The sequence below is a fragment of the Mesorhizobium loti genome (genome assembly GCF_013170705.1).
In the GTDB taxonomy this organism is placed as follows: Bacteria; Pseudomonadota; Alphaproteobacteria; order Rhizobiales; family Rhizobiaceae; genus Mesorhizobium; species Mesorhizobium loti_D.
The window spans coordinates 5669124-6130496 of the sequence record NZ_CP033334.1 but is presented as its reverse complement, the minus strand read 5'-3'; the positions used below and the strand labels follow the sequence as shown (position 1 = coordinate 6130496).

The 461373-nt window shown below is 63.9% G+C and carries 418 protein-coding genes, 1 pseudogene and 2 riboswitches (2 of these 421 running past the window's edge); of the genes and pseudogenes, 215 read left to right on the top strand and 204 right to left on the bottom strand.

Annotated features, from left to right (window positions below; genetic code table 11):
- The 15 genes from EB815_RS29980 to tssA form a co-directional block, all read right to left on the bottom strand.
- Positions 1-383: the beginning of a beta-ketoacyl synthase N-terminal-like domain-containing protein gene (locus EB815_RS29980; protein WP_056564984.1), read on the bottom strand. Its footprint begins 709 nt before the window's first position; the window shows 383 of its 1092 coding nt (coding positions 1-383); its start codon is at positions 381-383; the stop codon falls past the left edge of the window.
- A complete protein-coding gene (locus EB815_RS29975) occupies positions 383-1438 on the bottom strand; it encodes a DUF2169 family type VI secretion system accessory protein (RefSeq protein WP_056564982.1) in 1056 nt (351 codons plus the stop codon). The genes EB815_RS29980 and EB815_RS29975 overlap by 1 nt, the downstream gene beginning before the upstream one ends.
- 80 nt (positions 1439-1518) lie before the next feature.
- Positions 1519-2061: a type VI secretion system-associated protein TagF gene (tagF, locus tag EB815_RS29970; protein ID WP_244493915.1), complete on the bottom strand. Its 543-nt coding sequence runs from the start codon at positions 2059-2061 to the stop codon at positions 1519-1521.
- Positions 2043-5579 (bottom strand): type VI secretion system membrane subunit TssM, encoded by a 3537-nt coding sequence (tssM, locus tag EB815_RS29965; RefSeq protein WP_056564978.1) that lies wholly within the window; start codon positions 5577-5579, stop codon positions 2043-2045. Before tssM ends, tagF begins: the two co-directional genes overlap by 19 nt.
- A 1-nt stretch (position 5580) precedes the next feature.
- A complete protein-coding gene (icmH, locus tag EB815_RS29960; protein WP_056565768.1) occupies positions 5581-6903 on the bottom strand; it encodes a type IVB secretion system protein IcmH/DotU in 1323 nt (440 codons plus the stop codon).
- 4 nt (positions 6904-6907) lie between these two features.
- Positions 6908-8242, bottom strand: a complete 1335-nt coding sequence (gene tssK / locus EB815_RS29955; protein ID WP_056564976.1) for a type VI secretion system baseplate subunit TssK — start codon at positions 8240-8242, stop codon at positions 6908-6910.
- A gap of 39 nt (positions 8243-8281) precedes the next feature.
- Entirely contained in the window at positions 8282-8734 is a 453-nt protein-coding gene (tssJ, locus tag EB815_RS29950) for a type VI secretion system lipoprotein TssJ (protein ID WP_056564974.1), read from the bottom strand.
- A gap of 3 nt (positions 8735-8737) precedes the next feature.
- Positions 8738-10204, bottom strand: a complete 1467-nt coding sequence (gene tagH / locus EB815_RS29945; protein WP_065005105.1) for a type VI secretion system-associated FHA domain protein TagH — start codon at positions 10202-10204, stop codon at positions 8738-8740.
- Positions 10201-11304 carry a type VI secretion system baseplate subunit TssG gene (gene tssG / locus EB815_RS29940; RefSeq protein WP_056564972.1) on the bottom strand — a complete coding sequence of 368 codons (1104 nt, stop codon included), beginning with the start codon at positions 11302-11304 and terminating at the stop codon, positions 10201-10203. The genes tagH and tssG overlap by 4 nt, the downstream gene beginning before the upstream one ends.
- Complete coding sequence (gene tssF, locus EB815_RS29935; RefSeq protein ID WP_056564970.1) at positions 11268-13142, bottom strand: type VI secretion system baseplate subunit TssF; 1875 nt, start codon at positions 13140-13142, stop codon at positions 11268-11270. Before tssF ends, tssG begins: the two co-directional genes overlap by 37 nt.
- 1 nt (position 13143) lies before the next feature.
- Entirely contained in the window at positions 13144-13899 is a 756-nt protein-coding gene (gene tssE, locus EB815_RS29930) for a type VI secretion system baseplate subunit TssE (protein ID WP_056564968.1), read from the bottom strand.
- Complete coding sequence (locus EB815_RS29925) at positions 13886-14341, bottom strand: Hcp family type VI secretion system effector (protein WP_056564966.1); 456 nt, start codon at positions 14339-14341, stop codon at positions 13886-13888. Before EB815_RS29925 ends, tssE begins: the two co-directional genes overlap by 14 nt.
- Before the next feature lie 48 nt (positions 14342-14389).
- The gene (tssC, locus tag EB815_RS29920) at positions 14390-15895 is read right to left on the bottom strand and encodes a type VI secretion system contractile sheath large subunit (RefSeq protein WP_056564964.1); all 1506 of its coding nucleotides are present in this window, start codon (positions 15893-15895) and stop codon (positions 14390-14392) included.
- Between the two features lie 3 nt (positions 15896-15898).
- Positions 15899-16438 (bottom strand): type VI secretion system contractile sheath small subunit, encoded by a 540-nt coding sequence (gene tssB / locus EB815_RS29915; RefSeq protein WP_056564962.1) that lies wholly within the window; start codon positions 16436-16438, stop codon positions 15899-15901.
- A 6-nt stretch (positions 16439-16444) separates the two neighbouring features.
- Entirely contained in the window at positions 16445-17608 is a 1164-nt protein-coding gene (tssA, locus tag EB815_RS29910; RefSeq protein WP_056564960.1) for a type VI secretion system protein TssA, read from the bottom strand.
- A 336-nt stretch (positions 17609-17944) separates the two neighbouring features.
- Here tssA and tssH point away from each other — a divergent pair, with 336 nt between their 5' ends.
- The 4 genes from tssH to EB815_RS29890 all read left to right on the top strand — a co-directional run bounded on the left by tssH (position 17945) and on the right by EB815_RS29890 (position 24014).
- A complete protein-coding gene (tssH, locus tag EB815_RS29905; RefSeq protein ID WP_056564958.1) occupies positions 17945-20755 on the top strand; it encodes a type VI secretion system ATPase TssH in 2811 nt (936 codons plus the stop codon).
- Between the two features lie 251 nt (positions 20756-21006).
- Entirely contained in the window at positions 21007-21681 is a 675-nt protein-coding gene (locus EB815_RS29900) for an N-acetylmuramoyl-L-alanine amidase (protein ID WP_056564955.1), read from the top strand.
- Between the two features lie 381 nt (positions 21682-22062).
- Complete coding sequence (locus EB815_RS29895; protein ID WP_162258873.1) at positions 22063-23592, top strand: peroxidase family protein; 1530 nt, start codon at positions 22063-22065, stop codon at positions 23590-23592.
- A 17-nt stretch (positions 23593-23609) separates the two neighbouring features.
- Positions 23610-24014 carry a hypothetical protein gene (locus EB815_RS29890; protein ID WP_056564951.1) on the top strand — a complete coding sequence of 135 codons (405 nt, stop codon included), beginning with the start codon at positions 23610-23612 and terminating at the stop codon, positions 24012-24014.
- A gap of 22 nt (positions 24015-24036) precedes the next feature.
- Here the strand turns inward: EB815_RS29890 and EB815_RS29885 are convergent, their stop codons facing one another.
- Complete coding sequence (locus EB815_RS29885) at positions 24037-26070, bottom strand: hypothetical protein (RefSeq protein WP_162258872.1); 2034 nt, start codon at positions 26068-26070, stop codon at positions 24037-24039.
- Here EB815_RS29885 and EB815_RS29880 point away from each other — a divergent pair.
- The 8 genes from EB815_RS29880 (at position 26069) to EB815_RS29845 (ending at position 41525) form a co-directional block, all read left to right on the top strand.
- Entirely contained in the window at positions 26069-27535 is a 1467-nt protein-coding gene (locus EB815_RS29880) for a YcaO-like family protein (protein ID WP_162258871.1), read from the top strand. The genes EB815_RS29885 and EB815_RS29880 overlap by 2 nt on opposite strands.
- Positions 27536-27623: 88 nt before the next feature.
- Positions 27624-28604 carry a hypothetical protein gene (locus EB815_RS29875; protein ID WP_056564945.1) on the top strand — a complete coding sequence of 327 codons (981 nt, stop codon included), beginning with the start codon at positions 27624-27626 and terminating at the stop codon, positions 28602-28604.
- Between the two features lie 4 nt (positions 28605-28608).
- On the top strand, positions 28609-31413 hold the full coding sequence (locus tag EB815_RS29870; RefSeq protein ID WP_056564943.1) for a S8 family serine peptidase: 2805 nt from the start codon (positions 28609-28611) through the stop codon (positions 31411-31413).
- Between the two features lie 153 nt (positions 31414-31566).
- Positions 31567-32430, top strand: a complete 864-nt coding sequence (locus tag EB815_RS29865; RefSeq protein WP_196772367.1) for a DNA/RNA non-specific endonuclease — start codon at positions 31567-31569, stop codon at positions 32428-32430.
- Positions 32431-32474: 44 nt separating this feature from the next.
- On the top strand, positions 32475-33731 hold the full coding sequence (locus EB815_RS29860; RefSeq protein ID WP_056564939.1) for a S8 family peptidase: 1257 nt from the start codon (positions 32475-32477) through the stop codon (positions 33729-33731).
- Between the two features lie 146 nt (positions 33732-33877).
- Positions 33878-35575: a hypothetical protein gene (locus tag EB815_RS29855; RefSeq protein WP_155772368.1), complete on the top strand. Its 1698-nt coding sequence runs from the start codon at positions 33878-33880 to the stop codon at positions 35573-35575.
- A 14-nt stretch (positions 35576-35589) separates the two neighbouring features.
- Positions 35590-36726, top strand: coding sequence for an AAA family ATPase (locus EB815_RS29850; RefSeq protein WP_056564934.1), 1137 nt, complete (start codon positions 35590-35592; stop codon positions 36724-36726).
- Complete coding sequence (locus EB815_RS29845) at positions 36723-41525, top strand: hypothetical protein (RefSeq protein WP_056564930.1); 4803 nt, start codon at positions 36723-36725, stop codon at positions 41523-41525. The genes EB815_RS29850 and EB815_RS29845 overlap by 4 nt, the downstream gene beginning before the upstream one ends.
- A 400-nt stretch (positions 41526-41925) precedes the next feature.
- Here EB815_RS29845 and EB815_RS29840 read toward each other — a convergent pair whose 3' ends face one another.
- Together EB815_RS29840 and EB815_RS29835 are read right to left on the bottom strand one after the other, a co-directional pair.
- Positions 41926-42726, bottom strand: a complete 801-nt coding sequence (locus EB815_RS29840; RefSeq protein ID WP_056564925.1) for an SDR family NAD(P)-dependent oxidoreductase — start codon at positions 42724-42726, stop codon at positions 41926-41928.
- 87 nt (positions 42727-42813) lie between these two features.
- A complete protein-coding gene (locus EB815_RS29835) occupies positions 42814-43362 on the bottom strand; it encodes a glutathione peroxidase (RefSeq protein ID WP_056564922.1) in 549 nt (182 codons plus the stop codon).
- A 342-nt stretch (positions 43363-43704) separates the two neighbouring features.
- Between EB815_RS29835 and EB815_RS33700 the strand changes: the two genes are divergently transcribed.
- Positions 43705-44214 (top strand): hypothetical protein, encoded by a 510-nt coding sequence (locus EB815_RS33700; RefSeq protein ID WP_244493914.1) that lies wholly within the window; start codon positions 43705-43707, stop codon positions 44212-44214.
- Between the two features lie 40 nt (positions 44215-44254).
- On the opposite strand, the gene EB815_RS29825 is transcribed toward EB815_RS33700, so the two are convergent.
- Genes EB815_RS29825 through EB815_RS29800 form a run of 6 tightly spaced genes read right to left on the bottom strand, consistent with a single transcriptional unit; the run spans position 44255 to position 50462 of the window.
- A complete protein-coding gene (locus tag EB815_RS29825; protein ID WP_056564919.1) occupies positions 44255-45028 on the bottom strand; it encodes an SDR family NAD(P)-dependent oxidoreductase in 774 nt (257 codons plus the stop codon).
- Positions 45029-45033: 5 nt separating this feature from the next.
- The gene (locus EB815_RS29820; RefSeq protein ID WP_244493913.1) at positions 45034-46416 is read right to left on the bottom strand and encodes a dihydroorotase; all 1383 of its coding nucleotides are present in this window, start codon (positions 46414-46416) and stop codon (positions 45034-45036) included.
- The gene (locus EB815_RS29815) at positions 46391-47326 is read right to left on the bottom strand and encodes an allantoinase PuuE (protein WP_056564917.1); all 936 of its coding nucleotides are present in this window, start codon (positions 47324-47326) and stop codon (positions 46391-46393) included. Before EB815_RS29815 ends, EB815_RS29820 begins: the two co-directional genes overlap by 26 nt.
- A gap of 12 nt (positions 47327-47338) precedes the next feature.
- A complete protein-coding gene (locus tag EB815_RS29810; RefSeq protein ID WP_056564915.1) occupies positions 47339-48364 on the bottom strand; it encodes an NAD-dependent epimerase/dehydratase family protein in 1026 nt (341 codons plus the stop codon).
- Between the two features lie 30 nt (positions 48365-48394).
- Complete coding sequence (locus EB815_RS29805; RefSeq protein WP_155772369.1) at positions 48395-49144, bottom strand: SDR family NAD(P)-dependent oxidoreductase; 750 nt, start codon at positions 49142-49144, stop codon at positions 48395-48397.
- 10 nt (positions 49145-49154) lie between these two features.
- Positions 49155-50462: an MFS transporter gene (locus tag EB815_RS29800; protein WP_320411992.1), complete on the bottom strand. Its 1308-nt coding sequence runs from the start codon at positions 50460-50462 to the stop codon at positions 49155-49157.
- A 250-nt stretch (positions 50463-50712) separates the two neighbouring features.
- Between EB815_RS29800 and EB815_RS29795 the strand changes: the two genes are divergently transcribed.
- Genes EB815_RS29795 through EB815_RS29765 form a run of 7 tightly spaced genes read left to right on the top strand, consistent with a single transcriptional unit; the run spans position 50713 to position 57884 of the window.
- Complete coding sequence (locus EB815_RS29795) at positions 50713-51063, top strand: RidA family protein (protein WP_056564911.1); 351 nt, start codon at positions 50713-50715, stop codon at positions 51061-51063.
- 24 nt (positions 51064-51087) lie between these two features.
- Positions 51088-52518, top strand: a complete 1431-nt coding sequence (gene hydA, locus EB815_RS29790) for a dihydropyrimidinase (RefSeq protein ID WP_056564908.1) — start codon at positions 51088-51090, stop codon at positions 52516-52518.
- The gene (locus tag EB815_RS29785) at positions 52503-53417 is read left to right on the top strand and encodes a nitrilase-related carbon-nitrogen hydrolase (protein ID WP_056564905.1); all 915 of its coding nucleotides are present in this window, start codon (positions 52503-52505) and stop codon (positions 53415-53417) included. Before hydA ends, EB815_RS29785 begins: the two co-directional genes overlap by 16 nt.
- A 12-nt stretch (positions 53418-53429) precedes the next feature.
- The gene (locus tag EB815_RS29780; RefSeq protein WP_056564902.1) at positions 53430-54779 is read left to right on the top strand and encodes a Coenzyme F420 hydrogenase/dehydrogenase, beta subunit C-terminal domain; all 1350 of its coding nucleotides are present in this window, start codon (positions 53430-53432) and stop codon (positions 54777-54779) included.
- Positions 54776-55942: an NAD(P)/FAD-dependent oxidoreductase gene (locus tag EB815_RS29775; protein ID WP_056564900.1), complete on the top strand. Its 1167-nt coding sequence runs from the start codon at positions 54776-54778 to the stop codon at positions 55940-55942. The genes EB815_RS29780 and EB815_RS29775 overlap by 4 nt, the downstream gene beginning before the upstream one ends.
- Positions 55939-57222, top strand: a complete 1284-nt coding sequence (locus EB815_RS29770; protein ID WP_056564897.1) for a Zn-dependent hydrolase — start codon at positions 55939-55941, stop codon at positions 57220-57222. The genes EB815_RS29775 and EB815_RS29770 overlap by 4 nt, the downstream gene beginning before the upstream one ends.
- Positions 57219-57884, top strand: a complete 666-nt coding sequence (locus EB815_RS29765; RefSeq protein WP_056564894.1) for a cysteine hydrolase family protein — start codon at positions 57219-57221, stop codon at positions 57882-57884. The genes EB815_RS29770 and EB815_RS29765 overlap by 4 nt, the downstream gene beginning before the upstream one ends.
- Here the strand turns inward: EB815_RS29765 and EB815_RS29760 are convergent.
- From EB815_RS29760 to EB815_RS29740, 5 genes are all read right to left on the bottom strand, one after another.
- The gene (locus EB815_RS29760; RefSeq protein WP_056564890.1) at positions 57869-59356 is read right to left on the bottom strand and encodes an N-acyl-D-amino-acid deacylase family protein; all 1488 of its coding nucleotides are present in this window, start codon (positions 59354-59356) and stop codon (positions 57869-57871) included. The genes EB815_RS29765 and EB815_RS29760 overlap by 16 nt on opposite strands.
- 12 nt (positions 59357-59368) lie before the next feature.
- Positions 59369-60910: a trimethylamine methyltransferase family protein gene (locus tag EB815_RS29755; RefSeq protein WP_056564887.1), complete on the bottom strand. Its 1542-nt coding sequence runs from the start codon at positions 60908-60910 to the stop codon at positions 59369-59371.
- 76 nt (positions 60911-60986) lie between these two features.
- Positions 60987-61955, bottom strand: coding sequence for a D-2-hydroxyacid dehydrogenase (locus EB815_RS29750; protein WP_056564884.1), 969 nt, complete (start codon positions 61953-61955; stop codon positions 60987-60989).
- A gap of 8 nt (positions 61956-61963) precedes the next feature.
- Positions 61964-62872, bottom strand: coding sequence for a dihydrodipicolinate synthase family protein (locus EB815_RS29745; protein WP_056564880.1), 909 nt, complete (start codon positions 62870-62872; stop codon positions 61964-61966).
- 64 nt (positions 62873-62936) lie between these two features.
- Positions 62937-64283, bottom strand: coding sequence for an MmgE/PrpD family protein (locus EB815_RS29740; protein WP_244493912.1), 1347 nt, complete (start codon positions 64281-64283; stop codon positions 62937-62939).
- Positions 64284-64522: 239 nt separating this feature from the next.
- Between EB815_RS29740 and EB815_RS29735 the strand changes: the two genes are divergently transcribed.
- The 4 genes from EB815_RS29735 to EB815_RS29720 all read left to right on the top strand — a co-directional run bounded on the left by EB815_RS29735 (position 64523) and on the right by EB815_RS29720 (position 70811).
- A complete protein-coding gene (locus EB815_RS29735; protein ID WP_056564877.1) occupies positions 64523-65410 on the top strand; it encodes a LysR substrate-binding domain-containing protein in 888 nt (295 codons plus the stop codon).
- Positions 65411-65604: 194 nt separating this feature from the next.
- Positions 65605-67260, top strand: coding sequence for an ABC transporter substrate-binding protein (locus EB815_RS29730; protein WP_056564874.1), 1656 nt, complete (start codon positions 65605-65607; stop codon positions 67258-67260).
- Positions 67261-67377: 117 nt separating this feature from the next.
- Complete coding sequence (locus EB815_RS29725; RefSeq protein ID WP_056564871.1) at positions 67378-69798, top strand: GcvT family protein; 2421 nt, start codon at positions 67378-67380, stop codon at positions 69796-69798.
- A 110-nt stretch (positions 69799-69908) separates the two neighbouring features.
- A complete protein-coding gene (locus EB815_RS29720) occupies positions 69909-70811 on the top strand; it encodes an SMP-30/gluconolactonase/LRE family protein (protein WP_056564868.1) in 903 nt (300 codons plus the stop codon).
- Between the two features lie 91 nt (positions 70812-70902).
- Here the strand turns inward: EB815_RS29720 and EB815_RS29715 are convergent, their stop codons facing one another.
- Genes EB815_RS29715 through EB815_RS34025 form a run of 3 tightly spaced genes read right to left on the bottom strand, consistent with a single transcriptional unit; the run spans position 70903 to position 73206 of the window.
- Positions 70903-71805, bottom strand: a complete 903-nt coding sequence (locus tag EB815_RS29715) for an allantoinase PuuE (RefSeq protein WP_056564865.1) — start codon at positions 71803-71805, stop codon at positions 70903-70905.
- Between the two features lie 48 nt (positions 71806-71853).
- Positions 71854-73014 carry a pyridoxal phosphate-dependent aminotransferase gene (locus EB815_RS29710; RefSeq protein WP_246740206.1) on the bottom strand — a complete coding sequence of 387 codons (1161 nt, stop codon included), beginning with the start codon at positions 73012-73014 and terminating at the stop codon, positions 71854-71856.
- A gap of 60 nt (positions 73015-73074) precedes the next feature.
- Positions 73075-73206 (bottom strand): hypothetical protein, encoded by a 132-nt coding sequence (locus tag EB815_RS34025; protein ID WP_274534538.1) that lies wholly within the window; start codon positions 73204-73206, stop codon positions 73075-73077.
- Between the two features lie 172 nt (positions 73207-73378).
- On the opposite strand from EB815_RS34025, the gene fghA reads away from it, so the two are divergent.
- The gene (gene fghA / locus EB815_RS29700; protein WP_056564859.1) at positions 73379-74236 is read left to right on the top strand and encodes an S-formylglutathione hydrolase; all 858 of its coding nucleotides are present in this window, start codon (positions 73379-73381) and stop codon (positions 74234-74236) included.
- 44 nt (positions 74237-74280) lie between these two features.
- Here fghA and EB815_RS29695 read toward each other — a convergent pair whose 3' ends face one another.
- Positions 74281-75564, bottom strand: coding sequence for an NAD(P)/FAD-dependent oxidoreductase (locus EB815_RS29695; protein WP_056565749.1), 1284 nt, complete (start codon positions 75562-75564; stop codon positions 74281-74283).
- Positions 75565-75731: 167 nt separating this feature from the next.
- The gene (locus EB815_RS29690; RefSeq protein ID WP_065005106.1) at positions 75732-76835 is read right to left on the bottom strand and encodes a histidinol-phosphate transaminase; all 1104 of its coding nucleotides are present in this window, start codon (positions 76833-76835) and stop codon (positions 75732-75734) included.
- Between the two features lie 226 nt (positions 76836-77061).
- Between EB815_RS29690 and EB815_RS29685 the strand changes: the two genes are divergently transcribed.
- The 8 genes from EB815_RS29685 (at position 77062) to EB815_RS29650 (ending at position 85360) form a co-directional block, all read left to right on the top strand.
- Complete coding sequence (locus tag EB815_RS29685) at positions 77062-77835, top strand: SDR family NAD(P)-dependent oxidoreductase (protein ID WP_056565743.1); 774 nt, start codon at positions 77062-77064, stop codon at positions 77833-77835.
- An 82-nt stretch (positions 77836-77917) separates the two neighbouring features.
- Positions 77918-79240, top strand: a complete 1323-nt coding sequence (gene hisD / locus EB815_RS29680; protein ID WP_056564856.1) for a histidinol dehydrogenase — start codon at positions 77918-77920, stop codon at positions 79238-79240.
- Between the two features lie 15 nt (positions 79241-79255).
- Positions 79256-80281 carry a zinc-dependent alcohol dehydrogenase gene (locus EB815_RS29675; RefSeq protein ID WP_056564853.1) on the top strand — a complete coding sequence of 342 codons (1026 nt, stop codon included), beginning with the start codon at positions 79256-79258 and terminating at the stop codon, positions 80279-80281.
- A gap of 31 nt (positions 80282-80312) precedes the next feature.
- Positions 80313-81044: a histidine utilization repressor gene (hutC, locus tag EB815_RS29670; protein WP_056564850.1), complete on the top strand. Its 732-nt coding sequence runs from the start codon at positions 80313-80315 to the stop codon at positions 81042-81044.
- A gap of 107 nt (positions 81045-81151) precedes the next feature.
- Positions 81152-82450, top strand: a complete 1299-nt coding sequence (locus EB815_RS29665) for a hypothetical protein (RefSeq protein ID WP_056564847.1) — start codon at positions 81152-81154, stop codon at positions 82448-82450.
- Between the two features lie 217 nt (positions 82451-82667).
- Complete coding sequence (locus EB815_RS29660; protein WP_056565741.1) at positions 82668-83675, top strand: ABC transporter substrate-binding protein; 1008 nt, start codon at positions 82668-82670, stop codon at positions 83673-83675.
- 124 nt (positions 83676-83799) lie between these two features.
- On the top strand, positions 83800-84567 hold the full coding sequence (locus tag EB815_RS29655; RefSeq protein WP_162258870.1) for an ABC transporter permease: 768 nt from the start codon (positions 83800-83802) through the stop codon (positions 84565-84567).
- A gap of 10 nt (positions 84568-84577) precedes the next feature.
- Positions 84578-85360 carry an ABC transporter ATP-binding protein gene (locus EB815_RS29650; RefSeq protein ID WP_056564844.1) on the top strand — a complete coding sequence of 261 codons (783 nt, stop codon included), beginning with the start codon at positions 84578-84580 and terminating at the stop codon, positions 85358-85360.
- 150 nt (positions 85361-85510) lie between these two features.
- On the opposite strand, the gene EB815_RS29645 is transcribed toward EB815_RS29650, so the two are convergent.
- Entirely contained in the window at positions 85511-85831 is a 321-nt protein-coding gene (locus tag EB815_RS29645) for a hypothetical protein (protein ID WP_056564841.1), read from the bottom strand.
- Positions 85832-86170: 339 nt separating this feature from the next.
- Here EB815_RS29645 and EB815_RS29640 point away from each other — a divergent pair, with 339 nt between their 5' ends.
- Positions 86171-87595 (top strand): DHA2 family efflux MFS transporter permease subunit, encoded by a 1425-nt coding sequence (locus EB815_RS29640; RefSeq protein WP_244493910.1) that lies wholly within the window; start codon positions 86171-86173, stop codon positions 87593-87595.
- A gap of 38 nt (positions 87596-87633) precedes the next feature.
- Here the strand turns inward: EB815_RS29640 and EB815_RS29635 are convergent, their stop codons facing one another.
- Both EB815_RS29635 and EB815_RS29630 read right to left on the bottom strand, forming a co-directional pair.
- A complete protein-coding gene (locus EB815_RS29635) occupies positions 87634-89529 on the bottom strand; it encodes an ABC transporter ATP-binding protein (RefSeq protein WP_056564836.1) in 1896 nt (631 codons plus the stop codon).
- Positions 89526-91382: an ABC transporter ATP-binding protein gene (locus EB815_RS29630; RefSeq protein WP_056564833.1), complete on the bottom strand. Its 1857-nt coding sequence runs from the start codon at positions 91380-91382 to the stop codon at positions 89526-89528. Before EB815_RS29630 ends, EB815_RS29635 begins: the two co-directional genes overlap by 4 nt.
- A 267-nt stretch (positions 91383-91649) precedes the next feature.
- On the opposite strand from EB815_RS29630, the gene EB815_RS29625 reads away from it, so the two are divergent.
- Positions 91650-93089 carry an NAD(P)-dependent oxidoreductase gene (locus EB815_RS29625; RefSeq protein ID WP_065004921.1) on the top strand — a complete coding sequence of 480 codons (1440 nt, stop codon included), beginning with the start codon at positions 91650-91652 and terminating at the stop codon, positions 93087-93089.
- 34 nt (positions 93090-93123) lie between these two features.
- Here the strand turns inward: EB815_RS29625 and EB815_RS29620 are convergent, their stop codons facing one another.
- The 5 genes from EB815_RS29620 to EB815_RS29600 all read right to left on the bottom strand — a co-directional run bounded on the left by EB815_RS29620 (position 93124) and on the right by EB815_RS29600 (position 99546).
- Positions 93124-94620, bottom strand: a complete 1497-nt coding sequence (locus EB815_RS29620; protein ID WP_056564825.1) for an HAL/PAL/TAL family ammonia-lyase — start codon at positions 94618-94620, stop codon at positions 93124-93126.
- Positions 94621-94762: 142 nt separating this feature from the next.
- Positions 94763-95866 carry an alcohol dehydrogenase family protein gene (locus tag EB815_RS29615; RefSeq protein WP_056564822.1) on the bottom strand — a complete coding sequence of 368 codons (1104 nt, stop codon included), beginning with the start codon at positions 95864-95866 and terminating at the stop codon, positions 94763-94765.
- A gap of 9 nt (positions 95867-95875) precedes the next feature.
- On the bottom strand, positions 95876-97255 hold the full coding sequence (locus tag EB815_RS29610; RefSeq protein ID WP_056564819.1) for an aspartate aminotransferase family protein: 1380 nt from the start codon (positions 97253-97255) through the stop codon (positions 95876-95878).
- A 175-nt stretch (positions 97256-97430) separates the two neighbouring features.
- On the bottom strand, positions 97431-98924 hold the full coding sequence (locus EB815_RS29605; protein ID WP_056564816.1) for an NAD-dependent succinate-semialdehyde dehydrogenase: 1494 nt from the start codon (positions 98922-98924) through the stop codon (positions 97431-97433).
- Positions 98925-99054: 130 nt separating this feature from the next.
- Positions 99055-99546, bottom strand: a complete 492-nt coding sequence (locus tag EB815_RS29600) for an Lrp/AsnC family transcriptional regulator (protein WP_056565735.1) — start codon at positions 99544-99546, stop codon at positions 99055-99057.
- Between the two features lie 83 nt (positions 99547-99629).
- Here EB815_RS29600 and EB815_RS29595 point away from each other — a divergent pair, with 83 nt between their 5' ends.
- The 13 genes from EB815_RS29595 (at position 99630) to EB815_RS29535 (ending at position 113557) form a co-directional block, all read left to right on the top strand.
- Complete coding sequence (locus EB815_RS29595) at positions 99630-101015, top strand: PLP-dependent aminotransferase family protein (protein WP_056564813.1); 1386 nt, start codon at positions 99630-99632, stop codon at positions 101013-101015.
- Between the two features lie 125 nt (positions 101016-101140).
- A complete protein-coding gene (gene ehuA / locus EB815_RS29590) occupies positions 101141-101926 on the top strand; it encodes an ectoine/hydroxyectoine ABC transporter ATP-binding protein EhuA (protein ID WP_056564810.1) in 786 nt (261 codons plus the stop codon).
- Positions 101927-102005: 79 nt separating this feature from the next.
- Positions 102006-102857 carry an ectoine/hydroxyectoine ABC transporter substrate-binding protein EhuB gene (gene ehuB / locus EB815_RS29585; protein ID WP_056564808.1) on the top strand — a complete coding sequence of 284 codons (852 nt, stop codon included), beginning with the start codon at positions 102006-102008 and terminating at the stop codon, positions 102855-102857.
- A gap of 66 nt (positions 102858-102923) precedes the next feature.
- Positions 102924-103583 (top strand): ectoine/hydroxyectoine ABC transporter permease subunit EhuC, encoded by a 660-nt coding sequence (ehuC, locus tag EB815_RS29580; RefSeq protein WP_056564803.1) that lies wholly within the window; start codon positions 102924-102926, stop codon positions 103581-103583.
- A gap of 33 nt (positions 103584-103616) precedes the next feature.
- The gene (gene ehuD, locus EB815_RS29575) at positions 103617-104276 is read left to right on the top strand and encodes an ectoine/hydroxyectoine ABC transporter permease subunit EhuD (RefSeq protein ID WP_056564800.1); all 660 of its coding nucleotides are present in this window, start codon (positions 103617-103619) and stop codon (positions 104274-104276) included.
- 3 nt (positions 104277-104279) lie between these two features.
- Positions 104280-105059: an ectoine utilization protein EutA gene (eutA, locus tag EB815_RS29570; RefSeq protein ID WP_056564796.1), complete on the top strand. Its 780-nt coding sequence runs from the start codon at positions 104280-104282 to the stop codon at positions 105057-105059.
- 5 nt (positions 105060-105064) lie between these two features.
- Positions 105065-106051: a hydroxyectoine utilization dehydratase EutB gene (gene eutB / locus EB815_RS29565; RefSeq protein WP_056564792.1), complete on the top strand. Its 987-nt coding sequence runs from the start codon at positions 105065-105067 to the stop codon at positions 106049-106051.
- On the top strand, positions 106048-107040 hold the full coding sequence (locus EB815_RS29560; RefSeq protein WP_056564789.1) for a cyclodeaminase: 993 nt from the start codon (positions 106048-106050) through the stop codon (positions 107038-107040). The genes eutB and EB815_RS29560 overlap by 4 nt, the downstream gene beginning before the upstream one ends.
- Before the next feature lie 89 nt (positions 107041-107129).
- Positions 107130-108308: an ectoine hydrolase DoeA gene (gene doeA / locus EB815_RS29555; RefSeq protein ID WP_056564785.1), complete on the top strand. Its 1179-nt coding sequence runs from the start codon at positions 107130-107132 to the stop codon at positions 108306-108308.
- Between the two features lie 5 nt (positions 108309-108313).
- A complete protein-coding gene (gene doeB, locus EB815_RS29550; protein WP_081294756.1) occupies positions 108314-109315 on the top strand; it encodes a N(2)-acetyl-L-2,4-diaminobutanoate deacetylase DoeB in 1002 nt (333 codons plus the stop codon).
- Positions 109316-109414: 99 nt separating this feature from the next.
- Positions 109415-110122 carry a GntR family transcriptional regulator gene (locus EB815_RS29545; RefSeq protein WP_056564778.1) on the top strand — a complete coding sequence of 236 codons (708 nt, stop codon included), beginning with the start codon at positions 109415-109417 and terminating at the stop codon, positions 110120-110122.
- Positions 110123-110207: 85 nt separating this feature from the next.
- Positions 110208-111002, top strand: coding sequence for a DeoR/GlpR family DNA-binding transcription regulator (locus tag EB815_RS29540; RefSeq protein WP_056565732.1), 795 nt, complete (start codon positions 110208-110210; stop codon positions 111000-111002).
- Between the two features lie 77 nt (positions 111003-111079).
- Positions 111080-113557, top strand: a complete 2478-nt coding sequence (locus tag EB815_RS29535; protein WP_056564775.1) for a GcvT family protein — start codon at positions 111080-111082, stop codon at positions 113555-113557.
- Here the strand turns inward: EB815_RS29535 and EB815_RS29530 are convergent.
- A complete protein-coding gene (locus EB815_RS29530; RefSeq protein ID WP_056564771.1) occupies positions 113554-114423 on the bottom strand; it encodes a LysR substrate-binding domain-containing protein in 870 nt (289 codons plus the stop codon). The two genes, EB815_RS29535 and EB815_RS29530, sit on opposite strands and share 4 nt — an antisense overlap.
- Before the next feature lie 154 nt (positions 114424-114577).
- Here EB815_RS29530 and EB815_RS29525 point away from each other — a divergent pair, with 154 nt between their 5' ends.
- The 10 genes from EB815_RS29525 (at position 114578) to EB815_RS29480 (ending at position 127169) form a co-directional block, all read left to right on the top strand.
- Complete coding sequence (locus EB815_RS29525; RefSeq protein ID WP_056564770.1) at positions 114578-116293, top strand: Na/Pi cotransporter family protein; 1716 nt, start codon at positions 114578-114580, stop codon at positions 116291-116293.
- Positions 116294-116426: 133 nt separating this feature from the next.
- Positions 116427-117626, top strand: coding sequence for a 2-aminoethylphosphonate--pyruvate transaminase (locus EB815_RS29520; RefSeq protein WP_056564766.1), 1200 nt, complete (start codon positions 116427-116429; stop codon positions 117624-117626).
- Between the two features lie 24 nt (positions 117627-117650).
- Positions 117651-118907 (top strand): phosphonoacetate hydrolase, encoded by a 1257-nt coding sequence (gene phnA / locus EB815_RS29515; RefSeq protein ID WP_056564762.1) that lies wholly within the window; start codon positions 117651-117653, stop codon positions 118905-118907.
- A 245-nt stretch (positions 118908-119152) separates the two neighbouring features.
- Positions 119153-120610: a phosphonoacetaldehyde dehydrogenase gene (gene phnY, locus EB815_RS29510; RefSeq protein WP_056564760.1), complete on the top strand. Its 1458-nt coding sequence runs from the start codon at positions 119153-119155 to the stop codon at positions 120608-120610.
- A gap of 72 nt (positions 120611-120682) precedes the next feature.
- Positions 120683-122041, top strand: a complete 1359-nt coding sequence (gene pbfA / locus EB815_RS29505; protein WP_056565730.1) for a (R)-1-hydroxy-2-aminoethylphosphonate ammonia-lyase — start codon at positions 120683-120685, stop codon at positions 122039-122041.
- 2 nt (positions 122042-122043) lie between these two features.
- Positions 122044-123054, top strand: coding sequence for a 2-hydroxyacid dehydrogenase (locus tag EB815_RS29500; RefSeq protein ID WP_056564755.1), 1011 nt, complete (start codon positions 122044-122046; stop codon positions 123052-123054).
- Positions 123055-123309: 255 nt separating this feature from the next.
- Complete coding sequence (locus EB815_RS29495) at positions 123310-124341, top strand: 2-aminoethylphosphonate ABC transporter substrate-binding protein (RefSeq protein WP_065004922.1); 1032 nt, start codon at positions 123310-123312, stop codon at positions 124339-124341.
- A 32-nt stretch (positions 124342-124373) separates the two neighbouring features.
- Entirely contained in the window at positions 124374-125519 is a 1146-nt protein-coding gene (locus tag EB815_RS29490; protein ID WP_081294758.1) for an ABC transporter ATP-binding protein, read from the top strand.
- Positions 125512-126369 carry a 2-aminoethylphosphonate ABC transporter permease subunit gene (locus EB815_RS29485; RefSeq protein WP_056564748.1) on the top strand — a complete coding sequence of 286 codons (858 nt, stop codon included), beginning with the start codon at positions 125512-125514 and terminating at the stop codon, positions 126367-126369. The genes EB815_RS29490 and EB815_RS29485 overlap by 8 nt, the downstream gene beginning before the upstream one ends.
- 2 nt (positions 126370-126371) lie before the next feature.
- Positions 126372-127169 carry an ABC transporter permease subunit gene (locus tag EB815_RS29480; protein WP_056564745.1) on the top strand — a complete coding sequence of 266 codons (798 nt, stop codon included), beginning with the start codon at positions 126372-126374 and terminating at the stop codon, positions 127167-127169.
- 13 nt (positions 127170-127182) lie between these two features.
- Here the strand turns inward: EB815_RS29480 and EB815_RS29475 are convergent, their stop codons facing one another.
- The 8 genes from EB815_RS29475 to EB815_RS29440 all read right to left on the bottom strand — a co-directional run bounded on the left by EB815_RS29475 (position 127183) and on the right by EB815_RS29440 (position 134468).
- Positions 127183-127638, bottom strand: a complete 456-nt coding sequence (locus tag EB815_RS29475) for a MaoC/PaaZ C-terminal domain-containing protein (RefSeq protein ID WP_056564742.1) — start codon at positions 127636-127638, stop codon at positions 127183-127185.
- A complete protein-coding gene (locus EB815_RS29470; protein ID WP_056564739.1) occupies positions 127635-128711 on the bottom strand; it encodes a Gfo/Idh/MocA family protein in 1077 nt (358 codons plus the stop codon). The genes EB815_RS29475 and EB815_RS29470 overlap by 4 nt, the downstream gene beginning before the upstream one ends.
- Positions 128704-129033, bottom strand: coding sequence for an L-rhamnose mutarotase (locus EB815_RS29465; protein ID WP_056564736.1), 330 nt, complete (start codon positions 129031-129033; stop codon positions 128704-128706). Before EB815_RS29465 ends, EB815_RS29470 begins: the two co-directional genes overlap by 8 nt.
- Before the next feature lie 9 nt (positions 129034-129042).
- Entirely contained in the window at positions 129043-130155 is a 1113-nt protein-coding gene (locus tag EB815_RS29460; RefSeq protein ID WP_056564733.1) for a mandelate racemase/muconate lactonizing enzyme family protein, read from the bottom strand.
- Positions 130156-130158: 3 nt separating this feature from the next.
- The gene (locus EB815_RS29455; RefSeq protein WP_056564730.1) at positions 130159-131256 is read right to left on the bottom strand and encodes an ABC transporter ATP-binding protein; all 1098 of its coding nucleotides are present in this window, start codon (positions 131254-131256) and stop codon (positions 130159-130161) included.
- Positions 131257-131260: 4 nt separating this feature from the next.
- Positions 131261-132127 (bottom strand): carbohydrate ABC transporter permease, encoded by an 867-nt coding sequence (locus EB815_RS29450; RefSeq protein WP_056564727.1) that lies wholly within the window; start codon positions 132125-132127, stop codon positions 131261-131263.
- Positions 132127-133023, bottom strand: coding sequence for a carbohydrate ABC transporter permease (locus tag EB815_RS29445; protein ID WP_056564725.1), 897 nt, complete (start codon positions 133021-133023; stop codon positions 132127-132129). The genes EB815_RS29450 and EB815_RS29445 overlap by 1 nt, the downstream gene beginning before the upstream one ends.
- 125 nt (positions 133024-133148) lie before the next feature.
- A complete protein-coding gene (locus EB815_RS29440) occupies positions 133149-134468 on the bottom strand; it encodes an ABC transporter substrate-binding protein (RefSeq protein ID WP_056564722.1) in 1320 nt (439 codons plus the stop codon).
- Positions 134469-134635: 167 nt separating this feature from the next.
- Here EB815_RS29440 and EB815_RS29435 point away from each other — a divergent pair, with 167 nt between their 5' ends.
- Both EB815_RS29435 and EB815_RS29430 read left to right on the top strand, forming a co-directional pair.
- On the top strand, positions 134636-135421 hold the full coding sequence (locus tag EB815_RS29435; protein ID WP_056564719.1) for an IclR family transcriptional regulator: 786 nt from the start codon (positions 134636-134638) through the stop codon (positions 135419-135421).
- 65 nt (positions 135422-135486) lie between these two features.
- A complete protein-coding gene (locus EB815_RS29430; protein WP_056564716.1) occupies positions 135487-136326 on the top strand; it encodes an amidohydrolase family protein in 840 nt (279 codons plus the stop codon).
- A gap of 65 nt (positions 136327-136391) precedes the next feature.
- On the opposite strand, the gene EB815_RS29425 is transcribed toward EB815_RS29430, so the two are convergent.
- The 6 genes from EB815_RS29425 to EB815_RS29400 form a co-directional block, all read right to left on the bottom strand.
- Positions 136392-137537 (bottom strand): extracellular solute-binding protein, encoded by a 1146-nt coding sequence (locus tag EB815_RS29425; protein WP_081294759.1) that lies wholly within the window; start codon positions 137535-137537, stop codon positions 136392-136394.
- 14 nt (positions 137538-137551) lie between these two features.
- Positions 137552-138712 (bottom strand): CaiB/BaiF CoA transferase family protein, encoded by a 1161-nt coding sequence (locus EB815_RS29420; RefSeq protein WP_056564710.1) that lies wholly within the window; start codon positions 138710-138712, stop codon positions 137552-137554.
- Positions 138713-138714: 2 nt separating this feature from the next.
- Entirely contained in the window at positions 138715-139266 is a 552-nt protein-coding gene (locus EB815_RS29415) for a MaoC family dehydratase (RefSeq protein WP_056564709.1), read from the bottom strand.
- Positions 139267-139597: 331 nt separating this feature from the next.
- Complete coding sequence (locus EB815_RS29410; RefSeq protein ID WP_056564705.1) at positions 139598-140581, bottom strand: Tim44 domain-containing protein; 984 nt, start codon at positions 140579-140581, stop codon at positions 139598-139600.
- Positions 140582-140651: 70 nt separating this feature from the next.
- Positions 140652-140951: a zf-TFIIB domain-containing protein gene (locus EB815_RS29405; RefSeq protein ID WP_056564702.1), complete on the bottom strand. Its 300-nt coding sequence runs from the start codon at positions 140949-140951 to the stop codon at positions 140652-140654.
- Between the two features lie 210 nt (positions 140952-141161).
- The gene (locus EB815_RS29400) at positions 141162-142151 is read right to left on the bottom strand and encodes a zinc-dependent alcohol dehydrogenase family protein (protein WP_056564699.1); all 990 of its coding nucleotides are present in this window, start codon (positions 142149-142151) and stop codon (positions 141162-141164) included.
- 102 nt (positions 142152-142253) lie between these two features.
- Here EB815_RS29400 and EB815_RS29395 point away from each other — a divergent pair, with 102 nt between their 5' ends.
- Positions 142254-143156, top strand: a complete 903-nt coding sequence (locus EB815_RS29395; RefSeq protein WP_056564696.1) for a LysR family transcriptional regulator — start codon at positions 142254-142256, stop codon at positions 143154-143156.
- Between the two features lie 21 nt (positions 143157-143177).
- Here the strand turns inward: EB815_RS29395 and EB815_RS29390 are convergent, their stop codons facing one another.
- The 7 genes from EB815_RS29390 to EB815_RS29360 form a co-directional block, all read right to left on the bottom strand.
- On the bottom strand, positions 143178-145205 hold the full coding sequence (locus EB815_RS29390) for a CocE/NonD family hydrolase (RefSeq protein ID WP_081294662.1): 2028 nt from the start codon (positions 145203-145205) through the stop codon (positions 143178-143180).
- 47 nt (positions 145206-145252) lie between these two features.
- Positions 145253-146230: an ABC transporter ATP-binding protein gene (locus tag EB815_RS29385; protein WP_065004923.1), complete on the bottom strand. Its 978-nt coding sequence runs from the start codon at positions 146228-146230 to the stop codon at positions 145253-145255.
- Positions 146227-147210, bottom strand: a complete 984-nt coding sequence (locus EB815_RS29380) for an ABC transporter ATP-binding protein (protein ID WP_065004924.1) — start codon at positions 147208-147210, stop codon at positions 146227-146229. Before EB815_RS29380 ends, EB815_RS29385 begins: the two co-directional genes overlap by 4 nt.
- On the bottom strand, positions 147207-148097 hold the full coding sequence (locus EB815_RS29375) for an ABC transporter permease (RefSeq protein WP_244493909.1): 891 nt from the start codon (positions 148095-148097) through the stop codon (positions 147207-147209). Before EB815_RS29375 ends, EB815_RS29380 begins: the two co-directional genes overlap by 4 nt.
- Positions 148075-149022, bottom strand: a complete 948-nt coding sequence (locus tag EB815_RS29370; RefSeq protein WP_056564683.1) for an ABC transporter permease — start codon at positions 149020-149022, stop codon at positions 148075-148077. Before EB815_RS29370 ends, EB815_RS29375 begins: the two co-directional genes overlap by 23 nt.
- A gap of 52 nt (positions 149023-149074) precedes the next feature.
- Complete coding sequence (locus EB815_RS29365; RefSeq protein ID WP_065004925.1) at positions 149075-150634, bottom strand: ABC transporter substrate-binding protein; 1560 nt, start codon at positions 150632-150634, stop codon at positions 149075-149077.
- Between the two features lie 285 nt (positions 150635-150919).
- The gene (locus EB815_RS29360) at positions 150920-151912 is read right to left on the bottom strand and encodes a dipeptidase (protein ID WP_081294663.1); all 993 of its coding nucleotides are present in this window, start codon (positions 151910-151912) and stop codon (positions 150920-150922) included.
- A 220-nt stretch (positions 151913-152132) separates the two neighbouring features.
- Here EB815_RS29360 and EB815_RS29355 point away from each other — a divergent pair, with 220 nt between their 5' ends.
- Positions 152133-154118, top strand: a complete 1986-nt coding sequence (locus tag EB815_RS29355) for a S9 family peptidase (RefSeq protein ID WP_065004926.1) — start codon at positions 152133-152135, stop codon at positions 154116-154118.
- 16 nt (positions 154119-154134) lie between these two features.
- Positions 154135-155406 (top strand): NAD(P)/FAD-dependent oxidoreductase, encoded by a 1272-nt coding sequence (locus tag EB815_RS29350; RefSeq protein WP_056564674.1) that lies wholly within the window; start codon positions 154135-154137, stop codon positions 155404-155406.
- A gap of 4 nt (positions 155407-155410) precedes the next feature.
- Here EB815_RS29350 and EB815_RS29345 read toward each other — a convergent pair whose 3' ends face one another.
- On the bottom strand, positions 155411-156304 hold the full coding sequence (locus tag EB815_RS29345) for a LysR family transcriptional regulator (protein ID WP_065004927.1): 894 nt from the start codon (positions 156302-156304) through the stop codon (positions 155411-155413).
- A 134-nt stretch (positions 156305-156438) separates the two neighbouring features.
- On the opposite strand from EB815_RS29345, the gene EB815_RS29340 reads away from it, so the two are divergent.
- Positions 156439-157773 (top strand): aromatic ring-hydroxylating oxygenase subunit alpha, encoded by a 1335-nt coding sequence (locus tag EB815_RS29340; RefSeq protein WP_162258869.1) that lies wholly within the window; start codon positions 156439-156441, stop codon positions 157771-157773.
- A gap of 123 nt (positions 157774-157896) precedes the next feature.
- On the top strand, positions 157897-159543 hold the full coding sequence (locus EB815_RS29335; protein WP_056564666.1) for an acetolactate synthase large subunit: 1647 nt from the start codon (positions 157897-157899) through the stop codon (positions 159541-159543).
- A 44-nt stretch (positions 159544-159587) separates the two neighbouring features.
- On the opposite strand, the gene EB815_RS29330 is transcribed toward EB815_RS29335, so the two are convergent.
- The 8 genes from EB815_RS29330 to EB815_RS29295 form a co-directional block, all read right to left on the bottom strand.
- Positions 159588-160757, bottom strand: coding sequence for a substrate-binding protein (locus tag EB815_RS29330; protein ID WP_056564662.1), 1170 nt, complete (start codon positions 160755-160757; stop codon positions 159588-159590).
- A gap of 81 nt (positions 160758-160838) precedes the next feature.
- A complete protein-coding gene (locus tag EB815_RS29325; protein WP_056564660.1) occupies positions 160839-161540 on the bottom strand; it encodes an ABC transporter ATP-binding protein in 702 nt (233 codons plus the stop codon).
- A gap of 2 nt (positions 161541-161542) precedes the next feature.
- Positions 161543-162247 (bottom strand): ATP-binding cassette domain-containing protein, encoded by a 705-nt coding sequence (locus EB815_RS29320; RefSeq protein ID WP_056564657.1) that lies wholly within the window; start codon positions 162245-162247, stop codon positions 161543-161545.
- Complete coding sequence (locus tag EB815_RS29315) at positions 162244-163230, bottom strand: branched-chain amino acid ABC transporter permease (RefSeq protein ID WP_056564654.1); 987 nt, start codon at positions 163228-163230, stop codon at positions 162244-162246. The genes EB815_RS29320 and EB815_RS29315 overlap by 4 nt, the downstream gene beginning before the upstream one ends.
- The gene (gene urtB, locus EB815_RS29310; RefSeq protein ID WP_056565717.1) at positions 163227-164084 is read right to left on the bottom strand and encodes an urea ABC transporter permease subunit UrtB; all 858 of its coding nucleotides are present in this window, start codon (positions 164082-164084) and stop codon (positions 163227-163229) included. The genes EB815_RS29315 and urtB overlap by 4 nt, the downstream gene beginning before the upstream one ends.
- 4 nt (positions 164085-164088) lie before the next feature.
- On the bottom strand, positions 164089-165210 hold the full coding sequence (locus EB815_RS29305; protein WP_056564651.1) for a class II histone deacetylase: 1122 nt from the start codon (positions 165208-165210) through the stop codon (positions 164089-164091).
- A gap of 85 nt (positions 165211-165295) precedes the next feature.
- On the bottom strand, positions 165296-167956 hold the full coding sequence (locus EB815_RS29300) for a LuxR C-terminal-related transcriptional regulator (RefSeq protein ID WP_244493908.1): 2661 nt from the start codon (positions 167954-167956) through the stop codon (positions 165296-165298).
- Positions 167957-168006: 50 nt separating this feature from the next.
- On the bottom strand, positions 168007-168654 hold the full coding sequence (locus EB815_RS29295; protein WP_245303316.1) for a GNAT family N-acetyltransferase: 648 nt from the start codon (positions 168652-168654) through the stop codon (positions 168007-168009).
- Between the two features lie 177 nt (positions 168655-168831).
- Between EB815_RS29295 and EB815_RS29290 the strand changes: the two genes are divergently transcribed.
- From EB815_RS29290 to EB815_RS29275, 4 genes are read left to right on the top strand one after another with little or no spacing between them, the layout of a single operon-like run.
- Positions 168832-170133, top strand: a complete 1302-nt coding sequence (locus EB815_RS29290) for an ArgE/DapE family deacylase (RefSeq protein ID WP_056564646.1) — start codon at positions 168832-168834, stop codon at positions 170131-170133.
- The gene (locus EB815_RS29285; RefSeq protein WP_056564644.1) at positions 170130-171188 is read left to right on the top strand and encodes a phosphotransferase; all 1059 of its coding nucleotides are present in this window, start codon (positions 170130-170132) and stop codon (positions 171186-171188) included. Before EB815_RS29290 ends, EB815_RS29285 begins: the two co-directional genes overlap by 4 nt.
- Entirely contained in the window at positions 171189-172499 is a 1311-nt protein-coding gene (locus EB815_RS29280; protein WP_056564642.1) for an aspartate aminotransferase family protein, read from the top strand. It begins immediately after the preceding gene.
- A gap of 16 nt (positions 172500-172515) precedes the next feature.
- Complete coding sequence (locus EB815_RS29275; RefSeq protein WP_056564639.1) at positions 172516-173193, top strand: GntR family transcriptional regulator; 678 nt, start codon at positions 172516-172518, stop codon at positions 173191-173193.
- A 5-nt stretch (positions 173194-173198) separates the two neighbouring features.
- Here EB815_RS29275 and EB815_RS29270 read toward each other — a convergent pair whose 3' ends face one another.
- Genes EB815_RS29270 through EB815_RS29250 form a run of 5 tightly spaced genes read right to left on the bottom strand, consistent with a single transcriptional unit; the run spans position 173199 to position 177931 of the window.
- A complete protein-coding gene (locus EB815_RS29270; RefSeq protein WP_056564636.1) occupies positions 173199-174503 on the bottom strand; it encodes an NAD(P)/FAD-dependent oxidoreductase in 1305 nt (434 codons plus the stop codon).
- Entirely contained in the window at positions 174500-175483 is a 984-nt protein-coding gene (locus tag EB815_RS29265) for a branched-chain amino acid ABC transporter permease (protein ID WP_056564633.1), read from the bottom strand. Before EB815_RS29265 ends, EB815_RS29270 begins: the two co-directional genes overlap by 4 nt.
- Entirely contained in the window at positions 175480-176388 is a 909-nt protein-coding gene (locus EB815_RS29260; protein ID WP_056564630.1) for a branched-chain amino acid ABC transporter permease, read from the bottom strand. Before EB815_RS29260 ends, EB815_RS29265 begins: the two co-directional genes overlap by 4 nt.
- Complete coding sequence (locus EB815_RS29255) at positions 176385-177134, bottom strand: branched-chain amino acid ABC transporter ATP-binding protein (RefSeq protein ID WP_056564628.1); 750 nt, start codon at positions 177132-177134, stop codon at positions 176385-176387. The genes EB815_RS29260 and EB815_RS29255 overlap by 4 nt, the downstream gene beginning before the upstream one ends.
- Positions 177131-177931, bottom strand: a complete 801-nt coding sequence (locus tag EB815_RS29250; RefSeq protein ID WP_056564625.1) for an ABC transporter ATP-binding protein — start codon at positions 177929-177931, stop codon at positions 177131-177133. Before EB815_RS29250 ends, EB815_RS29255 begins: the two co-directional genes overlap by 4 nt.
- A 126-nt stretch (positions 177932-178057) precedes the next feature.
- On the opposite strand from EB815_RS29250, the gene EB815_RS29245 reads away from it, so the two are divergent.
- The 7 genes from EB815_RS29245 (at position 178058) to EB815_RS29215 (ending at position 184033) form a co-directional block, all read left to right on the top strand.
- Positions 178058-178792 carry a GntR family transcriptional regulator gene (locus tag EB815_RS29245; protein ID WP_081294765.1) on the top strand — a complete coding sequence of 245 codons (735 nt, stop codon included), beginning with the start codon at positions 178058-178060 and terminating at the stop codon, positions 178790-178792.
- On the top strand, positions 178789-179271 hold the full coding sequence (locus tag EB815_RS29240) for a DUF3830 family protein (protein WP_056564620.1): 483 nt from the start codon (positions 178789-178791) through the stop codon (positions 179269-179271). Before EB815_RS29245 ends, EB815_RS29240 begins: the two co-directional genes overlap by 4 nt.
- A 1-nt stretch (position 179272) precedes the next feature.
- Positions 179273-179626 (top strand): TIGR04076 family protein, encoded by a 354-nt coding sequence (locus EB815_RS29235; RefSeq protein WP_056564617.1) that lies wholly within the window; start codon positions 179273-179275, stop codon positions 179624-179626.
- Positions 179623-180678 carry an aldo/keto reductase gene (locus EB815_RS29230; RefSeq protein ID WP_056564614.1) on the top strand — a complete coding sequence of 352 codons (1056 nt, stop codon included), beginning with the start codon at positions 179623-179625 and terminating at the stop codon, positions 180676-180678. The genes EB815_RS29235 and EB815_RS29230 overlap by 4 nt, the downstream gene beginning before the upstream one ends.
- Positions 180675-181106 carry a hypothetical protein gene (locus tag EB815_RS29225; RefSeq protein WP_056564612.1) on the top strand — a complete coding sequence of 144 codons (432 nt, stop codon included), beginning with the start codon at positions 180675-180677 and terminating at the stop codon, positions 181104-181106. The genes EB815_RS29230 and EB815_RS29225 overlap by 4 nt, the downstream gene beginning before the upstream one ends.
- A 49-nt stretch (positions 181107-181155) precedes the next feature.
- The gene (locus EB815_RS29220; RefSeq protein WP_056564608.1) at positions 181156-182415 is read left to right on the top strand and encodes an ABC transporter substrate-binding protein; all 1260 of its coding nucleotides are present in this window, start codon (positions 181156-181158) and stop codon (positions 182413-182415) included.
- A 214-nt stretch (positions 182416-182629) separates the two neighbouring features.
- Positions 182630-184033 carry an FAD-binding oxidoreductase gene (locus EB815_RS29215; RefSeq protein WP_065004929.1) on the top strand — a complete coding sequence of 468 codons (1404 nt, stop codon included), beginning with the start codon at positions 182630-182632 and terminating at the stop codon, positions 184031-184033.
- Between the two features lie 15 nt (positions 184034-184048).
- Here the strand turns inward: EB815_RS29215 and EB815_RS29210 are convergent, their stop codons facing one another.
- The 8 genes from EB815_RS29210 to EB815_RS29175 form a co-directional block, all read right to left on the bottom strand.
- Positions 184049-184849, bottom strand: coding sequence for an ABC transporter permease (locus tag EB815_RS29210; protein WP_056564602.1), 801 nt, complete (start codon positions 184847-184849; stop codon positions 184049-184051).
- The gene (locus tag EB815_RS29205) at positions 184846-185718 is read right to left on the bottom strand and encodes an ABC transporter permease (RefSeq protein ID WP_056564599.1); all 873 of its coding nucleotides are present in this window, start codon (positions 185716-185718) and stop codon (positions 184846-184848) included. Before EB815_RS29205 ends, EB815_RS29210 begins: the two co-directional genes overlap by 4 nt.
- Entirely contained in the window at positions 185715-186818 is a 1104-nt protein-coding gene (locus EB815_RS29200) for an ABC transporter ATP-binding protein (protein ID WP_056564597.1), read from the bottom strand. Before EB815_RS29200 ends, EB815_RS29205 begins: the two co-directional genes overlap by 4 nt.
- 76 nt (positions 186819-186894) lie before the next feature.
- The gene (locus EB815_RS29195) at positions 186895-187920 is read right to left on the bottom strand and encodes an ABC transporter substrate-binding protein (RefSeq protein ID WP_056564594.1); all 1026 of its coding nucleotides are present in this window, start codon (positions 187918-187920) and stop codon (positions 186895-186897) included.
- A gap of 52 nt (positions 187921-187972) precedes the next feature.
- The gene (gene araD1 / locus EB815_RS29190) at positions 187973-188971 is read right to left on the bottom strand and encodes an AraD1 family protein (RefSeq protein WP_056564591.1); all 999 of its coding nucleotides are present in this window, start codon (positions 188969-188971) and stop codon (positions 187973-187975) included.
- Positions 188972-189003: 32 nt separating this feature from the next.
- Positions 189004-189783, bottom strand: a complete 780-nt coding sequence (locus tag EB815_RS29185; RefSeq protein WP_056564588.1) for an SDR family NAD(P)-dependent oxidoreductase — start codon at positions 189781-189783, stop codon at positions 189004-189006.
- Between the two features lie 9 nt (positions 189784-189792).
- Positions 189793-191520, bottom strand: coding sequence for an IlvD/Edd family dehydratase (locus tag EB815_RS29180; RefSeq protein WP_056564585.1), 1728 nt, complete (start codon positions 191518-191520; stop codon positions 189793-189795).
- Positions 191517-192260 carry a FadR/GntR family transcriptional regulator gene (locus tag EB815_RS29175; RefSeq protein WP_081294664.1) on the bottom strand — a complete coding sequence of 248 codons (744 nt, stop codon included), beginning with the start codon at positions 192258-192260 and terminating at the stop codon, positions 191517-191519. Before EB815_RS29175 ends, EB815_RS29180 begins: the two co-directional genes overlap by 4 nt.
- A gap of 109 nt (positions 192261-192369) precedes the next feature.
- On the opposite strand from EB815_RS29175, the gene EB815_RS29170 reads away from it, so the two are divergent.
- Complete coding sequence (locus EB815_RS29170; RefSeq protein ID WP_056564580.1) at positions 192370-193299, top strand: aldose 1-epimerase; 930 nt, start codon at positions 192370-192372, stop codon at positions 193297-193299.
- 63 nt (positions 193300-193362) lie between these two features.
- Here the strand turns inward: EB815_RS29170 and EB815_RS34280 are convergent, their stop codons facing one another.
- Positions 193363-193446, bottom strand: a complete 84-nt coding sequence (locus EB815_RS34280) for a hypothetical protein (RefSeq protein WP_413814114.1) — start codon at positions 193444-193446, stop codon at positions 193363-193365.
- Between the two features lie 35 nt (positions 193447-193481).
- Complete coding sequence (pcaQ, locus tag EB815_RS29160; RefSeq protein ID WP_056564577.1) at positions 193482-194399, bottom strand: pca operon transcription factor PcaQ; 918 nt, start codon at positions 194397-194399, stop codon at positions 193482-193484.
- Positions 194400-194492: 93 nt separating this feature from the next.
- Here pcaQ and pcaD point away from each other — a divergent pair, with 93 nt between their 5' ends.
- Genes pcaD through pobA form a run of 6 tightly spaced genes read left to right on the top strand, consistent with a single transcriptional unit; the run spans position 194493 to position 199298 of the window.
- A complete protein-coding gene (gene pcaD / locus EB815_RS29155; RefSeq protein WP_056565710.1) occupies positions 194493-195302 on the top strand; it encodes a 3-oxoadipate enol-lactonase in 810 nt (269 codons plus the stop codon).
- Positions 195295-195702 (top strand): 4-carboxymuconolactone decarboxylase, encoded by a 408-nt coding sequence (gene pcaC / locus EB815_RS29150; protein WP_056564574.1) that lies wholly within the window; start codon positions 195295-195297, stop codon positions 195700-195702. Before pcaD ends, pcaC begins: the two co-directional genes overlap by 8 nt.
- Positions 195692-196447: a protocatechuate 3,4-dioxygenase subunit beta gene (pcaH, locus tag EB815_RS29145; RefSeq protein WP_056564573.1), complete on the top strand. Its 756-nt coding sequence runs from the start codon at positions 195692-195694 to the stop codon at positions 196445-196447. Before pcaC ends, pcaH begins: the two co-directional genes overlap by 11 nt.
- Complete coding sequence (gene pcaG / locus EB815_RS29140; protein ID WP_056564572.1) at positions 196447-197061, top strand: protocatechuate 3,4-dioxygenase subunit alpha; 615 nt, start codon at positions 196447-196449, stop codon at positions 197059-197061. The genes pcaH and pcaG overlap by 1 nt, the downstream gene beginning before the upstream one ends.
- Before the next feature lie 12 nt (positions 197062-197073).
- Positions 197074-198126: a 3-carboxy-cis,cis-muconate cycloisomerase gene (locus tag EB815_RS29135; protein ID WP_056564571.1), complete on the top strand. Its 1053-nt coding sequence runs from the start codon at positions 197074-197076 to the stop codon at positions 198124-198126.
- Positions 198126-199298, top strand: a complete 1173-nt coding sequence (gene pobA / locus EB815_RS29130; protein WP_056564568.1) for a 4-hydroxybenzoate 3-monooxygenase — start codon at positions 198126-198128, stop codon at positions 199296-199298. Before EB815_RS29135 ends, pobA begins: the two co-directional genes overlap by 1 nt.
- 18 nt (positions 199299-199316) lie before the next feature.
- Here the strand turns inward: pobA and EB815_RS29125 are convergent, their stop codons facing one another.
- Positions 199317-199988 (bottom strand): FadR/GntR family transcriptional regulator, encoded by a 672-nt coding sequence (locus tag EB815_RS29125; RefSeq protein ID WP_056564565.1) that lies wholly within the window; start codon positions 199986-199988, stop codon positions 199317-199319.
- A 224-nt stretch (positions 199989-200212) separates the two neighbouring features.
- Here EB815_RS29125 and EB815_RS29120 point away from each other — a divergent pair, with 224 nt between their 5' ends.
- From EB815_RS29120 to EB815_RS29065, 11 genes are all read left to right on the top strand, one after another.
- Entirely contained in the window at positions 200213-201091 is an 879-nt protein-coding gene (locus EB815_RS29120; protein WP_056564561.1) for a fumarylacetoacetate hydrolase family protein, read from the top strand.
- Positions 201088-201867: an alpha/beta fold hydrolase gene (locus EB815_RS29115; protein ID WP_056564558.1), complete on the top strand. Its 780-nt coding sequence runs from the start codon at positions 201088-201090 to the stop codon at positions 201865-201867. Before EB815_RS29120 ends, EB815_RS29115 begins: the two co-directional genes overlap by 4 nt.
- A 52-nt stretch (positions 201868-201919) precedes the next feature.
- Positions 201920-203260, top strand: a complete 1341-nt coding sequence (locus EB815_RS29110; protein WP_056564555.1) for a metal-dependent hydrolase family protein — start codon at positions 201920-201922, stop codon at positions 203258-203260.
- Positions 203257-204306, top strand: coding sequence for a branched-chain amino acid ABC transporter permease (locus EB815_RS29105; RefSeq protein ID WP_155772371.1), 1050 nt, complete (start codon positions 203257-203259; stop codon positions 204304-204306). Before EB815_RS29110 ends, EB815_RS29105 begins: the two co-directional genes overlap by 4 nt.
- Positions 204303-205331, top strand: a complete 1029-nt coding sequence (locus EB815_RS29100; RefSeq protein ID WP_056564552.1) for a branched-chain amino acid ABC transporter permease — start codon at positions 204303-204305, stop codon at positions 205329-205331. The genes EB815_RS29105 and EB815_RS29100 overlap by 4 nt, the downstream gene beginning before the upstream one ends.
- Positions 205332-205381: 50 nt before the next feature.
- A complete protein-coding gene (locus EB815_RS29095) occupies positions 205382-206629 on the top strand; it encodes an ABC transporter substrate-binding protein (RefSeq protein WP_065004930.1) in 1248 nt (415 codons plus the stop codon).
- 24 nt (positions 206630-206653) lie between these two features.
- Complete coding sequence (locus EB815_RS29090) at positions 206654-207439, top strand: ABC transporter ATP-binding protein (RefSeq protein WP_065004931.1); 786 nt, start codon at positions 206654-206656, stop codon at positions 207437-207439.
- Positions 207432-209648 (top strand): ABC transporter permease, encoded by a 2217-nt coding sequence (locus EB815_RS29085; protein ID WP_065004932.1) that lies wholly within the window; start codon positions 207432-207434, stop codon positions 209646-209648. Before EB815_RS29090 ends, EB815_RS29085 begins: the two co-directional genes overlap by 8 nt.
- Before the next feature lie 89 nt (positions 209649-209737).
- On the top strand, positions 209738-211924 hold the full coding sequence (locus EB815_RS29080) for a flotillin family protein (RefSeq protein WP_065004933.1): 2187 nt from the start codon (positions 209738-209740) through the stop codon (positions 211922-211924).
- A 165-nt stretch (positions 211925-212089) separates the two neighbouring features.
- The gene (locus EB815_RS29075) at positions 212090-212527 is read left to right on the top strand and encodes an SRPBCC family protein (protein WP_065004934.1); all 438 of its coding nucleotides are present in this window, start codon (positions 212090-212092) and stop codon (positions 212525-212527) included.
- A gap of 9 nt (positions 212528-212536) precedes the next feature.
- Positions 212537-214063 carry a zinc-binding dehydrogenase gene (locus EB815_RS29065; protein ID WP_081294665.1) on the top strand — a complete coding sequence of 509 codons (1527 nt, stop codon included), beginning with the start codon at positions 212537-212539 and terminating at the stop codon, positions 214061-214063.
- 6 nt (positions 214064-214069) lie between these two features.
- Here the strand turns inward: EB815_RS29065 and EB815_RS29060 are convergent, their stop codons facing one another.
- Positions 214070-215353, bottom strand: coding sequence for a D-tagatose-bisphosphate aldolase, class II, non-catalytic subunit (locus EB815_RS29060; protein WP_056564534.1), 1284 nt, complete (start codon positions 215351-215353; stop codon positions 214070-214072).
- Entirely contained in the window at positions 215350-216303 is a 954-nt protein-coding gene (locus EB815_RS29055; RefSeq protein WP_056564531.1) for a sugar kinase, read from the bottom strand. Before EB815_RS29055 ends, EB815_RS29060 begins: the two co-directional genes overlap by 4 nt.
- Positions 216304-216567: 264 nt before the next feature.
- Here EB815_RS29055 and EB815_RS29050 point away from each other — a divergent pair, with 264 nt between their 5' ends.
- The gene (locus tag EB815_RS29050) at positions 216568-217602 is read left to right on the top strand and encodes a LacI family DNA-binding transcriptional regulator (protein WP_056564528.1); all 1035 of its coding nucleotides are present in this window, start codon (positions 216568-216570) and stop codon (positions 217600-217602) included.
- Here the strand turns inward: EB815_RS29050 and EB815_RS29045 are convergent.
- Both EB815_RS29045 and EB815_RS29040 read right to left on the bottom strand, forming a co-directional pair.
- Positions 217590-218540 (bottom strand): alpha/beta hydrolase, encoded by a 951-nt coding sequence (locus tag EB815_RS29045; RefSeq protein ID WP_081294766.1) that lies wholly within the window; start codon positions 218538-218540, stop codon positions 217590-217592. The two genes, EB815_RS29050 and EB815_RS29045, sit on opposite strands and share 13 nt — an antisense overlap.
- Positions 218541-218616: 76 nt before the next feature.
- Positions 218617-219765: a Gfo/Idh/MocA family protein gene (locus EB815_RS29040; RefSeq protein ID WP_065004935.1), complete on the bottom strand. Its 1149-nt coding sequence runs from the start codon at positions 219763-219765 to the stop codon at positions 218617-218619.
- A 173-nt stretch (positions 219766-219938) separates the two neighbouring features.
- Here EB815_RS29040 and EB815_RS29035 point away from each other — a divergent pair, with 173 nt between their 5' ends.
- From EB815_RS29035 to EB815_RS28990, 10 genes are read left to right on the top strand one after another with little or no spacing between them, the layout of a single operon-like run.
- On the top strand, positions 219939-221285 hold the full coding sequence (locus tag EB815_RS29035; protein ID WP_065004936.1) for an ABC transporter substrate-binding protein: 1347 nt from the start codon (positions 219939-219941) through the stop codon (positions 221283-221285).
- Between the two features lie 2 nt (positions 221286-221287).
- Complete coding sequence (locus EB815_RS29030; protein ID WP_065004937.1) at positions 221288-222220, top strand: carbohydrate ABC transporter permease; 933 nt, start codon at positions 221288-221290, stop codon at positions 222218-222220.
- Positions 222217-223053, top strand: coding sequence for a carbohydrate ABC transporter permease (locus EB815_RS29025; RefSeq protein WP_056564514.1), 837 nt, complete (start codon positions 222217-222219; stop codon positions 223051-223053). The genes EB815_RS29030 and EB815_RS29025 overlap by 4 nt, the downstream gene beginning before the upstream one ends.
- A gap of 5 nt (positions 223054-223058) precedes the next feature.
- Positions 223059-223880 (top strand): sugar phosphate isomerase/epimerase family protein, encoded by an 822-nt coding sequence (locus EB815_RS29020; RefSeq protein WP_065005110.1) that lies wholly within the window; start codon positions 223059-223061, stop codon positions 223878-223880.
- 11 nt (positions 223881-223891) lie between these two features.
- Complete coding sequence (locus tag EB815_RS29015; protein ID WP_056564508.1) at positions 223892-224968, top strand: Gfo/Idh/MocA family protein; 1077 nt, start codon at positions 223892-223894, stop codon at positions 224966-224968.
- Positions 224968-225786 (top strand): sugar phosphate isomerase/epimerase family protein, encoded by an 819-nt coding sequence (locus tag EB815_RS29010; RefSeq protein ID WP_056564504.1) that lies wholly within the window; start codon positions 224968-224970, stop codon positions 225784-225786. Before EB815_RS29015 ends, EB815_RS29010 begins: the two co-directional genes overlap by 1 nt.
- Positions 225786-226619 (top strand): alpha/beta fold hydrolase, encoded by an 834-nt coding sequence (locus EB815_RS29005; RefSeq protein ID WP_056564500.1) that lies wholly within the window; start codon positions 225786-225788, stop codon positions 226617-226619. The genes EB815_RS29010 and EB815_RS29005 overlap by 1 nt, the downstream gene beginning before the upstream one ends.
- Positions 226616-227338 carry a ribulose-phosphate 3-epimerase gene (locus tag EB815_RS29000; protein ID WP_056564496.1) on the top strand — a complete coding sequence of 241 codons (723 nt, stop codon included), beginning with the start codon at positions 226616-226618 and terminating at the stop codon, positions 227336-227338. The genes EB815_RS29005 and EB815_RS29000 overlap by 4 nt, the downstream gene beginning before the upstream one ends.
- Positions 227335-228357 (top strand): ROK family protein, encoded by a 1023-nt coding sequence (locus EB815_RS28995; protein ID WP_056564493.1) that lies wholly within the window; start codon positions 227335-227337, stop codon positions 228355-228357. The genes EB815_RS29000 and EB815_RS28995 overlap by 4 nt, the downstream gene beginning before the upstream one ends.
- The gene (locus tag EB815_RS28990) at positions 228350-229450 is read left to right on the top strand and encodes an ABC transporter ATP-binding protein (RefSeq protein WP_056564490.1); all 1101 of its coding nucleotides are present in this window, start codon (positions 228350-228352) and stop codon (positions 229448-229450) included. The genes EB815_RS28995 and EB815_RS28990 overlap by 8 nt, the downstream gene beginning before the upstream one ends.
- Positions 229451-229518: 68 nt before the next feature.
- Here the strand turns inward: EB815_RS28990 and EB815_RS28985 are convergent, their stop codons facing one another.
- Positions 229519-230847, bottom strand: coding sequence for a dicarboxylate/amino acid:cation symporter (locus tag EB815_RS28985; RefSeq protein WP_056564487.1), 1329 nt, complete (start codon positions 230845-230847; stop codon positions 229519-229521).
- 307 nt (positions 230848-231154) lie between these two features.
- Here EB815_RS28985 and EB815_RS28980 point away from each other — a divergent pair, with 307 nt between their 5' ends.
- From EB815_RS28980 to EB815_RS28970, 3 genes are all read left to right on the top strand, one after another.
- Positions 231155-232972, top strand: coding sequence for a sensor histidine kinase (locus tag EB815_RS28980; protein WP_056565689.1), 1818 nt, complete (start codon positions 231155-231157; stop codon positions 232970-232972).
- On the top strand, positions 232969-234351 hold the full coding sequence (locus EB815_RS28975; RefSeq protein ID WP_056564484.1) for a sigma-54-dependent transcriptional regulator: 1383 nt from the start codon (positions 232969-232971) through the stop codon (positions 234349-234351). The genes EB815_RS28980 and EB815_RS28975 overlap by 4 nt, the downstream gene beginning before the upstream one ends.
- 68 nt (positions 234352-234419) lie before the next feature.
- A complete protein-coding gene (locus EB815_RS28970) occupies positions 234420-234842 on the top strand; it encodes a GNAT family N-acetyltransferase (protein WP_056564481.1) in 423 nt (140 codons plus the stop codon).
- Here the strand turns inward: EB815_RS28970 and EB815_RS28965 are convergent.
- The 9 genes from EB815_RS28965 to murA all read right to left on the bottom strand — a co-directional run bounded on the left by EB815_RS28965 (position 234839) and on the right by murA (position 245536).
- Positions 234839-235954 (bottom strand): anhydro-N-acetylmuramic acid kinase, encoded by a 1116-nt coding sequence (locus EB815_RS28965; RefSeq protein WP_056565685.1) that lies wholly within the window; start codon positions 235952-235954, stop codon positions 234839-234841. The genes EB815_RS28970 and EB815_RS28965 overlap by 4 nt on opposite strands.
- Positions 235955-235964: 10 nt before the next feature.
- Complete coding sequence (locus EB815_RS28960) at positions 235965-236978, bottom strand: serine hydrolase domain-containing protein (RefSeq protein WP_056564478.1); 1014 nt, start codon at positions 236976-236978, stop codon at positions 235965-235967.
- Positions 236975-238723 carry an ABC transporter ATP-binding protein gene (locus EB815_RS28955; RefSeq protein ID WP_056564475.1) on the bottom strand — a complete coding sequence of 583 codons (1749 nt, stop codon included), beginning with the start codon at positions 238721-238723 and terminating at the stop codon, positions 236975-236977. The genes EB815_RS28960 and EB815_RS28955 overlap by 4 nt, the downstream gene beginning before the upstream one ends.
- Entirely contained in the window at positions 238720-239559 is an 840-nt protein-coding gene (locus EB815_RS28950; RefSeq protein ID WP_056564472.1) for an ABC transporter permease, read from the bottom strand. Before EB815_RS28950 ends, EB815_RS28955 begins: the two co-directional genes overlap by 4 nt.
- The gene (locus EB815_RS28945; protein ID WP_056564468.1) at positions 239559-240518 is read right to left on the bottom strand and encodes an ABC transporter permease; all 960 of its coding nucleotides are present in this window, start codon (positions 240516-240518) and stop codon (positions 239559-239561) included. Before EB815_RS28945 ends, EB815_RS28950 begins: the two co-directional genes overlap by 1 nt.
- Before the next feature lie 147 nt (positions 240519-240665).
- Complete coding sequence (locus tag EB815_RS28940) at positions 240666-242183, bottom strand: ABC transporter substrate-binding protein (protein WP_056564465.1); 1518 nt, start codon at positions 242181-242183, stop codon at positions 240666-240668.
- A gap of 123 nt (positions 242184-242306) precedes the next feature.
- Positions 242307-243230: an N-acetylmuramic acid 6-phosphate etherase gene (murQ, locus tag EB815_RS28935; protein WP_056564462.1), complete on the bottom strand. Its 924-nt coding sequence runs from the start codon at positions 243228-243230 to the stop codon at positions 242307-242309.
- Between the two features lie 174 nt (positions 243231-243404).
- The gene (locus tag EB815_RS28930) at positions 243405-244283 is read right to left on the bottom strand and encodes an N-acetylglucosamine kinase (RefSeq protein ID WP_056564460.1); all 879 of its coding nucleotides are present in this window, start codon (positions 244281-244283) and stop codon (positions 243405-243407) included.
- Entirely contained in the window at positions 244280-245536 is a 1257-nt protein-coding gene (gene murA / locus EB815_RS28925) for a UDP-N-acetylglucosamine 1-carboxyvinyltransferase (protein WP_056564457.1), read from the bottom strand. Before murA ends, EB815_RS28930 begins: the two co-directional genes overlap by 4 nt.
- A 168-nt stretch (positions 245537-245704) precedes the next feature.
- Between murA and EB815_RS28920 the strand changes: the two genes are divergently transcribed.
- Positions 245705-246556: a MurR/RpiR family transcriptional regulator gene (locus EB815_RS28920; RefSeq protein WP_056564454.1), complete on the top strand. Its 852-nt coding sequence runs from the start codon at positions 245705-245707 to the stop codon at positions 246554-246556.
- Positions 246557-246575: 19 nt separating this feature from the next.
- Here EB815_RS28920 and EB815_RS28915 read toward each other — a convergent pair whose 3' ends face one another.
- The 11 genes from EB815_RS28915 to EB815_RS28865 form a co-directional block, all read right to left on the bottom strand.
- Positions 246576-246872, bottom strand: a complete 297-nt coding sequence (locus EB815_RS28915; protein ID WP_244493904.1) for an iron chelate uptake ABC transporter family permease subunit — start codon at positions 246870-246872, stop codon at positions 246576-246578.
- Complete coding sequence (locus EB815_RS28910; protein ID WP_056564451.1) at positions 246829-248184, bottom strand: glutamine synthetase family protein; 1356 nt, start codon at positions 248182-248184, stop codon at positions 246829-246831. Before EB815_RS28910 ends, EB815_RS28915 begins: the two co-directional genes overlap by 44 nt.
- Before the next feature lie 286 nt (positions 248185-248470).
- Positions 248471-249169 (bottom strand): GntR family transcriptional regulator, encoded by a 699-nt coding sequence (locus tag EB815_RS28905; RefSeq protein ID WP_056564449.1) that lies wholly within the window; start codon positions 249167-249169, stop codon positions 248471-248473.
- 395 nt (positions 249170-249564) lie between these two features.
- A complete protein-coding gene (locus EB815_RS28900; protein ID WP_065004938.1) occupies positions 249565-250350 on the bottom strand; it encodes an ABC transporter ATP-binding protein in 786 nt (261 codons plus the stop codon).
- A 1-nt stretch (position 250351) separates the two neighbouring features.
- Positions 250352-251155, bottom strand: a complete 804-nt coding sequence (locus EB815_RS28895) for an ABC transporter permease (protein ID WP_056565681.1) — start codon at positions 251153-251155, stop codon at positions 250352-250354.
- Positions 251156-251201: 46 nt separating this feature from the next.
- Positions 251202-252545 carry a histidinol dehydrogenase gene (gene hisD / locus EB815_RS28890; protein ID WP_056564444.1) on the bottom strand — a complete coding sequence of 448 codons (1344 nt, stop codon included), beginning with the start codon at positions 252543-252545 and terminating at the stop codon, positions 251202-251204.
- Between the two features lie 30 nt (positions 252546-252575).
- On the bottom strand, positions 252576-253316 hold the full coding sequence (locus tag EB815_RS28885; RefSeq protein WP_056564441.1) for an SDR family NAD(P)-dependent oxidoreductase: 741 nt from the start codon (positions 253314-253316) through the stop codon (positions 252576-252578).
- 21 nt (positions 253317-253337) lie between these two features.
- Positions 253338-254051, bottom strand: a complete 714-nt coding sequence (locus EB815_RS28880; RefSeq protein WP_056564438.1) for an SDR family NAD(P)-dependent oxidoreductase — start codon at positions 254049-254051, stop codon at positions 253338-253340.
- Positions 254048-254935 carry a polysaccharide deacetylase family protein gene (locus EB815_RS28875; RefSeq protein ID WP_056564434.1) on the bottom strand — a complete coding sequence of 296 codons (888 nt, stop codon included), beginning with the start codon at positions 254933-254935 and terminating at the stop codon, positions 254048-254050. The genes EB815_RS28880 and EB815_RS28875 overlap by 4 nt, the downstream gene beginning before the upstream one ends.
- 65 nt (positions 254936-255000) lie before the next feature.
- On the bottom strand, positions 255001-255999 hold the full coding sequence (locus tag EB815_RS28870) for an ABC transporter substrate-binding protein (protein WP_056564431.1): 999 nt from the start codon (positions 255997-255999) through the stop codon (positions 255001-255003).
- Positions 256000-256040: 41 nt separating this feature from the next.
- A complete protein-coding gene (locus EB815_RS28865; RefSeq protein WP_056564428.1) occupies positions 256041-258146 on the bottom strand; it encodes a N,N-dimethylformamidase beta subunit family domain-containing protein in 2106 nt (701 codons plus the stop codon).
- Between the two features lie 143 nt (positions 258147-258289).
- On the opposite strand from EB815_RS28865, the gene EB815_RS28860 reads away from it, so the two are divergent.
- From EB815_RS28860 to EB815_RS28800, 13 genes are all read left to right on the top strand, one after another.
- Positions 258290-259111, top strand: a complete 822-nt coding sequence (locus EB815_RS28860) for a helix-turn-helix domain-containing protein (RefSeq protein WP_244493903.1) — start codon at positions 258290-258292, stop codon at positions 259109-259111.
- A 229-nt stretch (positions 259112-259340) separates the two neighbouring features.
- On the top strand, positions 259341-260372 hold the full coding sequence (gene ftsZ / locus EB815_RS28855) for a cell division protein FtsZ (RefSeq protein WP_056565678.1): 1032 nt from the start codon (positions 259341-259343) through the stop codon (positions 260370-260372).
- A 206-nt stretch (positions 260373-260578) separates the two neighbouring features.
- A complete protein-coding gene (locus tag EB815_RS28850; RefSeq protein ID WP_056564419.1) occupies positions 260579-261553 on the top strand; it encodes a sugar-binding transcriptional regulator in 975 nt (324 codons plus the stop codon).
- A gap of 45 nt (positions 261554-261598) precedes the next feature.
- Positions 261599-263044, top strand: a complete 1446-nt coding sequence (locus tag EB815_RS28845) for an ABC transporter substrate-binding protein (protein WP_056564417.1) — start codon at positions 261599-261601, stop codon at positions 263042-263044.
- A gap of 158 nt (positions 263045-263202) precedes the next feature.
- Positions 263203-264126, top strand: a complete 924-nt coding sequence (locus EB815_RS28840; protein WP_056565674.1) for a carbohydrate ABC transporter permease — start codon at positions 263203-263205, stop codon at positions 264124-264126.
- A gap of 9 nt (positions 264127-264135) precedes the next feature.
- Complete coding sequence (locus tag EB815_RS28835) at positions 264136-264993, top strand: carbohydrate ABC transporter permease (protein ID WP_056564414.1); 858 nt, start codon at positions 264136-264138, stop codon at positions 264991-264993.
- A 2-nt stretch (positions 264994-264995) separates the two neighbouring features.
- Positions 264996-266114, top strand: coding sequence for an ABC transporter ATP-binding protein (locus EB815_RS28830; protein ID WP_056564411.1), 1119 nt, complete (start codon positions 264996-264998; stop codon positions 266112-266114).
- Positions 266111-267235, top strand: a complete 1125-nt coding sequence (locus tag EB815_RS28825; RefSeq protein WP_056564408.1) for an ABC transporter ATP-binding protein — start codon at positions 266111-266113, stop codon at positions 267233-267235. The genes EB815_RS28830 and EB815_RS28825 overlap by 4 nt, the downstream gene beginning before the upstream one ends.
- Positions 267235-268788, top strand: a complete 1554-nt coding sequence (locus tag EB815_RS28820) for an FGGY-family carbohydrate kinase (protein WP_056564405.1) — start codon at positions 267235-267237, stop codon at positions 268786-268788. Before EB815_RS28825 ends, EB815_RS28820 begins: the two co-directional genes overlap by 1 nt.
- Positions 268789-268798: 10 nt before the next feature.
- A complete protein-coding gene (locus EB815_RS28815) occupies positions 268799-269839 on the top strand; it encodes a 2-hydroxyacid dehydrogenase (protein ID WP_056564402.1) in 1041 nt (346 codons plus the stop codon).
- 45 nt (positions 269840-269884) lie between these two features.
- Positions 269885-271402, top strand: coding sequence for a glycerol-3-phosphate dehydrogenase (locus EB815_RS28810; protein WP_056564399.1), 1518 nt, complete (start codon positions 269885-269887; stop codon positions 271400-271402).
- Entirely contained in the window at positions 271372-272460 is a 1089-nt protein-coding gene (locus EB815_RS28805; RefSeq protein WP_081294669.1) for a class II aldolase, read from the top strand. The genes EB815_RS28810 and EB815_RS28805 overlap by 31 nt, the downstream gene beginning before the upstream one ends.
- A 44-nt stretch (positions 272461-272504) precedes the next feature.
- On the top strand, positions 272505-273446 hold the full coding sequence (locus EB815_RS28800) for a sugar phosphate isomerase/epimerase family protein (protein WP_065004939.1): 942 nt from the start codon (positions 272505-272507) through the stop codon (positions 273444-273446).
- Between the two features lie 64 nt (positions 273447-273510).
- Here EB815_RS28800 and fba read toward each other — a convergent pair whose 3' ends face one another.
- Positions 273511-274575 carry a class II fructose-bisphosphate aldolase gene (fba, locus tag EB815_RS28795; protein ID WP_056564392.1) on the bottom strand — a complete coding sequence of 355 codons (1065 nt, stop codon included), beginning with the start codon at positions 274573-274575 and terminating at the stop codon, positions 273511-273513.
- Between the two features lie 271 nt (positions 274576-274846).
- On the opposite strand from fba, the gene EB815_RS28790 reads away from it, so the two are divergent.
- The 3 genes from EB815_RS28790 to EB815_RS28780 all read left to right on the top strand — a co-directional run bounded on the left by EB815_RS28790 (position 274847) and on the right by EB815_RS28780 (position 276894).
- On the top strand, positions 274847-275617 hold the full coding sequence (locus EB815_RS28790) for a DeoR/GlpR family DNA-binding transcription regulator (protein ID WP_056564390.1): 771 nt from the start codon (positions 274847-274849) through the stop codon (positions 275615-275617).
- Between the two features lie 78 nt (positions 275618-275695).
- On the top strand, positions 275696-276424 hold the full coding sequence (locus tag EB815_RS28785; protein WP_244493929.1) for a triose-phosphate isomerase: 729 nt from the start codon (positions 275696-275698) through the stop codon (positions 276422-276424).
- 26 nt (positions 276425-276450) lie between these two features.
- Positions 276451-276894: an RpiB/LacA/LacB family sugar-phosphate isomerase gene (locus tag EB815_RS28780; protein ID WP_056564384.1), complete on the top strand. Its 444-nt coding sequence runs from the start codon at positions 276451-276453 to the stop codon at positions 276892-276894.
- A 62-nt stretch (positions 276895-276956) separates the two neighbouring features.
- Here the strand turns inward: EB815_RS28780 and EB815_RS28775 are convergent, their stop codons facing one another.
- Complete coding sequence (locus EB815_RS28775; protein ID WP_244493902.1) at positions 276957-277859, bottom strand: FadR/GntR family transcriptional regulator; 903 nt, start codon at positions 277857-277859, stop codon at positions 276957-276959.
- 81 nt (positions 277860-277940) lie between these two features.
- Here EB815_RS28775 and EB815_RS28770 point away from each other — a divergent pair, with 81 nt between their 5' ends.
- A complete protein-coding gene (locus tag EB815_RS28770) occupies positions 277941-279866 on the top strand; it encodes an autotransporter outer membrane beta-barrel domain-containing protein (protein WP_155772372.1) in 1926 nt (641 codons plus the stop codon).
- Here EB815_RS28770 and dhaL read toward each other — a convergent pair.
- The 4 genes from dhaL to EB815_RS28750 form a co-directional block, all read right to left on the bottom strand.
- Positions 279844-280500 carry a dihydroxyacetone kinase subunit DhaL gene (dhaL, locus tag EB815_RS28765; protein ID WP_056564376.1) on the bottom strand — a complete coding sequence of 219 codons (657 nt, stop codon included), beginning with the start codon at positions 280498-280500 and terminating at the stop codon, positions 279844-279846. The genes EB815_RS28770 and dhaL overlap by 23 nt on opposite strands.
- Before the next feature lie 15 nt (positions 280501-280515).
- Positions 280516-281529 (bottom strand): dihydroxyacetone kinase subunit DhaK, encoded by a 1014-nt coding sequence (locus EB815_RS28760; RefSeq protein ID WP_171883326.1) that lies wholly within the window; start codon positions 281527-281529, stop codon positions 280516-280518.
- Positions 281530-281599: 70 nt separating this feature from the next.
- On the bottom strand, positions 281600-282073 hold the full coding sequence (locus tag EB815_RS28755) for a 6,7-dimethyl-8-ribityllumazine synthase (RefSeq protein ID WP_056564372.1): 474 nt from the start codon (positions 282071-282073) through the stop codon (positions 281600-281602).
- A 77-nt stretch (positions 282074-282150) separates the two neighbouring features.
- Positions 282151-282295: riboswitch (FMN riboswitch) on the bottom strand.
- An 85-nt stretch (positions 282296-282380) separates the two neighbouring features.
- Positions 282381-283574 carry an MFS transporter gene (locus EB815_RS28750; protein ID WP_056564369.1) on the bottom strand — a complete coding sequence of 398 codons (1194 nt, stop codon included), beginning with the start codon at positions 283572-283574 and terminating at the stop codon, positions 282381-282383.
- Positions 283575-283622: 48 nt separating this feature from the next.
- Between EB815_RS28750 and EB815_RS28745 the strand changes: the two genes are divergently transcribed.
- Positions 283623-284162: an Lrp/AsnC family transcriptional regulator gene (locus EB815_RS28745; protein WP_056564366.1), complete on the top strand. Its 540-nt coding sequence runs from the start codon at positions 283623-283625 to the stop codon at positions 284160-284162.
- 10 nt (positions 284163-284172) lie between these two features.
- Here the strand turns inward: EB815_RS28745 and mtnA are convergent, their stop codons facing one another.
- Together mtnA and mtnK are read right to left on the bottom strand one after the other, a co-directional pair.
- On the bottom strand, positions 284173-285267 hold the full coding sequence (gene mtnA, locus EB815_RS28740; protein WP_056564364.1) for an S-methyl-5-thioribose-1-phosphate isomerase: 1095 nt from the start codon (positions 285265-285267) through the stop codon (positions 284173-284175).
- Positions 285264-286538, bottom strand: a complete 1275-nt coding sequence (mtnK, locus tag EB815_RS28735) for an S-methyl-5-thioribose kinase (RefSeq protein ID WP_056564361.1) — start codon at positions 286536-286538, stop codon at positions 285264-285266. Before mtnK ends, mtnA begins: the two co-directional genes overlap by 4 nt.
- Positions 286539-286675: 137 nt before the next feature.
- Here mtnK and EB815_RS28730 point away from each other — a divergent pair, with 137 nt between their 5' ends.
- From EB815_RS28730 to EB815_RS28720, 3 genes are all read left to right on the top strand, one after another.
- Positions 286676-288187, top strand: coding sequence for a sugar ABC transporter ATP-binding protein (locus EB815_RS28730; RefSeq protein WP_056564357.1), 1512 nt, complete (start codon positions 286676-286678; stop codon positions 288185-288187).
- An 81-nt stretch (positions 288188-288268) separates the two neighbouring features.
- On the top strand, positions 288269-289264 hold the full coding sequence (locus EB815_RS28725; RefSeq protein WP_056564354.1) for an ABC transporter permease: 996 nt from the start codon (positions 288269-288271) through the stop codon (positions 289262-289264).
- Positions 289265-289312: 48 nt separating this feature from the next.
- Entirely contained in the window at positions 289313-290365 is a 1053-nt protein-coding gene (locus EB815_RS28720; RefSeq protein WP_056565665.1) for a substrate-binding domain-containing protein, read from the top strand.
- Between the two features lie 67 nt (positions 290366-290432).
- Here EB815_RS28720 and EB815_RS28715 read toward each other — a convergent pair whose 3' ends face one another.
- A complete protein-coding gene (locus EB815_RS28715) occupies positions 290433-292487 on the bottom strand; it encodes a bifunctional aldolase/short-chain dehydrogenase (protein WP_056564352.1) in 2055 nt (684 codons plus the stop codon).
- 86 nt (positions 292488-292573) lie between these two features.
- Positions 292574-293539, bottom strand: coding sequence for a sugar-binding transcriptional regulator (locus EB815_RS28710; protein WP_056564349.1), 966 nt, complete (start codon positions 293537-293539; stop codon positions 292574-292576).
- 202 nt (positions 293540-293741) lie between these two features.
- On the opposite strand from EB815_RS28710, the gene EB815_RS28705 reads away from it, so the two are divergent.
- From EB815_RS28705 to EB815_RS28685, 5 genes are all read left to right on the top strand, one after another.
- A complete protein-coding gene (locus EB815_RS28705) occupies positions 293742-295382 on the top strand; it encodes an acyl-CoA synthetase (RefSeq protein WP_056564346.1) in 1641 nt (546 codons plus the stop codon).
- A gap of 433 nt (positions 295383-295815) precedes the next feature.
- The gene (locus tag EB815_RS28700) at positions 295816-296421 is read left to right on the top strand and encodes a TetR family transcriptional regulator (RefSeq protein ID WP_056564343.1); all 606 of its coding nucleotides are present in this window, start codon (positions 295816-295818) and stop codon (positions 296419-296421) included.
- A 46-nt stretch (positions 296422-296467) separates the two neighbouring features.
- A complete protein-coding gene (locus EB815_RS28695) occupies positions 296468-297610 on the top strand; it encodes an efflux RND transporter periplasmic adaptor subunit (RefSeq protein ID WP_056564339.1) in 1143 nt (380 codons plus the stop codon).
- 243 nt (positions 297611-297853) lie between these two features.
- Positions 297854-300994, top strand: coding sequence for an efflux RND transporter permease subunit (locus EB815_RS28690; RefSeq protein ID WP_056564335.1), 3141 nt, complete (start codon positions 297854-297856; stop codon positions 300992-300994).
- A 191-nt stretch (positions 300995-301185) separates the two neighbouring features.
- Entirely contained in the window at positions 301186-302541 is a 1356-nt protein-coding gene (locus tag EB815_RS28685) for an LLM class flavin-dependent oxidoreductase (protein ID WP_056564332.1), read from the top strand.
- A gap of 68 nt (positions 302542-302609) precedes the next feature.
- Here EB815_RS28685 and EB815_RS28680 read toward each other — a convergent pair whose 3' ends face one another.
- The 16 genes from EB815_RS28680 to EB815_RS28605 all read right to left on the bottom strand — a co-directional run bounded on the left by EB815_RS28680 (position 302610) and on the right by EB815_RS28605 (position 320203).
- A complete protein-coding gene (locus tag EB815_RS28680) occupies positions 302610-304319 on the bottom strand; it encodes an APC family permease (RefSeq protein ID WP_056564329.1) in 1710 nt (569 codons plus the stop codon).
- 253 nt (positions 304320-304572) lie between these two features.
- Positions 304573-306942: a DUF1989 domain-containing protein gene (locus EB815_RS28675; RefSeq protein ID WP_056564326.1), complete on the bottom strand. Its 2370-nt coding sequence runs from the start codon at positions 306940-306942 to the stop codon at positions 304573-304575.
- Between the two features lie 272 nt (positions 306943-307214).
- Complete coding sequence (locus tag EB815_RS28670; RefSeq protein ID WP_056565661.1) at positions 307215-307841, bottom strand: sarcosine oxidase subunit gamma; 627 nt, start codon at positions 307839-307841, stop codon at positions 307215-307217.
- Complete coding sequence (locus EB815_RS28665) at positions 307834-310815, bottom strand: sarcosine oxidase subunit alpha (RefSeq protein ID WP_056564322.1); 2982 nt, start codon at positions 310813-310815, stop codon at positions 307834-307836. Before EB815_RS28665 ends, EB815_RS28670 begins: the two co-directional genes overlap by 8 nt.
- A complete protein-coding gene (locus EB815_RS28660) occupies positions 310815-311090 on the bottom strand; it encodes a sarcosine oxidase subunit delta (RefSeq protein WP_056564319.1) in 276 nt (91 codons plus the stop codon). Before EB815_RS28660 ends, EB815_RS28665 begins: the two co-directional genes overlap by 1 nt.
- A gap of 16 nt (positions 311091-311106) precedes the next feature.
- Complete coding sequence (locus EB815_RS28655; protein ID WP_056564316.1) at positions 311107-312360, bottom strand: sarcosine oxidase subunit beta family protein; 1254 nt, start codon at positions 312358-312360, stop codon at positions 311107-311109.
- A 36-nt stretch (positions 312361-312396) separates the two neighbouring features.
- Positions 312397-313704 (bottom strand): type III glutamate--ammonia ligase, encoded by a 1308-nt coding sequence (gene glnT / locus EB815_RS28650; RefSeq protein WP_056564313.1) that lies wholly within the window; start codon positions 313702-313704, stop codon positions 312397-312399.
- A gap of 94 nt (positions 313705-313798) precedes the next feature.
- Positions 313799-315127 (bottom strand): FMN-binding glutamate synthase family protein, encoded by a 1329-nt coding sequence (locus EB815_RS28645; RefSeq protein WP_056564310.1) that lies wholly within the window; start codon positions 315125-315127, stop codon positions 313799-313801.
- 6 nt (positions 315128-315133) lie between these two features.
- Positions 315134-315865, bottom strand: a complete 732-nt coding sequence (locus EB815_RS28640) for a GXGXG domain-containing protein (protein ID WP_056564307.1) — start codon at positions 315863-315865, stop codon at positions 315134-315136.
- Between the two features lie 4 nt (positions 315866-315869).
- A complete protein-coding gene (locus EB815_RS28635) occupies positions 315870-316766 on the bottom strand; it encodes a class II glutamine amidotransferase (RefSeq protein ID WP_056564304.1) in 897 nt (298 codons plus the stop codon).
- 85 nt (positions 316767-316851) lie between these two features.
- Entirely contained in the window at positions 316852-317181 is a 330-nt protein-coding gene (locus tag EB815_RS28630; protein WP_056564300.1) for a hypothetical protein, read from the bottom strand.
- Positions 317178-317867 (bottom strand): hypothetical protein, encoded by a 690-nt coding sequence (locus EB815_RS28625; RefSeq protein ID WP_056564297.1) that lies wholly within the window; start codon positions 317865-317867, stop codon positions 317178-317180. Before EB815_RS28625 ends, EB815_RS28630 begins: the two co-directional genes overlap by 4 nt.
- A 45-nt stretch (positions 317868-317912) precedes the next feature.
- Positions 317913-319316, bottom strand: coding sequence for an APC family permease (locus EB815_RS28620; protein ID WP_056564294.1), 1404 nt, complete (start codon positions 319314-319316; stop codon positions 317913-317915).
- A 14-nt stretch (positions 319317-319330) separates the two neighbouring features.
- On the bottom strand, positions 319331-319486 hold the full coding sequence (locus EB815_RS28615) for a hypothetical protein (RefSeq protein WP_162258859.1): 156 nt from the start codon (positions 319484-319486) through the stop codon (positions 319331-319333).
- A 39-nt stretch (positions 319487-319525) separates the two neighbouring features.
- On the bottom strand, positions 319526-319903 hold the full coding sequence (locus EB815_RS28610; RefSeq protein ID WP_056564291.1) for a hypothetical protein: 378 nt from the start codon (positions 319901-319903) through the stop codon (positions 319526-319528).
- Positions 319904-319915: 12 nt separating this feature from the next.
- Positions 319916-320203, bottom strand: coding sequence for a hypothetical protein (locus tag EB815_RS28605; RefSeq protein WP_056564288.1), 288 nt, complete (start codon positions 320201-320203; stop codon positions 319916-319918).
- 285 nt (positions 320204-320488) lie between these two features.
- Here EB815_RS28605 and EB815_RS28600 point away from each other — a divergent pair, with 285 nt between their 5' ends.
- From EB815_RS28600 to EB815_RS28585, 4 genes are all read left to right on the top strand, one after another.
- Positions 320489-321622, top strand: a complete 1134-nt coding sequence (locus tag EB815_RS28600; RefSeq protein ID WP_056564285.1) for an aminomethyltransferase family protein — start codon at positions 320489-320491, stop codon at positions 321620-321622.
- Positions 321623-321663: 41 nt separating this feature from the next.
- Entirely contained in the window at positions 321664-322260 is a 597-nt protein-coding gene (locus EB815_RS28595; RefSeq protein WP_056564278.1) for a dimethylamine monooxygenase subunit DmmA family protein, read from the top strand.
- The gene (locus EB815_RS28590; protein ID WP_056564268.1) at positions 322257-323222 is read left to right on the top strand and encodes a PDR/VanB family oxidoreductase; all 966 of its coding nucleotides are present in this window, start codon (positions 322257-322259) and stop codon (positions 323220-323222) included. Before EB815_RS28595 ends, EB815_RS28590 begins: the two co-directional genes overlap by 4 nt.
- Positions 323223-323312: 90 nt before the next feature.
- Complete coding sequence (locus EB815_RS28585; protein ID WP_056564267.1) at positions 323313-324353, top strand: heme-dependent oxidative N-demethylase family protein; 1041 nt, start codon at positions 323313-323315, stop codon at positions 324351-324353.
- Between the two features lie 297 nt (positions 324354-324650).
- Here EB815_RS28585 and EB815_RS28580 read toward each other — a convergent pair whose 3' ends face one another.
- On the bottom strand, positions 324651-325370 hold the full coding sequence (locus EB815_RS28580) for a helix-turn-helix domain-containing protein (protein WP_056564265.1): 720 nt from the start codon (positions 325368-325370) through the stop codon (positions 324651-324653).
- Between the two features lie 49 nt (positions 325371-325419).
- Between EB815_RS28580 and EB815_RS28575 the strand changes: the two genes are divergently transcribed.
- Together EB815_RS28575 and EB815_RS28570 are read left to right on the top strand one after the other, a co-directional pair.
- Positions 325420-325635, top strand: coding sequence for a hypothetical protein (locus EB815_RS28575; protein WP_155772373.1), 216 nt, complete (start codon positions 325420-325422; stop codon positions 325633-325635).
- Entirely contained in the window at positions 325632-326990 is a 1359-nt protein-coding gene (locus EB815_RS28570; protein WP_056564262.1) for an NAD(P)-binding domain-containing protein, read from the top strand. The genes EB815_RS28575 and EB815_RS28570 overlap by 4 nt, the downstream gene beginning before the upstream one ends.
- 21 nt (positions 326991-327011) lie before the next feature.
- Here EB815_RS28570 and EB815_RS28565 read toward each other — a convergent pair whose 3' ends face one another.
- The 7 genes from EB815_RS28565 to EB815_RS28535 all read right to left on the bottom strand — a co-directional run bounded on the left by EB815_RS28565 (position 327012) and on the right by EB815_RS28535 (position 335088).
- On the bottom strand, positions 327012-328991 hold the full coding sequence (locus EB815_RS28565; RefSeq protein WP_056564260.1) for an ABC transporter permease: 1980 nt from the start codon (positions 328989-328991) through the stop codon (positions 327012-327014).
- Complete coding sequence (locus EB815_RS28560) at positions 328988-330067, bottom strand: quaternary amine ABC transporter ATP-binding protein (RefSeq protein WP_056564256.1); 1080 nt, start codon at positions 330065-330067, stop codon at positions 328988-328990. The genes EB815_RS28565 and EB815_RS28560 overlap by 4 nt, the downstream gene beginning before the upstream one ends.
- A 78-nt stretch (positions 330068-330145) precedes the next feature.
- Positions 330146-331120 (bottom strand): ABC transporter substrate-binding protein, encoded by a 975-nt coding sequence (locus tag EB815_RS28555; protein ID WP_056564253.1) that lies wholly within the window; start codon positions 331118-331120, stop codon positions 330146-330148.
- Positions 331121-331146: 26 nt separating this feature from the next.
- Positions 331147-331302 (bottom strand): hypothetical protein, encoded by a 156-nt coding sequence (locus EB815_RS28550; RefSeq protein WP_155772374.1) that lies wholly within the window; start codon positions 331300-331302, stop codon positions 331147-331149.
- Positions 331303-331532: 230 nt separating this feature from the next.
- The gene (locus EB815_RS28545) at positions 331533-332297 is read right to left on the bottom strand and encodes an SDR family oxidoreductase (protein ID WP_056564245.1); all 765 of its coding nucleotides are present in this window, start codon (positions 332295-332297) and stop codon (positions 331533-331535) included.
- Between the two features lie 93 nt (positions 332298-332390).
- Positions 332391-333260 (bottom strand): DUF427 domain-containing protein, encoded by an 870-nt coding sequence (locus EB815_RS28540; protein ID WP_056564242.1) that lies wholly within the window; start codon positions 333258-333260, stop codon positions 332391-332393.
- Between the two features lie 172 nt (positions 333261-333432).
- Positions 333433-335088, bottom strand: coding sequence for an ABC transporter substrate-binding protein (locus EB815_RS28535; RefSeq protein WP_056564239.1), 1656 nt, complete (start codon positions 335086-335088; stop codon positions 333433-333435).
- 115 nt (positions 335089-335203) lie between these two features.
- On the opposite strand from EB815_RS28535, the gene EB815_RS28530 reads away from it, so the two are divergent.
- Entirely contained in the window at positions 335204-336106 is a 903-nt protein-coding gene (locus tag EB815_RS28530) for a LysR family transcriptional regulator (protein ID WP_056564232.1), read from the top strand.
- 37 nt (positions 336107-336143) lie between these two features.
- On the opposite strand, the gene EB815_RS28525 is transcribed toward EB815_RS28530, so the two are convergent.
- The 9 genes from EB815_RS28525 to EB815_RS28485 form a co-directional block, all read right to left on the bottom strand.
- Entirely contained in the window at positions 336144-338186 is a 2043-nt protein-coding gene (locus EB815_RS28525; protein ID WP_056564228.1) for an ABC transporter ATP-binding protein, read from the bottom strand.
- Complete coding sequence (locus EB815_RS28520) at positions 338179-339057, bottom strand: ABC transporter permease (RefSeq protein ID WP_056564225.1); 879 nt, start codon at positions 339055-339057, stop codon at positions 338179-338181. Before EB815_RS28520 ends, EB815_RS28525 begins: the two co-directional genes overlap by 8 nt.
- Positions 339054-339944, bottom strand: coding sequence for an ABC transporter permease (locus EB815_RS28515; protein WP_056565658.1), 891 nt, complete (start codon positions 339942-339944; stop codon positions 339054-339056). The genes EB815_RS28520 and EB815_RS28515 overlap by 4 nt, the downstream gene beginning before the upstream one ends.
- A 65-nt stretch (positions 339945-340009) precedes the next feature.
- Complete coding sequence (locus tag EB815_RS28510) at positions 340010-342370, bottom strand: molybdopterin-dependent oxidoreductase (RefSeq protein ID WP_056564221.1); 2361 nt, start codon at positions 342368-342370, stop codon at positions 340010-340012.
- A gap of 122 nt (positions 342371-342492) precedes the next feature.
- The gene (locus EB815_RS28505) at positions 342493-344157 is read right to left on the bottom strand and encodes an ABC transporter substrate-binding protein (RefSeq protein ID WP_056564218.1); all 1665 of its coding nucleotides are present in this window, start codon (positions 344155-344157) and stop codon (positions 342493-342495) included.
- A gap of 263 nt (positions 344158-344420) precedes the next feature.
- A complete protein-coding gene (locus tag EB815_RS28500; RefSeq protein ID WP_056564216.1) occupies positions 344421-345605 on the bottom strand; it encodes a mandelate racemase/muconate lactonizing enzyme family protein in 1185 nt (394 codons plus the stop codon).
- A 1-nt stretch (position 345606) separates the two neighbouring features.
- Complete coding sequence (locus EB815_RS28495; RefSeq protein ID WP_056564213.1) at positions 345607-346710, bottom strand: mandelate racemase/muconate lactonizing enzyme family protein; 1104 nt, start codon at positions 346708-346710, stop codon at positions 345607-345609.
- 55 nt (positions 346711-346765) lie between these two features.
- On the bottom strand, positions 346766-347491 hold the full coding sequence (locus EB815_RS28490; protein WP_056564209.1) for a GntR family transcriptional regulator: 726 nt from the start codon (positions 347489-347491) through the stop codon (positions 346766-346768).
- A gap of 122 nt (positions 347492-347613) precedes the next feature.
- The gene (locus tag EB815_RS28485) at positions 347614-348402 is read right to left on the bottom strand and encodes a HalD/BesD family halogenase (RefSeq protein WP_056564206.1); all 789 of its coding nucleotides are present in this window, start codon (positions 348400-348402) and stop codon (positions 347614-347616) included.
- Between the two features lie 101 nt (positions 348403-348503).
- Here EB815_RS28485 and EB815_RS28480 point away from each other — a divergent pair, with 101 nt between their 5' ends.
- Positions 348504-349412: a LysR substrate-binding domain-containing protein gene (locus EB815_RS28480; RefSeq protein WP_056564203.1), complete on the top strand. Its 909-nt coding sequence runs from the start codon at positions 348504-348506 to the stop codon at positions 349410-349412.
- Between the two features lie 44 nt (positions 349413-349456).
- On the opposite strand, the gene EB815_RS28475 is transcribed toward EB815_RS28480, so the two are convergent.
- Together EB815_RS28475 and EB815_RS28470 are read right to left on the bottom strand one after the other, a co-directional pair.
- Complete coding sequence (locus tag EB815_RS28475) at positions 349457-350611, bottom strand: efflux RND transporter periplasmic adaptor subunit (RefSeq protein WP_056564200.1); 1155 nt, start codon at positions 350609-350611, stop codon at positions 349457-349459.
- Positions 350612-350626: 15 nt separating this feature from the next.
- Entirely contained in the window at positions 350627-353812 is a 3186-nt protein-coding gene (locus tag EB815_RS28470) for an efflux RND transporter permease subunit (RefSeq protein ID WP_171883325.1), read from the bottom strand.
- A gap of 479 nt (positions 353813-354291) precedes the next feature.
- On the opposite strand from EB815_RS28470, the gene EB815_RS28465 reads away from it, so the two are divergent.
- On the top strand, positions 354292-354882 hold the full coding sequence (locus EB815_RS28465) for a TetR/AcrR family transcriptional regulator (RefSeq protein WP_056565652.1): 591 nt from the start codon (positions 354292-354294) through the stop codon (positions 354880-354882).
- Positions 354883-355195: 313 nt separating this feature from the next.
- On the opposite strand, the gene EB815_RS28460 is transcribed toward EB815_RS28465, so the two are convergent.
- From EB815_RS28460 to EB815_RS28435, 6 genes are all read right to left on the bottom strand, one after another.
- Positions 355196-356218: a LacI family DNA-binding transcriptional regulator gene (locus EB815_RS28460; protein ID WP_056564193.1), complete on the bottom strand. Its 1023-nt coding sequence runs from the start codon at positions 356216-356218 to the stop codon at positions 355196-355198.
- Positions 356219-356355: 137 nt separating this feature from the next.
- Entirely contained in the window at positions 356356-357147 is a 792-nt protein-coding gene (locus EB815_RS28455; RefSeq protein ID WP_056564191.1) for an ATP-binding cassette domain-containing protein, read from the bottom strand.
- A 3-nt stretch (positions 357148-357150) separates the two neighbouring features.
- Positions 357151-358137: an ABC transporter permease gene (locus tag EB815_RS28450; protein ID WP_056564189.1), complete on the bottom strand. Its 987-nt coding sequence runs from the start codon at positions 358135-358137 to the stop codon at positions 357151-357153.
- A gap of 116 nt (positions 358138-358253) precedes the next feature.
- Positions 358254-359189, bottom strand: a complete 936-nt coding sequence (locus EB815_RS28445) for a substrate-binding domain-containing protein (RefSeq protein ID WP_056564187.1) — start codon at positions 359187-359189, stop codon at positions 358254-358256.
- Positions 359190-359383: 194 nt separating this feature from the next.
- Positions 359384-359578, bottom strand: a complete 195-nt coding sequence (locus EB815_RS34020) for an ATP-binding cassette domain-containing protein (protein WP_056564186.1) — start codon at positions 359576-359578, stop codon at positions 359384-359386.
- A 103-nt stretch (positions 359579-359681) separates the two neighbouring features.
- On the bottom strand, positions 359682-360839 hold the full coding sequence (locus EB815_RS28435; RefSeq protein WP_056564184.1) for a fumarylacetoacetate hydrolase family protein: 1158 nt from the start codon (positions 360837-360839) through the stop codon (positions 359682-359684).
- 351 nt (positions 360840-361190) lie between these two features.
- On the opposite strand from EB815_RS28435, the gene EB815_RS28430 reads away from it, so the two are divergent.
- The 7 genes from EB815_RS28430 (at position 361191) to EB815_RS28400 (ending at position 367249) form a co-directional block, all read left to right on the top strand.
- A complete protein-coding gene (locus EB815_RS28430; protein ID WP_081294672.1) occupies positions 361191-362075 on the top strand; it encodes an ABC transporter permease in 885 nt (294 codons plus the stop codon).
- Complete coding sequence (locus tag EB815_RS28425) at positions 362072-362893, top strand: ABC transporter permease (protein WP_056564182.1); 822 nt, start codon at positions 362072-362074, stop codon at positions 362891-362893. Before EB815_RS28430 ends, EB815_RS28425 begins: the two co-directional genes overlap by 4 nt.
- Positions 362894-362919: 26 nt before the next feature.
- Complete coding sequence (locus tag EB815_RS28420; RefSeq protein ID WP_065004940.1) at positions 362920-363987, top strand: ABC transporter substrate-binding protein; 1068 nt, start codon at positions 362920-362922, stop codon at positions 363985-363987.
- A 176-nt stretch (positions 363988-364163) separates the two neighbouring features.
- Positions 364164-364772 (top strand): cupin domain-containing protein, encoded by a 609-nt coding sequence (locus tag EB815_RS28415; protein WP_056564178.1) that lies wholly within the window; start codon positions 364164-364166, stop codon positions 364770-364772.
- On the top strand, positions 364762-365847 hold the full coding sequence (locus tag EB815_RS28410; protein ID WP_056564177.1) for an ABC transporter ATP-binding protein: 1086 nt from the start codon (positions 364762-364764) through the stop codon (positions 365845-365847). The genes EB815_RS28415 and EB815_RS28410 overlap by 11 nt, the downstream gene beginning before the upstream one ends.
- Before the next feature lie 295 nt (positions 365848-366142).
- A complete protein-coding gene (locus EB815_RS28405) occupies positions 366143-366760 on the top strand; it encodes a 2'-5' RNA ligase family protein (protein ID WP_056564176.1) in 618 nt (205 codons plus the stop codon).
- A 135-nt stretch (positions 366761-366895) separates the two neighbouring features.
- Positions 366896-367249 carry a SnoaL-like domain-containing protein gene (locus EB815_RS28400; protein WP_056564169.1) on the top strand — a complete coding sequence of 118 codons (354 nt, stop codon included), beginning with the start codon at positions 366896-366898 and terminating at the stop codon, positions 367247-367249.
- Positions 367250-367339: 90 nt separating this feature from the next.
- On the opposite strand, the gene EB815_RS28395 is transcribed toward EB815_RS28400, so the two are convergent.
- Both EB815_RS28395 and EB815_RS28390 read right to left on the bottom strand, forming a co-directional pair.
- The gene (locus tag EB815_RS28395; RefSeq protein ID WP_056564162.1) at positions 367340-367819 is read right to left on the bottom strand and encodes an SRPBCC family protein; all 480 of its coding nucleotides are present in this window, start codon (positions 367817-367819) and stop codon (positions 367340-367342) included.
- On the bottom strand, positions 367816-368172 hold the full coding sequence (locus tag EB815_RS28390) for an ArsR/SmtB family transcription factor (RefSeq protein ID WP_056564159.1): 357 nt from the start codon (positions 368170-368172) through the stop codon (positions 367816-367818). Before EB815_RS28390 ends, EB815_RS28395 begins: the two co-directional genes overlap by 4 nt.
- 167 nt (positions 368173-368339) lie before the next feature.
- On the opposite strand from EB815_RS28390, the gene EB815_RS28385 reads away from it, so the two are divergent.
- The gene (locus EB815_RS28385) at positions 368340-368690 is read left to right on the top strand and encodes an ArsC family reductase (RefSeq protein ID WP_056564156.1); all 351 of its coding nucleotides are present in this window, start codon (positions 368340-368342) and stop codon (positions 368688-368690) included.
- Between the two features lie 195 nt (positions 368691-368885).
- Here the strand turns inward: EB815_RS28385 and EB815_RS28380 are convergent, their stop codons facing one another.
- The 3 genes from EB815_RS28380 to EB815_RS28370 are packed head-to-tail and all read right to left on the bottom strand — an operon-like array spanning position 368886 to position 371513.
- A complete protein-coding gene (locus EB815_RS28380) occupies positions 368886-369242 on the bottom strand; it encodes a DUF488 domain-containing protein (RefSeq protein WP_065004941.1) in 357 nt (118 codons plus the stop codon).
- A 25-nt stretch (positions 369243-369267) separates the two neighbouring features.
- Entirely contained in the window at positions 369268-370524 is a 1257-nt protein-coding gene (locus tag EB815_RS28375; protein WP_065004942.1) for an aminopeptidase, read from the bottom strand.
- Positions 370521-371513 (bottom strand): LysR substrate-binding domain-containing protein, encoded by a 993-nt coding sequence (locus tag EB815_RS28370; protein ID WP_065004943.1) that lies wholly within the window; start codon positions 371511-371513, stop codon positions 370521-370523. Before EB815_RS28370 ends, EB815_RS28375 begins: the two co-directional genes overlap by 4 nt.
- Before the next feature lie 69 nt (positions 371514-371582).
- Between EB815_RS28370 and EB815_RS28365 the strand changes: the two genes are divergently transcribed.
- The 3 genes from EB815_RS28365 to sbmA all read left to right on the top strand — a co-directional run bounded on the left by EB815_RS28365 (position 371583) and on the right by sbmA (position 374482).
- Positions 371583-371834, top strand: coding sequence for a hypothetical protein (locus EB815_RS28365; RefSeq protein WP_246740205.1), 252 nt, complete (start codon positions 371583-371585; stop codon positions 371832-371834).
- Positions 371835-371953: 119 nt separating this feature from the next.
- On the top strand, positions 371954-373111 hold the full coding sequence (locus tag EB815_RS28360) for a YbfB/YjiJ family MFS transporter (RefSeq protein WP_065004945.1): 1158 nt from the start codon (positions 371954-371956) through the stop codon (positions 373109-373111).
- Positions 373112-373222: 111 nt separating this feature from the next.
- Positions 373223-374482: a peptide antibiotic transporter SbmA gene (gene sbmA / locus EB815_RS28355; protein WP_056564147.1), complete on the top strand. Its 1260-nt coding sequence runs from the start codon at positions 373223-373225 to the stop codon at positions 374480-374482.
- 35 nt (positions 374483-374517) lie between these two features.
- Here the strand turns inward: sbmA and EB815_RS28350 are convergent, their stop codons facing one another.
- Positions 374518-375525, bottom strand: coding sequence for a polysaccharide deacetylase family protein (locus EB815_RS28350; RefSeq protein WP_065004946.1), 1008 nt, complete (start codon positions 375523-375525; stop codon positions 374518-374520).
- A gap of 216 nt (positions 375526-375741) precedes the next feature.
- Between EB815_RS28350 and EB815_RS28345 the strand changes: the two genes are divergently transcribed.
- On the top strand, positions 375742-376407 hold the full coding sequence (locus EB815_RS28345) for a tetratricopeptide repeat protein (protein ID WP_056564145.1): 666 nt from the start codon (positions 375742-375744) through the stop codon (positions 376405-376407).
- Positions 376408-376470: 63 nt separating this feature from the next.
- Complete coding sequence (der, locus tag EB815_RS28340) at positions 376471-377910, top strand: ribosome biogenesis GTPase Der (protein WP_056564143.1); 1440 nt, start codon at positions 376471-376473, stop codon at positions 377908-377910.
- 17 nt (positions 377911-377927) lie between these two features.
- Here der and EB815_RS28335 read toward each other — a convergent pair whose 3' ends face one another.
- Positions 377928-378848: a LysR substrate-binding domain-containing protein gene (locus EB815_RS28335; RefSeq protein ID WP_065004947.1), complete on the bottom strand. Its 921-nt coding sequence runs from the start codon at positions 378846-378848 to the stop codon at positions 377928-377930.
- A gap of 120 nt (positions 378849-378968) precedes the next feature.
- On the opposite strand from EB815_RS28335, the gene EB815_RS28330 reads away from it, so the two are divergent.
- Complete coding sequence (locus EB815_RS28330; RefSeq protein ID WP_065004948.1) at positions 378969-380303, top strand: MFS transporter; 1335 nt, start codon at positions 378969-378971, stop codon at positions 380301-380303.
- Here the strand turns inward: EB815_RS28330 and EB815_RS28325 are convergent.
- A complete protein-coding gene (locus EB815_RS28325) occupies positions 380268-381473 on the bottom strand; it encodes an acyltransferase family protein (RefSeq protein ID WP_065004949.1) in 1206 nt (401 codons plus the stop codon). The two genes, EB815_RS28330 and EB815_RS28325, sit on opposite strands and share 36 nt — an antisense overlap.
- A 238-nt stretch (positions 381474-381711) precedes the next feature.
- Between EB815_RS28325 and EB815_RS28320 the strand changes: the two genes are divergently transcribed.
- From EB815_RS28320 to EB815_RS28295, 6 genes are all read left to right on the top strand, one after another.
- Positions 381712-382896 (top strand): cell wall hydrolase, encoded by a 1185-nt coding sequence (locus tag EB815_RS28320; protein ID WP_056564132.1) that lies wholly within the window; start codon positions 381712-381714, stop codon positions 382894-382896.
- Between the two features lie 255 nt (positions 382897-383151).
- Complete coding sequence (locus EB815_RS28315) at positions 383152-383559, top strand: AtpZ/AtpI family protein (RefSeq protein ID WP_056564131.1); 408 nt, start codon at positions 383152-383154, stop codon at positions 383557-383559.
- Between the two features lie 83 nt (positions 383560-383642).
- Positions 383643-384401 (top strand): F0F1 ATP synthase subunit A, encoded by a 759-nt coding sequence (locus EB815_RS28310; RefSeq protein WP_056564128.1) that lies wholly within the window; start codon positions 383643-383645, stop codon positions 384399-384401.
- 84 nt (positions 384402-384485) lie between these two features.
- Positions 384486-384710 carry a F0F1 ATP synthase subunit C gene (locus tag EB815_RS28305; RefSeq protein WP_013896722.1) on the top strand — a complete coding sequence of 75 codons (225 nt, stop codon included), beginning with the start codon at positions 384486-384488 and terminating at the stop codon, positions 384708-384710.
- A gap of 64 nt (positions 384711-384774) precedes the next feature.
- Positions 384775-385377: a F0F1 ATP synthase subunit B gene (locus tag EB815_RS28300; RefSeq protein ID WP_056564126.1), complete on the top strand. Its 603-nt coding sequence runs from the start codon at positions 384775-384777 to the stop codon at positions 385375-385377.
- A 10-nt stretch (positions 385378-385387) separates the two neighbouring features.
- On the top strand, positions 385388-385879 hold the full coding sequence (locus tag EB815_RS28295) for a F0F1 ATP synthase subunit B (RefSeq protein ID WP_056564123.1): 492 nt from the start codon (positions 385388-385390) through the stop codon (positions 385877-385879).
- 260 nt (positions 385880-386139) lie between these two features.
- Here the strand turns inward: EB815_RS28295 and EB815_RS28290 are convergent, their stop codons facing one another.
- The gene (locus EB815_RS28290) at positions 386140-386835 is read right to left on the bottom strand and encodes a ribonuclease HII (RefSeq protein WP_056564120.1); all 696 of its coding nucleotides are present in this window, start codon (positions 386833-386835) and stop codon (positions 386140-386142) included.
- A gap of 152 nt (positions 386836-386987) precedes the next feature.
- Positions 386988-388142 carry a PA0069 family radical SAM protein gene (locus EB815_RS28285; RefSeq protein ID WP_065005111.1) on the bottom strand — a complete coding sequence of 385 codons (1155 nt, stop codon included), beginning with the start codon at positions 388140-388142 and terminating at the stop codon, positions 386988-386990.
- Between the two features lie 150 nt (positions 388143-388292).
- On the opposite strand from EB815_RS28285, the gene EB815_RS28280 reads away from it, so the two are divergent.
- Positions 388293-388820 carry a glycosyltransferase gene (locus tag EB815_RS28280; RefSeq protein WP_056564116.1) on the top strand — a complete coding sequence of 176 codons (528 nt, stop codon included), beginning with the start codon at positions 388293-388295 and terminating at the stop codon, positions 388818-388820.
- A gap of 145 nt (positions 388821-388965) precedes the next feature.
- Entirely contained in the window at positions 388966-389940 is a 975-nt protein-coding gene (locus tag EB815_RS28275) for a hypothetical protein (RefSeq protein WP_065004950.1), read from the top strand.
- 6 nt (positions 389941-389946) lie between these two features.
- Here the strand turns inward: EB815_RS28275 and EB815_RS28270 are convergent, their stop codons facing one another.
- The 7 genes from EB815_RS28270 to EB815_RS28240 form a co-directional block, all read right to left on the bottom strand.
- On the bottom strand, positions 389947-390366 hold the full coding sequence (locus EB815_RS28270; RefSeq protein WP_065005112.1) for a GFA family protein: 420 nt from the start codon (positions 390364-390366) through the stop codon (positions 389947-389949).
- 142 nt (positions 390367-390508) lie between these two features.
- Positions 390509-391063 (bottom strand): molybdenum cofactor biosynthesis protein B, encoded by a 555-nt coding sequence (moaB, locus tag EB815_RS28265; RefSeq protein WP_065004951.1) that lies wholly within the window; start codon positions 391061-391063, stop codon positions 390509-390511.
- A gap of 1 nt (position 391064) precedes the next feature.
- Positions 391065-391952, bottom strand: coding sequence for a 4-(cytidine 5'-diphospho)-2-C-methyl-D-erythritol kinase (locus EB815_RS28260; protein ID WP_065004952.1), 888 nt, complete (start codon positions 391950-391952; stop codon positions 391065-391067).
- Positions 391953-391978: 26 nt separating this feature from the next.
- On the bottom strand, positions 391979-392164 hold the full coding sequence (locus EB815_RS28255; RefSeq protein WP_013896713.1) for a membrane protein: 186 nt from the start codon (positions 392162-392164) through the stop codon (positions 391979-391981).
- A gap of 139 nt (positions 392165-392303) precedes the next feature.
- Positions 392304-393164: a S49 family peptidase gene (locus EB815_RS28250; protein ID WP_056564104.1), complete on the bottom strand. Its 861-nt coding sequence runs from the start codon at positions 393162-393164 to the stop codon at positions 392304-392306.
- Between the two features lie 79 nt (positions 393165-393243).
- Complete coding sequence (locus EB815_RS28245) at positions 393244-394059, bottom strand: tRNA1(Val) (adenine(37)-N6)-methyltransferase (protein ID WP_056564103.1); 816 nt, start codon at positions 394057-394059, stop codon at positions 393244-393246.
- Complete coding sequence (locus tag EB815_RS28240) at positions 394059-394283, bottom strand: DUF2007 domain-containing protein (protein ID WP_056564102.1); 225 nt, start codon at positions 394281-394283, stop codon at positions 394059-394061. Before EB815_RS28240 ends, EB815_RS28245 begins: the two co-directional genes overlap by 1 nt.
- A 199-nt stretch (positions 394284-394482) precedes the next feature.
- Between EB815_RS28240 and EB815_RS28235 the strand changes: the two genes are divergently transcribed.
- The 6 genes from EB815_RS28235 (at position 394483) to EB815_RS28210 (ending at position 400576) form a co-directional block, all read left to right on the top strand.
- Positions 394483-395499, top strand: a complete 1017-nt coding sequence (locus EB815_RS28235; RefSeq protein WP_065005113.1) for a polyprenyl synthetase family protein — start codon at positions 394483-394485, stop codon at positions 395497-395499.
- Between the two features lie 106 nt (positions 395500-395605).
- Complete coding sequence (locus tag EB815_RS28230; protein ID WP_065004953.1) at positions 395606-396274, top strand: GntR family transcriptional regulator; 669 nt, start codon at positions 395606-395608, stop codon at positions 396272-396274.
- 106 nt (positions 396275-396380) lie between these two features.
- Positions 396381-396971 carry a biotin transporter BioY gene (locus EB815_RS28225; protein WP_065004954.1) on the top strand — a complete coding sequence of 197 codons (591 nt, stop codon included), beginning with the start codon at positions 396381-396383 and terminating at the stop codon, positions 396969-396971.
- Complete coding sequence (locus EB815_RS28220; RefSeq protein WP_056564098.1) at positions 396968-397405, top strand: DUF1284 domain-containing protein; 438 nt, start codon at positions 396968-396970, stop codon at positions 397403-397405. Before EB815_RS28225 ends, EB815_RS28220 begins: the two co-directional genes overlap by 4 nt.
- Before the next feature lie 183 nt (positions 397406-397588).
- Positions 397589-399364, top strand: coding sequence for a tetratricopeptide repeat protein (locus EB815_RS28215; protein WP_056564096.1), 1776 nt, complete (start codon positions 397589-397591; stop codon positions 399362-399364).
- Between the two features lie 291 nt (positions 399365-399655).
- Positions 399656-400576: a glycine--tRNA ligase subunit alpha gene (locus tag EB815_RS28210; RefSeq protein WP_171883367.1), complete on the top strand. Its 921-nt coding sequence runs from the start codon at positions 399656-399658 to the stop codon at positions 400574-400576.
- A 1-nt stretch (position 400577) separates the two neighbouring features.
- On the opposite strand, the gene EB815_RS28205 is transcribed toward EB815_RS28210, so the two are convergent.
- On the bottom strand, positions 400578-400754 hold the full coding sequence (locus tag EB815_RS28205; RefSeq protein ID WP_171883324.1) for a hypothetical protein: 177 nt from the start codon (positions 400752-400754) through the stop codon (positions 400578-400580).
- 60 nt (positions 400755-400814) lie between these two features.
- On the opposite strand from EB815_RS28205, the gene EB815_RS28200 reads away from it, so the two are divergent.
- From EB815_RS28200 to EB815_RS28190, 3 genes are all read left to right on the top strand, one after another.
- Positions 400815-401405: an endonuclease domain-containing protein gene (locus EB815_RS28200; RefSeq protein WP_244493900.1), complete on the top strand. Its 591-nt coding sequence runs from the start codon at positions 400815-400817 to the stop codon at positions 401403-401405.
- 75 nt (positions 401406-401480) lie between these two features.
- Complete coding sequence (gene glyS, locus EB815_RS28195; RefSeq protein ID WP_056564085.1) at positions 401481-403637, top strand: glycine--tRNA ligase subunit beta; 2157 nt, start codon at positions 401481-401483, stop codon at positions 403635-403637.
- 110 nt (positions 403638-403747) lie between these two features.
- On the top strand, positions 403748-404029 hold the full coding sequence (locus tag EB815_RS28190; protein WP_056564082.1) for a hypothetical protein: 282 nt from the start codon (positions 403748-403750) through the stop codon (positions 404027-404029).
- A 79-nt stretch (positions 404030-404108) separates the two neighbouring features.
- Here EB815_RS28190 and EB815_RS28185 read toward each other — a convergent pair whose 3' ends face one another.
- Both EB815_RS28185 and EB815_RS28180 read right to left on the bottom strand, forming a co-directional pair.
- Positions 404109-404498 carry a hypothetical protein gene (locus tag EB815_RS28185; protein WP_056565636.1) on the bottom strand — a complete coding sequence of 130 codons (390 nt, stop codon included), beginning with the start codon at positions 404496-404498 and terminating at the stop codon, positions 404109-404111.
- Positions 404499-404675: 177 nt separating this feature from the next.
- Entirely contained in the window at positions 404676-405116 is a 441-nt protein-coding gene (locus EB815_RS28180; protein WP_056565634.1) for a hypothetical protein, read from the bottom strand.
- Between the two features lie 176 nt (positions 405117-405292).
- On the opposite strand from EB815_RS28180, the gene EB815_RS28175 reads away from it, so the two are divergent.
- From EB815_RS28175 to EB815_RS28165, 3 genes are all read left to right on the top strand, one after another.
- Positions 405293-406267, top strand: a complete 975-nt coding sequence (locus EB815_RS28175; RefSeq protein WP_056564079.1) for an L-threonylcarbamoyladenylate synthase — start codon at positions 405293-405295, stop codon at positions 406265-406267.
- Positions 406268-406276: 9 nt separating this feature from the next.
- On the top strand, positions 406277-407707 hold the full coding sequence (locus EB815_RS28170; protein WP_056564068.1) for an FAD-binding oxidoreductase: 1431 nt from the start codon (positions 406277-406279) through the stop codon (positions 407705-407707).
- A gap of 184 nt (positions 407708-407891) precedes the next feature.
- On the top strand, positions 407892-408458 hold the full coding sequence (locus tag EB815_RS28165; RefSeq protein ID WP_056564066.1) for a DUF6101 family protein: 567 nt from the start codon (positions 407892-407894) through the stop codon (positions 408456-408458).
- Positions 408459-408553: 95 nt separating this feature from the next.
- On the opposite strand, the gene ubiA is transcribed toward EB815_RS28165, so the two are convergent.
- Both ubiA and EB815_RS28155 read right to left on the bottom strand, forming a co-directional pair.
- On the bottom strand, positions 408554-409537 hold the full coding sequence (gene ubiA, locus EB815_RS28160; protein ID WP_056565631.1) for a 4-hydroxybenzoate octaprenyltransferase: 984 nt from the start codon (positions 409535-409537) through the stop codon (positions 408554-408556).
- Between the two features lie 67 nt (positions 409538-409604).
- Positions 409605-410516 carry a LysR family transcriptional regulator gene (locus tag EB815_RS28155; RefSeq protein WP_056564063.1) on the bottom strand — a complete coding sequence of 304 codons (912 nt, stop codon included), beginning with the start codon at positions 410514-410516 and terminating at the stop codon, positions 409605-409607.
- A gap of 90 nt (positions 410517-410606) precedes the next feature.
- On the opposite strand from EB815_RS28155, the gene EB815_RS28150 reads away from it, so the two are divergent.
- Together EB815_RS28150 and purD are read left to right on the top strand one after the other, a co-directional pair.
- Positions 410607-411428, top strand: coding sequence for a phytanoyl-CoA dioxygenase family protein (locus EB815_RS28150; RefSeq protein WP_056564061.1), 822 nt, complete (start codon positions 410607-410609; stop codon positions 411426-411428).
- Positions 411429-411581: 153 nt separating this feature from the next.
- Entirely contained in the window at positions 411582-412859 is a 1278-nt protein-coding gene (purD, locus tag EB815_RS28145) for a phosphoribosylamine--glycine ligase (protein WP_056564057.1), read from the top strand.
- A gap of 17 nt (positions 412860-412876) precedes the next feature.
- Here the strand turns inward: purD and EB815_RS28140 are convergent, their stop codons facing one another.
- Complete coding sequence (locus tag EB815_RS28140) at positions 412877-413974, bottom strand: glycoside hydrolase family 25 protein (RefSeq protein ID WP_056564054.1); 1098 nt, start codon at positions 413972-413974, stop codon at positions 412877-412879.
- A gap of 245 nt (positions 413975-414219) precedes the next feature.
- Positions 414220-415659, bottom strand: a complete 1440-nt coding sequence (locus EB815_RS28135) for a caspase family protein (RefSeq protein WP_056564045.1) — start codon at positions 415657-415659, stop codon at positions 414220-414222.
- Between the two features lie 429 nt (positions 415660-416088).
- Between EB815_RS28135 and EB815_RS28130 the strand changes: the two genes are divergently transcribed.
- Entirely contained in the window at positions 416089-417189 is a 1101-nt protein-coding gene (locus EB815_RS28130) for an autotransporter domain-containing protein (protein WP_056564044.1), read from the top strand.
- Between the two features lie 66 nt (positions 417190-417255).
- Here EB815_RS28130 and EB815_RS28125 read toward each other — a convergent pair whose 3' ends face one another.
- Positions 417256-417492: a hypothetical protein gene (locus EB815_RS28125; protein WP_056564040.1), complete on the bottom strand. Its 237-nt coding sequence runs from the start codon at positions 417490-417492 to the stop codon at positions 417256-417258.
- A 213-nt stretch (positions 417493-417705) separates the two neighbouring features.
- Between EB815_RS28125 and EB815_RS28120 the strand changes: the two genes are divergently transcribed.
- Together EB815_RS28120 and EB815_RS28115 are read left to right on the top strand one after the other, a co-directional pair.
- Positions 417706-419475, top strand: a complete 1770-nt coding sequence (locus EB815_RS28120; RefSeq protein WP_056564032.1) for an acyl-CoA dehydrogenase — start codon at positions 417706-417708, stop codon at positions 419473-419475.
- Between the two features lie 19 nt (positions 419476-419494).
- Positions 419495-420244 carry a crotonase/enoyl-CoA hydratase family protein gene (locus tag EB815_RS28115; protein WP_056564031.1) on the top strand — a complete coding sequence of 250 codons (750 nt, stop codon included), beginning with the start codon at positions 419495-419497 and terminating at the stop codon, positions 420242-420244.
- A gap of 7 nt (positions 420245-420251) precedes the next feature.
- On the opposite strand, the gene pdxH is transcribed toward EB815_RS28115, so the two are convergent.
- Positions 420252-420869, bottom strand: a complete 618-nt coding sequence (pdxH, locus tag EB815_RS28110) for a pyridoxamine 5'-phosphate oxidase (RefSeq protein ID WP_056564028.1) — start codon at positions 420867-420869, stop codon at positions 420252-420254.
- A gap of 40 nt (positions 420870-420909) precedes the next feature.
- Between pdxH and EB815_RS28105 the strand changes: the two genes are divergently transcribed.
- From EB815_RS28105 to EB815_RS28090, 4 genes are all read left to right on the top strand, one after another.
- Entirely contained in the window at positions 420910-421371 is a 462-nt protein-coding gene (locus EB815_RS28105; protein ID WP_081294678.1) for an RT0821/Lpp0805 family surface protein, read from the top strand.
- 100 nt (positions 421372-421471) lie between these two features.
- Positions 421472-422401: a DnaJ C-terminal domain-containing protein gene (locus EB815_RS28100; RefSeq protein ID WP_056564023.1), complete on the top strand. Its 930-nt coding sequence runs from the start codon at positions 421472-421474 to the stop codon at positions 422399-422401.
- 105 nt (positions 422402-422506) lie between these two features.
- Positions 422507-423325, top strand: a complete 819-nt coding sequence (gene fabI / locus EB815_RS28095) for an enoyl-ACP reductase FabI (protein ID WP_056564020.1) — start codon at positions 422507-422509, stop codon at positions 423323-423325.
- A gap of 51 nt (positions 423326-423376) precedes the next feature.
- The gene (locus tag EB815_RS28090) at positions 423377-423964 is read left to right on the top strand and encodes a histidine phosphatase family protein (RefSeq protein ID WP_056564018.1); all 588 of its coding nucleotides are present in this window, start codon (positions 423377-423379) and stop codon (positions 423962-423964) included.
- A gap of 10 nt (positions 423965-423974) precedes the next feature.
- Here EB815_RS28090 and EB815_RS28085 read toward each other — a convergent pair whose 3' ends face one another.
- Positions 423975-424235, bottom strand: coding sequence for a DUF1344 domain-containing protein (locus EB815_RS28085; protein WP_056564015.1), 261 nt, complete (start codon positions 424233-424235; stop codon positions 423975-423977).
- Between the two features lie 184 nt (positions 424236-424419).
- Here EB815_RS28085 and aroC point away from each other — a divergent pair, with 184 nt between their 5' ends.
- Complete coding sequence (aroC, locus tag EB815_RS28080; protein WP_056564013.1) at positions 424420-425526, top strand: chorismate synthase; 1107 nt, start codon at positions 424420-424422, stop codon at positions 425524-425526.
- Positions 425527-425626: 100 nt separating this feature from the next.
- Positions 425627-426727: a 3,4-dihydroxy-2-butanone-4-phosphate synthase gene (gene ribB, locus EB815_RS28075; RefSeq protein WP_056564010.1), complete on the top strand. Its 1101-nt coding sequence runs from the start codon at positions 425627-425629 to the stop codon at positions 426725-426727.
- A 55-nt stretch (positions 426728-426782) separates the two neighbouring features.
- On the opposite strand, the gene EB815_RS28070 is transcribed toward ribB, so the two are convergent.
- Positions 426783-428006 carry an MFS transporter gene (locus EB815_RS28070; protein WP_056564008.1) on the bottom strand — a complete coding sequence of 408 codons (1224 nt, stop codon included), beginning with the start codon at positions 428004-428006 and terminating at the stop codon, positions 426783-426785.
- A gap of 119 nt (positions 428007-428125) precedes the next feature.
- On the opposite strand from EB815_RS28070, the gene EB815_RS28065 reads away from it, so the two are divergent.
- Positions 428126-428734, top strand: a complete 609-nt coding sequence (locus EB815_RS28065; protein ID WP_056564005.1) for a TetR/AcrR family transcriptional regulator — start codon at positions 428126-428128, stop codon at positions 428732-428734.
- A 91-nt stretch (positions 428735-428825) separates the two neighbouring features.
- Positions 428826-429809: a hypothetical protein gene (locus tag EB815_RS28060; RefSeq protein WP_065004955.1), complete on the top strand. Its 984-nt coding sequence runs from the start codon at positions 428826-428828 to the stop codon at positions 429807-429809.
- Between the two features lie 71 nt (positions 429810-429880).
- Here the strand turns inward: EB815_RS28060 and bluB are convergent.
- Positions 429881-430561, bottom strand: a pseudogene (gene bluB, locus EB815_RS33695) (5,6-dimethylbenzimidazole synthase); the annotation flags it as partial.
- A 48-nt stretch (positions 430562-430609) separates the two neighbouring features.
- Positions 430610-430789: riboswitch (cobalamin riboswitch) on the bottom strand.
- Positions 430790-430910: 121 nt separating this feature from the next.
- Between bluB and EB815_RS28050 the strand changes: the two are divergent.
- From EB815_RS28050 to EB815_RS28025, 6 genes are all read left to right on the top strand, one after another.
- Positions 430911-431837: a histone deacetylase family protein gene (locus tag EB815_RS28050; protein WP_056563999.1), complete on the top strand. Its 927-nt coding sequence runs from the start codon at positions 430911-430913 to the stop codon at positions 431835-431837.
- 3 nt (positions 431838-431840) lie between these two features.
- Positions 431841-432092, top strand: coding sequence for an exodeoxyribonuclease VII small subunit (locus EB815_RS28045; protein WP_056565628.1), 252 nt, complete (start codon positions 431841-431843; stop codon positions 432090-432092).
- 106 nt (positions 432093-432198) lie between these two features.
- Positions 432199-432465, top strand: a complete 267-nt coding sequence (locus EB815_RS28040) for a DUF2277 domain-containing protein (protein WP_010914875.1) — start codon at positions 432199-432201, stop codon at positions 432463-432465.
- A gap of 40 nt (positions 432466-432505) precedes the next feature.
- Positions 432506-433426, top strand: a complete 921-nt coding sequence (locus tag EB815_RS28035) for a pirin family protein (protein ID WP_056563996.1) — start codon at positions 432506-432508, stop codon at positions 433424-433426.
- Positions 433427-433528: 102 nt separating this feature from the next.
- Positions 433529-435442, top strand: a complete 1914-nt coding sequence (gene dxs, locus EB815_RS28030) for a 1-deoxy-D-xylulose-5-phosphate synthase (protein ID WP_056563993.1) — start codon at positions 433529-433531, stop codon at positions 435440-435442.
- Positions 435443-435590: 148 nt separating this feature from the next.
- Positions 435591-435890: a hypothetical protein gene (locus EB815_RS28025; RefSeq protein ID WP_056563990.1), complete on the top strand. Its 300-nt coding sequence runs from the start codon at positions 435591-435593 to the stop codon at positions 435888-435890.
- Here EB815_RS28025 and EB815_RS28020 read toward each other — a convergent pair.
- Positions 435887-436288 (bottom strand): GFA family protein, encoded by a 402-nt coding sequence (locus EB815_RS28020; protein ID WP_056563987.1) that lies wholly within the window; start codon positions 436286-436288, stop codon positions 435887-435889. The two genes, EB815_RS28025 and EB815_RS28020, sit on opposite strands and share 4 nt — an antisense overlap.
- Positions 436289-436453: 165 nt before the next feature.
- On the opposite strand from EB815_RS28020, the gene EB815_RS28015 reads away from it, so the two are divergent.
- The 3 genes from EB815_RS28015 (at position 436454) to EB815_RS28005 (ending at position 440994) form a co-directional block, all read left to right on the top strand.
- Positions 436454-437218, top strand: coding sequence for a TlyA family RNA methyltransferase (locus tag EB815_RS28015; protein WP_056563984.1), 765 nt, complete (start codon positions 436454-436456; stop codon positions 437216-437218).
- Complete coding sequence (locus EB815_RS28010) at positions 437215-438459, top strand: class I SAM-dependent RNA methyltransferase (RefSeq protein WP_056563981.1); 1245 nt, start codon at positions 437215-437217, stop codon at positions 438457-438459. The genes EB815_RS28015 and EB815_RS28010 overlap by 4 nt, the downstream gene beginning before the upstream one ends.
- A 144-nt stretch (positions 438460-438603) precedes the next feature.
- Positions 438604-440994 carry a caspase family protein gene (locus tag EB815_RS28005; RefSeq protein WP_056563979.1) on the top strand — a complete coding sequence of 797 codons (2391 nt, stop codon included), beginning with the start codon at positions 438604-438606 and terminating at the stop codon, positions 440992-440994.
- Between the two features lie 203 nt (positions 440995-441197).
- Here EB815_RS28005 and EB815_RS33690 read toward each other — a convergent pair whose 3' ends face one another.
- Positions 441198-441383, bottom strand: a complete 186-nt coding sequence (locus EB815_RS33690) for a hypothetical protein (RefSeq protein WP_244493899.1) — start codon at positions 441381-441383, stop codon at positions 441198-441200.
- Between EB815_RS33690 and EB815_RS34015 the strand changes: the two genes are divergently transcribed.
- The gene (locus EB815_RS34015) at positions 441382-441507 is read left to right on the top strand and encodes a hypothetical protein (RefSeq protein WP_274534531.1); all 126 of its coding nucleotides are present in this window, start codon (positions 441382-441384) and stop codon (positions 441505-441507) included. The genes EB815_RS33690 and EB815_RS34015 overlap by 2 nt on opposite strands.
- Before the next feature lie 164 nt (positions 441508-441671).
- On the opposite strand, the gene EB815_RS27995 is transcribed toward EB815_RS34015, so the two are convergent.
- The 4 genes from EB815_RS27995 to EB815_RS27980 form a co-directional block, all read right to left on the bottom strand.
- Entirely contained in the window at positions 441672-442361 is a 690-nt protein-coding gene (locus EB815_RS27995) for a transglutaminase-like cysteine peptidase (protein ID WP_056563974.1), read from the bottom strand.
- Between the two features lie 232 nt (positions 442362-442593).
- Positions 442594-443214: an NAD-dependent deacylase gene (locus EB815_RS27990; protein WP_320411991.1), complete on the bottom strand. Its 621-nt coding sequence runs from the start codon at positions 443212-443214 to the stop codon at positions 442594-442596.
- A gap of 66 nt (positions 443215-443280) precedes the next feature.
- Positions 443281-444693: a metalloprotease TldD gene (tldD, locus tag EB815_RS27985; protein ID WP_056563972.1), complete on the bottom strand. Its 1413-nt coding sequence runs from the start codon at positions 444691-444693 to the stop codon at positions 443281-443283.
- Positions 444694-444859: 166 nt separating this feature from the next.
- Positions 444860-445420, bottom strand: a complete 561-nt coding sequence (locus EB815_RS27980; protein WP_056563969.1) for an invasion associated locus B family protein — start codon at positions 445418-445420, stop codon at positions 444860-444862.
- 260 nt (positions 445421-445680) lie between these two features.
- On the opposite strand from EB815_RS27980, the gene coxB reads away from it, so the two are divergent.
- The 13 genes from coxB to EB815_RS27915 all read left to right on the top strand — a co-directional run bounded on the left by coxB (position 445681) and on the right by EB815_RS27915 (position 456115).
- Complete coding sequence (coxB, locus tag EB815_RS27975) at positions 445681-446697, top strand: cytochrome c oxidase subunit II (RefSeq protein WP_056563967.1); 1017 nt, start codon at positions 445681-445683, stop codon at positions 446695-446697.
- A gap of 38 nt (positions 446698-446735) precedes the next feature.
- Positions 446736-448388: a cytochrome c oxidase subunit I gene (gene ctaD, locus EB815_RS27970; protein WP_056563964.1), complete on the top strand. Its 1653-nt coding sequence runs from the start codon at positions 446736-446738 to the stop codon at positions 448386-448388.
- A gap of 73 nt (positions 448389-448461) precedes the next feature.
- Positions 448462-449406, top strand: coding sequence for a heme o synthase (locus EB815_RS27965; RefSeq protein ID WP_056563961.1), 945 nt, complete (start codon positions 448462-448464; stop codon positions 449404-449406).
- Positions 449407-449408: 2 nt separating this feature from the next.
- On the top strand, positions 449409-449570 hold the full coding sequence (locus EB815_RS27960; protein WP_081294770.1) for a hypothetical protein: 162 nt from the start codon (positions 449409-449411) through the stop codon (positions 449568-449570).
- Positions 449570-450202, top strand: a complete 633-nt coding sequence (locus tag EB815_RS27955) for a cytochrome c oxidase assembly protein (protein WP_056563955.1) — start codon at positions 449570-449572, stop codon at positions 450200-450202. Before EB815_RS27960 ends, EB815_RS27955 begins: the two co-directional genes overlap by 1 nt.
- 1 nt (position 450203) lies before the next feature.
- Positions 450204-451082, top strand: a complete 879-nt coding sequence (locus tag EB815_RS27950; protein WP_056563953.1) for a cytochrome c oxidase subunit 3 — start codon at positions 450204-450206, stop codon at positions 451080-451082.
- A 91-nt stretch (positions 451083-451173) separates the two neighbouring features.
- The gene (locus EB815_RS27945) at positions 451174-451665 is read left to right on the top strand and encodes a L,D-transpeptidase family protein (protein ID WP_056565625.1); all 492 of its coding nucleotides are present in this window, start codon (positions 451174-451176) and stop codon (positions 451663-451665) included.
- A 2-nt stretch (positions 451666-451667) separates the two neighbouring features.
- Positions 451668-452054 (top strand): DUF983 domain-containing protein, encoded by a 387-nt coding sequence (locus tag EB815_RS27940; protein WP_056563950.1) that lies wholly within the window; start codon positions 451668-451670, stop codon positions 452052-452054.
- Positions 452051-452806 carry an SURF1 family protein gene (locus EB815_RS27935; RefSeq protein WP_056563948.1) on the top strand — a complete coding sequence of 252 codons (756 nt, stop codon included), beginning with the start codon at positions 452051-452053 and terminating at the stop codon, positions 452804-452806. Before EB815_RS27940 ends, EB815_RS27935 begins: the two co-directional genes overlap by 4 nt.
- A 164-nt stretch (positions 452807-452970) precedes the next feature.
- Entirely contained in the window at positions 452971-453981 is a 1011-nt protein-coding gene (gene ispH, locus EB815_RS27930) for a 4-hydroxy-3-methylbut-2-enyl diphosphate reductase (protein WP_056563945.1), read from the top strand.
- A gap of 5 nt (positions 453982-453986) precedes the next feature.
- Positions 453987-454964 (top strand): homoserine kinase, encoded by a 978-nt coding sequence (locus EB815_RS27925; protein ID WP_056563942.1) that lies wholly within the window; start codon positions 453987-453989, stop codon positions 454962-454964.
- Positions 454961-455488 (top strand): ribonuclease HI, encoded by a 528-nt coding sequence (gene rnhA / locus EB815_RS27920; protein ID WP_056563937.1) that lies wholly within the window; start codon positions 454961-454963, stop codon positions 455486-455488. The genes EB815_RS27925 and rnhA overlap by 4 nt, the downstream gene beginning before the upstream one ends.
- A gap of 42 nt (positions 455489-455530) precedes the next feature.
- The gene (locus EB815_RS27915) at positions 455531-456115 is read left to right on the top strand and encodes a histidine phosphatase family protein (RefSeq protein WP_056563933.1); all 585 of its coding nucleotides are present in this window, start codon (positions 455531-455533) and stop codon (positions 456113-456115) included.
- A 4-nt stretch (positions 456116-456119) separates the two neighbouring features.
- Here the strand turns inward: EB815_RS27915 and EB815_RS27910 are convergent, their stop codons facing one another.
- The 3 genes from EB815_RS27910 to EB815_RS27900 all read right to left on the bottom strand — a co-directional run bounded on the left by EB815_RS27910 (position 456120) and on the right by EB815_RS27900 (position 458054).
- Positions 456120-456596, bottom strand: coding sequence for a DUF2938 domain-containing protein (locus EB815_RS27910; protein WP_056563930.1), 477 nt, complete (start codon positions 456594-456596; stop codon positions 456120-456122).
- Between the two features lie 92 nt (positions 456597-456688).
- The gene (locus EB815_RS27905; RefSeq protein WP_065004956.1) at positions 456689-457171 is read right to left on the bottom strand and encodes a peroxiredoxin; all 483 of its coding nucleotides are present in this window, start codon (positions 457169-457171) and stop codon (positions 456689-456691) included.
- A gap of 76 nt (positions 457172-457247) precedes the next feature.
- Complete coding sequence (locus tag EB815_RS27900; protein ID WP_056563924.1) at positions 457248-458054, bottom strand: protein-disulfide reductase DsbD domain-containing protein; 807 nt, start codon at positions 458052-458054, stop codon at positions 457248-457250.
- A gap of 170 nt (positions 458055-458224) precedes the next feature.
- On the opposite strand from EB815_RS27900, the gene EB815_RS27895 reads away from it, so the two are divergent.
- Positions 458225-458833 carry a YqgE/AlgH family protein gene (locus tag EB815_RS27895; RefSeq protein ID WP_056563921.1) on the top strand — a complete coding sequence of 203 codons (609 nt, stop codon included), beginning with the start codon at positions 458225-458227 and terminating at the stop codon, positions 458831-458833.
- Between the two features lie 21 nt (positions 458834-458854).
- Here the strand turns inward: EB815_RS27895 and EB815_RS27890 are convergent, their stop codons facing one another.
- Positions 458855-461373: the 3' portion of an EAL domain-containing protein gene (locus EB815_RS27890; RefSeq protein ID WP_056563918.1), read on the bottom strand. It continues 370 nt past the right edge of the window; only the last 2519 of its 2889 coding nucleotides appear in the window; its start codon lies off the right edge, out of view; the stop codon is at positions 458855-458857.

The following is a 461373-nucleotide window of genomic DNA, read 5'->3' as shown; positions in this document are numbered from 1 at the left end:
TCCAATATGACGTGCTGTGAAAGCCGCCTGCGCAGCTTGGAGTTCACTTCAGCTGCGAAGCCTTGCGGTTGACCCGGGCGAGGTTCGCCGGTGGAGAGTATGAGCGAAACCTCGGTCGACGGCGTGCTCGCCAGCAAGGGCCGAAGCGCATCCAGCGCCGGCGAGATTGCGATTTCAACGGCACGGTCCGGACCGTTGAGGGTGACATCGATCCCGGTGTCGCGCGTTACCTTCATCAATTCTCCGAAGCGGTCGACCATGAAAGGGTGATCCTGGATCGCCGAAAGACGGGCACGTACCGCTGCCGCGCTTGACGACGCGTCGAAGCCAAGAGGCGTGCGCGCGCCAACGCCGACCACCACGATGACCGCGCCCCCGGCCATCACGAATCCTCCGCCGACCACACTCCGGTGGCCGCGATTGTCGGTGATACACCGATCCGCCTCTTCAGCCGCACCGTCGTGTTTTTCAGATGCTCCTCGTCATAGGGGACCGGCAGGATTGACATCCACGTGATCGAGAACTGCCGCAAATCGGGTTTGATGCGCAGTGTGTGGATCGGCGCCTCGTCATGCCTTCGGTCCGCCCGGCCGTAGAACTCGGTGGTGATCACGAACGTCACGCGCGGCAGCAGGAACCGCCAGAAGCCGTCAGTCGTGAAGTTGCCGAGACGCACGTCCTCGTAGCCGACGAGCGGTAGTTTGGTCTGCTGGTCTTGAGGGGCGCATTGATAATACAGGCGGCTGAAATCATGCGGCAAAAGCGGGTCCCGTGTCTTTTTCCATTCCTCGCCATAGGTGCCGGCGTGCTTTGCCCGTGGCTGCCAATGCCGGGCCACCGGACCGAAAGCTGCCGGCTTGCCGCTGCGATGATCGCGATAGGGTGCGTCGGGATATTCAAAGTTCGGTGCCGTCTTGCCGACCAGTCTTTGCGGGTTCACCGCAAAGCCGGTGCCGAGCGGATTGCGCTGATCCCAGTCCGGCGTCGAGGCCTCCATGTCCATGCCGCCATAGGTTCGGCGCCAGCTGATCGGCATCTCGACAAAGGATTGCGGACGGCTCATGCGGACCGAAACCGGGCCGGGCATGAAGACACGGTCGCCGCTGACCCTGACGGTCTTGTCCAGATCGCCGATCTTGACGCGGGCGACGGTATCGAGGCTCGGCTGGCCGCCCGGTGCGTAAACATGCCCCTCGATCAGCACATCGGAATGTTTCTTTTCGATATTGAAATCGCTCTCGTCCAGCAATTCGTTTGGATCCGCGCCGTGAAGCGGAGCCTTGGTGACCGGGGTCTGGTCTTTCAGCAGCGTCTGTTTGCCGTCAGGATCGATCTCGAATGAGCCTTTGATCGCCACGAGCCAGACCTCATGGCCGCGTTCGTCGCGTGTCCAGTTGCGCTCTACGGCGAATGGCGTCTGGTTCGACAAAAGCCACATCGACGCGCTCTTTCAACCGGTCCCGGGTGGCGGCATCCCGCCGCGCGTGGCAGCGCGATCCGCCAAAGGCGCCTCGTCCATCAGCTGGTCTCCCAGCTGGCGGCGAGGATTTGTTCCAGCGTCGTTTGCGGCGATTGCGGATCGATGTCGAAAATGTCCGAATTGGCCGTCCACATCACCATGTTGCTGATGATCTCGTCGCCCGGCTCGACGGCTGGCACCGGCAGTCCGGCCAGCGCGGCATCCAGTTCGTCCGGCGTCAATTCGCCGTTCTGGGCGGTGACGGCCGCCGCTTCGATGCCGGAAAACCACGCCTCGGCGGCAGCCAGCTGAATGGGCGCTTCGGCAAGCTGCGCAACGACGCTCAAAGGGAACTTCCTGCCCACCCTGTCGGCGCTTTGCACGATGATGCCCGCCGAGGCGCCGAAGGACGCCGGGCCAGCCAGAAAGCGCAGCGCGGTCGTGCTTGGCCAGGATTGCGAGCCGAACAGCGGAACGAGGTGCTGCGCCAGCCAGCGATCCCAGCCGCGAACAAACTCACCCGACAGCCGCCGCGTCACGAAATCGCCGGTTGCGGGCATTTTGCCGTAGAAGCCGGGCTGGATCATATCTGCGGCGGACATGAGAATTTCTTGAACATCTGCAGATTGTAGGGGTTCTCGACGCTGGCGGCCTTGAGCTCGAAATCGGCATACATGCCCTTCGTGCCCAGGCGCAGGCTGTAAACATCGGACAGCTGCGTGCCGGCGAAACGGCCGCTGCGCAGCATCCTCAGCCAAGCCCAGCTGCCGGTCTCGTTGAGCATGATTTCAGGCGATCCGTCGATGGGCTGGAAGGCAAGCGAAATGACCCCTGTCCCATCCTTGCCGGGCCAGGTCATCGGTTGCGGCCGCGTTGCATTGTTGTAGTAGACGAGGGTCTGGCCGTCGAGATTGAGCGTGACGCGCGTGACGTTCGGAGACAGGTCCTTCGGTTCGAGCGTGAAGCTCATCACCGGTCCGGTGCCGCCTGGAAAAAGATCGTCGCGGATATGCCTGGCCTGCTCGAATGCCGCCAGCGCCGAGGGATCGAGGCCGAAATCGGCGCGCCATTTCCACGGCTGGCTGGTCGTGTCGACATAGTTGATCAGATGGTCGTTGATGAAACCGTCGATCAGTCCGGCCGGCCCGAACAAGCGGGCGAAATCACGTACATTGACGTCCACCGCGCTGTCGGCGCTGAACGGATAGCGGTCGTTCAGCGCTGCCTGGCAGAAGGGCAGTATGTCCGCCCGCCAGATGGCGTTGAGCTCAGAGGTCACCGCCTTCTGCGTCAAATTGCTGGTGTCGCCGGCAATCCCGCTGAGCCAGGCGTTGATAGGGTCGGGCAGGATCTGCGCCTGCCTGGCGACCGCGCCGGTCAGTTCGGCAAGGCCGCCCTGTTTCTTGATGGCATCTTGCGGATTGGGGTTAGCGGTGACGGTCTGCAGGACGTTCGACAGCGCGGTCAGCGCGACGACCGCGGCATCCAGTGCAGGCGGCTGGCCGTCGACCTCGGCAATGGTGCTCTTCAGCGGCTTGAAATGTACCGCCACCAGATTGCCGGTCAGGTCCACCTCTGTGGCTGATCCGGCGCGGGGAAGCAGCTTAGCCCCCGATGTCGCCAGCTTGCCGAGCTTGCCAAGCTTGCCGAGCAGTTTCGAAGCGCCCTTGGCCGCTGCCTTGTCGTCGGCGGGCGCTTCGTCGGAGCGCGTCAGTTCGGTCTCCTGCACGACCGCCGTCAGCAGACGTTTCAGGGCTGAATCGGCACTCGACAGATCCTTCAGATTCTCACTGGCGACATTGAGATCGGTCAATGGCGCGAGCCGCATGTCTCGCAGGAAGCTGTCCCATTGGGCGATGTAGTCGTCATAGTAGAGCTTCAGAATATCCTCGGACAGCGCCGAGACCGAGGTCTCGGAGTTTTCCGAACAGCCGCCGGCAAAAACCGCGCGATCGAGTGCCGCCTGGGCGGCGACATCGTCGATGCGGTCGAGAATGGCGTCGTGGAAACCGGCATAGGTGAATGCCCCCGCGATCCCGACGCGAAGTGTCTTGTCGGAACGCCGCGCAAACACCTTGCCGCCATTGGGGCCGGCGAAATTGGCCGGGATCCACTCCTTGAGACCGGCCACCTCCGGATCGGCCAGCAACTGCTTGTAGGCCCGCGCCGGCAACGAGATCGTGCAGACTGTTTTCAGCGCTTCGGCGACCAGCGCCTGGTCGGGCGCGACATAGCTTTCGTCGACCGCCATGCGCCGGATGGCGGCAAGCTGATGCTCTTCGGCGTCGGCGGTCGGAAACGGCGCCGCGGCCGCGAATTCCGGCAAGCTGTTCACCCACCAGTTCTGGGCGAAATCGGCATCCATCTGCGACAGGCCCGTCATCATGCGATAGGTCTTCAGCGCTCCCAGCATGAAATCCGGATCGCGGATCTGCCGCCACATGGTCGCCTCGAGCAGTGCGACCATGCGTGGCTCGAGAACATTGCGCAAGGCATGGTCGTATGTGTCGCTCTGCGCTCGCACCAGTTCGGCCGAGGCGGATGGACCCAGCAGATCCTGGGCGGCGCCCGGCGGTGCGGTCCGGGCATTCGCGACCGCGTCCATCGCTTCGAGCGCGCCGTCGAGGGCGGGCTGCTGCACCGATGCCGGGCTTGCGGCAGCCGAGGTCAGCGGCGCTTGCAACGATTCGAACTGGCTTGCCTGCACCGTGATCGCGTTGCGGTTGTCGAAATAGGACCAGGTGAACAGACCGCCGGCCAGCAAGGCGCCGGCCGCGCACGCGGCCGCGGCGCCCCGCCAGATCCAGGCGCGGCGGCGTTGCGCCAGCGGGTCGAACGTGCCGAGGCCGGCTTCCTTGAAGATGACTTCGGTGAGCAGGTTTTTCAGGAAGAAGCTGCGTTTCTCCACCCTTGGAGCGGGCAGGGCGCGTCGTGGCGGCAGGCCGAAGGACGACGACAGCGCCGCGGTCAGCCGGTCGATGGGCGCCCCCTCCTGCGTCGCCGATGTCAGGTAGAGGCCACGCAGCCAGGCGGCCTCTTCATACCGGCTTTCGCCGAACATCGCTTCGACCAGCACCTGGATCGGTTCGGACAGGCTGGACAACTGGGCGGGAAACCTGAAGATCTCGGCGCGGGCGGCGAGTTTGTCTTCGTCCTCCAGGCGCGGTACCAGCCGCCGCTCGAGTTCCGTCGCCAGTATTGAAATTTCCCGCTCGATGGTCTTGGCATCGACGCGCGCATCCAGCGCGAAGGTCGTTCCCCATACCTGTTCGCGCGAAGCGGTGGACAGGCCGCCGAAGAAAGCCTCGAAACCCTTGATCAGATCGGCCTTGGTCAGCATCAGATAGACTGGAAGTCGGATTTCGAGCCGGTCGTTGAGTTCGGCCAGCCGGCGACGGATCTTGCGGCCGTGTGCCTTGATGGCTTCGTCGCCCTCTGAAAGCACGTCGATCGAAAGCGCGACGATCACGCCGTTGAGCGCGCGGCGGCCGCGATGTTTCTTCAGAAGGTCGAGGAAGCCCAGCCATTCCGCCGCGTCGACATCGGGCTGACTTTCCTGCTGGACATAGCGGCCGGCGGTGTCGATCAGAACCGCGTTCTCGGAAAAGAACCAGTCGCAGTTGCGCGTGCCGCCGACCCCTTGCAGGTCGTCGGTGAGGTCGATCGGAAAATTCAGTCCGGACTGCCGCAGGGCCGTGGTCTTGCCGGTGGCCGGCGGCCCGACGATCACGTACCACGGCATCTCGCGCAGGAACTTGCGTCCGCCGAGCTTGCGGCGCTTCAGTTCGGCCATCACCTCGGCGAATTTGGCACCAACGGCGGCGACGTTTTCCTCGCCGGGGCTGAGCGGCTTTTCCGCCACCGGCGCCGCGATCTCGGCGACGAACATGCGGTTGGCGCGGATCGCACGGCGCTGGGCGACGATCAGCCAGATCAGCCAGAAGATGACCAGCAGCGCGATGATGACGATACGCACATTTTCGGAAGTGAATGGTTCGTAAGGACCGACCCTGACGATCGGACCGAACACCCAGATGACCAGGGAAAGCAGCGTGATGCCGACCAGCGTCCACAGCCAGCGCGATGTCAGGACCGCCCAGAGGAAGCGCAGGATGAACATCTCACAGCCTCTTTTCGACGAGCACCTCGACGCGGCGGTTCAAGGCTCGCCCCTCGCGCGTGCTGTCGCTGGCCACTGGATCGGTCGCCGCGCGACCCTCGGAATGAACGCGGTCCTGCGGCACCCCGTTCTGGACCAGCATGTCGGCGATCGTCTGGGCGCGGGCCTCCGACAGCCGCTGGTTGGTCGACAGCGGATTGGTCTTCTGCAGGGGAACGCCGTCCGTATGTCCGATCACCGTGATGTTCCCGATCAGCTCCCGATTGGCGAGGATGACCTTGGCGATCGAACCGATCAGCGGCTCGAAGCCTTCGGTCAGTTGTGGCCGCGACGACTGGAACAGTTCCGGGTTGGAGGCCTGGATGATCAGCTTGGCCAGCGAGACGCTCTCGGTGCCGCTCAGGGCGGACCTGAGGTCGGCCGGCGCCCCCGCCTGGAATTCCGGCAAGAGCGCGAAATCCACTTTCTCCGGTGGCGGAGCATCGACCTTGGGCGAGGTCCGGCTGATGTCACCGCGTTCAGGCGGCGGCAAGGTCCGAACAAGCGCTGAAAGCTCGACCGCCTGGCTGCTCAGCCCCATCGACAGCCCGATATGGACGGCCGTGGCGACAACCGCCGCACCGAGCGTCATGACCCAGATCGGAACGATGAAGCGCTGCGGCTCGTCGGAGGCGATCACGCCCTTCCAGTTTGGCGACAGGGGCGCGCCCTCGGCGTCGGCGTCGCGCAGGAAGCGTGCCGCGGCCACGCGAACGGCGTTGAGCGAGCGGTCGCCCGACCGGCCGGGCACGCGATATTTGCCGCGGAAGCCGAGCGCCATGCAGTCATATTGCAGTTCCAGCAATTCGCGATCGCGGTTGGGATGGCGTTCCAGTTCGTCGAGACGCGTGAAGAACTGCGTGCCGGCATCGACATCGCCGCGCAGCATGACCACGAGCGGCTGCCGCGGCCAGGCGCTGGCCCCGCCCCACGGCGTGTTCAGGGCGAGATCGTCGAGCAACGCCGCCACCACCCAGGCTGCCTGGTCGGCCCGCTCCAGCGAGGACCCCGTAGCCATCGCCGTGTCGCGTGCCCGAACCAGTTCTTCGAGCAGACGGGTGCGCAGCGCTTCCGGGTTCTCCGGCGCCAGCGCGCTTTCAAGCTCGGGCGCGAATTCGAGCAAGGGCGCGAACGCGTTGACAAGCGCGTTCGGATGCGTGCGCGATCGCTTGACCGCCGTGCCCGGCAAGAGCGGCGCCATCGGCCGTGGCATCGGCGCGCCGGTCAGCCGTATGCGGGTTCGTTCGCGATCCTCCGACAGTCCGAAAGGATCATCGCGGCTCATCATCTCACCTGTTCACCGAATAGCAGTCCACCTGCGGCTCGCTTGGCAACACGCCCGAAACGCCGATGACGAAGCCGGGAGCATCGAGCAGCGACGCCCAGTGCTCGCTCTTCTGGTCCAGTTCGAGGCATAGCCGATCGCCGTCGTAAGGGATCTCGCGCGGCTGGGAGTGGAGCGGTTTCAGCGGAATGCCGGGCAAACGCGATTTCCACAGGCCCTCGAACTGATCGGCCGAGCCGACAGTCGCCTGATTGACGAAGATCTTGCGCAGCGCGTCTTCCGACAACTCCGAGCCGACCCGGATGACGATGCGGCTGGCGACCAGCAACTTCGGATTGTCGATGCGGATTTTCCAGACGTTGGTCGAATGCCGCATGACCGGCAGCGCCCGCGATTTCGGCTCGATGTAGCGCAGGCTGAGGATGAGCGAGCGCAGTGCATCCGCCAGCGCCATGTATGCCGGCCCCGGCGCCATGTGATCGTAAGCCGGCAACTCGCCCAGCCGCCGCGAGCTGGATCCGTATGTGGCCATCGAACCGGCGAGCCCGGCAAGCTCCAGGTAAAGCTCGGCCGGATGGAAGACATCCTGCGCCAGCATGTGGGCCAGCCGCGGCCGCGCCGCATTGGCGAGGTTGAGCATCAGCAGGTCTTCGACGCTGCGCCCCGGTCCGCCCATCACCATCTTGCCATGCGCCTCGGCGATCTGATCGAGACCCGTGACCACTTCCAGAAGCAATTGCCGATACCAGGCCACCGCCCCGGTAACCAGTGTCGGTGGCAGGAAGGTCTCGTCCAGCGAGACGCCGCCATCGGCTCGGATTCCCTTGAGGTCGGCTATCGGCAAGGCCGTGTAGCCGCCGACCGACCTGCCGGGCGCAAGCAGCAGCGCCTGCGGCCGCGCGATTTCGATTTCTTCTGGGTCTGAACCGCCCTGGACGGCGTCGCGCACCGAAACGATCCGCCCATGATAGCGTGCTCCCGAAGCGGCCGCGTGTGCCGGATCGAAGCCGACACCGCCGGGAGGTTCCAGCGGCAAGGCGACCAGCACCGGTCCGGCGCCTGTGTCCGGGGTGACCGGCAACGGTCGCGGCGCATCCATCATGTCGGGAATGGAGAACGGCGTCCCGTCCGGGAAGATGCCCCGAGCGGAGAGGATCGAGACCTGGCCGGCTTCCAGCAATGCCTGGTCCAGCGTCAGCTGTTGAAAGCCGAACGTATGCAGTTGCCCGGCCTGCAACGCGCCGCGCACCGTCGCCTCGAAGAAACGATCCTGCTGCTGGAAATGCTGGGTCCGCAGGAAAAGGCCTTCGGACCACAGCACCCTGTTTGCATCGCTCATGCCGCTGCTCTCTGCATCGAGCTCTCCTTGCCCTGGCCGCTAGGCGGAAATACCGCCGCTGCCAAGCGTGACGTTGATTGTGAATTTGGATCCCGGGGACACCGACTTGGTCGTCCGCCAGTTCCTGCCTGTGGGCTCGCGGATCAGCGCAACGAAGCCCAGCGCCGTGGCATCGGGCTCGACGGTGATGGTTTTGGACGCGGATTTTCCCGGCCCGACGGCGATCTGGTCGGATCCGATAAGATCGCCTGCCAGCGCCGTACCGGCATCGCCCTGCAAGGCGAAATAGTCGGCGGAATTGAATTTGCCGGTGCCGCGCAGCCGCATCACGAGGACAGTCACTGGCCGGTCACCGCCGCCCGGTCCCGGGTTCATGCCGGCCCCGCCGGACACGTTGACGGTGATCACCGAAGGTTTTGGCGGGCCGCTCTGGCAAGCCGCAAGCAGCCCCGTTGCGCCAAGGGCAACGATAAATTCGCGTCGATCGATCATGTTTCACTCCTCCTCATATGCGTCCCGGAAATCAGCGCCGATTTCGCCAAGGAAGCTTTTCTCCGCGCTCTCGGCGATTTCACGATGGCGTTTCTGGTAGAGTTCCCACAGCTTGGCGCCGCGCCCGCCCGAAAGCAGGGTGCCGATCGCCGAATTCGATTTCAGCTCTTCCTCGATCGCCGCCGGGTCAAAGCGGTCGATCATCCGTCGCAAGGCGCCTTGCACGCCGCGCCAGGCGCGCACGTGATGCTGGGCGAGATCGCGAACCGCGTCGGCGATGGCCGCTTCGGCGGCGAGGAATCCGGGGCTGCGCTCGGCGATAAGCGTGACGATGGCGTCGTCGACCGTTGGCAGAAACTTGAGCGGATTGACCTCGGAAGCCCCGACCATGGTCTGGGCGACGCGGGCGTTTCCCTTTTCCTCGGCCCGCTTGCGCAGAAGCTGCATCAGGCCTTCCATCATCAGCCGGTATTCACGGCCGAATTTCTCCATTTCCGCGATGCTGTCGCGTCCGGGGAAATCGGCTTCCTCGACGCCCATGCCGCGCAGGAACGCGGAACGAAGCGCCATGCCTCCCGGCTGGGCCGCCGCCGGCAGGCGAGCGGGCGCGGCAGCGGCGCCCGCGCGCGCCGGAGACGGACCATCTGCCGCTTGCACGGGCAAATCCCAGGGATTGGCGGATCGCTGGACAACGCGCTCGCGCTGTCCGGCCGATCCGGCGCCGTTTGCCGACCCGGTTGCGGCGGCTGGCCCGAAACCAAAATCATCATTGAAATCGGACGGCTTTCCCCGAGCGAGCTGGGATCCGCGTCCGAGGGATGGCAAGGGCTCGAGGCTGAACGGGTCCGTTTGGTTCTCGTGGCCGCCGGGTTCGAGGTAAGGAGCGGCGTCTTTCGACACAGGCGTCGAAACCGGATCGAGGCTGAACGGGTCATCGAAAGCAGGCGAACTGCGCTGGCTGGACGCGGCACGCTCGAACACGCCCGCAATCGGCTGCTCGAACGGGTTGGGCAGATCGGCCGGACGCGGCCGTCGCGGCTCTTCCTCGACCTTGGCGGAAAAGAAATCATCCCGGCCGATGCTCACCGGCGCCCGCGATGCCGGCGGCAGGCGTTCCGGAATGGGCAGGCTGGCTGCTTGTGCCTGGGCGGTTGGCGTCTGCAAGTCGACATGGACGACGTAGTCGCCCAGTCTCAGCCGCATGCCGTTTTGAAGGCGCGTCGACTTGCCGGGGCCAAGCGGGCTGTCGGAATCGTTTATGAACAGTCCGCTGCTCGACGTGTCGGTGACGAAATACCCGTCCCGCCCGCCCGAAATCTTGCAATGAGCCCGGGAAACGAACATGTCGGGATCGTTTATCTGCCAGCCTGCGTCCGCGCTGCGGCCGATCACCAGCTCGCCCTCGTCCAGCCGGGTCTGCCGTACCGTCTGGGTGCGTGGCCCTTGCTCCAGCGTCAGCAGCAGGCTCATGCCGCGCCCTCCGCCATTTCCGGCCGCCATCCGACAATTGTCCGCAGCCGCAGATCGTCAGCATCCCCCCTTTCGGTGGGCCGCGCAAGCCAGGCGGTCCGGCCAAGCTGGACCGTTCCGATACAAGGCGGCGGCACGGCTTCACGCGCCAGCACGATGCGCAGGTCGACGTCGAGCGTTTCCCCAACCATGTCGCGAACCGCCTGCTTGAACAGTTTGAGGCGCGACCCTCCCGGCAGGAATGCCTTGAATTCCTCAAGCCCGAGAGGGCCGATGCGCAGTTCGATCCTGCTTTGGCGGTTGAAAACGCGCGGACCGATGGTCGCTCCCCGGCCGAGCCCCGCATAGGCTTTTGCGAGCCGGGTCTGGAGCCCCGTCGGGATGGTTATCCAGGCGGCGATGAATTCCTTGATTTGAACCGGTACCTTGAACGCTTCGGCCAGGAACAACGTGAGCCTTTCCGGTCCGTCGACCTGGTTGGCGAGCGCCGCGGCCTGGCGAAGCTTGACGGTGTCGAGATCAGGATTTTGGGTGCCGGGAAGCCCGATCCCCGCCATCGCCTCAAGCATGGCGCGAACGCGGCCACCCACCGCGCGCTCGACCTGGACAGCGGGATGCGCATCCGCCCAGGCCCGGTAGTAGAGGGCGATCATGCGGTGCTGAAGGATGTTGACGAAGTCCACGAATGTCGTGTCGCTGGTGTGCTGTGCGTCGGCGCCGGCGAACCAGCGCTGCGACAGGCGGTCGAGTACCCAGCGCGTCAGATGCAGCGGCATTGGGCCCTCGGGGCCCAACAGGCCGAGATTTGCAACCGTGACCCGTGCCGGCGCCTTGTCGTTGGCTTCGCGGAACTGAACCAGGTCCCGCGCGGAAAAGGCGAGCCGCACATGCTGGCCGAGCCTCGCGGGCTCGCGGTCGGGTCGTCCGGAATGGCCGAACAGACCGCTGCGCTGTTCAAGACGGCGCAGCAATTCGAAAAAGTCGAATGCTTCGGACAGACCTTCGGCCCGGTCCGGGCCAGTCTTGTCCAGCTCGGGTGTCTTGTCCGGTTCAGGTGTCTTGTCTAGATCAGGTAGCGATTGCCGGGCGTCATCGGCCATGGCACATCCTCCTGCTTCTGCAATAGCCGCGTGCGAGTTCGCACGAAGCCGTTTATTCCGGCATGACGGGCAAACAGCCGCGCCAGCAAGGCCGAAAGCAGCAAGGTGCTTTGCCCCGCCAGCACCGACTGATCGACATGCAGCGTCACTTCAGTGCCGCGCCCGAAGCACATCGGTCCATCGATCTGCAGCCGCTCGACCACCGACCGCGAGTCTATGCGCACGATCGAATGCACGTTGCGGGCAAGTCCGGGGTCGCCCCGGTCGGCATAGAGATCAAGCAGCGCGTGCAGCGGATCGACGCCGCGGCCTTCCCTGGCAAGGCTGAGAAAGTTGAGCGCCAGCTGCGCGACCAGCCGCCAGGCGAGATCGTCGGCGCGGGATTCACCATCGGCTCCGGCGGGAAGCGCCGCCGGGATGGCTGGCTGTGGCGGACGCAACGCACCAAGCAGCCGAACGGATTCGACCGGGTCACCGGCCTCGAGCGTCAAGGTCGGATTGTCGTCGAGGATCGGCAGGTCGCGATTGGTGCAAAGCGCCATGATGTCGAGACGCTTCAGCGGCCGGTTCGCGGGACTTGCGAGCGGCCGCGATACGGCCAGGAAAACGTCGTCCCCGGTGTATGATGTGCGGGTCAGGCCTTCGCGCCGTTCATCCTCCGTTGCTCGCCTAGGGCGTCGTTCCGTCGAATAGACCCAGCCACTGCCGCGGTTCTGCCCGAGGCTGAACAACTCCGGTATCTCGGCGTCGCTGCCTTCACTGTCGGCATCCTCGACGCGGATCACGCGATAAATCTCGAAGTCGCGCGCCCGTGTGCGGTCGGCGTGGATCACCTGCCGCGTCTTGCGCGCGTCGAGCTCTACGACATTGCACTCACGCTCGAACAGATTGATGATCGGCGTTGCGAAAAGTTCGAAATCCGCCGGCGTCAGGTCGGCGAGTTCGGGCACGGGGCGGCGGAACAGGAAGATGATCTCCAGGCCGGCCTCGCATTTGCGCACCACGGTCTGCAGCCCCTGGACCCGCACATAGTGAAAGCGCTCCGGCATGACGAAGTATTCGCGCAACAGGCGGTACCCTTCGAATGTCGGGCGGGTGCGCGGCATCAAGGCCTCGTCGTCGCTGATGCCGACCATTTCGGGTGCCGGCAAGGGCGACAGCCGGTTGGTCTTGCCTTCCGGCCGTGCGCCAACAGCCACGCAGGCGCCGAAGATCGCGTCGAACAGAAGCGGCGCCTTGGTGCGTCCGGCAAAATAGAGGTCAAGCTGGTCGAGCGCCAATTCGTCGAGTTTGCCTTTTCCCGTCCGCGTCAACCCCAGGCGCAGCGCCGCCGCGCCGCCGGTACCGCCGATCGGTCCTATGCCGGCCGCGGCTAGCGCGCTTCGATCCTGAGAATAGCTGACCGAAGTGATCGCTATCGGCCACAGCGTCATGTCCTGCGCGGTGGAGAAAGTGCAGCGCGTCGACAGTCCGGGTTGCAGGCTGGAGACCAGCCGCGTGTTGCGCTTGACGACGTGGCCGGCGGGCATGGTCTGCACCTGCTGGCCGGGTTTCAGCACGGCCATCGCCGTTGCCGGCGCCGGCGTGACCAGATCGGGATAGAGGACTTCGAGCACGCTGCGCGAAAATCGCGAACGCTCGGCGTCGACTTTCAGCCGGGTGCGCGCGGCGAGGAAGGCGACGCCGTCCAGCAGCCGTTCGACATACGGATCCGGGCAGGGCACCGTATCGAGGGAAAGGTTGCGCGCCACCGCCGGATGCATGTCGGCAAATTCCGCCGCGAGGCCGCGGATATGGGTAAGTTCCTCCTCGTAATATTCGACGAAGACCCGATCCATCTCAGGCGTCCCTAATTTCGGTCCGCGCCAAGCCGTTGTCGAGATTGATCGTGGTGCGCAGGCGCATGCGTTCCGGTGTGGGCGTCATGATCAGCACGGCGTCTATCTCGATCTTCAGGCCCACGGTCTTGTCGCCCAGGGTGACGGTAACCTTCGTCGCGCTTTCCTTGAGGCGGGGCTCGAAGGTGGCGAGCACTAAGCGGATTTCGCGCGCCAGCACGTCGCGGTCAAAGTCGCGGGACGACCGGCCCGAGAAGGAGGGCACGCCGTAATTGACCACGCTTCGACGGACCTCCGGAAAATCGGCGAGCGACGGCGGATTGTCCGCCATTTGCTCGTTTTCCAGGTCGGAAAGCAACGGCGTGGCCTCGAAACGCTCGGTGTTGAACAGAGCCTCGATGTCGCGCCGCACTGCTTCCCTGAGGACGCGCGCCGATACCACCACGCCACGGCTTTCGATCTCGGCGCGGTGCTGGGTCTGGAAGGCCAGGCGATGCAGACGCCGCTTCTGGTCTGGCGTCAGCTCCGCATCGGCGTCGATGGTCCGCGCACTGCCGGCAACGAAGGCGTCGAGGCGGTCCGCGCCAAGCTCGTCCAGCAGGACATGGCGCAGCCCGTCTATCTCCGAGGTCAGGCCCGGCAGGTCGTTGACAAGACGATCCCATAGCGATGGCTGGACGGCCTCGCTTTTTGCCCGCAAGCTGCCGGCTATCTGCTGCTTGCCCGCGCCGGGCCGCCGAACCTCACTTGCCGACATAGACATCCATTTCGGCTTCATCATTGCCGTCATAGACGAACTTGATCTTCTTGTAGGCGAAGCTGACCTCTTCCTGGATCAGGTCTTCCTCGTCCTCGGCCTGCGACATGTCGTATTCCATGATCGAGGCGTCGGTGAGCGTGACGACCAGGTAATCCTTGGTCTCGCCATCGATGGTCCGCCGTGCGGAGAACACCACTTCATCCAGCGCCTTGTTCTCGAACAACGCCTTTGCCAGGTATGGTGAGGACTTGTCGTAATGCTTGATGAACTTGATCATGCCCATCGACACGCGCCCGCGGCGTGAGAGCGAATTCGGGTCATAGGGCGCGACCATCTTGTAGTCGACGCCATGGATTTCGATTTCGTCCGAGTGGCCGTCGCGGGTGCTTGGGCCCTTGATATCGGGAACCTTCAGAAAACCATCAATCTTGACTGGCATTGTCTTTCTCCACCGCTTTCAAACAAAACAAGGTTTGGTTGCTGCAAATCAGGTCTTCACGGACGGCAGTTCCGATACCAGCCGCAGCGAGGCGTTGATGCCTTCCAGCTGGTAATGCGGGCGCAGGTAGAAGCGGGCGTTGTAGTAGCCCGGCCGCCCCTCCACGCTGTCCACCTGGACTTCCGCCGCCGCCAGCGGGCGCTTGGCGCGCGCCTTGTCGTCGGCGAAGGCAGGGTTGGCCAGCACGTAGCGGTTGATCCACTCGGTCAGCCAGATCTGCATGTCGGAGCGTTCCTTGAACGAGCCGACCTTGTCGCGCGCGATCGCCTTGAGGTAGTGCGCGAAGCGCGAGACCGGGAAGAGATAGGGCAGGTTGGCGCTCAGCCGCTCGTTCGACTGGGCATCGGGGTCGACTAGCCGGCCAGCGCGCGTTTCGTCGTCCTGCAGCGAATGGGCGCCGATGAAGGCCGCGAGATCGGTGTTCTTCCGGTGCAGGATCGGCATCAGGCCGAGCTTGGCCAGTTCGGCCTCGCGCCGGTCGTCGATGGCGACTTCGGTCGGACATTTCATCGCGATCGAGCCGTCGTCGGTCGGGAAGCTGTGCACCGGCAGGTTAAGCACTGTGCCGCCATTCTCAACGCCGCGGATCTGCGTGCCCCAGCCGAAAAGCTTGTGGCTGCGGTTGATGTTGACGCCCATCGGGAAGGCGGCGTTCATCCAGACATATTTGTTGTGATCGCCCTGCACCTCTTCCTCGAAGGTGAAGCCCTTCACCGGGACGGTATCGGTGCCATAGGGCAACCTGGCCAGGACGCGCGGCATGGTCAGGCCGATATAGCGTGCGTCCTCGCTCTCACGCAGCGACTGCCACGAGGCATAGGCCGGGTTGGAGACGATCTGCTGCAGGTCTTGCGGATTCGGCAGTTCCTGCCAGCTGTCCATGCGGAACAGGCGGGGCGAGGCGGCGGCGATAAACGGCGTGTGCGCCGAGGCGCAGATGCCGGAAATATTGCGCAGCAAGCCGACATCGCGCGGGTGGTTGGAGAATTCGTAGGCGCCGATCACACAGCCGATCGGCTCGCCGCCCAGCATCGAATACTCGTCCGTGTAGACCTTCTTGAAGATCGGGCTCTGGTCCCACATCTGGCCTTCATAGTCTTCGAGCGTGTCGGCCAGCTGTTCCTTGGAGATGTTCATCACCCGGATCTTCAGCTTCTGGTCGGTCTCGGTGTTGTTGACGAGATACCAGAGGCCTCGCCATGTGCCCTCCATCTCGCGCACTTCCGGCGCGTGCAGGATCTCGTTGACCTGTGTCGTCAGCATCTTGTCGATGCCCGCGATCAGCGACTTGATCGACTTGATCGCATTGGACGAGATGGTCGTGGTGTCGGAACGCGATTGCGCCGCGAGCGCGAGATTGCGCACGAGTTGCTGCAGCTTCTCGCTGTCGTCCTTCTTGACCTTGAAATCCTTCTCGAGGAGCCCGCTGAATTCGTCGAGGTTTATGGCTTCGGCATCAGCGGTGACGGCGGCGGTCTTTTGCTGTTCGGCCATGGTTTACTCCCCTGCCTTGTCGTCGTCGGCCAGTGCCTGGCTGGCGATCTTGCCAAGCAGCGGCTCGTTGTTCAGAAGCTGCGCGATGCGTTTTTCGGCGTCGACGCGGCCGTCCATGAAGCCAAGCAACTCTTCGAGCTGGCGGCGCATCTTCAGGATCTCGGCCAGTTGCGGCACCTGTTCGGCAATTTTGTCGGGGGCGAAATCACCCATCTTGGTGAAGGTGAGATCGAGCGCCAGTTCCTCGTCGCGCTCCTGGCCTTCGGCCTGCGGCAGCGTGTTCTTCACCCGGGCTTTGACGCGCGGCCCGAGCGCTTCCATGAATTTGGGGAAGCGGTTCGCGTCGGTCTCGACGAAGGATCGGTCGAGCACCGATTTCGATGCTTCCCTGGTCTGCGAAGCGCCGGAAAGGTCGGCCATCACGGCCATCACAAACGGCAATTCGATCGTCGTCGGGCTGCCGTAGGTTTCCACGTCGTAGGCGATCTGCACCCGCGGCGCGCGATTTCGTTCGATGACCTTCGCTTTGCTTTCGGCTGGCATGTGCTGTTACCTTTCATCCTTCTGAGCCGTCTTCTTGACATCGGGAACGCCGGCAAGAAGCCGGAATTCCTTCAGCCCAGACGGGGCGAGATCTTCCATCAGTTCAACGAAATCCATGTGCACCATCCGGCGCACGCGCCGCGCCAGATGCGGTATGGGGCTCGACGGTTCGGTGCGGTCATAGAAGGCGACGACCAGGTCCAGGCATTTGACCACGTCGTCGCGAGAGGAGATCCGGTCGGGAAGCCCCGTGCTCGAGTCCGCGTAGCTTGCCGCACTTGTCATAGTCTCGGCTCCATGACCGTTTCGAGCAGGTGTTACCGGTTCAGCCGGCTTGGCCACGCCATTCGCCACGGCGCCGGCTGCCGAATTCCGTTCGAGGGTCGTCAGCAAACGCTGCAGGAACCGTTTTAATTCCGGAACGGGAGCGCCGCCGCCTTCGAGACGGGCGTCCAGCGCCGTTTCGACCGCGTCGAGGGCCGCGATCGCCGCCCGGGCGTCGGCGACGAGCGAGACCATCTCCGCACCGGCCTGATCGATCTGTGCCGCGCATCCGGCGCGCACCCGGTTCAACAATTGCCCGTGTGCGCTGACCAGTGCGGCCTTTTCCGCGGTGTTCAATCCCGACGCGGCTTCCTGGAGCATGACGCGGTCGTCGAGCGCGCTTTGTTCCAGGTCGCGTCCGCTGACCGGCCCGATCGAGCGTGGCGTAAAGAAAATCATTTGCCTCAGGTTCGCCAACAACCCGTCCTGACTGTTCTGGAGGTCGAGCAGCGCGTTGATACGGCGCAAGGCGGCATCGCGAGGCGAAGCGTTGGGCCGCAGTGCCGGATGCATGGTTTCCCAATGCTGGTCGAAGGTCTGCGCAATAAGCGTCAGCCCCTGCGCGAGCCCGGCCAGTCCTTCTTCATTGGCCAGCGCGCGGGTGACGATGACCAGCAGCCGCAGGTCGCGGCCATGCGCACGCAATTCCCCCGCCTTCGCCAGCACGGCGGACCAGTCGACCGGAATGGTGCTTTGCGACGTGGGCTTGTTGTTGCCGTCGTGGACGACTTTGATCTCGGGTTCGGTCAGGCGCTCCAGCTCGTGAAAAGCCGGGTCGTTGCGCAAGTCTTCCCCTGACGGATTTTCACCGTCGAGCGGACTAAGCCAGAGTGCGACATCAATCACACAAACCCCCAGCGACCAGCCTCAAGCCATATGTGACGCAACGTTATCACACGGTTGCACTTTACCACAATTCAACGAGCGCTCAAAAATTAACAGAAGCTAAACGCGATCGCCTCACGAGCGCTGAAATCCACGGCGCGGTTGCCTTGGCAGCATGCGAACCGCGTTGCGGAGGGGCGTCCAGTGCCGTGGCTTTTTGCAGTCAAGGGTGCGGGACTTTCCACAAATGGAAAGGAGCCGGCTAAACCGGGCATCGGGACATCGTCCATGACGCTCTTTGTCAAGTGACGTCTTATGTGGCAGTTTATCAGCTGGCAGACTGCAGGAGCACGTTCGATGGAACAGCGCCGGTCATCGCAGACTTTCAAACGCAAGGAACTGGTCGGCAAGCTCAATCCTGTCGGTGTCCGCGCCTTCAAGGCTGCCGCCGATGCCGCCAAACTGCGCGGTAATCCCTATGTCGAACTGGTCCATTTCATCGAGCAACTGGTGCTTTCCGACCGCTCGGATGTGCAGATGATCATCGCCGATGCGGGCGTGGATGCGAGCCGGCTCACGGCCGACATGACCCGCGCCGTCGACAAGCTGCCTTATGGCGCGACCTCGATCGAGGAATTCTCCGACCACATCTTTCATGCCATCCAGGAGGCCTGGAACCTGGCAACGCTCGAGTTCGGCGTCGAGGAAGTCCGCAGCGCACATATTCTGCTTGCCTGCCTGAGGACGCCGGTGCTGGAAGGCCTGCTGTCGAAGATCAGCGGCGAGTTCGACAAGATCGACGCCGACGCGGTCATTGCGCGGTTCGCCGACGTCGTGGAAGGTTCGCTCGAAGCCGGCGCCTCGACCACGGTCTCCGCCCCTGAAGCGCCGCGGCGGGGGCCAGGCGGGGATTCGGCGCTGGCGAAATACGCCACCGACCTGACCCAGCGCGCCCGCGACGGCAAGATCGACCCGGTCGTCGGCCGCGATCCGGAAATCCGGCAGATCGTCGATATCCTGATGCGGCGCCGGCAGAACAACCCGATCCTGACCGGCGAGGCCGGTGTCGGCAAGACCGCGGTGGTCGAGGGCTTTGCCTTGCGTGTCGCCGCGGACGACGTGCCGCCCACACTGCAAGGCGTCAGCGTGCGCATGCTTGACGTCGGATTGATGCAGGCGGGCGCCAGCGTGAAGGGCGAATTTGAAAAACGGCTGAAGGCGGTCATCGACGAGGTTCAGTCGTCCGAGACGCCGGTCATCCTGTTCATCGACGAGGCGCACACGCTGATCGGCGCCGGCGGCGCGGCTGGAACAGGCGACGCGGCCAATCTCTTGAAGCCGGCGCTGGCGCGCGGTGAACTTCGCACGATCGCGGCGACGACCTGGGCCGAATACAAGCAGCACATCGAGAAAGACCCTGCGCTGACCCGCCGTTTCCAGGTGGTCAAGATCGACGAACCGTCGGAGGCGGTGGCCGTGCTGATGTTGCGCGGTGTGGCCGGCGTTCTGGAGAAGCATCACGAGGTGCAGATACTCGATGAGGCGATCGAGGCGGCGGTCGGCCTGTCGCATCGCTACATCCCGGCGCGGCAACTGCCGGACAAGGCGGTGAGCCTGCTCGATACCGCTTGTGCCCGTGTCGCCATATCGCAGCACGCGACGCCGGCCGAGGTCGAGGACATCATTCGCCGCCGCCAGGCGCTGGAGGTCGAGCGCGGCATCATCGGTCGCGAGGCTGCGATCGGCATCGAGGTGGCGGAGCGGCAGGCGCGGGTTGAAGCCGGGTTAGCCGAAACCGAGACCACGCTGGCTGCCGCCGAGGGGCGCTGGGAGCGTGAAAAGGCGCTGGTCGCCGAGATACTCGAATTGCGCGCGCGGCTGCGCGGTGAGGGCGTGCCGCTCGATGCGGAGGCGACCGCTGAGGCTGACACTGAAACGGCAGTGACGGACGCGGAAAAGACCAAGGTGCCCAAGACTGAGCCGCCCAAGACGGAAACGGCGAAGGCGGAAACGACGAAGACCAAGGCGGCCAAAGCCAGGGCCGAGGCGCCGGCGGCTGCCGATCCGGCGCCGTCGGATCCGGCGGCCGACCTTGCTCGGTTGCGCGAGCTGATGGCCGAATTGGCCACGGCGCAAGGCGAGACACCGCTGATCCTGCCCTCGGTTGACCGCAATGCCGTGGCCGCCGTGGTCCAGGACTGGACGGGAATCCCGACTGGACGGATGTTGTCGAGCCAGACCGAAAAGGCGCTCAAGCTCGCCACCACGCTCTCGGAGCGGGTCGTCGGCCAGGATCACGCCATGGAGATGATCGCCAGGCGCGTACAGACCAGCCGCGCCGGGCTCGGTGCACCGGAAAAGCCGGTCGGCGTGTTCCTGCTCTGCGGCCCCTCGGGCGTCGGCAAGACTGAAACCGCGCTGGCGCTGGCCGAAACCCTCTATGGCGGCGAACAGAACCTGATCTCGATCAACATGTCCGAGTTCCAGGAGGCGCATACGGTGTCCACCTTGAAAGGTGCGCCGCCCGGCTATGTCGGTTACGGCAAGGGCGGCATCCTGACCGAGGCCGTGCGCAGAAAACCCTATTCGGTGATCCTGCTCGACGAGGTCGAGAAGGCGCATCCCGACGTCCACGAGATATTCTTCCAGGTTTTCGACAAGGGCATGATGGACGACAGCGAGGGGCGACGGATCGATTTCAAGAACACGCTGATCCTGCTTACCTCCAATGTCGGCTCGGAGGTCATCATGGAGCGGACCGGGAACGGCACTATACGGGCCGGACTTGACGATCTGGACATCGCCTTGCGCAGCCCGCTGCTGAAGGTCTTCCCGGCTGCCTTCCTCGGCCGGGTGGTGACCATTCCCTATTACCCGCTCTCGGACGGGATGATCGAAGCCATCACCCGTCACCAGTTTGCCAAGATCGCTCGCCGGCTGCGCACGACCAACGATGCGGAACTGGTAATCGGCGACGGTGTCATGGATCTGGTCAAGGCCCGCTGCACCGAGATCGAATCCGGCGGACGGATGATCGATGCCATCCTGACCAACACGCTGCTGCCGGAACTGAGCCGGGGCGTGCTCGACCGGTCGCTCGCGGGCGAGAAAATGTCAAAGGTCACCGTTGGCGCCTCCAAGGAAGGTTTCACCTATTCCTTCGAGTAGCTCGGGCGAATGCCGGTCAAGCAAGGATTGCCACGGTGGCGCAGCCGCTTCGAGTATAGCGTATCCGCGGCGATCATACTCCCAGAACGTGCTGGATTCTATCGAGAATCGGATTGATCAGGCGCTGCTGGCCGATGGACCATCTCTTGATGGCCAGTGATGCCTCCGAGGCGGCGGAACATGGTTCACGCTGGTTTCACGCCAACGTTGCGATACCGGGGCGTCAAACGCGAGCTTTGCAGGAGCAAGCAATGCCGGATCCGAAGACGTACCTGTTCGATTTGCCGGCCGCGGGCAGGCCGGCACCATTTGCGATCCCGGAGGTGCTCTATCCCGGCGTCCAAGATTACTGGGCGGGCTCGACGTCCTTGCGGCGTTTCGATCCGATCCTCGGCATCGAGGCGGTTGTCATTCATGCGACTGCCGGCGGCAGCTCGGCCGGGGCGATGTCGGTGATGCAGGCCGGCACCGCCAGTTTTCACTGGCTGGTTCCCGATGAGAACGAAAGCCAGCACGGAAACATTGTCTGGGCGTGTGCGCCGGAATCGCGGGCGGCCTGGCATGTAGGAAACGACAAGAGCCATCCGCGGGTCAATGGCGGCGCCAAGCGCGTCAATCACTGGAGCCTTGGCATTGAAGTCGTCAACAGCCAGGTCGCGGCCCCATTCTCGAGCTGGCAGGTCGAAGTGACGGCGAGGATTGTGCGCTATTGCTGGGCGAAATACCCGAACCTCAAGACCATCGTTTCGCATGCCGCGCTCGATCCGGCCCGCCGGCCCGATCCAGGCATGAGTTTCGACTGGAACCGTTTTCGCCAGCTCGTCATATCGCCTCCCGGCACGGAATCCGTGTCGTCGATGATTGGCGGCGTGACCCCGATGGGCAAACTTGCGCCAACTGATGTCCGGACCTGTTGCACCGGGTGATCGGCAGGCTTCAACCATGCATCTCAAGTCGGCCGGGGGGTCGGCGGCGGGACGGATTTTGGGCCTCCCAACATAATCCGTCCCGCCCTCGGACTGGGCCGTTCGGCCGGGGGCGCAAGATATGGCCGGCTGGCATCGCCGAGCGCGTGCGAATGGAATAGTCTTTGACGAAAAGAGGTGGTGATGAGACACGGCGAGTATGCGGCATATGAAACCCTGGTAAATCACCGCCGCGCGCTCAACGCGATGGCGAGGACTGCTGGAGGTCAAACCGTCGAAGCGGCAGGTGCGGACGCGGGCGACGCTCTTCGGCGCCGGCTCCTGTTTCCCGATCTCGCCGAAAAGCCGATAAGCCTCATGCCGGCTGGAGAAGATGGCTCCATGACGGAGAGAACCCAGGCGGCGCTCACCGACATCTCGAACTCCATGCTCGGTCCCATCGATTCCCCCGACCTCAGCGACAATCCCGCTGCCTATACCTATTTCGGCCAGTTCGCTTTTCACGACATCGTCTTTAGCCGCATATTTGGCATGCCGGGCGATCATGCCGGGCGCACCTTGAGGAACGCCGTCTCGGGCAGTCTCGATCTGTCGGGCCTTTATGGACGAGGCCTGGTTGTGGACTCGCATCTCTATGACTCCGCATCGGAAAGCGACACCACCCTGTGTCGATTCCCGATCGGCCTGCCCGGGGTCAGCGACAAGCAGGTCAAACTTCCCGTCGATGGTGCGGTCGAAAGGGCGCGAGACGTCCCGCGCGTCGACGCCTCCAGCGGTTTTCTGAGCGTGTGCGGACGAAAGGCGCCTTACCGTCCGCTGATCGGCGACCCCAGGAACGACGACAATCTCATTCTCTCGCAGCTGCAATGCTCGTTGATGCTGGTGCACAACCGTCTCGTCGATTTGCTGATGGCGCGACGCGCTGTACCGCCGCAGACCGCCTTCGACCAAGCGCGGCTTTACCTGACCGGTGTCTATCGCCGCGTCGTCGTCGACGACTATCTCAGGCGAATTCTGGCCCCGGCGGTCTGGGCGCACTTCTTCGATGGCGAGGAGTTTCGCGGACCCGGCGTCGCATCGCTGAGGCCGCTGGCGGACTTGCCGATCGAATTCACATTTGGCGCCTCGCGGTTTGCGCATTCGATGGTCCGCGACCGCTATGCCCTCAACAAGGCATTCGAAGAGGAAGCCGGCACCTTGCGCGAGATCCTGGCATTTTCGAGCCAGCGCCCGAATGGTGACGTTCCGGTCCGCGTGAATTGGGCCGTCGACTGGAGCCGTTTCATCGAGTCGGACGATGCGAAGGCGCTGAAGGCACGCCGTATCAGCCCGTTTCTCAACTACGAGATGGCGGTGGTTCAGCACGCCGCCGACTTCGACGGGGCCCCTCGGTCCATCGCCTTCATGGATTGCTGGCGCTGTTACGATCTAGGCATCGCATCAGGCCAGACGATTGCCGGCGCCGTCGCTGCTGCGCTTTCCGCGGATGTGCCTGTACTTTCCGGCGCTGCCATGCTGCCCACGCAAAGCTGCAGGAAGCGTTACAGCTTCCAGGCTGGCGCGCTTGAGAAGACGCTGCTGGCCCATCCGCAGTTCCTGACCGAGACCCCTCTGTCCTATTACATCATGCAGGAAGCCGCCGTGCTCGGCGATGACGGCAACCGGCTGGGACCGACCGGCTCGTTCATCGTCGCGGCCACCGTCGCCGCCGCACTGTTCAATGCCGGAGACAGCGAAATCCAGATGCCGCTGTCCCTGTCATCGGCCGAACCCGGCAATCTGGCGGGGCTCTTGGGGTTGGCCGACGACAGGCTGGTTTCAGACGACCAGCTCTACGAATACTTCCAGCGGTACGCTAACCTGGACATGCCGGGGCGGGCCTATCGAAGAACCGGCAACGTCGCAACCTGAAGAAATGGAGAGGGGTCATGGCCAAATTCGAGAATGTGCAGTTCGAAGCGTTGGGAGCCTTTATTCGAGAAGCCATAAAGGATCCCGCCACCATGGAGATATTCAGGAAAGGCACGCAGGACGAGAAGAAAGACCTGCTCAGAGGGTTCATGAACCCGCGCGGCAAGACCTGGGACGAGATCGAGATCATCGCGCATTTCGATGAAGAAAACGTCGTCAACATTGCCTTTCCTTTCACCGGGGACGTCGAGGAGACCGTGCGGACGATCGCGCCCGAGGTCGGCCCCGGAGAGGATTATCCTTTCCCGGCCCACTACAAATTCGATCCCAACGCAGGCGCGACGGTCGAGGAGAAGAAGGCAAACCGGCTCCGGGGCTACCGTTGCCGGCTTGGCGACTATGTTATGTCGCGCTGCAGATAGGATGCGCCGGGCTTCGGCCGCGTCATGCCAGCCGTGAGGCGCGGTCGATGCCTTCGCTCAGTCTCGCGCGGTCGGCATCCAGGCGGATCGGGAAGACGTTCTTGAACCAGTCGATCGCGCTTCGCCGGGTCGGGCGCTCGCCATTGTGCCATGCGGTCGTGATACCCTTCAGAAATATTCTGAAGTCGGTGGCGGCTTTCGCGTCATCGCCCATGAAGGCATGCGCGGCAGCCGACCAGCCTCGGATATCGGGAAACAGGCCGTCGCTTTTTTCGACAGCCTCGACGCAGCCCTGCAGGTCGCCCGCCAGGAATGCAACGGTCGCATGGTAACCGTGGTAGTGCGGCTCATGCAGCGGGTTGAGCTCGAACGACCGTCGCGACAGGTCGACCGCCCGCTGATGGTTTCCGATGAACGCGCTGAAAAGCGAATAGGCGATAAGGGTCGCCGGATTGGCGGCGTTGAGGTCGTGCGCCAGTCCGAAATGAAATTCCGCCAGTTCCCAGCGCCGCGCCAGGAGGTGGCTCCAAGCCAGGTTGACCTGGTTGCGATGATCGAGAGGATCGATCGCGACCGCCTTCTTGGCGAGGTCGAATGCGCGGTCGAGGTCGGCGCTCTCGACCGGATAGCCGGGCAGCACGATCCACCGCGAATTCAGGATCACAGCCAGGCTCGAATAGGCGCAGGCCAGGCTAGGGTCCTGGCGAATGGCTTCTTCGTAACGCGCGATCGCGATGGCGTCGGTGTCTTTGCGCCACAACGTCGAAAGCCGCTGTCCGTCGAGCCAATTGTCATAGGCCGAGATGTAGTTTGGCGACTGTTCGTCGATGCGATGGAGGCGCGTGGTGGAAATCACCAACTGGAGGCGTGAAGCAACCCGCGCGCAGATTTCATTGAAGACGGGTCTCCATGCCGCCGGTTCTCGAGGCGCGGTGGTGGAGAACTGCAAGACGCCCGTTGGGATCGTGCGGCATGAAATATCGAAATGCGGTTCGTCCTCGCCGTCGGACGCGGTTATGATCACGGCAAGGTCGGCGGTTTCCCCCACGGCGGCACGAAGCGTCTCGACAGACCCTGATCGTATCGTGTCGCGATCAAGCTCGGTGTGGATTGCGGTCCAATGCCTGAACCGCGAGAGGGTGGCGGAAAGTTCACTGACCAGGGCGAACTGAATGTGCGCGTCGGTGCTCCTGTGTTTTTCCGTGACGAGCACGATCGTCGGCCTTTCGACAAGCTGGCGCGGCGCGGCAGGGTCGAGGGCGACTTGCGGCTGCGCATCCGTCGCATCCACGGCCGCTGTCTTGAACCGCTCCAGTTGCTGAATGATTTCGCGTGGCGGTGCGAGATCGAGTTCCGATCTCAGATCGCTGACATAGCGTTCGAAGAAAACGCGGGCCCTGGCATAGCCGCCTTCCCGATGCAGCGCCCCCAACATGGTGATGACCGCCGACTCATGGAAAGGATCGAGGCGCAAGATGCAGCCGGCGATCGCCTTGCGTTCCACCAGGGTCGAATTTGCCTCGTTGAGCGATTTCGACAGTTGATGGGTCAGACCATCCGACCACTGGGTCGAAATCATCCCGATCCAGTTATCGAATACCGGATCGCAATCCTGAAGCCCGATGCAAAGTGATCTGTCGCTTCGCGCCAGGATGCCGTCGACAGCCGGGAAATCCCGATCCCTGAGCGCATGGCGCAGAGCGGCGAGATCCGTGCGCAGGACATTGGGATCGATCCCGACGGAGAGCTTGTCGAGGACCAGAAACGGCACCCCCGTCGTGAGTTCGATCTGCTTCAGATCGCGAATGGATTGCCTCAGCGAGGCGCGTGCGTGTTCTTCATCGCTGTCGCTCCACAGGAGCGCGGACAAACGTCCGCGTGTTTCGCGCGTCTGTTCGGACAAAATGAGATAGGCCAGGATCGCGCAGGCCTTGCGTTTGTCGAGAGCATAAACCTTATCGAGGCTGCGTATCTCGAAATTGCCGACGAGTTTGATCTCGAGGCTTTTCCTGGAAGAGCCCCTTTCTCTCTGCCTGTGGATCATGGTTACTGACATGATCGACCCAAACGCCCTTTGGTCATTTAATACCAGAACCGGACTGACGTTAAGCGAAGATCGAAGAATGCGGTTAGAAAAAAGTCATTGGGAAGTGCTTTGCGCACAGCCGCATTCCGCAGTCGACTCTTCGAACACGGTGCTGGACAAGGTGCCCGATACAATAAGGCGGGATCTTCGGCTCGCGGGATTGGAGCTCCGGCCGGAAACGGATGTCGAGGCTTCCGATCGCCTGCGTCTGTACAGCTTCGCCGCCCTTCACGGCCTGATTGTCGATCTGTTCGAGATACCGGGCGGTATTCTGGCCGCGGCGAATCTCGGTCTGCCGTGGAGCGGCGGTATCCGCCAAGTGACTGTAAGCGGAAAGGGATACAGCCGGTCACAGGCCTTGTTGGGATGCCTTGGCGAAGCCGTGGAAATCAGCAGTTGGATGTATCAGGCCTTGGACGAGTGCACGCTTGTAGCGGCCGGCCAGGCCAGCGATATCATCCCGGCCGAAGCGGTACTGGGTTTTTCCAGGCGCCAGATACAGCAGCGCCGCCGTCTCAACCGCATGTGGGATGGCTGGGATGCGATTCCCCCGCCCCGGCAACTGCACGATCCCGATCGGCTGGCCCGCGTGCGCGACTTCGCGGGCTCGCGCACCGCGATGTGCCCCGCATTTCTTTGCTTCGGTGGCTTTGGCGACGCCGTCCATGGAGACAACAGCCTGAACGCCGATTCCAATGGCTGCGCCGCCGGAAGCACCATCGACGCCGCTATGTCGCGCGCCGTGCTCGAGCTCGTTGAGCGCGATGCAACCGGCATATGGTGGTGGCGAGGCTGCCGGCGTCGGCGCTTTGCTCCCACCGGGCACGATGCTTCCCTGGCAGCGGCCTTGACGGAGCACGCCATCGAAACCGGGCGGCGTGTCTGGTTCCTCGACATTTCAACCTTTCACAGCGCGCATGTGGCAGCCGCGATATCGTGCGACGGGGACGGCCGGCGCCTGGCGGTCGGATTTGCGGCGGCCTTCGATTTGCAGGCGGCGGCCAAGGCCGCGTTCCTCGAGATGATCCAGACCGAGCTCGCGTTCGATGCCCATGAGATGCGGGTCGCAACAAACGGCAATGCGCCGATGTCTGCCGCGGACCGTCGCGTCGCGGCCTGGCTGGAGCACGCAAACCTCGACACAATGGGCTTTTTGAGCGGCTCCGATCCCGGCTCGGCAACGCAGACAGGCCAAGCCGGGATGCTGTCGCGCCTGATGGAAGAGATAAGCAGCGCAAGCGGCGGCAATGTATGGTTCGCGGACTTGCAGCGGCCCTCATTCGAGGTCCCCGTGGTCAAGGCGATCTGCGTCGGTCTCGCGCATTTCAAGCCGCGGTCAGGGTGTAAACGGCTCTGGATGTTACCTCAACAACGAGGTTGGCAGGCAACTTACGGCCGCCGCGATTTTGAGCGGCTGATGCCCCTCCTCGTCTGAGGGTTTGGGCTCCGCCTGAGGTTGATTTCACGCTGAGTTCACGGTGCTCCTCCCAAATTGCCGCGACGGTTAGGGGAGGGGTGCGGCGATGAAGAACCGATACAGTTCGACCGACGTCAAATCTGGCGTGACGACAAGGGAGCCGGAAACCGCGGCGGCTCGCAGGATTGGCGAGAGGCGTTGCGCGGACGCGGTGGGCACCCGGTCACCCGCCGCGGGTTGGCGCAAGGCCCTTGCGTACGTTCTTCCGGTTCTCATCATATCGACCCAGCAGGCAGTCGCGCAGGGCAACGACATTCCGAATGCCTCCAACATCCTCACCGAATTGATGAAGGTGTTTCTGATCGCCGCGGTGTTCGAGCAGGCGTTCGCCGCAATCTTCAACTGGCGGCTCTATCAGGAGTTTTTTTCGGCGCGCGCGGTGAAGACGTTGGTGATGCTGGTTATCGCGGCTCTGTTCGTCGGCCTCTCCGGATACGATCCCGTCAGCAAGATCATCGGCTTTGCCAACGGTATCCAGCAGGTGCCGGCGACCATGCCGACAACGGTGCTGACCACCGTCCTGTCGGCGTTGATCATCGCAGGCGGAAGCGCCGGCGTGAACACCTTGCTGGTCAACCTTGGCTTGCGCACGCCCTCCGCCGCCGCCGAACCGCCCAAGCCGCAAACCGGTTCGGCGTGGTTTTCGGTGCGGGTGGTCGCCTCGAGAAGCGCCCCGCGGGCCGACTATGTCGTCGGCCTGACCTTGGCTGACCAATCAGTGGCCGGGGATCCCGTGCTTGGCGTGCTGGCCAGGCGCAGTGTGGGGGAGAGATTGAGGCGGGTCTTTTCACGCGATCCGATGCGTTACCCGTCGAGCGGCGGCTACACCGTACCAACGGGCAAGCCCTACGCGATCACGCTGTCGCAAGTCGTGCAGGATCCTCCGCCGACAAAGGGCGAAAAAGTCATCAAGACCACGCTCAAGCCGATCTGGAGCTGGACCGGGTCGTTTGCCGACAGGGCGATAGCGGACTTCGAAATCACGCTCGAGCGGAATGCCGGCGTCGACTTGAGCGCGGGAGGATAACGCCATGTATCGTCAATTCCTGAAGGCGGCCGCCGACGCAACCGACGAGCCGGATTCCAAAACGCTCGCACCGGACATCATCCGTTTCACGCTCGAATACGGCGCGCCGCCCGATCTTCCGGCGGAACGCGCGAAGCTGGCCGGACTGATTGGCAGCGAGCGCTTTGCTTTCTTCCCCTTGCCGCCCGGTGAAGATCCGCTCGTCCACGTCTTGCAGTTTCCCAATGTGCGGCGCGAGCAATCGGCGGGGTTCCTCTTCGAGGTCGCGCAAAATCTGATCGATGACTGCGGCCTGCGTTCCTGCGTTCCCGATGTCGATCCGGGCTGGATTGCCGACGACGAGCTTAACCGCAGTGCACCGGAATCGGTGGGCGGTATCGTCTGGACGCTTTGCAAGTCGAGCGCTCCGGTTCCCCCGACCATCCGCTGGGCGATCTCGGCGGTGCGGGCTGACCGGGCATGGGCCAGGTTCGGCACCACCGGCCAGGGGATTCTGGTTGGGCAGCCCGATACGGGGGTCGCCGATCATCGCGAATTGGATGGTGCGCTCGATCTGGCAAAAGGCACGGACATTCTGGCCGGCGGCGGCCTTCCGATCGACCCACTCTCCTCGTCGATGTCTTCGCCGGGCCATGGTACGGCGACGTCGAGTACGGTCGTGAGCCGTCCCTCATTGGCGATCGTCGGTGCGGCCCCCGGAGCGACGCTGGTTCCAATCCGTTGCGTCAATTCGGTGGTGATCGGCGGTGGCGCCGCCGTCGCGGCCGCCGTTGACCATGCCCGCCTGGCGAAATGCCACGTCATCACGATGAGTCTTGGCGGGCCTATCGAAGGCGCGGATTTGCGGCGGGCTATCGAAAGGGCCGTCAAGGCGGATATGATCGTTGTGGCCGCGGCCGGCAATTGCATACCAACTGTCGTCTATCCCGCCTGGGACCGCAACGTCATTGCCGTTGCTGGTGTCGACCTCAACGATCGACCTTGGAAAGGGACGTCCAGCGGCCCCAAGGTCGACATTTCGGCTCCGGGCGAGAATGTCTATGTGGCGCGGCGGAACCGGCCCATGGATGTCGACAAATCGGTTGTCGAGCCGGGCCAGGGGACATCCTTTGCCGTGGCTCTGACTGCTGGGTGCGCGGCACTTTGGCTGGCCAGGCACTCTCCTGCCGCGGTCAAGGCCGAGGCGGCCAGGCGCGGTGTGAACGTCCAGGAACTATTCCGCGCCGCCGTCAGGAAATCGGCGCGCAGACCGGCAAACTGGCCCGGCAGGTCCATGGGCGCCGGTGTGGTCGATGCGGAACAGCTGCTGGCATTGCCGCTTTCCGATATCCCGGCTGCCGCTCCCGTGGAAAGCGCACATCCCGGCCAGCCGATCCTCGAGGCCACGTCCGACCCGCAACGCTTCGTCGCGGAGACAGGCTTTCTGACGCTTGATCGGCGCCAGCGCATGGACCCCAAACGTGTTGGGGCACTCGAAAGCGCCGTCGCACCGCGCCCCAGCCGGGCCCTGGCGGCAGCCACCGGTACGTCCGGCGCTGCAGCCGCGCTGCTCGATCGCACCACCTTGCCGGGACCATCGGGACCGCTGACCGCTTTCGTCGGCCCACGCATGCCGTCGGGTGCTTCGCAGCCGCGTCGAGGCTCCGCCTCCGAAAGCGCGGTGCCGCCGCCCATCACCGCGCGGACGATGCTTGCCCGATCCGGAAAACAGGAGATGCTCGACCGTATCGAGAAGGTCCTGAGCAGCCGAGGAGCGCGGGCTGGCACAACCGAATCCGCCCGCGCGGCCGGCCGTGTGATCATGACTCATGCCGAAGGCGTCGTCGACGCTTGGGCCAAGGGCAGAAGTATCGATGCCGGATCGGTCGGGGCCGTAAGGGCGACGGCGGAAGCGATCGTGCGGCTGACCGACCGTCCCGCGCTCCGGGTCGTGGCCGGGATGGTCGATCCCAAGGATCCGCAGCTGGAATTATGGGCCGGCGATCTGGGGCCGCCGAGAAAGGTTCTCAAGCCGCTCATCGATGCGGTTGGCCGCATCGACATCGACGAGGCCGACGGCCATTCGCATGTCGGCACCGGAACGGTAATCGCCAAGGGTCTGGTGATGACCAACCGGCACGTCATCGAGGCGTTTTCCGAGCCGGTTCCGTCTTCAGGCGGGCCGCGCCGGTTTGTGCTCAACGCGCCGGTGTCCATCTGCTTCGACGAGGCTGCAATCGACGAAAAGCGCCGCTTCCTGATCAAGAGCGTGCTGACGGCGGGGCCTTGGCAGATCGGCCAGTTCGCCGATATCGGCAAGCTGGACATCGCCATCCTCGAGGTGGAAACCACCAACGCCGCCGGCGCCAGCCTGCCGGAGCCGGCCCCTTCGGGTCCGCTTTTCATGGAATCGGCCGAGCAGTCCAAGTTCATCGCTGTCGGATACCCGGCAAAACCCAACCTGTCGGCGGCCGTCGATCCGGACACCGGCGAGGTCTCGACCGATATCTGGGACCGTTTCTGGGAGCTGTTCGGCGACGAGTATGGCACCAAATATGTCAGCCCCGGTCAGATCGTCAACAAGCCGGGAGAGATGGTCGGGGACCAGCACCGCTGGGCCGTGAGCCATGACGGCACCACCCTTGCCGGCAACTCGGGCGCCCCCCTTATCAGCTTGCGCAATCCTTATGGCATAGGCGGCCTGCATTTTGGCGGGCAGACGCTGCGGCAGAACCTCGCCCACGATCTGGCCAGCATTCGCCATGCCGTCGACGGCGATGCGCAACTGCTCGATTTGAAGGCCTTTGGAAATTTTTTCAACGCCAGGTGATGTCCTCGGCTTTTTTCGATTGGAGAACTCATGTCCGCGACTGAACTTGTGACCGTAAGGATGGACCGGCGACCGCAGCTTCGCGATATGCGGCGGCTGCGCGGGCCGGGGAACGGGGCAGCTCTCGAAACGCACATTCGCAGTGAGGGTGCCATGGCCGAGCGCGCGGCTCGACCGCGCACGTCGTCGCCCCAGTCCTTTGCTGGCCGTACCGGCTTCGATCGGACTTTCCTGACCAGGTTCCCCATCGACCTGCCCAAGCCGACCGGCCAACGATCCCGCGACATAACGCCGGTTGGCGGCGATGCCAGCGGCCGGCTCGATTATTGCAACTTTTCCGTCGTCATGTGCGCGTCCCGGCGCATGGCCATGTTCACTGCCGTCAATATCGAGGGCGCCCGCTCCATTTCGATTGGGCGCGAGGACGACAAATGGGCGCTGGACGGCCGCCTGCCGGCCGAAGCGCAACTCGGTGAGGACCTCTATGCCGGCAATCGGCTCGACAGGGGACATCTCGTCAGGCGCGAGGATCCCAATTGGGGGGCCAACGCCCTCGTCGCCAATGCGGACACGTTTCACTTCACGAACTGTGCGCCGCAGATGGACATCGTCAATCAGAAGACCTGGCTCGGACTTGAGAACTACATCCTGCAGAATGCGCGGGCCTGGGCCGAGCGGTGTTCCGTGTTCACCGGACCCGTCTTCGGCGCCACTGATCTTCGCTACCGCGATGCGCTCATTCCGAAAGCTTTCTGGAAAGTGGTGTCGTTCATCTCCGATGACGGCCGTCCGTCATCGACGGCCTATGTGGTTGAGCAGGAAAAGGAGCTCAGTCAGCTGGAGGCGGCGTTCGGCGCCTACAAAACCTACCAGCGCAGCGTCAAATACGTCGAAGGGCTTTCCGGCCTCTCTTTTGGCTCGCTCGCCAATTTCGACGGGTTTTCCAATGAGGAAGAGATCGAAGGCGGGCTGTCCATTTCGTCGGAGATCAGGGTGTTGGGCGATGTGCGCGTCTAGGGCGCTTTCGCGAGGGGCATAGCCGCAAGGCAAAGGGGGATGGCATGAAGAAGATGAAGCTGGAAATGGTGGTGCTTCGCAGCCGCGCCCCGCGTGGTCTGGAAGCTGGGCTCGAAAGCACAAATCCTGAAAGCGTGCGTCGCGGCAGCCTGGACGAAGTCATGGACCCGCAACTGATTGCGGCCAGGAGGCCTCGCGCGGCTGCCCATGGTTTCGAGGATGTCGACGTTCAGGTGGACGAAATGAGCGCCGGCGATCGCCGGCGCTTTTCCGCCGATCCAACGGTGCTGTCGATCACGCCGAAGATGCCGGTCATGCTCATCGCGGCCTTCCCCACGGCGAAGGCTTCGCCGAAGGCCGCGACCGTCGGTTGGGGCATCGAAGCCGTGGCCGCTACAACGAGCCCGTTCAGCGGCGACGGCGTGACAGTGGCGGTGCTGGATACCGGCATTGACAGAACCCATCCGGCGTTCACCGGTGTCGACTTGGTCGGCCGCAATTTCATAGGTGGCGCCCCGGATGACTTCACGGACGCCGAGGGACATGGAACCCATTGTGCCGGCATCATATTCGGCCGGGATGTCGACAACTGCCGGATCGGTGTGGCCAGAGGGGTTAAGCGGGCGCTCATCGGCAAGGTTTTGGGTGAAGGGGGTGGGTCGTCCGAACAGATCGTACAGGCGATCCTGTGGGCCCAGCTTGAAGGCGCCAATGTCCTCTCGATGTCGCTGGGGATGGATTTTCCCGGCTACCAGCAATTGCTGATGACCAAATACCACTACGCGCCCGCGCAGGCCACGTCGCTTGCGCTCGCGGGCTACCGGCTCAACACGAGGCTTTTCGACGACCTGTCGCGCAGCATGGTCGATCACGATGGTCTGATGGCCGGGCAGGTCGTGACGGCCGCCGCCGGCAATGAAAGCCACCGGCCGGACTACTCCATCATCGTCGCACCGCCGGCCACCGGAGAGCGGTTTCTATCCGTGGCGGCACTTGGCCGCAAGAAGGACAAGACCTTCCGCGTCGCACCCTTTTCCAATGAAGGCGCGACGATAGCGGCGCCTGGAGAAGAGATCGTCTCGGCTCGGACAGGCGGTGGTCTCGTCGCCATGAGCGGCACCAGCATGGCAGCTCCCCATGTTGCCGGAGTGGCAGCGCTGTGGGTGGAAAAGCTCAGGCAGGGTGACCAGTTCACCGCCAGGAATGTCATCGACAAGCTCAAGGCGACGGCGTTGGGGCTTGCGCCGCTGTCCAAGCAGGATGTCGGCCAGGGCCTGGTCCAGGCACCGCAGATGAAATGAAGGGCCGGTTTCGGGCCGGGCCTATTCTATTCTGGCACCGGCAGTGCGAGCCCAAGTATGTGCGGACAGCCGGAATTTCTGAGGAAGGGTATTCTCATGGCCGAAAGTGTTTTCACGATAAATAGGCTGCATCGGGGCGGTTCGCGGTGGCAAAAAGTAATCCCATAGCCGACCTGACCATGTTCGTCCGGCGCCGGATTGCCGGCGGGGGCGAAGAAACGGGAACTGGCCTGTTGATCACGCCGCGCCTGGTCATGACCGCGCTCCACGTGGTCTGTCCTTTCGGGGGAGATCGTGTTGTCCCGGCGCATCATTTGCTGAAGCTTTCCGTACGGTTCGAGATTGCATCCAGCGTGGCGCCCGGGACCATTGTGAAGTTTTATCCGGCTCGGCTGGTATGGCCGCCTTCCGGCGCCGCGGCGTCGAAAGATTTCTGCGACATCGCGCTCCTGGCGCTCGACAATGAAGGCCTGAACGAAGGGGATGAAGGCTATCTTCCCGACGACTGGGTGCTCGCCGCGCAGGATCTGATCAGGCGTTATCACCTCGAGGAAGCCACAAGGCGGATACGTCTCGGCATCAGCGGGCATCGGCCGCCGGCGGTGGATTTCATGGGCTATCCCCTCGCTGGAGAAATAGCCCTGAAGACGGTGCAAAAGGCCATCGGCCGGGAAAACATTCCGCTGCCGCTGCCTATCGGCGGCGCTGTCCCTCTCGCGGATCCGCCCGAGGGCTATCTTATCTTTCTCTACACCACCCAGATCTGGCCGCCGACGCCCGAGCAACCGAACCCCTTGGTGGGCATATCCGGCGCGTCTGTTTATCGTGTGCAAGAGGCCGGGGAATACGTCGAGATCTATGGCGTGCTCAACCGCCTGTTGTCGAATGATGGCGCAACCAGCCTGTTGTCCGTCGCGCCGGTTCCGAGGCCCAATGGCAACCAGTCCGACGCTGACTTCTGGTCCTTCGTCCCGGCGGCCATGGCATTTGTCGAGGCGGACTCCCGGCAGCGTGCGCTGGACGTCATTCATCGGCTCGACCGCATCGAGCCGGTAGAGATTTACCTCGACGGATTTCGAATCAAACGCCCACGCAGTTACTTTTATGTCTTTGTCACCACGAGTTGGGACGGTCCGGACGCTCTATGCAGACGGCTGCAAGAGGTGAGCACAAACAGCGACAAGCCGCTATTCGACAGCTCCTTTGCCTTGAACCCACCGTTGGTGACCATTCAGAGCATGAATGGTGCGGCGGACTGCGCGCGGCTGTTCGCCACCCTCGCCAGGCAGATCGGGGCGCGGGCACCCGGCGAGAGTCCGGCCCAGCCGACCATCGCCGACAGGCTGGCAAGCGGCGCCGGGCCGCGCCTGCTGCTTTTCGACGTCGATGAGTCTCGGATTTTCGATGAGGATACGGGCGAGCGGCTGGAAGGCGCGGTCGCGATGCTGCGGCAGCTGATGCTGGAAATCGCCGGCTGGGCAAAGCAGGAATTGATCCCACAGGGCGGCATTTCATACCAGCGGGCAAACCCTCTTGTCACGGTTTTGCGGATCCAGGTGTCGTCGTCGTGCGAGGCTCACCAGGCCTTCAAACAGGCCAAGGATCTGACCCAGCGCGCCATCGCCCTTTTCCAGGACGAATGTGGATCCCCCGAAGGCATGCATTGCGAAGTGTGCAGTCAGCCCCTCGACGAGATTTCGTTTTCCGACTTCGGCTCCTGGTGTGAGCAGCAATTCCGCACCGCCGACTTTTCCGGCACGCTCGGCAACGCGATGGAGCCGCCATTCACGGGTGGCACGTTGCGCTTCAACACTATCTGGAAACGTCTCAACGCGCTGAAATAGAACAGGAGACAAGCATGATCGGTCTCGATCTTAACGGTGATCTTCTCAAGAACAGGCTCGACGGCGCTTCTTTCGGCGGCCGCGCCGCCGGCGCCAAGAAGCGGCCATATCTGCCCGACGACAGCCTGACGACAGCGGCAGCGCTCGCGGTCCTGCTTGGACAGCCCTTGCTGTTGAGTGGCCTGCCGGGTGTCGGCAAGACCGGGGCGGCCTATCATATCGCGTCCAGCCTGTTCGGAGAGGGCCAGGAGCCGATCCGCGTCACCGTCACCACGCAAACCACGGGCCGCGACCTCCTCTACAAGTTCGACCTTTTGACCCGTTTTCACGACAAGGATTTGCCGCTGCGACGCCTGTTGCGTTTCGAGGCGCTTGGGCGCGCTATCGTGACCGCCTGCGGCGGCAGCGCGCTGGTGTTGGACGCGGCCACGGATCAGCCGGTCACCGAGCCATCGCGCATTGCGGCAATCGTCGGCGACGTGGCACGGGAGCCGGGGCCGCTGCTGCTGCGCGACCTTTTTGAGCCGGCGGAATGTCCACCGGACAGACCCAGGCCCAGCGTCGTGCTGATCGACGAGATCGACAAGGCTCCGCGCGATACGCCCAACGATCTGCTCGAGAGTTTCGAGGCGATGCGCTTTACCGTCGATGAGCTCGGCCTGAAGATCGGCGCCAAGGATGCCGCCGGGGACGACACCGAGCGTCGTCGCTCGCGGCCGGTGATCGTTGCCACCACGAATGCGGAAAACAACTTGCCGGACGCTTTTCTGCGGCGTTGCGTGTTTCATGAAATCGCCATGCCTGACGAGGCGCAGCTGAAGCGGATCGTTTCCGAGCATCTGAGGACCATCGACAAGCTCGACGACGGCAAGGCCAATGACTTGGCCAATGCGGCCTTCGCCGTCGGCGACCAGGTGGCCAACCGGATCAAGGGCTCGTCACGGCCTCCAGGTACCGCCGAATACATCGCGCTTGCGCGTGCGGTCCATGTCTCGCCGATCAGCGCCGCCGAATTCCTGGCGGCCATGGACAGCAACGTCAAGACACCCTCGGTCGATCTGATCAAGGCCCTGCTTGGCGTCCTGGTGAAGACGGCTGACGATCTCGGCAAGGCGCTCGGCGTATTCCCGTCCCTATCGCAAACACGATGACCGGCCCGCGCGAACCGAGCACGCCGCAATCCCACCCGCTTCAGGGGTGTTGGGACGAGCTTGGCGGTCGCGGTGACATCGAGCACCTGCTGTCGGAACTGGCCGGTATTGCCGGCGTTGCGCTTGGCGTCGACCGGGTGACGAGGCTGGGCGTTGCATTGGCGGTTCTTGCGGGCCGCGACGTGCGGTTCGCATCGGCGACCGAAGCCGCCGATGTGATGATGCCTCTGCTCACGGTCAACGGCGAAGCGCAACTGGCTGGGCGTGCCGCCATAGCGACTTTCTGGAATCGGCAGCAATCGGGCCCGCCCATATGCGATCAAGAAAAGCAGGCCTTGCCCGTGCCGTGGCATGAACGGCTCTACAAGCTTCGCTATCGCAGTTTGCTTGTCGCGGCGCTGATCGCCATCCTGGTGCTCGCCGTGGGCTATGTTGTTTTCGAGGTGCCGCATGCGGCGGTTGAAATCACGCCGAAGTCGCCCTCTGTCCATCCGCCGCCTTCGCCGCAGCCATCCGCCACCTTCTGGCCGTGGCTGGCGGAGCTCTTCATGCAGGACCTCCTGCATCGTCTGTTTGCCATTCTTGCGGTGCTGTGCCTTGCCGCGCTCTGGTGGGGTTATGCCGGCAAGCGGCGCGACGAGCGCCTTGCTCGTGACAGGAAAGACGGCACCGTCGCCTCGACGATGTCGCCGGAAGCCAGCGAGATTTTGTTTCCCACTGCGGTGGTGCGGCGGGCTGGCCGTCTGCTGCGCCGGCCGGTTCGCGTTGCCGGCCACCGCATCGATATACGCCGCAGCGTCGCGGCGTCGATCGAGGCCGCCGGCTACCCGACTCTGGAAACGGGCGTGGAACCGCGTGCTCCCGATTGCCTCATGCTGATCGAACGCCTCGGCAATGACGACCATCTGGCGGCTCTTGCCGACGCGTTGGCTAAACGGTTGCGCGATGGTGGCGCTGATCTGCTGCGCTACGAATTCCGGGTCTTTCCCGACGTGCTTGAAGCCGTCGGGCGCCGTTTTGGCGGCCAACCGGTGGTTTCGCTCGCCGCCCTCTCGCGCCGCCACCCGGGAGCTCGGGTCGTCATCGTCGGCACGGGGCGCGGTTTTTTCGAGCCCTATGAACAGAACAAGCTGCGGCGCGGCAAACCCTTCTTCGGCGAGCCCGAAGAACTGCCATGGGTCGACTACCGTGACGCCGACCGACAATTACGGCAGCTGCCGCGCGCCCTTCCGGCCTTTCGCGAGCCCCCGATCCTGATGACGCCGTCTCCGCCCGATCGTTGGGGGCCGGCAGAGCGGGCCTTGCAGGAGGCCGGCTTCGCCGTCATCAGCCTGGGCCTTGCGGAGGACTCGAACGCCGGCCTGGAAAGCGCGGTCGAAGCTATTGTCACAAGCAGGCGATCGCAGGCCGTCGATCGTGGCGTGATGGCGCAGGCCACTCCCGGTTATGATCCGCTGCTGCTGGAACTTGATCGTGCCGACTTCGCGAGCGACATACCGCCCGTCGACGATGCCTTCCGCGACCGGCTGGCGCGGCGCGTCACCGCCTATGCCTGCGCCCGCATAGGCGAGCTGGAGGAAGGCGAACTGCCTGACGACCCCTACCAGCAGGACGATTTCGCGTTGCGGGCGGGAGCCGGGCTGGCGGCACTGGCCTTGTTTCCCAGGCTGGATCCCAATTTCACGCCGGCGCTGTGGCGGCAGGCAACCGGGCAGGCGCCGAGCGCTGCCCGGCTCGCACGACTTGCCCGGCTGCCCTGGTTCCGGGTGGGACGCATGCCGGACTGGTTCCGCTCCGACCTCGCCAGGTGCTTCCAGCGCCAGACCGAACGGCTTGCCAGGCAGGATCTCTGGAAGAAACTCCGCACCGACCTCACCGTGTTTGCCAATCTGTGTCTGGTGAGGTCGTCGGCGGCATTCGGGACCCAGGTCTATCGCCCATCGACGACTGCCGAGAAATTGCTGTCGCAGATGCGCGAGCTGCGAAAAGGCGCCGACCCTGCTTCTCGGGCGCTGGTCGAAGAACGATTGTTCCTGACCTTCGTCGAGAGCGGCGAGGTGGCGGACGCGGATCTCGCCGTGCACATCCCCGCGCCGGACCGGCTTACGCCGGCAATGCGCCTTTCGCTGTTGGGTTTCGGCATTGCCGCGCTCGTTGCGGCCGCATTCGCGCCCTGGGGCCTGAGAGCAGCATATTCATGGGCGGCGGTGAGGTTCGATCTCAATCGCGACCAGCCTACCACCCAGGTGTACATGCTGCTCGCCTGCCTGCCGATCCTGGCAGTAGGGATCGGTCTGTCGTTCAGGGACATTTTTCGTATAAGAAATTATCCGACAACCACATATGCATACGGATTTTATGTCTGCGTATTGTTGGTTGAGATGGCGTGTCACACCATTCAGTACGCAGCGGTTTCGTCGATAAGGTCCGGTGGAGACGCATTCGACATAATTCAATACGCAATTTTCTATGGATCATTTCTGGGTGTGGCGGCACTTTTGCCGAGGCTCATTTTCAAATCGCCGGCGGAGGTGGAGTTTCCCGAGACGGGTAAGGCAAATTCGATCTCCATCAGGTTTTCGATAGCCATCTCTTCGCTCTTCGCCCTCCTTCCCATATCCCTGAACAATTTTGTCGACGAACTTGCCGCTTTTATCCCTGCGGCTATCATGTCGTTCTTGTTTGCCTTTTCGGCAGGATCCAATGTCTCAAAATCAAGGGTGACGTTTGGTGTATTCATCCTGTTCTGGCAGATAACGATATTTTTCCTCTTTACCGACATTGCAAATTCAGTAATATATAAATATAATGACGTATATTATGAGTACTATAAGCTTCCATTATATATAGCAATTTGCCTTCCTTTGATCGGAGCCGCTTCCTTTGCTGGCAATGATTCCGTAAATCTGAAACGCATCCTCTTCGTCTTCGTGTCCACCACGTCGGCGGCCTTCGTTTCACTGCTGTATTACCGAACGTTTGCCTCGACGGCGGCCTTGTCGATCCTGGGTCTCCTGGCGAGCGCCATCGTGCTCTGTTGGTACCTCGTTTTGAGGAACCGGCGTATCGGGCTGCGTCTGGCGATATATGCCTTGAGGTTCCTGACACTCGGTGCAGCCGGCCGATTTGGGTCCGCCTGGATCAGCCTGTTCCTCAAGGCTGTTCTAGGCGGCACCGTCGTTGCCTTTGTCGCCAATGCTGTCGTTGCTCTCCTGCTGTTGCGAACTGGCATAGTGTCCACCACGCAGCCGATGCGGTTGCCGGGCTTGGCGTCGAAGGTTGACCCGCAACTGCCGGCACAGGCCGCCGCCGTGATTTCGCTCCTCCTGGCCAGCTACGTACTCTGCCGTCTTGCGATGAAGATCTATCCGGTAGCGAAGGCACCTGTCGCGGCCTTGGCGCAGAGACAGCAGCAACCGGCCGTTGCGCGATGGTTGGTGGTGCTTGCCCTGTGGGCCGTCGCTGTCCTGCCGCCGTCCCTGCACAACTGGCTCTCGACCGCTGACCTGATGAACATCGGGGCACTCAGCAAGCTTGGCGCGCAAGGCTTCGGCGCGATCGATTCGACGACAGCGGCGCTTACCTGGATGCTGCAGGTCCTGTTCTGGCTCGGCGGCTCGACATGGTCCTGGCTGGCCTATCTCGCCTTGCCGGCGGCATTCGGCCTTGGCCTGCGCAATGGGCCCGTTGCGGATCGGGCGATCTTCCTCGGATTGTTGCCCTTCCTGCTGGCCGTGACCATCCCGCCAATGTCGACGCCCGGCGGGGTTTGGATGGTTCCTCTCGTATTCCTGCTGCTGCGCCTCGCGCGCGAGCCCGCTCTGGCGCAGCGCCTGCTGCGCTTCGGTGGAGGTTTTGGCGGCCAGCCCGCCAATTCCTTTGTCATCTTCGCGCTTATCTTCTCTTTGGTGCTGCTGCTGTCACCGGCTTTGACCAGCGGATCCGAGACCAGCGGCTTGACAGTGAGGATCGATCCGGACCTGGTGAGAGTGGCTGTCCTCGTGTTGATCGGCGCCATGCGATTGCCCCGCTGGCCCGTGCTCGTCGCCCTTGGTCTGCACGTCGCTCTCGCTGGCTTTCCTGTCGGCAAGCTCAGCCATGCTTTGGCTGACACCAGCATCGATCTCGGCCTTGGATTATCCCCTGGCGAGGCGCTCGATCTGGTGCTCGCCTACTTTGCCGTGCCGATGGCCAGGAGGTTGCGGCGCGCGCCGCTGGCCGCAGGTGCGATCCTTCTCGGCGCGATGATCGCGGCGGCAATCGTCCTGAGCTTCGGCAATGGCGGGGTGTCCGTGGGCACGTTCATTCAACTGCCGACAGGGGTTCTGTACAAGCCCACGGGAGCAACCGTAGCCATACTATCCCTGACGATCGGCCTGTTGAGCCCTCCTGGGGAGCGGATGCGGTTTCTTCTTCTTGTCGTTGGCTCGATCATGGCCGCCGTCACTGCACTGGCGCCGTTCTATGCGGCGCTGGCAAGCAGCGGCTCATGGACCGGAGTCGTTTTCGTGACCCAGCCGGAGGCTCTGACGTCGCCTCTCGCCGATCTGGTGGCCTCGATCCCCGCCATGGCGCTTGCCGCGGCCTTTATCCGGTTCGGTCAAACCGCGTCGGATATGATGCTTGCCCGCCGCGAGGAAAGCAGGTGGTCGTTGTCGGGCGCGCCCCGCCGCTTGAGCGAAGCCATTTTCGGAAGCGTGCGAGAGGAAGTCGCCGGCCGGGAAGCTGTCTTCGGTTCAGACAATGAGGCTGTCTCGAATCCCGCGAACACCACCAGGGAAGAAGCGGTGCGCCAATGACTGAGCTGACAACACCGGACCCCGATCGGGATGGCCTGCCGGCAACTTCATTTCCAAATCTCCTGGCCTTCCTGCTGGCCCTGCTCGGTCCTTGGGGAATTACAACCGCTATGGGGGCGCTTGCTCTGGTGCTTCTTTGCTTTGGCCTTGGCGTGGCATGGCAAGCTTCACCCCGGCTGCCCGCGAATTCCGCCAACGACATTGTCCCGCCTCCGATCGATGGCGCAGTCGGTTCGGACTCAGCGCAACAGCCATCGCCGGCCCCACCCCCGACGCCCGGCGGCCAAAAAGCAAAGTAGGGTCAGATCCTAGACCACCTCCTTGTTTTGACGCAATTCCCTAGGGAAAGCGCTACGCGCTTTTCCCGGGAAAACCGTTTCACGCCTTTCCTGGAATTGCTCTAGTAGTGTATCGGCCCGATGGTCCCGCCGCCGCAGGCGATCGCATCGCCGTTGATGGCGACGCTTCGCGGCGAGGCGAGGAATGTGACGACATCAGCGACTTCGGCCATATCGACCAGGCGGCCGATCGCGACATTGGCGGCAAGTCGCCGTTCGATTTCCTCGGGCGAAACGCTTGCCGAAGCCGCGCGGGCGGCGACCAGGGGAGCGGTCTTTTCCGTGCGCGTCAGGCCAGGATGGACCACCGTCACGTTGATCCCCTTCGGGCCCAATTCGTCGGCGAGATTCTTGGTCAGGGCAGAGACGGCAACATTGCGGATCGAGCCAATGATCGAGCCTGTCTGCCGGGCAGCGAGCCCGCTTACGTTGATGATCCGGCCCCAGCCGGCGGCGGCCATATGGGGAGCGGCCTCACGCGCCGTACGCAGATAGCCCATCACCTTGACGTCCACGTCATCCCAGAACAGGTCGTCGGTGATCTCGGCCAGCTTGGGCGGTGGTGTCTGCCCGCCCGGCTTGGCCGCGGCGTTGACCAGGATGTCGAGGCCGCCGAGCGCCGCGATCGTTCCTGCCACTAGCGCTTTGACCGAACTGTCGTCCTGTGTGTCGACGCCTAGTCCGACGATCTTGCGCCCGGTTTCCGCAGCCAGTTCGCGCTCGGCGATGTCCAGATCGGCAGCGTTGCGGGCGGCGATGACAAGATCCACGCCTTCCAGGGCCAATTGCCGGGCGATGGCGCGGCCAATTCCTTTGCTGCCGCCTGTGATCAGGGCGCGTTTGCCGTTTAGTTGCAGATCCATGGCTTGGTCCTCGGCTATGCGGGCGGCTTCTCCGCGAAGGCTGGATATTGCCGCGAATTTACCTGTGTTGGGAGCTTCGCCTCTTGCCTAAACCGCCAGGAGCTTGCGGACCGCGCCGACGATCGCCTCGTCCTGCGGCTCCGTGTCGGAACCGAACCGGGCGACAACGACCCCCTTGCGGTCGACCAGAAACTTCTCGAAATTCCAACTCACTTCGCCGGCCGCGGGCGCGGCACCCCTCCCGGCCAGCCGGGTCACCAGCGTGCTGTCCGGCTTGAAGACAGCCTTTGGCCGCGCCTCGATCAAGGCTTGATAGAGCGGATGCTTTCGCGGTCCCGTCACCTCGATCTTGGCGAACACCGGGAACTCGACCCCATAGGTCAACCGGCAGAATTCCTGGATTTCGGCATCTGTTCCCGGTTCCTGTCCGGCGAAGTCATTGGCCGGAAAGCCGAGCACCACAAAACCCTGGTCGCGATACGAGCGATAGAGTGCCTCCAGTCCGTCATACTGCTTGGTGAAGCCGCATTTGGAGGCGACGTTGACGATCAGCAAGACTTTGTTGGCATATTCGCCCAGGCTTGTGGTTGAGCCGTCGGCGCGGCTGAACGGAATGTCGTGGATCGAGGCTGTCATAAGCAAATACCCTGCAGGTGAGATCGCCCGGTACATTGGTGGCTTTCTGGTTCCCGTCAAGGAAAGCTGTTCTCCAGAGCTGAGATTGCCGGGTTTGCAAGATCACGTTTTCGCCACCCTCACGCCGTGGCTGATGCTCTGCCATAGCGGTCTTATGGCAAAGGTCGTGGTGAGCTTCACACCTTAAAATTGGAAGGGATCAGCCAAATCAGAAGCTAGGTTGTTGACGGCGTCTTTGATGTAAAGCGCTATACGCTTTGGATACGGCAGTAGCATAGAATGACGTGCAATTCGGCGGGTCCGCGGCCCGGCGCCAGTCCGCGAAACGATGTGGAGAATTCGATGCGGAACACGATGCTGGGCTTCATGGCACTTGCTCTCGTCGCGTGCCAGTCGGCTCCCGCGGGGCCGCAACCCGCCGCTCCGGAACCTGCGCCGGATCCTGTTGGCACTCCTGCTCAGCCTGTCTCGAGTATCGCCGCGGCCTCAGCGGGTTCGGCGATCATGGATCCATCCGTCACGATCACTCCTCCTGCGAAGGGCGTTCCAACAAAGTACGCCGCTTTTTCGGGCATGTGGGCCGGGCGATTGGAGGGCGCGTATGAGGCCAAAGTCGCCGTGCAGACGATTTCAGCAAACGGCAAGGTGACGGTCACTTTTGCCTGGGGCAATCTGGGCGACAACAATCCGGGCGAGGCCGCCGGTGAAGGAAGAATTGTCGGGAGCACATTGAAGCTCGGGCGCCTGCCGAATGGCGCGGACATCAGTCTGACGATGATGCCTGACGGGACCCTGGCCGGAACCTATGCGCTCGCTGGCCAGACCTATAGGGGCCCGTTCATCAGGCAATGATCAAAACCCAACCGGTCGCCTTGCGGCCGGCCTGCATCCGTCAGCCGGCCATCCAGCCGCCATCAACCATCAGGTTGATGCCGGTGACGTAGCTTGCCATGTCGCTGGCAAGGAACAGCGCCGCTCCCGCCACATCGTTCGGGGTTCCAAGCCTTGGCCAAGGCGTACGACGGAGCGAATAGTCGAGCGCGTCGGGGTCGTTGGCCACACCAGGCTTGCCGGTGATGATCTTGCCGGGCGCGATGGCATTGCAGACGATCAGATCGTCGGCGTGGTCGACCGCGATCTGCCGCGTCATCTGCACGATGCCGCCCTTGCTCACCGAATAGGGAAGGTCGCCGGGGCAGGCCACCATGCCATGCTGCGAGGAGATGTTGATGATGCGGCCGCGCACGCCGTCGACAGTCGTCTGTGTGAGCATTTGCATCACCGCCCGCTTCGAGCAGTAGAAGAAGCCGGTCAGGTTGACGCCGATGACGCGGTTCCATTGCTCCGGCGTGGTGTCTATCAGGTTGGTGCTGGTATAGATCGCGGCGTTGTTGACCATCACATCGAGCCGTCCGAATTGCTGGACCGTCGCACCGACCAGCGCGTCGACGGCGTTCCAGTCGGAGATGTCGGTCCGGATGTAAACGGCAGCTCCGCCGGCCGAGCGGATCAACTCCACGGTGCTCTCACCACCCTCGATCGGTTGCTCCACCGTGTCGGCGATGATGACGTTCGCCCCCTCGGTCGCGAATTTCAGCGCGATCGCGCGGCCGATGCCGGAACTGCCTCCGGTGACGATGACGGTCTTGTTGGCGAGCAGGGGCATGGTTCTCAGCTTTCCCGGGTGACGATGTTTCCGACGTTCGGGTCGATCAGTTTTCCTTCGCGCACGATCTCGCGACCGCGCAGGAAGACGCTTGTCAGCCGCGCCTGGACGGTCCAGCCGTCGAATGGCGTATAGCCCGCTCGCGATACCTGATCGGCGTTGGCGATCGTGCTGGACTGGCGCGGATTGAGGATGAGCATGTCGGCGTCGTAGCCGCTGGCGATCTTCCCCTTGCGCCGGCCAAGCCCGAAGCGCTCGGCCGGATTGCGGGCGCACAGGCGCACCAGGTCGGGCAAGGCGATCAGGCCTTCATCGACCAGTTTCAGCATCGCCTGCAGCAGTGTCTGCAGCCCCGGCATGCCGCCCGGAATGTCGGCGAAAGCCGCGTAGGGCGCCGCCTTCTCGGCTGGCGCGTGCGGCGCGTGATCGGTGGCGACGATGTCAATCAGCCCCGCGCCGAGTGCCGCGCGCAGCGCATCCACATCATGCGGCGAGCGCAGGGGTGGCGAAGCCTTGAGATTGGCGCCCTGCATCTCATAGTCGCCGGCGTTGAAGAAAAGGTTCTGCGGCGTGGTTTCGACGCTGGCGTCTGCGATCCCCCGCAGCCGGCTCCACGTCTCGACGCCGAGTTCGGAATTGATCTGGCGGACATGAATTCTGGTCTCGGCCGAGGTGGCGGCGACAAGCGCTCGGGCGATGCCGTTGGCCTCGGCGAGCGGCGGCCGGCTGGCCTGAAAGGCGGCGATGGTGCCTGAGCGGTCGCGCATCGTGCTGCCGGCCAGGATCGATTGATCGCCGGGCGAGATGCCGATCAAAGTGTCGGTGCCGGCGAAAGTCCGCAACGCCTCGGCCACGGCGTCGAGCGTCGCGAAGAGGAAGTCATCGGGCACATCGGCGGTGAACAGCTCAAACGAGACCGGCGCGAGATCGAGCAAGCCCGGTATGCGCGACAGTTTGCGGCTGATGACGGTCTGCAGGCCCACATCGACATGGATGCGGGCCTCGGCCATCGCCATCTTGTCGGCAAGCTGTTCGGCCGTGGCCGTCCATGGCTCGTCGGTCGGCATGTCGAGCACCGTCGTCACACCGCCAAGGGCCGCCGCATGCGTGCCGGAGGAAAAATCCTCCTTGTGCGTCAGGCCCGGCTCGCGCAGATGCGCGTGCGCGTCGACCAGCCCGGGCAATAGATAAGCACCGGCGGCATCGAAAACGGTCCCGGTCGAAGCCGTCTCGCCCGGCGCGACGAGTGCTACGATCCTTCCGTTGGTGATGCCTACATCGCGCCGCTCGAACCCTTCGGCGTTGACGATGGTGGCTCCCCGGATCAGCGTTTCGAACATGCCGCCATTCTCTTTGCCCTTGTCAGCCGCGCCGCTCGAAGCCGGCATGGTTGGCGAGCCAGAACCGGGCGATGTCTTCGCGCCGCATGAAGGCAGCCGCCGGGTTCTGTTTCACGTGCTCGATCACCTCGCGCAGACCGGAAGCCCGGTTGGGTTGGCCCATCCAGCGCGCATGGATGCCGATCGTCAGCATGCGGCCACCAGTCTCGTCAGCCTCGTCGAGCATGTAATCGATGGCCGAGCGGCAATCCTCGGCGAAGTCGCGCGGATTGCTGTAGCCGGGCGCCACCAGATAGCGGCTGTCGTTGAGTGTCTTTGAATAGGGAACGACCAATATCTGCGTGCCTTGGTGATCGGCGAAGTAGGGCAGATCGTCATTGCAGGGGTCGGAGTGGTAGAGGAAGCCACCTTCCTCGACGAGCAAATCGCGCGTGTTGACGCTGGGCAGCGAGCGGCAGTTCCAGCCCAACGGGCGCCTTCCCAGCAGCTTGTCGTAGAGGGCCACGGCTTCATGCAGGTGGCGCCTTTCCTCGCTGCGTTCCATCGTCGTGTAGTCGATCCAGCGCAGGCCGTGGCCGAGCAGGTCGTGTCGCCGCGTCTTCATCCATTCGACGAAGGGAGGGTTTTTCTCCAGCGCCACCGCACAGGCGGAGATGGTGATCGGAATATCATGGCGGTCAAACAGACGCACCAGGCGCCACACGCCGGCCCGGCTGCCGTACTCGAAATGCGTCTCGGTGCCGAGGTCGCGCACCGGCGGGCTCGCGGTGAGATTGTACTCTCCCCAATTATCGTTGCGGCCGTCTTCGAGCCAGGAATACTCCGAGCCTTCCTCGTAGTTGAGCACGAGGTTGATGGCGAGCTTGACGCCGCCTGGCCAAGTCATGAAGGGCGGATGCGGACCATAGCCGACGAAGTCGCGCGGCTGCGACAGTTGCGAGGCGACGCTCTGCGTCATGACAATTTCCTCTCAGATCGTTTCGTTGGCTTCTATCCAGTCCATGTAAGCGTGGAAGGCTTCCTTGCCGGGACGCGGCCGCCATGTGGTGTCGCGCAGGATGCGGGCGATGTCATACGCCCCCCACATGCCGCCTTTCAGGCTCACATCCTGGACGATGTTGGCGTCTTCTCCCGATGTCACCTCGACTTTCAGTCCGGGCACCCGTTCCCTTGCCCAGCCGATGATCTCGCCGATGGTCTGGCTGGAGCCGGAGCCGATATTGTAGTGGCGGTAATTGAGGCGTGGCGCATCGATCAGTGCGAGGATCGCGGCGGCAACGTCGGTCGAGGCGGCGTAGTCACCGACCGGCTCCAGGCTGTTCGGCCTGATCGTCTCGCCGGCCAGGGCCATGTGTGCGACGCGGTTGGGAACATGGCGAAAGTTGCGGCTCTCGGTGGCGCGGTCCATCGGGCCATAGACGGAAGCAAGCCGCACCGAGACTGCCGACAGGCCGAACAGGTCGGCATAGCGGTTGGTCACCATTTCGGAGGCGAATTTCGAGATGCCGTAGAGCGTCAGCGGCGCGACATAGCCGTCTTCAGGCAGCGGCTCGCCGCTCCAGTCGGGGCCGTTGTGGCGGTAGACGGATCCGGAGCTGACATAGACGAAGCGCTTGAGCCCCTTTCTCGCGCGCGCCCAGTCCAGCATCCGCACGGTGCCCATGAGATTGACGTCGACGATGCGGGCAGGGTCCTCGGCCTCTGGTTGGCGTTTTGCCTCCGAGGCGCTGCCGCGCGAGATCGGCGTGATCGTCGCGCCATGCACGATTGCCGTGATACCTTGCTCGTCAAGCGTCGCGGACCAGCTCTGCGGGTCGAGCACATCGGCGGCGATTACCGTGAGCCGGTCGCGCACCGGGGCGAAATGCTTCTCGGCCGCCGCGTCGAGGCCGGACCGGTCGAGGATCACGGCACGGGCTTGCGGGTCACGGTCCAGCCATGCGCGTGCGACCACACTCATGACAAAGCCGGTGCCTCCGGTGACGAGCAGCGTCATGCGAACTCCTTTGAAGTTGAATGAAGAAGGTCAGCGCGTCGCATAGCCGCCATCCACCAGCATGTCGGATCCGGTGACGAAGGACGCGTCCGATGACAGAAGGAAGGCCGCCGCCGCGGCGATTTCATCCGGCTCCGCGATGCGGCCGAGCAGATGGGCGGGTCCAAGACTTGCATTGGCCGCCTCGAAGTCCGGAAATCTGCGCAGCAGGCGCGTCGTCGCCACGGCGCCCGGCGACAGGCTGTTGACGCGCACCTTGTCCGGCGCATGGTCGACCGCCATCGCCTTGGCGAGATGGATCAGTCCCGCCTTGGCGGCACAGTAGGCGACGGCCTTGGTGGTCGCGACCCGTCCGAACTGCGAGCCGATGAACACCACCGAACCGCCGCCGCCGGCCGCGATCAACGGCACCGCGTACTTGCTCATCAGGAACGCACCGGTCAGGCTGACATCGAGCTCGCGCCGCCAGGACTGTTCGTCAAGATCGACGACGGTGGCGTTCGTCGACGGCGCGGCGGCGTTGTGCACCAGTCCGTCAAGCCGGCCGAATTTTTGTCTCGCGAATTCGACGGCGTCCTGTGCGGAACCGATGTCGGTCACGTCACATTGGCAGGCGGCAGCCGAAGGACCAAGTGCATCGGCAAGCTGTGTCGTCGCCGCGAGATCATAGTCGGCGCAGACCACGCTGGCGCCTTCCGCGACGCAGCGCCGGGCAATGGCGGCGCCAATGCCGCTTGCGGCGCCCGCGATCAGGACAACGCTGCCTTGCAGTCGGTTCATTGCCGTGACCTCAAGCCCGTTCCTCGACATTTTGCATGACCGGCGCCGTGAGCGGCCGTCGCAGAAGATTGTAGCAGGCCGCGAGCGTGACCAGGGCAGCGCCGCCACCGAGCAGCAGGAACATGGCGGGAGGGCCAAGATGCGCCATCAATCCCGCGGCGACGCCCGGCGTCGCCACATTGCCGATCGAGTAGAGCAGGAGCAGCGTGCCGGACGCGGCGACCATGTGCCGGCTGTGAAGCTGCGATGCGCCGAAGGCCATCGCCACCGGATAGATCGTCAGCGCCGTGGCCCCATACAGAAAGAACAGCACGAACAGCAGCGGCACCGACAGGGTGCCAACCCATGCGATCGCGGCGCAGGTCGTCACCGACACCAGCCCTTGCACGAGCAGCATCAGGCGGCGGTCGAACCGGTCCGACAGCCAGCCGACCGGGGTCTGCGCGAGCATGCCGGCGATGCTTATCGTGGTCACCAGCCAGACCGTGGCCACCGCCGACAGTCCGATCTGCGTCCCATAGAGAGGCGTCAGCACGAAGATGTTCATGTTGGTGATGCCGGCCTGGAAAATGGCGACGACCGTTACCGGCGCCAGCCTGAAAAGCGCCAGCGGTCCGAGCCGCCTGTCTGCCTTCGCTCCGGGCGCGTGTGCCAGATCGGCTGGCACCGAAGGCAGCGTCGGCCAGCGTAGCCCCGCGAGCTTTGGCGCGAAGGCCAGAAGCACGGTCGCCGTCGCCACCAAGAACAGATGCGGAGATTTCGGACCGACCAGCGCGACCAGGATCTGGCCAAGCAGCACGGCGATCGCTGTCGTCAGCATGTAGATCGAGAACATCGCGCCGCGATTGTGCTGTTCGGCATAGAGGTTGATCCAGCTCTCGCAGACGACGAACATCGAGGCCATCGACATGCCGCCGAGCAGCCGGAAGCAGAACCAGCTTGGCATGAAGTCGGTGAAGATGAAGCCCAGGGCCGACAGCAGCGCGGTTGTCAGGATCAGCAGGAAGGTCCGCTCATGGCCATGGCGGGCGACCAATGGCCGCGTCATCAGGCATCCGATCAGGAAGCCGACCGGATAGGCGGTCAGCACGATCTGCACGACGTCGGGGTCGACGCCAGGTTTGCCCAGATGGAACGAGACCGCGGTCGTCAGCATGGCGCTGCCGATGCAGGCGAGACAGACGCTTGCCATGATCGGTAGCGTGGCGCGGGAGCGCTCGGCGTTCCGCCAGAAGCGCATCGCGGATTGAGCGATCGACCCCATGACTGCCGCCGTCAGCCGGCTAGGACGGGCGCCGGCGATCGCAAGCAGGGTCAATGACCGACGCTGAACCTTGATGCATTGCGACGGCTCCCCTTGGCAGTCACGCCGGCCAGCGGCTGCTCTCCCAAGCAGAAGCTACACTTCGCCATGCATGCCACAAGCGAAGATTGACACGGCTATGGCGTGATTTTTTTTGGCCATCCCGGTGGCGGAAAACGGCCTTGCGCCCTGCGACGGGCTTTACAGCCCTTTTGCACGCTCCCTACGATAGGTCACCTGCCGAAGATCGAGAGGAGACCAGGGGATGACGATCGAACGTCTTGAGAACGGGCAACGCTTCTGCCGGGTACTGCGCTATAACGGCACCGTCTATGTCTCCGGCCTGACCGCGGACGACCTTTCCGGCGACACGACTGCGCAGACGAAGCAGATTTTCGCCAAGATCGATACCCTTCTGGCCAAGGCCGGCAGCGACAAGTCGAAGCTTCTCAGTGCCCAGATCTGGCTGCGCGACATCGCCGACTTCGAGATGATGAATGCGGCATGGGACGCCTGGATCGACCGCAGCGCCATGCCGGTGCGCGCAACGGTCGAGGCGCGGCTTGCGGGCGACCAGTATCGCGTCGAGATCATGGTCACGGCGGCCGTCGGCTGATGCCGATTGGGGTGGGCAAACCGAATGCATGAGCTGGTGATCAAAGGCGGAAGGGTTGCGCTCGACAATGGTTGGGCCGAATGCGACATCGCCATCGACGAGGGCCGCATCGCCGCCATTGGAACCGGCCTGGCCGGTAAATCCGTGATCGGCGCCGGCGGTCGTTGGGTCATGCCCGGCGGCATCGACGCCCACTGCCATCTCGACCAGCCGGTCTGGGGCGGCGCCGGCAACGCCGACGATTTCGAGTCCGGCACCATCTCGGCGGCCTTCGGCGGCACCACATGCATCGTCCCGTTCGGCATGCCGGGTCCGGACATGACGACGATTGGCGCCGTGGACCGCGCTCTCGATCGCGCCACGGGGCGCGCGGTGATCGACTACGGGCTGCACGCGGTGGTGACCATGGGCACCGGCCCCGATGTCGAGCAACAGCTTTCACAGCTCGCCGGACGCGGCATCGCGTCGGTCAAGCTGTTCATGACTTATCAGGGCTTTGCGGTCGACGACGATCTCTTCTTCAGGGTACTCGACGCCGCGCACAGGCTTGGCTGGATCGTCATGGTCCATGCCGAGAACGATGCCGCCATCCGCCGCACGCGCCAGCGGCTGATCGATCTTGGCCGAACCGACATCCGCTACCATGTCGTTGCCCACAGCGAGACGATGGAGCGCGAGGCCACGCATCGTGCGCTGGCCTTCGCCGAAATGACCGGCGCGCGCATGACCATCGTCCACGTCTCTTCCTGGCAGTCGGCCGAGGAGGTGGCGCGGGCGCGGGCCCGTGGCGTGGATGCGATCGCCGAGACCTGTCCGCAATATCTGTTCATCGGCGCCGCCGACCTCGACCGGCCGGCCCTGGATGCGGCGCGTTTCGTCTTTTCACCGCCGCCGCGTTCGCCGCGCAGCCATGAGCATCTTTGGCAGGCGCTGATCGCTGGCGGCATCGATCTCTGGTCCTCCGATCATTCGCCCTATTTCTTCGCCGACAAGATCGCGCGATCGCAAACACCCGGTTTTACCACCACGCTGAGCGGCATCCCCGGCATCGAGACCCGTCTGCCGCTGCTCTTCTCGGAAGGGCTGCTCTCCGGCCGCCTGACGCTGGAGCGCTATCTCGATCTCACCTCGCGCAATGCCGCCGCGATCTATGGCCTGGCCCACGCCAAGGGCCGGATAGCGATCGGCCTCGATGCCGATCTGGCGCTGTGGGATCCCACGGCGACCTGGACGCTCGGCCATTCGGCCCTGCATTCACGCGTCGACTTCACGCCCTACGAGGGCAGGAGCGTGACCGGCAAGCCGACCACCGTGCTGGTGCGCGGCGTGCCGGTGGTCGCCGACGGCGTGCTGCAGGTGCGGCCTGGGTTCGGACAATTCGTAGAGCGCACCGCGGCCGATCCGGCCCGCTCGGGAAAACCAGTGGAGGAGACGACGCCATGGCTCGATGCCTGACCATAGCGGTCGCCCAGACCGGCCCCATCCAGCGCAGCGCTTCCCGTGCCGAAACTGTCGATCGCCTCGTCCACTTGCTGGAACAGGCCGCGGCAGCGGGTGCGGAGATTGCCGTATTCCCTGAGATGGCGCTCACCACCTTCTTCCCGCGCTGGCGCATCGACGATCAGGCGCAGATCGACGCTTTCTTCGAACAGTCGATGCCTGGCCCCGAAACGCAGCGCCTCTATGCCGCCGCCACGCGCCTCAAGGTCGGCTTCGCGCTCGGTTATTGCGAGATTGCTGGGGAAGACGGCCGGACGCGCCATTTCAACACCATGGACCTTGTCGGCCCGGACGGGCGCTTCATCGGCCGCTACCGCAAGATGCATGTGCCGGGGTCGAGCGAGCCGGAGGACGGCACCACCACGCATCTCGAACGCCGCTATTTCGAGCCCGGCAATCTCGGCTTCCCGGTCTTCGACTATCGCGGCGTCCGCGTCGGCATGGCGATCTGCAACGACCGCCGCTGGCCGGAGACCTATCGCATGCTTTGCCTCAACGGCGCCGAGGTCGTGCTGCTCGGCTACAACACGCCGCTGCTGCTGGACGAGGCGCCGGCGCTGGCACATCTCAGAATGTTCCACAACCATTTGCCGATGCAGGCCGGCGCCTACCAGAACACGCTATGGGTGGCGGCCGCAGCCAAGGCGGGGCTGGAAGACGGCCAGGCGCTGATCGGCGGCTCCTGCATCATCGCGCCGACCGGCGAGATTGCCGCGCAGGCGATGTCGCTCGGCGACGAGATCATCGTCCATCGCGCTGACCTCGACCTGATCGAGACCTGCCGGAAGGTGAACTTCAACTTCGCGCTCTATCGTCGCCCCGATCAGTACCGGCGTATTTCGGAACCGGTCTGAGATCGAAACGAGATGGGCCTGATCGAAGCCAGCCATAGCCAAGCCGCGATGATGCTCTCGACCGATCCACTTTCGCTGAGCGAGATCGTCGAGAACGGTCTTTGCATCGGCTGCGGCCTCTGCCGATCGATCGCCGGCCCCGGCGCGGTCGAGATGGTGATGACGCCGGAGGGCCGCGAGCGGCCGGTGGCGAACCAGGCATTGGACAGGTCGACGCTGATGCGGATCAACGCCGTCTGTCCGGGAACGCGCATCGCCGGTCCGCCGCCTGCGCAGGCAAGCAATGCCGCGTTGACGGACACCGTCTGGGGGCCTGCCGAACGGCTTGTGCTCGGCCGCGCGGGAGATCCCACGGTGCGGTTTGTCGGCTCGGGAGGTGGGGTGCTGACGGCCCTTGGCCAATTCCTGCTGAACTCCGGACGCGTCAAGTTCGTGCTGCATGTCGCCGCGTCGCATTCCCAGCCGATGCGCAGCGAGCGTCGGCTCAGCTTTGATGCCGCTTCGGTGCTTGAGGGCGCCGGCTCGCGCTACGGCCCGGCTGCGACCCTGACGGATTTCGGCGACATCCTTGATCGCGGCGAGCCCTTCGCGCTGATCGCCAAGCCTTGCGACATCACCGCCGTGCGCAACCTGGCGCGGCTCGATCCCCGCGTCAATGATTTGATGCGATATGCCTTGGCCTTCGTCTGCGGCGGTGCCTCGGATCTGTCGAAATCGGAACAGGCGCTGCAGCGCTTCGGCCTCGGCGAGGACGAGCTCAGATTGTTCCGCTATCGGGGGCACGGCAATCCCGGCCTCAACCGAATCCAAACCAGCGACGGGCGCTCCTTCGAACTCACCTATCGGCAGCTGTGGGAAGACGAGGACAAATGGATGATCCAGCCGCGCTGCAAGATCTGCCCGGACGCGATCGGCCAGGTGGCGGATATCGCGGTTCATGACGCCTGGTTGAACGGCGGGCCGGCGGTCGAGGACGAGCCGCTCAACGGCATCATCGTGCGCACCAGGCGCGGCCTTGAGTTGTTCGACGCGGCCGTCGAAGCCGGCGCGCTGGAGATCAAGCGTGAAACCAGCATAGCCGAAATCAGCGAATTGCAGTCGCACCAGGTGCGCAAGCGTCGCGCCGTCTGGGCGCGGCTGAAAGGCATGGCGATCGCCGGCAAGCCGATACCTTTTGTCACCGACCTCGCTCTTGAGGATTGCGCCGCGCAGAATTCGTTGGCCGAGAATCTGGCCGAGGGGCGCGGTGCCCGCGACCGCGCCCGGCGCGGACGCCTGGGTGAGCCGCCTGCCGTGCCGCGTGAACGCAAGGCTGCGCATCATGTTGAAGCGATGAGCGTGTTGAAGGATGAGCTGATATGAGTGCCGCCGAGCAAACCGAAATCATCATCATTGGCGGCGGCATGGCCGGCGCCGGCGCCGCCTTCGAGATTTCCCGCTCCGCCAAGGTGGTCGTGATCGAGCGGGAAAGCCATTGCGGCTACCACACGACCGGCCGCTCGGCGGCTAGCTTCACCGAAAACTACGGCAACGGCATCATCCGCCGGATCGTGCTGGCGAGCCGGTCCTTCCTGACCGAGCCGCCGGCTGGCTTCACCGATTATCCGCTGCTCAGCAAACGCGGCATGATCACGGTGGCGCGCAGCGATCAACTCGACCTCCTGCGTGAGGATATGGAGGCCGCGCAGGCGCTGGTGCCCTCGATCGTCGCCATGACGCCCGCCGAGGCGATTGCGCGCGTGCCGGTGCTGCGCGCGGATTATCTCGCAGGCGCCTATATCGAACCGCATTCGATGGACATCGATGTGAACGGCCTGCACCAGGGTTTCCTGCGTGGCGCCCGTGCGCACGGCGCCAGGATCGTCACCAATGCCGGCGTCAACGCCATTGGTCGGCAAGGCGGCCAGTGGCGGGTCGAAACCCCGGCGGGAACATTCCTCGCGCCACGGATCGTCAATGCCGCCGGTGCCTGGGGTGACGAGATCGCCGTCATGGCCGGCGTTCGCCCGATCGGCCTGCAGCCGAAGCGCCGCACCGCCTTCAACATCCCGGCGCCTGCCGGGGTCGACATATCGGAGTGGCCGCTGGTCAACGATGTCGGCGCCGAATTCTATTTCAAGCCGGATGCAGGGCAGTTGTTCGTCTCGCCGGCCGATGCGACACCCTCGGCGCCAATGGATGCCTATGCCGAGGATATCGATGTGGCGATTGGTGCTGAGCGTCTCGAACGGGCGACGACGATCGAAGTGCAGCGCGTGTCGCGCTCATGGGCGGGTTTGCGGACCTTCGTCGCCGACGGGTCACCGGTGGTCGGGCCGGATGACGAAGTGCCTGATTTCGTCTGGCTGGTTGGGCAGGGCGGCTACGGCATCAAGACCTCGCCGGCGCTGTCGCGCGTCTGCGCCAGCCTGATTGCGGGCAAGGGCTTTCCAGACGATGTCGCAAGGCAGGGCGTGTCGATAGACGATCTCACGCCACACCGGCTGCGCGGCGTCGCGTCCCAAGCCAGGCAGGTTGCATCATGAGCGATGCCGTCCTCACAGCTGGCGGCAGGCTGGCTGGGCATCTGCTGGATAGGCTTGCGCACGCCACCACCGATGCGCCGGGGATCACACGCATCGCCTACGGACCTGGCGAGCGCTTCGCCCATGATCTCGTGCGCGACGAAGCGGAAAAGCTCGGCGCCACGGCGGATGTCGATGCCGCCGGCAACCTCTATTTGACGTTGAAAGGCCGCGACCCCGATCTGCCGGCGATCGTCGTCGGTTCGCATCTCGACAGCGTACCGCATGGTGGCAATTTCGACGGCGCCGCGGGCGTCGTGGCCGGCCTGGCGGTGATGGCCGAACTGGTCGGGCAAGGCATCCAATTGCCGCGCGATCTGGTCGTGCTGGCGACCCGCGCCGAGGAAGCGGTGTGGTTTCCGTTGTCCTATCCCGGCAGCCAGGCCGCCCTTGGCCTGCTTGAGCCGGCGGCGCTGGACGCGAAGCGGTCGGACAGCGGACGCACGCTCGCGGATCACATGCGTGAGGAAGGCTTCGACCCCGATGCCGTGCGGCGTGGCGTGCCGGGCATCGATGCCGGCCGCATCGCGGCTTTCGTCGAAGTGCATATCGAGCAGGGGCCGCGCCTTGTCGCTTCCGGCGCGCCGGTCGGCATCGTCACCGGTATTGCGGGCGGCTTCCGTTACGTTGATGCGAAATGCCTTGGCGCCTACGCGCATTCCGGCGCCGAGCCGCGTTTTGCCCGCCGTGACAGCGTGCTCGGCTTTGCCGATCTGGTCGCCGGTCTTGAAGCGGAATGGGACGCGCTCGAGCGTGAAGGGCATGAGGCCACCATCACCTTCGGCCGGGTGGAATCCGATCCGAGCCATCACGGCGGCAGCCGCGTCCTGGGCGAACTTCGTTTCACGCTCGATGTGCGCAGCGCCGAGGCCGCTGTTCTGGACCGGATCGAGGCAAGGCTGCACGCGCTCTTCGCCGAAGTCGGCACGAAACGCGGCGTCAGCTTCGAGGCCGGACCGCGCTTCAGCTGGGAGCCGGCAACCATGTCGCCGGTTCTGATTGCGAAGCTCGACCGCGCCGCCACCGAACTGCGGATGCGGGCGCCGCATGTGCCGAGCGGGGCGGGGCATGACGCAGCCACCTTTGCCGGCGCCGACATTGCGACCGCCATGATCTTCGTTCGCAACGAGAACGGCAGCCACAACCCGCATGAAGCGATGGAAATCGCCGATCTCGATCAGGCGATTCGTCTGCTTTTCCAGTTCGTCATTTCCTTCGATCCCAACAGGAGAGAGCCATGAATCTTGCCAAGACCGCGATCATGCCCATCGATCTTCAAAACGAATACCGGCCCGGTGCAGCCTGGCCGATCGTCGACTACGACGGGGTACTTGCCCGGACCGCTGCGATTCTCGAAGCGGCACGGGCCGCTCATGTGCAGGCCTTCCATGTGCAGGCATGGGTTGGCGAGGACAAGAGGTCGAACTACGCCCGCCTCAATGAGGGTGTGTCGGACGAGTTCCGCTACGCGGTGGCCGGCAGCGCGGGCTCCGACATCTGCGAGGAGGTCGCGCCGGTGCCGAGCGAGATCGTGGTGCGCAAGACATGGCCAACGGCTTTCAAGGATACGAATCTCCACAAGGATCTCGCCGACCGCGGCATCGAGAACCTGATTGTCACCGGTATCCTGACCGACAGTTGCGTGCGCGCTACCGTCTTCGACGCCGTCTATGCGGGGTTTCGCGTCTGGCTGGTCAAGGACGCCATGGGCAGTATGACCACCATGATGCATCGCACCGCCACCCTCGACATGGCAAATCGTCTTTACGGCGGCGGTGTGCTGACGACGTCGGAGGCGATCAAGTTGCTGCGGGGCGAGCCCTATCAGGCATGGCGCTGCACGCGGCCGGTGGAGTTTGCCTACACGCTCGAAACGGTCGACCGGATTTACGAGGCGCTGTGATCGGCGCCGCAGCCGCATGCGCCCCTGACGACCTTTGAGGCCGAGGGCTTGAGCACTGTGCCAGGCAGTGCCCCGGTCGCCCGGCCGCCGCGCCATACGGATACGCCGTTGACGATGACGTGCTCGATGCCGGCGGCGGGCCGGCGCGGCTCCTCGAACGTTGCGGTATCGATGACCGTGTCGGGATCGAAGACGACAAGATCGGCGAAATTGCCTTCGACCAGCAGCCCCCGTTGCGCGATGCCGAATTCCTTCGCGGGCAGCCCGGTCATCCGGAACACGGCTTCCTCCAGGCTGAACAGGCCGACATCCCTGGCATAGTGGCCAAGCACGCGCGGAAAAGTGCCCCACAGGCGCGGATGCGGGTGGATATCGTGCGGCAGGCCGTCCGAGCCGATCATCGTGCGCGGATGGGCGATGATGTTGCGCACATCCGTCTCGTCGAGCTGGAAATAGACAGCGCCGGCCGGCAGCAGGCGCTCACCCGCCTCGCGTTCGCTGCAATTCCATTCCTGCGCGATGTCGGCGAGCTCGCGCCTGGCCATCTCCGGATGCGGATCCGACCAGGTGACGAGGATCTTCAGGCCCGTGTCGCAACGTTCCAGGCGAAGCACGGTAGAGCTTGCGGCATAGGGATAGACATCCATGCCGATGTCCATCGTCTCGCGCGCCCGGTCGATCCTTTCCAGTGATGGACGGCTCTTGCCGAAATTGGCGTGGCCGGTGCACTGGTGGTGCGAGATGAACAGCTTGCCGCCGGCATGATCGGCAATGTCGATCGCTTCCTCGATCGCCTCGTCCATCGTCTCGAAATAGTTGCGTGTGTGGGTGACATAGGGGCCGCCGAGGCCGGCCGCCATGGCTGCGAGCGCCTTGACCTCCTCGGTCGAGGACTTCACGGCGGGCGGATAGTCGAGCCCGGTGCTGAGGCCGAAGGCGCCTTCGGCCATGGCCTCGGCGACCGCCTCCTGCATCGCCGCCGTTTCCGCTGCGTTGGCCGGACGGTCGGTCACCGGCATGCAGCGTTGGCGCAAAGTGGTGTGGCCGACCAACAAGGCCGCGTTCGTGGCGATGCCGCGCCGCTTGAGCTCGGCGACATAGTCGGCGAAGCGATCGAAGCGGAAATTCTCGCGGCCGCCGACCAGCGTGAAGGGCGGCGGTGGCGTCCTGTCGAGAAGCAGCGGCGCCAGGCTGACGCCGCAATTGCCGGCGATCACCGTCGTCACGCCCTGGCTGATCTTCGGATCCATGCCGCGGGGCGCCAAGAGCGCACCGTCGTCATGGGTGTGCACGTCGATGAAGCCGGGCGCGACCACGTTGCCCCTGGCATCGATCTCCTCGATACCAGTCACGTCGTCCAGCCGACCGATGGCGGCGATCCTGTCGCCGGTGACGGCGATGTCGGCATCGAAAGGTTTCGAGCCGTCGCCGGCGATCAGCGTCGCGTGGCGGATGACGAGATCATGGGGCATCGGGTAGAAATCCTAACCTTCTGGATTGGCGGCGATCTCCTCGCGCCGGCGCGCGACATAGGCGTCGAGCTCCTCGCGGGTCGCGGGGTCCATCACCGGTTCTTCGTAATCGTGCAGCGCCTGCTGCCAGAGCTCCGTTGCCCGCTCCAGCGCATCCTTGCCGCCGGCCTCCTCCCAGGCGCCATGGTTCTGCCAGTTGGAGAGCATCGGCTGGTAGAACGCGGTGGTGTAGCGCGACATGGTGTGCTCGGCGCCGAAGAAGTGGCCGCCGGCCGGCACCGACTTGATCGCTTCGAAGCCCAGGTCGTCCTCCTGGAACGGCAGCGGCCGCAGGAACTCCATCATGTTCTGCAGGATCTCGACGTCCAGCACCAGCTTTTCATAGGACGCTGTCAGCCCGCCCTCCAGCCAGCCTGCCGCATGGTAGATCAGGTTGGCGCCGCCGAGCACCGCGCCCCACGTCGCCATTTCCGTCTCGTAGGCGGCCTGCAGGTCAACCACGTTCGAGGCATTCGCATTTGAGGTGCGATAGGGGAGGTTGTAGCGCCGCGCCAACTGGCCGGCGATGATGTTGGCCTTGGCATTCTCCGGCGTGCCGAAGGCCGGCGCGCCGGACTTCATGTCGACATTGGAGGTGAAGGCGCCATACATCACCGGCGTGCCGGGATTGACGAGCTGCGTCAGCACCACGCCGAATAGCGCTTCCGCATTCTGCTGGCAGAGTGCGGCGGCCAGCGTCACCGGCGTCATCGCGCCCATCAGCGTGAAAGGCGTGACGGTCACCGGCTGGCCGTGCTCCGCCATGGCGATCAGGCCCTCCGCCATTGCGTCGTCGAACAGGCGCGGCGAGTTGATGGAGATGATCGTGGTCACGCCAGGCGAGGCGCGCATCTCCTCGACGGAGATGCCGCGCGCGATCGCCATCATGTTGATGCCGTCCATGGCCCGGGCGCGGCCGATCGCGGTGCAGTGGAAGGAGAGATCGCTCAGCGTCAGATTGGCATGGTAGGTGTCGAGATGGCGCGCATTCGCCGGCAGCTCCATCGGCGCCACCACCTGGTTGCCGATGATGTGGATAGCGTTGAAGTGGTGCGCCAGCCGGATGAAGTTCTGATAGTCGGCAAGATTGCCCTGACGGCGGCCGTTGATGCGGTCATGCACGTTGGGCGGGCCGGCCACCAGGCCGAAGACCAGCGAGTTGCCGCCGAGATGGACCTGCTTTTCCGGATTTCGGCTGGTCAGCGTGAAGGATGACGGCACCGCCCGCAGCGCCTCGCGCACGAGGCTCTCATCGATGCGGATGGTCTTCTCTTCGCGATCGACGATGGCGCCGGCGGAAGCAAACAGGTCCATCACCCGCTCGCTCATGACGCGGATGCCGAGTTCGGACAGGATACGCATCGAGGTGTCGTGCAGTTGCTGCATCCGCTCTTCGTCGAGAAGCTGCATGGGCGGATAGGGATTCTTGACGCTCTGCCACGGCAGCTGCGGGATGCCGCCACCGCTGCGCCCGAGCTTCGATCTGCGGCCGCCGCCGCGCCTGTCCTGTGACATCGGATTTATTCCTTCCCGATTCTCTTTCTCGCAATTCCGGACGGAAAACCGCTGCACACTTTTCCTGGAATTGCTTTCAATAGCCGCGCTCCGGACTGACCACATTCTCCAGCGGCTCGCCGCGGCGATAACGCGCCAGATTGTCGGTGAACATGCGCACCGACTTGATGTCCCAGCCGTCATAGACCGCCGCGCAATGCGGCGTGATGGCGACGTTGTCGTAACCCCAGAGAGGATGCTCGGCGGGTAGCGGCTCGGTCGCAAAGACGTCGAGCGCCGCCCCCTTGATACGCTTGTCGTCAAGGGCTTCGAGCAACGCGGTCTCATCGACCACGCCACCGCGCGAAATATCGACGAGCACGGCTGAAGGCTTCATCGCGGCGAAGGCCGCTTTGCCGAGCAGACCGCGCGTGGTCGGCAGCAAAGGCACGCAGCAGACAATGAAATCGGCACGGCCGAGGAGTGGCAGCAGCGCGTCAACGCCATGAACCTCATCCAGGCTTGGTGTCGGCTTGGGGCGCGCACGGATGCCCAGCGTGCGCATACCCATCGCATGCGCCCGTTTGGCGACGGCTTCGCCGGTCTTGCCAAGGCCGATGATCAACAGCGTCTTGCCTTCGATCGGCTCGACGGGGCCGCCACCCCACTGTCGTGCCTGCTGGCGGCCCGCAAAGCCGCGCAGGTCGAGCGAGAAGGACAGCATGGAGCCGAGCGCATATTCGGCAAGCATGCCGGCGGCGACGCCCGCGGCGTTCGTCACCGTCAGCCGCTCCGGGTCCCAACGTCCGAGATGATCGGTGCCGGAGCCGCCGACCGAGACCCATTTCACGGTCACGCTTTCGACCAGGGCCCGGCGCGGGAAGCGCGGCGTGCCGTCGAAGCGGACGGAATAAACCACTTCAGCCGCCACGCGCCCGATCAGTTCGGGCAGGGCGGCGTAACTGTCGCAGGCATGCACCGCGAGGTCCGGATGCGTCTCCATCAGCACGGCCAGCGCCGCGCCCGGCCGGTCTGTGTGCAGGATGACGGATGGTTCAGCCGACATGATGCTGCTCAGTTCCGTCCAATGTGATCTGCCGACGAGCCGAGCGCAGCGAGCAGCTTCTCACCGCCTTCGAGCGTTGCATTCTCATGCGGAGCGCGCAGGTTCAGCCAGCGCCTGTCGCCGGAGCGCACCGCCAGCACGGCCTTCATCGCCGGGATCAGACCGGCATCCTGGATGATCTTGCGGAATGCCTTGATCGCGGCATCCGCTTCGGCAACGTCCTCCCCGGCCAGCGTGCGATCGTAAAGGGAGCGGATGGCCGCGGCGTTGAGGTTGACGGTGGCCGAGATGCAGCCTGCCGCGCCGCTGGCCAGGCCCTTGGTCAGTTGCGCTTCGGAACTCGGGAACACCGCAACCTTAGGTGCCGCGGCAATCACCGCTGCCGTGTTGTTCCAGTCACCGGCGCTATCCTTGTAGGCGACGACCGTTTCAGGAAACGCCGCGCTCAGCCGGGCTGTCAAGGCCGGGCTGACCGGCACGCCGGAGTTCTGCGGGATATGGTAGAGGATCATCTTCATTGCCGGATTCGCTACCTGCTCGATCAGTTCGCCGTAGTAGCGCGCCTGGCCGTTATCGCCGGCGGCGGTGTAGAAGAAGGACGGCAGCACCATCACTCCGGCGCAGCCGAGCCCGACCGCGTGCCTCGACAGTTCGACGGTTTCGGGCAGCGCGGTGACGCCGGTGCCGGGCATCAGCCGGTCAGGCGAAATGCCGGCTTCGATCAGCCACTCCAGAGCCCGCATGCGCTCGCCCAGCGAGAGCGACAGCGCCTCGCCGGTGGTGCCGAAGGGGGACAGGAAATGCGCGCCCTGGTCCAGCACCCAGCTGGCATGGGACACAAAGAGGTCGCGTGCGATGCTGCCGTCGTCAGCGAATGGCGTCAGGATCGGTGCGATGGTTCCTTGCGGGCGGGTCATCTTGTGTCCTCTGTGCGTGATGGTATTCGATGCCGTGTGTGACCGCCGCTGCCGCTGTCCGGCGCTACCACGCTGGCCGTTGCAGCATCTTGGTGATCACCGGAGGATCGTAGAGCAATGCCGAGAGATCGCTGAAGAGGCTGTCGCGGTCGCCGAGCGACAGCACCGTGTCGCGGATCGCCTCGGCGCGGCCCTGTCCAAGCACCGGCGCGGCGAATTCCATGTACTTGGCCTCGATTTCAGCTTGCGTCAGCGGCGCCTCCGGTCCGCCGCGCGCATGGACGTCGCCCGAAGCGAGGATCCGGCCATCTGATGTCGTGATCGCCACGTCGGCCCAGCGGCCCGCCGGAAAACGGGCACTGTGGCGCTCGGATTCCAGGACAGTGATGCGGCTCAGCATATCCGCCACGGCAGCATCTTCCAGGCCGCTGCCGGAAATGTGCTCGAGTCCGATACGGCCATGGACGATAAAGGTCGCGACGGCGAAGCGCAGGCTGTACTGCGCCTTCGAGGTCGTGTCCGGCATGCCGTCGAAAAGCGTTGCGGCGTAGTGAAAGCTGTTCACCTCGACATGGCTGATGTCCGAGGGCGCCAGATGATGCGCATGGCAGAGCCCGCGCGTCGCGTCGATCGCGGCATGCGCCCAGCGGCAGATCGGGTACGGCTTCACATACTGATGCAGCACCTGCCAGAAGGCGCCGAGATCCTGCCAATGCGGCGCGACCTCGGGCTCCTCGATCGTGATCGCCGGCGCGCCGGTAAAGCCGCGTTCGGCGAGCACGACCGCGGACAGGCCGACCAGCGTGCCGATGCCCGAGCCGTCATGCAGCATCGTCGGGTTCGCGATCTCGCGCATCATCTGGCTGCGTGGGCCGTGATATTCCGCAATGCCAAGGGCCTGGCGCAGTTGATCGTCGCCGAGCCGCCGCAACCTCGCCGCCACCGCGACGACGCCCAGCGCATTCCAGGCACCCGATGTATGGTAGTCCGACACGGTCGCGTGCAGCGCGATGCCCGCCCGCCCGGCAATTTCGTAGCCAACGACCAGGGCCGCCAGTGCCTCCGCCCCGCCGAGGTCGGGGCGTGCCTCGGCAAGCGCTGCCAGCGCCGGCACGACAGCGACGCCGATATGGCCCTTGGTCGGGCTGTATCCGTCATGGCCGTCGAGATTGTCGATCTGCGTCGCGGCCGCATAGGCGGCTCCCGCGATGCTGGCACGGCGTCCATCGAAAAGCATGCGTGCCGAATGCCGCGGGTCGGCCGAACCGTAGAGAAGTACTGCGGTGTCGCGGGCAATGCGGCCCGCTTCCATCGGACCGGCGGCAATGGCAATGCCGATTGTGTCCAGCAGGAGGTAGCGCGCCTGCTCTAGGACAGGGGCGGGGAATGCCGCCGCGGGCCGCCGTAACACGAAATCAGCCAGGCGGACGGTAACGCTGGTACTCGCGTCAGGCCCTTCACGCCGATGCGACGGCACAGCCACTTGCATTACTCCCCTCTGCGTCACGACATCATTAATTTGGGTTCATCGTGCTTTCACGCAATTAGTTCGGCGGCATTGGCCAAAAAAATTCACGTCTTGTGGTCGGTCACGATTGAACGCCAGCCCGTCTGTGGGATAGCTATCACCGCGTCTTGCAGGAGTTAGCGATGAAGCCGCCACCCCCGTTGAACTATATCAGATCCTTCGAGAGTTCGGCCCGGCATCTCTCCTTCACCGCCGCCGCCAACGAACTCGGATACACGCAGGCGGCGGTCAGCACGCATGTCCGCGCGCTCGAACATTACATCGGACGGCAATTGTTCATCCGCTATCCGCGCAGCCTCAAGCTCACCGAAATGGGCGAGGCCTTCCTGCCGACCTTGCGCCAGGCCCTCGATCAGATCGACCAGGCGACGGAGGCGATCGTGACCTCTTCGCGCAATCGCACCGTGGTCGTCTCCTGCCCGATGAGCCTGGCGGAGAATTGGCTGGCGGGCTGCATGGCGGCGTTTCGCAAGAAACATCCCGAGATCGAGATCGTGCTGCACGGCACGATCTGGGAGGATATCAGCGAACAGATCGCCGACATCACGATTTCAACGCGGCGTTTCGACGACCGCCCGCCTGCCGGCATCCCGCTCTGGAACGACGAACTGCTCTTGCTCTGCGCGCCTTCGCTGCTCGAAGGCGAGCATGCCGTGAAGGCGCCCGCAGATATCCTCAAGGTGGACTGGATCTTCGTGCATGGCCGCCAGGAATACTGGCAGGTTGTTGCCACCGCGCTTGGCGTCGACATGGACGACCACGACAAGGGGCTGTCGACGAACGCCTCCAACATCGCGCTCGAACTCGCCGCCATGGGCGCCGGACTGGTCGCCACCCAACGGTCGCTTGCCCATGCCTATCTGCGTCGCGGACTGCTCGTCGAACCCTTTCCGGTCCGGCCGCCAAGCCCCTGGAATTACTACCTCACCGAGAGCCAACTCTCGAAAGGAAACATCGCTCGCATCGTGCGCGAATGGATCCTGTCGCGAGCGCGCGAAGACGGCGCCTGACAGCCGTCCGCGAGCGGGCGGCAGGCCTGCGCTCAAAAATTTGACACGCCAATGGCATCGTTTTTTTAGGCCTTTAGGGCCGGGTTTTGGCGGTTCTTCACGGCTCGAGCCCTTCCGGGATTTTTGCATCGCCCCTAACATGGATGTCGCAAGGGGAATGTAACGGGCGGAAAGCCCTGAACCGGAGAACAACGATGACAATGTTCAAGAGCAACGGTGACCGCGTCCCGGCGGTCATCGAAAGCTACGCAGCCGAAGTCAAAAGCGGCCGGATGGATCGCCGCGAATTCCTGGCCATGGCAAGCGCGATGGGCGCTTCCACGGCGTTCGCCTATTCGATGGCGGGCATCGCCCCGGCCAAGGCCGCGACGATCGTGCCTGGCAAGAAGGGCGGCATCCTGAAGATGCAGATGATCATCAAGGACATGAAGGATCCGCGCTCCTGGGACTGGTCCGAGATCGCCAACGTCATGCGCCAGTGCAACGATTACATGATCCGCTACACCACCGACTTCACCTTCGAGGGACATCTGGTCGAGAGCTGGGAAGTGAGTGACGACGCCACGCAATACACGCTGCATCTGCGCAAGGGTGTGAAGTGGTCGAACGGCGACGACTTCAACGCCGACGACATCGTGCACAACATCGAACGCTGGTGCGACAAGGCGGCCGAGGGCAATTCGATGGCCGGGCGCATGAGCTCCCTGATCGATCCCGCAACCAAGAAAGCCGCGGCCGGCGCCATCACCAAGGTCGACGACCACACGGTGAAGCTGAAATGCAATCAGTCCGACGTCACCATCATTCCGGGCTTTTCCGATTATCCGGCGGTCATCGTCCATCGCGACTTCGACAAGAACGGCGCCGACATGCTCAAGACGCCCGGCACCGGTCCCTATGAGCTGATCTCGTACAAGGTCGGCGAGTCGGCCTCGGTGCGGCGGCGCAAGGACTTCACCTGGTTCGGCGGCGAGCCCTATCTCGATGGCGTCGATTGGACCGACTACGGATCGGACGCCTCCAACCCCGCCATCGGCAGCGCCTTCGAGGCCGGTGAGATAGATTGCAACTACCAGACGGTGGGCGGCACGGTCGACCTCTATGACAGCATGGGGCTGGTCAAGGAGCAGGTGGTCACCGCCGGCACCATCGTGCTGCGCACCAATGTGACCAACAAGCCGTATGACGACAAACGCGTGCGCAACGCCATCCAGCTCGCGGTCGACAATGAGACGGTGCTGAAGCTCGGCTACAGCGGCCTCGGGCAGGTCGCTGAGAACCACCATGTCTGTCCGATCCATCCGGAATATTACGCGCTGCCGAAAGTTCCGCGCGATCTCGCCAAAGCCAAGGCACTGATGGCCGAGGCCGGCCAGACGGATCACGAGTTCGAGCTGATCTCCTACGATGCGGACTTTGTGAAGGACCCGGCCGACGTCGTCGCCGCGCAGATGCGCGAGGCCGGCTTCAAGGTCAAGCGCACCATCATTCCGGGCTCGTCGTTCTGGAACGACTGGACGAAATATCCGTGGTCGACCACCGATTGGGGCATGCGGCCGCTCGGCGTCCAGGTGCTGGCGATCGCCTATCGCAGCGGTGAGGCCTGGAACGAGTCGGGCTACGCCAATCCGGAATTCGACAAGAAGCTCAGCGCGGCGCTTGCCGTGGCGGACGTCGACAAGCGCAAGGAACTGATGAAGGACGTCGAATCCATTCTGCAGGACTCCGGCATCCTCATCCAGGCGTTCTGGCGTTCGCTCTACCGGCACCACGCCACCTATGTGAAGAACCTTGGCATGCATCAGACATTCGAGCTGCAGCTGGATAAGGTCTGGCTCGACAAGGCATAGGCCGTTCAGCCACAGCAAATATCTCGGGGGCGCATGTTGCGCCCCCGAACTCGCCGGGCGACTGCGATCGACCAGTCAGCTAAGTCAAACGCCAGTCGCCGTACAAAGGGAAGAAACATGCGTACTCATGCACAAGCCGTCGTTATCGGCGGCGGTCTGATCGGCTGCTCGATCCTCTATCACCTTGCCAAGTTCGGTTGGACGGATGTCGTCCTCCTCGAGCGCAGCGAACTGACCTCCGGTTCCACCTGGCACGCGGCGGCCAACATCCACGGCCTGCATGATTCCACCAACATCAGCCGCCTCCAGCACTACACCATGGCGCTCTACAAGGAGCTGGAGGCCGAGACGGGCCAGGGGTGCGGCATCTTCCAGCCGGGCTCGCTCTATCTCGCCCAGACCGAGGCGCGCGAGCATCAGCTGAGGCTCCAGGAAGCCAAGGCGCGGCGCTACAAGATGAATTTCTACGAAGTCGCGCGTGACGAGGCGGAGCGGCTGCATCCGCTGGTCGACTTCGACGGCATACGCTGCATCATGTACGAGCCGGAAGGCGGCAATGTCGATCCGTCCGGCGTCACCGCGGCCTACGCCGCCGGCGCGCGCCAGCGCGGCGCCGAGATCCATCGCTTCACGCCGGTGACCGCGACCGAGGCGCAAGCAGACGGCAGCTGGATCGTGCGCACGCCAAAGGGCGACATCCGCACGCAGTGGGTGATCAATGCCGCCGGCCTGTGGGGCAGGGAGGTCGCCGCCATGGCTGGCCTGCAGCTGCCGCTGATCCCGACCGAGCACCAGTATTTCGTCACCGAGGCCATCCCGGAAATCGCCGCCATGGGCCGCCGCCTGCCTTCGGTCGCCGATCGCGACGGCGAGTACTATCTGCGCCAGGAAGGCCTTGGTCTGCTCATCGGCGCCTATGAGCGCAAGATGAAGTTCTGGGCCGAGGACGGCACGCCGCTGGACTTCGGCCACGAACTGTTTCCCGACGATCTGGACCGTATCGAAGAGAACATGCTGCGCGCGATCGCGCGTGTCCCGGCCGTCGGCACAGCCGGGGTCAAGAAGGTGATCAACGGGCCGATGATCTGGTCGCCGGACAGCGCGGTGCTGTTCGGGCCGGTGCCCGAACTCAGCAACTATTTCTGCTGCAACGGCATCATTCCCGGCTTCTCGCAGTCGGGTGGCATGGGCAAGCTGGCAGCCGAGTGGATGATCGAGGGTGAGCCCTCGCTCGACATGTTCGCCTGGGACATGGCGCGCTTCGGCCACTGGGCCGGCAAGGCCTTCACCAAGGCCCGCGTCCAGGATCAGTACAGCCATCGCTTCAAGATCCATTTCCCCAACGAGGAACGCGCCGCCGGGCGACCGGTGCGGACCAGGCCCGTCTACGACATGCAAAAGGGAATGAACGCCGTCTTCGGCCTCAATTTTGGCTGGGAGCACCCGCTGTGGTTCGCCGCCGAGGGCGAGCCGCACGAGGAGACGATCGGCTTCACGCGCCAGAACTGGTGGGAACCGGTGGGCCGCGAGGCGCGCATGCTGCGCGAACGCGCCGGCATCATCGACATCTCCAATTTCGCCAAATACGAGGTCAAGGGCATCGGTGCCGAGGCCTGGCTCAATGCGCTGTTCGCCAACCGCATGCCGGCAAAAGTTGGCCGCTCCTGCCTCACGCCGCTGATCGGCAAGCGCGGTGGCATCGCCGGCGACTTCACCGTGACCAGGCTCGCCGCCGACGAATTCATGGTCATTGGCTCCGGCATGGCCGAACGCTTCCACCAAAGGTTCTTCAAGGCCGTCCCCTTGCCCGAGGGCACGACTTTCCGCTCGCGCACCGAGGAGCTCTGCGGCTTCAACGTGGCGGGACCGAGTTCGCGCGACCTGCTGCAGCGCCTGACCAATGAGGATCTGTCGAACGAGGCATTCCCCTTCATGCAGTCACGCCGGATCACCGTCGCCGGCATCGATGTGGTGGCGCTCAGGGTGTCCTTCACCGGTGACCTTGGCTGGGAACTGCATTGCAAGTCCGCCGACCAGGTCGAACTCTACGACGCGCTGCTCAAGGCCGGCAATGAAGTCGGCGCCGGACCGGTCGGATCGCGTGCGCTGATGTCGCTGCGCGTTGAAAAGGGCTATGGCAGCTGGAGTCGCGAATATTCGCCCGAATATTGGCCGCAGGAGGTCAAGTTCGATGGCCTTGTCAAAATGGACAAGGGCGCGTTCCTCAACCGCGATGCCTATGCCGCCATCGCCGGCAAGCCGGCGCGCGATGAACTCATCATGCTGTCGATCGATGCCAGGGATGCCGACGCAACCGGCGGCGAACCGATCTTCCTCACCGATGGCACGCCGATCGGACAGGTGTCTTCGGGCGCCTATGGCTATTTCGTCGAGAAGTCCCTGGCGCTCGGCTATGTCAAGGCCGGCTCGGCCAAGGCCGGAGACAAGGTCTCGGTCGCCATACTCGGAAGGCCGCATGAGGCGATCCTGCTGCCGCATCCGCCCTTCGACCCCGAAGGCAAGCGTTTGCGCTCATAGAGCCCGGCCATCCATCCATTCGACGAACCGACGCAAACCGTGACCGGCCGGAAACGCCGGCAAAGCTGAACGAGGAAGATTTCGACCATCTGAAAACAAAGGGGAATCGCATGATCAAATGGCATCTGCTGGGCACCATGCTTGCCCTGGCCCTCACATCCTCCGCGCATGCGGGAGACGTCAAGGTCATCAATGAAGACGCGTGGTTCGCCGAAGGTCCGATCTGGTATCAGGACAAGCTCTTCTACGTCGAATACGGCCGCGGCACGGTGACCGTTTGGGACGGCAAGAAGAACGAGATCTTCTGGAAGATGGACGGTTGTGGCCCTTCAGCGGTGTTGCCGACGACCTCTGGCGAGTTTCTTGTCACCTGCTACGACAGCAACTCGATCGGCCGCATCTCCGCCGACGGCAAGACGCTGCCGGCCTATGACAAGGATACGGACGGCAGGCCGTTCAGCGGACCGAATGACTTCGCGCCAGACAAGGATGGCGGCATCTACTTCACCGGGTCCGGCAAGGGCGGACCGCTGATCGACGCCTCTGCCTACTACATCGGCAAGGATGGCAGCGTGAAGAAGGTTGCCGGCGACCTGCACAATGCCAATGGCCTGGTCATGTCGAACGATGGAAAAATCCTCTATCTGGTCGAGACCGAGGATAACAGGATCATAGAGTTCGACGTCCAGGCCGACCACGGCCTGAGCAACCGTCGCGTCTTCCTGCGCCTCGATGATCTGTTCCCGAGCCAGCCGCATATCTGGCCTGACGGCATCAAGATGGACAAGGCTGGCGAGATGTATATCGGCCAGAGCCCACGCTCGCTCGACGCGCCAGGCAAGATCATCGTCGTCGACAAGGACGCGAAGCTGTTGCGCACGCTTTCGGTTCCGTCGCCATCCATGCCGAACTTCGCCTTCGGACCCGACGAGAAAGAACTCTACGTGATGGCGCTAGACCAGATCGATGCAGCACCCTGGCATGGCAAGGTCTATGAGGTTCCCAATAAGTAGGGTGGTGGCCGGCTGCCAGAGCAATTGCAGGAAAAGTGCGAAGCGGTCTTCCGTCCGGAATTGCGTCAAAACAATGCCGCCGAATGCTTTCTCAGCCGAACCGATCCAGCCAATGTTGGGCAAGGTCGGAGCGGCGGCAGATCCATATGTCGGGATTGGCCTTGATCTTGTCGAGGAAGCGGGCGAGCCCGATCATGCGGCCCGGCCGGGCCGCCAGCCGGCAGTGCAGCGAAACCGTCATCATGCGCGGCGTCTTTTCGCCTTCGGCCAGCAGCCAGTCCACGCCATCGCTGACATACTCGAAGAACTGGCTGCCGGTCTCCAGGCCGGAGCCGCGCGAGAACCGGCTGTCATTGTTGTCGAAGCTGTGCGGGACGACCAGATGCCGCTTGGCGTCGACGTCGACAAAATAGGGCAGGTCGTCATTGTAGTCATCGCAGTCGAACAGGAAGCCGCCATGCTCCGCCACCAGCCGCCGGGTGTTGAGACTGGGCCGGCCGGTGTACCAGCCGAGCGGGCGAATGCCGGTGATCCGCTGGACGGTGTCCACCGTCATCGCGATGTGATTGCGCTCCTCTTCCTCGCTCAGCGGGGCGTAGTCGATCCAGCGCCAGCCATGGCAGACGATGTCGCTGCCGAGTGCCGCGATCGCCTTGCCGGCCGCTGGATTGAGCTCGAGCGCTCGCCCGACGACGTAGAAGGTCGGGATAATGTTCTTTTCCCGGAAAAGCGAGGCCAGCCGCCACACGCCGACGCGTGAGCCGTATTCGTAGAGCGATTCCATGTTGCGGTTGCGCAGACCCGGCGCCGCCGGGGACACCGCGAGGTCCGACAGGATCGCCTCGGAGACGCCGTCGCCCTCGCCGATGCTGTATTCGGCGCCTTCCTCATAATTGACGACGATGTTGAGGGCCAGCTTGGCCCCGCCAGGCCACTGCGCGGCAGGCGGCTTTTCGCCATAGCCGATGAAGTCTCGGACGGGCAGGTACGGCATTTCTCAAATCTCCCAGGATGCAGGTCGCAGAACATGCGGTCGCCGGATCTAGTCGCCGCGCATGTCGATCAGTATGCGCAGCGCCCGATCCATCATCTCTTGCGGGCCGACCGTCGCTCGCAAACAGTCGGTGAGGCCGTAGCCGCCCAGGCTCCGCACGATGATACCGGCGCCGCGCAAGGTTTTCTCGACGGCCTCCGCGGCAGCTGCGCCGGCGAAGCGGATCAGCACGAAATTCGCCCGGCTTTCGGGAACATGGTATCCGGCAGACCTCAGATCCTGCGCAAACCGGTCGCGAATTCCGGCCGTGCGGGCCACCGTTTCGCGCATGTAGGCCTGATCCTCCAAAGCCGCGACGGCCATGGCGAGGCTGGGCGTCGTGACCTGGTTCGAATTCTGTATCTTGCGCACTTGCGCCGCGACCGAAGGCGCAAACAGGCCCCAGCCGACGCGTGCCCCGGCCAGACCATAAGCCTTCGAGAGGGTGCGCAGCACGACGGTATCGCCGCGCGCGACAAGCGCAAGGATCTGCCCGGGGTCTTGGTCGTCGAATTCGCCATAGGCCTGATCGATCATCAGGAGCACGTCCGGCCGCAACGCCGCGCGTAGCCGCAGCAGTTCGCTGTTGCGGATACGGGTGCCGGTCGGATTGCCCGGATTGCAGACGAAAACGATACGCGTTGCGGGCGTGACGGCAGCCAGGATGCTGTCGATCGAAACGATGAAATCGTACTCTGCTGCCTTGACGTAGGCCGCACCGACACGCGCGGCGGCGGATGCGGCGAAATTATAGGCATAGGAGGTGCCCAGCACCTCCGCGCCTGGGCCCGCAAACGCCGCGATGGTGCAATTGATCAGGTCCATTGAACCGGCGCCGCACAGGATCATGTCGCGCTCGACACCATAGGCTTGCGCGATCGCCCCGCGCAGTGCCGTCCAGTCCGGATCGGGATAGAGATGGCTGCGGGCAATCGCGTCCTGGCCAGCGGCAATGGCCATGGGGCTGGGCGGAAAAGCGCTTTCATTCTGAGCAAGGGTTGGCCCGTCATAGCCGCCGAAATTCGCAAGCGCGAAGGCGGACATGGCCTCGATATGAGCTACTGCTTTCAGCGGCACGCTGCATCCATCGGGATTTGGATGTCGACCATCTCGCGCACCACCTTTGTTGGACCGGCTCGTGCGCAGGCTACAATCCGCCAGCTTGTTCACAAGCAAAAACTTACCGCGCAATGGCTGCGAAATTCTGGCCCTTGTTTTGCGATGCGCTTGTCATCCGTAGCGCAGCAGGCCGTTGTGCACGGGCCACAGCACGGTGGGGATATCGCCGTCAATGCCATCCGGCGCATAAGTGTCGGCCGATGTGCCCGCTCCATCCATCGTCAGCGTTGTTACGCGCATCACGTCGGACGACCCGGACCTGCACTGGGTGACCCTCAATGGTTTGGCCCTTATGGGGATGATTTTCGGCAGCCGCCTCGCCTGGGAACCATGGTCCAATCCATCAGGGTTGCCGCGATCCCGGCCCATGCCGTAGACAGGCGGCCGTGAAGGACGTTTGGCGGAGAAGAAACACATGTCGGACCGGATGAAGACCATCTCCTCGGCCAAGTCGCATGGCGGCGTGCAGGGCGTCTATTCCCACGCTTCGGATGTCTGCTCCTGCGACATGATTTTCGCCGTCTTCGTGCCGCCGCAGGCTCGCGAAAAACCTTGTCCTGTCGTGTGGTACCTCTCCGGCCTCACCTGCACCCACGCCAACGTCATGGACAAGGGTGAGTACAGGCGGATGGCCGCCGAGCTTGGCCTGATCGTCGTCTGTCCCGACACCAGCCCTCGCGGCGCCGGCATCCCCGACGAGAAGGACAATTGGCAGTTCGGCGGCGGTGCCGGCTTCTACCTCGATGCGACGCAAGAGCCCTACGCCAGGAACTACCGCATGTATTCCTATGTCACCGAGGAATTGCCGGCGTTGATCGCGCGGGAATTTCCGGCTGACATGACGCGCCAGGCGATCTTCGGCCACTCGATGGGCGGGCATGGCGCGCTGACGATCGCGCTCAAGAATCCCGGACGTTTCAAAAGCTGCTCGGCCTTCGCGCCGATCGTGCAGCCGAGCACCGCCGGCTGGTCGCGGCCGGCTTTCGAAAAGTATCTCGGCGCGGACGAGACATCATGGCGGCCTTACGACACCACCTTGCTCATCGAGGATGGCCACCGTTTCCCGGAGTTTTTCGTCGACCAGGGGACATCTGACGGATTTCTCAATGACGGGCTGAAGCCCTGGCTTCTGGAGGCTGCCTGCGCCAAGGCCGGCATTGCGCTGACCCTGCGCATGCAGGATGGCTATGACCATTCGTATTTCTTCATTTCGACATTCATGGACGACCATCTGAGATGGCATGCCCAGAGATTGTCTGACCTGAAAGCATAGTTTTTCTCGCGACCCGTAAGCCGCCAGGCCATGCGGGCTCCGCGTCAGATGCCGAACCGATCCTTCAGCCGCCCGGAAAGGATCGCGGCCTTCACCCCGAGCGGCCAGAACCGGTGAAACCGGATTGGCTGGAGCGGCGATATCGGCATGGGAAACGGCGGCGTCTCTTTGCCTCGCAGGCGCTGCGCCAGGGCAGCGCCCATTGCCGATGCCATGGCGACGCCACGGCCATTGTAGCCAAGGCAGATCAGGACGCCGTCTTCCGGCTCGTGAATGTGCAGAAGATGGTCATTGGTGATCGCGACCCGGCCGTTCCAGCCATGTGTCCAGCGAACCCCTGCAAGCGCTGGCCAAAGTCGCAGTGCATAGTCGGTGAGGTAGCGGATGGCGGAAGCATCTCCGATGGGCCTCATCGGTCCCCGGCCGCCCATGAGAAGACGGTTCTGGGCGTCGATGCGGTAGTACACGGTGATGTTGCCGGCCTCGTAGACGACAGGCCTGTCGGGAAGAATCCGGGTCGCGACCGCCGGTGAAAGCGGTTCGGTCGCCGCGATCGCGCTGAACACCGGAACCAGGGACTGCCGCAGGTCCGGCCACAGGCTTCCGGTATAGCCATTGGTCGCGACAAGCACCTTCTCGGCGCTGACTGAGCCGTTCGCGGTTTTGAGGACCCATCGCCCGGCCTCCCTCTTCAGCGAGAGGACTTCGCTGCCGCCGAATATCCGCGCGCCGGCGTCCCGCGCGGCGGCTGCCAGGCCAAGGCTGTATTTCAGGGGATGGAGGTCGCCGCCGCGGGCGTCGAACATGCCGGCTATGTATCTGTCGGTTCCGGTGCGCGCCGCCATCGCCTGTGCGTCCAGCATTTCGACCGGCATTCCCCGTCGTATGCATTGCGCGGCCGTGGTCTGTGCGGCGGCTTCCGGCTTCGGCCGGATGGCCGCGCGTATGGTGCCGTTCTGTCGCGCCTCGCAGGCGATCGACAGGCGCCTGATAAGATCGAAGGTGAAGTCCGGCGCGCCATAGGAGAAATCGACCATCCGAGGCCCAAGCTCAGGGCCGAACATCGCCTCGATCGTGTCGGGATCGTATTTGAGGCCGGGATTGACCTGGCCGCCATTCCTGCCCGACGCGCCCCAGCCCGGCTGTCGGGCCTCGATCACGGCAACGTCGTCGCCGGCTTCCGCCAGATGCAGGGCAGTCGAAAGGCCGGTGAAACCTCCGCCGACAATCGCGACCCTCGCCCGCTGCGCGCCGGCGAGGGCAGGGTAGTCGCCGGTGCCGCCGGCCGTTTCGCGGTAGAGGCTCTTCGGTGGGTTGCTCTCAAGCATGCTCGGCATCGTCAGGGTGACCGGGGAGGAAAACAGGCCCGGGAGGCTGGATGAAGCCGTCGGGCGAAAGGGGATGCGCCACCTGCGAAAAACTCCATATGGCAACGGCAGACCGTCGGCCATCGTGCCCGGTGTGCGCCAGGCAATTCAGCATGGCTTTCGGGAAATCACAACAGCTGCGACAGCGCCGCCATGAAGTGGTCATTCTCCGCTGGCGAGCCGATGCTGACACGCACGTAGCTGTCAAAACCTTCCTGCTTCCACGGCTTGACGATGACACCTTCGCGAAGCAGGCCCTCGGCGAAGGCGGAGGCATCTTGCCCGCAGTCGAAGAACAGGAAATTGCCTCGGGAACGGGCGACTTCGAGGCCCTTGCTCACCAGGAAATCTTCGAGACGGGCTCTCTCCGTCCTGGCCAGCGCGACGACCTTGGTGAGGTGTCCCTCATCCGCGAGCGCTGCCAGCGCGGCCGCTTGCGCAACGCCATTGGCGTTGAACGGTGTGCGCACCCTGTCGAGCAGCGCACGCAATTCCGGATCGCCGACGATGCCGAAGCCGATCCGCAATCCGGCCAGGCCGAACGCCTTTGAAAATGTCCGCAGCACGATCCAGGGCGGATCGCGTTTGCAGAGGTAAGGCATTGACGAGGCGTAGTCCTCGCCTAGCGCATATTCGGCATAGGCTTCGTCGATGACAACAAGCGTCTCGTCACCGACAGCATCCAGCACCTTCGACAGATCGCTGCCGGAGAGCCAACTGCCGACGGGGTTCATAGGGTTCGAGAACATCAGCAAGCGCGGCCTTTCGCGCACCGCCTCGATCAGGGCGTCGACATTGATCGTGAGATCGTCGTTGACGGCCACACGGTGGATGGTCGCGCCCATCAGCGTCGCATAGTCCTCGTGCAGCGGGAACGACGGATAGAGCGTGACGACGGCGTCGCCGGGCCGCAGCACGGCACGGCTGATGACGGAGAGAAGGTCCTCCGAGCCATTGCCGAGGATGATCTGGTCCTCGCCGAATTCATATTTGGCTGCGATGGCCTGGCGCAGCTTGCGCCCGGCCGGATCCGGATAGAGCCGGAACATCTCGGGGCCGGCCTGCATCATCGTGGCGAGCGTCGGGCTCGGGCCAAGCGGGTTTTCGTTCGAGCCCAGCTTGGCGATCCTGGCCGGAGCATATCGCTGCATGACCTCGCCGATGGTCAGTCCGGAATTGTAAGGCGACAGGCGTGTGACTTCGGTTCGGACCATGTCTGAAGCTTTCGACACGAGCGGGCTCCTCTGTGGTCGGTCGACAGACACCTGTCCGTCGATCGGGTTCTCAAACATTGGTTTCGCTGCATCGCCCCGCGCGCGCCTGGTCGTCGGCGGCGGCTGGTGCAGCGAATTTTGCCAGGAGTAGCGTAGCCGAAATGGTTTGTATATGCTTGTATATGTAACTTGATCTGATAGTCTCGCTATGGAAGCGCAAGCCGACACCGGCAAGGAGGATCACATGCGCAATGCTTCTCTGTTCGATCTCGCCGGCAGGAAGGCGTTGGTCACCGGCGCCAGCCGAGGTATTGGCCGCGGCATCGCCGAGGCATTGAGCGCTGCCGGCGCCGACGTCGCGGTCACCGCGCGCAGCCTGGCCTCCCTCGGGGAAACGACAGCGGCGATCCGCGCGGCCGGCGGGGTGGCGCATGCCGTCGCCCTCGACGTCACCGATGTCGGCCGCTGCCATGCGGCCATCGCCGAGGCTGCCGGCCTGCTTGGCGGTCTCGACATCCTCGTCAACAATGCGGGGATGGAAGAGGTCCGGCCCTCGCTCGACGTCGACGAGGCGCTCTGGGACCGGATCGTCGACACCAATCTCAAGGGGGCGTTCTTCTGCGCGCAGGCCGCGGCGCGACAGATGCGCGACGCCGGGCGTGGCGGCGCCATCATCAATCTCTGCTCGCTGACCTCGGAAGTCGGCATTCCCACCGCGGTGCCCTATGGCTCGTCGAAGTCAGGCCTGCTCGGCATGACGCGAGCGCTTGCCGCGGAGTGGGCCGATCTCGGCATCCGGGTCAACGCCATCGCCCCGGGCTATTTCCGGACGGCCATGACCGATGTGTTCTACAACAACGAGGCATGGCAGCAGTCCATGCTGGCCAAGATCCCGCAGCATCGCTTCGGTGATCTCGGCGATCTGCACGGCGTTGCCGTGTTCCTTGCCTCGGACGCCGCGGCCTACATAACCGGCCAGTCCATTCCGGTGGATGGCGGTTTCCTGGCATCGATCTGAGGCGGCTCGCCGCTGGTTCGAAATCAACGTCTCCCGCAACGTAACCTGCCGGCACGTTGCGCTTCAACAAAGAGGAATACCCATGTCCGACATCAGCTTCCACGATCTGTCATCGCTCGATGCCAGCCAGCGGGCCGGCCTGCTGAAACGCGCCGAGGCCGATCTGTCGGCCTTCGTCGAAAAGGTCCGCCCGATCATCCAGGCCGTCAAGGACGAGGGTGACGCCGCGCTGATCCGCTTCGCCAGGGAACTCGACAAGGCCAATGTCACGGAGGGCGGACTGAAGGTGTCGGAAGCCGAGTTCGACGCGGCCTTCGACAAGGTCGAAAAGGACGTCGTGGAAAGCATCGGCTTCGGCATCGACAACATCAGGCATTTCCATGAGGAGCAGAAGCCGGAGACGATGTGGCTCAAGGAAGTCCGGCCGGGCGCCTATGCCGGCGACCGATACACGCCGATCGCCTCGGTCGCGCTCTACGTGCCACGCGGCAAGGGTGCCTTTCCGTCGGTGACGATGATGACGTCGGTCCCGGCGGTCATTGCCGGCGTGCCGCAGATCGCCATCGTGACGCCGCCGACATCGGACGGTTCGGTGGATGCGGCGACCCTTGTCGCCGCTCGCCTCGCCGGCGTTCACACCGTTTACAAATGCGGCGGCGCCCAGGCTGTCGCCGCCGTCGCCTACGGCACCGAGACGGTGAAGCCCGCGCTCAAGATCGTCGGTCCCGGCAGCCCGTGGGTAGTGGCGGCGAAAAGCGTGCTGTCGTCGATCATCGACACCGGTCTTCCGGCTGGTCCGTCGGAAGCCATCATCTTTGCCGATGACAGTATCGACGGCGGCCTGGCCGCGCTTGACCTCTTGATCGAAGCCGAGCACGGGCCGGATTCCTCGGCCTATCTGGTGACGCACAGCCGCAAGGTTGCCGAGGCGGCACTTGCCGCACTCCCGGAACACTGGTCGCGGATGACGGAGCAGCGCGTGGAATTCTCACGCGCGGTGCTGACGGGAAAGCGCGGCGGCATCGTGCTGACCGCATCGCTGGAAGACAGCTATCGCTTCATCAACGACTATGCGCCCGAACACCTGGAAATCCTGTCGAAGGAGCCGTTCGCGCATCTCGGACACATCACCGAGGCCGCCGAAATCCTCATGGGTCCGCACACGCCGGTGACGCTTGCCAACTTCGTCCTTGGGCCGAACGCGGTGCTGCCGACCAGCCGCTGGGCGCGAACCTATGGACCGCTTTCGGTGACGGATTTCGTCAAGCGCTCGTCGGTCGGCTATGTCACCTCGGCCGCCTACCCGGAACTGGCGAAACATGCCCGCAGGCTCGCCCGCTACGAGGGCTTCAGTTCGCATGAAAACGCGGTCTCGGAGATCCGCGACCGCTATCTCGCCGGCTGAACGGAGACGATCGCGATGAAGGCGGCACGGCTTTATGGACCCGGCGATCTGCGCGTGGAGGATATCGCCGCACCGGGTATTCCGGATGCGGGCTGGGTAAAGCTCAGCATCGATGCCGCCGGCATCTGCGGGTCGGACCTGCACAATTTCCGCACCGGCCAATGGATAAGCCGCTCGCCTTCGACGGCCGGCCATGAGCTGACCGGCACGGTGATTGCCGTGGGCGAGGGCGTCGACACCGTCGCCGTCGGCGACAGGGTGGTTGCCGATTCCCGGTTCTGGTGCGGAGACTGCGCGCAGTGCCGTGCCGGCAGGCGCCATCTCTGTGCTTCGCTGGGCTTCATCGGCGAAGTCTGCGACGGCGGCTTTGCCGAGCAAGCCGTGCTGCCCGCACGCCTGCTGCATGTTGTCGATGCCGCGCTTGACGAGCGGGTCGCAGCAATGGCCGAGCCGCTTGCGGTGGCGCTTCACGCGGTGCGGCGCCTGCCGAAGACGGCAGGCTCGGTGCTGGTCGTTGGCTGCGGGCCGATCGGCGGTCTTGCCGCGCTGCTGCTGTCCCGGAGCTTTGCCGGCACGGTGCTTGTCGCCGACCGCAACCAGGCGCGCCGTGCCCGCGTGGCGAAGGTGACCGGAGCAACAAGCGTCGACCTCAACCGTGAGGCGATTGCCGCCGCGACGGCCAATGCGCCGCTGCTGGCGGCCGTCGAGGCGACCGGCAGCATCGCCGCATTCACTCAGTTGCTCGGCGTTCTCGATTCCGGCAGCGCGGTGGCGATGGTCGGCATTTTCCATGGTCGTCTCGACATCGACCCAAATCTCCTGGTCGAACGCGAGATCGCATTGTTGGGATGCCATGCCTTCGCCGACGAGCTGCCCGACGCCGTTGGGATGCTCCGTGAACTCAGCGAACCGTTGCTCGCCCTGATCGATCGCGAGATCGGTCTCGACGACATTCCGGCCGCCTATGAGCGGCTGTTGGCGGGGGAGAGCGATGGCTTGAAAACAATCATCCGCATGCGGCAACCTGTTGAGCCGGCGTGATTTCCGATAAATTGCCGGAAAGGACTTTGAAATGATCGATTTGCCCGATACGGCGAGCCCTCTTTACGAGAAGGTGAAGGACTACATCCTGGCCAACATCGGAACGGGCCGGTGGGGCAAGGATCGCAAGCTGCCGTCCGAGAACGAGCTGGTGGTTTCGCTTGGTGTCTCGCGCATGACGGTCCACCGCGCCTTGCGGGAACTGACCGCGGCGGGGTTCCTGATCCGGCTGCAAGGTGTGGGCACCTTCATCGCGCCGCCCCGGCCGCAATCGACGCTGATCGAGATCAACAACATCGCGGCCGAAATCGTCGAGCGCGGCAACAGGCATCGCTCCGAAGTCCTGGTGCTCGAAACCATCATGCCGACCAAGGAGCTCGCTCTGTCCTTCGAGTTTCCAAAGCGGGTTTCGATCTATCACTCCGTCGTCGTCAATTTCGAGAACGATTTGCCGGTGCAACTGGAAGAGCGCTTCGTCAATCCGAGCCTGATCCCCGACTACGACAAGCAGGATTTTTCAAAGACCGCGACCTACGACTACCTCATGCAGAAGACTCCGGTGACCGAGGTCGAGCATATCATCTCGGCGATTCCCGCCGATGCCGAGACCGCGCGGCATCTGAACATCGATGTCGGCAGCTGCTGCCTGTTCCTGCATCGCCGCACATGGACGGGCGCCGTCGTGGCGACGATCAGCAAGCTGACTTATGCCGGCAGCCGCTATTCGCTCGGCAGCCGGTATTCACCCTCCAGGACCCACTGACTTCGAAAGCGGATGCGGATCACGAAGCTTTCGACGCAGATGTATGTACATGCACTGATAAGAGCCGTTTCCTGCCTTGCGGTCGGAATCGCTGGAAGGGACGACCGATGATGCAGAGCCGCACGGCGCGGATCCGCGCTCTCGCACAGCACGATGTCGCCGAGGCGCAGCGCGCGCTGATGACATTGCTGGCCGATCTGTTCGGGCTGAGCCCCAGCAATGTCCGCATCAATTTCGACAAATACAGCCTCAATTCGTTGAACGGCTTTTTTGACAGCGACGGTCAGGCCTACTTCTTCAAGTTCCATCAGGAAGAACGCGAGGAGGGCATGACCGGCGAATACTACCGGGCCGAGATCCTGTCGCGTGCAGGCCTGCCGGTCGATCAGCCCGTCCATATGTCCGCCCAGCCTGGCGAGCAGATCCTTGTCTATCGCCGCCGCACGGATCCGAGATTTTCGGACGTGCTGTTCGCGCTGGATACCGAGGATGATGCGGGCAAGCGGCGCGAGGCGGTTCATGCCGAGCGCGAGCTTTCGGCCAGACTGCTCGAGGTCTATCTCGAGACGCTGCATCCGGTGACCGTCGCGCAGGTCGCGGCGGAGCCTATCCACCGGCTGTTTCATGAGCGGCTGATCGACGCCGATACACGCTCGTCGCCGGGCGGCCGACTGGCCGATTTCTATATCGGCAAGCCGTTTGTCTTCCCAGATCAGGAACTGGACTGGGAGCAGTTCTCCCGGCTGAAATTCGTCGTCAACGGCCGGCCTTACACCAGCAGCATCGGTGAGCTTTTCGACGCCGCGGCCGCGCGGCTGCGGCCGGACCGGCTTGCCGATGCCGGCGGCGTGGTCGCGCATGGCGATGCCCACAATGCCAATGTCTGGTACACGGCGAAGGCGAGTGGGGCGGAACTGTCCTTCTTCGATCCCGCCTTCGCCGGTTCGCACATCCCCACGCTGCTGGCGGAGGTGAAGGCAACGTTCCACAACATCTTCGCCCACCCGTTCTGGCTCTACGATCCGGCCATCGCGACGGAGGTTTTTCGCGCGCGGGCGCGGCTGGACGGAAGCCTCTTTCATGTCGACACGGACTGGGATCTGAGTCCTGTCCGCCGCGACCTGCTGGAGGTCAAGGCGACCGCCCTGTGGCGGCCCTTGCTGCTCGAGCTCAATCGGCGCGGCATGCTGCCGGCCGATTGGCGCGCGGTTCTGCGCGCAGGGCTTTTCCTGTCGCCGACCCTGGTCATGAACCTGCGGGCCGGCGCGCGCAGCCACACGCCGGTCTCTTCCCTGATTGCCTTTTCGGTCGCGGTCATGGTCGGCAGCGAGCCCGTCGCTGGGGTCGATCGGGTCACCGATTTCCTCGACCGGATCGATCCTGAAGGGACGGGCGGACGCGCCTGATCACAGGGCAAAATGGAGTCACGCCAACTTGTATATGCATGTATGTATTTTAGCCTTGACATCCGCTGCCGCTGACGCTGAAATATCCTTGCACTTCACCACGAAGTGGTGGGCAAGACGCCGGGGCTCATTGCCGCGAGAGCAGAAACCCACAGTCTCACCAGACCGGATGCCTGGGTATAAAAGCGGTCTGATCATCAAGGGGAACTTAGAGATGATGCGTAACCTAGCAGGACAATTTCGCGCGCTCATGATGGCCGCCGCCGTCGGGCTCGCCGCCGCCCCAGCGGCCTACGCGGCCGATGCGGCCATTCCCACGACGCCCGAGGCCGGATCGTTCAAGATCGGCATCGAGCCCTGGCTTGGCTATGGCCAGTGGCACGTCGCTGACGCCAAGGGCCTGTTCAAAGCAAACGGCCTGTCGGACGTCCAGATTGTCAATTTCGCCGAGGACAAGGACATCAATGCCGCCTTGGCCAGCGGCCAGCTCGACGCGGCCAACATCGCCACCCACACGGCGATGGGCATGGTCGCCGCCGGCCTGCCGGTGAAGATCGTGCTGCTGCTCGATGTCTCCATGACGGCCGACGCCATCATCGCAGGCAAGGACGTCACCTCGATCGCTGACCTCAAGGGCAAGCAGGTTGCCTTCGAGGAAGGCACGACGAGCGACATCCTGCTCAAATACGCACTGGCAAAAAACGGTATGTCGGTCGCCGATATCCAGCCGGTTCCAATGCCGGCCGCCGATGCCGGCGGCGCCTTGATCGCCGGCCGCGTGCCGGTCTCCGTTACTTACGAGCCGTACCTCACTGTCGCCATGGCACAGAACAAGGACGTCAAGCTGCTGTTCACCGCCGGCGAGGATCCCGGCCTGATCAGCGACGTGCTGGTGGTGCGCGACGAAGTGATCAAGTCGCGGCCCGGTCAGGTGCTGGCCATGATCAAGAGCTGGGACGCCGCGCTCAAGGACTATAATTCAGACACACCCGGCGGCCGCGCCATCATCGCCAAGGCAGTCGGTTCCGACGTCAAGGACCTGAACACCGCATTCGACGGCGTGCGCTATTACTCGCTCGCCGAAAACAAGACCGCGCTGACCGGCGATTTCACCACCAAGACATTCGCCGATGTCGAAGCGGCCGCCAAGAACGCCAAGCTGCTTCAGGCGGATGTGACGCCTGAGCAGATGATCGACCCGTCCTTCGTCAAGGCGGCGGAATGACAGAGGCCGGATCGCGGTGGTAACGCAAATGTCCGGAGAGCCCCCCGCGAAAACCGGCCTGACCCGTCCGGCAGCGGGACCGGTCGCGAAACAAGCAAGGCGCCGCCGATCCTCCGGGATCGGCGTGCCCATCGCCCGCTCGCGTTTCCTGATGATCGCGGTGGCCGTCTTTGTCGGGCTTGGCCTTGCCTGGTGGGCGGCGACCGGGCTGGAATGGGTAAAGCCCATCTTCCTGCCGTCGCCCGGCAGCGTCGCGACCCAGATCGCCAAGCTCGCCACCGACGGCACGCTCTGGATAGATCTCACGGCCTCGGCGTATCGCATCTCCATCGGCTTCCTCATCGCCTCGGCCCTGTCGATCCCCATCGGCGTGCTGATCGGCAGCTTCCGCTCCTGGGAGGCTGGTATCGAGCCGCTGGTGGATTTCATCCGCTACATGCCGGTCGTCGCTTTCGTGCCGCTCTCCATTCTGTGGGCCGGTACCGGCGATACGCAGAAATTCCTGATCATCTTTATCGGCACCTTCTTCCAGCAGGTGCTGATGGTCATGGACAATGTGAAACGGGTTCCCGCCGATTTCATCGGCCTTGGCCGCACGCTCGGGCTGCCGGACCGCAAGATCCTGACGCGCATTGTCGTGCCCAGCGCCTTGCCTGGCATATGGGATACGCTGCGCATCAGCCTGGGCTGGGCGTGGACCTGGCTGGTGCTGGCCGAACTCGTCGCGGCGACGTCCGGCTTGGGCTATCGCATCACCGTGTCGCAGCGCTATTTCCAGACCAACACCATCATCGGCTACATCCTGCTTCTCGGCGTGCTCGGTCTCATCACCGACCAGGTCATGAAGGCCCTGGAAAAGGTTCTGTTCCGGCAGGAAGGCCATTCGCAATGAGGAACCGCCGATGACTGTTCCCAAATTGCGCATCGCAGGTCTCGACAAGAGCTTCGGCACGGGCGAGCGGCGCACGGAGGTGTTGCGCGACATCAACCTCGATCTTGCCGACAATGAGTTCGTCTCCCTTGTCGGCACGTCGGGCTGCGGCAAGAGCACGCTGCTGTCGATCGTCGCCGGCCTGCAGGACTTCGACGCCGGCGATCTCAGCATCGATGGTGTGCCGATCCTGCAGCCTGGTCTCGACCGTGGCGTCGTCTTCCAGTCCTACACGCTGCTTCCCTGGCTGACGGCGCGGCAGAACATCGAGTTCGCCCTCAAGGCCGCCGGTTACGACCGCACGGCCTGCCGTGAGATCGCGCTCGAGCATCTCGACCTCGTCAAGCTGTCGCAGAGCGCCGACCGCTTTCCGTCCGAACTGTCGGGCGGCATGAAGCAGCGCGTCGCCATTGCGCGCGCGCTGTCCTATCGGCCGAAGATGCTGTTGATGGACGAGCCGTTCGGCGCGCTCGATGCCTTGACCCGGCATCAGATGCAGGAACTGCTGACCCAGATCTGGGAAGAACATAGGCTGACCGTGCTCTTCGTCACGCATGACGTTGAGGAGGCGGTCTATCTGTCGGACCGCATCGTTGTCATGGGGATCGGCCCGGGACGCATCATGCAGACCTTCAACGTGGACATCGAACGGCCGCGCAGGGAAGAGGTGATGGAAACCCCGGCCTTCATGGATTTGCAGCGCGACGTCCACAAGGCGATCCGTGAGGCATCAAGACGCCCCGAAATCGCCTAGCATCCGGGCCCTCGACATTCCCGAGCCCGACGGAACCATGGCATTTGCTTGCGACACTGCGCATGGGAACGCGGCCCGGCGCAGTGCGCGACACAGGCGTCCCGGAACATCCGGATCGCCTGTCTTGCTCAGGCCGGCGGCGGTCAGCGATCAGGGGCCGTGGGGACCGCACAGGTCGAGCGTCCACGCGATGGTTCCGCAGAAGTCGCCGGCGTAGCCATGGTAGCTGCCGTAACCGTTGTAGTAGTTGTCCATCCAGCCATTGCCGGTCGCCGAATTGTCGCCGGTCCAGCCGCCGCCAACCCAGCCGCCGTGACCTCCATGCCTGCCATTCGAATGGCCGCCATGGGCAGCGGTGAGGTGGACATAATGATGCTTGACGACGGCGGCATCGGCGACGGTTGCAAATGGGATCGCGCTGGTGACCAGGGTCAGCAGGACGGAGCTGAAGAATACGAGTTGCCTTTTCATGGGATGGCTCCTTTCCGTTCCAGAGATATGGGAAGGAAAGCCGTGCGCGTCGGACACGTTCCTTCACGAAATCGGGACGGGCGCTCGCTGAACCGCGCAGCGTCTTTGGGTGACGTCGCCGGTCCAGCCGGTGCCCAGTTCGCTCACGGCGCCGGTCAAGATTTGTTGACTTCCGGCAGGGTGGAAAGGACTACCCCCAACCTATTTGTCGGACCATAAGACGGCCGTGCGATCAGGCTCCGGCTGGCTGGCACAAGTGAGGCAATCTTGCCTTTGAACTAGGATGCGCCACTTGGCTACGACCTATAAGCAGCCTGCATGATGGAATTGGCCGGAGCATTGGAACAGCCTCAATTTGCCACCGAGCGCGATCCGCGGCTGAGGCTGATCATCCCGATCATCGTCGCCATCGCCTTTCTGATGGAGCAGCTCGACTCCACCATCATCACCACCGCGATCCCGGCCATCGCGCACAGCCTCGACACGACGCCGGTCCGGCTCAACCTTGCGATCACCACCTACATTCTGACGCTCGCCGTGTTCATTCCCGTCAGTGGCTGGTTCGCCGACAGGTTCGGCGCGCGAAGAGTGTTCGCGCTGGCGCTGTTCACCTTCACCCTTGGCTCGGCCCTGTGCGGCATGGCCGACAGTTTCGGCATGCTCCTGGCCATGCGCGCGCTGCAGGGGTTGGGCGGCGCCATGATGACGCCGGTCGGGCGGCTCATCCTGCTGCGCAGCTTTCCGCGCAGCGGGCTGATCACCGCCATGACCTACATGACCTTGCCGGCCATCATGGGGCCGGTCATCGGGCCACTGCTCGGCGGCCTGCTGACCACCTACGCCTCTTGGCGCTGGATATTCTACGTCAACGTGCCCTTCGGTTGCCTTGGCATCCTGGCGGCGCTGCGCTTCGTCGACGATTTCCACGAGGAAGCGGTGCAGCGCTTCGATTTCGCCGGGTTCCTGATGGTGGGATGCGGCGTGGCGCTGCTGCAATTCGGGCTGGAAAACATCGGCCGGCCGATCATCCCCGTTTCAGCCACAGTGCTGGTCCTGGCCGCTTCCGTCCTGCTGCTGCTCGCTTTCGGGCGCTATGCGCGCCGCGTCGTGGCGCCGGCCGTCGACCTGACGCTGTTTCGATTTCGCTACTTCTGGGTCGGCACGCTTGCCGGTGGCCTGTGCCGCGTCGGTCTCAACGGCGTGCCGTTCCTCATGCCGTTGATGTTGCAAGTCGGCTTCGGCATGAGCCCGGTCACCTCGGGGTCGCTGACATTCGTCGGCAGCTTCGGTGCCTTGCTGATGCGGCCGCTGCTGTCGCCGCTGCTGCGGCGCTTCGGCTTCAGTGTAGTGCTGATCGGCAGCGCCGTTGTCGGCTCCGCCACCGTGGCTGGTTTCGCCCTGATGAATGCCGATACGCCGCATTGGATGATCGGCGTTTATGTCTTCCTGTTCGGCATCGTCCGCTCGGCCCAGTTCATGACCTCCAACACGCTGTCCTATGCCGACCTGCCTGCGGACAAGCTCAGCCGCGCCACCAGCCTTGGCGGCGTGCTGCAGCAGCTCAGCGTTTCGCTTGGCGTCTCGATCGCAGCCATGCTGCTGGGCCTGATCGCGGGGGAGACCCACGTGCTCACGCCGGAACGTTTCCACCGGGTGTTCCTGCTGACCGCGACCATCCCGCTGCTCTCCATTCCCGGCTTCCTGTACCTGCGCGCCGAGGACGGCGTGCAGGTCAGCGGCCACGTCAGGCGATCCCGCAAATAGATCTCTCGGGGAGGGGCAGGGCGATCGGTTCGAACCGCTCACGTCGCTTTGCCGACCGCCGCGTCCATTCCCATCTCTTCCTCGGAAATGTCGTCGAACGAGGCGTAGTTCATGTTGTAGAGGCGGGCGTAGAGGCCCTTCCTCTGCATCAACTGCTCGTGGTTGCCGCTTTCGACGATCTCGCCATTCTGCAACACGATGATGCGGTCTGCGCCGCGGATGGTGGCCAGCCGATGGGCGATGACCAGTCCGGTGCGGCCCTCCAGAAGCTTTATCAGCGCCTTCTGGATCAGCATCTCGGTGTAGGAATCGATGCTGGCCGTGGCCTCGTCGAGCACCAGAATCTTGGCGTCGGCCACCAGCGCGCGCGCAAAACTGATCAGCTGGCGCTGGCCGAGCGAGAGATTGCCGCCGCGCTGTTCGAGCTCGGTGTCGTAGCCATCGGGCAAGTGCTCGATGAAGTCGTGCGCACCGACCGCCTGTGCGGCGCGCACCACCTCTTCGCGGCTGGCTGATGTCTTGTGGTAGCGGATGTTCTCCAGCACCGTGCCGGAGAACAGGAACGGCTCCTGCAGCACCATGGCCACCTGATCGCCGAGCGAATCCTGCGTCAGGTCACGCACATCATGGCCGCCGACCAGAACCTCGCCTGACCAGACATCGTAGAAGCGGTGCACCAGCGCCATCGAGCTCGACTTGCCGGACCCGGTTGGACCGACAAGGGCCACGGTCTCGCCCGGATTGACGCGGAAGGAGATGTTCTTCAGCACCGGCTGGTTCTGCCGGTAGCCGAAGGTGACATTCCTGAACTCGACCGAGCCGTCCATGTCGCGCGACAGCGCCACCGCGTTTTCCTTGTCGCTGACATCCACCGGAACGTCGAGCACTTCGGAGATGCGCTGGCCCGAAGCCATGGCGCGCTGCATGACGCTGTACTGCATGGTCAGCGAGCGGATCGGGTCGAAGAAGCGCTGGATATAGAACAGGAATGCCACCATGACGCCGACATCGAGGCTGTGCGACAGCACCATCGAACCGCCGACCACGATGACCGTCGCCATGGCGATGCCGGTCAGCGTGTCGACGATCGGCACCATCACCTGAGCGTATTTCGCCGACCGCAGATGGGCATTGAGATTGGCCAGCACCTTCTCGTCGTAAAGGTCGAAGTTGACATGCTGGCGCTCGAGGCTCTGCACGGTGCGCACGCCGTGGATCCCTTCGGCCAGAGCGCCATTGGCGATGGAGTTGGTCTCGTGCGCGGCCATGAAGGCGACCTTGGCGCGCGGCAGCCAGAACAGGCGCACGATGAACAGCATCGGCATGGTCGACAGCGTCAGCAGTCCGAGCCGAAAATCGAGCCAGAGCAGGACGGTGACAATGCCGAACAAAAGCACGATGTCGCCCACCGACATCACCGAGGTCTCGAGGAATTCCTGCATCGAATTGACGTCGCCCTGCAGGCGCGACATCAGCCGGCCGACCTCGGTCTTGTCCATGAAGCTCAGTGACACCCTCTGCAGGTGGCTGAACATGGCGCGGCGCAGATCGGACAACACGTTCTCGGCCACCTTGCCGACCACGCTCTCCTGCACATGGCTGGCGGCGTAGTTGACGAGAATGATCACGGTGAAGGCGGCGATCGCGGAGATCATCACCGAGCGGTCGAGCTTGCCCGGAGCCATGCCGTGGTCGATGGCGTAGCGGATGACCAGCGGGATCGCCAGCTGCGTCAGCGTGAACACCAGCACCGCGGCGACCGAGATGAAGATCCGGCCCCTATACGGTCTGACGAAACTCCAGATGCGCCTGATGATGCGAGGGTCATAGGCCTTGCCGAAAACCTCTTCCTCGTCGCGGTGTGAGCCGACGACTGCCTTTGTCGGCCGTCCGCTTTTGTCATCCTTCTCGTCTTCGTCCTGCGTCGGCATCATGCGGCTCCCTCGAGCCGATCGTCGTCCGGCCGCAGTTGCAGATCGTAGAGCGCGCGATAGCGACCGCCGAGCGCCAGCAATTCCTCATGCGTGCCGCGCTCGACGATTCGGCCGCCCTCGACGAACAGGATCTGGTCGGCATGCATCAGCGAGCTCAGCCGGTGCGAGATGATCAGCGTCACACGATCCCTGGCGAAGCGCTTCATCGCTGCGCGGATGCGCTGCTCGGTGCCTGCATCGATGGCCGCGGTGGAATCGTCGAAAACCAGGACCGATGGCCGCAGCATCAGACTGCGCGCGATGGTCAGGCGCTGGCGCTGGCCGCCGGAAAGCGACGCGCCGCGCTCGCCGACGACCGTGGTGTAGCCGGCCGGAAGCCCGATAATGTAGTTGTGCAGCTGGGCATACTCGGCGGCCTGACCGATACGGGTCTCGCGCGCCCATGGGTTGCCATAGGCGATGTTGTTCTCGATCGAGGTGGTGAACAGAAACGCGTCCTGCTGCACGACGCCGACCACCTTGCGCAGCGATTGCAGCGTGACCTTGCTGATGTCCTGGCCGTCGATGGTGATCGCGCCCGAGGTCACGTCGTAGAAGCGCGGGATCAAATGCGCGATGGTCGACTTGCCGCTGCCGGGCGGACCGACAATGCCGACCGTCTCGCCGGACTTGGCCTCGAAAGAGATGCCGGACAGGGTCGGGCGGCCGCCCGCGCCCTCATACCGGAAGCCGACATTGTCGAAACGCAGCACGCCCTCGGTGATGACCAGTTCCCTGGCGTCAGGCGCGTCCTTGATGTCGAGTTCGGTGTCGAGCAGTTCGAACAGCCGCGTGCCGCAGGTCGAGGCGCGCGCGAACGAATTGACCATCAGGCCGAGCTGGCGCACCGGCATCTGCAGGATGGTCATGAAGGTGAGGAACTGGGCCAGCGTGCCGACGCTGATCTGGCCCGCGATCACCTTCTGGCCGCCGAACCACAGCACCAGCCCCATGGCGGCGAGGAAGGAGAAATTCATGGCGCTGGTGTTGGAGACGCGGATGTCGACGCGTTCATTGGCCAGCTGGAGAGCATCCTGCTTGGCGCGGTCGAACTTCGCCAGCTCATGGCGCTGCGCCGCGAAGGCGCGCACGACGCGGATGCCGCCGAGATTTTCGTCCATCACCCGGCTCAGCACCGACAGCCGTTCCTGCAGGGTCAGCCAGGTGCTGCGCAGCTTGAGCTGAGTGACCGAGGAGCGCCAGGCAACGAACGGCACGAAGCTGAGGCTCAACAGTCCGAGCACGAGATCGGTGCTGATCAGGAGGTAGGCGCCAACGCCGATCAGCACGCCGAGCAGCACCACGCGCAGGATGCCGGTGGAAAAGAACATGCGCACGCCGTCGAGATCGAGCAGCCCGAGCGTGATGAGATCGCCGGTATGGACCCGGTCGTGGAAGGAGAAGCTCAGGCGCTGGATCTTCTCGTAGAAGGCGAGCCGCAGTTCATAACCGGTCTGGTGGCCGACCGCCTCGCCATAATAGTTCTGCGCCATGGTGAAGAGGCCACGCAGGATGCTGACGACGAGCAGCGTCAGCGCCGTGTTCCACAGCGCCTGCTCGGCCGCGGTTCCGGCACCCGCGGCCATCACGCCCTGAGCCTGGTCGATGGCGCGTCCGAGCAAGCGCGGAATGAAAAGCTGCAGCGTCGCGGCGATGAAGGTCGAGGTGAGGGTGATGGCGACTTGCCAGGGGTGGCGCAGCGTCATGCGCACGATCCGCAGCAAGGTGCTGAGGCCCTTGCCCCAAGAGGCTTCCGCCACATGGGCAAACGATTTGCCGCGCTTCGCCACGCCGCTGGCTGCATCCGTGCTCAAAGGAAAATATCCAGTCCAATCCGGACATTAGCCCGGATGAATAAAGCAGACTCAGTTCTGATGGCGCGATGTTACGCGTGTCGGACTTGACCCTTCAAGGGGCCAATGGCGGCATCGCACTGTGCCTGAAAAGGCGATCGTGTCGCAACTTGCCGCCGGTTTGCCGCCAGCGATCGATCCGGAACCTTTCCGGGCCGATAGGTTCTGGCTATTCAGGATACCCTGCTGCCGGTAGCAGGGCTTGCCGCATTTGCATGGGGGAACGACGTGACCACAAACACCAGCACACAGGTCGCGGATCTGATCGATCCGCAAGCCGTCTACACCGTGCTGATCTGCGATCTGGTCGGCTTGCGCCTCGGACCCGACGGCAAGCCTGATCCGAGCGAGGCGCGCGCCCATATCGAGGCCAAGGGCGGCCGCTTCCACCTGTCCGCGCTTGGCGACAAAGCCGATCTCGAACAGGGCCGGGTGCATTTCTTCTACCGGCCGGACCTCAGCACCCGGGAGGAAATGATCGAAGCCGCGGGCGACGGACGCTATGACGGCGTCATCGCGGCGGCGACCTTTCTGCCCGCCGAGACCGTTTTTCCGTTGGCCGGCGTGCGCATCGGCGCCGGCACCGGCAATATGGGCTCTCGCTCCTGGGGCGGCGGCAGCGGCGAGGGCGGCACCGCGGTGCTGATGAACACGCCCGGCATCAACAGCCGCGCCACCGCGCAGATGGTGATGAAGGCGATCCTGAAAGTGCTGCCGGATCTCCCGGTCGCCTTGCTGCACGACCGGGTGGCGCGCGGCGCCTTCGATACCGGCAGGGAACTGCGCGATTTTCCGACCGAGAAGCTCGAAGGCAAGACGATCGCGATCATCGGCTATGGCAATATCGGCCGCGAGGTGGCCAAGCTCGCCCGCGCCTTCGGCATGCGCGTGGTGATTCATGCACGGCCACGGCACCGCGACTGGATCGAGGCCGAGGGTTTCGCCTATGCGGCGGACCTTGTCGATGCGGCGGAAGGCGCCGATGTGCTGAGTGTCCATGTCGGCCTGGGCAAGCAGGACGCGCGGACTGGCCGCTACGCCAATGCCGGGCTCATCGGTTCGGATGTCCTGTCACGCATGAACAGGGGCGCGGTGCTGGTCAATTACGACCGCGGTGAACTCGTCGACGTTGCGGCGCTTGGCGACGCGCTGGATGCAGGGCAGGTGCGCCACGCCGCCATCGATGCCGATCTCTTCAGCGATATGTCGACCGGGCGTCTCTCCGGGCCGATGCTGCCCTATCTCGGCCTTGTCGAAAGGCATGGGGCCAGGCTTGAACTTCTGCCGCACGCCGCGGCCGATACGGACCATCCCTCGCGCGTGGCCGGCGCCAAGCAGGCCGTCGACCAGATTTTCGATGTCATCCGCCGCAAATCGGTGACCAATGCGAAAGGCACCGTGCCGGAAGGGTATCTTTCCCTTGGCGCGACGACGCCGCCCGGCATCGGACCGGTGACGGCGGATCATCTCCTGAAACTGGCCGCCAGCGAATGCTCCGAACTGGCTGACGTCTGTGACCGGCAAAGCCGCTTGTGGAAGGCTCTATCGGAGGCGCCGCCCGCCGAGCGCGGCGCGATTGTCGGCGAACAAGGCGAGGAACTTGTCCGGCTGATCGACCGCTTCTGCCTTCTGGCCGAGAAGCTCAATCTCAGGGGCCCTTACCAGTAGGGTCAGACCGGCCGGGTTTAAAAATGGCGCTGGCTCAGTATCTTGGTCCCGCCACCATCCGCGCCACCCGCGTCATGTCGGCGCTCATCTCGCGGTCGTCGTCGAGCGGGCTGACGAGCGCGCGGACAGCGGCGAAGGTGCGCTGCGGCCCGTCGCCCATGCTGTCGACGACGCCGCGCAACTCCACGCCTGTCGCCGCGAAGATCAGTTCCATGGCAACGAGATAGCGCATGCGCTCGATGATCTCGGCCGTCTTGGCCACCACGCGCGGCGCCATCGACGACTGGTCCTCGATGCCGTCCGAAACCGCCAGCGGGCTGAGCGACATCGGGTTGGCCAGATGCCGGATTTCGGCTTCGAGCGCTGACAATGGTTTCTGCAGCTCCGCATAGCCCTGACGGCTGCCGCCTCTCGCCGACAGGAAGCGCGGCAGGTCCGCTATGGTTGGCGACATCAGCTTCATGCAGCGGTTGGCGGTCCCGACGGCGCAATGCGCGAGCGCCTGGCCAAGCTGTTCAAAGGCCAGCGTCATCGCCGTCAGGTCGAAATTGCCGTTGGAAACCACCCGTTCGCCCTCGGCCAGGATGACGGGGTTGTCACCCGAATGGGTCAGTTCGATCTCCGTTGCCAGCCTTGCCTGTTCGAACGCATTGAGCAGGCCGCCCCAGACCTGGGGCACGCAGCGATAGCTGAGCGGATCCTGCAGGCGCCGCGCCGCCTTGTCCTGCCACAGGCCGCTGCCCACAAGCTCCTTACGCAGCCGCGCGCCGATCTCGCGCTGGCCGAAGGCCGGCCGCGCGGCAAGGGCATCCGCGTCGATCGCGGTGAGGGAGGAGCGAAACGCCTCATAGTTGAGCGCCACGGCAGCCAGCGCCCAGTCAATGAGATGGGCGATGTCTTCGAGGCACAGGCACGCCGTTCCGGTCGACAGGCTGTTGGCAACGATGATGGCGTGGCCGTCTTTTTCGCGCAGGTCGAGCGGTTCCAGTCCGGCGAGAGCCAGCGCCTCGGCGGAGGGCATGATCCTGCCCTGGAACTCCGCCTCGCCATCGCCGCGCAGCGACCTTGCCATATGGCCGAGATGGGCAAGGTCGGCCGCGCCGATCGATCCCCATGTGGGGATCACCGGATGGACGCCGGCGTTGAGCGCGGCGACAAGACCCAGGACCACGCGTTCGGAGGTGCCGGTGCCGCCGGCCGCCATGCCCGAAATGCGTGCGGTCATCAACGCCCGCACCGCTTCGGTCGGCAGGGCAGGCCCGATACCCATGCTGTGGCTGAGCGGCACGCTGTGCTGGAAGGCGATCAGGTCGGCCTGCGCGAGCGGCGTGTCGACACAGGCGCCGAGGCCAGTCGTGACGCCGTACATCGGCTTGCCAAGCCCGGTGAGATGCTCGATGAGGGCGCGGCTCGCCCGGATGCGGCGCATCGCCTCTTCGCCCAGCATCAGGCGGGCTCTGCGTCGGGCAATCTCAGCCACATCCGCGACGCCGAGCGGATTGGCGTCGAGCACTATCATTCGGGCTGTCATGTCTCGCTGTTTCCTGTGACCAGACGCCCGGACCAAACGGCATGGGCATCGCCGTTTGTGGCGGCTTGCTGGCTGGACTGCAAGTCATTCCCATTGTGGCAGCGGCGAGAAGGCAGGCAAGCGAGGGGCGAGATTTTTGGAACTACACCGGCTGCTCCGCGACAGCATCGGGTACCACCACCAGCTTGCCGACAAAATCCTTGGCAACGAAATCCGCCTGCGCGTGGTGGAAATCGGAGAGCCTGTAGACGCCGCCGACCAGCGGCCGGATTTTTCCCGCCTCGATATATCCGACGATCCGGCGGAAATCGGCGCGCGTGCCCTGGCTGGAGCCATGCAACTGCAGCTGCTTGAGATACATGGTCCTGAGATCGAGCTGCACGACCGGGCCGGCGATCGCACCGGCGGTGGTGTAACGGCCTTCGGGCCTGAGAATACGCAGAAGATCGTTGAAGATCGCGCCGCCGACGAGATCGGCCACCACGTCGATGGGCTGGCCGCCGGTCGCCTCGGTCACGGCTTGCGGCAGGTCGGCGACGCCACGGGTGATGACCGCCTCGGCGCCGATATCGAGCACCGCCTGCTCCTTGCCCTTGCCGACGACGGCATAGGGAATGGCACCGCGCGCCCGTGCCAGTTGCACGATGCCCGAGCCGACGCCGCCGGAGGCGCCGGTGACCAGCACCCGCTCGCCGGCCTTCAGGCCCGCGCGTTCCAGCATCTGTTCACCGGTCAGGTAGGCGCAGCAGAAGGTGGCGAGTTCGACATCGGTCATGTCCGTGTCGACGACATGCGCGTTCTCGGCCGGCACGGTTTGATACTCGGCATAACCACCGTCGCGGCCGTGGCCCATATAATCTATGTCGGCCAGCGAATCGTCGTCGCGATTGTAGATCGAGAAATCGACCATAACCCGCTCGCCTATACGGTCCGGCGAAACGCCATCACCCACCGCAACGATGGTGCCAACCGTGTCGGTGCCCTGGATGCGCGGGAAAACAAGCGTGTTGCCCTGCCGCCGCCAGGTCGACACGGCGGAAGCGTCGTCTTCCGTGCCATAGGCGCCCTGGCGCACCCAGACGTCGGTGTTGTTCATGCCGCAAGCTGTGACCTTGACCAGCGCTTCGCCAGGCGCGGGTGCCGGCACTTTCACATCGGTGCGGTAGAGGAGCTTTTCCGGTCCGCCGTGCCCGGTGAGCAGCACGGCGGCCATGGTGGCGGGGAGATTTTTTGTCATGGCATTCATGGGTCGATCTTAGAGATTGGCAAACACGCTTTTCACCGCATCGGCGGTCCTGGCCACCACGATGTCGGCTTCTTCGCGCGTCAGGCAGAGCGGCGGCGCGAAGCCGAGTATGTCGCCCTGCGGCATGGCGCGGCCGATGACGCCGCTGGCGGCAAGCGCCGTCGCCACTTGCGGACCGATCTTTTGCGAAGCATCGAAGAACACCCGGTCGTCCTTGTCGGCGACGAACTCGACCGCCGCCAGCATGCCGTCGCCGCGCACGTCGCCGACATTCATGTGGCTACCGACGGCCTTTGCCAGTTCGGCTCGGAAATAGGCACCGGTCTCGCGGGCATTTGTCACCAGATCCATCTCGTCGATCAGTTCCAGATTGGCCACGCCCGCGGCAACACAGATCGGATGCGCCGAATAGGTCCAGCCATGGCCGAGCGAGCCGAGCTTGTCGGAACCTTCGACCAGCACCTTCCACACCTTGTCGGCGACAATGACGCCCGAAAGCGGTGCATAGGCCGAGGTCAGCCCCTTGGCGATGGTGATCAGATCCGGCTTGATGCGGTAGTGATCGGAGCCGAACATGGTGCCCAGCCGGCCGAAACCCGTCACCACCTCGTCGGCGACCAGCAGCACGTCATACTTCTTCAGCACGGCCTGGATCTTCTCCCAGTAGCCGGCCGGCGGCGGCACGATGCCGCCCGTGCCGAGGATCGGCTCGCCGATGAAGGCGGCGACGGTTTCAGGACCCTCGGCCAGGATCATCTCCTCGAGCTTGTCGGCACAGTGCTGCGAGAATTGCTCCTCGCTCATCGAGCGGTCGGCGCGGCGGAAATAGTACGGCGCTTCGGTGTGGAGCACCGGCGCGCGCGGCAAGTCGAAGGCGTTGTGGAACAGGTCGAGCCCGGTCAGCGATCCGGTCATCACGCCCGAGCCGTGATACCCGCGCCAGCGCGAGATGATCTTCTTCTTCTCCGGCCGGCCCAGCACATTGTTGTAGTACCAGATCAGCTTGATGTTGGTTTCGTTGGCGTCCGAGCCGGAGAGGCCGAAATAGACCCTCGACATGCCCTTCGGCGCGCGGTCGATGATCATCTTGGCAAGCGTGATCGAGGCCTCGGTGCCGTGGCCGACATACGCATGATAGTAGGCAAGGTTCTTAGCCTGGGTTGCGATCGCATCGGCGATCTTCTGGCGGCCGTAGCCGACATTGACGCAATAGAGGCCGGCAAAGGCATCGATGCTCTTCTTGCCATTGTTGTCCCACACGGTGACGCCTTCACCGCCGGCCATGATGCGGGTCGGGCTCTCACCCCGCGCATGCGTGCCCATATGCGTCGAGGGATGGAAGAAGTGGTCGCGATCCCAGGCGGCGAGTTCGTTGGACTGGTCGAGCATTTTTCTGACTCCTTGAGGAAAGCGAACGCGACTTAAGATGTGTTGAGATTCAGGTCAGGCCGAGCCGAAAATGTCAGGTTTCGAGAACCGGAGCGGAGCGTACTCAAGTACGTGAGCACCGGAAGCGCAGAAGCCTGGCATTTGCAGGCCGGCATCACCTGAATATCGACACATCTTAAGCTACGTCCAGACAGAGATATTTCAGATCGGTGAAAGCCTCCAGCCCATGGCGCGAACCTTCGCGGCCGATGCCGGATTGCTTGACGCCGCCAAACGGGATCGGCGCGCCGGTGATCTTGACGCGGTTGACGGCGACCATGCCGTAGTCGAGCGCGCGGCCCATGCGCTGCTGGCGCGCGCCGTTCTCTGTCACGACATAGGCGACCAGGCCGTATTCGGTGGCGTTGGCGCATCCGATGACCTCGTCCTCGCTGTCGAAGGGCGCGACCGCCGCGACCGGCCCGAAGGTCTCTTCGTGCATGATCGACGCCTCATCGGTGACGTCGGCCAGCAGTGTCGGCTGGTAGAACAATGGCCCGGCCTGATGGCGCTTGCCGCCGGTGAGACAGCGCGCGCCATGGGCAAGCGCATCGGCGACCTGCTCCTCGACCTTAGTGACCGCGCGCTCATGCATCAGCGGTCCGATGTCGGTTTTCTCGGCGAGGCCATTACCGGTCCGCAGCGCCTCGATGCGTCTCGCAAAGGCGGCGCAGAAGCGATCGTAGAGCGGACGCTGGACGTAGATGCGGTTGGCGGCAAGGCAATCCTGGCCCGATGTGGCGAATTTGGCATCGATGGCGATGCTCACGGCCTTGTCCAGATCGGCATCGGCAAAGACGATCAGCGGCGCGTGGCCGCCAAGCTCCATCACCAGCCGCTTCATCGTCGGCGCACTCTGTGCCGCGATCAGCCTGCCGATCTCGGTCGAGCCGGTAAAGCTCATGGCACGGATTCGCGGATCCTCGCACATCCGCCCGACGATCGTCGCGGCCTTGCCGGTGACGATGTTGAAGACCCCGGCCGGCAGGCCGGCGCGCTCGCCAAGTTCGGCCAGCGCCAGCGCCGACAGCGGCGTTTCCGAGGATGGATGCGCGACGATGGTGCAGCCGGCTGCAAGGGCGGCGGCCGCCTTGCGGGCCAACATGGCCGACGGAAAATTCCACGGCGTGACGACGCCGACGACACCGAGCGGTTCGCGTCGCACCATCATTTCCGCGTTCGGCAGATGGCTGGTGACGCTCTCGGCGTTGAGGCGCTTGGCTTCCTCGGCGTACCATTCGACGAAGGAGGCGGCGTAGTCGATTTCGCCCAGCGATTCCTGCAGCGGCTTGCCTTGTTCCAAGGTCATCAGCAAAGCCAGATCATCTTTCGCTGCGATGATCAGCTCGAACCATTTTCGCAGGATTCTTGACCGCTCCTGCGGCAGCAGCGACCGCCAGGCAGGAAAGGCTCGTGCGGCGGCATCGATCGCTTTTGTCGTTTGCCGTGCATCCAGCGCGGCAACGAAGGCAACGGTGGTGCCGGTCGCCGGATCGGTGACCTCGAAACTTTCGGCGGCCTCGCTCGCCGTCCAGTGGCCGTCGACATAGGCGAGCTCGCGCAGCAGCCGGCGGTCGGCTAGGCGGTCGAGCGCTTCGTGGCGATGCGAGCGGGCGAAATGCGCGGACATGGTCGAGGCCTCCCGGTTCGGACTGATGCGGGAAGACTATCCGCCATGCGTAGACAGAGAGGCTGTTTGGGCACCCGGAAGGAGAGAGATTCTCTCTATTGCACCGTCCCGGCAGACGATCTCTCCGGTACTACGGTGACGCCGGCAGCAACTCGGCGATGGGAAGCGCGATCTCTTCCTTCACCGTCTTGGTCACGATGTAGGTGAAGTAGCGATCGATTCCGATCTCGCGCTCGAGCAGCCCGTCGACCAGCCGCTGGTAGGCGTCGATGTCGCGCGCCATCACTTTCAGCAGATAGTCGACGCCGCCACCCACCGACCAGCAGGAGACGATCTCGGGGATGTCGCGGATGACGCGCTCGAAGCGGTCGAAATCGGCCTGGCGGTGGCTGGCCAGCGTCACCTCCATCAGCACGGTGGCCACCGGCGCCACGACGCGCATGGCGATCCGGGCGTGATAGCCCGCAACGATACCGGCCTTTTCCAGCTTGCGCAGCCGCATCCAGCACGGCGTCGGCGACAGCCCTACCTGCTCGGCCAGTGCCAGCTTGGTGATGCGCCCGTCGCGCTGGATGGCGTCGAGGATTTTGAGGTCGATAGCGTCGAGTTTCGCTGCGGTCATCAGAGCCCACTTTTTCGTCCACGGTACCATGAGGGCGCATTATTTCGATTGTCAATTGCACTGATTTCGATCTCTAATAAGTCATGACATTGTGGCAACCAGATCCCGCGCTCATCCGGCGGCCAGCCTATCAATCGCTGGCCGATCAGTTCGCGCGCGCCATCCATGACGGGCGTCTCGCTAATGGCGCCCGTCTGCCCACGCATCGCCGGCTGGCCGATGACCTCAAACTGTCGGTGCAAACGGTCAGCCGCGCCTATGAGGAGCTGATCCGGCGCGGCCTGATTTCGGGCGAGATCGGCCGTGGCAGCTTCGTCCAGACGCAGCGCCGCGAACCGGAGCCACCCTACCTGCCGGAGCGTCTTGGCGAGGTCATCGACCTGTCCATCCTGAAGCCGGTCTGCGAGCCGATGCATCTGGAGCGGCTGAAGCAGGCATTGGGGTGGCTCGCCGAAAACCTGCCGTCGAGTTCGGCGCTATCCTTCCGGCCCAACATGGTGTTTCCGCGCCACCGTGCCGTGGCGGTCGAATGGCTGAAACTTTGCGGGCTGGATGCCTCCGCGCAGAATATCAGCCTGACCAACGGCGCCACCGCCGGCATGACAGTGGCGCTGATGAGTGTGGCGCCGCCGGGATCGACCGTCGCCACCGAGGCGATCGGCCATCATACCCTGGTGCCGCTGGCGCGCTATCTCGGCTTCAACCTCGAAGGCCTGCCGATCGACGATAATGGCCTGATCCCGGAAGCGCTGGACGAGGCCTGCAGGCTTTCCGACATCCGCGCCGTGTTTGTGCAGCCTTCGGTGATCAATCCTACGGCAACGCTGATGGATGCTGGGCGCCGCGCCGAGATCGCCGCGGTCGCGCGCAAGCACGACATCGCCATCATCGAGAACGATGTGCTGGGGCCGCTGGTCGAGGACCGGCCGCCGCCGGTCGCCGCCTTTGCCCCGGAGCGCACGCTCTACGTCACCTCCTTCACCAAGATCACCGTGCCCGGCCTGCGCATCGGCTATCTCGCCGCGCCCGACCGCTATGTCGCCGCCGTCGCCAACCGGCACCTGGTCTCCAACTGGATGGCAACGCCGCTGGTGGCCGAGATCGCCACCAAATGGGTGACCGACGGCACCGCGATGGAACTCGTCCGCTGGCAGCGCACGGCCCTGCGGCGGCGGCAGGATATCGCGGCCGAGGTGCTTGCCGGGATCGACTATCGCGCCCGGCGCGACGGGCTGCACGTCTGGTTGCAACTGCCCGACGACCGCGCCGAGGAGGGCTTTGTCGCCCAGGCCCGGCTCCAGGGCGTGGCGATCGCGCCTGGCACGTCCTTCCGCATTTCGGATGCGCCGTGGCATCCGGCTGTCCGTATCTCGCTGGGCTCGACCACCGAAGGGGAACTGCGCGCCGGCCTCGGCGTTGTCACCAAGCTCTTGCTTGGCGATCCGGAGCATCTGCTGCTGGCGATTTAGGCCGCCCATGCTTCGAAATTGTGCGGAATCAGAATAATTGTCATGATATTATTTTCCCAATTGACATGATTTGGCGCGTTCCGCATCGTTAAGGGCACAGGCTTCTCCAGGACGGGGAAATTCATTTGTCCGCACCCATCATCAAGGTCGATGCCATTTCGAAGAGCTTCGGCGCCTTCAAGGTGCTGGACGGCCTGTCGATGCAGGTCATGCCGCGCGAGAAGCTGGCGCTGATCGGCCCCTCCGGCTCGGGCAAGACGACGATCCTGCGCATCCTGATGACGCTGGAGCGCATCGACGGCGGTCACATCCAGATCGAGGGCGAGCATCTCTACCACATGGAGCGCAACGGCCAGTTGCTGCCGGCCGACGAGCGGCATCTGGCAAGGATGCGCCAGAAGATCGGCATGGTCTTCCAGCTGTTCAACCTGTTTCCGCACAAGAGCGTCATCGACAATGTGACGTTGGCGCCGATGCTGACCAAGGGCACGCCGCGCGCCGCCGCCGAGAAGCGGGCGATAGAACTGCTCGACATGGTCGGCATGGCCGACAAGGCCAAGGCGATGCCGGCGCAGCTGTCGGGCGGCCAGAAACAGCGCGTGGCGATCGCCAGGGCGCTCGCACTGCAGCCCAGGATCATGCTGTTCGACGAGGTGACATCGGCGCTCGATCCGGAGCTGGTCGAGGAGGTGTTGAACGTCTTGTGGCGACTCTGCGCCGAGACCGACATGACCATGCTGCTGGTCACTCATGAGATGGGCTTTGCCCACGACTTCGCTGACCGGGTGCTGTTCTTCGATCGCGGCAAGATCGTCGAGGAAGGCAAGCCCGACGAGATTTTCCGCCATCCCAAGCAGGAGCGCACGCAAGGCTTCCTGAAGAAGATCATCGCGGCCGGACATCGCGTCTGACCGCCATGCCTGCGGGAAGGCGTAGCCGTCCCGCAATCAAAACCAAATGACAAAACCAAGAAACAAGGAGTTGGGAACAATGAAGAAACTTGGCATTCTGGCCGGCGTCGCCGGCCTTGCACTGACGGCGGTGCTGGCCGCCTCGATTCCGGGCTCGGCCGACGACAGCAAGCTCGAGCAGCTCAAGTCGCAGGGCTTCGCCCGCCTCGCCATCGCCAATGAACCGCCCTATACGGCGGTCGCCGCCGACGGCAAGGTTTCGGGAGCCGCGCCCGACGTGGCGCGCGAGATATTCAAGCGGCTGGGTGTCGCCGATGTCGTTGCCTCGATTTCCGAATATGGCGCCATGATCCCCGGCCTGCAGGCCGGTCGCTTCGACGTCGTCACCGCCGGCCTGTTCATGAAGCCGGAGCGTTGCGCCGCGGTTGCCTATTCCGAACCCGTGCTGTGCGATGCCGAGGCGATGCTGGTGAAAAAGGGCAATCCAAAGGGCTTCAAGAGCTACGAGGACGTCGCCAAGGACACGTCCGCCACCATTGGCGCGCCCGGCGGCGGCACCGAGGAGAAACTGGCGCTCAACGCCGGCGTGCCGCGCGAACGTGTCATCGTCGTGCCGGACGGCCAGAGCGGCCTGAAGATGGTACAGGACGGCCGCATCGACGCGTATTCGCTGCCGGTCCTGTCGATCAACGATCTGATGAAAAAGGCCAATGATCCGAACCTAGAGGTCATCGCGCCGGTGCAGGGCGCGCCGGTGTATTGCGACGGCGCCGCCTTCAAGAAAGGCGACGAGGCGCTGCGCGATGCCTTCGACGTCGAACTCGCCAAGATGAAGAAGTCGGGCGAGTTCGCCAAGATCATCGAGCCTTACGGCTTCTCGGCCGCCGCCGCGATGTCGACGACGCGCGACAAGCTCTGCGCGGCGAAGTAGGCGCCTTCTTTTTCCTTCTCCCCGCAGGCGGGGAGAAGGAAGCTAAACGCCAACGTTGGAACCTACATGACCCAGTGGTCCGGCTATTTCGGCCTGATATTGCAGGGAGCGCTTGTCACCATCGAGCTGACGCTGATGGGGTCGGTGCTTGCCCTGATCATGGCCTTTCTTGCCGGCATGGGACGGCTGTCGCGCTTCCTCGTGCTGCGCGCGCTCGCCACCGCCTACATCGAGTTCTTCCGCGGTACCTCGATCTTCGTGCAGCTGTTCTTCGCCTATTTCGTGTTGCCCTTGGTGGGTTTCGAACTGACCCCGCTGCAAGCCGGCGTGCTGGCACTCGGCTTGAATGTCGGCGCCTATGCCGCCGAAGTGGTGCGCGGCGCCGTGCAATCGATCGGCCGCGAACAGCATGAAGCCTGCATCGCGCTCAATCTCGGCCGTTGGCAAGGCCTGCGCCACGTCATCCTGCCGCAGGCGTTTCTTGTGATGCTGCCGACCTTCGGCAACAACGCCATCGAATTGCTCAAGGCGACTTCGGTGGTCTCGCTGATCTCGCTCGCGGATCTCACCTTCCAGGCGCAGGTGGTGCGTGCACAGACCGGCAATACCATGGTGCCGTTCGCCACCATCCTGGTCATCTATTTCATCCTGGCGCTGCTCATCTCATGGGGCGTGCGCTCGCTGGAGCGCCGCATGGCGCGCGGCCTCGACGGAGTGCGTGTCTGATGGTCGGGGCGCGCTGATGGCAAAGGTTCGCTGATGGATTGGGATTGGGATTTTGTCCGGCAGATCCTGCCGACGCTGATCCAGGGGGTGAAGATCACCATACTGGCGACGCTGCTCGGCTCGGTGCTGGCGGCGATCGTGGGGCTGGGCATTGCGCTGGCGCGCCGGTCGCCCAACAAGGTGCTGTCGCGTAGCGTCGGCTGGGCGGCCGAATTCATCCGCGGCACACCGCTCCTGGTGCAGCTCTATTTCATCTTCTACGTGCTGCCCGACATCGGCATTCTTCTGCCGCCGCTCGTTGCCGGCGTCATCGGGCTTGGGCTGCATTACGGCACCTACACGGCGGAGGTCTACCGCGCCGGCATCGACAATGTGCCGCGCGGCCAGTGGGAGGCCGCCAAGGCCTGCAACCTCAACGCCCGGCAGACCTGGACGCACATCATCATCCCGCAGGCCATCCCACCGATGATCCCGGCGCTGGCCAACTATTTCATCGCCATGTTCAAGGAGACGCCGCTGCTTTCTGCGATCACCGTATTGGAATTGATGAACCAGGCGAAAAGCGTCGCCAACACTTACTATCGTTATCTGGAGCCGATCACGCTGGTCGGCGCCTTCTTCCTCGCCATCAGTCTTTGTTCGGTCGTGCTGCTGCGCTGGCTGGAGCGTCGTTACGGCAAGATCGAGAGGTAACCGATGAAACCCTTGCCCGAAATCACAGTCCATCCGAAGCGGCCATTGCTCGACGATCGTCCGCTCGACAAGCGTATCGGCCTGATCATCCTGGCCACGGATCACACCAGCGAACCGGACTTTCGCCGCATGGTGGCAAGCGATCGGATCGGCGTCTATGTCGCGCGCATCCCCTATGCCAATCCGACGACGCCGGAAAACCTGCGCAAGATGCAGCCGGCGCTGACGGCAGGCGCGGCATTGATCCTGCCCGGCGAGAAGCTCGACGCGATCTGCTATTCCTGCACCTCGGCCTCGGTGGTGATCGGCGATGCCGAGATCGAGGCGGCGATTCAGTCCGCCAAGTCAGGCATTCCCGTGGTCACGCCGCCGATGGCAGGCGTGCGCGGGCTGAACGCCTTCGGCGTGCGTCGCATCAGCATCCTGACGCCCTACACGGTCGAAACCTCCAGGCCGATGGCGACGTATTTCGCTGCGCGTGGTTTCGAGATCGCCAGCTTCACCTGTCTCGGCTTCGAGGACGATCGCGAGATGGCGCGGATTCCGCCAGCGGCGCTTGTCGATCTTACGCGGCAAGTGACTCACCCACAGGCCGACGCCCTGTTTGTATCCTGCACGGCGCTGCGCGGCGCGCTTGCGGTCACAGGGATGGAAAAGGCGATCGGTCGCCCGGTGGTTACCAGCAACCAGGCCAGTGCCTGGAATTGTTTGCGGCTGTGTGGCGATGACACAGCCCACCCTGAATTCGGCCGTCTGATGACGCTGCCTTTGCCGCGCGACTGACGACTATGGCGACAGTGACCCTCAGCGATATCCATGCCGCGCGCGAGCGAATTCACAACAAGGTCGAGCGGACGCCAACCGTGACGTCCCCAAGCCTTTCGCAACGCTTTGGCGTGCCGGTTTACCTCAAGCTCGAGCACCGCCAGACCACCGGCAGCTTCAAGCTGCGCGGCGCCTCGAATGCCGTCGCGTCGCTCAGCGCGGAGGAGAAGACGCGGGGCGTCGTTGCCGCCTCGACCGGCAATCACGGCCGGGCACTGGCGCATGCGGCGAAACTCGAAGGCATGCGCGCCGTGATCTGCATGTCGCGTCTGGTGCCCCGGAACAAGCTCGACGAAATCCGCCGGCTCGGCGCCGAGGTCCGCATCGTCGGCAACAGCCAGGACGACGCGCAGCAGGAGGTCGAGCGGCTGGTGGCGCGGGAGGGACTGGTGATGCTGCCGCCCTTCGATCATCCCGCCATCATCGCCGGGCAAGGCACGCTCGGGCTGGAGATGATCGAGCAGGTTCCTGATGCCGGTCTCGTACTGGTGCAACTTTCCGGCGGCGGATTGGCTTCCGGTGTAGCTGCCGCCGTCAAGGGTGTCAGCCCCGGAACAAAAATCATCGGCGTGTCGATGGCGCGGGGTGCCGCGATGAAAGCGAGCCTTGATGCCGGCCGGCCTGTGCTGGTGGAGGAATTGCCGACGTTGGCGGATTCGCTCGGCGGCGGCATCGGCCTCGACAACAGGCTGACTTTCACCATGTGCCGCGACCTGCTCGACGACGTCATCCTGCTCAGCGAGGACGAGATCGCCGCCGGCATACGCCACGCCTATGCGCGGGAGCGCGAGATCGTCGAGGGCGCCGGCGCCGTCGGCATCGCCGCGCTGCTCGCCGGCAAGGTCAAGACGAAGGGGCCGGTGGTGGTGCTGCTCTCCGGCCGCAACATCGACATGAACGCGCACCGCAAGATCATCTGCGGTGAGGCGATCGCGGAGCGTGCCGCATGAGCCGGATGACGATCCTCACCGAGAGAGAGCTGCGCAAGATCGTGACGCTCGATCTCGATGCCGTTGCCTGCGTCGAGAACGCTTTCCGCGCACTTGCCACTCTACCGGTGGCGATGCCGCCAATCTTGCGGCTCGACATCCCCGAGCATCGCGGCGAAGTCGACGTGAAGTCCGCTTACGTACCCGGTATCGACGGCTTTGCCGTCAAGATCGGCTCCGGCTTCTTCGACAATCCAAAACTCGGCCTGCCGAGCGGCGGCGGCATGATGGTGCTGCTTTCGGCAAAGACCGGTGTGGTCGAGGCGCTGCTGCTCGACAACGGCTACCTGACCGATGTCCGCACCGCCGCCGCCGGTGCGGTCGCGGCCAAACATCTGTCGCGCGAGGACTCCACCGTGGCGGCGATCTTCGGCGCCGGTTTGCAGGCAGGTCTGCAATTGGAAGCATTGCGCCTTGTCAGGCCGATCAAGGAGGCCCGCATCTGGGCGCGCGACGCCGCCAAGGCCGAAGCCGCCGCTGCCCGCTTGCACGAAAGACTGGGCATTGTCGTGCGCGCCGAGCCCGACGCGGCAAGCGCCGTCGCCGGCGCCGACATCATCGTTACCACCACGCCGTCGACCGAGCCGCTGATCAAGCCCGGCTTCGTGTCCGCCGGCCAGCACATCACCGCCATGGGTTCGGATGCCGAGCACAAGAACGAGATCGCGCCGGCGATCCTGCGCATGGCCGATCTCTATGTCGCTGATAGCGCCCGCCAGACACGGCGGCTGGGCGAACTCCACCATGCGATCGCGGCGGGAGTGATGCCGGCTGATGCTGAAGTCATTGAACTCGGCCAGGTCATCGCCGGCGTCAAACATGGCCGGCGCTCGGCCAGCGACATCACCATCGCCGACCTGACCGGCACTGGCGTGCAGGACACCGCGATCGCCACGCTCGCCCGCGACCGCGCGCGGGCGACCAACTCCGGAACCATTTTTGAAAGCTGACGCTGGTCGCAGGAGCATGATCCGGAAAAGTGGAAACCCGTTTTCCGAAAGGATCGTGCTCAAGCTCCCACAAACGAGGACCAAGAACAATGCAACCAAACCTGAAATTCTCGCGCGGCGAATTTGCCGATCGCCTCGCGAAAACGCGGAAAGCCATGGAGGTCAAGGGCGTCGATCTCCTTGTTATCAGCGACCCCTCCAACATGGCCTGGCTGACCGGCTATGACGGCTGGTCGTTCTATGTACACCAGGCGGTCATCGTGCCGCCTTCGGGCGAGCCGGTGTGGTATGGCCGAGGCCAGGACGCCAATGGCGCCAAACGCACCGCCTATCTCGCGCATGACAACATCATCGGCTACGCCGATCACTACGTGCAGTCGACGGAGCGCCACCCGATGGACTTCCTGTCAAGCGTGGTGATCGATCGCGGTTGGGGCAAGCTCACCATCGGCGTCGAGATGGACAATTACTGGTTCTCGGCCGCTGCGTTCGCGTCGCTGCAGAAGCATCTGCCCAATGCCCGCTTCGTCGATGCCACCGCCCTGGTCAACTGGCAGCGCGCGGTGAAGAGCCCGACCGAGATCGACTATATGCGCAAGGCCGCCCGCATCGTCGAAGCCATGCATCAGCGCATTGTCGACAAGATTGAAGTCGGCATGCGCAAATGCGATCTCGTCGCCGAGATCTACGACGCCGGCACGCGGGGCGTTGGCGGTATCGGTGGCGACTATCCAGCGATCGTCCCGCTGCTGCCGTCGGGCGTGGACGCTTCGGCGCCGCACCTGACCTGGGACGACCAGCCGATGAAGCGGGGCGAGGGTACCTTCTTCGAGATCGCCGGCTGCTACAACCGCTACCATTGCCCGCTGTCGCGCACCGTGTTCCTCGGCAAGCCGACACAGGAATTTCTCGATGCCGAGAACGCGACGCTGGAAGGCATGGAGGCGGGCCTGGCGGCCGCAAGGCCCGGCAACGTCTGTGAAGACATTGCCAACGCCTTCTTCGCCGTCCTGAAGAAATACGGCATCGTCAAGGACAACCGCACCGGCTACTCGATCGGCCTGTCCTATCCGCCGGATTGGGGCGAGCGCACAATGAGCCTGCGCCCCGGCGACCGCACCGAACTCAAGCCCGGCATGACCTTCCACTTCATGACCGGCTTGTGGCTGGAGACGATGGGTCTGGAAATCACCGAATCCATCTTGATCACCGAAACCGGTGTAGAGTGCCTGGCCAATGTGCCGCGCAAACTGGTGGTGAAGAATTGAGCCCGCTGTCCAGCCTCCGCCCGTCGCCGATCGCACCGACCGTCGATTTCGACCGCGACGGTGTCCAGCATGGTTTCCTGCGCCTGCCCTACAGCCGAGACGACTCTGCCTGGGGTTCGGTGATGATCCCGATCTGCGTCATCCGCAACGGCAAGGGACCGGCGGCGTTGCTTTCCGGCGGCAACCATGGCGACGAGTATGAAGGGCCGCTGGCGCTCTACGATCTCGCCCGTACGCTCGATCCCGCGCAAGTCAGTGGCACGGTGATCATCGTGCCGGCGATGAACTACCCGGCTTTCAGAGCCGGCACCCGGACATCACCGATCGACAAGGGCAACATGAACCGCAGCTTTCCCGGCCGGCCGGATGGTACGGTGACCGAGAAGATCGCCGACTATTTCCAGCGCGAATTGCTGCCCCGCGCCGACATCGTGTTCGATTTTCACTCTGGTGGAAAGACGCTGGACTTCGTCCCGTTCTGCGCCGCGCACACTTTGCTCGACAAGGCGCTCGAGCAGAAAGCCTTCGATGCGGTGGCGGCATTCTCTGCCCCGTTCTCGATGCGCATGATCGAGATCGATTCCGTCGGCATGTACGACACGGCGGCGGAGGAAATGGGCAAGGTCTTCGTCAGCACCGAGCTTGGCGGCGGCGGCACCTCACGCGCGCAAACAGTGCGTATCGCGCGGCGCGGCATTCTCAATGTGCTGCGCCATGCCGGCATTGTTGCTGGTGCGGTCGAGAAGGGCAGAACTCAGTGGCTGGACATGCCGTCCGGCGATTGCTTCTCCTTCGCCGAGGACGACGGCATGATCGAGACCATGGTCGATCTCGGCGAGTCCGTCCAGGAAGGCTCGGTGCTGGCGCGCATCCATTCCGTTGGCCGCACCGGCGTCGCCCCGCAGGAAATCTGGGCAAAAATGTCGGGCATGCTGGCGGCGCGGCATTTTCCAGGCCTGGTCAAGGCCGGCGACTGCGTGGCGGTGGTTGCCGTGCGGGTCGATTGATCAAAGCGGTTCCCGGCCAAGCCCAATCCTGTACACGAGGATACTTATATCCTCGATGCTTTTCCACTAGGCTGATGCCATCCGAGGTGGGAGCATCGATTGCGCGGATTTTCCGAAGGCCTGATTGAGAGGCCGCAGACCGTGGCGGAACAGGTTGCCAATGTCCTGCGCGAGGCCATAGCCAGCGGGACGCTGAAGGCGGGAACCGCGCTGCGCCAGGACGACTTGGCCGAGCAGTTCGGCTTCAGCCGCATGCCGATTCGAGACGCCCTTCGCCAATTGGAGGCGGAGGGTATTGTTTCCATTCACCCGACCAAGGGCGCGCATGTCGCCCGGATGGACGGCGCCGAAATAAGCGAGATCTACGCCGTGCGCGAATTGCTGGAGTGCGAAGCGCTGCGGCTGTCCGTGCCGGCTTTGTCGGACAGCAAGCTCGATGAGGCCGAACAGGCGCTCGACCAGATCGATGCGGAGCGCAATGTCGGCCGCTGGGGCGCGTTGAACCGCACCTTTCATCTGTCGCTCTACAATGCCTGCGGCAACCAGCGCCTGCTTGGCCTGATCGAGGCGCATCACAACGCCGCCGATCGCTATGTCCGCATCCTCTTGTCGAACCTCGACTATCGTACGCGCTCGCAGAGCGAGCATCGCGACCTGTTGGCCGCCTGCCGCCGGCATGACGGCAAGGTGGCCGTAAGCATTCTGCGGCGACATCTGCGCGAAGGAAGCGAGACACTCGTCAAAGCGATAGAGGGCGGCGGTCTGTCGCGAAAAATACGAGCCTCGGCAGGCAGTACCGAGGGCTGATCAAAACCGGTACGCCAAGTGCAGTTGCGTCAATATCCGTTCACTGCCACATATTGCAACATCAATGCCCTCCGCGAGGATCGCCATGTCTCCCGTCAGTCACTTGCCGGCGCGCGCCCTTGCCCCGCGCCGCCACGACGAGATCCTCAGGCGGCTGGGCGCCCAGGGTTCCGTCAGCGTCGCCGAACTGGCCGAGTTCTTCGATGTCTCGCGCGAAACCATCCGCCGTGACCTGAAGCTGCTTGCGGACCAGGGCAGGCTCGGCATCGTGCATGGCGGTGCCGCCCGCTTCGAGCCGAGTGAACCGGCGATGAGCCTGCGCAGCCAGGAAAATACCCCAGGCAAGGCGGCGATCGGCAAGGCGGCCGCCGGCCTGATCAAGGACGGAATGGTTGTCTTCCTCGATTCCGGCACCACCACTTTTGCTGTCGCGCAGGCCATGGCTGGCTTGCGCGACCTCACAATTTGCACCGCCAGCCTGAAGATCGCGCTGCATCTGTGCCATGTCCCCGGCATGCGCGTCCACATGCTGGGTGGCGAGATCGATCCGGGCGAGGAAGCGGCTTCCGGCATCGACACGCTCGATGCCATGGCGCGCTTTCGCGTCGACATCGCCTTTCTGGGCGGCGGTGCCCTGTCGCCGGACGGAGAGGTCACCGACTTCACTCGCGCCGGGGCCGAGCAGCGTGGCCGTATGATCGCGCTCGCCGGCAGGGCCTATTTCGTGCTCGACAGCAGCAAGTTCGGCAAGCTGACGCCGCTCAGGATTCCAAACTTCGACCGCGCTGCCGGAGTGATCGTCGACGCCAGTCCCGAACCGGCGCTTGTCGAAGCGCTTTCGCAAAAGGGGCCCGGACTCATCGTGGCGATGTTGATGTGATATTTTGTGACTTTTTGAGTTGATATTTGACTTTCCTGTGCTAATGTGCCGGCCATCCCTCACATGGCGGAACGCTCATGGCACATGAATTTCCAACCCAGGCACGTGTCGTCATTGTCGGCGGCGGCATCATCGGCTGTTCGGTCGCCTATCATCTGACCAAGCTTGGTTGGACCGATGTCGTCCTGCTCGAGCAGGGCCAACTCAGCGGCGGCACCACCTGGCATGCCGCCGGCCTGGTCGGGCAGTTGCGCAGCCACTCCAACATGACCAGCCTGATCCGCTATTCCACGCAGCTCTACAGCGAACTGGAGGCCGAGACCGGTCTTGCCACAGGCTGGAAGAATTGTGGCTCGCTGTCGGTGGCGCGTACCGCCGACCGGATGACAGTGCTGAAGCGCACGGCCGCTTCGGCCCGTGCTCAAGGGGTGGAGATCGATGTCATCTCGCCCAGGGAAGCCGAAGATCTATGGCCGGTGATGGCGACGGACGATCTGGTCGGCGCCGTCTGGTTGCCGGGCGACGGCAAGGCCAATCCAACGGATCTGACGCAATCGCTGGCCAAGGGCGCGCGCAACCGCGGCGCCAGAATATTCGAGCGGGTCAAGGTCACCGGCATCAGCGTGAAGAACGGCGTTGCCTGCGGCGTCGAAACGGATCGCGGCGACATCGCCGCCGAGATCGTCGTCAACTGCGCCGGCCAATGGGCCCGCAAGGTCGGGTTGATGTGCGGTGTCTCGGTGCCGCTGCACTCGGCCGAGCACATGTACATCGTCACCGGCAGGATCGAGGGTGTGCATCCGGACCTGCCAGTCATGCGCGATCCCGACGGCTTCATCTACTTCAAGGAGGAGGTCGGTGGCCTTGTCATGGGCGGCTTTGAGCCGCATGCCAAGCCGTGGGGCATGAACGGCATTCCCGAAAACTTCGAGTTCGCGCTGCTGCCCGACGATTGGGACCAGTTCGAGATCCTGATGGAAAACGCGCTCGTCCGCGTACCGCAACTGGCTGAGGCCGAGGTCAAGAAATTCTACAACGGCCCCGAGAGCTTCACGCCGGACAACAATTTCATCCTGGGCGAGGCGCCGGAACTGAAGAATTTCTATGTCGGCGCCGGCTTCAATTCGATGGGCATCGCCAGCGCTGGCGGCGCGGGCAGGGCGCTGGCCGAATGGATCGTCAACAGCGCGCCGACCATGGATTTGTGGCCGGTCGATATCAGGCGCTTCGCCTCCTTCAACAACAATCCGCGTTGGCTGCATGACCGGGTCAAGGAGACGCTCGGCCTGCACTACGCCATGCCGTGGCCGAACCGCGAACTGGATACCGCACGGCCGTTCCGCCGCTCACCACTCTACGACCGGCTCGCCGTCAAGGGTGCCTGCTTCGGCTCCAAGATGGGATGGGAGCGTGCCAACTGGTTCGCCGCCCCGGGAGAGAAGGCCGAGAACGACTACGCCTTTGGCCGCCAGAACTGGCACGAGGCAGTCAAGCGCGAGATGAAGGCGACGCGTGAAGCGGTCGCCATCTTCGACCAGACCTCATTTGCCAAGCTGCTCGTCCAGGGCCGCGATGCCTGTGCGGTGTTGAACCGGATCTGCGCCGCAGATGTCGATGTGCCGGTGGGAACCTCCGTCTACACGGCCGTGCTCAACGCGCGCGGCGGCTATGAAAGCGATCTTACCGTGATGCGGCTTGCCACGGAGAAATTCCTTATCGTCACCGGCTCGGCGCAGGCGGTCCACGACGCCGACTGGATCGTCAAGAATATCCCATCCGATGCCCATGCGATCCTGACCGACGTCACCTCGTCCTATGCGGTGCTGGCTGTGATGGGGCCGCGTTCACGCAATCTGCTTGGCAAATTGTCGTCAGCGGACTTTTCCAATGCCGGCTTCCCCTTCGCAACCATCCGCGAGATCGATATCGGCTACGCCACCGCCTATGCCAATCGCATGACCTATGTCGGAGAACTCGGCTGGGAACTGATCGTGCCGACCGAATTCGCCGTCGGCGTCTACGAGGCGCTGCATGAAGCGGGGCGTGAATTCGGCCTCTTGGATGCCGGCTACTACGCGCTCGACGCCTTGCGCATCGAAAAGGGGTTTCGCGCCTGGGGCAGGGAATTGACGCCCGATATCAATCCCTGGCAGGCCGGGCTTGGCTTCGCTGTCGCCATGAACAAGCCGGGCGGCTTCATAGGCCACGAGGCGTTGGTCAAGGCAAAGCCGTCGGCGGCACCGGCCAGGCGCATCGTGCTGTTCACGCTCGACGATGCCGAGCCGATGTTGTGGGGCGGCGAACTGATCCTGCGCGACGGCAAGCCTGTCGGCGAGGTTCGCTCAGCCGCCTACGGCCACACGCTCGGCCGCTCGGTGGCGCTCGGGCTGATCGAAAACGAAGCCGGCGTCGATGCCGCGTTCCTCACCGACGGCCGTTTCGAAATCGACCTTGCCGGTGTGCGCCATGCCGCCATGGCTCATCTGCGCAGCCCCTACGATCCGAAGTCGGAGCGGGTGAAGGCGGATGCGCTGGAGATCAGGGCCGCCGCTTAGTCCGCCGACATCGAGCGCGCCATGTCGAGAAAGGCACGCACGAGCTTGCCGCCGCTACGCTCGCGCAGGCAGATCAGCGCTTCGTCCATCAGGGTTTCGGGCGCGTCGATGGCGATCGCCACCAGACGCGAATCCTGGCCGAACTCGGCCGCCGAGACAAAGCCGATGCCGGCACCCGAGGCGACGATCTCGCGGACGGCTTCGCGGCCCTCCGCCTCGATCACAGGCCTGAGTTCGACCTTCGACGCCGCGGCCAGGTCCTCGAGCTTCTGGCGCGTCTTCGAACCGCGCTCGCGCATGACAAGTGGTTCCTGCGCGAGTTGTTTCAGCGTCAGCGACTTCTTGTCCGACAGCGGATGGTCGATGGAGGTGAAGGCGATGATCGGTGTCGAATTCAGTTTCAGCACCTCGAAATCGCGCCCGGTCGGCACCTCGCCCAGGACACCAATATCGGCATCGTAGCTGTAGAGGCTGCTGATCACCGTTTCGGTGTTGCCGGCGCGCACCGAAACCTGGACGCCGGGATAGCGAGCCCGGAAGCTGCCGAGGATGTGCAGCAAATGGTGTGCTGCATCGGCGACGATGCGCAGCGTGCCGGAACGCAGCGCGCGCGACTCCGTCAGCAATTCGAGCGCCTGCTGCTCGGTATCGAACATGCGGTGGGTTATCTCGAGCAACTTCTGGCCCGAATGGGTCAGCGTGACCTGCTTCTTGTTTCGGTTGAAGAGCAGAACGTCATACTCTTCCTCCAGTTTGCGCACCTGATCCGATATGGCGGGCTGGGTCAGGAACAGCGCTTCGGCGGCGCGCGAAAAACCACCTGAGATGGCCACCTGGTGAAAGGCCCGCAGCTGAACGTAGCGCATCTTCTGTGCCTCCGAGACCCTGGGATCGCTGACAGCTTAGCATAAGGCACACTAACTAAAAGATAGAAACGAACGATTTGACTTATGTTCAGCCCGCCATCAGCCTGAGGATGGGTCGACGTCCCTGCCGGCCGTTGGCGACGGAGGCACGGCCATGCAATTCTCCATCATCCTGCTGCATCTGGCGGGCGCCGTCATGCTGCTGCTCTGGGCGGTGCGCATGGTGCGCACCGGAGTGGAGCGAGCCTGCGGCCCCGTACTGCGCGATGCGTTGAGACAAACCCGGGGCGCCCGGATCAGGTCGGCGGGTGTCGGCACGCTGCTTGCGGTACTGCTGCAAAGCTCCACCGCCGTCGCCATCTTGACGACCGGCTTTGCCGCCAGCGGCATGGTGTCGGTGTCATCAGGGCTGCCCATCCTGCTTGGCGCCGACCTCGGTTCGGCGCTGGTCGTACAGGTGCTGTCGTTCGACCTTAGCTGGCTGGTGCCGGCGTTGATCCTGGTCGGCGGAGCGATGTTCCTGAAGTTCGAGGCGCGCGGCATCAGGCAAGGCGGGCGCATCCTGATGGGGGTGGCCTTCGTTCTGCTGTCGCTGCATATGATCGGCGAGGCGACCGCGCCAATGCGGCAGAGCACATTGCTGCCGCTGGTGATTTCCTATTTGCGCGCCGACTACTTCACCGCCTTTGCCGCGGCGACCCTGTTCACATGGCTGATCCATTCCAGTGTGGCGGCGGTCCTGCTGTTCGTCACACTCGCCGCGCAAGGCGTTTTGCCCGTCGAGGTCGGTCTGTTCTTCATCCTCGGCGCCAATTGCGGCGGTGCGCTCATCGCGGTGTGGCTGACGCGCGGCGAGGCCGTCGCGGCGCGTCGTGTCCCGCTCGGCAATCTGATCTTTCGTGGCACGGCGGCGCTCGCCGCCTTGTTTGCGCTTCAGGCCGTAGCGTTTCCGACGGATATGTTCGGCGCAACCGAAGGCCGGCAACTGGTCAATCTGCATCTCGCCTTCAATCTGGCACTGGTCGTCTGCTGCCTGCCCTTCACCGGCATGATGGAGCGGCTGGTGACCTTGCTGATCGCCGACAAGCCGCCGGCAAAGGCAGGCGAGGACACGGACCTCATGTCGCGTCGTGCCAGCGCGCTCGACCGCAGCGTCATGCGCACACCGGGCCTTGCTTTGGCCAGTGCGACGCGCGAGTTGCTGCGCATGGGCGAGGTCGTGGAGGTGATGCTGCGTCCGGTGATGGATTTCTTCGATGCCGGCGCTGCCGAGCAGATCCGACAGGTGCAGAAGCTCGATGACGAGGTCAACCGCGCCCACACCGAGATCAAGCTCTACATTGCCGAGGTCAATCGCGGCAGCATGACCGCGGCCGAGGCCCAGCGCGGCATCGAACTCACCGACTTCGCCATCAATCTCGAACGCGCCGGCGACATCGTCGCCAAGAACCTGCTCGTGCTCACCCAGGAATTGCGTGACAAGAACCTGCGCTTTTCGCGCGATGGCTGGAGCGAACTGGCCGGGCTTCATAACCGTGTCATGGCCAACATGCAGCTTGCGCTCAACGTGCTGGTATCGAGCGATCTCGATTCGGCGCGGCAACTCGTCGTCGAGAAGGAGAGGATGCGCAAGCTGGAACGCATGAGCCATGACCGTCATCTCAAGCGCCTGCAGTCGGGAATGCCGCAAAGCATCGACACCAGCGACATCCATCTGGAGGCGGTCAGGGCACTGAAGGAAATCAACTCGCTGATGGCTTCGGTCGCCTACCCCCTGTTGACGCAGAGCGGCGATCTGCTCGAGAGCCGGCTGGCAAGGGGCAGTGAGGCGACAGGCGAGATGGCGTCCGCCGTGGCGTGGCAAGGCTGAATTGCTCCATGAAACCGGCAAAGAAGCTCATCGCCTAAATCGATACTTCGATACAAAATAACGATTTTACAAATATGTCGTTCGGGCCAAGAATGAGGCCACATCAAAAAGCAGCGATCTGTCGGAGGACACCATGCTCGCCGAGACGAAATTTGCCGCGGAGCCGCTGGCCAGGCCGGCGCTGGGCGAGCCGTATCTGTTGACCCCGGGGCCGCTCACCACGGCCTATTCGGTCAAGCAGGCCATGCTGCGCGACTGGGGATCCTGGGACGGCGACTTCCGTGCCATGACATCAGACTTGCGCCGCCGCCTGCTGGCACTGACCGGTGACGCGAACGACGAGTTCGATTGCGTGCCGATGCAGGGCAGCGGCTCCTTCTGCGTGGAGGCGATGCTCGGCTCGTTCGTGCCCAGGGACGGCAAGGTTCTGGTCCTGGCCAATGGTGCCTACGGCCTACGCGCCGCGCAGACCATGCAATATCTCGGCCGCGCCTATACGCTGATCGACAAGGGCGACTACCTGCCGCCACGCGGCGACGAGGTGGCGGCCGCTCTCGATGCGGACCCCGCCATCACCCATGTCATTGCCATCCATTGCGAGACCAGCTCGGGCATCCTCAACCCGGTCGCCGAGATTGCCGAAGCGGTCCATGCAAAGGGCCGCAAGCTGCTGGTCGATTCCATGAGCGCCTTCGGCGCCGTTGCGCTCGACGTCAACGAGATCCGCTACGAGGCGATGGTTTCCTCCGCCAATAAATGCATCGAAGGTGTGCCAGGCTTCGGCTTCATCATCGCCCGCAAGAGCGAACTTGAAGCAGCCAAGGGCCGCAGCCATTCGCTGTCGCTCGATGTCCATGCGCAGTGGGCGCACATGAACAAGACAGGCCAATGGCGCTACACCCCGCCGACCCATGTCGTGGCCGCTTTTCTCGAAGCGCTGCGCCAGCACGAGGCCGAAGGCGGCGTCGCCGGCCGTGGCGCCCGCTACACCAGGAACCGTGATGTCATGGTCGCCGGCATGCGCGAACTTGGCTTCGAGACTCTGCTGAAAGACCGTTGGCTGTCGCCGATCATCGTCACCTTCTTCAATCCGGCCCACGCCAACTTCGCCTTCGATCGTTTCTACGAACTGATGAAGGACAAGGGCTTCATCATCTATCCGGGCAAGCTGACGGTCGTGGATTCCTTCCGCGTCGGCTGCATCGGCCAGATGGACGAACATGTGATGCGCCGCGTCGTCGAGGCGGCGGCACAGTCTCTGAAGGAAATGGGCGTCGACACCGCCGCCCCACCCGCCGCGGCAATCGCCGAGCGCGCCAAACTCGCCGCCTGACGCGGCCGATTTCGAGGATTTTCGATGAACCAGATGTCTCCCATCAACGTCGCCGTCAACGGTCGCACCTACGCCTGGCCACGTGTGCCGGCGATCGCCATCTGTCTTGACGGCTGCGAGCCGGCCTATCTCGACGAGGCGATCAAGGCCGGGCTGATGCCGGCTTTGGTCAGGATCAAGCAGAAGGGCACGGTGCGCTTCGCGCACTCGGTCATTCCAAGCTTCACCAACCCCAACAATCTGTCGATCGCCACAGGTCGCCCGCCGTCGGTGCATGGCATTTGCGGCAACTATCTCTACGAGCGCGAGACCGGCAAGGAAGTGATGATGAACGACCCGCGCTTCCTGCGCGCGCCGACCATTTTCCAGGCTTTCTACGATGCCGGGGCCAGGGTTGCCGTGGTCACCGCCAAGGACAAGCTGCGCGCGTTGCTGGGCAAGGGACTGGCTTTCGATGAGGGCCGCGCACTGTGCTTCTCGGCGGAAAAGTCCGACACCACCACCAAGGCCGAGCACGGCATCGACAATGCCTCCAAGCACTTCGGACTGCCGGTGCCTGAAGTCTATTCGGCTGAGCTGTCGGAATTCGTCTTCGCCGCCGGCGTCCGGCTGCTCAGGGAATTCCGTCCTGATATCATGTACCTGACCACCACCGACTATGTGCAGCACAAATATGCGCCCGGCGTGCCCCAGGCCAATGACTTCTACGAGATGTTCGACAAGTACCTGGCCGAGCTCGATGCGCTGGGCGCGGCGATCGTCGTCACCGCCGACCATGGCATGAAGCCCAAGCATAAGGCGGACGGTTCGCCAGATGTGGTCTATGTCCAGGACCTGCTCGACGAGTGGCTCGGCAAGGACGCTGCCCGTGTCATCCTGCCGATCACTGACCCCTATGTCGTCCACCACGGCGCGCTCGGTTCCTTCGCCACCGCCTATCTGCCCGATGGCGCCGACCAGGCCGGCATCATGACGCGGCTCGCCAAGACAGACGGCATCATGCTGGTCGTTGACAGCCCGACCGCCTGCGAGCGCTTCGAGCTTCCTGCCGACAGGATCGGCGACATCGTGCTGATCTCGACCGAGAACAAGACGATTGGCACGTCGGAGCATCGCCACGATCTGGCGGCCCTCAACGAGCCGCTTCGCTCGCATGGCGGGCTGACCGAGCAGGAGGTGCCGTTCATCGTCAACCGCTTACTGCCCGACCTGCCGAACGAGCCGACGCTGCGCAATTTCGACGCTTTCTACTACGCGACGATGGCGGCGGCGCTGGCGTGAGGGTTGAGTTGGGTGGCCAGTAGGTGATTACGCTAGTCGACCCCCACTCCGACCCTTCGGGCCACCTCTCCCCCGATCGACGGGGAGAGGAAAGGCGCTGAGCTTGCCAGCCTTGGCTCCCTTCCTCTCCCTCCGGAGGGTGGTGGCGCCGCGAAGCGGCGACGGAGTGGGGGAAGCTATTGATGAGACGCGATGGCCTAGCCGACAAAAATCAATGTTGCTCACTGAGCACCGGGAAGACTCACATGACCAAGCTTGACCCTGCCATCAAAGTTCGCCACGAGCCGATGCGTATCGCCGGCAAGAAGGTCGATGCCGATGATATCGTCAAAGTGCGTTACCCCTGGAATGACACCGTCATTGGCACCGTGCCGGCCGGCCGCGCCGAGCATGCGCGACGGGCATTCGAAATCGCCGCCGGCTACAAGTCGAAACTGACACGCTACGAGCGCCAGCAGATCCTGTTTCGCACCGCTGAAGCGCTGGCGTCGCGCCGCGAAGAGATCTCCGATCTCATCACGCTCGAACTCGGCATCTCCAAGACCGACTCGCTCTATGAGGTTGGCCGCGCCTATGACGTGTTCACGCTGTCGGCGCAGATGTGCATCCAGGATGACGGCCAGATCTTTTCCTGCGATCTCACCCCGCATGGCAAGGCGCGCAAGATCTTCACCACCCGCGAGCCGCTGAAGGCGATCTCGGCGATTACGCCGTTCAACCATCCGCTCAACATGGTCTCGCACAAGGTGGCGCCGGCGATCGCCACCAACAATTGCGTGGTGGTGAAGCCGACCGAACTGACGCCGATGACGGCGCTGCTTCTGGCCGACATTCTCTATGAGGCCGGCTTGCCGCCGGAAATGCTGTCGGTGGTGACCGGCTGGCCGGCCGATATCGGCAGCGAGATGATCACCAACGAGAACATCGACCTGATCACCTTCACCGGCGGCGTGCCGGTCGGCAAGATGATCGCCCGCACCGCCGGCTACAAGCGCCAGGTGCTGGAACTCGGCGGCAACGATCCGCTGATCATCCTCAACGATTTGTCGGACGATGATCTGGCGAAGGCGGCGGACCTGGCGGTGGCCGGAGCGACGAAAAACTCCGGCCAGCGCTGCACTGCGGTCAAGCGCATCCTTGTCCAGGAAAGCGTCGCCGACCGTTTCGTCCCGCTGGTGCTGGAGCGGGCGAAAAAAATCCGCTTCGGCGACCCGATGGATCGCTCGACCGATCTCGGCACCGTCGTGCACGAGAAGGCCGCGACACTGTTCGAAACCCGCGTCCACATGGCCGCGGAGCAAGGCGCCGAAATACTCTACAATCCCGGCCGGCAGGGTGCGCTGCTGCCGCCGATCGTCGTCGATCGCGTGCCGCACACATCAGAACTGGTGATGGAAGAGACATTCGGGCCGATCATCCCGATCGTGCGCGCGCCGGACGATGACGAGGCGCTGATCGCACTCTCCAATTCGACCGCCTTCGGCCTGTCGTCGGGTGTCTGCACCAACTCCTTTCCGCGCATGCAGAAATACATTGCGGGCCTGCAGGTCGGCACGGTCAACATCTGGGAAGTGCCAGGCTATCGCATCGAGATGTCGCCCTTCGGCGGCATCAAGGATTCGGGCAATGGCTATAAGGAAGGCGTCATCGAAGCGATGAAGAGCTACACCAATGTGAAGACATTCTCGCTGCCTTGGTCGTGACCGGACAGCGTCGACTGGCAGATTAGTCGAGGGGGCGTTCCACGCTCCCTCATTCGCGTTTCGGAGACGATGATGGCCGCAATATCAGAGCTTGTGCATACCGAGGGCGATTCCAACACGACGGCGGCACGCGGCCGCTGGGACGCCGGCCAGGATGATCCCCGCATCCGCGGTCTGCTCGATCGCGACGCGGCCGCCTTCATGCATCAGAGCCTCTCCAGCCCCTGTCTGTCGACGATCGCCAAGGCGGAAGGCATCTGGATCGAGGACACCGCCGGCCGTCGTTTCATGGATTTCCACGGCAACAGCGTGCATCACCTCGGCTACGCCCATCCCAGGCTGGTGGCAGCGATCAAGAAGCAGCTCGATGAACTTTGTTTCGCGCCGCGCCGCTTCACCTGCGAGCCCGCTGTCGAACTGGCGGAGAAACTGGCGGCGCTGGCGCCCGGCGATCTCGGCAAGGTGCTGTTCACGACAGGCGGCTCGGATGCCATCGAAGTGGCGATGAAGATCGCACGCGCCGCGACCGGCCGCTTCAAGACAGTGTCGTTCTGGGATGCCTTTCACGGCGCCGGCTTCGGCGCGGCAAGCGTTGGCGGCGAGGCGACCTTCCGCTCCCACATATCAGGCCCGATGATGACCGGTACCGAGCATGTCGCGCCCTGGGACGGCTATCGCTGCCCCTATGGCCACGATTCCCTTGAAGCGTCCGGGCTCGCCTGCGCCAACATGATCGCCTATGTGCTTGACCGCGAGCAGGATGTGGCCGCGGTCGTCGCCGAACCGATGCGCGCGACACCCAACCCGCCGCCGCCGGGCTTCTGGAAGCGCGTGCGCGAGGCCTGCGACCGGCACGGAACGCTGCTGATCTTCGACGAGATCCCGACTGGTCTCGGCAAGACAGGTAGGTTTTTCGCCCACGAGCATGACGGCGTGACACCCGACGTCGTCGTTCTCGGCAAGTCGCTGGGCGGCGGTATCCTGCCGATTGCCGCCGTCATCACGCGCCGCGACCTCGACGTCACCGGCGGCTTCGCCATCGGTCACTACACCCACGAAAAGAACCCGGTGACGGCGCGCGCCGCGCTGACCACCATCGACATCATCCTCGAAGAGGGGCTGGTCGAACGCGCGGCCGAGCTCGGCCGGCATATGCTTGGACGCATGCAGGACTTGATGGCGCGTTCGCCTGAAGTCGGCGACGTCAGGGGCAGGGGGTTGATGGTCGGCGTTGAACTGGTCGAGGATCGCGCCACGCGCCAGCCGGCGCGTGATCTCGCCGAACGCGTCTTCTACGCCTGCCTCGAGCAGGGCCTGAGCTTCAAGATCAGCCATGGCAATGTGCTGACGCTGTCGCCGCCGCTGGTCATCTCGAAAGCCGATCTCGACCGCGCGCTCGACATCGTCGAGCGCGCCGTGCTCGCGGCCTGATCATGAAGGCCGTGCGCACCGACCGGGAACTCGAATGCCCAGGCATCGATGCCGGCTTGCGGGCAAGCGGCGTCGACCTGGTGACGCTGCCGGACGGCATTGCCGAGGCGGACTTGATGCACGCCGTTGCCGACGCCGATCTCCTTCTCATGTGCTACACGCCCATCACCGCGCCGGTGATCGACGCAGCGCCGAAGTTGAAGGGCATCGTCAAATACGGCGTCGGCATCGATGCGATCGACATCCCTGCCGCGATGCGGCGCGGCATTCCCGTCGTCAACGTGCCGGAGTATGCCGAGGAGACCGTCGCCGAGGGTGCGTTCGCCCTGATGATCGCGCTGGCCAAGCGATTGCCGGCGATCACAGCGGCGGTATCGCGTGACGGCTGGATCTGGCCCGAGCAGCGCTGGCTCGGCCGAGACATGTCCGGCGCCACGCTGGGGCTCGTCGGCTGCGGCAAGATCGGCCGCAGCATGGCGCGCATGGCAGGCCAAGGGTTTCGTGCTCGCGTGCTTGGCTTCGATCCTGGTGTCGATGCCGCAACCCTGCAGGCCGCCGGCATCGAAAAGGTCGATGATCTCCATGCCATGCTGCGCGCCTGCGACTTCGTTTCCCTTCATTGCGTGCTCAACGACAAGACGCGCGGCCTGATCGGCAAGGCGGAACTCGCTTGCCTAAAGGCCTCCGCAATCATCATCAACGTCTCGCGCGGCGCACTGATCGACGAGGCGGCGCTTGTCGATGCGATCGTTGCCGGCAGTATCGGTGGCTCCGCGCTTGACGTCTATTCGGTCGAGCCATTGGCGAGGTCTGGCCATCCGATGAGCGCCCTGTTCGATCGCGACAATGTGATCCTGTTTCCGCATCTTACCTTCTTCACGCATGAGGCGATGCGGCGGCTTGAAGACGACACGCTCGCGCGCTGCTTCGAGATCCTCGAAGGTCGACCGGTGACCATCCGCTCGCATGATCCGCGTTTGCGGGTGCAGGTCTCGGGCGTCTCGTTCGCCTGATAGACTATATTTTTCAAATAGATAGAAACTTCCCGCGCAGCCAGGATCGTGCCTGAGACAGGGATGCGACAGTTCCATGACAAATATCAGTAGAAGCTTGCCTGTCATAAAATAAATAGATTTTACTTATCGATCCCCAATCCTCAAAGTTGTCACAACGACGACATCCAGCCGGCTCAACGTCCGCCAGAGATCCGAAGCCGATTGGTCCTAGTGCATCGAAGAATGTGCCAACAATCACAGGGGAACTGATCCATGAAATCGCGCAATGCAACCATAGCCATGGCTTTCGCCGCGTCGCTCCTGGCGTCGTCGGCTCTCGTCGGACCAGCATTCGCCGACGGCGTCGTCACCATCTATTCCGCCGACGGCCTGCATGACGGCAATGGCAGCTGGTACGAGACCGAATTCGCTGCCTTCACCAAGGCGACCGGCATCACCGTGCAGTATATCGAGGCCGGCTCCGGCGGTGTCGTCGAGCGCGTCGCCAAGGAAAAGTCGAATCCGCAGGCCGACGTGCTGGTGACCTTGCCGCCCTTCGTCCAGCGCGCCGCCGCCGACGGTCTGCTGCAGGATTACAAGCCGGCAGGCGCCGACCAGATCGACGGCGGCGCCGACAAGTACCGGCCGCTGGTCAACAACTACATGAACTTCATCTACAACAGCGCCGTGCTGTCGGAAGCGCCCAAGAGCTACAACGATCTGCTCGACCCTAAATTCAAGGGCAAGATCCAGTATTCGACCCCCGGCCAGGCCGGTGACGGCACAGCCGTCATGCTGCAGATCATCCACGCCTTCGGCGGCGAGGACGCCGGCTTCGAGTTCATGAAGAAGCTGCAGGACAACAATGTCGGTCCGTCCGCCTCCACCGGCAAGCTGACCGCACTGGTCAACAAGGGCGAACTGCATGTCGCCAATGGCGATCTGCAGATGAACATGTCGCAGATGGCCGACAATCCCAACATCAGGGTTTTCTGGCCCGCCGGGCCGGATGGCACCCGCTCCACCTTTGCGCTGCCCTATGAAATCGGTCTGGTCACCGGCGCACCCAATGCCGACAACGGCAAGAAGCTGATCGACTTCCTGCTTTCCAAGGAGGCCCAGTCGACGGTGAGCTCGGTTGCGCTCGGCCTGCCGGCCCGCAAGGACGTGAAGCCTGATGACGCCAACTTCGCAAAGGCGCAGGAGGCGATGAAGGGCGTCACCATCTGGTCGCCGAATTGGGACGAGGCACTGAGCAAGCTTCCAGACTACGTCAAGAAGTGGAACGAGGCGACCGGAAGCTGACACCCGAGGGCAAAGATCCGGAGGACCAAGCCATGTCGGCCGCCGCCTTTACTGGTACCAATGTCATGGACATCGACGCCGCGAAAATTCGCGGCGCCGGCTCCAATGTCCACTTCGACAAGGTCAGCGTCGCCTATGGCGCGCATGTCGTCCTGCATCCGCTGACCCTGGACATCGCGCCGGGTGAAATCCTGGCGATGATCGGCCCGTCCGGTTCTGGCAAGACCACCGCCTTGCGGGCCGTCGCTGGTTTCGTGCGGCCGGCAAGTGGCCGCATCCGCATCGGCGCCACCGATGTGACAGACCTGCCGCCCTACGAGCGAGGGCTCGGCATGGTGGTGCAGAACTATGCGCTGTTTCCGCATATGCGGGTGGAAGACAACGTTGCTTTTGGCCTGCGGGCGCAAGGCGCCGACAAGGCGCTGATCGCCGAGCGGGTCAGGGATGCGCTCGGCACCGTCGGCATGGCGACCTTTGCCCGGCGTTATCCGCGCGAGCTTTCGGGCGGTCAACAGCAGCGCGTCGCGATTGCCCGCGCTTTGGCTGTTCGGCCGCGTGTGCTGCTCCTCGACGAGCCTCTGTCGGCGCTCGACGCGCAGATCCGCCGCAACATGGTCGAGGAGATTGCTCGCCTGCACCGTAGCCTGCCGGGCCTGACCATCCTCTACGTCACTCACGACCAGACCGAGGCGCTGACGCTCGCCGACAAGATCGCCATCATGCGTGACGGCAGGGTCTGTTCGCACGGACCGACAACCGAACTCTACCGCCGCCCGCCGAACCGGTTCACCGCCGAGTTCCTCGGCCGCGCCAACCTGCTGCCGGTGACGGTCGCCGAGGGCGTCGGGTCGAAGGGCTTTGCCACGGCAAGGCATGGCGATGCGGTGCTCGTTGGTGCCGGTCGTGACGAGAAGGCCGGCGACAAGAGCTTGCTCTGCATCAGACCGCAGCATCTCAGCCTGACGGCCGACAGCGAGCACACCAACCGCATCGTCGGCACGTTGAGGGAGGTGCACTGGCAGGGCGAACTCACCCATCTCGTGCTCGATGTCGAGGGCACGCCGGTTCGCGTCTCGGCGACGAAGCTGCCGATCGCCTTGCCCGAACTCGGCGCCCGGGTGCCGCTGTTCTTCGCCCCTGCCGACACTTCGCTGCTGCCGGAAGACGCCGGTGTCTGAGGCGGTCGCCCTTGACGTGCCGGCGATCAGGCGGGAACCCGGCAAATTCTGGATCGTGCCACCGGCTGCTCTGCTGGCGCTGCTGTTCTTTTATCCGCTGGCGCTCATTGCCCGGCAGGCTTTCCTTGACGACAGCGGCGTCGCCAATGCCGCCGAGATTTTTCGCGTCCTGCATTCGCGCTTCTTTCTCAACGCGCTGATCAACACAGTGACGATCTCGGTCACGGCGACGGCCGGATGCTTGATCGTCGGCCTCGTCCTGGCGCTGATCCTGGCCTTCGTGCCGTTCCCTGGCAGTGGTTTCATCGCCCGGCTGATCGACACCTTCATCGCGCTGCCGACCTTCCTGGTGACACTTGCCTTCACCTTCCTCTACGGCTCTGCCGGCATGCTCAACACCGGGCTGATGGAGGCCTTCTCACTGCCGCTGCCACCCGTCGATTTCCTCTATTCGACATGGGGCGTGGTGCTGGCCGAAGTCACGGTCTACACGCCCTTTATCCTGCGGCCGCTGCTCGCTGCATTTTCGCTCGTCGACCGGGGCCAGATCGAAGCGGCAAGCGTGCTCGGCGCCAGGCCGTTCCGCATCGTGCGCCAGGTGATCCTGCCGGCGGCGGTGCCCGCGCTCATAGCCGGTGGGAGTCTCTGCCTGCTGTTGACCGTCAACGAGTTCGGCATCGTGCTGTTCATCGGCGCCAAGGGCGTCATCACGCTGCCGCTGCTGATTTACGGCAAGGCAATCCAGGAATCGGCCTATCAGGTGGCCTGCATCATCGCAGTGGTCAACATCGCGTTGTCGCTCGGCCTGTTCGGCCTCTACCGTTTCGCCGCCGGCCGGTTGGGGGTCTAGCCATGCTGGTCTGGTCACGCCCTGGTCGCATCGTGCTGTGGTTGCTTTTCGCGCTGATCTTCGGTGTGCTGTTCCTGGCGCCGCTGGCTGTCATCCTTCTGTCCAGCCTTGCCGACCAGTGGAACGGCGTGCTGCCCAATGGCCTGACGACGGAACATTACACCGATGTGGTCAGGGGGTCGGCCTGGAACTCGGTCAAGGCCAGCCTGATTACCGGCTTCCTGGCCAGTGCGCTTGCATTGGTCAGCGGCACCTGGGCGGCCCTTTCGCTTCGCCTTCAAGGGCACGCCTTGAAGCGCCTGCTGGGCCTGCTGTTCTTCATCCCCAGTGCGGTGCCTTCTGTGTCGGTCGGCCTTGGCCTGCTGGTCGCCTTCAGCCATCCGCCGCTGCTGCTCAACGGCACGGTGGCGATCGTCATGATCGCGCATTTCGTGCTGATCTCGGCCTTCACCTTCGGCAATGTCTCGGCCGGCCTGGCACGGCTTTCGCCCGACTTCGAACAGGTGGCATCAAGCCTCGGCGCGCGGCCGGCCTACCGGCTCTGGCACGTCACGCTGCCACTGCTGGCACCCTATCTCGTCGCCGCCTTCGGCTTGAGCTTCGCGCTGTCGATGGGCGAACTCGGCGCCACCGTCATGGTCTATCCTCCAGGCTGGGTGACGCTGCCGGTATCGATCTTCAGCCTTACCGATCGCGGCGACATCTTTGCAGGCGCGGCCCTGACGATGATCCTGGTGGCGGCCACGCTGGTCCTGCTGCTTGGGCTCGAGCGTATCACCGCACGCGCCACCGGTTCTTGAGATTGAGTGAGCTTCAGCCCTGCGCCGGCTTGCGTTCGACGATGTAGATGTGGTCGGCCGCCAGCACCACTTCGCCACGCTGGTTGACCACCTCGCAGCGTTCGATCACGCGTCCGGAACCCGGTCGCTTGGGATCGTCTTCCCTGGACGTGATGGTGGTGCGCGTGCGGATCGTGTCGCCGATGAACACCGGCTTGATGAAGCGCAGCCGGTCATAGCCATAGGAGAAGGCGACCGGGTTGACGATGCTTGCCGTCAAGCCGATGCCGACCGAGAACACCAGCGTGCCATGCGCGATGCGCTGGCCGAACGGCGTCGTCTTCATATATTCGGCGTCCATGTGGTGGGGGAAGAAATCGCCGGTGTGGCCGGCATGGACGATGAAATCCGTTTCGGTGATGGTGCGGCCGCTGGTCAGGCGCGACGAGCCGATCTCGTAATCCTCGAAATACTGGATCTGTTCCATCAAGGTCTTTCCGCGATCGGCGTCGCCGGCGCCGCGCTCGATTTATAGGCGGCTTCCACCAGTGCCATGGTATTCCAGGCGTCCTCGACCGAGCTGACCAGTTCGTGGTCTTCTCCGGCCGCAAAGCGCTGCACATTGGCCATGCGTCCGACGAAGGCGTCGGGGAACCATTCACCGGCAAGCGGCACGGTGACCCAGTCCGTTCCACCCTTTGGATGGATTTCCAGGATATCCGGCTCGCCAGTGGGATAATCGAGATTGAGGCCAAGCTTGAGGTAGGCCGCCCCTTCGGTGCCGCAGATGCGGAATTCGCAGGCCTGGTGACGGCGACCGAACTTATGGTCGTGATTGATCGACAGCGCGCAGCGCACCGTGTCGCCATAGTCGAGAATGGCGCTGGTGCGCGTCTGCGCCACCTTGTGGTTGGGATGGCCGAGTGTCTTGGCGTGCACGCCCTTGGGGTCGCCAAGCAATTGCCTGACGAGATCGAGATAATGGATCGAGTGCATGGCGATCTCGACGCGGGGCGCCTTGAGCAGGAACTCCCACAATTGCCACGGCGTCGCCAGCGCCAGCCATGCGTCGAAATCGACGACCTCGCCGAGCCAGCCCTTGGCGATGGCATCCTTGAGCGCCAGCATCATCGGCGCGAAGCGCAGCTGGAAGTTCACGGCCGCCTTGAGGTTCTTGGCGCGGCAGATTTCGAGGATTTCGGTAGCCTCGCCGAGATAATTGCCCATCGGCTTCTGGATCAACGCGACCGCGCCGTCCGGGAGAGCTTTCAGGATCTCGGCGTGCCGTCCCGGCGGCGTTGCCAGATCGAAGATCGCATCCTTGACGGTGGCCGCTTCTTCCACCGAGCGGAATGCGGTGACCCCCCATTTCTCGGCCAGGGTCCGCGCCTTTGTCTGATCCGGATCATAAAGTCCGGCAACCGGAAAACCTGCTTTTCTGTAGGCCGGGAAATGCGCATCTCCGACGATCGAACCTGCGCCGAAAGTGACGATCGGCCGGGGCTTCGAGGGTTTGGGCCAGGACTGGATGAGCGAGGCAGGGTAGAAACCGCCCTCAGTCATGATGGAAGACCTCGTCCATCGAAGCCCACCATTCGCCCTCCTTGCGGGTCGCCAGCGGTTCCTGGCACGGCATGCAGACCGCCCACCATTCCTGCGTCTTCGGGTCCGCTGCCATCTTGGCCATGTCGGCCGCGTAGTCGGTGCCGTGATATTCGAAATAGGAAAACAGGAGGTTCTCGGGCCGCTTCAGGTAGATCGAGTAATTCTTGATGTTGCAGGCCGAGATCATGGTCAGCACGTCGGGCCAGACGGCGGCGTGGAGGCGGACATACTCCTCCACCTTTTCCGGTTTCAACCCCAGCACCATCCCCATCCGCTGCATATCCGTCTCCTATTTGGTGATCGCCGTGGTGAATTCGGCGATGCTCATGGCCTTGACCGCGTCCCAGTCCCAATCGATGCCGATGCCGGGCTCGTCGGGCGCCAGTGCGTGCCCATCCTCGATGCGCATATGCTTGCCGGTCAACTGGTCGAGCTGCGGAATGTACTCGACATACCGGCCGTTCTGAACAGCGCAGGTCAGGCTGACATGCAATTCCATCAGGAAATGCGGGCAGACCGGAATGTCGAAGGCCTCCGCCGTGTGGGCGATCTTGAGCCAGGGCGTGATGCCGCCGATGCGGCCGACATCGACCTGGACGATCGAGCAGGCGCCTTTCTGCATGTATTCGCGGAAATGGCGCATCGAATAGAGCGACTCGCCGATCGCAATCGGCGTCGGCGTCGAGTTTGACAAACGCAGGTGCCCGTCGATGTCGTCGGCCGGCAGCGGCTCCTCGATCCAGGCAAGGTCGAGTTCGCGCAGCCTCGCCGCACGCCGGATCGCCTCGTCGACGGAAAAACCCTGGTTGGCATCGGTCATGATCTCGTAGCCGTCGCCGACAGCCTTGCGCACGGCCGACAGGCGCGCCAGGTCTTCCGAACCGTGCGGCTTGCCGATCTTCACCTTCGAGCCGCGAAAGCCCTTGGCCTTGGCGGCCAGCGCGTCATCGACAAGGGCGGCCGTCTCGATGTGCAGCCAACCGCCCTCGGTGGTGTAGAGCGGGCAGCGGTCCTTGGCGCCGCCGGCAAGTTTCCACAGCGGCAGGTTCTGTTTCTTCGCCCTGAGATCCCAAAGCGCCGTATCGATCGCCGCGATGGCGATCGCCGTGATCGCGCCGATCGTGGTGGCGTGCGTGGCGAATTCGAGATCGTGCCAGATCGCCTCGATCATGTCGGGATCACGGCCGATCAGGCGCGGCGCCAGATGATCGGACAAGAGCCGCATCACCGACGAACCCCCGGTGCCGATCGTGTAGCTGTAGCCCGTACCGACCGCGCCGTCGCAATCGGTGATCGTGACGATCGGCGTTTCCTGGCTGACGAAGCTCTGGATCGCGTCGGTGCGCTTGACCTTGGGCACAAGGTCCACCATCCGCAGTTCGATTTTCTCGATTCTAGCCATCGATCAGCTCCGCAATGTCTTTCCGGTCTCAATGGCAAACAGATGCGCCTGCGACAGGTCGAGGCTCATCGCCACCCGCTCACCCGACCGGAGCGGCCTCGGGTTCAGCATGCGCGACACCCAGTCCGTGCCGTTGAATTCGACGAACACCAGCGTCTCGTTGCCGAGCGGTTCGGTGACGGTAACCGGCAGCTCGATCTCATGGACGTCAGCCGCTCCGCCGGAACTGATGCCGTGGCCGGTCGGATAGATGTCGTCGGGCCGCAGCCCGAACACTATCTTGTCGCCGGTCGTGACATTGGCCTTGAACTGGCCGGGCAAAGGCAGTCTCTCGCCGCTGGCGAAGATCATCTGGCCGTCATCGATCGTCGCCTCATGCAGGTTCATCGGCGGCGAGCCGATGAAGCCGGCGACGAAGCGTGTCGCCGGTCGCCGGAACACCTCGTCGGGCGTGCCGACCTGCTCGATATGGCCGTCGCGCATGATGACGATGCGGTCGGCCAGCGTCATCGCCTCGACCTGATCGTGGGTGACGTAGATCACCGTCGACTGTACCTTGGCGTGCAGCTTCTTGATCTCGGTGCGCATCTGCGTCCTGAGCTTGGCGTCGAGATTGGACAGCGGCTCATCGAACAGGAAGACGTCGGGGTCGCGCACGATGGCGCGGCCCATGGCGACACGCTGGCGCTGGCCGCCGGACAGTTGCGACGGGCGGCGGTCGAGCAGCGTGTCGAGGCCGAGAATGGCCGAGGCCTCGGCGACGCGGCGGTCCATCTCTTCCTTGGCAGCACCGGCGATCTTCAGGGAGAAGCCGAGATTCTCGCGCACCGTCATGTGCGGATAGAGCGCGTAGGACTGGAATACCATCGAGATGTTACGCGAGCGCGGCGGCAGGTCGTTGACGACGCGCCCGCCGATCTCGATCGAGCCGCCGCTGATCTCCTCCAGCCCGGCGATCATGCGCAGCGTCGTCGACTTGCCGCAGCCGGACGGACCGACCAGCGCGATGAATTCGCGGTCGGTGATATCGAGATCGATGCCGTGCACGATCCCGGTATTGCCGTAACGCTTGGTCAGCTTTTTGAGAGAAACCGTTGCCATGGGATCAGCCTTTCACCGCGCCGGAGGTCAGGCCGCCGACAAGGTGTCTCTGGACGATGTAGGTGAGGGTGAGCGCCGGGATGATCATCACCACCGCGAGCGCGCACATGCCGCGCCAGTCGATGGTGAACTCGGCCGTGTAGTCGAGCAGGCCGACCGGCAGCGTCTTGGCGCTGACCGAGCGGGTCAGCTGCGAAGCCAGCGCGAATTCGTTCCAGCAGGTCAGGAACGCAAAGATGGCGGCCGAGGCGATGCCAGGACCGGCGAGTGGAAACTCGACCTGCCAGAACGCCTGCCAGCGCGTGCAGCCGTCGATCTGGGCGGCCTCTGCCAGGTCTTTCGGCACCTGGCGGAAGAAGCCGTCGATCAGCCAGATCGTGAACGGCACGTTGAGCGCGACATAGGCAAGGATCAGCCCGAAATGCGTGTCGATGATGCCGAGCCGCACATAGAGGAAGAACAGCGGCAGCGACAGCGCGATGCCGGGCACCGTGCGCGTCAGCATCAGGCCGAGGAAGACGCTGGACTTTCCGCGAAAACGATAGCGCGCGAAGGCATAGCCGCCGGCCATGCCGATGGCGACCGCGATCACCGTCGAGGTCACCGAGATGATCAGCGAGTTGCGGAAATATTCGATGACTGGGATGCCGCCCTTGCCGATGCCTGAGAACATCGAGACATAGGCGTCGAACGAGACCTCTTGCGGGATCCACACCGGCGGCTTGGCCATGATCTCTACGGTCGGCCGCAGCGACGAGATGACGATCCACAGGCCCGGCAGGCAGATGATCAGCATCGCCAGGAACAGGCCGATGCGATAGACGATGCCGAGCAGCCGGCGCTTCAGGCGGGCGGAAGAATTCTCGTCCATCACCACTCCGCACCGATCTGCGTGCGCGCCGCGGCGAGCTTGTTGAAGAAATAGACGGTGAAGGCGATCGACAGCAGGATCGAGAAATAGGCCATGGCGTTGGCCATGCCCATGCGTCCATCGCTGTAGGCGGTGCGCGCAACCAGCGTCCACAGCAGCTCGGTGCGGCCCGCCGGTCCGCCATCCGTCATGATCTTGACGATGTCATAGGCGCGCGCAACGTCGAGCGAGCGGATGGTCATGGCGATATAGGCAAAGGGCATGACGAACGGCCAGGTCACATAACGGAATGTCTGCCATGGCGTGCAGCCGTCGACGCGCGCCGCCTCGATCGGCTCCTTGGGCATGGCGAGCAGGCCGGCCAGGATCAGGATTGCGAAGATGGCGGTCGACGACCAGATCTCGGCGATCGAGATGGCGATGAAAGCGAGATGGCCCTCGATCAGCCACGGTATGGCGTCCTGTGTGATGCCAAGCGACTGCAGGGCGTTGTTCACCAGCCCGATATTGTCGTTGAACATGAACTTGAACTGGAAGCCGACGAGGATCGGCGAGAACATCATCGGAAACATCATCAGCGTGCGCAGGATGCGCTGGCCGCGTGTCGCCTTCTCGACCAGCATGGCAAGGCCGAGGCCAAGCAGCATTTCGAGATTGAGCGCGATGGTCAGCAGCAGCACCGTACGGCCGAAGGCCCACCAGAACTCGGTGTTGGCCAGGATCGAGAGATAATTCCGGACGCCGATGAAGACATAGAATGTCTCGGGCTTGGTCAGGCGGAAGGGTGTGAAGCTGGAATAGAGCGACAAGAGCAGCGGCACGACGACGACCGCCGCCAGCACGATGAAGGCCGGGAGCAGCAGCAGGAACGGCGCCGATGGCTTGAAGCCCTTCATCAGAATCCTTTGGGGTTTTGCTTTGCGTGGGTGGGGCGCCGAAAGGCGATTTGCACCGCGGAGCCTCCGACAAGACGCGATCGCCTCCCCCATCACCATGGGGGAGGCAGCCTTGGGAGACGGTTCTAGAGCTTGCCGGCGTCCTGCAGGATCTGGGTCGCCTTGGCGGCCGCTTCGTCCAGCGCCTGCTTGGAGGTCTTGTCGCCAAGGATCGCCGCCTGCAACTCGGGATAGACGGCATTCGAGATCTCGATCCATTCAGGTGTCTGCGGCACGGCGAAGGCATGCTTGGCTTCTTCCTGGAAGGCGGAGAGAACCTCCTTCTTGTAGGGATCGTTTTCAGCCTGCTTCAGGTCCCAGTCCCAAACCGCGGTGCGGGTCGGAAGCGGACCCGCGGCGGCCTCGAGCTTCTGGCTGTCCTCATTGGTCAGCCACCAGACCAGGGAAGCCGCGGCTTCCTTGTTCGGGCAGTTTTCGGTCACCGAGAAGCCATGGAAACCCGACCAGCCGGTGCGCTTGCCGGAAGACCCTTTCGGCGCGACCTTCACGCCGACATTGCCGGCGACCTTCGACGACTTCGGATCGTTGAAGAACCCGGCCCAGCCCGGCCAGTCGAGGTTGATGGCGACGGTGCCCGAGGCAAAGCCCTGGCCGAGATCGTCCCAGAGGTAGTTGGTGGTGCCGGCCGGCACGGCCTTGGCCTTGTAGAGGTTGACGAACCAGTCGAGCGCCCGGACACCGGCCTCGGAGTTGAAGACAGGCTTGCCGTCCTTGTCGAGATATTCGCCCCCTTCGGCGACGACCATCTCGTAGAAACGGCCGTTGATCGCCTCTTCCTTGCCGGCGAACTGCGTGCCGTAGAAATTGGGCGGGTTGGCGAAGAACTCAGCCTGGTCGGTGACCTCCTTCCAGGTATCCGGCGGCACCAGGTCGTAGCCGTATTTCGCCTTGAACTTGGTCTTGTTATCGGCGTTTTCGTAGAGGCTCTTCTGGTAGTAGAGCGCCGAGACGTCGAACTGCGCGCGCGGCAGCATTTCCAGCTTGCCGTCGATGGTCGCGGCCTTGATCGTCGACGGCACGAAGGCGTCGATCTCCGCCTTGGGCAGCAATTTGCTGAGGTCGGTGTAGAGGCCGGTGTACTGCGGCGCGAACGACGAGTGGTTCCAGCCGACACACCAGTTGGTGCTGCCCGAGGCGATATCGGACTTGAGCTCCTTGTCGATGTCGAAGCCATTCTTCTTGGTCAGGATGTTGACCTTGGCGCCGGTCGCCTTCTCCCATTCGGGAATGCGCTCATAGAGCTTTTCATATTGCTGGCCGCCGATCAGCTTCACGTCGACGGTCACGCCTTCGAACTTGCCGGGCAGGTCGCCGGCAAGGGCCATGCCTGCACCAAATGCAAGCACCAATGCGCCGGCGGAGACGCCGGAAAGCAGTCTGTTCATTGGTTTCCTCCCTGGGTGCGCCTTGGCGCGACCGCAACTTGTCCGCGTGACAAGAAGTGCTACATTCATATACAAACAAAACATTCATACGCACGTCAAGGCGAAATTTGTTTCCGCCGGTCACGTTCCTGCGTATATGAAGGGAAGAATTCACTGGAGAAGTGCCCATGGATGACAGCGAAGACGAGCGCTATCGCGCGCCGGCGCTCGACAAGGGGCTCGACATCTTGGAACTGTTGGCCGGCGTCGATGGCGGCCTGACGCAGGCGGAAATCGCCAAGAGACTCGACCGCAGTCCCAACGAATTCTACCGCATGCTGGACCGGCTGGTGCGGCGCGGCTACGTCACAAGGCTGGACGGCGACCGCTACTCGCTGACGCTCAAACTGTTCGGCCTGGCGCAATTGCATGCCCCTGTGCGGCGGCTGGTTTCCTACGCCACGCCGCTGATGCGCGAACTGGCCGAGACGTCGCAGCAGGCAAACCAACTCGTTGTTTTTGATCGTGGTTCCGCCGTCGTGATCGCCCAGCAAGAGGCGCCGAACTACTGGGGCATCTCGATCCGGGTCGGCTCCCACATCAGCCTGTTCGATACCGGTTCAGGCCATGTGCTGCTCGCCTTCCGCTCGCAGGAAGAGCGGCAGATGATGATCTCCGAGCACGTCCGCAGCACCGACAAGACGGCGCAATCGGCCGAGTTCTTCACCCGGCTCGACCAGATCCGCGACCGTGGCTACGAAATGATGGCGTCGATGCAGACCGCCGGCGTCTTCAACCTGTCGGCACCGGTGCGCAGTTCCGACGGCAAGGCGATCGCCGCCCTGTCGATCCCCTACATCACCGTCATCAACACGCCTGCCGCGCCTGACATTACACGGACCATCGAACTCCTGCTGGCAACATGCGAGAAGCTGTCGCATCTGGCAGGTTCGACCGTTGGCTCATCGGTATGAATTCTTATTTGAATGAAGAATTCCTCCGTGAGATGATTTGACAACGCTGGGGGAGGAGCCTCGCCATGATCATCGACACTCATCTGCATCTCATCGATCGCTCGGCCTTGCGCTATCCCTGGCTTGCCGGCGTGCCAGCGCTCAACCGCGATTTCTCCTATGAGGACTATGCCACGGAAGCGCGGCGCGTCGGCGTCGAGCGCGTGCTGCATATGGAGGTCGATGTCGATCCGGCCGATATCGAGGCAGAGACCGCCCGCGTCCAGGGCCTGTCGCGGCAGGCGGGCAGCATGCTGGCAGGCGTGATCGCATCGTGCCGGCCGGAAGAGGCTGGCTTTGCCGCCTATCTCGAGCGCCAGCAGGCAAATCCGTTCGTCAAGGGCTTCCGCCGCGTGCTCCACGTTGTGCCCGACGACCTCTCGGAAGGCGACCTGTTCCGTGGCAACATCAAGCGGCTTGGCGGCACCGGCCTGACCTTCGATCTCGTCGTGCTGCCGCACCAGATTCCCAAGGCGGTCGCGCTGGCCGACCTGGCGCCCGATGTCCAGTTCGTCCTCGACCATTGCGGCGTTCCCGACATCAAGGGCAATGGCAAGCACCCATGGCGCGAGCACATGAGCGAGATCGCGCGACGCCCGAATGTCATGGCCAAGATCTCCGGCGTCGTCGCCTATGCCGATCCTGGCAACTGGACGGTCGAGACGCTGCGGCCCTATGTCGAGCACACCATCGCAGCGTTCGGCTGGGACCGTGTCGTCTGGGGCAGCGACTGGCCGGTCTGCACGCTTGGTGGCGGGCTCTCGACCTGGGTTGCTGCTACCCATGCGCTGCTTTCCGGCTGCAGCGTCGCGGAGCGCGAGGGATTGTTGTCTGGTAATGCCCGCAGGCTGTGGCGGCTTGAATAAGCTGGGTCGCCTCGGCTTCTCGCTGGGTCGTGGCCTGCAAACATCGGCCCTTCGTTTGTTTTCGTTCAGGCTCCTTCACCGGCAGCGCCGGATACCTGTGCGAGGGAACTCTCCCGGAACAGGCGATTGAGATCGGCAACGACCTGGGCGGCTTTGTGCCCGGAAGTCATGCCGGAAAGGATGCGGTCGGACGCTGCTTGCTGGAACGCCATGTAGCCGTCATGGCGCGGCCGCACCCATGCGCCCTCGAGCGTTGCGCGTGTACCGCGATAGAAATTGCCGGTCGCGGCGTTGACGGTCTGATCCTCCCAGCCCGCGGCATGACCCGGCTGTCCGCCGGCGGCGGCATACGGGCCGCGCTGGACATCGCCGCTGGCGACCCAGTAAGCGAAATCGATCGCGGCTTCTTTTGCCTGGGAAAAGGCCGACACCGCTATGCCGGTGCCACCAAGCGCCGAGCCGATTGGGCCGTTGGAGCCGACGGCCGGGATGTCTGCAAAGGCAAGCCGGTGCGCGCGAAACCCTGATATCGCATAGGACACATAGCCGTAGATCAGCGGCGCGCAGACGATTTTGGAATCCGCCTCCGCCATACGTTCGGAAACCGCGATCGGGTCCATCTCGAAACAGGCCGGCTCGACCAGCGCGGCGATCGCGCGCATGGCCTCGAAAATTTGGCTGCCGGTTTCGATATCGATGAGATCACCGGAAGGATCGGTGGCGCAAGCGTGTCCGAGATTGCCGGCCAGCGTGTAGAAAACCATCAGCACATGCGGCGGCCTCAACGGCAATAACACGCGGCCTTGCCGGGCGAGATCGAGCACCTCGCTCCAGCGAGCCGGCGGCGTATCGAGCGCATCCGGCCGCCAGCCCTGGACCTGGCTGGCGGCATCGATCGGGAAGGCCCATTGCCGCCCTTGCCAGCTATAGCTCGGATAGGATTGGCCGACGCTGCCCGAAGCGAGCGCGGTGCGCTCCGCTTCGCGGCCGGCGACATCCAGTGGCGCCAGGCAGCTTTCCGCCGTGATCTGGCCGACATGCGGATGGTCGATGACGATCAGGTCGTAGGCGCGGGCCAGCTCCTCGACCGGGAAGGATTCGAAGTCCTGCAGCGAGCGCTTGTCCCACTCGATAGCGACGCCGGTTTTCCGCTGCCAGAGAGACGAGCAGGCAACCATCGGATCATAGCCGCGCGGATGGCTCCAGGTCATGCCCTTGAGCGTGGTCAAAGGCCGAACTCCGCGCGGATCGCCGCGCTGTGTTCGCCGATGCGCGGTGCGGCGCGATCGACCTTGGCCCTGATGCCGTCGACCCTGAGTGGCGAACTGGTGGTGAGGATAGAGACATCGTCCTCGCGTGTCACCGTCTGCAGCATGTCTAGCGACTGAAATCCCTCGCTTGCCAGCATCTCCGGCCAGGTCAGTACCCTGGCGCACCAGATGTCGGCTGGCTCGAGAATGGCAAGCCATTCGTCGATGGTCTTGGTGGCGATCCGTTGCGCGATGATCGCCTTGATGTCGTCGCGCGCGGTGAACCACGAGGCCGGTTTGTCGCGATAGGGCGCCAGCTCATTGAGCGACAGCAGATCGGCGAGTTTCGGGATCGGCGTCATGGCGATGGAGAGATAGCCATCCTTGGCCGGGTAGACGCCATAAGGTGCCGAGAGATAGGCATGCGCGCTGCGGAAGCTCGAGCGTCGCGGCAGGCGGCGGCCGTCATTGAGATGCGTCGTCAGCACCTCGAACTGGAAGTCGACCAGCGCCTCGAGCAGGCTGGTTTCGATATGGCTGCCCTGGCCGGTGATGCCGCGCCGCACCAGGGCGGCCAGAATGCCTTGCGCGCAGGCAGCACCCGCCAGCATGTCGCCGATCGCAAGCCCGAACGGCACCGGTCCCTGGTCCTCGTCGCCATTCAGCCACATCACGCCGGAGCGCGACTGCGCCAGCAGGTCCTGGCCGGGCCGCTTTACCCATGGACCCTCTTCGCCATAGCCGCTGATCGAGGCATAGACGAGCCTTGGATTGATCTTGCGGACCGCCTCATAGTCGAAGCCGAGCCGCTCGATGACGCCTGGCCGGAAATTCTGGATCAGCACGTCGGCCTTGGCCAGAAGCCCGCGCAACGCCTTTAGATCGGCCTCGTTCTTGAGGTCGATGGCGAGACTTTCCTTGGCCCGGTTGATGGCGTGGAAGATGGTGGAGTCGCCACCGATCTCGGTGTCGCTGAGATAGAGCCGGCGCGACAGGTCGCCACCGTCCGGGCGTTCGATCTTGATGACGCGGGCGCCGAGATCGAGCAGCCGGAGCGAGCAATAGGGCCCGGACAGGAACTGGCTCATGTCGACGACGACGAGACCGGCGAGCGGCAATTCGGCTGCTGCCGGCATCCTCATTTCTCCGTCTTGCCGACGAAATCGGCGGGGTTGCGATACTTCACCGTCTGCAGGTGCTCGCAATACAGAACGAGTTCGCCTTCGCCCTTGAACACTTCGTAGCTGGCGCGGATCAGCCCCATCTCCTTGTAGCGGGGCTTCTTGTCGAGGTTGGAGCGGATCGAATAGATCGTGTCGCCAATGAAGACAGGCTTTATGAAGCGGAGCTTGTCATAGCCGTAGGAAAAGGCGTTGACGCAGTTGGTGGCGACCAGCCCGAGGCCCGCCGAAAAGACGAAGGCGCCGGCGATCAGCCGCTTGCCGAAAATGCCTTCGCTCTCGGCGAACATCTGGTCTTGCACGTAGGGGTGGATGTCGAGCACCAGCGTGTTGAACAGATGGCTGTCGCCCTCGGCCATCGTGCGCCGCAAGGAGCGGATTTTCTGGCCGACCGGCCAGTCTTCGTAGAACCAGTTCTCGGCATTCCACACCGGCAAGGCGGCGTGCTCCTCGGGCATGTTCCTCGGGTGCGTCGAGGCGACCCCCACGGTCGGGGCGAAGTCGGTCATGGCTGGCTCCGGCGGTCTCGCAGGAGGCTCCGGGCAACCGCTTGAATACCGCTGAAAGCGCTTGGCTGCACGGCGTCTCCTCCCGTCAATCTTCTTTTGTAAATAGTATTTTCACATATGGGGTTGCGTTGCAAGCGAGGGCAGGCGAAATTTTGACCGGCCCCGCACGCCCAGGCGCAGGCGGGCAGGGAGGAATCATGAGCACGGACTGTCTGGTCTTCGTCGGCAGCCTGAACCGACACCGGACGCGCCATCGAGATCGGCACGCCGATGTGCGTCAGGATCGTGCGCTGAGGGGCTTGCAGCGCCCCTCCGGATGAACTGGCCGGGCTCAGGCCTGCTGTATGGCCGAGAGTTTCCAGCTCGAGCCGTTCTGACGCGTGAATGTCCATAGCTCGGTCGTTTCGGTCGGATGGCCCTCGTCGCCCTCGACGACCTTGCCGCTGGCCCGTTCGCGCATCACGTCGCGAGACTCGTAGCGCAGCGCCGCCGTGGCGTAGTCGCGGTCATCCTCGCGCCAGCTTTCGGCGATGTCGGCCTGCAGCAGAGTGATGTCAGAGACCTCGTTCCTGAGACCTTTCTGGGCATTGTCGGCCAGTTCTTCCGAGAGATAGGACACCATTTCGGGCGTCGTTGCCTGGCGCAGGGCGGCATGGTCTTCGCGCCCGAAAGCTTCCTGGACGTCGGTCAGCAACTGCTGAAACGCATCGAGGTCGCTCTGAGCCAGTGTGATCTCCTCGGAGACAGCAGTGGCCGGAGAGCCTCCGCCCGAACCAAAGCCGGGGATTGAGAACGAGCCTGCCGCCTGCTGCTGTCCCGTTGCGCGGTTCTCAAATCGCGACGCCTGGACATTGCCGGCACCGGCGAGCGCTGGCGCGGGGCCACGCGCGGATTGCGAGCGGAAGAAGCGGATGGCCAGCATGATCGCGCCACCGATGAGCAGGGCCTGGAGCAGGAAGCCGAACATGCCGGCCAGGCCGCCGAAGCCTTGGCCCAGGAGCAGCCCGATCAGGCCACCGATCAGCAGTCCGCGCATCATCGTTCCGCCGAAGCCGCTCATGAAGCCCGGCCTCTGCGGGCCGGCCTGAGGCTGCCGGGCGGCAGGGTTCACGCCGGTGTTGGGCGTCATCGAACGCTCGACCGGAGCGGTCGGCGCCGGAGCGGTCCTTGTCGGCGGCGCCGACTGGAACGTGCGCGTGCCGCGGCTGCCGAAACTGCCGCCGCGCCGCGCTTCGGCATGATCGATCGCGACCATGGAGAATGCGAGGAACAGTCCGGCAAACAGGGTTGCAAATCGGCTGGTGCGAGACATCATCGGAAATGAACCTTTATCGATGTGGTTTTGGAAATTTTCAGCAAACGTCGGCCCGGGCTCCGGAGCCCGGTCAATCGAACAATTCTTCGAAGAATGATTTCTTCCGCTTGGGATAACGGTGACCCTGCGAGCGCGAATAATCGTCATCGCGGCCATGGCCTTGCTGCGGCTGCGAGAAGGCTGCCGGCTGCTGCTGCAGCGCGGGCGACGCCTCCCTGCCGGAACGCTCGATGATCTTGTCGAGTTCGCCTCGATCAAGCCAGACGCCGCGGCACTGCGGACAGTAGTCGATTTCGATACCCTGGCGTTCGCTCATCACAAGCGCGACGCGGCAGGAGGGGCAAACCAGGCCAAGGAGGGAAGATGTCATACGGGGCTCCAAACCGAAAGGATTGAGCCCGCTTGACCTAAAAGGATGGAAACGGGCCCGTTAAAGCGGTCCGACATCACGGTCGCCATTGGCGACAGTCAGAGGGGCCCGGCTCGCACCAGTCAGTTAGGAACGCGGAGCCGCGCCTTCAAGGGCGATAGTGCCGGCCCGGGTGATTTGTTTGCCGTTGCTCAGACCGTCACCACGATCTCAGATCGTCACTACGATCTTGCCGAACTGGTCGTTCGATTCGAGATGGCGATGCGCTTCGACGATCTGGTCGAAGGCAAAGGTCCTGTCGATGATTGGCCTCAGCGTGGCTGTCTCCAGGCCCTCGAGGATGAACGTCTTCGCTGCCTCCAATTTCCTCGGGTCGCCGGTGATCTCGTGGACGAGGTAGCCACGCAGCGTCAGCGTCTTGCCCAGCACGGCAGCCAGGGGAAACGGCGTCGGCTCGCTGCTGAGGCCGCCATATTCGATCAGGATGCCGCCCTTTGACATCGCTGCCGTCAGCGGCCCGAAGATCGGGCCGCCGACTGCATCCAGCACGACGCGCACGCCTTTCGGTCCCACGATTGTGTTCAGCCGTGCGGTGAGATCCTCCTCGGCTAGGGTCACAACTTCAGCCGCTCCGGCATCGAGCAAGGCCTGTTTCTTCGTCGATGTCCGCGTCACCGCGATGACTGCCGCGCCAACCTTGTTGGCGATCTGGATCGCGGCAAGCCCCACGCTGCTTGAGGCCGCGGTGATGACGACGGCATCCCCATCGCCAAGTTTGGCAATGTCGATCAGCGCGCCATAGGCGGTGAGGTATTGCATCCAGACAGCCGCCGCCGTTTTCCAGTCGAGCGACGGTGGGTGCTTGACGAGCAGCGCGGCGGGATAGGTGACCAACTCGCCATAAGCCGGCCAGCGCACCATCGATTGCGGCGGGATGACGCTGACAGCGTCGCCCGGCGCGAAACCCTTCACGCCTTCGCCCACTGTTTCGACAACCCCCGCCGCCTCGAGGCCAAGCCCGGAGGGCAGGGCGGGTGTCTCGATATAGGTGCCGGCGCGCAGCAGCGCTTCGGCGCGATTGATGCCGAGTGCCTTGATACGGATTTGAACCTCGCCCGGAGCCGGTGGGGAGAGGTCGACATCCTCGATGCGCAGAACCTCGGGACCGCCATGCTGGTGGAAGCGGACAACACGTGCCATTCGGGTTACTCCAAATTATCTGAACCGAATGAGCTATGCAGATAAAGGTTTCATGGATAAATGGGCGTAGTGATAAAGCAGTAGAAACCAAGGGTTTCGAATATGGATCGACTCGAGAGCATGGCCGTGTTCGTCAAGGCGGCCGATCTTGGCTCGTTCGCGGCTGCTGCGGTCGCGCTCGACCTGTCCGGACCTATGGTGGGCAAGCACGTCCGCTTTCTCGAGGAACGGCTGGGGGTGCGCCTCATCAACCGCACCACGCGCCGTCAGAGCCTGACCGATTTCGGCCGTGCCTATTACGAACGCTGCCGGGTCGTGCTGGCCGAGGCGGAGGCCGCCGACGCGCTGGCCGCCGACCAACTCTCCGAACCGCGCGGAAAACTGCGCGTCACCATGCCGGCGCATTTCGGCCGCCACTGCGTCACCCCCGTGCTGCTGCAACTGGCACGGCAATATCCGATGCTGGAACTAGACCTGTCGCTCAGCGACCGCTTCGCAGATCTTGCCGAGGACGGCTACGATCTCGCCATCCGGACCGGCGATCTGGACGACAAGGCTGGCGTGATCGCGCGCCGTGTCGCGCGCCAGGGCATGATCGTTTGCGCGGCGCCCTCCTATCTGCAACGCCATGGCGAACCGCGGCGGATCGAGGATCTCGCCGACCATCAGGCAATCGTCTATCGCCGCCTCGGCCAGGTCGTTCAGCCCTGGCTGTTTGCGCGTGAAGGGCAAACTGCGCGGGAGATCGTGCCCAGCGGCCGGCTGCGGCTCGACGATCTCGATGCCATCGCCGATGCTGCGGTCGAAGGCATGGGGCTGGCGTGGCTGCCCTGGTGGCTGGTGCGCGAGCGCATTCGAACCGGTGCGCTGGTGGCGCTGTTGCCGGACCAGCCGCGCTATCCCTACGACTGCCACGCCCTTTGGCTGCGGACGCCGCATCTGCCGCTCAAGGTGCGGCTCGCCGTCGACGCGCTGGCGGCCGCCTTGCCGAAATTGATGGCGTGATCGCGAGCCGTGCCGGGCCTCTCAGTTGAGGTCGCGCGGATACTCCTTGACCTCGCTCCGGTCGACGACCACCTCGTTGCGATCATGCGCGGTGATGTGGGTCTCGATCCGCCAGACATCGCGCAGCGCGCGCACCGTCGCCTTGACCGAAACACGCGCTTGCCAGTCGCCTCTGCCGTAGGATTTCTCCCATGTGCAGGTGCCGACCGCCGTGTTCGGATCGTCGGGGTGGATGGTGAAGCGGTCGACATGCCTTGCCGAAAGGGTCATTCCCGTATGCGGGTGCCGCACCGTGCCGCCGTCATTGATCACCTGGTAGACGGTTTCGCCGGTGACCTGGTCGGTCGACACCGAGCGCTGGAAGCCGTCGCCCTTGGCCAGCACCTCCTGCTCCATCGGGCTGGCGCTCTCCGGGCCGAGAAATGCTCCCAGCGTGTCATCCAGCTTCTGCGGCGCGCGCACCGGCAGGATCAGCCGGCTGCTGCCGCAATGGATCGACAGCGTCGCCTGTTCGGCCGTGGGGAAGACGATCGGCCAGTGCGACGTCGCAAGCGCCAGCCGGATGCGCTCGCCGGCCTCGAAACGCTGTCCGCAGCAGCGCAGCTTGATGCGAACTGTCTCCGCTTGCCCTGGCACCAGCGGCTCGATCTCCAGGTCGCCGTTGCGATGGCTGAGGTTGAGGATGCCGTAGCTGACGCGCGAGGCCGCACCGTCCGCGAACACCTGCGACAGGGTGGCGGAGAGGAGCGCGACTGGTTTGTCGGAGGCGAGCTTGACCTCGAACTCGGGGAAGCCGAGGATCTCGACCGCTTCGGTCAACGGTGCCGTCTCGAAGATCAGGGCGTTGCCTTCCTCGCTCCGCTGGTCGACCGGCAAGGTCGGCATGACGCCGTAACCACACCAGGCACCTGAAGACAGTCCGGCCGTCTGTGGCGATGAAATCTCCAGGATCGCGTTGTCGCCCTTGGCCTCGCTCAACACATGGGGAGCAAGGTTCAGCACCTTTTGCCCGACGCCCGGCCCCGGCCAGGAAGGCTCGGCCACCCAGCGGCCGGGCCGCTCATCATAGATCGCGGCCGGCCGCGCCGGATCCTGGATCCAGGCGCGCAGCATCGGCTCGTCGGCAATGCCGGTGTCGATCCCCTTCAGATACTGGTCCCACCAGCGCAGGCATTCCTGCAGGAAGCCCATGCGTGGGCCGGGCATGGCGAAGTGGGGATATTTGTGCCCCCAGGGGCCGATCAGGCCCTTGCGGGGACCGGGCAGGTTTTCCAGCATGCGGAAGATCGGGTTGGGGTAGCCATCGGCCCAGCCGCCGACGGCATAGACCGGAATTTCGACATCGGCATAGTCCTCGCAAATCGAGCCATGCTTGTAGAAATCGTCGCGGCGCTGGTGTTCGAACCAGTCCTGCATCCATATGCCGTTGCCGTTCAGCCGCTGCTCCCACAGGTCACGCCAGCGGTCGCCGACGATCAGCGGATCAGGAGGCGTCATGGCGATCGCCCAGGCCGTCGTTCCCCACATCAGATTGTCGCACATCATGGCGCCGCCGAGGTAATGCACATCGTCATTGTAGCGGTCGTCGGTCGAGCACAGCGAGATGACAGCTTTCAGCGCCGGCGGGCGCCGGGCGGCGACCTGCAGCCCGTTGAAACCACCCCAGCTGATGCCGATCATGCCCACGCTGCCCGAGCACCAGGGTTGCCGGGCCAACCATTCGATCACCGCCAGGCAGTCGTCCTGTTCCTGCTTCAGATACTCGCCCTTGCACAGCCCTTCGCTGTCGCCCGAGCCGCGCATGTCGACACGCACGCCGGCATAGCCGTGCCCGGCGAAATAGGGGTGCGTCAGCGCATCGCGTTCCACCGTTCCGTCGCGCTTGCGATAGGGCAGGTATTCAAGGATCGCCGGCACCGGATCGGCGTCGGCGTCTTCCGGTAGCCAGACGCGCGCCGCCAGCTTGATGCCGTCGGGCATCGGAATCCAGAGGTTCTCGATCTCTCGCACCTTGCGCGGAAAATCGGTGATGACGCGGATATCTTGCATGCGGCTCCTCTCGACGCCCCGGCCAATAGTTGTGCCGAGGGCTGTCCTTATGTGTTCAGCGGGAAATGGCAGGTCAGACGGCTGTCGCCCACAGCGGCCGGGATAGGGGCATCGACCGCGCAACGGTCCCGTGCTTGCGGGCAGCGTGTATGGAATTCACAGCCCTTCGGCCGCGCCAGCAGCGACGGCACGTCCGCCGGTAGGGTGATGCGCTGGCGCATCCTGTCGGGATCGGGCTCCGGATTGGCCGATAGAAGTGCCGCCGTATAGGGATGGTGCGGCGCGCGGAAGATCGCTTCGGTCTCGCCCTGTTCGACGAAACGGCCCAGATACATCACCGCCATGCGGTCGGCGATCTGGCGCACGACATGCAGATTGTGGGTGATGATCAGCATCGACAGGCCCATGCGGTCGCGCAGATCGTTGAGCAGGTTCAGCACCTCGCCCTGTACGGAGACATCGAGGCCAGCCGTCGGTTCGTCGGCGACCACCAGCACGGGATCGAGCGCGATCGCCCGCGCGACGCCGACGCGGCGTGCCTGGCCGCCGGACAGCTGGTGCGGAAAGCGGTCGGCGAACTCGCGCGGCAGCCCGACCAGCGTCAGAAGCCGCGTGACCTCGGCGTTGAGATCACGGTTGGAGAGCCCATGGATGACGAAGGGCTCCGACAGCAGCGACCGCACGCTGAGCCGTGGCGACAGCGACCCGATCGGATCCTGGAACATCATCGGCATGCGCCGCCGCACCGGCTTCATCGCGGCGTTGGAGAGACCCTGCAACTCCTGTCCTTCGAACAGGATCGTGCCCGATTTGACGGGCTGAAGACCATTGATCGTACGTGCGAGAGTGGTTTTGCCGGAGCCGGATTCGCCGACCAGCGCGAAAGTGGTGCCGCGCTGCAGGTTGAAGCTGACACCGGAGACCGCCTCGATCTCCGTGGCGCGCCCAGCCAGCCTGGCGGTCAGCCCGCCAACCCGGAACGAGACGCGTAGATCGCTGATGCGGAGCAGGTCGTCGGAGCTCATGCGCTCATCACCACCAGGGGAACGTCCGCGTGCCAGCATCGGGCGATGTGGGATCCGCCAAGTGGAGCGTTGGGAGGTGTCGTCAGGCATTGCGCGTCGGCGCGGTCGCAACGCGGCTGGAAGACGCAGCCGCTCGGCCGCCGGCGCAAATCCGGCAAGGTTCCGGCGATGGTCGGCAGGCGGGCGACCCGTTGCGACAGCCGCGCGGGATCGCAGGCGAGCAGCTTTTGCGTATAGGGATGACGCGCATCATGGAAGATCTCGCGGGTCGTGCCGCTCTCCACCACTTCGCCGGCATACATGACGATCATCTCGTCGCAGAGTTCGGCGATAACCCCCAGGTGATGCGAGATGAAAAGCACCGAGCAGCCGATCTCGCGCTGCAGGTCCTTGAGCAGCTCGATAGTGGCCACCTCCAGCGTCGCGTCGAGCGCGGTGGTCGGCTCGTCGGCAATCAGCAGCGCCGGTTCCATCATCAGCGCCATGGCGATGGCGATGCGCTGCTTCATGCCGCCGGAGAATTCGTGCGGAAACTGCGCCAGCCGGCTTTCCGGATCGGGAATGCGGACCTTGCGCAGCATGGCGACCGAGCGCGCGTCCTTGTCCCGTTTCGATAGGCCTGAGCGATACTGGATGTCACGCATCTGCCGTCCCACCGAAAGCACGGGATTGAGCGCGCCCATCGGATCCTGGAACACGGTGGCGATCCTGCGGCCACGCAGCCCGCGCATCGCGGTCGCGTCAAGCCGGGTGAGGTCCTTGTCGCCTTCGAAGACGATCTCGCCCGACGATATCTTGCCATTGTCTGCGAGCAGGCCCAGTATGGCGTTGATCAGCGTCGACTTCCCGCAGCCGGATTCGCCGACCACGCCGACGCTGCGGTTGGAGGGTACGCAAAAGCTGACGTCTTTCAGCGCCTCCAGCCGGCCGCTCTCGGTGTGGAAGGCAACGCTGAGATTCTTGACCGCGAGAACCGTCATGACCGCCCCTTCAGCCGGGGATCGAAGAGATCGCGCAAGGTCTCGCCGAAGAAGGTGAAGCCGAGCGTGGTCAGCACGATCGGCAGGCCGCCGGCGATCACGATCCAGTAGGAATCACGGATGTTGGCGAAGCCGTCATTGAGGATTGCGCCCCAGCTCGGGGTCGGCGGCCGCACGCCAAGCCCGAGGAAGCTCATGCCGGCCTCGATCGCCACCACCACGGGGATGTCCATCGACACCAGGATCAGGATCGGGCCGATGATGTTGGGCAGGATATGGACGCGCAGGATGCGGCCGGCGCTTGCGCCCATCGAGCGCGCCGCCATGACATGTTCGGCGGATTTGAGCACCAGCGTCTGGGTGCGGATGATGCGCGCATAGCCCGGTACGTTGACCAGCATCACCACCAGCACCACCGCATAGAGCGAGGGCCCGAACAGGGTGACCAGCGTCAGCGCCAGCATGACGGTCGGGAAACTCTTCACCGCGTCGAAGATGAGCAGCAGCACATTGTCGAGCCATCGCGGGCCATAGCCGGCGATCAGGCCCAGCACCACCCCGACAATCAGCGACACAAGGGTTGACCCCAGCGCGATCATCAGCGCGACGCGTCCGCCGTAGAGAACCCGGGTAAAAAGATCGCGGCCTAGATGGTCGGTGCCGAGCAGGTGCAGAAGGCTGGGCGAGGCGAAGCGCTCGGCTGGCGAAATCTTGCTCGGCGTATAGCTGGTCAGGACACTGGCGAATACAGCCGAAAGCACCACCACCGCAACCAGCGTCAGGCCGATGGCGCCGAGCGGCTCGCGCATGATGCGGCGCACGGTGCGCCACACGCCGCCGAGGCGGCTGCCGCGAAAGGACAGCTCAGTTGAAACTTGATCTGACACGGGGATCCAATAGGCCGACCAGTATGTCTGCCGCTACGTTGACGAGGACGAAGAAGACGGTGGTGACCAGCACGGCTCCGGAGACGATGGGGTAGTTGCGCACCGAAATCGCTTCATAGACCAGCTTGCCTATGCCGGGGCGGGCAAAGACGATTTCGGCGAAGACCGAAGACGACAGCATGTGGCCGATGCCGACGCCGAGCAGGGTGATGGTCGGCAGCACGGCGATGCGCAGCGCGTAGGTGTAGATGATGCGGTGTTCGGGCAGGCCGAAGGCGCGCGCCGTGCGGATATGGCTGGCCTCGAGCGTCTCCAGCATCGAGGCGCGCACCATGCGCGAGATATAGCCGATCCAGCCAAGGCCGACCGCCAATGACGGCAGGATGAGATGCTGAAGCTGGCTGGCGAGGTTTCCGGGGTCGCCGGCACCGATTGCCGGCAGCCATTGCAGGGCAACGGCAAAGACCAGTAGCGAATAGATGGCGACGACGAAGGACGGCACCGCGATCATCGCCACCGATAACACGCCGATCACCTGGTCGACGAAGCCGCCGCGCCGCACCGCCGCGATGCAGCCAAGCGGAATGCCGAGCGCCACCGACCAGGTGATGCCGCCGATGATGAGCGCCAGCGTGAACGGGAGTTGCTCCATCACCACGTTCAGCACCGGGCGGTCGGACAAGACTTCCGTGCCGAGGTCGCCATGCAAGGCTGATCCATAGAAGTTCACGAATTGCCGCCAGACGGGCTGATCCAGGCCCATGCGCTCGCGCAACGCCTCCTTCATCTCCGGCGTCGCGCGTGGTCCCAGCGCGACGGACGCCGGATCGCCGGGGATGAGGTAAACCATGGCGAACATCATCATCAGCGCGAAGCTGATGATGATGGCGCCCAGCCACAGACGCTTGAGGGCGTAGCGGATCATGTCATTACCCGTCGGAACGTCTCCGGCGGGGGCAGGCCCCCGCGGGTCGATGTCATGCCGGTTTGAAATCGGTGAACACCGGTTCACCGTTCGGCTTCAGGCCGGCCGCGACCGAGTCGCGATACATGACGCCGGTGACTTCGTGGGTGAGGAAGACGTAGTTGCCGTTCTCCTCCATCAGGTCCTGCAGCTTCTTGTAGATGACGTCGCGCTTGGCCGGGTCGAGTTCGACCATGCCCTCGGCATTGAGCTTGTCGAATTCCTCGCTGGAGAAACGCTCCCAGTTCCAGACGCCGATCTGGTCGCGTGTGAACCACGCGGTGGCCCAGCTTGGGTCCGGCTGCATGGAAAAGCGGCTGATGATCATCTGCAGCTTCTTCCAGTAGTCGCCTTCCTTGGCGCCGAGCGTCCAGAAGGTGCCGCTGTCGTTCTGCTTGATCTCGACGTTGAGGCCGACATCCTGCAGGTTCGACTGCACGACCTGAGCGGCGGTCAGGCGCTCGGTCTTGTTGAGGATGTCGAGCGTGATCGTTGTGCCGGCAAGCCCCTCCTTGGCGATCATGTCGCGAGCGCGGTCCGGATCGTAGTCGAAAAGGTTCTTCTCGCGGTGGCCGGGCAGGCCGGGCGCGATGATGCCGGTCGCGGTGGCGGCCGCGCCGAAATAGGCCGCATCGACGACGGCCTTGCGGTCCACCGCATATTGCACCGCGCGGCGCATGTTCGGATTGTTGAACGGCGCGACATCCTGGTTCATGCCCAGCCAGACAAAGGCCAGCGACGGCTTCTCGACGACCTTGGTCTTCGGCGGCGGCGTCTGTTTCAGCCGCGAGATCGAGGAGACCGCGGTCCAGGTGTAATCGAGATCGCCGGCCTCGTAGCCGAGTTCGCCTGTCTTCTCGTCCTCGATCGGATGGATGTGGATTTCGGCAAAGCCGCCCGGCTCGTACTTCCAGTCAGGGTTGCGCACCAGCACCGTGCGCTGCTTGGGCAGCCATTCCTTCAGTATGTAGGGGCCCGACTGCGCAACCGGCTTGACGCCCAACTTGCCGCCGAGTTCGGTGATGGCTTTCTTCGACAGGATGGTCCCGGACGGCGTCGGCAAGGTGGATGTCCACAGCGGCGCGAAGGCCTGCTTGAGATGGATGATGCCCGAGAGCTTGTCCTTGACCTCGACCTCCTTGAGCGTCGCCCAGTCGCCGGCATAGGGGCTCTTGTTGGCCGGGTCGGCGATGCGCTCGATCGAGAATTTGACGTCTTCCGCCGTCATCTGACCATAGCCGTCGGTGAAGCCGATATTGTCGCGCAGTTTGAAGGCGACCGTCATGGGGTCGAGTTGCGTGATCGTCTCCGCCGCCATCGGCCGCCAGCCCCAGCTCTCGCCAGGCGTGGTGACGACGAGGCCGGCGAAAATGACGCTGGTGATGTCGCCTTCGGGCGCGGCCAGCCGGAAGCAGGGGTCGAGCGTCTGGATGTCGGCGTATGAGCGCACCTTCAGGATCGGGCCATCGGCCGACCAGGAGATTTTTGGATTGACCATCGAGGCAAGACCAAAGGCTCCGGCTCCAGCCAGCAGGCCGCGTCGCGAAACCCTGGTGTCGGTCAAAATGGACATGCTCTACCCCTCTGCTGTTTTAATTGTCGTGCTTGATCTGCTGGCTTTTTCGAACCGCGCCGAATTTATTGGTCAGCTAAAACTGCTAGGGATAGACATGTATGTCTAGCGAAAATTTTGCTGGCATGTTCGAATCTTGGATATGGCGCGTCTTGCGCAAAATTCCGATATCCGATCCGCCCCTGCCGGCACTCGGGCGGGGGGGGCGAGATGCGATCGGCCCCCCTGGCAAGCTGGCCCGCCGGTCGGCGGAAGCAAGAGCTGAAGCGCAGCCCGTGTTCTCGACTACTTCCAGATCTCGCTCGCGAGCCGCATGAAATTGCCGCCCATGATGTCGCGCACCGCATGCTCCGATTGGCCACGGCGCAGCAGCACCTCGGCCAGTTCGCGCATCTGGCCAGGGGCCGAGTAGGTCGTGGCACCTTCGGGATATTCGTTCTTGGGCCAGAATTGCGGGTTGTCGGAGATGATGCGGTCGATACCCTTGACGTCGACCGGGAAGGCGTAGTCCAGCCCTATGCCGACATGGCGCGGGCCGATCAGATCGACGAGATATTCGATGTGGTCGGCCAGCCTCTCCGAATCCGTCCGGCCTTCGCCGAGGAAACGATTGAGCCCGACGATCGCGACAATGCCGCCAGTGCGTGCGCAGGCCTTGATCTGATCGTCGGTGATGTTGCGGCCGTGACCGCAAAGCGCCTTGGGGTTGGAGTGCGAGAAGATGACCGGCCGGTTGGAATACTCCATGACCTCCATTGAAGTGCGGTAGCCGGTATGGGTGACGTCGACAAACATGCCGAGACGGTTCATCTCGTCGATGACCTCGCGGCCGAACGCTGTCAGGCCGGTCTCGACGTCGTGGCAGCCGCCGCCGGCAAGATTGTTCCTGTTGTACGCAAACAGGATCTGGCGCACGCCGAGCTGGTGGTAGAACTCCACCATCTCGATGCGGCCGTCGAGCGCGTTCATGCCCTCTATGTCGAACGTGATCGCGAGTTTGCCCTCGGCCTTGGCCTTGCGGATTTCCGCGACCGAGGAGACGAGGGTGTAATGCTGGGAATTGGAAAGGATCCAGTGGCGGAAATTCGCCAGCGTCCTGACGGTCTGCTCCCAGGGCAACAGATCGAAGCCGACGTCGATCGACAGATAGTCGATGCCGGCATCGCGCCAGATCTGCAGATTGTTCAGGTCCGCCGCCGGATCCGGCATGAAGCCGGAATGCGCGTCCCAAATGATTTCACTGTCAAAAATTGCCCGGGCGGCATTCGAAACGGTCACTTTTTCCTCGCTCTCTCGGCAGTACCAACATCTCGGAACGCCGGATCAATCAGCGTTCCGGTCGCATGATCCAGATGCAGCGCCTATCAACTATCAGGCCACAGACACATGTGTCTAGACAGCTCCGATTGAGCCTGTATGGTCGCCGTCGTTGCCATCAGGTCAGTGCGGCGCGGCTCCGCGCGGTGGTGTCCGCAGCGCATGATTATGAGGGTATCCGATGCAACGGGATTTTCGCTCCTCGGCGGAATTCGAAGCCGTCCATGGCTTCTACAGCGATCTTCTTGGCGCCCCCGGCCACGTCTTCGGCGGCCGCTCGCTGTGCGGCCATCATGGCGCGGGACAACTCCATTTCATCGGCCAGAGTTTCGAAGGAACGATCGAGGATGGACCCGCGAGCAGGCTCTACCAGGTCGCACGCGGTGGCGGTCCGCTCAAACGTCTGAGCGAAAGGGAAGCGCGGCAGATCCGTTTGTCGCCTGACGGGGCGCGGCTGGCATTCGCCTGCCAGGGTGACGGTCCCGCGGCGGACCTGATCGAGATATGGTCCGACAGTGTCGTTGTCGCGAGCGCCGCCTTGCAAGGGCGCATCGAACAGCTCGACTGGTCGCCGGACGGCAAGAAACTTCTTCTGGTGGTTGCCGGAACCGCGGCCGACCTTGCCGGTATCCACGGCGGCTATGCCCAGAAACAACAGGCGGAAGCCGTTGCCTGGCTGCCCGAGGTTCGGCTGGGCGAGGGCGAGGACCTTTGGCGCCGCATATGGATCTGGGATATCAAGGGTGCCGCCCGCCCGCTCACCGCCCCGCCGCTGAACGTCTGGGAAGCGAGCTGGTCCGGCAACGGCAGTATTGTTGCCCTGGTCAGCGACGATCACAGCGAGGGCAGCTGGTACAGGGCGCATCTGGCGCTGGTCGATGCCGGCTCGGGCTCCGCGCGGACGATCCACACGCCAAAGGACCAGATCGGCTGCGTCAGGGGCGGTCCGGGCGGCGACAAGGTCGCCTTCGTCCAGGCATTCTGCAGCGATCGCGGGCTGGTCGCGGGTCTGCTTTCCATTCTCGATCTGAAAACCGGTGCGGTTGTAATTGCCGACACGCCGGGCATCGATGTGACATCGGTCGAATGGCGTTCGGCAACGGTCATCCATTTTGCCGGTGCTGGTGGCCCAGAAACCGTGAGCGGCGATTTCTCGCTCGACCGTGCGGTCGCGACGCAACATTGGGCGTCGCGCGAACTCACCCATGGCGAGTGGGTGCCCGCGTCTCATCCGATCGGGGACAGGGGCTCGCTGTTCATCGCTGAATCCTGGTCGCGCGCGCCGTTCCTGGCCGAAGAGACGGATGGCTCCATTGTTGAACTGGCCTCGCTGGCCGCGCCCGGTGCCGCCAAGGCGATGGCCGCCTGCGGTATGGTCGAGCCCTTCGAATGGCCGGCGCCGGACGGGCTGACGATCCAGGGCTGGCTGGTGCGGCCGTCTGGCGCGACGGCCCCGACGCCGCTCCTGGTGGACGTTCATGGCGGGCCGGTTTCGGCGCACCGCAACCGCTGGCTTGGCCGTTCGCGCGCCGGCGCCATTCTTGCCAGCCGCGGCTGGACGGTCCTGTTCCCGAACCCGCGTGGCAGCACCGGGCGCGGCGACGACTTTGCCCGTGCCGTCAAGGGCGACATGGGCGGCGCCGACTCGCAGGACATCATCGGCGGGGTCGACGCGCTGGTCGCGCGCGGGCTGGTCGATGCCGCGCGCGTCGCCGTCACCGGCACCAGCTATGGCGGCTTCATGTCAGCCTGGCTGCCCTCGCAGAGCGACCGCTTCGCCGCGGCGGTGCCGATCTCTCCGGTTGGCGACTGGTATAGCCAGCACCGCACGTCGCAAATCCCTGAATTTGACGAGATCATGCTGACGACGTCGCCGTGGCAACCCGGCGGCGAGTATTTTGCGCGCAGCCCCGCGTTCCACAAGCAGAAGAAGATCGTGCCGTCGCTGATCATGGCCGGCGCTATCGACAAGAGCACACCGCCGGGACAGGCCGAGGAATGCCATTTCGCGGCCCTGAGGTCCGGAGCGCCGAGCGCTCTCGTCATCTATCCGAAGGCTGGGCACAGCCTGCGCGGTTACCCCGAATACATCGACAGCGCCGCGCGCATCCTGTGGTGGCTGGAAAGACATATCGGCCCCGCCGGGGCGGGACCGGGCCATCAGTGAAGGGAGAACAAAATAGATGAGCACAAACGGCAACCACACCGGAGGCGGCAACCGGCATATCGCCGTGATCGGCGGTGGCATCATCGGCTGCAGCGCGGCCGTGCATCTGCTGCGGTCCGGCGTGCGCCGGGTGACCATCATCGATGCGGGTCAGCCGGGCGCGGCGACCACCGGCGCCGGTGCGGGGTTCGTCTCCCACTGGTCCGCAGGCATGATCCCGCTCGGCGAGGAAGGCTTTCAGCTGCAGCAGTATGGGCTCGATTTCTATCGCCGGCTGCACGAGGTCGGCGTCGAGATCGGCTACCGGCCGAACGGCACCTTGATCATGGCGCTGACCGAGGATGGACGCGAGCGCTTCGTGCGTCCGGTGCTGGACTCTCCCTACGCGCCGCCGGAAATGCAGGATCTGAACGCCGCGCAGATCGGCCAGAAGATGCAAGGCCTGATCGATCCGGCGCGCGTGCACTCGGCGGCTTACAACCCGCACGGCATCCAGCTGGATACCAGCCTGGCGATGAAGGTGCTCACCGGCCAGATCGGCGAGCTTGGCGGTGTCTTCCGCAACGGGACGCGCGTCACCGCCATCCAGGATGCGGGTGACCGGGTGACGATCGAAACCGACCAGGGCAGCATTGAGGCCGATGGCGCGATCGTTGCCGCCGGCGCCTGGAACAACCAGGTGATCGCGGGCCTTGGCTGGCAGCTGCCGCTGCTGCGGGTCGTCGCGACGCGCATCGTCACCGACAACAGGGGGTTGCCGTCAACGATCCCGACAGTCCAGTGCCGCGAGTTGCGGCTGTGGCTGCGCGAAACATTCGGCGCTGTCATGTGGGGCACCGGGCGGCACTATCAACCTCTCTACAAAACGGCCGACAGCGACATCGAACCCGGTCAGCCGCACAATCTGGAACTCATGCAGGCGACATCCGAGCAAGAGCTTGCGGAATTGCAGACGATTTTCCCGCCGCTGCGCGGTTCGAAGATCGCGAGTTGGGCGCAAGGCGTGCCGTGCTACACACCTGACAACAGCCTCGTGGTCGGCAAGGTCCCGGGCAGCGACAACGTCGTGATCGCCGGCGGCGACAATGAGAGCGGTGTCACCCATGGCCCGGGCCTTGGCCGGCTCGCCTGCGAACTCGCCCTCGGTCAGGCCCCGTTCGTCTCGCCCGGACGCTTCCGTGTCGACCGTTACGCTTCCGATGCCTTCAAGTCCGAAGCCGAGGTCGAGGCCGCCATGCCGGCCTGGGGCGCGCGCCACGACGCCTCAAGGTTTGGCCGCGAAGCCTGATCCCTCAGCTGGTGCCGACGCTGCCAAGCAGCGCATGCGCCACCGACCTGACCAGCGGACCGGCATTCTTCCGCGTCACGATGTGGAAGGAGCCGGCGTGGCGACGCGAGGCCTTGGTCAAACGAATGAGCTGGCCGCGGCGAAGCTGTTCATCGGCGAAGCCGGCCCAGGCCAGCGCCGCGCCGCGCCCGGCGATGGTCTCGTGTATCATCGACATATAGCTCGTGAACCTGGGCCCCTCGAGCTTGCGGTCGGTTCCGATCCACGATTGCCAGCTGTCGATCGCCCTGGGCGGCGTCGCCTGATGCAGCAGCGGCACGTCAAGGAAAGTCTGCGGCTCTTCCGTCGCAAGCGCCGGATGCCGGGCCAGGAAAGCTGGCGCGCAGACGGGATACCATTCTCCGTCGAACAGCTTTTCGGTAACAAGATCAGGCCATTGTTCGGGCTCGCCAAAGCGGATCGACAGTGCCACTTCAGGCTGGTCGAAATCCCTGTAGTCGTTGGATGTCTGCAGCAGCACCCGGCCTTCGGCGACAAGCGAAGTGATCAGGCCGAAGCGGGGCATCAGCCACGCTTGCGCCAGGTCATGGCTGCAGCCGACGACGAATGTGTCGCTGTCGTGCTCGGTCAGCTCCTCCACCGCTTGCCTGATGGTCGTCAGCCCTTCGCGGATCGCTTCGGCCAGCGCCATGCCGGCTCCGGTGATGGCGACGCGGTTGCCCTGACGCGTGAACAATTCGACCGAAAGTTGCCTCTCGAGATTGGCGACGTGGCGGCTGACCGCGGATTGCGCGATGTTGAGTTCCTGCGCGGCGGGTGTCAGGCCGCCATGCCGCGCGGCCGCCTCGAAGGCGACCATGGCGTTCAGAAGCGGAAGTGACGTCTTGAGGGTCTTCACGATTCGAGCCCGGTTCTGCCTTCATGCCTTTTCGATATGAAGGTCTACCATTTCTGTATTTGCCGCAACCGTTTTGGCATCGCAAACTCTATCGAAACATCATCCTAACGCCAGCGTGCAGAAAGGTGTTCGCCGTGCAGGCCAACACACCGAACAGCCAGCCCATCGATCGAAACGAGATTGTCCGCCTGATTGACCGGCAGCGTCAGGACTGGTCGCTGGAACAGGCTTTCTATACAGACCCGGCCATCTTCGCGCTGGAGCGGGATCTGTGGTTCCCGCGCCAATGGGTGCTTGTCGCCCATGCCAGCGAAGTGCTCGAGAAAGGGCGCTACATCGTGCGTCAGTTGTTCGACGAGGAGATCATCGTTGTGCGCTTCGGTGACGGCGAGGCGGACATCGCGGCCTACTACAACGTCTGCACCCATCGCGGCTCGCGGCTCTGCACCAAGGATGGCCGCGGCAAGCTTCTGGTCTGTCCCTATCACGCCTGGTCGTTCAGGCTGACCGGCGAACTGCAGTCGCGGCAGGATCTTCCGCCAAGCGTGGACCCGGAAGCGCTCGGACTGCATCGCGTGCCCTCGAAATGTTTCGGCGGCCTGGTGTTCTGTGGCCTGGACGCCAATTCCTTGCCCGACATCGAGCCTGTCGCGGCGGGGCTGACGGATGGGTTGCGCGAAAACGGCCTCGACCAGGCGCGCATTGTCGCCCGCAAGAACTACCTGACCAAGGCGAACTGGAAGCTGGTGCTCGAGAACTTCCTCGAATGCTACCATTGCCGGCCGGCGCATCCCGAATATTACCGCGTCAACGGCCATGTCAAAGTCACCGCGACCCGCGATGCCGACAAGGCGGTCGAATGGCAGAATGAAATCGAGGCGTGGCACAGCGTCATCGGCGATGCCGAATTCCACAAGGGCGCATGGCAGCCGGGCGACCTCGACACCATGCCGTTCGCCATGCACCGCAAGCCGATCGGCTCGGGCCGCAACACCTTGTCCAACACGGGCGAGGGGGTCTCGTGCCTGATGGGCGGCCGCAGCGCCTATGATGGCGGCGAAAGCGGCTTCCGCCTCGGGCGGCTGTCCTTCGCCAGCGCTGCCAACGACTATGTCACCCTGTTCCAGATGATACCGCGCAATGCCATGGAGACCGACGTCATCCTGACTTGGCTCGTCGACAAGGACGCCGATCAGGACGTCGATGCCGACGCCATCAGCTGGATGTGGGACGTGACCACGGTACAGGACAAGAAGATCACCGAGGACAATGCCGACGGCATCCTGTCGCGCGCCTATAGGCCTGGCCCTTATACGCCGCTGGAAAGCCAGACCTCCTTCTTCGTGCAGACCTATCTGTCGGAACTGCGCTCGCTGATCACCGGCACGCGCGGCGCACCGGCCAGCCAGTGGTCCGCGCCGGCGCAGCTCTTTGCATCGCCCAAGGCGGCTTGCTCGACGCGCCTTTGACCCGCGAGACGCGGATTCGGGTCTCTTCTGCAAAATGAGTGCGCGCTTCAGGTCTTTGAGGCGGCGTTCCGGTGCCATATGAAGGTGGCTGACGGAATGTGCGCACTGCAGGAGAGACGGTTCATGACCAAGGGTTCGGATCTGTTCGTGGCGGCCCTCGAAAACGAAGGGGTCGAGCGGATTTTCGGCATTCCGGGCGAGGAAAACCTGGATATCGTCGAATCCATCCGCCGCTCGTCGATCCAGCTGATCCTGACCCGCCACGAGCAGGCGGCGGCCTTCATGGCCGCTACCTACGGCAGGCTCACCGGCAAGCCGGGCGTGTGCATCACCACGCTAGGCCCCGGCGCGCTCAACCTGACGACCGGCGCGGCCTATGCGCTGCTCGGCGCGATGCCGATGATCATGATCACCGGCCAGAAGGGCATCCTGTCATCGCGGCAGGCGCGCTTCCAGATCGTCGATATCGTGGCGGCGATGAAGCCGCTGACCAAGCTGTCGCGCCAGATCGTCTCGCCCAAGATGATTCCCTCGCTGGTGCGTGAGGCCTTCCGCGTCGCGCAGGAGGAGCGCCCGGGTCCGGTGCATCTGGAATTGCCGGAAGACATAGCGGCGGCCCAGTGCGATCCGGTCGCGTTGGTGCCGACGCATCCGGTCGACCTGCCCATCGCCGGCGCGGACGCGCTGGATCGGGCTGCCCGGATGATCATGGAGGCGAAGCGCCCGCTGTTGATGTTCGGCGCGGCGGCGTCGCGCCCGCGCGTGACCCCGGATATCGCTCAGTTCGTGCTGCGCACGCAGATACCCTATTTCACCACACAGATGGGCAAGGGCACCGTGCCTGGCGGCACCGAACTCTACATGGGGACGGCGGCGCTCTCGGAGCGCGACTATGTGCACGAGGCCATAGAACAGGCCGATCTGATCATCACCATCGGTCACGACACGGTCGAGAAACCGCCCTTCATCATGGGCACCAACGGGCCGAAGGTGATCCATGTCGGCTATCACTCAGCCGATGTCGAGCAGGTCTATTTCCCGCAGGCCGAGATCGTTGGCGACCTTGGCCCCTCGCTGGCGCTGCTGGCCGATCGCGTCGAAGGCAGGATCCCCAATGCGCGGGCCTTGCTGCCGCTGCGTGAAGGCATTTTGAGCCGCATTGCCGCGCGCGCCACCGAAGACCGCTTCACGCCGCAGCGCATCGTCCATGACGTGCGCGCCGTGATGCCGGCGGACGGGATCCTCGCCCTCGACAACGGCATGTACAAGATCTGGTTCGCGCGCAATTACCGCACGCGCATGGCAAACACGCTGCTGCTCGACAATGCGCTGGCCACCATGGGCGCCGGCTTGCCGTCGGCGATGATGGCGGCACTGCTCTATCCCCAACGCCGCGTCATGGCCATTTGCGGCGACGGCGGCTTCATGATGAACAGCCAGGAACTGGAGACCGCCGTCCGGCTCAAGCTGAACCTTGTCGTCCTGCTGCTCGAAGACCATGCCTATGGCATGATCCGCTGGAAGCAGGCGGTCGACGAGTTTCCGGATTTCGGCATGACCTTCGGCAACCCCGATTTCGTCAAATACGCCGAGGCCTATGGCGCCAGGGGAACCAGGGTCGGCGAGATCGGCCAATTGCGGCCGGCGCTGGAACAGGCCTTTGCCGGCGGCGGCGTGCATCTCGTCGTCGTGCCCATAGACTATTCCGAAAACACCCGTGTGCTTGTCGACGAACTGCGCGAGCGGCTGCCGGCGCCCCAGAAGCCCTGACGGCGGCGGCAACGCCGCCATCAGGGTTGGTTGGGTGCGAGGGCCTACACCTTGCAGTAGGGCGTGACCGGCGCGATGGTGCCGAAATCCTTGGCGATCTCGTAGCTGATGCCGTCGGCCGCCGCCTTGCCGACATAGGAATGGCAGAGCGTGTGGTTGTTGGAGGCGTCGACGCGGATCTTGCCTTGCGGTGCGTCGAACTCGATGGTCGGCAGCGCCTTGAGCACATCGTCGTCCTTCAGCGATCCGGCCTTCTCGGCGGCCAGCGCATAGAGATGCAGGCCGTTATAACCGGCCTCCCCGATGCCGTTGACCATCTTTTCCTGGCCGAATTTTTCGCGGAAGCTCGAGATGAATTTCTTGTTCACCGGATTGTCGAGCGCCATCCAGTAAGGCTGCGGCGCGTAGGTGCCGGCGGCGACGCCGGGCGGCAGCGCGTCCTTGTTGAAGACCTCGTCGAGCGGCGCGATCAGCGGCTGCTTGATGTCGAAGCTGCGATACTGCTTGAGCTGGGTGACAGCGTCGTTGCCGACCACCATCGACCAGACGACATCGGGCTTCAGCGATTTGATCTTCTGGAAGGCCGGGCCGAAATCGGTGGTGCCGAACGGATAGTAGTCGGCGCCGATGATCTTGCCTCCAGCCTTCTCATAGGCAGCCGTGATCGCCTCGGTCATCTTCTGCGGCCAGGCATAGTCCGAGGCCATGATGTAGATGGTCTTGCCGAGGTTCTCGGCCACCCAGGGCATCATCGGGTCGACCTGCTGCATCGGGATCGGGCCGGTGGCGACAAAATAGCGGTTGCATTCGCCGCCCTCGAAATTGGTCGGGTAGAAGAACAGCTTCTTGGCCTTCGATGTCACCGACAGCGTCGCACTGCGTTCGGGCGAGATGATCGTGCCCATGATCACGTCGACCTTGTCCTCATTGAGGAGCTTGCGTGCCTTGTCGATGGCGCCCTTGGTGGTGGTCTGGTTGTCCTCGATGAACAGCTCGACCTGGCGGCCGCCAATGCCGTTGGCGGCGTTGAGTTCGGCGGCGGCGAGCTTGTAGCAATTCAGCAGCGTCTCGCCGAGGATCGCCTGCAGCCCGGTGATCGGGATCGACAGGCCGACCTTGACGGTGTCGGCGGCGCGCAGGATCGAGGGCGCGCCGACCATGGCGAAGGCGGCGGCAGCGCCGCCGGATTTCAGGACAGTTCTTCTGCTTATCATTTTTGTGTTCCCTTCCAGTCCAGGCGCGCCCCATGCACGCCTTACAAAGCCAACAGGTCCCTGGCGCGCTTCAGCCGCGCCTCACAGGGCCAACAAATCCTTCAGCAGGCTCTCGTCGGCGAACGCCTCCGGCGTGCCCTCATGCACGATCCTGCCCTTCTCCATCACCAGGCAGCGGTCCGCCGCCTTGAGAACGAGATCGAGATTCTGCTCGACCAGAACGATCGCGATGCCGCGCTCGCGGGCGATCCGCGGCACCAGTTCGGCGATCGACTGCACGATGTTGGGCTGGATGCCTTCCGAGGGCTCGTCGAGCAGCAGCACCGACGGCAGGCCGCACAGCGCGCGGCCGATCGCCAGCATCTGCTGTTGGCCGCCCGAGAGCGTGCCCGCGATCTGTGCCTCGCGTTCGCGCAGGATCGGAAAATAGCCGAAGATGTCGGCCGCAATGCCGCCGTCGCCGCGATCGCGGGCGGCCCGTGTGCCGACTTCCAGGTTCTGCCGCACGGTGAGTTGGTTGAAGATGCCCCGGCCTTGCGGCACATGCGCGATGCCCGCCCGGGCGCGGCGGAAGGCCGCTGCATTGGTGAGATCCTGGTCGCCAAGAACCACGGCGCCGCCGCTGGCCCTCAAAGCGCCGGCGATGACGCGCAACAGCGTCGTCTTGCCGGCGCCGTTGCGGCCGAGCAGGCCGACGACTTCGCCCGGCGCCACGCTGAGGTCGATGCCGTTCAGCACCGGGAGCGGGCCGTAGCCGGCCGAGACGGCAAATGTCCGCAACATGGTCAGCGTCTCCCCAGATAGACGTCGCGGACCATTTCGTCGGCCTCGATTTCGTGGAAGGGACCGCTGCGCAGCCGACGCCCCTGGTGCAGCACCAGCGTCTCGCAGTTCAGCGCCCGCACGAAGCGTATGTCGTGCTCGACGGCGACAATCGAGAACTCGCCCTTGAGCCGCAGCAGCATCTGCGCGGTCGCCATCGTTTCCTGCGGCGTCATTCCGGCCGTCGGCTCGTCGAGCAGCAGCAGCCGTGGTTCGATCGCCAGCGCCATGCCGATCTCCAGCCATTGCTTCTGGCCATGCGCCAGTTCGCCGGCCAGCGTGGCGGCTCGATTGGTGAGCGCCACCAGCTCCAGCAATTCGCCGACCGGGCGAAGCGGCGAGGGCGCACCCCACCGTGCCACCTTCAGATTGTCTTCGACCGAGAGGTTCGGAAAGACCGACGGGATCTGGAATTTTCGCGCGATCCCGAGCCGGGCGATGCGGTGCAGCGGCAGGCCGGCAATGTCGTGGCCGAGGAGGCGCACGCTGCCGCTGGACGGGCGAAGCGTGCCGGTCAGCACGTTGAGGAAGGTGCTCTTGCCGGCGCCGTTCGGCCCGATGATGCAGCAGAGTTCCTTGTCGCGCACCGTCAGGTTCAACCCTTCCAGCGCCTGGAGGCCGCCGAAGCGGATGCCGACATTCTCGGCTTGAAGCAGCACGTCGCTCATTGCGCCTGCCTCCTGCCTTTGAACAGGCTCTTCAGCCGTGCGTAGATCGACAGGATGCCGTCCGGCAGCACGAAGACGATGATGACGAAGACGCAGCCGAGCAGCAGCGGCCACAGGCTCGGATTGAAGCTGCTGATTGTCTGCTGCGCGCGCTGGATGGCGATGGCGCCCAGCACCGGGCCGAGCAGCGTACCGCGCCCGCCGACCGCCACCCAGACGATGACTTCGGTCGACAGAAGCAGGCCGGACAGATCGGGGGCCACCAGCCCGGCCATGCAGACATAGAGCGCGCCGGCGAGCCCGGCGATCGCGGCCGACAGGACGAAGGTGAGGAGCAACCGTAGGGGTGCGTTGTGTCCGAGCGCGGCAGCCCGGACCTCATTGTCCTGGATGGCGGTCAGCACCGTGCCCCAGCGGCCGCGGCTGATCGACCACAGCGCCAGCACGACCACCGCGACGATGCATGCAACAAAGATGTAGCTGGGCAGATCCTGGCTGAGATCGACATGCATCCCGCCAAGATCGAATTCGATCGGCGGGATGCCGATAAGGCCGCTGTCGCCGCCCGTGACCGAACTCCAGGAGATCGCGGCCTGCTGACAGATAACGCCCATGGCGAGCGTGACGATGGTGAAATAGCTGCCGCGGATGCCGCCGAAGAACAGGAAGTAGCCGATGATGGCGGCCACGAAGGCGGCACCGGCCACCGCGCCCATGATGCCGAGCAGGCTGCCGAAGGGGATGGCGTCATTGAGCGTGATGAGCGCCATGATGTAGCCGCCGATGCCGAAGAAGGCGGCGTGGCCGAAGCACAGGATGCCCGTGCGGCCCCAGAAGAAGTCGAGGCTGGCGGCAAACAGGCCGAAGATCAGCGCATCGCGGATCACCGTCAGCTGGTAGCCGTCGGCGAAGAAGGGATAGACGATGGCGAGTACGGCGCAGACGGCGAAGATCAGCAGCCAGTTGCGGTCCCGGGCGATCATCGCGACGCTCCGTTGAACAGGCCGTTGGGCCGCAGCCGTACGGCGACAATGGCTGCCAGCAGCACGATCGCCTGCGCCAGCGACGGCGAGATCTGGTAGTTGAGCACGCTGGTCAGGCCGCCGACGAAGACGCTGCCGGCGACGAGGCCGCCGATCGAGCCGACACCACCGACAATGACGACGAAGAAGGCATTGGCGAGATAGTTGACGCCCATCTGCGGCAGCACGATCGCCAGCGGCGCGACCAGCCCGCCGGCGAGCCCGGCGATGGCCGCGCCGAAGGTGAAGGCGATGGCGTAGGTGCGCCGCGTGTTGATGCCGACGCCCTCGGCCATTTCGCGGTTCTGGATGACGGTGCGGATGTCGAGGCCGAACGATGTCCGGCTGATCAGCAGCACGACGCCGAGCAGGGTCAGCATGGCGATGGCGATCAGGATCAGCCGGTAGGCGGGATAGACGGTGAAGAAGAGGTCGAACGTGCCCTCGATCGGCGGCGTCACCGGCTTGGCGCCGAGACCGAAGGTCAGTTCCAGCCCTTGCTGCAGGATCAGGCTGACGCCCCAGGTGGCAAGCACGGTCGAGACCGGCCGCGAATAGAGATGGCGGATGATGGCGAATTCCAGGAGGCAGCCGACCACCGCGCCGGCGATGGGGGCGGCGGCCAGCCCCAGCCAGAAGGAGCCGCCGATGCTCTGGACGAAATAGACCGCGAAGGCGCCGACCGTGACGAACTCGCCATGCGCCAGATTGGTCACGTTCATCAGGCCGAAGCTGATCGCCAGCCCGAGCCCGACCAGCATCAGGATACTGATCAGCGTCAGCGCGTTGAGGAGCGTGGTAACCAGAAAATCCATCGCGTCAGGCAGCACTTGCGAGGCGTTGGCGCAAGCCGGCGAGCAGGCCCTCGGCGGCATCGATCACCGCGGCCTGATGCGGCTGCAAGTCCTGCCCGGCCCACTCGTCGATATGATCCGACAGGGGATCGGCCACTTCGGTGCGGTGGTTTGCCAGTGTCTCGATGACGGCATGGCCGCAGAACGGCACATAGCCTTCGGAATAGCCGCCTTCATGGGTCATGACCAGGCGTCCCTGTGACGTCTCGGCCGCGAGCGCCACCATGCGCGCGGCAAGGCGCCGGAAGCACTCGCTGTTGAGCATCATGCGGCCGAGCGGATCGAAGCCCGACGCATCGAAACCGGAAGCCACGATGACGAGGTCCGGTTTGAAGGCACGCAACGCCGGGGCAACGATGCGGTCGAAGGTCGCTTCATATGCGCCGGTGCCGCTGCCGGCCGGCAGAGGGATGTTGATGTTGTAGCCTTCACCTTCATCCTTGCCATTATCGGCCAGCGCGCCGCGTCCGGTCGGGTAGAGATTGTCCTGATGCAGCGAAATCGTCAGCACCGACGGGTCGGAATAAAACACCGTCTCGGTGCCGTTGCCGTGATGCACGTCCCAGTCGACGATCGCCGCGCGGCCGAGCAGGCCCTCGTGCTGCAGCCGGCGCACGGAGACGCCGATGTTGGAGAACAGGCAGTTGCCCATCGCCTGGTCGGGCTCTGCATGGTGACCCGGCGGGCGTGCCAGCGCATAGGCGTTGTCGACACGGCCAGTGAGCACGGCGCGCATTGCCGCATAGGTGGTGCCGGCGGACAAGAGGGCGATGTCGAAACTGTTGAGGCCGATCGGCGCCTGCGGCCCAGCGAAGCCCGAACCGCGCTCGCTCAGTGTCCTGATATCGTCGACGTGGCGCTGCGTGTGCACGCGCAGCAGGTCGTCGACCGTCACCGGCTCGGGGATGATCGGCACCAGATGGCGCCCCAGGCCGCTGACCTGGATCAGGTTGTTGAGCCGGCGCTTCGACCCGGGCGATTCCAGATGCCGTCCGGGTTCCACGAAACGGCCGGGAGGCATCATGTCGGCGCTGGAGCCGGTGTCATGCCACATCAGCTGTTCGTGAAAAACGTAACCTGTCGCCATACGCAGCGTCCTCTGCAATCCCGGATGACGCTAGCAGGCTAACGATGCCATGGCCCGACCCGAAAGAGGGGGTTGGGCCAGACGTCTATGCCCCTCCTTTCGAAGGGGGCCGAAGGTTGGCGGCCGCCTGCGCGGCGCGCACGGCCTGGACTCGGTTCGATACGGAGAGCTTGCCGAAAATGTTCTTCAAATGCCATTTCACCGTTGTTTCGCCCACCGACAGCGCGACCGCGATATCGCGGTTGGACATGCCTTCCGACAGGTAGCGCAGCAATTCGGACTCGCGCTGGGTGAGCTGTTCCTTTTCGGGCGCGGATGCGGCCGGCTTGCGCGTTGGCACAGGCATGGTCTGCGCGGCATGGATGATGCGCGTTGCATAGGCCGACAGGGACGGCTCGGTCTTCGCTTGCGCCGCGCGCAGCCGCATCAACCCTTCCATGACAGGCCTGCCCTCGTCGACGAAGGAGCGGATGAAGCCGGAAGGCTGGGCAAGGCGCAACGCTTCGAGAAGATAGCGATCAGCTTCGCGCTGGTCGTGGCCGGCGCTCCTGGCGCGCAGGATCAGCGCCAGTATGTGGCGGCGCATGCGTCCGCTGCTTTTCGTTCGCTCCAGCAACGTGTCAAAAATGGCCGCTGCCGCTGCGTAGGATTTCTCCGCCGTCAGCAGCCTGCCTTCGGCGAAGAACTCGAATTCATTGGCGACGGTAGGGGCGGTTTCAGCGCTTTCGCGGCGATGCTCGCTCAGCAGAGAGCGCGCCTCGGCGACGCGGCTCTGGTCGATGAGCAGCCGGATGCGGTCATGCACCAGCACCGAAGCGAGGCGGCGATAAACGGAACCGCGCACACGCTGGTAGACGCGCTCCAGCATGTCGAGGGCCGCGTCGCCACGACCGGTCAGCTGCAGCACACGAGCATAGGTCGGCACGCTGGCCAGCGGATAGACGATGACGGCGGCGCCCTCGATCAGCGGCCCGAGATTCTCGACCAATGTCAGCGCCTCGCCGGATGCGTTGGTCTCATAGGCGAGTTCGGCAAGCAGCGTTCCGGCAAGCGCCTCGGCATATGAGTTCGCGCCGATCCGCGTCCTGGCCTCGATGATCGTGTTGCGCAGCAGCCGTTCGGCGGCGGGCAGGCGGCCGGCCGAACGCTCGATGACGGCCATGTAGCAATTGGCGATGGTGACGCCGAGCAGGCTGCCGCTTCGCTCATGCGCCTTGCGCGCGGCGTCGGCCGCAGCCCGAGCCCCTTCGAGATCGCCCAGCGCATAGAGATTGTAGCCGATGACGTTGGCCGTCGCACCCTCCATGAACCAGGCGTCCGGCGCGATGATGCGCAGGGCGGACAGCGCGGTATCACGCGCGGCCTCGAACTGCTCCAGCGTGCTGTGCACAGCGGCATCGAGGACCGCGATCTCGGCCTCGATGGTGGTGCCGGTCAGCGTGCCGGGATCCTTGCCGTCGGCCGGCCCGGTTTCGACGAGCTTGCGCGCATTGGCGAGCGTCTGCTGGGCAATTTCAGGCTGGCTTGAGTGCACCGCCAGCCACAGCACGATGAGTTGCAGCCGGATGCGCTGGTCGACCAGCTTCCGCGGCAGCAGTGCCAGCAACTGCCGCACATAAAGCAGCTGGCACTGGGCGATGAGTTCGAGCGCATTGTTTTCGACGAACACCGCTGCGCGCGCCTGGTCGCCGGCAGCGAGCGCGTGTCCGATGGCTTCGGTCAGCATCTTGCGTTCGCCGAACCATTCGGCGGCGGCCAGGTGCAGGGGAGCGATCATCTCCGGTTCGCGCCGTTCCATTTCGCGGCTGAGGAAGTCATGGAACAGATGATGGTAGCGGAACCAGCGCCGCTCCTCGTCGAGCGGCACCAGGAACAGGTTGCGGCTCTCGATCTCTGTGATGTCGGCCTCGGCGTCGGCCGCGCGCAATACTGCCCGGCAGGCCTCGGCGCTGAAGCGCTCGAAGATCGAACTGTGGAGCAGGAACTTCGCCAGGGCCGGCGGCAGCTCCAGGAACACTTCCCCCATCAGGAAGTCGGCGACGTTGCGGTTGGCGCCGGTGAAATTGCCGATGACGGTTTCTGGCGTATGCGCGGCGCTCAGCGACAGCGAGGCGAGCTGCAGGCCGGCGGCCCAGCCTTCGGTCCGTGAACACAAGGTTTCCACCGTGCCGCTGCTGACGCTCAGGCCCAGCTTGTCGTTGAAGAAGGCCTCGGCCTCGGACGAGGCGAAGCGCAGATCGTCCGGGCCGATTTCGAAAACGTCGCCAAGCACCCTGAGCTTGCCAAGTTGCAGGTCTGGCAGGTTGCGCGAACCGATGACGAAGGCGGCGTTGGCCGGTGCCTGCCTCGTCAGGCGCTCCATGAACCGCTTCACCACCGGCGCCTCGATGGCGTGGTAGTCGTCAAAGAACAGGGTGATGTCGGCGTCGCGCGCCGCAAGACCCGCTACAAGGGCCGATAGCACGACGTCGAGCTGCGGGATCGGGCTCGACTGGAAGGCGAGGTCGAGTTCGGCGGGATTCTGGACGAGATGGCGCAACGCGCCCACCAGATGCGACAGGAAGGCGCCTTCGTCATTGTCCGTCGCCTCGCAGGAGAACCATGCGGTTAGTCGGCCCAGACGCGCGACTTCCGCGGCCCACTGCGCCATCGTCGTCGACTTGCCGAAACCGGCGGGCGCGGCGAACAGAACGATGCGCGTGTCGATGTGCCGCTCCAGCCTCGACAGGATGCTTTCGCGCCGCACCCACCGGCGATGGTGAGACGACGAAAGGCTGGCAGGTTGCGAAGACGGTCTCATCTGGCGCCGGGCACCCATTCCGTTTCGATCAACGGGATTTGCGGGGCCACATCGCGCGGCAAGGTTCCCTTGATCCGGGGATCGTCGGTGATTTCGAACCCCGCCGCAAAGGGTTCGAACCCGCAAGCTCGGTAGAACCCGATGACGCTGTGATGGTCTATGCTGCTGGTGTGCAGCCAGATACGCTCCGGGCCGAGGCGCCATGCCTGGTCGAGCGCTCCCGCCATCAGCCGCTTGCCGAGACCCCGGCCGGTCAAGGCGGGGAACAGGCCAAAATAGGTGATCTCGATCTCGTTGCCGTCCGCCACGCGGAATTCGGCCATGCCGACATGGCCGCCACGTTCATCATGGCCGTAATAGAGATGCTGGCGCGGGTCGGCGAAATGCGCGGCGACTTCAGCATCCGACATTTCGGCGGCGCGATCCCAGAGCCAGGGAGCGCCGATCTCGAGGAAGATCGCGCGGTAGGCGGTACTGTCGGGCTTGGTGATCCGGGTCATTGCCAGGGGTTGAGCGAGACCCGGCACCGGTGCGCGCGCTTCCATCCATGTCACGGCATTGACGATCTTGCCGGCCGGCACGCGCCGGTAGCCGGACGAGAGAACGGTGATTTCATCCGGCAATGGGCCTTCGGTGACCAGCATCTGTCCTCGATCTTCGCCATGCGGTTTCGCCAGCATGCAGGAAGCTGATGCCAACTCTGAGCCCGCCTGCCAAGAGGTTCCCGGGTTGGGCCATGGTTTTGGCCCGACCTGTCTCCTTGCCTTTCCAGGAAATGGCATATGAGATATGATACACCATTCACGAGAAAGCGGAATATCATGCCTGAGCGAATTGCCGACGAAGCCATTTTGCGCGCGGTCGATGACGGCTTCGCACGACAAGTCGCATTCCTGGCGGACCTCGTGCGCTTTCCCTCCCAACGCGGCGAGGAACACGCGGCGCAATCCTTCATGGCGGCGGCCTATGAGGCCGATGGTTATGCAGTCGATATGTGGCGTGTCGATGTCGATGCGATTCGCGACCTGCCGGGGTTTTCTCCCGTGGCGGTGTCCTACGATGACGCCTTCAATGTCGTTGCCACCCACACGCCGAGAAACGCCACCGGCCGCTCGCTGATCCTCAACGGCCATATCGACGTGGTACCCACGGGGCCGCTCGACCGTTGGGTGCGCGATCCCTACGATCCCGCCATCGAGGATGGCTGGATGCATGGTCGCGGCGCCGGCGACATGAAGGCAGGCCTGTCGGCTTGTCTCTACGCGCTGGCCGCCTTGCGCGGCCTCGGCTATCAGCCGGCCGCCAACGTGTTCCTGCAGTCGGTGGTCGAGGAAGAGTGCACCGGCAATGGCGCGCTTGCCTGCCTGCAGCGCGGCTACCGCGCCGATGCCGCCTTCATTCCCGAACCGCTGGAACCGCGATTGATGCGCGCGCAGGTCGGACCGATCTGGTTCAGGGTCGAGGTCGACGGCGATCCGCAGCATGCCTCGGGGGCTTTCTCGGCCGGCGCCAATGCCATCGAAAAGGCCTTCGTCATCATCCAGGCACTGAAGCAGCTCGAAATCGTCTGGAATGCGCGCAAGGTCGATGATCCGCATTTCTGCAATCACCCGCATCCAATCCGCTTCAATCTCGGCAAGATCGAAGGTGGCGAATGGACATCGAGCGTTCCGGCGCGTTGTGTCTTCGAGATGCGGGTCGCGACCTATCCCGGGCAGAAGCTCGAAGATGCCAGGGCCGAGCTCGAAGCCTGCATCGCCGATGCGGCCCGTGCCGATCCATTCCTGGCCAATCGCCCGCCCAAGATGACCTATAACGGCTTCATGGCCGAGGGCTATGTACTGGAGGGCGCCGACGAGATGGAAGCCGTGCTGCGCCGCAGCCATGTCGCCGTGTGGGGCGAGCCGCTGACGGAACACGTCACCTCGGCGACGACGGATGCACGCTTCTTCGGCCTCTATGCCGATACGCCGGCGATCGTCTATGGCCCGATCTGCCGCATGCCGCATGGTTACGACGAGGCCGTCGATCTCGATTCGGTGCGCAAGGTCACCCAGACCATTGCACTGTTCATCGCCGACTGGTGTGGCCTCGAGCCCATCGATCCGGAGGTGAGCGCATGAATGCAGCCGTGCCCGACGGTTTCGGTGAAACGCTCGCCGAGGACGCGCCTGACGTTTCGATCGCCGACGCGCTAGCAATCTTGCGCCGGCACTACGGCCTCACCGGCAGCGCGCGTCCGCTGCCGGGCGAACGCGACCACAATTTCCACGTCCAGACCGAAGGCGATGGCGAGTTCGTCCTGAAGGTTTCCCACCCGGCAGAGGAGGCTGGCTTCACGGACTTCCAGAACAGGGCGCTCGACCACATCCTTGCCGTCGACCCGACCTTGCTGGTTCCTTCGGTGCGCAAGAGCCTGGAGGGCGAAGCGCAGTTCACGGTCGGCGTCGGCGGATCGGCGCCCCGCATCATCCGGCTGGTCACCTATCTGCCCGGCCAGTTGCTGTCGCGCTCGCCGACGTCGGCGGCGCAGGATCGCAATCTCGGTATCTTCCTCGCCCGCCTTGGCCGGGCACTGCGCGGCTTCTTCCATCCGGCGGCCGGCAGCGACCTGCTCTGGGACATCAGAAAGGTCGCCAAGACACGGCCGATGATGGCGCATATCGCCGATGCCGGCCATCGGGCCATGGTCGAGCGTGTGATGGATGCCTTCGAGGCGCATGCGGCGCCGGTCATCCCGAGCCTGCGCGCCCAGATCGTCCACAACGACATGAATTCCTACAATGTGGTGATGGACGCTTCGCGGCCGGAGGTCGTGACCGGCATCCTCGATTTCGGCGACATGATCCATTCGCCGCTGATCTGTGACCTTGCCATCGGCGCCGTCTACCGCTGGCCGGCGCAGGGGCATCCGCTCGCGCCCGCCGCGCGCTTCGTTGCCGGCTACCAGTCGGTGCAGCCGCTCGAGGCCGAAGAAATCGGCATCCTTTTTGATCTGATCCGTGCCCGCCTTGCGCTCATCGCCAACATCGCCAGCTGGCAGGCCGAACGGTTCCCGGCCAAGCGCGACTATGTGCTGCGCCTCATCACCGAGGTCTGGGCCTCGCTTGAACGGCTCGACGGGCTGTCGTCCGCGGATGCCCGCCGCTTTTTTCTAGATCATTCCAATCCGGAGTAGATGCTCGTGTCCCAGTCCTCGCCATATCCTGCAAATGCGGTACCGACGGCATCCGAGCAAGCCCTGATCGAGCGCCGCGCCAGGTTGCTTGGGCCGACCTACCGCGCCTTCTACCGCAACCCGATCCACCTGGTGCGCGGCAGCGGGGTCTGGCTCTACGACGCGCAGGGGCGCAAATTCCTCGACGCCTACAACAATGTCGCCTCGGTCGGGCACTGCCATCCGCGCGTCGTCGAGGCGCTGTCGGGCCAGGCCGCCACGCTCAACACGCACACGCGCTATCTCAGCGAGATCATCCTCGACTACGCGGAAAAACTGCTCGGCACCGTTCCGGCCCATCTTGGCCACGCCATGTTCACCTGCACCGGAAGCGAGGCCAATGATCTCGCCATCCGCATCGCCCAGCATTCCACTGGCAACAGCGGCGTCATCATCACCGACTTCGCCTATCACGGCGCGACGATCGCCACCGCGCAGCTGTCGCCTGCGGCGGTCGGGGCGAAGGGCGTGCCCGCGCACCACCGGACCGTGGCCGCGCCGGACACGTTCCGCGACCATGGCCGCGTCGCGCATGATTTCGCCAGGAATGTCGCCGCCGCCATCGAGGACATGCGCGCGCAGAATATCCGTCCGGCGGCGCTGCTGCTCGACTCGGCCTTTTCCAGCGACGGCATTTTCTTCCCCGATGCGGCGGTCATGCGCGAGGCGGCGGATCACGTCAGGAAAGCCGGCGGCATCGTCATTGCCGACGAGGTCCAGTCCGGCTTCGGCCGGCTTGGCCAGGGCATGTGGGGTTTTGTCAATTATGGCCTCGAACCCGACATCGTCACCATGGGCAAACCGATCGGCGACGGCCATCCGATGGGCGCGGTGCTCGTGCGGCCGCGGCTTGTTTCATCCTTCGGCTCCAACACCGGCTACTTCAACACCTTCGGGGGCAATCCCGTCGCGGCCGCTGTCGGCATTGCCGTGCTCGAGGTGATCGAGGGCGAGGGTCTGATCGAGAATGCGCGCAATGTCGGTGCCTATACCGGCGACCTGCTGCGCGCGCTGCAGGGCCGGCACGGCATGGTGGGCGATGTCAGGCACAACGGCCTCTATTTCGGCGTCGAACTGACCGCCGACGGCGACGAGGCGCTGGCCGCCAGCAAGACATCGGCGGTCGTCGAAGCCATGCGCGAGGATGGCGTGCTGATCTCGTCCTGCGGTCCGCGCGGCAATGTGCTGAAGATCAGGCCGCCGCTGCCGTTCGCCAGGGACAATGCCGAGCAACTGGCCGAGACGCTCGATCGCGCTTTGTCGAATTGGTGATCGGAACGCGGCGCGCATGCTGAAGCTCGAACATCAAACCCTCAACGACCGCGCCTATGGCGCGCTCAAGCAGGAATTGATTTCGGGCGGCTTCAGCCCAGGCCAGACGCTGGTCATCCGCAAGCTCGCCGAGACCTTCGGCATTTCGACGACGCCGATCCGAGAGGCGCTGCAAAGGCTGGTCGCCGAGCGACTGCTCGAGATGCAGAACAACCGTTCGGTCATCGTGCCCTTGCTATCCGTGCCTGCCTTCGAGGAGCTGACGCGCATCCGCATCGCCGTCGAGGGGCTGGCGGGCGAGATGGCGGGGTCGCGGATCGCCGAAAGCGGGCTGGCCGACATACAGGCCACGCTCGCCGGCATGCAGGGCGCCATCGAGGCTGGTGACGCCAGGGCCTATCTCGCGCTGAACGAGGCGTTTCACTTCGCCATCTACCAGCATGCCGGTGCGCCAATCCTGTTGAACATGATCCGCGATCTCTGGGGCAGGGTCGGGCCGTATCTCAAGCTGCTGATGCAGGCCGATCGCTATATTCCGCAATCGAACGACGCGCATCGCAGGATTGTCGCCGCATTGGAGCAGCGCAATGGCCCTGACGTTCGAGCATTCCTCGAAGAGGACATCGCCGTGGCGGCCGCGATTCTCGCCGAAAATCTTCGCACGACCGATCGATCGTCCGCAGACCGGACATGATCGCCTTATCGGGTTTCGTCCAACCGGTCGCGCAACATGCTCCAGCCAAGCAGCATGTTGGGCGCGTGCCGCAGCAAAGCGTGGAACGGGATCGGTGCCGGCAGCCCAAAGGGCAGCGGCAGATCACGCGCCTTGGTCCCGGCGGCCCAGTCGGCCAGCACCTTGCCCATCGCCGTCGTCATGGCAATGCCACGTCCGTTGCAGGCGCGACCGGCGATCAGCCCTGGTCCAAGATCCAGAAGGTGCGGCAGGAAATCCGGTTCGACCGCTGCCATACCCGACCAGCCATAGGCAAGCGGCGGCAGGTCCGGCAAATCGAGATGTCGGGCGAGCCGCCGCCAGATCGCTCGTGGCACGCGCGTATCGGCGCCGGCGTTCAGAATATGCATGCCGCCGCTGATCAACCGGTTCTCGGCATCGAAGCGGAAGGTGAAGAGATTGCGCCTGGTGTCGCCGACGCCTTGCCCGCCGGGGAGCAGCCGTGTGCGCACCTCGCGCGGCAGGGGCATGGTCGCGATCTGGAAGACCTTCAGCGGAATATAGGTCCGTTGCAGCAACGGATTGAGCGACCCGCCATAGGCGTTGGTAGCGACCAGCACCTTGCCGGCACGCACCGAGCCCGATGGCGTTTTCAGCGACCAGCCATCGGCCACACGGTCGATCGACGCAACGCGCGTCCGTTCGAAGATCCTCGCGCCAGCCTTCTCCGCCGCATCGGCGAGCCCGCACGCATAGGCAACCGGATTGAGCACGCCGCCCGAACGATCCATCCAGCCGCCGACATAGCCGCGCGCGCCCGTCAGCGCCCCGACGTCCCGCCGATCCAGGGTAACGGCTGGCCGGCCGCGCCGTGCCCATTGCCCGGCGCGCGATTTGACCTTCTCGAAAGCTGCCGCTGAATGCGCCGGCTGGATCCAGCCGTTCTGCACGGCGTCGCAGTCGATGCCGTGCCGCCGGATCAGGTCGAAGACAAGGTCGGCGCTGCCGGCGGCAAAGTCGATCAGGCGTTCACCGCGCTCGAGGCCGAGATGTGCAAGGATGTTGTCCGGGTCCATCTTGGCGAAGTTCGGCACGATGAAGCCGGCATTCCGGCCTGTCGCCCCCCAGGCGATGATTTCGGCTTCCAGGACCGCGACGGAAAGTCCTTTCCCCGCGGCATGCAGTGCTGTCGAGAGGCCGGAAAAACCGCCGCCGACAATGGCAAGGTCCACATCGATCTCGCCCTGTATTGGCGACCGCTGGCGGCGGTCGCGGCTGACAGCGTGCCAGAGCGAAACGCCCCGTGCCTCGTGCCGGGTCACGGCATTCATGAGCCGGAACTGCCCTTGGTCGCGGCCGCCTTTGCTCGCTTGTCCAGCCGTGGCCGCCGTGGCCTGTCGCCAAACAGTCCGTTCGGCCGGATCAGCAGGATGACGCAGAGCATGACGCCGATGGCGACGATCTGCAGCGAGGCCGCGCGCGCCTGCTGCTCGGGCGCAAACAGCACGCTGGTCAGCGTACCCGATCCGGCCCATATCCCCCACACCAGGACGCTGCCGATCACGGCGCCGAGATTGCTGCCCGAGCCGCCGACGATCAGCATCACCCACACCTGGAAGGTCAGGATCGGCAGATAGTTGTCCGGCGCGATGAAGCCGGTGAAATGCGCCTGCAACGCGCCTGCGAGCGCCATGATTGCGCCACCGACGGCAAAGGCCTGGACCCGGTAGAAGCGCGCGCTCTTGCCCAGCGAGATCGCCGCTCGCTCGTCCTCGCGCAGCGCCTTCAGCACGCGTCCCCACGGGCTGCGCGACAGATGCTCCAGTGAGAGATAGGCGATCAGCGTCACGACGCAGATAACGGCAAGGTTCGACAGGTTGAACAGCAGCGGCGTCTCGGCAAGGCCGCCGAAGGGACGAGGGATGAAGCCGATGCCGAACGGCCCGCCGGTGAGCTTCTGCGCATTGAGCGCGACCAGTTGCACAACGACGGCGACGCCGAATGTGGTGATCGCCAGATAGTCGGACCTGAGCCGCAATGTCGCCATGCCGGTGAGCGCAGCGGCGATACCGCCGACGACCATGGCGCCCAGCCAGCCGACAAGGATCGGCAGGCCGAAACCGCCAAGCCGTGCCGCATCATCCGGTGTGGTCAGCAAGGCCGAGGTGTAGGCGCCGATGGCGACGAAGCCGGCAAGGCCGACATTGAACAGCCCGGTCAGCCCCCACTGCAGATTGAGCCCCAGTGTGACCAGGGAAAAGATCAGCGCGGTGGTCAGGAAGAAGGCGCCGTAACCGATGAGATCGATCATCTTTCCCGAACTCCGAAAAGGCCGATCGGCCGCACGAACAGCACCGCCATCAGGATGATGAAGGAGACGGCGGCGCGCCATTCGGCGCCGATCAATTGCACCGCCCCGGCTTCGGCGAGCCCGATGATCAGGCCGCCGAGCACGGCGCCCGGGATGCTGCCGATGCCGCCGAGGATGGCCGCGGCGAACATCGGCAGCAGCATGTCGAAGCCCATGAACGGGCGGATCTGCACCAGGATGCCGATCATCACGCCGGCGACGCAGGCCAGCGCCCCGCCGATGATCCAGGTGACGCGCACCACGCTGGCGACGTCGATGCCGACGATGCGTGCCAATGCCGGGTTCTGACTCAATGCCTGCATGGAGCGGCCGGTCTGCGTGCGCGTCATCAACAGATGCACGCCGAGCACGAGTATGGCGGTCAGCAGCAAGAGCGCGATCTGGTCGGGGGTGATGCGGATGCCGAAGCCGACCGGCATGGCGATCTGGATCGCCCGGCTGAAATAAGTCGGCCGCGAGGTGAAGGTGAATTCGAGCAAGCTTCTGAGCGCCATCGAGGCGCCGAAGCTCGCCATCACAACGATGATCGCTTGTCCTTGCGAGCGCAGCCGCGAAAACAAGACCTTGTCGAGCAGCAGCGCCAGCAAGGCGGTGAAGGCCATGCCGACGACCAGCGCAACCAGGAGCGGCCAGCCGAAGGACAGCGGCGCGATGGGTGCTACCTTGCCGAAGGTCGCACCAATGGCGCTGACAACGGCCAGCGTCGCGTATGTGCCCCAGGCCATGAAGTCGCCATGGGCGAAATTCGAGAAGCGCAGGATCGAATAGGTCAGCGTCACGCCGATGGCGCCAAGGCCGATCATCGAACCGGTCAGCAGTCCGTCGACGACAAATTGCAGGCTCATGCCGCGCCTCCCTTGCCGACGTGAGAGGGGCGCTGGCCGAGATAGAGTTCGGCGACCACAGGATCGTTCCACAGTTCGGAGGCAACACCCTCGTGCCGGTCCTTGCCCTCGACCAGCACATAGGCGCGGTCGCCTATCGCAAGCGCCGCCTTGGCGTTCTGTTCGACAAGAAGGATGGTGACGCCGGACTTGCGGATGCCGGCCAGCATCTCGAACACCATCGACACGAATTTTGGCGACAGGCCGGCCGACGGCTCGTCCAGCACCAGCACCTTGGGATGGACGATCAGCGCCCGGGCGACTGCCAGCATCTGGCGCTGTCCGCCCGACAGATTGCCGGCGGCGGTGCGGCGCTGCCGGACGAGGTCGGGGAAGGCGGCGTACATCTCGTCGATGCGGCCGGGGATTTCGCGCCGTTCGAGGACGCCGCAGGCAACCCTGAGATTGTCCTCGACCGACATCAGCGGGAAGATGTTCTCGGTCTGCGGCACGAAGGCCAGGCCAAGCCTCACCATGGTGTGGGCGGGCGCGGCGGTGATGTCCTTGCCGTCCAGGAACACCGTGCCGCCTGTGATCGGGACAAGGCCGGCGATCGCCTTGATGAAGCTCGATTTGCCGGCGCCGTTGGGGCCGAGAACGACGACGATCTCGCCCTTGCGGACAGTGATCGAGGCGCCGCGCACGATCGGCACGCCGGGTTCGTAACCGGCCTCGAGATCACGGACATCGAGGACGGTCTCGCTCATGCGGTGCCCCCGAGATAGGCCTCGATGACACGCGGGTCGCGGGCGACTTCTTCCGCCGTGCCTTCGCTGAGCAACTGGCCGCTCGCCATGACCAGCACGCGGTGGCAAAGCCGCGTCACCATGTCGATGTTGTGTTCGATCAGCAGGAAGGTGATGCCGCGCGCGTTGATGTCGCGGATGCGGTCGATGATGACCTCCAGCAGGGTCGCGTTGACGCCGGCGGCGGGTTCGTCGAGCAGGATGATCGCCGGATCGGCCATCATGACGCGGGCGAGTTCCAGCAGCTTGCGCTGGCCGCCGGACAGCACACGCGCCGGCTCATGCGCGAGATGGGTGAGGGTGACGAGATCCAACAGGTCCAGCGCCTTCGCCCTGGCCGCTTTTTCCTCCGCCGCCACCCGCCACGGCGTGACGAAGTTGGCGAGCAGCCTTTCGCCGGCCTGGCCCTGCGCGGCCAGCATGATGTTTTCGATCAGCGTCAGATTGGGCAGCGGGCGCGGGATCTGGAAGGTGCGGCCAAGGCCACGGCCGATGCGCAGATGCGCGGCTTCGCCGGAGACGCGCACGCCATTGATAAGGATGTCGCCGCTGGAAGGCAGGATACTGCCGGCAAGCAGGTCGAACATCGTTGTCTTGCCGGCGCCGTTCGGCCCGATCAGGCCAAGGATCTCTCCTGCTTTGACGTCGAACGAGACATCGTTGACGGCGACAAGGCCGCCGAACCGTCTGACAACCCTGCTTGCTGTCAGAACCGACGCACGGGCCTTCTGCCCCTGGCGCTCCGCTGCCTCGCTCATCAACCCTCTGGCCGGAGACGGTCGTTGCCGTCCCCTGGTTTTTGATTTGTGATCACACTTGCGTTGATCACGCTATTCGGCTTTAATTTCGTCCGCAAGCCGAAAACCGGCCAGGAACGGGATTCCATGCAAAAGGCTGCCATCGAAAAGAACAACGAGGCGATCGCTGCCCAGCTTGCTCCGGTCGGCCGCGAAACCGTGCAGGACCGTGTCTATTCGGAATTGCGCCGCGCCCTGATCGGCGGCCTGTTCGAACCGAGCCAGGTGCTGACGATCCGTGGGCTTGCCGATGCGCTGGTCACGTCGACCATGCCGGTGCGCGAGGCGCTTGGCCGGCTGATCACGGAGAAGGCGCTCGAAGCGCTGCCCAACCGCTCGGTGCGTGTGCCGCCGATCACGCTGGAACGGCTCGACGATCTCCTTCGGGCCCGCATCCTGATCGAGGGTGAGGCGATCGCGCTGGCCGCCGCCCGCATGGGTTCGCGCCAGATCGCCACCATCGAGACCATTCTCGGCGAATGGGACGAGATGCGGGCGCTGAAACACAAGAAGGATGTCGATCGCGAAGTGACGCTTAACCAGAGCTTTCATTTCGAGATCTATCGCTGCTGCGGTTCGGCGGTGCTGATCCCGATGATCGAGAGCCTGTGGCTGCAATCGGGGCCATGCATCCGCGTGGCCATCTATGCGTTCTCGGAGGCCGGCGAGGTCGACACCGCCCATTACCACCGCCGCATCGTCACGGCGCTGGCAACGCAGGATGCACAGGCAGCGCGCGAGTCGCTGGTCGCCGACATCAGCCGGCCTTTCACCTTCCTGCGCAGCAAATTGCAAGCCGCCGCCGCGAAGGATCAGACATGACCGCCATCAGAATCACCGAGCCACGCTCGAAGCTTGCGGTCACGGCGCTGTTGCTGCCCGAAAAGGCGCCTGAAAACGCCGCCTTCCTCAAGGCATATCTCGACACGCCGCGTGTCGTTCCGGGCATCCACGCCATGTGGACGGGACCGGAAATTTCCTGCCCGGTTCCCGCCGCCGATATCGAGGGGCAAGCCTATGCCAGGCCATTGCCGGCTGAGAACGCGACGTTGACGCCGCAGCCCGGCGATATCGTGCTGTCCTATGTGCCGCCGCGCATGTGGGGCGGCAATCCCAACGCGATCTTCGACATCGGTCTGTTCTATGGGCAGGGCGCGCGCCTGCTGTTCCCGATCGGCTGGCTGGCCGGCAGCGTGGTGGCTCAGGTGCGAGCCGATCAGCGCGACCAGTTCGCCGTTGCCTGCGGGGTGATCCGCCGCAACGGCGCCTGCGACATCACCTTCAGCCTGGTGGAGGCCTGACATGGCCGACGACGGTTTCGAACTCTTCGACCTTCGCGTCGAGGCGGTCATCCCCGAGGGCAAGCCGATCTATTGCGGCGCCAAGGCCGGAGACTATTTCGAACTCAAGGGCGAGATGCTGTCGATGCCGGCGGGGCAGGGTTTCTCGATCTACTCGCTTGCCGCCGTGCTTCCGCTGCTGGCGGCAAAGCAACGGCCAACCCATCCAAATGACTGGATGACATCGGACGCCGAGATCGCGTGTCCCGATCCCAATTGCGCCAGCCGGCTGCGGATCGTCAGGACCGGCAAACGGCGGTTCAGCCATGCCGAGACCACGGCCGTACCGCTGCCGAAGGAGAATGAGCAGACATGACCGCCAAGACCTTCGAACTCGGCCCAGGCTACACGATCTCCCGCGTCATTCGCGGCGGCTGGCAACTGGCTGGTGGGCACGGGGCCATCGACCGCGGCCAGGCTGTGACCGACCTGATCGCCACCTTCGACGCCGGCATCTGGACCTATGACTGCGCCGACATCTACACCGGCGTCGAGGAACTGATCGGCGCCGCCCGCTTGCGGCTGGCCAGCGAACGCGGCCTCGATGTCGCGGCCAGGATGAAGGTACACACCAAGCTGGTGCCCGACCTCGAAAGGCTGACCGGCATCAGCCGGGATTACATCAGGGGCATCGTCGACCAGTCGCTGCGGCGGCTGAAGACCGAGCGTCTGGATCTCGTGCAGTTCCACTGGTGGGACTATGACCAGCCTCGTTATGTCGATGCGATGGGCTGGCTCGACGAGCTTCGCCGGGAGGGCAAGGTGCGCAATCTCGGCACCACCAATTTCGACACGCCACGGCTCGCCGAAATTCTCGCCGCCGGCATTCCGCTGGTCAGCCAGCAACTGCAATATTCCGTGCTTGACCAGCGACCTGCACACAGCCTCGCCGCGCTTGCGAAGACAAACGGCGTCAGCTTCCTTTGCTACGGCTCGGTGGCGGGTGGCTTTCTCAGTGACAAGTGGCTCGGCGCGGCTGAACCCGCCACGCCGCTCGAAAACCGCTCGCTGGTCAAATACAAGCTGATCATCGATGACTTCGGCGGCTGGGACCTGTTCCAGCAACTGCTCCAGGCGTTGAAGGCCGTCGGCGATCGCCACGGTGTCGACATCGCCACCGTCGCCAGCGCCTGGGTGCTGGAGCAGCCGCAAGTCGCCGCCGTCATCGTCGGCGCCCGCAACCAGGCGCATGCTTTGGCCAACGCGGGCATCATGGAGGTCACGCTCGATGCCGATGACCGGGCCAGGATCGCGGCCGTGATCGCGCAAAGCCGAGGCCCCCTGGGCGACGTCTACACGCTGGAGCGCGACCGCCACGGCCGCCACGGCTCGATCATGCACTACAATCTCAATGCAGGCCGCACATGAGCGCCACCAACGCGACGCTGTTTTCGCAGGCCAGCGCCGAGGTCACCGGCCTGCATCGCTTCTTCGTCGACTGGTTTGTCGCCGCGCGCGCGGACACCGTGGATTTCATGCGCTTCGAGCGTGCCATGGGCGACGGCTTCAGCATGGTCGCGCCGAACGGCAAAGTGCTCGATCGCGCTGCTGTCGTCGATCATGTCCGCTCCAGCCGCGCCACGTGCGATGACGGCTTCGCCATTTCGATCGAGGACATCCGGCCCGGTTGGCAGGATGCGAACACGATTGTCGTCTTGTACGTCGAGGCGCAATTGCGTGGCGGCAAGCACAGCCGCCGCCAGTCGAGCGCCGTCTTCACCACCAGTTCATCGGCGCCCAACGGCGTCGAATGGCGGCACCTGCATGAAACCTGGCTGCAGGTGCCGGAACGCTGAACACGCTCCAGAGATCAAATTATTGCCTGACAACCCAAGGGGAACAACAATGAGAAAGACGATACTCCAACTCACCACCGCGCTCGCTCTCGTCACGTTGGCGGGCGCCGCGCAGGCCGCCGATTGCAAGATCACCGTCGGCCTCGTCATGGAACTGACCGGCCCGGCCGGCGAATATGGCCAGGCCGGTGCCAAGTCGGTCGAAATGGCCTTCCGCGACATCAATGAAGCCGGCGGTGTCCGCGGCTGCGACCTCGCGACCGATACGCGTGACAGCCAGAGCCAGGGCAATATCGCGGTCGACGCCGCAACCCAGCTGGTTCAAGTCAAGAAAGTGCCGGTCATCATCGGCGGCATCATCTCCTCGGTGTCGATCCCGATCCTGACCTCGGTCACCGCACCGGCCAAGATCGTCCAGGTTTCGCCGGCATCCTCTTCGCCGACGCTGACCGCGCTCGGCCGCGACGGCAAGACCAACGGCATCTTCTTCCGCACCATCACCTCGGATGCGCTGCAGGGTGTCGCCGCCGCGAAATACGCCATCGACAAGGGTTTCAAGAAGCTGTCGATCATCCATGTCAACAACGACTTCGGCGTCAACATGGTGGCTGAGTTCTCGCGCGCCTACAAAGCGCTCGGCGGCACCATCGTCTCCGACACGCCCTACAACGAGAAACAGTCCAGCTATGCCTCGGAAGTGACGGCTGCGATGGCGGGCGAGCCGGACGGGCTCTATCTCGTCAGCACGCCGGTCGACGGCGCGACCGTCGCCCGCACCTGGATTTCGCAGGGCGGCGTGCAGAAATTCCTGCTCAATGACGGCATGAACAGCCCTGATTTCATCGAGTCGGTCGGCGCCGACTATCTGAAGGACGCCTATGGCACGTCATCGGGAACCAGCCCGACCGCATCGACCGAGTATTTCACCAAGAACTACAAGGCATTCTCCGGCATCGAGCCGTCCAACCCGGCGGCCGACCGTTCCTATGATGCCGGCGCCATCGTCGGGCTGGCCATCGCCATCGCCGGTTCCGAGGATCCGGCCAAGATCAAGGACGCGATGTACAAGGCCGTCGACCCGGCCGGCACGCCGATCTTTGCCGGCAAGGAGGAGTTCGCCAAGGCACTTGGCCTGATCAAGGACGGCAAGCCGATCCGCTACGAAGGCGTCATCGGCCCGGTTGCCTTCGACAAGTATGGCGACATCACCGGCCCGTTCCGGCTGTGGAAGATCGTCGACGGCAAGGTGACGACCGATGGCGAAATGACCACCGACGACGTCAACGCGCTGCAGGCCAAGCTTCAGTAAGCTGAAACGGCGCTTCCGGCATCGATCGCATCTTGTCGCGACTTGATGCCGGCATCGCCTGGGGCAGGCCGATATCGCTTGCAAGGCAAGCGATCAAGAATAGGATCGGCCAGCTGCAATTGAAGGATGGCGAGCGTGTCGGATCGAATACTCATCGGACCGTCCGATCAATGGATGCAGACGCTGCGCTTCGCCACGCAAGCGCCTGATCCCGATGTCGCCTGAAACGGAACGACTTCTCTCCGCGCTCGGCGATCGGCTGGGCGAGGGCGGCGTGCTTGCCGGCTCCGCTGTCGAACAACGCTATCGCGACGATCCCGACGGCAAGCTTGGCGTGCTGCCCGAAGTGGTGCTGCGCCCGCGCGATACCGTCGGTGTCGCGGCGGCACTCGCCGGGTGCAACGTTCTCGGCCAGCCGGTCGTCGTCCAGGGCGGACGCACCGGGCTGGCCGGCGGCACACGCGTCCAACCTGGAGAGATCGTGCTGTCGCTGGAACGCATGAGCGGCCTCGCCGCGCCGGACGCTCAAGCCGCCACCGTCATCGCCGAAGCCGGTGTGACGCTGCAGGCGGTGCAAGAGGTGGCGGATGGTGCCGGGCTCATGTTCGGCGTCGATATCGGCGCGCGCGGTTCGGCCACGGTCGGCGGCAACATCGCCACCAATGCCGGCGGCATCCGTGTGCTGCGCTACGGCATGTACCGGGCGCAGGTGCTGGGACTGGAAGCCGTGCTTGCCGACGGCAGCGTCCTGTCCTCGCTTAAGGGGCTGCCCAAGGACAATTCCGGCTACGACCTCGGTCAGCTCTTCATCGGCGCGGAAGGGACGCTCGGCGTCGTCACCCGCGCCGCGCTCAGGCTGCATCCGAAGCCGGCCTCCGAGGTGAACGCCTTCTGCGCGCTCGCTTCGCTCGATGCGGCGATCGCCCTGCTTGGGCTGCTGCGGCAAAAGCTCGGCCCTTTATTGTCCGCCTATGAGGTCAACTTCGCGCCGCTCTATGACATCATGGTTGGCAGTATGGCGATGTCGGCGCCGTTGCCGGCCGGCTCTCCGGTCTATGTGCTGGCCGAGATTCAGGGCAGCGAGCCCGAACGCGACAGCGAGCGCTTCGCGGAAGTCCTGATGCAGGCGGTCGAGGACGGCGTGGTCGATGATGTCGTCGTCTCTCAGTCGCCGCGCGAATTCCGGGCGCTTTGGGACGTGCGGGAGGACGCCAATCGCGTTCTGTTTTCGATCAAAGGCCTAATTGGCGTCGACATCAGCATCCCGCTGGCACGGATGGGGGCGTTCCTGCAAGAAGCCGAGACCGCGATCCGCGCCTTTGACCCCAACGCCGACATCTATGTCTTTGGCCATCTCGGCGATGGCAATCTGCATTACCAGGTGCGCACTGTCGATCCGGCGGCGGCCTACGGCATCGTCTATTGCGGCGTGGCGGTGGCGGGCGGCGCCGTTTCGGCCGAGCACGGCATCGGCCTCGACAAGAAGCAGTGGCTGCATCTGGTCCGCAGCGACACCGAGATCGCCACGATGCGGCGGCTGAAGACGGCGCTCGATCCGAAGAACATTCTCAATCGGGGGCGTGTCTTCGATCTCGATCCGACGGCCTTCGAACGATGATGCGCGTTCGATAGCTCAGGTCCGCTCCGCCGCCATCTGCCTGGGAATCAGGAAGCGGGCGGCGAGCACGCAGAGCAGCACGGTGAACATCAGGATCAGCGCCACCAGTGCATTGATGTCGGGTGAGAAACCAAGCCGCATCATCGCCCACAGCCTGACCGGCAGCGTGCTTTGCGTGCCGGTCACCAGGATGGTGATCATTGTCTCGTCGAAGGATAGCGCGAAGGCCAGGATGGCGCCGCCGACCATCGCGCTCGACAGGTTCGGCAGGATGATGCGCCAGAAGGTCTGCCAACCGGTGGCGCCGAGGTCGTAGGACGCTTCGACCAGCGTGCGGCTCATCGACTGCAGGCGCATCAGCACGGTTCGGTAGACGATCGCCAGCACGAAGACAGTATGGCCGATGACGACCGTCAGCAGCGAGCGCTCGAGGCCGATCTCGCGGAAGAAGATCAGCAGCGCAAGGCCGCTGATGATCGGCGGCATCAGGAAGGGCAGGAAGATGATGAACTGCAGGATCGACCGTCCGGAACGGCGGCCGTGATAGTACAGCGCCAGCAGCGTTCCGCTGACCACTGAAAGGATGACGGTGCAGATACCGACGATAAGCGTGGTGCGCAGGGCAGCCAGGATGTCGTCGTTCCCGGCCAGCGCCCGATAGGTCGAGAGGGTGGGCGACGACCAGTCGACATCGCCATGCGAGATGGTGAAGAAGGACGACACGATCGGCACGAACAGCGGGCTGTAGAGCAACACCGCGACCAACGTTGTGATCGCGGCCAGGAAGATGGTGGCGGGCCGGGGCAGGGCGCTCATATCGACGTCCCCCGGCTGCGTCCGAAGCGTTCGCCGATGAGGATGGCGCAGATCACCACGATTGCCAGCGCCACCGAGAGTGCCGCGCCGAACGGCCAGTTATAGGCCGTGCCGAATTGGCTGTAGAGGATGCGCCCGAATGTGAAGCCGCTGATCCCGCCGACCATTTGCGGCGTCAGGAAGTCGCCGATCGCCAGCACGAAGACGAAGCTCGCCGCCGAGGCGACGCCGGGCAGGCTGAGCGGCAAGGTGATGCGCAGGAATGTCTGCAGGCCGCTGGCGCCGAGATCATCGGAAGCGCGCAGCAAGGTCTGCGGAATGCGCTCCAGCGACAGGAAGATCGGCAGGATGGCGAAGGGGATCAAAAGCAGGCTCAGCGTCAACAGGATGGCGTTCATGTTGAAAACGAAAAGCGTCGACGGCTGCTGCAATATGCCAAGCGCCACCAGCGCCTTGTTGAGGAAGCCGTTGAGGCCGAGAATGCTGCGGATCGCGTAGATCTTGATGACGTAGCTCATCAGCAGCGGCACCAGCAGCAGCATCAGCAAGGCATAGCGCCACCGCCCTCTGAGGGTGGTCAGGAAATAGGCGGCGGGATAGGCGAGCAGGATGCAGATGACGGCCACCGACAAACACAGCACGATGGTGTTCCAGAATACGGGCAGAAAGATCGGGTCGGTGAAGAACCTGACATAGTTGCCCAGCGTCGGCGCGTAGACGATCGTGCCCTGGTCGACGCTGAAGAAACTGTAGACCAGGAAGATCGCCAGCGGCACGAGCACGAAGATCACAGGCAAGGCGAAGGCCAGCACCGTCACCAGCAGCGACAAACGCCTTTCTGGGGGCTGTATCGTTGCGGCCGCGCTCATGCCAGCACCAGATGGCCTTCATGCGGCGCAAAGCACAGCGAGACCGTCTCGCCGGATCTCAGCACGCTGCCGCCGATCCGGCTCGGCATGCGCAGCCGCAGGCGTTGCGCGGCATTGCCGGCATCCGAGGCGATCGTGGCGACGGTTGACGAGCCGGCAAAGGCCATGTCCGCGATGGTGCCGGAAAAGCGGTTGCCGCTGTCCTTGGCGTCGGCAAGATGCAAGGCTTCGGGACGGAACGCCGCGAAGGCGGCGGCGCCATCCGGCGCGGCTTGCAAATGCGGCTGACCGCCGATCGAACAGACAAGGCGCCCAAGCGCGGTCTCGATCGATCGCAGGTCGCCCTGGACGGGACCGAGTTTCCCGGCCACCAGGTTGTTCTCGCCGAAGAAGCGCGCCACGAACTCGCAATTCGGCTTGTAATAGAGGTCGTGCGGCGTGCCGAGCTGGCGGATGTGCCCCGCCTGCATGACGCAGATCCGGTCGGCCATGCCGATCGCCTCCTCCTGGTCATGGGTGACGAACAGGAAGGTGGTCTTGATCTCGCGCTGGATGGATTTCAGGAACTCCTGCATCTGCCGGCGCAATTCGAGGTCGAGTGCCGCGAGCGGCTCGTCGAGCAGGATCAGGCGCGGCTGGCAGATCAGCGCGCGGGCGAGCGCGACGCGCTGGCGCTGGCCCCCGGAAAGCTGTGCCGGGAAGCGGTCGGCGAAACGACCGAGCTGCACCAGTTCCAGCGCCTCCGCGACACGGCGCGCGATCTCCTTGCGCTGGACATGGCGCACCGAAAGCCCGTATCCGACATTGCCGGAAACGGTCATGTGCGGGAACAGCGCATAGTCCTGGAACACGGTGTTGAAGGGCCGCTTGTTGATCGGCATGCGGCTGATGTCCTGACCGTCGAGGCGGATCTCGCCTGACGTCAGCGGCTCAAGCCCGCCGATCAGCCGCAGGACGGTCGTCTTGCCCGAACCCGAAGGCCCGAGAACGGTCAGGAACTCACCGTCCTTGATCGACAGGTCGATGTCGTGCAGCACGGGAACCGTGCCGTAGGATTTCGAGACGGACCGCAGCGTCAGCAGGTCGGTGTTCTGGTTCATGATATAGTCTCGCATACGCTGCGGCGGTCCGGTACGTCCGGACCGCCGGGTCCTTCGAAATCAGGTGCGGAAAGGATCAGGGCGTCGCCTTGACCTCGTTCCACATATCCGAGCGCTTGAGCGGGTCCTCGACATTGTTGAGCCAGACCAGCTTGTCGTTGCTGCCGGCGCTGCTCGACTCGACCACGGTGTTGCCGAAGCCGGTGCGCTCGGAAAGCTCGCCGCTGACCTTCTTCGTCAGCATGAAGTCGATCCACTTCTCAGCCGCCGCATTGTCGCGGACGCCCTTGGAGATCACCCAGTTGTCCAGCCAGGCCAGCGCTCCCTCGCTTGGATTGATGTAGGCGACGTGGGCACCGATCTTCTGCAGTGCCTTGACCTGCTGCTGGCCGTAATTGGCCCAGATCAGGGCAACGTCATTGTTCTGGTAGATCTGCTGCGCCTCGTCGGCGGTGGTGTAGAAGCTCAGCACATTGCGCTTGAGCTCGACCAGCTTGGCCTTGACCGCCGCCATCTGCTCCTCATTGAGGTTGAACGGATCCTTGTAGCCGAGCGTCAGTGCGGTGAACGAGAAATTGTGTTCGCCATTGTCATAGGCCAGGATCTTGCCCTTGTAGGCCGGATCCCAGAGCACCGACATCGAAGTCGGGGCCGGCTTGACCTTGTCGGTGTCGTAGATCAGCCCGATGGAATCGAAGCAGAAGGGAATGCCGTAGACCTTGCCGTCCTTGGTGTCGCCGCTGACCTGCGACAGGTCACGGAAGCGCGGCAGCACTTCCTTCTGGTTGGGCAGCTTGGTGATGTCGATCGGCGACACCAGATCGGCCTTGATGTAGCGCTGCAACTGGGCGGTGTTGACGGCGAAGACGTCGAAATCCTGCCCTTCGCTGCCCTTGATCTTGGCCCAGATCTCGTCGTCGCTGCCGATGAAGACGACATCGACGCCGATGCCGGTGGCGGCCGTGAAGTCCTTCACCCAATCCGGGTCGGCGTAGCCGTCCCAAGCCAGAACCCGCAGGTTCGCGGCCAATGCGGCCGATGTCATCAGGCCGATGCCGAGCCCGATTGTCGCCAGTCTTAGAAACACTTTCTTCAGTCCCATTTTTAATCTCCCATTGTCGTTCTGGTGGACCGTAATTGTCGGACTTTCGCCGTCACAGCTGGGTGACGGTGACCAGCCCCTCGTCCGGCACCGACACCATTCTGTTGCGGAGCGGCTTGCCGAATGTCTGTGCCTGGATTTCATACTCGTCGCCGGAAGCCGTCTTGACGCCGGAGGCGTAGCTCATCACCGCCGCCCCGAAGAAATAGGCGTGCAGGTCACCCGGCCTGCGGTGCATCGGGTAGCGGAAATGGAAATGCTCGAGGTTGGCGATCGAGTGCGACATGTGCGCCTCGCCCGACAGGAATTCCTGCTCCCAGATGACGGTGCCGTCGCGCAGGATGCGTGAATAGCCGCGCACTTCGTTCGGCAGCTCGCCGATCAGCAGTTCGGGGCCGATCGAGCAGGAGCGCAGCTTGGAATGCGCGAGGTAGAGATAGTTCTCGCCCTCCGTCACGTGGTCGGAGTATTCGTTTCCGAGCGCATAGCCGATGCGGTGGGGATGGCCGTCCGGACCATTCAGGTAAAGTCCGACGATCTCGGCTTCCTCTGCCCCGGCTTTCGCGAATGCCGGCATCGGCAGCGGCGCGCCAGGCGGCACAATGCAGGTGCCGACGCCCTTGAAGAACCACTCGGGCTGGATGCCGATCTTGCCGGCGCCGGGTTTACCGCCCTCCAACCCCATGCGGAAGATTTTCAAGGAATCGGATTCCTCGGCACCTTCGCCATGCGTCAGAACATGCATCTGGTTGCGTGCGGCGGCACTTCCGGTGTGGGTCAGGCCGGTGCCGGTGACCAGGAACCGCGCCGGCTCCGGGTGATCCAACGGGGCGAGCACGCGGCCATCGCGCAACAGCTCGTCATAGTCGACTGTCGCGGCGCCCGTCCGCTTCTCGACCAGCGAGGCGATTGATACACCCTCGGCGATCGCCGCTTCGGCGAGGTCCAGCACGCTGGCCGTCTTTTCGAGCGGATGCAGGCGGTTGCCGTCATCGGAAACACGGCCGACCCGCCTGCTGCCATCCGGCATTCTGAACTGAACAAGACGCATGAAATACCCTTCTTCCCTTGGAGCCGCGCGGGTTACACCCAGCCGGCATCGACGATGAACTGCTGGCTCGTGCACATGCGGCTGTCGTCGGCGGCGAGGAACAGCGCCATGCGCGCGATATCGGAGGGCTGCAGCCGGTCCGGCAGGCACTGCCTTTCGTCGATCTGGCGTTCGCCGGCCGGGTTCAGCCACAGCCGCATCTGGCGCTCGGTCATCACCCAGCCGGGCACCATGCAGTTGACTCGGATGCGCTCGGGGCCGAGTTCACGGGCCAGCGCCCGCGTCATGCCGTAGACAGCGGCTTTGGCGGTGACATAGGCCGGGCAATCGGGATCGCCGACCATCCAGGTGATGGAGCCGAAATTGATGATCGAGCCGCCGCCCTGCGCACTCATCTGCGGGCGCACCGCCTGCGCAGCGAAGAACTGGTGGCGCAGATTGACCGCCATGCGGTCATCCCAATAGGCGACCGTGACGTCCTTGGTTTGATGCCGGTCGTCATTGCCGGCATTGTTGCAAAGCGCCTGGATCGGACCATTGTGCCGTGCTGCCTGCGTTGTGGCTGCCTGCAGCTCTTCGACATTGCGCAGGTCGCAGGGAATGAACAGCGGTGCGCTATGTCCTTCGGCCGCGATCGCATCGACGAGCCGCCGGGACGGTTCCTCGGCCAGGTCAACGAAAGCCACACGGCTGCCTTGCGCGCAGAAATGGCGTACCAGGCTTTCACCGATGCCGCTGCCGCCGCCGGTGATGAAGACGCTGCGGCCCTTTAGGCTTGGGTAGGTCGCGTAGCTGCCGATTGGATCCGTCATCGTGCGTCTCTAGTGGGAATGCCGGGGAATGCCGGCATCGCGCCGGCCGACGAGAAAGTCGAAATCGCAGCCCTTGTCGGCCTGCAGAACACGCTCGACATAGAGGCTCTGGTAGCCGCCTTCGGGCGGTGCCGGCGGCTTCCAATCGAGACGGCGGATCGCCAGTTCCTCGTCCGATACCAGCAATTCCAGACGGCGGCCGGCAACGTCGAGCTCGATGAGATCGCCGTCGCGCACCAGCGCCAGCGCGCCGCCTGCCGCCGCTTCAGGCGCCACATGCAGCACGACGGTGCCGTAGGCCGTGCCGCTCATGCGTGCGTCCGAAATGCGCACCATGTCGGAGACGCCCTGCTTGAGCAGCTTGGCCGGCAGCGGCATGTTGCCGACCTCGGCCATGCCGGGATAGCCGCGCGGTCCGCAGTTCTTCAGCACCATCACCGAAGAGGCGTCGATATCCAGTTCCGGGTCGTCGATGCGGGCGTAGTAGTGCTCGATGTTCTCGAAGACGACAGCCTTGCCGCGATGCTGCATCAGCTCGGGCGTCGCCGCCGACGGCTTGATGACCGCCCCGTTGGGCGCCAGATTGCCGCGCAGGATCGAAATGCCGCCTTGCTCTGTCAGCGGTTCGCTCAGCGGACGGATGACCTCGCGGTTGTAATTGGGCGCGCCGTCGACCAATTCACCGATCGTCTTGTCGCTGACGGTCATGACGTCGCGATGAAGAAGCCCCACTTCATCAAGCGACGCCATGACCGCAGCTAGCCCCCCGGCATAGTAGAAGTCTTCCATCAGGAATCTGCCCGACGGCATCAGGTCGACAATCGTCGGAACGTCGCGGCCAAGACGGTCCCAGTCCTCGAGGCTGAGATCGACACCAACCCGGTTTGCGATGGCGATCAGGTGCAGCACCGCATTGGTCGAACCGCCAATCGCGCCATTGACGCGGATGGCATTCTCGAACGCTTGCCTGGTGAGGATCTGCGCTATCGTCACGTCGCGGCGGACGAGCTCGACGATCTGGCGTCCAGCCAGTTGGGCAAGCACGCCGCGGCGCGAATCCACCGCCGGAATCGCGGCATTGTCCGGCATGCCGATGCCGAGTGCTTCCACCATGCTGGCCATGGTCGAAGCCGTGCCCATCGTCATGCAGCTGCCGGCCGACCGGCTCTGGCCTTGCTCGGCGGCGAGGAAGTCGGCGACCGGCATGCGCCCCGCCTTCACCTCCTCGGCGAATTTCCACACATGCGTGCCCGAGCCTATGTCTTGTCCGCGAAACTTGCCGTTGAGCATCGGCCCGCCTGAGACGGTGATGGTCGGCAGGTTGCACGAGGCAGCCCCCATCAGCAGCGCCGGCGTGGTCTTGTCGCAGCCGACCAGCAGGATCACGCCGTCGATGGGATTGCCGCGGATGGATTCCTCGACATCCATGCTCACCAGATTGCGGAACAGCATGGCGGTCGGGCGCATGTTGCTCTCGCCCAGCGACATTACCGGAAACTCCAGCGGCAGGCCGCCGGCCTCATAGACGCCGCGCTTGACGTGGTCGGCCAAGGCGCGGAGATGCGCGTTGCACGGGGTCAATTCGGACCATGTGTTGCAGATGCCGATCACCGGGCGGCCGTCGAAAGCGTCTGCCGGGATGCCCTGGTTCTTCATCCAGCTGCGGTGCATGAAGGCGTTCTTGCCTTCACCGCCGAACCAGGCTTCGGACCGCAGTTTGCGTTTGGTGTCGGTCACGATTGCTGGCCCCGATCGTTGCGGCGTTTGTTGCGGTTCTCGACGCTGCGGCGCACGTCGTCCTCGGCATTGTCGATGAGCACCAGCAACGCTTTCTGCGCACCGAGCGCGTCGCCGGCGGCGATCTTCTCGGCGACCTCGCGATGCAGCGGCAAGGAGTGGCGCTGTCCATCCGGATTGTCGTTGGAGAGGCGAAAGCTCATCACCAACGCGGTTTCGACCAGTGCGGCCAGCGAGCCGATCAGCTCATTGCCGGTCATGCGCAGGATGGTCTGATGGAACACCAGATCGGGCTTGGCGAAGCGGTCGCCATCGTCGCTCACCGCTTCCATTTCGGCGAGTGCCGCCTGGATCTCGGCGATCTGCGCCGGGTTGGCGCGCTGGGCGGCGAGGGCTGCCGACATCGGCTCGATGGCGCGGCGCAATTCGAACAGCGCGCGCACATCGTCGGCGCTGATGCCGCCGGCGTAGCGCCATGACAGCACGTCGGGGTCGAGGAAATTCCAGTCGGAGCGGGGACGCACGCGCGTGCCGGTCTTCGGCCGCGATTCGACCAGCCCCTTGCCGGCCAGCACCTTGATCGCCTCGCGCAGCACCGTGCGGCTGACGCCCAGCATCTCGCTGGAATCGTCCGCATTCGGCAGGGCCTCGCCGGGCAGGAAGTCGCCCTGGACGATGCGCAAGCCGATCTGCTCGACGACGGTCGCGTGCAGCGCGGTGGAGCCACTGGAGACCGCCACGGCTACCCGTGACGTACGCGCGGTGCTGAAAGATTTCTTATTCTTCATACTATTCATATGATATGTCTTATAGCCATGGCGATTGGAGTCAAGGGATGGGGGAGCGCCGATGACAAAGAATTCCGCTGCCGTTGCCGCGCAGCACACCGAACTGGTCTCGATCAGCGACGGCATCGCGACTGTCGACATTGCCCCTGCTGCCGGCGGCGCCGTGGCGTCGTATCGGTGGTGGCAAGATGGTTCTGTCGCGGATTGGCTGCGCCCGGCGGATCCGCTGGCGATCAGCCGTCGCGATGCCGGCGCCATGGCCTGTTTCCCGCTCGTCCCCTATTCCAATCGCGTAAGAGGCGGACGCTTCGAATTCGCGGGTCGCACGGTCCAACTGCCTAGTCGGCCGGAGGACCCGCACCATGAGCACGGCCATGGCTGGCGCCACCCTTGGACGGTCGTGAGGCACGAAGCCGGCACGATCGTCCTGCGCTATCGCCACGCCGCCGATTCCTGGCCATGGAGCTATGAAGCCGAGCAGGAGATCACGCTGGCTGACGGTACGCTTTCCATAACCATTGCCGTACGCAACCTGTCGGACGCGCCGATGCCGGCTGGCTTCGGCCTCCATCCCTATTTCCCGTCGACGCCGTGGACGCATGTCCAGGCGTCGGTGTCCGGCATGTGGGAGACCGACGCGGAGATACTGCCTGTCCGTCACGTCCCGCCGCCGGCAGGGGCCGATCCATCCATCGGCTTTGACGTGTCGGAGGTGGATTTCGACACGGTTTTCACCGGATGGACGCGCCGTGCCCGGATCTCCTGGCCGGAGCATGGGCGGCAACTGGACATGGAGGCCGAGGCACCGCTCGATTTCCTCGTCCTCTACACGCCGCCGGGTGAGCCGTTCTTTTGCGCCGAGCCGGTCAGCAACATCACCGATGCCTTCAACCGCGTGAACGACGAGGACACCAACACTGGCTGGATAATGCTGGCGCCCGGGCAGAGGCGATCCGCCTGCGTTCGCTTCACGCCGTCACGGGCCGTCTGACGTCGTTGCCGGTGACAAACTTGGCGGCCTCGCGGCGAGCCCGGCACGACATGGCCGCGCGGATCACCGTTGCGACGCGCGGGCCGCAAGCTTGGAAACGAACCGATCGGTTATCTTCTCATCGACGGTCGGCCGCCCGGTCGACATGCAGGTCCGGCCTTGATGCATGAACGCGCCGAAGGTCAGGCGCCCGGCCTTGCGGCTTCGCGAATGGTCCGCAGCAGGATCGTGAAGGCGGGCGAGGACGCGGTGTCGGTGCGCATCGTCAGGCCGACCGGCCCTTTGGTTTGCTCGGTGTCGACCGGCAAGGCGACGAAGGCGCGGCTCGCGAGCTCGTTGGCGACCACGCCGGCCGAGATGATCCACACCGCATTGCTCTGCCGCATGAAGGAACGCCCGAAGGAATCCGAGACCGTCTCGATCTCGGTTGCCGGCGCGGTCATGCCATTGGTGATGAAGAGGCGATCGACAAAGGGACGGATGACGGATTCCCGGGTCGGCATCAGCACCGGGAATTCGTCGAGCCTGGCGAAGATGTCCGCTCCCGGTTCCAGCAGCGGATGCCCGGCGCGCACGACGAAGAGCACCTGTTCCGAGTAGAGGTGCTCGAAGAAGAAACCGGTCATGTTTTCGGGCGCCGCCAGCCGACCGACGACGAGATCGAGCGCGCCGCTGCGCAACTGCTCTAGCAGCACGGCGTTCTCCCCGGTGACGATCTTGATCGCAGCTCCGGTGTTCTCCTTGAGGAACAGGCTCATGGCTTGCGGCATCACCTTCGTCGACACTGTCGGCAGCGCGCCGATGCGGATCGGGTGGCGATGGATGGTACCGTCCTGGCGAACGGAATCGATGCCCCGCTTCAACGCCGATATTGCCGAGCCGGCATGGTCCAGGAAGATTTCGCCAAGCCTGGTGACCCGGATGCCGCGCCCGTCGCGCTCGACCACGGCGATGCCGAGCGCCTCTTCCAGTTCACGCAGGGTCTTGGTCACCGCCGGCGCGCTGACATGCAGGAAGTCGGCGGCGCGGGCCACGCTGCCCTGCCGGGCGACTTCCAGGAATGCCTGCAGGTGACGGAACCGGATGCGGCTGTCGGGCATGAATTTGATAACCCCCGAGTTAATGAAACGGCGCAAAATATCATTTTACCGAACCAAATGCGGCGTGCAATGTGGAGATGGAGGATCGAAATCGTGCCATTCGTCACCATTGGCGGCATCACGCTGCACCACCGATATGTCGAGGCGGACGGCAAGACGGCCCCGATCGTGTTCATCAATTCGCTCGGCACCGATCTGCGGATCTGGGATGAAGTCGTTGCGCTTTTGGCCGGCGAGATGCCGCTGCTCGTCTATGACAAGCGCGGCCACGGTCTCTCCGACATCGGCAGCGGCGTCCACTCGATTAACGACCATGTCGACGATCTGCACGCCCTCGTCGACCACTTCGGTTTCGACAAGGTCGTGCTGTTTGGCCTGTCGGTCGGCGGCATGGTGGCGCAGGGCCTGCATGTCCGCCGCCCTGAAAGCGTCCTGGGCCTGATCCTCAGCGACACCGCCCACAAGATCGGTACCGCCGAAAGCTGGAACAGCCGTATCGCGGTCGTGGAGCGCTACGGCATCGAGGCGATCGCCGATGGCGTGATGAAAGTGTGGTTCACGCCGGATTTCCATGCCGGGCGCCCCGCCGACCTTGCCGGTTGCCGCAACATGCTGACCCGGCAGGCGCTGCCGGGCTATATCGGGACATGCAAGGCTGTCCGCGACGCCGATTTCACCGAGAGCGCGCGCCGCATCGCTGTCCCGACACTCTGCGTCGTCGGTGACCAGGACGGCTCGACGCCTCCCGATCTTGTCCGCTCGCTGGCGGATCTGATCCCTGGCGCACGTTTCGAAATCATCCGCAACGCCGGGCACATTCCGTGCATCGAGCAGCCGGAGGCGCTGGTCGCGCTGATCCGCGGTTTTGTCGCATCGCTTGCCCCTGGAGAAACCCATGGATGAAGTCCCCGGCAATACGGCAAGATATCGGACAGGCCTTGCCGTGCGACGGTCGGTGCTCGGCGACCGCCACGTCGATCGGGCCAATGTCGCGGCTACCGGTTTCGACCAGCCGTTTCAGGAGCTGATCACCGAGGCCGCCTGGGGGACGGTGTGGGCGCGGCCGGGCTTGACCAAGCGCGAGCGTTCGATCGTCACGCTGGCGCTGCTGGCCGCGCTCGGCCATGATGAGGAAGTGGCCATGCATGTGCGCGCCACCGCCAACACCGGCGCCACGCGCGACGACATCCGCGAGGCGTTCCTGCATGTCGCCATCTATGCCGGCGTGCCGGCCGCCAACCGTGCCTTCAAGATCGCCAAGGACGTGTTTTCGGAGATGGACGGAGCCGACAATGCCCGCTGAGTCCGGCTCGAACCGGAGGCCCGAGACCGGCGCCTTCTTCCAGCGCGACCGGACATGGCACCCGCCGGCGCTGACGCCAGGCTACAAGAGTTCGGTGCTGCGCTCGCCGCGGAAGCCGCTTTTGTCCTTCGACAACACGCTGTCGGAAATAGCGGGACCTGTCTTCGGTCACGCCATGCTGGGCGAGTTCGACAACGACCTGATCCATAATTTCGCCAGGCCGGGCGAGAGCGCCATCGGCGAGCGCATCATCGTCCATGGGCGCGTGCTCGACGAACGCGGCATTGGGGTGCCCGGCGTGCTGCTCGAATTCTGGCAGGCCAATGCCGGTGGCCGCTACCGCCACAAGAGGGATGGCTATCTCGCGCCGCTCGATCCGAATTTCGGCGGCTGCGGCCGCACCATCACAAGCGAGGATGGCTTCTATGCCTTCCGAACCGTCAAGCCCGGGCCCTATCCATGGCCGAACGGTCCCAATGACTGGCGCCCCGCGCATATCCACTTCTCGGTGTTCGGCCATGGCTTTGCCCAGCGGCTGATCACCCAGATGTATTTCGAGGGCGATCCGCTGATCTGGAAATGCCCGATCGTTCGCGGCATCGCCGACAAGGCCGCCATCGAGGCGCTGACGGCCGTCCTCGACACACAGGCGACGATCCCGATGGATGCGCTCGCCTACAAGTTCGATATCGTGCTGCGCGGCCGCCGTTCATCGCTGTTCGAAAACCGGCTGGAGGGCAATTGATGGCCCAGTCGCTCGACCGGCTCAGGGAAAGCCCCTCGCAGACCGCTGGCCCTTACGTCCATATCGGACTTACGCCCAATTTCTGCGGCATCGGTGGCGTTTATCCCAGCGATCTCGGCGCGACCATGGTCAACGACAAGACCAAAGGCGAGCGCATCGGCCTGCGCATCCGGGTGCTTGACGGCACCGGCACGCCGCTCAAGGATGCGCTGATCGAGATCTGGCAAGCGGATGCGGACGGGCTCTACAATTCGCCGGTCGAACTACGCGGTGCCGCCGATCCGAATTTTCAGGGCTGGGGCCGTTGCCCGACAGACATGGAAACAGGCGTCTGCGCCTTCGAGACGATCAGGCCCGGCCGCGTGCCGTTCCGAGATGGCCGCCCGATGGCACCGCACATCACGCTGTGGATCGTCGCGCGCGGCATCAATCTCGGTCTGCACACAAGGCTGTATTTCGCCGATGAGGAAGAAGCCAATGCCGGGGATCCGATCCTGGCGCGTATCGAGCAGCGCGTCCGCGTGCCGACGCTGATCGCCGAGCGCCAGGGCGACACCTACGTCTTCGATGTCCATCTCCAGGGGGAGAAGGAAACGGTCTTCTTCGACAGCTAGGAGATCCGCGATATGACCATATCGGCCTTCGACCATCCATTGCTTTCCGCCTTTCTCGGCGACGAGGAGGCGGCGAGGCATTTTTCCGTCGAGGCCGAGATAGAGGCAATGCTGGCGTTCGAGAGCGCGCTGGCGGAAGCGGAAGCCGAAAACGGGATCATCACCAGGGACGCGGCGGTGGCGATCGGGGTGGTGCTGGCCTCGTTCCGGCCGGACACGACCTTGCTGCGCGCCGCTGCCGCCAAGGACGGCGTCATCGTGCCGGAACTGGTACGCCAACTCAGAGTGGTGGTTGGCGAGCCGCATGGCGACAAGGTGCATTTCGGTGCCACAAGCCAGGATGTCATCGACACTGGCCTGGTGCTTCGACTGAAATCCGTCGTCGACCATCTCGGCCTGCTCCTGACCGAGACCGTTTTGCGCCTCACATCGCTCGAGGAGCGTTTTGGGGGCAGGGCGCTGACCGGCATGACCCGCATGCAGCCCGCGATCCCTATCCAAGTAGCTGATCGTGTGAACGCCTGGCGCGGGCCGCTGCGGCGGCATCGGGAAAGACTATCGGAACAGTCTGGGCGCCTGCTGGTCGTGCAGTTCGGCGGCGCCGCCGGCACGCTGGAAAAGCTTGGCGACAAGGGACCGACGGTGCGCGCGGTGCTTGCCGCAAAACTCGGCCTTGGCGATGCGCCGCAATGGCACAGCCAGCGCGACGCGCTTGTCGATTTCACCGGCTGGCTGTCACTGCTGACCGGCAGCCTCGGCAAGTTCGGTCAGGACATCGCGCTGATGGCACAGGGCGGCGCCGACATCACGCTTTCCGGCGGCGGCGGCTCGTCGGCCATGCCGCACAAGCAGAACCCGGTGAAAGCCGAAGCGCTGGTGGCGCTGGCCCGCTTCAACGCCACGCAGCTTTCCGGCATGCATCAGGCGCTGGTGCATGAGCAGGAACGTTCGGGCGCGGCATGGACGCTGGAATGGCTGCTGCTGCCGCAGATGGTGGTCGCGACCGCGGCATCGCTGCGCCTTGCCGCCGAACTCGCCGCGCAGATCGAAAGTCTCGGCCACTGATGCGAACGCAGGTCGTCATCGTCGGCTCGGGACCCTCCGGCCTGCTGCTTGGGCAACTTCTGGCCGGCATCGGTGTCGAGACCGTTATTCTCGAACGCTCAAGTCGGAACCATGTGCTTGGCCGCGTGCGGGCAGGGGTGCTCGAACAGGGCACGGTCGATCTGCTTGGGGAAGCCGGTGCTGCCGCAAGGTTGCATGCCGAAGGCTTGCCGCATTCCGGCATCTCGCTGGCCTTCGACGGGCGCCTGCACCGCATCGATCTCGCCGAACTCACCGGTGGCAGGCATGTCACGGTCTACGGCCAGACCGAGGTGACGCATGATTTGATGGACAGGCGCGAGGCGGCCGGCCTTGTCACCGTCTACGAGGCGTCGGATGTGGCACTGCATGATTTCGGCGGTGCCGCACCATTCGTCACCTACGACAAGGACGGCATCACGCGTCGCATGGATTGCGACTTCATTGCCGGCTGCGATGGCTATCATGGCGTCAGCCGCGGATCGGTGCCGGAGCGGGCGCTGAAAACGTTCGAGCGGCAGTATCCGTTCGGCTGGCTCGGCGTGCTGGCCGAAGTGCCGCCAGCGGATCACGAACTTGTCTACGCCAATCATGAGCGGGGCTTTGCGCTGTGCTCGATGCGCTCGACGCACCGCAGCCGCTACTATGTGCAGTGCCCCGAGGGTGACCGAGTCGAGGCCTGGTCGGACGATCGCTTCTGGGACGAGCTGCGCCGCCGCTTGCCGGAACAGACGGCGGCCAGCGTCACCACCGGACCTTCCTTCGAAAAGTCGATCGCGCCGCTGCGCTCTTTCGTTGCCGAACCGATGCGCTTCGGCCGGCTGTTCCTGGTCGGCGATGCTGCTCACATCGTGCCGCCGACCGGCGCCAAGGGCCTCAACCTCGCCGCCAGCGACGTGCGCTATCTCTTCAACGGGTTTCGGGACTTCTATCAGGGAAAATCCGGAGCGGGTCTCGATGCCTATTCCGCCAAGGCGTTGGCTCGGGTCTGGAAGGCTGTGCGTTTTTCCTGGTGGATGACGACCATGCTGCACCGCTTTCCCGATACCGGGGACTTCGGCCAGCGCATCCAGGAGGCCGAACTCGACTACCTCGTGCACTCGCGCGCCGCGTCGACCGCGCTCGCGGAGAACTATGTCGGCCTGCCCTATTGAGGATAGCGGTGCGCGGATTTACCGGCCCAGCAGGTTGCGCTCGACGGTTCTCAGATGCGCCAGCATGGCCTGGCTGGCGCTCTCCGGGTCACGGCGCAGCAGCGCATCGAGAACGATCTGGTGCTCGCTGCAATAGATGCCGCGGCGTTCTTCGGAAAAGGAACGCTTTTTCATTTCGAACCATGGCGCCTGATTGCGCAGGATGCGCATCAGATTGTGGATCTCCTTGAGGAAGTCGTTGCGCGAGCAGGCGAAGATGCGGTGGTGAAACTCCGCATCCCAATGCTCGAAGGTCGGCATGTCCTGCGACTCCGAAGCGATCTTGTGCGCCTCGCGCACCGCGTTGAGTTCCATGGCGCTGGCATTGGTGGCGGCGAAGGCCGCCGCCGCCGGCTCAAGCAGCTGCCTGATCTCCATCATGTCGGCCGGGCTGGTGCCTTCCATCCGGCCGACAACCGCTGCCATCGAACCAGGATTGGTGGCGGTCAGGAATGTGCCGCGCCCGACATGCCGAACCACGGTGCCGTCGTCCTCGAGGAAGGAGACGGCGCGGCGCACCGTGTTGCGCGCCACGCCGAATTCGCTCGCCAGATCGCGTTCCGGCGGCATGCGGCCATTCTCGATCCATTCACCGGAAGAAATCCGCTTCTTCAGCGCGGTGGCGATATCGCTGGCGACGAGCTTGGGCATGTCCGGTCACTTTTATCTGATCCGATACTGAACCATTGATAGCAGCTTCAGGTTCCGTCGTCCATCGCATGGCAGCGGTCGATATCCTGTGAAGCGGTAGGGCTGGCAACCAGATCCTTTTTGGTGCGACCAACCCAGATTCTTCTTGCGGGCTAAACCAATCGGCGATAGCGTGTAACAAAAGAGCGAATAATTGGCTCAGTATTGGTTCAGGGAGGATCTGGATGCGGGTCGCGACTTTTTCGATCGCCGGCGAACGTCGCGTGGGGCTTGTCGATCTCGACGCCCAGACGATCGCGCCCTTCGATTTTTCCGTTGATCAGGCCAAATCAGGCATTCTGGCTTTGATAGAGCGCAACGGCGCCGGCATGCCGCGCACCCTGTCGCCCATCCCGCTGGCGCAGGTGGAAATCGAAGCGCCCATCCCGCAACCGCGCCGCAACATCTTCTGCGTCGGCAAGAACTATCACGAGCACGCGCACGAATTCGCCCGCAGCGGCTTCGATTCCAGCGCCGGCGCCGGCGCGATCCCGAAGCATCCGATCATCTTTTCCAAGGTTCCCGAATCGGTCGTCGCCAACCATGCCAGCGTGTTGATCGATCCATCGGTCTCGACCGCCATCGACTATGAGGCGGAGCTGGCCGTCATCATCGGCAAGGGCGGGCGCGGTATATCGAAGGAGAACGCGCTCGACCATGTCTGGGGCTACACCATCGTCAACGACGTCACGGCCCGCGATCTGCAAGGCAGATACAGCCAGTGGTTGATCGGCAAGTCGCAAGACACGTTCTGTCCCATGGGCCCGTGGGCGGTGACCAGGGACGAACTCGACCTGGCAACAGCCGGCATCCGGTGTTTCGTCAACGAGGATCTGCGCCAGAATTCCCGCATATCGCTGCTCATCTTCGATATTCCGACCATCATCGCCACGCTGTCGCAAGGCATCACGCTGAAGCCCGGCGACATCATCGCCACCGGCACCCCGGTCGGGGTCGGCATCGGTTTCGACCCGCCGAAATACCTCAAGGCCGGCGACGTCGTGCGGATCGAGATCGATGGCATCGGCACGCTGGAAAACCGCTTCACGGAGCATGCGCAATGACCACGGTGACGGTTGGCCAGGTCGTTGCGGAAGTTGTCGGCGAGGGCGCTGCCGTGGTGATGATCCATGGCCTCGGCGGTACCTCGAACATGTTCCAGCCGCAGATGGCGGCGCTTTCCGCCTATCGCGTCATCCGGCTTGACCTGCCGGGCTCCGGCCGCTCGCCGCGCCCGATCGAGCCGCTGACCGTCGAAGGGATGAGCGAGGCCGTGATCCGCGCCATGGCCGGCATGGGGGTTGCTGCCGCGCACTTCGTCGGCCATTCGATGGGCACCATCGTTTGCCAGCAGATCGCCGCGACGCAGCCATCGCTGGTTACATCGCTGGCGCTGTTCGGCGCCCTGGCGGAACCGACGGACGCAACACGGCAAGGGCTCGCCAACCGGGCGCGTCTGGCGCGTTCGGGCGGTGTTGCCGATATCGCCGACCAGATCGTCGCCAACGCGATTTCCGCGCACACAAGGGAAACCTCGCCGGCGGCAGTTGCCTTCGTGCGGGAATCGATCACGCGTCAGGATCCCGAATCCTACGCCCGCACCTGCGAGGCTCTGGCCAAGGCGACCGCGGTCGATGCGCGCAGGATCTCGGCGCCGACGTTGCTGGTCACCGGCGACGCCGACACGGTCAATCCGCCGGGGGTCGCCCAGGCGCTTGCCGACAAGATCAAGGGCGCCGTATTCTCGTCGCTGGATCGGTGCGGGCACTGGGCCACGGTGGAAAGCCCGCGCGAAAGCAGCCAGAAGCTCGCCGATTTTTTGAGACGGGTTGATAGGTGAGGATTTCTGATCGAGCGTAGAACTGTGCGCTCGGCAAGTTGGGAGGCTTGTGATGGCAGACGACAGCTGGAACGGCAACGGTTCGGGCAGCACGCTGTTCACCAATGTGCGCGTGCTCGACGCATCAGGTGAATATCCTTACACCGGCGAGGTGCTGGTGCAGGGCAACCGCATCAAGCAGATCACCAAGGGCTCGTCGCGCTTCGGCTCGTCCTCGTCGTCCTCCTACAGCGGTGGCGCGGCAGGAGGTGCAACCGTCATAGACGGTATGGGCGCGACACTGATGCCGGGCATGATCGATGCCCATCTGCATCTGTCCTGGAACAACGCGCCCGGCATCGACCCCATCCAGATGATGGAAATCGAGGAGCACATGCTGGTCACCATGGAGATGGCCAAGCTGGTGCTTGACGCCGGCTTCACCGCCGGCCGGGGCGCGGCGGCCGCAAAGCCGCGTCTCGATGTCGTCGCCAAGAAATTCATCAACCAGGGTCGTTTTCCGGGACCGCGCTACCTCGCGGCGGGTCCGGAAATCACCACGGTCGGCGGCCTCGGCGATTCCGCGCCGTCGCACATCCCGCATGAGGGGCTGAACCTCGGCCTCGTCGTCTCGGGGCCCGAGGAAATCCGTCGCACCGTGCGCCAGCTGATCAAATACGGCGTCGATTCGATAAAGCTCAACCTGTCCGGCGAGAGCATCACGGGCATGGGCGCCGAGGAGACGCCGATGTCGGAAGAAGAGGTCGCCATGGCCGCCTCCGAGGCACGCTGCCGCAACAAGGTACTGTCGGCGCATGCGCGTTCGTCGGGCTCGGTCAAACAGTGCATCCGCCACGGCATCCAGAACATCTACCATGCCTCCTTCGCCGACGAGGAAGCGCTCGACATGCTCGAAGCGGCCAAGGACAAGCACTTCGTCGCGCCGGGCATCGCCTGGCTGATCAACACGGCACGTCACGCCGAGCAGTGGGGCATCAAGCCGGGCTCGCCGCTGTCGCTCGAATACGAGCGCGAACTCGAAATGTGCATCGAGACGATGAAGAAGATGCACCGGCGCGGCATCCGTGTCTGCATCGGCGGCGACTATGGCTTTGCCTGGACGCCGCAAGGCACCAACGCCAAGGACATCCAGACCTTCGTCGAGATGCTGGGCTTCTCGCCCATGGAGGCGATCCAGGCCGGCACCAAATATGGCGGTCAGATCATGAACATGGGCGACGAGCTCGGCATGATCAAGGAAGGCTACCTTGCCGACCTTCTCTTGATCGACGGCGATCCGATCTCTGACGTGCGCATCCTGCAGGATAAGAACCGCATCCTTGCCATCATGAAGGACGGCAAGTTCCACAAGGCGCCGCGCATGAACGAGCAGCGCCGGCGGCTGACGGCATGAGCCTGCTCGACCAGCCATCTCAGACGCTCTCCGAGAGCGGCGGCATCACCGGCCGGCAGGCATGGGGCCTCGTTGGCCTGCTCGCCGCCGCTGTCGTCGCATGGCTGGTCTTCGCGGTCTGGCCGGATTGGCTGAACGCCATCCTTATTTCGAAGAAGGCCTTCGTCAGCGCCATCCTCAACGGCATCACCCTGGCCGGCCTCTACTTCCTCGTTGCCAGCGGCTTCACCCTGATCTTCGGCCTGATGCGCAACGTCAATCTGGCGCATGGCTCGCTCTATCTACTTGGCGCCTATATCGGCTACGAAGTCACCAACCGCACCGGCTACTGGCTGCTCGGCGTCGCCGCCGGCTTCGCGGTTCTGGCCATCGTCGGTGTCGTCATGCAGGTCTTCGTTTTCCGTCGGCTGGAGGGCGACGATCTTCGCCAGACCTTGGTCTCGATCGGCATCTCGATCGTGGCAGCCGACCTGATGCTGGCGGTGTGGGCCGGCGGCACTTACCAGATCACCACCCCCGAATGGCTCGATGGCGCATTGACCTTGCCCGTTATCACGGCGGTGCGCTCCAACGGCGCCTCGGTCTTCCTCACCTATCCGCTCTACCGCGTCGTGGTGCTGGCGGCCGCCATCGTCATTGGCGTCGGTCTTTGGCTGATGCTGCACAAGACCCGCGTCGGCATGATGATCCGCGCCGGCGTCGACGACCGCGCCATGCTGCAGGCGTCGGGCGTCAATGTGCATGCGGTCTTCGCCATCGTCTTTGCCGTCGGCGCCGGCCTTGCCGGCTTTGCCGGCGTCGTCGGTGGCTCGGCGCTGTCGGTCGCGCCAGGCGAGGATGTCCGCTATCTCCTGGCCTCGCTGGTGGTCGTCATCGTCGGCGGCATGGGCTCGATCACGGGCGCCGCCATCGGCGCGCTGCTGATCGGCCTGGCCGAGCAGATCGGCCTCGTCTACTTCCCGACCTATGGCATCGTGCTGACCTTCGTCATCATGGTGGTGACGCTGGCGGTGCGGCCGCAAGGCATCATGGGGAAGGCACGATGAGCCTGGCGATCGCCACAACCAGCGCCACGCCGCAGCGGAACTGGCTGGAGAAGCTCGGCGCCGGCCACATCATCCTTGCCGTCGCACTGGTGCTTTATCCACTGGTGGCGTCCGATTTCTTCCTGACTCAGATCGGCGGCTATTCGCTGATCTTCGGCATGCTGGGCCTGTCGCTGATGCTGCTCGCCGGCTATGGCGGCATGGTCAGCCTGGCGCAGATCACCGTCGCCGGCATAGCGGCCTATGCCATCGCCATCCTTGGCAACAACAACTCCAGCATTCTCGGTCTCGGCTGGCCGTGGTGGCTCGCGGTTCCGTTCGCGGTTCTCGCGGCGGCCCTGGCGTCGGCGCTGATCGGCTGGATCTCGGTGCGCACCGAGGGCATCTACACGATCATGATCACGCTGGCGATCGCCACCGCGACCTTCTATTTCGCGCAGCAGAACTACGCCATCTTCAACGGCCATTCCGGCTATACCGGCATCCGTGCGCCGGTCTTCTGGAGCGTCAACTGGCGCGATGCCAGGCCATTCTACTATCTCTGCCTGGGTCTGGCGGCGCTGTCCTACGCGGCGGTGCTTTACGGCTCGCGCTCGACCTTCGGCATGACCTTGCAGGCGATCCGTGACAACCCGCGCCGCATGCGCGCGCTGGGGTACCATGTCACCGCGCACAAGGTCTTCGCCTGGCTGCTCGCAGGTGTCATCGCCGGACTGGCGGGCGTGCTGCTGGTCTGGTTCAACGGCCGCGTCTCGCCCGGTACCATCGGCGTCGATGCCGCGATCGACGTGCTGATCATCGCCGTCATCGGCGGCTTGCGCCACCCGATCGGGCCGTTCCTGGGCGCGGTCGTCGTCGTCCTGATGCAGACCTTCGCCATCGATATCGTCGGCGCCGAGCGCTTCAACACGCTGATCGGCATGGTGTTCCTGGTGATCGTCTTCGTCTCACCGGATGGAATTCTTGGGTTGTGGGGGAGGATCAAGCCACATCTTGCCCAGGAGTCCTTGCGTCCAGGCCCATAGGAGCCGGGATGGATGAACCACTGCAAAACCAAATCAAAGGGAGGAAAACGATGAGAATGCATAGACGGACATTGCTGGCGCTGGCGGTATTCACCGGGCTGACCGCGCCTTCGATGGCGCTGGCTGCCGACGACACCATCAAGATCGGCCTGCTCGCAACCTTCGAAGGCCCGTTCACGGTGCTCGGCGAGGACGGCGAGCGCGGCGCCATGACCGCCGTTGCCGAGATGAACGGTACCGTCGCTGGCAAGAAGATCGAGATCGTCAAGGGCTCGTCCGATGCCTCGCCCGACAGCGCCGTGCGCGCGGCGCGCAAGCTGGTCGAGCAGGACGGCGTCAAGGTGCTGGTCGGCCCGCTTTCGGGCGACGAGGGCATCGCCGTCAAGGACTACGCCAAGACGCAGCCGAACGTGACCTTCATCAACGGCACATCGGCGGCGCAGGACACCACGCTGCGCGACCCGGCTGAGAACTTCTTCCGTTTCTCGACCGATGGCGCGCAGTGGATGGCCGGCCTCGGCACCTATGCCTTCAAGGACAAGGGCTACAAGAAGGTCGCCACCGTCGCCGAGGATTACTCCTTCCCCTACACGCAGGTGTTCGGCTTCATGGCCGAGTTCTGCAAGGCCGGCGGCCATGTGCCGTCGAAATCCTGGGTGCCGATCGGCAACAAGGACTTTTCCTCGGTCATCGCCGCCATTCCTGAGGATGTCGACGCAATCTACGTCGCGCTCGGCGGCGCCGATGCGGTCAACTTCCTGACCCAGTACCAGCAGGGTGGCGGCACCGCGCCGCTGATCGGCGGCTCGATCACTGTCGACCAGACCGTGCTGACGTCGAAAGGCAAGCTGAAGGAAGTGCTGAAGGGCACGCCATCCGCTGGCCCGACCGCCGACACCAACGACGCGCCGGCCTGGAAGGCCTTCGTCGAGGCCTACAAGAAGCAGCCGGGTGCGTTTCCGTCGCCCTCGCTGTTCGCCCATGGCTACTATGTCGACATGAAGGCGACGCTGCTTGGTCTCGACCAGGTTGGCGGCGATGTCTCCGATGGCGGCAAGAAGCTGCGCGACGCGCTGTCGAAGCTGTCCTTCGACACGCCGACGGGCAAGGTGTCGCTCGACAAGAACCGCAATGCCATCGCCGACATCTTCCTGACCGAGGTCACTGAAGGCGCCGACGGCAATCTCCTCAACAAGCTGGTCAAGGTCGTGCCGCAGGTCAACCAGACGCTCGGCATTCCCGAAGACGAGTTCATGAAGCTCGGCGCGGTCAACCGCGAGAATCCGAGCTGCCCGTAACACCACGATTGAGTGCAGCCGCCAGTGACCGAAAGCTTCGCAGCAAACCGTCTCCAGAGCACCGGCGCCTATGCGCTGGAGCTTGATGGCGTGGCGCGGCATTTCGGGGCGCTGGTGGCGCTCTCGGGCATCACCATGAGGATCGCGGCCGGCGAACGGCGCGCGGTCCTCGGCTCCAACGGCGCCGGCAAGACGACCCTGTTCAACGCCGTCACCGGCGATTTCCTGCCGACGGCGGGGCGCATCCGCTTCTTCGGCGAGGACATCACCGATCTGCCTCCCCACGAGCGCATCCGGCGCGGCCTGCGCCGCACCTATCAGATTTCGCAACTGTTCAAGGGCCTGTCGGTCCTCGATTCCATCTTTCTCGCCTGCCGGGGCGTCTCGCGTCGGCGGTTTTCGCTGCTGCGTCCGGCCGCGACCGACGTCAACATGGTGCAGGCGGAATCGATCCTCAACGCCGTGCACCTCGAAGCCTATCGCGACACGCTGGTGGCGACGCTGAGCCATGGCCAGCAGCGCCAGTTGGAGATCGCGCTGGCGCTGGCGGGCGCGCCGCGCTTCATCCTGTTCGACGAGCCGGCGGCCGGCCTGTCGCCGACCGAACGTCGCGATCTCGTCGCCATCCTCAACGCGCTGCCGAAGCATATCGGCTACATCATCATCGAGCATGATCTCGATGTCGCGCTGCGCGTCTCGGAATATGTCTCGATGATGCACAATGGCCGCCTGTTCAAGGAAGGCACGCCGCGGGAGATCGAAGCCGATCCGGAAGTCCAGGAGATCTATCTCGGGGGCAAGCATGGCTGAGCGTCCCGGAAAGATCGCGAAGGCAATGCTGCGCATAGACGACCTGCAGGTTTTCTATGGCGAGAGCCATGCGCTGCAGGGCGTGTCGCTGACGCTGGAAAGCGGTGTGTTGTCGGTGGTAGGCCGCAACGGCATGGGCAAGTCGACGCTCTGCAACACCATCGTTGGGCTGAAACGGGCGAAGTCAGGTTCGATCCGCGTCGATGGCCGGGAGATCACCTCTCTTGAGCCGCACGAAATCCACCGCCTCGGCGTCGGCTATGTCCCGCAGGGACGCCGTGTCTGGCCGAGCCTGACCGTCGACGAGCATCTGCGTCTGGCCGCCGGCAACAGGCGCGATGCCAGCTGGACGGTCGAGCGCGTCTACCAGACCTTTCCGCGGCTCGCCGAACGCCGTACCAATGGCGGCTCGCAGCTGTCGGGCGGCGAACAGCAGATGCTGGCGATTTCGCGTGCGCTGCTCAGCGATCCTAAGCTGCTGGTCATGGACGAGCCGACCGAAGGCCTGGCGCCGGTCATCGTCGACCAGGTCGAGCGCATGCTGATCGACCTCGCCGCCGAAGGCGAGATGGCGGTGCTGGTCATCGAGCAGAATATCGGCGTTGCGACGGCGGTATCGAACCAGGTCGCCATCATGGTCAATGGCCGCATCAACCGGCTGATGGATGCCATGGCGCTCGCCGCCGACCGTGAGTTGCAGCAGCGGCTGCTCGGCGTCGGCCGCCATGCCGAGGAAGCACCGGTCACGCCGGCGGAAGCCGCGCAGGCCCGGGACCAGCTGGCGGAAGTCTATCGCGTCGACAGGGCTGGCGCCGGTTCGACCGAACCGATGCCGCGGAGCGGCGTCTATCGACCGGTCACCGAACTGCCCAATCGCTGGAACGTGCCGGTCACCGAATTGCGACAGGCCGCGGTCGACAAGACCGCACCGCAGGACGACTTGAAGAAGGTCTTCGCCATCCCCTTCGCCGAACGCATCGGCAGGATCGTGCTGGTCGTCGGCACCTTCGACACCAAGGGCAAGGAATTGCGCTTCGTTGCCGACCGGCTGAAGTCGCTTGGTCTGCCCGTGCGCACCGTCGACCTGTCGACATCGGGAAAACCGGCCAGCGCCGATGTGCCCGCCATGCAGGTGGCCGGCATGCACGCGCGTGGATCCTCCGCCGTCTTCACCAATGATCGCGGCGGCTCGGTCAGCGCCATGGCGGAAGCTTTCGCACGCTGGATCGAGCGTGAGCCACGCATCGGCGGCGTCATCTCGGCCGGCGGTTCCGGCGGCACAACGCTGGCGACGGCAGGCATGCGCGTGCTGCCGGTCGGCATCCCCAAGCTGATGGTCTCGACGGTGGCGGCCGGCGATGTCGCCAAATATGTCGGCGGCGCCGACATCATGATGTTCCATTCGGTCGCCGATGTTCAGGGGCTGAACTCGATCACCGAACAGGTGTTGTCCAACGCAGCGCACGCCATGGCCGGCATGGTCGCGCAACTGCCCAATGCCGAGGCCTGGGAAGCAAGAAGCAAGCTGGCGCGGCCGGCCGTCGGTATCACCATGTTCGGCGTCACCACACCTTTGGTGCAAGCTGTCACGAAACGCCTCGAAGCCGACTATGACTGCCTCGTCTTCCACGCCACGGGCATTGGCGGGCGGGCGATGGAAAACCTCGGCGACTCCCGGCTGCTGTCGGCCTTCCTCGACCTCACCACCACGGAAGTGGCCGACATGATCGTTGGCGGCGTGTTCCCGGCGACGGAGGATCGCTTCGGTGCTGCGATCCGGACTGGTTTGCCCTATGTCGGTTCGACGGGCGCGCTCGACATGGTCAATTTCGGGCCGCGCGACAGCGTGCCGGAGAAATTCCGCAGCCGCAAATTCGTCATCCACAATCCCAACGTCACGCTGATGCGCACCACGCGCGACGAAAACCGCGCCTTCGGGGAATGGATCGGCACGCGGCTCAACGCCATGAACGGTCCGGTGCGCTTCCTGCTGCCGGAGGGCGGTGTCTCGATGCTCGACGCGCCCGGTCAGCCCTTTCATGACCCGGAAGCCGACAACGCTTTGTTCGAGGCGATCGAGAAGACGGTGCGCCGCACGCCCTTGCGCCATGTCGAGCGGGTGCGGGCCAACATCAACGACACGCCTTTCGTCGACGCGGCGATCGCTGCATTCCACGCGGTCACGCCGAAGCTGCAGAGGCGGGCATGAAGAATTGGACTTCGCCACCATGCGGGTGGATGTTTGAAAATATCGCCGGTCGCCCCGTGCCGACCGCATTGTCTTGGGGAGGATAGATCATGGACGCGCAGACCTTTGGCGCTTTCCTGTTGTGGCTGATCATTGCCGCGGTCGTCGTGGTGATCGCCGTTTACGTCTTGCGCTGGCTCTATCGCCGCTCGACCAAGGAGACGGCGTTCGTGCGAACCGGCTTCATGGGTGAGAAGGTGGTGGTCAACGGCGGTGCCTTCGTCATCCCGGTCCTGCACGAGATCACTCCGGTCAACATGAACGTGCTGCGCATCGAGGTGCGCCGCGAGGATGCGCTGGCGCTGATCACCCGCAACCGCATGCGCGTCGACCTGATCGCCGAGTTCTTCGTGCGCGTTGGCGCCAGCCGCGAACTGGTGGCCGCTGCCGCGCAGACGCTTGGCCGCCGCACGCTGCAGCCCGACAGCCTGCGCGAATTGCTGGAAGGCAAGTTCGCCGGCGCGCTGCGCACCGTCGCCGCTCAGATGACGCTGGAAGAGATGCATGAGTTGCGCGGCGACTATGCCGCCAAGGTGCGCAGGCTCGCCGAGGAGTCGCTCGCGGCCAACGGGCTCGAGTTGGAGAGCGTCGCCATCGTCGACCTCGACCAGACCAGCCTCGAATATTTCGATCCCTCCAACGCCTTCGACGCCGAGGGTCTGACACAGCTGACGGAATCGATCGAGACCCGCCGCCGCATGCGCAACGAGATCGAACAGCGCACGCTGGTCGACATCCGCAACCAGAACCTCGACACACAGCGCAAGGTGCTGGAGATCGACCGCGACACCGAATACGCGCGCCTCGAACAGGAACGCGAGGTCGAGATCCGCCGCGCCGCGCAGCGGTCTGAATTGGCCATTGAGCGTGCGTTGCGTGACCAGGAATCCGAGCAGGCACAGCTCTCGTCGCGCGAGGCCGTCGAAAAATCGCGGCTCAACCAGGAGCGCAACATCACCGAGGAGCGCATCAAGAGCGAGGAAGACACGCAACGCCGCGAGATCGCGCGCCGCCGTTCGCTCGACGAGACCGAGATGAAGATGCGCGAACTGACCGAGCGCGAGCAGATCGCGCTCGAACTGTCGTTGGAAAAGGCCCGCATCGAGCGTGAGGGCGCGCAAAGCAAGCTCGAGATCGAACGCAAGAAACTGCTCGAAGTGGCTGAACTGGAACGCCAGATCGCGCTCGCCGAAAAGGCGCTGGAAGTGACCCGGGCCGAGGCGGAAAAACGCCGTGCCGAGATCGTCGAGAACCAGGCCACCGAGACGGCGCGAATCGCGCAGGAACGGGTGGTGGACGAGGTCCGCATCGAACGCGAGCGTCACCTTGAAGCGCTGCAGATCGCCAAGCGCCAGGCGTTCGAGGAGGCCGAGATTTCGGCGAGTGAGGAGGTCGAGCGCGCCCGTATCACCACCGAGCGCGGCATCGAGGAAGCGCGGCTGATCAAGGATCGCGATATCCGCCAACTGGGCGTCGACCGCGACCAGAAGATCGAGATCGCGGAAATCCAGAAGGCGATCGACATCGCCAAGAAGACGCAGGAACGGTCCTCGGCGATCGCGGCTTCCGAGGCGGTACGCGCCAAGGCCGTCCAGGCCGAGGAACAGGCTTTCACCGCCCGCGAACGCGAGATCGCCGAACGCCGCAAGCTGACCGACCTGATCGGCGCGCAGCGCGAGGCAGAGCGCGAGGCGCTGCGCATCACGTCCGCCGCGGATGCCGAGATGAAGGCGGCGAAAAGCCTGGCGGAAGCGCAGAAGATCGCCGCAGTCGCTTCGGCGGAAGCGGAGAAGATCCACGCCCTTGCCGCGGCCCAGCGCTACGAGGTCGACGCATCGGGCCATCGCCAGCTCAACGAGGCCGAGAACCTGCTGTCGAACGAGGCCCGCGCCGGGCGCCTGCGCGGCAAGCTGCTTGACCACATGGAAGGCATCATCCGCGAAAGCGTCAAGCCGATGGAGAAGATCGACGGCATCAAGATCCTGCATGTCGACGGCCTCAACGGCGGCACCGGCGGCAACCGCAACGTCACCGACGAGGTCATCGACTCCGCGCTGCGCTACCGGGTGCAGGCACCGATGATCGACAATCTGATGAAGGAGATCGGCATCGAGGGCGGCTCGCTCGGCCGCATGACCGACGTGCTGCGCGATGCCAAGGACATTTCCAGCCTGACCCGCGACAAGAAGGGCAAGGGAAAGGCCGCCAAGGACGACGATGACGACCGCGATCATTGAGGTGAGGGCGGTGTTCTCTTGCGTTTCGTTGGGCCGTGCGAGACCATGTCTTGCGCCTGATTGCCATGCTGCGTCGGTTCGCGATGACTGCCAAGCAAGGGTCGAGCTGGCCCGGGGCGAGACAATGCATGCGCGAACGGCCATGCCGACAGCCGGCTCGCAAGCATGACCAAGGTCTATGTCTCTTCGGTCATTCCGGCTCCGGCCGCGGAAGTCTGGAAGCTTGTGCGCAACTTCAACGCATTGCCGAGCTGGGCGCCGTTCGTCGCCGAGAGCCGCATCGAGCAGAGCGCGCAGGCCGACCAGATCGGCTGCATCAGGAGTTTCACGCTCAAGGACGGCGGCCGCATCCGCGAAAGGCTGCTGGCGCTGTCCGACTACGACCTGTCGTGCAGCTACGCGATCCTCGAAAGCCCGATGGCGGTGGAGAACTATGTCGCCACCCTGTCGCTGACGCCGATCACCGACGGCAACCTGACGCTCGCCGAGTGGCAGGCGGAGTTCGACTGCGCGCCCGATCGCGAGGCGGCCTTGATGCATCAGATCGGCAATGGCGTCTTCCAGACCGCACTGAGCGCGCTGAAACACCGGTTCGGGCGCTGACGCCGGCCGATGGTCAAGGTTTGCCAGAGCACGATCATCGAGGCACCGGTTGACGAGGTCTGGGCGATCCTGCGCGATTTCAACGGCCATGACCGCTGGCATCCGGCGATCGCCTTCAGCGAGATCGAGGGTGGCGAGCCGGTCGATGTGGTTGGCGCCGTGCGCCACTTTCGGCTGAACGACGGCGGCGAATTGCGCGAGCAATTGCTGGCACTGTCCGACAGGGACCGCCGGCTGAGCTACTGCCTGCTCGAAGCGCCGCTGCCTCTGATGGGCTATGTCGCCTCGATCCGGCTTAAGCCGGTGACCGACGGCAATGCCACCTTCTGGGAGTGGCGCTCTGAATTCCAGCCGCCGGCGCATCGCCGCGACGAACTGGTCAGGCTGGTCACCGAGGACATCTATCAGGCCGGCTTCGCGGCGGTGCGCAATCTTCTGAAGCGCCGGAGCGTGGGCTCGCCGGTCGAGACGAGACCGCCCCAGGCAATTGTTGCGCCCACTCCGCCCATCAACATGCCGCATGCGCCGTCAAGGATCGCGCCTGGCCAGACAGCAACGACCGCTGCGATCGTTGTCGAGCGTTACGGCGGACCCGAGGAGTTGCGGCTCAGGGACATCGAACTGCCGCCGCTGGCGCCGAACGAAGTGCGGATCCGTCACACGGTGATCGGCGTCAATTTCATCGATGTCTATTGTCGCACCGGGTTTTTCGACCTTTTGAAGCCGCCCGGCGTGCCCGGCATGGAAGCGGCCGGCATCATCGAGGCAGTCGGCTCGGCGGTGTCCGGCTTTTCGGCCGGCGACCGCGTCGCCTATGCCTGTCCGCCGGTCGGCGCCTACAGCGAGCGGCGCAACATGGCGCCTGAATTGCTGGTTCATCTTGCGGACGACATCACGGATGAGATCGCCGCCGCAGGCCTGCTCAAGGGCGTGAGCGCGAGCTTCCTGCTGCACGACGTTCATGCCGTCAAGCCGGGCGAAATCGTCCTCATCCATGCGGCGGCCGGCGGCATCGGCCAGTTGCTGGTGCAATGGGCGCGTCATCTCGGCGCGACGGTGATCGCGACCGTTTCGAGCGACGACAAGGCACGCACCGTCGAACGTCTCGGCGCGCACCATGTCATCGTTTATTCCCGCGAAAATTTCGCCGATGCCGTCATGCGGCTGACAGGGGGCAGGGGAGCCGACGTCGCCTATGACGCCGTCGGCAACGACACCTTCGCCGGCTCGCTCGCGGCCCTTGCCGTGCGCGGCCATCTCGTCAGCTTCGGCCAGGCCTCCGGGCCGATCGGCAATTGGGATATCGGCCGCTTCGCGTCGAAGTCGCTGACCATTTCGCGGCCCAACTATGCCCATTTCACCGACACACCGGAAAAACTTGAGCCGCACGTCGCCAGGTTCTTCCAGGCGCTTCGCCAGGGCGTGGTCAAGGTTGAGGCACCGACGCGCTACGGTCTCGCCGATGCCGCCAATGCGCACCGCGATCTGGAGTCGCGCCGCACGACTGGCGCGCTGGTCCTGATGCCCAGGCCGTAGCCATGGTCAGCCGGTTGCGCGCGCGTAGATGTCGAGAACGTCCGTTACGCTGGCGATCAGCAATTCTCCGGCTTTTGGCGCCACGGACCGGGTCGCCACCGCGCCGTCGAGACGGCCGAGATACTGGCTGATGAGGGGCAGGGGGATGTCACGATCGCCGAGCGCCTGCATAAGCGCATCCACGGCCTGCTGGGCCGCCGGCGCCGGCCAGTAATAGCGGATGCGGTCGCTGTAGGAGAAATGGCGTTCGATCCGTTGCTCAGCCTCGGAGCCGTGATAGTAATTCTTCCAATTGTCCGGCGCCGCCAGCATGACGCGATCCATCGCCGCCGGCAGGGTTTCGCGCGTCCGGTCGGGAACCAGAACCTCGGCGATATGGCTCAAACCGTAGAGCGCTTCGCGCAGCGCGAAGGTCAGCCATGGCCCGACCTTGAGGATGGCGAAGCCGTCATCGACCAGCGCGGTCAGCGCCGAAATCGGCTGGTAGTCCGTCGAATGCGCCTCGAAGACAAATTGCGGCAGGTCCCGCAACGTATCGCCCAATGCACGGGCGTGTTCCGGTTCATAGGTGATCACCTCGGCATTGCCGAATTCGACACCCGGCTGCACGACGACACCGATCGCCCGCGAAAAGGCCTGGTCGAGACCTCGCCGGCTGAAGGCATCGCGGTGGACACGCACGGTTTCACGCGCGGCTTCCGGTGTGGTCACCGCCAGATGGTCCATTGCTTCCAGGGCGCCGCCCGGCACCGGCACTTCGGTGCCGATGACATAGACCGGCTTGGGGCCGCCGCTGCGTTCGGTCGCGGCCTCGGCCACTTCCGCCAGTTCGGCGGCGCGCGCGGCGACCGTCGCATCGGCAGGTGCGGCACCTTCGCCGGCACAACCCATGCTGGCGTCGAGATGGATCTTGGTGAAGCCGGCCTCGGCATAGGCGTCGACCATGCGCGAGGCCTTGGCCATCGCCTCGGGCGCCGGCAGGTGTTTCCATGGATTGGGGCCGAGATGGTCGCCGCCGAGCACCAGCCTCTCCAGGGGGAAGCCGACCTTGCCGGCGACCGTCTCGACGAAGCGGCGGAAATCCCTTGGCGTCATGCCGGTATAACCGCCCTCGTGGTTCACCTGGTTGCAGGTGGCCTCGATCAGCACATCGGCGTCGCGCGCCTTGCCGTGGCGCAGCGCCGCTTCGATCACCAGCGGATGAGCCGAACAGATCGAGGTTATGCCACGGCGTTCGCCCGCCGCCCGGTCCGCCGCTATGGCCGACAACCCGTCCGTAGCCCGGCTCATACTGGCGCTCCGGTCTTGGCGGTCGCAAGGAAGGCTTCGACGGCGGCAAGCGAGGCGATGCCCTCCATCGGGCCCTTCTTGGTCACCGCCAGCGCGCCGCAGCTATTGGCGATGCGCAGCGCCTTCTCGGGCGCTTCTGCGCGCAGCCAGAAGGAGACGAAGGCCGCGGCGAAACAATCCCCGGCGCCGGTCGGGTCGATTTCGTCGACGACGAAGCCCGGTGACGCGGTCCGTCCGGTCTGGTCGTAATGAACGGCGCCTTGCGCGCCTTTCTTGACGACCACGGTGGAGATACCGCGATCCAGCATTTCACGCGCCGCGTTTTCCTCGTCGGCCGCTTTGGCGAAGATGAACAGTTCCGGACCGCTCGGCAGGAAGACATCGGTCTTCGACAGCACGAAATGCAGTGCATCGCGCAGGCCCGGCAGATCGAGCATCTCCTTGCGGATGTTGGGGTCGAAGGAAACGGTACCGCCGCGCGCCTTGACAGTTTCGATCCCGTTGCGCGCCACCTCGATCACCTCGGGCGAGAACAGTGACGTGCCCATGACGTGAAAATGGTCGGCGCCGGCCAGCAGCGCGCGCGCCTCGGCGCCGATCTCGATAAGGCCGGCGGCACTCTGCTTGATGTTGTAGACGAAGTGCCGGCTGCCGTCGGTCTCATAGGTGACGAAGGCTGTGCCCGTGGCGGCGCCACGGTGGACCTTGATGGCCGAGATGTCGGCGCCGTCGGCGCGCAGGCGCTCGATGTTCAAATGGCCGAAATCGTCATCGCCGACGGCTGCGATCAGGCCCGCCGGCTGGCCGAGCCGCGCCGCCTGGTCGATGAAGATCGCCGGCGCGCCGGAGGGAAACGGGCCGACCAGAGGGCCGGGGGCAAGGAAACTCTGGCCGATCCGCTCGGCCATGATCTCGACCAGGATCTCGCCGGCGCAAACCAGTTTCTTCATGTCCTCACCATTCCCAGACTGCCCCGCGGCCGGTTGCCGAGCGCCTTCTCCACGTCCGTACAAGGCCAAAGCCTAGGTTGCGGTTTTCGGAGCGTCAATAAATAATTTGACGTGCGCAATGCTTTTGCATTGTAGTGGAAACGTGAAAATTTGACTGAACAAATTCGGTCGAGCAATGCTGCCTGACGGCAACGGTCGCAGGACTGATTCTGGCCCGACCGGAAGGTTGTCGGCGGGCGCGGGGCAAAGGGGCTGGAAATATCGATGGCGGAGAAGACCCACCGCACGATGGATGATTTCGCCAGGGCGTCCGGCGTATCACGGCCGACCCTGTCGAAATATTTCGACGATCCGGCGAGCGTGAAGCCGGCGACCCGGGCGCGCATCGAGGCAGCACTGCGTTCATCGGATTATCAGCCGAATGTTTTCGCGCGCAATCTCAACCGCAAGCGCACCCGCAATGTCGGCATCGTCGTGCCGGCGCTCACCGATCCATTCTATGCCGAAATGGTCAGCCGCATCGAACTGCGCTGCCGCGACGAGGGGTTCTGGCCGATCGTCATCTCCTCGCACGGTTCGCCGAAACTGGAGGCGGAATCGGTCAAGACGCTGCTGTCGCTGAAGGTTGCCGGCGCCATTGTCGCTCCGCTGGGGTTGGTCTCCGAACCCGGCGTCTTCGAGCGGATGAGCGAGGACATTCCGATCGTCTATTTCGACACCTACATCGAGGGCGACACGCCTTTCGTCGGCAACGACAACCACCAGAGCATCTCGACCATCGTCGACTATCTCTGCCGGTCCGGCGAACCGCCGGTCTATGTCGACATTCCGCACGTCAACCACAATTCCGGGGAACGCCTGCAGGGCTACATCGAGACGATGCTAGCCGCCGGCCTGGAACCCGTCATTCTCAAGGCAGCGGGCGACTACAGCTGGGATTTCGAGCGTATCGGCCATGAATGGATGGACAGGACACTCGAGAAGGGCGGCCTGCCGGCCCGCACGCTGTTGTGCGCGAACGACCGTCTCGCCTTCGGTGTCATGTCTGCCGCCTTTTCGCGCGGGCTGAAGATCGGCCGCCGGGCCGATTGCGATTTCCGTGTCGCCGCCCATGACGATCATCCACTGAGCCGCTACACCTGTCCGGCACTGACCACCATGGCGCAGGATTTTGCGGCCATGGCCGGCCGTAGCGTCGAGATCCTGTTGGCCTTGCTGGACGATGCGGGTTCACCCGGGCAGGAGATGGCGCGCAACGTCAAGCTCGGCGCGACGCTGGTGATGCGTCAGTCGGCCTGAGCGCGCGTCTGCAACTGCAGCCAGGCCGCCGCCTCGCTCACCGCTTGTCGCGCCGCCAGAATGTGACGTCCCATCGAGACGAAGCCGTGAATCTGACCCGGCCAGTGCCGCAGGACCAGCGGCACCCCTTCGACGCGCAGGCGTTCGGCATAGGCCGTCCCTTCGTCGGCGAGGATGTCGTGGCCGGCGATCACGACAAACGCCGGTGCGGCGCCAGCCATGCTTGATGCAAGCAGCGGCGTGACGCGCCAGTCCGTGATGTCGTCCGGCGTTCGCACATAGTGGTCGCGAAACCAGGCCATGGTGGCTGCCGTGAGCCCGAAGCCGTCGCCGAAACGTCGGTAGCTGTCCGCCGTCTGGCGCGCATCGGTGTTGGGATAGATCAGGATCTGGGCGGCAAGCGGCGGCGCCAGCCTGTCCCGGGCGAGCAAGGCCAGAACGGCGGCAAGGTTGCCGCCGGCGCTGTCACCAGCGACGGTGATGCGCGCCGGATCGATGCCAAGCTCTCCGGCGTTTTCCGCCATGAAGCGGAGCGCCGCCGTGCAATCCTCGAGCCCGGCGGGAAACGTGTGCTCCGGCGCCAGCCGATAATCGGGGCAGACGATGACGGCGTTAGCCAGATTGGCGAGCCAGCGGCAGATCTCGTCATGCGAGCAGAGATTTCCGATGACCCAGCCACCGCCATGCAGATAGAGTACTGCACGCGCCCCTGTCCGCGGCGCTCCGATGCCGCGATGGACGCGGATCGTGACCGGGCCGTTCGGCCCGTCGATGTGCCGCTGCGAGGTTGCCGCGACCGGCTCGTGCTCGCCCTGCTGCGTCGGGAAGGAAGCGCCGTAGGCGGCCCGTGCCGCCGCCACACTGCCGTTCTCGAACGGCTCGCCACCGGCCGCACGGCCGATTTCGAGGGCGCGCAAGGCATCAGGATCGAGCGTCATCGCCATCTCCGTCGAAAGCAATTCCAGGAAAAGTGTACGGCGGTTTTCCGTCCGGAATTGCGTGAAAACAAAGGGCCTATGCGAGCAGGCTGCTTGCCTCGTCCTCAGTCAGCAGCGCCGGCTGGACGACGTCGCCGGCAATGGCGACCGAGCTTTTGGTTTCGCCCGAACGCAGGATCGCTTCCATGATCTCAAGCACATGCAGCGCCAGATTGCCGGAGGCGCGAGGCGTTGCTCCTGTCTTCAGAGAGCGCACGAGATCGGCGACGCCGAGCATGCGGTAGTTGGCGCGGTCGGGTGCTGCATAGGGCCAGTTGCGAGCGCCGTAGAGTTCGCTTTCGCTGGCGAAATCCTTCCACTCCGCGCCACGTTCGGACAGCGAGACGGTGCCGCCGAACGTGTCGGGATCGGGCAGGCGCAGCGAACCTTCCGTGCCATGCAGTTCGATCGGATGGTTGGAATGCTTGAAGACGTCCCATGAAGCGCCGAAGGTAATGGTGGCGCCGGAACGGAATTCGAGCAGCGACAGCACATTTGTCGGCGTGCCGACCTTGAAGGTGGTGTTCTTGAACGGTCCCTCGGCGGTGATCAGGCGTTCCTCCTGGCCGCGCGTCGCCATCGCCATGACGCGCGCGACGGGGCCAAGCAGATTGACCAGCATGGTCAGATAATAGGGGCCCATGTCGAACACCGGGCCGCCGCCTGGCTGGTAGTAGAATTGCGGGTTGGGGTGCCAATGCTCCATGCCGCGCCCCATCATGAAGGCGGTGCCGGTGACCGGGCGGCCGATGGCGCCCTCATCCATCAGGCGCCGCGCCCGGCGGCCGGCGGCGCCGAGGAAGGTATCAGGCGCCGAGCCGAGCAGGACGCCCCGCTTGGCCGCTTCCGCCACCAGCCGCCGCCCGTCGCTGGCCGACGTCGCGAGCGGCTTTTCGGTGAAGACGTGTTTTCCCGCCGAAAGAGCGGAAAACGAAATGTCGAAATGCGCGGCGGGAATGGTCAGGTTAAGCACAAGATCGATCTCGGGGTCGGCCAGCAGCGCATCGACGCCAAGCGCCTCGATGCCATATTCCTTCGCCCGCAGCGCCGCCATGTCGGCGGAGATATCGGCGCAGGCGCGCAGTTCGATTCCACCAAAGAGGGCGGCATTGCGCAGATAGGTCATCGAGATGTTGCCGCATCCGATAACGCCGATTGCGAGCTTTGCCTTTGATTTTGCCTGCATTTTCGATCGCTCCTCCCTACATGGTCATGCTTTCTCGAATCCACTGCCCTGGCAATGGATCGCCTTCGAAAAACGCTATACAACATTTTAAATATTGACGCGCGTAAAATTTTTATAGAACATGCGAAAATGCTGGCGCGACATCGGGAGGCTGCCAGCCCTAGGAGGAGAAAATGACAGATATGAAAAAACGGCCGACCGCCGCACCTAAGCCTGTGGGTCATGTGACGATCGCCGATCGTCGCCAGTTTCTCATCGGTTCCGCCGGCCTGCTCGGCGCGGCCGCATTCGGGGCGGGGACGTCCCTCGGCATTGGCCGCGCCCGTGCCCAGTCGCGCGCCGAAATCAGCTTCGCCAGCGCGGCCTTCTTCGGCAAGGAGACCTTCGGCGACCTGATCAAGGCCTTCAACGAATCGCAGGACCGCATCCTGGTCAAGAACATCGAGTTGCCGCCGCCGAGCTCTTCGACCGAAGTCTACCAAGGCCTGGTGCAGCAGCTCGCCCGGCGCAACGGCACGCCCGACGTCTTCAGCCAGGACGTGATCTGGATCGCCGGCTTTGCCGCCGCCGGATGGGCGCTGCCATTGGACGAGTATTTCCCGGCCGACAAGCGCAGCGCCTACTTCACTGGAACCCTTAACGCCTGTACCTATGGCGGCAAGCTCACGGCCCTTCCCTGGTTCATGGATTCGGGCATGTTCTATTACCGCAAGGATGTGCTGGAAAAGCATGGCGGCAAGGTGCCGGAAAACTGGGCCGACATGGCCATCATCGCCGCTGCGGCGCAAAAGGCCGGTGATGTCGACTTCGGCTATCTCTGGCAGGGCAAGCAGGCCGAGGTCCTGGTCTGCGACGCCGTCGAGATCATCACCTCCAACAATGGCGCGATCCTGGCGCCCGACGGCAAGTCGTCGCTGATCAACCAGAAGGGTGCGGTCGAGGCGATCCAGTTCCTGCACGACACCATCGCAACCACCAAGATCAGCCCGCAGGACGTGCTGTCCTGGGACGAGGAGCCGTCGCGCCAGCCCTTCACCTCCGGCAAGGCGATGTTCATGCGCAACTGGTCCTATGTCTACCCGATCGCGCAGGACGCCAAGGCTTCGCAGGTCGTTGACAAGGTTGGCGTGGCACCGCTGCCGTCGTTCCCCGGCGGCAAGAGCTCGGCCTGCCTCGGCGGCTACCAGCTTGGCGTCAATGCCAACTCCAAGCAGCGCGAGGCCGCGATCGAGCTGCTCACCTGGCTGTCGTCGACCGAGACCCAGCACCGCATCGCGCTGAATTTTGGCCTGGCGCCGACACGGCCGGCGTTGTTCCAGGACGAGCAGATCAAGAAGGAACAGCCCTTCATGGCGAGCCTGGAGAAAGTGTTCACCGGTGCCACGGCGCGGCCGATCACGCCGCAATACGCCAAGGTGACGCTTGCCTTGCAGTCCGGCATCTCCAAGGCGCTGGTTTCGGGCAAGGTCCAGGCCGAGATGGACACGCTCGCCGACCAGATCAACAAGATCGTCGCCTGACCATGACCGCGGCCGCCACCATTCCGGGCGCCGGCCGGCCGCGGCGGCTTGGCAGGGCGCTCCCCGGCGCCTTCTGGGCCCTCATCCTGCTGACGCCGGCCTTCGTGTCGCTGGCGTCGGTCTCCTTCTACCCGATCGTCAACGGGCTCTATCTTTCGCTCACCAACACCTCGCTGATCACGCAGGATCAGGATTTCATCGGCTTTTCCAACTATGTGCAGCTGTGGGGCGACCCGCAGTTCTGGAACGCCTGGTGGCACACAATGTGGTTCACTGCCGCCTCGACGGTGCTGGAGACGGTGATCGGGCTCGGCATGGCGCTGATCCTGTGCGAGGCCTTCAAGGGGCGAGGGCTTGTCCGCGCGGCCATGCTGGTGCCCTGGGCGATGCCTACCGTCGTCACCTCAAAGATGTTCGGCTGGCTGTTCGACGGCCAAAACGGCATCGTCAACTACATCCTCCTGCATGCCGGGCTGATCGACCAGAACATCAACTGGTACGGCTCACCCGACACGGCGATGATCACCATCATCATCGCCGATGTCTGGAAGACGACGCCGTTCATGGCGCTGCTGCTTCTGACCGGTCTGCAGACGGTGCCCAATTCGCTGATCGAGGCGGCGCGCATGGACGGCGCCAAGGGCTGGATCACCTTCTGGCATATCCGCTTGCCGCTCCTGACGCCAACCTTGCTGATCGCAGGCCTGTTCCGCGCGCTGGATGCCTTCCGCGTCTTCGACCTCGTCTATGTCTTGACCGGCGGCGGCCCCGCCGATTCCACCGAGACGCTGTCGACGCTGTCCTACAAGGTGCTCTTCTCGACGCTGCAGTTCGGCTACGGCTCGGCCGTGTCGACAGCGATGTTCATCACCGAGGGCATCATCGCGCTGGTCTTCGTCGTCTTCCTTGTCCGCCAGATCAGGAGGGCGCAATGAACGAGACGCGCTCACCGCTGCAGAGCTTCGCCATCTATGCCGGCGCCTTGCTGATCCTCATCTGGTCGGGCGGTCCTTTCCTCTGGCAGTTCTCGACCTCCTTCCAGCTCGACAAAATGCTGACCTCGGGATCGCCGTCGCTGATCCCGCATCCCTTCACGCTGGAGCATTATTACAACGCCTTTTTCGAGAAGCAGCTTCACCGCTATGTCTGGAACTCGCTGGTGGTCTCGCTGGCGACGACCTTCCTGTGCTTGTTTGTCGGCTCGCTGGCCGCCTTCGCGCTGTCGCGGCTCAACATCAAGGGCCGCTTCGGCGTCCTCATGGTCATCCTGTCGGTGTCGATGTTCCCGCAGATCGCGCTGGTCGGCCCGCTCTATCTCGTCGCCACCAATCTCGGCCTGCTCGACACCTACACGGCGCTGATCATCACCTATCTGGCGCTCGGCCTGCCGCTCGTCACCTGGGTGCTGTTCGGCTATTTCGAGACCCTGCCGCGCGAGATCGACGAGGCGGCGCGCATGGACGGCGTCAGCGTGCCCGGCCTGCTCTGGCGTATCATCCTGCCGATGTCGCTGCCGAGCCTGGTGACGACAGGCCTGCTTGCCTTCATCACCGCGTGGAACGAATTCCTGTTCGCGCTCGCCTTCACTTCAAACATCGACCGGCAGACGATCCCGGTCGGCATCGCCAACTTCACCAACCTCTATTACGTCCCCTGGGGCGACATCGCCGCGGCCTCCGCCGTGGTGACCGTGCCGTTGATCCTTCTGGTGCTGTTCTTCCAGCGCCACATCATCGAGGGATTGACCCAGGGCGGCGTCAAGGAATGAACGACATGACACAGACGAAGCTCAAGGTCGGCTGCCAGACCTTCACCTGGGAAATGCTTGGAAAAGCCTGGGCCGGCGGCCCCGACGATCTGTTGAAGGCGATCGCCGATGGCGGCTATGCCGGCATCGAGATCACCGACACCATGATCGGCCGCTACGCCGACCGGCCGTCGGAGTTCGCCGCCGCGCTGAAATCCTCCGGCCTGACGCTCGTCTCCTTCGCCTTCGGTTCGAAGAGCGGTTTCACGCTCAAGGAGGAGATCGGCGCCGACCTCGAGGCGGCGCAGCGCTGGATCGATTTCGCTTCCGCCTTTCCCGGCGCGCTGGTGTCGATGGGGTCGGCAACCGTGGTGTCCGAAGGGCCGCGCGATGACAAGTTCGCCATCGCCGCCGAGATTTACAACAAGGCCGGCGAGCTTGGCCGCAAGGCGGGCGTCCAGGTGGCGGTGCATCCGAGCTCGCATCACAACACGCTGCTGTTCGACCGCGCCGATTACGACAGGATCTTTGCCTTGCTCGACCCCGACCTGGTCGGCTGGGTGCCGGACACCGGCCACATATTGCGCGGCCACAAGGACATGGCCGACACGCTGCGCACCTACCGCGACCGCATCCGCTATATCCATTTGAAGGACGTCGACGCCGACGGTACCTGGGCGATGCTGGGCAAGGGCGTCTGCGACACCCAGACGGTCATCGAGATCGCGAACACCGCGCCGCGTTTCAACGGCTGGCTGGTGCTGGAAGAGGAATCCGAGACGGCCGCCGCCGATCCCGCCGGCGCGGTCAAGACCAACCGCCAGACAATGCGCGGCTACGGCGCCTGAAGAACGAGACGATGATCAAGAAACAAGACAGACGCCTCAGGGTCGGTGTGCTCGGCTGCGGCCCCATCGCGCAGTTCGCGCATTTGCAGTCCTGCGCGAAGGCCGGAAATGCCGACCTCTACGCCATCTGCGACGCGGCGCCCGACCTGCTCGCCCGCATGGGCGCCACCTACGAGCCTCGGAAGATGTATGCCGATTATGACGCGATGCTCGCCGATCCCGAGCTGGAGGCGGTGATCGTGGCGACGTCAGACGCCTATCACGTGCCGATGTCGATCAAGGCGCTCGATGCCGGCAAGCATGTTCTGTGCGAAAAGCCGATCGGCACCTCCGTCGAGGAAGGCGAGGCTCTCGCGGCAGCGGTGAAGCGCTCCGGAAAGGTGCTGCAGGTAGGTCACATGAAGCGCTTCGACCCGGCGCTTGAGGCGGCCCGCGACTTCGTCCGCGACGAGATGGGCGAGGTGCTGGCGCTGAAGGCCTGGTATTGCGATTCCACCCATCGCTACACCAACACCGACGCCATTCAGCCGCTGCCCGTCACCAGCAAGCTGGCGAGGAAACCTTCGGGCAATCCAAAGGCCGATTTGCGGCAGTACTTCATGCTGGCGCACGGCTCGCATCTCGTCGATACCGCGCGCTTCCTGTGCGGCGAGATCACCGCCGTGCGCGCCCGCCTCAACGAGCGTTTCGGCGCCTATTGCTGGTTCGTCGAAACCGAATTCGCCAGCGGCGCGCTCGGCCATCTTGATCTCACGGTGGCCGTACGCATGGACTGGCACGAGGGGTTTCAGCTTTATGGCGAAAACGGTTCGGTCATCGCCAAGACGTTCAACCCCTGGTACTTCCGCGCCAGCGAGGTCGACATCTTCCATGAGAAGGACGCGACCTCGCGCAGACCACTCGGCGCCGACGGCCATTTTTTCCGCCGCCAGCTGGAAGGTCTTGCCGATACCGTACTGAACGGCGCGCCGATGCGCGGCGCCAATGTCGAGGACGGTATCGCCTCGATCCGCGCCATGGTGGCGATTGCCCGCTCGGTTGTATCCGGCGAGCGGGTCGAACTCGCCTCGGTTTCGGGCGCGGTCTGATGCGCCTCGGCATTTTCGCCAAGACTTTCACGGGCAGCGACCCGGCCGCTGTGCTGGCCGCGGTGAAGCAGGCCGGATACGAGACGACGCAGTTCAATCTCGCTTGCGCCGGCCTGCCGTCGATGCCGGATGCGGTACCAGAACAAGCTATCTTAGCCATTCGCGCTGCCGCGCAATCATCAGGCGTTTCGCTCGTCGCCCTGTCGGGCACGTACAATATGGCGCATCCCGACAAGGCCGTGCGTGACGATGGCCTGCGGCGCCTTGCCGTCGTCATCGAGACGGCTTCTGCCCTGGATATTCCCTTGGTCACGCTCTGCACCGGTTCGCGCAATGCCGCCGATCAATGGGCGTATCATCCCGACAATGCCACACCGTCCGCCTGGTCCGACATGGCTGCCGAGATGGCGAAGGCGCTGGCGTTGGCGGAAGAAGCCGGCGTCGATCTCGGCATCGAGCCCGAGCAGGCCAATATCGTCACCTCCGCCGCGGATGCGACGCGCCTGATCGCCGACATGGGCTCCAGCCATCTCAAGATCGTGCTCGATCCGGCGAACCTGTTCGAGCACGCGACGCCGGACGAAGCGCGTGCGATCGTTGCGGACGCGATCGAGGAGGCCGCCGGCCATATCGCCATGGCGCACGCCAAGGATCGGCATGGTGACGGCCGCTTCGCCACGGCAGGGCAAGGCATCGTCGATTTTCCGGATTTCGTCGCGCGGCTGAAGGGAGCGGGTTTCGATGGTGCGCTCGTCACCCACGGCCTGTCCGCTGGTGAGGCGCCTGGTGTCGCCGCCTTCTTGCGGGGACTGCTGTGATGAGCGCCGCGCCGACGGTCATGCATCGCGACGATGCCGCCCTTCGTGTCTTCGACACCGGACAGGGCGAGCTTCCCGTCGTCTTCCAGCACGGCCTCGGCGGCGATGCCAATCAGGTGGCGCAGAATTTTCCTGACGGCCCGTCGTGCCGCCGGCTGACCGTCGAGTGCCGCGCGCAGGGCGGCTCCGGCGCTGGCAGCAAGCGTCCGTTCTCGATCGCGATGTTCGCCGATGACGTGTTGGCGGCCGCCGATGCGGCCGGGCTTGACCGCTTCATCGCCGGTGGCATCTCGATGGGTGCGGCGATCGCGTTGCGGCTTGCCGCCTGCCACCCGGACCGCGTGCTTGGCCTGGTGCTGGTGCGTCCCGCCTGGGCCTTCGCTGCGGCGCCGCAAAACATGCGCCCTTACACGGAGGTAGCGGACCTCATCCGCCGGCTTCCACTGGCTGAGGCCCGGGACACCTTCGCATCCTCCGCGACATCGGCCCGCTTTCGCACGGAAGCGCCGGACAATCTCGCCTCGCTGCTCGGCTTCTTCCAGCGCGAAAACGCTGATGTCTTTGCCGAGGTGATGCAGGCGATCGCCAATGACGGGCCCGGCGTGACGCGGGCGCTAGCCGCCAGCCTCGCAAGACCCACGCTCATCATCGGCAGCGGCATCGACCTCGTCCATCCCTTGGCCACCGCCCGTGAGCTCGCCGAGACCATCCGCAATGCGGTCTTCGCCGAGGTCACGCCAAAGGCCACCGACAAGGATCGCCATTTCGCCGAAATCCGCGCCGCCATCGGCGCCTTTCTCGACAGAAATTTCAACAACCAGGACCAATCATGACTTCAAAGCCTCTGTCAGGCCCGGCCGCCATCGCCGCATTGCCGCGCGATCGCCTGATCGCCGAATTCTCGCTCTGGTCGGCCAATCTCGCCAATTTCGAGAGCGACCTGAAGCGCATCGAACCTTATGTCGATCTGCATCACATCGATGTGGCGGACGGCCATTTCGCGCCGTCCTTCCTGTTCTTCCCCGATCTCGTCGCCCGCATTGCCGGCCTGACGGCGAAGCCCATCCACGTCCATCTGATGGTCGATGCCGCAATCGTCGAGGCGCAGACGCGCCAGTTCATTGAGGCCGGCGCCGACATGATCAGCGTCCATGCCGAAAACGGCGAGGCGGGATTGCGCGCCGCACGGCTGGCCCGTGAGCTCGGCGCCGAAGCCGGTGTCGTGCTGAGGCTGGAGACGCCGGTCGAGGTGATGAAGCCTTTCGTCTCCGAGGTCGCCTTCGTCACGCTGCTGGGCACCGCGATCGGCGTGAAGGGCCAGGGCCTGTCGGAGACGGCCTGCGACAGGCTGGGTGCTGCCCGCGCCATCCTGCGAGAAGCTGGTCGCGAGGACGCCGTCGTTCTTGCCGCCGATGGCGGCATCCGCCACGAGACCGTGCCGCTGCTGCGTGCCGCCGGCGCCGAGACCGTGGTGCTCGGTTCGCTTGCCTTTGGCGACAAGGATCTGGCCGGTCGCATCGGCTGGCTGCACGGGCTGAAGGTCGCGGCATGAGCACCGAGGCCGCCCTCGCGATCGATCTTGGCGGTACCGAGCTTCGTGCCGCGCTGGTCGACCGCGACGGCAAGATCCTGGCCTTCGCCGCCGTGCCGACGCAGGCGCAGGCCGGCCCCGACGTGGTGATCGGCCAGATCGAGGCGTTGGCCGCCTCCGTGCATGCCGAGGCGCCGGGGCTTGCCATTGTCGGCGTCGGCGTCGGCGCGCCTGGACCGCTCGATCCGCTGGCCGGCATCGCCGTCGGGCCGCCGACGCTGGCCGGCTGGCAGGACGTCCCGCTGGCCGACATGCTCGAGCGGCGGCTTGGCCTGCCGGTGCGGCTGGAGAACGACGCCAACGCCGCGGCACTTGGCGAATGGCGCTTCGGTGCCGGCCATGGCGCACGCTCGCTGGTCTTCGTCACGGTCTCGACCGGCATCGGCGGCGGTGTCGTCGCCGATGGGCGCATCCTGCACGGCCGTCGCGGCCTTGCCGCCGAGATCGGCCACATGACCATCACCAATGAAGGCGAGCGCTGCATGTGCGGCGTCGTCGGCTGTTTCGAGGCCGTCGCCTCGGGCACGGCACTTGGCCGCCGCGCCAACGCCGCGACGTCGGCATTCGATGGCTCGACGCTGCGTCGCCTTTCGGCCAACGCCGAGGTTACGGGACGCCATGTGGTCGAGGCGGCGCGGTTGCAGGACGATCTCGCTTTGGCCCTGCTCGAGGAGGAAGCCCGCTGGCTGGGCGTCGGCTTCACCAATCTTCTGCATCTCTATTCGCCCGACGTGCTGGTCGTCGGCGGCGGCATCGGCAATGGCCTCGACCTGATGCATCCGGTCATCGAGGCGACCATTCGGCAACGCGCCATGCGTGCCTATCGCGACGTGCCGGTGGTCCAGGCGCAGCTCGGCCGCCATGCCGGGCTGGTCGGCGCCGCCAGCCTTGTGCTGTTTGATGATTTGGATGCGTTGGCCGCCCGCATGCCTGTCGGGCCAAGCATCTATCCGGACAAGAGGAGGGACTTCAATGGCTGAGCTCAAGTTGCGCGGCGTGCGCAAGTCCTATGGCAACGCCGAGGTCATCAAGGGCGTCGACCTCGATGTCGGCGACCGCGAGTTCGTCGTCTTCGTCGGCCCGTCCGGTTGCGGGAAGTCGACGCTGCTGCGCATGATCGCGGGGCTGGAGAAGATCACAGCGGGCGAGCTCATGCTCGACGGCGCGCGCATCAACGAGGTCGATCCGTCCGAACGCGGCCTTGCCATGGTGTTCCAGTCCTACGCGCTCTATCCGCATATGACGGTGGCCGAGAACATGGGCTTCGCGCTGAAGATCGCCGGCCTGCCGGTGGCCGAGCGAGACGCCAAGGTCAAGGCCGCGGCCGACGTGCTGCAGCTGTCGCATCTGCTCGGCCGGCGGCCCAAGGAACTGTCCGGCGGCCAGCGCCAGCGCGTCGCCATCGGCCGCGCCATCGTGCGCCAGCCGAAAGTCTTCCTGTTCGACGAGCCGCTGTCGAACCTTGATGCGGCACTGCGCGTCAACATGCGGCTGGAACTCATGCAACTGCATGAGCGGCTCGCCGCCACCATCGTCTATGTCACGCACGACCAGACCGAGGCGATGACCATGGCAGACAAGATCGTCGTCCTCAATGGCGGCACGATCGAGCAGGTCGGCTCTCCGCTCGATCTCTATAACCGCCCGGCCAATGTCTTCGTTGCCGGCTTCATCGGCTCGCCGAAGATGAACATACTGCCGGTGCGGGTCGTGTCCGCGGATGGGAATGGCGTTGCGGTCGCCTTGCCGGGCGGTGCCAGCCTGGTCGTTCCAGCCGCTGCGGGCGGGCTGGCGCCGGACAGCGAACTGCTGCTTGGCATCCGGCCGGAGCATATCCGCATCGCCGATGCGGGCCAGTTCAAGGGCGAGGCGGTGCTGGCCGAGCGGCTCGGTGGCTTGACTATCCTGCATGCCGATATCGGCGAGACGGCCAGGCTTGTCGTGCAGACCGAAGGCACCGACACTACCCCGCTGCACAGCCCCGTCGCGATGCAGGTCGATCCGTCCCACTGCCATCTGTTCGCCGCCGATGGCAAGGCGCTGGCGCCACTTGGCGGAACGCGCGCCGCCTGACGTCTTCGAGGCATGAAATGGCCGGAGGCAATGCCTCCGGCCATTCACTATCGTGCGTTCCCGCGGGATCACTCGGCTGGAACGATGTCCGCCGGCAGGCTGTCGTCGGCCGTACCCGCCAGGGCTCTCGCCAGCTTGGCCTCGTCGAGTTCGCCTTCCCAGCGCGCGACCACCAGCGTGGCGACGGCGTTGCCGATGAAGTTGGTCAGCGCCCGGCACTCCGACATGAAACGGTCGACGCCGAGGATCAGCGCCATGCCGGCGACCGGCACGGAGGGGACCACCGAAAGCGTCGCGGCGAGCGTGATGAAGCCCGCGCCGGTAATGCCGGCGGCACCCTTCGAGGACAGCATGGCAACCAGCAACAGCAGGATCTGGTCGCCCATCGACAGGTGGATGTTCGTCGCCTGCGCGATGAACAGCGCGGCCAGCGTCATGTAGATGTTGGTGCCGTCGAGGTTGAAGGAATAGCCGGTGGGGATGACCAGGCCGACCACCGAGCGCTTGGCGCCGGCCTTCTCCATTTTCTCCATCAGCGAGGGGAGGGCGGCTTCCGACGAGGAAGTGCCCAGCACCAAAAGCAGCTCTTCCTTGATGTAGCGGAGCAGCGACAGGATGGAGAACCCGTTGTAACGGGAGACCGCACCCAGCACGACGAACACGAACAGCAGCGACGTCGCGTAGAATGTGCCGACCAGCATGGCGAGGTTGATGACCGAGCCGATGCCGTATTTGCCGATGGTGAAGGCCATGGCGCCGAAGGCGCCGATGGGGGCGGCCTTCATCAAGACGCTGACCAGCTTGAACATAGGCGCCATCAGCGCCTGCAGGAAGTTGAGCACCGGCGCGCCCCTGTCGCCGACCAGAGCCAGCGCGATGCCGAACAGCACCGAGAAGAACAGCACCTGCAAAATGTCGCCATCGGCGAAGGCGCCGACGATCGTGCCGGGAATGATGTTCATCAGGAAACCGGTGACCGACTGGTCATGCGCCTTGGCGGCATAGGTGTTGACGGTCGAGGCATCGAGCGTTGCCGGGTCGATGTTGAAGCCGGCGCCCGGCTGTACGACATTGGCCACGATGAGGCCGATAATGAGCGCCAGCGTCGAGAAGGTGAGAAAATAGAGCATCGCCTTGCCGGCAACGCGGCCGACCTTCTGCAGGTCGCTCATGCCGGCGATGCCGGTCGCCACCGTCAGGAAGATGACCGGGGCGATGATCATCTTGACCAGCTTGATGAAGGCGTCGCCGAGCGGCTTCATGCTCTCGCCGATCGACGGATAGTAATGGCCGAGCAGGATGCCGACGGTGATCGCCACCAGCACCTGCACGTAGAGTTGGGCATAGAGGGGCTTGCGCTGCGCGGCGGCCGCGCCCGATTGGTCTGCGATGTGCATCGAACTCTCCCTGGCCGGATGGACGGAACCCGTCCTGCGTGACTTCTCCCATCGCGGCGTTCCGGTCGCCCGCCGCTGGAGGGAGTTTTGCAAGCGCTGTGCCAGATCGGGGAAAGCCCGGAATCCCGGGATTCCGGGCATTCTTCGGCTGCCTTCGGTGGAGGCGTGTGCGGATTTCCGCACAGGAGGCGTTTGCCTGGGCGGAATTTCGCATTAGAGTGTGGCCACAAGGCCGCGAGAAAGGGAGAGGCAGACGCCGCAGGCACGCACTGATAGCGGCTCGGCCGGGTTCGCCGGCGGCGAAGCGCTGCGCGAGGCGGTTGGCCGGCTGCGCGACGGCCGCTGGCTGATCGTCGTTATCGCCCTTGCGATACTGGCCGGCGCGATCGCCATTGCGGGACGCATCGCCACCGGCCAGGCGACCAGTGACCTGCGCGACACGGCACTTGCCGCCCTGCCGCTGGCGGCGGGGACGCTGACAGGCGAAATCGAGAAACAGCGCCTCGTCCCGCTGGTGCTGGCACGCGACGACGCGGTGCGCGGGGCCTTGCGCCGGGCCGGGACGATGCAGGAAGCGGCTCTCAACGACAAGCTCAAGGCGATCGCCGGCGATGCCTCGGCCTCCGCCATCTACGTCATCGACACGGCGGGCATCGCGATATCGGCCAGCAATGCCGGCGAGCCGACCAGCTTTGTCGGCATCGACTATAATTTCCGCCACTATTTCAACGAGGCAATGGCGAAAGGCTCCGCCAGCCAGTATGGCCTGGGCACGATCAGCGGCCGGCCGGGTCTCTATCTTTCGAGTCGCGTCGACGACAACGGCAAGCCGCTGGGCGTCGTGGTGTTGAAGGTCGAGCTCGACGGTGTCGAGGCCAATTGGCGCTCCAGCGGGTTCCTGGTTTTCGTCACCGACGAACGCGGCGTCGTTCTGGCCACCAGCGAGCCCGAATGGCGGTTTCACGCGCTGGCGCCGCTCTCCGCCCAAGATGCCGCCGCTGCCCACGAGCAGTTGCAATTGGCCGATGCCGCCTTCGAACCGCTGCCGATGCGGCGCGCTGCCGGCGACGGCCTGGCGACGATCGAGGGCTCGGGAAAGCCGCGCCAGTTCGTCGAGGTGGTGCAGGGCCTGCCCGATGCGGTCCCGGGCTGGCGCCTCTGGCTGCTGACGCCGGCCGACGCCGCCCTCTCGTCCGCCGCCAACACGGCGCGCCTGACGACGCTGCTTGGGCTGCTGCTGACCGGCTTGCTTGCCTATGTGCTCACAAGACGCCGCCGCGCACGCCGGCTGCGGCAGGAGGCGCTGGCGCGCATGAATGCCGAGCTCGAAAGCCGGGTGTCCTCGCGAACCGCCGAACTGACACGCTCCAACTCGGCACTCGCCGGCGAAATCGCCGAGCGTGAGAGCGCCGAAGCCAAGGTCCGCCGGCTGCGCGACGATCTCGCCCAGGCCAACCGGCTTTCCATCCTAGGCCAGATTGCCGCGGGCGTAGCGCATGAGATCAACCAGCCGGTCGCCGCGATCCGCACCTATGCCGAGAATGCCGGCCGCTTTCTCGAAGGCGGCAAGACAGAACCGGCAACCGGCAATCTGACGTCGATCGTCTCGATGACCGAACGCATTGGCGCCATCACCAGCACCTTGCGGACTTTCGCCCGCCGGCCCGGTGTCGCCGCTTCGCCGCTGCCGGTGCGCGAGGCGATCGACGGCGCACTGTCGTTGCTCTCCGGCCGCATCCGCGATTCCGGCGTCACCATCGTCAAGCCACGCGGCAATGCATCGCCGATGGTGATGGCAAGCCGCATCCGGCTGGAGCAGATCCTGGTCAACCTGCTGCAGAATGCGCTCGATGCCATGAAGGACCAGCCAGATCCCCGCATCGAGATCGATCTCGCCGAGCGCGACGACAGGGTGCTGATCTCGGTGCGCGACAACGGTCCCGGCCTCGGGCCGGAAGCGGCGGGCAATCTGTTCATGCCGTTCCAGACCACCAAGGAGAAGGGGCTCGGCCTCGGGCTGGTGATCTCGCAGGAGATCGCCCAGGAACTGGGCGGCACGCTGCGGCTCGATCCCGACAGCGCCGCCGGGGCATCCTTCACCATTGATTTGAGGCGAATTGAATGAACGAGGGACCAGGGCTGGTGGCGCTCGTCGAAGACGATGCCGACCTGTTGCACGCCACCACGCAATTGCTCGAACTCGCCGGCTTCACGGTGGTCGCGCGCGACGCCGCGGAGGCAGCGCTTGCTGTCGTCGACAGGGACTTCGATGGCGTCGTCGTCAGCGATATCCGCATGCCGGGCATGAACGGGCTGCAGCTGTTCGATCGCATCAAGGCGATCGACCCTGATATACCCGTGATCCTGGTCACCGGGCATGGCGATGTCGACCTTGCCGTCGCCGCGCTCAAGGACGGCGTCTATGATTTCATCCCGAAGCCCTATGCCGGCGATCGGCTCGTCGAGGCGCTGAAACGGGCGAGCGAGAAGCGGCGGCTGGTGATGGAGAACCGGCGCCTGCGTGAAGCCGCGGCACAGGCTGCCGACGGCCTGCCGCTGATCGGCGAAGCGCCCTCGATCCGCCGCCTGCGCGAAACCTTGCGCCAGATCGCCGACATGGATGTCGATGTGCTGGTGGAAGGCGAGACCGGGACCGGCAAGGAAGTGGTGGCCGACCTCCTGCACCGGTGGGGCCGGCGCCGGGCAAAGCCCTTCGTGGCGTTGAACTGCGGTGCTCTGCCCGAGACCGTCATCGAAAGCGAGCTGTTCGGCCACGAGGCCGGAGCGTTCACCGGCGCGCAGCGGCGGCGGATCGGCCGCGTCGAGCATTCCAGCGGCGGCACGCTGTTCCTCGACGAGATCGAATCCATGCCGCCGGCTCTCCAGGTCAAGCTGCTGCGGGTGCTGGAGACACGCAGCTTGACCCCGCTTGGCTCGAACGAGACCCGGCGTCTCGATCTCAGGGTCGTCGCGGCGACCAAGGTCGATCTCGGCCGGCCCGACCAGCGCGGCGACTTCCGCGAGGACCTCTATTTTCGCCTCAACGTGGTGACGCTGCGCGTTCCGCCGCTGCGTGAGCGGCGCGGCGATATCCCCATGCTGTTCGGGCATTTCCTCGGCAAGGCGGCGGAGCGCTTCGGTCGGCCGGTCGCAAAGGTGAACGCCGCGGTAAGCGATCATCTCCAGTCGCATGACTGGCCGGGTAATGTGCGCGAGCTCGCCCATTTTGCCGACCGCGTGGCGCTCGGTCTCGGCCCGGACGACGAAGCTGAGGCGCCCGCGCGGCTTCCGGAACCCTCGGCGGCGTTGCCGGAGCGGGTCGGGCAATATGAGGCACAGCTCATCCGCGATGCGCTGCGCGACCATGGTGGCGATGTGCGCGGGGCCATCGACGCGCTCGGCGTGCCGCGCAAGACATTCTACGACAAGCTCAAGCGCTACGGCATCGCCGCATCCGAATTCCGCAATGGCGGAGATCCGCACCCTGTTCGAGAGCCGACATAGACATTGCGCCAGGGCTTTGCGCCTCGTAACGCTTCACTCCCATCCAGCCGAGCTTTCCGGAAAGAGCCATGAAGACGAACCTAGAAACAACGGCAAACCCCTTGCCGGAAGAACTGGCCTTTCTCGGCGAGCGCCTGACGGTGTTCAACGATGGCGATGTCGGCGCGTCCGAAAGGAAACCGCTGGCTGTGTTCGTGCGTGACGAGGATGGCGCGATTGTCGCCGGCATCTCGGGCTACACGGCCTGGGGCTGGCTTTACGTGCAATGGCTGTGGGTCGACGAGAGGCTGCGCGGCCAGCACATGGCCGGCAAGATGCTGGACGCGGCCGAACAGGAAGCCGTGGCGCGCGGTTGCCACGGCGCGTTGATCGACACCTTCAACCCGAACGCCGACAAGGTCTACCGGCGCCAGGGCTATCAGCCCTTCGGAACGCTGGCCGATTTTCCGGTCGGGCGCAGCCGCATCTTCCTGCAGAAGAAACTGGTTTAACCGGCAAGCTTTCCGCCGCGCATCGGCTGCGGCGCACCCGTGGTGCTCGGAAAACTGATCGGCAGGCCGCGCAGCACGCGCACCGCGAGGAAGGCGAAACACTCGGCCTCCACCGCGTCGCCGCTCCAGCCGAGGCTTTCGGCCTGCACCACCTCGACACCGGCGCGGCTGGCGAGCATGGCCATCATCGTCGGATTGTGGCGGCCGCCGCCGCTGACCACCAGCTTCTTCGGCCGGTGTGGCAAGAGGTCGAGGGCCTTGCCGACGGCGCCGGCGGTGAAGGCGGTGAGCAGGGCCGCACCATCCTCGACGTTGAGGCCATCGGCCATGGCGGCGCCGAAGTCGAAACGGTCCAGCGATTTGGGATAGGGCTTGCTGAGATAAGGATGCTGCAACAGCTTGGCGAGCCTTGCCTCGTCGACCGTTCCCGCCCGGCCAAGCGCGCCGTCGCGGTCCATTTCGCCTAGCCCCCTCGACTTGATGAAATCGTTGAGCGGTGCGTTGGCGGGGCCGGTGTCGAAGGCGACGACATTGTCGGCGCCGTCCCACCAGGTGATGTTGGCGACGCCGCCGAGGTTAAGCACGGCGACCTCGCCGCTGGCGCCAGCGCTGCGCATCAGCGCGGTGTGATAGGCCGCGGCCAGGGGGGCGCCTTGCCCGCCGGCGCGCATGTCGGCCGACCGGAAATCATAGGCCACCTTGGTGCCCAAGATGGCGTGCATCAGCTCGCCGTCGCCGAGTTGCCGGGTTTGGCCGAGCCGTCCGACCTGCGGCGCGCGATGCAGCACGGTCTGGCCGTGGAAGCCGACGACGCCGATATCGGCCATCGTCATGCCGTAGCCTTCGACCAATTCCTTCACCGCTGCCGACTGGGCACGCGTCAGCGCTTCCTCGGCCTTGCGGAAGATCGCCGGTTCCGGCCCGACGAAGTTCCAGGCCCGTGCGGCCGTCAGCGTCTCTTCCAGCAGCGAGCGGATCGATTGGGGATAGGGCATCAGCCGATACGTGCCGAAATCGTCGATCCGCTCGCCGTCGGTCTTGATCAGCGCGACGTCGATATTGCCGTCAAGCACGGTGCCGGTCATCAGGCCGACAGCCCAGATTGGTTCCATCATCTAGCTCCTAGAGTCCATTGACGAGATCGCCGACCGTCTGCCGCAGCGAAGCGATTCCGCTGTCGAAATGACGTGTCGGATGGATCCGGTTGGTGAGCAAGGTCCAGGCCTTGCCTCTGTCGAAATCGACCCACAGTCCGGTGCCCGTGAAGCCGGTATGGCCGATCGTTCCCGGGCTGCACAAGGACCCGCCGGACCAGCCCTCGTACGGGCGCTCCCAGCCATGAGTACGAGTGGCGGACAAGGGCGTGCGCATCAGCGCGATCGAATTCTTGGAAGCGCCGGTCAGCAGCTCCTGCGCGAAATCCAGCACCGAAGCGGCCGTTCCGAACAGGCCGGCATGACCTGCGCCCTGCAGGGCCGAGCAATTGTCGTCATGGACTTCGCCGGACAGCACGCGATGACGCCAGGTGCAGTCCTCGGTCGCCGCGGCGACATCCGGCTCCGTTGACCATGCAAAGCCGGGGCCAGGATCCAGGTCGCGGATGGTGTTGCCCGAAAGCCGTTCCAGCGCAAAGCCGAGCAGGATGAAATTGATGTCGGAATAGACGGGGTCACGGGCGCGCCATTCGCGCTGCAGGATGAAGGCGCGCAGCAGGTCGGGGTCACGCCCGTAAGTATAGATCGGCTCGACGGCGGGGAACGGGGTCTGGTGGCCGAGGCATTGGCGAAACGTCACCTGCCGCTCCCAGGCCCCTGCGTCATACTGGCGAAGGTCAGGCAGAACCGAGATCAGCGGCGCGTCGAGATCGATGACGCCGTCCTCCGCCAGCGCCAGGATGCGCGGCGTGGTGAAGATGACCTTGGTCAGCGATGCAAGGTCGAACCAGGTTTCGACCTGCATGGAGCGCTGCCTCGGCACCAACTGCGCCGAGCCGATCGCCCTGGCGATGCGGTGGCCATTGCTGTCGACAATGCCGAGCACGCCGCCGGGAATACGCTTGGCGGATACAGCTGCTGCTAGTGGCGCAAACGCCCGGTCGAAGAGCTGTTGAAGATCGCTGGAGGGAACTGAAGTCACGCCTCAACCCTTGCTCGATGATCCCCGCCAAACTGCACCCACCGCGCCGGCGTGGGTTCAAATCCCCGAGGACGCACAAGCGAAGGCACTTGGCGTGTGTCTAGTTCGAAATGCTCACGCCGCCGCTCGATGGTTGGAACGGCTGATATCAGCTTCTTCGTATAGGAATGCTTCGGCTTTGACAGCACCGAGGCCGCGTCGCCGATCTCGACGATCTGGCCGGCATAGATGACGGCGATGCGATGAGCGATCCGCTCGACGACAGCCATGTCGTGCGAGATGAAGAGATAAGCCAGCCCGAACTCGCGCTGCAGGTCGACCAGCAGCTCCAGCACCTTGGCTTGCACCGAGACGTCCAGCGCCGACACTGCTTCATCGAGAACGACGACCGACGGATTGAGCATCAGCGCGCGGGCAATGCAAAGCCTCTGCCGCTGGCCGCCGGAGAATTCATGCGGGTAGCGCCCTAGGCTGTTCCTGGGCAGGCCGACGCGTTCCAGAAGGTTCGCCATCCTCGCCAGCGTTTCCGCATTCACCCGGCCGCTGGTGGCGATCACCGGTTCGGCCAGGATGCTCTCGATCGTCAGCCTCGGGTTAAGTGAGGCATAGGGGTTCTGGAACACCATCTGCACGGGCTTGGTGCCGCGCTCGGCGGAAGCCGCTCGGGTGCCGACCGAGAAGCTGCCGCGTGTCGCGCGCACCAGGCCGAGAACCGCCTTCGCGGTTGTCGATTTGCCAGAACCGCTCTCACCGACGATGGCCAAGGTCTCGCCCGGCATCAGGTCGAAATCGACGCCATCGACGGCGTGCACGGCGCCGGTGGCGCGGCTGAAGAAATTACTCTTGAGGGGGAACCTCACGACCAGTCCGTCGACCTTCAAGGCCGGTTCTGCATGTGCGTCCCCGGCGCGCTGTCCGTCCGCGCGCGTAGCGCTTCCGTTGGCGAAATGCGGCACGTCCTGCAGCAGATGCTGCGTGTAGGGATGCCGCGGGTGATCGAGGATCTGGTTTAGCTCGCCTTGCTCCACGGCCTGCCCGTTCTGCATCACCATCACCTTGTCGGCGATGCCGGCAACGAGGCCGATATCATGGGTGATGAAGATGACAGACATGCCTGTCTCGCGCTTCAGTTCGGCCAGCAGGGCCATGATCTGCGCCTGCACGGTGACGTCGAGCGCCGTGGTCGGCTCGTCGGCGATCAGCAGGCGTGGATTGCAGGCCAGCGCGATGGCGATCATCACCCTTTGCAGCATGCCGCCGGACAACTGGTTGGGCGTGTATTTCAGCCGCCGCGCTGCGTCGGGAATGCGCACGCGGTCGAGCGCATCCTTGGCCGCGGCCGTGGCCTGCCTGCCGGTCAGCCCGCGGTGCAGGCGAAACGATTCCTCGATCTGCGTACCGATGGTCAGAACCGGGTTGAGCGATGTCATCGGCTCCTGGAAGATCATGCCGATCTCGGCGCCGCGAATGCCGGTCAGTTGCGGTTCGGTGGCGGCCATCAGGTCGAAGAGGCTGCCGTCGGTACGCTTCAGTTTCATCGAGCCGCCAATGATGCGGCCGCCGCCGAAATCGATCAGCCGGTTGATCGACAGCGCTGTGACGGATTTGCCGGAGCCGCTTTCGCCGACAATGGCCAGTGTTTCGCCGTCGGCGAGGTCGAAGCTGACGCCGCGCACCACTTCATTGGCTTGAGGATTGCGGCCGAAGCCGACGCGCAGATCGCGGACGGACAGCAGCGGCGTCATGCCGGCGCCCTCCGCATCCTGGGGTCGAGGATATCGCGCAAGGCGTCGCCCAGAAGGTTGAAGCCAAGGATGCTGATCATGATGGTCAGGCCTGGAAAGATCATCAGCCAGGGCGCGGTCTCCATCAGATTGCGGCTGTCGCTCAGCATCAGGCCGAGCGAGGCGGCGGGCGGCTGTGTTCCCAGACCGAGGAAGCTCAGGCCGGCTTCGGTCAGCAGCGCCCAGGCCAGCGCCAGCGTCACCTGCACGGTCAGCGGCGCCACCAGATTGAGCAGCAGGTGCCGCGTGACGATGTAGCTCGAACTGCTGCCGAAGGTGCGCGCGGCGTCGACGAATTCGCGCGCCTTGAGCGACAAAGCAGGGCCGCGCACCACGCGGGTGAAGATCGGCGTGTAGACGATGCCGATGGCGACGACACTGGTCCATGTGCCCGGCCCGGCGACGGTGACGATGAGCAATGCCAGAAGGATCGCCGGGAAGGCCAGCAGCACGTCCATGATGCGCATCACCACGCCGTCCCAGCGGCGCCCGAGCCAGGCTGCCGCCAGCCCGAGAACCGTGCCGGCAAGGGTCGCGAAGGCAACCGAGAAGAAGGCGACCGTGAAGGACTGCCCGATGCCCGCCATCAGCCGGCTGGCCACGTCGCGGCCGAACAAATCGGTGCCCATCCAGTAGGCGCCGCTTGGCGCATGCAGCCGGTCGACGCGGAACTGCGTGATCGGATTGTGCGGCGTCAGCCCGGCGAGGCCGAGGATGGCGATCAGCAGGTAGATGCCGACGATGACGCCTCCGATGCGGCCGCTGCCATGGCCGAAAATGGCGCGCAGGATACGCATCACTGCTCTCCAAGCCGGATGCGCGGATCGAGCCCGACATAGGCGAGGTCGACCAGGAGGTTGACGATCATGAAGTTGAAGGCGATGAACAGCACGCTGCCCTGCACCAGAGCGTAGTCGCGCTGCAGGATGGCGTCGAGCACCATGCGTCCAAGCCCGGGCAGCGCGTAGATTTGCTCGACGATGACGGCGCCGCCCAGGAGATAGCCGAATTCGATGCCGCTCAGCGTCACCACCGGGATCAGCGCATTGGGCAAGGCATGCCGCCAGATGACGCTGCGCGCCGGCGCGCCCTTGCTGCGCGCGGTGCGCACATAATCGTCGCTCAACACGTCGAGCATGGCCGAACGCGATATGCGGGTGACGGACGCGGCGAAGGCGAAGCCGAGCGTGATGGCGGGCAGGATCAGCTGGCTGAGATTGCGCAAGGGATCCTGCCAGAGCGGCGCGAATTCGCCCATCGCCGGCAGCACGCCGAAGCCGGCCGACAGCGCGTAGATGATCAAGAGGCCAAGCACGAAGCTCGGCGTCGACTGGCCGATCATGGCGACGATGCGCACCCCAAGGTCGGATGGCTTTTCATTATGCGTGGCGGCATAGATCCCGGCCGGCATGCCGACGGCGAGCGCGATGATCATCGACAGCAGAGCCAGTTCCAGCGTCAGCGGAAATCGCTCGAGAATGACGTCGAGAACCGGCCTGCCATAGGTAACGGAGATGCCGAAATTGCCGTGCAGGATGCCGCCGATCCAGCGCCAGTACTGGACGAACCAAGGCTGGTCGATGCCGAAATAGGCGGCGAGCGCATCCCGCTGCGCCGGCGTCAGCAGGCCGGCTTCGGTGCCCAGCATCGCCGTGATCGAATCGCCCGGCACCATCCGGATCGCCACGAAGACCAGGATGGACACGCCAAGCAGGACGAGAGGAAACGTCGCCAGTCGCCGCATCAGATAGTTCACGCGAAGGATACCTCTCGTCTAGAGCATGATGCCGAAAAGTGTGAAGCGGTTTTCGGACGACATCATGCTCTATCCCTTTGATCTAGAGGCGGATTCAGATTTCAGGTCGATTCGGCCTGAATCATCCGGCACTAGTGCCTGGCAGGGCTACTGCTGGATGGTAACCTTGCTCAGGCTGAACAGCGTGCCCGTCGGCGTCGGCACGAAGCCGGCGATGTTCTTCTGCTGGGCCGTGTAGCTGTAGGACGTGTAGAGCCAGATCCAGGGCGACACCTCGGCGAGGTGCTTCTCGAACGCGGCGAAGATCGCCTTGCGTTTGGCCGGGTCGGTTTCGGCGCGGCCCTGCTGCATCTGGCTGTCCAGCGTATCGTCGATGTAGTTCGCCACCTTCTGCAGATTGCCTGCCTTGGTCCAGTAGCGGTTATACATGGTGTAGGGGTCGGCGCGGCCGCCATTGAGCGCGATCGCCATGTCGAAATCGCCCTTCAGCCAGGCATCGACATAGACGTTGAGCTCCATCATCTTGATGTCGAGCTTGACGCCGATTTCGGCGAGCTGCGACTGGATGACCTGTGCTTCCGCCGCCGCCGTCGGCGGCTCGCCGGTGGCGCCGATCACGGTCGCCGAAAAGCCATCGGCAAAACCGGCCTCGGCCATCAGCTTCTTGGCCTTTTCCACGTCGCGCTTGTAGCAGAACAGCTGGCTCGGATCGGTCGCCAGCGCCGGGATGGTCAGCGGTCCGGTGACCTTGCCTTCGCCGAGCGAGGCGGTGTCCAGCACCTCCTGCCGGTCGATGGCGCAGGAGATCGCCTGACGCACCTTGAGCTCGGTCATCGGCTTGCGCGAAGGGTTGAGCTGCAGCACGTGGTAGGCGAGAACCGGCACGCGGTTCAGCTGCAGGCTGGCTTCCTTCGGCACCAGCGTGGCGACCAGCGGGTCGTTGAGCAGCGCGAAATCGATCTGCTTGGTGCGCATGGCGGCAAGGATCGCGGCCTCGTCAGGCAGCACGCTGATCTCGATGCCGTCGACGCCGGTCGCGCCGCCGGCCCAACCCTTGTTGGCGCTCAGCACTTCCTTGGCGTTGGGATCCCATTTGTCGAGCTTGAACGGGCCGGAGCCGAGCGCCTTGGTGCCGATCGAGCCGGCCTTGATTTCGCTGGCCGGGACGATCGCCGCGTTGACGTCGCTCATCGCCGTCAGGATCGGCACGTCGGGTTGTGACAGATGAAACACGATGGTCGCCGCATCGGGCGTGTCGATGCCGGCGATCGACAGGAAGTTGGCGCGGGCAGCCGCTCCCGTCTTCTCGTCGAGGATGCGCTCGAACGAGGCCTTGACATCGGCTGAGGTGATGGCCGCGCCATCCTGGAATTTCGCCTTGGGGTCGAGCTTGAAGGTCAGTTCCTTGCCGTCCTTGGAGAACTCCCAGGACGTGGCGATGGCCGGGATGATCCGAAGGCTGGCATCGACCCGCACCAGCGGCTCATAGATGAGTTCCAAAAGCCGCAGCGACGAGAATGCCGTCTGCTTGTGCGGATCAAGCCCGGTGGCGTCTTGCGACCAGGCCATGTGCAACGTCGCCGCCTGCGTCGGAACCGTCGCGATGCCGAGCATCGCTGCCAGGGTGATACCCGACAGCAGCGTTCTTGTGAGATGCCCTATCATTCTCGTCTCCCATTATGATTTGACTTGATGCCTTGCAGTTTCCGCGAGCCGCTTCCAAGACACACACGCTTTGGAGTATCGGCCCAGTCTATGCGGCTTCGCGCCGTCTTGTCTCAAGCGGTGTCACACCGCGCTCTCGCTGATCGCCCTTCGCAGGAAACCTCCGGCCTTCGCGAGGGCGGCCTGCGCCGCCTCGACATCCATGCCGGTGATCGTCACCAGGATCGCCAGTTTCACATCGTTACCTGTCTGATGAAGTGCCTGTTTGGCCCGCTGCGCCGTACAGCCCGTCGTCTGCATGACCATCCTGGTTGCCCTCGCCACCAGCTTCTTGTTGGACGGGTTGAGGTCGACCATAAGGTTCTGAAAACTCTTGCCGATGCGGATCATCGAGGCCGTGGTCAGCATGTTGAGCACCAGTTTCTGCGCGGTCCCGGACTTCAGCCGGGTCGAGCCGGTGAGGACTTCGGGGCCAACGACCGGCGAAATGGCGATGTCGGCGATGCCGGCAATGGTCGACGCCGGATTGCACGACAGGGCGACCGTCGTTGCGCCCACTTGCTTCGCATAGGTCAATCCACCGATGACATAGGGCGTGCGCCCACTGACCGCGATGCCGACGACCACATCGTTGGCCGTGAGGCCAATATCTTGCAGCGCCCGCGCCCCCATCCTCGGATCGTCCTCCGCGCCTTCCGTCGACCGAACCAACGCGTCGGGTCCGCCGGCGATCAAGCCGATCACCATATCTTCGGACACGCCGAAAGTGGGCGGGCATTCCGAAGCATCGAGAACGCCGAGCCGGCCGCTAGTGCCGGCGCCGATATAGATCAGCCGCGCGCCTTTCTGGAAGGCGAGCACGATGCGGTCGACCGCTGCGGCAATTTCCGGCAGCACCTTTTCAACAGCCGCGGGGACAAGCCTGTCCTCGTCATTGATCTTGCGCAGGACATCGATGGTCGGCAGCAGGTCTATGTCGACGGTGCGCGGGTTGCGGCCTTCGGAAACCAGCCGGTCCAGCTCGGACATCAATCCTTGTTCCGTCATTCCAATGCTTTCAAAAAGTCCTGTCGCACGACGGCGTCGAGCACGGCTCCAACCGGCGCCAGCACTCAGGGACGATCCGGCCGGCCCGATCAGTTTTCCCTCGTTAACTTTTTAGAATTTGATATTCGCACCGTCAACAAATATCTGGAATATTTTATTCCTTTTCAGTGAAGCTTACCGTGCGCGGTGCGATCGTTTGGCAAGGATGATCGCTCCTGATACGGCGTCACCGTCGGCGGGTTTCAGCCGGCGCCGGACATCGGGCGCAAGCCAGGGTTCGAGCGGGCTGGCGAGGCCGCCCAGCAGGGTTATACGCGGTGCGCCTTTCTCGAACAGCACCCGCACCAACGTGTCGATCTGCTCGGCGGCACTTTGCACGATGCGCCGTCCGGCCGGATCGCCCTGGTCGGCGTGGCGCATCACCATGGGCGCCAGGGCTGCGTAATCCGTGGCGCTGGCGCGGTCCATCCAGGCGACCGCTTCCGTCGGGTCGCCGTCGAAGCGCTGCATCACCTCCGCCAGCAGCGCCGTCCGCTCGTGCCGGCCGTCATGGGCGCGCAACGCCAGCTGCACGGCCTTCAGCCCAAGATCGGCGCCGCTGCCTTCGTCGGAGATCGGAAAGCCGTAACCACCGACACGCAGGTCGCGCCCCTCGACAAAGCCGAGCCCGATCGAGCCAGTCCCGGCAATGACGATGGCGCCGTCCTGGCCGGAATGCGCACCCAGGCAAGCGCCGACCCCGTCGCTGACGAAGTCGATGCTGGCAAAGGGATGCGCGATCGCCCGCAAGGCCCCCAGCGCGCCTTTGCGGCCGATGCCGGCAAGGCCGATGCCGGCGCAAATCCCTGCGGTCTCGGCCGGCCCGAAACCCGTCTCCTCGAGTGCCGCGCCAAAGGCCTTGGCAATGGAGGCCCATGCCGCTTCGATGCCGAGCCGCGTTGTCGCCGGGCCGGACAGGCCTTGTCCCAGCACGTTGCCTTCCGCATCCTCGATACGGGCCCGGCAACCGGTGCCGCCACCGTCGACGCCGAGAAAACAGTCCGGGCCGCTCATGGGCTCAGCCGCTCGATGTCGGCGCCGCAAAGGCGCAGCTTGCGGTCCAGCTGCTCATAGCCGCGGTCGAGATGATAGACGCGGTTGATGATCGTCTCGCCTTCGCTGACCAACGCCGCCAGCACCAACGACACCGAGGCGCGCAGGTCGGTGGCCATCACCTGCGCGCCATGCAGTTTCTCGCCGCCGCGAACCAAAGCCATCGTGCCTTGCAGCTTGATGTTGGCGCCGAGCCGCATCAGTTCGGGCACATGCATGAAGCGGTTCTCGAAGATGGTCTCGCGCAGCAGGGAGGCCCCGTCGGCGCAACACATCAGCGCCATGAACTGCGCCTGCAGGTCAGTCGGAAAACCCGGATAGGGCTCCGTCGTAAGGTCGGCGGCCTTGAGTGGCCGGTCGCGCGACACGATGAGTCCACGGTCGCCCGGCCAGACGCTGACGCCGGTGGCCTCCAGCAATTGCACCACCGAGGCCATGTGTTCGAGCCGGGCTTGGGTGAGCTCAAGCTGGCCGCCGGTGATCGCCGCGGCAATCGCATAAGTGCCGGCCTCGATACGGTCCGGTATGATGTCGTGCCGGGCCGCGTGCCAGCTGGTGCCGCCGGCGATCAGGATGCGGTGCGTGCCGGCGCCCTCGATGCGCGCGCCCATCGCGTTGAGGCAAGCGGCGAGATCAGCCACTTCCGGTTCGCGTGCCGCGTTGAGGATCTCGGTTTCGCCCCTGGCTATGGTCGCCGCCATCATGGCGGTTTCGGTTGCCCCGACCGATGGCGAGCTGAGCACGATGCGCGTGCCGAGAAGCCCGTTCGGCGTGGAGGCGACGATCAGGCCGTTCTCGATGGCGATCCTGGCGCCCAGTGCCGCAAGCGCGGCGACATGCATGTCGACCGGCCGCGCGCCGATCGCGCAGCCGCCGGGCAGCGAAACCCGCGCATGACCGAAACGGGCCAGAAGCGGCGCCAGCACCAGCACCGTCGCGCGCATTTTCCGCACCGTGTCATAAGACGTTTCCTTCGAAACGGCGGCACTCGTATCGATCGTCGCGGCGTGGGCCGACCGTGTCACGTCCGCACCGTGAAGCCGCACCACGCCGAGCATGTTTTCGACATCGGTCACATCGGGCAGGTTGGTCAGTTCGAGCGGGTAGGGGCTGAGCAGGGCAGCCGCGATCTGCGGCAGGGCCGCGTTCTTGGCGCCGGATATGGTGACCGCGCCTTCCAGTCTTCGTCCGCCGACGATCCGCAATCTGTCCATGGCTGAACCCTTGTATGTCGAAGCCGGGCGGCGGGTCCGGTCTCTCCGGAAGGTCCATCCGATTCCGAACCTGGCCGGTCCGGTTCGAGAATTAATTCCGCATTCTTGGCTGTCAATCGAATTTGGAATATTTTATTCCTCTCAGCACCGAAACGCTCCAGAGGGTTCATGTCCGTTCTCAAGACGATCAATGCGAAGCTCGACGGCATGGCGCCAGGTGATCGTGAGATCGGCCAGTACATCGTCGACAATCCCGACCAGATGCTGCGCCTGTCGACGGCCGCCCTTGCGGCCAAGATTGGCCGCAGCCAGTCGAGTGTCGTCAAGTTCAGCCAGAAGCTCGGCTATGCCAGCTACCAGGAGCTCAAGCTCGCCGTCAGCGAGGCCAAGGCGCAGGACTGGCAGGTGCCGGCCGGTGTCATCCACGGTTCGATCGAGGTCGGCGACACCTATCCGGTCATCCTGAGGAAGCTGATCGGCAGCAAGCTGCTGTCGATGCAGCAAACCGTCGCGGCCAACAGCGAGCGCATCATTTCCCGCACGCTGGAACTGCTCGATGGCGCGCGCCGCATCCATCTGGTCGGCGTCGGCGCCTCCTCGCTGGTGGCGCGCGACTTCTCCTACAAGCTGATGAAGCTCGGCCGCAATGTGCTGCACGACAGCGACAGCCACATCCAGATGGCCAATGCCGCGACGCTCGGACCTGGCGACGTGCTGTTCGCGCTCTCCTATTCCGGCGCCAGCATCGAGACCTTGCGCATCGCCGAGCTTGCCCACAAGCGCGGCACGATGGTGATCGCCGTTACCGGCCTGCACGACAATCCGCTGAGCCGTGTCGCCGACATCCGCCTCTACACCATCGCCGACGAGGAGCGAGCGCGCTCCTCCTCCATCACCGCGCGCGACGCGCAGCTGACGCTGACCGACCTGTTGTTCATCCTTTTGGTGCAGAAGCAGCCCGACGCCAACGACTATGTCCACAACAGCGAGGCGGCGGTCTCGGTGCTGAAGGCCGAATGATCCCGGGAGTTCGAGGCGCTCAGCCTTGGCGCGCCGCGCCCCTGGCAAGCAGGTAGACAAGATACGGGCCGCCGAGCGGTGAAGCGAACAGACCGGCAGGCAGTTCGTAGGGAAAAGCCGCCATGCGCGACAGCCAGTCCGAGACGATCATCAGCAGGGCGCCCAGAAGCATCGCGCCGGCAAGGTGAAGCCGTGCGCGCGAAAAGCCGACGAGCCGGGCAAGATGCGGCGCGATCAGGCCGACGAAGCTCCAATGCCGATGGTTAGTTGCGCTAGACGCTTTCGAGATAGGTCTCGATCTCGAAGTCGCTGACATTGAGGGCAAAGGTGTTCAATTCCTGGCGTTTGCAGGCGACGAAGGAGTCGCGCAGGATCGACGGGAAGATTTCCGCCACATGGGTCCCGCTTTCGAAGGTGGCGATCGCGGAGGCCCAGTCCGGCGGCAGCTTGGCTGGTGTCACGCCTTGTCCGTCGTTCCCTGTCGGCTCGCCCGGCGACATCTGTCTTTCGATGCCGATCAGCGCCGCGCCCAATATGGCGGCAAGCACCAGATAGGGATTGGCGTCCGCTCCCGACACGCGATGCTCGATGCGGCGCGCCCCGGTCGGGCCGCCGGGAATGCGGATCGCGACCATGCGGTTTTCGTAGCCCCAGGCGACCGCGGTCGGCGCATAGGAGCGCGGGCGGAGCCTGCGGTAGGAATTGAAATGCGGCGCGAACACCAAGGTGCTCTCGGCCATCGCGGCCAGCAGGCCGCCGACCGCGTGGCGCATGGTTTCCGAGCCCTGATCCGTGCCGTCGTCGAACACGTTGCGGCCTTCAGCGTCGACGAGGCTGAAATGGACGTGAAAGCCATTGCCGGCACGGTCGCCATAGGGCTTCGCCATGAAGCAGGCGGCAAAGCCGTGCTTGCGGGCAATGCCCTTCACCGTGCGCTTGAACAGCACGGCGTCATCGGCCGCCCGCAAAGCGTCGGCGACATGGTTGAGGTTGATCTCGAACTGGCCGACGCCGTTTTCGGCAATCGCCGTGTCGACGGGAATGCCTTGCGCCCGGCAGGCCTCGTAGACGTCGTGGATGAAGGCTTCGAAGTCGTCGATCTCGTCGATCGACAATGCCGCATCGGAATCGAGACGCCGTCCTGTGACCGGCGAGACAGGTCCGACCGGCCGCTGCGACTGCGGATCGACCAGATAGAATTCAAGTTCGGTCGCCGCGACCGGGGTCAGGCCAAGCGCCTTGTAGCGGTCGAGGATACGGGCCAGCGCTCGTCGGGGATCGCCGAGATAGGGCGCGCCGCTCTCATCGGCAAGCCAGAGCGGAACGAGCGCCGTCGGATGCGCGGTCCAGTCCACCGGCAGGATGCCGCGCCCCGTCCATTGGCAAAGGCCGTCGGCATCGCCGGTCGAGAAAACCAGCGTGTTGCCTTCGATGTCCTCGCCCCAGATGTCGAGCCCGATCAGCGAGTAGGGCATGCGCAGCTTGCCTTCGAGCGCCTTGCGGGCCTGCTCGACCGGGATGCGTTTTCCCCGCATGACGCCGTTGAGGTCGCACACCGCCGCCCTCAGGCTCTGGATGTCGTTTCTGCTTTCAAGCCAGCTCAGAACGTCCGCAATTGCATCGCTCAATTTTAAAACCTCTGGTTTTCGAAGGCGCCCAAGCCGTGCCGGCTGCGCTATCCCTGGTAAAGATGCTTGTGAGTTTTCGGAAAAATATCCGGCCGCCGCCGGGAATTTTTCCTTATTTTTTCAAGTCACTAGCTGGGATGTCGGGAGGCATTTCAAAACCAATTGCGCGATCTGCGATCGCAACATAGAGACAAGAGGGTGGAAAGCCAAGGGGCATTCGGTGTGCCGGGTTCGCCGCCGAGCCGGCATGATCGGCCTCTGGGGTCGAAAGGCTGTTGCCGGAATCCTAGGTTCTGGCGTCCGGAAATCTGGCCTGCCGCAGGATGTGTGCGGCACCCTCGTCGATGTCGCGCACGATGGCCGCGCGGGCGCGCGCCGCGTCCCGCGCCTCGATCGCCGCGACGATTTCCTCGTGATAGTCGATGGCGAGGATCAAGGAGAGATCGTCCTCGAACCCCATGGCGAGATTCCTGAGGAAGGGGCCGACCTGCATCCACACGGTCTCGACCAGGAAGATCAGCTGCTCGTTGCCGCAATGACGATAGATCGAGAATTTGAAGGCGTAGTTCTTCCTGAGATAGTCACCGATATCGCCCTTGCGCGCAGCCAAGGTCAATTCCGTGCAATGGCGGCGGATCGTCCTCAGATTGTTGCCGTTGACAAGCTTTGTCGCGAGCTCCGTCGCCGAGCCTTCGAGGATTGTACGCACGGCGGTCAACTGCGAGAACCGGTCGGCGGAGATCACCGGTACCTCGACGCTGCCGTTCGGCATCGGGCTCAGCGCCCGCAGCGCCTGCAGCCGCATGAAGGCGCTGCGCACCGGCATGTCGCTGGTGCCGAGTTCCTTGGCGAGCTTGCGCGAGGTCAGCTTCTGTCCGGGCGTGAACTGACCGGACATCAGGGCCCGCACAAGCTCCAGATAGACCTTCTCATGCAGGGGCACGGTGTCGACCGCGCTCAACCCGAATTGTGTTCTGTCGGCCATTGGCGGGGCACTACTTCATTCGTTCTGAAATCTACCCCTGATAACCGCGGACAATCCCGTCTGGGCGGAGCACGGCGGGACTCCGGCGAGCAATTTGTCACCGTATGATAGACGCTTCGATCGCGGCGCCGCAAGCCGTGTCGGCAAAGCAGCCGGGGCGAGTAGCGCTTCCGCTCTCCGGTGCGAATGCCGTCCTTTAGCGCGCGGCTGCGGCCTTTTTCGCTTTCTCGAGAACCGCCTCGCTCGCTGGCTCGAAGATGATCATCGCCACCGTCGCAGAAAGGTTGCCGCCGCCCTCGCGGATCGCGGCGGGCTCGACCCTAGTCCATTTCGTCAGGCGCCGGAATTCGCCGCGCCGCTCTGGTTGAAACGATGGGCCGCTCCTGGCCTGACGCTCAATCGAACTCGGCGCGGCGGGTCTCTTCGCGAATGGACTTCAGCACTTGCGCCTGAAGTTCGAGGACGTCGCGGTCATGCTGAATGCCGGTCGGCCTCGGCCTTATGGAAGGCACGGTGATGCACTCCTTGATGCGACCATGGTTGAGGCCCATGACGAAGATGCGATCGGACAGATAGACCGCCTCCTCGACATCGTGGGTGACGAAGATCACGGTCAGGCGATGCTCCTGCCAGATCTGCATCAGCAGTTCCTGCATCTGGCCACGGGTGAGCGCGTCGAGCGCGCCGAAAGGCTCGTCCATCAGAAGCATCTTCGGCCGGTAGGAGAGGGCACGCGCAATGGCGACCCTTTGCTTCATGCCGCCGGAAAGCTGGCTCGGAAAGCTGTCGGCAAAGCGCGAGAGCTTCACCAGGTCGAGATGCTGGCGCGCCACTTCGGGGATGTCCTTGGCATCATGCCCGGTCTCGCGCAGCGCGAACTCGACATTCTGCAGTGCCGTCAGCCATGGCAGCAAGGTGTAGGACTGGAAGACGACGCCACGGTCGCGGCCCGGCCCGTTGATCGGACTGCCGTCGACCAGCATCTCGCCTTGTTCATAGTCCTGCAGGCCGGCGATGATCGACAGCAGCGTGCTCTTGCCGCAGCCCGACGCGCCGACCAGCGAAACGAACTCGTTGTCGCCGACTTCGAGGTTGATGTCGTCAAGCACCTTGATCGTCGAACGTCCGTTCGTGAACGATTTTTGCAGATGCGAGATCTTCAGCTTGGGATGCGCCTGCATGTCAGGACTTCCTCTCATATTTGAAGAAATGCCGACCGAGGAAACGCATGATCTGGTCCGTCGCCAGCCCCAGTATGCCGAGCACCAGAATGTATCCGATCGCCATGTCGGTTTGCAGGTAGCGCTGGGCGACCGTGATCCGGTAGCCAAGCCCCGAGTTGGCGGCGACCAGTTCGGCCAGCGTCACCCAGGTCCATGCCCAGCCCAGCGAGATGCGCAGCGTGTCCCAGATCTGCGGCATCGCCGAGGGCACGACAATGCGCATCAGCACGCGCAAATCGCTCATCCCCAGTGTCCGCCCGAAGCCGATGAAGTCCGTGGGAACGCGCTTGATGTTGTCCTTGAACATCAGCGCCTGCTGGAAATAGGTGCCGATCCAGATGATCAGGAACTTCTGGATGTCGCCGGTGCCGCTCCACAGGATGGTCAGCGGCACGAAGGCCACGACCGGCATGTAGCGGACAAAGTCGAGGAACGGTTCGATCGCCGCTTCCCAGAAGCGGTAGGCGCCGATCAGGATGGCCGTCGCCAACGCCATCACCGAGGCGATGAGGAAGCCGACCATGATGCGGTAGACGCTGTTGCCGATATCGCTGGCCAGCGTCCCATCGGCGGCCAGCTTTCCAAGCTTGGCAACGACGGCGGCGGGCGAGGGCAGGAAGATCGGTTTCGCCACGCCAAGCCCGGTCGCCAGGAACCACGCCGCGATGAAGAGCAGGAAGGCGCAGACGGCGATGAAGAGATAGGTCGAGCCGGAAATCTCCGCCGCCATGCTCAGCAACGGTTTGCGCTGGGGACGTTGCATGGTCTGCTTGGAGATGGTTGTGTCGTTCTGTAGGATCATCGTCGTCTCACGGGCCGGTGAAAGGGCTGCTGTTCGACAGGATACGGTCGCGGATCTCCGAGACCGAATTTGCATGCGCCATGAAGCCTTCATATTGGGCGAAGGTGCGCGCCGCCGGCGCCAGCCTTTGATAGGCCGCCTGGGACAAATAGGCGATCGACGAGCGCTTCATGAAATCGAAGACGCCGAGCGGCGAGGCGGTGTTGGCGCGCCCGCCCGTCGGCAGGACGTGGCTCGGTCCAAGCACGAAGTTCGCGATCGGAATTGCCGAATGCGGACCGAGCAGGATCTCGCCGGCGTTCCGGATCCGCGGCAGCAGCTCGAAGGCCAATGTCGACAGCACGGCCAGATGCTCGGCCGCGTAGTCGTTGATGAAGTCGAAAGCCGCTTCGATCGAAGGCGCCAGCACGATGCCGCCATTCCTGCCGTTGAGCACCGTGCGGGAAAAATCGGCGCGATACTCTCCCATTGCCTCCCAGAACTGCGGCACCGCGGCGGCGATGGCCTCCGCCAGGGCACGATCGGTCGTCACGACAAAGGCGGATGAGTCAGGGCCATGCTCCGATTCAACCGTCAGCTCCAATGCGGCAAGTGCGGCCGGAACCGAGCTGTCGGCATAGACCAGCAACTCGCTCGGACCGGCCGGACTGCCCGGATCGATCCGGTTCGACAGAAGCTGGCGCGCCGCGCTGACCCATGGACTGCCTGGGCCGACGATCTTTGCGCATTTCGGCACGGTCTCGGTGCCGTAGGAAACCGCCGCCACCGCCTGGGCGCCGCCGCAGAGATAGATGTCCTCGATGCCGATCAAGGACGCGATGAAGCGCGTGGCGGCGTCGGCCGAACCGTCCGGCCCGGGTGGCGTCACGATGACCACCCTAGGCACGCCCGCTACCTTGGCGGGCACGGCGGTCATGATCGCGCTCGACGGAAAGAAGCCCTTGCCGCGGGGCACGTAGCAGGCGACGGAATCGATCGACGTCCAGCGGTCGCCGATCAGCGCGCCTTCGGTTTCCTCGCTCAGCCAGAGATTGTCGGGCATTTGCGCCTCATGGAAGCGCCTCACCTGCGCCACCGAGAGCCGGATCGCCGCGACGATCTCGGGATCAAGTTCCTTCTCGGCGCCGGCGATCTGGCTCGCGGACACCTTCAACGCCGTGCGGTCCAGCGTCACGCCGTCAAACTTGGCGGCAAGCTCGACCAGGGCGTCGTCACCCCTGGTCCGCACGGCGGCGATGATCGGCTCGACCTTGCGGATCGTGTCGGTGAGATCGGCCTCGGTCCGCTCGAGCAGGCGTGTGCGCGCCTCGGAGGACATGTTGGCCAGGTCGTGGATTGCTACAGGTGACATTCTATTTCCTTCGTGCTGTCGAAACGCCCCTCACGGGGCGACGCGCGCGGCCAGCCAGCCGCCGTCGATGTTCAGGATATGGCCGGTGATGAACTGGGCGTCCGGACCGCACAGGAACAGGATGCCGCCGGCGACATCCTCGGCCGTGCCGACGCGCCGGATCGGCGTGGTTTCTATCATGGCGCGCCGGTACCAGGCGTCCGAAGCGATCCGCTCGGCGACGATCGGCGTGTTGATGACGCCGGGCGCCACGCCATTGACGCGGATCCCGTCGGCCGACAGGTCGGCGGCCAACTGGCGCGTCAGTTGCGACAATGCGCCCTTGGACGCGGCATAGGGCGCGGTGTTGGGAAACCCGATCTCGCCGAACACCGAGCAGACATTGACGATGCAGCCGCCGGGTTTCGTCAGATGGGGAAGCATGTCGCGCGTCAGCCGCATCGCCGCGCGCACGTTGATGCCCATGACATGGTCGATCAACGCGTCGCTGCTGTCGGCAAGCGTCTTCGGCCCGGCGACGCCGGCATTGTTGATCAGCATGTCGACGGTCCCGAACTGTGCCTTGGCGGCGGTTATGATTCGCGCCGGGGCATCGTCGTCGGCGAGATCGATCGTCAGTTTTGGTGCCGCGCAATCCGCCAGGTAGTCCGCGTTCCAGTCGACCGAAAGCACCTCCGCGCCTTCGGCCTGCAGGCGCCTGGCCGTGGCCAGGCCGATGCCGTTGCCGGCGCCGGTCACCACTGCGGTCTTTCCCAGAAATCGCCTTTCCATCGTCAGCTCTTTCCTAAGTCTCTAGATCGTCTGCCCACCGTCGATCGTGAATTCCGACCCGGTGATGTATTCGCTGCCGGGCGACACCAGGAACGCCACGAGATGCGCGACTTCCTGCGGGCTGGCCAATCGGTTGAGCGGCACGGAGGCGGTCATCGCAGCCAGGTTTTCAGCGATGTTCTCGCCAAGCATCGGCGTGTCGACCAGGCCCGGATGCACCGCGTTGACCCGGATGTTGCGGCCGGCAAGTTCGCGGGCTGCGACCTTGGTCATGCCGCGGATCGCCCATTTCGAGGTCGAATAGGCGAAGGCGCCGCTGAACCCCCTCAACCCGCCCGTCGAGCAGACATTGACGATCGAACCGCCCTGCGCCGGCATCAGCGCCGCGGCAGCCCGCATGCCGAGGAACGTACCTAGCTGGTTGACATCGGTAACGGCCTGGAAACCGGCAACGCTTTCTTCCAGGAACGGCACCGGATTGAAGATGGCGGCGTTGTTGACCAGCGCATCGAGATGACCGAACCGCTCGGAAACCATGTCGGAAATGGCGGTCCAATCGGCTTCATCGGCGACATCGAAAGAGGCCGACAGGATCTGGCCGGCACCGGTGGCCTGTTCGCTTACACCGGTGAACGACCGGTCGAGCGCGATCACGGTCGCGCCTGATGAGGCGAACAGCGTCGCGATCGCCGCGCCGATCCCGCCGGCGGCCCCTGTCACGATTGCCGTTTTCATCTGGCCAACCTGTTGTCGCCGGCATCCGCGGGCAGGGAAGGCGAACGCCCCTTGCGCCAGTGCCGAACGTAGTCCTGGCAAGTCGTGAAGCCGGCGCGCTCATGCGAGGCGACATGGCGGATGAATTCTTCCAACATCAGCAGCCTGTGGCCGCGTCCCATGATCTGCGGGTGCATGGTCACCACCATCACGCCGCTGCCGATCCGCTGGTAGAGGAAGTCGAACTCGGCCTTCCAGATCTCAAGCGCCGTCGACGGCGCGCGGCCGCCTGGCAGATAGCCCTTGTCGGTCGCCAGGAATTCGAATTGTGGAAAATCGTCGAGATGCCAGGCGACAGGCATTTCGACGAGGTCGACCGGCAGGCCGAAGCGGAATTCTTCCGTGGTCGACCATGCGTCACCGATCCGGCACCAGTATGGTTCGTGGTCGTTGCCCATCATCGAGCTCTCGTATTCGAAACCGAACTCGAGCAGCAGTTCGACGGTGGACGGGCTGTTGTCCCAGGCCGGCGACCGGTAGCCGGAGGGCCTGACGCCGGCGACCTTGTCCAGTGCTTCCAGGCCTCTCAGCAGGACGGTGCGCTCTTGCTCGCGCGTCAGCAGCACGGGGTTCTCATGGACCCAGCCATGATGGCCGATCTCGTGGCCGCCATCGCGGAAGGCGCGCACCACCGGCGGAAAGGCCAGCGCCGAATGGCCAGGCACGAAAAAGGTTGCCGGGATGCCGGCCTGCTCCAGCACGTCGAGGATGCGGCGCGCGCCGATCGGATCGAACTCGCCGCGCGAGAGCATGCTCGGCGACGTCGCCCGATGGCTGCCGATCCATGTCGAATAGCCATCGAAATCGAACGTCAAGGCCACTTGAACGGCGGTGGTGCTGGTCATGTCTGGATTTCTTCCCGCCATTGACAGGCGAGCCGCATTGGCTCGCCCGCCGGTCTGGCAAACGCTTACTTCGAATGCGCCACGGTCGGGTCGATGGCGGCGTCGTAGGCGATATCCTTGTCGATCAGCTTGGCGGCGATCGCCGCCTTGACGATGCCGGGATAGGTGTCGGACTTGAACACGCCGTTCAGTGCCTTCTGGCTTTCGCTGACCGAATAATACGACACGCCGTCGAAGGCCGTGGCGAGATCCGCCGGTTCGGCGCCGACGCCCTTGGCGATGATCGCGCGGCCTTCCTCGGTGTGGACGCGGTAATAGTCGAGCGCCTGGTCCCAGCTCTTCAGCATGGCCTGCACCTGGCCCGGCTTCTTCTTCAGCGTCTCCTCCGGCACGGAAAGCACGTCGCTGATCAAGCCTGGCGCCTCGCCGGCCTCGGCCAGCACCTTGATGTTCTTGTCAGCGCCGATAGCGGCCGAAATATACGGTTCATAGGTCACGGCCGCCGGCACGGTGCCGGAAATGATAGCCGTGCCGGCGCTGGCGGCCGGCATAGGCAGGACGTTGACGTCGTCGATGGTCATGCCGTTCTTCTGCAGCACGTAGTTCAGCAGCAGATCGCTGGTCGAGCCGCGCTCGAAGGCAACCTGCTTGCCCTTGAGATCGGCGACGGTCTTGATGTCGCTGTTGACCAGGATGGCATCGGCCTTTGTGCTGGCATCGAGCAGCAGCACGCCCTTGATCGGAATGCCGGCCTGCACCTTGGCCAGCAACTGCTGGATGGACTCATTGTCGCCGTCGACCTGACCGGCGGCAACCGCCGCGCCCATGTCCTTGTCTTCGACGAAATTGGTCAGCTCGACGCCTTCCAGCCCGTTGGCTTTGAAGAAGCCCTTTTCCTGGGCGATGTACCACATGCCGTAGCCAAGCCACGGCGATATTGCGAGCTTGAACACGCCCGGTTCGACCGGCAGGTCCTGTGCCCTTGCCGTTTGTGCCGCGAACGGCATTGCGGTGGCGAGTGCCAACAGGGCGGCCGCCCCGATGAAATGTTTTCTCAATCCCATGATCCTGGTCCTTGTTCCCAAAGTGTGATGTTGAAATGTCGCTATGCCGTCGAACCCGATCGGGCGGCGGGTTGGCCCCCGCTCTGTTGCTGTCGGTCCGGGTTCGTCCGGCTCTTTGCCGCCGCCAGATGCGTCAGCAAATTCTTCGTGATCCTGCCGACGTCGTTCATGGCATCGCCGGTCGGCAGCGCGCCGCACCAGGCGACCGAGCTTGCGCAAAAGATCAGACCGCCCGAAGGCAGATGGCGCAGCGTCATCTCCGCGCAGCGCCGCGATGCGCGTTCGTCCACGCCACCCTCGTACCAGCGTGTCGCGTCGTGGACGAAGCTGTCCGGAAAGTCGGTTGCGCGCGCAATCACCATCGTATCGGGAGAGGTGCCGAGATGCGGATCGGTGGCATCGACCTCGTAGCCCGCCGCGCCGCCAAGCACGATGCCCTCGTCGCCGAAGGTCTCGTTGGCGACCCCTTTGAACAGCCACGCGGCTGAAGGGTGATGGCTGTCCGGCGTACGCGTGAAAGGCCGCGCACCATCGAAGCCCATGAGCGAGATGGCGACGCCGGTCAGCGAGAATTCGCCACGCCCGCTGGCGCGAAGATGGCCGCCCGGCTGGTTGGTGATCGACAGCGACTGTTCGGCGATCGGCCCGTCCCAGGTGCGGCCCGCCTCGAGCGGCGAACGGCGCAACTCCATCAGATCGTCCTGGAATGCCACCTTGCCGGCAAAACCATTGCCGCCGAGATAGGCGATGGCGCCGCCCGTCGCGGCGAACTGGCGCAGCGCATGTTCCATCTCGACCGACATGTATTCGGGATGGCTGCCGGTGATGACCGCTTGATAATCCTGCAAGCCGGCAACGCCCCGCTCATGCAGGTCGCGGTCGGTGATGAGGTCGAAGGCAATGCCGTTATTGTGGCAGAAGCGCAGGAAATGCAGGTCGACCGGCAGATTGTGCGGGCAACCGCAGAGCGGGTAATTGTAGTCGTCGCGCAGCGTCGCCTTCGGCTTCTTGTAGGAAGCGATCGACACGCCGCTGAGATCGCTGTGATAGTCGTAGAGCGACTTCAGGTTGTTATCGATCGCGAAGCGGTGGCCACGATCCTCGCACATCCATTCGTAGAGATGCGCCGGCAGGAATTCATCCGCATAGGCGAGATAGGTGGCCGTCGGCACCAGGAACAGCAGCGGCGCACGGCGTACGGACGAGGTGATGAAGAAGACGATGCGCTCCGCTCCTTCGTCATGGCCGACCTCGAAGGCATAGACGCCCGCGGGCGCCTCGTCGGGGACATGCACATGGTACGAGGCCGGCCACTGCAACGCGCCCATGTCGTCGTCATGGCAATGCACCGCATCGTAATGCGACGGCACCAGCCGGGGGTCGAAACTTGATCCATCCCAGCGCCGCGAGGTCATGCAGAATGCCGGCTGGTTGACGGTTTCCAGCAAGAGGACGCTGTCTCCGCCGGCCGAGGCGATCGGGCCGCTCGGCAGCAAGGTGGGGAACGACCAGGCGATGTGTCCCGTCGCGGTCTGCAGCGCTATCGCCGAGAACTTGGCATTCAGCGTTTTGATATCGTTCGCCGCGCTGGCGCCGAAGACCATGTCGCCGAGGGGAGACCAGGGCCGATCGAATTGACGATGCAGGCGATATGGCGACAAGAGGTCGTCCGAGCCGATCTTCAGGATCGTCGCATTACCATCGGACGAGATCTCGACCGTCAGCCACGTATTCGCCGGCAAAATCTCGCCGATTTCCTGCGGCTTGCCGTCATGGCTCGATGTCAGACGTCCGTCCTGCAACCCAAGGCGCAGATTTCCGCATTCGAAGAGCACGCGGGCGCCGTCATTTCGGGTCAAATACACTTCGAAGGCGACGCCGCTGATCTTAGTGGTCTTGGCCAGTTCCGTTGCCGCGATCCTGGGGAAGGACCCGTGGTCGAAGTCGCGATGCGACGCGGCATTCCCTGTCGGTTCGACACGCCAGTCCATGAATTCGGCCGTGGGCGTATCGAGCCGCACGATCCGCACGTCGCGCACCGGCCGGGACGAGGAGACATGAAGCGCGACCGGCGCTCCGGCGGCTATGTGCCAGGGAACCGTGTAGCCCGAAACGGCCATGGCGCCATGATCGACGGGGCGTTTCATCGCGGCAAAGATCCGCGCCGCGATCCCGGCCTGTGCGCTCTCTTGAATGGCATGCTGGACAATTCTCTCGTACCCCTGTTTTTTTTGATTTACACTACGGGCATCGTTTCTTGGGGGTATATACCCCCATTGGGGTATGATTGGTGACAAAGTCCATCTTTGAAGGTCTGGCGCTGGCCATCGATGCGATCGGCAAACGCGAGTTCTATCCGGCTGTTACCGGGTATCTGCGGCGTTGCCTCAGCTACGACAATGTCATCGTCATCGTTTTCTCGGGTACCGCTGTACCCAACGTGCTCTACAAGAAGATCTATGGTCCCGATGTGTTTCGCTATCTCGCCGAACAATATCTGCCGGCCGCCTATCTGCTTGATCCGATCTATCATTTTCACCTGAGGCGCGGCGCGCCGGGGCTCTATCGTCTTCTCGACGTGGCGCCTGACCAGTTTCGCCGCAGCCGCTATTTCAAGTGGTATTACGGGCGGATCGGCATCACCGACGAAATATCGGTCGTGTTGCCGATCGGGGAGAACGCCACCATCACCATCTCGATGGGCAAGGACGGTTCTTCCGGCCAGGCCTTCGCGGCCAAGGCCGAGGACTGCCTGCGCGCGCATGAGCCGGCGATCATGTCGCTGCTGCGCGCGCATTGGGTTGCGTCCGAAGCCCCGCCCGCGGTCGCTCCGCGCCCGATGTCGATCACCGACAGCCTGATCGCGGCGATGCGGACGCATCACAATGTGCTGTTGAGCAAGCGTCAGGCCGAAGTGGCGCTCCTCATCTTGCAGGGACACTCCTCGCCATCGATCGGTTTGAACCTCGGGGTCAGCCCGCAGACGGTGAAGGTTTTCCGCAAACAGCTCTACAACAGATGCAGCCTGTCATCGCAGGCGGAGCTGTTCGCGCTGATGATGCCGATCCTGGAGCGGGCGACCAGCCAGGTTCCAGAGCGCAAGGCGCCCTGAAGAAGGCCGGATCAGGGTCAATCGCCCGGGATCGGACAGCCGGTCGCACGATGTCGGCCCCTTCATCACAAATCTTGAGCTTCCACGCACTTGCACGTCCGGCCTCTCTCTGGCTTTTTGGGGCATCCATCCGAACGGACTGATTCGCGTCATGCCGCTCGATTGCAATGTCTTGCAGGCAATCCGCGGGTGGGTCGTGAAGCGCGCAATTGGCGAAGGAGAAGCAGGCATGGCCGAGTTCAAGAAGCCGGAAATCTCCGAGATGAGACCCAAGATCACCGTTATCGGCGTCGGTGGCGGCGGCGGCAACGCCATCAACAACATGATCGCGGAGCAGCTTCAGGGAACCGAATTCATAGCCGCCAACACCGATGCCCAGGCGCTGACCATGTCGAAGGCGACGCGGCTGATCCAGCTTGGCGCGCACGTCACGGAGGGGCTGGGCGCGGGATCGCTGCCCGAGATCGGCCGCGCCGCGGCCGAGGAATCGCTCGACGAGATCATGGACCATCTGGCCGGCACGCATATGTGTTTCGTCACCGCCGGCATGGGCGGCGGTACCGGCACCGGCGCCGCACCCATCATTGCGCAAGCGGCGCGCAAGGCCGGCATCCTGACGGTGGGGGTCGTCACCAAGCCCTTCACTTTCGAGGGCAGGCGCCGCATGCAGATGGCCGAAGAGGGTATCGAGCGACTGCGCGAAAGCGCCGACACGGTCATCGTCATCCCGAACCAGAACCTGTTCCGGATCGCCGATGCCAAGACCACATTCGCCGATGCCTTCGTCTTCGCCGACCGGGTGCTTTATTCCGGCGTCAGCTGCATCACCGATCTCATCGTCAAGGAAGGCCTGATCAATCTCGACTTCGCCGACGTCAAATCGGTGATGCGCGGCATGGGCCGCGCCATGATGGGAACCGGCGAGGCGTCAGGCGAAAGCCGGGCGATGAAGGCGGCCGAAGCCGCGATCGCCAACCCGCTGCTCGACGAAGTATCGATGAAGGGTGCCAAGGGCGTCCTGGTCTCGATATCGGGCGGCCGCGACATGACCCTGTTCGAGGTCGACGAAGCCGCCACCCGCATTCGCGAGGAGGTCTATGAAGACGCCGACATCATCGTCGGCGCGATCTTCGACAAGAGCATGGAAGGCCGGTTCAGGGTTTCCGTCGTGGCGACCGGCCTCGATAGGGCGATCGGCGCGGAGGATCTGGGCGTCGCGCACGACCGCGCCATGCCGTCCGCCGCAAGGACCTTGCAGTAGATCTTTTTCCTTCGAATTGACCGGCCACCGGGCAGGCGGCCTGCGAAGTAACGCAGGCGCGGCGCACTCGCGCGCGCTCTCCGTGTCCCTGGGCGGCCAGGAGCCCTTTTGAACCTCCGTGCACGACGGGGGAAGGCTGGCGCTTGACTCTGATCGAGTCGTGTGAAAAATTTTGCAACAACTGATAAAAATATCAAAGGGTGGAAATGGTAGGGTTTGGCAACGGCCTCCTGCGCGACGACGAAACCAGCATGGCGACGCGCGCCGCGTGGCTTCACTATGCCGGCGGCCTTACCCAGTCCGAGGTCGCCAAGCGGCTGGGGCTGACCAGCCTCAAGGCCCATCGCCTCATCACCAAGGCCAACCAGGAAGGGCTGGTGAAGGTCTATATCGACGGCGAAGTCTCCGAATGCGTGCAGCTCGAGGACGAATTGTCCCGCCGCTACGGCCTCGATTATTGCGAGGTGGTTCCGGATTTCGATTCCGAGGATCTGCCGCTCAAGGCGCTCGGCATTGCCGGCGCGCAGTTCCTCAAGCGCGAGATCGAGCGCGGCGAGGAGGCGCTGATCGGTGTCGGCCATGGCCGCACGCTGGCCGCCTGCGTGGAGTATCTGCCGCGCACCTCGACCGACAAGATCCGCTTCGTCTCGCTGCTTGGCGGCCTGACGCGGAAATTCTCGGCCAACCCGCATGATGTCATTCACCGCCTGGCAGAACGCACCGGCGCCGAAGCCTATGTGATGCCGGTGCCGATGTTCGCCAATACCGCCGAGGACCGGACCGTGCTGCTCGGGCAGAAGGGCATCAGCGAGGTCTTCGATCTCGCGCGCTCCGCCGACCTCTTGTTCGCCGGTATCGGCACCGCCGAGCGCGAGGCATCGCTGGTTGCCACCGGCATGATCGAAAAGGGCGAGATGGAGGAGATCCGCCGCAATGGCGGCGTCGGCGAATTGCTCGGTCATTTCTTCGACGAGGCCGGCAAGGCGGTGGCTACCACCGTTTCCAACCGGGCGCTGGCGCTGACGCGGGAGGACATTGCCAGCCGCCGGATCGTCGCCGTCGCCGGCGGCAAGATCAAGGTTCGCGCCATCAAGTCGGTGCTCGAAGGCCGCTATCTCAGGGGCCTGATAACAGACGAGCGGACGGCGCGATCGCTCGTGGAGGAGACGCCGGTCGGGTAGCCGGCATCAGTTTGGTTGAAACTACCCTGTGGAGGAGAAGACGAAATGCATGAGAAAGAGAAAGACCTCATAGACGCCTTCCTGCGTGGACAGGTCGACCGTCGCGGACTGATCAAGGGCCTGGGTGCGATGGGCCTTGCGGCCGGCACCGCCGGCACGCTGCTCAATCTGGGGCAGACCCGCGCACTCGCCGCCGATTTCGACTGGCAGGCGCATAAGGGCAAGACCATCAAGCTCCTGCTCAACAAGCATCCCTATGCCGATGCGATGATCGCCGACCTCGAGAACTTCAAGAAACTGACCGGCATGAATGTCGTCTACGACGTGTTCCCGGAAGACGTCTATTTCGACAAGGTCACGGCGGCGCTTTCGGCAAGCTCGCCCGAATACGATGCCTTCATGACCGGTGCCTACATGACCTGGACCTATGGTCCGGCAGGCTGGATCACCGACCTCAACGAATGGATCAAGGACCCGGCCAAGACCAACCCGAACTATGCTTGGGACGATATCCTGCCGGGCGTGAAGTCGTCCTGCGCCTGGAACGGCAAGCCGGGCGGTGCGCTGGGCTCCGAAGACGCCAAGCAGTGGTGCATTCCGTGGGCTTTCGAACAGAACAACATCACCTACAACAAGGGCATGTTCGACAAGGCCGGCGTCGGCGTTCCCGGCAATCTGGATGAGATGATCACCACCGCTGCCAAGCTGCAGAAGGACATTGGCGGCGGGGTCTACGGCATAGGCGTTCGTGGCTCGCGTTCCTGGGCGACGATCCATCCGGGCTTCCTGTCGGCTTACTCGAATTTCAACGAGAAGGACCTGACTGTTTCCGCAGATGGCAAGCTCGCGGCCGCGATGAACACGGCCGGCTCCAAGGCCTTCCACGCCAAATGGGTGAAGATGATCCAGGAGAGCGGCCCCAAGGACTGGTCGACCTACACCTGGTACCAGGTCGGCACGGACCTCGGCGCCGGCGCCTCGGCGATGATCTTCGACGCCGACTGCCTCGGCTACTTCATGAATGGCGGCGACAACAAGATGGCCGGCAAGCTTGCCTATGCCGCCTTCACCGCCAATCCTGAGGCCAAGGCCTCGACGCCCAACATCTGGATCTGGTCGCTGGCGATGTCCAACTTCTCGAAGGACAAGGACGCGACCTGGTACTTCCTGCAATGGGCCTCCGGTCCTGAGCACGGACTGTTCGGCGCCACCAAAATGGATTTCGTCGATCCGGTCCGCCAGTCGGTCTGGAAGGACGAAATGTTCCGCGAGAAGCTGAACAAGAGCTATCCGGGCTACGTCGAGATGTTCGACGCCTCGGCGGCCGGTGCCTCGATCAAGTTCACGGCGCAGCCGCTGTTCTTCGACCTCACCACCGAATGGGCGGCGACGCTGCAGAAGATGGTGGCCAAGGAAGTGCCGGTCGACGAGGGCCTCGACAAGCTTGCCGAAAGCATCAACGGCCAGCTCAAGGAAGCCGGTCTCGGCTAGGCCGGACCCCGGAGACTGGCCTGCTGCGGCAGGCCAGTCCTGCCCACCATTTCAGGACTGCGATGCGGCACCGCGAGGTTGCCGCCAACTCGCCCACCGGCCGTCCGGCTCCCTCGGGCGGCCGGCAGGGCGAAGCAACAGGGATCACGGAGCAGCGGATGACCGCCGTCACAACCCAAAGGACCGGGCCATCCGGCTTCAGGATCAGCAAGCGGGTGCTGCCCTACGTGCTCAGCCTGCCGGCCTTGCTTGTCTGTATAGGCATACTGATCCCGTTCCTGACCTCGGTCGTCTATTCGTTCCAGCGCTATCGGCTGAGCCAGCCCTGGGCGCGGCAGTTCAACTGGGGCGACAACTACATCTCCTTCTTCACCGATCCGAAGTTCTGGAACACGCTCAAGGTCTCGCTGCTCTATGCCGGCACCACCGTCGTGCTGGAACTGCTTCTCGGCCTTGCCATCGCCCTGCTGCTGCAGAAGCGCTCGACGCTGAACAACTTCATCTCGATCATGCTCCTGATGCCGCTGATGACGGCGCCCGCGCTTGCGGCATTGATGTGGAAGCTTATGACCAATCCCGGCTTTGGCGTCTTGAGCTATCTCGCCAGCCTCATCGGGCTGCAGGATTTCCGCTGGGCCTCGTCGCCGTCCACGGCGCTGTTCACCGTCGTGCTCGTCGACATCTGGGTCTACACGCCCTTCATCATGATCCTGCTGCTCGCGGGCCTGCGCAGCCTGCCGACGCAGCCCTTCGAGGCGGCGGCGCTCGATGGCGTGCCGAGGAGCTTTGTCTTCTTCCGCATCACGCTACCGATGCTGACGCCCTACATCCTGACGGCGACGTTGTTTCGCCTGCTCGATTCCATCCAGCAGTTCGACATCATCTATGCCATGACCCAAGGCGGGCCAGGCGACACGCTGACCGTCTTCCAGGTCGAGGCCTATCTCAACTTCTTCCAGTCGACCAATGTCGGCCGCTCGGCGGCACTGATGATCATCCTGTGGGCGATCACCTACTTGCTCTCCAACATCTTCATCAAGAACTGGCTGCGGCTGCGCGAACGCGCCCGTGGCCAGGCATAGGAGGCCGGGATGGAACATACCTCGCTTCTCGAACGCATCCTGCGTGGCATAGCCCTGACGCTGGTCGTGATCTTCTTCATGTTCCCGATCGTCTGGATCTTCATGATGTCGTTCCAGACCAACGAGACCATCTTGCGGATCCCCCCGCAGCTTGTCTTCGAGCCGACGCTCGCCAATTACACGGCGCTGATCACCGGCAAGCTGATGACCGCCGCCGGCACGCTCGACATCGCCTTCATGCGCAATCTCTGGAATTCGGTGTTCCTGTCGGTGACCTCGGTCGCGGTCTCGCTGCTGCTCGGCGTGCCGGCGGCCTACGCCTTCGCGCGCCATAAATTCCGCGGCTCGGAGGACATCGCCTTCACGCTGCTGTCGTTCAAATTCGCGCCGGCGCTCCTGGTGCTGTTGCCGCTCACCCTCTATTTCCAGAAGCTCGGGCTCGCCAACACCTATATCGGGCTGATCTGGGTCTACCAGCTGATCTGCCTGCCGCTGATCCTGTGGATCGTGCGCGGTTATTTCGAGGATATCCCGGCCGACATCGAATATGCCTACCGCATCGGCGGCCATTCCTGGTTCGCCACCTTCCGCAAGATCGCGCTGCCGCTCGCCGGTCCCGGCATCGCCGCCGCCGGCCTGCTCGCCTTCATCTTCGCCTGGAACAATTTCGTCTTCGCGTTGGTGTTGGCGTCGGCCGACAAGCAGCCCGTGACGGTCGGCGCGCTCGCCTTCATCACCTCCTCGGGCATCCAGTACGGCCAGATCTCGGCGGCCATCGTGCTCTCGATCACGCCGACACTGGCGCTCGCCCTCTATGCGCAGCGCTATCTGGTCGAAGGCCTCTCGCTCGGCGCGGTGAAAGGATAGACATGGCCAGCCTCGAACTCAGAAACATCGTCAAGCGCTACAAGAGCCAGACCGTCCTCGACAATCTGTCGTTGACCGTCGCCGATGGCGAAACCCTTGTGCTGTTCGGACCCTCTGGCGCCGGCAAGACGGTGCTGCTGCGGCTGGTCGCCGGGGTCATCGATCCCGATGAAGGCAAGATCTTCATCGGCGGCGACGACATGACAGATGTGGATGCGGAATTCCGTGGCGTCGGCATGGCTTTCCAGAATTTCGCGCTGTTTCCGCATATGAGCGCATTCGACAACATCGCGACGCCCTTGGAAGCCAAGCGGTCGTCACCAAGCGCGATCAAGGCCGGCGTCGAAAGCGTCGCCAAGCTGTTGAAGATCGGCCATGTGCTCTCCCACAAGCCGCGCGCGCTCTCCAACGGCCAGAAGCAGCGTACGGCACTTGCCCGCGCGCTTGTCGGCTCGCCGCCGCTTCTCCTGCTCGACGATCCCTTGCGCAATGTCGACGCCAAGCTGCGCTTCGAGATGCGGCTGGAACTGCCGCGCCTGCTTGCCGATCGCGGCGCCACCGTCGTCTACGTCACCCAGGACTACAAGGAAGCCATGGCGCTTGGTGACCGTATCGCCGTCATGTCCCAAGGCGTCATCAGGCAACTCGGCACGCCTGAGCAGATCTATCGAGAGCCGGCCAATATCGAGATCGCTCGGCTGTTCGGCGACCCCACCATCAACCTGCTCGACGTCAAGCCCGCGCGGGATACCAGGGGGATTTATGTCGGCCTGTCCAATGTCCAGGTCCATCTGGCCGGCGCCTATGAGACGGCGGTCGGCCGCGACTGCGTGATCGGCCTGCGGCCCGAAGCGCTGAGCTTCGTCGAGGAAGGCATCCCGGGCGCCATCCCCGTGACGGTCGAGGCCGAGACGCCGCTCAACGAAAAGATCGTCACGCTGGTGCGCACCGTGCGCGGCCGCGAGATCCTGGTTTCACGCCCGGCCGGAACGCCCGGCCGCAGCGAAGGCAAGGCTCATATCGCCGTCGACGGCAAGAGCGCCTTGCTGTTCGATCACGCCAGCGGCGAGCGTATCGGCTCGAAGAACGTTGTCGCTTTGCGCAATGGAGAAGCGGCATGAGCCAGAGCGCACTCGCCATTTCGGGCGTCGACAAGTTCTATGGCCCGATCGACCGGGGCGTCCACGCGGTCAAGAACCTGACCATGGAAATCGCCAAGGGCGAGATCGTGGCGCTGCTCGGTTCGTCCGGCTGCGGCAAGACGTCCACGCTGCGCATGATCGCCGGCTTCGAAGAGGTCTCGCGCGGCGCGATCGCTGTTGGCGGCCGACAGGTGCACACCTTGCCGCCGGTCAAGCGCAATGTGGCGATGGCTTTCGAAGGCTATTCGCTCTACCCGCCGCTGACCGTGCGCGAAAACATGGCCTTCGCGCTCAAGGCGGCAAGGCTGCCGAAGAGCGAGGTCGACGCCAAGGTCGCCAGCATCGCCAAATTGCTCGAGATCGAGGACATACTGGAGCGCTATCCAAGCTCGATCTCCGGCGGTCAGCAGCAGCGCGCCAGCCTCGGCCGGGCGCTGATCCGCGAGGCCGATCTGCATCTGCTGGACGAGCCGATGGGACAGCTCGAACCGCAGCTGCGCGCCGTGCTGCGCGGCCGCATCAAGCACTTCATCAAGGAGCGCGGCCTGACCGCGATCCTGGTCACCCACGACCAGACCGAGGCCAACGCGCTGGCCGATCGCATCGCGGTGATGGAGGGTGGCGTGCTGCAGCAGTTCGACACGCCGGACAGGATCAAGGAGCGCCCGGCCAACCTGTTCACCGGCACGTTCGTCGGCGAGCCGCCGATGAACGTCTTCGAGGCCTATGTCGCGACAGCCGCCGGTCGCATCAATCTCAGGCTGCCCGACGGCCTTTCGCTCGACTACGACAAGGACGCCTTCAGCGCGCCGGTTCGCGATCAACTGCTCAGCCGCGAGCGGGTTGTCATCGGCATCAGGCCTTATGCGGTCCGGCGCTCGAAGGAAGGTGTTCCCGCCAGGGTTTCGGCCAACCAATGGCTCGGCGACCAGACGCACATAGCCGCCGACTTCGCCGGCGGCTCGCTGGTGCTGGTCGAGCATGATCGCACCCGCCTGGATCTTGGCGCGCCGATCAATGTCAGCATCGATCCGAAGAACCTGCATGTCTTCGACCAGGCCAGTGGCAAAGCGATTTCGCACGGCATGGAGCTTGCGTGATGCGCGACATACTGATCGGCATCGATGCCGGCACCTCCGTCATCAAATCCATCGCTTTCGACACGGCGGGCAGGCAGATTGCAGCCGCGGCACTGCCCAACCACTATGAAACGCTGCCGGGCGGCGGCGCCGAACAGGATTTGGCGCGCACATGGAGCGATGCCGCCACGACATTGCGCCAGCTCGCCGACAAGGTGCCCGATCTCGCCAGCCGGACGGTGGCGATCGCGGTGACAGGGCAAGGCGATGGCACCTGGCTGATCGATGCCAAGGGCGAGCCGGTGGCCAAGGGCTGGCTCTGGCTCGACGCGCGCGCCGCGGCCATCGTCGAGGAGATCCGTGCGCGTCCCGAGGACCGGCTTCGCTTCGAAAAGACCGGCAGCGGGCTTGCCGCCTGCCAGCAAGGTTCGCAGTTCGTCTTCATGAAGCGCACCATGCCCGAAATGCTCGGCAAGGCGGCGACCGCCTTCCACTGCAAGGACTGGCTCTATTTCAAGCTGACCGGCGAACGCGCCACCGATCCCTCCGAGGGAACCTTCACCTTCGGCGATTTCCATACTCGCGACTATTGCGACGATGTGCTCGACGTGCTCGGCGTCGCCGATCTCAGGCATCTGCTGCCGCCGATCGTCGACGGCACCAGGCACGGCACCGGGCTGTCGCAGGCGGCGGCCGGCGCCACCGGCATGCTGGCCGGTACGCCGGTGGTGCTCGGCTATGTCGACGTCGTCTGCACCGCGCTTGGTGCCGGCCTGCTCGACCGCGAGCGCAAGCCCGGCTGCTCGATCATCGGCTCGACCGGCATGCATATGCGGTTGGCCGAGACACCCGACGATGTACAGCTGAACGACGCGGCGACGGGCTACACCATGGCGATGCCGGCGCCCGGCGTGTTCGCGCAGATGCAGTCGAACATGGCGGCGACGCTCAACATCGACTGGGTGCTTGGCCTTGCCTCCGGCATCCTCGCCTCCCAAGGCATTTCGCGAAGCAATGGCGAGATGATCGCGCTGGTCGATGCCTGGATAGCGGCCTCGCAGCCCGCCTCGCTGCTCTATCAGCCTTATGTGTCGGAGGCGGGGGAGCGGGGGCCGTTCGTCGATGCCAATGCGCGGGCGGGCTTCGTCGGCATCTCCTCACGGCACGGCTATGCCGACCTCGTCCGCGCCGTCTTCGAGGGCTTGGCCTTCGCGGCGCGTGACTGCTACGCCGCCATGGGGCCGTTGCCGCGCGAAGTCCGCCTGACAGGCGGCGCGGCCAGGAGCCCGGCACTGCGCAAGATCCTGGGTGCGGCGGTCGGGGCCGACATCCGCACCAGCGCGCGCGAGGAGGCAGGAGCGGCTGGCGCGGCGATGATCGCCGCTGTACGTGTCGGTCTCTACCCGTCCATGGACGAATGCGTCGGCGAATGGGTGACGCCGCTGCTTGGCGAGGCCGAGCCAAGCGATCGCAGCCTCGCCGCGATCTACGACAAGATGACCCCATCCTACATGTTGGCGCACCAGGCATTGCGGCCGGTCTGGCGCGCGATGGCTTCAGTGCAGGCAAGTTGAGAAATCGAGTATGCGTAAGAGAATAGCGATCATCGGCGACAACTTCATGCTTCCGGAGGTTTTTCGCGCCAAAATCGAGAAGGTCGCGAGCGGCGACCTCGATATCAGGACATTGCAGACGGCCTGGCCCGACGAGCCGATGGAGTTCGGCGATCCGGCGCTCGGCCTCGACAAGATCAAGGAGTATTTCGGCCACCCCGACGAGGTCGTCGATTTCATCGGCGATGCCGAAATCCTTGTCACCCAGTTGGCGCCCCTGTCGGACGGCATGATGCGGCGCCTGCCGGGTCTCAAGCTGGTCGCGGTTTCGCGCGGTGGCCCGATCAACATCGACATGGCCGCGGCCAAGGCGCACGGCATCACCGTGGTCAATGTGCCTGGCCGCAACGCGACCGCGGTGGCCGAGTTCACCATCGGCGCCATCCTGGCCGAGACGCGGCTGATCCGGGTCGGCCACGAGGCCTTGCGCAAGGGCGAATGGCGCGGCGATCTCTACCGCGCTGACCGCACCGGTCGCGAACTCAACGAAATGACCGTCGGTGTCATCGGCTACGGCAATATCGGCACCAAGGTCGTCCGCCTTTTGCGCGCCTTCGGTTGCCGTGTCCTCGTTTGCGACCCTTATGTTCAATTGAGTGTCGACGACCGCAATGCCGGCGTCGAACTCGTCGCGCTGGACGATCTGCTGTCCCGCTCCGATGTCGTCACGCTACATCCCCGGGTGACCGAGGAGACGCGCGGCATGATCGGCACGGACACTATCGCGCGGATGAAGCCGGGAGTGATCTTCATCAACACCGCGCGTGGGCCGCTGGTCGACTATGACGCCCTCTACGAGGCGCTTGTTTCAGGCCAGATCGCCAGCGCCATGCTGGAGACGTTCGCGGTCGAGCCGGTGCCTGCCGACTGGCCGTTGCTGCAGCTCCCCAATGTAACGCTGACGCCGCACATTGCCGGCGCTTCGGTGCGCACCGTCACCTATGCCGCCGAACAGGCCGCCGAAGAGGTGCGCCGCTACCTCGCCGGCCTGCCTCCGGTCAATCCATGCTGAGGCAATGGCCATGACGCATCAAATCGGCATCGAGGCCATGGCGACATGAGCGGTGGCGCTGAAATCGTCGACCTCTTCGTCATCGGCGGCGGCGTCAACGGCGCCGGCATTGCGCGCGATGCCGCCGGCCGCGGCCTTTCCGTCATCCTGTGCGAGAAGGACGATCTCGCCGAAGGCACCAGCTCCCGCTCGGGCAAGCTCGTCCATGGCGGCCTGCGCTATCTCGAATATTACGAATTCCGCCTGGTGCGCGAAGCGCTGATCGAGCGCGAGGTGCTCCTGGAATCGGCACCGCACATCATCTGGCCGATGCGCTTCGTGCTGCCGCATAGCCCGGACGACCGGCCAGCCTGGCTGGTGCGGCTCGGCCTGTTCCTCTACGACCATCTCGGCGGCCGCAAGCGGCTGCCGGCGACGCGCACGCTCAACCTGCGCACCGCGCCCGAGGGCGCGCCGATCAAGGACGCCTTCCGGCGCGGCTTCGAATATTCCGATTGCTGGGTCGACGACGCCCGCCTCGTCGTCATCAACGCGCTCGACGCCGCCGAGCGCGGCGCCAGGGTTTTCACCCGCACCGCCTGCACCGCCGCCCGCCGGGAGAACGGCCTGTGGGTTGTCGAGATGCAGGACGGCAGGACGGGCATCAGGACGATGGTTCGGGCCCGCGCGCTGATCAATGCCGCCGGCCCCTGGGTCAACGACATCGTCAACCGCGTTGCCGGCCAGAACTCCAGGCGCAATGTCCGCCTGGTCAAGGGCAGCCACATCGTCGTGCCGAAATTCTGGGAGGGGCGTCAGGCCTATCTCATCCAGAACAGCGACAAGCGTGTGATCTTCATCAACCCCTATCAGAACGATCTCGCCCTGATCGGCACCACCGACATTCCCTATGATGGACGGCCTGAGGATGTGGCGGCGGACGGGAGCGAGATCGACTACCTGATCAGGGTGGTCAACCGCTATTTCAAGCGCGGACTTGCGCGCGGCGATGTCGTCTATTCGTTCTCCGGCGTCAGGCCGCTCTACGACGACAATGCCGACAACCCCAGCGCCGTCACCCGCGATTACATTTTCGAGCTCGACGCACCGGACGGGCAGGCGCCGCTGCTCTCTGTCTTCGGCGGCAAGATCACCACCTTCCGCAAACTGGCCGAGCATGCGCTGGACAGGATCGCCCCGTTCTTCCCCAAAATGGGCAAGCCGTGGACCGCGAAGGCGCATCTGCCCGGCGGTGACATCGCCAATGCCGATTTCGAACAGTTTCTTGGCGACCTCGGACACGAGTATCCTTGGATACCGGCATCGCTGCTCAAGCATTATGGTCGGCTCTACGGCACCAGGACACGAGCTTTGGTTGGCGCGGCCCGTTCGATAGATGAACTCGGACGCTGCTTCGGCAAGGACTTCTTTGAGCGCGAGGCCAATTATCTCTTCGACCGGGAGTGGGCTTTGACGTCGGCCGATATCCTGCAGCGGCGCACCAAGCATGGCCTGCATCTGTCCGCCGAGGAGAGGACGGCTTTCGAGCACTGGTGCGCGAACCGGCTGGCGAAGGCAGGCTGATGGGGGGGCTCGTCAATACTGGAACCAGTGAATTCCGCATGCTGCGCTCCTTGTCGGCCAGTATCGGCGCCGATCCGCTGCTGGTCCAGGGCGCCGGCGGCAACACCTCCATCAAGCAGGCCGGCGTGCTGTGGATCAAAGCCTCGGGCACCTGGCTGAAGAACGCGCGCGACGATGAGATCATGGTGCCGGTCGCGCTGGCGCCGCTGCTGGACGCCGTGGCGCAGCGCAGCCCGGCGGCCGAGACTGCCGGTCAGTTCACGCTGGCGGACCTCAATCCTCGCCAGCTGCGGCCCTCCATCGAGACGACGGTACATGCTCTGCTGCCGCAGAAGATCGTCGTCCACGTCCATTGCGTCGAGACGATCTCGATCGCCGTGCAGGCCAATGCCGAAGCCCTGCTGGAGGAACGCCTGCGCGGCCTCGATTGGGCCTTCGTGCCCTATCGCAGGCCCGGCTTGCCGCTGGCGCAAGGGATCGCCGAGCGGCTGAAGCCTGCGACCAACGTGCTCGTGCTTGGCAATCATGGGCTGGTGGTCGCCGCCGACACGGTCGCCGAAGCGGCCTTGCTTCTACAACGGGTGACCGGGCTGCTCGCGAGGCCGCCGCGGCCGGCCCCAGCCCCCGATCTCGACGCTTTGCTGAGGCTCGCCGCCGGCAGCGACTACCGGCTGCCGGCGTCGGCCGCCGCGCATGACGTCGCGACCGACCTCGCCAGTTGCCGCATCGCGGCTTCCGGCAGCCTCTACCCGGATCATGTCATCTTCCTTGGCGTCGGCTCGGTGATCGCCGGTCCCGGAGAGAACGCGGCGGCGATCGTCGCCCGCACCGCAGCCGCGCCGACGTCCCTCCTGTTTCCCGGCAAGGGCGTGCTGATGCGCCGGGACGCCAATGCCGGCGCCGAGGCGATGGCGCGTTGTCTGGCCGACGTCGTCGCCCGCGTCGATGGCGCGGCGCGCGTCAATTATCTCAGTCCTAAGGAGAATGCCGAACTGTTGAACTGGGACGCCGAAAAATACCGCCAGCAACTCAACCGCGAGGGGGCGACGTTGCAATGACGGCACTGTTCGCCACCAGCCAACGCTGAAAGAGGGAGCGCGCCTTGGCCTTCACGCTCTCCCTCAACACCAATCCGCTGGTGAACCGTTTTGCCGATCCGGCTGACCTGATCGACACCATCGCCTACGACATTGGCATCCGGGACGTGCAACTCACGCATGAATTCGTCAATCCGGGTTGGCCCGCGGCGACGATCGTCAAATTCGTCCGCCTGTTTCGCGGCGCACTCTCCCGCACCGGCGTGCGTGTCACCTCCGGCATGACCGGCCCTTACGGCCGGCTCAATCATTTCGGCCACCCCGACGCGGATGTGCGCCGCTACTATGTCGACTGGTTCAAGACCTTCGCCGACATCTCGGCCGAGCTTGGCGCCAGCGGCATGGGCACGCAATTCGCCATCTTCACCCATCGCGACTTTGACGATCCCGAACGCCGCGCCCAGCTGTTCGACATCGCGCTGGACTGCTGGCGCGAGGTCGCCCAGCATGCCCGCGCGGCCGGCCTGAGCTACCTGTTCTGGGAGCCGATGTCGGTCGGGCGGGAGTTCGGGCACACCATCGAGAACTGCCGGCTGTTGCAAGACGCGATCGACGCCGCGGGCATGGCCATTCCGCTCGAGATGATGGTCGACATCGACCACGGCGACGTCACATCAAGCAATCCGGCCGACATCGACCCCTATGCCTGGGCCGGGGCCTTTCCCAGGAAGTCGCCGATCATCCACATCAAGCAGTCGTCGATGAACAAGGGCGGCCATTGGCCCTTCACATCAGCCTACAACAGAGACGGCCGCATCACGCCGGAAAAGCTGCTGGAGACGGTGCGGCGTGGCGGCGGCACCAACAACGAGATCTGCCTCGAACTGTCGTTCCGTGAGCGTGAGCCGGTCGACCACCAGGTGGTGGCCATGATCCGCGAGTCCGTCGACTATTGGGCGCCGTTCATCGAGACAGGCAGGCCCAGCCTTTTGCCAAGGGCCGAATAGAGATCGGGCAGGAGCCTGTGTGGCTCCTGCCCGAAGATGAAGCCAGGTTTTCGGTCGGTGGGACTCAGCCGAATTTCGGGTCGAGGCTGCCCGATTTGTAGCGCTTGGCCATCTCCGAGACCGGCAGCGGCTTGATCTTCGGCGCGTTGCCGGCGGTGCCGAACTGCTCGAAGCGCTCCTTGCAGAGCTTGCGCATCGCCGCCATCGCCGGCGTCAGATATTTGCGCGGGTCGAACTCGCTCGGGTTTTCCGTCAGCACCTTGCGGATCGCGCCGGTCAGCGCCATCCGGTTGTCGGTGTCGATGTTGATCTTGCGCACGCCGTGCTTGATGCCGCGCTGGATTTCTTCCACCGGCACGCCCCAGGTCGGCTTCATCTGGCCGCCATATTTGTTGATGATCTCCTGCAACTCCTCCGGCACGGAGGACGAGCCGTGCATGACCAGATGCATGTTGGGCAGGCGGCGGTGGATCTCCTCGATGACGTTCATCGCCAGCACCGCGCCATCCGGCTTGCGCGAGAATTTGTAGGCGCCGTGGCTGGTGCCCATGGCCACCGCCAGCGCATCGACATGAGTGTCCTTGACGAACTGTACAGCCTGCTCGGGATCGGTCAAAAGCTGGTCGTGGCTGATCGCGCCTTCGACGCCGTGGCCGTCCTCCTGCTCGCCGCCGCCGCTCTCCAGTGAGCCCAGCACGCCGATCTCGCCTTCGACAGAGACGCCGCCCCAATGCGCCATGTCGACGACGCGCTTGGTGATGCCCGAATTATAGGCGTAGTCGGCCGGCGACTTGCCGTCCTCCTTGAGTGAGCCGTCCATCATCACCGAGGTGAAGCCGTACTGGATCGCGGTGACGCAGGTGGCTTCGTTATTGCCATGGTCGAGATGCATGCAGACCGGGATGTCGGGGTGGATCTCGACCAGCGCGTCGATCAGCTTGGCCAGCACCACGTCATTGGCATAGGCGCGCGCACCGCGGCTTGCCTGCAGGATGACAGGCGATTTGGTCTCTTCCGCCGCCTCCATGATGGCGAGGCCCTGTTCCATGTTGTTCATGTTGAAGGCCGGCACGCCATAGCCGTATTCGGCGGCGTGATCGAGCAATTGTCTCAGTGTGATGCGAGCCAACGAATAGTCTCCCGTATCTGGTTTCGAACCTGTGGTTGCGGACTGTCCGCGCATCGTCCAGCCCCCGATGCTTCTGGCCGGATTTCGGCGCAACCGCAACCGTGACGGACCGTCCCGGCCGCAATTCTTGTTACAGCGCCGCGATCAGGGCAAGCGAAATATCCCAAGAAGTTGTCCCATTATCACAAAATGTCTGTCACTTTTGCGACGATAGGTGTTATCATTTGAGTTCGATCAGGGAGCCACGCTTCGGCGTTGGCGGTCAGCGGCAATGAAGAGCGATATCAGGCGTCAAGGGATCATGGAGTTTCTGATGGACGCCGGTCAGGCCGGCGTCGACGACTTGGCTTTGCTCTTTGGCGTCTCCAAGATGACCGTGCACCGCGACCTCGACGAGCTTGAGGAAAGCGGCTTCTTGCGCAAGGTGCGCGGCGGCGCCTCGATCCAGCCGAGCGGTTTGTTCGAAAGCGATTTTCGCTACCGCCAGAAGCAGGCGACCGAGGAAAAGCAGCGCCTTGCGGCTGCCGCCGTGGGCATGATCGAGCCCGGCCAGACCGTGATCATCGACGATGGCTCGACGGCTGGCGGCATTGCGCGGCATCTCGCCGATCTGCGGCCGCTGACCGTGATCACCAACAATCTGGCCGTCATCCAGGATCTGGCAGGCGCGGGCGGCATCAGCCTCATCGCGCTCGGCGGCCAGTACAGCAAGAAGTTCCACGGCTTCTTCGGCCTGCTGGCCGAGGCGTCGCTCAAATCGCTGCGTGCCGACGTCGCCTTCCTGTCCTCCTCCGCCATTCACGGCGCTTCCGCCTTCCACCAGGACCAGGAAGTGGTGCAGGCCAAGCGGCTGATGATGGCGGCGGCGACCCGCAAATATCTGCTGGTCGATCACGGCAAGTTCGGCCGCACGGCGCTGCACTTCCTCACCGATCTCAGCGCGTTCGACGCGGTCTTCACCGGCCGCGCGCCCGAGCCGGCGATGCGTGCCGCGCTGGATGCCGCCGGCGTGTCGCTGACGGTGATCGACAAGGGATCATGATCCCGAAGGCGGCAGCTGATCGCTGGACAAAAGCAAGGAGCAGTACGCGTGGTTTACTGGGTCGGCACAAGCTGGAAGATGAACAAGACGCTCGCCGAGGCGATGGCTTTCGCTGAGCGCGTGGCCGGTTTCATCCCAGGCTTCGATGACCGCATCCAGCCTTTCGTCATCCCGCCTTTCACGGCGGTGCGCGAGGTCAAGCAAGCGCTGTCGGCGACGCGCGTCAAGGTCGGCGCTCAGAACATGCATTGGGCCGATGCCGGGGCCTGGACCGGCGAGATCTCGCCGCTGATGCTGAGGGATTGCGGACTCGATCTGGTCGAGCTCGGCCACAGCGAACGGCGCGAGCATTTCGGCGAGACCGATCATGCTGTCGGCCTGAAGACGGCGGCCGCCGTGAAGCACGGATTGATACCGCTGATCTGCGTCGGCGAGACGCTGGCCGAGCGTGAAGGCGGCAAGGCCGATGCCGTGTTGAGCGCCCAGGTCGAGGGCGCTCTGCAATTCCTCGAGGGCGAGGCGAAGGGCGCGAAAATCCTGTTCGCCTATGAGCCTGTCTGGGCGATCGGCGACAGGGGCATTCCGGCCGGCTCCGACTATGCCGACAAGCAGCAGAGGTTGATCAAGAAGGTCGCCGGCGGCCTGCTGCCGTCCGTGCCGCCCGTGCTCTATGGCGGCTCCGTCAATCCCGGCAATGCCGCCGAGCTGATCGGTCAGCCCAATATCGATGGGCTCTTCATCGGCCGCTCCGCCTGGCAGGCGGATGGCTACATCGACATCCTCGGCCGCGCTTCGGCGGCGATCTGAAATCATCCAAACACGAAAGGGAAACCATGAGAATAGCCATCGGAGCCGACAGCGCCGGCAAGCCGCTGCTCGATGTCATCGCCGCACACCTTGCCACCAAATCCGGCCTGACGGTCAGTGATCTCAGCCAGGCCGGCTACTATGCCGACCTCTCGCAAAAACTCGCCCAGACCATCATCGACGGCGAGAACGATCGCGGCATCCTGTTCTGCGGCACCGGCATCGGCGTATCGATCTCTGCCAACAAGGTGCCGGGGATCCGCGCCGCGCTCACCCACGATACTTATTCGGCCGAGCGCGCCGTGAAATCCAACAACGCCCAGATCATCACCATGGGCGCCCGCGTCATCGGCCCGGAATTGGCCAAGGCGATCGTCGACACGTGGCTTGCCTCCGAGTTCGACGAAAAGGGGCCATCGGCGGGCAATGTCGAGGCGATCAACAGGCTCGACGCGGTGAAGCCTGCATGAGCCGCGGGCCCGTGGCATAGCCGGGCGGGCTTGTTCCGCGCCGTGCATGCTGCGATGCCGGCCTACTTCTGTCTGCCGAGCCTGGCGGCGAGGGAACGCCGCACATCCTCTTCCGCTCCGTCCAGCAGGTCGATCAGCACCTTGCTGGTGGCTACCGAGTCGCGCTTTTCGATATTCTCGACAATCTGCCGATGCAGGCTGAGCGAATGGCGCTGACCGGCTGGGTTGTCGTCCGAAAGCCGGAAGCTGATCACCAGCGCGGTCTCGATCAAAGCGGCGAGCGAACCGATCAACTCGTTGCCCGACATGTGCAGGATCGCCTGGTGGAAAGCCAGATCCGGCACAGCGAAACGTTCGCCGTCATCACCGGCCTGTTCCATCTCTTCGAGGATTGCCCGCAAATCGGCGATCTGCTCCGGGCTGGCGCGCTGCGCCGCCAAGGCCCCGGCTGTCGGTTCGATCGCGCGGCGCAGCTCGAACAGGGAACGTGCCTCCTCTGCTGTCGTTCTCGAGCCGAAGCGCCACAAGAGCACATCGGGATCGAGGAAGTTCCAATACTTGCGCGGGCGCACCCTGGTCCCGGTCCGGGGGCGCATTTCCACCATGCCCTTGCCAGCCAGAACCTTGACGACTTCACGCAGGCCCGTGCGGCTCGCGCCATAAGAGGCGCTCCAATCGTCGCCATTCGGCAACTGGTCGCCGGGAATCAGTTCGCCACGCACGATGCTGAGGCCGATCTCATTGAGCAGTCTGCCGTGAAGACCGGAATGCGACGAGCCGGCCATGCGCGACGTCATCCGGGACGCCCGAGAGAGAGGGGCTGAATTCTTCATACTATTCCCATTATTCATATGATTGTCACGTCCCCGCCCTAGTGAGCACATCGTTGAACTCTCCACCAGAGCGATCGACGAACCACAGCGCAGATAGCACCCGAAGAGCCACAAAACCTCGTGTCTTGCCATCGCCGGCGGTTGCCAGCGTCGTTGGTCGATGTCGTGCGCGTCGAGCCGTCGATTACAAACACCAACAGGAACGCGTCAGAAATGTCTTCCAAGATGATCGATCACGCCAGCAAAGCCGCCCTCAAGGGGACGGCCTGTCTTCCGAAAACCATAGCCTCCTGCATCGTTCTGTCCAGCGCGCTCGCCATGACATCGGTGCCGGCGTTTGCCGTCGAACCCTGGATCATGGTCGAGAAGACGACCTTCACCGGCGACGCGATATCCGCGAAGCAACAGGGCGTGACGACGGACGGCACGAACTGGTATTTCTCCGGCACCAATATTCTCGAGCGCACTGACAGGAACTATAACCCGTCCCTGACTGTCTCGCCCGCCATTCCCGATGTCCTCAAGCTTCCGTCCCAATATTCCGATATCGGGCTGAACCACATCGGCGACATCGATTATGCCGACGGGCTTCTCTATATTTCGCTGGACTCGAGCCAGCGCGACCCAGTCACCGGGGGCAAATACGAAAACCCGGTTTTCGCGGTGTATCGCGCGAGTGACCTGAGCTTCACCGGTCAGGCATTTTCGCTCAATCCGCCCCATGGCATCCATGATATTGCCAGCTGGGTGGCCGTCGATGCCAAGAACGGCCTCGGCTACGGCATGGCCTATGAGAACGCGACGGAGATAGCGGTCTACAATCTGTCGGATTGGAGCTTCAAGGAATACATCCCGCTGACGCACACCATCGACCAGGCACAGGGCGGCAAGCTTCTGGACGGCTGGATGTATTTTTCGACCGACAATGACCAGAAGATCATCTACCGGGCGAACCTCAAGACCGGCGAAGTCGAGAATCTGGGCAGTCTGAACATCGGCCGCGAACAGGAAGTCGAAGGGCTTTCCTTCAACCAGACGAAGGACGGTTGGTCGATGTACATCCTCAATCGGGAAGCGCTGGAGAGTGACCCCACCGTGGAGGCGGTCGGTTTCTATCGCTATCTGCGTCCCTATGGAAACGCGCTTTCCGGCGAGATCCACACCGACATCAGCGGCGCTCTGGTGGAGGACAGCCGCTTCGCGCGGGATGCCGCCAGCAGCCGAATTCGCTCCGCCTTCGATGCGGTCTCCGCACCGGTCCTGACAACCGCCAGCATCGATGCCGGCGGCGTGCATGCCGCGCCCGCCAATGCCGATGGCATCGTGATCTGGAGCCAGGCGCTGGCAATGACGGGCGATACGAACGGTTCCGGCGATGCCGCGGCCTTCGGCCGCAACACGACAGGGTTCATCGGTGGCGCCGACGCACCGGTTGGAAGCTGGCGGCTTGGCGTGCTCGGCGGTTACAGCCATTCGAGGTTCGATGTCACCGACCGGGCTTCATCCGGTTCGAGCGACAACTACAATCTCGGCGTCTATGCCGGCACGCAACTGGGACAGTTCGGTTTCCGCGCCGGCGCGATCTATGGCTGGCATGACATCGAGACCAGGCGCAGCGTGGTCTTTCCTGCCTTCAGCGAACAGGTCTCCGCCGACTACAATGCCACGACGGCGCAAGCTTTCAGCGAACTGGCCTACCGGTTCGACATCGGCCACAATGCCTTCGAACCCTTCGCCAACCTCGCCTATGTCCATCTGAACACCGATGGTTTCGCCGAAACCGGCGGCGCGACTTCGGCGCTGACGGCACAGAAGGCGACGACCGAAAACACCTTCTCGACATTTGGCGTTCGCGCTTCGACCCAGTTCGACACGGGGGTGACCGGGGCCGCCCTGCACGGCATGCTGGGCTGGCAGCACGCCTACGGCAACGTCGGCCCGACCTCCGATCTGGCCTTCAACACCGGAGCATCCTTCACCATTTCGGGCGTGCCGATCGCCAGGGATGCCCTGGCCGTCGAAGCCGGGTTCGACGTTCTCCTGTCGTCCAATGCCAAACTCGGCGCATCCTATTCCGGCCAGATCGCCAAGGGCGCCCAGGGACATGCCGTCAAGGTCAGCTTCGATCTGAAGCTATAGGGCCGACACTGTCGCGTATCGCGCCGATCACGGTGACGGCCGACGCCGCCCCCGGGTCGACGTGCCCGAGTGATCGCTCGCCGAGCCGCGAGGAGCGGCCCTTGGCGGCGATCATGTCCTTGGTTGCTTCCGCGCCGCGCCCGGCGGCGGCAAGGGCCGCTTCGAGGCTCTGAGCCAAGTTCTTGCCGGCAAGATTGGCCGCGGCCGCTGCTTCGGCCGCCGGCTGCCAGGCATCGACCATCGTCTTCTCGCCAGGTTCCGCCTTGCCGCGATCCTTGATGCCTTGCGCCATTGCCTGGAACAGGGTGATGAAGTCCGCCTCCGCCAGCGTCGCCTTGCCCTTGGCTGCGGCGGCGGCGCGCATGAAGGCCGTTGCATAAAGCGGACCCGAGGAAGCGCCGACGGCATTCAGGAACGATTTCGCCGCCGTGTTGAGCAGCGCCGTCGGCTCGATCGAGGCAAGGTCGAGTGGCGCCAGCGCATCGCGCACGGCGTTGAAGCCGAGCGCCATGGCAATGCCGTGGTCGGCGTCGCCGATGACCCCGTCAAGCTGGCAGAGCCTGTCCCTGTCGGCCTCGATCGCCACCGCGATCGTATCGAACATTCTTTTCAAGTCGGCGGCATCGATGGTCACGGGAACGCTCCTTCGTCAGCCGGCACGGAACATGGCGCAGTCGCAGGGGTGGTCGAGCATGATCTGCAGCTCCTCGTCGAGATGAAAAAGCGTCACCGAGGCGCCGGCCATTTCCAGCGAGGTGCAGTAGTTGCCGACCCAGGTCGCGTGGATCGAAACGCCGATGTCGTCGAGCCGCTGCTTGACCCGGCGGTTCATGATGTAGAGTTCCATCAGCGGCGTCGAGCCGAGCGAGTTGACCAGCACCGCGACCTTGTCGCCGCGCTTCGGCGCCATCTCGGCGAAAATCCTGTCCAGCATCTCGTCGGTGATTTCGTCGGCGCTCCCAAGCTTGCCGCGAGCGATGCCGGGTTCGCCATGGATGCCCATGCCGATCTCCATTTCGTCGGCGCCGATCTCGAAATTCGGCCGCCTTGTCTGCGGCAGCGAGCAGGGTGACAGTGCCACGCCCATGGTGAAGGTGTGGTCGTTGGCCTTGCGCGCGATGCGCTCGACCTCGTCCAGGGAGAGCATGAGGTCGCAGGCGGCGCCGGCCGCCTTGAAGATAAAGAAATTGCCGGCGACGCCGCGGCGCTTCTGCCGCTGGTCGCGCGGCGCCGAGGCGACGTCATCGGTGGTCAGCACCGTGCGCACCTCGATGTCGTCCATCGCGGCCATCTCGGCCGCCATGTCGAAATTCATCACATCGCCGGCATAGTTGCCGTACATGAATAGCACGCCGGCGCCACCGCTCACCGCCTTGGCGCATTCCAGGATCGGATCGGGTGGCGGCGAGGCAAAGACGTTTCCGATGGCCGCCGCGTCCGCCAGTCCCTTGCCGACAAAGCCTAGAAAGGTCGGTTCGTGGCCGGAGCCGCCGCCGATGACCAGCCCGACCTTGCCGGGCCGCGGCCCGTCGCGGGCGATGATCGAGCGCGGGCTGCCGTCCGCGCTCATGAGGTGGCGAGGATGCGCGGCGAGGATCCCTTCGAGCATCTCGTCGACGGCGCGGTTGCCGTCATTGATGATCTTCTTGGTCTGCACCGGCATCCTCCCCGAACTCGGTATTTTCGCAAATACTACCGGGTGTTATCGCGATTTCCACCCGGCCGGGAAGATTTCATGCCGCGATCTTTTCCCGGGCGGCGAGAATCTGCACGCAGGCGTTGGCCGCTTCCTTGCCCTTGATCGTGAAGTGCTCGAAGAAGAAGCGGTGATGCTCGGCGCTGTCGTGAAAATTGTGCGGCGTCAGCACCGCAGAAAGCACCGGCACACCGGTCGACAGTTGCACGTTCATCATGCCGTCGATGACGGCGCCGGCGACGAACTCATGCCGGTAGATGCCACCATTGACGACGAAGGCCGTGCCGAGGATCGCGGCATAGTGGCCGGTCTCAGCCAAGGTCTTGGCGTGCAGCGGGATTTCGTAGGCGCCGGGCACATCGAAGACATCGACGGCGAAGCGGTCGCCTCCTAGTTCGGCGAGTTCCGTTTCGAAAGCCCTTACGCACTGGTCGACGATATCGGCATGCCAGCGCGCTCGAATGACGGCGATGCGGGTTGTTTCATAGTCTTTGTGGGAATGCTGATTCATGGGTCCATCCTTCCGTTTCGAACCAGAATCAGGACGCACGACACGGAATCCGGCCCGCCGATGCGGTCCGTCTTCCGTTTCGTCCTCTTTCATCCGGACTCTAACCGTCGGCTCCGGATTCACACCGGATCTGCTGACCTTTCCAAACTGGAAAGCGCTCGCGGGCTTGGGTTTGAGACCCTTACCGCCGGTGGGGACTTTCACCCCGCCCTGAGAACATTAACGGGCTTTTGTATGGAGGGGCGGGGGTGTCACTGTCAACCGGGCGAAAGGCCGGTGGCCAATCACGTTCCGTCGACTGGAGCAATCACGTAAAAGAAGCGATCTGTCGCGTGCGCCACGCTGCCGCCGCTGCGGCAACCAGCATCAGCAGTGCCGCAACCATCGCGCAGACCGCAAAGCCGAAGCTGGAATAGAGCGGCCCGAAACCGGTAGTGCCGACAAAGACCGCCAGATAGGTTACCGAGCTGTTCAGGCCCATGATCGTGCCACGCCGTGAGGGATCGAGCGCCGAAAGGCTCATCACCAGGACATTCAGTCCGAAATGATTGGCAAGCCCCCAAACCGCCACCATGGCGAGCGTCAGGCCGAAACTGTGGCTGCTCGCGGCGATCGCGACATAGACGATGGCGACTAGAAGATAGGCGAATGGCATGACGCGGCGTGCGCCCAGGCGATCGATCACCCCGTCGAGGAGAGCAGCCGTGCCGAAGCCGATGCCATAGGCAAGGGCTGCCCATCCATTGGCGCTCACCGGTTTGCCAAGTCCGCTGTGCAGGTGGTCGCCGAGATAGCCATAGACACCGTAGAAGGCGGTCATGAAGGCGGCGCAAGCGATGAGAAGCGGCACGATGCCGGGAATGCCGAGCGCCGCCAGCGGCGTCGGGGCCGGGCCGCTCTTCCTGATGTCGCTCAGCGAGGTCATGGTGAGACTGGTCAGCGCCAGCATTGCCAGTACCGCGACGGCCGCGAAGACGGCGCGCCAGTGCACGAGATCGGCAAGCACGGCCGAGAGCGAAACACCGGCCACCATGCTGAGCGTCCATCCGGTCAGCACGACGCCGATGGTCCCGCTTTCGCGGCCGGGCGGCGCGATCGCCGCCGAACTCGCATAGATCGCCGGCATGGCGACGCCGGCGGCAATACCTGCGACCAGCTGGGCCGCGACCAGCACGGTCAGTATCGGTGCGGCCGCGCTGGCAACCAGGGCCATGGCCAGCAACAGCAATGCCCCCTGCAGCATCCGGCGGGCGCCGAGCCGGTCGATATAGCGGGCCAGGAACAGGGCACTTGCCGAGGTCCCGAGCCCAAAGGCGGCCGCCGCGATCATCACGGTCGGGACGCTGCTCGCGAAGGACGACGCCACGGCCGGGGCTATCGGGCCCAGGACCAGCGAATTCGAGCCGATCACGGCGATGCATCCGGTCAACAGATAGGCGAGGGCCGGGATCGGCGGCCTGGCATCCGTTGGCAGGGCTGTTACTTGATTGCTGTTCGACATATGGCCATAATGGCCGTATTAAATTCTGTGGCAATCAGGATTGTCGATATGGATGAAGAAACAGATACCATTCCGCGGAACACGCCGGCGCCCCGCGATGTCGACGCAATTGACAGAAAGATATTAGGCGTTCTCGTCGACGATGCCACCGTCAGCTATGCGGAACTCGGCGATCGGGTCGGGCTTTCGCCGCCAGCCGCGCATGAGCGGGTGAAGCGTCTTCGGCGCAGCGGCGCCATTCGCGGCACAGCCGCGATCATCGACCCCAAGGCGGTGAAGAAGCCGCTGCTGGCCTTCGTGCATATCGACACCAGGGGCTGGGGCAAGACCCCGGAGTTGATGGCGGTTTCGCAATATCCGGAAGTCGAGGAGATCCACACCGTCGCCGGCGACACCTGCATGTTGCTGAAGGTCCGCACCGAAGACACGCGGGCGCTGGAAGGCCTGCTCGCTCGCCTCTACGAAACGCCCGGCGTCACCTCGACCCGCAGCTATGTGGTGCTGTCGACCTATCTCGAGCGCCCGGTGCAGCCCGGCGTCACCACGCAATGGCCAACGCCCAACCACATGAGCAAGCCGCTGTACTAGCCGGCATGGGCTATGCCCGTTCGGGGAACATCGCCTTCAGGCCCTCGCGCGATGCCTTGGCTATGCCGCGTTCGGTGATCAAGCCAGTCACCAGCCGCGCCGGGGTCACGTCGAAGGCCGGATTGGCCGCGGGCGTCGCTTCGGGCGAGATGCGCACCTGGGCGATCTCGCCGCCGGCGGTCTTGCCCCATACCAGCGAGACCTCGTCGGCCGAGCGCTGCTCGATCGGGATTTCCTTGAGCCCATCATGCACCGTCCAGTCGATGGTCGGCGAGGGCAGCGCGACATAGAACGGCACGTCATTGTCGGCGGCGGCGAGCGCCTTCAGATAGGTGCCGATCTTGTTGCAGACATCGCCGTCGGCGGTGGTCCGGTCGGTGCCGACGATGACCATGTCGATCGCCCCTCGCTGCATCAGATGGCCGCCGGCATTGTCGACGATCAGCGTGTGCGGCACGCCGTGGCCTGCCATCTCCCACGCGGTCAGCTGGGCGCCCTGGTTGCGCGGTCGGGTCTCGTCAACATAGACGTGGACCGGAATGCCGGCTTCGGTTGCCAGATATATCGGCGCGGTGGCGGTGCCGTAATCGACGGTGGCCAGCCAGCCGGCATTGCAATGCGTCAGGATGTTGACCGTCTCACCCGGCTGCTTGCGCGCCGCGATCGCCTTGATGACGGCAAGACCGTTCTCGCCGATGGCGCGGTTCAGCGCGACATCCTCGTCGGCGATCTCGCTGGCGCGCCGATAGGCGGCTTCGGCGCGTTGTTCTTTTGGCAGCGGCTTGAGGAAGCGCCGCATCTCATCGAGCGCCCAACGCAAATTGATCGCCGTCGGGCGCGTCTCGTGCAGCGTTTCCCAAACGGCATCGAGCGCTTCGTCGGATGGGTCGTCGGCCATCTGCAGGGCAACACCGTAGGCGGCGGTGACGCCGATCAGCGGCGCGCCACGCACCCACATGTCGCGGATGGCGGTGGCGATGCCGGAAACCGTGCCGATCGTCTCGACGCGGAAATCATGCGGCAGCCAACGCTGGTCGATAATGTCAACCGAACGTCCGTCGTCGCTCAGCCAGATGGTGCGATAGTGGCGCTCGCCGACGTTCAAATGCTGCTCTCCTGTTCGATCAGCGCGGCCAGATTGTTGACCTCGTCGATGCTGTGTATCCGCCGCCGGTTGACGGCGATGTGACGGCCGAATTTGAGCGCCTTCGCCTCGCAGGAGGCGCGCAGATCCTCGTCGGCAATGGTCTCGAAATCGGCATTGTGGGCAAGGCCGAGGATGCGCCTGTGCACCTCGATGCCGGCAAAGCCGAGAAGATCGGTCCAGATCTGGTGCAGAACGTGATCGAGCGCCTGCTCCGCGGCGAGTATGTCGCCCTGATCCTCGAACAGGCTTCTCTGATAGAGCATTCCGGTGCGCTCGGTGCGCCACAGATGCGAGAACTCGGCGCGGAACACCGCCCATGTCTGTGCGGTGACCCCGAGCAGATAGGTGCGCATGGCGTCGCGCTTGCCTTTCTGCTCATGTCCGCGCTGCGAGAAGAAGGACATCCAGAAATTGGCGAGCAGCATGCCGACATCGAAGGCCATCGGCCCGTAGAAGGCGAACTCCGGATCGATCATCCGGGTCTCTGTGTCGGTGACCATGATCGAGCCGGAATGCAGGTCGCCATGCAGCAGCGTCTCGGCATTGGCGGCGAAGATGTGCTTCAGCCGTTGCGCCTCCACCTTGAGGTCGCGGTCGGCACGCAGGTCCGCGACCAGACCGTCGAGTTGCGGCGAGGTATGCCGGTTCAACTTCGCGTCGAAATAGGGATCGGAGAACACCAGGTTCTCGGTGATGTCGCAGAGGTCGACATTGTCGGCGAACAGCGCCAGATCGGCCTTGCGATCCCTGGTCACCATCGACAGGTCGGACCCGCGGAACAGCGTACGGGCCATGAACAGGCCGATATCCCTGGCAATGTTGGGCAACTGGCGCCCGTCGATCAGCGCGCGCCTGAGAATGGTATGTGGTGGCGCCAGATACTCCATGATGATCAGCGCCTGGCCTTCATCGAAATGATAGATCGCCGGCACCGAGCCCGGCGCGCGCGCCTCCTGACGGGTCAGCGCGTGATACTCGAAGAAGGATCGCTTCAGCGGTAGCGGCCAGCTGTCGCCGACCAGCCGGACATAGGGCAGGGCCTGCTTGACGATGGCGCCGCCGCCGGCACCCTCGACGATGAACACCAGGTTCAGATTGCCGTCGCCGACTTCGCGGACCTTCCATCGTGTCGTGTCCTTGCCGATCTTCGCGCACAGCGCCTCGTTCGTGCCGAGGCGCGTTGCAAGCGTCTCCACCGACAATGCTTCGAACGGCAATTTCCCAGTCATTCGTCTCCCTCCCGCCTGTGCGCTCCGATCATAAGGGAGCCTTAGCGGCGGGGCCAAGCTAGGAACCTGTCTGGCAATTGTCAATCGTGTTGACAATTGCCGATATTGACCATAGCGTCGAGGTCAGGGAGGAACGCATGGTCGGCAATGCCGTGTTCCGCGTAGAGGGACTGAGGAAATCCTTTGGCCGCAACGAGGTGCTTGGCGGCATCTCGCTCGAGCTGCATGCCGGCGAAGTGACCGTGCTGATGGGCGCCAACGGCGCTGGTAAATCCACCCTCGTCAAGATCATCAGCGGCGTCTACGAGCGTGGCGGCGGCACCATGACGCTTGCCGGGCAGGAGTTCGCGCCGAACACGCCGGCCGAAGCGATCCGCTCCGGCGTCGTCACCGTGCATCAGAACATCAATGACGGTGTCGTGGCCGACCTCGATGTCGCCACCAACCTGACGCTCGACAGGCTGAGCGGCAAGGGCGCGCCGACCCTGTTCAATCCGGCCCGGGTGCGCCGCGAGGCCAAGGCCGTCGCCGACCGCATGGGGTTGGCCATCGATCTCAAGGCCCGCGTCAACGACCTGTCGCTGGCCGATCGCCAGATGGTGGCGATCGCACGCGCCTTGGCGCACCAGCCGAAGGTGCTGATCCTCGACGAGCCGACTTCCTCGCTCTCCAGCGCCGAAGCCGACCGGTTGTTCGCCCTGGTCGACAGGCTGCGCGAGCAGGGCGTGGCGATCCTCTATATCTCGCACCGCATGTCCGACATCAGGCGGCTTGCCGATCGCATCGTCTCCATGCGTGACGGCATCGTTTCAGGTGCCTTTGACACCAAGCCGCTCGATTATGAAGGCGCGGTCAATGCCATGCTCGGCCGCAAGATCCATCTCGACCAGATCGTTGCCAGAAGTTCCGCCAAGCCGGTCCTGACCGTTGAAGGCCTGCGCATCGCGCAGGGCGCCAGGCCGATCTCGCTGACGCTTGGCGATGGCGAGGTCGTCGCCATCACCGGCCTCGTCGGTGTCGGCAAGACCGCTTTTGCCGAAACGCTGTTCGGTGTGCGCAAGCCGCTGTCGGGTACGATGGCGATGAATGGCAGGCCCTACGCGCCGCGATCCGCCGGCGATGCGATCGCGGCCGGCGTGTTCCTCGTCGCAAAGGACCGCGCCACCAGCGGCATTGTCGGCGGCTTCAACATCGAGCGTAATGTCAGCCTGCCGTTCCTGAAGCGGATGTCGAACATGGGCGTGCTCAAGCGTCGGCTCGAACGCGCGACCGCGCGCCGGCAGATCGAGGAACTCAGCATCGTCTGCCGCTCCGAGAAGGACGAAATGTCGGCATTGTCGGGCGGCAACCAGCAGAAGGTGATGGTCGCCCGCTGGATGGCGCAGGACGCCGCGCTGTTCATGCTCGACGAGCCTTTTCAGGGCGTCGATATCTCGGCCAGGCGCGACATCGCCGCCAAGCTCAGGGCAAGCGCCCATGGCCGCGCGACGCTTTTGTTCGTCACCGAACTCGACGAGGCGCTGGAGACGGCCGACCGCATCCTGGTGATGTCGGAACACACGATCGTCGGCGAACACCGCAACGCCGAAGTCGATCTCGATCGCCTGCTGGCCGAGGTCGCCGGCGGGCCGCTGCACAGCGCTGCCTGAGCGTGGCGGTCGATGGAATTGGAATGGAGAGACCATGGGTTCGAGTTGGCTAAAGTGGGCAGCGGCGCCGGGGTGCGCTGAATGATGCTGCGCGACCACGCAATCCGCTACGGGTTCATCGTCCTGCTGGTCGGACTCGTCGCTTATTTCGCGATCGCGGCCGACGGTTTCGTCTCGCCGCAAAGTGCCGTCTTCATCTTCCAGTCCGTCGCCATCACCGGCGTGCTGGCGCTCGGCGTCACCGCCACGCTGGTTGTCGGCGGCTTCGACCTGTCGATCGGCTCGGTCGCCACATCGGCCATGATGGCGGCTGCCTATGTCATGGTGGTGCTGGAGCAGAATGCCGTCGTCGCCGTGGTCGTCTGTCTGCTCATCGGTGCCATTGTCGGCCTGATCAATGGCTGGCTGATCGTCTATATGCGCGTGCCGGACCTGCTCGCCACGCTCGGCATGATGTTCCTGCTTGTCGGCTTGCAGCGCATCCCGACCGAGGGCCGCTCCATCGCCACCGGCATGACCATGCCCGACGGTTCGGTCGCCAACGGCAAATTCTCCGACGCCTTCCTTGCGCTCGGCCGCCACCGCTTCGATTTCTTCATCCCGAACCTCATTCCGGTGTCGGTGGTCGTGCTGCTGGTGCTTGCCGTGCTGATCTGGTTCTTCCTTGAATACACGCGCTTCGGGCGGATGATGTATGCGGTCGGCAGCAATGAGCGCGCCGCTGAACTCGCCGGCGCGCCTGTCAAGGCATACAAGATCTGGGCCTACGTTATTTCAGGAGTTTTTGCCTCGATCGGCGGCATTTTGCTCGCTGCCCGGCTTGGACGCGGCGATATCGCCTCGGGTAATAATTTGCTGCTCGATGCTGTCGCCGCGGCGCTGATCGGCTACGCGGTGCTTGGCGCCGCCAAGCCGAACGCCTTCGGCACCGCGGTCGGCGCGCTGTTCGTCGGCATCCTGCTGCAAGGCCTGACGATGATGAACGCGCCTTACTACACGCAGGATTTCGTCAAGGGCGTGGTTCTGGTCGTCGCCCTTGTCTTCACCTTTGCCTTGTCGGGCAGGGGCCGGAGATAGTTTCGGCCGGATAGGTTTTTGGGCTCAACAAGAGTGGAGGAAAACAAGGTGAACATCACAAGAAGACTTCTGGGGAAGGTGGCGCTCGGGCTGGCCGGGGCAACCATGCTGATGCAGTTTCCCGCGCTGGCCGCGGACAAGCCGGCGCCGTTCGACAAGCCCGGCGTCAAGATCGCGCTGGTGCGCTATCTCTCGACTGGTGACTTCTTCCAGGCCTATCTCTCGGGCGTCGAGGCGCAGTCGAAGGCGCTCGGCATCGACCTGCGCGTGCTCGACAGCCGCCAGGACGCCGCCCTCCAGTCCGACATGGTCGACCAGGCGATCGCGCTCGGCGTACAGGGCATCATCATCCAGCACGGCCTGACGGAATCGATGAAGGACGCCGCCCAGCGCGCTGTCGACGCCGGCATCAAGGTGGTGGCTTTCGACGTCAATGTCGAAAACCCCAAGATCCCGCAGATCGAACAGTCGGACAAAGACCTTGCCCGCCTCGCGCTCGAGCAGGCGGTCAAGGACAATGGCGAAAGCTGGAATGCCGGCTATGTCTATGTCGCCGGCATCGCGCCGCTCGACCGCCGCAACGAGACCTGGGTCGACGTGAAGAAGAAGTATGCGGGCATCAAGGAAGTGGCCATGTTCGGCACGCTCGACAACCCGATCGCCAACTCCGTCGCCAACCAGGCGCGTTCGGTGCTGTCGGCACATCCCGATATCAAGGTGATGTTCGCCCCCTATGACGAATTCGCCAAGGGCGTGAAGATCGCCGTCGACGAAGCCGGCTTGAACAAGGGCATCAAGATCTATTCGGCCGATATCTCGACTTCGGATATCGCGGCGATGCGCGAGCCCGACAGCGCCTGGGCAGCGACCGCGGCGACCAACCCGGCCGTTGTCGGCCAAGTCTCGGTGCGCGCTCTGGCACAGCTGCTCGCTGGTGAGGACCCCGGCCACAACGTCATTGTGCCGCCGACGCTGATCACCCAGAAGGAACTGATCGACAAGGACATCAAGAACATGGAAGACCTGTCGGCCAAGCTGCCGCAGTTCGCCCATGCCGATGTCGCCATGCCGGCCTGGATGCCGAATCCGAACGCGAAGTAAGGATCGTCACGACAGATATGAAAAGGGCGGCCGTGAGCCGCCCTTTTTTGTTGTCAGCCGAAAATGCCTACCGCAGCGCCGCCGCGATGTTGCCGCCGTCGACAGTCGTCACGTCAGCGGTGGTGCGTTCGGCCAGCGCGTGATGCAGGAAGGCCTGAGCCACGTCCTGTGCGGTCACTTCCTGGCCGAGCAGATTGCCGGACATGTACTCCTTCTCCGAGACGCCGCGCGCGCCGGAGCGGCTGGCGATCATGGCGTCGGTCAGAAGGCCGGACCGGATGCGATCGGCGTTGACGGCGTTGGAGCGGATGCCATGGGCGCCGTAGTCGAGCGCATATTGCCTGGACAGGAACAAAGTCGCCGCCTTCGGTACGCCATAGGCGCCGAATTTCGGACCGGGGTTCACCGCCTGCTTGGAGGTGTTGAACAAAAGCGCCCCGCCTGTGCCCTGTTCGAGCATGATGCGCACGGCGTTCTGCGCCGCCGACTGGTGGGCGAAGAAATTGAGCTCGAAGCTCTTGCGCAGAAGCGCATCATCGAGTTCGCCGATCCGGCCTTCCCAGGCAGCTCCCGCATTGGAGACCAGGATGTCGACGCCGCCGAAGACGGCAACCGCTTTGTCGAAGGCGGCACGCACCTGGGCTGGATCGGTGATGTCGGCGGCGACGCCGATCGAATTGTTGCCGGCCTTCTTTGCGGCATCAGCAGCCTTGTCGGCATCGAGATCGACAACGACGGCATGGGCGCCATTGTCGGCGAACAGTTTTGCCGTTGCCGCCCCGATCGCGCCGGCGCCGCCGGTGATCAGGACCACTTGGCCGGTCAGCGGCTTCGGCTTGTTGGAGGCAAGCTTGGCCTGTTCGAGCGACCAGTATTCCAGCGGGAAGAGGTCGGCCTTGGACAGCGGATGGAACCGTCCGACCGCTTCCGCGCCGCGTACCGCCTCGATCCACATTTCGCCGACGTCGGAGGCGATTTTGGCGTCCTTCAGCGTACGGCCATGGCCGAACATGCCGAGGCCCGGCACCAGCGTCAGCCGCGGCATCGGGTCGAGCATGATGCGCTTGACGTCGTCGAGCGCGTCATTGGTCTCGAAATAGGCGCGATAATCCTTGGCGAAGGCGTCGACATGGCTCTTGATGATGGCCTTATAGTCGCCCGCCTTGTCGGCATCGGGCGCCGGCACCGCCATCGGGCCTGTCTTGATACGGATCGACAGATCCGGTGTCGACACGCCGCGTCCGGCATAGTCGGCGATCGCGGCCGAGTTGATGAAATCGACGATCGCGTCGGAGGTGCGAAAGTCGGAGATCATGCGGTCGAAACGGCCTTCGCCGCGCGACACCGCGACGGCGCCGCGCAGCATCGGAGCGATGGAGGCCGGCGTCGCGAGCCTTGCCGGCAGCGCGGCCTTTGCCGCCTTCGGCTTGGCGTGGCTGGCCACATAGTCCTCGGCGACGTTCACATAGTGGATCATCCGGTCATAGGCCTGTTTGGCATCGTCGCCGAAGGTGAAGATGCCGTGCTTGTCGAGGATCAGCCCTTCAACGGTCGGGTCGGCATCGAAAACGTCGGCCGCCGCCTTGGCAAGGTCGAAGCCTGGCATGATGTAGGGCACGTAGCCCATCTTGCTGCCAAAGACCGTCTTCACCAGCGGCTTCGAATCTTCCTGGTCGACGATGGCCAGGATCGCGGTCGAATGGGTGTGGTCGACGAATTTGTGCGGCAGGAAGGCATGCAGCAACGTTTCGACCGAGGGATTGGGCGAAGAGGGATCGATCAGGTTCGCCCGCTGCAGCGCCACCATGTCCTCGTCGGAGAGCTTGTCCAGCGCGCGCGCCTTGAGCAGGGCGCCCATCTTGACCGCCGGCAGGCCTTGCGGCTCGATGACGGCCATGTCCCAGCCGCTGCCCTTGACGCAGAGCACGTCCCATTCATCGCCGACGAGGTCGGTTGCCTTGATCTTGCAGGAGGTGTTGCCGCCGCCATGCAGGACGAGCTGCGGCACGCCGCCCAGCAGCCGCGTGGTGTAGACGCGCAAGGCCAGGTCGCGGCCGACGCCCTTCTTGGCATAGTCGGCGACAAGTTTCTCCGCCGCTTCGTCGTTCCACAGGTTCTTCATGTTCGCTTCGTCCAGTTGCTGTCTTGGGTGGTGAAACAGGATGCCGCGACGCCTTGATGACAATGCGCCGGCGAAAGGTTGCTGGTTCAGGATACCTTTTGGGTTGCCGCTCCGGCATGATCGAGCAGCCGCTGCGCCATATGCGCGCCGACCACCAGATGCGTGCAGAGCCCGCCAGCGATCGCCGCGAGCAGCGGTTCGAACTTGCTGTCCTCCTGCACCACCATCAGGCGTTTTTCGATGGCGCGCAGCGAGGCAAGCTCGGCGGAGATCACCCGGCGGTTGTAGCTGCAGTCGAGCACCTTGCCCTCGGCGTCGATGATCTGCCCGGCAATGACGCCCGCGGCACCTCGGCTGCGCAGCTCCGCCATCTCGCCCGATGTCAGCGCGCCGCACTTGACCAGATGGCTCTCGGCGTCGACCGCGCCGACCGAGTAGAGTGCGAGATCGCAGTCCTTGATTCCCGACAACTGCTCGCGGATCACCGGTTCGTCCCGCAGCGCGCGCGCCAGCTCTTCCGTCGACAGCACCAGCGGCGCATAGAAGTTCAACCCCTTGGCGTTGAGCCGGCGTGCGATTTCCATGGTGCACTGGTCGGGCCGATAGGAGTAGGGTGCGCCGAGGTTGCCGCAAAGCTGCACCACCGTGACCTCCTGCAGGTCGGCATAGGACATGATGTCGGCGATCATGTAGACGGTGCGGCCCCAGGCGACGCCGATGCGGTCACCCTTCTTGACCAGTTCCAGAAAGACGCTCGCCGCCAGCACGGCGATATCAGTCGAAGGGTCGGGGATGTGGCCGTTCTCCGGCGCGATCCAGACCGCGTCGAGGCCCAGCGCGTCCTCGAGCTTGCGCGCCATCACATCGTCGGTGAACAGCTGCGTCGAGGTCGAGATGTTGACGATGCCGGTCTCGCGCGCCTTGCGCAGATACATGGCCACCGAAGCACGGGAAATGTTAAGCTGGCTCGCAACCTGGTCCTGCCGCAGGCCATGCGCATAGTAGAGCCAGGCGGCCTTGTGAATGAGCTGTTCTGCCGGTCGGATCGCCATGCCGTCTCCTCGGCTGACATTAGTCACGGCTCTCGACAAAAGTCAAATTCGGATGCGGGGACACGATCGTCTCTCGGCAAGGTGCATCCGGGATCGCCGTTCTACAAAGCCTGCATAGCATAGCATTTTCGGCCCTCCGGGGGGATGGCCTGACAAGAGTCCTGGGGTTAGAAAGCTCGAAAAGAACTTTGGGGAGACCGGGATGGGCAATCGCTACGAACAGGATCTTGACAGGAACGCGGCCAACCACCAGCCGCTGACGCCGCTTACCTATCTGGAGCGGGCCGCAAAGACCTATCCTGATCATGCCGCCATCATCCATGGCGGCCAGCGCACCTCCTATCGTGATTTCTGGCGTCGCTCGCTGAAGCTTGCCTCGGCGCTTCAGAAGCGCGGCATCGGCAAGGGCGACACGGTCACCGTCATGCTGTCCAACACGCCGCCAATGCTGGAGGCGCATTTCGGCGTGCCGATGACCAGGGCGGTGCTGCATTCGCTCAACACTCGCCTCGACGCCGCGGTCATCGCCTTCCAGCTCGACCATGCCGAGACCAAGGTGCTGATCGTCGACCGTGAATTCTCAGGTGTCGTCCGGCAGGCGCTTGACCTGGCCAAGGTCAAGCCGCTGGTCATCGACTATGATGATCCCGAATACGCCGCCGACGCGCCCTATCCGAAAGGCGAGCGGATCGGCGCATCAGACTATGAGGATTTTGTCGCTGGCGGCGACGAGGGCTTCGCCTGGTCGATGCCGGACGATGAATGGGACGCCATCTCGCTCAACTACACCTCCGGCACGACGGGCAATCCGAAGGGTGTCGTCTACCACCATCGTGGTGCGGCGCTGATGGCCTACACCAACACGATCCATGCCGGCATGGCCAAGCACGCCGTCTATCTGTGGACGCTGCCGATGTTCCATTGCAACGGCTGGTGCTTTCCTTGGACGCTCGCCGTCCAGGCCGGCACCCATGTCTGCCTGCGCTGGGTGCGGCCGAAGCCGATCTACGATGCCATTGCCGATCATGGCGTCACCCATCTGTGTGGCGCGCCGGTCGTGATGTCGGTGCTGATCAATGCCCGGGATGAGGACAAGCGCGAATTCCCGCAGACCGTCACCTTCAACACCGCGGCCGCGCCGCCGCCGGAAGCCGTGCTGTCGGGCATGGCCGATGCCGGCTTTGCCGTCACCCACCTCTACGGCCTGACCGAGACCTATGGTCCGGCGGTGGTCAACGAATGGCACGGTGAATGGGACAGTCTGGCAAAAGGCGAGCGCAGCGCCAAGAAGGCAAGGCAGGGCGTCCGCTACGCAGCCCTCGAAGGCCTGACCGTCATGGATCCCGAGACGATGCAGACGACGCCGGCCGACGGCGAGACGATCGGCGAGGTCATGTTCCGCGGCAACATCGTCATGAAGGGTTATCTGAAGAACCGCAAGGCAAGCGACGAAGCCTTCGCCGGCGGCTGGTTCCACTCGGGTGACCTCGGCGTCATGCATCCCGACGGCTACATCCAGCTCAAGGACCGTTCGAAGGACATCATCATCTCGGGTGGCGAAAACATCTCCTCGATCGAGGTCGAGGACGCACTCTACAAACACCCGGCTGTGGCGTCGTGCGGTGTGGTTGCCCGCGCGGACGACAAATGGGGCGAGGTGCCCGTGGCCTATGTCGAACTGAAGCCCGGCAAGACCGCGACCGAAGCCGAGATCATCGAGCATTGCCGTGCACTGCTTGCCCGTTTCAAAGTGCCGAAAGCGGTGATTTTTGCGGAGATACCGAAGACGTCGACCGGCAAGATCCAGAAGTTCCGGCTGCGGGAGATGGCCAAGGTGGCGTGAGCGCACCGTCATTTTTGCTAGACCTCGACAATTTGCCGCGGACCGGCGACTTCGTCATTCTAGGGTGGAGCAGGAGCGAAGCTCCGTCGCGGAAACCCTAGGATCCATGCCGTGACCTCGCGGCCGTGCTCCAGCGGTTGGGAATGGCTCTCTGCGGGCCTTTTGATGTAACATATTGATCCGCAGCATTTTTTGACCGACGTCATGGAATGGATCCTAGGGTCTGCGCCGCGTCGCTGCGCTCCTTGCTCCGCCTAGGATGACGAACTCATCAGCGACTGCCTCCTATCGCGAGCGCCGGTTGTCGCGTCAGCCTTCTGTCACCATCTGTCACCAATTATACGCGTACGTCGATTTCGCGTTGACATCGCCCTCTCTTCAATTTACGAGTGACGAAAATTAAAATTCGTCACTCGTAAAACGACAGGGACCCATGTCCGAAGCAGCCAACATCATGGCCGATGCCGCCAGGCAGGAGAATGTGACACGCATTCTCGACTGCGCCGAGCGCCTATTCCGGCACTATGGCTACGGCAAGACGAATGTCGCGGACATAGCCCGCGAACTTGGGATGTCGCCGGCCAACATATACCGTTTCTTCGCCTCCAAGGTTGAAATCCACCAAGCCGTTTGCGGCCGGATGCTCGGCGCCAGCTACAAGATGGCCTACGAGATCATGCACCTGCCGATCAGTGCGGAGGAGCGGCTGCGTCGCTACATTCATGCCCAGTACAAGATGACGCTCGAGACCATGCTCGACGAGCAGAAGGTCCATGAAATGGTCATAGTCGCGCTCGAGCGCGACTGGAGCGTCATCGACAAGCACGTCAACAGCATTCACGACCTGTTCGCCGAGGTGATCCGCGAGGGCGTCGAGACCGGCGAGTTCAGGGAGCAGGATCCCGAAGCCGCCTCGCGCTGCTTTGGCGCCGCCACCGTCATTCTCTGCCACCCGCAGATGGTGGCGCAGTGCCTTGCCAAGACCAACCGGGCAATGCCCGACGAACTTATCGATTACGCCATCAGAGCCTTGAAATAGCCGCCGGTCGCCGGTGTCGACAGTTCGCCTCAGTCGGGAGTACCAGATGTCTTTGTCCAATTCCATCATCCGCCGGTTGCCGGTCGCGGGCTTGGTCGTTGCAGGGCTCACGCTTGCCGGCTGCAGCCAGGAAAAGGCCGAGGTCAAGGAGATCATCCGCCCGGTCAAGGTCGTCGAGATTGCCCAGGCGCATGACACCCGCACGCTTTCCTATTCCGGTTCGGTGCGGGCCCGCACCGAAAGCGCGCTGGCTTTCCGCGTCAACGGCAAGATCACCGAGCGCCTTGTCGACATCGGCCAGCACGTGGCGCCGGGCGATGTGCTCGCCCGCATCGATCCCACCGACTACGACCTTTCGGTCAAGAGCGCGCAGGCAGCTCTTGATGCCGCCGAACGGCAGGTCGAGACGACAGAGCTTGCGCGCAAGCGCGCCGAGCAGCTTTTCGCCAAGAATTTCTCGCCGAAATCGCAGCTCGAACAGGCGACGCTGACCTATGACCAGGCGGTCGCCACGCGCGACTCCGCCCGTTCGTCACTTGCACAGGCCAAGAACCAGGTCGGCTATACCGACCTCAAGGCCGACAAGGACGGCATCGTCACGGCGGTGAATGCCGATGTCGGCCAGGTGGTCGGCTCCGGCGCGCCGGTGGTCACCGTCGCGGTCGACGGCGAGAAGGAAGTGCTGATCGCGGTCCCCGAAATGGAGATCGCCGAGTTCAAGCCGGGCAAGCCGGTCAAGGCCGGCTTCTGGTCCGACAACACACTGACGCTCGACGGCAAGGTCCGCGAGGTTGCCGGCAGCGCCGATCCGCAGTCGCGCACCTTCGCCGTCCGCGTCAGCCTGCCCAACGACCAGCGTGTGCTTCTCGGCATGACCGCCAATATCGAGGCTTCGGCGGCCAACGAAAAGCAACTCGTATCGATCCCGCTGAGCGCGTTGGCTGAGAAAGATAACCAGTCGATCGTCTGGACCGTCGATCGTGGCGCCGACACCGTCCACGCCCGTCCGGTGAAGGTTGCCAAGTTCGCCGCCGATGGCGTGCGCGTCGCCGAAGGATTGAATCCCGGCGATATCGTGGTCGCCGCCGGCACACAGTTCATGACCGAGAATCTGAAGGTGAAGCTCGCCGGCGGCATCGCGCAGCAATCCGCCTCGGCCGATGGTGACGACGCCAGCCGACTGCGCTGAGGACAGACAGGTCGGCCGCGCGTTCCCGCGGCCGCAGGTTTCCGGGCGGCGTGCGCCCGAAGGTCGAGACGTCAAGGCCGATGTACCCCCGCATCGACCCTAGCGTCCCACCGCGATGAGTGTCTCTCCGCTCGGAAAGCCTCGCCGCCCGGAAGCCAGTATCGAACGCAACTGATTTCGTTTTCGCGCGCCGCGCTTCTTCGAGGCACCAGGCGCCGGCAAACAGCAAAGTGGACAGCACCGATGACGACCTCCACTGAAGAAAAGCGGCCCTTCAACCTTTCGCGCTGGGCCATCGGCCACCCCTCAATAGCGCGGTTCCTGTTCGGGCTGATCATCATCGCCGGTGCGCTCGGCCTGATGCGCATGGGCCAGAAGGAAGACCCTGACTTCACCTTCCGCGTCATGGTCGTGCAGGCGATCTGGCCGGGCTCGTCGATCCAGGAGATGGAGGACCAGGTCGTCAACAAGATCGAGCGCAAGCTGCAGGAAACGCCGCATCTCGACTTCGTGCGCTCCTTCACCCGCGCCGGCAGCGCCATCATCACGGTGCAGATCAAGGGCGATACCAACGCCGCCGAGGTGACGGACGCCTTCTATCAGGTGCGCAAGAAGGTCGGCGACATATCCGGCGACCTGCCGCAGGGCCTGCTCGGCCCCTATTTCAACGACGAGTTCGGCGACACCTTCATCACGCTGCATTCGATCAGCGGCGATGGCTTCTCCTATCCCGAGCTGAAGAAATTCGCCATCCAGGCGCGCGACATGCTGTTGACCACGCCGGGCGTCGAAAAGGCCGTCATCATCGGCGACCAGCCGGAAAAGCTCTATATCGACGTGTCGTCCAAGGCGCTGGCCGAACGTGGCCTGACGCTGACCGACCTGCAGAATGCGATCAAGGGCCAGAACAATGTCGATCCGGCCGGTGCCGTCGACACCGGCGTCAATTCGGTGCGCATTTCGGTCGAAGGAGACGTCACCAAGGCCGCCGATATCAGGGAACTGCGCCTGCGTGCCGGCGGCCAGGTCACCAGGCTCGGCGACATCGCCACCGTGACCTCGGGGCTCGAAGATCCCTTCCAGCGCAAGTACCGCTTCAACGGCCACGAAAGCGTGCAGCTTGGCGTCGTCATGGCCAAGGGCTTCAAGGTCACCGATGTCGGCAAGGATGTCGAGGCAACCTACAAGCGCTTCGAGGAGGCGCTGCCTTATGGTGTGTCGGTCGACCAGATTTCCGACCAGCCGGGCGTCGTCACGGACGCGGTGGCCGAATTCATGCACGCGCTCGGCGAAGCGTTGCTGATCGTGCTTGTCGTCTCCTTCCTGTCGATCGGCTGGCGTTCAGGCCTTGTCATCGCCATCGCCATTCCGCTGGTGCTCGCAGCCACTTTCGCCATCATGTACGAGCTCGGCATCGACCTGCAGCGCATTTCGCTGGGCGCCCTGATCATCGCGCTCGGCCTGCTTGTCGACGACGCCATGATCGTCGTCGAGATGATGGAGCGAAAGCTGGAGGAGGGCCTGGTCAAGATCGAGGCGGCGAGCTTCGCCTATACATCGACCGCCTTCCCGATGCTGACCGGCACGCTGATCACCACCGCCGGCTTCATTCCGGTCGGCTTCGCCGCCTCCACGGCCGGCGAATATGTGCGCACGTTGTTTTATGTCGTCGGCATCGCGCTGATCGTGTCGTGGTTCGTCGCGGTCTATTTCACGCCGTGGCTCGGCAACATGATCCTCAAGCAGCGCAAGCACGCCGGTACCCATCACGATGCATTCGACACCCGCTTCTACCGCCGGCTTCGCTCTACCGTCGGCTGGGCGGTGCGCCATCGCATCATCGTGCTTGTCATGACGCTGGTAACCTTCGCCACCAGCCTGTGGGCGTTCCAGTTCATTCCGCAGAACTTTTTCCCGCAATCGTCGCGGCCGGAAATCCTCGTCGACCTCTGGCTGCCGGAAGGCACCAGCATCAAGGAGGTCGAAGCGCAGGCCAAGGCGCTTGAGGCCAAGATGATGGACGACAAGGACAAGCGCTTCATCGCCACCTATATCGGCGAAGGCGCGCCGCGCTTCTTCCTGCCGCTCGACCAACAGCTCAGCAATCCGAATTTCGCCCAGATGCTGGTGATGGCCAATGACGAGCCGGCCCGCGAGCGGCTGATCGTCAAGCTGCGCACGGTTCTGGCCGAGGACTTCCCCTCGATCCGTGCCAAGGTCGACCGTCTGTTCCTCGGGCCGCCAACCGGCTGGCCGGTGCAGATGCGTGTCATGGGCCCGGATCGCCAGGAGGTGCGCCGCATCGCCGACCAGGTGAAGGCGAAGTTCCGCGAGAATCCGTTGCTCGGCGCGGTCCATGACGACTGGCTCGAACCGGTGCCGGCGATGAAGCTGGTGATCGACCAGGACCGTGCCCGTGCGCTCGGCGTCACCTCGCAGCGCATCCGCCAGATGCTGCAGGCAACCATGTCCGGCGCGCCGCTCGACAATTTCCGCGACGGCGAGGAGACGGTGTCGATCGTCGCCCGCGAGCCGGACGCCAGCCGCAGCCTGCTGTCGTCGGTCGACTCGGTCTATATCCCGACCGATTTCGGCGGCTTCGTGCCGCTGTCGCAGGTGGCCAAGGTGGTACCGGTGCTCGAACAAGGCATCGAGTGGCGCCGCGACCGCCTGCCGACGATCAGCGTGCGTGCCACGCTGCCCGACGGCGTGCAGTCCAACGACGTCGTCACCAAGATGTACAAGGACATCCAGGGCCTGCGCGACGGCCTGGCGCCCGGCTACAAGATCGAAATCCAGGGCGGTGCCGAGGATTCAGCCGAAAGCCAGGCTTCGATCGCCGCCAAGGCGCCGATCATGCTGGCCATCATCGTCGTGCTCTTGATGATCCAGCTGCAGAACTTCGGCAAGGCGATGCTGGTGCTGGCCACCGGTCCGCTCGGCATCATCGGTGCGGCCGCGGCCCTTTTGATCAGCGGCGCGCCGTTCGGCTTCGTCGCCATTCTCGGCGTCATCGCGCTGCTCGGCATCATCATGCGCAACTCGATCATCCTGGTCGACCAGATCGACCAGGACATCGCCAGAGGCATGGAGCGCTCGGAGGCCATCATCGGCTCGGCTGTGCGCCGTTTCCGGCCGATTGTGCTGACGGCGATGACGGCGGTGCTGGCGCTGATCCCGATCTCGCGCGCCGTGTTCTGGGGGCCACTCGCCTATGCGATGATGGGCGGCATCGTGGTCGCCACCGTGCTGACCATCCTGGTGCTGCCCGCCGGCTACGCACTGTTCTTTGGCCGCGAGCCGAAGAAGCGTGGTGTCGACGCCGCAGAAGCATCCGCGACGGAACTGCCGGAAAGGCCGCAACTGGCGCTGGCGGCCGAATAGAGCGGCGCGGATCATCCCTCATCGTTGATGTCGATGGCGGATGATCCGGCGCGACGGCCGATCCCATCACGCCGATTAAAATGCTCCCTGGCGCCGGTTCTGCAAAACAGAATTCCTTCCCAGTGCGGCCAAGCGGTTCCATTCTGAGCGGCACCGGAGCGGTACCGCTCGTCCTATCAGGGTGTCTTCCCATGGCAGAGAAAAAGCAATTGCGGCTCGGCGCCTTCATGCGTCCCGTCAGTTTGCACACCGGCGCCTGGCGCTATCCGGGCGCCTATCCCGACGCCAACTTCAACTTCGCGCATTTGAAGCGTTTCGCACAGACGCTGGAGGCGGCGAAATTCGACGCTTTCTTCATGGCCGATCATCTGGCCGTGCTGAACATGCCGATCGAGGCGCTTCGGCGCAGCCACACGGTGACCTCGTTCGAGCCGTTCACCTTGCTGTCGGCGCTTGCCGCCGTCACCGATCACATCGGGCTGGTTGCCACCGCATCGACAACCTTTGACGCGCCCTATCACATCGCCCGTCGATTCGCGTCGCTCGACCATATCAGCGGCGGGCGCGCCGGCTGGAACATCGTGACGACGTCCAATCCCGATGCGGCGTTGAATTTCGGGCTGGACGAACATGTCGAGCATGACGAGCGCTATCACCGGGCGCGGGAATTCTACGATGTCGTCACCGGCCTCTGGGACAGCTTTGCCGACGACGCCTTCCTCCGCGATGCCGAAAGCGGCCTCTATTTCGACCCCGCCAAATTGCATGTGCTTGACCATAAGGGCGAACATCTCTCCGTGCGCGGACCGCTCAACATCGCGCGACCGGTACAGGGTTGGCCGGTCATCGTGCAAGCCGGCGCGTCGGAGGCCGGGCGGCAGCTGGCCGCGGAAACGGCGGAAGTCATTTTCGCCGCCCATGGCGATCTCGCGTCGGGCCAACGCTTCTTCGCCGATGTCAAAGCCAGGGCGCAGAAACTTGGCCGTTCCCGCGACGACATCAAGATCCTGCCTGGCGCCTTCGTCATTGTCGGCGACAGTGTCGAGGAAGCGCGGGCCAGGCGGGCGAAGCTCGACAGCCTGGTCTATTACGAGAGCGGCATTGCCTCGTTGTCGATCGCTCTTGGGCATGACGCGTCGGCCTTCGATCCCGACGCCGCTCTGCCGGAAATACCGGAGACCAATGCCTCGAAGAGCAGCCGCGAGCGCGCCATCGAACTGGCTAGGGATGAAAACCTGACGGTGCGCCAGCTGGCCCAGAGACTGGGTGGCTATTCCGGCCTTGCTTTCGTCGGCACGCCGAAAACGATTGCCGACGAGATGGAGGAATGGCTGGTCGCCGAGGGATCGGACGGCTTCAACATCATGTTTCCCTATCTGCCCGCCGGGCTCGACGACTTCGTCGAGAAGGTGGTGCCCGAGCTGCAGCGGCGCGGCATCTTCAGGCTGAAGTATGAGGGCTCGACGCTGCGCGAGAATCTCGGCCTGAAGCGGCCGCCCAACCGGTTCTTCGAAGATACGGAAGCGTCGATCCGCAAGGCTGGGTGAGGTGAAGGCTGGTGGCCGAAAAGCATCGGGCGCGCCGAAGCGCGCCCGATATTTGTCAAGTTGCCCTGTCAGATGACGAATACCCAGTTGGCGATCAGCATCACCACCACGCCGGCGACCAGCGTCAGGTAGGGCAGCATGCCTGCTTTCTTCACCGAGAGGTCGGTTCCCGTCATGCCGAGATCGGCCAGCATGTGGTCGGGGAACTTGCCCTTGTCCTGGATGTAGTGGCGGAAGCAGAACACCGGAATGATCAGCGCCGCGGTGATGAGCCCGGCCCACAACGCCATCGGGTTCCACACTTTGGCACCGGCGCCCATGAAGATCGCGTTGACATAGGCGAAGATCGCTCCGATTGCGAGCAGCCAGGTCGGCGCCTTCCATGGCCGTGCGATATGGCCGTTGTCGATGCGGTGGATCCAGCCGGCATTGAGGTTGAGGAAGTTGAAGATGATGTAGCCGCAGTTCGACACAGCGAGGATGAAGAAGAAGCTCGTCGCATCGGCCGAGGCGATGGCCAGCACGATCAGGTTGAAGCAGAGGTCGGTCCACATGGCACGGGTCGGCGCGCCATGTTCGTTGACGTGGCTGAGATAGCGCGGCAGCCAGCCGTCCACCGAGCCCTGGTAGAGCGTGCGCGAGGAGCCGGCCATCGCCGTCATGATGCACAGCACCAGCGCCAGGATCATCAGCATCACCAGGAGGCTGTGGATGAGCTTGCCGCCGCCGACCATGCCGGCAAGCGCGTCAGCGACGCCGGAGCCGTCGACGATCGGCGTTGCAAGCATGCCGTTGAGGCCCAGCACGCCCTGGAAGGTGAAGGGCACCAGGATGAACAACAGCATGCAGAGCAGGCCGGAATAGAAGATGGCCTTGAACGTGTCGGTGCCGGGATTCTTGAACTCGGAGGTGTAGCAGACGGCGGTCTCGAAGCCGTAGGTTGACCAGGCTGCAATGAACATGCCGCCGAGCACCAGCGTCCAGCCGGCGATATTCCAGGCGCCGGGATCCGGCGCATAGGCGGCCGCCAGCGGCACCAGCGGCGAGAAGTTGGCCCAGTTGATCTGCCCGGTGAAGATCGGCACGACGCCGACGATCAGCATCGGGATGATGACCAGCAGGCCGATATATTTCTGCACATTGGCGGTGCCGAGGATGCCGCGATGCTGGATCGAGAAGATGATCAGCATCAGCACCGCGCCGATGAAGAAGGTCGCATTGAAGGTGAAGGAGACCGGACCCAGCGTGTGGCTGTACAGCGTCCAGTTGCGGATTGCCGGCGTCGCGGCGGTCGTCACCGCTGCAATCGCGTCGGCGGGCGCCGTTCCGGCATGCGCCGCGATATAGGCGACGACTTCCGCCGAGGTCTCGGTGAACAACGGCACCGGCGCCAGCGCATTGAGGACGTAGGCGGCCGCGATCGAGCAGCCGAGCGACAACACCGGCGACCAGGCGAACCAGTTGCACCACACAGACAGCGGCGCGATGAACTTGGAATAGCGCAGCCAAGCCGTTGCGCCGTAGATCGAGGCGCCGCCGGACTTGTTCGGGAACAGGCCGGCGATCTCGGCATAGGTGAAGGATTGCAGGAAACCCATGATCATGGACACCGTCCAGATCAGGAAGGCCAACGTTCCGGTCGTGCCGGCAATGCCGCCGATCGAAAACAGAACCAGTGCCGGAACGCCGCTTGCCACCCAGAAGGCGCCGCGCCAGTCGATATGCCTGAGCAGCTTGCTATCGGCAGGCTGCTCCAGGGCCGTACTTATGGTGCTCATGTCAGTGACTTCCCCTTTTTCGATGTTCCCCGCCGGCGATGCCTCGACTTTGCGAAGCTTGCTCCCCGGCCCATGACAACACGACTCTAATGTTTCCACTCAGTCGTATTTTTTTCTTAAGAGTGAAGATTGATCCGGCGCGCTTTCAGGTCAAGCGTTTTGTGAAACCGTACACATCACGCTTGCGCGCGCACGGGACAATAAGGCTCGCGGCACTGCTGGTGCGCGGTTTTGCCTGTCCTGGAGGCAATGCTCAGGAACGCGGTCTGGTCTTGTGCGGGTCGTAGTGGGCGAAGGCGACGACACGCGCCGGCAGCCTTTTGGCATGGCCGTCGAGCTTGCCGATCTCGACCTCGGTGCCGATGGCCGCATGGGTGACGTCGAGCCGCGCCAGCGCGATGTTCTTGTTCAGGACCGGCGAACGCATGCCCGAGGTGACGACACCGATCTGGGCACGGCCGACATGGACGCAATCGCCATGGCCGACAGCGACATTGGCGTCGATGTCTAGACCGACCAGTCTGTTCCGCGGGTTTTCCTTGCGCCGGATCAGCGCCTCGCGGCCAATGAAATCATCGGTCTTGCTCTTTAGCGGCACGGTAAAGCCGATGCCGGCCTCGAACGGGTCGGTCTGGTCCGAGAATTCGTAACCGGCGAAGATCAGTCCAGCCTCGATGCGCACCATGTCGAGCGCTTGCAGGCCCATTGGTTTCAGCCCATGCGGCTGGCCGGCTTTCCATATGGCGTCGAACACCTTTTCGGCGTCGCGCGGATGGCACCATATTTCGTAGCCGAGCTCGCCGGTATAGCCGGTGCGCGAGACGACGACCGGTACGCCGTTGCCGCCGCCGATGCGGGCGACGGCGAAGCGGAACCATTCGAGCTCATCGATTGATGGCTGTAACGGTGATGTCCAGATCACGTCCCTGAGGATGTCACGGCTTTTCGGGCCCTGCACGGCGACATTGTGCATCTGGTCGGTCGATGAGCGCACCAGCACGTTGAGATCGAGCTTTTTTGCCGTCTCGCGCAGCCATTCGCCGGAAAGATCGTCGCCCCCGACCCAACGGAAATTGTCCTTGCCGAGCCGGAGTAACGTGCCGTCGTCGATCATGCCGCCATGCTCGTAGCACATGGCGGAGTAGACGACCTGGCCGACGCCGAGTTTCTTCACATCGCGGGTCAGCGTGTATTGCAGCAGCGCTTCGGAATCCGGGCCGGTGACTTCGAACTTGCGCAGCGGCGACAGGTCCATGATCACCGCGTCCTGCCGGCAGGCCCAGTACTCAGCTATCGGCCCATCCTTGGCGAAGGCGTTGGCCAGCCAATAGCCCCTGTACTCGGCGAAGTTGCGGGTGTGCTTGGCAAAGCTCGAATGAAAGGCTGTCTCGCGGGTCATTTTCGGTTCCGAATCGGGCGTCATGCGTCTGGCGATCGCTCGCGAGAATTTGTGCTGGCCGGAATAGGTCCGCACGTGGATGTCGGTCAGGTCCCAGCCATTGGCCGGCGTCGTGTCGTCGGGGCAGGCGGAGGAGACGCAGACGATGTCGGTCAGCGCGCGCAGCAGCACATAGTCCCCGGGGCGCGACCACGGCTCGTCCGAGACCATGATGCCATGCGCGTCGATCGCGGTGTTGAAGAAGAAGTTGATCGCCATCCAGCCGGCGCGAGGACTGACACCCTTGCCGGCCAGGGCGCCGTTGAAATTCTCCGAACAGTTGGTGTGGCCGGGATAGCCGATGTCGTCATAGTACTTCGCCGCGCAGGCGAGTGCGAAGGCATCATGCCGGCCGCACGTATCCTGCACCACCTCGACCAGCGGCTCCATGTCCTGGTCGTAGTATTTCGAGTGCAGGCCCGGCATCGGATAGCTCGATCCCATCAACGTGCGCGTCGTCGTCACGTCGAGTGGATGGTCGAGGCCCTTGTCGAGCTTGCGCGCCGAAAAGCACTGGAAATCGGTGCACTGGCGCCCGTCGACATCGATGATCTGCAGATAGTCGCCCGCCTTGACGAAATAGGATTCGGCGGTTGCCGAATGGACGCGTAGGTCGAGCACCGGATCGGCGAGGGGATCGGCAAGCTGCGATTTTGTTTTCAGGCGGATCGTGACGCGCCGCACGACAACCGTAAGCGGCGTTGCCGTGTCGTGGCCATCGACCAGCATCGGGCCGCCGGGGGCGGCGATGATCATCGAGCCGTCGCGAGCGACGGTAAAACCCTGTTCGGTGCCTGCAGGCGTGGCACTGCCGAAGACGCGGACTGCCTTGGCCTGGTCAAGCTGAACTTGCCGGCGCGCGATGCCCCGCCGCAAGGCACCGAGACTGTCATCGCCAGCGGTCAGCAAATCCTTGATGCCGGCGGCATTGCTGTTGGATCTTTCGCCGAGGATGGCGGCATCGGTGACGCCCGTGGCGTCCCAGGCCAGCAGTTCGCAGGCCTGGCCGCCCTCGACATTGCGGACCGTGATCGTATCACCCGCCTCGACCTCGATCAGCACCGCGCCATTGCCCTGGATCGTGTAGCGTTCCATGCCCGGCGGCAGCGCGATCTGGCCAGGCCTCAGGATGAGGCTCGGGCGCGGCGGTCCTGTTGTGATCGTGGGGTAGGGCGACTGGCTCATCTCAGCCTTGCGGTTCGAGAAACAAGTTTGCCTGTGTGTAAAATTATTTTAGCAGCAAGAATAGCAGTGCGATTGCGTTTGGCAAGGTGAAGCGCCCATCTTCCCTTCTCCCCTTGTGGGAGAAGGTGGATCGGCGCGGAGCGCCGAGACGGTTGAGGGGTGCGTGACGGATCACCGTCATTGCCAAGCTGTAGCACCCCCCATCCGACCTCGCTTCGCGAGGCCACCTTCTCCCACAGGGGGAGAAGGGAAGGCCACGGTAAGGTGCTAGACTAGGTCAATTCCTCGGAATGCCTGATGTTGACGCCATACTCCGCAGCCGAGTCGAGCATCGTATGCCACAGGCTTTCGGCAAAAGTCGCAAACACAAGAACGTTGAACACCGCCTGGCCATCCACCCGGTCATTGCCGCGCCAGATCGTGACGCTGGTGTGATCCATCGAGGTCGGGGCCGCCGTCCCAACCGCGAACGTATCGGGGTGCAGATCGATCGAAGACAGCTTGGCCAGCATTGCGCGTGCCTTGGCGCCGGAGGCGCTGATCAGCACGCGCGCGTGCGATTGGTCGGACAGCGACGTCGATGCGGCAAAGGCAGGCGCAAGCGCCCCCGTCCCATGCTTGCCGCCTTGCGACAGGACGAAAAACTGATCCGGCCCCGACCAGATCAGTGTTGCGTCCGCCGTGGTGACCGCCTTCGGCGTTTCCGGAGCGGCGACGCCGAACCTGCCCTTCGCGGCCTTGGCCATGTCGGCTGCCTTGCCGCGTCGCGCCATCACCTGGACGAGGTCGAAATTGCGGATCTCGGTCAGCAAGACGCCGGCATCGCCACGTGCGCCATACGCACCCGACACGAGCGCGCGGTCAAGCGGACTGCGGATGTCCCAGGAAAACTCAGCCACGCTGGCGCCCTCCATCCGGATCGTAGAAGACGGGATGACACAGTTCGACATCATAGTCTTCGCCGCGAATCGGGTCGTGCGCATGGACGATCTCGCCGATGCGTTCGCGGCCGCGCTCGACGAGCGCGAGCCCGATCCACTGGTCTGATGTCGGCGAGAAGCAGACCGAGGTGACATAGCCTTGGTCGTTGCCTGGCCCGGGCGTCTGCCCCTTCGGGATAATATGCGCACCGGAGCGCAGCCGGCGCGCTCTGTCGGTGGGCCTGACTCCGACGACGACCTGACGGTCTGGCGCGACCAGCGCCTCGCGCCCGGCCATGACACGGCCGATGAAATCTTTCTTGGTGGACATCAACTTGCCGAGGCCTAGGTCGGCGGCCGTCGTCGTGCCGCTCAGTTCCGGTCCGGCGATATGGCCCTTTTCGATGCGCATCACGCCAAGCGCCTCGGTGCCGTAAGGCGTGACGCCGAAAGGCCGGCCGGCCAGCATCAGATTGCGCGCCATCGCTTCGCCGTAGCGTGCGGGAACGGAAATCTCGAACGCCATCTCGCCGGAGAAAGAGATGCGGAACAGCCGTGCCTTGATACCGCCGCGCAAGGCGACTTCCCGCGCGCCCATGAACGGGAAACCTTGGTTGGAAAGATCCTCCGCCGGGTCGACGACCTCCTTCAGCAGATCGCGGGTCTTCGGTCCGGCGATGGAGAACTGTGCCCATTGGTCGGAGACCGAAGTCAACTGGACGTCGAGTTCCGGGAACAGCACTTGCCGACAGTATTCGAGATGCTGCATCACCAGCCCGGCCTTGGCGGTGGTGGTGGTGAGGAAGTAGTGGTCTTCGGCCAGCCGCGACGTCGTGCCGTCGTCGTAGACGATACCGTCCTCGCGCAGCATCAGCCCGTAGCGTGCCTTGCCGACGGCGAGGTTGGAGAAAGTGTTGATGTAGACGCGGTCGAGGAAGGCGCCGGCATCCGGGCCGTGCACGTCGATCTTGCCGAGCGTCGAGACATCGCAGAAGCCGACGCCGCTTCGTACTGCCTTGACCTCGCGGGTCACAGAGTCCAGCCAGTCCTTCTCGCCCGCGCGCGGATACCACTGCGCGCGCTTCCACAGGCCGGTGTCGACGAAAACGGCACCCCGTTCGGCTGCCCAGTGATGCGACGGCGTTAGCCTTGTGGCGTGGAAAGTCTCGTCGCGATGATGGCCGGCGAAGGCACCGATGGCGACGGGCACATAAGGCGGCCGGTAGATCGTCGTGCCGGTCTCGGGAATGGAGCGGGCGCTCACCGCAGCCATGATGGCGAGGCCGGCGACGTTCGAGGTCTTGCCCTGATCGGTCGCCATGCCGAGCGTCGTGTAACGCTTCAGATGTTCGACCGATTCAAAACCCTCGCGCTGCGCCAGCTCGATGTCGGAGGCGGTGACATCGTGCTGGTAGTCGACAAAGGCCTTGCCCTTGCCGGCAACGTGCCAGAGCGGCGTCAGCGAGAACGCCTCGTCGCCGGCGAGTGGGGCTGAGCCGGTCTTGCCGGCACGCCCGGCATCGCGCGCTGCTGCAGCACCTGCGGCGAACCCTTCAGCCAGGCAGGCGCCGAGGCCGAAGGCACCATTGGCGGCACCCGCCGCGACCATGCCGGGCGGCGCGCCGTCGGGAACGAAGGCGGCGATGTCGTCGCGCCATTTTGGCCGGCCGCGATGATAGGAGGTCAGCCCGACCGCCGGATTCCAGCCACCGGAAACCGCAAGCCCGTCAGCCTCGACCTCGGCGCGCGCGCCCCCGGTCAGCGACACGGCGATTTTCCTGACGCCATCCTTGCCGCCGTCAACGCCGCTGACAGCGCCGTGCAGCACCGGGAAGCCGCCCTTGGAGGCAAGCGAGCGATGGGCAGGGGAGACGTCGGCCCGCGCGTCGATCACCGCGGCGATCCGCAGTCCGGCTGCGAGTGCGGTCTCGACCGTGCGCCAGCCATCCTGGTTGTTGGTGAACAGCGCGACGCGTTTTGCGGGAGTGGCGGCGTAGCGCTTGACATAGGTGCGCATCGCCGAGGCCATCATCACACCGGGCGTGTCGTTGCCGGCAAAGACGATCGGCCGTTCGATGGCGCCGGCCGCGACAACACAGCGCTTCGCAACGATCCGCCACATCCGCTGACGCACCTGGTGTTCGGGCGGCGAGGGCAGGTGGTCGTTGACCCGCTCCAGCGCGCCATAGGTGCCCCCATCATAGACGCCGAACAGTGTCGTGCGGGTCATGATGCGGACATCGGGCATTGCCGTGAGCTCAGCCAGGGCCCGCGACAACCATTCGGCGGCCGGCAGGCCATCGATCGTGCCGCCATCCGACAGCAGCCGCCCGCCGGGCGCAAAATCCTCTTCGCACAGGATGACGCGGGCGCCGCCGCGGCCGGCGGCAAGTGCCGCTGCCAGACCAGCCGGACCGGAGCCGGCGATCAGCACGTCGCAATGCGCCCAGGCCTTGTCGTAGTGGTCGGGATCGGCAACACCGGCGGCGCGGCCAAGGCCAGCGGCGCGGCGGATCGCCGGCTCGTAGATCGCTTCCCAGAATTTCGCCGGCCACATGAAGGTCTTGTAGTAGAAGCCGGCGACGAAGATCGGCGCGAACAGCTGGTTGACCGACATGACGTCGAAGCGCAGCGACGGCCAGCGGTTCTGGCTGGCGGCCTCGAGCCCTTCGTAGAGCTCGGCCGTCGTTGCCTTGGTGTTGGGCTCGCGCCTGGCGCCTGTGCGCAGTTCGACCAGCGCGTTGGGCTCTTCCGAGCCTGATGTCAGGATGCCGCGCGGGCGATGGTATTTGAACGAGCGGCCGACCAGCTTGACGCCATTGGCAACGAGTGCCGACGCCAGAGTGTCGCCCTGGAAGCCGGAAAAGCTCTTGCCGTCGAAACGGAAGTTCAGCGGCGCCGTGCGGTCGATGAGACCGCCATTGTCCAGCCGGTTTTTCTGCGCGCCGGCCATCACGCGTCAACCTTCGCCGCGCCGGCACCCGGCGCCGGTTCGACCGCGGAAATCTCATGCGTCAGCGTGTTGCGCGTGACCTTCAGCCAAGCCCGGCATCCGCCGCCATGGTACCAGTTCTCGTTCATCACGCCGGCGATGTTGTCGCGCAGATAGACATAGTCGAAGACGGCATCCTCGCCGGCATCCGCCGCCGGCCGCACCGGTTTGGCGTCGCCGAGATAGGTGAACTCGCCGAGTTCGCGTTCGCCGCAGAAGGGACAGACAATACGCATGATTTTCTGGCCGTCCTCAGTGCAGGTTCGGTTGGGCGCCCTGGCCCTTTTCGTCGATCATGGCGCCAGTCCGGAACCGGTCGAGGCGGAACCGTGCGGCCTCCTCATGCGGCGTGTCGCGGGCCAGCAGATGGGCAAAGACAAAGCCCGATCCTGGCGTTGCCTTGAAGCCGCCATAGCACCAGCCGGCGTTCAAGTAGAGGCCGTCGACCGGCGTCTTGTCGATGATGGGCGAGCCGTCCATGGACATGTCCATGATGCCGCCCCACTGGCGCAGCAGGCGCACGCGGCCGATCATCGGCATCAGCGCCATGCCGCCCTCGCAGACGTCTTCCATCACGGGCATGTTGCCGCGCTGGGCATAGGAGTTGTAGCCGTCAATGTCGCCGCCGAAGACCAGCCCACCCTTGTCCGACTGGCTGACATAGAAATGGCCGGCGCCGAATGTCATGACGTTTGGGATCAGCGGCTTGATCGCCTCGGAAACGAAGGCTTGCAGCACATGGCTTTCGATCGGCAGGCGCAGGCCCGCCATATCAGCGACGCGCGACGAGGAGCCGGCGACCGCCATGCCGACCTTGCCGGCGCCGATCCTGCCGCGCGAGGTCTCGACGCCGGTCACCTTGCCGTTGGCGTCCCTGACAAAGCCTGTCACCTCGCAATTCTGGATAATGTCGACGCCGAGACCGCTCGCCGCATGGGCGTAGCCCCAGACCACGGCGTCGTGCCGCGCCGTGCCGCCGCGCCGCTGCAACAGCCCGCCTTGCACGGGAAAGCGCGCATTGTCGAAGTTCAGGAACGGCATCATCTTCTTGACCGCCGCGAGGTCGAGCAGTTCGGCGTCGATGCCGTTGATGCGCATGGTGTTGCCGCGTCGCGCATAGGCGTCGCGCTGCGCGTCCGAATGGTAGAGGTTGATGACGCCGCGCTGGCTGACCATTGAATTGTAGTTGAGGTCCTGCTCCATCCGCTCCCACAGCTTCATCGACAATTCGTAGAAGCCGGTGTTGCCCGGCAGGCCGTAATTGGAGCGGATGATCGTGGTGTTGCGGCCGGCATTGCCGGAGCCGATCCAGCCCTTTTCCAGCACGGCGACATTCCTGACGCCGTATTCGCTGGCGAGAAACCAGGCCGTGGCAAGGCCATGGCCGCCGCCGCCGATGATCACCACGTCATAGCGATCTTTCGGCGTGGCGTCGCGCCAGGTGCGTTGCCAGTTCTTGTGGCCGGAAAGGGCGGCCCGTGCGAGCGAGAAGATCGAGTATTTCATCAGTTCATTCCGAGGTCGCTCGCACCGCTGGTACGGCTAGATGTCCAGCGTGTGGTCGCGCTCCCATTGCGTGAAGTGCGAAGCATAGGAATTCCATTCCTGGTGCTTCAGCTTTAGGTAAGCCGACGAGAATTCCTCACCCAGCGCCGTCTTCAACGATTTGTCCTTGTCGAACTCGCGCAGCGCGTCGAGCAGGTTGAGCGGCAGTTTCGGCGCGCCCTTCACCGTGTGCCCGTGCTGGTACATGTCGATGTCGTAGCGCTTGCCCGGATCGGCCTTCGAGCGGATGCCGTCGAGGCCGGCGGCGATGATGACGGCCTGCAACAGATAAGGGTTGGCCGCGCCGTCCGGCAGGCGCAGTTCGAAGCGGCCGGGGCCTGGCACGCGCACCATGTGGGTGCGGTTGTTGCCGGTCCAGGTGACCGTGTTCGGCGCCCAGGTCGCGCCGGAGATTGTGCGCGGCGCGTTGATGCGCTTGTAGGAATTGACCGTCGGGTTGGTGATCGCGGCAAGCGCCGAGGCATGCTTCATGATGCCGCCGAGGAAATTCTTGCCCTTGGCCGACAGGCCGAGTTCCATCGAATTGTCGGCAAAGACATTGGTCTTGCCCGTCTTGTCCCACACCGAGATATGAGCATGGCAGCCATTGCCGGTCAGGCCCTGGAAGGGTTTTGGCATGAAGGTGGCGCGCAGGCCGTGCTTCTCGGCCACTGACTTGACCATAAACTTGAAGAACGAGTGCTTGTCGGCGGTCGCGAGCGCATCGTCGAAGGCCCAGTTCATCTCGAACTGGCCGTTGGCGTCCTCGTGATCGTTCTGGTAGGGGCCCCAGCCCAGCGCCAGCATGTGATCGCATATCTCGGCGATGACGTCGTAGCGGCGCATCACGGCCTGCTGGTCGTAGCACGGTTTCGAGGCCGTGTCGTATTTGTCGGAGATGACGCTGCCGTCCGGCGAGATCAAAAAGAATTCGGCCTCGACGCCGGTCTTCACATGCATGCCGTCGCCGGCAGCCTCCGTGATCAGCCGCTTCAGCGTGTTGCGCGGCGCCTGGTCGACCTCCTTGTCGTCCATGATGCAGTTCGCGGCGACCCAGGCGACGTCGGGCTTCCATGGCAACTGGATGACCGAATCCGGATCCGGCACCGCCAGCATGTCCGGATGCGCCGGCGTCAGATCGAGCCAGGTGGCAAACCCTGCGAAGCCGGCGCCGTCCTTCTGCATGTCGGCGATGGCTTGCGCCGGCACCAGCTTGGCGCGCTGGCCGCCGAACAGATCGGTGTAGGAGATCATGAAATATTTGACGCCGTTCTCCTTGGCGAATGCGGCGAGATCGTTCCCCATTATAGTTCCTCGCTTATGGTATTTTCGGTGTGCTGTTTCTTCGTTCGAGCGTGATCTCTTCCGGAAACCGGAATTCACTTTTCAGGATCATGCTCTAGAAGCCGTTCTTCCCCGGTATCCAGTTGGTGCCGGCCAGCGGTACGCCAGCCATGGCGGCGGCTTCGATGGTGAGCGCGACGAGATCCTCGGGCTCAAGATTGTGCAGGCTGTTCTTGCCGCAGGCTCGCGCGATTGTCTGCGCCTCGAGCGTCATCACCTTGAGGTAGTTGGCCAGCCGGCGGCCGGCGGCCACTGGGTCGACCCGCTTCATCAGTTCGGGATCCTGCGTGGTGATGCCGGCGGGGTCGCGGCCTTCATGCCAGTCGTCATAGGCGCCGGCCGTGGTGCCGAGTTTGTTGTATTCCGCCTCCCAGCGGGGGTCGTTGTCGCCGAGCGCGACCAGGGCTGCCGTTCCGATCGAGACGGCATCGACGCCGAGCGCCAGCGCCTTGGCGACATCGGCGCCGTTGCGGATGCCGCCGGAGACGATCAACTGCACCTTGCGGTGCATGCCCAAGTCCTGCAGTGCCTGCACTGCCGGCCTGATGCAGGCGAGTGTCGGCTGGCCGACATTCTCGATGAACACTTCCTGCGTTGCCGCCGTGCCGCCCTGCATGCCGTCCACCACGACGACATCGGCGCCGGCCTTCACGGCGAGCGCGGTGTCGTAATAGGGGCGGGCACCGCCGACCTTGACGTAGATCGGCTTTTCCCAGTCGGTGATCTCGCGCAGTTCGAGGATCTTGATCTCGAGATCGTCCGGGCCGGTCCAGTCGGGATGGCGCGAGGCCGAGCGCTGGTCGATGCCTTTCGGCAGCGTGCGCATCTCGGCGACGCGGTCGGAGATTTTCTGGCCGAGCAGCATGCCGCCGCCACCCGGCTTGGCGCCCTGGCCGACAACGACCTCGATGGCATCGGCGCGGCGCAGGTCGCGCAGGTTCATGCCGTAGCGCGACGGCAAATATTGGTAGACCAGTTGTTTGGAATGGCCGCGCTCCTCCTCGGTCATGCCGCCATCGCCCGTCGTGGTCGAGGTGCCTGACAGCGTCGCGCCGCGCCCGAGCGCTTCCTTGGCCGGGCCCGACAGCGAACCGAAGCTCATGCCGGCGATGGTGATCGGGATCTTAAGCTCGATCGGCTTCTTGGCGTGGCGCGAGCCGAGCACGACCGAGGTATCGCAGCGCTCGCGATAGCCTTCGAGCGGATAGCGCGAGATCGAGGCGCCGAGGAACAGCAGGTCGTCGAAATGCGGCAGCTTGCGCTTGGCGCCGGCGCCCCGGATGTCATAGATGCCGGTCGCCGCGGCGCGGCGGATCTCGGAAAGCGTGTAGTCGTCGAAGGTCGCGGATTTGCGCGGCGTCGTCGGCGGGTTGCGATAGGTCATGCTGCCTCAATACGCGTCGGCGTTGTCGATATTGAAATTGTAGAGCGTGCGCGCCGAGCCGTAGCGCTTGAACTCCGACGGCTTGACGCCGGTGATGCCGGCGCGGTCGAGCAGGCCTTGCAGCAACTCGAGATGCTCGGGCCGCATCTCCTTGGCGATACAGTCGGCACCCAGGCTGTCGACCTTGCCGCGCACGAACAGCCGCGCCTCGTAGATGGAATCGCCCAGCGCATCGCCGGCATCGCCCAGCACCACCAGATTGCCGGACTGCGCCATGAAGGCCGACATGTGGCCGATATTGCCGTGCACGACGATGTCGATGCCCTTCATCGAAATGCCGCAGCGCGACGACGCGTTGCCCTCGATGACCAGCAGGCCACCCTTGCCGGTTGCGCCGGCATACTGGCTGGCATCGCCTTTCACGATGATCGACCCCGACATCATGTTCTCGCCGACGCCGGGTCCCGCCGAACCATGGACGGTGATGGTGCTGCCCGAATTCATGCCTCCGCAGTAGTAGCCGACGCTGCCGCGCACATCGATGCTGACAGGCTGGTCGACCCCGACGGCGACCGAATGGCTGCCCTTCGGGTGCAGCACTTCCCATGCCGTTTCATTCGAGCCCGGAGCCAGGTTGTGCAGCGCCTGGTTGAGCTCGCGCAGCGACGACACATCGAGATCGAAGATCCGGGAGGCGTGGTCTTGCGTCGCTGCCTTCGAAAGTTTGGTTGCCGGCATGAACTCAATGCTCCCAGAAATAGACAGTTGCGGGTTCCGGTTCCCAGACCCTCGCATTGTCTATGCCGGGCAGCTTGGTCAGCGCGCGATATTCCGAGCCGAAGGCGACATATTGGTCGGTCTCGGCCATGACGGCGGGCTTGCAGGCAATCGGGTCGCGCACGACGCCGAAACCGTTCTTGGTGCCGACGACGAAGGTGAAGAAGCCGTCGAGGTCGGAAAGCGTGCCTTCCAGCGCTTCGCCGAGGTTCTTGCCATGCGCCATCTGCGAGGAGAGGTAGGCGGCGGCGACCTCTGTATCGTTCTCGGTCTCGAATTTCATGCCTTCGCGAACCAGTTCGCGGCGGACATTGTTGTGGTTGGAGAGCGAGCCATTGTGCACCAGGCACTGGTCGGCGCCGGTCGAGAACGGATGCGCGCCCATGGTCGTCACCGCCGATTCCGTTGCCATGCGGGTGTGGCCGATGCCATGCGTGCCTGCCATCTTGCGGACATCGAAGCGATCGACGACCGCTTCCGGCAGCCCGACTTCCTTGTAGATCTCGACCACGTCGCCGGCGCCCATGATGCGGATATCGGGGCGCAGCGCCTGGATCGCCTCGCGCGCTTCGTCGATCTTGGCAGGCGCTGTCCTGACGACGGCATGAGTCGATTTCACCGCTATGCTCACCGGCACACCGATCGCCTTGGCAAGCTCGCTATCGAGGTCGCGAAAATCGCGCGCCGGCTTCGCCGACTGGATGGTTATCTTGGCTTCATTCCTGGAGGGCGCGCCATAGATGGCGATGCCGGCACTGTCCGGGCCGCGATCGCTGAGCGAGACCAGCATCTCCGACAGCATCGCGCCGAGCTTCGGCTCCAGCGACTTGTCCTTCAAAAACAGTCCGACAATTCCACACATGTCAGCCTCCCGGCGTTTGCAGCTAAGAGATGATGTATCGAATGCGTTGTGTGAATTCAATCATATGAAAAAAATTTTCCTCTAGTTACGTATGTGGCGCAATGCCGCCATGCGAATTCTCGCTGTCCTGCACGGCATTGTGAACCCATCGGGCGTGGCGGATGCGGGCGAGCTTGTAGGCGTCGAGGATCGACAGGGCATAGATCAGGAAGCCACCGGCATGACGGCCGATGAAGCCGGCGTCCGGCGGCGCGATCCTGACGGTCACCCAGGCCAGGATCATCATGAAGAACAGAAACTGCAGCCCGCGCACCGGCACGCCCAGAATGACATGGCCGCTTGCCGGCAGCACGATGGCCGAACCCAGGACGAGATAAGGGCTCACCGGGGCTGGCTTGGGGATTGGACTGGTCATGCGGCTTGCCGTTCGCTGCGATTGATGGCGTCTCGCAGCTCCGAGAGGGAGACAAGCAGCCGCTGAACAAGCGTCGGATCGATCCGAGCGTCAACGAAGGCGGCCTGCCGGAAAACGCCGTAGCGTGCCCGCTCGGCCTCGGCCAGCAGCCAGACGATGCGCGCACCTCCGGGGGTGATCAACAGTTCCTTGGCGCGTCCTTCCGAAAAGGGTTCCAGGTGGTCGGCGATGATGCCTTGCGGGAAACGCGTGCCTCGACGGTCGGTGCGCAGCACCGCCTCGGCTGGAAATCCCGGAGCCTTGGGCAGCGTATGCTGGAGATGGTCGAAATTGGAGAAGGTCGTCGGCGAGCCCGGCCGCATCATCATGTCGAACGTGGCCTGCACCGCGACCTTTTCGATGATCGAAACGCTGAGCCAGCGGGCCGGGAGTTTTCTTGTTGCCAGCGTATCGACAATGGTGCGCAGTTGAACGCGTTGGCCGCTCCACGATCCTTCCCAGGTGATGACACCGGCGGTGCCGTCAGAAACATCGGCGGCATCGGCGATGACGGTTCGGACGGCGGCCTCGTCGGCGGCAAGCGCCGCCAGAACCCTGTTGCGGCCGCGACGCGCCAGCCACGCAAGATGGAGGGCGAGAGCCAGGACAATGGCCCCGGCGAATAGTGCTGATGTCACTTCGGACATTTTGTCATGCCAGGCTCACCCCGAATCCGGACAAGCCTACTCCCATCAATAGCCCTGAGGTTTCGGCCAGGGCATGGTGAACTGGTCGCCACGCCGCACGAATTTGTAGCGGTAGAAGTGGAACCACAACGAGATCAGGAAGTAGAACGCGACCATGGCGCTCAGCTGCGAACCGAAGCCGAGGAAGATGGCGAAGAAAGTCACCACGCACAGGCAGAACAGCACGATCGCCGGCAGCGGATGGAAGGGATGCGTATAGCCGCGGCGGATCGTGCCGAGCGGCCACTTCTTGCGGAACATCATGATATTGATGCTCATGAAAGTGTATTGCAGCACGCCTGACAGGATCGAGAAGGTGATCGCCTGGTTGAGGTCGGCGATGAAGGCGAAGGCGAGCGCGATTGGCAGCAGGAACAGGATCGACCGGTAAGGCGTGCGGTATTTGGGATGCACGGCCGAGAACCAGCTCGGCAGATAGCGATCGCGACCGAGCGAGAACCAGGCGCGTGCCGCGTCGTTGATGCAGCCATTGGCCGATGCCAGGGCCGCGAGCAGCGTGGCGACGAACAGCAGGTTCTCGAGCAGCGGGCTGCCGGTCAGCCTGCCGGCGTCCCACAGCGGGTAATAGGTGATCCCGAGATATTCCCAGGGCATCAGCGAGGCGCAGACATACCAGGTCATGGCGGCGGCGATCAGAAGCGTGATCATGCCGGCCATGGTGCCGTAGGGCAGGGAGCGCGCCGGCGAGCGAACTTCCTCGGCGGCCTGCGTGGTGCCTTCGATGCCCAGATAGAACCAGATGCCGAACTGGAAGGCGGCGATGACGCCGATCCAGCCATAGGGCAGGGCATTGGCGGGTGTGACCAGCTCGTTCAGCTTCAGCACGGCACCTTGCGTCCACGGGCTGACCGAGAAGAACAGGATGACGATCGAGACATAGGCGATGGCGGTGATGACGAAGTTGACGTTGAGCGTCATCAGCACGCCGCGGTAATTGAGCCAGGCCAGGACGACGATGGTCGCGGCGATGAAGGCATTGTGGTTCAGCCCCTCGACCCCCGCCTTGGCGACGATCGTGTCGCCGAGCAGGATAGCGTCCGAGACCTCCAGCATGGTGTAGGCGAAGACCAGGAACAGCGCGACGTTGAATGCCATCAGCGGTCCGACGATGTGCTTTGCCTGCGCGTACTGGCCTCCGGCGGCGGCAACAGTCGACGTCACCTCGGAATCAATCATGGCGACCGAGGTGTAGAGCAGTCCGACGATCCAGCAGACGATCAGCGCCGCCAGCGTGCCGCCCTTGTCCGCGGCAAAATTCCAGCCGGTGAATTCGCCCACCAGAACGATACCCACGCCGAGGGCCCAGACATGGGAAGGGCCAAGTACCCTGAGCAGCGAAACCCGGCCGCCATGCACTACCGTTTCTGCCGTTTCAAGCGCGACCGTCATCGTTCAATCCCCACTCAGATCCGGTGTTTTTCGGAAACGGCTTCAAGCTCGCCTTCGCGCGACGAGGTCAGAACGTCCTCGGAATAGGTCGTATCGACCTTGAACCAGTCGTAGAGCATCCAGATCGCGAGCAAGATCGAGATGCCCCAGCATGCGTAAGAAAGTGCCATCCACATGATCGTGTCCCCGATGACTCGTCGCCAGAACTTTTACTTGTCGTCGAACTTCTCGTTGATGACGTCGCGATATTCGCGATCGGATGCACGGAACAGGAAGACGAAATAACCGATCAGCACCGCCGCCATGATGATCAGCGTCGGCCAGTCGATGACGTAGTGAAAACGGTTCTGGATGATGTCGTGCGCGGTCTCGGGCGTGTAGCCGAGCTTTTCCCAGATCGAGGCCATGGTCGGGTTCTGGCCGAGAGCTTCCCAGGTCTTGGCGTCAAGCGCGTCGATGGATTTGGCGGCTCCGGCAAGGCCCAGTTTCAGCGGCAGCCACAGCGCCACGAAAATGGCGACCACCACGACCACGATGTCGAAAACCTGGCCGGTCTTGCTCTGCTCCGGCGGCGTGTAGCGGGACATGCGTTGTACCCCTCAGGACTTGCGGTTGCGGGACGCGTCGGCGTTCTTGATATCGAGACCGTAGATGAAGTCCTTGTCTTCCTTGTAGTGCTTGACCATCGCCAGGATCGCGGCCGTGTTGAAGATCAGCACGGCGGCGGCGGCAATCGCGACGACGGCCTTGATGCCGTCGTGCGGAATGTACGGCCATGTCATGAAGAGCACGAAGAGGATCGTCGCCCACAGGCAGATGATCAGCAACGCGGCTCCGCGCAAGTCGGAACGGTACAGCGCTTCGATGCGCTGCTGCAGGTCTGACATCGGTTTTCCCCTTTTCCGGGCGCCCGGTTCCGAATCCTCCGCGCGCCGCTCTCTTTCAAGAGAGTGAAATTTTTTTCATAAATTCAGACCGTTTTCCGCAATTGTCAAGATGAATTTACGTCGGGTTAACCATTTGGTCGGGACGGCCAATTTTGCCTGACAATGAAATTATTTGCTTTCAGGGGATTGCGGCTCTCCCGCGTTTGCGGTCAATATTCAAGCCAAAGCTCCGGCCTCCGCGCCAAGGAGCAGGGAACAGTGGATTTTTGAACGGAGGACGAGCGGATGACGGCATCCTGGAGATTTTCGACCTTGGCGGACCGCCACCGCGCGCTGGGTTCGAAGCTCGAAGACTGGAGCGGCATGGGGACCGCCTGGACCTACGACAAGGACGCCGATGAAGAATACATCGCCATCCGCACCAAGGCCGGTCTGATGGATGTGTCGGGGCTCAAGAAGGTTCACATCACTGGGCCTCATGCCTCGCACCTCATCGACCTCGCCACCACGCGCGACGTGGAAAAGATCTATCCGGGCAAGTCGGCCTATGCCTGCATGCTGAACGAGGCGGGAAAATTCACTGACGACTGCATCCTCTACCGCACCGGCCCGAACAGTTGGATGGTGGTGCATGGTTCGGGCACCGGCCATGAGGAATTGCAGCGCGCCGCGATGGGCCGCGATGTCTCGCTGCGCTTCGATGACAATCTGCACGATCTGTCGCTGCAGGGACCGACCGCGGTCGATTATCTGGCCAAGCATGTGCCCGGTATCCGCGATCTCAACTATTTCCATCATATGCAGACGCAGCTGTTCGGTTTCCCGGTAATGATCTCGCGCACCGGTTACACCGGCGAGCGCGGCTACGAGATCTTCTGCCGCGGCCAGGACGCCGGCACGATCTGGGACAGGATTCTCGACGAGGGCAAGAACGCCGGCATCATCCCGTGCCGTTTCACCACGCTCGACATGCTGCGTGTCGAAAGTTATTTGCTTTTCTACCCCTACGACAATTCCCAAAAATATCCGTTCGAGAACGAAGGCCCCGGCGACACGCTGTGGGAGCTCGGCCTCGACTTCACCGTCAGCCCCGGGAAGACCGGCTTCCGTGGGGCCGAGGAGCACTACCGGCTGAAGGGCAAGGAGCGCTTCAAGATCTATGGTGTACTGCTCGACGGCAAGGAGCCCGCCGACGAAGGCGCACCGGTCTACCGCGACGGCAAAAAGGTCGGCGTGGTGACATGTGCCATGTATTCGCCGCTGGTCAAGAAATCGATGGGCATCGCCCGCCTCGACGTCGACTGCGCGGTCAAGGACACCAAGCTCGAGATCCGCAACAAGAACGGGTCGATCAAGGCGACAGCGCAGCCCTTGCCTTTCGACGATCCCAAAAAGACCAAGCGCACGGCCAAGGGTTGAGGCATCATCAACGGCGAGGGGTTCGAGGCACGAAGACTTAAATGGCAGCCAAAAGCATCATCAGCCGGCCGGTCTACGGAACGCTCTCTCCGCAGCCCGGCAAACACCATCTTTTCATCGCCGATGCCGAAGGTGCGCTCGCTATTTCAGACATGGCCGCAGGAGCGCCGGCCGGGTTTTTCGACGGCGCCGAAATCGTCTTCATCCCGGGCCCCGACGGCAAGCATGTCGACGCCCTCGAAGCGCTGAAGCCGGGGCAGTTTCATCAGGCGCCGTCCTTCGCAAGCGTGCTGCCGCGACTGAAGCAGACACTGAGCAATGCCCATATGGGGTTGCGCCTCTACCTCGCCGGCACCGAAGGCCTGATCGGCCAGGCCATGCAAGTAGCGCTCGAAGCCGGCATCGACCATACCTCCATGCAGACCGAGCATCGCGGTTCCCTGGCACGGCGCATGCAATGCGTGCACTGCAAAGGCATCACCGAAAACGTGACGACGCAGCCCGCCACCTGTTCGCACTGCGGGCTGCTGCTTCTGGTGCGCGATCATTACTCCAGGCGCCTCGCTGCTTTCCAGGGCGTGTGCATCAACGCCGAGGATCGCTCCGAGATTCCTCCGATGGAGGAGGCCTTCCCATGAGCACCGGCACCACCAAGCTCGATGTCGTGGTAAGCGACGTCGTTCCTGTCAACGAACTGGTCACCCGCTTCCATTTCCGCCGGCGCGACGGGCAGATGTTGCCGACCTTTTCCGGCGGCGCCCATGTCGTGGTCGAGATGCGCGACGGCGATCGCACCCGGCTCAATCCCTATTCGCTGATGGGCTCGCCGCTCGACACGCGCGAATACACGATCTCCGTGCGCCGCGACGATGTCGGCCGCGGCGGCTCGCTGTTCATGCATCGCAGCGTCAAGCCGGGGCTGGAGATGGTGATCAGCTACCCGGTCAATCTGTTCTCGCTCGACCTGCGTGCAAGAAAGCACCTGATGCTTGCCGGCGGCATCGGCATCACGCCCTTCATGGCGCAGACCGCGCAACTGGCCGGCGAAGGCGGAAACTTCGAATTGCACTACACCTGCCGCACCGCCTCGCTCGGCACCTATGCCGATGTGCTGCGGGAGCGTTACGACCGCCGGATCAGGCTCTACCATGACGACCGCGACGAGCGCATCGACCTCGACCGGCTGCTGTCGACGCAGCCGCTCGGCACGCATCTCTATGTCTGTGGCCCGGCCGGCATGATCAACTGGGCGCGCGACCGCGCGGCTAGTCTGGGTTGGCCGTCGGAAGCCGTGCATTTCGAGCATTTCGCGGCACCCCAGCCTGGACTGCCCTTCGACGTGACGCTGGCCGTCAGCGGCAAGACGATCCGGGTCGGCGAACAGCAGAGCCTGCTCGAGGCCATCGAGGCGGCCGGCGTGGATCCGCCGTATCTCTGCCGCGGCGGCGTCTGCGGCCAGTGCGAGACCAACGTCATCTCCTACGATGGCAAGTTCATCCACAATGACCATTGGCTGAGCGAGGAAGACCATCGTTCCGGCTGCAAGATCATGCCGTGCGTGTCGCGCTTCGAGGGCCGGTCGCTGGTCTTGGAGCGGTAGAACATTTTGCAGCCAAGTGGATACACTTGGCGTCGCAGAAATGCGGCTAAACAAAGAGATAGAGCGGGCATCCCGCTCTAGGAGGAAATCATGGGCATCACCTTTCGCAAGGAAACGTTCCGCGACGATTTCACCTTCAGGAACAGCCCTGAGCATATCAGGCGGTTCCCGTTCCCGTTCCACGAAGACGCCTACATGTATGCGGTCAACATCGAGCCGCATGTCGTCGGCCCCAAGGGCAGCGTGCTCGAGAACCTGATCGACGTCGACGAGCACTATGTCGCCGAGATGCAGGACCGCGCTTTGGTGCTGGCCGAGGATCCGCTGCGCTGCCAATCGTTGCCGCATATGACGCTGGCCGGCTGGGACCTGCTTGAGCTTTTGATGGAGCAGCAGGCGCTTGGCTATCCCGAGCATTTCACGCTGACGCGCGACGGCGACCGCTGGCGCTGGATCAACCGGCCGCTCGGCATCGACGATACCTTCACCTTCGGCGACACCTCGACGCTGCCTTACGGCCCGATGGAATATATCACGAGGCAGAGCCAGGGCGATTTCTGCATCCTCGACCAGCGCGACGGCAATCTGTGGATGGATGCCGGCATGGTCACCACCCAGGCCGACTGGTCGCTCGATTTCGACATAGGCATGAATTTTTTCGAGTGGCACGCGCCGGTACCGCTGGCGCATGAGAAGGGGATTTTCGTCAGGGCGCTGAAGTTCCTCACCAACATCCAGCAAGGCAAGCCGGCACGTCGTCTCAACTGGACGATGACCATCAATCCGCGCCTCGACACCAGCCCGGAGAATTATCACAAATGGGGTCCGGACCGGACAACCGTGACACCGGAGAATGTCGGCGACAAGGTCCATCTGCGCGTCGAATTGCAGAGCTTCTGGCGGCTGCCGCGCTCCAACAGCATCGTCTTTCCGATCCGCTGCTACCTGATCAAGATGGACGAGTTGGTGACGCAGCCGAAATGGGCGCGGCGCCTGCACCGCGTCATCCGCGACCTGCCTGAAGAACTCGCGACCTACAAGGGCCTGACGCGCTACCGCCCCACATTGGTGGAGTGGCTGTCGAGGCTGGATGATGGCAGCCCGACGAGCCCAGGGTTTGGGCCGGATTAGAGCTGCCGTCGAAGCTGCCAAGATGGGCACGAAGGAACGCGAACCATCGAATTCGTCATCTTGGGCGAAGCAAGGAGCGAAGCGACGCGGCGCAGACCCTAGGATCCATTCCGTGACGTTAAAGCGTTGTAACGGTTGAGAATTCTGCTCCGTTGCACCGTCGGCGAAGGTCGCGGCATGGATCCTCGGGTCAAGCCCGAGGAAGCGCGCGGTTTGAGCCGGTCCAAGCAAAGACATGCCGAGGGCGCGCCCCTCTGTGCTACCGTACATCACTCCCACGAGAGGGCGATTAGCCAATCACCCGGAACTGCCCTGCGGATAGCAGATAATCGACAGATACCGCATCGGCAGCTTCGTCAGCTGCTCCGGGCCATGCGGCGCGTCCGCGTCGAAGAACAGGCTGTCGCCGGGCTTCATCGGATAGAGGTTGCCGCCGTGCCGGTAAACGACTTCGCCTTCCAGCATGTAGAGGAATTCCATGCCCTCGTGCTGGAAGGTCGGGAACACGTCCGAATCCTCGGTCAGCGTGATCAGATAGGGTTCGACGACGACGCCGCTGGTGTTCGAACCGATATGGCCGAGCAGATTGTACTGATGACCGGCACGTGTGCCGCGGCGCTCGACATCGAGGCCTTCGCCGGCCTTGACGAAGACAGCACTTCGCTCTTCCTCGAAGCGACGGAAGAAGGCGGTGACGGGAACGCCGAGCGCCCGTGACAGCGCCTGCAAGGTGGTCAGCGACGGCGAGGTGATGCCGTTCTCGATCTTCGACAGCATGCCCAGCGAAATGTCGGTGGCGACCGCCAGGTCGGCGACTGTGATCCCGAGCTTCTTGCGGAACGCCCGCACCTCGCGGCCGATCGCGACCTCCAGCACTTTCTCGCGTGTGTCGCGGATGGCGTGCGGGTTCTGCGTCAGCGGCGCCCGGATGGTCTTTCCGTCCGCGGAGACCTTTGCCAACGGCTTGGCTTTTGCAGGACCATGACCGGCCTTCGAATCCGAAATTGTCTTTGCCATCTCGCCCCCGCAACTTCAGGATTTATTTCACTCACGGTGAACATCTTAGGTGCCGATACAGGAGCGCAACCGCGACGGCAAGCCATCTTGTGTCGCATGTGCCGGCTCGGCGACTGCAATCGCCGCAGGTTTTTCGCCAGGAATCCGCTGCGCGCAAATGCCGTTCCAGCAGATGTCTGTTGACAGCACGGAAGGGCCAATTACTGTCACTCTCAGTGAAATTTGTTTCGCTGGGGAAATCAAAAAAGAGGAGGCCCTGAAATGAAAACTCGCGTTGCCGTCATCGGAGCCGGACCGTCCGGCCTGGCACAGCTCAGGGCCTTCAAGTCGGCTGCCGACAAGGGCGCCGAGATTCCCGAAATCGTCTGCTTCGAAAAGCAGTCCGACTGGGGCGGCCTGTGGAACTACACCTGGCGCACCGGCCTCGACGAACATGGCGACCCCGTGCACGGTTCGATGTACCGTTACCTCTGGTCGAACGGACCCAAGGAATGCCTGGAATTCGCCGACTATACCTTCGAGGAGCATTTCGGCCGGCCGATCGGCTCCTACCCGCCGCGCGCCGTGCTGTGGGACTACATCAAGGGCCGCGTCGAGAAGTCGGGACTGCGCAAATGGGTACGCTTCAACAGCCCGGTGCGCATGGTCACCTTCTCCGACGAGACAAAGAAATTCACCGTCACCGCGCATGACCGCACCAACGACGTCACCTATTCCGAAGAATTCGACAATGTCGTCGTCGCCTCCGGGCATTTCTCGGTGCCCAATGTGCCGTACTTCGAGGGTTTCTCGACCTTCAACGGCCGCATCCTGCACAGCCATGATTTCCGCGACGCGATGGAATTCAAGGGCAAGGATATCCTGATCATCGGCCGCTCCTATTCGGCCGAGGATATCGGCTCGCAATGCTACAAATACGGCGCCAAGTCGATCACCTCCAGCTACCGCTCCAAGCCGATGGGCTTCAAATGGCCTGAGAATTGGAAAGAGGTACCGCTCTTGCAGAAGGTCGTCGGCAAGACCGCGCACTTCAAGGACGGCACCACCAAGGATGTCGACGCCATCATCCTGTGCACCGGTTATCTGCATTCCTTCCCCTTCCTCACCGACGACCTGAAGCTCAAGACCGCCAACCGCATGTGGCCGCTCGACCTCTATGAAGGCGTGGTGTGGGAGAAGAATCCGAAGCTGTCCTATATCGGCATGCAGGACCAGTTCTACACCTTCAACATGTTCGACGCGCAGGCCTGGTTCGCGCGCGATGTCATCATGGGCCGCATCAAGCTTCCCTCGGCCAAGGCGATGGCCGAACACAGTGCCAAGTGGCGGGCGCGGGAGGAGACGCTGGAGGACGCCGAGCAGATGATCTGGTTCCAGGGCGACTACACCAAGGAACTGATGGACCAGACCGACTATCCCGGCTTCGATGTCGAGGCGGTCAACCAGACCTTCATGGAATGGGAACACCACAAGGCGGAAGACATCATGAGCTTCCGCGATCACGCCTATCGCTCGCTGATGACCGGCACCATGGCGCCGCTGCATCATACGCCGTGGCTGCAGGCGCTGGACGATTCGATGGAGAGCTATCTCGAGGTGAAGGGCGTCGCGGCGGAATAGGCCGCGGCGCGACGTCCTGCCCTATCCCAGCCTTGCCCGCGCTTTCGCCGTCCAGGCGTTGAACAGCCGGTCGGCGACGATGCCGATGAAGGCTATTGCCAGGCCGGCGACGATGCCACGGCCGGAATCGGCCTTGGACAGCGCGATGAACACCTCCTGGCCGAGGTCGCGTGTGCCGACCATGGCGCAGATGATGATCATCGCCAGCGCCATCAGGATGGTCTGGTTGACGCCGAGCATGATCTCGGGAAGCGCCAGCGGCAATTGCACGCGAAAGAAAGTCTGGCGCGGCGTGCAGCCCGACACCTTGGCCGCCTCGATCAATGCCGGTGGTACCTGCCTGATGCCATGATTGGTATAGCGGATGGCCGGCACCACGGCGAAGGCGATCGTTGCGATCATGGCGGTGACGTCGCCGACCCTGAACAGCATCACCACCGGAATGATGAAGCAGAAGGACGGCAGCACCTGCAGCGTGTCGATGATGGGCGTGACGATCTTCTCGAAGCGGTCGCTGCGCGCCGCCATCAGCCCGATCGGGATGCCGATCAGGCAGGCGATGAAGGCCGAGATGCCGCAGAGATATACGGTCGCCATGGTTTTTTCCCACAGCCCGGTGACGGCGCAGAAGAGGGTCAGTGCCGCGACCAGGGCGGCCAGGCGCGGACCCGAAAGCTGATAGCCGGCGAGGCCGAGCAGGAACACGGCCCCCAGCCACGGAAAGCCTTCGCAGAAGGTACGCACCGGGTTGAGCACGTTGAGGATCAGCGCCACGCGAAAGGCTTCGATCGCATCGAAGAAGTTGATCGTCACCCAGTTCACCGCCGCCTTCCACAGCGGCGCGGTGGTGAAGGTGATGGCCTTCGGCACCGCGGCGAAGACCGGCACGAACAGGCCGAGCAGCGTGGTGACGGCAAGGATGGCGATGGCCAGCGTCAGATTGGGGTAGCGCCGCCAGAAGCTCGGGTTCACCGCCTGGTGAACATAGCCCTTTGCCTGCTTGTGCGCGATGGCCTGGCTCAGCCGGTCGAGCGCGATGGCCAGCGCCACAATGGCGAGACCAGCCTCCATGGCTTCGCCGACCTTCAGCGCGCGCAGCGCCAGAAGCACATCGTAGCCGAGGCCGCCGGCGCCGATCATCGAGGCGATGATCACCATGTTGAGCGCCAGCATGATCACCTGGTTGACACCGACCATCAACGTCGGCCGCGCCGACGGCAACAGCACCCGCCACAGTTTCTGCCGCGCCGTGCAGCCGGCCATGTCGCTGAATTCGCCGATCTCCAGCGGCACCCGCGTCAGTCCGAGCATCGTCGCCCGCACCATCGGCGGCGTCGCGAAGATGGCGGTGGCGATCATCGCCGATACCGGGCTGTTGCCGAACAGCAGCAGCATCGGGATGAGATAGGCGAAGGTCGGGATGGTCTGCATCAGGTCGAGGGCAGGGGAGACGATCAGCCTTTCCGCCCATGGCTTGCGCCAGGCCCAGATGCCGGCGAACAGGCCGGTGACGATGCAGAACGGCACGGCTATGGAAATCAGCGCCAGCGTCAGCATGGCGCTGGTCCATTGGCCGAACAGAGCGATGTAGAGGAAACAGCCGCCGACCAGCAGGCTGAGTTTGCGACCGCCCACGGCATGCCCGGCGAGGAAAGCCGTGGCGCACACCCCGACCCAGGACAGGCGCGGCAGGACATAGGCGTCCGCGCCGTGGCCGACCTTGAAGTTCTTGGCGAGCAGATTGAGCGCGAAGTCGAGTGGCACGCCGAGCACCGCGGTGATCGAGCGGGTCAGCCACGATAGGTTCGACTTGATCCAGCCCATCAGCGCGCTGACCCAGTCCGCTACGGGAACGACCGCGTTGGCCGGATAGTTGACAGCCCAGGGGACGCTGTCCTGCAGCAGGAACACCGCCAGCACGGCGGCAAGTGCCGCCGCCCAGACCAGCAGCCACCGCTGAAGCGGTGGCCTCGGCTCGCTGGCGCTTGCCGTCACCGTCATGTGCCGGTTCTCGTATGTTCGATGCCGGCCAAAAGGTCGATGACCGCTTGCGGTGTGACTTCACCGATTGGCTTGCCGGTGCCGTTGACCACCGCGAACGGCTTGCCGGCGGAAACGATGCTGGCGGAAAAACTGGCGATCTTGGCCTCCGGCGCCACCGTCCCGCCATGCTCTGTGCCGTCGCAGGCGCGCATCAGGCTGCGCGCCGAGATCACCTTGGCGCGGTCGACGTCGCGGGTGAACTCGGCGACATAGTCGGTCGCCGGATTGACCACCAGTTCTTCCGGCGTGCCGGTCTGGATGACCTCGCCGTCCTTCATGATGGCGATACGGTCGGCGAGCCTGATCGCCTCGTCGAAATCATGGGTGATGAAGACGATGGTCTTGTGCAGCATGGTCTGCAGCCGCATCAACTCGTCCTGCATCTCGCGGCGGATCAGCGGATCGAGCGCGGAGAACGGCTCGTCGAGGAACCAGATCTCCGGTTTTGTCGCCAGGCTGCGGGCGATGCCGACACGTTGCTGCTGGCCGCCGGAAAGCTCGCGCGGATAGAAATGTTCGCGGCCACGCAGACCGACGAGTTCGATGACCTCGCGGGCGCGCGCCTCGCGTCTCGGCCTGTCCTGCCCCTGTATGCTGAGCGGAAAGGCGATGTTGTCCAGGACATTGAGATGCGGCAGCAGCGCGAAGTTCTGGAACACCATGCCCATGCGATGGCGCCTGAGTTCGATCAGCGCCGCGTCGGAAATCTTCAGCAGGTCCTTGCCTTCGAACTCGACCTTGCCGTGGCTCGGCTCGACCAGCCTCGACATGCAGCGCACCAGCGTCGATTTGCCGGAACCCGACAGACCCATGATGATGAAGATTTCGCCTTGGCGGATTTCGAGATCGACCGCCCGCACCGCGCCGACCAGTCCGGCAGCCGTGACATCGGCCATGCTGGCCTTGCCGTCGTGCTCGCGAATGAAATTGGCCGCGTTCGCCCCGAACAGCTTCCACACATTGCGGCAGGCAAGTTTCACCGGACGGTCATCCGTGCCCGGTTGAGCCGACCTATGTTCAGTCCTGTCCGTCATCCAATCGTCCTTCTGGAACCATCAAGATTTGAGACCCGGCCGATCAAACGGCCAGGCCCCATTTTCCAGTAGGAACGATCACTGCGCCCAGGCTTTCCAGTCGGCTTCGTGCGCGGCGATCCAGGCGGCGGCGACGTCTTCCGTCGTCTTGCCGTCAAGGTCGATCTCGCCGCTCATCTTGTTGAGCTCGTCGGTGTCGATCGTATAGGCCTTGGCCACCTTGTAGGCGACCGGCCATTTGTCCTTCATGCCGTTCCAGGCATATTTCCAGATCTCGCCGTGCGGCTTGCCGCAGTCATATTTGGCATCGGGGTTCACGCCCCATTTCGGGTCGTTGTAGCATTCGGGCGTGTATTCGGGGAATTGCACCCATTCGCCCTTGTATTTGGCCGGCGCCCAATGCGGCGAATAGATCCACAGCATGATCGGCGCCTTGCGCTGATAGGCTGAATCGAGTTCGGCGAACATCGCCGCGTCGGTGCCGGCATGAATGACCGTGAAGGGCAGTTTCAGTGCGGCGACGCGCTCGTCGTCAAAGCCTTCCCAGGTCACCGGGCCGCCGAGATAGCGGCCCTTCGGCGCCGTCTCCGCCGTCGAGAACGATGCGGCGCATGTGGCATCCAGAAGGGCATGCCAATCCGGCAAGGTCGGGCATTTTTCCTTCATGTATTCGGGAAACCACCATTCTTCCTTGGCTTTCGGTCCGAGCTTGCCGAGACGTTCGGTCTGGCCGGTCGCATCGGACGCTTTCATGGCTTCGCCGGCGGTGGTGTCCCAGAATTCCAGGCCGACATCGAGGTCGCCATTGGTGAGGCCGGTGGTCAGGCTGGAGAGGTAGTCGGCGGTCGGGTATTCAACCGTATAGCCAAGCTTTTCGAGGATGCCGCCGAGGATCTTGGCGTTCAGGTTGACGCTGGTCCAGTCGAACAGCGCGATCTTGATCGGGTCGTTGGATTCCGGTGCGGCGGCGTGGGCGGAAGGTGACAACAGGCTTAGTGTCGCGAGCGCGACGGCACTCATCGATAACTTCGAGATATAGCTGCGAAATGACATGCTTGTTCTCCTTCAAGCTGTGGCGGTTATTGTTCGTTCCCTTCTTGCGTCTTTTTATGATTGTGGTGGAAAGACTGGTCGTTGCGCAAGGCCCTTGCCGCCACGTCGCGGCTAAAGCCGGCGCAGGCGAAATGATGCTGAATTTCGGTGATGGTGGAGTATGCCGGGAGGGTCAGCGTCATGACTGCCGATGCATCGCTGCGGGAGCGATCATCCGCGGATCAATTGCCAGTCTTGCGGCGCCCTGCAAGGTGCGAGCCATCAAGGTCCCATGATCTCGGCTACCGGCCTGGCAAGCCCCGTCTCGCCAACGCCGTTTCATGGGGTGAAATTATATATACCAACGTTCATCTCACGCAACGACTAACGCCTCGCGGCTGCACAAATTCAGACTGCAGGCGAAGATGCGATCTTACCAGCAGACGTAGCCGCCATCGACGATCAGATCGAGGCCGGTGACGAAGCTCGACGCGCGGCTGGCCAGGAACACCGTCGGCCCGACCATTTCCTCCGGCGCGGCCATGCGCCCCATCGGCGTGTCGCGCTTGAAGATCTTGATCTCCTCAGCCACCTCCGGCCGCTTGTTCATCGGCGTCAGCGTGTAGCCGGGACTGACGACGTTGACGCGCAATCCGCGATCGGCCCACTCCATGGCGAGGCTCCTCGACAGGTGAATGACGGCGGCTTTCGAAGAGTTGTAGTGCGCCTGCGTCAGCCCGCGATTGACGATGGTGCCCGACATCGAGGCGATGTTGATGATCGAGCCCTTGCGTCGCGCCAGCATCTTGCGCGCCTCGGCCTGGCAGGACAGGAACACGCCGGCGACGTTGACCTCGTGCACCTTCTGCCATGTCTCCAGCGACAAGGTCTCGGCCGGTTCCGAGCCGGCGATGCCGGCATTGTTGACGGCGACGGTCAGTGCGCCGAGTTCGGCCTCCACGCGATCGATTGCCGCCGCGAGATCGCTTTCGGATGTCACTGTGCCGGTCAGCACCAGTGCCTTGCGGCCAAGTGCCGTGATCCGGTGCGCGGTCTCCTCCAGCCCGCCCTTCGATGCATGACCGAAACAGGCGACATCAGCCCCTGCCTCAGCCAGTCCGATCGCGATTGCCTGGCCAATGCCGCTGCCGGCGCCGGTGACCAGCGCGACATCGCCGTCCAGCTTGAAAAGATCCATTGATAGTCCTCCCTGCCATAGGGAAGGTATGCGCGGAGCCGCCTTTCTATCAAGCCTTCGGCGCGCAAGCCGACTAGGGAGGGCGGGCGATGCCTAGAAATAGCCGCTGGATGCAGCCGTGAATTCCTTCGGTATCTCGACGCCGTCGACCAGGATCTTGTCGACCAGTTCGTGATGGAAGCAGACCAGCCCCTTGATGCGCTCGGCCTCGTGCACCGGCTCCGGATAATACCAGACGAGGTTCTCGTGCCGCTTCTTGGGCGTCGTCACGTGATAATAGTTGGAGATGCCCTTGTAGGGGCAGCGTGAAATGTAGCGGCTGGGCGTAAACATATCGAGCCGCGTGTCCGAGATCGGCAAGTAGTGGCGCACCGGGTGGCCGGTCTCGAACAGGAACACGCCGCGGCGTGAATCGGCGACCTGCTCGCCGTCGAGGATGACCTGTACCCGCCGCGACGACGGCAGGCAGTCGACCCGGCGGAACGGATCGCGGGCGTGGACGAAGATCTCCTCGTCCTCCTCGTACCAGTGCGTCATCTTGGGCCAATAGAAGGACATGTAGTCCGACAGGTCAGGCGATCCCTTGACCGGATCGAGATAGCGCCAGGCGGCATCCTCGACCAGCGTGATGCCGGTGTTCAGCGAATAATGCGTGGCGACGCCCTTGAACGGGCTCTCGGTCGTCGTCGTGCTGGGCAGCAGGAACTCCTCGCGCACATCGCCGATCGGGAAGTAATAGACCGGCAGATGGTCGGATTCGTAGAGCACCAGCGCCTTGGTCGTGTCGGCGACGATCATCGATCCCACCTGCACGCGCAGCCGCTTCTGCATCGGCATGGTGAAGGCGACATAGCCGGGTTCCGATTCATACTGCACGATAGTGTCGAGCAGGGGGAAATGCGGTCCGCGACCGCGCAAATGAGGCTTGCGAATGGTAGTCTCCCGTTTCTTTTCTTTTGTCATCGAGCGTTGGCGCAAAGCGAGATGAACCTGGATTGAGCCATGGTGTCGGAGGGTTTCCGGGCGGCGGGTTTCTCTTGCATCGAGCGGCTCGAGCGATGGCCCCCCATCGCTCTTTGCAGCCTGCCAAGGGATAGCCGCACCGCCCGAAAGACAGAATTGTCCAATCCGGCCTCTATCCCAGCGATACGCGATCGAGCAGCAGTCCGGCCGCGATCGGCGGCAGGCCGCTGACATTCTTGCGCACCGGCACCAGCAGATCCGGGAAATAGCTGAAGATCACCGGCGTCTCGTCGAGCAGCAGTTTCTGGATGTCGGATGCGGCCGCGCGCTGCGCGCCGATGTCGAGCGCCTTGAGATAGCTGGTAACCATGCCGTCATAGGCCGTGCTCTTGAAATGCGCCGCGTTCCACGGGCCGTCGCTGACCAGCGGGCTCTTGAGGAAGACGTTGGGCACGCTGCGATGCGCGTAGTCGGTGATCCCCAACGGGCTGTCCAGCCAGTCCGACTGGCCGAATACCGCCTTGCCGTAATATTTGTCCTGGTCCTCGATGTTGAGCGCGATGCGGGCACCGATCTCCTTGACGAAATTCTGGAACAGCTGCGCATAGCCCGGGATGTCGGAATAGCGCAGCGTCGTCAGGGTCATGTCGAAGCCGTTGGCGAGGCCGGCCGCTTCGAGCAGTTGTTTGGCCTTGGCGATATCCTGGACACGCTGCGGCACGGACTTGTCGGTGGCGGGGAAGGCGGGCGCGAACGGGCTGTCATTGCCTGTTGCCGCCATGCCGCGGCAGAGACCATCGACCAGCTTGGAGCGGTCGATGCTGAGCGCCAGCGCCTGGCGCACGCGCTTGTCGGTGAACGGGCCGGTGTCGCAACGCATGTGCAACTGGCGATGCGCGGTCGAGGCGACGCGCAGCACGGTGATGTCTGGGCTGTTGAGCACCACCTGGCTGACATCGAGCGGTACTGCGTCGAGGACATCGACCTCGCCGGCCTGCAGCGCCAGGATGCGCGGCTGCACGTCGCCGTAGAACTTGAATTCGAGCCGGTCGGGCAGGGCCTTCTCGCCCCAATAGTCCTGGTTGCGCACGAAGGTCGCGCCGACCTTCGGCGTGTAGCTCTCCAGCCGGAACGGGCCGGTGCCCTCGAAGGTCTTTTCGTAGTCGCCCTTGTAGCTCGCCGGCAGGATGACGGCGTTGTAATTGTCGATCGACACCGAATAGGGAAAGCTGCCGTTCGGTTGATCGAGATGGAAGGCGACGGTGTGGTCGTCAATCTTCCGCGTGCCGCCCTTCGACAGCAGGCCCTTGAACACCGAAAGCGCGTTAGAGGCGCCGTTGGGATCCGCGAGGCGATCGAAGGTCGCGACCACGTCGTCGGCCTTGAAGTCCTCGCCATTGTGGAATTTCACGCCCTTGCGCAGCTTGAAGGTCCATACACTGCCATCGGCGTTCGGCGACCAGCTCTCCGCCAGCACCGGCTTCAGGGTGAGATCCGGTTGCGTGACGCACAGAAACTCGGCGGTCTGGAAAACCAGCTGGTAGCTGCCGCTGTCATAGTAGGTGATGGGATCGATGGCGCCGCCCGGCGTGGCGACGCCGGCGCGCACCGTGCCGCCCGGCTTGCCCTCGGCGCGGGCCTTTTGCGTGCCGAGGCCGGCAGCGGTGACAAGGCTGCCCAGGAACGGCAGGGAAAGGCCAAGAACGCTGCCATGACGCAGGAAATCGCGGCGGTCGAGCCTGCCGGCAAGCAGTTCGTCGACAGCGGAATTTTCGATTGCGGTCAGATTTTTGCGGGCGGCGTCGATCGTCACGAAAGGCGTTGGCATGGCTGCATTCCTCGCTTGCCCTCGGGGGATCGGCCATTTAGGTCATTGTTGACCGCGACCGGAAAGCGATATTTTTTGATAGGGGTCATCGAAATTTTCGATGCGAGGTGTGACCATGGATACCGAGAACCTGCGCAGTTTCCTGGAAGTCGCCGAGCATGGCAGCTTCACCGTCGCGGCCAGCCGCCTCAACCTTGCGCAATCCACGGTCAGCGCGCGGATCAGGGGGCTGGAGGAGCAGTTGGGGCGCCGGCTTTTCGTGCGCGATCGTGACGGCGTCACGCTCACGCCTGCCGGCCGGCAGTTCCTGCCGCACGCCTCTTCCATCACCCGCACCTGGGAGCAATCGAGGCAGGATATCGCAGTTCCCGATGGCTATGACAGCCTGCTGCGGCTGACCGCGCCCGCCTATCTGTGGGAGCGCATCACCTCGCCATGGGTCGAGTGGATGCGCGCTAGGCGGCCGAACGTGGCGCTACGGCTCGAGGGCAGTTTCCCGGATCTGGCCATCGACCAACTGGCGGAAGGACTGCTCGACATCTGCATCCTCTATCTGCCGCGCCCGCATCCCGGCATCGTCTATGAAACGCTGGCCGTCGATCAGGTGGTGCTTGTCCAGCATGCCGCGCAGACCAAGCCATGGACCGAAAACTACATCCTTATGGACTGGGGGCTCGAATTCCGCATCGAGCACGACCGTGCCTTTGCCGGCATGGTCAAGCCGGCCATTTCGGCCGGGCTGGTCTTCATCGGCCTGCAGCATGTGCTGTCGCAGCAGGCGGCGGCCTACCTGCCGCTCAGCGCCGTCAGCGGCCATATCGAGCGCGGAGAAATGCGGCGCATCGGCAACGCGCCGGTGTTCCAGCGGCCGATCTACCTTGCCTATCCGAGCAACCCGGTTTCGTCTGATGTGCTGGATGTCGCACTGACGGGTTTGCGTGCGCTGGCCAGGGATTGGGCCAAAGGCCAGGGCTTTTCGGAAGGTGACCGATCGCTCGGCATGGCCGGCCAGGTGTAGCCGACCGGCGCATGCGGTCATCCGCAGCGATGCCTTGCTACGCCGGCTCGGTCACGCCCCCCTTCTGCAGCCTCGCCAGCTCCGCATAGGGGATGTGACAGCGGATCGAGTGTCCGGGCTGGGCCTGGGCCAGTGGCGGCTCCTGCTGCTCGCAGATCGGGCCGATCTTGCGCGGGCAGCGCGTGTGGAACACACATCCCGAGGGCGGGTTGGTGGCGCTGGGGATCTCGCCGTCGAGCCGAATGCGCGCCGTCTCGGTCTGGTCAAGCTTGGGTACCGCCGACAGCAGCGCTTCCGTATAGGGGTGATGCGGTCCGGAGAAGACTTCCTCCGATGGCCCAATCTCCATGATGCGGCCGAGATAGAGCACGGCGATCTTGTCGGAGAGGTAACGCACCACGCCAAGGTCGTGCGAGATGAAGATGTAGCTGACGTCTTCCTTGGCCTGCAAATCGGCGAGCAGGTTGAGGATCGCCGCCTGGACGGAGACGTCGAGTGCCGAGGTTGGCTCGTCGCAGACCACGATGCGGGGATCGCCGGCGAAAGCACGCGCGATGGCGACGCGCTGCTTCAGCCCGCCTGAGAGCTGGCGCGGCTTGACGGCCAGATGCCGGTCGGTGAGGCGCACCGAGCGGACGAGGTCGTCGAGGCGTGCCTCCTGTGCCTTGCCCGAGAGGCCGGCGAGCCGCTTCAAGGCGCGGCCGAGGATATGGCGGATCGAATGCGCGCGATTGAGGGCCGAGTCCGGGTTCTGGAAGACGATCTGCATCGCCTTGACCTGATCGTCGCCACGGTTCTCCAGCTTCGGCGCCAGCGCCTTGCCCTCGAGCTCGATGGTGCCGCCGTCATCGGGGGGCACAAGGCCGAGCAGCAGCCTGGCGAAGGTCGTCTTGCCGCTGCCGGATTCGCCGACCAGCCCCAGCGTCTCGCCGGGCCGCAGATCGAGCGAGACATCCTTCACCGCGCGCAAGGGATGGCCATGGCTGGCATAGGTCTTGTTCAGTCCGGCGACACGCAGCACCGGTGCGGTTGCCGGCTTGGGCGCTGCCGCCACGTCGCTCGGTGTGGCGCGTGGCAGGGCTTGCGCCCTGTCGTGATGGAAGCAGCGCGACAGGCGCTTGCCTCGCTCGTCGCTCAGATCATAGAGCGGCGGCAATTCGGTGCGGCAGCGGTCGTCCGCCAAGGCGCAGCGGTCGGCGAAGGCACAGCCTTTGATGTCGGCGCCAATACCCGGCAGGAAGCCCGGAATGGTGTCGAGCCGCCCCTGGTCCTTGCGCTGGCCGCCGCGCGGCAGGCAGCGTAGGAGTGCTACCGTATAGGGATGGCGCGGGTCGTTGAAGACGACATCGGTCGGTCCCTCCTCGACCAGCATCCCGGCATAGAGCACGCCGACCCGGTCGCACATGTTGGACACGACGGCGAGGTTGTGGCTGATGAACAGGATCGAGGCCGACAGCTCTTGCCTGAGCTGCGCGATAAGGTCGAGCACCTCGGCCTCGACCGTCGCATCGAGGCCGGTGGTCGGTTCGTCGAGGATCAGCATCGAGGGATCGTTGGCCAGCGCCATGGCGATCGCCACGCGCTGCTGCATGCCGCCGGAGAGTTGGTGCGGATAGCGCTGCATGACGCTTGGCGGATCGGAGATGCGCACCCGGTTGAGCATGGCGATGGCGCGATCGGTGGCCGCCTCGCCCGTTATGCCGCCAAGCTCGAAGATCTCGGTCAACTGGCGGCCGATGCGGATCGACGGGTTCAGCGCCTTGCCGGGATCCTGGTAGACCATCGAGACGCTTTCGGCGCGCGCGCGCCGCAAGGCTTCGGCGTCGAGCTTCATCACGTCCTGGCCGTCGAGCGAGATCGCGCCGCCCGATATCGAGCCGTTCCTCGGCAGATAGCGCACGACGGTGAGCGCCACGGTGGATTTGCCGCAGCCGGATTCGCCGACGAGCCCATAGGCCTCGCCTTGCCCGATGTTGAGGCTGAGATTGCGCAGCACGGCCCGATTGCGCCCGGCCACCCGGTAGGCGACCGACAGGTCGGTGAGTTCGAGCGCGTTTTGCGCCTTCGCGGAGTTAGTCATTGAGCGCTCCATGAACGCCGTCGGCCACAAGGTTGACACCGATCACCAGCGAGGCGATGGCGAGTGCGTCGAACAGCACCGTCCACCAGAAGCCGCCGCCGATCATGCCGTAATTGCTGGAGATCGACAGCCCCCAGTCGGGTGAGGGCGGCTGGATGCCGAAACCCATGAAGGAGAGCGTGGCGACCGCGAAGATGGCGTAGCCCAGCCGCACGGTGGTCTCGACCAGGATCGGCGGGATGACGTTGGGCAGGATCTCGACGAACATCGTGTGGAAGGCGCTCTCGTGCCTCAACTGCGCGGCTGCGACGTAATCCAGTTCGCGCTCGGCCAGCACCGCCGAGCGCACGGTGCGGGCGATGATCGGCGCGAAGCTCAGCCCAATGACGACGATGACGGTGGCCTTGGAGGTGCCGAGCGCGACGATGGCCAGCAACGCGACGATGACCACGGGGATGGCCATGAAGGCTTCCAGGACGCGGCTGACGACATCGTCGACAATGCCGCGGAAATAACCGGTGAGCAAGCCAAGCGCCGTGCCGGCAACCGTCGCCAGCAAGGTCGCCAGTGGCGCGACGGTGAGGATGTCGCGCGAGCCGACAATGACGCGTGAGAAGACGTCGCGGCCGATCTGGTCGGTGCCGAACCAGTGTTCGGACGAAGGCGGCGCCAGCGCGTTGATGATGTCGTCGGCAAGCGGATCGTAGGGTGCGAAGTGCTCGCCGAAGAGCGCGCAGGCGACCCAGAACAGCACGATGAAAAGGCCGACGAGGAAGGTCCGCGAGCGCATGAGCGAGAAGAGGACTTCCGCGAGGGGACTGCGCCGGCGCGTGCCGTCTTGTGGGGGAGAGGTGGTCTGCACGGCGCTCATTGGTCTGACCCCAGCCGGATGCGTGGATTGAGCACGGAATAGAGGAAGTCGGCGATCAACGTCGCCACGGCATAGACGATGCCGATGGTCAGGATGCCCGATTCCAGCATCGGAAAGTCCTTGCCGCGCGCGGCGGTGAAGATCAGCGAGCCGATGCCCTGGTAGCGGAACAGCGTCTCGATCACCACCAGGCCGCCGATGAGATAGCCGGTCTGGGTGGCGATGACGGTGATGGTCGGCAGCAGCGCATTGCGCAGCACATGGCGCCAGATCACCGTGCGCCAGGGCAGGCCCTTGAGCACCGCGGTTCTCGTATAATCGGAATCAAGCGCCTCGATCATGCCGGAACGCGCCATGCGCGCGATATAGCCGAACAGCACCAGGAACAGCGGCAGCGACGGCAGGATCAGATAATAGAGCTGGGTGAAGAAGCCGGCATCCTTCGGCCATGCCGCCGAGATCGGCAGCCAGCGCAGCCACACGCCGAAGATCAGGATCAGGATGATGCCGGTGACGAATTCCGGCAGCACGGTCACCGACAAGCCGCCAAGGCTGATGATGCGGTCGAGCGGCCGGTTGAGGTTGAGCGCCGCCACGACGCCGCCGAGGATACCGATCGGCACCACCAGCACGAAGGCGACCGCGGCCAGCTTCATCGAATTGCCCAAGGCATCGATGACGAATGGCGCCACCGGCGAGCGGAAGATGTAGGACGTGCCCATGTCGCCGCGGACAAAATTCCAGATCCAGGTCGCATATTGGGTGAGCAGCGGCCGGTCGACACCGAGCGTATGATTGAGCGCGTCGACCGCGCGCTGGTCGGCAAACGGCCCCAGGATCGCACGCCCGACATTACCGGGCAGAACCTGGCCGCCCAGGAACACCATGATGCTGAGCAGGAACAGCGTCACAAGCGACAGCGAAACACGCCGGGCAAAGAAGGAAAGAATGGCTAAGCCTCCTTGTGATGGGGCTGCGGTCCGGCCAGGCCGGGCACATCGGCTAAACGCACTGTGGCAGGCGGATCGAAGGCTGTCACCGGGGGGACGGCTCCGTCAAATCGAGATACCTCGACCAGCGTCGAATTGCAGGTCGGTGATTGGGCAAGGCGCGACGTTCCCCGGTCGGGCGTCAGCACGTTCGGATTGCCATGCCTTTCCAGACTGTGCGGCTGTCCTGGCGTGGAGGGGTCAAACCATGCACCGGTGGGCAACTGGACGACGCCGGGGATCAGTCCATCCGTCAGCACCGCGCCCGCGAGGCACGCTCCGCGATCGTTGAAGACGCGCACGACGGCTCCGTCCACGATACCGCGCGCCGCGGCATCCGCCCGGTTGATCCACAGCGGCGCGCGGTCCGACACCTTGCCTGCCCGGCTGACCGAACCGTGATCGTACTGGCTGTGCAGCTTGTCGGCGGGCTGTGGTGACAGGAGATGCAGCGGGAACCGGCTGGCAAGCTCGCTGCCCAGCCATTCCCTCGGCTCCCGCCAGACGGCATGACCGGGACAGTCGTCATAGCCGAAGGAGTCGATCGTCTGCGAGAACAGCTCTATGCGGCCCGATGGCGTCGCCAGCCGCTGGCGCTCCGGATCGGCGCGGAAGGAACCGAGCAAAGTCTGCGACGTCAGCTGCCGGGCAAGGTCGGCGTGGCCGTCATGCCAGAAACGGTCGAAGGGCGGCATCTCCACTCCGGCCGCATTCGCATTGTTCCTGGCCTGCTCGTAAAGCAAGGGAATCCAGTCGCTGGCCGCGCGTCCTTCGGTGAAGGCTTCGCCGGTACCGAGCCGCGTCGAGAGGTCGGCAAAGATCCGATAATCGTCGCGTGCTTCCCCAACCGGGTCGATCGCTTGCTTCATGGCGACGACGAGGTTTTCCCGGTTCGAGAAGGCGAGGTCGTTTCGCTCCAGCGGCGTGGTGACCGGCAGCACGATGTCGGCATGGCGCGCCGTGGCCGTCCAGAAGGGCTCGTTGACGATGATCGTTTCAGGCCGCTGCCAAGCCTCCACCAGCCGGTTCAGGTCCTGGTGATGATGAAACGGATTACCGCCGGCCCAGTAGACCAGCCTGATGTCGGGATAGGTCATCGCGGCGCCGTTGAAGTCGAAGGAACCGCCCGGGTTGAGCAGCATATCGGCCATCCGCGCGACCGGGATGAAGTCCGGAACCTGGTTCCTGCCTTGCGGCACGGATGGCCACCGGAATCCCATCTCCGGTCTTCCGGCGCCGTTGGTCGACGAATAGCCGAAGCCAAGGCCGCCGCCCGGCAGTCCGATCTGGCCGAGCAGCGCGGCAAGCGTGATCGCCGCCCAGTATGGCTGTTCGCCATGGTCGGCGCGCTGCAAGGACCAGCTCACCATCAACATCGTGCGCTTGGTAGCCATTTCCCTGGCCAGGGCGACGATCCTGTCCTGCGCCACGCCGCTCAGGGCGGCAGCCCATGCTGGACTTTTCGGCTGGCCGTCGGTTTCTCCCAGGATGTAGGCCCGCACAGCCTCGAAGCCGGTGCAGTAGCGCGCCAGGAATGCCTCGTCATGACGGTGCTCGCTGAGGAGGACATGGCACAGGGCCAGCATCAAGGCGGTGTCGCTGTTCGGTCGCAGCGCCAGCCATTCGGTCTCGACGCCACGCGGTGCGTCATCGCGCACGGGCGAGACATTGATCAGCCGGGCGCCGTTGGCGACAGCATTGCGCAAGGCCGCGGCGGCCTCGTGACGGGCCGCGCCGCCGCCTTGTATCTGCGCATTGCGCCAGGGCAAGCCGCCAAAGGCGATGATCAGTTCGCTATGCCGTTCGATACCGTCCCAGGTGGAATGATTGCCCGTCAGGCCATCGGTCCCGCCAAGCACATGCGGTAGGATGATCTCGGCCGCGCCGTAGGAATAGCTGAGCACCGAACTCGTATAGCCGCCGATCGTGTTGAGGAAGCGGTGGACCTGGCTCTGGGCATGGTGGAACCGCCCCGCGCTCGCCCATCCATAGGAGCCCGCATAGATTGCGCTGTTGCCATGCTCGACGCGAACACGGTCCAGTTCGGCCGCCACGATGTCCAGTGCCGTTTCCCAGGAGACTTCGACAAAAGCCTCGCCGCCGCGCCCGCCCCTGCCGCCGGACCTGTTCCCTTCCAGCCAGCCGCGCCGGATGGCAGGACGGGAGACACGCAGGTCGCCCTGCACGGTGCCGAGCATGGACTTGCCGATCGGCGATGGATCGGGGTCGCCGATCCACGGCTCGACGCTGACGAGCCTGCCGTTCTCGGCACGGACTTCGTAGGTCCCCCAATGCATGGTGGTGAGCAGGGTCTCGGACTCCATGGGCAACGATCGATCGTCCCGCAACGCGAGGCTCCGCGTCCGGCCGGCGCGCTCGGCCTGGCAGCGAAAGCGCCAGCCCCACTGGGGGCTGGCGGTCGCGGGATGGTCTTGTCTGCCTCCGCTTAGGCCTTCGATGCCTTTTCGAGGAACAGCTGCGACATGGCGGTCGGCTGTACGCCGGCCACGCCCTTCGCCGTCGCCGTCAGGTAGTCGTAGAAATAGCCGAAGATAACAGGCGTTTCCTCGAGCAGCAGCTTCTGGATCTTGCCGGCGTCGGCCTTCTGCGCCTCAAGATCAAGCGCCGCGATGTAGCTGGTCGCCAGGGCGTCGTAGTCCTTGTTCTTGAAGTGCGCCGCGTTCCAGGTGCCTTCGCTCTTCAGCGGGGCAGCGAGATAGACATTCGGCACGCCGCGGTGGCCATAGTCGGTGATGCCCATCACCGAATCCAGCCAGTTCGATTTGCCGAACACCGCGTCGCCGTAATACGCGCTCTGGTCGAGGATGTTGAGCTCGAGCTCGATGCCGATCTCCTTGACCCAGTTCTGGATGAGCTGGGCATATTCGGGGATTTCGAGGTAGCGCTCGGTGGTCAGCGTGATCTTGAAGCCCTTGCCGACGCCCGCCGCTTCCATCAGCTGCTTGGCCTGTGCGATGTCCTGCTTGCGCTGCGGCACGCTGGTATCTGTGGACGGGTAGACCGATGCGAACGGGCTGTCATTACCCGCCACGGCGCGACCCTTCATCAGGCCGGCGACCAGCTTGTCGCGATCCATGCTGAGCGCGATGGCGCGGCGCACGCGCGCGTCCTTCAACGGGCCGTCGTCGCAGCGCAGGTGCAGTTGCTGATGCGCTGAGGACTTCAGGCTGATGATGTCGACGCTCGGATCGCTGAGCAGGGCGACGCCGGCCAGGACCGGCATCTGGTTGATGATGTCGACCTGGCCGCCCTGCAGGGCCAGGATCATCGGCTGCACATCGGTGAAGAAGGTGAATTCCGTGCGATCGGGCAGGGCCTTCTCGCCCCAATAATTCTCGTTGCGGACGAAGGATGCGCCGACTTTCGGCGTGTACTTCTCGACCTTGAACGGCCCGGTGCCGTCGAAGCTCTTCTCGTAGTCGCCCTTGTAGCTCGCCGGGATGATGACGGCGTTGTAATTGTCCGATGACAGCATGTAGGGGAAGTTGCCGTTCGGCGCGTCGAGGTGGAACTCCACCGTATAGTCGTCGACCTTCTTGCTGGCGCCTTTCGACAGGATGCCGGTGAACACCGACAGCGCGTTGGACGAGTTTGCCGGGTCCGCAAGGCGGTCGATGCTGGCCACCACGTCCTCGGCCTTCATCTCGCCGCCCGAATGGAATTTCACGCCCTTGCGCAGCTTGAAGGTCCACACCGAGCCGTTGTCGTTCGGCTTCCAGCTTTCGGCCAGTGCCGGCTTGAGCACGAGGTCCGGGCCATCGACGCAGAGGAACTCGGCAACCTGCTGCATGACCAGCAGGCCGCCGGCGTCGGCGATGGTGACCGGGTCTATGGCTGCCGCCGGCACGCTGCTGGCGACACGGATGGTGGCGCCGGGCGCGCCCTGGGCGCGGGCGAGCGACGGCATGCCGCCGAGGCCGGCGGCCGTGGTGATGCCACCCAGGAGTGGCAGCGACAGGCCGAGCAGGCTGCCGTGGCGGATGAAGTCGCGGCGGCTGACGCGGCCGTCGACGAGACCGTCGATAAGGTGATTTTCGAGCGGCGAGCGGTTGCGCCGGATCAGGTCGAGAATGCGGTAGTTCTTGCTCATGGGTTTAACCCTTTCCCCTTGTTTCTTATGGCTGAAGAATGCACTTGCGGTTGACGAAATTCCGTGGAGTTCTCCTGTCCCGGCCATCAACGAAGTCGGTCGACCGGGACTGTAGCATGCTGTCTTTTCTGGTCCATCCGATCCTTGCGGCGCAGGGTCAGATTTTCTTGAAGCAATGCTTCCACCCGTCAGGTGCTGCCTTGGCGATCCAAGTCGCTGCGGCGCCCCTTGTTCTCGGCTAGTCTCCTTTCCTTCTCTGTCTCCTAGTTCAGCGGCAGGCGGCGGTATGTTCCGGGCTTTGCCGGGTCGTGATATTTGTTGCACGGGCCGTTCTCGGTGAAGTCGCGATGGCAGGCCGCGAGGTTTTTCCGCGACAGGGTAACGCCGAGGCCGGGGCCTTCCGGCACGCGCACGACATTGTTCCTCGGCGAAAACGGCCCTTCTTCGGTGATGTCCATCGGCTGCATGCGAAACAGCGACTGGTTCGGCTCCCGGATCCAGCCGAGCGCCGCGCACAGATGAAGATAGGCCGCGCTGCCGATGCCGCTGTCGCCGCTGTAGCACCAGAAATCGACGCCCGCATGTTCGCAGGCGCCGACGAAGCGCAGCAGGCGGCCGATGCCGCCATGCGCCGTCGGATTGCCGACGAAGGCGTCGGGAACCTTGAGGTCCATGGCGCGCGCGATATCGATATTGTGGGTCGAGAACGGGATCGAGCAATGCTGCCGCAACTGCCTCATCTCCTCGATCGTCGCCACCGGGTCCTCCCAGTTGCGCACCCCGAGGTCTTCCAGCGGCCGCGCCAGCCGCCGCGCGGTGGCGAGCGAATAGGCCTGGTTGGAATCGATGCGGATCATCGCCCCGTCGCCGAGCTTTTCGCGGATCAGCTCGACCATTCTCAGCGAGACTTTCGGGTCCTCGGTCGAGAATTTGCCTTCGAAGAAGGTCGTTCCATGTGTCTCGTTGAGTTCGACGCAATAGTCGGCGACTTCTTCAGGCGTCGTCTCGCCTTTCACCTTGGGCCCGTCGCCGCGCAACGAAAAATAGTCGGTGAACGGAATGTCCTTGCGCACGGCGCCGCCGAGCAGCTGGTAGAGCGGCTGCTTCCACGCCTTGCCGCGCAGGTCCCACAACGCCATCTCGATGGCGCCGAAGGCCATGATACGGGTGCGATCGTTGATCGACTGCACACCGGTCCAGTAGGGCAGGCAGACATATTCGGCGCCGGCGATGTCGAAGGCATCTCGTCCGACCAGGCGCTCGGCCAGGACATCGTTGATGATCGCGGCTGCCGCCGGCGTTGGCGCTTCGCCGAGGCCGATCAGCCCATCCTCGGTCTCGACCTCGACAATGGTCTGCGAAAAGCCGTCGAGCTCGCCAAAGACCCAGCCATAGGGCGCTTCGAGGCGAAGATTGATCGGCGTGGCCTTGATGCTGCGGATTTTCATCTCAGCCGACCTCGAAGAAAGGCTTGCCGAGCAGGCTCGGGTCCACGTCGATGCCGAGGCCAGGCCCATCCGGAATGCCCATATGGCTGCCGGTGACCGGCGGGGCGTTGAAGGCCGTGCGCACCGTCACCCATTCATGGAAGGCAATGGCATGCAATCGCCGCTCTTGCGGTGTAGACAGCGACAGATGTGCCATCGCCGCCGTGTCGATCTCGGCGCCGCCCGTGTCCTCGACCGTGATCATGAAACCGAGGTCGACGGCAACGTCACGGATCTGCCGGGTCCTGGTGACGCCGCCCAGCCGCGAGATTTTCAGCGTCAACCCGTCGGCCGCGCCCAGGCGGTGGATCTCCAGCATCTCTTCCAGCGACGTCACGGATTCGTCGAGCACCATCGGCTTGTCGAGCATGCGGCGCACCGACATGTTCTCCTCGATCGTCGTGCAGGGCTGCTCGAACGTGTAGTCGATGCCACGCGTGGCATCGGCGAACTGCCGTGCCTGATAGGGTGTCCAGCCGGCATTGGCGTCGCAGAAAATCACCGTGCCTTTCGGCACGGCCGAGGCGACCGTCGCTACCCGCTCGATGTCGTCGTGCACATTGCCGCCGACCTTGACCTGCAAACGGCGACAGCCCTCGGCGATGATCCTCTTTGCCAGGGCCGCCATCTGGTCGAGCGTGCCGTGGGTGACGACCCGGTAGGTCTCCGCCATATCGCTCTCGCGGCCGCCGAGCATGGTCACCAGGGGCACGTCGGCGGCGCGTGCGGCCAGGTCCCAGCAGGCCATGTCGAGCGCCGATTTGATGTAGGGATGGCCTTTGAACACCGTGTCCATCAGCCGGCCGATGCTGGCCAGCCCGCGCGGGTCCTGGCCGATGAGATGCGGCGCGATCTCCGGCACGCCCGCGCGTGTCCCTGCTGGAAACGCGGCCGAATAGAAATTGCCGAGCGGCGCCATCTCGCCCCAGCCGGTCACGCCGCTGTCGGAAGTGATGGCGACGATGACGGCGTCGAAGCAGTCGGCGACCCGCCCCTTTGACATGCGGTAGGGGCCGTCCACGAAGGGCTGAACGACATGGTAGGCCTTGATGGATTTGATCTGCACTATTGTCTGTCCGCTGTCGGTGATTTCAGGAAAGCATCGCCTGGTGGCGAGGGCCTCAGCCGTTGTTGTTCCGTCCGGCTCGATCGGCCTTGGCGCCCTTCGATTCCCGTTGCTCCAGCCCGCGCGCATAGGCGAGCAGCTCCTCGAAATCGATGTCGATATGTTCGCGGGCATAGCGCTGTGCGGCGCGCATATCCTTGCCTTTCATGAGCCGCACATAGGTTTCGTGCATGTCCTCGACCGGCACCGGCTCGTTGCGGGCATGCAGATGGAGCGCGAAATACATCTGCAGCCGGCTGGTCAGCCGCTGCCAGGTTTCCAGCAGCACCGAATTGTCGGCCCATTCGTAAATCAGTCCGTGCAGTTGCAGCGCGGTCTCGATCTGGCGCGTGGTGTCGAGAGCCCGCGTCGCCTGCTTCACCGCCTCATGGCGCCGGTCGATCTCGTCGAAGAAGCGCTGGTCGCGTAGCGGCCAGGTGCGCTCGATGGCGAATTCGTCCAGAACCTTGTTCAGCGAATAGGCATCGTCGATGTCCTTGGCGGTGACGTCGACGACGAAGGTGCCGGCGTAGGGAATGCTGGCGAGAAGACCCTCCTGCACCAGTTCGCGCATCGCCTCGCGCAATGGCGCGCGACTGACCCGCATCTGCTCGGAAATCCGGAGTTCGTTGAGCTTCTGGCCGGGCTCCAACTGGCCGGTCAGGATAGCGCGCCGCAGCAGCGCCACGATCTCGGCGCGGCGCGTCGTGTCGGCAATCGGGCTGAAATCCGTCTTCACCATCCGGCCCACTCCAGCGAGAACAGACAGCAAGACAATCAGATTGTCGACAATCTAACAAGGTCTCATTTTCGGATTTTTCTCGGCGCCGCGCAAAATCCGACCCGGATGCGGTGGAGGGCGGTTCAGGCCGCCCGGCCGTAGAAGCCGACCCGTTCCTCGGCGCTGAACATCACGCCGGGTTTCTCGTAATAGGAGAAAACCGCGATCATGCGCTCGCGTTCGCCTTCGACGGTGGTGACGCGGTGCGCGGTGTTCTTGCCGCGGAAGACATTGAGCGTACCGGGCTTCATGCGCAGGATTTTTGCGTCGGGGTCCCGCCCTTCGAGCAGCCTTGCGACGCCGTCATAGTTTGGATCGTCGTCCGAGCGCAGATCGGTGCGGTATTCGAGGTCGCCGCCACTCTGCGCCTGCTGCAGCAGAAGCGTCGTGGTGAATTCCGAGCGGTCGAAATGCCAGTTCAGCGCCTCTCCGGCGCGGTAGGCCATGACATTGGTGCGGGCCAGCGGATCCTGCATGACATGCAGTTCTGTCTTGCCCATCGTCGCTGCGAGGAAACGCACAAGGGGTTCGTATTCGTAGATGGCAAGCACGGTGCTGTCGGGAAGCTGGTCGGCACAGACAGTGTGGCTGATGGTCTCGACCTTGCGCAAGGCGGGGTGGTCGGGCGCCAGTTCGGGGATGCTGGGCTTGAAGTAGATATTGTGCATGCGCTTGTGGACATGGGACTGGGTGTCCATGACCGGCTTGATTTCCCGCACTGCCTGTTCGGCGACGCCGGGCCGCAAAAAACCTTCGAGATTGAACATGCCGTCGGCTTTGAGCGCCGCGACGGACTGTTCGACGAGGCGCTTCCAGTCGGCGCTGCCTTCGCGGTCGAGCGGATAGCGGTCGAGATCGAGAATGTCTTTCATGTCACGTGCTCCAAAGGTTGAACACAGAAGACGGCAAAAAATTCTTTCTCTCAACGTGGAAAATTATTAGGATTGACCAAGAAAATCTTACGGAACCTGGCATGGAAAAACTACCGCCGCTGAACGCGATCAAGGCCTTCGAGGTCGCCGCCCGCTCCGGCAGTTTCACCTTGGCCGCGAGCGAGCTTGGCGTGTCCTCGGCGGCGGTCAGCCAGCAGATCCGCAATCTCGAAACCTGGTTCGGCAAGCAGCTGTTCGTGCGCACTGGCAACCGCATCACGCTGACCGACGCCGGCCACGCCATCTACCCGCAGACCGCGCGTGCGCTTGGCGACATCGCGGCCATCGGCCAGCGCATGCTGGAAGGCGGCCTGAGAACGCGGCTGGTCGTCAGCGTGCCGTTTTCGCTGGCCGAGCTATGGCTGGCGCCGAGGCTGGCTGCGCTTCTCGATGCCTTTCCGCAAATGGCGATCGACGTGCGCGCGGAAGACGATCCGATTGATCTGATGCGCCAGAATGTCGATCTGCGCATTTCCTATGGCGACTATCACTATCCCGGTTTGCGGATGATCCGCCTCGTCCATGACGATGTGCTGCCGGTCTGCGCGCCGGAATTCTGGAACCGGCACGGCAATGGCGATCCGGGTCTCACGGACCTGCATGAGAGCCTGTTCATCCACACCAATTGGGGTCCGAACTACGCCTCGCACCCAACCTGGGCCGACTGGTTCGCGGCATGCGGCGCGAGCCGCTCGCCAGACCCGTCGCATGGGCGCCGTGTCGGCTTGTCCAGTCTGGCGATCGCCTCGGCGAGGCTCGGCCTGGGCATTGCCCTTGGCCAGCGGGTGATGGCGCAAGCCGATCTGGAGGCGGGCCGCCTGGTTGCGCTTTCCACTGTTTCAGTGCGCCTCGGCCATCCCTATTGCGCCTTCATGCCACCGGCCAGGGCCGATCGCGCCGATGTGGCCGCCCTTGTCGGCCTGCTCGTGAAAACGGCGCCCGCGACCTGAGAAAAGGTCGAGGGCGCCGCGCGGAAACCGGGCCTGCGGGGGATTCAGGTAGCCGGTTTCTGTGGCAGTGGCGAGATCGGCATTCCCGGTCCGATCTTCTGCAGATTGCCTGTGATGATCTGGTCGCCTTCGGCGACGCCGCTCAGGATCGCAACCAGATCGCCGCTGGTCGGGCCGAGCGAGACCAGGCGCTGGTCGACCGTGTTGCCCTTGCCGACGACGTAGAGATATTTGCCGAGCTGGCTCGAACCCAGCGCCGTCTGCGGCACCATCAGCGCGTCGGGCTGCTGCCTGATATGCAGCCGCACGCGGACATACTGGCCAGGCATCAGCGTGAACTTCGCATTGCCGATGGTGGCGCGTGCGGTGATGGTTCCGGTCGAATGGTCGACCGTGTTGTCGATGAAGGTGAGTTCGCCCTTCTGGCTGGTCTCGGTCTCGCCCGGAAGCAGAACCTCGACCTCGATCGGGCCGGCCGCGCGGGCCTGCTCGATCTCGGCCAGATCCGTCTCGCTCGGATTGAAGGTGACATAGATCGGGTCAAGCTGCACCAGCGTGTTGAGCACCGTGCCGGCGACGCTGACCAGCGTTCCGACCGAAGCCTGATTGCGGCCCAGGCGCCCGGTGAACGGCGCATGGATCTCGGCATAGCTCAGATTGAGCTCCGCCGTGCGCACCGCTGCCTGGTTGAGCGCCAGCGACGCCTGTGCCTCGCGCAAGGTGCTTGTGCGCTGGTCGAAGCTGTCCTTGTCCAGGTAGCCGCTCTTGGCGAGCTCGGTGCCGCGGCCGAGATTGGAACGCGCATAGTCGAGTGTCGCCGTATCGCGCTGCACCTGGGCTTTCGCCTGGTCGAGAGCTGCCTGGAAGTCGTCGGGCGAGATCTTGTAAAGGAGGTCGCCCTGCCGCACATCCGCGCCATCTTGCGCGGTCTGTTCCTGCAGGTAGCCCGGCACGCGCGCTTGCAGCGTGATGCTGCGGATCGGCTCGATGCGGGCGGCATAGTCGAGATAGATCGGGATCGTCTTCTTGACGACGCTTGCCACCGGCACCGGCATGACGAATGCCGCCGGAGCCGGCGTCGCCGCTCCCGCCGTGGCGCCGCTCAACCTGAGGTTACCCATGTCGAGCAGGTGGACGCTGGCCACCGAGATCGCGCCCAGTGCGACAGCCGTTCCCAACGCGATTTTCCATTTACGCATGATTAGTCTCCAATCTTATTCGGCCGCTTCCGCCAGGGGAGGGAAGGCGGGTTCGGCAGTTGGTTCAGTGTGCTTGGAGGCGGGCTCGCCGCTTTCGCGGCGCTCCCGCAGTTGTTCAATGACCGCGTAGAAGACCGGCACGAACACCAGCGACAGGATGGTCGCGGCGACCATGCCGCCAAACACGGTGGTGCCGATCGACTGACGGCTCGCGGCACCGGCGCCAGTGGCGAACATCAGCGGCAGCACGCCGAGGATGAAGGCGAAAGCCGTCATCAGGATCGGCCGCAGCCTGAGCCGCGCGGCTTCCATCGCCGCCTCGACGATGCTGAGGCCCTCCTCGCGTCGCCGTCTTGCGAACTCGACGATCAGGATGGCGTTCTTGGCCGCCAGGCCGATCAGCATGACGAAGCCGATCTGCGAGTAGACGTCGATCTGCATGCCGCGCGCCCAAAGTGCGGCGAACGCGCCGAACAGGGCTAGAGGCACCGCCAGCAGCACCATGAACGGCATTGCCCAGCTCTCATACTGAGCCGCCAGGATCAGGAAGACGAAGACGATGGCGAGGCCGAAGACGACGGACGCGATCGATCCTGCCTTGAGCTCCTGGAAGGTGATGCCGGTCCATTCGAAACCGAAATCCCTGGGCAGGGCGGTGGCGGCCGCCCGTTCCATGGCGGCGACCGCCTGGCCCGAGGAGAAGCCGGGTGCGGCACCGCCATTGATCGAGGCGGAGGCGTTGTTGTTGTAGTGCGGCACGGTTTCGGGACCGACGAAGGGCACGAGCTTGCCCAGCGTCGAGAGCGGCACCATGCCGCCGGAGGCGTTGCGCACATAAAGCCGCGAAATGTCGGCGGCGCCCGCACGTGCATCCTTGTCGGCCTGGATGGTCACCCGGAAGGTGCGGCCGAACAGGTTGAAGTCGTTCACGTAGAGCGAGCCGAGATAGATCTGCAGCGTGTTGAAGACATCGGGCAGGTTGAGGCCGAGCAGCTTGGCCTTGCTGCGGTCGAGGTCGTAGTTGAACTGCGGCGTCGAGGTCGAGAACGGCGAGAACAGCTGCTGCGGGTTGATCTCCGGCTGCTTGCGCGCCTCGGCGATCACGGCTTGCGTCGCGTCGTTGAGGGCGGTGCTGCCACGACCGGTCAGGTCCTCGACGACGAATTCGAAGCCGCCCGTGGTACCAATACCCGGGATGGAAGGCGGATCGAAGCTCAGCGCAAAGGCTTCCGGAATCTGCATCAGCTTGCCGCGCACGTCGGACACAAGCTTCGATGCGCTCTGGTCAGGGCCACGCTCTTCCCATGGCTTCAGGATGGCGAACTCGACCGCCGAGTTCGATTGCGCGGCACTGGTCAGGAAGTTCAGGCCGCTGATCGAGCCGACGATGTCGACGCCGGGCGTCGCCTGCAGGATGTCGCGCGCTTGCTTGGCCACCGCGTCGGTGCGTTCCAGCGAGGCGCCGTCGGGCAACTGGATGACGACGAAGAAATAGCCTTGGTCCTCGACCGGAAGGAAGGTCGACGGCAGACGCTGCCAGACGAAGTATGTTGCGACCAGTCCGGCCGCGAACAGGCCGAGCATGATCCAGCGCAAGCGGATGAGGAAGCGCACGCCATGGGCATAGGCATGCGACAGCCTGTCAAAGCCGGTGTTGAACCAGCGGAACAGCACGAACTGCGTCGGCTGGCGATGCTTCAGGAAGGCGGCACTGAGCGCGGGGCTGAGCGTCAGCGAATTGAAGGCGGAAATGCCGACGGAAATCGCCACGGTCAGCGCGAACTGGTTGTAGAGCCGGCCCGAAACACCGGGAATGAAGGCAACCGGCACGAACACGGCCATCAGCACCGCGGTGGTGGCGATGATCGGGCCGGTGACTTCGGCCATGGCGGCCTTGGTGGCCGCCAGTGGTTTCAGCCCTGCCTCCAGTTGCCTTTCGACATTCTCGACCACCACGATGGCGTCGTCGACCACGAGGCCGATCGCCAGCACCATGCCGAGCAGGGAGAGCATGTTGAGCGAGAAGCCCAGCATCTCCATGACGACCAGCGTCGCCACCAGCGATACCGGAATGGCGATGGTCGGGATGATGGTCGTGCGCCAGCTCTGCAGGAAGACGAACACCACGGCGACGACCAGCACCAGCGCTTCGCCGAGCGTGATCAGCACGTCATGCATCGACGCCGAAACGAAGCGCGTCGTGTCGTAATGCATCGCGTAGGATACGCCCTTGGGGAATCGGCCGGACAGCTCCTGCATCTTGTCCTTGACGCGCTGCTGAAGGTCGAGCGCGTTGGAACCAGGCATCTGGTAGACGGCGAGCACCACGGTCGGGTCCTTGCCGAAGAAGGCTGAGGACGAATATTGCAGCGCGCCAAGCTCGATCCGGGCAACGTCGCGCAGCCGCACCAGCGAGCCGCTGTCGGTGTTAGCGCGCACGACGATGTCGCCGAATTCCTTCGGGTCGCTCAGGCGGCCGACGGCGTTGACCTGCATCTCGAAGGCGGTGCCTGCCGGCGCCGGAGACTGGCCGATCTTGCCAGCCGCCACCTGGACGTTCTGTTCGGCGATGGCATTCTGCACGTCGACGGCGGTGATGCCGAGATTGGCGAGCTTGTCGGGATCGAGCCAGACACGCATCGAATAGCGCCGCTCGCCGAATATCTGGACGTCGCCAACGCCTTCCAGCCGCTTCAGCGGATCGACGACCTGGAGATAGGCAAGGTTCGAGAGCGCCACCGGATCGACGGAACTGTCGGGCGAGGTCAGGTTGACGATCAGGACGAAGTTCGGGTTCTGCTTCTTGATCGTCACGCCGCCCTGGTTGACGATCGCCGGCAGCGACGATGCCGCCTGCGAGACGCGGTTCTGGACGTCGACGGCGGCGGTGCTCAGGGAGTAGCCGACATCGAAGGTGATGGTGATGGTCGAGGAACCGTCATTGGAGCTCGTCGACGACATGTAGGTCATGCCTTGCACGCCGTTGATCTGCTGCTCCAGCGGCGTCGTCACCGTGTCGGCCACCACTTGCGCGCTGGCGCCCGGATAGTGGGCGCTGACCACGACCTGGGGCGGCGTGATGTCGGGAAACTGCGAGACCGGCAGCAGGAAATAACAAATCGTCCCGGCGAGCACCATGATGATGGCGATCGACGAGGCGAAGATCGGGCGGTGAATGAAAAAGTTTACCACGACACACATGCCTCGCCGGCTGCTCTTGCCCGCCCGAAGGCACTGGCAACCCTGGACAACTGGCCGTGCCCGTCACGGGACGCTTCCCGTGAACGCAGCAACGGCACCTCGCGACGCTGCCCATCGGCAAGCGAGCGAAGCATTTTCTCGAAAGCGCGGGGGTCGACCCCATCTGCTTTCATGACCAGCCGGATCATCGGATCCCGGACGGCCTCATCTATGGTAAGATCGCGGCGCTGTGGCATTGGCCGGCTCCTTGTCTGTCGATTCGCAGCCCATGCTCGCGAACCGTTTTCATTTCTTCACCGGCCGAGGCCGCATGATTGGCAGTTTCTCGTCCCTCTCATCTGGCAGGACCAGTTCACGGCCTTGTTATTGACGGCGGACGACATAGGTGTTACCAGTAAGTAACATTCTGGAAGTTACAGACCGGTAACACCCTAGTCAAGAGGTGGCCGAGGGTTTTTTGGAAACGAAAGGAGATCATGATGACAGACGGCGTCGTGGAGCGCTCTCGTCCCCGGGATCGAATCCTGGAGACGGCACGCGACATGTTCCACAAGCACGGCATCAAGGGCGTCGGCGTCGACGCCATTACCGAAGCTGCCGGCACGAACAAGATGACGCTCTATCGTCACTTCGAATCCAAGGACGAGCTGATCGTCGAGTGCCTGCGCGCCAACGCGGCCAAGGCGGGCGCCATGTGGGACACTTTCGAGGCCGAGTTCCCTGGCGACAAGCTTGCGCAACTGCATGCCTGGGTTCGCAAGGCCGCTGCCATGCTCAATGCTGATGGTCGCGGCTGCGATATGGCCAATGCCGCCGCGGAGCTGACCGAGCCGGACCATCCGGCCAGGCTGGTGATTAAGGAACTCAAGGAGGCTCAGCGCGAGCGCCTCGTGACGTTATGCCGGGATGCCGGCATTGGTCAGGCCGAACTGCTCGCCGACACGCTGTCGCTTCTGTTCGAGGGTGCGCGCGTCAGCGTGCAGACGGTAGGGGCCGAAGGTCCGAGCACCCAGTTCGTGCGCATGGCCGAAGGGCTGGTCGTTTCCTTCCGGGGCGCTGCCGCTGGTTGAGTTTAGTCGCCTCTGTCGGTGGTTTTCCGGTCATAAGACCGAGGCGATGCCTGGCGCCGTTCGACGCAGGCTGTGCCGCCATCCCTGATAGCACAACGAAAAAAGCCCGCTGCCGGGAGGAGGTGGCAGCGGGCTCGATTTCGAATGTGATGCGGGAGGAGGTGCACCCCATTCAGCATCGGCATCGCATCTGGGAGGAGTAGATGGCCGACAACCAGAAAGTATGAGTTGCCCAATGATTCGGCAACAATGAATTGTGCATAGCTGCTGTGCAGATTTGCCGTGTCGTCCGCAAAAGCCGGGAAACACGGTATCATTGCACCGGAACGTTTTCCCTGAAGATCAGTCGTGGCTCGATGAATTTTCGCGTCAGATAGGGCGCCGATGAGGCGATGGAGCCCAGCAGGCGAATGACCGACTGTTCGGCGATCAGCCTGGCGTTCTGGTCGATGACGACATCGGCGAGGTCGTCGACGAGGTAGCCGCGCGTTTCTCTCGTCAGGTCGTGGCAGATGAAGACCGGCTTGCGGTTGGGCCTGGCTTCCCGGATGGCTTTTGCAACGCCGGAGCGCCCGGCCCCGACACAATAAATGCCGAGCAGTTCCGGTTCGTTGTGCAGCGCCTTCATGGTTTCGGCATAGCTGGCATCCGGCTCATCGTTGATCTCGACGGCACTGGTTACGGTGAGGTTGGGAAATTCCTCGCCAAGCACGGAGCGAAAGCCCATTTCACGTTCCTCATGTCCGCGATAGGAGCGCGAGCCGACGACCATCGCAAGATGGCCCTCGCGGCCGCCGAGGAAGCGTCCCATCAAGAGCGCGGCCGTCCGTCCCGCCACGCGGTTGTCGATGCCGACATAGGCCGAGCGGGGAGCGGCCGGAATATCGGACACCAGCGTCACCAGGCGGATGCCGGTGTCGACAATGTCGCGCAGGATGTTGCGGGTTCGCGGATGGTCGATGGCGATGACACCAACGCCATTGGCCCTCAGCGACAGGTTTTCGACGGCTCCCTGCAGCGCATTCGGCGCGATGCCGGCGAGGTTGTGGATCCGGCAGGAGGCGACCAGCGGCAGGCGTGATGCATAGTCCTCGATGTGTCTTGCCAGATCCTGCATGAAGGCATTGCTGCCGATCGGCAGGAAAAATTCGAGATTTGCAGGCTTCGAGGGAAGCGTCACCTGGTCCGCGACCGGCAAATAGCCAAGCTGCTTGGCCGCCTCCATCACGCGCTGCCGGTTGGCTGCACTGGCACCTGGCCTGTTGTTGAGCACCCTGTCGACCGTCGCGGTCGAGAGTCCGCAGTTCCTGGCGATGTCGGAGACGGTGGCCTTCATGCCGCAACCCTATGCGCCGATGCGATGGCGCGCCAGACAAGCGATTTGGCGGCCGATGCGATATGAGGGACGGGTGATCGACACCCATCATCGCGATGCGCATTCGGCTGCCTCGACAAGATGGCTTCCGCCCGTCCTCAATGTGACGGCTTGCCGTCGGCGATGGCGTCGCGGATTTCCTTGTCCGACATGCCGGTGATGATCCGCTCGACTTCCGTCACGGTTGTCTTCTTCGGGTCGATGTCGTCGGCGACCACCTTGCCCCGGCGCATGACGACGATGCGGTCGACCACCTGGAAGACATGATGAATGTTGTGCGCGATGAAGATGCAGGAATGGCCGGAATCACGGGCGTTGCGTACGAAGCTCAGCACGCCCTGCGTTTCGGCGACGCCGAGGTTGTTGGTCGGCTCGTCGAGGATGATGAGGTCGCTGTCGAAATGCATGGCGCGCGCGATCGCCACCGCCTGGCGCTCGCCGCCCGACAGCGAGCCGATCGGCGTCGTCGGCGGGATGTTCTTCGAGATCCCGACCTGTTTGAGCAGGTCGCGGGCGACGGTGTTCATCGCCTCTTGGTCCATGCGGTTGAGGAAACGCGGCGGCTTGATCGGCTCACGCCCGAGGAACAGATTGCGGGCGATCGACAGTTGCGTGACCAGAGCCGAGTCCTGGTAGATCGTCTCGATGCCCTGGGCGATGGCGTCGCTGGTGCTGCGCAAGGTCACCTTCTTGCCGCGGATGAAAATGTCGCCGCTGGTCAGCGGCACGGCGCCTGAGAGCACCTTGATCAGCGTCGACTTGCCGGCGCCGTTGTCGCCGAGCAGGCCGACGATCTCCCGCTCATTGACATGAAAATTGGCGTCCTCCAGCGCTTGCACGCGACCATAGGACTTGCGGATATTCTGCATGCGGATCAATGGCTCGGCCATGGTTCAAGTCCCTGCCTGATGCCGGCGTTCCAGCCATGAGTGGAGCGCCATCATGCCAAGGATGATAGCGCCGATGAAGATGTTGTAGGCGAGGCCCGGCACGCCGATCAGCACGATGCCGTTGCGCATCACCCGCAGGATCAGGATGCCGAGCACGGTGCCGATGATGGTACCGCGCCCGCCGGTCAGCGCCGTGCCGCCGATCACCACCATGGCGATGACTTCGAGTTCGTAGCCGGTGCCGCTGTTGGGATTGGCTGCGGACGTGCGCAGCGAGGAGATGACGCCGGCCAGCGAAGCCATGACCGAGGAGAGCACGAACAGGCCGATCTTGACGCGGTTGACATTGACGCCGCGGGCCCGCGCCGCGTTGGGATTGCCGCCCGCCGCCTGGATCCAGTTGCCGGTCCGGCTCTGCGTCAGCACATAGCCGAGCGCGATCGCCGCGGCGATGAACCAGAACAGCGACATGTAGATGCGGAACGGCCCGATGAAGAAGTCGCCGACCAGCGCTTCCGCCAGCCAGCTGCCCTCGGCGCTCCAGGTGCGTTGCGGAAAACCGTCGGTGATGAAAAGGGCACTGCCGCGCACCACCAAAAGCATGCCGAGCGTCACCAGGAAGGAGGGGATCTTGAGCTGGGTGACGAACCAGCCATTGACCAGGCCGATCAGGGCGGCGACCAGCAGCGCGGCGACGAAGCCCATTTCCAGCGAGGTGACGCCACTGTTGAACAGCGTCCACATCAGCACCGGCGAAAAGCCGAACAGGGAGCCGACGGAAAGGTCGAATTCGCCTGACGTCATCAGCAACGTCATCGCCAGCGCGATCAGGCCGAGCTCGACGGTGAAGGCCAGCGTGTTGGAGATATTCTGTGGCGACAGGAAGTCGTGGTTGAAGCCCCAGAAGACACCGATCTCTACGACGAGCAGCACGAAGGGACCAAATTCAGGCCGCGCGATCAGGCGTTGGACAAGCGAATGATTTTCCACAGGGAACCCGCGACATGGTTGGAACGGGCCGCGATCCCACCGCATCGGGCGGGCCAGTCGCGGCGCAAGGGAAACCTGGCGCCGCGTGCCAGAACGGTGCGGCGCCAGGATCGCGGTTATTTGCCGGACAGGATCTTGTCGTAGACGCCGGCCGTGTCCTTTTCGTAGAGCGCGCCGGTGATGACGTTGAAGCCCGGAGGAATGCCTGACGCGGCCATGTTGGCGAGCGACAGCGCGACATAGCTGGTCGCCTGCGGGTCCTGCCACTGGCCGGCATTGACATAGCCGTTCAGCACTTCCTGCGTGGTGTCGAGCGAATTGCCCCAGCCGACGACCGGGATTTCGCCCGGCTTGACGCCGACCTGGTCGAACACCCGCTTGATCGAGCCGGTGACGAGGTCGCCGAGGCCGATGATGGCGTTGACCTTGCCTTTGTGGGCGGTGAGGTAGTCGACCATGCGGTTGATCACCTCGGCCTGATCGAGCGTCGCTTCGGTCACTTCATAGGTGATGCCGAGCGGTCCGAACACGCTCTTGATGCCTTCTTCTTCCTGGACGCCGTAGGTGGCGCCGGGAATCTCGACCGGCATCCAGACGAAGTCGCCCTTCTTCACCAGGCCCTTGTCGACCAGATACTGCGCCCAATGCTTGCCGAAGGTGACGTTGTCGCCGCCGACATAGGCATTGAAATTGGCCTTGGGATCGGGCGTGTTGAAGTTGATGATCGGGATGTTGGCGGCGCGGGCTTCCTTGACGATCTCGACAAGGCTGCCCGGATCGGGGCTGGTGGTGACGATACCGTCGGCCTTGGCCGAGAGGGCGGCGCGAACCGCTTCCTGCTGGGAGGCGACATCGCCATTGTGGAACGAGGTGTTGACGGTATTGCCGGTGTCCTTGGCCCATTGCTTGGCACCGGCCAGGAAGTAGGTCCAGACCGGGTCGGCCGGGCCGCCATGTGAAATCCAGTAGAAGGTCTTGGCCTGCGCCGCGGCGGGAATGACCGTCAGCGCGACCAGCAGGCCGTAGAGCACAAGTCTCAGTCTTGTCAGCATTTGATTTCCTCCCGGTTGAAGATGATCCGTCCCTTGTTCCGGCTCGGCCGGATTGCGTCTTTTGCCAGCGCCGCTCGGATGCCTAAGAGCATTCCCTTTTTCGACGAATGGCAAGCCTCCATCTGCAGATGTAGTCGGCGCCTGACGCGCCGCCATCAGCGGACCCATCAGATTGCATCAGTTGGGAGGATTTTTCAGGGCAGCCGGATGATCGGCGAAGGGGCTCGGCCCGTCAGCACCTTTGTCAGCGTTGACTTGCCGGCGCCGCTTTCGCCGACCAGCGCGTGGATCGAGCCGCCCTCGATCACAAGGTTCATGTCTTCGAGCATGACCGTGCCGCCAAGGCGACTGGCGACCTTGCGCACGAACAGGATCGGCGAATCGGACATCGGAGCGGCCCCCTGACCGCACCGCGACCTTGAAGCGGATCGCGTCCGCAGTCATCCAGTTCCGCGCAAAATCATGTTGGTTGCGGCGGTTTGGGCGAAGATTCTAGAGAAGATCAGCTTTCGCCAGGTCGCGCATCAAATGGCTGGCGCCGTAGGTCCAGTGCGGGCAATCGGGCGACAGCCGCACCCGGTTGACCAGCGCGCCGAATTTTTCCGACGAGATGGTGACGATGTCGCCGACCTTGTGTGTAAACCCCTTGCCTTTCTCGCCGCGGTCCTTCGACGGCACGAACATGGTGCCGAGATAGAGCGCCAGCCCGTCCGGATACTGATGGTGCGGCCCCATGGCCGCGGCAACCAACTCTTCCGGCGAACGGCTGATCTCGGCCATCGAGCTTGCGCCTTCCAGCGAGAATCCGTCCTCGCCCTCGACTTTCAGGCGCACCACGGCCCGCTTCACGTCGTCGATCGAGAACGTGTCGTCGAACAGGCGGATGAAGGGGCCAAGCGATGCGGAGGCGTTGTTGTCCTTGGCCTTGCCAAGCAGCAGTGCGGAGCGTCCTTCCACGTCGCGCAGATTGACATCGTTGCCGATGGTGGCGCCGACGATCCTGCCGCTCGAGGCGGCGATCATGGCGATCTCCGGTTCCGGATTGTTCCAGGTCGACACCGGATGCAGGCCGACATCGGCGCCGAAGCCGACCGAGGCCATCGGTTGGCACTTGGTGAAGATCTCTGCGTCGGGGCCTATGCCCACTTCCAGATATTGCGACCAGGCGCCGCGCGCGATGAGCTTGGCCTTGATCTCCATGGCCTCCGGGGACCCCGGCTTGAGCTTCGACAAATCATGGCCGATCAGTCCGGCAATGTCGGCGCGGATGGCATCGGCCTTTTCCGCCGAGCCGCGCGCCTGTTCCTCGATCACCCGCTCGAGCAGGCTGACGACGAAGGTGACGCCCGATGCCTTGACCGCCTGCAGGTCGACAGGGGAGAGGAGGTGCGGTTTTGCCGGATCGCGCCCGGCCTCGAAACTGTTGGCCGCGATGTCATCGAGCGAGCCGATCGGCTTGCCCCTGGCCGAGCGCACATGCCCTGCCGGATCGGCCATCTCGCAGATATCACGCACGGTCGGCGCCGCGCTTGATGTGATGTCGAAGACGGTGCCGTCACGTACCGTGACCACCATGGGATGCGAGACATCGCCACTCCTGGCGCGGCCGACAAAAAGACCCTCGGTGGGCAGATGCGTCGGGTTTGTCATGCGTGGGATCCTCTGATCATCGAAATTGCGGCTTGCCGGATCGGCGCGGCACTTTCACTGGATTCCGCTCAAAGGTCTATCCCATCGATGGTGATCCAAGCTGCCGTGCCTTGGCCGTGAAACCTCGGATCCGCGACAGCTCGGTCTTGCCAGGCGGCACAAAACGGCGAGCTTTTTCAAGAGGATGAAATGCCCAATGGATTTTCATGCCGGACAAGTAAGCCCGTGCGGCTCCGGTCTCGCCGAATTCGGGCGTTGATCCCAACCATCAATGCCAGCGGGATTCTGCTTGACAGTTTCACAAATATGAAAAAATCTCAGCCAATTTCAGAATCTCGATGGAACAGGTCCATGTCGACCCTGGTTGCAACAGAGGTGCCCGAGTCCCGGTCCTTGTCGGGCTTCCGGCTCGCCATGCTGCTGCCGGGGGCAATGGTCACGTTCCTGCTGATCCTGTTCGCGCTTGGCCTGGTGCTGTTCCTTGCCTTCCGCGGCAATGACGGCTCGCTGCTCGGCGTTGGGCTGACCGTCGAAAACTTCACCACCGTGGCAACCGATCCGCTCTACTGGACGGTGACGCTGCGCTCGCTGGTCATTGCCGGTCTGGTGACGCTGGCAACCGTCGTCACCGCCTATCCCGTCGCCTACTATCTCGCCTTCCATGCGGGTCGCCGGCGCGGCCTGCTGCTTTTCCTGGTCACGCTGCCGTTCTGGACCAGCTATCTCCTGCGCGTCTTCGCCTGGAAGATCGTGCTCGCCTATAACGGCGTCTTGAATTCGGCGCTGATCGAAAGCGGCATCTGGTCGGAGCCGACGCTGGCCTTCCTCAACACACCGGCGGCGGTGGTCGTCACGCTCGCCCATGCCTACGCGCCGTTCGCCATCCTGCCGATCTATGTGGCGCTGGACACGATCCCGAAATCGCTGCTCGAGGCCGCTTCCGACCTTGGCGCGCGACCGTTCACTGCGTTCCGCCGCGTCGTTTTGCCAAACTCCATGCCCGGCGTTCTGGCCGCGGCCCTAGTCGTCTTCGTGCCGACGGTTGGTGACTATGTCACACCGGCCATGGTCGGCGGCCCGGCCAGCACCATGATCGGCACGCTGATCCAGTCACAGTTCGGCAAGGCCAATGACTGGCCGTTCGGTGCGGCACTTTCGGTCTGCGTCATGCTGGTCATCCTCCTCGTTGTGCTGGTCGCGCGCGGCGCCGACCGCAGATTTGGCAGCCGCACATGAGGGCCGAACACGCCGGGACGAAACGAGATGGCCGCTGGCTCGGCCTCTACGTACTTGCCTATCTGGTGTTCCTCTATCTGCCGGTTCTGCTGATCCCGCTGTTTTCCTTCAACGATTCCATCCAGGCGGCGTTTCCCCTGCAGGGCTTCACGCTGCAGTGGTACGCGACGCTCTACGGCAATCCGGCGCTTTCGGGCGCGCTCGCCAACAGCCTCGCCATCGGCGTCGTCGCGGCTTCGGGCGCCACGCTGTGCGGCATCACCGTGTCCTATATGGATCTGTATGGCCGCTCCCCTTTGGCCGTCACCATCAGCGCCATCGCGCGGCTTCCGATCCTCATCCCGGGCGTCATCGTCGGCATATCGTTGCTGATCCTTGTCAACCTGATCGGCCTCGGGCCATCGCGCATCGCCATCGTTCTCGGCCACATACTGGTGGCTCTGCCGACCACCGTGGTCATCATGCGCAGCCGTTTCGCCGCCATCCCCAGGACCGTTCGCGAGGCGGCCCTCGATCTTGGCGCTTCCGACTGGACGACGTTCCGGCGCGTCATGCTGCCGCTCAGCCTGCCGGCCGTGCTGTCGGCCTTCATGCTTGCTTTCCTGATCTCCTTCGATGAATTCATCGTCGTCTTCTTCCTCGCCGGAACCGAGCCGACATTGCCGCTCTACATCTGGAGCCAACTGCGCTTTCCCCGATCGTTGCCGACTGTCATGGCGCTGGGGACGGTGATCCTGGCTGTTTCCTTCATCATCGCCGGTACCGCCGAGATCCTGCGCCATCGCGGGCTTGGCGCCGCGCGCCGCAATCCAGCCTGACCATAACAACCAAGAGGAGAACGAAAATGGCATTCCTGAAATCGATAACCGGACACAAGGCCCGGGCCGGCCTCGCGGCATTGGCGCTCGCCCTGTCCTCGACCGTGACGCTGGCCGCCGAAAAACTTCAGTATTTCACTTGGTCGGGTTACGAATTGCCCGACTTCAACAAAAGCTTCCTTGCCGCGCATCCCGATGGCGTCGAGGCCTCGATCTTCGGGGACGACGACGATGCCTTCACCAAGGTCAAGGCTGGCTTCCGTCCTGACATCGCCCATCCCTGCTATGACAAGGTGGCGCGCTGGAACAAGGAAGGCCTGCTGCAGCCGATCGACACCAAGCGCATCAAGAACTGGGATTCGATCTTCCCGGTATTCAAGAACCTGCCCGACCTGCAAGCCGGCGACGGCAAGGTCTGGATGGTGCCGTGGGACTGGGGCAACACCTCGATCCTCTACCGCACCGACCTGGTGAAGAATCCCGAGGCGAGCTGGAACCTGCTCTGGGACAAGCAATATGCCGGCCGCATGGCGACCATCGACGCCGTCCATGACACGCCGATCGTTGCCGCGCTTCTCGCCGGCGTGAACCCCTTCGACATGACGCCGGCTGAGATGGACAAGGTCGCGGCAAAGCTGCGCGAACAGCGCCCGCTGCTGTCGAGCTACACCACCGACATGACCTCGGTCGAGCAGGCGCTGGCCAGCGGCCAGCTGGTCGCCGCCATGACCTGGAACGCATCGGCCACCTCGCTGAAGAAGCAGGGCGTGCCCGTCGAGTTCATGAAGCCGAAGGAAGGCATGCTGACCTGGGCCTGCGGCTTCGTCATGCTGAAGGACGCCAAGAATGTCGATCTCGCCTATGACTTCATCAACAGTCGGCTCGACGCCGACTCCGGCAAATTCCTGATCCAGTCCTATGGCTATGGCAGCTCGCTCAGCACTGCTTTCGCCGGCGTGTCGAAGGACGAACTGGAGAAGCTGCAACTGCCGTCCGACCCGGAGGTGATGCTGAAGAGCACCATCTTCACCGGGCCGATGAAACAGAACGACGATGTGGCCAAGATGTTCGAGAAAGTGAAGGCTGGCGGGTGACGCTGGTTCTTCCTTCTCCCCTTGTGGGAGAAGGTGTCGCCGAAGGCGACGGATGAGGGGTGCTCCAGCTTGGCGCCGACGGTGATCCGTCACCCACCCCTCATCCGTCTCGGCGCTACGCGCCGATCCACCTTCTCCCACAAGGGGAGAAGGAAGAAGCAAACGAGGACGAATGCATGGATGTTCTTGACGAAGCGGCGGACAAGCCGAAGGATGATGCCGATGTGCGGGTCGGCCGACGCGTGCGGGCGCTCAGGCTCGAGCGCCGCCTGTCGCTGGCCGAGCTGGCCGTGAGGGCGGGCGTGTCGATCGGCGCGCTCAGCCAGATCGAACGCGGCATGTCCTCGTTGCGCGTCAAGGTAATCTGGCCGCTCGCCGCCGCGCTCGACATCGAGCCTTCGGCGCTGATTGCCGATGGCAATGAGGCCGTCAACGATCTCTATTGCGTGCGCGCCAACAGCCGCCGCGCGATTCCGGTGAAATCCGAAGGCATCGCCAAGGCACTGCTGTCGCCGCCCGGCGCGACGCTGACCGGCATGCTGGTGACGGTGGAAGCCGGTGGCGGCACGGCGGAAGCCTACGCCCATGCCGGCCATGAATTCGGCTTCGTGCTTTCGGGCGAAGTCGAACTGGTGGTGGATTCGACAAGATATGGGCTGAAGACCGGCGACAGTTTCGCTTTCAAGAGCACGCTTTTGCACGCCTTCCGCAATCCCGGCGCGGAGCAGTGCCAGATCCTGTGGGTCAACACCACGAAGCCGTCCGAGGTTCGCGATGGCGCCTGATCCACTCGTCCGGCTGCAGGCGGTTTCCAAGGTTTTCCCCGGTGGCATCGTCGGGCTCGATGCCGTCGATCTCGACATTGTCAGCGGCGAATTCATCACGCTGCTCGGGCCGTCGGGCTGCGGCAAGACCACCAGCCTGCGTGTCATTGCCGGCTTCGAAAGTCCGTCGAGCGGCAAGGTCTTGCTCGAGGGCCGTGACATCACGGCGCTTCGGCCTTTCGACCGGCCGGTCAACACCGTGTTCCAGGACTACGCGCTGTTTCCGCACATGGACGTCGCCGAGAATGTCGGCTTCGGCCTGTCCTTGCGAAAACTGTCCGGCGCCGAGCAGGCTAAGCGCGTCGGCGAAGCCCTGGAGATGGTGGGTCTCGCCGACAAGCTTCGCGCTCGCGTCCTGGAACTTTCGGGCGGCCAGCGCCAGCGCGTCGCGCTCGCCCGCGCCATCGTCTGCGAGCCGCGCGTGCTCTTGCTCGACGAGCCGCTGTCGGCGCTGGACGCGCATCTGCGCGAACAGATGCAAGTCGAGTTGAAGCGGCTGCAGTCGCGGCTTGGCACCACCTTCGTCATGGTCACCCACGACCAGACCGAGGCGCTGTCGATCTCCGACCGCATCGTCGTCATGAACAAGGGCCGCATCGAGCAGATCGCGCCGCCGGCGACCCTCTATGATCGGCCCGCAACAAAGTTCGTGGCGGGCTTCATCGGCACCATGAATCTCCTGCAATCGCGTTTTGTCGGCCGCGATGGCGATCGCCTGCGTTTCACCGCCGGCACCTTGCCCCTGGAGGCCATTTCCGAAACCGGCCTCTCGCCCGGCGAAGGCGAGGTGCGCACCATCGGCGTGCGTCCGGAGGATCTGCTGGCGACGACCGAGGCCGCGCCCGGCACGGCGCCGGCACGTGTCAACAGCATCGTATTTCACGGTCGTACGCTACGCCTGCATGCCGAACTCGGGCAAGGGTTGCCGGTCGTGATCGATGCGCCGCGCAAGGCAGAGGGGTTTCAATTCAGCGTCGGTGATGTGGCGCATATCAGCCTGCGTCGTGGCGCCAACTGCCCTGTGCTGCCGGGCTAGGCTGACCACCTCGCAAGGTCTGCGCACAACTGCGGGGGCGAAGCAGGTCTCGATCGACTATCGGACCGGGCACGTTCGGGGGCGGATATGCAGGTTGTGCGATCCATGGCTTCTTCGAGATCAAGGGCATCATCGGCGACGGTGACTTCGAGAGCCCTGCCTGACAGGACTCCCTCAATCTTGAAGTTGCAGGCGCTGATGCGGAGAGCATCGGCGCCTGTTTCGTTTCAACTTGATTTGTTCACTTTATGTTCTATATTTCTCGACTGGATTCAATTTGCCGACGAGTTCCGTCATGAGTAGGCAACCTGCATTCGCAAAGAACGGTCAGACCTCTTTCCCATTTGAGGAACCGAGTCCGATCCGGGAGCCACATCTGTTCTACGCGTTTCTGGTCGAAGCCCCAGTCAACGTGATGCTGCGGCGCAGGGCAGAGCGCTACAATCGGGAACTGGGGTTGCAAGGATGGCTGACGCCAACCGATCAAATACACATAACCCTGATGGGCCTTGGCGACGGCAAACAGGAGCGTGTGGTGGAGATCGCCCGCCATGTCGGCTTGCTAATACAGGCTGCGCCATTCGAAGTTTACTTCGACTGCCTGTCGGCCTTCGGCGGCGGAGCGCTGGTGCTTCGCAGCAGCGACCATTCGCCGGCCCTGCAAGCCTTCTGGCGAAAGCTCTCCGCTGTGATCGACGACAGCCCGCTGCAGCCGTTCGTCACGAGTTCTTTGGAGCCACATGTCACGCTGCTTCGTGACAGAAGAGGCATGCCGAAAGTGCGGGAACAGATTGTTGAGCCGATATTCTGGACGGTGCGCAGCTTTGCGCTGATCCGCAGCTATCAGGGCGAATACGAATGTCCGGCGATCTGGCAATTGACCGGTCAGGACGATTCCCTTGCGGGTATGTAAGCCGCCACAAATCTCGTCACACGGCCGCGCTATATCCATCGTCCTGACACGGCTTGTCAGCTGTCATGCGGGCAAGGGTGGCGGGCCGGCAAGCACTTCCTTACTTCGAGTGCGTCTGAACAGGAGGAACACAAAATGACCATCGCGGAAATTGCCAAGGATTTCACCGAGCTCCTCAAGCAGGGAGACCACAACGGTGCCGCCGAAAAGTACAATGCCGATGACATCGCCAGCTACGAGGCCATGGAGGGACCGATGGCCGTCAGCCACGGCAAGGAGGCCCTCAGGCAGAAAAGCCAATGGTGGCAAGAGAACCATGAGGTCCACGGTGGAACGGTCGAGGGACCCTATGTCAACGGCGACCAGTTCGCGGTGCGCTTCACATTCGACGTCACACCCAAGGCCACCGGCCAGCGTGTAACCATGGACGAGGTTGGCCTCTACACGGTCAAGAACGGCAAGATTACCGAAGAGCGTTTTTACTACTGAGGCAGGAGATGCCTCCGACTTCGAAGCCTGCTCTTCGCTTCGAGATAGAAGCATTGCGGCCGGGACGGCGTCCGGGTCGCAATGTGCCGCTCAAATCGTCTTCACATACTCGGCAAGCTGGTCGGCCACCGTGCCCCAGCCATCGAAGAAGCCCATCTCCTCATGGCTGTTGCGGGTCGCCTCGTCGCGGTGGATGGCGGTGGCGGTGTAGTGCGTGCCCCGGCCATCGGGCTGGAGAGAAATGACCGCGGTGATGAACGGTTCGCCTGACGGCCGATAGCCCGGCAGCAGCGCATCCGTCCACACCAGCCGCTCGTCCGGCACGATTTCGAGATAGCAGCAATGGCGGTCGTTGACCTCCTTTCCGTCGGGCGACTGCATGCGTGTCCTGAACAACCCGCCTGGCTTGAGATCGATCTCGCAGTCGGTGATCATCCACGGCCTCGGCGTGAACCACTGCTTGACATGCTCCGGCTTCGTCCACGCCCGCCACAACAGTTCGCGCGGCGCATCGACGACGCGCTCCAGCACGAGGTCCAGCCTGGGATCCGGCTTGAAGGGATAGCTCATTTTTCCTGCTCCTTGAGGGTCATCACATAGGCGTCGAACTGGTCGAGGCGGCGCTTCCACAGTGTCCGCTGTTCGGCCAGCCAGTTCTCGGCAAGCTTCAGCGGCTCGGGTGCCAATTGGTAGGTTCGGGTGCGGCCGATCTTTTCCGATCGCACCAACCCGCAGCCCTCCAGCACCTTGAGGTGTTCGATGAAGGAGGGCAGGGCCATCTCGAAGGGATGCGCCAGCTCGCTCACCGAGGCCGGGCCGCGGTTCAGCCGCTCGACGACACTGCGCCGCGTCGGGTCGGCAAGCGCGCGGAAGATGCCGTCGATGGGCGGAAGGTTCGGATTGGCAGTCTGGAGGCTTGTCATTGCTCGGTCCCAAAGCGTCGTCAAAAGCGACCCAAAAATACTTAGGAAAATTCCTTAGTATTGGCAAGTCCGAAAATTCCGCGGTTTCAGGCCTGGGCGCTGGCAAAGCGGGAAGGGCGGTTTTAGGCTGTGGGAAGGATTCATTGTCAGCCCAAGGGAAACGCGCTTTGACGACTACGATCTACGGCATCACCACCTGCGACACGGTCAAGAAGGCGCGCGTCTGGCTGGAGGGCCATGACATTGCCTATCGCTTCCATGACTTTCGCGCGGAGGGGCTGGACGCGAAACGGCTGGGTGGCTGGGTTGGCAAGGTCGGCTGGGAAAAGCTGCTCAACAAGAGCAGTACCACGTTCCGCGAACTGCCGGACGCAGACAAGCAATCGCTCGACGAAAAAAAGGCCAAGGCGCTTATGCTGGCCAAGCCGACCATGATCAAGCGTCCGGTACTTGAAGTCGGAGACCAGATCTTGGTTGGGTTCAAGCCGGATGTCTATGCTCAGGCGGTTGGCAAGTAAGGGCTGTATTCGCCCACTTCGTCATTGCCTGAAAGCGGGGCTCCGAGGCGGTCTGATTCCTCGGAGCTGGTGACGAAGCTGTGGCCAACGATGGCTAGAGCACTTCACCGTTTCACGGAAACGGCGAACCACTCTAACTCCTTGTTTTTACGAAATTCCGGACGGAAAACCGCTCACACTTTTCCTGGAATTGCTCTAGTGAACGCCTGCGAGATACCCCGCCAACGCCACCGCATTGTTGTGCGCTTCGTCATGCGCACTGTAGAGCAGCGTCACCTTGCCATGGCGGAGCAGGCCACGCAGTCGCGCCACCGCCTCTTCGTTCTCATCGAGCTCAGCGCGATACCGCTTCTGAAATTCCGTCCAGAGTTCGGGCTTGTGCCCGAACCACTTGCGCAGATCGTCGCTCGGCGCGATCTCTTTCATCCACAGCGCCAGCGCGGCATGCTCCTTGCTGACGCCGCGCGGCCAGATGCGATCGACCAGCACCCGTTGGCCGTCGGCCTTCTCGGGTGCTTCGTAGATGCGCTTGACCGCGATATCGAAAGTCATCCCGCCCTCGCAGGCTGGCAAGCCGTCAGGCCCACTCGCCCTTGCGCATGACCGCCACGCGGCTGCCGTCCTTGCGGACGCCGTCTATGTCGATCTTGTCCGAACCGATCATCCAGTCGATATGGATGAAGCTCTTGTTGCCGCCGCGGGCCGCGATCTCCTCCTGGCTGAGCGAGGCGCCGTTGACGAAACACTTCGAATAGCATTGGCCGAGCGCGATGTGGCAGGCGGCGTTCTCGTCGAACAGGGTGTTGAAGAACAACAGGCCGCTGGCCGAGATCGGCGAGGAATGCGGCACCAGTGCGACTTCGCCCAGGCGGCGCGATCCCTCGTCGGTGTCGAGCACCTTCTTCAGCACGTCTTCCCCTTTCAAAGCCTTGGCCTCGACTATCCGTCCGGCTTCGAACCGCACCGAGATGTCGTCGATCAGCGTGCCCTGGTAGGACAGCGGCTTGGTCGAGGAGACATGGCCCTCGACGAGACTGGCATGCGGCGTGGTGAAGACCTCCTCGGTCGGGATGTTGGGATTGCAGGTGATGCCGTTCTTGGCGGTCGAGGCGCCGCCCATCCATTCATGGCCATCCGCCAGCCCGACCGTCAGGTCGGTGCCAGGTCCGGTGAAATGCAGCGCGTGGAAATTATGGCCGTTGAGCCATTCTGTGCGGCCGCGCAGAGCGGCATTGTGCGCCTTCCAGTTGCCGATCGGGTCCTCCACATCCACCCGCGAGGCGGCGAAGATGGCATCGGCGAGCTTGACCACGGCGACATCGTCGGCATCGCCGGGAAAAACCTGCTTGGCCCATGCGAGGTCCGGATAGGCGACGATGTTCCAGTTGATGTCGAAGCCGGTGATCTTTTCCAGCGCCGGCTGGTAGGCCATGGAATTCGCCTTGTTGGCGCGCGCCACTTTCGCCGGGTCCTGCGCCGACAACAGCGAGGGATCCTCGCCGCGCACGGCAAGCCTGGCCGCATTGTTGGAAAAGGCCTTTGCCATGCCTTCATAGAGCCAGCCGGCGGCGTGGTCGAAACCGGCGTCGGCGCCGAAGCGGTAGCGCGCCAGCGTCATCTCGTCGTCGTTGAAGATCGGCGTCACCAGTCCGGCGCCGGCCTTGTAGGCGTGTTCGACGATCCGCCTGGTCAGCGGCAGGGCCGCGATCGACGAGGTCAGCACCAGATCCTGTCCCGGCTGCAATTGCAGCCCGACCTTGATGGCGACTTCCGCCAGCCTGTCGAGCTTCACCGGGTCGATCGTTGCGGAAACGCCGCGCGAATGTGTGGTCATGATCCTGCCTGCCGTAGTTGGATATTCGACTCTACATAGACCGGGGACACGGTGCTTTCCACCGCGATCGCGCTGGCGGGGCGTGTAGTCGCCGCTCCGAATTGCGCCATCGTCGCCTCGATCTCTTCCTTGATCCAGATCTTGAAGTCCCGGACCTTGCGGCTTTCCGCCTTCGTCGCCGACGTCACCAGCCAGTAACCGAGCCCGCTCTGGGCACGGATTCCGAACGGCGCCACCAGCCGTCCATCGGCCAGCGGATCCGCCGCCAGCAACTGCCAGCCCAGCATCACGCCATGGCCGGCAATCGCCGATTCCAGGCATAGCATCGGATCGGTGAAGCGGGCGCCCTTCTGGAAGGTGACGGGCGCAACACCGGCGGCGGCGAACCAGCTGTCCCAGTTGATCATTGCCCGCTCGTCGGTGATGGCGCAGGTCCGGGCAAGGTCCTCGATCGAGCTCAGTTTCCTGGCGATGCCGGGCGCGCAGACCGGGAAAACTTCCTGCGCCAGAAGCAGTTCCGCGCGTCCGCCCGGCCATTTGCCGTCGCCAAGCCGGATGGCGATGTCGATGTCGGAATGATCCAGATTGGCCAGCCGCACCGAAGCGTCGATGCGCAGCAGCACATTGGGATGCCGGTCGAAGTGGCGCGACAGTCGCGGCAGCAGCCATTTCGAGGCAAAGGCCGGCGCCACCGAAACCACCAGGGTGCATTGGGTCGCTTCGTCCGCCAGCGCCACCGCCTGGGCAAGCTCGCGAAATCCAGCACCAAGGCGGGCCGCGAAGACAGCGCCGAATTCGGTCAGCGCGAGACCGCTGGCCGTGCGCTCGAACAGCGCCTGGCCGAGCTGCTTTTCGGTACGGCTTATCTGCTGGCTGACCGCGCTGACGGAAACGTTGAGCTCGCCGGCGGCCGCTGCAAGCGAGCCGAGACGGGCAACGGCCTCGACGGCCCGAAGGCCGTTGAGATGAACGCGATTGAGCATGGCCATTTGAGATTTTCTAAACTGGTCCGGCCGAAATCTCAATTGAAACTCATATCGGGACGGCAGACTTTGTTGATGGGAGACAGACCCGCGGAGCCGGAAATGCTGAGGATGGTGTCGTCGTTGAAGGTCCTGTTCGCCGCGAATGCCTCATGCGCGCCTCGCTCCCGGAGCGAGGCGCAGGGATGGCTGACAGACCCGCTGTCACATCCTGTGCTGAACGCCATGTCGGAGCGCGAACTTGGCGACATGCCGTTCAGGCTGACGGCACGAAGGACCGAGCACGAGACCTGCTCACCCCATGCCGGTCTGGGTGAACGCCGCTGAGTTGAAGGCCACGCGGTCCGGCCTGAGGAATGTCGGACAGAGCGTGGCGCATTGGCGGTCGTATTGGCCCAATGAAATGCGGGTTGTTTCAGCAATGCCGGCATTTATTGTGCGCCGCGATGACATCGACCTCAGCAGCGCTTCGCTTCACCGTCGCCGGCATGATCGCGCTGGCCGTCGCCATGGGCATCGGCCGCTTCGTCTACACGCCGATCCTGCCCGGCATGATGGAAGAGCTGCATCTGTCGCCGGCCAATGCCGGGTGGATCGCTTCCGCCAATTATCTCGGCTATCTCGTCGGCGCGTTTGCCGCGGCCGGTGGTTGGGCGCATGGCCGGGAACGTCTGCTGATGTTGACGGCTCTTGGCGCCAGCACTGTCCTGGCCGCGCTGATGGGGATGACCGACGCCATGCCCGCCTTTCTTCTCATCCGCTTTCTGGCCGGTCTGGCCAGCGCCTTCGTCATGGTCTTCATGGCCAGCATCGTTTTCAGCCATATCAATGCCGCGGCTCGTGGCGATCTGCAGGCCTGGCATTTCGGTGGTGTCGGGCTCGGCATGGCGATCTCGGCGGTGATGATGGCGGTGCTGGTCACTGAACATGCCGGCTGGGCGGCGGGCTGGTTGTGGTCGGCTCTGATTTCGGCTTGCGGCTTGATCGTCGTGGCGCTGCTGGCGAACGAAGGCCCGCTCGTCAACGGCGAAGCCGCCCGAGAGCCGGCCCTGCCGAAAGCCCGGTCGCTGATGAAGATCATCGTCGCCTACGGCCTGTTCGGGTTTGGCTATGTGGTGACCGCGACATTCCTGGTCGCCATCGTCCGCCAGGGCGGCGGCAGCCGCGTCTTCGAGGCCATGGTGTGGCTGGTCGCCGGCCTTGCCGGCTTTCCCTCGACGTGGCTGTGGCAGAAGATCGCCGCGCGGATTGGCCTTTACGCCGCCTATGCGCTGGCATGTTTCATAGAAGTGATCGGCGTCACCGCCAGCGTGGCGCTTGGCGGATATTCGGGGCCGCTGCTCGGGGGCCTGCTGCTCGGCGGCACCTTCATTGCCATAACCGCGCTGGGCTTGCAGGCCGCCCGCCAGCAGGCGCCAAGGGCGCCCCGGCGGATCTTTGCGTTGATGACGGCGTCGTTCGGCCTGGGCCAGATCATCGGCCCGATCGCTGCCGGTTTTTTGGCGCAGATATCAGGTGATTTCTTCCTCGCTTCGCTCCTCGCCGCGGCCATGCTGGTCGTCTCCGGCGCCATCGCCTGGTCGGCCGCGCCAAAATCGCCATGATTATGGTCTTGCTGGCGCTGGGCATCGGGCAGGCATTTTCTTTCCCTCTAATGTGTGACTTTATGCCCGCTGTTGTCAGCTGATTTGCGCCTAAGGCAAGGAATTCGCCCAGTGTTCGTATCCTTCTTCCCGCAGCCGAAGCTCTTCTTTTCTTCGGCCGCCATCTGGAGCCTTGCGGCGATCCTGTTCTGGTTTTTCGGTGGTGAGCAATTGGGCGCCGTCTTCGGCCTGCCGGCGGCGGCCGCCGACGCGCCGCCGATCATCGGCATTGCCGTCCTCGTGTCGAAGCCGTTCCTCTGGTTCTATATCTATTTCGTGGTCTGCGTGGCCATCTTCTACGCGTTCTGGAGCTGGTATTCGCCGCATCCCTGGCAACGCTGGTCGATCCTGATGACGGCGGTCATCTTGTTCTTCATCTATTTCAATGTGCAGGTCAGCGTCGCCGTCAACGCCTGGTACGGGCCGTTCTTTGACTATGTGCAAGGGCTGATGTCAGGGACCGGCAAATCGACCAACGGTGAATTCTATACCGGACTGGCCGATTTCTCATGGCTCGCGCTGGTCGGCATGAATGTGCAGGTGGTCAATGCCTTCATCGTCAGCCACTGGATCTTCCGCTGGCGCACGGCGATGAACAACTACTTCATCGAGAACTGGGCCAGGTTGCGCCATATCGAGGGTGCCTCGCAGCGCATCCAGGAAGACACGATGCGGTTCTCGCAGATCATGGAGGATCTCGGCTCCAGCTTCGTGCAGTCGATCATGACCTTGATCGCCTTCCTGCCGGTCATGATCCAGTTGCAGGCCCATATCAGCGAGTTGCCGATCATCGGCGCGATCCCCCAGCCCCTGGTGGTCGCGGCACTGGCCTGGTGTCTGTTTGGAACGATCTCGGTGATGATAGCCGGCCTGAAGCTTCCGGGGCTGCAGTTCCGTAACCAGCGCGTCGAGGCCGCTTACCGCAAGGAACTGGTTTACGGCGAGGATCATGCGGACCGTGCACAGCCTGCCACCACCGCCGAGCTGTTCGCCAATGTCAGGCACAATTATTTCAGGCTCTATTTCCACTACATCTATTTCAACGTCGTCCGGTACACCTACCTGCAGGCCGACAATATCTTCTCCCTGCTGATCCTGGGTCCGTCGCTGGTCGCCCACAAGATAACGTTCGGCGCGCTGAACCAGATCTCGAACGCCTTTGGCAAGGTGACGGGTTCGCTGCAGTTTCTGCTCACCTCCTGGTCGACCATCGTCGAGCTCCAGTCGGTCCACAAGCGCCTGCGCGCCTTCGAGGCCACGCTCCTGGGCGAGCCGCTGCCCGAGATCGACCAGCGTTATCTGGCAAGGCATGGCGCCGAAGACCCGGCTTGAGAAGATTTGGGTTTGATCCGAAACGGGTTGGCGGCTCAGCCGCCGACCGTTGCCTGTTTCTGGCCAGCGCTTTGCCGCGTCACATAATCGCGAAAACTGATGCATTCGACATCGGCCTTCACGCAGACCTCGCCGGCAAACCGCTCAAGCGCGTCCCAATACGCGCCGTCATTCATCAGCGTGAAATGGAAGCCGAGTTCCAGCGGAATGCGCTTGCCCTGATACTGCGCGTCGAAAGCAGCGCGAAACGCCTGATAGGTCCGGCCGGCGAACTCGCCCGCCTTGCTCGGCCGCTCGAAGCCGACGGAATGCCTGACATAGAGATTGTAGTCCATCGCGATCACCGGTCGGGATTTCGGCCCTTCCGGTATCTGCGGCAGTGAAAAGCGGGTGATGCCGCCGACGGTCGGCGGCAGGGCAGGGCCCTGCGACACGCCACTGGCGTCGAACTGGTAGCCGGCGGCAGGCAACGCCTCGTAAAGCGCCTTGTTCGTCGACAGATATGGCGCGCGGAAGCCGACAACCGCATGCCGGGCGAATTCTCGCCAGCCATCCGGCTCCGACGCGATGCCGTTGATCGCATAGGCGTTCTCGAGAATGTGCTCGAACGAAGCGAACTCCTTCAGCCAGTCGGCCTTGCTCCAGTCCTTGCCGTCGAAATGACCGCAGGCATGGCTGGCAATGTCGTGGCCTTCATGCGCGGCAAGGCCGATCTGTTCGAGCCGCTCAGTCACTTCCTGCTTGGAGGCGGCAAAGCCGATGTTGGATGTGCCTGATGTCTTGCCGGGTGCGGTGTATTCCTTGCGCGTCTCCGGCGACAGCAGGAAGACGCAGGAGAGAAAATAGGTGAAATGCGCGCCGGTGCGCCGCGCCAGCGCCCGGCTGCGCGTCCATTGCGAGATGTCGCGCGCGCTGTCGAAGGAGATGATGACGACCTGCTTCGGCTTTGCCGGCATTGGCGGCGCGGGCGGATCGGCCAGAGCCGCGCCGGAAGCGGCGAGCGAGGCAAGAGAGAACGCAACAACGCGGGACAAACGAGGCATCGGCAAACTTACAGGCTCCGGGCGGTCAGCAAGCCGGCTATCCCCGAAATGTGGCGTGGATGCGATTGGGCCATTTTGTCGTATTCCCCGGGGCAAACATCCGTTTGCCCCGGGGAATAGGCGATTTTCCGCCCGAACCCCTTCCATGCCGACAAAATTTCGCTAAAACGCGGGCTCATGAACCGCCCCGGCCCGGGGCAAAAGTGGTTTTGATTGATGTCCGACGACAGTTTTATCCGTGAAGTCAATGACGAGATCCGTCGCGAACAGGCGCAGGCGCTGTGGGACCGTTTCGGCCCGGCCGTGCTTGTCATTGCGGTCCTCGTGGTGCTCGGCACCGCCGCTTTCGTCGGCTATCGCTATTGGGACGAGACGCGCGCCAACCGCTCCGGCGATGCGTTCTCGCAGGCGCTGAAGCTTGCCAATGACGGCAAGAACGACGAGGCGCTCGCCGCGCTCGACCAGCTCGAGAAGGATGGCTACGGCGCCTATCCCCTGCTTGCCCGCATGCGCGCCGCCACCGTCAAGGCGAGCAAGGGCGACACCGATGCCGCCGTCAAGGATTTCGACGAAGTCGCCGCCGACACCGCCATACCCCAGGGCATTCGCGACATGGCAAGGCTGCGGGCGGCGCTCCTGCTCGTCGACCACGGCTCCTTCGCCGACGTTTCCAGCCGCGTCGAGGCGCTGACATCGGACACCAACACGCTACGCCATACAGCACGCGAGGCGCTCGGCCTTGCCGCGTGGAAGGAAGGCAAGACCCAGGACGCGCTGAAACTGTTCGACCAGATCGCCGCCGATGACGGCGCCCCGCGCAACACCCGCGAGCGGGCAACGCTGATGTCCGAGCTGATCCGTGGCTCGGGCAATGCCTCGTAAATGCATGTCGCCCAAAAGTGTGCAGCGGTTTTGGGACAACGACATGCATGATTGTAGGACCGTATGACCTTCAAAGTCGCCATTATCGGCAGACCTAACGTCGGCAAATCGACTCTTTTCAATCGGCTGGTGGGAAGGAAGCTGGCGCTTGTCGACGACACGCCGGGCGTCACCCGCGATCGCCGTGTCCATGCCGCCAAGCTCTATGACCTGCATTTCGACGTCATCGATACAGCCGGTTTCGAGGATGCCGCCGCCTCGACCTTGCCTGGGCGCATGCGCGCGCAGACCGAGATCGCCATTCACGAAGCCGACCTGATCTTCTTCACCATCGATGCCAAATCCGGCCTGCTGCCGGACGACAGGACCTTTGCCGAAATCGTGCGCAAATCCGGCAAGCCGGTGGTTCTGGTCGCCAACAAGGCCGAGGCGAAGGGCGCCCAGGGCGGCATGCTGGAGGCCTGGGAACTCGGCCTTGGCGAGCCGATCCCTGTTTCGGCCGAACATGGCCAGGGCATGCCCGATCTGCGCGACGCGGTGATCGCGGCACTCGGCGAGGCGCGCGCCTTCGGTGAGGAGGAAGAGGGCGAAGACGACGAGATCGCCGCCACCGAGGTGCTGATCGGCGAGGACATCGCCGATCCCGACGCCGAGGATACGCACAGTTACGACGACACCAAGCCGATGCGCATCGCCGTCGTCGGCCGTCCGAATGCCGGCAAGTCGACGCTGATCAACGCCTTGATCGGCGAGGAGCGGCTGCTGACCGGACCGGAAGCCGGCATCACCCGCGATTCCATATCGGTCGATTGGGACTGGCGAGGCCGCCGCATAAAGCTGTTCGACACTGCCGGCATGCGCCGCAAGGCCAGGATCCACGAAAAGCTGGAAGTGATGTCCGTGCAGGACGGCTTGCGCGCCATCCGTTTCGCCGAGATCGTCATCATCGTGCTCGACGCCACGATCCCCTTCGAGAAGCAGGATCTGCAGATCGCCGACCTGATCATCCGCGAGGGCAGGGCGCCGGTGATCGCCTTCAATAAATGGGATCTGATCGATCATCCGCAGGAGCTTCTGGCGGAACTGCGCGAAAAGACCGAGCGGCTGCTGCCGCAGGTGCGCGGCATCCAGGCCGTTCCGGTCTCGGCCGAGACAGGGCGTGGCCTCGACAAGCTGATGGATGCGGTGCTGAGGACCCACAAGGTCTGGAACAGCCGCGTCTCGACCGGGAAGCTCAACCGCTGGCTTGAAGCCATCCTGGCGCATCACCCGCCGCCCGCCGTTGCCGGGCGCCGGCTGAAGGTCAAATACGTCACGCAGGCCAAGACGCGGCCGCCGGGCTTCGTGGTCCAGTGCTCGCGCCCGGATGCGATGCCGCAATCCTATGTGCGGTATCTCTCCAACAGCCTCCGCGAAGCGTTCGACATGCCGGGCGTGCCGATCCGCATCGCACTGCGCACCTCGGACAACCCGTTCGCCGGCCGAGCCAAGAAACGCGGCTGAGCCTGGCGCTCGTCCGATCAGGCCACGGCGCGCAGGCCTGCGGTCCGCGCATTGTCGGGTAGTGCCTGTCGCGCCGCCTCCAGCAATATATCGGCGAGGCGCGCCGCCACCGGCTCGAGTTCGGCATCCCGGCGATGCAGGTACAGCGCCATTTTCGGCAGCGCCGGCAGGCCGGCAATCTCCGGCTGGATCGTGCTGACGCTGGCTGGCAGGCCAATGTCGGTGCGGATCGTCAACCCCAGCCCCGCGGCCACGGCCGCCCAGATGCCGCCAAGGCTCGGGCTGGAGAAGGCCATGCGCCAGGGCAGTCCGGCGCGGTCGAGCGTTTCCGTCGCCACCGTGCGCAGCAGGCATGGCGCCTCGAGTGCCACCAGCGGCAGGGGTTCGCCGTCGAGCAGGCTGGTCTCGATGCGCTTGGCCGGACCGATCCAGCGCATTGGAACGTCGGCGACGTGCTCGCTGTAGGTCAGCATCGTGCCGTTATGCCAGGCAAGCGCGATATCGAGACTGCCTGAGGTGATCTTGTCGGCAAGTTCGGAACTGCGCGCGATCCTGGCCTCGATCTTGACCTTGGGGTGGGCACGGGCGAAGCGGCCGAGCACGTCCGGCAGCACCGCTTCGCCGAAATCCTCCTGCAGGCCGAGCCGCACCCAGCCCTCCAGCTCGACATCATGGATTGCCGCCGCCGCCTCGTCATTCAGCTCGATCAGCCGGCGCGCATAGCCGAGCATGGTTTCGCCGGCCTCCGTCAAGGCGAGGCCGCGTCCCGATTTGCGGAAGATCGGCGTCGCTGCCTGCTCTTCCAGTTTTTTCAGCTGCGCGCTGACCGCCGAGGTCGACCGGCCAAGCCGTTCGGCGGCCCTGGCAAAGCTGCCCAACTCCATGCCGGTGACGAAACTGCGGAGAACGTCGAGGTCGAAGGTCACGCGTTGTTGCATAAAGGAATATCCTGTTTTTCAGGATTGATAATCAAAAACTTCCTGATTTTAAGGACGAATCTATGGCGCTAGACAGATGGCGTCAAGGTCCATGCGACTGGAACCCATAGGAACGAAATCATGTCCGCCATCGCCGACTGCGCCGACCAAGAGCCAACAAAAATCCTGCAGAACAGGGCTGCCGGCCCCACCGAAAGGGTGTTCAGCCCCGGGCATCGCTGGAAGGTCCTGGGCATCGGTGTCGCCGCGAACGCCAGCTTCTCGGCCACCTTCTCCGGCATACCGGCAACGGCCGTCGTGCTTCGGCAGGGCTACCAATTGAGCAATGCCGAGCTTGGCCTGGCGCTTGGCCTCCTCGGACTGGGCGTTGCGCTCAGCGAATTGCCCTGGGGCTTGCTCACCGATCGCTGGGGCGATCGCCGCGTGCTTCTGATCGGGCTTGGCGCGACGGCGGCCTGGCTGCTTGCCATGGCCATGCTCGTCGTGCCGACGAGGTCAGGTGTTCCCGATGTCACGCTCCTGTCGGCAAGCCTGCTCATCACCGGACTATTGGGCGGCAGCGTCAACGGCTCGAGCGGCCGCGCCATCATGGGCTGGTTCCGGGAAAACGAACGTGGCTTTGCCATGAGCATCCGTCAGACGGCGGTGCCGCTTGGCGGTGGCCTGGGCGCGCTTTTCCTGCCGTCGCTCGCCCTGGTTTTCGGCTTTTCCGCGGTGTTCGGGCTCCTCGCCGGCACATCCGCTCTCTCCGCCCTGTTCGCCTGGCGGTGGCTGCACGAGCCGCCGACCGTGGATCACGTCGTTTCGCCGGCCGCGGCCGGATCGGCGCCGCTGCGCAACATCGAGGTCTGGCGCATCGCGACCGCTATCGGCTTGCTCTGCTTCCCTCAAGTGGCGGTGCTCACTTTCGCGTCTGTGTTTCTGCACGACTTCGCAGGGCTGGGAACCGCCGCGATCAGTGCGAGCCTCGCGGCCGTGCAGATCGGCGCCATGGTCATGCGCGTCTGGAGCGGCCGCTTTACCGACCGCCACGGCAATCGCCGCCAGTTTCTTCGCAGATGCAGTGCGTTCAGCGCGCTCGCCTTCGTGGCGCTCTGGGTATCGGTCCTGGCCAGCCCCGCCATGCCGGGCGGCCATTCTTTCCTGATCGCTGTTCTTCCCCTGGTGCTGATTGCCGCGGGCATCTCGGTCTCCGCCTGGCATGGCGTTGCCTATGCCGAGCTTGCCACGCTTGCCGGCGCCGGCCATGTCGGAACCGCGCTCAGCCTGGCCAACACCTTTGTTTTCGTTGGCTTCTTCCTGGTGCCGGTGGCCATCCCCGGGCTGCTGCACCTGTGGTCCTGGTCCGGCGTCTGGCTGTCGGCCGCCATCTGCGCACTGATCGCATGGCCGATCTTCTTGCGGCAGGTGGATACAACGTCAGGCGACGGCACCGACGCCAACATGCGCGGATAAAGGTGCCCGCCTGGTCATCGGGAACTTTTGCCTGGCCCAGTCCATACCGGGTGTCTCCACGGCTCGATGGAGAACGATTGAAAAACCAAGGCTTAGCATGCCTGCCGAGATCGCGGCGACTGTCGGACCACAGTGCTGCCTGATCTCGAAGTTGTAGGCCAGGACGTGGATGACAACCTGATGGATCATGTAAAATGCGAAGCTGATCTCTCCACAGAAAACCAGCACACGGCACGACAGGACGCGCGTCAATGAGCCTGACTGATGTGCGAAGACATAGACGATGGCAGCGAATAGCGGATACAGCCCAAATTCGCGATAGGCGACGGACGCCATCAGCGATGCATGATCAGCGATAAATTGCGTGATCTCGGCATGTACGCATGCCCAAAGCATCAGGCACACCACCGCTGCAACTTGGCAGAACGTCACCCAGTCATTGGAAATGCGTCGGCTACTGAACAGCCGATAAATGGCTATCCCGGACAGGAATTCCACCATGCGCACTGGCGGGAAGAGGTGAACCAGAGACGCATCCGTGACGTAGAGGTCCAGCCAGGGCTTTTCGGAAGGAGGAGGAAATACGGGCCCGGGTAAAGTCGCGGTGAGAGCGATCAGACCAAGGACGGCAACTGTCCAGCAGCAGACCACCAGCATGACCTGATTTGGCCGCAAGATCACAATGAACGGCAATGCCAGATAGAAAAACAGTTCAACCGATATCGACCACGAAACGCCGTTGTATGCGTAGGCCGTTCCGTACGTTGGAAACCAGGACCCTTGGAGTGTGGCCGCCAAGTATGCGGTGAAGAGGCTGGTCGGAGGATGACGTGCCACGAGGGCAAGGAAGAAACATAGCACGTGGACGGGCCACAGCCGGAAGAATCTCTGGAAGATGAAGTTTCTTATATCGTGCCAGCCGAAGAATCGTCCCGAGAAACTGTACGCCAGCACGAACCCTGAAAGGACAAAGAAGAACGAAACAGCACAGCCGAGATACATATCCCGAATGGATCGGGATGCATCGATTCCCAGTTCCGTCAGATGGTGGACGAATATCGCCAGGGCTGCGAAGGCGCGCAGGGCGGTCAGATTGAGAAGCATCGGGCGCGCCGTTGCTTTCGCCGGTTGGGCGTCATCCACGGCAAGATTTCCCGCGACCGCTGTCATCCGTCCGCTATGCTGAACCGCTGTTTGAAGCCAACTGCCATATGGCGGCTGGAAGATGGATATCCCGTTAAGCTCATTTCTCTGGAACAGCAGACCTGCGGGCTTGGTCCTGCAACGTCTGGTCGTTTACGACCTGGAGCCGGCCGGGAAAACCCGACCGATCTCGTTAACGTCCCATCAAGGTTAATGCATCATTTTGCTCTCCAGTGGGGTCAGTAGCGTTCCTGGAGAGAGTTCCGTGCATCGACGCGTCTTGAAGCGGCTTGCTGCCGCCGCCGGTGAGAAGAAGCGCAATTTTGTGTCTCCGCTCATCATCGGCCTCGGCATCTGGATCGGTTTCCCGACCGTCGCCGCCTACCAGGACATGACCAGCCTGGTTTCCGGCCTCGAATCGCCGACCGCGCGCTGGAATTCCTATGTCGAGAGATCCGTCGCCGGTTCGGTGCATGCCGCCGAAATGCCGTTCGTCGATTCCGATGTCACCGGCTCGATCTCCGGATCGGGTATTCACCTGGCGGGCGTCGGCTCTGTCTCGTTTCGTGGCAAGGGCGGCAAGGTCAGCGGCTCGCCCGACGAGGATCGCGTCATGCGCGCCGACAAGAAGGGCCGCATCGTCCAGGTGTCTCCCGTCGCACCGCCGAAGAACTTCAACGCCGGTTCGATCTTCCAGCGGACCTCTTCCTTGATGCGGCCGAGCATGGACAGCGACCTGAAAATGGCCTTTGCCAAGCCCCAGATCAAAGGCAAGGAAATCCAGATCGCCGCGGAATTCCATGCGCGCGAAGACAAGAAGCGGGATCCCGGCGTGCCGGCCATGCTTGCGGCCCTCGTCAACAACGATCATCCCGATGTGCTGGCAACGGCCTATGCGCAATCCGAGCCGGACTATGCCAAGGCCTCGCCCTTCGAAGCCCTTCTCCAGGACGAGCAGCCCAACAGCGGCCGCTTCATTCCGCCGATGGCCAAGGGTGACCATTGGTGGATCCAGAATCCGCTGCCTGAAAGTGTCTTCTCCAAGAAGGAGCAGGCATGCCTGGCCAACGGCATCTATTTCGAGGCGAGGAGCGAGTCCGTGCGCGGCCAGGCCGCCGTTGCCCAGGTCATCCTCAACCGCGTCCGCAATCCGGCCTATCCCAATTCGATCTGCGGCGTGGTCTACCAGAACGACAGCTGGTTCAACCGCTGCCAGTTCTCCTTCGCCTGCGACGGCAGGAAGAAGCGCATCGACAGCCCGGTCGCCTACAAGACCGCGCAGGACATCGCCATGGCCGTCACCGCCGGCAAGATCTTCATCCCGGAGGTCGGATCGTCGACCCACTACTATGCCCAATATGTCCATCCGGGCTGGGCGCGCACCATGCAGAAGATGACCAAGATCGGCCTGCATATCTTCTACCGCACCTATGGCGGCGGCTGGAGCTGAGGGTTGTCGGCCGCCGGTCTTTTCCACCGGCCACGGGCCCGATCAGCGAGCCATTGCCCGGGGGATTCGCGCAACCTATCCCCATCATCGCGGCGGGCACGATGTCGCACCTCTCTAATTGATTGATTTTATTGCCTAAAATACATGGCAATGAACTTCCGCCCGTGGCTTGACGGGCGCAACCCCTCTAACTATGTTGCCGGCGACTTTAGAAGCGGACGGACGGTGACGGTCTGACCGGGCAGGGGGGTTGCGATGGCCGACAAGAATGGGCCAGACGGAACCGGAGAAACCGGCCGCGGCAAGCAGCATGAAACCGGCATCCGCGACGACGATCTTGAGCGACGTCGGCGTGAACTTGAAGCATCGCTTGCGACAAGGCTGCCGAACCGGCTCGAGGGGAAAGACGACGCGAAAGCGGGCAGTGCGGCCGGATACGGCCAGGCGGTCAAACTCTCCAGTGAATTTATCGCTGGCGTGGTGGTGGGCGCCGGCATCGGCTGGATCATCGACCGTATGGCGGGGACTTCGCCATGGGGGCTGATCGTTTTCCTGCTGCTTGGTTTCGGCGCCGGCGTGCTCAATGTCATGCGTTCCGCGGGCGTTGTGGCAGAATTCGGACAGGGCGATAAATCGCGCTCTGGCCGGGACGACAGGAAATGACCGCCCTTCAGGCGGCATTTGGAAATAGCCGCCTCGTGCGGCAATGGTAATTTGGCCGTTCGCGGCATTGACGGGGTTAGAACGTGGCAGCTGACAAGGTCGATCCGATCCACCAGTTCCATATCATCAAGCTGGTTCCGATTAACATCGGCGGCTATGACCTGTCCTTCACAAATTCGGCATTGTTCATGGTCGCGACCGTGGTGGTCGCTGCCGCGTTCCTGTTCCTCACGACGTCGAGCCGCAGCCTGGTTCCCGGCCGGCTGCAGTCGATCTCCGAGATGGCCTACGAATTCGTCGGCAACATGTTGCGCGATGCCGCGGGCACGCAGGGCATGAAGTTCTTCCCGTTCGTGTTCTCGCTGTTCATGTTCGTGCTGGTCGCCAACCTGCTCGGCCTGTTCCCCTATTTCTTCACCGTCACCAGCCATATCATCGTCACCTTCGGCCTTGCGGCGCTCGTTATCGCGACGGTCATCGTCTATGGCTTTGGCAAGCATGGGCTCGGTTTCCTGAAGCTGTTCGTTCCGCACGGCGTGCCGGTGTTCCTGCTGCCGCTGGTGGTGTTGATCGAAGTCATCTCCTTTGTGTCGCGCCCGGTCAGCCTCTCGGTTCGTCTGTTCGCCAACATGCTGGCCGGCCACATCACGCTGAAGGTGTTCTCGGGCTTCGTCGTCAGCCTCTCCGCGCTCGGCGCGGTCGGCGTGGCGGGCTCTGTCCTGCCGCTGGCGATGGCCGTGGCGCTGACGGCGCTTGAACTGCTGGTCGCCTTCCTGCAGGCCTACGTCTTCGCGGTGCTGACCTGCATGTACCTCAACGACGCCCTGCATCCCGGGCACTGAGCCAAAGAGTTTCCGGCCCAAGAGTTTCCAACATTGGCGCCGGATGGAATACAAACGGAATTTCAGATCCAAAGGAGTTAACAAATGGACGCAGAAGCAGCAAAGTACATCGGCGCCGGCATCGCTTGCCTGGGCATGGGTGGCGCGGGCATTGGCCTGGGCAACATCTTCGGCAGCTACCTCTCGGGCGCGCTGCGCAACCCGTCAGCTGCTGATGGCCAGTTCGGCCGCCTGATCTTCGGCTTCGCCGTGACCGAAGCTCTGGGCATCTTCTCGCTTCTCATCGCGCTTCTGGCCCTGTTCGGCTGAAGCAACTGGGAAGATTGGACAGGCCGGCCGCGAAAGCGGCGGGCCTGATATCTGGGGATAGTCCATGTTCGTGACATCTGCCTTCGCGCAAGAGTCAGCGCCCGCCGCCGATACCAGCCATGCCGCGACCGGAGGCGACACGCATTCCGGCACCAGCGTGCCTGCCGAGGCACATGGCGCATTTCCGCCGTTCGATCCTGCGACCTTCCCGTCGCAGCTTCTGTGGCTGGCGATCACTTTTGGGCTGTTCTACCTCTTCCTGAAGCGGGTCGTGGTACCGCGCGTCGGCGGCATCATCGATGTCCGCAACGACCGCATCAGCCAGGATCTAGACCAGGCGAGCAAGTTGAAGGGCGAGGCCGACGCCGCTGTTGCCGCTTACGAGCAGGAACTGGCGGAAGCCAAGAAGAACGCCAACTCGATCGGCCAGCAGGCCAACGATGCGGCCAAGGCGGAAGCCGAGACCACGCGCAAGAAGATCGAGGCGGCGCTCGACGAGAAGCTTGGCGAGGCCGAAGCACGCATTTCTTCCATCAAGGCCAATGCCATGAAGGAAGTCGGCAGCATCGCCGAGGACACCGCTTCGGCAATCGTCGAGGCACTGGTCGGCGGCGGCAAGGCCAGCAAGACCGAGATCGCGGCCGCGGTCAAATCCGTGGCTCGGTGAGGAGCGCATCATGGACGCCACATCTCTCGCAACGCTTTGGGCAACGATAGCCCTGATCATCTTCCTGGGCGTCGCCATCTACATCAAGGTGCCTGGCCTGATCGCCAAGGCGCTCGATGCCCGTGCCGCCAGGATCAGCAGTGAACTCGACGAGGCGCGCAAGCTGCGCGACGAGGCCCAGCAGCTGCTCGGCCAGTACCAGAAGAAGCGCAAGGAAGCCGAGCAGGAGGCTGCCGACATCGTGGCGGCCGCCAAGCGAGAGGCCGAACTGCTCGCCGCGGAAGCACACAAGAAGACCGAGGACTACGTTACCCGGCGCACCGCTCTTGCCGAACAGAAGATCGGTCAGGCTGAACGCGACGCGGTCGCCGAGGTGCGCGCCAGCGCCGTCGACATCGCAGTCGAAGCCGCCCGCGCGCTGCTGGCCGCCAAGGTCGACGTCAAGGCCGGCGCCGACCTGTTCAAGGCTTCGCTCGCGGATGTGAAGGCCAAGCTGAACTGAGCGATTCCCGAACCGCCGACATGGAGCCGCCCGGGCAACCTGGCGGCTTTTTTGTTGTGGCGCGGATAGTCTCCCCCCTCGAGGGGGAGATGTCGCCGAAGGCGACAGAGGGGGTCGGTTCGACCGGTCTCAGCGCAATTTTGCGGCGTAGAACAGAACAATCTTTGCGGCGTAGAATAGAAAAAGTCGGCGCTTCCATGAGCGGCGACCCCTCTGGCCTGCCGGCCATCTCCCCTCGAGGGGGAGATTACGCGCTTGGCTCAATCCAGCCCGGCCAGGCTCTCTTCTTCCGTCACCTCGGCCCCGCCCAGCCTGAAAGGCGCAAACGACACGCGGTGCAGCCGGGCGACGGGGCCATGCGCCTCGATCGCCGTGCGGTGGCGGGCCGTGGCGTAGCCCATGTGGACTTCAAAGCCGTAGCGGTCGTGATGGCTGCCGCAGCCGCACATCATGCGGTCGCGCATCACCTTGGCGACGATCGAGGCGGCGGCGATCGACTGCGAGCGCTGGTCGCCCTTGATCAACGCGCGGCCGTCGCACGGCAGTCCGGGCGGCACATCGCGGCCGTCGGCAAGCGCGAGTTTCGGGCGGACCGACAGTCCGACCAGCGCGCGCCGCATCGCCTCCAGGCTCGCCTTGAGGATGTTGCTGCCATCGATGCCTTCGGCACTGATGGAGGCCATCGAAACCGCCTGTGCGGAGCCAAGAATGCGCAGGAACAGCGCCTCGCGCTGCAAATGACTGAGACGTTTGGAATCGTCGAGGCCTTCGGGAATGTTGGCTGGATCGAGCACCACCGCAGCAGCGACCACCGGCCCGGCCAGTGGGCCGCGGCCGGCCTCATCCATTCCCGCGACGGGCCATAACCCGTCAGCCATCGCCTTCGTCTCGAAGGAGAAATCGGGTTTCTCGACGATTTCGAAGAGAAGCGGAGAATCGGAACGCGCGCGAGCCATGTTGCGGCGAGGTTCGCATCGGCTCCGATTCTCCGCAAGTCCCTCCGGGTCGGGTGGGGCGCCGGACCGGGAGGGCACCGTCTGCAGGCCGGGGCAGGCCGGACGGGATTCTTTGCCGCGACCGCAATGGGCGGCGGCGGTGACGGGGGCGTTCAGAGCAGCATCAGCTGCTCCTGATCCTTTCCGGCCGCGACGAACTGGTCGGTGCGCAGCGTGCGCCGCTCAGCGTTGAGACCGAGCCGTTTGGCGGTGATCTCGAAGCGGCGGCCGATCTGCCAGGCGTAGGGTCCGGCGCCCTTCATGCGCTTGCCCCATTCCGAATCGTAGTCCTTGCCGTCGCGCATCGAACGAATCAGGGACATCACGTGGCGGTAGCGATCGGGGTAATGGCGCAGCAGCCAGTCCTTGAAGATCGGGCTGACCTCCAAAGGCAGGCGCAGAACGACGTAGCCCGCCTCGCGCGCACCCGCCGCGTGCGCCGAATCGAGGATCCGTTCCATCTCCTGGTCGGTGAGGCCGGGGATGATCGGCGCCACCATCACCGAAGCCGGAATGCCGGCATCCGAAAGCTGCCGGATCGCCTCCAGCCGCTTGGTCGGCGTCGACGCTCGGGGCTCCATGGTGCGCGCCAGCATGCGGTCCATTGTCGTCACCGACAGCGCCACCTTGGCCAGCCCGCGCTCGGCCATGCGCGACAAGATGTCGATATCGCGCGTCACCAATGCGGACTTGGTGACGATGCCGACTGGATGGCCACGCGCTTCCAGCACTTCGAGGATCTCGCGCATGATCCGGTACTGTTTTTCGATCGGCTGGTAGGGATCGGTGTTGGTGCCGATGGCGATGGTGCGCGGCTGGTAGCCGTCCTTCGACAGCTCCTTGTCGAGCAACCGCGCCGCATCCGGCTTGGCGAACAGCTTGGATTCGAAATCCAGGCCCGGCGACAGCCCCATGAAGGCGTGCGTCGGCCGTGCGAAGCAATAAACGCAGCCATGTTCGCAGCCGCGATAGGGGTTGATCGACCGGTCGAAGGAGATATCGGGCGATTCGTTGCGGGTGATGATGGTGCGCGGCTTTTCAACCTGCACCTCGGTCTTGAAGGGTGGCAGTTCCTCCAGCGAATCCCAGCCATCATCGAAGACATGGCGGCTGACTGGCTCGAACCGGCCGGACGGATTGATGCCCGCCGACCGGCCGCGATTGCGGTCCGGACGGATACGCATGCCACTCTGCTCGATCATCGCATTGGCCATCTCGGCTCGTCCAGCTCCGAAGGCTGCAATGTCGGCGCGCACGATCGGTTCCATCTTGGCCCGCTCCCAGGGACTGTCCATGTTGTTTCGAATCGCTCGGTTCATGAAATTATTCCTATTTTCTTGATGAGAACAAATCAAGAACTTTCTATGTTGCGCTGCAAAAACTGGCGCTGTGCGCTGCTTTCCGCTATTCGGCTAAACATGCTCAGTGTTCTCATTGAAACGCGCAATGACGAAGAGGCTCTCGCCCGTACGCTCGGCTCGCTGGTTGGCGGCGCTGTCGAGGGTGTCGTGCGCGAGGTCGTCGTCTGCGACGCCGGCTCCACGGACCAGACGCATCATGTCGCCGAGCATGCCGGCTGCCAGTACGTGGCGAGCGGCGGCATTGCCTTGGGGATCCGGCAGGCCAAGGGTGACTGGCTGCTGCTGCTGGAGCCCGGCGCGCGGCTGGTGGAGGGCTGGATCGAAGCGGTTGTCGCCCACACGGCGCGGCAAACCATGGCGGCGCGATTCTCACGCGCGCGGGGCAGCCGCACACCGTTCCTGGCTCGGGTCTTTTCGGGGAACCGCGCGCTCGCCGACGGTCTGGTGATCAGCAAGCGGCAAGCCGCGTCCTTGTCTAAGAGCGCCGGTAGCGCCGAAGCGCTGGCGCGCGGCCTGGCGACAAAGAGGCTCGACGCCGAGATCTGGGTAGCGCCGCCAAAGCAGCAGCACCGCTTGCCAAAGTGATTTTTTTGCATTTGCTCTGCCTATTGTGCATTGCACAAAACGTGACGCGGGGTTAGCCTCTCCCCGAGGTGGTGAATTGGGTTTGGGTCATACGAGTGGTGGGCGCCGATGCGGCATCGGGTTCACGCTCATCGACGAGGATCCGATGAACCTTTCAACCTCTGAACAATCCGGCGCCGCCAGCCTTGAGGCCATTGCCCGCAATGGCAGCCTGTTGCGGCGCATCGCCGCGCGCATTCCGACCTATCTCACGGACCTGCGCGAAAACCCTGCCTGGCTGCCGATGTTCATGCTGGCGCGCACCATGCCTGGGCGAAGGATGCATTGGCTGGGTGCAAAACGCGCCCGTCCTGCCGGCAATGTTGGGGATACGATGTTTTCCGGTGTCGAGCGGGCGGCGGTGGTCGACGCGCTGCGCTCCGACGGCCTGTTTTCAGGCCTGGTCCTGCCATCGGAAATTCATGAGGAGATCGCGCGTTTCGCGGAACGCACGCCTTGCTTCGGCAATTTCGACCGCCGTCTCGAATTCATGCCGGGCGAGCATGCGCAAGCCGAGAAACGCCTGGCTCGGTCGTTGCTCAGCGGACACTATTTCGAGCGCATCCTCGACTGCCCGGCGGCACTCGCCATACAGCGCGACCCGCTGCTGCTCGACATTGCCGCGCACTATCTCGGCGGCCAGGCGAAACTGATCACCACACGCGTCTGGTGGAGCTTTCCAACCGGCGAGGCCTCCGACGCCGACAAGAACCTCGCCTCGCTCGGCAAGTATCATTTCGACCTCGACGACTGGCGCATGCTGAAATTCTTCTTCTACCTCAGGCCTGTCGACGCCGACACCGGCCCGCATGTCTATGTCAGGGGCAGCCACAGGCGCCGCGCCATAAAGCATCAGCTGACCCTGTTGGTCGGCCATTCCGCCCAGGAGGTCCTGGACGTCTATGGCGAGCAAAGCCCGGTTACCCTGACCGGAGAGGCCGGCTTCGGCTTCGTCGAGGACCCGTTCGGTTTCCACATGGGCACCGTGCCGGCCCGCACGCCCCGGCTGATGATGGAGGTGGGCTTCGGTGTTTCGCGCCCGTCACGCCGGCGCTTCCATGGAGAGCCGGTCATCCGCTGAGCGCGATCAATCGAAGCTGATCTCGCCCGGCATCCAGCGGAGGCGACGCCTGGCAGCGCGTTGCTCTCTGCTTTCCCCGTCGAAATTGACAGGGAGAGGCTCGCGGCTGAACGCCTTTTGGTCGTCCAGGGCATTGATGATGACGATTGCCTTCGTGTCGTCTCCGGTGATCGCGGCGACATAGACGCCGCAATCTGAGCAGATCAGATAGTCGGCCGTCCTCAACCCGAAGCGGTATCTGCGCAACCGCGCGATATCCCTGACCGAGATGGTCAGCCTGCCGTCCGGATCGGCCACGGCGCGCGAGCCATGCTTGATGCAGAACGAGCATTGGCAGGCGCGGACCTCGATTTGCGATGGATCGCGTTCGGTTGAAAATCGAAGGCCTATGTTGCCGCAATGGCATCCGCCGGTATGCTCGTTCATCGCATCGTCCTCGCCGGGATCGGCTATTGCCGTTCCAGGAAAAGGTACTTTCTCCGGCATCCGCTTTGGAATGGCGTTTCGAAGGCGCCGGCGCCGTTCTGCCTGGCAAACGCGGCGTGAAACCGGGCTTTGCCCTCAGCTTTTACGGAGCCGACTTGCCGCGCCGCAGATGTTCGTCCAGGCGCGGCATGATCTCGACGAAGTTGCACGGCATGTGGCGGTAGTCGAGCTGCGCCTTCAGGATGCCGTCCCAGGCGTCCTTGCAGGCGCCGGGCGAGCCCGGCAGCACGAAGACGAAAGTGGCGTTGACGACGCCGCCGGTCGCCCGGCTCTGGATCGTCGAGGTGCCGATCTTGTCGTAGGAGATGCGGTGGAACACCTCTGAAAAGCCGTCCATGCGCTTTTCGAAGATCGGCTCCAGCGCCTCCGGCGTCACGTCGCGCCCGGTGAAGCCGGTGCCGCCGGTGGTGATGACGACATCGATATTCTTGTCCCGCGACCACGCCAGGACCGTGTCGCGGATCTTGTCGCGATCATCGGTGACGATGTCGCGGGCGGCCAGGATATGGCCGGCCTCGGTGATGCGATCGGCCAATGTCTGGCCGGATTTGTCGTCGGCAAGGCTGCGCGTGTCGGAAACGGTCAGCACCGCGATGCGAACCGGAATGAAAGAACGGCTCTCGTTAATCCCAGCCATTTCATTCGGCCTCCGATGCGATGCTGCGCGTCGCCGCGACGAACCAGTCGGGCTGGCGGCCGCGTATTTCGGCTGCCGCCCGCTTGGCGACATTGCCGGTCTCGAACAGGCCGAAGCATGTCGCGCCCGATCCGGACATGCGTGAAAACCCCGATCCGGCCTTGTCAAGCCACGACAGCGCCCGGCCTATGGCGGGCTGCAGCGCCACTGCTACCGGTTCGAGATCGTTGCGGGTGACCTCCAGCCAGTTGCGCAGGCTGTGAAAATCGATGCTGCGCGGCAACGGCGCCAGTGGTTCATTGTCGCGGCGCGACAGGGCTGCGAAGATGTCCGCCGTCGAGACCGGCGTGCCCGGATTGACCAGCACCAGTCCAAGCGCCGAAAAATCCGGCACCATCGACAGTTCGTCACCAATGCCGCGCGCCACCAGCGGCTTTGCCGCCAGGCACATCGGGACGTCGGCGCCAAGCGAGAGACCGATCCGTGCCAGCCTGGCGTCGTCGATGGCCAGGTCCCATGTCCGCACCAGTCCGCGCAATACGGCTGCCGCGTCACTCGATCCGCCTCCGACGCCGGAGGCGACCGGCAGGTTCTTTTCGAGTTTTATGGCGACGGGCGGAGTTCGCTCTGAGCCAGCCTCTCGTCGCAGGGCATCGCGCGCCCTCAGCGCGAGATTGCTGGCATCCAGGGGAACTGACGGCGCATAGCGGCCGGACACGGTGAAATCGTCGCTGTCGGCGAGTGCGACTTCGACCCGGTCGCCAAAACGCGTGAACACCGCCAGGCTTTCAATCAGGTGATAGCCGTCAGGCCGCCTGCCGGTGACATGCAGCGCCAGATTGATCTTGGCATGCGCGGGCCAAGTGCGCGAACCGATCTCGGTGTCCACGGCGTCAGTCGTGTGGGGGATGATGCTCAGTCCTTGGCCAGCCGGTATTCGCCGGTCTTCGGATCCTTGACCAGCGTCCCCATGGCGCCGTTGGCCGCCTGCTTTTCAGTCCGCCGCACCTTGGCGGTCACGCGCTCGGCTTCCCGGACGAAAGTGCGGTAGCCGAAATAGGCGGCGACGCCAACGACGGTGAAGAAAATGATCTGCGGCATGTCAAAACTCCTCCCACGCTGGGCCGGCGAAGGCGGCGGTCGGGTCGGTTGATGCATGTTGCCCAAAACTGCGTTCGGTTTTGGGAAAACGACATGCATTAGACTACAAGCGCTCATGCTAGACGGTTTCGCCCGGTTTTCAAAGCCCGAAGCGAGCCCACAGCGCGCGCTCTTCCGCCGCATCGATGATGCCGCTGGCGGCAGCGCCGGCGATATCGGGCGCCGAAAAGCCCTTGCTCGAGCCGAACAGGCCGAAGCGGCTGAGGAAGCCGCGCGGCGCCGAGACCAGCCTGAGTTGGGTCTTTGCCCCGAACCGGGTCTTCAGCACGGTGCGCATGTCGCCGAGCGCATCGACGAGGCCGAGTTCCAGGCCTTTCTTGCCGGTCCAGAACAGGCCGGTGAACAGGTCCGGATCGTCCTTCAGTCTCGTGCCGCGCCGCTCCTTGACCAGATCGATGAACGTGTCGTGCACCTCCAGCTGCAGTGCCTTCAGCCGCTCGACGTCCTCCTTCTTCTCGGGCTTGAACGGATCGAGCACAGCCTTGTTCTGGCCGGCGGTGTGGACACGGCGCTCGACGCCGATCTTCTTCATCAGTTCAGGAAAACCGAACGAGGCCGAGACTACGCCGATGGAGCCGACGATGGAGGAGGGATCGGCAAAAATCTCGTCACCGGCGACCGCGATCATGTAGCCGCCGGAGGCGGCGACGTCCTCGACGAAGACCAGAACTTGTCTGTTCTTTTCGTTCGCCAGGTCGCGGATGCGCTTGAAGATCAGCCGCGACTGCACCGGCGAACCGCCGGGCGAATTGATCGAGACGGCGACCGCCGGCGCGTCGAAGGAAAAGGCCTTTTCGATGAGGCCGGCGGTGGAGGCCAGCGACAGGTTCTGCCTGAACTGGCCGCCCGACATGATGGTGCCGTGCAGTCGGATGACCGGAATGGTGACGACGGTGGAGCGCCAGGATTTCGGGAGCAGGCGGTTGAAAAGACGTTTCACGAGGACGCGGTCTCCGGTCGATGGGTTGCAGGCATGTAGGGATTTCCCGGCCAACGGCAATGTGGCGGCCAGGAATAGCTCAATCTCCAAACAGCGAGGCGAGACCGTTGGTGATCATTTCGCTGCGTTCGTCGGGGCCATTGCCCGATTGCGCATGCAGCATCAGGGGCGGACGGATGGCGAGTTTTCCGCGGGTTCCCAGCGCGGCGCGTACGACGATGCGGATCGCCGCTGCGTCGGGGCGAGGGTGCACGGCGAGCATCTCGGCATCGCCGAAACGGCCTGCGATCGCGTCGAGGATGGCGCCGAGCTGTTCGGGCCGCGCGATGACGGCCAACCCGCCGCGCGGCTTGACCACCGCCGCCGCACTTCGGATCCAGCTTTCGAACAGCCCGTCCTCCATGACATGGGCTTCCTTTCTCAGCCGGTCAGGCGTGGCGCGGTCCCGGGCGGGGTTGAAGGGCGGGTTCATGATGACGTAGTCGAAGTCATTGTCGGCCAGACCTGCCGCCGCCCGGGCCTGGCCGGATACCGTGACATCGGCGACGAGCACGGATGCACGATCACTGAGATGGGCATTGCCGGGATGAGCAAGGGTGGCCGCCGCAAAGGCCGCCATTTCCGGCGCGCGTTCGACCAGCACGGCCTGGGCCGCCGGGCATCGCGACAGCACGGCCAGGCCGGCGGCGCCTGCGCCGGCGCCGAAATCGGCGAGGCGTCCGCCAAAGGCGGATGGTACGGACGCCGCCAGCATCATCGCATCCATGCCAGCGCGATGGCCGCCATGCTTGGGCTGCACCAGCCAGAACCGGCCGCGATGGAAGGCGTCGACCGTATGGGCCGGCGTGTCCGGGCCAAGGGTGTCAAGGGCAGGGGCGGCTGGCGCGGCCGGCATTATTTTGTGCGGATCTCGTTGGCGATGCCGGCGTCCGTCAGGATACGCCGCGCGGCATCGACCTGATCGGCGTCGACCATGACGCGTTTCTGCAAAAGGCCGATCGACCCTTCGAGAATGCTCATATTCTGATCGGCGACAAAGCAGGCGATGCCGGCGTCGCGCATCAGCGATTCGACGAAGGAGATGATCACGGCATCGTTTGTGCGGACAAGTTCTATCATCCGATGAAACTCGCAGTTTGCGCTATTGATGTAAACGGGCGGAGATTCCCTGGCCGGGCCTCGCTCCTCCAGCGGTTGACAGGCTGTTACCGGCGCCGCGCCAATTCGCCACTTGCCGTGGCCGTGTCCGCCGCCCTAGAGTCCGTATCGGGACTAAGGGTGCCGTCGCACGCGTTTTACCAAGACGGGAGTGATTGTCGTGGGTGTCGTTCTCAACATCGAAAACGGGAAGCGGGAACCCGCCTCCATCAAGGATCTCATCGATCTGACGGCCACCGATATGGGGCGCGTGAATGAATTGATCCTGTCCAAGGCCGGCTCCGACGTCGAGATGATTCCCGAGGTCGCCAACCATTTGATCTCGTCCGGTGGCAAGCGGCTCAGGCCGATGCTGACGCTCGCCGCCGCGCAGATGTTCGGCTATGCCGGCGAAGGCCACGTCAAGCTCGCCACCTCGGTCGAGTTCATGCACACGGCCACGCTTCTCCACGACGATGTCGTCGACGAGAGCGGCATGCGACGCGGCAAGAAGACCGCCCGCATGATCTGGGGCAACCAGGCGAGCGTGCTGGTCGGCGACTTCCTGCTCGGCCAGGCCTTCCGCATGATGGTCGACGTCGGCTCGCTCGAGGCTCTCGACATCCTGTCGAGTGCTGCCTCGATCATCGCCGAGGGCGAGGTCATGCAGCTTGCCGCCGCCAAGAACCTCGAAACCACCGAGGATGAGCATTTCGCCGTCATCAAGGCCAAGACCGCCGCGCTGTTTTCGGCCGCCGCAGAAGTCGGCCCCGTCATTGCCCAGGCGACCCGCAACGATCGCGCGGCCCTGCGCTCCTACGGCATGAATCTCGGCCTTGCCTTCCAGCTGATCGACGATGCGCTGGATTATGGTGGCACCAGCAAGGATCTGGGCAAGAATGTCGGCGACGATTTCCGCGAGGGCAAGGTGACACTGCCGGTCATTCTCGCCTACCGGCGCGGCACCAAGGCCGAGCGCACCTTCTGGAAACGTGCCATCGAGGACAACATCGTCGACGATGCGGGCCTGGAAAAGGCGATCGGCCTGATGACCCGCCATGGCGCCATAGCCGACACGATCGGGCGAGCCCGCCACTTCGGCGAGATCGCCCGCGATGCGTTGGCGCCGCTGGAAGAAACGCCGCAGAAGTCGGCGCTGATCGACGTCATCGATTTCTGCATCAGCCGGGTGAACTGAGAAGGCCGGCCTTTCCCGGAATTCCTTGGTTTGTGCTGGGGAGAACGCCGATGAATACGGCCTCGCCGTCTCGACAAGCTGCCCTGCCGCAAATTATCTATAAAACATGGCAAAGGGCACGGACGACACCATCGCGGTGCGCATCAGCAAGGCGCTGGCGGACCGCATCATCTCTGGCGCGATAGAGCCGGGGGCCAGGCTGCGCCAGGATCATATCGCCGAGGAATTCCATACCAGCCATGTTCCCGTGCGCGAGGCGTTCCGCCGTCTCGAGGCGCAGGGCTTGGCCGTCAGCGAACCGCGCCGCGGCGTGCGCGTCGCCGCCTTCGATCTTGGCGAGGTCAAGGAGGTCGCCGAAATGCGGGCGGCACTCGAGGTGCTGGCACTGCGCCACGCCGCGCCGCACCTGACGTCAGCCATTCTCGATCTCGCCGAGGAAGCGACCAAGGCCGGAGACAAATCCCGCGACGTCAGGTCATGGGAGGAAGCCAATCGCGCCTTTCACCGGCTGATCCTGGCGCCATGTGCCATGCCCCGCCTGCTCGCCACCATCGACGATCTGCACGCCGCCAGTGCCCGCTTCCTGTTCGCGGCATGGCGATCGGAATGGGAGACGCGCACCGATCAGGACCACCGGGCAATCCTGACCGCCTTGCGGCAGGGAAACACCGAATCGGCCGCTGCAACGCTGGGGCGCCATGTCCAATGGATCGGCCGCAAGCCGGTCAGGACGGCCTCGGGCGCGACGCGCGAAGCCTTCGCGATCGTCGGCTAGGCAGTCTTTGCACAGCCAAGGCTTGCTATCTCCTGGGAAATGTGGATTCGATAATAGATCGAAAAAAGAAATTATCTATAATTTCAATCGGTCGAAGGAAATCCCTATGACAGACATCGCATTCACGTCCCGCAAGCCGTCCTTCAGCCCGCTTCGGCTCCAGGATCGCTCGCTCGCCTGGCAAGTTGGAGCCGTCGTGCTCGGGACGCTGTTCCTGGCGCTGTCATCCTACATCGAAGTGCCGATGGTGCCGGTGCCGGTGACCATGCAGACTTTCGCGGTGACATTGATCGGTGCGCTTTATGGCTGGCGTCTTGGCGCGATCACCATCGCTGCGTGGCTTGTCGAAGGCGCGGCCGGCTTTCCGGTCCTGGCCGGCGGCGCTGCCGGCGCCGCGCATTTCGTCGGGCCGACCGGCGGCTATCTCTTCGCCTTCCCGGTCACCGGCGCGTTGGTCGGCTGGCTGGCCGAGCGCGGCTGGAACGGCAACAGGGTGGTGCTTGCCTTTGCCGCCATGCTGCTCGGCAATCTGGCCTGCCTGGCTCTCGGCACGGCATGGCTTGCCGTCATGATCGGTGCCGAGCAGGCCATAACCTTCGGCTTCCTGCCGTTCATCGTCGGCGGATTGCTGAAGTCGGCGCTCGGCGCGGCGACACTCATGGCGCTTCGCGGCAAGGCCAAGCCGGCCAATCCGTGACGGTCAGGCTGCGCGCCCACCACCTCCTTTGCCTGCTCACCTATGTGGGCAAGGGATACAGCCCCGCCTTCACCGCCAATTATGACGCGATCGCGGAGCGCCTGAGCCGGGGCGAGGACATCCTCCTCGTCTCCGGTCCGGATGATGTGTGCGCGCCGTTGCTCGACGGGCCGGAACCGCATTGTCTCAACGAGAGCGTCAGCGAGCGGGACCGGCTAGCGGCACGCGATGTCGAGGATTTGCTGGCCCTGCCAATCCAACCCGGCGTCCGCCTCGATCTCGATGCGGCAACACTGGCACGGATGCGCCGGGCGTTTTCGGCTGGCGGCGTACGCAAGGCTTGCTGCGGCTGCGAATGGAACGAGTTGTGCGGAGCGATAGCGGCCGGCGGCTTTCCCGATACCAGGGTGCAGCGGTCCGCCGTACCGCGCTGACCTTGACGCGGGCTTTTCCCCGGTCGAAAATCTGTTCCAGCCATGGTTTGTTAATCGGCTGACCCGATTGTGAATTTCAGGCGGATTGAAGCGCGACCCCAAAAAGGCCATGCTTTGCCCGGAAAGATCGAGTCTACGTCGATCCCGCTGACGCGGAGATGGCGCCTGGCTGAAAGGGATACGATGCAGCAAGGACGTGCGCGCTGGCTGACAAGGCTGGCAATTGTGACGGGCATGGCGATCTCGGCTTTGCCTGCCTATGCCAAGCAATCCACCGAACCGGTCAAGATTTCCTCGTTCTCGGGTGCCTATCTGGCTGCCCGGATCGCCGAAGGTGACAACGATCTCGACAGCGCCATCGCCTACTACAAGCAGGCCCTGGCCTTTGACCCGAGCGACACCGGCCTGCAACAGAGCCTGATGCTGTCGCTGATCGCGCAAGGCCGCTTCGACGAATCCCTGGTCTATGCCGACAAGCTCAAGGAAGTGCCCGATGTGGAGCGATTCTCGCGCCTGGCGCTGGCTGTCGATTCCTTCCACAAGAAGGATTTCACCAAGGCGCAGTATTGGCTCAAGCTGTCGCTGGAATCCGACCTCGACCGGCTGATCTCCGGCGTCATGTCCGGTTGGGCCCAACAGGGCGCCGGCCAGGCCAGCGATGCAATGGCCTCCATCGACAAGCTTCAGGGCCCCGACTGGTTCGGCCTGTTCAAGGCCTTCCACCGCGCGCTGATCGCCGATGCCTCCAACATGCCCGAGAAGGCCCAGGCGATCTACGCCGCGACGATGCAGGACACGGCCGCCGGCGGCGCCGCGCCTGAAACCTGGATGCGCAATGCCCAGGCCTATGCCTCGTTCCTGGCCCGCAAGGGCGACAAGGCCAAGGCGATATCGGTGCTGGATCAGGCTGAAACGTTTTCGCCGGGCAAGCTCGAAATCGTCTCCTTGCGCGACAGGATCGCCAAGGGCGACAAGATCGCGCCGTTTGTCTCGGGTCCGTCCGATGGCGCTTCCGAAATCCTGCTCGATCTCGCCACCGCGCTCAACCGTGGCGGTGGCGAGCCGTTCGTCCGTCTTTACCTGCAATACGCCCTGGCTCTGCGGCCCGACAGCGACGCTGCCCTCGTGCAACTCGCCGCCGTCGCCGAACAGCTGAAGGACGGCGAGGGCGCCATCGCGCTCTATCGGCGCATCCCTGATTCTTCGCCGCTGAAAGAGCTTTCGGACTTGCAGCTTGGCCTCAACCTTGCCGATCTCGATCGCCATGACGAGGCGATCACTCACCTGAAGGCTTTCGTCGACGCCCATCCCAACGACATGCGCGCCTATCTGGCGCTCGGCGGCGTCTATTCCTCCAAGGACGATTTCCGCTCCGCCGCCAACCTCTACGACAAGGCTGTCGAGGTGCTGAAGACGCCGACCGCGGCCAACTGGAACATCTTCTACCAGCGCGGCATCGCCTATGAGCGCCTGAAGGAATGGCCAAAGGCCGAGCCGAATTTCCGCAAGGCGCTGGAATTGCAGCCGGACCAGCCCCAGGTGCTGAACTATCTCGGCTATTCCTGGGTCGACATGAACACCAACCTCAAGGAAGGCCTGGCGATGATCCAGAAGGCCGTCGACCTCAGGCCGAGCGACGGTTACATCGTGGATTCGCTGGGTTGGGCCTATTTCCGGCTCGGCAGGTTTGATGACGCGGTGCGCGAGATGGAGCGTGCCGTATCGCTGAAGCCGGAGGATCCGGTTCTCAACGATCATCTCGGCGATGCCTACTGGCGCGTAGGGCGCAAGCTGGAAGCCACCTTCCAATGGAACCAGGCCCGCGACCTGAAGCCCGATCCCGATGTGCTGGCCACGCTGCAGCAGAAGCTGATGAAGGGCCTGCCGCCGATCGAATCCAACACGGCGCAGGAAACACCGAAGGTCAAGCCCGAGCCGGTGCCCGCCCCGAAGGGGTGAAGTCGGCTTTTTGAATGCGAACGGGGCTTCTTTGGCAGCCCCGTTTTCCATTTCGGGCGTGGGCTTGCCAGAATTCAGCTCGGGCCGGCATCACCTGAATATCAGCTGACCCTGGAACAGGGGACGAAGCAGATCGCAGTCTTCCGGCAAACCTTCAACGTTGCGCGGCACCCTCTCGGCGTCCGCATCCGGCGTGCCTTGCTTGACGCTTCGCCGTCGTGTCTCTAGGACGTGCCGGCAAGCTAGCCTTTGCTGTCGAGGCCACCCGTGACGATTGAAATTCCCGCCCATATGCATCCCAGCCGCTCGTTCCAGGGGCTGATCCTGACCTTGCACAATTACTGGGCCGCCTATGGTTGCGTCATTCTCCAGCCCTACGACATGGAGGTCGGCGCCGGCACGTTTCATCCGGCAACGACGCTGCGCGCGCTCGGACCGCGTCGTTGGAACGCCGCCTATGTCCAGCCTTCGCGCCGTCCCAAGGACGGCCGCTACGGCGAGAACCCGAACCGGCTGCAGCATTACTACCAATACCAGGTGATCCTGAAGCCGAATCCGCCGAACTTGCAGGAACTCTATCTCGGTTCGCTCCAGGCGATCGGCGTCGACCCGCTGCTGCATGACATCCGCTTTGTCGAGGACGACTGGGAAAGCCCGACGCTGGGCGCCTGGGGTCTTGGCTGGGAATGCTGGTGCGATGGCATGGAAGTCTCGCAATTTACCTATTTCCAGCAGGTCTGCGGCATCGAATGCGCGCCGGTGGCCGGCGAACTGACCTATGGGCTGGAGCGGCTGGCCATGTATGTGCAGGGCGTCGACAATGTCTACGACCTCAACTTCAACGGCCGCGAGGGCGCCGACAAGGTGACCTATGGCGACGTCTTCCTGCAGGCCGAGCAGGAATATTCGCGCCACAATTTCGAATACGCCAACACGGCGATGCTGCTCAGGCATTTCGAGGATGCCGAGGCCGAGTGCAAGGCGCTGCTCGATGCCGGTGCGCCGGCCTCGAACGACAATCTGCCGATGCACAAGATGGTTTTCCCGGCCTACGACCAGTGCATCAAGGCCAGCCACGTCTTCAACCTGCTCGACGCGCGCGGCGTGATCTCGGTCACGGAGCGGCAGAGCTACATCCTGCGGGTGCGCAATCTGGCGAAGGCCTGCGGCGAGGCCTTCTTGAAGACGCAGGCTGGTGGTTTGGCGGCCTGAGTCAGGCCCCCTTCATCATTTCGAGGGAAGCGTGGGCCGGCGACAGGATCTGGCCGCTTTGTCCGGCCATCGTCCGCAGCGCCTGCCGTACGCCCGGCATCGAGAAGGTGCCGTGGACCTGCGCGGTGAAGCAGGCGCTGAGCGCGAGGATCTGCAGAAGTCTGGATGCCGTTTTCATCGTCGTTCAGCCAATAGTTCCCTGCCTGAGCGTGGGTCGCTTCAGCGCCGCGTTCGGTTCATGGAAATCTTTGATCCAAGGACGGGCCGGATCGCCGCGTCCCGACAGGGCAGCCAAAGTTTCTGGAAATCAGCCGAAGTCGGCGATCACCTCGCGGAAAGGGTGACAGCGGCCAGCCGAGTTGCTATGCCCTCTTACCTCCCCCTAGATGGGGAGGTCGCCGCGAAGCGGCGGGTGGGGGTGCTGGCGCGACTTTCCATGCCGAAACTCGATCGGTTCAAGCTGCTGTCCGCGCAACGGCTTCGTGCGGCAATGACCGACGAGGAGCGCATCTTGTGGCGGCATCTATGGCGCATTCCAGTCGAAGACACTCATTTCCGCAGGCAAGCGTCGGTCGGTATCTACTTCCCTGATTTCATCTCACATCGGCTGAAGTTGATCGTCGAGGTGGACGGCGCCCATCACAGCCTCGATGACCCGCAACGCCATGACGAGCGTCGAACAAGATGGTTTGAGAGCCAGGGTTATCGCGTGATCCGCTTCTGGAACCATGAAATCAAAAACGAACTGGATTCCGTGCTCGATACGATTTATGCGGCGGTGGAAGAACGAAAATCCCACCTTGGCCCGCGAGACGCCGAAGGCGCTTGAGACCGAGACGCCGCCACCCCACCCCGGCGCTAACGCGCCGACCCTCCCCATCAAGGGGAGGGTGAGGAGCTAACCATGCCTGACCTGCTTCTAGAACTCCGCTCGGAAGAGATCCCCGCCCGCATGCAGCGCAAGGCGGCTGGTGATCTCAGGAAGATGCTGACCGACGGTCTGGTCGAGGCGGGGCTGACCTATGAGGCGGCGCGCGAGTACTGGACGCCGCGGCGTCTGGCGCTCGACATCAGGGGCCTGACGGCGCGCTCGAAGGATATAAGTGAAGAGATCAAGGGGCCGTCGACGACGGCGCCCGAGCAGGCGGTCCAGGGGTTCCTGCGCAAGGCCGGCCTGTCTTCCATCGCCGAGGCACATGTCCACTCCGATCCGAAGAAGGGCGACTTCTATGTCGCTCACATTTCGAAGCCGGGCAGGGCGGCTGAAGAGATCATCGCCGAACTGGTGCCTGGCATCATCCGCAATTTCCCCTGGCCGAAATCGATGCGTTGGGGGCCGGCCTCGGCCAAGCCCGGCTCGCTGCGCTGGGTGCGGCCGCTGCAATCGATCCTGTGCACCTTCGGCCCGGAGACCGAGGAGCCTGTCGTGGTCGATTTCGAGATCGACGGCATCCGCTCCGGCAACACCACCTATGGCCACCGCTTCCTGGCGCCCGGCGAAATCACCGTGCGTCGCTTCGACGATTATGTGAGCAAGCTGGAGGCCGCGAAGGTCGTGCTCGATGCCGAGCGGCGCAAGGAGATCATCCTCGCCGACGCCCGCAACCTCGCCTTTGCCAACGGGCTCGATCTGGTCGAGGACGATGGGCTGTTGGAGGAAGTGTCCGGGCTGGTCGAATGGCCTGTCGTGCTGATGGGTGAGTTCGAGGAGGCATTTCTCGCCATTCCGGCCGAGGTGATCCGGTTGACCATCCGCGCCAACCAGAAGTGCTTTGTCACGCGCCCGCAAGGTGAAGGCGAAACGCTGTCCAACCGCTTCATCCTCACTTCCAACATCGAGGCCAGGGACGGCGGCAAGGAGATTGCCCACGGCAACGGCAAGGTGGTGCGCGCGCGCCTCTCCGACGCGCTCTATTTCTGGACGACCGACCAAGGCGATCTGCCGGACCTCGGCCAGCTCGAAGCGTCGGCAAAAAAGTTTGGGCTCGATCTGAAGAAGCCGCTCGACCAGCGCATGGCCCGCCTCGACCATCTCGGCGTCACCTTCCACGCCAAGCTCGGCACGCAAGGCGAGCGGGTGGAGCGGATCCAGCGATTGGCTGGGGAATTGGCGCCGAACGTCGGCGCTGAGCCGGCGCTCGCCGCCCGCGCCGCGGTTCTCGCCAAGGCTGATCTCACCACCGAGGTGGTCGGCGAGTTCCCCGAACTGCAGGGGGCCATGGGCCGCAAATACGCGCTGCTGCAGGGCGAACACCCCTCCGTGGCCGCGGCCATCGAAGAACACTACAAGCCGCAGGGCCCGTCCGATTATGTGCCGAGCGACCCGGTGTCGGTCGCCGTCGCGCTCGCCGACAAGCTCGATACGCTGGTCGGCTTCTGGGCGATCGATGAAAAGCCGACGGGGTCAAAGGATCCTTATGCGTTGCGTCGCGCAGCGCTGGGCGTTGTGAGGATTTTGGTCGAGAATCGAATTCAATTGCGGCTCACTTCCCTTTTTGCAAAGGCTGGTGCCCGGTATGCGGGGGGCGGCGTGGAGCAGATCCGAGACCTCCTGGCCTTCTTCCACGACCGCCTGAAAGTCTACCTCCGCGATCAGGGCGCCCGGCACGATCTCATCGACGCCGTCATCACCCCGCAGTCCGACGACCTCCTGCAGATCGTCCGCCGCGTCGAGGCGCTCGGCTCTTTCCTTGACACAGAGGACGGCAAGAACTTGCTCGCCGGCACCAAGCGCGCGGCCAACATCCTGGCTGCCGAAGAGAAGAAGAAAACGGCGGTCGCCGAAGCCGTTGAGCCGGCTCTGTTCAAGGAGAATGCCGAGAAATCGCTGTTCGCGGCGGTGAATCAGGCCGAGAAGCAAGCCGGCGAAGCGATTCAAAACGAAGACTTTTCCGCCGCCATGCTGGCGCTTAGCGCGTTACGCGAACCCGTTGATTCATTCTTTGAAGGCGTTCTCGTGAATGATGAAGACCTGGCGGTGCGGGCCAACCGTCTTGCGCTTCTCACGCGCATCCGCGCGGCCACGGGGCAGGTCGCTGATTTCTCGAAAATCGCCGGTTGAGCGCCCAGGAAAAATATCTTCCGGCCGGCCGTTCGAGCCGGCTTACAGTCATATGACGATGATCTCTGCGTGGCAAAAGGGACATGTTCCCCAACCCAACGGAGGCTTCCATGAATTCCGATCACGAAATCGAAGTGACTGAAGAAACCTCGGCCGGCGCCGAGGCGCTTGAATCCGCTTCCGAAACCGCCATCGATCACGCCGCCGCCGCCGCGGTCGAAGCCGCCGATCTGTCGGATGACGACGATGCCGATGACGAAGAAGGCGACGATGAAGACGGCGAAGAGTCCGACGAAGACGACGATGAAGCCGTGAAGGCCGAAGGCGACGACGCCGAGGACGAAGAAGACGCCGAGTCCGACGAAGACGACGACAAGGAAGAAGCGGCCTGAGATTTCAATCCGGTTTTGTCGGGAAGAAGGGGCGGCGCATCGGCGCCGCCCTTTTTGTCGGTCGTCCCGAACTGACTTGTCAGTTCTCCAGGACGCTGACCCGCACGCTGTTTTCGTAGACATCGACCTGGATCAGCGGTTCGCCGTTGACGATGGCGCGCTTGGTCGAGGAACTCATCGCGCCGGGACGTTCCAGCATGCGCTGCAGATCGGCGCGCTGGTCGTTGGTCCTGAACCAGGCATCACCCTCATCGTCGCGGTCGCGGCGATGGAATTTGTGCCAGTTGGCGCGGTCCTGCCGCACCATCTGCGCGGCGCTGTCCAGCGCATAGCCGTCGCTCGCCTGGTGATCCCGATCGGAAATACGCGCCACATAGGATCCCAGCATGTCATCGGCTTGCGCCGCGCTGGCACCCAGCATCGATGCCAGCAAAAGCGCGGCCACGGTAACTGTCTTGGATAGTCTCATGATCAACCCCCTTTGAACGACGAAGTCGTCTGCCAGAGCCGCCCCTTGGCCTGAATCGCTTGACCAAATCCAGGCGGCTTCGAGCGGTCAGATACTTCAAGGCGAACTCGCGCGGCAATGGTGCGCAGGGCGCCGTCAAGCTGTCAACGATCTGGCCAGTCCAGCAATTTGTGGCCGCTACTTGACCTTGTTGGCCCCGGGAGCGGGCGTCGGTGCGGCTGCCCGTGCGGTCGGCTTCTTCTGCGTGCCCGACGCCGGAACCGCCGAGGCGGTCGCCTGGGCTGGAGCAGGAGCGGGGGTGGCGGTCGTGGCAGGTGCCTTGACTAGCGTCGGTTTCGAGAAGTCGCCGCCGGCCACGCCGCCACGAATGATCATCGGGCCCTGTATGAAACCGTGCCGTGGCTCGGGCGCGTTGGGGATCGCCGCCACCTTTTCATCAGTAACCTCGGGTTCGCCGAGCTCGACGACGGACAGCACGTCGCTTGCTCGGATGCCGTCCGCCTTCACGACAAGGATGGAGGGCGTCGCGGCCGGCGCGCCGGGAAAGACAAGTGACGAGGCCTGAACTCCGCCGCTCAACGCCGCCAGAGTGATCCCCAACAGGATACGCACAGACACGATGACCACTCCCCTTTACCAGGCCCTGACGGTAGCGGACCGGAATTGATGCCGGCTTTCGCGAAAACGTAGCATTTTAGGAATTGATAATTCGCCAAGACCCTCTCTTGCCCAACAGCCGGCTTGCCCAATAGCCGCCATCGTACTACGCAGCCGGCATCTGCGAGGTGACGAGAGTGGCTGAGATACTTGCCGTCGACGAAGCGTTGGAGCGGGCGCTGGCTCTGCTTCGGGGCGGCGATGTCGTGGCCATCCCGACGGAGACCGTCTACGGGCTTGCCGCCGATGCCACTAACGGCATCGGCGTAGCGCGTATCTTCGAGGCCAAGGGGCGGCCGCGTTTCAATCCGCTGATCGCCCATGTCGCTGACATGGCGATGGCCGAGCGCATCGCAATATTCGATCCGCTGTCGAGGAGACTGGCGCAGTCGTTCTGGCCGGGTCCGCTGACGCTGGTGCTGCCGCAGCGGCCCGGAAACGGCATCCATCCGCTAGTCACGGCCGGGCTCGATACGATTGCCTTGCGCATGCCGAGGGGCTTTGGCGGTGACCTCATCGCAAGACTCGGCCGGCCACTTGCCGCGCCCAGCGCCAACTCATCCGGCAAGATCAGCGCGACGACCGCACAAGCAGTGGCGGCGGATCTCGGGACGCGCATCAAGCTGGTGGTCGATGCCGGCGCGACGCCGGTCGGGCTGGAATCGACCATCGTCAAAGCCGAAGGGGCAGGAGTGCGCTTGCTTCGGCCAGGGGGCGTCTCCGCCGAGGAAATCGAAGCGGCCATTGGCGTGAAACTGTTTCGTGGCGGTGCCGCCGGCATCGAGGCGCCGGGCATGCTTGCCTCGCACTACGCGCCGGGGGCAGGGGTGCGGCTCAACGCCGGAACGGTAGGCAAAGACGAAGCCCTGCTCGGCTTCGGGCGCCAGCGGGCCGAAGGCTGGCGTGATGCCGCAGCGTTCCTCAATTTGTCTGAAACCGGTGACCTGCGCGAAGCGGCAGGCAATCTTTTCGCCTATATGCAGGAACTCGACCGCAGCGGCGCGCGCACCATCGCCGTCGAGACGATTCCATTCGACGGGCTTGGCGAGGCCATCAACGACCGGCTCTCGCGTGCCGCCGCCCCTCGTGACAATGTACAGCCCGCACCGTAGTTTTCCCACATGACCGACATTTCGCAAAAACTCGATCCCGCTCTCATCGATCGCTTCGCCGCCATCGTTGGCGAAAAATACGCGCTGCGCGACGAGCAGGATATCGCGCCCTATCTCATCGAGCGGCGCGGGCTCTGGCATGGCGTGACGTCGCTGGTGCTGCGGCCGGGCAGTGTCGACGAGGTCAGCAGGATCATGCGGCTTGCGACCGAGACGGGAACGCCGGTCGTGCCGCAAAGCGGCAACACCGGCCTGGTCGGCGCCCAGGTGCCGGACAGATCCGGCCGCGAGATCATCCTGTCGCTGTCGCGGCTGAACCGCATCCGCGAGATCGATGTCCTGTCGAACACGGTCACGGCGGAGGCCGGCGTTATCCTGCAGACGCTGCAGGAGGCGGCCGACGCCGCCGACCGGCTGTTTCCGCTCTCGCTGGCCGCGCAAGGCTCCTGCCAGATCGGCGGCAACCTGTCTTCCAATGCCGGCGGCACCGGCGTGCTTGCCTACGGCAACGCGCGCGAACTGTGCCTCGGGGTCGAAGTGGTGCTGCCCACGGGCGAGGTGTTCGACGATTTGCGCAAGCTGAAGAAGGACAACACCGGCTACGATTTGAAGAACCTGTTCGTCGGCGCTGAAGGCACGCTTGGCATCATCACCGCCGCAGTGCTCAAACTGTTCCCCAAGCCGAAAGGGCGCGAGGTCGCATTCGTCGGGCTGTCGTCCGCCGAGGCGGCATTGGCGCTGTTCAGCCTGGCGATGGACCGCGCCGGCGCTTCGCTCACCGCCTTCGAATTGATCGGCAAGAGACCTTACGACTTCACGCTCAGGCATGGTCAAGGTGTGGTGAGGCCGCTGGCCGATGATTGGCCTTGGTATGTCTTGATGCAGGTTTCCTCAGGCCGCTCGGATGCCGACGGCCGGGCCCTGATCGAGGAGGTGCTGGCGGATGGTCTCGAGCAAGGCATCGTTGGCGATGCGGTAGTCGCGGCAAGCCTTGCCCAGGGCGACGCTTTCTGGAATTTCCGCGAGACGCTACCGGAGTGCCAGAAGCCGGAGGGCGCCTCGATCAAGCACGACATCTCGGTGCCGATCGCATCGATCCCCCGGTTCATCGAACAGGCGGCCGGCGCGGTGGCATCGGTCAGTGCCGGTGCCCGCGTGGTCTGCTTCGGCCATATGGGCGACGGCAACCTCCATTATAATATCTCGCGACCGCTCGACGGCGATGACGAGGCGTTTCTCGCCCTCTACCATCCCATGAACAAGGCCGTGCATGATGTCGTGCGGTCCTTCCACGGTTCGATCTCCGCCGAGCACGGCATCGGCCAGTTGAAGCGCGACGAACTGATCGCCACCGCGCCGCCGATGGCCATCGATCTGATGCGCCGGGTGAAGGCTGCCTTCGACCCTGCCGGCATCATGAATCCCGGTAAGGTTATCTGATCCTTTCAACATCTTGTGCCCGGTGGCATTCCGATAACCATCCCTGAGATCAGCAAAATTTAACCGACTTTCTTAAGCGCGGCGGTAAGGAGCCCACGCTACTGTTTCCCCATAACGAGGCCGGGAAAACTGGCCCGGAGAGAACCGGACACCGGCTCTCAGGAGACAGACAGGAAGGCACTCTATGAACACTGGACTGAAGCCAGTCTGGGCGGGACGCAACATGCGCCTCGACCCATTCCGCCTGCCGCAGGTGGTTAGCTACGCCACACGCGACGACTATGGCGACGTGACCTTCACCATCGACCAGCGCGGCGCCGTGATCCGTCGCATGCTGGAGATGAGCGGCGTGCCGGCGATCATCGCGCTGCCCGCCAACGCGTTCCGCGGCGTTGCCGCCCGCGCGATGGAGGATCCGGACGGCAATGTCACGGTTACCCTCGAACTCCTGCACAACGACCCAATGCTGTCGGTGCCTCTGCTGGTGGCCGACGACCTCGATGATGTCGCCGCCGACTGGCGCGCCTGGGCCGATGCCTACCGCCTGCCGATGCTCCTGATCGAATCGGATGGCGTTGCCCGCACGCTGGAGGAATCGCTCGGCGCCGCCATCAAGACGCTGCCGCCGCAGGATCGCCGCAAGGGCCGCATTTCGACCACGCGCCGCCCGCGCTTCCTCGCCCGCCGCAGGGCCGGCAACCTTGGTCTCAGGCTGGTCATCGGCGGCCAGGAGATCATTTCAAGGGATTGAGAAGCGGTTGCGCAACGAACGAAAAGCCAATTGCTTGGCTTTTCGAGCTTCGAACGCCCTGAGCCTGCGAAGGGCTGGGGCGCGGAAAAAAGTCACTACACCAGCGGCTTCAGTGCGACCCACAATGCGCCGCCGATCAGGCCGAGGAAGATCAGCCAGCCGACCTGGTTGTTCGACCGGAACAGCCGCAGGCATTGGTCCGCATCGTTGATATCCAGAACCGTGATCTGGCGGGCCATGTGGGCGCCGGCGGCGATCAATCCGGCGAGCGCCACCACCGGCGCCTGCGCCGAGGCGAAGGCGATGGCGAAACAGACCAGCGTACCGCCATAAAGCCCGGCCAGCCACGCCTTGGTGTTGTCGCCGAACAGCCGTGCCGTCGAACGCACGCCGACAATGGCGTCGTCTTCCTTGTCCTGATGCGCATAGATCGTGTCGTAGCCGATCACCCACAGGATCGAGCCGATATAGAGCATGATGGCGGGGCCATCGAGATCGCCGAACTCGACCGCCCATCCCATCAGTGCACCCCAGGAAAAGGCAAGGCCTAGGAACAGTTGCGGCCAGTTGGTTATCCGCTTCATGAATGGATAGATGGCCACGATCGCCAGTGAGCAGACGCCGAGCAGAATGGCGAAGCTGTTGAACTGAATGAGCACGGCAAGGCCGACCAGGGCCTGCAGCACAAGGAACAGCCAGGCCCGCCGCCGCGTGGTCTGGCCGGACGGCAGCGGGCGCGAGCGGGTGCGCTCGACCTGGTTGTCTATGCCTTCGTCGACGATGTCGTTGTAGGTGCAGCCGGCGCCGCGCATGGCGATGGCGCCGACCAGGAACAGCACGAGATACCATGGCGCCGGCAGCAGCGAGAGCAGCGGGTCGCCGGGGCGCGGATAGGCGCTCGCCGCGAGCGCCGCCGACCACCAGCACGGCCACAGAAGCAATTGCCAGCCGATCGGCCTGTCCCATCGCGCAAGTTGCGCATAGGGCCAAACCGCGCGCGGCAGCACGCGGTAGACCCAATGGCCGTTCGGCGCATCGGCGACACGGCCCTGGGCCGCTTTCGATTGGATAGGTTCCATGTCCATGGAGTGGCAGCAGGCGCGGAACCCGTCAAGCGGCAAGCGGACGAGGGGCGACTGTCACCCGTCATGAGGTAAAGATATCGCGGGTCGAAGACCAGGATTTTGCCGCCTCGACGAACGCGAGTGCCGCGTTCGACACGCGCTGATGCGTGTCATAGGTGAGAATGATCCGCTGCATCGGCAGCGGGTCCGACAGCGGCTTGCAGATCAGGGGCAGGCCGTCGTAGCTGCGGTCACCATGCGGCCGGGTGTAGCTGACGGCGACACCAAAACCGTTCGCCACCATGCTGCGCTGGAGTTCGAACGAACTCGTCGCCTTGTCGGCCACTGGCGAGAGACCACGGCTGCGGAACAGATCGAGCATATGCTGCCAGCTCTGCGGCTGGTTCGTGGTGATCAGCGGATAGGCGGCCAGATCCGCGAGGCTCACTTCGGGGCGACCCGCTAGAGCATGGCCCGCCGGCAACAGCGCGTGCGGTCGCAGTTCGTGCAGCAGGATGCGGGCGAAATGCGTGGGCAGACCGAGATCGTAGCTGAGCCCGAGATCGATGGCTGCGTCCGCCAGGCGTCGTCCGAGCGTCTCGAATGTCTCGTCGCGAACGATGACGTCGACACTTGGATGGCGCTCGGAGAAAGCGCGGATGAGACCCGGCGCGAAATAAGGCGCCAGATCCTCGAAACATCCAAGCACCAGCTCGCCGCCGATAACTGAATTGCCCGAACCGAGACTCATGAGTTCATCGGTCTCAGCAAGAACCTGTTTTGCCTTCGCCACGACGACACGGCCGAACGAGGTCAGCGAAACGCCGCTTCCGCGCTGGCGCACGAACAGTTTTTGGCCGAAATCCTTTTCGATGGCGTCGATAGCCACCGAAATCGACGGCTGCGAGATATTCAGAGTTCTGGCCGCTCCGGTGACGCTGCCGTGGCGGGCGACAGCGACCAGATAACGCAACTGGGTGAGGGTGAGGTTCATAGTTTCAGTCTATATGTCAGATGAGAAGTTATTATTTTACTGAATAAGCGATCGTTGCGATAGTCGTCTCGATCCTGAAAGGAGGACACAATGGCTTCCCAGACTGCTGCCCACGCAATCGACACCGATATCATCGACGCGGATATAATTGCCGACTACCAGCGTGACGGCGCAGTCTGCATTCGCGGCGCCTTCAAGGGTTGGGTCGACACGATTGCCGCCGGCATCGAGCGCAATATGCAAAACCGCAGCGCCACCGCGTCCGACATCGCCAATGGCAAGGGCAGTTTCTTCGACGATTACTGCAACTGGGAGCGTATTCCCGAATTCGTCAGGGTGGTGCGCGAATCGCCGGCCGCCGAACTGGCGGCGGCGGTGATGCAGTCGCGCACCGCGCAGTTCTTCCATGATCATGTGCTGGTCAAGGAACCCGGCACCCAGAAGCCGACACCCTGGCATCAGGATATCCCCTATTATTTCGTCGATGGCCAGCAGACGGTGAGCTTCTGGATCCCCATCGACCCGGTAAAGGAGGCGACGCTGCGCCTGATCGCCGGCTCGCACAAATGGGACAAGATGATCCTGCCTGTGCGCTGGCTCGACGACAGCAATTTCTACGCCGGCGAGGGCGACTACCTGCCGGTACCCGATCCCGACAACGATCCGTCGATGAAGGTTCTTGAATGGGAGATGGAGCCAGGCGACGCCATCTTGTTCGACTTCCGCACAGCGCACGGCGCGCGCGGCAACCCGACCGCGGCACGGCGCCGGGCGCTGTCGCTGCGCTGGGTCGGCGACGATGCCCACTATGTCGAGCGGCCGGGCCGCACCTCGCCGCCCTATCATGGTCACGGCATGCAGCCGGGCCAGAAATTGCGCGAGGACTGGTTCCCGGTGGTTTTTCCCGCCTGAAGCGGGCTGGAAAATCGGCGGCGATGGCCGGCGCCGGGTTTCGGCCGGGATAACGTTCCCGTGTGCAATTTTGATCAAAACACCCTGGTGTCTTGACCCGTCGCCCGGAGAGCAATAGCGGGTGCTCTCCAGGGTTTGCATCAAGAGGTGGCCATGAACGTTCTTCTTCTCGGCTCCGGCGGCCGCGAACATGCGCTTGCCTGGAAGATCGCCGCCTCGCCGCTGCTGACCAAGCTCTACGCGGCCCCCGGCAATCCGGGCATCGGCAGCGATGCCGAGCTGGTGAAGCTCGATATCACCGATCATGCCGCCGTGGCCGCCTTCTGCCGGGAGAAAGAAATCGACCTCGTGGTGGTCGGCCCGGAAGGGCCGCTCGTCGCCGGAATTGCCGACGACCTGCGCGCGGAAAACATCCGCGTCTTTGGGCCTTCGAAAGCCGCCGCGAGGCTGGAGGGTTCGAAGGGTTTCACCAAGGATCTCTGCGCGCGATACAACATCCCGACCGCCGCCTACGGCCGTTTCGGCGATCTGGCCTCCGCCAAGGCCTATCTGGAGAAGACTGGTGCGCCGATCGTCATCAAGGCCGACGGGCTCGCCGCCGGCAAGGGCGTTACCGTCGCCATGACGCTGGACGAGGCGCTGGCGGCACTAGATGCCTGTTTCGAGGGATCCTTCGGCGCCGCCGGCGCGGAAGTGGTGATCGAGGAGTTCATGACCGGCGAGGAGGCGAGCTTCTTCTGTCTCTGCGACGGTACCACCGCACTGCCCTTCGGCACGGCACAGGATCACAAGCGCGTTGGCGACGGCGACGTCGGCCCCAACACGGGTGGCATGGGCGCCTATTCGCCGGCCCCGGTGATGACGCCTGAGATGGTCGAGCGCACCATGCGCGAAATCATCGAGCCGACGATGCGCGGCATGGCCGATCTTGGCGCGCCCTTCGCCGGCATTCTCTTCGCCGGGCTGATGATCACCGACAAGGGGCCGAAGCTGATCGAATACAACACCCGTTTCGGCGATCCGGAATGCCAGGTGCTGATGATGCGGCTGAAGGACGATTTGCTGGTGCTGCTCAATGCCGCCGTGGACGGCCAGTTGGCGCACACTTCCATACGCTGGCGCGACCAGGCGGCGCTCACCGTGGTGATGGCCGCGCGGGGCTATCCCGGCACGCCGGAAAAAGGCTCCGTCATCCGCGGCGTCGAGCAGGCGGCGGGCGAAGGCGCCCAGATCTTCCACGCCGGTACCGCCATCAATGGCGGCGCGCTGGTTGCCAATGGCGGCCGTGTCCTCAATGTCACGGCAACCGGAGCCACGGTCCGCGAGGCGCAGGCGCGGGCCTACGCCGCGCTCGACCGGATCGACTGGCCGGACGGATTCTGCCGTCGCGACATCGGCTGGCAGGCCGTGGCGCGCGAGCAGGCGAGCTGAAATTAGGGCGTAGCGGCCTATTGCTGACCGCGGTCGATTTCGGTCGAAGCGGTGCTGACCGGATCGGCCCCGGCGAAAGCGGCGTCGAGCTGCTCGGGCGAACGCTGTTCGGTTCGCTTCCAGGCGACATATTGCACAATGCCGAAGCCCGGCCTGCGCGGCACCGTCTTCACCACAGGCATGTGGAACCCGTCGCGGAATTTCGACCAGCGCGAACCGAGCACGGCGACCATTTCCTCGAACGTCGGAGGCGTTGCCACATCCGCATAGATCAGGGTCGCCTTGCCCGCGAGCGCTGCCTCGCGCGAGAGCGGCACCGGCACGCTGGCAAGATAGTCTGATGGCACGTCGATCAGCCCGCCAAACGGCCATTGCTGGCGCAGCGTGGCGGCATCGGTCGGCGCGACGTTGACGTCGATATCGTTGGGCGTGCCGGCAACCCTGTAGGGGCAACGGAAGCGGCCGCAATTGGCCTGCGCGGAAAATTGCCAGAGCGCATAGCCTTGCCAGTTGCCCATCGGAAAATGCACGTCGATATCAGGCCTGTAGCGCGCGTACCAAAGCGGCAGCCGCGACAGAAGCCGGTACTTGTAGCGATTGTCGGCGATGTACTGGGCCGTCTTGCCGTTGGTATAGAGCACCGGGAAGCGGCCCATGCGCCGATGCACCTGGCGCACGAACTCCTCGGCATCGTCGAGCGACATCCACTGCGAGGGATCGTTGCCCTCGAGGTCGAGAACCATGAGATCGTCCGGCGCGGGATCGGCAAAATCGAGGAAATTGTTCGCCTGCTCGACCGGATTGCCGGGGCGGGCCAGGTGATAGGCGCCCCACTTCATGCCGAGCGCCTTGGCCACGACCCGGCGCGTCTGGAACAGTTCGCGGGTCACCGCATGGCGTTTCCACAGCGCCTTGCACAGCTTCACGTCTGTATCGCTGCCAGAACAGAAATAGGGCGGCGGCATGCCGTCGGAAGCCTTGTTGATGAATCCGACGATGCGCTTGTCGGTGGCAAGTTGCGCCCAGTCGATGGAATTGTATTCATAGGCATCGACCACCAGGGCGCGGTCGGCATTCTTCCACGGCTCGGAGAAATTCGAAGCCTGTGCCGCCATCGACAGCCCCAAGGCCGCCGCGAAAGCCAGAGGCGTCAGTGCGTGTCGCCAGAAAATATACAGAGGTTTCAGAGAAGCGGCATGCCCAGGGAAAAAGGGTCTGGCGAGCGTTGGCACAGCGCTCTTTGAACGGCGATGGAAACGCCTTTGCAATTTCAAAACAGGGAATCCCCGTTGATCAAAGGCAAATCCTGAACCGTCATGGTTAAGGAATGCTTCTCGATGCTGGGGCAGCCCGTGCCAGATTAGAACACACCGCCAATCCCAATACCGCCACTGATGTCGGGAGGGGGCGCGGCGGGACGCGACGATGGCGATCGTGAGGGCGTGGAGGCCTTTCTGCTCGGCGCTCCCTTTTTGCGCAGAGCGGTGTCCGAGGCGACCTTCGCCGGTTTGACTTTCACGATGACCGGATCCTTGCAGACGCGGCCGGAGTGCAGGAAGAGATCGCCCAGAAGTTCAACCGTTGGCTCGGTCGCCGACGCGGCCCGCTTGGTGTTCTTGTAGTAGGTGTTGAGAGCCTGGACCGAGTGCTTGCCCCAATCTCCATCGACCGTCATGCGATAGCAGCCCAAGCGGCGCAATTCCGTCTGGATGTTGCGTGCGAGGTCGGTCGCTTTCGCAGGGTCCGGCTCGCCTGCCGACGTGCCGACGATCAATGTTTCAAGACCGGAAACCACGCTTTGCCGGGCTCCTTCAAGGCTGGCAAGCTGCGTACCTGCCGGTTCCGGTGAAGCGCCGGGCGGGACTGAAATCTCGGCCGATCGCAATGTCTGTCCCACGATAAGCACGGCGGTCTGCAGGTCGTTGGAAGCAAGCTCGAGCTGCAGTTTTTTCTTGGCGGCCGGGTCCGACAGAATGCGAGACAGGCTAGCGCTCAACTGAGCCGGGTCGAGCTCTTGTTGCTCGGTGAAATAGAACTGCTCGCGAAGGTTCGACTGGTCCCACGGAACCTGACGACCTGCGGTGAGTGCCTCTGTCTCGTTGCGAACGCGGATCATCATATCCGAGATGCTGAGCCCGGGAATCTCAACATTCCTCAACAGGGCCGTGGTAAAGGGGCTGTTGTCTCCCGAGCCATCGGCCGTGATGTTGCCTGGCTGGGTCGCGAAGGCGACAAACGTGTTTTCGCCCACTTCGACCTGGGCAAGGCCATCCATGACGCTGGCGCCCTTGCCGACCGGGTTGTTGCGGCAAGCGTCGAGAAAAATAAACGTCTGCCTCTCCCGGTTGGAAAACTTTGCGATCACGTCGTTTAGCCTGATCGCGCCCGCGGTCAGTTTTTCCAGGGTTTCAGGATCGGGTGTATCGACGGGCAGGAGATAGTTCTCTCCCTGCAACTGAACGCCGTGACCGGCGTAGAAGATCACCACGGCGCTGGCGGTTGCGAGTTTGCTGTCGGCGCTGTCGAAGAGCTTGGCAAACCCGTCCGACGAAAGGTCGAGCCCCGTCAGCACGTCGAAATTCAGCCTCTTCAGACTCTCGGAGAGTTGTGTGGCGTCGTTTACCGCATTGGTCAGATGTTGAAGGCGGGCGCTTTGGTAATGCGAATTGCCAATGATGATGGCAAGCCGCTTGCTTGGCTTTGATGCAAGCACTTCCTCGACCGCGGCTTGGGCGGCCATCGAACCGAAAAACACGACCAGCAGAACTGCAGCGAAGTGCCGGAAGAAACTGTGGGTCATGTCACGGGCTCGTTTCAGCTGCGACAACGTTCGCGCCGTCGAAGTGTCCGTCCGGCTGATGCGCCGCCCCCTTGGGCGCCGGAAACCCGTATCTCCGAAGACCGCTGAATTTTACACCACAAACCGCCTCAAAGAAAGGGCGAGGGTCTCGCGACCCGCGTTTGATCGGCCAAGCGGGACGGCGCTAACCATCGTCTTATAAGCGCTTCAAAAGACTCGTTTGGCAAGGACCGCGGCCGCGCCGGCATGCGCAAGCCGATTCGACGCTCGAAGCCATATCTTCCCAGGGCATAGCCTGTTATAATCACCATAGTGCAGTCGCAGTATGTTGAGCGCGCACGCTGAGGCTGGATGGATATTTTGAATATCGTCGGCGAATTGCATCCCTGATTATTATTGTCTTACTTGTAATAAAGAGGGGAAATGACAATGACAGCAAAGAAATGGTATCTTGACCCCGTCAACGCGATTGCGCTCTCGATCGGTGCCCTGGTCGTCCTCCTGCCTTCCAAGGCCGCCGCCTGCATCTTCGTTGGCGAGGGAACTGTTCTGTCAGGGCAGTGCTATCTCAACGGCATAGCCAATGGCGCGGTTGTCGACACGTCCCTGGATGCGCTTCTGAGTGTTGTCGATAACGCGATCGAGTCGGATGTCGGCTCTGCGAGCGGCCCCGCGCAAGCTCTGTCGGCGCCGTTCGGCGTCTTCGCTTCGGGCCAGTTGGCGCACACGAAGCACGACGGCTTCACGATTTCACAGGGGCCGACCGTGATCACCGGACCGGACTTCGACGTTGACGAATTTTCCGCCGCGGTCAGCGTGGACTTCAATGCTGCAAAGCACTTCGGTTTCGACAATGAGCACGGACTGAACCTGGGGCTGTTTGGCGGTTATGCATCGGCCAGCGTAGACGCCAATGCGTTCGGTTTCTTTCCTCCCAACGGCGAAGCCACCAACAGAAGCGGTATGTTCGGCGGTTATGGGCTCTATCGTCGCGGCACCAGCTATATGCTCGTGGCGGCATCGGCGTTCCTCGGCAACACCGATGTCGAAAGCACAGGCCTTGGCTCCGGCACGTATGACACACAAGGCTACGCCGTGACGGGATCGGTCGGCCACATCTTCAACTTGACCGATCGGGTGCGCTTCGATCTGCGTGGTGGATTGCTTGGTGTTAGTTTCACCGGCGACGAGTACACGGACAGCTCTGGCGTTTCGTACGGAAAAAGCCGCCTGTCATTTGGCGCAATCAAGTTCGAACCTGGAGTTTATGCAGATTATCAACTCGGAAACGGTATGGTGATCAGCCCTTACGCGCGAGCCGATCTGCAGCAGCGCTTCGGCTATTCAAACACCGCGAGCGTATCCGGTATCGAGAGTGACTTCGAAGATGCGGACTTCTCGGCGGCGGTGTCGGCAGGCTTCAATCTGAAAATGTCCCAATCGACCACCCTCAGCAGCGAGATTCGGGGCAAGTGGTCCCAAGACAGTTCAACCGTCAGCGGCAAGCTGGGTGTAAAGATCGCCTTCTGAACATGGACGACCAGATGATCGTTTCGGTCGCCGGCAACGCAAGATGCTCGGCGGGCGGTTATGCGGCTAGCGCCGGATGCCGGGCGGAAATTCAAACGGGTCGGGCGCGGGCTCCTGCTGCAGCGTGCCTTCGGCGGCGCGCTTGCGGTGGTGGGCCAGCGAGCATTGCGGCGAGCACAATATGCCGCGATCCGACCAGTAGGCCGCACCATGTTCCAGCCTGCCCTCATGATACCAGAACCCGGGTGCGCGATAAGGCAGGCCGCATTCGATGCAGCGGTAGGCGTCGGGTCTGGCGAGCATGGGATGTTCCGGTCGGCTGATTCTGGTGTATCGCCGGTCGATTTGATCCGGCTTCGACGGAATTTAATACAGGCCGGCGCGATTGCAAAATCCGCGTGACAAAGTTTGACGTTTACGTAAAAAGACGATGGGAGACCGCCCAAAGGCGGATGGTTTTGTGGCGGCACTGGCTCTAGGGTCGGCGAGGCCGATGCATCAGGAGGATCGAACGGCATGTATCGGGCACCGGTCGAGGATATCGCCTTTACGCTGAAGCACGTGGCTGGGCTCAAGCAGGGGCTCGATGCCGGCGCATTTGGCGATCTCAGCGAGGATCTGGTCGATGCCGTTCTTGGCGAAGCTGGCCGTTTCGCCACCGAGGAAGTGGCTCCCCTCTACAAGATCGGCGACGAACACGGTGCGGTGCTGAAGGACGCTGCCGTCACCACGCCGCCCGGCTGGAAGGAGCTCTATCGCCGCTGGATCGATGGCGGCTGGAACGCGCTGTCCGGGCCCGAGGAATATGGCGGCCAGGCGCTGCCGACCCTGCTGGGCGTCGCCGCGCTAGAAATGTGGAATTCGGCCGCCATGGCCTTCGGCATCGGCCCGACGCTGACCATGGGCGCGGTCGAAGCGCTGGACAAGCATGCTTCGGAAGAGCTCAAGGCAAAATATCTCGAAAAGCTCGTCTCCGGCGAATGGATGGGCACCATGAACCTGACCGAGCCGCAGGCGGGCTCGGACCTCGCTGCCTTGCGCGCCCGCGCCGAGCCTGCCGGCGACGGCACCTACCGCATCTTCGGCCAGAAGATCTTCATCACCTATGGCGAGCACGATTTCACCGACAACATCATCCATCTGGTGCTGGCGCGGCTTCCCGATGCGCCTGCCGGGACGCGCGGCATCTCGTTGTTCCTGGTGCCGAAATTCCTGGTCGGCGACGACGGCTCGCTCGGCGCCCGCAACGATGTCTTCTGTTCCGGCCTCGAGCACAAGCTCGGCATCCATGCCTCGCCGACCTGCACCATGATCTATGGCGATGGGTTCCAGGGCGCCAAGCCCGGCGCCATTGGCTGGCTGATCGGCGAGGAGAACAAGGGCCTCGCCTGCATGTTCACCATGATGAACAATGCCCGCCTGGCCGTCGGCATGCAGGGGGTCGCCGTCGCGGAAGCCGCCACCCAGAAGGCGGTCGCCTATGCCAATGAGCGCCGCCAGGGCAAGGCAGCGGATTACGCCGGCGCTGGCATGGCGCCGATCGTTCACCACCCCGACGTGCAGCGCAATCTCTTGACCATGAAGGCGCTGACGCAGACGGCGCGGGCGATCAGCTATTCCTGTGCCCATGCGATCGACATGGCGCGGGTCTCGGACGGTGACCAGGCCGGGCATTGGCGTGATCGTGCCAATCTTCTGACACCGCTGGCCAAGGCATTTTCGACCGATGTCGGCGTCGAAGTGGCCTCGCTCGGCCTCCAGGTGCATGGCGGCATGGGCTTCATCGAGGAGACGGGCGCGGCAGCTTTCTACCGCGACGCGCGCATCGCGCCGATCTACGAGGGCACCAACGGCATCCAGGCGATCGACTTGGTCACCCGCAAGCTGCCGCTCGGCGGCGGGGGGCATGTGCATGGCTTCATTGGCGAACTGGCTGTGGCCGCCAACGCCGTGCGCACCTCGAACCTGCAGGGTTTCGGTCGCACCGCGGATGCGCTCGACGCAGCACTCGGCGATCTGACGCAGGCGACGCGTTTCCTGCAAAAACTGTCGGCGGACGGTCGGGCGGAGGAGGCGCTGGCGGGTGCGACGCCTTATCTCAGACTGATCTCGCTTGCCGCCGGCGGCGCCTATCTGGCGCGCGGCGCTCTTGCCGATCAGGGCCGCATCGGCCTTTGCCGCTTCTTTGCCGAAAACCTGCTCGGCGAGACGGGTGCCCTGAAAGGGCGTGTTGTCGATGGCGCGGAAAGCCTCGTGGCTGCCGGCAAGACGCTGATTTCAGCCTGACGTTCACAAGGAAAACACTGTGACAGACCATATCCTCGTCGAGCGCCAGGGCGCCATCCAGATCATACGCATGAACCGCCCGGACAAGAAGAACGCACTGACGCGCGCCATGTACGCCAAGATGTCGCAAACCTTGGCCTCGGGTGACGCCGATCCGGCGATCCGCGTCCATGTGTTCCTCGGCGTGCCTGGCGCGTTCTCCTCGGGTAACGACCTTGCCGATTTCATGGTCGTGGCCACGGGTGGCGATGGCGGCACGGAAGTCTGGGATTTCCTGATGGCGCTGGCCAGGGTCGAAAAACCCATCGTCTCCGGCGTCGACGGCATCGCGGTCGGCATCGGCACCACGATCAACCTGCATTGCGACCTGACCTTTGCCACGCCGCGCACTGTGTTCAGGACGCCTTTTGTCGATCTTGGCCTGGTGCCCGAGGCGGGATCTAGCCTTTTGGCGCCGCGGGTCCTGGGGCAGCAAGGCGCGTTCGCGCTGCTTGGCCTTGGCGAGGGCTTTTCCGCCGAGCGTGCGAAGGCCGCCGGCCTGATCTACGACGTGGTCGAGGAGGCTGCGCTGGAGGCGTCGGTGCTGGCGGCTGCCGGCCAGATCGCGGCCAAGCCGCCGCAGGCGCTGAAGATCGCGCGCGATCTCATGCGCGGCTCGCGCGACGACCTCGTCGCGCGCATCGGCGAGGAAAGCGAGCATTTCCGCGAGCGGTTGAAGTCGGACGAGGCGCGCGCGGCGCTCACGGCGTTCATGACAAGGAAGAAGTAGCAATTCCTCAGGGATAGAGCCGCGTCTTGTCCCAGCCGCCCTTGGCGTTGCGTGAAAAGACCACCCGGTCATGCAATCGGAAGGGTCGGTCGTGCCAGAACTCGATCGTCTTCGGCACGATGCGGAAACCCGACCAGTGTCTTGGCCGCGGAATCTCGCCGATGGCATAACGCGCCGTGTATTCGGCGACCGCCTTCTCCAGCGCGAAGCGGCTTTCGAGCGGCCGTGACTGTTTCGATGCCCAGGCACCGATGCGGCTGCCGCGCGGCCGCGTCGCATAATAGGCATCGGCCTCGGCGTCGCTGACGATCTCCACCGGGCCGCGAATGCGTACCTGGCGGCGCAGCGATTTCCAGTGGAAACACATCGCCGCCTTCATGCTGCCAAGAATCTCCTGGCCCTTCGCGCTCTCGAAATTCGTGTAGAAAACAAAGCCGCCTTCATCGAACCCCTTGAGCAGCACCATCCGCACATCCGGCATGCCCTCGGCATCGACGGTAGCCAGCGCCACGCCATTGGCGTCATTGATCTCGCTCTTGGTGGCGTCGTCCAGCCATGCGGCAAAGAGGCGAAACGGCTCGGCCGCCTCGGTAAAGTCACTGCTTGTTAACTCTGTGTCACTCATAGTTTTTCTCAAATTGTCACGAACCGGGGGAGGTTGCCGATTGTCGCGTATCGCGCAAGCTTTTGACAGCAGGCAATGGAGCGTTATCGCTTCGGCCAGCGCGAAAGCGGCGATCGTGGCAATCGCCCTGCCACTTGTTGGCTGTGGCGCAGGTGGATTCAGCCTGGAAAAAGCCGAAGTCGACCGCTCGATCCTGACCAGCAGCACCTCGGCTTCATCCGCCCCCGCCGATTCGGATCGCGACTCCGATCAGACGACGATCGGTAATGCGGTGTCCTCCGCCGATATCGAGCAACTCGGCGGCCAGGCCGTGCCGTGGGCGAATGCCGGCACCGGGTCGCGTGGCTCCATCACCGAGCTGGCGGAGTTGAAGGACAGGGGGCAGACGTGCCGCCGCTTCAAGGCCTCACGCGAAAGCTTTGACGGCGTTGCCATGTTCGAGGGTGAACTGTGCCTCGCCGGCGCCGGCGGATGGCGCATGCAGGGCTTCAAGGCGCTCTGACTTTCCGCTTTTGATATGACGGTCCGCCACTGGAATTTCTTCCTATGCGAGCGCATATAGGAGGCAAGTATGGACTCAACTCTTCTCCAGGGCAGAACGCATGCGCGACCCGTATGAGGTGCTGGGCGTTGCAAAGAACGCATCGGCCAAGGACATAAAATCGGCGTACCGGAAACTCGCCAAGAAACATCATCCGGACCAGAATCCGAATGATCCCAAGGCGAAGGACCGTTTTGCCGCGGCCAATCAGGCCTATGAGATCGTCGGCGACGAGAAGAATCGTGCCGCTTTCGATCGCGGCGAGATCGATGCCGACGGCAAGCCGCGCTTCCAGGGGTTTGAGGGCGCCGCCGGTGGTGGCGACCCCTTTGCAGGGTTTCGCCGCCAGCAAGGGGCCGGTGGTTCGCGATTCGAATTCCGGTCAGGGCGCCCGGGCGGCGATCCTTTCGACGGCAACAGCGATATTTTCAGCCAGATTTTCGGCGACGCCTTTTCCGGTGCGCGCGGCGCGGGCGCAGGCGACCGTCGCCAGCCGGCGACGGCGGCCGATCTGAACGTCACGCTCGACATCACCATCGAGGAAGCGGCAAACGCCGAAAAGGTGACGGCGATGTTTCCCGATGGCCGCAAGGTGGCTGTCAAGCTGCCGACCTTTGTCGAGGATGGTCAGACCATCCGGTTGAAGGGGCAGGGCGAGCAGGGGCCGGGCCAGCCTGGCGACGCGCTGGTCAAGATCCATATCCGCCGTCACCCGCGCTACCGCATCGAAGGCCGCGACCTGCATGCCGATCTGCCGGTGCCGCTGGCGGATGCGGTGCTGGGCGCCAAGGTACCGGTCGAGACGCCGACCGGCCGGCTCGCGGTCAACGTTCCCGCCTGGTCGAGTTCGGACAAGGTGCTGCGCCTGAAGGGGCGGGGTCTCCCGGAAAAAGCCGGCGGCCATGGCGACCTCTACGCCCATGTGCGCATCATGCTGCCGGAAGGCGGCGACAGCGCGCTGGAAACGCTGTTGCGCGGCCAAAAAGGCTGATCCGGCGCTTTTGTCCCCTGAACTGTCCGGTTTGAGCGCTTGAAGGGGCAGTGTGCCTGTGCGATAGGCACTCCACAAAGCACAAACCTTGCGGAGAGCGCTCACATGGCGGGTGGACAGGGCCTGATGGCCGGCAAGCGCGGCCTCATTCTTGGCGTCGCGAACAACAGGTCGATTGCCTATGGCATCGCCAAGGCCTGCGTTGATCATGGTGCCGAAATCGCGCTGACCTATCAGGGCGAGGCGTTCAAGAAGCGTGTCGAGCCGCTGGCGGCGGAACTCGGCGCCTTTGTCGCCGGCCATTGCGACGTCACCGACCCGGCGAGCCTCGACGAGGTTTTCGCCAATGTCGCCAAGCATTGGGGCAAGCTCGACTTCCTCGTCCACGCGATCGCTTTTTCCGACAAGGACGAGCTGACCGGCCGCTATGTCGAGACGACGCGCGACAATTTCCTGCGCACCATGGACATTTCGGTCTATTCCTTCACCACCATCGCCAAGCGCGCCGAAGCGCTGATGACCGATGGCGGCTCGCTGCTGACCCTGACCTACTATGGCGCCGAGAAGGTGATGCCGCACTACAACGTCATGGGCGTCGCCAAGGCCGCGCTCGAGGCTAGCGTGCGTTACCTCGCCGTCGATCTTGGCGCCAAGAAAATCCGCGTCAATGCCATCTCCGCCGGGCCGATCAAGACGCTGGCCGCCTCCGGCATCGGCGACTTCCGTTACATCCTGAAGTGGAACGAATACAATTCGCCGCTGAAGCAGACGGTCACGCAGGAAGAGGTCGGCGATTCCGGCGTCTATTTCCTGTCCGACCTGTCGCGTGGCGTCACCGGTGAAGTGCATCATGTCGATTCCGGCTATCACGTGGTCGGCATGAAGGCGGTCGACGCGCCCGATATTTCGACGGTCAAGGATTAATCCCTCCGCTCCTCCTCCGCCCAGGCCCTGGCCCGACCTCCGGAAGACCTGATGTACCCGCTGGTTTATATCGTGCGCCACGGCCAGACTGCGTGGAACGCCGAGTTCCGGCTTCAGGGCCAGGCCGACACCGACCTCAATGCCCTTGGCCGCGAACAGGCAACCGGAAACGGGCATCGGCTGGCCCAACTTGTCGGCGATGTCAGGGATTTCGATTTCGTCGCCAGCCCGATGCGGCGGACGCGCGAAACGATGGAGCGCATCCGCGCCGCGATGAAGCTCGATCCGCTCGCCTATCGAACCGATGTCAGGCTGGTTGAGGTCAATTTCGGCGATTGGCAGAGCTTTACCTTTGCCGAGCTCGAGACGCAGTCTCCCGGAGCAAGCCGGTCACGTGCCCTGGACAAATGGAATTTTCAGCCACCCGGCGAGGGGGCGGAAAGCTACCAGATGCTGCTCGAACGGGTGAAGCCTTGCTTCGACGAACTCGATCGCAGGACGATCTGCGTGACGCATGGCGGCGTCATGCGCACCCTGTTCCGCTTCGTGCTTGACATGGCCGAGGACGAGGCCGCGAACCTGGAGATACCGCAGGATCGCGTGCTCAAGCTCGAAGGGCATAGTCTGGAGTGGCTTTAAGCCGCCTGAGCTAGTTCGTGTCGCTGTCCGGCAACTGCATATCGGTCACGACATTCTCGCCATTGGTCACATCGTAAGCGATTACGATGTCCATGCCCGGCTTCAGGGAGTCGAGATCGGTTTCGGCGTTCAGCTTGTAGGATTTGCCGTCGTCCAGCGTCAGCGTCAGCGCATCCTTGTCGATCTTCTTGATCAGGCCCTCGGTCTGTCCGGCGAAGGCGGCGGTGGAACAAAGCAGCATGGCGGCAACAGCGCCAATCAGGGTACGCATGATTGTCCTCTTTGGTCATTGCGCCGGCACTGTGGCGGCGGATCCTCAACGGCGGATGGAAGAAAGCAGAAACCAGCCGAATGTGTCAAAACTTAAACGGCGGGGATGACAGTTTGACCACCGCAAAAAACGCCAATAGAACGCAGGCTTCAACCGGCTCGGCTGCCGGGCAGGGCAGTTTTCCATGTCTCACAACACGTTCGGCCACCTTTTCCGCGTCACCACCTGGGGCGAAAGCCATGGGGCAGCGCTCGGCTGCGTGGTCGACGGCTGCCCGCCGGGCATCCGCTTCACGCGGGATGAAATCCAGGCCGAACTCGACAAGCGCCGGCCGGGCCAGTCGCGCTTCGTCACCCAGCGCCGCGAGCCAGACGAGGTGAAGGTGCTGTCCGGCTTCGTCCTCGACGGGGACGGCCAGACGATGATCACCACAGGCACGCCGGTCTCGATGCTGATCGAGAATGTCGACCAGCGTTCGAAGGACTATGGCGAGATCGCACGCCAATACCGGCCAGGCCATGCCGACTACACCTATGACGTCAAATACGGCATACGCGACTATCGCGGCGGCGGCCGCTCCTCGGCCCGCGAGACGGCCGCGCGCGTTGCCGCCGGAGCGCTTGCCCGCAAGGTCGTGCCGGGCATGGTGGTGCGCGGCGCTTTGGTGTCGATGGGCGAGAAGTCGATCGATCGCGCCAACTGGAACTGGAATTTCATCGGTGATGCCGAGAACCCGTTCTTCACCCCCGATCCCGCTTCTGTTCCCGTCTTCACGCAGTATCTCGACGGCATCCGCAAGGCCGGTTCGTCAGTCGGTGCTGTGATCGAAATCGTCGCCGACGGCGTTCCGCCAGGTCTCGGCGCCCCGATCTACGCCAAGCTCGACCAGGACATCGCCTCCGGGCTGATGTCGATCAATGCCGTCAAGGGCGTCGAGATCGGCAACGGCTTCGAGGCCGCCCGTATCACCGGCGAACAGAATGCCGACGAGATGCGCATGGGCAATGACGGCAAGCCGGTGTTCCTGTCCAACAACGCCGGCGGCATCCTCGGCGGCATCTCGACCGGACAGGCGATCATTGCGCGCTTCGCAGTCAAGCCGACTTCATCGATCCTGACGCCGCGAAAGTCGATCGACAAGGACGGCAACGACGTCGAGGTAATGACCAAGGGCCGCCACGACCCTTGCGTCGGCATCCGCGCCGTGCCGATCGGCGAGGCGATGGTTGCCTGCGCGATCGCTGATCATTATCTGCGGCATCGAGGACAGACGGGGAAGGGAGGGGGATGAGGCGGTAGGGCAGTATGTTACGCTGCCTGCCGAAACAGCCAAAACCCTCCCTTTCCCAACTGCCCTATTCCCTACTGCCCTGCGAGCCAAGCGAGCGCCCATGCCTTACGATCAAAAGAAGATTGTCGAAGCCATCCGAGCCTTCGAACGTGGCGAGATCGTCGTCGTCATGGATGATGACGGGCGCGAGAACGAGGGCGACCTGATCGTCGCCGCCGTCCATTGTACGCCCGAGAAGATGGCCTTCATCGTGCGCAACACCTCCGGCATCGTCTGCACGCCGATGCCGCGCGAGGAGGCCAAGCGGCTCAACCTGCAGCCGATGGTCGCCGACAATGATTCCGCCCACACCACGGCCTTCACCGTCAGCGTCGATTTCAAGCATGGCACGACGACAGGCATTTCGGCCGACGACCGCACGCTCACCGTGCGCAACCTCGCCAACGGCAATGTCGGCGCCTCCGATTTCGTCCGCCCCGGCCACATCTTCCCCCTGATCGCGCGCGAAGGCGGGGTGCTGATGCGTTCGGGCCATACCGAAGCAGCCGTTGATCTCTGCAAGCTCGCCGGCCTGCCGCCGATCGGCGTCATTTCCGAACTGGTCAATGACGACGGCACCGTCAAGCGCGGCCCGCAGGTGCAGGCTTTTGCCGAGGAGCATGGCCTCAAGCAGGTGTCGGTCGCCGACCTCATCGCCTATCGTCAGCGCAAGGAAACGCTGGTCGAGCGCGTCGCCTGCTCCGATATCGACACGCTCGGCGGCAAGGCACAGGTCTTCACCTACACGCTGCCGTGGGACACGATGCATCACGTCGCTGTCGTTTTCGGCGACATCCGCGACGGCGAGGACGTGCCGGTGCGGCTGCATTCCGAGGATGTGGTGACCGACGTCTTCGGCCCTAGCCATCGGTTGGACGGCATCATGAAGGCGATGGGCGAGCGCAAGCGAGGCGTCATCGTCTATTTGCGCGAGGGTTCCGTCGGCGTCGCGCATCAGGAACGCAAACGGCCTGCAAGCGGCGACCGCGAGGATCATGAAGAGGCCCGCCGGCGCGAGAACGAATGGCGGGAGATCGGCCTCGGCGCGCAAATCCTGAAGGACCTCGGCATTTCCTCGATCAACCTGATCGCCTCGCGCGAGCGCCACTATGTCGGCCTCGAAGGCTTTGGCATCCACATCGCGAAGACCGAGATTCTCTAGGCCATGTTGATATTCAGGAGGTCGGCCTGACGTGAATCTCGACATGGCCAGGCTGTCACTCGGCCGGAACGGCAGCGGCGTCGCATTCCTCCAACTCGCATTTACGGGTGGCAAGGCTGCGCTGGCCGAGCAGCACGGTGGCCAGCGCGATGGTGCCTGCCGCCACTGAAACCCAGAACCCGCTCTGGGCGCCGAATGCGTCCACCACGGCGCCGGCGGCGAAGGAGCCGAGCGCCATGCCGATACCGATCCCCGTGGTCACCCAGGTGATGCCCTCCGTCAGCATCGCTTCCGGCACATGCCGTTCGATCAGGCCGAATGCCGTGATGAAGGTCGGCGAGATGGCCACACCGCTGATGAAGACGGTGAGTGCCAGAAGGGGCACGGTGCCGGCGGTGAGCGGCAGCAGCGTGCTGACCGCGATGACGGCTACCGCGATGGCCAACTGGCGTTGCAGCGGTGTTTTCAGATTGAGCGCGCCGACAATGATGCCGAGCACGAACGACCCCAGCGCGTAGACGCCAATGACGAGGCTGGCGGCGCCGGGTTGGCCAAGTTCCTTGGTGATAGCCACGGTGCTGACTTCCGTCGTCGCGAAGGTGGCGCCGATGAAGATCAGGGCGAATGTGATGATCTGTACCGGGCGCAGGCGAATTGCGGAGCCGCTCGAGCCTGCACCCATTGGCCGCACTTGCGGCTCGGTCGAGCGCTGCAGGATGAACGCCGTCGAGCCCAAGGCAAGGAACAGCGTGCTCGCCAGCATGCCCGCTTCCGGGAACAGGGCGGCACTCAAGCCCACCGACAGCGATGCTCCGGCGATGTAGACCAACTCATCCGCCGCCGACTCGAAGGCGAAGGCGGTGTTCATCTCGGGCCGACCGCGGAAAAGCTCGGTCCAGCGTGCGCGCACCATCGCCGGCATGCTGGGCATTGCGGCGGCCAGCAGAGCCGACACGAACAGCGTCCAGACTGGCCAGTCCTGATTGGCCGACGCAATCAGCGTCAGGAATGCGAGCACGGAGATGATTGTGGTGGGCACGACGATCCGGGTCTGGCCAAGGCGGTCGACCAGTCTTGATATTTGCGGCGCCAGGAAAGCGTTGGCCAATGCGAATGTCGCCGAGACAGCGCCGGCCAGCCAGTATTCGCCGCGCGTCTGTGACAGCATCGCCACGATGCCGATAGGCGCCATGGCGATCGGCAGGCGCGCCAGGAAACCGGCGGCTGCGAAGCCTTTGGCACCGGGTGCGCGAAAGATCTCTGAGTAAGGGTTTTGCATGATCCGGTTCCTCGACAAAGGGCGATCTGACAATTACATACGGAGCGTATGAGAACTAGATAGATCATACGCGGCGTATGTCAATTGGCATACGGGGCGTATGTAAGTAGGGCCAGAAGATGCACAGACCCCGCAAGGAGATGATCGCCGAGACGCGCGCCAAGCTGATCGCAGCTGCGCGCCAGGCCTTCGGGACGATCGGATATGCCGAAGCGTCGATGGATGATTTCACGGCATCAGCCGGACTGACGCGCGGCGCGCTCTATCATCACTTCGGCGACAAGAAGGGACTGCTGGAGGCGGTTATCGCCGAAATCGACGGCGAGATGGCGGCTCGGGTGAACGAGGTCGCCTCGAGAGCGCCGACCCGCTGGCAGCGTTTCGTCGACGAATGCACCACCTATATCGAGATGGCGCTGGAGCCGGAAATCCAGCGCATCATGTTCCGGGATGGCCCGGCTGTGCTGGGCGATCCGGCGCAATGGTCGAATGCCAATGCCTGCGTTGGCTCAATGACCGATCACCTGACAGCCCTGCAGGGGGAAGGGGTGGTCGTCCCGGGCGTCGACCCTGAAACGGCCGCACGCCTTATCAACGGGGCGAGCAGCCAGGCGTCGCAGCGGATCGCCAATTCAAACGACCCCGAAGCCACGTCGAGGAAGGTGGTGTCGGCGTTCAAGCAACTGCTTGAGGGGCTGCTCAAGGAGCCGGGTCCGCAATCGAACTGAAGTCCCTTCTGCGGCCTGGTGCCCGCTCATGATTGACAATCCGCGGGGTGAGCGCATGCTCCCCAGCCATCTCTGAGGGGAGATTCGGGGCATGTGGGATTTCGATATCGGCAGGTCGGTGTCCATCATGGTGCGGACCTGGCCTTTCATTGTCTTTCGCATGATCGTCTATTTCGGCATCACGCTGGCCTACATCATGGCGACCGGCACGGGCGCCTCGGTCGGCTATGGCGTCGGCCATATTTCCACCGATCCCGATGGACCGCTGTCCTTTGCCTTGTGGGGCGGCGTGGTCGGCTTCGGCATCGTCTCCATCGCCGTCTACTGGATCCGCGAATACATCCTCTACGTCGTCAAGGCCGGCCATATCGCCGTCATGGTCCACCTGATCGACGGCCATGATGTCCCTGACGGCCAGAACCAGATCGCCTATGCCCGGCAGGTCGTGACCGAGCGTTTCGCCGAGGCCAACATCCTTTTCGTCGTCGACCAGCTGTTCAAGGGCGCCATCCGCGCCATCACCGGCCTGCTCGGCGGCGTCGCCGCCTTTCTGCCCATTCCGGGCCTGAGCGGCCTGGTCTCCTTCATCAACACGGTGATCCGCCTGTCGCTCACCTATGTCGACGAGATCATCCTCGGCTATAACATCCGCATCAACTCGTCCTCGCCTTTCGAAACCGCGCGCCAGGGCGTGGTTCTCTACGCCCAGAACGGCAAGACCATGGTCAAGAACGCCGTCTGGCTGGCGGTCATCATGTGGGGCGTGTCGTTCGTGATCTTCCTGCTGATGCTGGCCCCGGCCGGCGCCATTCTGTTCATGATGCCCGGCCAGCTCGCCGGCTGGGCCTTCGTGCTGGCCATCGTCTTCGCCTGGGCTTTCAAGGCGGCGTTCATCGAGCCCTTCGCCATCGCCTGCCTGATGCAGGTCTATTTCAAGACCATCGCCGGCCAGGTGCCTGATCCGGCCTGGGACATCAGGCTGGCCGAGGCGTCATCGAAGTTCCGGGAACTCAAGGACAAGGCGCTTTCCTCCTTCGGCGGCTCGCGCTGGGGCACGGCCGGCGCGACGCGCTGATCGCCCGGCAGGCGGTCGCCTTGTGCGGTATCGACGGCGTTCAGGCGCGCCACCGCTGACTTGAGCGGTGCCTCGCCTCTCCCGCAAAAGGTCTCGCTCATGATCAGTTCGGGCAGCGGCAGCCGCCGGCCCCAGCCATGCGTTTCAAGGTCCGGTTTGGGTGCGAACTCGGAAACCCGGCCGACGCAGAGATAAGCGATCGGCGTTACATGGTCGGGAATGGAGAGCAGGCTTTTCAGCGCCTGCGCCTCGATGATGCTGACCCAGCCGACGCCGACGCCTTCGGCGCGTGCCGCCAGCCAGAAATTCTGCACCGCGCAGACCGTGCTGTAGAGGTCCATCTCCGGATTGTGCCAACGTCCCAGCGGCGAGCCCTTCGAGCGCTGGCGGTCGCAGGTGATGCAGATGTTGAGCGCGCTTTCGCAGATGCCTTCCAGCTTCAGCTTGCGGTAAAGCGCCTGCCGCTCTTCCTCGATTTCTGGCAGTTCCTGTTCTCGCGCGGCCAGGAACAGGTCGCGCACCTTCTCCCGTCGCGCGGCATCGCGGACGACGATGAAATTCCACGGCTGCATGAACCCGACCGATGGCGCGTGATGGGCGGCAAGCAGCAGCCGCGCCAGCACCTCATCGTCGAGAGGAGCAGGCAGAAAATGACTGCGCACATCGCGCCGCGTGAACATGGCGCGGTAGACTGCATCGCGGGCCATCTGGTCAAATTCGTCGCCGACAGGAGCGGTCATAGCATCCGGCATCGCTTGTCCCCCTGCGATTGCAAACCATGTCCTCCGCCTGACCATGCGGATGACGGTGCCTGCCAGGCCGGTCTTCTGGCTCAGGATCAACCCGCGTCCGGTGCCTTCCCGTCATCGACAGTGGCATTTACCGGCGCGGTCCCCCTCACAGCGTTGGGCACGCCACGGAATTCAACCGTGTTCCCGATTCTCCCGCTTGCGGCGGGCACCAGGCAGTGAAGGCGACCTTATGCCGAAGCGTCCGCGGCGCCAAGCCCCGCAGCGACGCCAATGGACGCAGAAGCGATTTTCCCCAGCCATTGGGCCGCGACGCATGGCCATCGCGGCGTTGGGGCACTAGATAGGGACGATGGCCACTCGTCTCTACACGCATCCGATCTTCCTTGAACACATCACGCCCCCCGGTCACCCCGAGCGGCCGGACCGCTTGCGCGCCATCGAGCGCGTGCTTGACGACGAAGCCTTTGCCGAGCTTGACCGCGTCAAGGCGCCGGAAGGCGACGAGGCCACCATCCTTTACGCGCATCCGGCCGATTTCGTCGCGCGCGTGCGCGCCGCCATCCCCGACGAGGGCATTGCCCGCATCGATGCCGACACCACCGCCAGCCCGAAGAGCTGGCAGGCGGTGATAACCGCGATCGGCGCCGCCAACGCCGCCGTCGACGACGTCTTCGCAGGCCGCGCCGACAATGTCTTCGTCGCCGCCCGGCCACCCGGCCACCATGCCGAAAAGACCACGGCAATGGGCTTTTGCTTCTTCAACACGGCGGCGATCGCGGCCCGCTATGCGCAGAAGAAGCACGGCGTCGAGCGTGTCGCCGTCGTCGACTGGGATGTGCACCACGGCAATGGCACGCAGGATATTTTCTGGGACGATCCCTCGGTGCTCTATTGCTCGACGCACCAGATGCCGCTTTATCCTGGCACTGGCGCAAAGAGCGAGACCGGCGCCGGCAACATCGTCAATGCACCATTGGCGCCGCGGACCGGCAGCGAGGTGTTTCGCGATGCCTTCCTGTCGCGCGTCCTGCCGGCGCTCGACAATTTCGCGCCCGACCTCATCATTATTTCGGCCGGTTTCGACGCGCATCACCGTGATCCGCTGGCCGAGATCAACCTGACCGAGGACGATTTCGACTGGGCGACCGGCCAGCTGATGCAGCGCGCTGCCCGCCACAGCGGCAACCGGCTCGTCAGCCTGCTCGAGGGCGGTTACGATCTGCAGGGACTGGCATTTTCGGTCGCCGCCCATGTCGGGCGACTGATGAAAGGATGAATGATGGCTGCTGAGACCAACGAAGACGTCAAGGCGATGAGCTTCGAACAGGCACTCGACGCGCTGGAGAAGATCGTCGATGATCTGGAGCGTGGCGACGTGCCGCTCGATCAGTCGATCCGGATCTATGAGCGCGGCGAGGCCCTGAAGGCGCATTGCGACCGGCTGCTGAAGGCGGCCGAGGACAAGGTCGAGAAGATCAGGCTATCGCGCGATGGCAAGCCGGTGGGAACAGAGCCGCTCGACGCGGACTGAGGCCTGGCCGCGAACCATGGTCTTGCCTCACCGGTTTTTGGACACGATCATGATTGAAACTCGTCCCGATTGAAACAGCTCCAGGACAAGAGGAGATACGGAAGCGATGTGCAGAAACATCAAGACCCTGTTCAATTTTGATCCGCCGGCAACCAATGACGAAGTGCGCGACGCAGCCCTTCAATTTGTCCGCAAGCTGAGCGGAACGACGCGGCCCTCGAAACAGAACCAGCATGCGTTCGACCACGCCGTGGAGGCCATTGCGGCATCGGCGCGCGAACTTCTCGATTCGCTCGAAACCAACCAGCATCCGCGCAACCGCGAAGAAGTGGCCGCCAAACTGCGGGCAAAAGCGGCGATCCGCTTTGCCTGATGCCGCCAAGGCGGTTGCCGAACGCTGATAAGGAGAGTTCATGAGCTTCTTCCCGGGGAAAGACCCTGAAGCCGGCGACGCCTTTGCCAGCGACCAGATCGAACTGATGGTCATCCCGAACGCCAAGGACATTGGCGGCTTCGAGGTCCGTCGCGCTCTGCCGACCGCCAGGAGGCGGCTGGTCGGGCCGTTCATCTTCTTCGATCGCATGGGGCCGGCGATCCTGCGTGCAGGCCAGGCGCTCGACGTCCGTCCGCATCCGCATATCGGCCTGTCGACGGTTACCTATCTGTTCGACGGCAAGATCAGGCATCGCGATTCGCTCGGTACCGAAATGGTCATCCAGCCGGGTGACGTGAACCTGATGACCGCAGGCCGAGGCATCGTCCACTCCGAGCGTACGCCCGAGGAATTGCGCGGCGCGCCGATGTCGATCTCCGGCCTGCAGACATGGCTGGCATTGCCGGACGGCAAGGAGGAAGTGGCGCCCGTATTCGAGAACACCGCTGCCTTGCGGCTGCCCGAGATCGATGCCGAAGGCGTCACGGGCCGCGTTGTGATCGGTGACTTCCAGGGACTGCGTTCCCCGGTACGGGCCGACGCCGACACGCTCTACGCCGACCTCAGGCTGGCGGCCGGCGCCAGCATAAAGATCCCGGCCGATGCGGAGGAGCGCGCCATCTACACACTGGAAGGCGAGGTCACGATTTCGGGTGACGTCTTCCCGGCTGAACGCCTGCTGGTGTTCCGGCCCGGCGACGAGATCATCGTGTCGTCGCACACCGGCGCGCATTTCATGCTGTTCGGCGGCGCCTCGCTCGGCTCGCAGCGCTACATCTGGTGGAATTTCGTCTCCTCCTCCAAGGAGCGCATCGAACAGGCCAAGCAGGAATGGAAGACGGGCCGCTTCGATATCGTTCCTGGAGACGAGAAAGAGTTTATTCCGCTGCCGGAGAACTGAGGAAAATCGGCGAGGGGACCTGCTTGATCCGCGTCACCGACACGCATTTACTTTCGCAGGCCGGCGGCCTATCCCGCCGTTGAACAGAAAGCCCGAACTCCCGTGAACGCAACGCCGCATACGCCGCTTCTCGACAAGGTCCGCATTCCGGCGGATTTGCGTGCGCTTGACGAGAGCGAACTGCCGCAACTGGCATCAGAACTCCGTCTCGAACTGGTCGACGCGGTGTCCCGCACCGGTGGCCATCTTGGCGCCGGCCTTGGCGTGGTCGAACTGACGGTCGCGCTGCACTATGTCTTCAACACCCCGGACGACCGGCTGATCTGGGATGTCGGCCATCAGGCCTATCCGCACAAGATCCTGACCGGCCGCCGCGATCGCATCCGCACGCTGCGCCAAGAAGGCGGCCTGTCCGGCTTCACCCGCCGCGCCGAGAGCGAATACGATCCCTTCGGCGCCGCCCATTCCTCGACATCGATATCGGCGGGCCTCGGCATGGCCGCGGCGCGCGACCTCTCCGGTGGCCGCAACAACGTCATAGCCGTCATCGGCGACGGCGCCATGTCGGCCGGCATGGCCTATGAGGCGATGAACAATGCCGGTGCGCTCGACGCCCGTCTCATCGTCATCCTCAACGACAACGACATGTCGATCGCACCGCCGACCGGCGCGATGAGCGCCTATCTGGCGCGGCTGGCCTCGGGCAAGGCCTATGCCGGCCTGCGCGACTTCGGCAAGAAACTGACGTCCTATCTCGGCAAGCGCGCCGATCGTGCCATTACAAGGGCGGTCGAGCATGCGCGCGGTTACGTCACCGGCGGCACCTTGTTCGAGGAACTCGGCTTCTACCATATCGGCCCGATCGACGGCCATAATCTCGAGCATCTGATCCCGGTCCTGAAAAACGTCCGCGACAATGGCGAAGGCCCGGTGCTGATCCATGTCGTCACCCAGAAGGGCAAGGGCTACGCACCGGCGGAAGCCGCCGCCGACAAATATCACGGCGTCAACAAGTTTGACGTCATCACCGGCGCGCAGGCCAAGGCGCCGGCCAACGCACCGGCCTACACCAAGGTGTTCGCCGAAAGCCTGATCCAGGAGGCGCGCGAGGACGATCGCATCGTCGCGGTCACCGCCGCCATGCCGAGCGGCACGGGGCTGGACCTGTTCGGCGAAGTGTTCCCGTCAAGGACCTTCGATGTCGGCATCGCCGAACAGCATGCGGTCACCTTCGCGGCGGGCCTGGCGACCGAAGGCTACAAGCCGTTCGCGGCGATCTATTCGACCTTCCTTCAGCGCGCCTACGACCAGGTCGTCCACGACGTCGCGATCCAGAAACTGCCGGTTCGTTTTCCCATCGACCGCGCCGGCTTCGTCGGTGCCGATGGCGCCACCCATTGCGGTGCCTTCGACACCACTTTCCTGGCAAGCCTGCCGGGCTTTGTCGTGATGGCCGCCGCCGACGAAGCGGAGCTGCGCCACATGGTGCGCACCGCGGCAAGCTATGATGATGGCCCGATCGCCTTCCGCTATCCGCGCGGCAACGGTGTCGGCGTCGACATGCCGGAGCGCGGCTCGGTTCTCGAACTCGGCAAGGGCCGCATCGTCAGGGAAGGCACAAAGGTGGCGCTGCTGTCCTTCGGCACGCGCTTGCAAGACTGCCTGATGGCTGCCGAGGAACTCGGCGCGGCCGGGCTTTCCACCACCGTCGCCGATGCCCGCTTCGCCAAGCCGCTCGACGAGGATCTGATCCGGCGGCTGGCCCGTTCGCACGAGGTTCTGGTGACGGTGGAGGAGGGCGCCATTGGCGGCTTCGCCAGCCATGTGCTGCAGTTCCTCGCCCACGAAGGACTGCTGGAAAGCGGCCTGAAGGTGCGCCCGCTGGTGCTGCCTGACGTGTTCGCAGATCACGCCAAGCCGGAAAAAATGTATGCCGATGCCGGCCTCGATGCCGCCGGCATCGTGCGCACCGTTTTCACCGCGCTCGGGCATACGGCCCGGGCCCAGCGCGCCTGAATCAAAACCTCAAGCGCTTGAATCAGTTTGCCGGCTTGATTTATTAACGCATTGTTTACGCTGCTGTTTGGCGCTTTGCTTACCGTGTCTCTTGGCCGTTTTTCAATGGCGCCCTGCTAGATCGACGTCAGGCAGGGAGACAATAACAATGAAGACGCTTTTGTGCGGCGTGGCACTTTTAGCCATCATCGCGACACCCGCCGCCGCCGAGACGCGTTATGACCGCAATCTCGAAAAGGCGGCGATGGGCATCGTCGCGAGCAAAATGGGCGATCTCAGAGGCGGCTTCTCCTATAAGCAGGTGCCGCAATTGGTGGTCGTGTCGGAACCAGCGCCTGCGTCCGCGGGTGCGGGTGCGGCTGAGCCTCCACGGGAGCAAGCTTCAGGGGATCGGCACGACGGCTTGTCTCCTGCCGTCGAGCGCCAGGTGTCGCGCACTATCTTCTAGAACCACATGTCGCGCACGCAGCGGCCATCGCGCGGCAGGTCGTCGAAAGTGTCAAGACCATCGAAATGGTCGATCGGCAGATCGGCCACGGCCTCGAGCGGCGCCAGCCGCACATTGACGGCGATACGCGTTCGACCGGAGGCATCGGCGCGCAGGCCGCGCCAGGCGAGCACGCAGGCGCAAGTCGGGCAGAACAGGATTTCGAGCGAAGGCGTATCCTTTCCGGCGCGCGTGTAACTAGCCATCGGCCCCGCGACGCGAATGCGCTCATCGGCATAGTCATAGGCCCAGAGCACGCCATAGCGGCGGCAAAGCGTGCAGTTGCAGGCGGTGATCGGCCCCGGATCGCCCTCAAGGGTCCAGTGGGTTGCGCCACAGTGGCAGGTTCCCGTCAGCATTCTTTGTCCCCGGGTTCCGACGATGGAGGTTCTCCTCCTCGATTACCATTTTGCCGAACCCGATGCGATGCGTGCAAGCCGCGGCGCGGCCTGATGCGCTCGCCGCTCTTTCCTTGTTCGGTCCAATGTCCTTGCCTTCGCCGCCGGCTTTCGCCATGAAGGCCGATGAACTCGCCTCTGCCAGCCAGCACCCGCCAGCGGCTCGACGACCTGCTCGTCCAGCGCGGACTGTTTGCCAGCCGCTCGCGTGCCCGCGACGCGGTCGAGCGTGGCACGGTGACGGTCGATGGCTCCATTGCCCGCAAGCCCGGTCAGAACGTTTCGCCGCAATGCCTTGTTGCCATCGATGATCCGGCGCAAGGCTATGTCTCGCGCGCGGCACTGAAGCTGATCGGCGGGCTCGACCACTTCAGCCTCGACCCAGCCGGCCGCGAAGCGCTCGACATCGGCGCCTCGACCGGCGGGTTCACCCAGGTGCTGCTCGAACGCGGCGCCGCCCATGTCACGGCAATCGATGTGGGTCATGGCCAGATACATCCTGATATTGGCAAGGACCCGCGGGTGACGGTCGTCGAAGGGCTGAACGCCCGCGATATCACCATCGCTGACCTTGCCGGCCGTGTTCCAGGTTTCATCGTCTCCGACGTCAGCTTTATCTCGCTGAAGTTGGCGTTGCCGCCGGCGCTCGCCATTGCGAAGCCCGGTGCCGCCGGGATCTTTCTGGTCAAGCCGCAATTCGAGGCGGGTCGCGAGGCGATCGGCAAGGGCGGCCTCTTGAAAGACCCCTTCGATGCCGCCCGGGTCGCGGGCCTGCTGCAGGATTGGCTGGACACCGTGCCCGGCTGGCGCTCGCTCGGCCTGCATCTGTCGCCAATCGAAGGCGGCGACGGCAATCGCGAATTCCTGCTCGGTGGGATCAAGGATCGATGAGCGCGCGCTTTACCATCAAAAAGCTTGGCGCCCAGGGCGACGGCATTGCAGAGACCGAAGGCGGCGATCTGTTCATTCCCTTTACGCTGCCCGGGGAGACCGTCACCGCCGCGCGCGAGCGGGATCGCGCCACGTTGATGGCGGTGCTGGAGGCTTCGCCACTGCGCATCGAGCCCGCCTGCCGCCATTTCACGGAGTGCGGCGGCTGTGCCCTTCAGCATTTCGAGGCCGAAGCCTATCGCCAGTGGAAACGCGAGAAGGTGGTGCACGCCCTGAAGGGCAAGGGCATCGAGTGCGACATCGACGCGCTGGTTGCCTGCGCGCCGCGGACGCGACGCCGTGTCGTGCTCGCCGCGCGCCGCACCGATACAGGCACGCTGCTCGGCTTCAATCGCCATCTGTCGCCTGAAATCATTTCCATATCGGAATGTCCGATCTCGCTGCCTGAAATCGTCGGAGCGCTTGGCCAGTTGAAGGCGCTCGCTGACTTGATATGCGCCACCACCAAATCTTTCCGGATGGCGGTCACCGTGACCGGTTCCGGCCTCGATGTCGCGGTGCATGACTCCGGCAAGCTCGGCGAACACCAGCGCCGCATCGCGTCCAATTTTGTCCTTGCGCAAGGCTTTGCCAGGCTGTCCATCGATGACGAGATCATCATCGAACCGAGGAAGCCCGTGGTGATGTTCGGCAGCGTCGCGGTCGCCGTGCCGCCGGGTGCCTTCCTGCAGGCAACCGAAGCAGCCGAGCAGACGATGGCCGAGATTGTCGGCGGACATCTGAAGCGCGCCAAGAAGATCGCCGACCTTTTCGCAGGCTGTGGCAGCTTTGCGCTCCGGCTCGCGGCGAGGTCGGAAGTCCATGCCGTGGAGGGCGATGCGGCGGCACTTTCGGCGCTCGACCGGGGATCGCGCTTCGCGACTGGCATCAAGCGGGTGACGGGCGAACGCCGCGACCTGTTCCGCCGACCCTTGACCTTCAAGGAGTTGAACGCCTTTGACGGCCTTGTCTTCGATCCGCCGCGAGCGGGTGCCGAGGACCAGTCGAAGCAGATCGCCCGCTCGGATGTTCCATTCGTTGCCGCGGTGTCCTGCAACCCGGTGACGCTTGCTCGCGACCTGCGCATCCTCGTCGACGGCGGCTACACCTTGAAAAGCGTGACGCCGATCGACCAGTTCCTGTGGTCGCCGCATGTCGAGGCGGTCGCCCTGCTGGAAAAGCCGAGGAAAAGGCGCGGCTGAGCCGGACGATGATCACGTTTCGTTGAAACCGGGCAATCCGACCGCGCGATACCGAAAGACGTCGGATTAACGCCGCAAAGCTGCCTTTTTGCGCAAGCCTAGTCTGGGCTCTGGGGCGGAAGCATCGTCACTCTCACCTGCCGGATGATCGCAATGCGGACGGTCTTGAAATTCCTCGCCTTCTTCCTCGCTCTCTCCATTCTGGCATTCGGCTCTACGGCCGGGGCGCTGGCGCAAGGCGAAAAGCGCCTAGCCTTCGTCATCGGCAATGCCGCCTATCCCGCCAGCGCGCTGACGACGCCTGCCAATGATGCGGGCTTGATCGCCCAGACATTGCAGGCGGCCGGGTTCGACGTGGTCGGCGCGCGCGACGTCGACCAGGAATCGCTGCGTGGCGCTTATCGCGATTTCCTCGCCAAGGTGACCGCAGCCGGCCCCGACGCGGTGGTATTTGTTTATCTGGCCGGGCAGGGATTGCAGTTCGAAGGTGAGAATTATTTCGCGCCCGTCGATGCCGAGATCGCCAATGCGGCTGACGTGCCGATGGCAGCGGTGCGGATTTCCGACCTTACAAAGCCTCTCGCCGCGCTGCCGACGAAGGTCAACATCGTCGTGCTCGACGCCGCGCGGCCAAATTCTTTCGCCAAGTCGAACCAGCCGCTGGCCGGTGGCCTCGCACTGGTCGATCCCGACCCGAACATGCTGATCGCCTTCAACGCAGCCCCGGGCACCGTCGCGCCGGAAGGCAAGGGGCCGTATGGGGCCTATGCCCAGGCGCTTGCCGAGATGATCAGGGATGGTGGCCTGCAGCTGGGCGATGTGTTTGACCGCACACGGCTGCGGGTCAATGAAGTGACTGATGGCGCGGAGGTGCCTTGGAATGCCTCCAAGATCACCGATCCCTTTGTCTTCTTCGATCGCGGCCCGGATGCTCCGGCGCCGCAGGTCTCCGCCGCCGAGGTGCGTACCAACCGGACCAAGGAGATACGCGATTTCGATGCGCGTGATGCCTACATAGCGGCTCTCGATCGCGACACGATGCGCGGCTACGAAGATTTCATCGTTGCTTATCCGCATGATCCGATGGCCAAGCGCGTGCGCGCGATCCTGGCGGCGCGGCGCGAGGCGATCACCTGGCGCCAGACCTGGCTCAGGGACACGCCCGAAGCCTACTGGTCCTATCTCGATCGCTATCCGCATGGCCCCCATGCCTGGGACGCCCGCCGCAGGCTCGAGCATTTCGACGCCGCCCTGGAGCCGCCGCAGAATTTCGTGGTCTATGACTATGACGTGCCGCCGCCACCGCCGGAAGAGATCGTCTATGTCGACCGGCCCGTGCTCTATTTCGACGATCCGGAATTTGACTTCGATCCACCGCCGCCCGTGGCGGTGATCTTCCTGCCGCCGCGGCCGCGCGACTTCATCGAATTGCCGCCACCCCCGCCGCCGGTCGGGATCTTCGTGCTGCCGACGCCTGTCTTTGTGCCGGTGCCTGCCTGGGTGAACCCGCCGCATGACATCTTCCCGCCGCCGAACGACGTCATCTTCAACAACATCCACAACACCACGATCATCAACAACACGACGATCAACGAGACCAACAACCAGGGCGGTGGCCTCACCACCGGCCAGAAGCTGACTGCTGGCGCCGTGGGCCTGGGTGCTGCCGCCCTGGCGACCAAGGTGGCGTTGCCGGCTTTCCTGCAGAAAAAGGAAACCGTGCTGTCCAAACAGAACCCCGGCGGCCTGCCGCTGAAGCCGGGGCAGGGTGGCCAACAGCCGGGTGGTGCCAGGCCGTTGTCGAAGACATTGCCTGCCGACAAGCTGACAGGTCATGCCTTGCCCGGCGCTGACGGCAAGACCCTGCCGCTCGTCAATGGCAAGCCGGTGCTGAATGGACAGAACCTGCCCAACAACAAGTCCAGGAAGCTCTTGAACAAGCAGGTCACGGCAGGTGGAAACGCCGCCGTGACCGGCAACCCGGTGGTGAATGGGCAAAACGGGACCAATGGCCAGGGCAATGGGCAGGGCCAGAACGGTACCGGCAAGAAGCTCCGCAAGATCCCGGGCGTCAACGGCACGCCTGCGGCGAATCGAGCGAACAACCCATCGGCGCTCAATGGCCAGAATTCAGGCCAGAATCCGCCTAACGGCAAGTTCAGGAAACTTCACAATCAGGGCGGCGGCCAGACGAACGCCCAGGCCAATGGGCAAGGCAATGGGCTCAAGGGCGATGGCAAGGCTCCCAAATTCCGCAAGTTGCCTGTCAACGGCAACACTGGCGGCAATGTCCAGCAGAAATTCAAGGCCAACAACGGCAACCCGCAGCTGAAGGTGCAGGTGCAGCCCAGGCCGCAGAGGCCAGAGTTCCACGCCCAGCCGAGGCAGCAGATGCAGCCCAGGCCGCAGAGGCCAGAGTTCCACGCCCAGCCGAAGCAGCAGGTGCAGCGGCAGGCACAGCCAAGGCCGCCGCAGCCGCCAGCTGCCAGGAAGCCGTCTTGCGGGCATCCCAATGAGCCCGCTTGCAAGAAATAGCGCATGTCCCCCCAAGAGGTGATCCGCTTGGGTCGGGACATGCATAAGACAAAGGCTTGAAGCGCGTTGCTGGTCGCATGGTGTGGGGTGAGTCGGCTTTGCCGGCCGGCGGCAAAACATGGCGGGCCGCGGCGGCGACCTGCGATCACATCACAACTGCGTGGTTGGCCACGGCCAAGATTGCGCAGTGCCTCGGCTCGCTGTTACCAGTCAATGCCGGGGGCGCTCAAGGGAGTGACCACAATGAGGATTGCAAGCGTTCTGACGTCCATCGCTTTGGCCGGGTTCATTGCGACGGGAACTGCCGCGGCAGCGACGACGGCGGCGACCACGACGGCGCCGGCCACCACAACGGCCGCCCCCGCGAAGAAGGCAAAGACGACTGCCATGACGCCTGAAAAAACCGCGATTTCGAAGCAGTGTTCCGCGCTCGCCGACGCCCAGAAACTGCACGGCAAGGCCCGTGAAAAGTTCCGGGCCGACTGCAAGAAGAACGGCGGCAAGGCCGGCTGATCAGCCGCCTTCGCGGGTGAAGGTTTCGCCGCCAGCCTGCCAGCAAGGCTGGCGGCAATTCCGGAAAATGTGAACCGGGTTTCCGTCTGAGATCTGTTCGCCTGGGCCAGATCAAGGGCGGATGAAACCCACCAAACGCCTGAATGGCTGGATCGCCAGGCCGTTCAGTTCACGAGTTTGGCAACATTCGTGATGGCCTTCGGCGTGCCACCTCGCTGGTTGATCGACACCCAGACATTCGGGTTCTGCTGCGACTGCCGTTTCAGGAAATAGTAGCCTGTTGCGTTCCAGGGCCTGATTTCGTCGACCAGATTGTCGAGGACCAGATCGCCTTTGTCGGTTTTCACCGTCAGGATAGTGTGGCCTTCATTGTCAAGGTCGTGCACCACTGTCATCAGCAGCGCCTGCCGGGGAAATCCAGCCTCCTGAAGAAGCTTGCGCTTGTAGAGTGCGTAGATCTTGCAGTCGCCCTTGCCGTCAACCGGGTAATCCCAGTGGTCCGTCATCGTGCCCCAGTGGTCGAAATTGCTGACGGGTTTGATGGACCTGTTCGCCTTCTGGTTTATCCGCTTGAGGGTGCGCAGGTTCTGCGCGGTCAGCTTGACGCTGGCGGCCGGGAGAGCGGGCACCTTGCACTCTTTTGGTCGGCGATGGCAGAAATCGAGCCAACCGTAGGGGACGCTGGTGGAGCCGCCAACGGCGGCGGAGAGTGACCCATCCGTGGATGGGCGCGTCGATATTCGCTTGAACAAGGTCGACTGCGCCGCCGCCGGGCTGACTTGCAGCGACGTCGCACCGATCAACGAAACGAAGCCAAGCAGGATAGACGAGGTCAGGACGGAGGAATGCCGCATTGCCAAAACCACCACCGCAACGAGGGAACTGGTGCTGCGTTCGTGCGCAAATGCAGCCCAGGCAGTTAAACACTTAACAATTTCCTAACTTGGATTGTGTTCACTTCAAGGTGCCGGCCAGGATTCAGGCCGGAAAACGTCTGCGTCAGCCCGCCGCCGAGAGAATACGTTCGACGAAGGCAGGCACCACTTGCGTCGCCGGTCCTTCCATCTGGTCGTCGAAGCGGGAGGCCTAGCCGGCGCATTTCAGGTTGAGTTCGATCGTCAAGGCGCCGGCGGCGCGCGCCTCCTCGACAAAACCCGCGGCCGGGTAGACGTTGCCGCTCGTTCCGATCGCCACGAACAGGTCGCAACGCGTCAACGCCTCGCCGATCTCTTCCATGCGGTAAGGCATCTCGCCGAACCAGACCACGTCGGGCCGCAACCGTCCCTTCGCACCGCAGGCTGGACATCCGGACTGAATAGCGATGTCGCCGGCCCAGGCGCTGCTTCCGCCACAGTCCTGGCAAAGCGCGCGGCCGAGCTCTCCATGCATATGGATCAAGTTTCGCGAGCCGGCGCGCTCATGCAGATCGTCGATATTCTGGGTGACGAGGAGGACGTCGCCTCGGATTTCGCGCTCCAGCCTGGCCAGTGCCGCATGGGCCACGTTCGGCTCGACGCTGTCCATTTGTCGCCGGCGCATGTTGTAGAAGTCCTGCACCTTGACGGGATCGCGGGCAAAACCTTCCGGCGTCGCAACGTCTTCGAGGTTGCATTTCGTCCAGACACCATCGGGATCGCGAAAGGTCGCGACGCCCGATTCCGCCGAAATGCCGGCACCTGTCAGGATGACGATCCTTGATCTGGGCATGGCCGGGCCGCCTGCATCCGGAAACATCACTTTGGCCGATGATGTTACCGAAACGGCTCCAAGGCCTCAAACCCTTGTGCCGCCAACCGTCATCTGGTTCATCCTGAGATGCGGCTGGCCGACGCCGACCGGCACGCCCTGTCCGGCCTTGCCGCACATGCCGATGCCATTGTCGAGCTTCATGTCGTTGCCGACCATCGAGACGCGGTGCATGGCATCCGGCCCGTTGCCGATCAGCATCGCCCCCTTGATCGGCTGCGTTACCTTGCCGTTCTCGATCATGTAGGCCTCGGTGCAGCCGAACACGAATTTGCCCGAAGTGATGTCGACCTGGCCGCCGCCGAAGGAGACGGCATAGATGCCGTTCTTGACCGAGGCGATGATCTCGTCCGGCTCCATGTCACCAGAAGTCATGTAGGTATTGGTCATGCGCGGCATCGGCTGGTGCGCGTAGCCCTCGCGCCTTCCGTTGCCGGTGGCCTTCATGCCCATCAGCCGGGCATTCTGCCTGTCCTGCATGTAGCCGACCAGCTTGCCGTCCTCGATCAGCACGTTGCGGGCCGACGGCGTCCCTTCGTCGTCGACGGTGAGCGAGCCACGCCGCTCCGGGATTGTGCCGTCATCAACCACGGTGACGCCCTTGGCGGCGACCTGCTGGCCCAAAAGGCCGGCGAAGGCCGAAGTCTTCTTGCGGTTGAAGTCGCCTTCCAGCCCGTGCCCGACGGCTTCGTGCAGCATGACGCCCGGCCAGCCGCTGGACAGCACGATGTCGAAGGTACCGGCCGGGGCGGGAATGGCCTCGAGATTGACCAGCGCCTGACGGAGCGCTTCCTTGGCGGCATGCTTCCAGCTGTCCTCGATCAGGAATTCGCCAAAGGCCTTGCGTCCACCCATGCCGTAGGAGCCGCTTTCCTGGCGGTCGCCGTCGCCAACCACGACCGAGACGTTGATGCGGACCAGCGGCCTGATATCGCGCACCACCTGACCGTCCGCGCGTACGATCTCGACATGCTGCCAGGACGCGGCGAGCGAGGCCGTCACCTGGCGCACGCGCGGATCCTCGGCGCGCAGCCAGGCGTCGATTTCCTGCAACAGCTTTGCCTTGGCCTCGAAGGAAGGCGAGGGGATCGGGTTCTCGTCGCCGTAGAGATGGCGGTTGGTGCGGGCGGGCGGCGTGGCAAGCGTACCGGAATAGCCGCCCTTGACGGTCGCAACGGCAGCGGCCGCGCGCAGCAGCGAGGCCTCGGAGAGGTCGCTCGAATGAGCGTAGCCACTGGCCTCACCGGCGACCGCGCGCAGGCCAAAGCCCTGGTCGGTGTTGAAGTTGGCGGTCTTCAACCGGCCATTGTCGAACATCAGCGCTTCGCTCTCGCTGTATTCGAGAAACAGTTCGCCGTCGTCGGCGCCGTTTATGGTGTCGGCAACGATCTGCTTGATACGATCGTCTGACATGTCGAATTGGCCGATCAGGCTGTTCATGGCGTGCACCCGTGGGAAGATTGCTTTCCCCCGATGTAGGCGCGAAGCCGCCCCCGCACAATCGGCAATGAAGATCGGTGTCGACGAATGGGCGGCGGCCGGTTGATGCAAGCCCCGCTTCCGATCACGAAAGCCGCGTCAGCATCCGGGTTTCCGAAGGACGGGGTCAGGGAAGGGCGGCGAAACCCTCGGCAAATCCCTTGAGATCGACAGGGATGCCTATGCCTTCTTCAGGCGTCTGGAAGACGATGAACGTCGCCGACGTGCCGGTCTTCAGCGTGTCTAGGAGCGGCTTTTCCAGGATGACCTCGGCGTAGCAGCCGTCCTGGAAGCAGCGCACGAAATAGGCGCGGCCGATATCCTTGCCGTCGACGTTGAGGCCGAGACCGTTGGGCAACAGCACGCCGAGCGGCGCCAGCACGCGCAGGATCTCGGCCTTGTTGTCGGCGGTGCGCAGCACGACCACCGACAGGCCCATCTCCGGACGGTCCTCGGCAACGACATTCTGCATCATGACACATTGCTCGGAGGTCGCGCCTGCGGGCGTGTCGCAGATGATCGACCACGCGCCATGCGTCGAGCGCACCGTGCCGCTCGGCTGGGCCGCATCGGCCTCACTCGCGACGAACAGACCGGCTGTGGACAGGACGGCGAGAAACATGACCTTCGCCAGGGCTGTCGAAAGCCCCGGTCTCGTGTGCCTCAGTCTCGAAAGCCAAGAGTTCATGACGGCTCCATTGCGAATCACGGCACTTTAAGCCGCGCCAATGCCAAGTAAAGGACGAGACCGCGTCCGAACTGTCCCGAAACAGGCAATACAGCGCTTTTTACCGCCAATCTTGCCTGAATTACGACGCTTCGCGCACTCCGCCCGCATGAGGCGGGCGACCCGCCCGAGCATACGCGATTCGCCGCTGCGGCCGCCGCCACGGAAGAGCCGCGCCAGCTTGCGCGCAAAAATGCCGCACAGTTTCGTCCGCTCCTTTCTTGCGGAGGGAAAAAGAGTATGGTTTGAACCACCTTGAGACTGTCGGGATTCCCGTCCCGGCATTGTTCGTTATTCTCGTTGGCGCAGCCGCGAGGAACTGGGAGACGAAGAGGGCGATGAGAAATTTCCGAGCTGGCGCCAGGTTTCTAGCAAGTGCCAAGTTTCTGGGTGCTTGTGCCGCTGCCACGATTTTTGCCGGCACATCCGCCCATGCCGATCAGCCCGTGGCGTGGGAGACGACCTTCCAGGCGCCGGCGACCGATATGATGCGGCAGATCGAGTGGTTCGGAAACTACACGATGTGGTTCATCGTCCCGATCACCATTCTGGTGCTGCTTCTTCTCGCCTACTGCATCGTGAAATTCCGCGCGAGCGCAAATCCGGTCCCCTCCAAGACCAGCCACAACACGCTGATCGAGGTGATCTGGACCGTTGGCCCGGTCGTGGTCCTGCTCTGCCTCGCCATTCCCTCGTTCCAGCTCTTGACCGCGCAGTACACGCCGCCGGAAGAAGCCAAGCTGACCGTCAAGGCGACCGGCAACCAGTGGAACTGGGACTACGAGTACCAGACCGACAACACGCTTTCCTTCAATTCGGCCATCCTCCAGGATGGCGATCGCGCCAAGGCGGGCAAGGAGGATCGCAAGGTCTATCCGCGCCTGCTCGCCGTCGACAACGAGTTGGTGGTGCCGGTCAACACGATGACGCGCGTGCTTGTCACCGCGACCGACGTGATCCACTCCTTCGCCATGCCGTCCTTCGGCATCAAGATCGACGCCATTCCGGGACGCACCAACGAGACCTGGTTCAAGGCCGAGAAGGAAGGCCTCTATTATGGCCAGTGTTCGCAGCTTTGCGGCAAGGACCACGCCTTCATGCCGATCGCCATTCGTGTCGTCTCGGATGCGCAGTTCAAGACCTGGCTGGCGGCAGCCAAGACCGACCTGCCCGGCGCCAACAAGACGCTCATGGCCGAGGTCGAAGGCCAGAACAAGGTAGCGGCCGCCGGCAATTGATGCCGCGGGTTAGCAAGATTTAGGGAACGGAGCGGAACATGGCAGACGCTGCAGCTCACGACGGGCACGACCACAAGCCTTATCACGGTTGGGTGCGCTGGGTTTATTCGACCAACCACAAGGACATCGGTACGCTCTACCTGATCTTCGCGATCATGGCCGGCATCATCGGCGGTGCCCTGTCGGTTGCCATCCGCATGGAGCTGCAGGAGCCCGGCATCCAGATATTCAGCGGCCTGGCGCAGATGGTCTACGGCATGAACGGTGACGCCGCGATCGATGGCGGCAAGAGCATGTACAATGCCTTTGCCACCGCGCACGCGCTGATCATGATCTTCTTCATGGTCATGCCGGCCCTGATTGGCGGCTTCGCCAACTGGATGGTGCCGATCATGATCGGCGCTCCCGACATGGCTTTCCCGCGCATGAACAACATCTCCTTCTGGCTGTTGCCGCCGGCCTTCATCCTGCTGCTCACCTCGATGTTCGTGCCGAGCGCGCCGGGCGCCTACGGTGTCGGCGGCGGCTGGACGCTCTATCCGCCGCTTTCGACCTCGGGTCAGCCCGGGCCGGCCATGGATCTGGCCATCCTGTCGATCCACATCGCCGGTGCCTCGTCGATCCTCGGTGCCATCAACTTCATCACCACCATCTTCAACATGCGCGCTCCGGGCATGACGCTGCACAAGATGCCGCTGTTCGCCTGGTCGGTGCTGGTCACCGCCTTCCTGCTGCTGTTGTCCCTGCCGGTGCTCGCCGGCGGCATCACCATGCTGCTCACAGACCGCAATTTCGGCACCACCTTCTTCGCGCCTGATGGCGGCGGCGACCCGCTGCTGTTCCAGCACCTGTTCTGGTTCTTCGGCCATCCGGAAGTGTACATCCTGATCCTGCCGGGCTTCGGTATCATCAGCCATATCGTCTCGACCTTCTCGAGGAAGCCGGTGTTCGGCTATCTCGGCATGGCCTACGCCATGGTCGCGATCGGCGCCGTCGGCTTCATCGTGTGGGCGCACCACATGTATACGACCGGCCTGTCGCTCGACACCCAGCGCTACTTCGTCTTCGCCACCATGGTCATCGCGGTGCCGACGGGCGTGAAGATCTTCTCCTGGATCGCAACGATGTGGGGTGGATCGATCTCCTTCAAGACGCCGATGCTGTGGGCGCTGGGCTTCATCTTCCTGTTCACCATCGGTGGCGTCACCGGCGTCCAGCTGGCCAATGCCGGTCTCGACCGCTCGCTGCATGACACGTATTTCGTCATCGCCCACTTCCACTACGTGCTGTCGCTGGGCGCGGTGTTCGCGATCTTCGCCGGCTGGTACTACTGGTTCCCGAAGATGACCGGCTACATGTATTCGCCCGTCATCGCAAACACCCACTTCTGGGTCACCTTCGTCGGCGTGAACCTGATCTTCTTCCCGCAGCATTTCCTTGGCCTGGCCGGCATGCCGCGCCGCACCATCGACTATCCGGACGCGTTTGCCGGCTGGAACTATGTGTCGTCGATCGGCTCCTACATCTCGGCCGTCGGCGTGGCGATCTTCCTCTACGGCGTGTTCGAAGCCTTCCAGAAGAAGCGAATCGCCGGTGCCAACCCATGGGGTGAGGGCGCCACCACGCTCGAATGGCAGCTGCCTTCGCCGCCGCCTTTCCACCAGTGGGAGCAACTGCCGAAGATCAAGTAAGGCGGCTCCCGCCTGATACAGAACCGCCGGCCCGCCGGCGGTTTTGGCCAACGGAATGATGGACTGAGTACGCATGGCCCTAGTCGACGAAACCAGCATTGACGAAGCGGGCTTCCGCATGTCGGAAGCGACGGCGGGCGATTTCTTCGCCCTGCTGAAGCCGCGCGTCATGTCGCTGGTGGTGTTCACAGCCTTCGTCGGGCTGGTCGCCGCACCCGTGACGATCAATCCCCTGCTGGCGGTGATCGCCATCCTTTCGATCGCCATCGGTGCTGGCGCCTCTGGCGCGCTCAACATGTGGTACGACGCCGACATCGACGCGGTCATGACCAGGACGGCCAGCCGTCCAGTGCCGTCCGGCCGGATCCAGCCGCACGAGGCGCTGAGCTTCGGCCTGGTGCTCTCGGTGCTTTCGGTGATGACGCTCGGCGTGCTGGTCAACTGGCTGTCGGCGACGCTGCTGGCCTTCACCATCTTCTTCTACGCCGTCGTCTACACGATGTGGCTGAAGCGCTGGACGCCGCAGAACATCGTCATCGGCGGCGCGGCCGGCGCGATCCCGCCAGTCATAGGCTGGGCCGCGGTGACCGGCTCGGTCAGCCTCGAAAGCATCATCCTGTTCCTGATCATCTTCCTGTGGACGCCGCCGCATTTCTGGGCGCTCGCGCTGTTCAAGTCCGAGGACTACGAGCGCGCCGGCATCCCGATGATGCCCAATGTCGCTGGCCAGGCGTCGACCCGCCGTCAGATCTTCGCCTATGCGCTGGTGCTGGCCCCTGTTGGCGTGCTGCCGTGGCTGCTCGGCTACACCACGCCCTTCTATGGCGTGGCCGCCATACTGCTCGGGCTCGGCTTTGTCTGGTACGCCTGGAAGGTGCTCGGCATGGCCGACGACGACCGCGCCATGAAGCCGGCCAAGGCGCTGTTTGCCTATTCGCTGCTTTATCTCTTCGCCATCTTCGCTGCCTACTTGGCCGACAGCGTTGTCGAACGCGCGCTTGCCATGGGTGGAGCATGATCATGGTCGAGGAGAAGCTCGAGACGGTCACCCTGACCGATCGCCAGAGGAAGGCCCAGCGCAGCCGGTCCATCGCCATAGGCCTGGCGCTGGCGGTGCTGGTCGTCATTTTCTACATCGCGACGATCGTGAAGTTCGGCCACAATTTGTCGGGCAAGATGTGATGAGCGTCGAGACGCCCAAAAAGACGGCCGGCAAAAACAGCAACCGCATCGTCGCTGCTGTTTGCCTTGCCTTCTTCACCGGCATGATCGGCATGGCCTATGCCGCCGTGCCGCTCTACAAGATGTTCTGCCAGGCGACCGGCTATGGCGGCACGACGCAACGTGTCGAGAAGCAGTATGCCGGCCGCGTGCTCGACCGCGAGATCACCGTCCGCTTCGACGCCAATATTGCCGGCGTGCCGTGGGAGTTCCAGCCGGTCCAGCGCTCGATGACCATGAAGATCGGCGAGACAGTGCAGGCGCACTATCAGGCGACGAACAAGTTCGATCGCCCCGTTACCGGCCGCGCCACCTTCAACGTGCAGCCGGAACTGGCGGGTCCTTACTTCAACAAGGTCGAGTGCTTCTGCTTCACCGATACGTCGCTGAAGCCCGGCGAGACGCTGGACATGCCGGTCCTGTTCTATGTGGACCCCGACATCGTGAATGTGCCGGAACTGAAGGACGTGAAGACGATCACGCTGTCCTACACGATGTTCCCGGTCGAGAAGAACAAGCCGGTCGCCTCCTCGGAGCCGGCCAAGGGCAACAGCAAGACAGTTTCAGATACCGAAGCAAATCTCGGGGGTTGATATGGCAGACGCGCACGCAAAACATCACGACTATCATCTCGTCGACCCGAGCCCATGGCCCTTCCTGGGCTCGATCGGGGCGCTCGTCATGGCCTTCGGCGGTGTCTGCCTCATGGAGTACCTGAAGGGCGGCTCTTTTCCGATATTCGGCTTCAACATCGCCAACCCGTGGCTGTTCTTCATCGGCCTGGTGATCGTGCTCTACACGATGTTCGCCTGGTGGTCGGATACGATCAAGGAAGCGCATGAGGGCCATCATACGCGGGTCGTGTCGCTGCATCTGCGCTATGGCATGATCATGTTCATCGCCTCGGAGGTGATGTTCTTTGTTGCCTGGTTCTGGGCCTATTTCGATGCCAGCCTTTTTGCCGGAGAGGCACAGAACTACGCGCGCAAGGCATTTACTGGTGGCGTCTGGCCGCCCAAGGGCATGGAGGTTCTCGATCCCTTCCACCTGCCGCTCTATAACACTGTTATCCTTCTCCTGTCCGGCACCACGGTCACCTGGGCGCATCATTCGCTCATCCATGGCGATCGCAAGGGGCTGATCAACGGCCTGGTGCTGACCGTCGGCCTGGGCATGCTGTTCACCATGGTGCAGGCCTACGAGTACATGCACGCTCCGTTCGGCTTCAAGGATTCCATCTACGGCGCGACCTTCTTCATGGCGACCGGCTTCCACGGCTTCCATGTCATCATCGGCACCATCTTCCTGCTGGTCTGCCTGATCCGGGCGATGAAGGGCGACTTCACCCCCAAGCAGCATTTCGGCTTCGAGGCTGCTGCCTGGTACTGGCACTTCGTCGACGTGGTCTGGCTGTTCCTGTTTGCATCGATCTACGTCTGGGGATCGGTCGGCGCGGTGATCGAAGGCCACTGATCCGGGCGTTCAGCATTTGGATTTCTGGAAGGCGGCCACGGCGACGGGCCGCCTTCTTCTTTTCGGCGCAATGATCGCCGATCGGTTGCCGATGCGGCGGACAGTTTCCTGGGCGATTTGCGCATTCATTCTCCTGGCATTCCCGGTCCTTGCGGCTGAGAAGGTCGATCTGGTGCGTGTCCGCAAGGCGGAACGGCGGCTCGAACTGGTCGGTGACGGCAAGGTCCTGCGCAGCTACGGCATCGCGCTCGGTGGAAATCCCTTCGGCCACAAACGCAAGGAGGGCGATCAGCGTACGCCCGAGGGCCGCTATATTCTCGATTGGCGCAACCCCGACAGCATCGCGCACAAGTCGATCCACATCTCCTATCCCAATGCCGACGATCTGGCGGCCGCGAAGGCGCGCAATGCCGATTCCGGCGGCATGATCATGATCCATGGCCAGCCGAATGGCTTCGGCTGGTGGGGCTGGCTGCTTCAATTGGTCGACTGGACCGATGGCTGCATTGCCGTTACGGATTCCGACATGGACGAAATCTGGGCAATGGTGACCGATGGGACACCGATCGAGATCGAGAAATAACCATGAATGACGACAAAGCGATCTGGCCTCCGATCGATCCGATTTCGGCCGGCCTGCATGGCCGCTGCCCACGCTGCGGCGAGGGGCGGTTATTTTCCGGGTTCCTCACCGTCGGCAAGCGCTGCATCAATTGCGGCTTGGATTATTCCTTCGCCGACGCGGGCGACGGGCCGGCGGTCTTCGTCATCCTGATCATCGGCTTCATCATCGTCGGCCTGGCTCTCTGGGTCGAAGTGACGCTGAGCCCGCCGCTCTGGCTTCATCTGCTGATATGGATTCCGCTGGCCCTGGTGCTGTGCCTGACGGCGCTGCGGCTGATCAAGGGTGTGCTGCTCACCCTGCAATACGCCAACAAAGCGGCCGAAGGCCGGCTGGACCACGGCGAATGAGCGAGGCCTCCGTCAAGGATCGTGGCCGTTCGCGGCCGCGATCGGCGTTGCTGCTCGGCCTTGGCCTGCTGCTGCTTTTGATCCTTCTGGCGCTCGGCACCTGGCAGGTCCAGCGCCTGCACTGGAAAGAAGGCCTTCTGCAGACCATCGATCGACGCACCCACTCGGTGCCAGTGCCGCTGGCCGAGGTCGAGAAGGAATTCGCCTCGACCGGCGACGTCGACTACACGCCGGTCACGGTCTCCGGCACATTCCTGCATTCGGGCGAGCGCCATTTCTACGCGACCTGGGAAGGTGACGCCGGCTTCAACGTCTACACGCCGTTGGCCCTCGACGACGGGCGCTTCGTGTTGGTCAATCGCGGCTTCATCCCCTACGACCTCAAGGATGCAGCCAAGCGCGCCAAGGGGCAGGTGACGGGCAGGGTCACGATCACCGGGCTCGCTCGCAATCCGCTGCCGGCGAAACCGTCGATGATGCTTCCCGACAATGACGTGGCGAAGAACATTTTCTATTGGAAGGACCGCGACGTCATGGCGGCGAGCGCCGGCCTGCCGGCCGGGTTCACGCTGGTGCCGATCTTCATCGACGCCGACAAGACGCCGAATCCCGGTGGTCTGCCGATCGGAGGCGTCACCATCATCGACCTGCCGAACAGCCACCTGCAATATGCTGTCACCTGGTATGGGCTTGCCGCGGCACTCGCAGCCGTGCTCATCCTGCGGCTTCGCCGTCCCGCGAAAGAGGAATGAACGCGCGAGCCGCCTTTCCACCGCCGCCCCACCGCCGCCCCCTTTCTGCCGATGCCCCCTTTCTACCGATGCCCCCTTTTCTACAGATGCCCTTGACAGGGCCCGCTCTTGACAGAACAGGGGTAGGCACCTCATTTCGGCGGTGACGAACCGGCTAGGATTCAATGCTTCAGACAATCGCCAAGCCTCCTCTGACGATACGGCTCTGCCAGCCTCGCGGTTTCTGCGCCGGCGTCGACCGTGCCATCCAGATCGTCGTGCTGGCGCTGAAGAAATATGGCGCGCCGGTCTATGTCCGCCACGAGATCGTGCACAACCGCTACGTCGTCGAAGGACTGCAGAGCCTTGGCGCCGTCTTCATCGAGGAGCTTTCCGAAATCCCGCCCGAGCATCGGCAGTCGCCGGTCGTCTTCTCGGCGCACGGCGTGCCCAAATCGGTGCCGGCGGACGCGCAGGCGCGCAACCTGTTCTATCTGGACGCCACCTGTCCGCTGGTCTCGAAAGTCCACAAACAGGCGATGCGCCATCAGCGGCTTGGCCGCCATGTACTGTTGATCGGCCATGCCGGACACCCAGAGGTGATCGGCACGATGGGGCAATTGCCCGAGGGCGCGGTCACGCTGATCGAGACCGAGGCCGATGCGGCCAGGCTTGTGCCGACCGATCCGAAGGCGCTTGGCTTCGTCACCCAAACCACGCTTTCGGTCGAGGACACCGCCGGCATCATCCGTGCGCTGCGGGACCGTTTTCCCGACCTTCAGGCGCCCGCGGCGGAATCGATCTGCTATGCCACCACCAATCGCCAGGAAGCGGTCAAGGACACCGCGCCGGGGGCTGATCTCTACCTGATCGTCGGCGCCCCGAATTCCTCCAATTCGCGCCGCCTTGTCGAGGTCGCGGAGCGTGCCGGCGCCACGATGTCGCTTCTCGTGCAGCGCGCCGCCGAGATTCCGTGGAATGAGATCGGCAACATTTCGACCCTTGGCCTGTCGGCGGGTGCATCGGCGCCGGAGATCATCGTCGACGAGATCATCGACGCGTTCCGCCAGCGCTTCGATGTGACGATCGACCTGGCCATCACGGCCACCGAAACAGAGGATTTTCCGGTCATGCGGGTACTGCGCGATGTCGAACTGACGCCGGCCGACATGGCCTTCGTCAATGGAGCCGCGTAAGGCACATGGCGGTCTACACCGATGTTGCGGAGGGCGAACTCGGCGCTTTCCTGAAGCACTACCCGGTCGGCGATCTCCTGTCCTACAAGGGCATCGCCGAAGGCACCGAGAATTCGAACTTCCTGCTGCACACCTCCACCGGCTCCTACATCCTGACGCTCTATGAGAAGCGCGTCGAGAAGGCGGACCTGCCGTTCTTCCTTGGGCTGATGGGCCATCTCGCCAACAAGGGCGTGTCCTGCCCGCTGCCGGTGACAGCGCATGACGGCAGCGTCATCGGCACACTCGCCGGCCGTCCGGCGGTCATCATCACCTTCCTCGAAGGGCTTTCGCTGCGACGGCCGACAGCGACGCATTGCGCCGAAGTCGGCAAGGCGCTGGCCGCCCTGCACCTGGCCGGCGCCGATTTCTCGATGACCCGTCCCAACGCGCTCGCCATCGAAGGCTGGCGCAAGCTGTGGACCGCAGCCCGCGGCCGGGCCGACGAGGTTGAGCCGGGCCTGGCGGCCGAAGTCGATGCCGACTTCGCCGATTTCGAGCGGAACTGGCCAAAGGGTCTCCCCGAAGGCATCATCCATGCCGATCTTTTCCCGGACAATGTGTTTTTCCTCGGCGAAAAGCTCTCCGGCCTGATCGACTTCTATTTCGCCTGCAACGACCTCTACGCTTACGACGTCGCCACCTGCCTCAACGCCTGGTGCTTCGAGAAGGATTTTTCCTTCAATCTCACGAAGGGCAAGGCGCTGCTCGCCGGCTATCAGAGCGTGCGGCCCCTGAGCGATCAGGAAAAGGCAGCCCTTCCGATCCTGGCTCGCGGCTCGGCCCTGCGCTTCATGTTGACCCGGCTCTACGACTGGCTCACCGTTCCCGATGGTGGCCTGGTCATGAAGCGCGATCCGACCGAGTACATCAGACGGATGCGGTTCCATCGGGCAATCAAATCTGCTTCGGAATATGGATTGGCCGAATACGGGGTATCATGAGCAAACAGGTTGAAATCTTCACCGACGGCGCCTGTTCGGGCAATCCCGGCCCTGGCGGCTGGGGTGCGATCTTGCGCTTCAACGGCACCACCAAGGAACTTTCGGGCGGCGAGGCCGAGACGACCAACAACCGCATGGAGTTGCTGGCCGCCATCTCGGCGCTCAATGCGCTGAAGGAGCCTTGCACGGTCGAGCTTCACACCGACAGCAAATATGTCATGGACGGCATTTCCAAATGGATCCATGGCTGGAAGAAGAACGGCTGGAAGACCGCCGACAAGAAGCCGGTCAAGAACGGTGAACTGTGGCAGGCGCTCGACGAAGCCAACCGGCGCCACAAGGTCACCTGGAACTGGGTCAAGGGCCATGACGGTCATACCGAGAACGAACGCGCCGACGAGTTGGCCAGGGAAGGCATGGCGCCGTTCAAGAAAGGCTCCTTCAAGCCGGTGGGGCCGAAGCCGGATGTCCAGGCAAGACAGCCGCCGGCCACGAAAGCGCGTCGTTCGACACAGAGCTATTGATTTCCGGCAACTGCTCCGTGCTCAGGTAGTAACCTCTCGACCATGCCGATCCTCTACTATGTGACGCATCCCCAGGTTCAGGTCGATGCCACCGTTCCCGTGCCGGAATGGGGTCTATCGGACGTCGGCCGGGCGAGAGCCGTTGCCATGCTTGATCAACCGTGGGTCGGATCGATCCGGCGCATCGTATCTTCCGCTGAACGCAAGGCGATAGAAACCGCTGAGATCCTCGCAAGCCATGTCGGCCTTGCCGTCGATGTGAGGGAACGGACGCATGAGAATGACCGGTCGGCGACAGGCTTCCTGCCGCCGCTGGAGTTCGAAGCGGTCGCCGACGAGTTCTTCGCCAATCCGCGCAAAAGCGTTCGCGGGTGGGAGCGGGCAATGGATGCGCAACATCGTATCGTGAGCGAGGTCCGCGCCGTGCTCGGCACGCATGACGCTGGCGACATTGCTATTGTGGGCCATGGAGGCGTGGGAACGCTCCTCCTTCTCTCCCTCGGCGGGCGGGAAATCAGCCGCGACGCGGATCAGCCGGCCGGCGGCGGCAACTATTTTGCCTACGATATCGGCGTGCGTCACGTCATCCACGGATGGCGGCCGATCGACAGGCTGGAACAGCCCTGAAGCCTCAGCGGATCAGCAGCGCGGTGCTCCAAAGCCCGAGCGCGAACACTGTGTGCGAAACCAGGTTGAGCGCCCGGATCCGCATGGGATTGGGTCGTTTCGACGCTGCCCATCCCGCTCCCATGCCGGGCGCCAGCAGAAACCAGCCGGCACCGACGGTGACGATGCCGAGGATGAAGGCCGGCAGGAAGGTCGGCGCGGCAAGCCAGCCGGCACCAGCCACCACCACCAGGATGATGCCGTAGACGATGCCGACGAAATAGTGAAAGGCCCAGCCCAACGCCACTTCGTGCGCGTAGGGCGCTGCATCGCCGATATCATCGTGAAAGACCTTGTCACCGAGATGCCAGACCCAGCGCCCGACCGGTCCCCAGTTTGGCCGTGGCTGGCCGAACGCCTTGTGCAGGAAAATGGCCCAGAGATCCATCAGCGCCGTGGCGCCGACGCCGATCGCGATAACGCGCCAGAAGACGTCAAACATTGTTGGGACCCCCGAAAAATCGGCAGCTCTGGAGTGCAAGCGGTTCGGGCGAGGCCAGCCGTCGCTGCCTCGCCCGATGCAATCGTAAAAGTTCAGAGCTGTCCGAGAATGTGAGCCGCGCCGGACTCGTCGACGCCGGGCTTGGTCTCGACATTGACCGCGGTCACCTTGCCGTCGTCGACGACCATCGAAAACCGCTTCGAGCGCAGGCCCATGCCGCCACCGGAATAATCGGCATCGAGGCCGACCGCCTTGGCGAAATCGCCGTTGCCGTCGGCGAGGAACAGGATCTTGCCCTCACCGCCGGTGAAACGGGCCCAGACGCCCATGACATGAACGTCGTTGACCGAAACGACTGCGATGGTGTCGACGCCACGCGCCAGGATGGCGTCATGGTTTTCGAGATAGCCGGGCAGATGGTTGTTGCTGCAGGTCGGCGTGAAGGCGCCGGGAACACCGAACAGAACCACCTTCTTGCCCGGGAAAATCTCGGCTGACGTGATCGCCTTGGCGCCATCGGCGGTCATTGTCTTGAAAGTCGCCTCGGGCAGCTTGTCGCCAACGGAAATGGTCATGAGTTCCTCGCTTGGGGAATGGGAAGAGTGCGTGCTTGCGTAGCGAACTCGGCGGCTTCCTGCAACCATCGAGGCATCAAGGGAAAGGCAGCAGTCCTTCGACCGCACCCGCCGAACTCGTCAGTGTGTAATGAAGCCCGCCATCCGTGGGCGTTGTCGAAGGACGGTCGAGGATCGGTACGGTGAAGATCAGCTTGCCATCCTTCTCGCTGCGGGAGGGGGCGCCGAACATGTAGTCCCGCTCACCGGCGACGAAGAAATCCGCCGCCTCCGGGTCACCGGGAAAGCTTGCCTCGACAACCAGCGTCTCGTGGTCGCCCGGCAGCACGTTGATGCCGAAATCAGGCCTTGCCTGCGCCGGCAAAGCCGTGAAACTCGCCTTTACCAATGCTGCGTCGTCAGCATTGTCGGGATCGGAAGTGGGGTCGACGGTCAGCCGCGTCTGCACCGGGATGCAGATCGTTTCACAAATGCCGAGAAAGATATCTGCGTCGATGACCGCCGGTTGGTTCGGGGTCGCCAGCGTGAACGTCACGGGCAGCGAAACCGGATAATTGTAGCCGGCCCATTTGCCATAACCATCGTCGTGGCGCTGGGGCGCCGGAAACGAGAGGGCGGCATTGGCGATATTGGTGCTGGCTGAAATGTCGAGTTGCGGCGGCACGCCAGCGTCGCCTGGATCGCGCCAATAGGTCTTCCAGCCGGGCTTGAGCGCTATGTCGAGCACGCCCTGGATGCGGCCGGCCTGGTCCGGTTTGCCTGATGTCACCAGCCGCACCTTGCCGCCTTCGCTGTTGTACCAGGCGGATGAGGAAGCGGAGGCGGGGAGGACGGTCACCAATCCGATGGCGGTGCCGAGCACCAGGATTTTTAAGCTTTGCATGGCGGTGATTTGATCGTCCGTTCGCGGCGGTGCAATGATTTCATGGCCTTGCCGGCATCATATTTGCGTGACCCCCGGTGGCAAGCAAGGCCCACCGGCAACATGGGCTTTGGTCGAATCCGGCGCGGCACATCTTTTCGGCGCCCGGGAAACACGGTACCCTCCCTGCCATGGATTTGTTGCGCCACAAGAAGACGGCCGCTGGACGCGGCTTTCTCGACGATCAGTTCCTGATTGCCATGCCCGGCATGAAGGACGACCGTTTCACGCGCTCGGTCATCTACATCTGCGCGCACAGCGATGAAGGCGCGATGGGCCTGATCATCAACCAGACACAGCAGATGCTGTTTCCGGACCTTCTCGTGCAACTCGGCATCATGAACGAGCAGGAGGCGATCCGCCTGCCGGCGCAGGCGCGCGATTTCGTCGTGCGCAATGGCGGCCCTGTCGATCGCAGCCGGGGCTTCGTGCTGCATTCCGGCGACTATCGCGTGGAATCGTCGCTGACCGTTTCCGACGATATCTGCCTGACGGCAACGGTCGACATCTTGCGCGCCATATCGTCGGGCCGCGGCCCGCGCCATGCGCTGATGGCACTGGGTTATTCTGGCTGGGGCGCCGGCCAACTGGAAACCGAGATCGCCGAGAATGGCTGGCTGACCTGCCCGGCCAGCCCCGGGCTTCTGTTCGACGCCGATATCGAGCGCAAATACGATCGCATCCTCGCCTCGATCGGCATCGATCTGGCGCATCTTAGCCTCGCCGCCGGTCACGCCTGAAGCTGCCGAAGCGTGGACGCATCACGCCTGCGTCAGCGGATATTGTTCCTTCAACGTCTTCAGCACCTGGTCGCCCGGCATCGGGGCGCCGAACATGAAGCTTTGGACGTATTCGCAACCCATCTGACGCAGTTCCAGCGCGTCGCGCTCGTCCGATATGCCCTCGGCGACCACCGACAGGCCGAGCTCATGCGCCATGTTGACCATGGATTTGAGCAGCACAGCGCGCTTGGGCGTGTTGTCGTCGACGAAACTCTTGTCGATCTTGATGGTGTCGAACGGGAACCGCGTCAGATAGGCAAGCGAGGAATAGCCGGTGCCGAAATCGTCCAGCGACAGCCCGATGCCGAGTTGCTTCAGCTTGGTCAGCACATGGGCGGTCTGCTCGGGATTATCCATGACAAGGGACTCGGTGAGTTCCAGCCGGAAGCAGCGCGGCTTCAGATTGGCCCGCGCGATGACCGAGCGGACATCACTGACCAGGTCGCGGCGGATGAGCTGACGGCTGGACAGGTTGACCGAGACCGACAGCGGCGCATCGCCGATCTGCTTCTGCCATCCAGCGAGATCCTCGGCCGCCTGCTGCATGGCGAACAGCCCAAGCTGCACGATCAGCCCGCAGCTTTCGGCGACCGGGATGAAGTCCGCCGGCGGGATCATGCCGCGACGCGGATGATCCCAGCGCAGCAAGGCTTCGAAGCCGGCAACGCTGCCATCTTCCAGGCGCACGATCGGCTGGTAGGCAAGCGTGAATTCGCGCCGCTCGATGGCGCGCCGCAAATCGGATTCGAACTGCAGCCGGTCGGTGCCGACGGTGCGGAAAGCCGGGCGGAACGGCTCGATCCTGTCGCCGCCAAAACGCTTGGCCTGGTGCATGGCAAGCTCGGCGTCCTTGACCATGTCCTCGGCAGAGGTCTGCGCTGATGTCCAGGTGATCAAGCCGATCGAGGCGGTCAGCACGATCTCGCGCTTGGCGAAGGTGATCGGGTTGTTGATCGCGTGCTTGATGGCATCCGCCACACCGGCGATGCGGGCAGGGTCCTGTTCGGACAAAAGCATCAGCGCGAACTGATCGCCGGCGAAGCGCGACAGTGAATCCTTCGGCTTCAGCAGCCGGTGCAGGCGGCGCGCTATGGTGAGCAGGATGGTGTCACCGGCCGAGATGCCGAGCCCGTCATTGACCTGCTTGAAGCGGTCTATGTCGATGACGAAGACGGTCGGACGTACCTTCTCTTCGGTGCGTGCGATCGAGATGATCGCTTCCAGCCGGTTCATGAACAATTCGCGGTTCGGCAGGCCGGTCAGGTTGTCGTGCACGGCGTCGTGCAGCAGCCGCTCCTCGGACTTCTTCTGCTCGGTGACGTCGACCATGGTGCCGACGCAGCGTATGACCTCGCCGTCCGATCCGATGACGGGGCGCGCGCGGAGGGCGAACCAGTGGTAATGCCCGTCGGCGCCACGCAGGCGGAAATTCTGCGCCACCCGGCCACGGCGATGCTCCAGCACCACGTCGAGCGTCGTGCGGAACGTGTCGCGGTCGTCGGCATGCAGCACCGGCAGCCAGTTGCGCGCCGCCCCCCCCAGGCTGTTGGGCGCCAGGCCGAGCTGGATGCTGACATCGGGCTTGGTGACCACACGGTCGCGCAGGACGTCCCAGTCCCACACCGTGTCGCCCGAACCGGCAACCGCCAGCGCCTGGCGTTCGAGGTCGGAGAACAGCCCCTGATGCAGCGCGCCGCCGGCAAAGGCATGTTGCATGACGGTGAAGCCGATCAGCAGGATGATCAGGATCAGCCCGCCGCCGAGCGCCGGCTGGGCGATGTCGTTGTCGAGCATGCCGGTGATCGCCATCCACGACCCGCATAGCCACAACAGAACCATGACCCAACTGGGCACCAGCATGATCGCACGATCATAGCCGCGAATCCCGAGGAAGATGATCAGCCCGAGCCCGGTCAACGCGGTGGCGGCAAAGGAGATACGGGCGATGCCGGCGGCGACCGCCGGATCGACTATGGCGACACCGGCGATCAGGAGCAGCCCAAGGATCCAGACCAGGGCGCCGTAGCTGAAATGGCCGTGCCATCGGTTGAGGTTGAGATAAGCGAACAGGAACACCACGAAGGTCGCGGCAAGCGCCACCTCCGTACCAGCTCGCCACATCTGCTCATTGCCGGGCGAAATCTCGATGACCTTGTTGAGGAAGCCGAAATCGACGCAGATATAGGCAAGCACCGCCCAAGCAAGGGCTGCGGTCGCCGGGAACATGGAGGTTCCCTTGACCACGAAAAGGATGGTCAGGAACAGTGCCAGCAGACCGGCGATGCCGATGACGATGCCGCGAAACAGCGTATAGGAGTTGACCGAGTCCTTGTAGGCTTCCGGCTCCCAGAGATACACCTGCGGCAGCTTGGGCGAGGCGAGCTCGGCGATGAAGGTGATCACCGTTCCCGGGTTCAGCGTCACCCGGAACACATCGGCATCGGGGCTGGTCTGGCGGTCGAGCGCGAAGCCCTCGCTGGGCGTGATGGCGGCAATGC

Coding starts and splice junctions, on each gene's coding strand:
- pcaQ (WP_056564577.1), bottom strand. CDS start 194,399: ATGCCCGACAGCCGCATCCGGTTCCGTCACCTGCAGGCATTCCTGGAA.
- EB815_RS29440 (WP_056564722.1), bottom strand. CDS start 134,468: ATGAACAGACTGCTTTCCGGCGTCTCCGCCGGCGCATTGGTGCTTGCA.
- EB815_RS28940 (WP_056564465.1), bottom strand. CDS start 242,183: ATGATAGGGCATCTCACAAGAACGCTGCTGTCGGGTATCACCCTGGCA.
- EB815_RS29560 (WP_056564789.1), top strand. CDS start 106,048: ATGAGCCGGATGACGATCCTCACCGAGAGAGAGCTGCGCAAGATCGTG.
- EB815_RS28205 (WP_171883324.1), bottom strand. CDS start 400,754: ATGAAAACGGCATCCAGACTTCTGCAGATCCTCGCGCTCAGCGCCTGC.
- EB815_RS28665 (WP_056564322.1), bottom strand. CDS start 310,815: ATGGCCGGCGCGCAGAAAAACCGGCTGGACAATGGCGGTCTCATCGAC.
- EB815_RS28775 (WP_244493902.1), bottom strand. CDS start 277,859: ATGGCAAGACACGAGGTTTTGTGGCTCTTCGGGTGCTATCTGCGCTGT.
- EB815_RS28305 (WP_013896722.1), top strand. CDS start 384,486: ATGGACGCAGAAGCAGCAAAGTACATCGGCGCCGGCATCGCTTGCCTG.
- ispH (WP_056563945.1), top strand. CDS start 452,971: ATGCTTCAGACAATCGCCAAGCCTCCTCTGACGATACGGCTCTGCCAG.
- EB815_RS29540 (WP_056565732.1), top strand. CDS start 110,208: ATGTCTCCCGTCAGTCACTTGCCGGCGCGCGCCCTTGCCCCGCGCCGC.
- ehuC (WP_056564803.1), top strand. CDS start 102,924: ATGACCCAGTGGTCCGGCTATTTCGGCCTGATATTGCAGGGAGCGCTT.
- EB815_RS28995 (WP_056564493.1), top strand. CDS start 227,335: ATGAGCACCGAGGCCGCCCTCGCGATCGATCTTGGCGGTACCGAGCTT.
- EB815_RS28810 (WP_056564399.1), top strand. CDS start 269,885: ATGAGCGGTGGCGCTGAAATCGTCGACCTCTTCGTCATCGGCGGCGGC.
- EB815_RS29765 (WP_056564894.1), top strand. CDS start 57,219: ATGAATCTTGCCAAGACCGCGATCATGCCCATCGATCTTCAAAACGAA.
- EB815_RS29055 (WP_056564531.1), bottom strand. CDS start 216,303: ATGAAGAAACTGGTTTGCGCCGGCGAGATCCTGGTCGAGATCATGGCC.
- EB815_RS34020 (WP_056564186.1), bottom strand. CDS start 359,578: ATGTCCGATTCGCCGATCCTGTTCGTGCGCAAGGTCGCCAGTCGCCTT.
- EB815_RS29605 (WP_056564816.1), bottom strand. CDS start 98,924: ATGTCCGCGCATTTCGCCCGCTCGCATCGCCACGAAGCGCTCGACCGC.
- EB815_RS28660 (WP_056564319.1), bottom strand. CDS start 311,090: ATGCGTATTGTCTGTCCCTTCTGCGGCGAACGCGAACTCGGCGAGTTC.
- EB815_RS29875 (WP_056564945.1), top strand. CDS start 27,624: ATGAAGAACCGATACAGTTCGACCGACGTCAAATCTGGCGTGACGACA.
- EB815_RS29735 (WP_056564877.1), top strand. CDS start 64,523: ATGAAGCCGCCACCCCCGTTGAACTATATCAGATCCTTCGAGAGTTCG.
- glnT (WP_056564313.1), bottom strand. CDS start 313,704: ATGGGGAACGATCTCGCCGCATTCGCCAAGGAGAACGGCGTCAAATAT.
- EB815_RS29120 (WP_056564561.1), top strand. CDS start 200,213: ATGCGGGTCGCGACTTTTTCGATCGCCGGCGAACGTCGCGTGGGGCTT.
- EB815_RS28420 (WP_065004940.1), top strand. CDS start 362,920: ATGGCATTCCTGAAATCGATAACCGGACACAAGGCCCGGGCCGGCCTC.
- EB815_RS29850 (WP_056564934.1), top strand. CDS start 35,590: ATGATCGGTCTCGATCTTAACGGTGATCTTCTCAAGAACAGGCTCGAC.
- EB815_RS28850 (WP_056564419.1), top strand. CDS start 260,579: ATGGTAGGGTTTGGCAACGGCCTCCTGCGCGACGACGAAACCAGCATG.
- EB815_RS29675 (WP_056564853.1), top strand. CDS start 79,256: ATGAAGGCGGCACGGCTTTATGGACCCGGCGATCTGCGCGTGGAGGAT.
- EB815_RS28520 (WP_056564225.1), bottom strand. CDS start 339,057: ATGAGCGCCGTGCAGACCACCTCTCCCCCACAAGACGGCACGCGCCGG.
- EB815_RS28050 (WP_056563999.1), top strand. CDS start 430,911: ATGGCCACTCGTCTCTACACGCATCCGATCTTCCTTGAACACATCACG.
- EB815_RS28025 (WP_056563990.1), top strand. CDS start 435,591: ATGAAGACGCTTTTGTGCGGCGTGGCACTTTTAGCCATCATCGCGACA.
- EB815_RS28840 (WP_056565674.1), top strand. CDS start 263,203: ATGACCGCCGTCACAACCCAAAGGACCGGGCCATCCGGCTTCAGGATC.
- EB815_RS28515 (WP_056565658.1), bottom strand. CDS start 339,944: ATGGTGTTCCTGGGCGGCCAGGTTCTGCCCGGTAATGTCGGGCGTGCG.
- EB815_RS29265 (WP_056564633.1), bottom strand. CDS start 175,483: ATGATCGATCTCATCGGTTACGGCGCCTTCTTCCTGACCACCGCGCTG.
- EB815_RS28060 (WP_065004955.1), top strand. CDS start 428,826: ATGTGGGATTTCGATATCGGCAGGTCGGTGTCCATCATGGTGCGGACC.
- EB815_RS28565 (WP_056564260.1), bottom strand. CDS start 328,991: ATGACGGTGACGGCAAGCGCCAGCGAGCCGAGGCCACCGCTTCAGCGG.
- urtB (WP_056565717.1), bottom strand. CDS start 164,084: ATGGATTTTCTGGTTACCACGCTCCTCAACGCGCTGACGCTGATCAGT.
- EB815_RS27950 (WP_056563953.1), top strand. CDS start 450,204: ATGGCAGACGCGCACGCAAAACATCACGACTATCATCTCGTCGACCCG.
- hutC (WP_056564850.1), top strand. CDS start 80,313: ATGATCGATTTGCCCGATACGGCGAGCCCTCTTTACGAGAAGGTGAAG.
- EB815_RS29115 (WP_056564558.1), top strand. CDS start 201,088: ATGACCACGGTGACGGTTGGCCAGGTCGTTGCGGAAGTTGTCGGCGAG.
- EB815_RS29865 (WP_196772367.1), top strand. CDS start 31,567: ATGGCCGAGCGCGCGGCTCGACCGCGCACGTCGTCGCCCCAGTCCTTT.
- EB815_RS29015 (WP_056564508.1), top strand. CDS start 223,892: ATGATCAAGAAACAAGACAGACGCCTCAGGGTCGGTGTGCTCGGCTGC.
- EB815_RS28275 (WP_065004950.1), top strand. CDS start 388,966: ATGAACCTTTCAACCTCTGAACAATCCGGCGCCGCCAGCCTTGAGGCC.
- ubiA (WP_056565631.1), bottom strand. CDS start 409,537: ATGGAACCTATCCAATCGAAAGCGGCCCAGGGCCGTGTCGCCGATGCG.
- EB815_RS29185 (WP_056564588.1), bottom strand. CDS start 189,783: ATGACGGATCCAATCGGCAGCTACGCGACCTACCCAAGCCTAAAGGGC.
- EB815_RS28990 (WP_056564490.1), top strand. CDS start 228,350: ATGGCTGAGCTCAAGTTGCGCGGCGTGCGCAAGTCCTATGGCAACGCC.
- EB815_RS28295 (WP_056564123.1), top strand. CDS start 385,388: ATGGACGCCACATCTCTCGCAACGCTTTGGGCAACGATAGCCCTGATC.
- EB815_RS28185 (WP_056565636.1), bottom strand. CDS start 404,498: ATGAGACTATCCAAGACAGTTACCGTGGCCGCGCTTTTGCTGGCATCG.
- EB815_RS28580 (WP_056564265.1), bottom strand. CDS start 325,370: ATGGCAAAGACAATTTCGGATTCGAAGGCCGGTCATGGTCCTGCAAAA.
- EB815_RS28895 (WP_056565681.1), bottom strand. CDS start 251,155: ATGCAACGTCCCCAGCGCAAACCGTTGCTGAGCATGGCGGCGGAGATT.
- ctaD (WP_056563964.1), top strand. CDS start 446,736: ATGGCAGACGCTGCAGCTCACGACGGGCACGACCACAAGCCTTATCAC.
- EB815_RS29290 (WP_056564646.1), top strand. CDS start 168,832: ATGCCTGAGCGAATTGCCGACGAAGCCATTTTGCGCGCGGTCGATGAC.
- EB815_RS29755 (WP_056564887.1), bottom strand. CDS start 60,910: ATGTCACAGGACAGGCGCGGCGGCGGCCGCAGATCGAAGCTCGGGCGC.
- EB815_RS28540 (WP_056564242.1), bottom strand. CDS start 333,260: ATGACAAAAGAAAAGAAACGGGAGACTACCATTCGCAAGCCTCATTTG.
- EB815_RS28375 (WP_065004942.1), bottom strand. CDS start 370,524: ATGACCACACATTCGCGCGGCGTTTCCGCAACGATCGACCCGGTGAAG.
- EB815_RS28625 (WP_056564297.1), bottom strand. CDS start 317,867: ATGTCCGAAGTGACATCAGCACTATTCGCCGGGGCCATTGTCCTGGCT.
- EB815_RS34280 (WP_413814114.1), bottom strand. CDS start 193,446: ATGTCGACCGGGCGGCCGACCGTCGATGAGAAGATAACCGATCGGTTC.
- murA (WP_056564457.1), bottom strand. CDS start 245,536: ATGGACAGATTGCGGATCGTCGGCGGACGAAGACTGGAAGGCGCGGTC.
- EB815_RS28065 (WP_056564005.1), top strand. CDS start 428,126: ATGCACAGACCCCGCAAGGAGATGATCGCCGAGACGCGCGCCAAGCTG.
- EB815_RS28845 (WP_056564417.1), top strand. CDS start 261,599: ATGCATGAGAAAGAGAAAGACCTCATAGACGCCTTCCTGCGTGGACAG.
- EB815_RS28270 (WP_065005112.1), bottom strand. CDS start 390,366: ATGAACGAGCATACCGGCGGATGCCATTGCGGCAACATAGGCCTTCGA.
- EB815_RS28865 (WP_056564428.1), bottom strand. CDS start 258,146: ATGAAACGCCCCGTCGATCATGGCGCCATGGCCGTTTCGGGCTACACG.
- rnhA (WP_056563937.1), top strand. CDS start 454,961: ATGAGCAAACAGGTTGAAATCTTCACCGACGGCGCCTGTTCGGGCAAT.
- EB815_RS29095 (WP_065004930.1), top strand. CDS start 205,382: ATGAGAATGCATAGACGGACATTGCTGGCGCTGGCGGTATTCACCGGG.
- EB815_RS28155 (WP_056564063.1), bottom strand. CDS start 410,516: ATGAACCTCACCCTCACCCAGTTGCGTTATCTGGTCGCTGTCGCCCGC.
- EB815_RS28290 (WP_056564120.1), bottom strand. CDS start 386,835: ATGGCTCGCGCGCGTTCCGATTCTCCGCTTCTCTTCGAAATCGTCGAG.
- EB815_RS29275 (WP_056564639.1), top strand. CDS start 172,516: ATGCTGAAGCTCGAACATCAAACCCTCAACGACCGCGCCTATGGCGCG.
- EB815_RS29460 (WP_056564733.1), bottom strand. CDS start 130,155: ATGGCTAGAATCGAGAAAATCGAACTGCGGATGGTGGACCTTGTGCCC.
- EB815_RS33700 (WP_244493914.1), top strand. CDS start 43,705: ATGCGGAACACGATGCTGGGCTTCATGGCACTTGCTCTCGTCGCGTGC.
- EB815_RS29075 (WP_065004934.1), top strand. CDS start 212,090: ATGACCAAGGTCTATGTCTCTTCGGTCATTCCGGCTCCGGCCGCGGAA.
- EB815_RS28745 (WP_056564366.1), top strand. CDS start 283,623: ATGGATGAAGAAACAGATACCATTCCGCGGAACACGCCGGCGCCCCGC.
- EB815_RS29525 (WP_056564770.1), top strand. CDS start 114,578: ATGCAATTCTCCATCATCCTGCTGCATCTGGCGGGCGCCGTCATGCTG.
- EB815_RS28485 (WP_056564206.1), bottom strand. CDS start 348,402: ATGAAAGACATTCTCGATCTCGACCGCTATCCGCTCGACCGCGAAGGC.
- EB815_RS29520 (WP_056564766.1), top strand. CDS start 116,427: ATGCTCGCCGAGACGAAATTTGCCGCGGAGCCGCTGGCCAGGCCGGCG.
- EB815_RS28645 (WP_056564310.1), bottom strand. CDS start 315,127: ATGACCTATCGCAACCCGCCGACGACGCCGCGCAAATCCGCGACCTTC.
- EB815_RS29895 (WP_162258873.1), top strand. CDS start 22,063: ATGACGGAGAGAACCCAGGCGGCGCTCACCGACATCTCGAACTCCATG.
- EB815_RS29380 (WP_065004924.1), bottom strand. CDS start 147,210: ATGACGGTTCTCGCGGTCAAGAATCTCAGCGTTGCCTTCCACACCGAG.
- pbfA (WP_056565730.1), top strand. CDS start 120,683: ATGGCCGCAATATCAGAGCTTGTGCATACCGAGGGCGATTCCAACACG.
- doeA (WP_056564785.1), top strand. CDS start 107,130: ATGCAACCAAACCTGAAATTCTCGCGCGGCGAATTTGCCGATCGCCTC.
- EB815_RS29660 (WP_056565741.1), top strand. CDS start 82,668: ATGCGTAACCTAGCAGGACAATTTCGCGCGCTCATGATGGCCGCCGCC.
- EB815_RS28615 (WP_162258859.1), bottom strand. CDS start 319,486: ATGGCACTTTCTTACGCATGCTGGGGCATCTCGATCTTGCTCGCGATC.
- EB815_RS29645 (WP_056564841.1), bottom strand. CDS start 85,831: ATGAAAAGGCAACTCGTATTCTTCAGCTCCGTCCTGCTGACCCTGGTC.
- EB815_RS28230 (WP_065004953.1), top strand. CDS start 395,606: ATGGCAAAGGGCACGGACGACACCATCGCGGTGCGCATCAGCAAGGCG.
- EB815_RS29170 (WP_056564580.1), top strand. CDS start 192,370: ATGACAAAGAATTCCGCTGCCGTTGCCGCGCAGCACACCGAACTGGTC.
- EB815_RS28555 (WP_056564253.1), bottom strand. CDS start 331,120: ATGTCATTTCGCAGCTATATCTCGAAGTTATCGATGAGTGCCGTCGCG.
- EB815_RS28460 (WP_056564193.1), bottom strand. CDS start 356,218: ATGAAGGCCACCGTCTCCGACATCGCCAGGAACTGCGGACTCTCGACC.
- EB815_RS29635 (WP_056564836.1), bottom strand. CDS start 89,529: ATGATGCCGACGCAGGACGAAGACGAGAAGGATGACAAAAGCGGACGG.
- EB815_RS29880 (WP_162258871.1), top strand. CDS start 26,069: ATGATCGACCCAAACGCCCTTTGGTCATTTAATACCAGAACCGGACTG.
- EB815_RS29350 (WP_056564674.1), top strand. CDS start 154,135: ATGAGCACAAACGGCAACCACACCGGAGGCGGCAACCGGCATATCGCC.
- EB815_RS28780 (WP_056564384.1), top strand. CDS start 276,451: ATGAGAATAGCCATCGGAGCCGACAGCGCCGGCAAGCCGCTGCTCGAT.
- tssC (WP_056564964.1), bottom strand. CDS start 15,895: ATGGCCGAACAGCAAAAGACCGCCGCCGTCACCGCTGATGCCGAAGCC.
- EB815_RS28490 (WP_056564209.1), bottom strand. CDS start 347,491: ATGGTGAAGACGGATTTCAGCCCGATTGCCGACACGACGCGCCGCGCC.
- EB815_RS28475 (WP_056564200.1), bottom strand. CDS start 350,611: ATGCGTAAATGGAAAATCGCGTTGGGAACGGCTGTCGCACTGGGCGCG.
- EB815_RS29195 (WP_056564594.1), bottom strand. CDS start 187,920: ATGGGACTGAAGAAAGTGTTTCTAAGACTGGCGACAATCGGGCTCGGC.
- EB815_RS29200 (WP_056564597.1), bottom strand. CDS start 186,818: ATGAACCAGAACACCGACCTGCTGACGCTGCGGTCCGTCTCGAAATCC.
- EB815_RS29805 (WP_155772369.1), bottom strand. CDS start 49,144: ATGAACCGACTGCAAGGCAGCGTTGTCCTGATCGCGGGCGCCGCAAGC.
- EB815_RS28405 (WP_056564176.1), top strand. CDS start 366,143: ATGAGTAGGCAACCTGCATTCGCAAAGAACGGTCAGACCTCTTTCCCA.
- EB815_RS29210 (WP_056564602.1), bottom strand. CDS start 184,849: ATGAGCGCCCTGCCCCGGCCCGCCACCATCTTCCTGGCCGCGATCACA.
- EB815_RS29685 (WP_056565743.1), top strand. CDS start 77,062: ATGCGCAATGCTTCTCTGTTCGATCTCGCCGGCAGGAAGGCGTTGGTC.
- EB815_RS29395 (WP_056564696.1), top strand. CDS start 142,254: ATGGATCGACTCGAGAGCATGGCCGTGTTCGTCAAGGCGGCCGATCTT.
- murQ (WP_056564462.1), bottom strand. CDS start 243,230: ATGACGGAACAAGGATTGATGTCCGAGCTGGACCGGCTGGTTTCCGAA.
- EB815_RS29600 (WP_056565735.1), bottom strand. CDS start 99,546: ATGACCGCAGCGAAACTCGACGCTATCGACCTCAAAATCCTCGACGCC.
- EB815_RS28710 (WP_056564349.1), bottom strand. CDS start 293,539: ATGGCGATCCGACCGGCAGAACAGCTCATTCACAAGGCCGCCTGGCTC.
- tagH (WP_065005105.1), bottom strand. CDS start 10,204: ATGAGCCTGCTGCTGACGCTGGAGCAAGGGCCACGCACCCAGACGGTA.
- EB815_RS28085 (WP_056564015.1), bottom strand. CDS start 424,235: ATGCGTACCCTGATTGGCGCTGTTGCCGCCATGCTGCTTTGTTCCACC.
- EB815_RS29285 (WP_056564644.1), top strand. CDS start 170,130: ATGAATGCAGCCGTGCCCGACGGTTTCGGTGAAACGCTCGCCGAGGAC.
- EB815_RS28435 (WP_056564184.1), bottom strand. CDS start 360,839: ATGACAAACCCGACGCATCTGCCCACCGAGGGTCTTTTTGTCGGCCGC.
- EB815_RS29315 (WP_056564654.1), bottom strand. CDS start 163,230: ATGATCGCCCGGGACCGCAACTGGCTGCTGATCTTCGCCGTCTGCGCC.
- EB815_RS28585 (WP_056564267.1), top strand. CDS start 323,313: ATGGGCATCACCTTTCGCAAGGAAACGTTCCGCGACGATTTCACCTTC.
- EB815_RS28510 (WP_056564221.1), bottom strand. CDS start 342,370: ATGGAGTCCGAGACCCTGCTCACCACCATGCATTGGGGGACCTACGAA.
- tssJ (WP_056564974.1), bottom strand. CDS start 8,734: ATGATCGATCGACGCGAATTTATCGTTGCCCTTGGCGCAACGGGGCTG.
- pdxH (WP_056564028.1), bottom strand. CDS start 420,869: ATGAGTGACACAGAGTTAACAAGCAGTGACTTTACCGAGGCGGCCGAG.
- ftsZ (WP_056565678.1), top strand. CDS start 259,341: ATGGCCGAGTTCAAGAAGCCGGAAATCTCCGAGATGAGACCCAAGATC.
- EB815_RS29100 (WP_056564552.1), top strand. CDS start 204,303: ATGAGCCTGGCGATCGCCACAACCAGCGCCACGCCGCAGCGGAACTGG.
- EB815_RS28005 (WP_056563979.1), top strand. CDS start 438,604: ATGATCGCAATGCGGACGGTCTTGAAATTCCTCGCCTTCTTCCTCGCT.
- EB815_RS29750 (WP_056564884.1), bottom strand. CDS start 61,955: ATGTCGGCTGAACCATCCGTCATCCTGCACACAGACCGGCCGGGCGCG.
- EB815_RS28170 (WP_056564068.1), top strand. CDS start 406,277: ATGACCGACATTTCGCAAAAACTCGATCCCGCTCTCATCGATCGCTTC.
- tssH (WP_056564958.1), top strand. CDS start 17,945: ATGGAACAGCGCCGGTCATCGCAGACTTTCAAACGCAAGGAACTGGTC.
- EB815_RS28465 (WP_056565652.1), top strand. CDS start 354,292: ATGACAGACGGCGTCGTGGAGCGCTCTCGTCCCCGGGATCGAATCCTG.
- EB815_RS28870 (WP_056564431.1), bottom strand. CDS start 255,999: ATGGGATTGAGAAAACATTTCATCGGGGCGGCCGCCCTGTTGGCACTC.
- EB815_RS28150 (WP_056564061.1), top strand. CDS start 410,607: ATGGCTTCCCAGACTGCTGCCCACGCAATCGACACCGATATCATCGAC.
- EB815_RS29595 (WP_056564813.1), top strand. CDS start 99,630: ATGACATTGTGGCAACCAGATCCCGCGCTCATCCGGCGGCCAGCCTAT.
- EB815_RS29720 (WP_056564868.1), top strand. CDS start 69,909: ATGATCAAATGGCATCTGCTGGGCACCATGCTTGCCCTGGCCCTCACA.
- EB815_RS27965 (WP_056563961.1), top strand. CDS start 448,462: ATGGCCCTAGTCGACGAAACCAGCATTGACGAAGCGGGCTTCCGCATG.
- EB815_RS29925 (WP_056564966.1), bottom strand. CDS start 14,341: ATGCCAGTCAAGATTGATGGTTTTCTGAAGGTTCCCGATATCAAGGGC.
- EB815_RS28525 (WP_056564228.1), bottom strand. CDS start 338,186: ATGACTAACTCCGCGAAGGCGCAAAACGCGCTCGAACTCACCGACCTG.
- EB815_RS28380 (WP_065004941.1), bottom strand. CDS start 369,242: ATGACTTTCGATATCGCGGTCAAGCGCATCTACGAAGCACCCGAGAAG.
- EB815_RS28125 (WP_056564040.1), bottom strand. CDS start 417,492: ATGCTCGCCAGACCCGACGCCTACCGCTGCATCGAATGCGGCCTGCCT.
- EB815_RS28785 (WP_244493929.1), top strand. CDS start 275,696: ATGAACAAGACGCTCGCCGAGGCGATGGCTTTCGCTGAGCGCGTGGCC.
- EB815_RS27910 (WP_056563930.1), bottom strand. CDS start 456,596: ATGTTTGACGTCTTCTGGCGCGTTATCGCGATCGGCGTCGGCGCCACG.
- EB815_RS29270 (WP_056564636.1), bottom strand. CDS start 174,503: ATGAATGCCGTGACCCGGCACGAGGCACGGGGCGTTTCGCTCTGGCAC.
- EB815_RS28530 (WP_056564232.1), top strand. CDS start 335,204: ATGGATACCGAGAACCTGCGCAGTTTCCTGGAAGTCGCCGAGCATGGC.
- EB815_RS27915 (WP_056563933.1), top strand. CDS start 455,531: ATGCCGATCCTCTACTATGTGACGCATCCCCAGGTTCAGGTCGATGCC.
- EB815_RS29325 (WP_056564660.1), bottom strand. CDS start 161,540: ATGTTGCGGACATTTGCCGTCTCGGCCGGCTACGGCCCGCTCCCGGTG.
- EB815_RS28350 (WP_065004946.1), bottom strand. CDS start 375,525: ATGCCTCGTTTGTCCCGCGTTGTTGCGTTCTCTCTTGCCTCGCTCGCC.
- EB815_RS29840 (WP_056564925.1), bottom strand. CDS start 42,726: ATGGATCTGCAACTAAACGGCAAACGCGCCCTGATCACAGGCGGCAGC.
- EB815_RS29530 (WP_056564771.1), bottom strand. CDS start 114,423: ATGCGCTACGTTCAGCTGCGGGCCTTTCACCAGGTGGCCATCTCAGGT.
- phnA (WP_056564762.1), top strand. CDS start 117,651: ATGAACCAGATGTCTCCCATCAACGTCGCCGTCAACGGTCGCACCTAC.
- EB815_RS29500 (WP_056564755.1), top strand. CDS start 122,044: ATGAAGGCCGTGCGCACCGACCGGGAACTCGAATGCCCAGGCATCGAT.
- moaB (WP_065004951.1), bottom strand. CDS start 391,063: ATGGCTGGGATTAACGAGAGCCGTTCTTTCATTCCGGTTCGCATCGCG.
- EB815_RS28790 (WP_056564390.1), top strand. CDS start 274,847: ATGAAGAGCGATATCAGGCGTCAAGGGATCATGGAGTTTCTGATGGAC.
- EB815_RS28595 (WP_056564278.1), top strand. CDS start 321,664: ATGGCAGCCAAAAGCATCATCAGCCGGCCGGTCTACGGAACGCTCTCT.
- EB815_RS29000 (WP_056564496.1), top strand. CDS start 226,616: ATGACTTCAAAGCCTCTGTCAGGCCCGGCCGCCATCGCCGCATTGCCG.
- EB815_RS28035 (WP_056563996.1), top strand. CDS start 432,506: ATGAGCTTCTTCCCGGGGAAAGACCCTGAAGCCGGCGACGCCTTTGCC.
- EB815_RS28590 (WP_056564268.1), top strand. CDS start 322,257: ATGAGCACCGGCACCACCAAGCTCGATGTCGTGGTAAGCGACGTCGTT.
- EB815_RS29245 (WP_081294765.1), top strand. CDS start 178,058: ATGCAAAAGGCTGCCATCGAAAAGAACAACGAGGCGATCGCTGCCCAG.
- mtnK (WP_056564361.1), bottom strand. CDS start 286,538: ATGACTGGGAAATTGCCGTTCGAAGCATTGTCGGTGGAGACGCTTGCA.
- EB815_RS28965 (WP_056565685.1), bottom strand. CDS start 235,954: ATGGAACCAATCTGGGCTGTCGGCCTGATGACCGGCACCGTGCTTGAC.
- EB815_RS28950 (WP_056564472.1), bottom strand. CDS start 239,559: ATGCGTATCCTGCGCGCCATTTTCGGCCATGGCAGCGGCCGCATCGGA.
- EB815_RS29835 (WP_056564922.1), bottom strand. CDS start 43,362: ATGACAGCCTCGATCCACGACATTCCGTTCAGCCGCGCCGACGGCTCA.
- EB815_RS33690 (WP_244493899.1), bottom strand. CDS start 441,383: ATGGCAGTCGTCTTTGCCTTCTTCGCGGGGGCGGCCGTTGTGGTGGCC.
- EB815_RS28390 (WP_056564159.1), bottom strand. CDS start 368,172: ATGACAAGCCTCCAGACTGCCAATCCGAACCTTCCGCCCATCGACGGC.
- EB815_RS27935 (WP_056563948.1), top strand. CDS start 452,051: ATGAGCGAGGCCTCCGTCAAGGATCGTGGCCGTTCGCGGCCGCGATCG.
- EB815_RS28500 (WP_056564216.1), bottom strand. CDS start 345,605: ATGAAAATCCGCAGCATCAAGGCCACGCCGATCAATCTTCGCCTCGAA.
- EB815_RS29665 (WP_056564847.1), top strand. CDS start 81,152: ATGATGCAGAGCCGCACGGCGCGGATCCGCGCTCTCGCACAGCACGAT.
- EB815_RS28875 (WP_056564434.1), bottom strand. CDS start 254,935: ATGACCAGCACCACCGCCGTTCAAGTGGCCTTGACGTTCGATTTCGAT.
- EB815_RS28335 (WP_065004947.1), bottom strand. CDS start 378,848: ATGCAACAACGCGTGACCTTCGACCTCGACGTTCTCCGCAGTTTCGTC.
- EB815_RS29235 (WP_056564617.1), top strand. CDS start 179,273: ATGGCCGACGACGGTTTCGAACTCTTCGACCTTCGCGTCGAGGCGGTC.
- EB815_RS28830 (WP_056564411.1), top strand. CDS start 264,996: ATGGCCAGCCTCGAACTCAGAAACATCGTCAAGCGCTACAAGAGCCAG.
- EB815_RS28140 (WP_056564054.1), bottom strand. CDS start 413,974: ATGGCGGCACAGGCTTCGAATTTCTCCGAGCCGTGGAAGAATGCCGAC.
- EB815_RS28770 (WP_155772372.1), top strand. CDS start 277,941: ATGTCTTCCAAGATGATCGATCACGCCAGCAAAGCCGCCCTCAAGGGG.
- EB815_RS28425 (WP_056564182.1), top strand. CDS start 362,072: ATGAGGGCCGAACACGCCGGGACGAAACGAGATGGCCGCTGGCTCGGC.
- EB815_RS29725 (WP_056564871.1), top strand. CDS start 67,378: ATGCGTACTCATGCACAAGCCGTCGTTATCGGCGGCGGTCTGATCGGC.
- EB815_RS29775 (WP_056564900.1), top strand. CDS start 54,776: ATGAGTGCCGCCGAGCAAACCGAAATCATCATCATTGGCGGCGGCATG.
- araD1 (WP_056564591.1), bottom strand. CDS start 188,971: ATGCGTCTTGTTCAGTTCAGAATGCCGGATGGCAGCAGGCGGGTCGGC.
- EB815_RS29780 (WP_056564902.1), top strand. CDS start 53,430: ATGGGCCTGATCGAAGCCAGCCATAGCCAAGCCGCGATGATGCTCTCG.
- EB815_RS28245 (WP_056564103.1), bottom strand. CDS start 394,059: ATGCCGGCCGCGCCAGCCGCCCCTGCCCTTGACACCCTTGGCCCGGAC.
- tssF (WP_056564970.1), bottom strand. CDS start 13,142: ATGGATCGGGTCTTCGTCGAATATTACGAGGAGGAACTTACCCATATC.
- EB815_RS29715 (WP_056564865.1), bottom strand. CDS start 71,805: ATGCCGTACCTGCCCGTCCGAGACTTCATCGGCTATGGCGAAAAGCCG.
- EB815_RS29050 (WP_056564528.1), top strand. CDS start 216,568: ATGGCGGAGAAGACCCACCGCACGATGGATGATTTCGCCAGGGCGTCC.
- EB815_RS29220 (WP_056564608.1), top strand. CDS start 181,156: ATGAGAAAGACGATACTCCAACTCACCACCGCGCTCGCTCTCGTCACG.
- EB815_RS29305 (WP_056564651.1), bottom strand. CDS start 165,210: ATGGCGACAGGTTACGTTTTTCACGAACAGCTGATGTGGCATGACACC.
- EB815_RS29320 (WP_056564657.1), bottom strand. CDS start 162,247: ATGAGCGACGTGCTGCTTCAAGCCGAGAATGTCGGCATCCGCTTCGGC.
- EB815_RS29410 (WP_056564705.1), bottom strand. CDS start 140,581: ATGATGTCTCGCACCAGCCGATTTGCAACCCTGTTTGCCGGACTGTTC.
- EB815_RS28370 (WP_065004943.1), bottom strand. CDS start 371,513: ATGGCCATGCTCAATCGCGTTCATCTCAACGGCCTTCGGGCCGTCGAG.
- EB815_RS29045 (WP_081294766.1), bottom strand. CDS start 218,540: ATGACGCTCGATCCTGATGCCTTGCGCGCCCTCGAAATCGGCCGTGCG.
- EB815_RS29280 (WP_056564642.1), top strand. CDS start 171,189: ATGCTCGTGTCCCAGTCCTCGCCATATCCTGCAAATGCGGTACCGACG.
- EB815_RS29495 (WP_065004922.1), top strand. CDS start 123,310: ATGAAATCGCGCAATGCAACCATAGCCATGGCTTTCGCCGCGTCGCTC.
- EB815_RS28415 (WP_056564178.1), top strand. CDS start 364,164: ATGGATGTTCTTGACGAAGCGGCGGACAAGCCGAAGGATGATGCCGAT.
- EB815_RS28905 (WP_056564449.1), bottom strand. CDS start 249,169: ATGGCCGACAGAACACAATTCGGGTTGAGCGCGGTCGACACCGTGCCC.
- EB815_RS29610 (WP_056564819.1), bottom strand. CDS start 97,255: ATGCTCGACCAGTCCAACGAACTCGCCGCCTGGGATCGCGACCACTTC.
- fabI (WP_056564020.1), top strand. CDS start 422,507: ATGGCGGGTGGACAGGGCCTGATGGCCGGCAAGCGCGGCCTCATTCTT.
- EB815_RS28600 (WP_056564285.1), top strand. CDS start 320,489: ATGACGGCATCCTGGAGATTTTCGACCTTGGCGGACCGCCACCGCGCG.
- EB815_RS28920 (WP_056564454.1), top strand. CDS start 245,705: ATGTCCGTTCTCAAGACGATCAATGCGAAGCTCGACGGCATGGCGCCA.
- EB815_RS29330 (WP_056564662.1), bottom strand. CDS start 160,757: ATGATAAGCAGAAGAACTGTCCTGAAATCCGGCGGCGCTGCCGCCGCC.
- EB815_RS29815 (WP_056564917.1), bottom strand. CDS start 47,326: ATGACGCAGAGCGTCGCCTCGCAACTGTCGCAGCCGCGCGACTTCGTC.
- EB815_RS28130 (WP_056564044.1), top strand. CDS start 416,089: ATGACAGCAAAGAAATGGTATCTTGACCCCGTCAACGCGATTGCGCTC.
- EB815_RS28045 (WP_056565628.1), top strand. CDS start 431,841: ATGGCTGCTGAGACCAACGAAGACGTCAAGGCGATGAGCTTCGAACAG.
- EB815_RS28970 (WP_056564481.1), top strand. CDS start 234,420: ATGAAGACGAACCTAGAAACAACGGCAAACCCCTTGCCGGAAGAACTG.
- EB815_RS29085 (WP_065004932.1), top strand. CDS start 207,432: ATGGCTGAGCGTCCCGGAAAGATCGCGAAGGCAATGCTGCGCATAGAC.
- EB815_RS29020 (WP_065005110.1), top strand. CDS start 223,059: ATGACACAGACGAAGCTCAAGGTCGGCTGCCAGACCTTCACCTGGGAA.
- EB815_RS29825 (WP_056564919.1), bottom strand. CDS start 45,028: ATGCCCCTGCTCGCCAACAAGACCGTCATCGTCACCGGAGGCAGTTCC.
- pcaG (WP_056564572.1), top strand. CDS start 196,447: ATGGCCCAGTCGCTCGACCGGCTCAGGGAAAGCCCCTCGCAGACCGCT.
- hydA (WP_056564908.1), top strand. CDS start 51,088: ATGCATGAGCTGGTGATCAAAGGCGGAAGGGTTGCGCTCGACAATGGT.
- glyS (WP_056564085.1), top strand. CDS start 401,481: ATGCCTGACCTGCTTCTAGAACTCCGCTCGGAAGAGATCCCCGCCCGC.
- EB815_RS28620 (WP_056564294.1), bottom strand. CDS start 319,316: ATGACGGTCGCGCTTGAAACGGCAGAAACGGTAGTGCATGGCGGCCGG.
- EB815_RS29125 (WP_056564565.1), bottom strand. CDS start 199,988: ATGCCCAAGCTCGTCGCCAGCGATATCGCCACCGCGCTGAAGAAGCGG.
- EB815_RS28315 (WP_056564131.1), top strand. CDS start 383,152: ATGGCCGACAAGAATGGGCCAGACGGAACCGGAGAAACCGGCCGCGGC.
- EB815_RS29455 (WP_056564730.1), bottom strand. CDS start 131,256: ATGGCAACGGTTTCTCTCAAAAAGCTGACCAAGCGTTACGGCAATACC.
- tssB (WP_056564962.1), bottom strand. CDS start 16,438: ATGCCAGCCGAAAGCAAAGCGAAGGTCATCGAACGAAATCGCGCGCCG.
- EB815_RS29900 (WP_056564955.1), top strand. CDS start 21,007: ATGCCGGATCCGAAGACGTACCTGTTCGATTTGCCGGCCGCGGGCAGG.
- EB815_RS29230 (WP_056564614.1), top strand. CDS start 179,623: ATGACCGCCAAGACCTTCGAACTCGGCCCAGGCTACACGATCTCCCGC.
- tagF (WP_244493915.1), bottom strand. CDS start 2,061: ATGTCCGCCGCAGATATGATCCAGCCCGGCTTCTACGGCAAAATGCCC.
- EB815_RS29385 (WP_065004923.1), bottom strand. CDS start 146,230: ATGAGCTCCGACGACCTGCTCCGCATCAGCGATCTACGCGTCTCGTTC.
- EB815_RS29065 (WP_081294665.1), top strand. CDS start 212,537: ATGGTCAAGGTTTGCCAGAGCACGATCATCGAGGCACCGGTTGACGAG.
- tssM (WP_056564978.1), bottom strand. CDS start 5,579: ATGTTCATCCTGCGCTTCCTCTGGGCGGTCCTGACATCGCGCTGGCTG.
- EB815_RS28675 (WP_056564326.1), bottom strand. CDS start 306,942: ATGAGCCAGTCGCCCTACCCCACGATCACAACAGGACCGCCGCGCCCG.
- ehuD (WP_056564800.1), top strand. CDS start 103,617: ATGGATTGGGATTGGGATTTTGTCCGGCAGATCCTGCCGACGCTGATC.
- EB815_RS29620 (WP_056564825.1), bottom strand. CDS start 94,620: ATGACAGCCCGAATGATAGTGCTCGACGCCAATCCGCTCGGCGTCGCG.
- EB815_RS28505 (WP_056564218.1), bottom strand. CDS start 344,157: ATGAGCAAGAACTACCGCATTCTCGACCTGATCCGGCGCAACCGCTCG.
- EB815_RS28985 (WP_056564487.1), bottom strand. CDS start 230,847: ATGCACATCGCAGACCAATCGGGCGCGGCCGCCGCGCAGCGCAAGCCC.
- EB815_RS29370 (WP_056564683.1), bottom strand. CDS start 149,022: ATGATCCGCTACGCCCTCAAGCGTCTGTGGCTGGGCGCCATCATCATC.
- EB815_RS28695 (WP_056564339.1), top strand. CDS start 296,468: ATGTCTTTGTCCAATTCCATCATCCGCCGGTTGCCGGTCGCGGGCTTG.
- der (WP_056564143.1), top strand. CDS start 376,471: ATGACCTTCAAAGTCGCCATTATCGGCAGACCTAACGTCGGCAAATCG.
- EB815_RS29885 (WP_162258872.1), bottom strand. CDS start 26,070: ATGTCAGTAACCATGATCCACAGGCAGAGAGAAAGGGGCTCTTCCAGG.
- aroC (WP_056564013.1), top strand. CDS start 424,420: ATGTCTCACAACACGTTCGGCCACCTTTTCCGCGTCACCACCTGGGGC.
- EB815_RS28685 (WP_056564332.1), top strand. CDS start 301,186: ATGGCAGAGAAAAAGCAATTGCGGCTCGGCGCCTTCATGCGTCCCGTC.
- EB815_RS29005 (WP_056564500.1), top strand. CDS start 225,786: ATGAGCGCCGCGCCGACGGTCATGCATCGCGACGATGCCGCCCTTCGT.
- EB815_RS34015 (WP_274534531.1), top strand. CDS start 441,382: ATGACGCCTGAAAAAACCGCGATTTCGAAGCAGTGTTCCGCGCTCGCC.
- EB815_RS29795 (WP_056564911.1), top strand. CDS start 50,713: ATGACGATCGAACGTCTTGAGAACGGGCAACGCTTCTGCCGGGTACTG.
- tssK (WP_056564976.1), bottom strand. CDS start 8,242: ATGAGCGATGCAAACAGGGTGCTGTGGTCCGAAGGCCTTTTCCTGCGG.
- EB815_RS28680 (WP_056564329.1), bottom strand. CDS start 304,319: ATGAGCACCATAAGTACGGCCCTGGAGCAGCCTGCCGATAGCAAGCTG.
- EB815_RS28835 (WP_056564414.1), top strand. CDS start 264,136: ATGGAACATACCTCGCTTCTCGAACGCATCCTGCGTGGCATAGCCCTG.
- EB815_RS29870 (WP_056564943.1), top strand. CDS start 28,609: ATGTATCGTCAATTCCTGAAGGCGGCCGCCGACGCAACCGACGAGCCG.
- EB815_RS28690 (WP_056564335.1), top strand. CDS start 297,854: ATGACGACCTCCACTGAAGAAAAGCGGCCCTTCAACCTTTCGCGCTGG.
- EB815_RS28455 (WP_056564191.1), bottom strand. CDS start 357,147: ATGGCCGAGCCATTGATCCGCATGCAGAATATCCGCAAGTCCTATGGT.
- hisD (WP_056564856.1), top strand. CDS start 77,918: ATGTCCGACATCAGCTTCCACGATCTGTCATCGCTCGATGCCAGCCAG.
- EB815_RS29465 (WP_056564736.1), bottom strand. CDS start 129,033: ATGCAGCGGATGGGGATGGTGCTGGGGTTGAAACCGGAAAAGGTGGAG.
- EB815_RS29770 (WP_056564897.1), top strand. CDS start 55,939: ATGAGCGATGCCGTCCTCACAGCTGGCGGCAGGCTGGCTGGGCATCTG.
- EB815_RS27925 (WP_056563942.1), top strand. CDS start 453,987: ATGGCGGTCTACACCGATGTTGCGGAGGGCGAACTCGGCGCTTTCCTG.
- EB815_RS29365 (WP_065004925.1), bottom strand. CDS start 150,634: ATGTCCATTTTGACCGACACCAGGGTTTCGCGACGCGGCCTGCTGGCT.
- EB815_RS28545 (WP_056564245.1), bottom strand. CDS start 332,297: ATGGATCTTTTCAAGCTGGACGGCGATGTCGCGCTGGTCACCGGCGCC.
- EB815_RS28255 (WP_013896713.1), bottom strand. CDS start 392,164: ATGCCGCAGATCATTTTCTTCACCGTCGTTGGCGTCGCCGCCTATTTC.
- EB815_RS29405 (WP_056564702.1), bottom strand. CDS start 140,951: ATGACATCTTCCCTCCTTGGCCTGGTTTGCCCCTCCTGCCGCGTCGCG.
- fghA (WP_056564859.1), top strand. CDS start 73,379: ATGTCGGACCGGATGAAGACCATCTCCTCGGCCAAGTCGCATGGCGGC.
- EB815_RS28820 (WP_056564405.1), top strand. CDS start 267,235: ATGCGCGACATACTGATCGGCATCGATGCCGGCACCTCCGTCATCAAA.
- EB815_RS29035 (WP_065004936.1), top strand. CDS start 219,939: ATGACAGATATGAAAAAACGGCCGACCGCCGCACCTAAGCCTGTGGGT.
- eutB (WP_056564792.1), top strand. CDS start 105,065: ATGGCGACAGTGACCCTCAGCGATATCCATGCCGCGCGCGAGCGAATT.
- EB815_RS29030 (WP_065004937.1), top strand. CDS start 221,288: ATGACCGCGGCCGCCACCATTCCGGGCGCCGGCCGGCCGCGGCGGCTT.
- EB815_RS28760 (WP_171883326.1), bottom strand. CDS start 281,529: ATGCCGGTGCAGACCAAGAAGATCATCAATGACGGCAACCGCGCCGTC.
- EB815_RS28300 (WP_056564126.1), top strand. CDS start 384,775: ATGTTCGTGACATCTGCCTTCGCGCAAGAGTCAGCGCCCGCCGCCGAT.
- EB815_RS28750 (WP_056564369.1), bottom strand. CDS start 283,574: ATGTCGAACAGCAATCAAGTAACAGCCCTGCCAACGGATGCCAGGCCG.
- EB815_RS29975 (WP_056564982.1), bottom strand. CDS start 1,438: ATGTGGCTTTTGTCGAACCAGACGCCATTCGCCGTAGAGCGCAACTGG.
- EB815_RS29225 (WP_056564612.1), top strand. CDS start 180,675: ATGAGCGCCACCAACGCGACGCTGTTTTCGCAGGCCAGCGCCGAGGTC.
- EB815_RS29420 (WP_056564710.1), bottom strand. CDS start 138,712: ATGCCGGCAGCAGCCGAATTGCCGCTCGCCGGTCTCGTCGTCGTCGAC.
- EB815_RS29845 (WP_056564930.1), top strand. CDS start 36,723: ATGACCGGCCCGCGCGAACCGAGCACGCCGCAATCCCACCCGCTTCAG.
- EB815_RS28430 (WP_081294672.1), top strand. CDS start 361,191: ATGTCGACCCTGGTTGCAACAGAGGTGCCCGAGTCCCGGTCCTTGTCG.
- EB815_RS29650 (WP_056564844.1), top strand. CDS start 84,578: ATGACTGTTCCCAAATTGCGCATCGCAGGTCTCGACAAGAGCTTCGGC.
- EB815_RS29355 (WP_065004926.1), top strand. CDS start 152,133: ATGCAACGGGATTTTCGCTCCTCGGCGGAATTCGAAGCCGTCCATGGC.
- EB815_RS27945 (WP_056565625.1), top strand. CDS start 451,174: ATGCGGCGGACAGTTTCCTGGGCGATTTGCGCATTCATTCTCCTGGCA.
- EB815_RS27980 (WP_056563969.1), bottom strand. CDS start 445,420: ATGAACTCTTGGCTTTCGAGACTGAGGCACACGAGACCGGGGCTTTCG.
- EB815_RS29260 (WP_056564630.1), bottom strand. CDS start 176,388: ATGAGCCTGCAATTTGTCGTCGACGGACTGCTGACCGGTTCGATGATC.
- EB815_RS28040 (WP_010914875.1), top strand. CDS start 432,199: ATGTGCAGAAACATCAAGACCCTGTTCAATTTTGATCCGCCGGCAACC.
- ehuB (WP_056564808.1), top strand. CDS start 102,006: ATGAAGAAACTTGGCATTCTGGCCGGCGTCGCCGGCCTTGCACTGACG.
- EB815_RS29080 (WP_065004933.1), top strand. CDS start 209,738: ATGGACGCGCAGACCTTTGGCGCTTTCCTGTTGTGGCTGATCATTGCC.
- EB815_RS29760 (WP_056564890.1), bottom strand. CDS start 59,356: ATGCCCCATGATCTCGTCATCCGCCACGCGACGCTGATCGCCGGCGAC.
- EB815_RS29535 (WP_056564775.1), top strand. CDS start 111,080: ATGGCACATGAATTTCCAACCCAGGCACGTGTCGTCATTGTCGGCGGC.
- EB815_RS29415 (WP_056564709.1), bottom strand. CDS start 139,266: ATGACCGACTTCGCCCCGACCGTGGGGGTCGCCTCGACGCACCCGAGG.
- EB815_RS28210 (WP_171883367.1), top strand. CDS start 399,656: ATGCATCCCAGCCGCTCGTTCCAGGGGCTGATCCTGACCTTGCACAAT.
- pcaH (WP_056564573.1), top strand. CDS start 195,692: ATGCCCGCTGAGTCCGGCTCGAACCGGAGGCCCGAGACCGGCGCCTTC.
- EB815_RS29400 (WP_056564699.1), bottom strand. CDS start 142,151: ATGGCACGTGTTGTCCGCTTCCACCAGCATGGCGGTCCCGAGGTTCTG.
- pcaC (WP_056564574.1), top strand. CDS start 195,295: ATGGATGAAGTCCCCGGCAATACGGCAAGATATCGGACAGGCCTTGCC.
- EB815_RS28470 (WP_171883325.1), bottom strand. CDS start 353,812: ATGTGTGTCGTGGTAAACTTTTTCATTCACCGCCCGATCTTCGCCTCG.
- EB815_RS29810 (WP_056564915.1), bottom strand. CDS start 48,364: ATGACGCTGCTCGTCACCGGAGGCACCGGCTTTGTCATGAGTGTGGTC.
- EB815_RS28215 (WP_056564096.1), top strand. CDS start 397,589: ATGCAGCAAGGACGTGCGCGCTGGCTGACAAGGCTGGCAATTGTGACG.
- EB815_RS29695 (WP_056565749.1), bottom strand. CDS start 75,564: ATGCTTGAGAGCAACCCACCGAAGAGCCTCTACCGCGAAACGGCCGGC.
- tssE (WP_056564968.1), bottom strand. CDS start 13,899: ATGTCGGCAAGTGAGGTTCGGCGGCCCGGCGCGGGCAAGCAGCAGATA.
- EB815_RS28135 (WP_056564045.1), bottom strand. CDS start 415,659: ATGACCCACAGTTTCTTCCGGCACTTCGCTGCAGTTCTGCTGGTCGTG.
- eutA (WP_056564796.1), top strand. CDS start 104,280: ATGAAACCCTTGCCCGAAATCACAGTCCATCCGAAGCGGCCATTGCTC.
- ribB (WP_056564010.1), top strand. CDS start 425,627: ATGCCTTACGATCAAAAGAAGATTGTCGAAGCCATCCGAGCCTTCGAA.
- EB815_RS29490 (WP_081294758.1), top strand. CDS start 124,374: ATGTCGGCCGCCGCCTTTACTGGTACCAATGTCATGGACATCGACGCC.
- EB815_RS29860 (WP_056564939.1), top strand. CDS start 32,475: ATGAAGAAGATGAAGCTGGAAATGGTGGTGCTTCGCAGCCGCGCCCCG.
- EB815_RS28325 (WP_065004949.1), bottom strand. CDS start 381,473: ATGACAGCGGTCGCGGGAAATCTTGCCGTGGATGACGCCCAACCGGCG.
- EB815_RS28200 (WP_244493900.1), top strand. CDS start 400,815: ATGGAAATCTTTGATCCAAGGACGGGCCGGATCGCCGCGTCCCGACAG.
- EB815_RS27990 (WP_320411991.1), bottom strand. CDS start 443,214: ATGCCCAGATCAAGGATCGTCATCCTGACAGGTGCCGGCATTTCGGCG.
- EB815_RS28655 (WP_056564316.1), bottom strand. CDS start 312,360: ATGAAATACTCGATCTTCTCGCTCGCACGGGCCGCCCTTTCCGGCCAC.
- EB815_RS28605 (WP_056564288.1), bottom strand. CDS start 320,203: ATGTCAGACCTGCAGCAGCGCATCGAAGCGCTGTACCGTTCCGACTTG.
- EB815_RS28535 (WP_056564239.1), bottom strand. CDS start 335,088: ATGCCAACGCCTTTCGTGACGATCGACGCCGCCCGCAAAAATCTGACC.
- EB815_RS29390 (WP_081294662.1), bottom strand. CDS start 145,205: ATGCAAGATATCCGCGTCATCACCGATTTTCCGCGCAAGGTGCGAGAG.
- EB815_RS29255 (WP_056564628.1), bottom strand. CDS start 177,134: ATGAGCGAGACCGTCCTCGATGTCCGTGATCTCGAGGCCGGTTACGAA.
- tldD (WP_056563972.1), bottom strand. CDS start 444,693: ATGAACAGCCTGATCGGCCAATTCGACATGTCAGACGATCGTATCAAG.
- EB815_RS29295 (WP_245303316.1), bottom strand. CDS start 168,654: ATGCTGGTCACCGAAGGCCCATTGCCGGATGAAATCACCGTTCTCTCG.
- EB815_RS28955 (WP_056564475.1), bottom strand. CDS start 238,723: ATGACGCCGCTGCTGTCCGTCCGCGATCTGCGCGTCGGCTTCGGCCGC.
- EB815_RS28240 (WP_056564102.1), bottom strand. CDS start 394,283: ATGATAGAACTTGTCCGCACAAACGATGCCGTGATCATCTCCTTCGTC.
- EB815_RS29025 (WP_056564514.1), top strand. CDS start 222,217: ATGAACGAGACGCGCTCACCGCTGCAGAGCTTCGCCATCTATGCCGGC.
- EB815_RS29785 (WP_056564905.1), top strand. CDS start 52,503: ATGGCTCGATGCCTGACCATAGCGGTCGCCCAGACCGGCCCCATCCAG.
- EB815_RS29730 (WP_056564874.1), top strand. CDS start 65,605: ATGACAATGTTCAAGAGCAACGGTGACCGCGTCCCGGCGGTCATCGAA.
- EB815_RS29105 (WP_155772371.1), top strand. CDS start 203,257: ATGAGCCTGCTCGACCAGCCATCTCAGACGCTCTCCGAGAGCGGCGGC.
- EB815_RS29040 (WP_065004935.1), bottom strand. CDS start 219,765: ATGCAGGCAAAATCAAAGGCAAAGCTCGCAATCGGCGTTATCGGATGC.
- EB815_RS28010 (WP_056563981.1), top strand. CDS start 437,215: ATGAGCGCGCGCTTTACCATCAAAAAGCTTGGCGCCCAGGGCGACGGC.
- EB815_RS29450 (WP_056564727.1), bottom strand. CDS start 132,127: ATGGACGAGAATTCTTCCGCCCGCCTGAAGCGCCGGCTGCTCGGCATC.
- EB815_RS27955 (WP_056563955.1), top strand. CDS start 449,570: ATGAGCGTCGAGACGCCCAAAAAGACGGCCGGCAAAAACAGCAACCGC.
- EB815_RS29205 (WP_056564599.1), bottom strand. CDS start 185,718: ATGAGCGCGGCCGCAACGATACAGCCCCCAGAAAGGCGTTTGTCGCTG.
- EB815_RS28730 (WP_056564357.1), top strand. CDS start 286,676: ATGGTCGGCAATGCCGTGTTCCGCGTAGAGGGACTGAGGAAATCCTTT.
- EB815_RS28070 (WP_056564008.1), bottom strand. CDS start 428,006: ATGCAAAACCCTTACTCAGAGATCTTTCGCGCACCCGGTGCCAAAGGC.
- EB815_RS29615 (WP_056564822.1), bottom strand. CDS start 95,866: ATGAATGCCATGACAAAAAATCTCCCCGCCACCATGGCCGCCGTGCTG.
- EB815_RS29480 (WP_056564745.1), top strand. CDS start 126,372: ATGCTGGTCTGGTCACGCCCTGGTCGCATCGTGCTGTGGTTGCTTTTC.
- purD (WP_056564057.1), top strand. CDS start 411,582: ATGAACGTTCTTCTTCTCGGCTCCGGCGGCCGCGAACATGCGCTTGCC.
- EB815_RS28815 (WP_056564402.1), top strand. CDS start 268,799: ATGCGTAAGAGAATAGCGATCATCGGCGACAACTTCATGCTTCCGGAG.
- EB815_RS28365 (WP_246740205.1), top strand. CDS start 371,583: ATGGGAGACAGACCCGCGGAGCCGGAAATGCTGAGGATGGTGTCGTCG.
- EB815_RS28915 (WP_244493904.1), bottom strand. CDS start 246,872: ATGTCAGCGACTTCGAGATCGAGACCTATCTCGAAAGCGTCTAGCGCA.
- EB815_RS28635 (WP_056564304.1), bottom strand. CDS start 316,766: ATGTGTGGAATTGTCGGACTGTTTTTGAAGGACAAGTCGCTGGAGCCG.
- EB815_RS29430 (WP_056564716.1), top strand. CDS start 135,487: ATGATCATCGACACTCATCTGCATCTCATCGATCGCTCGGCCTTGCGC.
- EB815_RS29470 (WP_056564739.1), bottom strand. CDS start 128,711: ATGACTGAGGGCGGTTTCTACCCTGCCTCGCTCATCCAGTCCTGGCCC.
- EB815_RS28090 (WP_056564018.1), top strand. CDS start 423,377: ATGTACCCGCTGGTTTATATCGTGCGCCACGGCCAGACTGCGTGGAAC.
- EB815_RS28550 (WP_155772374.1), bottom strand. CDS start 331,302: ATGACGCTGACCCTCCCGGCATACTCCACCATCACCGAAATTCAGCAT.
- EB815_RS28825 (WP_056564408.1), top strand. CDS start 266,111: ATGAGCCAGAGCGCACTCGCCATTTCGGGCGTCGACAAGTTCTATGGC.
- EB815_RS29745 (WP_056564880.1), bottom strand. CDS start 62,872: ATGACCCGCCCGCAAGGAACCATCGCACCGATCCTGACGCCATTCGCT.
- EB815_RS28715 (WP_056564352.1), bottom strand. CDS start 292,487: ATGAAGAACCTGTGGAACGACGAAGCGGCGGAGAAACTTGTCGCCGAC.
- EB815_RS28930 (WP_056564460.1), bottom strand. CDS start 244,283: ATGAGCGGCCCGGACTGTTTTCTCGGCGTCGACGGTGGCGGCACCGGT.
- EB815_RS28880 (WP_056564438.1), bottom strand. CDS start 254,051: ATGAAAACGGCAATCGTGACAGGGGCCGCCGGCGGGATCGGCGCGGCG.
- EB815_RS29010 (WP_056564504.1), top strand. CDS start 224,968: ATGCGCCTCGGCATTTTCGCCAAGACTTTCACGGGCAGCGACCCGGCC.
- EB815_RS28725 (WP_056564354.1), top strand. CDS start 288,269: ATGATGCTGCGCGACCACGCAATCCGCTACGGGTTCATCGTCCTGCTG.
- EB815_RS29820 (WP_244493913.1), bottom strand. CDS start 46,416: ATGCCGGCTTCGAGCGGCGCGGCTGACAAGGGCAAAGAGAATGGCGGC.
- tssG (WP_056564972.1), bottom strand. CDS start 11,304: ATGGCCGATGACGCCCGGCAATCGCTACCTGATCTAGACAAGACACCT.
- EB815_RS28400 (WP_056564169.1), top strand. CDS start 366,896: ATGACCATCGCGGAAATTGCCAAGGATTTCACCGAGCTCCTCAAGCAG.
- EB815_RS28975 (WP_056564484.1), top strand. CDS start 232,969: ATGAACGAGGGACCAGGGCTGGTGGCGCTCGTCGAAGACGATGCCGAC.
- EB815_RS29060 (WP_056564534.1), bottom strand. CDS start 215,353: ATGAGCCGGGCTACGGACGGGTTGTCGGCCATAGCGGCGGACCGGGCG.
- EB815_RS29445 (WP_056564725.1), bottom strand. CDS start 133,023: ATGAAGGGCTTCAAGCCATCGGCGCCGTTCCTGCTGCTGCTCCCGGCC.
- EB815_RS28410 (WP_056564177.1), top strand. CDS start 364,762: ATGGCGCCTGATCCACTCGTCCGGCTGCAGGCGGTTTCCAAGGTTTTC.
- EB815_RS28560 (WP_056564256.1), bottom strand. CDS start 330,067: ATGACGGACAGGACTGAACATAGGTCGGCTCAACCGGGCACGGATGAC.
- EB815_RS29215 (WP_065004929.1), top strand. CDS start 182,630: ATGTCGCCTGAAACGGAACGACTTCTCTCCGCGCTCGGCGATCGGCTG.
- EB815_RS28640 (WP_056564307.1), bottom strand. CDS start 315,865: ATGCCGGCAACCAAACTTTCGAAGGCAGCGACGCAAGACCACGCCTCC.
- EB815_RS28280 (WP_056564116.1), top strand. CDS start 388,293: ATGCTCAGTGTTCTCATTGAAACGCGCAATGACGAAGAGGCTCTCGCC.
- EB815_RS28100 (WP_056564023.1), top strand. CDS start 421,472: ATGCGCGACCCGTATGAGGTGCTGGGCGTTGCAAAGAACGCATCGGCC.
- EB815_RS27895 (WP_056563921.1), top strand. CDS start 458,225: ATGGATTTGTTGCGCCACAAGAAGACGGCCGCTGGACGCGGCTTTCTC.
- EB815_RS29110 (WP_056564555.1), top strand. CDS start 201,920: ATGGCAGACGACAGCTGGAACGGCAACGGTTCGGGCAGCACGCTGTTC.
- phnY (WP_056564760.1), top strand. CDS start 119,153: ATGACCAAGCTTGACCCTGCCATCAAAGTTCGCCACGAGCCGATGCGT.
- EB815_RS28755 (WP_056564372.1), bottom strand. CDS start 282,073: ATGAATCAGCATTCCCACAAAGACTATGAAACAACCCGCATCGCCGTC.
- EB815_RS28705 (WP_056564346.1), top strand. CDS start 293,742: ATGGGCAATCGCTACGAACAGGATCTTGACAGGAACGCGGCCAACCAC.
- icmH (WP_056565768.1), bottom strand. CDS start 6,903: ATGAGCCGCGATGATCCTTTCGGACTGTCGGAGGATCGCGAACGAACC.
- EB815_RS27900 (WP_056563924.1), bottom strand. CDS start 458,054: ATGCAAAGCTTAAAAATCCTGGTGCTCGGCACCGCCATCGGATTGGTG.
- EB815_RS29250 (WP_056564625.1), bottom strand. CDS start 177,931: ATGAGCGAGGCAGCGGAGCGCCAGGGGCAGAAGGCCCGTGCGTCGGTT.
- EB815_RS28700 (WP_056564343.1), top strand. CDS start 295,816: ATGTCCGAAGCAGCCAACATCATGGCCGATGCCGCCAGGCAGGAGAAT.
- EB815_RS29435 (WP_056564719.1), top strand. CDS start 134,636: ATGGATGACAGCGAAGACGAGCGCTATCGCGCGCCGGCGCTCGACAAG.
- EB815_RS29240 (WP_056564620.1), top strand. CDS start 178,789: ATGACCGCCATCAGAATCACCGAGCCACGCTCGAAGCTTGCGGTCACG.
- EB815_RS29425 (WP_081294759.1), bottom strand. CDS start 137,537: ATGACCTGGAGCCATCCGCGCGGCTATGATCCGATGGTTGCCTGCTCG.
- EB815_RS29335 (WP_056564666.1), top strand. CDS start 157,897: ATGACCAAGGGTTCGGATCTGTTCGTGGCGGCCCTCGAAAACGAAGGG.
- EB815_RS28630 (WP_056564300.1), bottom strand. CDS start 317,181: ATGACCAGTCCAATCCCCAAGCCAGCCCCGGTGAGCCCTTATCTCGTC.
- EB815_RS28225 (WP_065004954.1), top strand. CDS start 396,381: ATGACAGACATCGCATTCACGTCCCGCAAGCCGTCCTTCAGCCCGCTT.
- EB815_RS27940 (WP_056563950.1), top strand. CDS start 451,668: ATGAATGACGACAAAGCGATCTGGCCTCCGATCGATCCGATTTCGGCC.
- EB815_RS27960 (WP_081294770.1), top strand. CDS start 449,409: ATGGTCGAGGAGAAGCTCGAGACGGTCACCCTGACCGATCGCCAGAGG.
- EB815_RS28020 (WP_056563987.1), bottom strand. CDS start 436,288: ATGCTGACGGGAACCTGCCACTGTGGCGCAACCCACTGGACCCTTGAG.
- EB815_RS28190 (WP_056564082.1), top strand. CDS start 403,748: ATGAATTCCGATCACGAAATCGAAGTGACTGAAGAAACCTCGGCCGGC.
- EB815_RS27905 (WP_065004956.1), bottom strand. CDS start 457,171: ATGACCATTTCCGTTGGCGACAAGCTGCCCGAGGCGACTTTCAAGACA.
- EB815_RS28165 (WP_056564066.1), top strand. CDS start 407,892: ATGAACACTGGACTGAAGCCAGTCTGGGCGGGACGCAACATGCGCCTC.
- EB815_RS28480 (WP_056564203.1), top strand. CDS start 348,504: ATGGAAAAACTACCGCCGCTGAACGCGATCAAGGCCTTCGAGGTCGCC.
- EB815_RS28570 (WP_056564262.1), top strand. CDS start 325,632: ATGAAAACTCGCGTTGCCGTCATCGGAGCCGGACCGTCCGGCCTGGCA.
- EB815_RS28330 (WP_065004948.1), top strand. CDS start 378,969: ATGTCCGCCATCGCCGACTGCGCCGACCAAGAGCCAACAAAAATCCTG.
- EB815_RS29890 (WP_056564951.1), top strand. CDS start 23,610: ATGGCCAAATTCGAGAATGTGCAGTTCGAAGCGTTGGGAGCCTTTATT.
- EB815_RS28885 (WP_056564441.1), bottom strand. CDS start 253,316: ATGGAAAGGCGATTTCTGGGAAAGACCGCAGTGGTGACCGGCGCCGGC.
- EB815_RS28445 (WP_056564187.1), bottom strand. CDS start 359,189: ATGCTGACAAGACTGAGACTTGTGCTCTACGGCCTGCTGGTCGCGCTG.
- EB815_RS28345 (WP_056564145.1), top strand. CDS start 375,742: ATGTCCGACGACAGTTTTATCCGTGAAGTCAATGACGAGATCCGTCGC.
- pobA (WP_056564568.1), top strand. CDS start 198,126: ATGCGAACGCAGGTCGTCATCGTCGGCTCGGGACCCTCCGGCCTGCTG.
- EB815_RS28395 (WP_056564162.1), bottom strand. CDS start 367,819: ATGAGCTATCCCTTCAAGCCGGATCCCAGGCTGGACCTCGTGCTGGAG.
- EB815_RS28360 (WP_065004945.1), top strand. CDS start 371,954: ATGACATCGACCTCAGCAGCGCTTCGCTTCACCGTCGCCGGCATGATC.
- hisD (WP_056564444.1), bottom strand. CDS start 252,545: ATGTCACCTGTAGCAATCCACGACCTGGCCAACATGTCCTCCGAGGCG.
- EB815_RS28120 (WP_056564032.1), top strand. CDS start 417,706: ATGTATCGGGCACCGGTCGAGGATATCGCCTTTACGCTGAAGCACGTG.
- EB815_RS28610 (WP_056564291.1), bottom strand. CDS start 319,903: ATGTCCCGCTACACGCCGCCGGAGCAGAGCAAGACCGGCCAGGTTTTC.
- EB815_RS28015 (WP_056563984.1), top strand. CDS start 436,454: ATGAACTCGCCTCTGCCAGCCAGCACCCGCCAGCGGCTCGACGACCTG.
- EB815_RS29135 (WP_056564571.1), top strand. CDS start 197,074: ATGACCATATCGGCCTTCGACCATCCATTGCTTTCCGCCTTTCTCGGC.
- EB815_RS27995 (WP_056563974.1), bottom strand. CDS start 442,361: ATGCGGCATTCCTCCGTCCTGACCTCGTCTATCCTGCTTGGCTTCGTT.
- EB815_RS28900 (WP_065004938.1), bottom strand. CDS start 250,350: ATGCAGGCGCATCCCAAGCTGAAGATCTCGCATCTGCAAAAATCGTTC.
- EB815_RS28285 (WP_065005111.1), bottom strand. CDS start 388,142: ATGGAACCGATCGTGCGCGCCGACATTGCAGCCTTCGGAGCTGGACGA.